The organism is Gordonia insulae (genome assembly GCF_003855095.1).
Lineage (GTDB): Bacteria > Actinomycetota > Actinomycetes > Mycobacteriales > Mycobacteriaceae > Gordonia > Gordonia insulae.
Map to the genome: position 1 here is coordinate 4,591,608 of NZ_CP033972.1, position 461,373 is coordinate 5,052,980.

Annotated in this window: 429 protein-coding genes, 5 pseudogenes and 3 riboswitches (1 of these 437 cut by a window edge); of the genes and pseudogenes, 274 read left to right on the top strand and 160 right to left on the bottom strand. The window is 67.3% G+C overall.

The features are described 5' to 3' along the window. The 3 genes in view from D7316_RS20955 to D7316_RS20965 are tightly spaced (at most 10 nt apart) and all read left to right on the top strand, a layout consistent with a single transcriptional unit that may run on beyond the window. On the top strand, positions 1–258 hold the final stretch of the coding sequence (locus D7316_RS20955; RefSeq protein ID WP_124709970.1) for a hypothetical protein. It extends 858 nt beyond the left edge of the window; 258 of the gene's 1,116 nt are visible here — the last part of the coding sequence; its start codon lies beyond the left edge, outside the window; its stop codon occupies positions 256–258. 10 nt (positions 259–268) lie between these two features. Further along, positions 269–1,258: a TIGR03617 family F420-dependent LLM class oxidoreductase gene (locus D7316_RS20960; RefSeq protein ID WP_124709971.1), complete on the top strand. Its 990-nt coding sequence runs from the start codon at positions 269–271 to the stop codon at positions 1,256–1,258. Positions 1,259–1,263: 5 nt separating this feature from the next. Continuing rightward, a complete protein-coding gene (locus tag D7316_RS20965; RefSeq protein ID WP_124709972.1) occupies positions 1,264–3,648 on the top strand; it encodes a PEP/pyruvate-binding domain-containing protein in 2,385 nt (794 codons plus the stop codon). Between the two features lie 11 nt (positions 3,649–3,659). On the opposite strand, the gene D7316_RS20970 is transcribed toward D7316_RS20965, so the two are convergent. From D7316_RS20970 to D7316_RS20985, 4 genes are read right to left on the bottom strand one after another with little or no spacing between them, the layout of a single operon-like run. Further along, positions 3,660–4,019, bottom strand: coding sequence for a nuclear transport factor 2 family protein (locus D7316_RS20970; RefSeq protein ID WP_124709973.1), 360 nt, complete (start codon positions 4,017–4,019; stop codon positions 3,660–3,662). Between the two features lie 31 nt (positions 4,020–4,050). Then, positions 4,051–4,329: a hypothetical protein gene (locus tag D7316_RS20975; protein ID WP_232017003.1), complete on the bottom strand. Its 279-nt coding sequence runs from the start codon at positions 4,327–4,329 to the stop codon at positions 4,051–4,053. Positions 4,330–4,378: 49 nt separating this feature from the next. After that, positions 4,379–6,223 carry an AMP-dependent synthetase/ligase gene (locus tag D7316_RS20980; protein ID WP_124709975.1) on the bottom strand — a complete coding sequence of 615 codons (1,845 nt, stop codon included), beginning with the start codon at positions 6,221–6,223 and terminating at the stop codon, positions 4,379–4,381. Positions 6,224–6,267: 44 nt separating this feature from the next. Then, positions 6,268–8,289 (bottom strand): flavin-containing monooxygenase, encoded by a 2,022-nt coding sequence (locus D7316_RS20985; RefSeq protein ID WP_232017004.1) that lies wholly within the window; start codon positions 8,287–8,289, stop codon positions 6,268–6,270. A gap of 254 nt (positions 8,290–8,543) precedes the next feature. On the opposite strand from D7316_RS20985, the gene D7316_RS20990 reads away from it, so the two are divergent. Together D7316_RS20990 and D7316_RS20995 are read left to right on the top strand one after the other, a co-directional pair. Continuing rightward, positions 8,544–9,746, top strand: coding sequence for an acyl-CoA dehydrogenase family protein (locus tag D7316_RS20990; RefSeq protein WP_124709977.1), 1,203 nt, complete (start codon positions 8,544–8,546; stop codon positions 9,744–9,746). Further along, positions 9,743–10,882: an acyl-CoA dehydrogenase family protein gene (locus D7316_RS20995; RefSeq protein WP_124709978.1), complete on the top strand. Its 1,140-nt coding sequence runs from the start codon at positions 9,743–9,745 to the stop codon at positions 10,880–10,882. The genes D7316_RS20990 and D7316_RS20995 overlap by 4 nt, the downstream gene beginning before the upstream one ends. A gap of 54 nt (positions 10,883–10,936) precedes the next feature. Here D7316_RS20995 and D7316_RS21000 read toward each other — a convergent pair whose 3' ends face one another. Further along, positions 10,937–12,091: a CaiB/BaiF CoA transferase family protein gene (locus D7316_RS21000; RefSeq protein ID WP_124709979.1), complete on the bottom strand. Its 1,155-nt coding sequence runs from the start codon at positions 12,089–12,091 to the stop codon at positions 10,937–10,939. Next, positions 12,088–13,404 carry an oxygenase MpaB family protein gene (locus D7316_RS21005; RefSeq protein WP_124709980.1) on the bottom strand — a complete coding sequence of 439 codons (1,317 nt, stop codon included), beginning with the start codon at positions 13,402–13,404 and terminating at the stop codon, positions 12,088–12,090. The genes D7316_RS21000 and D7316_RS21005 overlap by 4 nt, the downstream gene beginning before the upstream one ends. Before the next feature lie 162 nt (positions 13,405–13,566). On the opposite strand from D7316_RS21005, the pseudogene D7316_RS27740 reads away from it, so the two are divergent. From D7316_RS27740 to D7316_RS21020, 3 genes and pseudogenes are all read left to right on the top strand, one after another. Continuing rightward, positions 13,567–13,752: pseudogene (locus D7316_RS27740) on the top strand (nitroreductase family protein); the annotation flags it as partial. Positions 13,753–14,038: 286 nt separating this feature from the next. After that, positions 14,039–14,899: an alpha/beta fold hydrolase gene (locus tag D7316_RS21015; protein ID WP_124709981.1), complete on the top strand. Its 861-nt coding sequence runs from the start codon at positions 14,039–14,041 to the stop codon at positions 14,897–14,899. Positions 14,900–14,906: 7 nt separating this feature from the next. After that, positions 14,907–16,202, top strand: a complete 1,296-nt coding sequence (locus tag D7316_RS21020) for a TetR/AcrR family transcriptional regulator (RefSeq protein ID WP_124709982.1) — start codon at positions 14,907–14,909, stop codon at positions 16,200–16,202. Between the two features lie 31 nt (positions 16,203–16,233). Here D7316_RS21020 and D7316_RS21025 read toward each other — a convergent pair whose 3' ends face one another. Then, positions 16,234–17,046 (bottom strand): enoyl-CoA hydratase/isomerase family protein, encoded by an 813-nt coding sequence (locus tag D7316_RS21025; protein WP_124709983.1) that lies wholly within the window; start codon positions 17,044–17,046, stop codon positions 16,234–16,236. A gap of 169 nt (positions 17,047–17,215) precedes the next feature. Here D7316_RS21025 and D7316_RS21030 point away from each other — a divergent pair, with 169 nt between their 5' ends. Then, entirely contained in the window at positions 17,216–18,607 is a 1,392-nt protein-coding gene (locus D7316_RS21030; protein WP_124709984.1) for an aldehyde dehydrogenase family protein, read from the top strand. A gap of 154 nt (positions 18,608–18,761) precedes the next feature. Beyond that, positions 18,762–20,258: an aldehyde dehydrogenase gene (locus D7316_RS21035; protein WP_124709985.1), complete on the top strand. Its 1,497-nt coding sequence runs from the start codon at positions 18,762–18,764 to the stop codon at positions 20,256–20,258. A 25-nt stretch (positions 20,259–20,283) separates the two neighbouring features. Here the strand turns inward: D7316_RS21035 and D7316_RS21040 are convergent, their stop codons facing one another. Next, positions 20,284–20,931, bottom strand: a complete 648-nt coding sequence (locus D7316_RS21040) for a TetR family transcriptional regulator (protein WP_124709986.1) — start codon at positions 20,929–20,931, stop codon at positions 20,284–20,286. Positions 20,932–21,308: 377 nt separating this feature from the next. On the opposite strand from D7316_RS21040, the gene D7316_RS21045 reads away from it, so the two are divergent. The 6 genes from D7316_RS21045 to D7316_RS21070 all read left to right on the top strand — a co-directional run bounded on the left by D7316_RS21045 (position 21,309) and on the right by D7316_RS21070 (position 27,419). Further along, the gene (locus tag D7316_RS21045) at positions 21,309–22,178 is read left to right on the top strand and encodes an SDR family NAD(P)-dependent oxidoreductase (RefSeq protein ID WP_124709987.1); all 870 of its coding nucleotides are present in this window, start codon (positions 21,309–21,311) and stop codon (positions 22,176–22,178) included. A gap of 5 nt (positions 22,179–22,183) precedes the next feature. Next, positions 22,184–22,420 carry a ferredoxin gene (locus D7316_RS21050; RefSeq protein ID WP_124709988.1) on the top strand — a complete coding sequence of 79 codons (237 nt, stop codon included), beginning with the start codon at positions 22,184–22,186 and terminating at the stop codon, positions 22,418–22,420. After that, entirely contained in the window at positions 22,417–23,646 is a 1,230-nt protein-coding gene (locus D7316_RS21055; protein WP_124709989.1) for a cytochrome P450, read from the top strand. Before D7316_RS21050 ends, D7316_RS21055 begins: the two co-directional genes overlap by 4 nt. Before the next feature lie 154 nt (positions 23,647–23,800). Next, positions 23,801–24,982 carry an aromatic ring-hydroxylating oxygenase subunit alpha gene (locus D7316_RS21060; protein ID WP_124709990.1) on the top strand — a complete coding sequence of 394 codons (1,182 nt, stop codon included), beginning with the start codon at positions 23,801–23,803 and terminating at the stop codon, positions 24,980–24,982. A 137-nt stretch (positions 24,983–25,119) separates the two neighbouring features. Continuing rightward, on the top strand, positions 25,120–26,640 hold the full coding sequence (locus D7316_RS21065; protein ID WP_124709991.1) for a class I adenylate-forming enzyme family protein: 1,521 nt from the start codon (positions 25,120–25,122) through the stop codon (positions 26,638–26,640). A gap of 143 nt (positions 26,641–26,783) precedes the next feature. After that, entirely contained in the window at positions 26,784–27,419 is a 636-nt protein-coding gene (locus tag D7316_RS21070) for a TetR/AcrR family transcriptional regulator (RefSeq protein WP_124709992.1), read from the top strand. Between the two features lie 73 nt (positions 27,420–27,492). Here the strand turns inward: D7316_RS21070 and D7316_RS21075 are convergent, their stop codons facing one another. Further along, positions 27,493–28,317: a mycofactocin-coupled SDR family oxidoreductase gene (locus D7316_RS21075; RefSeq protein WP_124709993.1), complete on the bottom strand. Its 825-nt coding sequence runs from the start codon at positions 28,315–28,317 to the stop codon at positions 27,493–27,495. A gap of 477 nt (positions 28,318–28,794) precedes the next feature. On the opposite strand from D7316_RS21075, the gene D7316_RS21080 reads away from it, so the two are divergent. The 10 genes from D7316_RS21080 (at position 28,795) to D7316_RS21125 (ending at position 38,586) form a co-directional block, all read left to right on the top strand. Then, positions 28,795–29,655 carry an ABC transporter permease gene (locus D7316_RS21080; RefSeq protein WP_124709994.1) on the top strand — a complete coding sequence of 287 codons (861 nt, stop codon included), beginning with the start codon at positions 28,795–28,797 and terminating at the stop codon, positions 29,653–29,655. Between the two features lie 88 nt (positions 29,656–29,743). Beyond that, on the top strand, positions 29,744–30,526 hold the full coding sequence (locus tag D7316_RS21085; protein ID WP_124711485.1) for an MlaE family ABC transporter permease: 783 nt from the start codon (positions 29,744–29,746) through the stop codon (positions 30,524–30,526). Between the two features lie 70 nt (positions 30,527–30,596). Beyond that, positions 30,597–31,613, top strand: a complete 1,017-nt coding sequence (locus tag D7316_RS21090; protein WP_232017006.1) for an MlaD family protein — start codon at positions 30,597–30,599, stop codon at positions 31,611–31,613. A 2-nt stretch (positions 31,614–31,615) separates the two neighbouring features. Then, complete coding sequence (locus D7316_RS21095; RefSeq protein WP_124709996.1) at positions 31,616–32,623, top strand: MlaD family protein; 1,008 nt, start codon at positions 31,616–31,618, stop codon at positions 32,621–32,623. Beyond that, the gene (locus D7316_RS21100) at positions 32,611–33,615 is read left to right on the top strand and encodes an MlaD family protein (RefSeq protein ID WP_124709997.1); all 1,005 of its coding nucleotides are present in this window, start codon (positions 32,611–32,613) and stop codon (positions 33,613–33,615) included. Before D7316_RS21095 ends, D7316_RS21100 begins: the two co-directional genes overlap by 13 nt. Before the next feature lies 1 nt (position 33,616). Beyond that, positions 33,617–34,705 (top strand): MlaD family protein, encoded by a 1,089-nt coding sequence (locus D7316_RS21105; protein ID WP_232017007.1) that lies wholly within the window; start codon positions 33,617–33,619, stop codon positions 34,703–34,705. A 20-nt stretch (positions 34,706–34,725) separates the two neighbouring features. After that, a complete protein-coding gene (locus D7316_RS21110; RefSeq protein WP_124709998.1) occupies positions 34,726–35,727 on the top strand; it encodes an MlaD family protein in 1,002 nt (333 codons plus the stop codon). Next, positions 35,724–36,680: an MlaD family protein gene (locus D7316_RS21115; RefSeq protein WP_124709999.1), complete on the top strand. Its 957-nt coding sequence runs from the start codon at positions 35,724–35,726 to the stop codon at positions 36,678–36,680. The genes D7316_RS21110 and D7316_RS21115 overlap by 4 nt, the downstream gene beginning before the upstream one ends. Before the next feature lie 89 nt (positions 36,681–36,769). After that, positions 36,770–37,447 carry a hypothetical protein gene (locus D7316_RS21120; RefSeq protein ID WP_197718281.1) on the top strand — a complete coding sequence of 226 codons (678 nt, stop codon included), beginning with the start codon at positions 36,770–36,772 and terminating at the stop codon, positions 37,445–37,447. 50 nt (positions 37,448–37,497) lie between these two features. Next, positions 37,498–38,586 (top strand): ABC transporter ATP-binding protein, encoded by a 1,089-nt coding sequence (locus D7316_RS21125; RefSeq protein ID WP_124710000.1) that lies wholly within the window; start codon positions 37,498–37,500, stop codon positions 38,584–38,586. On the opposite strand, the gene D7316_RS21130 is transcribed toward D7316_RS21125, so the two are convergent. Next, positions 38,583–39,524, bottom strand: a complete 942-nt coding sequence (locus tag D7316_RS21130; RefSeq protein ID WP_232017008.1) for an esterase/lipase family protein — start codon at positions 39,522–39,524, stop codon at positions 38,583–38,585. The genes D7316_RS21125 and D7316_RS21130 overlap by 4 nt on opposite strands. A 99-nt stretch (positions 39,525–39,623) precedes the next feature. Continuing rightward, on the bottom strand, positions 39,624–40,214 hold the full coding sequence (locus tag D7316_RS21135) for a TetR/AcrR family transcriptional regulator (protein ID WP_124710001.1): 591 nt from the start codon (positions 40,212–40,214) through the stop codon (positions 39,624–39,626). An 84-nt stretch (positions 40,215–40,298) separates the two neighbouring features. On the opposite strand from D7316_RS21135, the gene D7316_RS21140 reads away from it, so the two are divergent. The 18 genes from D7316_RS21140 (at position 40,299) to D7316_RS21225 (ending at position 65,096) form a co-directional block, all read left to right on the top strand. Further along, the gene (locus D7316_RS21140; RefSeq protein ID WP_124710002.1) at positions 40,299–41,498 is read left to right on the top strand and encodes an aromatic ring-hydroxylating oxygenase subunit alpha; all 1,200 of its coding nucleotides are present in this window, start codon (positions 40,299–40,301) and stop codon (positions 41,496–41,498) included. Between the two features lie 4 nt (positions 41,499–41,502). Further along, positions 41,503–42,282, top strand: coding sequence for an enoyl-CoA hydratase/isomerase family protein (locus D7316_RS21145; RefSeq protein ID WP_124710003.1), 780 nt, complete (start codon positions 41,503–41,505; stop codon positions 42,280–42,282). Beyond that, positions 42,279–42,923 carry a PaaI family thioesterase gene (locus D7316_RS21150; RefSeq protein WP_124710004.1) on the top strand — a complete coding sequence of 215 codons (645 nt, stop codon included), beginning with the start codon at positions 42,279–42,281 and terminating at the stop codon, positions 42,921–42,923. The genes D7316_RS21145 and D7316_RS21150 overlap by 4 nt, the downstream gene beginning before the upstream one ends. A 13-nt stretch (positions 42,924–42,936) precedes the next feature. Further along, the gene (locus tag D7316_RS21155; RefSeq protein ID WP_124710005.1) at positions 42,937–44,187 is read left to right on the top strand and encodes a CaiB/BaiF CoA transferase family protein; all 1,251 of its coding nucleotides are present in this window, start codon (positions 42,937–42,939) and stop codon (positions 44,185–44,187) included. A 208-nt stretch (positions 44,188–44,395) separates the two neighbouring features. Next, positions 44,396–45,937, top strand: a complete 1,542-nt coding sequence (locus D7316_RS21160; protein ID WP_124710006.1) for a class I adenylate-forming enzyme family protein — start codon at positions 44,396–44,398, stop codon at positions 45,935–45,937. Positions 45,938–45,952: 15 nt separating this feature from the next. Next, a complete protein-coding gene (locus D7316_RS21165; protein ID WP_124710007.1) occupies positions 45,953–48,082 on the top strand; it encodes a molybdopterin-containing oxidoreductase family protein in 2,130 nt (709 codons plus the stop codon). After that, complete coding sequence (locus D7316_RS21170) at positions 48,064–50,319, top strand: molybdopterin-dependent oxidoreductase (RefSeq protein ID WP_124710008.1); 2,256 nt, start codon at positions 48,064–48,066, stop codon at positions 50,317–50,319. Before D7316_RS21165 ends, D7316_RS21170 begins: the two co-directional genes overlap by 19 nt. Further along, positions 50,319–51,953: an FAD-dependent oxidoreductase gene (locus D7316_RS21175; RefSeq protein WP_124710009.1), complete on the top strand. Its 1,635-nt coding sequence runs from the start codon at positions 50,319–50,321 to the stop codon at positions 51,951–51,953. Before D7316_RS21170 ends, D7316_RS21175 begins: the two co-directional genes overlap by 1 nt. Then, on the top strand, positions 51,950–54,085 hold the full coding sequence (locus tag D7316_RS21180; RefSeq protein ID WP_124710010.1) for a molybdopterin-containing oxidoreductase family protein: 2,136 nt from the start codon (positions 51,950–51,952) through the stop codon (positions 54,083–54,085). The genes D7316_RS21175 and D7316_RS21180 overlap by 4 nt, the downstream gene beginning before the upstream one ends. A 139-nt stretch (positions 54,086–54,224) precedes the next feature. Then, the gene (locus D7316_RS21185; protein ID WP_124710011.1) at positions 54,225–55,748 is read left to right on the top strand and encodes a class I adenylate-forming enzyme family protein; all 1,524 of its coding nucleotides are present in this window, start codon (positions 54,225–54,227) and stop codon (positions 55,746–55,748) included. A 2-nt stretch (positions 55,749–55,750) separates the two neighbouring features. Next, positions 55,751–56,494 (top strand): SDR family oxidoreductase, encoded by a 744-nt coding sequence (locus D7316_RS21190; RefSeq protein ID WP_124710012.1) that lies wholly within the window; start codon positions 55,751–55,753, stop codon positions 56,492–56,494. A 52-nt stretch (positions 56,495–56,546) separates the two neighbouring features. Beyond that, positions 56,547–57,356 (top strand): enoyl-CoA hydratase/isomerase family protein, encoded by an 810-nt coding sequence (locus D7316_RS21195; protein ID WP_124710013.1) that lies wholly within the window; start codon positions 56,547–56,549, stop codon positions 57,354–57,356. A 269-nt stretch (positions 57,357–57,625) separates the two neighbouring features. Continuing rightward, positions 57,626–59,107 (top strand): acetyl-CoA acetyltransferase, encoded by a 1,482-nt coding sequence (locus tag D7316_RS21200; protein ID WP_124711488.1) that lies wholly within the window; start codon positions 57,626–57,628, stop codon positions 59,105–59,107. Between the two features lie 138 nt (positions 59,108–59,245). After that, entirely contained in the window at positions 59,246–59,560 is a 315-nt protein-coding gene (locus D7316_RS21205) for a hypothetical protein (RefSeq protein ID WP_124710014.1), read from the top strand. Further along, positions 59,557–60,000, top strand: coding sequence for a Zn-ribbon domain-containing OB-fold protein (locus D7316_RS21210; protein ID WP_124710015.1), 444 nt, complete (start codon positions 59,557–59,559; stop codon positions 59,998–60,000). The genes D7316_RS21205 and D7316_RS21210 overlap by 4 nt, the downstream gene beginning before the upstream one ends. Then, a complete protein-coding gene (locus D7316_RS21215; RefSeq protein WP_124710016.1) occupies positions 59,997–61,181 on the top strand; it encodes a thiolase C-terminal domain-containing protein in 1,185 nt (394 codons plus the stop codon). The genes D7316_RS21210 and D7316_RS21215 overlap by 4 nt, the downstream gene beginning before the upstream one ends. 34 nt (positions 61,182–61,215) lie before the next feature. Continuing rightward, a complete protein-coding gene (locus tag D7316_RS21220) occupies positions 61,216–62,655 on the top strand; it encodes an aldehyde dehydrogenase (protein ID WP_124710017.1) in 1,440 nt (479 codons plus the stop codon). A 29-nt stretch (positions 62,656–62,684) separates the two neighbouring features. Continuing rightward, a complete protein-coding gene (locus tag D7316_RS21225; RefSeq protein WP_124710018.1) occupies positions 62,685–65,096 on the top strand; it encodes a CaiB/BaiF CoA transferase family protein in 2,412 nt (803 codons plus the stop codon). Positions 65,097–65,106: 10 nt separating this feature from the next. Here D7316_RS21225 and D7316_RS21230 read toward each other — a convergent pair whose 3' ends face one another. Further along, entirely contained in the window at positions 65,107–65,961 is an 855-nt protein-coding gene (locus D7316_RS21230) for an alpha/beta fold hydrolase (RefSeq protein ID WP_124710019.1), read from the bottom strand. 87 nt (positions 65,962–66,048) lie between these two features. Here D7316_RS21230 and D7316_RS21235 point away from each other — a divergent pair, with 87 nt between their 5' ends. Further along, positions 66,049–67,497 (top strand): MFS transporter, encoded by a 1,449-nt coding sequence (locus D7316_RS21235; RefSeq protein WP_124710020.1) that lies wholly within the window; start codon positions 66,049–66,051, stop codon positions 67,495–67,497. Here D7316_RS21235 and D7316_RS21240 read toward each other — a convergent pair. Then, positions 67,487–68,638, bottom strand: coding sequence for an acyl-CoA dehydrogenase family protein (locus tag D7316_RS21240; RefSeq protein ID WP_124710021.1), 1,152 nt, complete (start codon positions 68,636–68,638; stop codon positions 67,487–67,489). The two genes, D7316_RS21235 and D7316_RS21240, sit on opposite strands and share 11 nt — an antisense overlap. Before the next feature lie 115 nt (positions 68,639–68,753). Between D7316_RS21240 and D7316_RS21245 the strand changes: the two genes are divergently transcribed. Continuing rightward, positions 68,754–69,740 carry a GNAT family N-acetyltransferase gene (locus D7316_RS21245; RefSeq protein ID WP_124710022.1) on the top strand — a complete coding sequence of 329 codons (987 nt, stop codon included), beginning with the start codon at positions 68,754–68,756 and terminating at the stop codon, positions 69,738–69,740. Between the two features lie 16 nt (positions 69,741–69,756). On the opposite strand, the gene D7316_RS21250 is transcribed toward D7316_RS21245, so the two are convergent. Next, positions 69,757–70,545, bottom strand: coding sequence for an SDR family NAD(P)-dependent oxidoreductase (locus D7316_RS21250; RefSeq protein ID WP_124710023.1), 789 nt, complete (start codon positions 70,543–70,545; stop codon positions 69,757–69,759). Positions 70,546–70,669: 124 nt separating this feature from the next. Here D7316_RS21250 and D7316_RS21255 point away from each other — a divergent pair, with 124 nt between their 5' ends. The 3 genes from D7316_RS21255 to D7316_RS21265 are packed head-to-tail and all read left to right on the top strand — an operon-like array spanning position 70,670 to position 73,590. Beyond that, a complete protein-coding gene (locus tag D7316_RS21255) occupies positions 70,670–71,635 on the top strand; it encodes a PDR/VanB family oxidoreductase (RefSeq protein ID WP_124710024.1) in 966 nt (321 codons plus the stop codon). A 26-nt stretch (positions 71,636–71,661) separates the two neighbouring features. Next, the gene (locus D7316_RS21260) at positions 71,662–72,462 is read left to right on the top strand and encodes a crotonase/enoyl-CoA hydratase family protein (protein ID WP_197718282.1); all 801 of its coding nucleotides are present in this window, start codon (positions 71,662–71,664) and stop codon (positions 72,460–72,462) included. A gap of 60 nt (positions 72,463–72,522) precedes the next feature. After that, a complete protein-coding gene (locus D7316_RS21265) occupies positions 72,523–73,590 on the top strand; it encodes an ecdysteroid 22-kinase family protein (protein ID WP_232017010.1) in 1,068 nt (355 codons plus the stop codon). Between the two features lie 123 nt (positions 73,591–73,713). Here D7316_RS21265 and D7316_RS21270 read toward each other — a convergent pair whose 3' ends face one another. Continuing rightward, a complete protein-coding gene (locus D7316_RS21270; RefSeq protein WP_124710026.1) occupies positions 73,714–74,211 on the bottom strand; it encodes a VOC family protein in 498 nt (165 codons plus the stop codon). Between the two features lie 42 nt (positions 74,212–74,253). Here D7316_RS21270 and D7316_RS21275 point away from each other — a divergent pair, with 42 nt between their 5' ends. After that, the gene (locus D7316_RS21275) at positions 74,254–75,216 is read left to right on the top strand and encodes a Gfo/Idh/MocA family protein (protein WP_232017011.1); all 963 of its coding nucleotides are present in this window, start codon (positions 74,254–74,256) and stop codon (positions 75,214–75,216) included. Here D7316_RS21275 and D7316_RS21280 read toward each other — a convergent pair. From D7316_RS21280 to D7316_RS21305, 6 genes are all read right to left on the bottom strand, one after another. After that, positions 75,201–75,860, bottom strand: coding sequence for a DUF3159 domain-containing protein (locus D7316_RS21280; protein WP_124710027.1), 660 nt, complete (start codon positions 75,858–75,860; stop codon positions 75,201–75,203). The genes D7316_RS21275 and D7316_RS21280 overlap by 16 nt on opposite strands. Next, positions 75,857–77,773, bottom strand: coding sequence for a S9 family peptidase (locus D7316_RS21285; RefSeq protein ID WP_124710028.1), 1,917 nt, complete (start codon positions 77,771–77,773; stop codon positions 75,857–75,859). The genes D7316_RS21280 and D7316_RS21285 overlap by 4 nt, the downstream gene beginning before the upstream one ends. 123 nt (positions 77,774–77,896) lie before the next feature. After that, complete coding sequence (locus tag D7316_RS21290) at positions 77,897–78,517, bottom strand: response regulator transcription factor (RefSeq protein ID WP_124711491.1); 621 nt, start codon at positions 78,515–78,517, stop codon at positions 77,897–77,899. Continuing rightward, the gene (locus D7316_RS21295; protein ID WP_232017012.1) at positions 78,514–79,689 is read right to left on the bottom strand and encodes a sensor histidine kinase; all 1,176 of its coding nucleotides are present in this window, start codon (positions 79,687–79,689) and stop codon (positions 78,514–78,516) included. Before D7316_RS21295 ends, D7316_RS21290 begins: the two co-directional genes overlap by 4 nt. After that, complete coding sequence (locus D7316_RS21300; RefSeq protein WP_124710030.1) at positions 79,686–80,516, bottom strand: ABC transporter permease; 831 nt, start codon at positions 80,514–80,516, stop codon at positions 79,686–79,688. The genes D7316_RS21295 and D7316_RS21300 overlap by 4 nt, the downstream gene beginning before the upstream one ends. Further along, positions 80,513–81,538 carry an ABC transporter ATP-binding protein gene (locus D7316_RS21305; protein WP_124710031.1) on the bottom strand — a complete coding sequence of 342 codons (1,026 nt, stop codon included), beginning with the start codon at positions 81,536–81,538 and terminating at the stop codon, positions 80,513–80,515. Before D7316_RS21305 ends, D7316_RS21300 begins: the two co-directional genes overlap by 4 nt. Positions 81,539–81,694: 156 nt before the next feature. On the opposite strand from D7316_RS21305, the gene msrB reads away from it, so the two are divergent. The 3 genes from msrB to hpnE all read left to right on the top strand — a co-directional run bounded on the left by msrB (position 81,695) and on the right by hpnE (position 84,360). Further along, positions 81,695–82,183: a peptide-methionine (R)-S-oxide reductase MsrB gene (msrB, locus tag D7316_RS21310; protein WP_124710032.1), complete on the top strand. Its 489-nt coding sequence runs from the start codon at positions 81,695–81,697 to the stop codon at positions 82,181–82,183. Next, entirely contained in the window at positions 82,180–82,728 is a 549-nt protein-coding gene (gene msrA, locus D7316_RS21315; protein WP_124710033.1) for a peptide-methionine (S)-S-oxide reductase MsrA, read from the top strand. The genes msrB and msrA overlap by 4 nt, the downstream gene beginning before the upstream one ends. Positions 82,729–83,016: 288 nt before the next feature. Continuing rightward, entirely contained in the window at positions 83,017–84,360 is a 1,344-nt protein-coding gene (hpnE, locus tag D7316_RS21320; protein ID WP_124710034.1) for a hydroxysqualene dehydroxylase HpnE, read from the top strand. Positions 84,361–84,382: 22 nt separating this feature from the next. Here the strand turns inward: hpnE and D7316_RS27650 are convergent, their stop codons facing one another. Next, complete coding sequence (locus tag D7316_RS27650) at positions 84,383–84,517, bottom strand: hypothetical protein (protein ID WP_269462508.1); 135 nt, start codon at positions 84,515–84,517, stop codon at positions 84,383–84,385. Between the two features lie 375 nt (positions 84,518–84,892). Between D7316_RS27650 and D7316_RS21325 the strand changes: the two genes are divergently transcribed. Next, on the top strand, positions 84,893–86,125 hold the full coding sequence (locus tag D7316_RS21325; RefSeq protein ID WP_124710035.1) for a glycosyltransferase: 1,233 nt from the start codon (positions 84,893–84,895) through the stop codon (positions 86,123–86,125). Here D7316_RS21325 and D7316_RS21330 read toward each other — a convergent pair whose 3' ends face one another. Beyond that, a complete protein-coding gene (locus D7316_RS21330) occupies positions 86,126–86,719 on the bottom strand; it encodes a dihydrofolate reductase family protein (protein ID WP_124710036.1) in 594 nt (197 codons plus the stop codon). A gap of 82 nt (positions 86,720–86,801) precedes the next feature. Between D7316_RS21330 and D7316_RS21335 the strand changes: the two genes are divergently transcribed. From D7316_RS21335 to thpD, 3 genes are all read left to right on the top strand, one after another. Further along, positions 86,802–87,377: a TetR/AcrR family transcriptional regulator gene (locus D7316_RS21335; protein WP_124710037.1), complete on the top strand. Its 576-nt coding sequence runs from the start codon at positions 86,802–86,804 to the stop codon at positions 87,375–87,377. 107 nt (positions 87,378–87,484) lie between these two features. After that, entirely contained in the window at positions 87,485–90,907 is a 3,423-nt protein-coding gene (locus D7316_RS21340; RefSeq protein ID WP_124710038.1) for a serine/threonine-protein kinase, read from the top strand. 185 nt (positions 90,908–91,092) lie between these two features. Then, positions 91,093–91,980: an ectoine hydroxylase gene (gene thpD, locus D7316_RS21345; protein WP_124710039.1), complete on the top strand. Its 888-nt coding sequence runs from the start codon at positions 91,093–91,095 to the stop codon at positions 91,978–91,980. 67 nt (positions 91,981–92,047) lie between these two features. On the opposite strand, the gene D7316_RS21350 is transcribed toward thpD, so the two are convergent. Continuing rightward, positions 92,048–93,547 (bottom strand): MFS transporter, encoded by a 1,500-nt coding sequence (locus tag D7316_RS21350; RefSeq protein WP_124710040.1) that lies wholly within the window; start codon positions 93,545–93,547, stop codon positions 92,048–92,050. Between the two features lie 93 nt (positions 93,548–93,640). On the opposite strand from D7316_RS21350, the gene D7316_RS21355 reads away from it, so the two are divergent. After that, on the top strand, positions 93,641–94,114 hold the full coding sequence (locus D7316_RS21355) for a MarR family winged helix-turn-helix transcriptional regulator (RefSeq protein ID WP_124710041.1): 474 nt from the start codon (positions 93,641–93,643) through the stop codon (positions 94,112–94,114). A gap of 43 nt (positions 94,115–94,157) precedes the next feature. Continuing rightward, positions 94,158–95,018 carry an SDR family oxidoreductase gene (locus D7316_RS21360; RefSeq protein ID WP_124710042.1) on the top strand — a complete coding sequence of 287 codons (861 nt, stop codon included), beginning with the start codon at positions 94,158–94,160 and terminating at the stop codon, positions 95,016–95,018. On the opposite strand, the pseudogene D7316_RS27530 reads toward D7316_RS21360, so the two are convergent. Together D7316_RS27530 and D7316_RS21370 are read right to left on the bottom strand one after the other, a co-directional pair. Next, positions 95,018–95,164, bottom strand: a pseudogene (locus D7316_RS27530) (methyltransferase); the annotation flags it as partial. The gene D7316_RS21360 and the pseudogene D7316_RS27530 sit on opposite strands and share 1 nt — an antisense overlap. Before the next feature lie 25 nt (positions 95,165–95,189). Further along, complete coding sequence (locus D7316_RS21370) at positions 95,190–97,199, bottom strand: phage holin family protein (RefSeq protein ID WP_124710043.1); 2,010 nt, start codon at positions 97,197–97,199, stop codon at positions 95,190–95,192. 34 nt (positions 97,200–97,233) lie between these two features. Between D7316_RS21370 and D7316_RS21375 the strand changes: the two genes are divergently transcribed. After that, on the top strand, positions 97,234–98,025 hold the full coding sequence (locus tag D7316_RS21375; protein WP_197718284.1) for an MBL fold metallo-hydrolase: 792 nt from the start codon (positions 97,234–97,236) through the stop codon (positions 98,023–98,025). 28 nt (positions 98,026–98,053) lie between these two features. Here D7316_RS21375 and D7316_RS21380 read toward each other — a convergent pair whose 3' ends face one another. The 4 genes from D7316_RS21380 to D7316_RS21395 form a co-directional block, all read right to left on the bottom strand. Next, on the bottom strand, positions 98,054–99,454 hold the full coding sequence (locus D7316_RS21380; protein WP_124710044.1) for an amidohydrolase family protein: 1,401 nt from the start codon (positions 99,452–99,454) through the stop codon (positions 98,054–98,056). After that, positions 99,448–100,737: a CoA transferase gene (locus D7316_RS21385; RefSeq protein WP_124710045.1), complete on the bottom strand. Its 1,290-nt coding sequence runs from the start codon at positions 100,735–100,737 to the stop codon at positions 99,448–99,450. Before D7316_RS21385 ends, D7316_RS21380 begins: the two co-directional genes overlap by 7 nt. A gap of 90 nt (positions 100,738–100,827) precedes the next feature. Beyond that, positions 100,828–101,532 carry a CPBP family intramembrane glutamic endopeptidase gene (locus tag D7316_RS21390; protein WP_124710046.1) on the bottom strand — a complete coding sequence of 235 codons (705 nt, stop codon included), beginning with the start codon at positions 101,530–101,532 and terminating at the stop codon, positions 100,828–100,830. Further along, a complete protein-coding gene (locus tag D7316_RS21395; protein WP_124710047.1) occupies positions 101,529–102,605 on the bottom strand; it encodes an NAD(P)H-binding protein in 1,077 nt (358 codons plus the stop codon). Before D7316_RS21395 ends, D7316_RS21390 begins: the two co-directional genes overlap by 4 nt. A gap of 191 nt (positions 102,606–102,796) precedes the next feature. Between D7316_RS21395 and D7316_RS21400 the strand changes: the two genes are divergently transcribed. The 3 genes from D7316_RS21400 to D7316_RS21410 all read left to right on the top strand — a co-directional run bounded on the left by D7316_RS21400 (position 102,797) and on the right by D7316_RS21410 (position 104,871). After that, positions 102,797–103,630 (top strand): sulfurtransferase, encoded by an 834-nt coding sequence (locus D7316_RS21400; protein WP_124710048.1) that lies wholly within the window; start codon positions 102,797–102,799, stop codon positions 103,628–103,630. A gap of 108 nt (positions 103,631–103,738) precedes the next feature. Beyond that, the gene (locus D7316_RS21405) at positions 103,739–104,443 is read left to right on the top strand and encodes a type 1 glutamine amidotransferase domain-containing protein (RefSeq protein WP_124710049.1); all 705 of its coding nucleotides are present in this window, start codon (positions 103,739–103,741) and stop codon (positions 104,441–104,443) included. Continuing rightward, entirely contained in the window at positions 104,443–104,871 is a 429-nt protein-coding gene (locus D7316_RS21410; RefSeq protein ID WP_124710050.1) for a TIGR03618 family F420-dependent PPOX class oxidoreductase, read from the top strand. Before D7316_RS21405 ends, D7316_RS21410 begins: the two co-directional genes overlap by 1 nt. Positions 104,872–104,903: 32 nt before the next feature. Here the strand turns inward: D7316_RS21410 and D7316_RS21415 are convergent, their stop codons facing one another. From D7316_RS21415 to D7316_RS21425, 3 genes are read right to left on the bottom strand one after another with little or no spacing between them, the layout of a single operon-like run. Continuing rightward, on the bottom strand, positions 104,904–105,839 hold the full coding sequence (locus D7316_RS21415) for an SDR family oxidoreductase (RefSeq protein WP_124710051.1): 936 nt from the start codon (positions 105,837–105,839) through the stop codon (positions 104,904–104,906). 32 nt (positions 105,840–105,871) lie between these two features. Further along, the gene (locus D7316_RS21420) at positions 105,872–106,759 is read right to left on the bottom strand and encodes a siderophore-interacting protein (RefSeq protein ID WP_124710052.1); all 888 of its coding nucleotides are present in this window, start codon (positions 106,757–106,759) and stop codon (positions 105,872–105,874) included. A gap of 24 nt (positions 106,760–106,783) precedes the next feature. Next, positions 106,784–107,659, bottom strand: a complete 876-nt coding sequence (locus tag D7316_RS21425) for a formate/nitrite transporter family protein (RefSeq protein ID WP_124710053.1) — start codon at positions 107,657–107,659, stop codon at positions 106,784–106,786. A 122-nt stretch (positions 107,660–107,781) separates the two neighbouring features. On the opposite strand from D7316_RS21425, the gene D7316_RS27220 reads away from it, so the two are divergent. The 6 genes from D7316_RS27220 to D7316_RS21450 all read left to right on the top strand — a co-directional run bounded on the left by D7316_RS27220 (position 107,782) and on the right by D7316_RS21450 (position 111,875). Then, entirely contained in the window at positions 107,782–108,036 is a 255-nt protein-coding gene (locus D7316_RS27220; protein WP_164473833.1) for a hypothetical protein, read from the top strand. Positions 108,037–108,038: 2 nt separating this feature from the next. Beyond that, positions 108,039–108,314 carry a WhiB family transcriptional regulator gene (locus tag D7316_RS27225; protein WP_164473834.1) on the top strand — a complete coding sequence of 92 codons (276 nt, stop codon included), beginning with the start codon at positions 108,039–108,041 and terminating at the stop codon, positions 108,312–108,314. Between the two features lie 192 nt (positions 108,315–108,506). Then, a complete protein-coding gene (locus tag D7316_RS21435; protein ID WP_124710055.1) occupies positions 108,507–109,691 on the top strand; it encodes an SfnB family sulfur acquisition oxidoreductase in 1,185 nt (394 codons plus the stop codon). Between the two features lie 29 nt (positions 109,692–109,720). Further along, positions 109,721–110,887, top strand: coding sequence for an LLM class flavin-dependent oxidoreductase (locus tag D7316_RS21440; protein ID WP_124710056.1), 1,167 nt, complete (start codon positions 109,721–109,723; stop codon positions 110,885–110,887). Continuing rightward, positions 110,884–111,381, top strand: coding sequence for an NAD(P)H-dependent oxidoreductase (locus D7316_RS21445; RefSeq protein WP_124710057.1), 498 nt, complete (start codon positions 110,884–110,886; stop codon positions 111,379–111,381). Before D7316_RS21440 ends, D7316_RS21445 begins: the two co-directional genes overlap by 4 nt. Further along, complete coding sequence (locus tag D7316_RS21450; protein ID WP_124710058.1) at positions 111,378–111,875, top strand: flavin reductase family protein; 498 nt, start codon at positions 111,378–111,380, stop codon at positions 111,873–111,875. Before D7316_RS21445 ends, D7316_RS21450 begins: the two co-directional genes overlap by 4 nt. Positions 111,876–111,888: 13 nt before the next feature. Here the strand turns inward: D7316_RS21450 and D7316_RS21455 are convergent, their stop codons facing one another. Further along, the gene (locus D7316_RS21455; RefSeq protein ID WP_124710059.1) at positions 111,889–112,734 is read right to left on the bottom strand and encodes an alpha/beta fold hydrolase; all 846 of its coding nucleotides are present in this window, start codon (positions 112,732–112,734) and stop codon (positions 111,889–111,891) included. Between the two features lie 70 nt (positions 112,735–112,804). Between D7316_RS21455 and D7316_RS21460 the strand changes: the two genes are divergently transcribed. Beyond that, a complete protein-coding gene (locus D7316_RS21460) occupies positions 112,805–113,428 on the top strand; it encodes a TetR/AcrR family transcriptional regulator (RefSeq protein ID WP_124710060.1) in 624 nt (207 codons plus the stop codon). 50 nt (positions 113,429–113,478) lie between these two features. Here D7316_RS21460 and D7316_RS21465 read toward each other — a convergent pair whose 3' ends face one another. Genes D7316_RS21465 through D7316_RS21480 form a run of 4 tightly spaced genes read right to left on the bottom strand, consistent with a single transcriptional unit; the run spans position 113,479 to position 118,176 of the window. Further along, positions 113,479–114,630 (bottom strand): metallophosphoesterase, encoded by a 1,152-nt coding sequence (locus D7316_RS21465; protein WP_124711493.1) that lies wholly within the window; start codon positions 114,628–114,630, stop codon positions 113,479–113,481. A gap of 42 nt (positions 114,631–114,672) precedes the next feature. Further along, positions 114,673–115,929: an MFS transporter gene (locus D7316_RS21470; protein WP_124710061.1), complete on the bottom strand. Its 1,257-nt coding sequence runs from the start codon at positions 115,927–115,929 to the stop codon at positions 114,673–114,675. Further along, entirely contained in the window at positions 115,926–117,014 is a 1,089-nt protein-coding gene (locus D7316_RS21475; RefSeq protein ID WP_124710062.1) for an LLM class flavin-dependent oxidoreductase, read from the bottom strand. Before D7316_RS21475 ends, D7316_RS21470 begins: the two co-directional genes overlap by 4 nt. A 55-nt stretch (positions 117,015–117,069) precedes the next feature. Next, a complete protein-coding gene (locus D7316_RS21480) occupies positions 117,070–118,176 on the bottom strand; it encodes an acyl-CoA dehydrogenase family protein (protein ID WP_124710063.1) in 1,107 nt (368 codons plus the stop codon). Between the two features lie 299 nt (positions 118,177–118,475). Here D7316_RS21480 and D7316_RS21485 point away from each other — a divergent pair, with 299 nt between their 5' ends. The 12 genes from D7316_RS21485 to D7316_RS21540 are packed head-to-tail and all read left to right on the top strand — an operon-like array spanning position 118,476 to position 132,986. Further along, the gene (locus D7316_RS21485) at positions 118,476–120,134 is read left to right on the top strand and encodes an ABC transporter substrate-binding protein (RefSeq protein ID WP_197718285.1); all 1,659 of its coding nucleotides are present in this window, start codon (positions 118,476–118,478) and stop codon (positions 120,132–120,134) included. A 13-nt stretch (positions 120,135–120,147) separates the two neighbouring features. After that, on the top strand, positions 120,148–121,206 hold the full coding sequence (locus D7316_RS21490) for an ABC transporter permease (RefSeq protein WP_124710064.1): 1,059 nt from the start codon (positions 120,148–120,150) through the stop codon (positions 121,204–121,206). Continuing rightward, positions 121,203–122,114 (top strand): ABC transporter permease, encoded by a 912-nt coding sequence (locus tag D7316_RS21495; protein ID WP_124710065.1) that lies wholly within the window; start codon positions 121,203–121,205, stop codon positions 122,112–122,114. The genes D7316_RS21490 and D7316_RS21495 overlap by 4 nt, the downstream gene beginning before the upstream one ends. Then, a complete protein-coding gene (locus D7316_RS21500) occupies positions 122,111–123,751 on the top strand; it encodes a dipeptide ABC transporter ATP-binding protein (protein WP_124710066.1) in 1,641 nt (546 codons plus the stop codon). Before D7316_RS21495 ends, D7316_RS21500 begins: the two co-directional genes overlap by 4 nt. Continuing rightward, complete coding sequence (locus tag D7316_RS21505; protein ID WP_124710067.1) at positions 123,748–125,022, top strand: acyl-CoA dehydrogenase family protein; 1,275 nt, start codon at positions 123,748–123,750, stop codon at positions 125,020–125,022. The genes D7316_RS21500 and D7316_RS21505 overlap by 4 nt, the downstream gene beginning before the upstream one ends. After that, positions 125,019–126,257 (top strand): LLM class flavin-dependent oxidoreductase, encoded by a 1,239-nt coding sequence (locus D7316_RS21510; protein WP_124710068.1) that lies wholly within the window; start codon positions 125,019–125,021, stop codon positions 126,255–126,257. The genes D7316_RS21505 and D7316_RS21510 overlap by 4 nt, the downstream gene beginning before the upstream one ends. Before the next feature lie 12 nt (positions 126,258–126,269). Beyond that, positions 126,270–127,187, top strand: coding sequence for an LLM class flavin-dependent oxidoreductase (locus D7316_RS21515; RefSeq protein WP_124710069.1), 918 nt, complete (start codon positions 126,270–126,272; stop codon positions 127,185–127,187). Then, the gene (locus D7316_RS21520; protein ID WP_124710070.1) at positions 127,184–128,425 is read left to right on the top strand and encodes an acyl-CoA dehydrogenase family protein; all 1,242 of its coding nucleotides are present in this window, start codon (positions 127,184–127,186) and stop codon (positions 128,423–128,425) included. Before D7316_RS21515 ends, D7316_RS21520 begins: the two co-directional genes overlap by 4 nt. A 36-nt stretch (positions 128,426–128,461) precedes the next feature. Further along, positions 128,462–129,490 (top strand): aldo/keto reductase, encoded by a 1,029-nt coding sequence (locus D7316_RS21525; protein WP_124710071.1) that lies wholly within the window; start codon positions 128,462–128,464, stop codon positions 129,488–129,490. Positions 129,491–129,521: 31 nt separating this feature from the next. After that, positions 129,522–130,553, top strand: coding sequence for an aldo/keto reductase (locus D7316_RS21530; protein ID WP_124710072.1), 1,032 nt, complete (start codon positions 129,522–129,524; stop codon positions 130,551–130,553). A 1-nt stretch (position 130,554) separates the two neighbouring features. Then, positions 130,555–131,631 carry an LLM class flavin-dependent oxidoreductase gene (locus tag D7316_RS21535; RefSeq protein ID WP_124710073.1) on the top strand — a complete coding sequence of 359 codons (1,077 nt, stop codon included), beginning with the start codon at positions 130,555–130,557 and terminating at the stop codon, positions 131,629–131,631. A gap of 20 nt (positions 131,632–131,651) precedes the next feature. Further along, positions 131,652–132,986, top strand: coding sequence for an NtaA/DmoA family FMN-dependent monooxygenase (locus D7316_RS21540; protein ID WP_124710074.1), 1,335 nt, complete (start codon positions 131,652–131,654; stop codon positions 132,984–132,986). A 52-nt stretch (positions 132,987–133,038) separates the two neighbouring features. Here the strand turns inward: D7316_RS21540 and D7316_RS21545 are convergent, their stop codons facing one another. Continuing rightward, positions 133,039–133,392, bottom strand: a complete 354-nt coding sequence (locus tag D7316_RS21545; protein ID WP_124710075.1) for a UBP-type zinc finger domain-containing protein — start codon at positions 133,390–133,392, stop codon at positions 133,039–133,041. A gap of 119 nt (positions 133,393–133,511) precedes the next feature. Between D7316_RS21545 and D7316_RS21550 the strand changes: the two genes are divergently transcribed. From D7316_RS21550 to clpB, 6 genes are all read left to right on the top strand, one after another. Next, a complete protein-coding gene (locus tag D7316_RS21550; protein ID WP_124710076.1) occupies positions 133,512–133,970 on the top strand; it encodes a cupin domain-containing protein in 459 nt (152 codons plus the stop codon). Between the two features lie 4 nt (positions 133,971–133,974). Next, the gene (locus D7316_RS21555; RefSeq protein ID WP_124710077.1) at positions 133,975–134,664 is read left to right on the top strand and encodes a DUF1345 domain-containing protein; all 690 of its coding nucleotides are present in this window, start codon (positions 133,975–133,977) and stop codon (positions 134,662–134,664) included. Between the two features lie 240 nt (positions 134,665–134,904). Further along, positions 134,905–136,602 (top strand): Tox-REase-5 domain-containing protein, encoded by a 1,698-nt coding sequence (locus tag D7316_RS21560; protein ID WP_124710078.1) that lies wholly within the window; start codon positions 134,905–134,907, stop codon positions 136,600–136,602. Positions 136,603–136,613: 11 nt separating this feature from the next. After that, on the top strand, positions 136,614–137,282 hold the full coding sequence (locus D7316_RS21565) for an Imm52 family immunity protein (protein WP_124710079.1): 669 nt from the start codon (positions 136,614–136,616) through the stop codon (positions 137,280–137,282). 93 nt (positions 137,283–137,375) lie between these two features. Beyond that, the gene (locus D7316_RS21570; RefSeq protein WP_124710080.1) at positions 137,376–137,798 is read left to right on the top strand and encodes a nitroreductase/quinone reductase family protein; all 423 of its coding nucleotides are present in this window, start codon (positions 137,376–137,378) and stop codon (positions 137,796–137,798) included. 398 nt (positions 137,799–138,196) lie between these two features. Continuing rightward, the gene (gene clpB, locus D7316_RS21575; protein WP_124710081.1) at positions 138,197–140,749 is read left to right on the top strand and encodes an ATP-dependent chaperone ClpB; all 2,553 of its coding nucleotides are present in this window, start codon (positions 138,197–138,199) and stop codon (positions 140,747–140,749) included. A gap of 81 nt (positions 140,750–140,830) precedes the next feature. Here clpB and D7316_RS21580 read toward each other — a convergent pair whose 3' ends face one another. After that, entirely contained in the window at positions 140,831–141,343 is a 513-nt protein-coding gene (locus D7316_RS21580) for a DinB family protein (RefSeq protein WP_124710082.1), read from the bottom strand. 74 nt (positions 141,344–141,417) lie between these two features. On the opposite strand from D7316_RS21580, the gene D7316_RS21585 reads away from it, so the two are divergent. Then, a complete protein-coding gene (locus D7316_RS21585; protein WP_124710083.1) occupies positions 141,418–141,633 on the top strand; it encodes a hypothetical protein in 216 nt (71 codons plus the stop codon). A gap of 108 nt (positions 141,634–141,741) precedes the next feature. On the opposite strand, the gene D7316_RS21590 is transcribed toward D7316_RS21585, so the two are convergent. The 3 genes from D7316_RS21590 to D7316_RS21600 form a co-directional block, all read right to left on the bottom strand. Further along, on the bottom strand, positions 141,742–143,385 hold the full coding sequence (locus D7316_RS21590; protein WP_124710084.1) for a dihydroxyacetone kinase family protein: 1,644 nt from the start codon (positions 143,383–143,385) through the stop codon (positions 141,742–141,744). A 156-nt stretch (positions 143,386–143,541) separates the two neighbouring features. Beyond that, entirely contained in the window at positions 143,542–144,138 is a 597-nt protein-coding gene (gene sigK / locus D7316_RS21595; RefSeq protein WP_124710085.1) for an ECF RNA polymerase sigma factor SigK, read from the bottom strand. Between the two features lie 176 nt (positions 144,139–144,314). Then, positions 144,315–146,162: a glycoside hydrolase family 15 protein gene (locus D7316_RS21600; protein WP_124710086.1), complete on the bottom strand. Its 1,848-nt coding sequence runs from the start codon at positions 146,160–146,162 to the stop codon at positions 144,315–144,317. A 187-nt stretch (positions 146,163–146,349) separates the two neighbouring features. Between D7316_RS21600 and D7316_RS21605 the strand changes: the two genes are divergently transcribed. From D7316_RS21605 to D7316_RS21625, 5 genes are all read left to right on the top strand, one after another. Continuing rightward, positions 146,350–147,351: a zinc-binding alcohol dehydrogenase family protein gene (locus tag D7316_RS21605; RefSeq protein WP_124710087.1), complete on the top strand. Its 1,002-nt coding sequence runs from the start codon at positions 146,350–146,352 to the stop codon at positions 147,349–147,351. Positions 147,352–147,439: 88 nt separating this feature from the next. Next, a complete protein-coding gene (locus D7316_RS21610; RefSeq protein WP_124710088.1) occupies positions 147,440–148,045 on the top strand; it encodes a DNA-3-methyladenine glycosylase I in 606 nt (201 codons plus the stop codon). A gap of 51 nt (positions 148,046–148,096) precedes the next feature. Further along, on the top strand, positions 148,097–148,477 hold the full coding sequence (locus tag D7316_RS21615) for a PPOX class F420-dependent oxidoreductase (protein ID WP_124710089.1): 381 nt from the start codon (positions 148,097–148,099) through the stop codon (positions 148,475–148,477). A 76-nt stretch (positions 148,478–148,553) separates the two neighbouring features. Beyond that, on the top strand, positions 148,554–149,306 hold the full coding sequence (locus D7316_RS21620) for a maleate cis-trans isomerase family protein (protein WP_124710090.1): 753 nt from the start codon (positions 148,554–148,556) through the stop codon (positions 149,304–149,306). A gap of 21 nt (positions 149,307–149,327) precedes the next feature. Further along, entirely contained in the window at positions 149,328–149,732 is a 405-nt protein-coding gene (locus tag D7316_RS21625) for a PPOX class F420-dependent oxidoreductase (protein ID WP_124710091.1), read from the top strand. A gap of 6 nt (positions 149,733–149,738) precedes the next feature. On the opposite strand, the gene D7316_RS21630 is transcribed toward D7316_RS21625, so the two are convergent. Further along, the gene (locus D7316_RS21630) at positions 149,739–150,284 is read right to left on the bottom strand and encodes a DUF6611 family protein (protein ID WP_124710092.1); all 546 of its coding nucleotides are present in this window, start codon (positions 150,282–150,284) and stop codon (positions 149,739–149,741) included. Positions 150,285–150,628: 344 nt separating this feature from the next. On the opposite strand from D7316_RS21630, the gene D7316_RS21635 reads away from it, so the two are divergent. The 6 genes from D7316_RS21635 to D7316_RS21660 all read left to right on the top strand — a co-directional run bounded on the left by D7316_RS21635 (position 150,629) and on the right by D7316_RS21660 (position 158,666). Further along, complete coding sequence (locus tag D7316_RS21635; RefSeq protein ID WP_124710093.1) at positions 150,629–150,727, top strand: potassium-transporting ATPase subunit F; 99 nt, start codon at positions 150,629–150,631, stop codon at positions 150,725–150,727. 1 nt (position 150,728) lies between these two features. After that, on the top strand, positions 150,729–152,534 hold the full coding sequence (gene kdpA / locus D7316_RS21640; protein WP_124710094.1) for a potassium-transporting ATPase subunit KdpA: 1,806 nt from the start codon (positions 150,729–150,731) through the stop codon (positions 152,532–152,534). 104 nt (positions 152,535–152,638) lie between these two features. After that, positions 152,639–154,732 carry a potassium-transporting ATPase subunit KdpB gene (gene kdpB / locus D7316_RS21645; protein ID WP_197718286.1) on the top strand — a complete coding sequence of 698 codons (2,094 nt, stop codon included), beginning with the start codon at positions 152,639–152,641 and terminating at the stop codon, positions 154,730–154,732. Between the two features lie 5 nt (positions 154,733–154,737). Then, a complete protein-coding gene (locus D7316_RS21650) occupies positions 154,738–155,367 on the top strand; it encodes a potassium-transporting ATPase subunit C (protein WP_124710096.1) in 630 nt (209 codons plus the stop codon). A 39-nt stretch (positions 155,368–155,406) separates the two neighbouring features. Further along, positions 155,407–157,980, top strand: coding sequence for a sensor histidine kinase (locus D7316_RS21655; protein WP_124710097.1), 2,574 nt, complete (start codon positions 155,407–155,409; stop codon positions 157,978–157,980). After that, on the top strand, positions 157,977–158,666 hold the full coding sequence (locus tag D7316_RS21660) for a response regulator (protein WP_124710098.1): 690 nt from the start codon (positions 157,977–157,979) through the stop codon (positions 158,664–158,666). The genes D7316_RS21655 and D7316_RS21660 overlap by 4 nt, the downstream gene beginning before the upstream one ends. Here the strand turns inward: D7316_RS21660 and D7316_RS21665 are convergent. Beyond that, on the bottom strand, positions 158,629–159,402 hold the full coding sequence (locus tag D7316_RS21665; RefSeq protein WP_232017013.1) for a maleate cis-trans isomerase family protein: 774 nt from the start codon (positions 159,400–159,402) through the stop codon (positions 158,629–158,631). The two genes, D7316_RS21660 and D7316_RS21665, sit on opposite strands and share 38 nt — an antisense overlap. 59 nt (positions 159,403–159,461) lie before the next feature. Between D7316_RS21665 and D7316_RS21670 the strand changes: the two genes are divergently transcribed. The 4 genes from D7316_RS21670 (at position 159,462) to D7316_RS21685 (ending at position 163,598) form a co-directional block, all read left to right on the top strand. Further along, positions 159,462–160,898, top strand: coding sequence for an amidase (locus tag D7316_RS21670; RefSeq protein WP_124710099.1), 1,437 nt, complete (start codon positions 159,462–159,464; stop codon positions 160,896–160,898). Then, positions 160,895–161,392: a DUF3830 family protein gene (locus tag D7316_RS21675; protein ID WP_124710100.1), complete on the top strand. Its 498-nt coding sequence runs from the start codon at positions 160,895–160,897 to the stop codon at positions 161,390–161,392. Before D7316_RS21670 ends, D7316_RS21675 begins: the two co-directional genes overlap by 4 nt. Before the next feature lie 18 nt (positions 161,393–161,410). Next, the gene (locus D7316_RS21680; RefSeq protein ID WP_124710101.1) at positions 161,411–162,127 is read left to right on the top strand and encodes a GntR family transcriptional regulator; all 717 of its coding nucleotides are present in this window, start codon (positions 161,411–161,413) and stop codon (positions 162,125–162,127) included. An 88-nt stretch (positions 162,128–162,215) separates the two neighbouring features. Next, positions 162,216–163,598: an MFS transporter gene (locus tag D7316_RS21685; RefSeq protein ID WP_124710102.1), complete on the top strand. Its 1,383-nt coding sequence runs from the start codon at positions 162,216–162,218 to the stop codon at positions 163,596–163,598. 152 nt (positions 163,599–163,750) lie between these two features. Here D7316_RS21685 and D7316_RS21690 read toward each other — a convergent pair whose 3' ends face one another. The 12 genes from D7316_RS21690 to D7316_RS21740 all read right to left on the bottom strand — a co-directional run bounded on the left by D7316_RS21690 (position 163,751) and on the right by D7316_RS21740 (position 178,527). Further along, complete coding sequence (locus D7316_RS21690) at positions 163,751–164,959, bottom strand: M20 family metallopeptidase (RefSeq protein ID WP_124710103.1); 1,209 nt, start codon at positions 164,957–164,959, stop codon at positions 163,751–163,753. A gap of 40 nt (positions 164,960–164,999) precedes the next feature. Next, positions 165,000–166,247 carry an aminotransferase-like domain-containing protein gene (locus D7316_RS21695; protein ID WP_124710104.1) on the bottom strand — a complete coding sequence of 416 codons (1,248 nt, stop codon included), beginning with the start codon at positions 166,245–166,247 and terminating at the stop codon, positions 165,000–165,002. A 91-nt stretch (positions 166,248–166,338) separates the two neighbouring features. Continuing rightward, a complete protein-coding gene (locus tag D7316_RS21700; protein WP_124710105.1) occupies positions 166,339–167,526 on the bottom strand; it encodes a M24 family metallopeptidase in 1,188 nt (395 codons plus the stop codon). 92 nt (positions 167,527–167,618) lie between these two features. Then, a complete protein-coding gene (locus D7316_RS21705) occupies positions 167,619–169,121 on the bottom strand; it encodes an NAD-dependent succinate-semialdehyde dehydrogenase (protein WP_124710106.1) in 1,503 nt (500 codons plus the stop codon). A 2-nt stretch (positions 169,122–169,123) separates the two neighbouring features. Beyond that, positions 169,124–170,869 (bottom strand): (Fe-S)-binding protein, encoded by a 1,746-nt coding sequence (locus tag D7316_RS27535; RefSeq protein ID WP_232017213.1) that lies wholly within the window; start codon positions 170,867–170,869, stop codon positions 169,124–169,126. Continuing rightward, positions 170,869–172,329: an FAD-binding oxidoreductase gene (locus D7316_RS27540; RefSeq protein ID WP_232017015.1), complete on the bottom strand. Its 1,461-nt coding sequence runs from the start codon at positions 172,327–172,329 to the stop codon at positions 170,869–170,871. Before D7316_RS27540 ends, D7316_RS27535 begins: the two co-directional genes overlap by 1 nt. 21 nt (positions 172,330–172,350) lie before the next feature. Further along, positions 172,351–173,652, bottom strand: a complete 1,302-nt coding sequence (locus D7316_RS21715) for an aspartate aminotransferase family protein (RefSeq protein WP_124710107.1) — start codon at positions 173,650–173,652, stop codon at positions 172,351–172,353. 96 nt (positions 173,653–173,748) lie between these two features. After that, entirely contained in the window at positions 173,749–174,189 is a 441-nt protein-coding gene (locus D7316_RS21720; RefSeq protein WP_124710108.1) for a MarR family winged helix-turn-helix transcriptional regulator, read from the bottom strand. Next, positions 174,186–174,791 carry a DJ-1/PfpI family protein gene (locus D7316_RS21725; protein ID WP_124710109.1) on the bottom strand — a complete coding sequence of 202 codons (606 nt, stop codon included), beginning with the start codon at positions 174,789–174,791 and terminating at the stop codon, positions 174,186–174,188. The genes D7316_RS21720 and D7316_RS21725 overlap by 4 nt, the downstream gene beginning before the upstream one ends. Positions 174,792–174,868: 77 nt before the next feature. Beyond that, the gene (locus D7316_RS21730; protein WP_124710110.1) at positions 174,869–176,209 is read right to left on the bottom strand and encodes an MFS transporter; all 1,341 of its coding nucleotides are present in this window, start codon (positions 176,207–176,209) and stop codon (positions 174,869–174,871) included. Between the two features lie 228 nt (positions 176,210–176,437). Beyond that, positions 176,438–177,427: a 3-hydroxybutyryl-CoA dehydrogenase gene (locus D7316_RS21735; protein ID WP_124710111.1), complete on the bottom strand. Its 990-nt coding sequence runs from the start codon at positions 177,425–177,427 to the stop codon at positions 176,438–176,440. Then, positions 177,424–178,527 carry an NAD/NADP-dependent octopine/nopaline dehydrogenase family protein gene (locus D7316_RS21740; protein WP_124710112.1) on the bottom strand — a complete coding sequence of 368 codons (1,104 nt, stop codon included), beginning with the start codon at positions 178,525–178,527 and terminating at the stop codon, positions 177,424–177,426. Before D7316_RS21740 ends, D7316_RS21735 begins: the two co-directional genes overlap by 4 nt. A gap of 119 nt (positions 178,528–178,646) precedes the next feature. Between D7316_RS21740 and D7316_RS21745 the strand changes: the two genes are divergently transcribed. The 5 genes from D7316_RS21745 to D7316_RS21765 are packed head-to-tail and all read left to right on the top strand — an operon-like array spanning position 178,647 to position 183,025. Further along, on the top strand, positions 178,647–179,648 hold the full coding sequence (locus D7316_RS21745; protein WP_269462509.1) for an Lrp/AsnC family transcriptional regulator: 1,002 nt from the start codon (positions 178,647–178,649) through the stop codon (positions 179,646–179,648). A 45-nt stretch (positions 179,649–179,693) separates the two neighbouring features. After that, entirely contained in the window at positions 179,694–180,716 is a 1,023-nt protein-coding gene (locus D7316_RS21750; protein WP_124710114.1) for a D-2-hydroxyacid dehydrogenase, read from the top strand. A 4-nt stretch (positions 180,717–180,720) separates the two neighbouring features. Next, on the top strand, positions 180,721–181,746 hold the full coding sequence (locus D7316_RS21755) for a type III secretion system chaperone family protein (RefSeq protein ID WP_124710115.1): 1,026 nt from the start codon (positions 180,721–180,723) through the stop codon (positions 181,744–181,746). Positions 181,747–181,798: 52 nt separating this feature from the next. Continuing rightward, entirely contained in the window at positions 181,799–182,362 is a 564-nt protein-coding gene (locus tag D7316_RS21760; RefSeq protein WP_124710116.1) for an orotate phosphoribosyltransferase, read from the top strand. A gap of 3 nt (positions 182,363–182,365) precedes the next feature. Further along, positions 182,366–183,025, top strand: coding sequence for an RNA methyltransferase (locus D7316_RS21765; protein ID WP_124710117.1), 660 nt, complete (start codon positions 182,366–182,368; stop codon positions 183,023–183,025). On the opposite strand, the gene D7316_RS21770 is transcribed toward D7316_RS21765, so the two are convergent. Beyond that, entirely contained in the window at positions 183,026–184,015 is a 990-nt protein-coding gene (locus tag D7316_RS21770; RefSeq protein WP_124710118.1) for an MOSC domain-containing protein, read from the bottom strand. A 161-nt stretch (positions 184,016–184,176) separates the two neighbouring features. Here D7316_RS21770 and D7316_RS21775 point away from each other — a divergent pair, with 161 nt between their 5' ends. Then, positions 184,177–185,262 (top strand): acid phosphatase, encoded by a 1,086-nt coding sequence (locus D7316_RS21775; protein WP_232017017.1) that lies wholly within the window; start codon positions 184,177–184,179, stop codon positions 185,260–185,262. A 16-nt stretch (positions 185,263–185,278) separates the two neighbouring features. On the opposite strand, the gene D7316_RS21780 is transcribed toward D7316_RS21775, so the two are convergent. Next, a complete protein-coding gene (locus D7316_RS21780; RefSeq protein WP_164473835.1) occupies positions 185,279–186,337 on the bottom strand; it encodes an ABC transporter permease in 1,059 nt (352 codons plus the stop codon). 73 nt (positions 186,338–186,410) lie between these two features. Between D7316_RS21780 and D7316_RS21785 the strand changes: the two genes are divergently transcribed. After that, positions 186,411–186,998: a TetR/AcrR family transcriptional regulator gene (locus tag D7316_RS21785; protein ID WP_164473836.1), complete on the top strand. Its 588-nt coding sequence runs from the start codon at positions 186,411–186,413 to the stop codon at positions 186,996–186,998. A gap of 22 nt (positions 186,999–187,020) precedes the next feature. Here D7316_RS21785 and D7316_RS21790 read toward each other — a convergent pair whose 3' ends face one another. Together D7316_RS21790 and D7316_RS21795 are read right to left on the bottom strand one after the other, a co-directional pair. Then, positions 187,021–187,740, bottom strand: a complete 720-nt coding sequence (locus tag D7316_RS21790) for a DedA family protein (RefSeq protein ID WP_124710122.1) — start codon at positions 187,738–187,740, stop codon at positions 187,021–187,023. Next, on the bottom strand, positions 187,737–188,756 hold the full coding sequence (locus tag D7316_RS21795; protein WP_124710123.1) for a DUF368 domain-containing protein: 1,020 nt from the start codon (positions 188,754–188,756) through the stop codon (positions 187,737–187,739). The genes D7316_RS21790 and D7316_RS21795 overlap by 4 nt, the downstream gene beginning before the upstream one ends. A gap of 156 nt (positions 188,757–188,912) precedes the next feature. Between D7316_RS21795 and fbaA the strand changes: the two genes are divergently transcribed. Continuing rightward, positions 188,913–189,950 carry a class II fructose-bisphosphate aldolase gene (gene fbaA, locus D7316_RS21800; RefSeq protein ID WP_124710124.1) on the top strand — a complete coding sequence of 346 codons (1,038 nt, stop codon included), beginning with the start codon at positions 188,913–188,915 and terminating at the stop codon, positions 189,948–189,950. Positions 189,951–190,083: 133 nt separating this feature from the next. Here fbaA and D7316_RS21805 read toward each other — a convergent pair whose 3' ends face one another. The 3 genes from D7316_RS21805 to D7316_RS21815 all read right to left on the bottom strand — a co-directional run bounded on the left by D7316_RS21805 (position 190,084) and on the right by D7316_RS21815 (position 193,341). After that, on the bottom strand, positions 190,084–190,740 hold the full coding sequence (locus D7316_RS21805) for an endonuclease domain-containing protein (protein ID WP_331852580.1): 657 nt from the start codon (positions 190,738–190,740) through the stop codon (positions 190,084–190,086). 301 nt (positions 190,741–191,041) lie between these two features. Next, complete coding sequence (locus tag D7316_RS21810) at positions 191,042–191,239, bottom strand: hypothetical protein (RefSeq protein WP_124710126.1); 198 nt, start codon at positions 191,237–191,239, stop codon at positions 191,042–191,044. 62 nt (positions 191,240–191,301) lie between these two features. Further along, entirely contained in the window at positions 191,302–193,341 is a 2,040-nt protein-coding gene (locus D7316_RS21815; RefSeq protein ID WP_124710127.1) for an Rv0361 family membrane protein, read from the bottom strand. Between the two features lie 175 nt (positions 193,342–193,516). Between D7316_RS21815 and D7316_RS21820 the strand changes: the two genes are divergently transcribed. From D7316_RS21820 to D7316_RS21835, 4 genes are all read left to right on the top strand, one after another. Then, positions 193,517–193,954: a DUF3151 domain-containing protein gene (locus D7316_RS21820; protein ID WP_124710128.1), complete on the top strand. Its 438-nt coding sequence runs from the start codon at positions 193,517–193,519 to the stop codon at positions 193,952–193,954. Further along, positions 193,951–195,054 (top strand): FUSC family protein, encoded by a 1,104-nt coding sequence (locus D7316_RS21825; RefSeq protein ID WP_124710129.1) that lies wholly within the window; start codon positions 193,951–193,953, stop codon positions 195,052–195,054. The genes D7316_RS21820 and D7316_RS21825 overlap by 4 nt, the downstream gene beginning before the upstream one ends. A gap of 72 nt (positions 195,055–195,126) precedes the next feature. After that, complete coding sequence (locus D7316_RS21830; protein ID WP_124710130.1) at positions 195,127–196,041, top strand: cation diffusion facilitator family transporter; 915 nt, start codon at positions 195,127–195,129, stop codon at positions 196,039–196,041. A 55-nt stretch (positions 196,042–196,096) separates the two neighbouring features. Continuing rightward, complete coding sequence (locus D7316_RS21835) at positions 196,097–196,756, top strand: pyridoxamine 5'-phosphate oxidase family protein (RefSeq protein WP_124710131.1); 660 nt, start codon at positions 196,097–196,099, stop codon at positions 196,754–196,756. Here D7316_RS21835 and D7316_RS21840 read toward each other — a convergent pair. Further along, positions 196,740–197,594, bottom strand: a complete 855-nt coding sequence (locus D7316_RS21840; RefSeq protein ID WP_124710132.1) for a site-2 protease family protein — start codon at positions 197,592–197,594, stop codon at positions 196,740–196,742. The genes D7316_RS21835 and D7316_RS21840 overlap by 17 nt on opposite strands. Then, a complete protein-coding gene (locus tag D7316_RS21845) occupies positions 197,591–198,223 on the bottom strand; it encodes a hypothetical protein (RefSeq protein WP_124710133.1) in 633 nt (210 codons plus the stop codon). The genes D7316_RS21840 and D7316_RS21845 overlap by 4 nt, the downstream gene beginning before the upstream one ends. 78 nt (positions 198,224–198,301) lie before the next feature. Between D7316_RS21845 and D7316_RS21850 the strand changes: the two genes are divergently transcribed. Both D7316_RS21850 and D7316_RS21855 read left to right on the top strand, forming a co-directional pair. Beyond that, positions 198,302–199,588, top strand: a complete 1,287-nt coding sequence (locus D7316_RS21850; protein WP_124710134.1) for an adenylosuccinate synthase — start codon at positions 198,302–198,304, stop codon at positions 199,586–199,588. 23 nt (positions 199,589–199,611) lie between these two features. Next, the gene (locus D7316_RS21855; RefSeq protein ID WP_124710135.1) at positions 199,612–201,165 is read left to right on the top strand and encodes an adenylate/guanylate cyclase domain-containing protein; all 1,554 of its coding nucleotides are present in this window, start codon (positions 199,612–199,614) and stop codon (positions 201,163–201,165) included. Positions 201,166–201,201: 36 nt separating this feature from the next. On the opposite strand, the gene D7316_RS21860 is transcribed toward D7316_RS21855, so the two are convergent. After that, a complete protein-coding gene (locus tag D7316_RS21860; protein WP_124710136.1) occupies positions 201,202–202,797 on the bottom strand; it encodes a Na+/H+ antiporter in 1,596 nt (531 codons plus the stop codon). Between D7316_RS21860 and D7316_RS21865 the strand changes: the two genes are divergently transcribed. The 4 genes from D7316_RS21865 (at position 202,757) to D7316_RS21880 (ending at position 206,889) form a co-directional block, all read left to right on the top strand. After that, a complete protein-coding gene (locus D7316_RS21865; protein WP_408610034.1) occupies positions 202,757–203,233 on the top strand; it encodes a UBP-type zinc finger domain-containing protein in 477 nt (158 codons plus the stop codon). The genes D7316_RS21860 and D7316_RS21865 overlap by 41 nt on opposite strands. A gap of 89 nt (positions 203,234–203,322) precedes the next feature. Beyond that, positions 203,323–204,954: a formate-dependent phosphoribosylglycinamide formyltransferase gene (gene purT / locus D7316_RS21870; RefSeq protein ID WP_124710137.1), complete on the top strand. Its 1,632-nt coding sequence runs from the start codon at positions 203,323–203,325 to the stop codon at positions 204,952–204,954. Positions 204,955–204,957: 3 nt separating this feature from the next. Next, positions 204,958–205,437 (top strand): DUF456 domain-containing protein, encoded by a 480-nt coding sequence (locus tag D7316_RS21875; RefSeq protein WP_124710138.1) that lies wholly within the window; start codon positions 204,958–204,960, stop codon positions 205,435–205,437. A 150-nt stretch (positions 205,438–205,587) separates the two neighbouring features. Further along, on the top strand, positions 205,588–206,889 hold the full coding sequence (locus tag D7316_RS21880; protein WP_164473888.1) for a ClC family H(+)/Cl(-) exchange transporter: 1,302 nt from the start codon (positions 205,588–205,590) through the stop codon (positions 206,887–206,889). 92 nt (positions 206,890–206,981) lie between these two features. On the opposite strand, the gene D7316_RS21885 is transcribed toward D7316_RS21880, so the two are convergent. From D7316_RS21885 to D7316_RS21900, 4 genes are all read right to left on the bottom strand, one after another. After that, positions 206,982–209,303 (bottom strand): FdhF/YdeP family oxidoreductase, encoded by a 2,322-nt coding sequence (locus D7316_RS21885; RefSeq protein WP_124710139.1) that lies wholly within the window; start codon positions 209,301–209,303, stop codon positions 206,982–206,984. Positions 209,304–209,522: 219 nt separating this feature from the next. Then, positions 209,523–210,404, bottom strand: a complete 882-nt coding sequence (locus D7316_RS21890) for an ABC transporter ATP-binding protein (RefSeq protein WP_124710140.1) — start codon at positions 210,402–210,404, stop codon at positions 209,523–209,525. Next, entirely contained in the window at positions 210,401–211,525 is a 1,125-nt protein-coding gene (locus D7316_RS21895; RefSeq protein ID WP_124710141.1) for a FecCD family ABC transporter permease, read from the bottom strand. Before D7316_RS21895 ends, D7316_RS21890 begins: the two co-directional genes overlap by 4 nt. Further along, the gene (locus tag D7316_RS21900) at positions 211,522–212,571 is read right to left on the bottom strand and encodes a FecCD family ABC transporter permease (RefSeq protein WP_124710142.1); all 1,050 of its coding nucleotides are present in this window, start codon (positions 212,569–212,571) and stop codon (positions 211,522–211,524) included. The genes D7316_RS21895 and D7316_RS21900 overlap by 4 nt, the downstream gene beginning before the upstream one ends. Positions 212,572–212,759: 188 nt before the next feature. Here D7316_RS21900 and D7316_RS21905 point away from each other — a divergent pair, with 188 nt between their 5' ends. Continuing rightward, positions 212,760–213,245, top strand: a complete 486-nt coding sequence (locus D7316_RS21905) for a hypothetical protein (protein WP_124710143.1) — start codon at positions 212,760–212,762, stop codon at positions 213,243–213,245. A gap of 122 nt (positions 213,246–213,367) precedes the next feature. On the opposite strand, the gene D7316_RS21910 is transcribed toward D7316_RS21905, so the two are convergent. After that, positions 213,368–214,765 carry an FAD-dependent oxidoreductase gene (locus D7316_RS21910; RefSeq protein ID WP_124710144.1) on the bottom strand — a complete coding sequence of 466 codons (1,398 nt, stop codon included), beginning with the start codon at positions 214,763–214,765 and terminating at the stop codon, positions 213,368–213,370. Between the two features lie 149 nt (positions 214,766–214,914). Beyond that, a complete protein-coding gene (locus D7316_RS21915) occupies positions 214,915–215,952 on the bottom strand; it encodes an ABC transporter substrate-binding protein (protein WP_124710145.1) in 1,038 nt (345 codons plus the stop codon). A gap of 107 nt (positions 215,953–216,059) precedes the next feature. On the opposite strand from D7316_RS21915, the gene D7316_RS21920 reads away from it, so the two are divergent. From D7316_RS21920 to D7316_RS21930, 3 genes are read left to right on the top strand one after another with little or no spacing between them, the layout of a single operon-like run. Then, positions 216,060–216,578 carry an Rv0361 family membrane protein gene (locus tag D7316_RS21920; protein WP_124710146.1) on the top strand — a complete coding sequence of 173 codons (519 nt, stop codon included), beginning with the start codon at positions 216,060–216,062 and terminating at the stop codon, positions 216,576–216,578. Further along, positions 216,575–216,988 (top strand): rhodanese-like domain-containing protein, encoded by a 414-nt coding sequence (locus tag D7316_RS21925; protein ID WP_124710147.1) that lies wholly within the window; start codon positions 216,575–216,577, stop codon positions 216,986–216,988. Before D7316_RS21920 ends, D7316_RS21925 begins: the two co-directional genes overlap by 4 nt. After that, positions 216,985–218,184 (top strand): O-succinylhomoserine sulfhydrylase, encoded by a 1,200-nt coding sequence (locus D7316_RS21930; protein ID WP_124710148.1) that lies wholly within the window; start codon positions 216,985–216,987, stop codon positions 218,182–218,184. The genes D7316_RS21925 and D7316_RS21930 overlap by 4 nt, the downstream gene beginning before the upstream one ends. Before the next feature lie 3 nt (positions 218,185–218,187). On the opposite strand, the gene D7316_RS21935 is transcribed toward D7316_RS21930, so the two are convergent. Further along, a complete protein-coding gene (locus D7316_RS21935) occupies positions 218,188–219,294 on the bottom strand; it encodes an isochorismate synthase (protein ID WP_164473837.1) in 1,107 nt (368 codons plus the stop codon). A gap of 91 nt (positions 219,295–219,385) precedes the next feature. Beyond that, a riboswitch (SAM riboswitch) is annotated at positions 219,386–219,499 on the top strand. Positions 219,500–219,515: 16 nt separating this feature from the next. Here D7316_RS21935 and D7316_RS21940 point away from each other — a divergent pair. From D7316_RS21940 to D7316_RS21950, 3 genes are all read left to right on the top strand, one after another. Continuing rightward, positions 219,516–220,820 carry an aminotransferase class V-fold PLP-dependent enzyme gene (locus D7316_RS21940; RefSeq protein WP_124710149.1) on the top strand — a complete coding sequence of 435 codons (1,305 nt, stop codon included), beginning with the start codon at positions 219,516–219,518 and terminating at the stop codon, positions 220,818–220,820. Beyond that, positions 220,817–221,272: a hypothetical protein gene (locus D7316_RS21945; protein WP_232017018.1), complete on the top strand. Its 456-nt coding sequence runs from the start codon at positions 220,817–220,819 to the stop codon at positions 221,270–221,272. Before D7316_RS21940 ends, D7316_RS21945 begins: the two co-directional genes overlap by 4 nt. A 112-nt stretch (positions 221,273–221,384) precedes the next feature. Continuing rightward, on the top strand, positions 221,385–222,635 hold the full coding sequence (locus D7316_RS21950) for a hypothetical protein (RefSeq protein WP_232017019.1): 1,251 nt from the start codon (positions 221,385–221,387) through the stop codon (positions 222,633–222,635). Between the two features lie 144 nt (positions 222,636–222,779). Here the strand turns inward: D7316_RS21950 and alc are convergent, their stop codons facing one another. After that, the gene (gene alc / locus D7316_RS21955; protein ID WP_232017214.1) at positions 222,780–223,763 is read right to left on the bottom strand and encodes an allantoicase; all 984 of its coding nucleotides are present in this window, start codon (positions 223,761–223,763) and stop codon (positions 222,780–222,782) included. 182 nt (positions 223,764–223,945) lie between these two features. Here alc and D7316_RS21960 point away from each other — a divergent pair, with 182 nt between their 5' ends. Beyond that, a complete protein-coding gene (locus tag D7316_RS21960; RefSeq protein WP_124710152.1) occupies positions 223,946–224,458 on the top strand; it encodes a MarR family winged helix-turn-helix transcriptional regulator in 513 nt (170 codons plus the stop codon). Further along, positions 224,455–226,158: an MDR family MFS transporter gene (locus D7316_RS21965; protein ID WP_124710153.1), complete on the top strand. Its 1,704-nt coding sequence runs from the start codon at positions 224,455–224,457 to the stop codon at positions 226,156–226,158. Before D7316_RS21960 ends, D7316_RS21965 begins: the two co-directional genes overlap by 4 nt. A gap of 97 nt (positions 226,159–226,255) precedes the next feature. Here D7316_RS21965 and D7316_RS21970 read toward each other — a convergent pair whose 3' ends face one another. Further along, complete coding sequence (locus D7316_RS21970; protein ID WP_124710154.1) at positions 226,256–226,768, bottom strand: inorganic diphosphatase; 513 nt, start codon at positions 226,766–226,768, stop codon at positions 226,256–226,258. A gap of 162 nt (positions 226,769–226,930) precedes the next feature. Between D7316_RS21970 and dacB the strand changes: the two genes are divergently transcribed. Genes dacB through tilS form a run of 3 tightly spaced genes read left to right on the top strand, consistent with a single transcriptional unit; the run spans position 226,931 to position 230,405 of the window. Further along, complete coding sequence (dacB, locus tag D7316_RS21975; protein ID WP_124710155.1) at positions 226,931–228,274, top strand: D-alanyl-D-alanine carboxypeptidase/D-alanyl-D-alanine endopeptidase; 1,344 nt, start codon at positions 226,931–226,933, stop codon at positions 228,272–228,274. Continuing rightward, on the top strand, positions 228,271–229,476 hold the full coding sequence (locus D7316_RS21980; RefSeq protein WP_232017020.1) for a zinc-dependent metalloprotease: 1,206 nt from the start codon (positions 228,271–228,273) through the stop codon (positions 229,474–229,476). The genes dacB and D7316_RS21980 overlap by 4 nt, the downstream gene beginning before the upstream one ends. Beyond that, positions 229,455–230,405, top strand: coding sequence for a tRNA lysidine(34) synthetase TilS (tilS, locus tag D7316_RS21985; RefSeq protein WP_124710157.1), 951 nt, complete (start codon positions 229,455–229,457; stop codon positions 230,403–230,405). Before D7316_RS21980 ends, tilS begins: the two co-directional genes overlap by 22 nt. A gap of 51 nt (positions 230,406–230,456) precedes the next feature. Here tilS and D7316_RS21990 read toward each other — a convergent pair whose 3' ends face one another. Then, entirely contained in the window at positions 230,457–231,218 is a 762-nt protein-coding gene (locus D7316_RS21990) for a glycine zipper family protein (protein WP_331852581.1), read from the bottom strand. A 245-nt stretch (positions 231,219–231,463) separates the two neighbouring features. After that, the gene (locus D7316_RS21995; protein WP_124710158.1) at positions 231,464–232,204 is read right to left on the bottom strand and encodes a glycine zipper family protein; all 741 of its coding nucleotides are present in this window, start codon (positions 232,202–232,204) and stop codon (positions 231,464–231,466) included. 244 nt (positions 232,205–232,448) lie between these two features. Between D7316_RS21995 and hpt the strand changes: the two genes are divergently transcribed. From hpt to D7316_RS22080, 17 genes are all read left to right on the top strand, one after another. Then, a complete protein-coding gene (gene hpt, locus D7316_RS22000) occupies positions 232,449–233,027 on the top strand; it encodes a hypoxanthine phosphoribosyltransferase (RefSeq protein ID WP_124710159.1) in 579 nt (192 codons plus the stop codon). 194 nt (positions 233,028–233,221) lie between these two features. After that, the gene (gene ftsH, locus D7316_RS22005; protein WP_124710160.1) at positions 233,222–235,522 is read left to right on the top strand and encodes an ATP-dependent zinc metalloprotease FtsH; all 2,301 of its coding nucleotides are present in this window, start codon (positions 233,222–233,224) and stop codon (positions 235,520–235,522) included. Between the two features lie 64 nt (positions 235,523–235,586). Next, the gene (folE, locus tag D7316_RS22010; protein ID WP_408610035.1) at positions 235,587–236,261 is read left to right on the top strand and encodes a GTP cyclohydrolase I FolE; all 675 of its coding nucleotides are present in this window, start codon (positions 235,587–235,589) and stop codon (positions 236,259–236,261) included. Between the two features lie 104 nt (positions 236,262–236,365). Further along, positions 236,366–237,265, top strand: a complete 900-nt coding sequence (folP, locus tag D7316_RS22015) for a dihydropteroate synthase (protein WP_124711501.1) — start codon at positions 236,366–236,368, stop codon at positions 237,263–237,265. Further along, complete coding sequence (gene folB / locus D7316_RS22020; RefSeq protein ID WP_124710161.1) at positions 237,265–237,639, top strand: dihydroneopterin aldolase; 375 nt, start codon at positions 237,265–237,267, stop codon at positions 237,637–237,639. The genes folP and folB overlap by 1 nt, the downstream gene beginning before the upstream one ends. Next, complete coding sequence (folK, locus tag D7316_RS22025) at positions 237,636–238,157, top strand: 2-amino-4-hydroxy-6-hydroxymethyldihydropteridine diphosphokinase (RefSeq protein WP_124710162.1); 522 nt, start codon at positions 237,636–237,638, stop codon at positions 238,155–238,157. The genes folB and folK overlap by 4 nt, the downstream gene beginning before the upstream one ends. Beyond that, positions 238,154–238,687 (top strand): DUF3180 domain-containing protein, encoded by a 534-nt coding sequence (locus D7316_RS22030; protein WP_124710163.1) that lies wholly within the window; start codon positions 238,154–238,156, stop codon positions 238,685–238,687. The genes folK and D7316_RS22030 overlap by 4 nt, the downstream gene beginning before the upstream one ends. Positions 238,688–238,778: 91 nt before the next feature. Next, on the top strand, positions 238,779–240,020 hold the full coding sequence (locus D7316_RS22035; RefSeq protein ID WP_124710164.1) for a DUF6779 domain-containing protein: 1,242 nt from the start codon (positions 238,779–238,781) through the stop codon (positions 240,018–240,020). Between the two features lie 205 nt (positions 240,021–240,225). Beyond that, a complete protein-coding gene (locus D7316_RS22040; RefSeq protein ID WP_124711502.1) occupies positions 240,226–241,191 on the top strand; it encodes a Rossmann-like and DUF2520 domain-containing protein in 966 nt (321 codons plus the stop codon). After that, positions 241,188–242,105, top strand: coding sequence for a pantoate--beta-alanine ligase (gene panC, locus D7316_RS22045; protein ID WP_124710165.1), 918 nt, complete (start codon positions 241,188–241,190; stop codon positions 242,103–242,105). Before D7316_RS22040 ends, panC begins: the two co-directional genes overlap by 4 nt. Before the next feature lie 31 nt (positions 242,106–242,136). Beyond that, positions 242,137–242,556: an aspartate 1-decarboxylase gene (panD, locus tag D7316_RS22050; protein WP_124710166.1), complete on the top strand. Its 420-nt coding sequence runs from the start codon at positions 242,137–242,139 to the stop codon at positions 242,554–242,556. A gap of 1 nt (position 242,557) precedes the next feature. Next, complete coding sequence (locus D7316_RS22055; RefSeq protein ID WP_124710167.1) at positions 242,558–243,364, top strand: type III pantothenate kinase; 807 nt, start codon at positions 242,558–242,560, stop codon at positions 243,362–243,364. 187 nt (positions 243,365–243,551) lie between these two features. Continuing rightward, positions 243,552–243,992, top strand: a complete 441-nt coding sequence (locus tag D7316_RS22060; RefSeq protein WP_124710168.1) for a rhodanese-like domain-containing protein — start codon at positions 243,552–243,554, stop codon at positions 243,990–243,992. A gap of 62 nt (positions 243,993–244,054) precedes the next feature. After that, on the top strand, positions 244,055–245,512 hold the full coding sequence (locus D7316_RS22065) for an aldehyde dehydrogenase family protein (protein ID WP_124710169.1): 1,458 nt from the start codon (positions 244,055–244,057) through the stop codon (positions 245,510–245,512). Between the two features lie 44 nt (positions 245,513–245,556). After that, positions 245,557–248,310 carry a helix-turn-helix transcriptional regulator gene (locus D7316_RS22070; RefSeq protein ID WP_124710170.1) on the top strand — a complete coding sequence of 918 codons (2,754 nt, stop codon included), beginning with the start codon at positions 245,557–245,559 and terminating at the stop codon, positions 248,308–248,310. A gap of 10 nt (positions 248,311–248,320) precedes the next feature. Next, on the top strand, positions 248,321–249,886 hold the full coding sequence (gene lysS / locus D7316_RS22075) for a lysine--tRNA ligase (RefSeq protein ID WP_197718287.1): 1,566 nt from the start codon (positions 248,321–248,323) through the stop codon (positions 249,884–249,886). A gap of 93 nt (positions 249,887–249,979) precedes the next feature. Further along, positions 249,980–250,861: a DUF559 domain-containing protein gene (locus tag D7316_RS22080; protein WP_232017021.1), complete on the top strand. Its 882-nt coding sequence runs from the start codon at positions 249,980–249,982 to the stop codon at positions 250,859–250,861. A 72-nt stretch (positions 250,862–250,933) separates the two neighbouring features. Here the strand turns inward: D7316_RS22080 and D7316_RS22085 are convergent, their stop codons facing one another. Further along, positions 250,934–252,490 carry a FadD3 family acyl-CoA ligase gene (locus tag D7316_RS22085; RefSeq protein ID WP_124710171.1) on the bottom strand — a complete coding sequence of 519 codons (1,557 nt, stop codon included), beginning with the start codon at positions 252,488–252,490 and terminating at the stop codon, positions 250,934–250,936. 42 nt (positions 252,491–252,532) lie between these two features. Here D7316_RS22085 and D7316_RS22090 point away from each other — a divergent pair, with 42 nt between their 5' ends. The 7 genes from D7316_RS22090 to D7316_RS22120 all read left to right on the top strand — a co-directional run bounded on the left by D7316_RS22090 (position 252,533) and on the right by D7316_RS22120 (position 260,408). Beyond that, the gene (locus D7316_RS22090) at positions 252,533–253,801 is read left to right on the top strand and encodes an acyl-CoA dehydrogenase family protein (RefSeq protein ID WP_124710172.1); all 1,269 of its coding nucleotides are present in this window, start codon (positions 252,533–252,535) and stop codon (positions 253,799–253,801) included. Beyond that, a complete protein-coding gene (locus D7316_RS22095) occupies positions 253,798–254,619 on the top strand; it encodes an SDR family oxidoreductase (protein ID WP_124710173.1) in 822 nt (273 codons plus the stop codon). Before D7316_RS22090 ends, D7316_RS22095 begins: the two co-directional genes overlap by 4 nt. 71 nt (positions 254,620–254,690) lie before the next feature. Further along, entirely contained in the window at positions 254,691–255,848 is a 1,158-nt protein-coding gene (locus D7316_RS22100) for an acetyl-CoA C-acetyltransferase (protein ID WP_124710174.1), read from the top strand. A 149-nt stretch (positions 255,849–255,997) separates the two neighbouring features. Continuing rightward, on the top strand, positions 255,998–257,506 hold the full coding sequence (locus tag D7316_RS22105) for an aldehyde dehydrogenase family protein (protein ID WP_124710175.1): 1,509 nt from the start codon (positions 255,998–256,000) through the stop codon (positions 257,504–257,506). 84 nt (positions 257,507–257,590) lie between these two features. Then, on the top strand, positions 257,591–258,190 hold the full coding sequence (locus D7316_RS22110) for a TetR/AcrR family transcriptional regulator (RefSeq protein ID WP_124710176.1): 600 nt from the start codon (positions 257,591–257,593) through the stop codon (positions 258,188–258,190). Positions 258,191–258,263: 73 nt separating this feature from the next. Further along, the gene (locus D7316_RS22115; protein WP_124710177.1) at positions 258,264–259,865 is read left to right on the top strand and encodes an acyl-CoA synthetase; all 1,602 of its coding nucleotides are present in this window, start codon (positions 258,264–258,266) and stop codon (positions 259,863–259,865) included. 120 nt (positions 259,866–259,985) lie between these two features. After that, the gene (locus D7316_RS22120) at positions 259,986–260,408 is read left to right on the top strand and encodes a DUF7832 domain-containing protein (RefSeq protein WP_124710178.1); all 423 of its coding nucleotides are present in this window, start codon (positions 259,986–259,988) and stop codon (positions 260,406–260,408) included. 42 nt (positions 260,409–260,450) lie between these two features. On the opposite strand, the gene D7316_RS22125 is transcribed toward D7316_RS22120, so the two are convergent. Beyond that, positions 260,451–260,909, bottom strand: a complete 459-nt coding sequence (locus D7316_RS22125; RefSeq protein WP_124710179.1) for a MarR family winged helix-turn-helix transcriptional regulator — start codon at positions 260,907–260,909, stop codon at positions 260,451–260,453. Positions 260,910–260,981: 72 nt separating this feature from the next. On the opposite strand from D7316_RS22125, the gene D7316_RS22130 reads away from it, so the two are divergent. Next, entirely contained in the window at positions 260,982–261,956 is a 975-nt protein-coding gene (locus D7316_RS22130; protein ID WP_232017022.1) for a quinone oxidoreductase family protein, read from the top strand. On the opposite strand, the gene D7316_RS22135 is transcribed toward D7316_RS22130, so the two are convergent. The 7 genes from D7316_RS22135 to echA20 all read right to left on the bottom strand — a co-directional run bounded on the left by D7316_RS22135 (position 261,924) and on the right by echA20 (position 269,211). Further along, positions 261,924–263,474, bottom strand: a complete 1,551-nt coding sequence (locus D7316_RS22135; protein WP_124710180.1) for a PucR family transcriptional regulator — start codon at positions 263,472–263,474, stop codon at positions 261,924–261,926. The two genes, D7316_RS22130 and D7316_RS22135, sit on opposite strands and share 33 nt — an antisense overlap. A 42-nt stretch (positions 263,475–263,516) precedes the next feature. Next, entirely contained in the window at positions 263,517–264,089 is a 573-nt protein-coding gene (locus D7316_RS22140; RefSeq protein WP_232017023.1) for a nucleoside deaminase, read from the bottom strand. After that, entirely contained in the window at positions 264,086–265,489 is a 1,404-nt protein-coding gene (locus tag D7316_RS22145) for a nucleobase:cation symporter-2 family protein (protein ID WP_124710181.1), read from the bottom strand. The genes D7316_RS22140 and D7316_RS22145 overlap by 4 nt, the downstream gene beginning before the upstream one ends. A gap of 152 nt (positions 265,490–265,641) precedes the next feature. Further along, positions 265,642–266,727: an NAD(P)H-dependent flavin oxidoreductase gene (locus D7316_RS22150; RefSeq protein ID WP_124710182.1), complete on the bottom strand. Its 1,086-nt coding sequence runs from the start codon at positions 266,725–266,727 to the stop codon at positions 265,642–265,644. Next, a complete protein-coding gene (locus tag D7316_RS22155; protein ID WP_124710183.1) occupies positions 266,724–267,533 on the bottom strand; it encodes a CoA-transferase subunit beta in 810 nt (269 codons plus the stop codon). Before D7316_RS22155 ends, D7316_RS22150 begins: the two co-directional genes overlap by 4 nt. Further along, entirely contained in the window at positions 267,503–268,438 is a 936-nt protein-coding gene (locus D7316_RS22160; protein ID WP_124710184.1) for a CoA transferase subunit A, read from the bottom strand. Before D7316_RS22160 ends, D7316_RS22155 begins: the two co-directional genes overlap by 31 nt. Further along, positions 268,435–269,211 (bottom strand): (7aS)-7a-methyl-1,5-dioxo-2,3,5,6,7,7a-hexahydro-1H-indene-carboxyl-CoA hydrolase, encoded by a 777-nt coding sequence (gene echA20, locus D7316_RS22165; protein WP_124710185.1) that lies wholly within the window; start codon positions 269,209–269,211, stop codon positions 268,435–268,437. Before echA20 ends, D7316_RS22160 begins: the two co-directional genes overlap by 4 nt. 67 nt (positions 269,212–269,278) lie before the next feature. On the opposite strand from echA20, the gene D7316_RS22170 reads away from it, so the two are divergent. The 3 genes from D7316_RS22170 to D7316_RS22180 all read left to right on the top strand — a co-directional run bounded on the left by D7316_RS22170 (position 269,279) and on the right by D7316_RS22180 (position 271,437). Further along, a complete protein-coding gene (locus D7316_RS22170) occupies positions 269,279–270,088 on the top strand; it encodes an SDR family oxidoreductase (RefSeq protein WP_124710186.1) in 810 nt (269 codons plus the stop codon). A 66-nt stretch (positions 270,089–270,154) separates the two neighbouring features. Next, a complete protein-coding gene (locus D7316_RS22175; protein ID WP_124710187.1) occupies positions 270,155–271,051 on the top strand; it encodes an SDR family oxidoreductase in 897 nt (298 codons plus the stop codon). A 2-nt stretch (positions 271,052–271,053) separates the two neighbouring features. Next, the gene (locus tag D7316_RS22180) at positions 271,054–271,437 is read left to right on the top strand and encodes a hypothetical protein (RefSeq protein ID WP_124710188.1); all 384 of its coding nucleotides are present in this window, start codon (positions 271,054–271,056) and stop codon (positions 271,435–271,437) included. 27 nt (positions 271,438–271,464) lie between these two features. Here the strand turns inward: D7316_RS22180 and D7316_RS22185 are convergent, their stop codons facing one another. After that, positions 271,465–272,121: a GNAT family N-acetyltransferase gene (locus D7316_RS22185; RefSeq protein WP_124710189.1), complete on the bottom strand. Its 657-nt coding sequence runs from the start codon at positions 272,119–272,121 to the stop codon at positions 271,465–271,467. 183 nt (positions 272,122–272,304) lie between these two features. On the opposite strand from D7316_RS22185, the gene fadD8 reads away from it, so the two are divergent. Then, positions 272,305–273,945, top strand: coding sequence for a fatty-acid--CoA ligase FadD8 (gene fadD8, locus D7316_RS22190; protein WP_124710190.1), 1,641 nt, complete (start codon positions 272,305–272,307; stop codon positions 273,943–273,945). Positions 273,946–274,094: 149 nt separating this feature from the next. Here the strand turns inward: fadD8 and D7316_RS22195 are convergent, their stop codons facing one another. Together D7316_RS22195 and D7316_RS22200 are read right to left on the bottom strand one after the other, a co-directional pair. Next, positions 274,095–275,333 (bottom strand): cytochrome P450, encoded by a 1,239-nt coding sequence (locus D7316_RS22195; protein WP_124710191.1) that lies wholly within the window; start codon positions 275,331–275,333, stop codon positions 274,095–274,097. Positions 275,334–275,393: 60 nt separating this feature from the next. Then, positions 275,394–276,647, bottom strand: coding sequence for a cytochrome P450 (locus D7316_RS22200; RefSeq protein WP_124710192.1), 1,254 nt, complete (start codon positions 276,645–276,647; stop codon positions 275,394–275,396). 171 nt (positions 276,648–276,818) lie between these two features. On the opposite strand from D7316_RS22200, the gene D7316_RS22205 reads away from it, so the two are divergent. Further along, on the top strand, positions 276,819–277,445 hold the full coding sequence (locus tag D7316_RS22205; protein WP_124711507.1) for a TetR/AcrR family transcriptional regulator: 627 nt from the start codon (positions 276,819–276,821) through the stop codon (positions 277,443–277,445). Here the strand turns inward: D7316_RS22205 and D7316_RS22210 are convergent. Further along, complete coding sequence (locus D7316_RS22210) at positions 277,426–277,914, bottom strand: nitroreductase family deazaflavin-dependent oxidoreductase (RefSeq protein ID WP_124710193.1); 489 nt, start codon at positions 277,912–277,914, stop codon at positions 277,426–277,428. The two genes, D7316_RS22205 and D7316_RS22210, sit on opposite strands and share 20 nt — an antisense overlap. Beyond that, positions 277,914–279,077 (bottom strand): steroid 3-ketoacyl-CoA thiolase, encoded by a 1,164-nt coding sequence (locus D7316_RS22215; RefSeq protein ID WP_124710194.1) that lies wholly within the window; start codon positions 279,075–279,077, stop codon positions 277,914–277,916. The genes D7316_RS22210 and D7316_RS22215 overlap by 1 nt, the downstream gene beginning before the upstream one ends. 339 nt (positions 279,078–279,416) lie before the next feature. Between D7316_RS22215 and D7316_RS22220 the strand changes: the two genes are divergently transcribed. The 3 genes from D7316_RS22220 (at position 279,417) to D7316_RS22230 (ending at position 281,843) form a co-directional block, all read left to right on the top strand. After that, positions 279,417–280,706: a cytochrome P450 gene (locus D7316_RS22220; protein ID WP_408610037.1), complete on the top strand. Its 1,290-nt coding sequence runs from the start codon at positions 279,417–279,419 to the stop codon at positions 280,704–280,706. Further along, positions 280,703–281,167: a nuclear transport factor 2 family protein gene (locus D7316_RS22225; RefSeq protein ID WP_124710196.1), complete on the top strand. Its 465-nt coding sequence runs from the start codon at positions 280,703–280,705 to the stop codon at positions 281,165–281,167. The genes D7316_RS22220 and D7316_RS22225 overlap by 4 nt, the downstream gene beginning before the upstream one ends. 118 nt (positions 281,168–281,285) lie before the next feature. Then, entirely contained in the window at positions 281,286–281,843 is a 558-nt protein-coding gene (locus tag D7316_RS22230; protein WP_124710197.1) for a carboxymuconolactone decarboxylase family protein, read from the top strand. 35 nt (positions 281,844–281,878) lie between these two features. Here D7316_RS22230 and D7316_RS22235 read toward each other — a convergent pair whose 3' ends face one another. The 3 genes from D7316_RS22235 to D7316_RS22245 are packed head-to-tail and all read right to left on the bottom strand — an operon-like array spanning position 281,879 to position 285,154. After that, positions 281,879–283,057, bottom strand: a complete 1,179-nt coding sequence (locus D7316_RS22235; protein WP_124710198.1) for a thiolase domain-containing protein — start codon at positions 283,055–283,057, stop codon at positions 281,879–281,881. Continuing rightward, a complete protein-coding gene (locus tag D7316_RS22240) occupies positions 283,057–284,091 on the bottom strand; it encodes a thiolase domain-containing protein (protein ID WP_124710199.1) in 1,035 nt (344 codons plus the stop codon). Before D7316_RS22240 ends, D7316_RS22235 begins: the two co-directional genes overlap by 1 nt. A gap of 34 nt (positions 284,092–284,125) precedes the next feature. Then, positions 284,126–285,154, bottom strand: coding sequence for a Zn-ribbon domain-containing OB-fold protein (locus D7316_RS22245; protein WP_124711508.1), 1,029 nt, complete (start codon positions 285,152–285,154; stop codon positions 284,126–284,128). 77 nt (positions 285,155–285,231) lie between these two features. On the opposite strand from D7316_RS22245, the gene D7316_RS22250 reads away from it, so the two are divergent. Next, positions 285,232–286,269, top strand: a complete 1,038-nt coding sequence (locus D7316_RS22250) for an LLM class F420-dependent oxidoreductase (protein WP_124710200.1) — start codon at positions 285,232–285,234, stop codon at positions 286,267–286,269. On the opposite strand, the gene D7316_RS22255 is transcribed toward D7316_RS22250, so the two are convergent. Next, the gene (locus tag D7316_RS22255) at positions 286,220–286,879 is read right to left on the bottom strand and encodes a TetR/AcrR family transcriptional regulator (protein WP_124710201.1); all 660 of its coding nucleotides are present in this window, start codon (positions 286,877–286,879) and stop codon (positions 286,220–286,222) included. The genes D7316_RS22250 and D7316_RS22255 overlap by 50 nt on opposite strands. After that, a complete protein-coding gene (locus D7316_RS22260; protein ID WP_124710202.1) occupies positions 286,851–287,288 on the bottom strand; it encodes a PaaI family thioesterase in 438 nt (145 codons plus the stop codon). Before D7316_RS22260 ends, D7316_RS22255 begins: the two co-directional genes overlap by 29 nt. A gap of 104 nt (positions 287,289–287,392) precedes the next feature. Here D7316_RS22260 and D7316_RS22265 point away from each other — a divergent pair, with 104 nt between their 5' ends. Then, a complete protein-coding gene (locus D7316_RS22265; protein WP_124710203.1) occupies positions 287,393–288,817 on the top strand; it encodes a cytochrome P450 in 1,425 nt (474 codons plus the stop codon). Positions 288,818–288,859: 42 nt separating this feature from the next. Here the strand turns inward: D7316_RS22265 and D7316_RS22270 are convergent, their stop codons facing one another. Further along, a complete protein-coding gene (locus D7316_RS22270) occupies positions 288,860–289,681 on the bottom strand; it encodes a crotonase/enoyl-CoA hydratase family protein (RefSeq protein ID WP_124710204.1) in 822 nt (273 codons plus the stop codon). Positions 289,682–289,751: 70 nt separating this feature from the next. On the opposite strand from D7316_RS22270, the gene D7316_RS22275 reads away from it, so the two are divergent. Together D7316_RS22275 and D7316_RS22280 are read left to right on the top strand one after the other, a co-directional pair. Beyond that, positions 289,752–291,395: an acyl-CoA synthetase gene (locus D7316_RS22275; RefSeq protein ID WP_124710205.1), complete on the top strand. Its 1,644-nt coding sequence runs from the start codon at positions 289,752–289,754 to the stop codon at positions 291,393–291,395. Position 291,396: 1 nt separating this feature from the next. Further along, the gene (locus tag D7316_RS22280; RefSeq protein WP_124710206.1) at positions 291,397–292,545 is read left to right on the top strand and encodes an NAD(P)H-dependent flavin oxidoreductase; all 1,149 of its coding nucleotides are present in this window, start codon (positions 291,397–291,399) and stop codon (positions 292,543–292,545) included. 91 nt (positions 292,546–292,636) lie between these two features. On the opposite strand, the gene D7316_RS22285 is transcribed toward D7316_RS22280, so the two are convergent. The 3 genes from D7316_RS22285 to D7316_RS22295 all read right to left on the bottom strand — a co-directional run bounded on the left by D7316_RS22285 (position 292,637) and on the right by D7316_RS22295 (position 296,701). Continuing rightward, entirely contained in the window at positions 292,637–294,169 is a 1,533-nt protein-coding gene (locus tag D7316_RS22285; RefSeq protein ID WP_124710207.1) for a long-chain-fatty-acid--CoA ligase, read from the bottom strand. Further along, on the bottom strand, positions 294,166–295,314 hold the full coding sequence (locus D7316_RS22290; protein WP_124710208.1) for an acyl-CoA dehydrogenase family protein: 1,149 nt from the start codon (positions 295,312–295,314) through the stop codon (positions 294,166–294,168). The genes D7316_RS22285 and D7316_RS22290 overlap by 4 nt, the downstream gene beginning before the upstream one ends. Positions 295,315–295,498: 184 nt before the next feature. After that, positions 295,499–296,701, bottom strand: coding sequence for an acyl-CoA dehydrogenase family protein (locus D7316_RS22295; RefSeq protein ID WP_124710209.1), 1,203 nt, complete (start codon positions 296,699–296,701; stop codon positions 295,499–295,501). Positions 296,702–296,839: 138 nt separating this feature from the next. On the opposite strand from D7316_RS22295, the gene D7316_RS22300 reads away from it, so the two are divergent. The 12 genes from D7316_RS22300 to D7316_RS22355 all read left to right on the top strand — a co-directional run bounded on the left by D7316_RS22300 (position 296,840) and on the right by D7316_RS22355 (position 308,716). Further along, entirely contained in the window at positions 296,840–297,028 is a 189-nt protein-coding gene (locus tag D7316_RS22300; protein WP_124710210.1) for a ferredoxin, read from the top strand. Positions 297,029–297,123: 95 nt separating this feature from the next. Then, positions 297,124–298,014 (top strand): 3-oxoacyl-ACP reductase, encoded by an 891-nt coding sequence (locus D7316_RS22305; RefSeq protein WP_124710211.1) that lies wholly within the window; start codon positions 297,124–297,126, stop codon positions 298,012–298,014. 84 nt (positions 298,015–298,098) lie between these two features. Continuing rightward, a complete protein-coding gene (locus D7316_RS22310; RefSeq protein WP_203588569.1) occupies positions 298,099–298,839 on the top strand; it encodes an MlaE family ABC transporter permease in 741 nt (246 codons plus the stop codon). Positions 298,840–298,842: 3 nt separating this feature from the next. Beyond that, positions 298,843–299,694 (top strand): MlaE family ABC transporter permease, encoded by an 852-nt coding sequence (locus D7316_RS22315; protein WP_124710213.1) that lies wholly within the window; start codon positions 298,843–298,845, stop codon positions 299,692–299,694. A gap of 7 nt (positions 299,695–299,701) precedes the next feature. Then, on the top strand, positions 299,702–300,883 hold the full coding sequence (locus tag D7316_RS22320; protein ID WP_232017025.1) for an MCE family protein: 1,182 nt from the start codon (positions 299,702–299,704) through the stop codon (positions 300,881–300,883). Beyond that, positions 300,876–301,934, top strand: a complete 1,059-nt coding sequence (locus D7316_RS22325; protein WP_124710214.1) for an MCE family protein — start codon at positions 300,876–300,878, stop codon at positions 301,932–301,934. Before D7316_RS22320 ends, D7316_RS22325 begins: the two co-directional genes overlap by 8 nt. Then, entirely contained in the window at positions 301,931–303,154 is a 1,224-nt protein-coding gene (locus tag D7316_RS22330) for an MCE family protein (RefSeq protein ID WP_124710215.1), read from the top strand. The genes D7316_RS22325 and D7316_RS22330 overlap by 4 nt, the downstream gene beginning before the upstream one ends. Positions 303,155–303,157: 3 nt before the next feature. Next, positions 303,158–304,417 carry an MCE family protein gene (locus D7316_RS22335; protein ID WP_124710216.1) on the top strand — a complete coding sequence of 420 codons (1,260 nt, stop codon included), beginning with the start codon at positions 303,158–303,160 and terminating at the stop codon, positions 304,415–304,417. Next, complete coding sequence (locus tag D7316_RS22340; protein ID WP_124711510.1) at positions 304,417–305,679, top strand: MlaD family protein; 1,263 nt, start codon at positions 304,417–304,419, stop codon at positions 305,677–305,679. Before D7316_RS22335 ends, D7316_RS22340 begins: the two co-directional genes overlap by 1 nt. Beyond that, positions 305,679–307,106 (top strand): MCE family protein, encoded by a 1,428-nt coding sequence (locus D7316_RS22345; RefSeq protein WP_124710217.1) that lies wholly within the window; start codon positions 305,679–305,681, stop codon positions 307,104–307,106. Before D7316_RS22340 ends, D7316_RS22345 begins: the two co-directional genes overlap by 1 nt. Further along, positions 307,103–308,107 carry a hypothetical protein gene (locus D7316_RS22350; protein WP_232017026.1) on the top strand — a complete coding sequence of 335 codons (1,005 nt, stop codon included), beginning with the start codon at positions 307,103–307,105 and terminating at the stop codon, positions 308,105–308,107. Before D7316_RS22345 ends, D7316_RS22350 begins: the two co-directional genes overlap by 4 nt. Further along, entirely contained in the window at positions 308,108–308,716 is a 609-nt protein-coding gene (locus tag D7316_RS22355) for a hypothetical protein (RefSeq protein WP_124710218.1), read from the top strand. 105 nt (positions 308,717–308,821) lie between these two features. Here the strand turns inward: D7316_RS22355 and D7316_RS22360 are convergent, their stop codons facing one another. The 3 genes from D7316_RS22360 to D7316_RS22370 all read right to left on the bottom strand — a co-directional run bounded on the left by D7316_RS22360 (position 308,822) and on the right by D7316_RS22370 (position 311,374). Further along, positions 308,822–310,324, bottom strand: a complete 1,503-nt coding sequence (locus D7316_RS22360; RefSeq protein ID WP_124710219.1) for an aldehyde dehydrogenase — start codon at positions 310,322–310,324, stop codon at positions 308,822–308,824. Positions 310,325–310,424: 100 nt separating this feature from the next. Continuing rightward, positions 310,425–311,033, bottom strand: a complete 609-nt coding sequence (locus D7316_RS22365) for an LON peptidase substrate-binding domain-containing protein (protein WP_124711512.1) — start codon at positions 311,031–311,033, stop codon at positions 310,425–310,427. Between the two features lie 32 nt (positions 311,034–311,065). Then, positions 311,066–311,374 (bottom strand): antibiotic biosynthesis monooxygenase family protein, encoded by a 309-nt coding sequence (locus tag D7316_RS22370; protein WP_124710220.1) that lies wholly within the window; start codon positions 311,372–311,374, stop codon positions 311,066–311,068. Positions 311,375–311,450: 76 nt separating this feature from the next. Here D7316_RS22370 and D7316_RS22375 point away from each other — a divergent pair, with 76 nt between their 5' ends. Both D7316_RS22375 and D7316_RS22380 read left to right on the top strand, forming a co-directional pair. After that, the gene (locus D7316_RS22375) at positions 311,451–311,825 is read left to right on the top strand and encodes a DUF427 domain-containing protein (protein WP_124710221.1); all 375 of its coding nucleotides are present in this window, start codon (positions 311,451–311,453) and stop codon (positions 311,823–311,825) included. A 39-nt stretch (positions 311,826–311,864) separates the two neighbouring features. Then, on the top strand, positions 311,865–312,710 hold the full coding sequence (locus D7316_RS22380) for an alpha/beta fold hydrolase (protein ID WP_124711513.1): 846 nt from the start codon (positions 311,865–311,867) through the stop codon (positions 312,708–312,710). A gap of 4 nt (positions 312,711–312,714) precedes the next feature. Here D7316_RS22380 and D7316_RS22385 read toward each other — a convergent pair whose 3' ends face one another. After that, on the bottom strand, positions 312,715–313,611 hold the full coding sequence (locus tag D7316_RS22385; RefSeq protein ID WP_124710222.1) for an HhH-GPD family protein: 897 nt from the start codon (positions 313,609–313,611) through the stop codon (positions 312,715–312,717). Here D7316_RS22385 and D7316_RS22390 point away from each other — a divergent pair. After that, on the top strand, positions 313,610–314,245 hold the full coding sequence (locus D7316_RS22390; RefSeq protein WP_124710223.1) for a carbonic anhydrase: 636 nt from the start codon (positions 313,610–313,612) through the stop codon (positions 314,243–314,245). The two genes, D7316_RS22385 and D7316_RS22390, sit on opposite strands and share 2 nt — an antisense overlap. Before the next feature lie 120 nt (positions 314,246–314,365). Continuing rightward, entirely contained in the window at positions 314,366–315,121 is a 756-nt protein-coding gene (locus D7316_RS22395; protein WP_124710224.1) for a hypothetical protein, read from the top strand. 58 nt (positions 315,122–315,179) lie between these two features. On the opposite strand, the gene D7316_RS22400 is transcribed toward D7316_RS22395, so the two are convergent. Further along, entirely contained in the window at positions 315,180–316,187 is a 1,008-nt protein-coding gene (locus D7316_RS22400) for a LacI family DNA-binding transcriptional regulator (RefSeq protein WP_124710225.1), read from the bottom strand. 113 nt (positions 316,188–316,300) lie between these two features. Between D7316_RS22400 and D7316_RS22405 the strand changes: the two genes are divergently transcribed. Both D7316_RS22405 and D7316_RS22410 read left to right on the top strand, forming a co-directional pair. Then, entirely contained in the window at positions 316,301–317,488 is a 1,188-nt protein-coding gene (locus D7316_RS22405; protein WP_124710226.1) for an acyl-CoA dehydrogenase family protein, read from the top strand. Beyond that, positions 317,485–318,639 carry a CaiB/BaiF CoA transferase family protein gene (locus D7316_RS22410; RefSeq protein ID WP_124710227.1) on the top strand — a complete coding sequence of 385 codons (1,155 nt, stop codon included), beginning with the start codon at positions 317,485–317,487 and terminating at the stop codon, positions 318,637–318,639. Before D7316_RS22405 ends, D7316_RS22410 begins: the two co-directional genes overlap by 4 nt. Positions 318,640–318,685: 46 nt before the next feature. Here D7316_RS22410 and disA read toward each other — a convergent pair whose 3' ends face one another. Continuing rightward, on the bottom strand, positions 318,686–319,768 hold the full coding sequence (gene disA, locus D7316_RS22415) for a DNA integrity scanning diadenylate cyclase DisA (RefSeq protein ID WP_124710228.1): 1,083 nt from the start codon (positions 319,766–319,768) through the stop codon (positions 318,686–318,688). A 69-nt stretch (positions 319,769–319,837) separates the two neighbouring features. Between disA and D7316_RS22420 the strand changes: the two genes are divergently transcribed. Continuing rightward, a complete protein-coding gene (locus D7316_RS22420) occupies positions 319,838–320,386 on the top strand; it encodes a PaaI family thioesterase (RefSeq protein WP_124710229.1) in 549 nt (182 codons plus the stop codon). A 43-nt stretch (positions 320,387–320,429) separates the two neighbouring features. Here D7316_RS22420 and radA read toward each other — a convergent pair whose 3' ends face one another. Beyond that, on the bottom strand, positions 320,430–321,806 hold the full coding sequence (radA, locus tag D7316_RS22425) for a DNA repair protein RadA (RefSeq protein WP_124710230.1): 1,377 nt from the start codon (positions 321,804–321,806) through the stop codon (positions 320,430–320,432). 152 nt (positions 321,807–321,958) lie between these two features. Next, positions 321,959–322,546 carry a copper chaperone PCu(A)C gene (locus D7316_RS22430; protein ID WP_232017027.1) on the bottom strand — a complete coding sequence of 196 codons (588 nt, stop codon included), beginning with the start codon at positions 322,544–322,546 and terminating at the stop codon, positions 321,959–321,961. Between the two features lie 381 nt (positions 322,547–322,927). On the opposite strand from D7316_RS22430, the gene D7316_RS22435 reads away from it, so the two are divergent. From D7316_RS22435 to D7316_RS22465, 7 genes and pseudogenes are all read left to right on the top strand, one after another. After that, positions 322,928–323,416: a CarD family transcriptional regulator gene (locus D7316_RS22435; protein WP_124710232.1), complete on the top strand. Its 489-nt coding sequence runs from the start codon at positions 322,928–322,930 to the stop codon at positions 323,414–323,416. A gap of 43 nt (positions 323,417–323,459) precedes the next feature. Then, positions 323,460–324,125 (top strand): annotated as a pseudogene (gene ispD / locus D7316_RS22440) (2-C-methyl-D-erythritol 4-phosphate cytidylyltransferase); the annotation flags it as partial. A gap of 164 nt (positions 324,126–324,289) precedes the next feature. Continuing rightward, positions 324,290–324,748 carry a 2-C-methyl-D-erythritol 2,4-cyclodiphosphate synthase gene (gene ispF / locus D7316_RS22445; RefSeq protein ID WP_124710234.1) on the top strand — a complete coding sequence of 153 codons (459 nt, stop codon included), beginning with the start codon at positions 324,290–324,292 and terminating at the stop codon, positions 324,746–324,748. 74 nt (positions 324,749–324,822) lie between these two features. Continuing rightward, a complete protein-coding gene (cysS, locus tag D7316_RS22450; RefSeq protein WP_124710235.1) occupies positions 324,823–326,217 on the top strand; it encodes a cysteine--tRNA ligase in 1,395 nt (464 codons plus the stop codon). Between the two features lies 1 nt (position 326,218). Next, entirely contained in the window at positions 326,219–327,169 is a 951-nt protein-coding gene (gene rlmB, locus D7316_RS22455; RefSeq protein ID WP_124710236.1) for a 23S rRNA (guanosine(2251)-2'-O)-methyltransferase RlmB, read from the top strand. Positions 327,170–327,197: 28 nt separating this feature from the next. Then, positions 327,198–327,965, top strand: a complete 768-nt coding sequence (locus tag D7316_RS22460; RefSeq protein WP_124710237.1) for a LamB/YcsF family protein — start codon at positions 327,198–327,200, stop codon at positions 327,963–327,965. Positions 327,966–328,052: 87 nt separating this feature from the next. Next, a complete protein-coding gene (locus D7316_RS22465) occupies positions 328,053–329,603 on the top strand; it encodes a carboxylesterase/lipase family protein (protein ID WP_124710238.1) in 1,551 nt (516 codons plus the stop codon). Between the two features lie 24 nt (positions 329,604–329,627). Here the strand turns inward: D7316_RS22465 and D7316_RS22470 are convergent, their stop codons facing one another. Beyond that, the gene (locus D7316_RS22470; RefSeq protein ID WP_124710239.1) at positions 329,628–330,434 is read right to left on the bottom strand and encodes an alpha/beta fold hydrolase; all 807 of its coding nucleotides are present in this window, start codon (positions 330,432–330,434) and stop codon (positions 329,628–329,630) included. A 258-nt stretch (positions 330,435–330,692) separates the two neighbouring features. Between D7316_RS22470 and D7316_RS22475 the strand changes: the two genes are divergently transcribed. Genes D7316_RS22475 through D7316_RS22490 form a run of 4 tightly spaced genes read left to right on the top strand, consistent with a single transcriptional unit; the run spans position 330,693 to position 337,400 of the window. Continuing rightward, the gene (locus tag D7316_RS22475) at positions 330,693–332,621 is read left to right on the top strand and encodes a hypothetical protein (protein ID WP_124710240.1); all 1,929 of its coding nucleotides are present in this window, start codon (positions 330,693–330,695) and stop codon (positions 332,619–332,621) included. Then, on the top strand, positions 332,618–334,135 hold the full coding sequence (locus D7316_RS22480) for a hypothetical protein (protein WP_124710241.1): 1,518 nt from the start codon (positions 332,618–332,620) through the stop codon (positions 334,133–334,135). The genes D7316_RS22475 and D7316_RS22480 overlap by 4 nt, the downstream gene beginning before the upstream one ends. Next, positions 334,132–335,745, top strand: coding sequence for a glycosyltransferase (locus tag D7316_RS22485; RefSeq protein ID WP_124710242.1), 1,614 nt, complete (start codon positions 334,132–334,134; stop codon positions 335,743–335,745). Before D7316_RS22480 ends, D7316_RS22485 begins: the two co-directional genes overlap by 4 nt. Beyond that, the gene (locus tag D7316_RS22490) at positions 335,742–337,400 is read left to right on the top strand and encodes an ArnT family glycosyltransferase (protein ID WP_124710243.1); all 1,659 of its coding nucleotides are present in this window, start codon (positions 335,742–335,744) and stop codon (positions 337,398–337,400) included. Before D7316_RS22485 ends, D7316_RS22490 begins: the two co-directional genes overlap by 4 nt. 19 nt (positions 337,401–337,419) lie before the next feature. Here D7316_RS22490 and D7316_RS22495 read toward each other — a convergent pair whose 3' ends face one another. After that, positions 337,420–338,550, bottom strand: coding sequence for a beta-mannosidase (locus tag D7316_RS22495; protein ID WP_124710244.1), 1,131 nt, complete (start codon positions 338,548–338,550; stop codon positions 337,420–337,422). 83 nt (positions 338,551–338,633) lie between these two features. Here D7316_RS22495 and D7316_RS22500 point away from each other — a divergent pair, with 83 nt between their 5' ends. Continuing rightward, positions 338,634–339,113 carry a DUF2599 domain-containing protein gene (locus D7316_RS22500; RefSeq protein WP_232017028.1) on the top strand — a complete coding sequence of 160 codons (480 nt, stop codon included), beginning with the start codon at positions 338,634–338,636 and terminating at the stop codon, positions 339,111–339,113. Positions 339,114–339,149: 36 nt separating this feature from the next. Here D7316_RS22500 and D7316_RS22505 read toward each other — a convergent pair whose 3' ends face one another. The 5 genes from D7316_RS22505 to D7316_RS22525 form a co-directional block, all read right to left on the bottom strand. Then, positions 339,150–340,025: a metal ABC transporter permease gene (locus tag D7316_RS22505; protein WP_124710246.1), complete on the bottom strand. Its 876-nt coding sequence runs from the start codon at positions 340,023–340,025 to the stop codon at positions 339,150–339,152. Then, on the bottom strand, positions 340,022–340,885 hold the full coding sequence (locus D7316_RS22510) for a metal ABC transporter ATP-binding protein (RefSeq protein WP_124710247.1): 864 nt from the start codon (positions 340,883–340,885) through the stop codon (positions 340,022–340,024). The genes D7316_RS22505 and D7316_RS22510 overlap by 4 nt, the downstream gene beginning before the upstream one ends. Positions 340,886–340,889: 4 nt before the next feature. Continuing rightward, the gene (locus D7316_RS22515; RefSeq protein WP_124710248.1) at positions 340,890–341,831 is read right to left on the bottom strand and encodes a metal ABC transporter solute-binding protein, Zn/Mn family; all 942 of its coding nucleotides are present in this window, start codon (positions 341,829–341,831) and stop codon (positions 340,890–340,892) included. Between the two features lie 111 nt (positions 341,832–341,942). Further along, a complete protein-coding gene (locus D7316_RS22520; protein WP_124710249.1) occupies positions 341,943–342,563 on the bottom strand; it encodes a TetR/AcrR family transcriptional regulator in 621 nt (206 codons plus the stop codon). Next, positions 342,556–343,803, bottom strand: a complete 1,248-nt coding sequence (locus D7316_RS22525; protein WP_124710250.1) for a cytochrome P450 — start codon at positions 343,801–343,803, stop codon at positions 342,556–342,558. Before D7316_RS22525 ends, D7316_RS22520 begins: the two co-directional genes overlap by 8 nt. 101 nt (positions 343,804–343,904) lie before the next feature. Here D7316_RS22525 and mshA point away from each other — a divergent pair, with 101 nt between their 5' ends. From mshA to D7316_RS22540, 3 genes and pseudogenes are all read left to right on the top strand, one after another. Beyond that, entirely contained in the window at positions 343,905–345,254 is a 1,350-nt protein-coding gene (mshA, locus tag D7316_RS22530) for a D-inositol-3-phosphate glycosyltransferase (RefSeq protein WP_124710251.1), read from the top strand. 49 nt (positions 345,255–345,303) lie between these two features. After that, the gene (locus tag D7316_RS22535) at positions 345,304–345,912 is read left to right on the top strand and encodes a type III secretion system chaperone family protein (protein WP_124711514.1); all 609 of its coding nucleotides are present in this window, start codon (positions 345,304–345,306) and stop codon (positions 345,910–345,912) included. A 188-nt stretch (positions 345,913–346,100) separates the two neighbouring features. Next, positions 346,101–347,704: pseudogene (locus D7316_RS22540) on the top strand (AMP-binding protein). 174 nt (positions 347,705–347,878) lie between these two features. On the opposite strand, the gene D7316_RS22545 reads toward D7316_RS22540, so the two are convergent. Next, entirely contained in the window at positions 347,879–349,312 is a 1,434-nt protein-coding gene (locus D7316_RS22545) for an APC family permease (protein WP_124710252.1), read from the bottom strand. A gap of 119 nt (positions 349,313–349,431) precedes the next feature. Between D7316_RS22545 and D7316_RS22550 the strand changes: the two genes are divergently transcribed. From D7316_RS22550 to D7316_RS22565, 4 genes are all read left to right on the top strand, one after another. Then, complete coding sequence (locus D7316_RS22550) at positions 349,432–350,178, top strand: phosphoglyceromutase (protein ID WP_124710253.1); 747 nt, start codon at positions 349,432–349,434, stop codon at positions 350,176–350,178. 70 nt (positions 350,179–350,248) lie between these two features. Then, positions 350,249–350,557, top strand: coding sequence for a GNAT family N-acetyltransferase (locus tag D7316_RS22555; protein WP_124710254.1), 309 nt, complete (start codon positions 350,249–350,251; stop codon positions 350,555–350,557). 145 nt (positions 350,558–350,702) lie between these two features. Continuing rightward, on the top strand, positions 350,703–352,085 hold the full coding sequence (locus D7316_RS22560) for a sensor histidine kinase (protein ID WP_232017029.1): 1,383 nt from the start codon (positions 350,703–350,705) through the stop codon (positions 352,083–352,085). After that, the gene (locus tag D7316_RS22565; RefSeq protein ID WP_124710255.1) at positions 352,082–352,768 is read left to right on the top strand and encodes a response regulator transcription factor; all 687 of its coding nucleotides are present in this window, start codon (positions 352,082–352,084) and stop codon (positions 352,766–352,768) included. Before D7316_RS22560 ends, D7316_RS22565 begins: the two co-directional genes overlap by 4 nt. Positions 352,769–352,771: 3 nt before the next feature. On the opposite strand, the gene D7316_RS22570 is transcribed toward D7316_RS22565, so the two are convergent. Continuing rightward, a complete protein-coding gene (locus tag D7316_RS22570) occupies positions 352,772–353,599 on the bottom strand; it encodes a hypothetical protein (protein WP_124710256.1) in 828 nt (275 codons plus the stop codon). A gap of 168 nt (positions 353,600–353,767) precedes the next feature. Between D7316_RS22570 and D7316_RS22575 the strand changes: the two genes are divergently transcribed. The 10 genes from D7316_RS22575 to D7316_RS22620 all read left to right on the top strand — a co-directional run bounded on the left by D7316_RS22575 (position 353,768) and on the right by D7316_RS22620 (position 363,970). Further along, the gene (locus D7316_RS22575; RefSeq protein ID WP_124710257.1) at positions 353,768–354,805 is read left to right on the top strand and encodes a Ppx/GppA phosphatase family protein; all 1,038 of its coding nucleotides are present in this window, start codon (positions 353,768–353,770) and stop codon (positions 354,803–354,805) included. Between the two features lie 97 nt (positions 354,806–354,902). Continuing rightward, positions 354,903–356,657, top strand: coding sequence for a hypothetical protein (locus D7316_RS22580; protein ID WP_124710258.1), 1,755 nt, complete (start codon positions 354,903–354,905; stop codon positions 356,655–356,657). Between the two features lie 8 nt (positions 356,658–356,665). After that, the gene (locus D7316_RS22585) at positions 356,666–357,592 is read left to right on the top strand and encodes a sugar phosphate isomerase/epimerase family protein (protein ID WP_124710259.1); all 927 of its coding nucleotides are present in this window, start codon (positions 356,666–356,668) and stop codon (positions 357,590–357,592) included. Positions 357,593–357,635: 43 nt separating this feature from the next. Further along, on the top strand, positions 357,636–358,499 hold the full coding sequence (locus D7316_RS22590) for a thioesterase family protein (RefSeq protein ID WP_124710260.1): 864 nt from the start codon (positions 357,636–357,638) through the stop codon (positions 358,497–358,499). Between the two features lie 61 nt (positions 358,500–358,560). Beyond that, positions 358,561–359,430: a pyrroline-5-carboxylate reductase gene (proC, locus tag D7316_RS22595; RefSeq protein ID WP_124710261.1), complete on the top strand. Its 870-nt coding sequence runs from the start codon at positions 358,561–358,563 to the stop codon at positions 359,428–359,430. A gap of 188 nt (positions 359,431–359,618) precedes the next feature. Beyond that, entirely contained in the window at positions 359,619–359,852 is a 234-nt protein-coding gene (locus tag D7316_RS22600) for a helix-turn-helix domain-containing protein (RefSeq protein WP_124710262.1), read from the top strand. A gap of 237 nt (positions 359,853–360,089) precedes the next feature. Next, positions 360,090–360,191 carry a 30S ribosomal protein bS22 gene (locus tag D7316_RS22605; RefSeq protein ID WP_003402602.1) on the top strand — a complete coding sequence of 34 codons (102 nt, stop codon included), beginning with the start codon at positions 360,090–360,092 and terminating at the stop codon, positions 360,189–360,191. A 119-nt stretch (positions 360,192–360,310) separates the two neighbouring features. Then, positions 360,311–361,366 carry an NAD-dependent epimerase/dehydratase family protein gene (locus D7316_RS22610; protein WP_124710263.1) on the top strand — a complete coding sequence of 352 codons (1,056 nt, stop codon included), beginning with the start codon at positions 360,311–360,313 and terminating at the stop codon, positions 361,364–361,366. A gap of 173 nt (positions 361,367–361,539) precedes the next feature. Further along, complete coding sequence (locus D7316_RS22615; RefSeq protein ID WP_197718290.1) at positions 361,540–362,736, top strand: lysophospholipid acyltransferase family protein; 1,197 nt, start codon at positions 361,540–361,542, stop codon at positions 362,734–362,736. A 70-nt stretch (positions 362,737–362,806) separates the two neighbouring features. Next, positions 362,807–363,970 (top strand): zinc-binding dehydrogenase, encoded by a 1,164-nt coding sequence (locus D7316_RS22620; protein WP_124710264.1) that lies wholly within the window; start codon positions 362,807–362,809, stop codon positions 363,968–363,970. Between the two features lie 48 nt (positions 363,971–364,018). Here the strand turns inward: D7316_RS22620 and D7316_RS22625 are convergent, their stop codons facing one another. Then, positions 364,019–365,191, bottom strand: coding sequence for an HAD family hydrolase (locus D7316_RS22625; protein WP_408610041.1), 1,173 nt, complete (start codon positions 365,189–365,191; stop codon positions 364,019–364,021). A gap of 152 nt (positions 365,192–365,343) precedes the next feature. Between D7316_RS22625 and D7316_RS22630 the strand changes: the two genes are divergently transcribed. The 9 genes from D7316_RS22630 to D7316_RS22675 all read left to right on the top strand — a co-directional run bounded on the left by D7316_RS22630 (position 365,344) and on the right by D7316_RS22675 (position 373,648). Further along, on the top strand, positions 365,344–365,628 hold the full coding sequence (locus tag D7316_RS22630; protein ID WP_124710265.1) for a glutaredoxin family protein: 285 nt from the start codon (positions 365,344–365,346) through the stop codon (positions 365,626–365,628). Between the two features lie 98 nt (positions 365,629–365,726). Next, on the top strand, positions 365,727–366,560 hold the full coding sequence (locus D7316_RS22635) for a redox-sensing transcriptional repressor Rex (RefSeq protein WP_232017030.1): 834 nt from the start codon (positions 365,727–365,729) through the stop codon (positions 366,558–366,560). Beyond that, positions 366,557–367,963, top strand: coding sequence for a glutamyl-tRNA reductase (locus D7316_RS22640; RefSeq protein WP_232017031.1), 1,407 nt, complete (start codon positions 366,557–366,559; stop codon positions 367,961–367,963). Before D7316_RS22635 ends, D7316_RS22640 begins: the two co-directional genes overlap by 4 nt. After that, entirely contained in the window at positions 367,960–368,916 is a 957-nt protein-coding gene (gene hemC, locus D7316_RS22645) for a hydroxymethylbilane synthase (RefSeq protein ID WP_124710267.1), read from the top strand. Before D7316_RS22640 ends, hemC begins: the two co-directional genes overlap by 4 nt. Before the next feature lie 111 nt (positions 368,917–369,027). Then, positions 369,028–370,728, top strand: a complete 1,701-nt coding sequence (locus D7316_RS22650) for a bifunctional uroporphyrinogen-III C-methyltransferase/uroporphyrinogen-III synthase (protein WP_124710268.1) — start codon at positions 369,028–369,030, stop codon at positions 370,726–370,728. A 61-nt stretch (positions 370,729–370,789) separates the two neighbouring features. Further along, complete coding sequence (gene hemB / locus D7316_RS22655; protein WP_124710269.1) at positions 370,790–371,767, top strand: porphobilinogen synthase; 978 nt, start codon at positions 370,790–370,792, stop codon at positions 371,765–371,767. Positions 371,768–371,833: 66 nt separating this feature from the next. Beyond that, positions 371,834–372,559: a hypothetical protein gene (locus D7316_RS22660; RefSeq protein WP_124710270.1), complete on the top strand. Its 726-nt coding sequence runs from the start codon at positions 371,834–371,836 to the stop codon at positions 372,557–372,559. After that, on the top strand, positions 372,546–372,974 hold the full coding sequence (locus tag D7316_RS22665) for a hypothetical protein (RefSeq protein WP_124710271.1): 429 nt from the start codon (positions 372,546–372,548) through the stop codon (positions 372,972–372,974). The genes D7316_RS22660 and D7316_RS22665 overlap by 14 nt, the downstream gene beginning before the upstream one ends. An 11-nt stretch (positions 372,975–372,985) precedes the next feature. Further along, positions 372,986–373,648: a DUF3093 domain-containing protein gene (locus tag D7316_RS22675; RefSeq protein WP_232017032.1), complete on the top strand. Its 663-nt coding sequence runs from the start codon at positions 372,986–372,988 to the stop codon at positions 373,646–373,648. Positions 373,649–373,681: 33 nt separating this feature from the next. Here D7316_RS22675 and D7316_RS22680 read toward each other — a convergent pair whose 3' ends face one another. The 7 genes from D7316_RS22680 to D7316_RS22710 form a co-directional block, all read right to left on the bottom strand. Then, positions 373,682–375,718 (bottom strand): acyl-CoA dehydrogenase family protein, encoded by a 2,037-nt coding sequence (locus D7316_RS22680; RefSeq protein ID WP_124710272.1) that lies wholly within the window; start codon positions 375,716–375,718, stop codon positions 373,682–373,684. 108 nt (positions 375,719–375,826) lie between these two features. Further along, on the bottom strand, positions 375,827–376,429 hold the full coding sequence (locus tag D7316_RS22685; protein ID WP_164473838.1) for a helix-turn-helix domain-containing protein: 603 nt from the start codon (positions 376,427–376,429) through the stop codon (positions 375,827–375,829). Between the two features lie 24 nt (positions 376,430–376,453). After that, a complete protein-coding gene (locus D7316_RS22690) occupies positions 376,454–377,434 on the bottom strand; it encodes an isopenicillin N synthase family dioxygenase (protein WP_124710274.1) in 981 nt (326 codons plus the stop codon). Between the two features lie 6 nt (positions 377,435–377,440). Continuing rightward, positions 377,441–377,995, bottom strand: a complete 555-nt coding sequence (locus tag D7316_RS22695) for a nuclear transport factor 2 family protein (RefSeq protein WP_124710275.1) — start codon at positions 377,993–377,995, stop codon at positions 377,441–377,443. Further along, entirely contained in the window at positions 377,992–378,663 is a 672-nt protein-coding gene (locus tag D7316_RS22700; RefSeq protein WP_124710276.1) for an aspartate/glutamate racemase family protein, read from the bottom strand. Before D7316_RS22700 ends, D7316_RS22695 begins: the two co-directional genes overlap by 4 nt. Then, positions 378,660–380,147, bottom strand: a complete 1,488-nt coding sequence (locus D7316_RS22705) for an NCS1 family nucleobase:cation symporter-1 (protein WP_124710277.1) — start codon at positions 380,145–380,147, stop codon at positions 378,660–378,662. The genes D7316_RS22700 and D7316_RS22705 overlap by 4 nt, the downstream gene beginning before the upstream one ends. Positions 380,148–380,351: 204 nt before the next feature. Then, on the bottom strand, positions 380,352–381,155 hold the full coding sequence (locus tag D7316_RS22710; RefSeq protein WP_124710278.1) for a hypothetical protein: 804 nt from the start codon (positions 381,153–381,155) through the stop codon (positions 380,352–380,354). A gap of 192 nt (positions 381,156–381,347) precedes the next feature. On the opposite strand from D7316_RS22710, the gene D7316_RS22715 reads away from it, so the two are divergent. The 6 genes from D7316_RS22715 (at position 381,348) to D7316_RS22740 (ending at position 388,949) form a co-directional block, all read left to right on the top strand. Then, entirely contained in the window at positions 381,348–382,070 is a 723-nt protein-coding gene (locus D7316_RS22715; RefSeq protein WP_124710279.1) for a TetR family transcriptional regulator, read from the top strand. A 118-nt stretch (positions 382,071–382,188) separates the two neighbouring features. Continuing rightward, entirely contained in the window at positions 382,189–383,352 is a 1,164-nt protein-coding gene (locus D7316_RS22720) for an acyl-CoA dehydrogenase (RefSeq protein WP_124710280.1), read from the top strand. A gap of 263 nt (positions 383,353–383,615) precedes the next feature. After that, positions 383,616–385,355, top strand: a complete 1,740-nt coding sequence (locus D7316_RS22725; protein WP_124710281.1) for an ABC transporter substrate-binding protein — start codon at positions 383,616–383,618, stop codon at positions 385,353–385,355. A 3-nt stretch (positions 385,356–385,358) separates the two neighbouring features. Further along, positions 385,359–386,315, top strand: coding sequence for an ABC transporter permease (locus D7316_RS22730; protein WP_124710282.1), 957 nt, complete (start codon positions 385,359–385,361; stop codon positions 386,313–386,315). A 4-nt stretch (positions 386,316–386,319) separates the two neighbouring features. After that, positions 386,320–387,201, top strand: coding sequence for an ABC transporter permease (locus D7316_RS22735; protein WP_124710283.1), 882 nt, complete (start codon positions 386,320–386,322; stop codon positions 387,199–387,201). Continuing rightward, positions 387,198–388,949 (top strand): dipeptide ABC transporter ATP-binding protein, encoded by a 1,752-nt coding sequence (locus tag D7316_RS22740; RefSeq protein ID WP_124710284.1) that lies wholly within the window; start codon positions 387,198–387,200, stop codon positions 388,947–388,949. The genes D7316_RS22735 and D7316_RS22740 overlap by 4 nt, the downstream gene beginning before the upstream one ends. Here the strand turns inward: D7316_RS22740 and D7316_RS22745 are convergent. From D7316_RS22745 to D7316_RS22775, 7 genes are read right to left on the bottom strand one after another with little or no spacing between them, the layout of a single operon-like run. Next, positions 388,940–389,497, bottom strand: a complete 558-nt coding sequence (locus D7316_RS22745; protein ID WP_124710285.1) for a YdcF family protein — start codon at positions 389,495–389,497, stop codon at positions 388,940–388,942. The genes D7316_RS22740 and D7316_RS22745 overlap by 10 nt on opposite strands. A gap of 31 nt (positions 389,498–389,528) precedes the next feature. Beyond that, positions 389,529–390,566: an agmatine deiminase family protein gene (locus D7316_RS22750; RefSeq protein ID WP_124710286.1), complete on the bottom strand. Its 1,038-nt coding sequence runs from the start codon at positions 390,564–390,566 to the stop codon at positions 389,529–389,531. Next, positions 390,563–391,537, bottom strand: a complete 975-nt coding sequence (locus tag D7316_RS22755; protein WP_124710287.1) for a nitrilase-related carbon-nitrogen hydrolase — start codon at positions 391,535–391,537, stop codon at positions 390,563–390,565. Before D7316_RS22755 ends, D7316_RS22750 begins: the two co-directional genes overlap by 4 nt. Before the next feature lie 25 nt (positions 391,538–391,562). Then, the gene (locus D7316_RS22760) at positions 391,563–393,035 is read right to left on the bottom strand and encodes an NAD-dependent succinate-semialdehyde dehydrogenase (RefSeq protein ID WP_124710288.1); all 1,473 of its coding nucleotides are present in this window, start codon (positions 393,033–393,035) and stop codon (positions 391,563–391,565) included. A gap of 45 nt (positions 393,036–393,080) precedes the next feature. Then, positions 393,081–395,060 carry a primary-amine oxidase gene (locus D7316_RS22765; protein ID WP_124710289.1) on the bottom strand — a complete coding sequence of 660 codons (1,980 nt, stop codon included), beginning with the start codon at positions 395,058–395,060 and terminating at the stop codon, positions 393,081–393,083. Positions 395,061–395,111: 51 nt separating this feature from the next. Beyond that, positions 395,112–396,464 (bottom strand): 4-aminobutyrate--2-oxoglutarate transaminase, encoded by a 1,353-nt coding sequence (gabT, locus tag D7316_RS22770; RefSeq protein WP_124710290.1) that lies wholly within the window; start codon positions 396,462–396,464, stop codon positions 395,112–395,114. Positions 396,465–396,471: 7 nt separating this feature from the next. Beyond that, positions 396,472–397,866: an aminobutyraldehyde dehydrogenase gene (locus D7316_RS22775; RefSeq protein WP_408610042.1), complete on the bottom strand. Its 1,395-nt coding sequence runs from the start codon at positions 397,864–397,866 to the stop codon at positions 396,472–396,474. Between the two features lie 152 nt (positions 397,867–398,018). Here D7316_RS22775 and D7316_RS22780 point away from each other — a divergent pair, with 152 nt between their 5' ends. The 8 genes and pseudogenes from D7316_RS22780 (at position 398,019) to ccsB (ending at position 406,717) form a co-directional block, all read left to right on the top strand. Beyond that, positions 398,019–399,536: a PucR family transcriptional regulator gene (locus D7316_RS22780; RefSeq protein WP_124710292.1), complete on the top strand. Its 1,518-nt coding sequence runs from the start codon at positions 398,019–398,021 to the stop codon at positions 399,534–399,536. Next, positions 399,533–400,417: an SGNH/GDSL hydrolase family protein gene (locus tag D7316_RS22785; protein WP_124710293.1), complete on the top strand. Its 885-nt coding sequence runs from the start codon at positions 399,533–399,535 to the stop codon at positions 400,415–400,417. The genes D7316_RS22780 and D7316_RS22785 overlap by 4 nt, the downstream gene beginning before the upstream one ends. Positions 400,418–400,507: 90 nt before the next feature. Continuing rightward, the gene (hemL, locus tag D7316_RS22790) at positions 400,508–401,869 is read left to right on the top strand and encodes a glutamate-1-semialdehyde 2,1-aminomutase (RefSeq protein WP_124710294.1); all 1,362 of its coding nucleotides are present in this window, start codon (positions 400,508–400,510) and stop codon (positions 401,867–401,869) included. 17 nt (positions 401,870–401,886) lie between these two features. After that, positions 401,887–402,495: a histidine phosphatase family protein gene (locus D7316_RS22795; RefSeq protein WP_124711519.1), complete on the top strand. Its 609-nt coding sequence runs from the start codon at positions 401,887–401,889 to the stop codon at positions 402,493–402,495. Positions 402,496–402,503: 8 nt separating this feature from the next. Next, positions 402,504–403,127 carry a TlpA family protein disulfide reductase gene (locus D7316_RS22800; protein ID WP_124710295.1) on the top strand — a complete coding sequence of 208 codons (624 nt, stop codon included), beginning with the start codon at positions 402,504–402,506 and terminating at the stop codon, positions 403,125–403,127. Further along, a complete protein-coding gene (locus tag D7316_RS22805) occupies positions 403,124–403,942 on the top strand; it encodes a cytochrome c biogenesis CcdA family protein (protein ID WP_232017033.1) in 819 nt (272 codons plus the stop codon). Before D7316_RS22800 ends, D7316_RS22805 begins: the two co-directional genes overlap by 4 nt. Then, a pseudogene (gene resB / locus D7316_RS22810) lies at positions 403,939–405,668 on the top strand (cytochrome c biogenesis protein ResB). The gene D7316_RS22805 and the pseudogene resB overlap by 4 nt, the downstream one beginning before the upstream one ends. Positions 405,669–405,700: 32 nt before the next feature. After that, positions 405,701–406,717, top strand: a complete 1,017-nt coding sequence (ccsB, locus tag D7316_RS22815) for a c-type cytochrome biogenesis protein CcsB (RefSeq protein WP_124710296.1) — start codon at positions 405,701–405,703, stop codon at positions 406,715–406,717. 24 nt (positions 406,718–406,741) lie between these two features. Here the strand turns inward: ccsB and D7316_RS22820 are convergent, their stop codons facing one another. The 3 genes from D7316_RS22820 to D7316_RS22830 form a co-directional block, all read right to left on the bottom strand. Next, entirely contained in the window at positions 406,742–407,218 is a 477-nt protein-coding gene (locus D7316_RS22820) for a helix-turn-helix domain-containing protein (protein WP_124710297.1), read from the bottom strand. Between the two features lie 168 nt (positions 407,219–407,386). Then, positions 407,387–407,602 carry a hypothetical protein gene (locus D7316_RS22825; RefSeq protein ID WP_124710298.1) on the bottom strand — a complete coding sequence of 72 codons (216 nt, stop codon included), beginning with the start codon at positions 407,600–407,602 and terminating at the stop codon, positions 407,387–407,389. Between the two features lie 57 nt (positions 407,603–407,659). Then, complete coding sequence (locus D7316_RS22830; RefSeq protein ID WP_124710299.1) at positions 407,660–407,881, bottom strand: BldC family transcriptional regulator; 222 nt, start codon at positions 407,879–407,881, stop codon at positions 407,660–407,662. Between the two features lie 174 nt (positions 407,882–408,055). On the opposite strand from D7316_RS22830, the gene D7316_RS22835 reads away from it, so the two are divergent. The 4 genes from D7316_RS22835 to D7316_RS22850 all read left to right on the top strand — a co-directional run bounded on the left by D7316_RS22835 (position 408,056) and on the right by D7316_RS22850 (position 412,833). Beyond that, entirely contained in the window at positions 408,056–408,370 is a 315-nt protein-coding gene (locus D7316_RS22835; RefSeq protein WP_331852582.1) for a DUF4229 domain-containing protein, read from the top strand. A gap of 9 nt (positions 408,371–408,379) precedes the next feature. Beyond that, the gene (gene cds1 / locus D7316_RS22840; RefSeq protein ID WP_124710300.1) at positions 408,380–409,513 is read left to right on the top strand and encodes an L-cysteine desulfhydrase Cds1; all 1,134 of its coding nucleotides are present in this window, start codon (positions 408,380–408,382) and stop codon (positions 409,511–409,513) included. Positions 409,514–409,621: 108 nt separating this feature from the next. Beyond that, on the top strand, positions 409,622–410,251 hold the full coding sequence (locus tag D7316_RS22845) for an ABC transporter ATP-binding protein (RefSeq protein WP_124711522.1): 630 nt from the start codon (positions 409,622–409,624) through the stop codon (positions 410,249–410,251). Positions 410,252–410,271: 20 nt separating this feature from the next. After that, positions 410,272–412,833, top strand: coding sequence for an FtsX-like permease family protein (locus tag D7316_RS22850; RefSeq protein WP_408610078.1), 2,562 nt, complete (start codon positions 410,272–410,274; stop codon positions 412,831–412,833). 81 nt (positions 412,834–412,914) lie between these two features. Here D7316_RS22850 and D7316_RS22855 read toward each other — a convergent pair whose 3' ends face one another. Next, on the bottom strand, positions 412,915–413,772 hold the full coding sequence (locus D7316_RS22855; RefSeq protein WP_164473839.1) for an endonuclease domain-containing protein: 858 nt from the start codon (positions 413,770–413,772) through the stop codon (positions 412,915–412,917). A gap of 132 nt (positions 413,773–413,904) precedes the next feature. Between D7316_RS22855 and D7316_RS22860 the strand changes: the two genes are divergently transcribed. The 5 genes from D7316_RS22860 (at position 413,905) to D7316_RS22880 (ending at position 417,798) form a co-directional block, all read left to right on the top strand. Beyond that, complete coding sequence (locus tag D7316_RS22860) at positions 413,905–414,195, top strand: helix-turn-helix domain-containing protein (protein WP_124710302.1); 291 nt, start codon at positions 413,905–413,907, stop codon at positions 414,193–414,195. Next, entirely contained in the window at positions 414,188–415,078 is an 891-nt protein-coding gene (locus tag D7316_RS22865) for a Clp protease N-terminal domain-containing protein (protein ID WP_124710303.1), read from the top strand. Before D7316_RS22860 ends, D7316_RS22865 begins: the two co-directional genes overlap by 8 nt. Before the next feature lie 127 nt (positions 415,079–415,205). After that, on the top strand, positions 415,206–415,538 hold the full coding sequence (locus D7316_RS22870) for a hypothetical protein (RefSeq protein ID WP_124711524.1): 333 nt from the start codon (positions 415,206–415,208) through the stop codon (positions 415,536–415,538). Between the two features lie 119 nt (positions 415,539–415,657). After that, positions 415,658–415,972: a hypothetical protein gene (locus tag D7316_RS22875; protein WP_124710304.1), complete on the top strand. Its 315-nt coding sequence runs from the start codon at positions 415,658–415,660 to the stop codon at positions 415,970–415,972. Beyond that, positions 415,972–417,798: an alpha/beta hydrolase gene (locus D7316_RS22880; RefSeq protein ID WP_124710305.1), complete on the top strand. Its 1,827-nt coding sequence runs from the start codon at positions 415,972–415,974 to the stop codon at positions 417,796–417,798. Before D7316_RS22875 ends, D7316_RS22880 begins: the two co-directional genes overlap by 1 nt. A 53-nt stretch (positions 417,799–417,851) precedes the next feature. On the opposite strand, the gene D7316_RS22885 is transcribed toward D7316_RS22880, so the two are convergent. The 3 genes from D7316_RS22885 to D7316_RS27545 form a co-directional block, all read right to left on the bottom strand. After that, positions 417,852–418,580: a hypothetical protein gene (locus tag D7316_RS22885; RefSeq protein ID WP_124710306.1), complete on the bottom strand. Its 729-nt coding sequence runs from the start codon at positions 418,578–418,580 to the stop codon at positions 417,852–417,854. Positions 418,581–418,742: 162 nt separating this feature from the next. Further along, the gene (locus D7316_RS22890; protein ID WP_124710307.1) at positions 418,743–420,368 is read right to left on the bottom strand and encodes a DUF6777 domain-containing protein; all 1,626 of its coding nucleotides are present in this window, start codon (positions 420,366–420,368) and stop codon (positions 418,743–418,745) included. An 81-nt stretch (positions 420,369–420,449) separates the two neighbouring features. Beyond that, positions 420,450–420,758, bottom strand: coding sequence for a LuxR C-terminal-related transcriptional regulator (locus D7316_RS27545; RefSeq protein ID WP_408610043.1), 309 nt, complete (start codon positions 420,756–420,758; stop codon positions 420,450–420,452). Positions 420,759–421,075: 317 nt separating this feature from the next. Between D7316_RS27545 and D7316_RS22900 the strand changes: the two genes are divergently transcribed. From D7316_RS22900 to D7316_RS22910, 3 genes are read left to right on the top strand one after another with little or no spacing between them, the layout of a single operon-like run. Beyond that, a complete protein-coding gene (locus D7316_RS22900; protein ID WP_124710309.1) occupies positions 421,076–421,735 on the top strand; it encodes a response regulator in 660 nt (219 codons plus the stop codon). After that, positions 421,702–422,907: an ATP-binding protein gene (locus tag D7316_RS22905; protein WP_232017035.1), complete on the top strand. Its 1,206-nt coding sequence runs from the start codon at positions 421,702–421,704 to the stop codon at positions 422,905–422,907. The genes D7316_RS22900 and D7316_RS22905 overlap by 34 nt, the downstream gene beginning before the upstream one ends. Continuing rightward, on the top strand, positions 422,904–423,977 hold the full coding sequence (locus tag D7316_RS22910; RefSeq protein WP_124710310.1) for a hypothetical protein: 1,074 nt from the start codon (positions 422,904–422,906) through the stop codon (positions 423,975–423,977). Before D7316_RS22905 ends, D7316_RS22910 begins: the two co-directional genes overlap by 4 nt. On the opposite strand, the gene D7316_RS22915 is transcribed toward D7316_RS22910, so the two are convergent. The 3 genes from D7316_RS22915 to D7316_RS22925 are packed head-to-tail and all read right to left on the bottom strand — an operon-like array spanning position 423,970 to position 426,869. Continuing rightward, complete coding sequence (locus D7316_RS22915) at positions 423,970–424,623, bottom strand: TetR/AcrR family transcriptional regulator (RefSeq protein WP_124710311.1); 654 nt, start codon at positions 424,621–424,623, stop codon at positions 423,970–423,972. The two genes, D7316_RS22910 and D7316_RS22915, sit on opposite strands and share 8 nt — an antisense overlap. A 6-nt stretch (positions 424,624–424,629) precedes the next feature. Further along, positions 424,630–426,234, bottom strand: a complete 1,605-nt coding sequence (locus D7316_RS22920) for a class I adenylate-forming enzyme family protein (protein ID WP_124710312.1) — start codon at positions 426,232–426,234, stop codon at positions 424,630–424,632. Further along, the gene (locus D7316_RS22925) at positions 426,231–426,869 is read right to left on the bottom strand and encodes a nitroreductase family protein (protein ID WP_124710313.1); all 639 of its coding nucleotides are present in this window, start codon (positions 426,867–426,869) and stop codon (positions 426,231–426,233) included. The genes D7316_RS22920 and D7316_RS22925 overlap by 4 nt, the downstream gene beginning before the upstream one ends. A 154-nt stretch (positions 426,870–427,023) precedes the next feature. On the opposite strand from D7316_RS22925, the gene D7316_RS22930 reads away from it, so the two are divergent. Continuing rightward, entirely contained in the window at positions 427,024–429,027 is a 2,004-nt protein-coding gene (locus D7316_RS22930) for a flavin-containing monooxygenase (protein WP_124710314.1), read from the top strand. Here the strand turns inward: D7316_RS22930 and D7316_RS22935 are convergent. Further along, on the bottom strand, positions 428,939–429,994 hold the full coding sequence (locus tag D7316_RS22935; RefSeq protein WP_124710315.1) for a DUF2332 domain-containing protein: 1,056 nt from the start codon (positions 429,992–429,994) through the stop codon (positions 428,939–428,941). The two genes, D7316_RS22930 and D7316_RS22935, sit on opposite strands and share 89 nt — an antisense overlap. Further along, positions 429,994–430,338, bottom strand: a complete 345-nt coding sequence (locus D7316_RS22940; protein ID WP_124710316.1) for a histone-like nucleoid-structuring protein Lsr2 — start codon at positions 430,336–430,338, stop codon at positions 429,994–429,996. The genes D7316_RS22935 and D7316_RS22940 overlap by 1 nt, the downstream gene beginning before the upstream one ends. Positions 430,339–430,632: 294 nt before the next feature. Between D7316_RS22940 and D7316_RS22945 the strand changes: the two genes are divergently transcribed. Beyond that, positions 430,633–431,529: an SGNH/GDSL hydrolase family protein gene (locus D7316_RS22945; protein WP_124710317.1), complete on the top strand. Its 897-nt coding sequence runs from the start codon at positions 430,633–430,635 to the stop codon at positions 431,527–431,529. Positions 431,530–431,557: 28 nt separating this feature from the next. On the opposite strand, the gene D7316_RS22950 is transcribed toward D7316_RS22945, so the two are convergent. The 3 genes from D7316_RS22950 to D7316_RS22960 form a co-directional block, all read right to left on the bottom strand. Next, positions 431,558–432,163 (bottom strand): YdcF family protein, encoded by a 606-nt coding sequence (locus D7316_RS22950; protein WP_232017036.1) that lies wholly within the window; start codon positions 432,161–432,163, stop codon positions 431,558–431,560. Positions 432,164–432,262: 99 nt separating this feature from the next. Beyond that, positions 432,263–433,129 (bottom strand): 1,4-dihydroxy-2-naphthoate polyprenyltransferase, encoded by an 867-nt coding sequence (locus tag D7316_RS22955; protein ID WP_124710318.1) that lies wholly within the window; start codon positions 433,127–433,129, stop codon positions 432,263–432,265. A 54-nt stretch (positions 433,130–433,183) separates the two neighbouring features. Beyond that, positions 433,184–433,492, bottom strand: coding sequence for a hypothetical protein (locus D7316_RS22960; protein WP_124710319.1), 309 nt, complete (start codon positions 433,490–433,492; stop codon positions 433,184–433,186). A gap of 185 nt (positions 433,493–433,677) precedes the next feature. On the opposite strand from D7316_RS22960, the gene D7316_RS22965 reads away from it, so the two are divergent. Then, a complete protein-coding gene (locus D7316_RS22965; protein WP_124710320.1) occupies positions 433,678–434,241 on the top strand; it encodes a hypothetical protein in 564 nt (187 codons plus the stop codon). Between the two features lie 19 nt (positions 434,242–434,260). Here the strand turns inward: D7316_RS22965 and D7316_RS22970 are convergent, their stop codons facing one another. Further along, positions 434,261–434,623, bottom strand: a complete 363-nt coding sequence (locus tag D7316_RS22970) for an Rv2640c family ArsR-like transcriptional regulator (RefSeq protein WP_124710321.1) — start codon at positions 434,621–434,623, stop codon at positions 434,261–434,263. 99 nt (positions 434,624–434,722) lie between these two features. Here D7316_RS22970 and D7316_RS22975 point away from each other — a divergent pair, with 99 nt between their 5' ends. After that, complete coding sequence (locus tag D7316_RS22975) at positions 434,723–435,199, top strand: ArsI/CadI family heavy metal resistance metalloenzyme (RefSeq protein ID WP_124710322.1); 477 nt, start codon at positions 434,723–434,725, stop codon at positions 435,197–435,199. On the opposite strand, the gene D7316_RS22980 is transcribed toward D7316_RS22975, so the two are convergent. From D7316_RS22980 to D7316_RS22995, 4 genes are all read right to left on the bottom strand, one after another. Beyond that, on the bottom strand, positions 435,165–435,617 hold the full coding sequence (locus D7316_RS22980) for an arsenate-mycothiol transferase ArsC (RefSeq protein WP_124710323.1): 453 nt from the start codon (positions 435,615–435,617) through the stop codon (positions 435,165–435,167). The two genes, D7316_RS22975 and D7316_RS22980, sit on opposite strands and share 35 nt — an antisense overlap. 1 nt (position 435,618) lies before the next feature. Continuing rightward, the gene (arsB, locus tag D7316_RS22985; RefSeq protein ID WP_124710324.1) at positions 435,619–436,707 is read right to left on the bottom strand and encodes an ACR3 family arsenite efflux transporter; all 1,089 of its coding nucleotides are present in this window, start codon (positions 436,705–436,707) and stop codon (positions 435,619–435,621) included. Then, the gene (locus tag D7316_RS22990) at positions 436,704–437,069 is read right to left on the bottom strand and encodes an ArsR/SmtB family transcription factor (RefSeq protein WP_124710325.1); all 366 of its coding nucleotides are present in this window, start codon (positions 437,067–437,069) and stop codon (positions 436,704–436,706) included. Before D7316_RS22990 ends, arsB begins: the two co-directional genes overlap by 4 nt. 63 nt (positions 437,070–437,132) lie before the next feature. Further along, positions 437,133–437,846 (bottom strand): GntR family transcriptional regulator, encoded by a 714-nt coding sequence (locus tag D7316_RS22995; protein WP_124710326.1) that lies wholly within the window; start codon positions 437,844–437,846, stop codon positions 437,133–437,135. 108 nt (positions 437,847–437,954) lie between these two features. Between D7316_RS22995 and D7316_RS23000 the strand changes: the two genes are divergently transcribed. From D7316_RS23000 to D7316_RS23025, 6 genes are all read left to right on the top strand, one after another. Then, positions 437,955–438,692, top strand: a complete 738-nt coding sequence (locus D7316_RS23000; RefSeq protein WP_124710327.1) for a phosphonatase-like hydrolase — start codon at positions 437,955–437,957, stop codon at positions 438,690–438,692. A 39-nt stretch (positions 438,693–438,731) separates the two neighbouring features. Then, entirely contained in the window at positions 438,732–439,697 is a 966-nt protein-coding gene (locus D7316_RS23005; RefSeq protein ID WP_124710328.1) for a phosphate/phosphite/phosphonate ABC transporter substrate-binding protein, read from the top strand. 3 nt (positions 439,698–439,700) lie between these two features. Then, positions 439,701–440,525: a phosphonate ABC transporter ATP-binding protein gene (gene phnC, locus D7316_RS23010; protein ID WP_124710329.1), complete on the top strand. Its 825-nt coding sequence runs from the start codon at positions 439,701–439,703 to the stop codon at positions 440,523–440,525. Positions 440,526–440,605: 80 nt separating this feature from the next. Beyond that, positions 440,606–442,126, top strand: coding sequence for a phosphonate ABC transporter, permease protein PhnE (gene phnE, locus D7316_RS23015; protein WP_124711527.1), 1,521 nt, complete (start codon positions 440,606–440,608; stop codon positions 442,124–442,126). Further along, entirely contained in the window at positions 442,102–443,139 is a 1,038-nt protein-coding gene (locus D7316_RS23020) for a zinc-binding dehydrogenase (RefSeq protein ID WP_124710330.1), read from the top strand. The genes phnE and D7316_RS23020 overlap by 25 nt, the downstream gene beginning before the upstream one ends. A gap of 251 nt (positions 443,140–443,390) precedes the next feature. Next, a complete protein-coding gene (locus D7316_RS23025; RefSeq protein ID WP_164473840.1) occupies positions 443,391–444,482 on the top strand; it encodes a GmrSD restriction endonuclease domain-containing protein in 1,092 nt (363 codons plus the stop codon). 33 nt (positions 444,483–444,515) lie between these two features. Here D7316_RS23025 and D7316_RS23030 read toward each other — a convergent pair whose 3' ends face one another. The 4 genes from D7316_RS23030 to D7316_RS23045 form a co-directional block, all read right to left on the bottom strand. Next, complete coding sequence (locus D7316_RS23030; RefSeq protein ID WP_124710331.1) at positions 444,516–444,968, bottom strand: hypothetical protein; 453 nt, start codon at positions 444,966–444,968, stop codon at positions 444,516–444,518. Positions 444,969–445,032: 64 nt separating this feature from the next. Beyond that, a complete protein-coding gene (locus D7316_RS23035; protein WP_408610044.1) occupies positions 445,033–446,247 on the bottom strand; it encodes a DUF6745 domain-containing protein in 1,215 nt (404 codons plus the stop codon). Positions 446,248–446,376: 129 nt separating this feature from the next. Then, positions 446,377–446,637 carry a hypothetical protein gene (locus D7316_RS23040; protein ID WP_124710333.1) on the bottom strand — a complete coding sequence of 87 codons (261 nt, stop codon included), beginning with the start codon at positions 446,635–446,637 and terminating at the stop codon, positions 446,377–446,379. 276 nt (positions 446,638–446,913) lie between these two features. After that, positions 446,914–447,966, bottom strand: coding sequence for an FUSC family protein (locus D7316_RS23045; protein WP_124710334.1), 1,053 nt, complete (start codon positions 447,964–447,966; stop codon positions 446,914–446,916). Positions 447,967–448,113: 147 nt separating this feature from the next. Between D7316_RS23045 and D7316_RS23050 the strand changes: the two genes are divergently transcribed. The 3 genes from D7316_RS23050 (at position 448,114) to D7316_RS23060 (ending at position 451,515) form a co-directional block, all read left to right on the top strand. Continuing rightward, positions 448,114–449,043: a LysR family transcriptional regulator gene (locus D7316_RS23050; RefSeq protein WP_124710335.1), complete on the top strand. Its 930-nt coding sequence runs from the start codon at positions 448,114–448,116 to the stop codon at positions 449,041–449,043. Between the two features lie 213 nt (positions 449,044–449,256). Beyond that, on the top strand, positions 449,257–450,861 hold the full coding sequence (locus D7316_RS23055) for an acyl-CoA carboxylase subunit beta (RefSeq protein ID WP_124710336.1): 1,605 nt from the start codon (positions 449,257–449,259) through the stop codon (positions 450,859–450,861). A gap of 150 nt (positions 450,862–451,011) precedes the next feature. After that, entirely contained in the window at positions 451,012–451,515 is a 504-nt protein-coding gene (locus D7316_RS23060; RefSeq protein ID WP_124710337.1) for a nitroreductase family deazaflavin-dependent oxidoreductase, read from the top strand. 35 nt (positions 451,516–451,550) lie between these two features. On the opposite strand, the gene D7316_RS23065 is transcribed toward D7316_RS23060, so the two are convergent. After that, on the bottom strand, positions 451,551–451,733 hold the full coding sequence (locus tag D7316_RS23065; protein ID WP_331852583.1) for a hypothetical protein: 183 nt from the start codon (positions 451,731–451,733) through the stop codon (positions 451,551–451,553). A 74-nt stretch (positions 451,734–451,807) separates the two neighbouring features. Here D7316_RS23065 and D7316_RS23070 point away from each other — a divergent pair, with 74 nt between their 5' ends. Together D7316_RS23070 and D7316_RS23075 are read left to right on the top strand one after the other, a co-directional pair. Further along, positions 451,808–452,218 carry a hypothetical protein gene (locus D7316_RS23070; protein WP_124710338.1) on the top strand — a complete coding sequence of 137 codons (411 nt, stop codon included), beginning with the start codon at positions 451,808–451,810 and terminating at the stop codon, positions 452,216–452,218. A 65-nt stretch (positions 452,219–452,283) separates the two neighbouring features. Further along, positions 452,284–452,380, top strand: a riboswitch (TPP riboswitch). Continuing rightward, positions 452,380–453,141, top strand: coding sequence for a 3-oxoacyl-ACP reductase (locus D7316_RS23075; RefSeq protein WP_456298024.1), 762 nt, complete (start codon positions 452,380–452,382; stop codon positions 453,139–453,141). (Overlaps the previous riboswitch by 1 nt.) Before the next feature lies 1 nt (position 453,142). Here D7316_RS23075 and D7316_RS23080 read toward each other — a convergent pair whose 3' ends face one another. Next, positions 453,143–454,660, bottom strand: coding sequence for a phospholipase D-like domain-containing protein (locus tag D7316_RS23080; protein ID WP_232017037.1), 1,518 nt, complete (start codon positions 454,658–454,660; stop codon positions 453,143–453,145). A gap of 173 nt (positions 454,661–454,833) precedes the next feature. Further along, a riboswitch (cobalamin riboswitch) is annotated at positions 454,834–454,962 on the top strand. 99 nt (positions 454,963–455,061) lie between these two features. Here D7316_RS23080 and D7316_RS23085 point away from each other — a divergent pair. From D7316_RS23085 to D7316_RS23105, 5 genes are all read left to right on the top strand, one after another. After that, on the top strand, positions 455,062–456,597 hold the full coding sequence (locus D7316_RS23085; protein WP_124710340.1) for an ABC transporter substrate-binding protein: 1,536 nt from the start codon (positions 455,062–455,064) through the stop codon (positions 456,595–456,597). Continuing rightward, on the top strand, positions 456,594–457,361 hold the full coding sequence (locus tag D7316_RS23090; RefSeq protein WP_124710341.1) for a class I SAM-dependent methyltransferase: 768 nt from the start codon (positions 456,594–456,596) through the stop codon (positions 457,359–457,361). Before D7316_RS23085 ends, D7316_RS23090 begins: the two co-directional genes overlap by 4 nt. A 12-nt stretch (positions 457,362–457,373) precedes the next feature. Then, on the top strand, positions 457,374–458,324 hold the full coding sequence (locus tag D7316_RS23095) for an ABC transporter permease (RefSeq protein ID WP_124710342.1): 951 nt from the start codon (positions 457,374–457,376) through the stop codon (positions 458,322–458,324). Between the two features lie 80 nt (positions 458,325–458,404). Further along, on the top strand, positions 458,405–459,223 hold the full coding sequence (locus tag D7316_RS23100) for an ABC transporter permease subunit (RefSeq protein ID WP_232017038.1): 819 nt from the start codon (positions 458,405–458,407) through the stop codon (positions 459,221–459,223). Positions 459,224–459,281: 58 nt separating this feature from the next. After that, positions 459,282–460,763 carry an ABC transporter ATP-binding protein gene (locus D7316_RS23105; protein WP_164473842.1) on the top strand — a complete coding sequence of 494 codons (1,482 nt, stop codon included), beginning with the start codon at positions 459,282–459,284 and terminating at the stop codon, positions 460,761–460,763. A 54-nt stretch (positions 460,764–460,817) separates the two neighbouring features. On the opposite strand, the gene D7316_RS23110 is transcribed toward D7316_RS23105, so the two are convergent. Continuing rightward, positions 460,818–461,294 (bottom strand): hypothetical protein, encoded by a 477-nt coding sequence (locus D7316_RS23110; protein WP_232017039.1) that lies wholly within the window; start codon positions 461,292–461,294, stop codon positions 460,818–460,820. Positions 461,295–461,373: the final 79 nt, after the last annotated feature.

Consider the following 461,373-nt stretch of genomic DNA (forward strand, 5'->3'; position numbering starts at 1 on the left):
GGTTCGGGCTACGGAGGTGACTCCTCCTGGGCGCACGGCACCTGGAAGGACGGGGCGTTCACCGAACGCGTCACATTCGATCTCACCGACCCCGAGGTCATGGCCCGAGCGCCGTTCAGCCTCATCGACCATGTAGGCACAGCGGTGTGTACCGAACCCGACGGACAGACCCGCGAGGGTGCGGGCCTGTTCGAGCACGGTGTCATCGGCCCGCACCATCCGTCGGGATTCGCCGACTGGACCGATGTGGCGGGCTAGGGGCGACGACATGAAGATCATGACAGCGCTGTTCAGTCCCACCGGCGCGGTCGAACGCGCCGCAGCACTCCAGGAAGCCGGCGCCTCCGGGGTGTTCACGTTCGAGGGTCCGCACGATGTGTTCACCCCGCTGGTGTCGGCGTCGGCGGTCAACGGTCTCGACGTGATGTCCAACGTCGCGATCGCGTTTCCACGCAACCCGATCCAGCTCGCCCATCAGGCCAACGATCTCCAACTCCTGTCCGAGGGTCGGTTCATCCTCGGGCTGGGCACGCAGGTGCGCGCGCAGATCGAGAAGCGCTACGGCGCCGAGTTCGACCACCCCGTCGCGCGGATGACGGAAATGGTGGGGGCGCTCCGTGCGATCTTCGCTACCTGGAATGACGGTGAACGGCTGGACTTCCGCGGCGAGTACTACCGCCACACCTTGATGACGCCGACGTTTGTCCCGGGGCCGAATCCGTACGGGCCGCCGCCGATCTATCTCGGGGCCTTGGGGCCGAGGATGACCCGGGCGACCGCTGAGGTGGCCGACGGACTGCTGGTGATGCCGTTCGGTTCGAAGCGGTTTCTACACGAGACGACGCTGCCGTGCGTGCGAGAGGGACTGGCCGCCGCCGGACGGAGTGCCGACGACTTCGAGGTGGTGCCCGAGATCATCGTGTCGGTCGACCCCGGCGCCGACACAGACCATACCTCGACCCGAATGCTGTTGGCGTTCTACGGTTCCACGCCGGCGTATCGACCGGTGCTCGACGCCCACGGTTGGGGTGATCTGCAGCCCGAACTCAACACCATGTCCAAACAGGGACGCTGGCAGGAGATGGCCACCCTCATCGACGACGAGATCCTGCACACCATCGCCGCCTGCGGTACCCCGAAGGAGGTGGCCGCACACATCCGTGACCGGGTCGACGGCGTCTCGGACCGGATCTGCCTGTATCAGCCGGGACCGATCGGTGTCGACGCACTCGCCGAGATCGTCGACGAACTGCGGTGATTCCCATGACGCCCAGCACCATCGAACTCGACGACGTCACCGACGACCGGTACGGCGGCAAGGCGGCCGGACTCGCCCGACTGCGCCGTCTCGGCCTGCCGGTGCCCGGGGGATTCGTGATCGCCGACGTATCAGCACCCGGTGCGATCGACGACGCCGCCACCCGGTTCGCCGAGATGATTGCTGCCGGTGCCACTCCGGTGGCGGTGCGGTCCTCGGCAGTCGGGGAAGACGGCGGCGACCAGTCCTTTGCCGGGCAATACGACACGGTCCTCGACGTGGGCTCCGCCGACGACTTTGCCGCCGCCGTGCGCACATGCGCTGCCTCGGTGCACTCCCGACGGGCCGCGTCCTACCGCGACGAACCCGCAGCCGTCATGCATGTGGTGGTTCAGCAGATGGTCGATGCTCGGGCCGCCGGAGTGGTGTTCACCGCCGATCCCACCACCGGCCGGCGCGACCTCATGGTGATCGACGCCGTCGCCGGACTCGGTGAGGCCCTGGTGGACGGGACCGCCTCACCCGATCACCTCATCCTGGATGCGAGCGGCGCCCTGGTGGTGAACGAGGTCACCTCGCCACCGGTTCTGTCGCCAGAGGACCTCGCGGACATCCGATCCGGCGCCCAGCGGGCTGCCCGCCATTGGGGCAGGCCCATGGATCTCGAATGGGCGATCGACCGAGCCGGCAAGCTGTGGTGGCTGCAGGCCCGCCCGATCACGACGCTGCCCGGCGATCTCAACGAGATGGATTCGCCGGTCGCCGGCGCCGACCATGTGTATACGCGTTGCAACATCGGCGAGATGATGCCGGGGGCATTCTGTCCACTGACCGCGTCGGTGTCCGGCTACGCCATCGACTACGCGATGCAGATGACACAGGTGGTGGCCCGCGCCCAGACCGGCTACGAGACACCGTGGTTGCAGGTCGGCTACTTCTACGGCCACATGTTCCTGAACCTCACCGAGGGCACCGGACTGAGCTCAGGGATCCTGGGCAACTCCCTGGAGCAGTTCTCCATGTCTATCTGCGGGCGGGTGATCGACGAGCTGACACCCAAACCGCCGCAACCATTCCACCGGAAACTGGTCAACACGGTAAGGCTCACCACGCACGCGCTGTCGGTGGGTCCGAAGGTCCGGCGTCTGGACGAACAGATCGCCGGGTTCCGGATACCGACCGGTGACGATCCGCGAGTAGTGCTGCAGCAGTTGGAATCCGGCGTCGAGCTTTACTGCGACGTGACGTTGACTCACGTGCGGTCGTCGTCCCGCGCCGCGGTGGCGGCCAACGTTCTCGAGAGCGTGCTGACCCGTCAGGCGATCAAGGACGGGCGCGGTGAAGACGACGGTCGTGCCGAGGCGACTCGGCTCATGGCCGGCGCCAGCGACGTCGAGAGCGCGCTCATGCTCGAAGAACTCGACGCAGTGGTGCGCTCCATCTCAGCCGACTCCGCGGCCACCGAGGCGTTTCTCTCGGCGACTGCGGAGGACGCGGTCGCCGAGTTACGGGTGACCGACAGCGTGAGCGGTATCGCGTTGCAGCGGTTCTTGTCTCGTCATGGTCATCGCGGCTACCGCGAGCTGTGCATGCGGGATCCATCGTGGGCCGAGGACCCCGCAGGTCTGGGTGCCATGATGCAGGTCATGGTGCGCTCCGCGCTCGATCGGCCCGGCCGCGCACCGGTGCAGACCGAGGTCACACTGCCCGGGTCCGCGACCATCCGCCGGCTGGCCGGATTGGCACAGCGTGGCGCGCGTGGACGCGAAGAGACGAAATCGAAGATGGCGCTGATGGCGCACCGGCTCAAGCGGGGCTACCGCCACCTCGGCCAGATTCTCGCCGACGAAGGTCGTCTGCCCGATGCCGATCTGGTGTTCTTCTTCGACCGTGCGGAACTGGGTCGAGTCGTCGGTGCCGAGGATGTTGCCGATCTCGTGCACCATGCGCTGGCGCGGCGAGAAGGGTTGGCATTCCAGGCGGCCCTCGAGTTCGACGACGTTTCGGTGGGGCGGCCGACGCCCCGCGTGACGCTGCCGCAGCTCGGGGCCACCGGCGATCAGATCGTCGGACGCCCGGCCAGTAGGGGCGTGGTGGAAGGCGTGGTACGAGTGGCGAAATCGATTGTCGATGCGCGTGATGTGCGGCGTGGGGAGATCCTGGTCGCGCCGGTCACAGACGTCGGCTGGACGCCGTACTTCACGGTCATCGCGGCACTCGTCACCGACATCGGCAGCTCGGTGTCCCACGGGGCTGTCGTGGCGCGCGAGTACGGCTTGCCCTGCGTGGTCAACACCCTGGTGGCGACCCGGGTCCTCCAGACCGGCGACCGCGTACGGGTGGACGGGGATCGAGGTCTGGTCACGCGGTTGGATCCGGTCGTGGGTTAGCTCGCCCGCGTTCAGGTGAGCACTGTGAAGAGTCTCGCGATCTTCCCGTCTTCGATCAGCGCCACGTCGAAGCCCGACGCGATCACGGTGTCGGAGCCGGGCGCGACGACGCTCCACGCCAGGTGGCCCATCCCCGGAACCTGATGTATCGGACCGGCTTTGACAAAGTCGAGGCCGTTGAGTGGCCCATCGAGGAGCGCGTCGACCTTGGCGGAGATCTGCTCGTGTCCGGTCACCGTGCCCTCGGCGTCGGTGAAGACGACATCGGGGGTGTAGGTGCGGGCAATCGCGTCCCGTCGACGATCGTGGTCACGTTCTCCGAACACCTCGAGGAGGTTGGCCTCCATCAGGCGGGTGATGTCGTCACTCATGTGTCCTCCGGTCGGCCGTCTGGAACGCAGGCTATCGCAGGTGTTGGGCCTGCGCACTCGCTCCCGCGGATAATCGGCTCTTCAGATATAGACAGTCGAACCGCCCGTGGCACTCGGCGAACGACAGCACCTCGTCGAGCTCGGTATTCCAGTGCGGGTCGGAACCCAGCGCGCGCAACCAGAGGGTGTCGAGATAGACCGCATCTCCGTCGACGAAGCCGATGCTGCGCGCCCGCAGGCGTGCCCCGGTGTCGTCCGGGGAGAGCGAGGTGACGACATCGATCCGCCGAAGATCTCTTCTCTCAGTCACTGTGACGGTGCGCGCACTGATGCGGATGACCATGTCCCCACCACCCGGTTCACTGCGCCGGCCGCGCATAGATGTCGTCGATGATCGTCGCGTACTTTGCCGCCACGCCTCGGCGTTTCAACTTCATCGTCGGCGTCAACTCGTCGGAGTCGGGCAGCCACTCGGCCGACAGGAGACGATACCGCTTGATCTGCTCGACCCGCGACAACTGGGCATTCGCCTTCTCGACAGCGTCTTCGATCTCCGCGACGAGGGCTGGATCGGCGACCAGATCCGACGGTGCGGCACCCTCTAGCCCATGCGAGGCGGCGAAGGTTCGGAGGGCATCCGGGTCGAGCACCACCAGGGCCACGTTGTAGGGCCGCTGGTCACCGATCACGCATGCTTGACCGATCAGCGGTGATGCACTCTTCAGCTTGCTCTCGATGTTGACCGGCGACATGTTCTTGCCGGCCGCGTTGATGATGAGTTCCTTCTTCCGATCGACGATCGTGACCCAGCCGTCGTCGTCGATCGTCGCGATGTCTCCGGTATGGAGCCAGCCGTGGTCGTCGATCGCCTCGGCGGTCTTCGCCGGGTCGCGTCGATAGCCGCGCATGACATGGGGCCCGCGCAAGAGGAGTTCGCCGTCGGCGGCCAGCTTGGCCTCGGTGCCCGGCTGTGCCAGTCCGACTTTGCCCACCCTGATATCGGTGGGGATGTTGGTGAAACCGAGGGCTCCGGTCTCGGACATGCCGAAGCCTTCTTGCAACGGCAGGCCGATTGCCAGGAAGAACTCGTGCACGGCCGGCGCGATCGGCGCCGCTCCTGTCATCAGGAGTTCGACGCGGTCGAATCCGAGTTGCGTTCGGAGTGCGGCGAAGATTTGTTCGTCGGCCAGTGATGCTCCGGTGGCGAGATCGGGCGGTACGCTCTCACCTCGCTGTTCGAGACGGACCATGGTCTCTGCGGCATCAATCGCTGCGAGGGTGGGAGTCCGCTGTTCTTCGGGCAGTGCGGAGAACCGAGCCAGCAAGGCGGAGCGCAGCTTCTCCCATATCCGTGGGACACCCAGGAACCACGTCGGATGAGCGTCTGCGACCGCAGCGAAGACGGTGCTCGCATCCTTGACGGTGGTGATCGGCCAACCGGTCACCGTGGCAAGGTAATGCGAGAACACCCGATCCGCCGCGTGGGCGGTCGGCAGATACGAGATCGCGGCCCCGTCGGCCACGAACGGAAACCGGATGTTGCACGTGTGCATCACGAACATCAGGTTCGCGTGGGTGAGTTCGACGCCCTTGGGGGCGCCTGTGGTGCCGGAGGTGTAGATCAAGGTTGCGAGAGCGGTGGGTTCGACGGCACGCCAGGTGGCCTCGAAGTCGAACTCCGCGGGACGACGTCGGCGCAACTCGACCAATGACAAGGACTGCGCGGCACCGATACTGCGGCTCTCGGCGTCATCGTCGACTACGACCACATGCTTCAGTTGCGGTGCCGCCGTGCGTCCGAGGACATCGAGAAATGCGTCTGCAGTCACGACCACCGCATTCCCGGCGTTGCCGAACAGGTAGCTGATCTGAGCGGGCGCGGAAGTCAGGTAGATGGAGAACGGCGTGGCACCCAGGTGTAATACTGCCATGTCGACGATGTGGAACTCCGGGCTGTTCGGCAGCATGATCGCGACGGTGTCACCCCTCGTGACACCGAGGTCGGCCAGTCCGGCTGCGACTTCTTCGACCGCACAGGCATAGTCACGCCAGGTGAGCGTTCGGTTCTCCCCGAACGCGAGCAGTGCGGGGCTCGCGCCGCGGGCCGCTGCGGTCGCCTGAAATGCTCCGACAAGCGTGGTCTCGGCGATCCCGGGCGCGGTGGTCGTGATGGCGGATTCCGCGGTATCTGCTGTCTGGGTCATGCTGGCCTCGTGTCGTTGATTGTGAACCGATCGAAATCAGTGTTCTATTGCGCGGGTATGGATTCGGCGTCAGCGTCGACGACCCCGAGGGACGGCGAGCCGTCGAGTAGGAAGTCGTCGAGGTGCGGTCGGTGAACGCGTCGCCAGTAATCGACGTATCGCCACGGGCTGTTGGTGACGATTCTTCCACCGGCGTTCCGGTAGTAGGTCGTCGTTCCGCCGAAGTCCCAGACGGTATGGGCCAGCGCCTCGTCGAGTTCGGCGTTGTAGTCGTCATGAACATCTTGACGGACTTCCACCGTGGACAGCTCGTCGTCGACCATCGCACTGATGAGGGCGGTGACGTGCTGTATCTGCATCTCGGTACCGGCGATGACCGTTCCGCCGTGTCCGGTATTCGTGTTGGGGCCATACAGACAGAAGAAGTTCGGGAAGCCGGGGATCGAGATTCCCAGATGTGCCCGCCCGTCTCCCTCTCCCCAGACGTCCCGGAGCGCCTTTCCGTCGCGACCGCGAACAGACAACGACGCCAGGACGTCGACAGCCTTGAACCCGGTGGCCAGAACGAGGACATCGGCGTCGAACTCGGATCCATCGGCCGTACGGATGCCGGTCGCGGTGATCGATTCGATGCCTTCGGTCACCAGTTCCACATTGTCACGTGTGAGGGCCCGGAACCAGCCGGCATCGATCAGCAGGCGCTTTCCATACGGTGGGTAGTCCGGCAGGCTCTTGGCGAGAAGATCGGGGTATCCAGCCAATTCGTGTTCGATATACGTGGTGAGAAGTGCTCGGAGCCGATCGTTGGCCTTGTTGACCGCTCTACCGAGATGCGGATAGTCGGGGTCGACCTGGAGCAACTTCCACACCTTGTCGCCCATGCGCCAGAACAGACGGACTCGGTACCACGCGAGGTAATAGGGAACGTGTCGATTGAGAAAGTGGAGAGATTCAGGGACGTCGGCGCCCTTCAATGGATGCGGCATCGCCCATTGCGGTGTCCTCTGAAAGACGGTGACCTTGTCGGCGATCTCTGCGCTTGCAGGCACGAACTGCATTGCACTGGCGCCTGTTCCGATCACCGCGACGCGTTTGCCGGCGAGTTGGATGGTCGGATCCCATGTGGCGGTGTGCAGAGCAGGTCCGGTGAAGTCTTCGAGTCCGGGCAGACTGGGGACACTCGGTTGATTGAGGAGTCCGACCGCGCTGATGACGACGTTGGCGTCGAGAACCTCGGGTTCGCCGTCCCCGGCGGCCGGACCGATCGTCACCGACCATCGTTCTGACTCCTCGTCGAACTCTGCCGTGTGTACCAGCGTGCCGAAACGACTGTGATCGAGGACCCCGTGACGCTCAGCGAGTGCACGCCAGTAGTCCGCCAGCTCCTGCTGCGGCGCAAAGTAACTGGACCAGTCCGGCTTCGGGTCGAAGGAGAGTGCGTAGAGATAGCTCGGGGTGTCGACTCCACATCCCGGATAGACGTTCTCGTGCCAGGTGCCGCCGACCGTATCGTTCTTGTCGATGAGTAGGTAGTCGATGCCGGCCTGACCGAGTCGGACGGCCATCGCGAGGCCAGAGATGCCCGCACCGACGATGATGACCCGGAAGCCCTCCCGGGGTGTTCGTATGGGCTCCGAGTGGCGTGGGTAGACACCCATCTCCTCGCCGAGCAACTGACCGTAGCCGTCGGGGATGGGCTCAGCCAGCATCACCGACAGAACGCGCGCAAGACGTTCTGGATTCGTCGAGGATTCGCGCGTCGACAGTTTGCCGTCGCGCCATGCGAGCAGCGCATCGGCGGCTTCGACGCGGATCTGCTGTGCCGTTTCCTCGTCGAACCCGCCCATGTCGTGATCGCCGAGATCTTTCGGAGCTGTTGGCAGGTAGGGCTGTTCGATCCATCGATCGTCGCCGGTCAACAGGGCCAGCGAACCGAGGAGGGTCGGCAGATTCGCGTTCGCGAGGGCCGCGTGGAGCTCGTCGTCGCCGAAGTCGGCGCTCGGTTCAAAAGCGCCCGCCGGTCGACCGCCGGACAGGGATTCGCTGTGAGGTCTGGACTCCGCCATACATCTGACCATACAATCTGTTCAGACGTGGTGTCAATCACATCGCGTTGCTGCAGAGTCGAGCGGCGGAAGCCGCGGAGAGTGGAGACCCCATGACATTGGTTCGCCGCGCGACCCGGTCGTCGCCGCGATCGAACCGACGTCGTCATCGTCGACGAAATTCCGCTCACCCGTTGGTATCGGCCCGACCATGCCGCGCTCAAGCGGAAGCTGAAGGCCTTGCGGCACTGACTGATACATAGTGTATGGATAGGATGTATGTTACTGGCATGAATGATTCTCCGAGTTCTCGGCGCACCGTCTTCGATGACGAGCACGAGGCGTTCCGCGACAGCTTCCGCACCCTTCTTCACCGTCGGGTGATTCCCGAATACGACAAATGGGAAGCCGACGGCCTGGTGCCTCGCGAGGTATTCGTCGACGCCGGTGCCCACGGCTTCCTCGGTATGGCGGTCGATGACGAGTTCGGCGGGGGAGGTGTCGATGACTTCCGTTTCAACGCCGTCATGGCTGAAGAGGTCGCCCGTGCGGGGGTGATGTCATTCGGGATCAACCTGCACAACGACATCTGCGTTCCGTACTTCATCCGCTACGCAGAGGACGAGCAGCGACGACGCTGGCTTCCCGGACTCTGCAGCGGCGAGCTCGTCGCCGCGATCGCGATGACGGAACCGGGTACCGGCTCCGATCTGGCGGGCATCACCAGTACGGCCGTCCGCAGGGGTGATCACTTCGTGCTCAACGGTGCGAAGACCTTCATCTCCAACGGGATGAACGCCGATGTGGTGATCGTCGCCGCCCGAACCGACAACGGCGCGAATCGACATGGCGGGCTGACTCTGTTCGTCGTCGAGCGCGACATGGCCGGCTTCTCTCGGGGACGCAATCTGGAGAAGATCGGAATGCACGCACAGGACACAGCCGAGTTGTTCTTCGACGACGTCGAGGTTCCGGTGTCCAACGTTCTCGGTGAGGTGAACGAGGGCTTCCGCTATCTGGTGTCCAATCTGCCGCAGGAACGGATGACGATCGCCGTGGCGAGCGCTGCTGCCGCGGCCACAGCTGTTGATCTGGCCGTCGACTACGTCTCGTCGCGAAAAGCATTCGGACGACAGCTCTCCGCGAACCAGAACACCCGATTCACGCTTGCCGACGCTCACGTCCAGACCGAGGTGGTCAGAAGCTTTGTCGACGACTGCTTACGTGCCCACGTGGCCGGGGAACTCGGTGCCGACCGTGCCGCCATGGCGAAGCTCGCGGCGACCGAGGTACAGGGCCGAGTGGTGGACAAATGTCTCCAGATGTTCGGCGGATACGGATACATGGCGGAGTATCCGATCGCACGTGCGTATGTCGATGCCCGTGTGCAGCGGATCTATGGGGGGACCAGCGAGATCATGAAGGAGATCATCGGCAAGTCCCTGTTCGACGGTGTCGGTCGGGGGGCAGCCTCGTGAAGCGGACGATATTCGAACCAGAGCACGAGCAATTTCGCGAGTCGGTGCATGCGTTCCTGCTGAAAGAGGCCGTCCCCCAAACGAAGCGATGGGAAGAGCGCGGAGAGGTCGATCGCGACTTCTGGACGGCGGCTGCAGAGCAGGGCATGGTCGGCTTCGCCGCGCCGGAAGAGTACGGCGGGGCCGGACTCCGGGACTTCCGCTTCAACGCGGTGCTGAACGAGGAAGTGGTACGAACCGGAACGGTCGGAGACGGATTCTCACTGACCAATGACATCGTGCTCCCGTACTTCCTCGACATCGCCACCGAGGAGCAGCAGGGGAGATGGCTGCCCGGCATTGTGTCCGGTGACATCGCAATCGCGATTGCCATGTCCGAACCGGGAGCGGGTTCAGATCTCCGTGCAATCAAGACTGCGGCGGTTAAGGTCGCAGACGGCTGGAAGCTCAACGGGTCGAAGACCTTCATCACCCGCGGCATTCAGGCAGATCTGGTCATCGTTGCCGCGCGGGTACCCGAAGATTTCGGCGGCGGGCTGGGTCTGTTCGTCGTCACAGCCGGTCACGATGGCTTCGTCAAGGGACGCAAACTGGAGAAGATCGGCCGAAAAGCTCAAGACACGGCCGAGCTCTTTTTCGAAGATGTCATCGTGCCCGACTCCGATGTGCTCGGTGAGCCGGAAAAAGGGCTGTCCCTGATGATGGGCAACCTTGCCCAGGAACGACTGTCCATGGCGGTTGTGGCCGTGGCCAACGCCGAGTTCGCGCTCGAGACGTCGGTGTCGTATGGGTTGGAGCGCAAAGCGTTCGGGCAGCCTGTCGGAAGCTTCCAGGCGAACCGCTTCACCCTCGCGGAGCTGGCGACGCAGGTGTCGATCGCGCGTGTGTACGTGGACCGGTGCATCGAGGCGCAGAATGCCGGCGAGCTGACGGCCGCAGAGGCCGCAGGAGCGAAGTTCTGGACGACCGAGTTGGAGTTCTCGGCACTCGACACCTGCCTCCAGCTGCACGGCGGCTACGGCTACATGGAGGAGTACGACATCGCGCGACGCTGGCGAGACGCTCGGGTCCAGCGAATCTACGGCGGTACCAACGAGATCATGCGCGAGATCGTCGGTCGGTCTCTGGGTCTGTGATGACCTGAACGGTGGTTGCCCGGGAGGGGAGGTCGACCGGGCAACCACCAGGTCTCATTCGCTCACAACGCATCCGGATGCGCAGAGATCGTCGATCTCGTCCGTCGAGAATCCGGCTGATCGCAAGATCTCGATGGTGTCCGCACCCGGGGCACGGCGTGGCCGCGGCATGGTCGGCGGCCGGCCGTCGAAACGTGGCGCGGGCGCCGGCTGTACGACTCCGCTCACGGACGTGAATGTCCCGCGCGACACGTGGTGTGGGTGCGACACGGCTTCGGACATCGTCAGGACGGGTGCATAACAGGTGTTTCGTCCTTCGAATGCGCGATCCAGTTCCGCGCGATCGAACGAGGCGACGCGGTCTGCGAGGACCGTCCGGTACTCATCCCACCGGTCCGGGTCCAGGTGATCGTGACGCATGTCCGCGGGCAGTCCGAGCACATCGCACATCTCCGTCCAGAACTGATTCTCGATGGCTCCGATGCTGACCCAGTGACCATCCCTCGTCTGGTAGACGTCGTAGAAGAATGCGCCGGTGTCGAGGAGATTGGATCCCCGCTCCTCGACGAGTCCGCCCTCGGCGCGGTAGGAGTGAAACATCGCCATCAGCGCGGAAGCTCCGTCGATCATCGCGGCGTCGACGACGCGACCGCCACCACCCGCTCGGGCTCTGAGTATCCCGGCCACCATGCCGAATGCGAGAAACGTTCCACCACCGCCGAAGTCGCCCACAAGATTCAATGGTGGCACCGGTGGTTCGTCCTTGCGACCGATGGCGTGGAGTGCGCCGGTGAGGGCGATATAGTTGATGTCGTGCCCCGGCATCGAGGCCAGGGGGCCGGTCTGTCCCCACCCGGTCATGCGTCCGTACACGAGGTTCGGGTTGACGGTCACGCACTCATCCGGACCGATGCCGAGCCGTTCGGCGACACCGGGCCGAAACGTCTCGATGAGACCGTCGGCCCCGGCGCACAGTCGACGAACGATGCCGACTCCCGCGTCCGTCTTGAGGTCGACGGCGATGTGTTTGCGGCTGCGGAACAGGATGCCGTGACCGCCGACCGCCCAGGGGTTTCCACCCGGGCGGTCGACTGTGATCACTTCAGCGCCCATGTCGGCCAACATCATCGCGGCGAACGGGCCGGGCCCGATCCCTGCCAGCTCGATCACCCGAACGCCCTCGAGGGGCGGCCGCTCGGCGTCCGTCATGAATGCGACACCACGGGCATCGCCCCCTTGTTGGCGGCGATGTCGGCATGAACCTCATCAGGATTCGCGACCGCGGTGGCCTTGTCGGCGTGGTCGGGAAGCTTGATGGCGTCATTGAATTGACGCAACATCCCGAATGCTGTCTTCTCGTCGTCGTGCGGGAGCAGTCGACCGAGCCGGTCGGCCGCGGTGACCAGAGGTCGCACTGTCGGCAAGATGTGTCTCCAGCCGGTGCGTTCGGCGCCCAGAGCCTTCATCACGTCGTCGTCGATCCAGGTGTCGAGCAGCCCGTAGACGAGCTTCAGGCGCCGTTCGGTGGTCATGAACTTCGCCACCGGGCCGGGGAGGACCTCGACGTCGCCCGGCGGGTGTTCGACGCTGAACTTGATCACCGAGTGGACCACGTCGCGACAGAAGTCGTCCGGCGGCTGCTCGATCATGGTGTGGAAGTCCGACTTCAGCCGTGCATCCTCGTAGCCGGTGTGCAGGATCTCCTCCGGGACACCGATCACATATCCGACGTACCGGCTGAGAGCGAAGATGTCCTCGAGTTCCCGGTCACTGTAACGGATTCCCGAACTCTGCACCGCGTCGACGAACTTCACGCCGAACTGACCCGCCTGTGTCTCCATGCTGTCGAGATTGTTGATCGGGATGCCCCAGTCGGCCCAATCCCACGAATCCGAGCGACTCAGACTGTGCCGCACCGCGGCATGGATCATGCGGACCTTGGCAGTGAGCCGGAACCCTTCCTCGAATCGATCCATCCCGCCCGGGGTGTAGGCCGCAACGACGTAGCGGAAGCTCTCGACGAGTCGGGTACCGACGTGGTCGGCACTCTTGAGCCGGCCGCTGAACAACACGGGTCGGGTCGCGCTGTACATCGAGAAGCCGCCGGCGATCGTCGCCCATGCCAAGACCGGGGGCACGATGGGGCCGGCACGCCAGAAGGCCACCGCGCCACGGTAGAGCTGATCGAAATCGACCCAGTCGGGCACGTGGTCGAGTTGCTCGAAGAGCGAGACCATACCCGGTGTCGGATCGTCGATCGAGTCGATCCCGCTCTCCAGGGCACGGTCGAATGTTCGCCAGCTCGTCCTGTTGCTCTTGTCCTTGAAATCGAGCATCGCCTGGTACGCGTAGTCGTCCGCGAGCATCGCGTGGTCTGTCATCTTCTCGACGAAACCACGACCGTACATCGCGATCGCCTTGTCCTTGTTGACGATTCGACCCAGATCGATTCCCCGGGGTAGACCTTCCGGGATGTCGAGGTCGCCGCGAAAAGTTCGCCCGCCCGTCTGTGCTGCTGTCATCGCTCTCTCCCTCGCCGATTGCGGTGGGCACGGCCGGTTGTGATTGCCGTTACAGCGAGGGTAGACCGAACTGAACACTGTGTCTACACTTAATGTCTGGCTACGCGTCCAGGTCCGCCCTCACGTCGGGCGCGGACATTCCGCTGATCACGAGGGAGATCCATGCAATCAGTGCGCGGTCGAATCGACGATCAGTCCACCGATGTCCCGCGCGACCTGCTCGCCACGCGATGGAGTTGCCGGGCATTCCTGCCCTCGCCGGTGCCGCGTTCCGAGATCGAGGTGATCCTCGATCTGGCTCGCCGAACGCCGTCGTGGTGCAACACGCAGCCGTGCGGCGTCAGCGCGTCAGGCACTGCGGAACTTCGGACCGTACGGGGCGGTGGACTGCGGTCTGTTCGTCGAGAGCCTTCTCCTGGCTGCGCGCAGCCGTGGCGTCGCCACCATTCCCCTGGAGGCGCTGGCGACACAGGCCCGACCATCCGGGAGCACCTGAGAATCCCAGCAGAACGTCATGTGCTGCTCGGTATCTCGTTCGGCTATGCCGATCTCGATCAGCCGGTCAACGGATATCGCACGAACCGGCAGGAGCTGTCAGACATGACCACGTTCGTCCAGAGTTGAGGAGAAATCGATGAGCGCACGCGATGTCGTGACCGCCGACGGCGTCCGAATCCACATCCGCGAGGTCGGTGACGGCCCGGGCGTGCTGCTGATCCACGGCTGGAGTCTCAGTGGGGAGGTGTGGGACCGGCAGATACGGGTACTGGCCGAAGGAGGTCACCGCGTTGTCGCGATGGACATGCGGGGGCACGGACTCTCCGACGCCCCACTCGATGGATACGACATCGGCACGCTCACCGCCGATGCGGAAACCGTCATCGAACAGCGCGGCCTCGGGCCGGCTGCGATCGTCGGCTGGTCGCTCGGTGGGATGGTCGGCTTACGGTTGGCCCGTCGACGTCCTGACCTGGTGCGTGCTCTGGTCCTGGTCGCGTCGAACGGTGTCGCCGCGTCCCGCTTCGACTCTTTCCCGTTCGGGGTACCGGCCGAGGCGCCCCTGTCGTCGATCCTTGCGGGTGAGCACGCCCATCGGGTGTCGTTGCGCCGAAGCGCTGTCGGTGACCCGTTCAAGGACACACCTGATCCGCACGTTCTGGACTGGCTGCATCGGGTGTCGCTGCAGACGCCGAGCTGGGCCGGCGGTGCCGCGATGCGAACGCTGATGTGCACGGAACAAACCGATCTCCTGGATGGGCTCGAGGTGCCCGTGACGCAGATCGTCGGGACTGCCGACCCGGCGTTGTCGCTGCGAGGTGCGCGATGGCTTCAGGCCCGGCTCGGGAGCGTGCTCATCGAACTCGATTGCGGTCACTACCCGATGCTCGAGCGAGCAGACGAGTTCGATGATGCGCTGACCGGAGCGCTTACCGGACTTCCGACGGCGAATCCCGAGGTGAATGGCGCAGACGCCATGTCCGGACATCAAGTATGATCGTCGCATGACCCAGGGCTCTTTCGTTCGCCGACGACCCCGTGACCACGACGGGAGTTCGACCGCGGAGCTGGCGGTGTTCGACGCGACCGAGAGGCTCCTCGCCGACACGTCCCTCCAGGACCTCACTGTCGCACAGATCCTCGAGACGGCGGGGCTCTCCCGCGCGAACTTCTACCACTATTTCGCCAACAAGTACGACGTGCTCGTGGCACTGCTCGGTCGGGTGTTCGACGAGTCCTACGGGACCGATGCGCCGTGGTACACCGATCCGGGTCGAGACCGCGCCCGGCGGATGGGATCGAGTCTGGAGCAGACGCTCGAGATGTGGTCCGAACACGGCGCGGTCATCTGCGCGGTGATCGAACACATGCACAGCCAACCGTCCGTGGCCGCGGCGTGGCAGCGCATGTTCGAACGATTCGTGTCGGCAGTCGCCGAGCAGGTCACGTTCGAACGAGCCGAAGGCCGGGCACCCGACGGGCCGCCGGCCGAGATGCTCGGCGCGATGTTGGTCGGCGGAGCCGAGCGCGCGTTCTACGTCAGTTCACGCGGACTCGATGATCGGCTCCCCGCGATCGCGAGTGTCACGTCCTCGTTGAGTGCGATCAACGAGGCGGCCATCTATGGGGGGCGGACGGTACGCCGCACGGCGAAGAAGCGGGTCCCCGTCACGGCTGAACGACGCAGCGGCCGAGTGATTCCGGTCCCGGATCCGGCGGCGGACACGGAGACCGCGCAGGGCATCCTGCAGGCCATGCGCGAACTGCTCTTGTCGAGCACCCTGGCGGAACTGTCCGTGGCCTCGATCCTGAAGAAGGCGGGGATATCTCGTGCGTCGTTCTACTTCTACTTCCGGAGCAAGGAAGACGCCTTCATCGTCCTGTTCCGAGAAGCGGCAGCGGACATCGTCGCGGGACTGTCGGGGGTGGCCGACGTCGACCGCAAGGACCCGTCCGCTCTCCTCGCACAGGTCGGCAATTGGTTGAACCTCGACGGCCACGCCGGCGCGATCATCAAGAACGCCGTGCACGAATGGCCCCGACTGCCCGAATTGCGGGTCGAGTATCTGGCGGCGATGACGGCGATGGAGAGCACGCTGGAATCCATCATCGCGGCAGACCGCGAGCGGGGTATCGCCCCGCCCGGCCCGCCGGCCGGTGAGTTCACGGCCACCGTGCTGTGGACGGTCGAGCGCACAATCGCCGGATCTCTTGCGGGCGAAGCGCATCTCGACGATCTCGACGCAGTGACGGCCATGGTCGGTCAGTTCCTGTACGCCTCGATCTACGGAACCCGCTGATCGCACCCGGCTGATCGCACGTGGCTGGTCGTCACACGGACGACGACTTCGAGCCCGGCTGCTGAAACCGCTTGACGGCGCGCCGGAAGTCCGGACCGTCGACAAGCGCTGTCTGCCCGACGATCTCGGCCTCGAATGCTGCATCCAGGTGGGGCAGGAGAGCCGCGTTGAGACTGGCCTTCGTCGCCGCGTAGGCCGCCGTCGGGCCATTCGACAATTGCGTCGCGATGCGCTCGACCTGATCGGTGAACAGATCGTCGTCGACGACGGCGTCGACCATGCCCCAGGACAGAGCCGTCTCGGCATCCACCGTCTCCGCAAGCAATGCCATCCGTGTGGCACGAGTGAGACCGATGCGGGCACCCACCAGCAACGACGCGCCGGCGTCGAGTGTCAGTCCCACCCGGGAGAACGCGAGCGAGAACGAGGCCGCCCGTGCGGCGATCACGTGATCGCAGGCCAGCACAACCGAACAGCCGACGCCGACGGCGGGTCCGTTCACCGCTGCGACAACGGGTTTCGGCATCTCCCGCAGGGCGCGAATGATCGGGTTGTAGAACTGTCGGAGTTCGCTCTCGGTTCGCGGGGCGAGTCGCGTCGCGTCGGTGATCCCCTCCATGGCGATGTCCGCACCGGAGGAGAATGCTCGACCGCGTCCGGTCATGATGACGCTTCGGACGTCGGGATCCGACCCTGCCCGACGGATCGCAACGAGCAGATCCGACTGGAGCCGATCATCAAAAGCGTTGAGCGACTGGGGCCGTGACAGGGTGAGGCGCAGGACCCCCTCGTGTCCTGCGCTCTCGAGAACGTCCGTCTGATCCTTCACCGTCCAGTCCACCATCCCGTCGACCATAGATCAGACGGCATATCCATACAAGCTGTCTGACGCACACGACAACAGCGCAAGAGTGATTGACATCACGTCTGAACACTATGTATGCTCGCGCCATCCCGTCAACGGTCGTGCCGCCTCGGTGTGGTTGCGGCACAGAAGGTCACGGAGTTCACACATGAGCGTCATCGACATCTCACCCGCTGCACGATCCCTCGACTCGACGGATGATCTCGCCGTCGCGCGTTCGGCCTTCAAGAGCGGACGTACCAGGGCGCTGTCCTGGCGCGTCGCGCAACTCGAGGGGCTCCTGCGCTTCATCGACGAATGCGAGAAGGAGATCGTGGCCGCGATCGACGCCGATCTCGGGCGCGGTGCGATGGCCACGTTCATGGCCGATCTGGCGCCTGTGCGGCACGAGATCAAGCACACGCTGGCGAAGCTGGGCAGATGGATGAAGCCGGAGAGGGTCCGCATGAGTGCAGCGACATTACCGGGCAAGGCGTGGGTGGTGGCCGAGCCGAAGGGCGTCGCGCTGATTCTCGGCGCCTGGAACTTTCCGATCCTGCTCACCCTCCATCCGTTGGTGAGTTGCCTCGCAGCAGGGAACGCGGCGGTGCTGAAGCCGTCGGAGTTCGCGGAGAACACTGCGCAGCTGTTGGCCGAGCAGCTCCCACGGTTCGTCGACGCCGAAGCGGTGCGCGTCGTGATCGGCGATGCGACGGTCAGCGCATCGCTCGCCGGCCAACCCTTCGATCACACGTTCTTCACCGGGTCGACGAACGTCGGTCGCGCGGTGATGGAGGCCTGTGCGCGCAATCTGACGCCGGTGACACTGGAACTGGGCGGCAAGAGTCCGGTGATCGTGGCCGCGGATGCCGACCTCGACGTCGCGGCGCGGCGGATCGCCTGGGCCAAGTCGGTCAACGCGGGCCAGACCTGCACCGCGCCCGACTACGTCGTGGTGGAGGAATCGGTGCGACCGGCACTGGTCGAACGACTCCTTGCGGAACTGCCGCATCACGGCTCCCATGACACGACCAGGATCGTGAACGATCGGCACGTTGAGCGTCTTCAACGGGTGCTCGCCGGTCACGGTGGTGAGCAGGTCGGCGGCGTGGTCGACACGGGCAAGCGGACGGTCACGCCGGCGCTGATCACTGACCCGCGCCTCGACTCGGAGCTGATGTGCGAGGAGATCTTCGGTCCGGTTCTCCCGCTCGTCTCCGTCCGAGACCTCGACGACGCGATCGACTTCGTGAACGCACGTCCCAAGCCGTTGGCGTTGTATCTGTTCACCGAGTCGCGTGACGTGGAGCAGGCGGTGGTGGCGCGGACCTCCTCCGGATCGGTCACCGTGAACCACCTTCTCTATCACCTGCTGGTACCCGAACTCCCGTTCGGCGGTGTCGGCGGCTCGGGGATGGGCAACTATCACGGCAAGAACGGCTTCGACACCTTCAGCCATCGGAAGGCGGTCCTGCGTAAGGGGTCGCGGCCCGATCTGGCCGCGATGTATCCGCCCTACGGCCGGCCGATGCAGGCGATGATGCGTCGCCTCATGGGTTGACGCACCCTCGCCGGATCGCGAGCGACCGTGAAACAAAGGACAGATTCTGTCATCTGTTGACCTAAAGCCTTTCGGTTACTACTCTACGGTTTGTGACCCCGTTCACAGGGCCGTGTACGGCCCTCTCACCACGAGCTCGAGGAGTGCGACTGCAATGACGACGACGGAACAGGCCGCGGACCCGATCGCCGCGATCGGCGACAGGGATCAGGTCTTCATCGGGGGGCGGTGGGTCGACTCCACCGGCTCGGACTGGATCGAGGTCGTGGATTCCTGGTCAGAGAAGACTGCCGCACGTGTCCGGGCCGCCACCGCCGATGACATGACGCGTGCGGTGGACGCGGCCCGCGCGTCGTTCGACGCCGGTGTGTGGGCGAACAAGCCGATCGCCGAGCGCGCCGACATCATCGACACCATCGCCGACCGCCTCGATGCCCGCGTGGAGGAACTGACCACGCTCGGTGTCGTCGAGGTCGGTGTCCCGCTTCCGGTCAGTGCGATGACACAGCAGATGACGACCGGCCTCTTCCGTGCGGTGGCCCAGGAGGCGCGAACCGCGACGATAAGTGAGGAGCGGACCCGCGCCGACGGTGGAGTATCCCGAATCCTCAAGGAGCCCAGCGGTGTCGTGGGTGTCATCATCCCGTGGAACGGCCCGATCGGAACGATCGCGTTCAAGGTGATCCCGGCGCTCGCGGCGGGATGCTCGGTCGTGTTGAAGACGTCGCCGGAAGCTCCGCTGTCCCCGTCGATCTTCGCCGACGTCGTCGGTGAACTCGTCACCGAAGGGGCCATCCCGGAAGGTGTTCTGAGCGTTCTGGTCGCCGACCGCGAGGTCTCCGAGTCGCTCGTCACCAACCCGAAGGTCGATCACATCACCTTCACCGGGAGCACCTCCACCGGACGCCGGATCATGAACCTGGCCAGCGAGCGTGTCGCGAAGGTCTCGCTCGAACTCGGCGGCAAGTCCGCGGCGATCATCCTCGACGATGCCGACCTGAACGCCGTGATGCAGGCCCTCCCGATGGGCGGTTGCATGCAGTCGGGGCAGGCGTGCATCGCGCTCACGCGAGTCCTGGTGTCGCGCAACCGCCACGACGAGGTGGTGGCCGCCTACAAGGCGGCGCTGGGCATGATTCCCATGGGCAACCCATGGGAGCAGACGAACTTCCTCGGCCCGCTGACCTCGGCACGCCAGCGGGATCGCGTCGAGAGCTACATCGAGACCGCCCGAGCCGAGGGCGCGGAGATCGTGCACGGTGGTGGGCGTGGCGTCGATCAGGGCTTCTTCGTCGAGCCGACCATCGTCGACAACGTGCGCAATGACATGACGATCGCGCAGGAAGAGGTGTTCGGTCCGGTCATCTCGATCATCACCTACGAGGACGAGGACGAAGCGGTGGCGATCGCCAACGACTCGATCTACGGACTCTCGGGCGCGGTGTTCACTGCCGATCCCGAGCGTGGTTTCGCACTCGCGCAACGTATTCGGACCGGAACGGTCAACGTGAACACGTCCACGATCGACTTCACGCTGCCGTTCGGCGGGTACAAGCAATCCGGCGTCGGACGTGAAGGTGGGCCGGAAGGACTCGAGGAGTTCTTCGAGACCAAGACGGTCCACTTCCCGGCACCGCAGCCGGCCCAGTGACCCGGCGAGGCCGTGGCCGAGGCGCTCAGCCGGCCACGGCCTCGCTGTCCAATTCGTGATCCCGGATGATCCCGTGCAGGAAGCTGCGCACCATCTCCTCGAACAGTTGCTTCTGCGTCAGCGGGTTGGTGGCGAGGGCCTCGGTGAGTAGGGGTTGCGAGGTCTTGTCGACGTTCGGGAAGATCGTCGACTTCGTGCTCGGCGGACGCATCGCCTCCATGAGCACGGTCCCGATCGACAGTGTTTCCATGCCGTCGAGGATGCGCACGTGCAGGTGTGCGGGGACCCCGGAGTCGAGGAGGAACTGAGCGGTGTCCTCGTAGGTGCCGACGAAGAGCTCGCGCGGAAGGTGTTGCAGCAGGATCGGAGCGGCATTGCGGTGGCGCAGGATCGACTGGCGGAAGTTGAGTGCCAACGCGACGAAATACTCGGGCCAGTCGGGACCTGGCCGCCGACGGGGGCGGGCCACGGACGTCCCGGCGATGAAGCGGGCCACCTCGGTGAGGATCTCGTTCTTGTCCGAGAAGTGGTGATACAGCGAGGGCGCTCGTACTCCCATGTGCTTGGCCAGCCTCGGCAGACTGAAAGCCTCGAGGCCTTCGGAGTCGATGATCTCGATCGATGCCTCGACCGCCGCATCGCGACTGATCAGCGGCTTGGATGGTCGCGCCATCGGTCCACCTTCCCGTGCCCTCGTGTTGCCGTACCTAGCAAGAGTAGTTTTTCGCGCCGCGGCGGTCCATGTCCGCGTCCCGGTGGTCGTCTGTGGACGCGTCATCGACTCCGCCTGCACGTGGTCTGTGTCCACGAGGTCGGGTTCCCGGGCTCGAGATCTGTTGCGTGCCAGCCGGTTGCTGGGTGGACAAGGTGCTGACAAATATCGCTTGACGTCTCATGTAAAAAGTCTTACGGTGGCTGCAAGGTGGTCGACATCACATTTCTCGTCAGGTGTGGCGGTCGAGCATCTCAGTGGAGCCCACTCAAGGTGCAGTCGTCGGCGGCCCAGATCGGCGGATGCCCGGGCAATTCGAGAGCAAGGAATCCGATCACATGAAGCTTGAAGGCAAGGTAGCCCTGATCACCGGTGCCGGTTCGGGCCTGGGACGTCAATCGTCCCAACTCTTCTCGTCCGAGGGCGCGCGGATCGCCGTCGTGGACATCGACGGTGACCGGGCAGAGCAGACCGCGAAGCTCGTCGAGCAGCAGGGTGGCGAGGCCATCGCCATCACGGCCGACGTGGCGCAGAAGTCGCAGATCGTCTCCGCTGTGGACGAGACGGTCAAGCACTTCGGCAAGCTCGACATCGCTTGGGCCAACGCGGGAATCGTCTCTCGCGGAGGTGTTCCCACCGTTGCGGGTGGAGAGTCGGTCCTCTTCGAGGACCTGACCGAGGACGACTGGCAGCACGTGTTGGGGATCAATCTCAGCGGCGTGATCTACACCGCGCAGGCCGCTGTGCCGGCACTGAAGGCCAATGGTGGCGGCACGATCCTCGCGACGTCATCGGCGGCGTCGCTCGTCGCGTACCACGACATCGCGCTCTACAGCGCGACCAAGGCGGGCGTCAACGGTTTCGTTCGCGGCCTGAGCCTGGACCTCGGCCCATACGGTATCCGCGTCAACGCGCTGGCGCCGACTCACGGTATGTCGCCGAACTTCCTGATGCCCGCCGGTTCGCCCGTCGTCGGCCAGTCCTACGAAGAGGTCTCCGGCCCGTGGGATCCGTTCGTCTCGCCGATCCCGCTCAAGCTCAACCGTCCGCCGTCACTGGTCGACAATGCCAAGGTCGCGCTCTTCCTGGCCTCGGACGACTCCGCATACATCACCGGCGCCACCATCGGCTCGACGGATGGCGGAACCCTCTCGCGCGTCGGTATGTGGTTCGCGGAGGATCTCGACCAGAAGAATCCCAACGCCTGAACGCCATGTCATCCACGCAGGAGAGCATTCTGACCGTGGATCGGGTCGCGTGCGCCGGGCACGGATTGTGTTACGGCGCCGCACCGGACCTGATCGACTGCGACGACCAGGGCGACCCGATAGTGCCCGATCATGCGCTCGGATCAGACGAGGTCGGACCGGCCAATGAGGCCGTGTCCCTCTGCCCCGAGCGTGCCCTGGCGCTCCAGCCCATCACCACAGCCCCGGAGGATCAGTCATGACAACAGCCGAACGTTCCCGTGAGGACGTCACCGTCGACTTCGACGTCTACGACCAGAACATCGCCGCACCGGTGGACCGCTTCCAGGAGATGGCCGCCGAACTCGCGTCCAAAGGGCCGGTGGTCTACTCGACCGCGTACGGCGGTCACTGGATCGTCACCCGCTACCAGGAGATCCATGAGGTGCTCCGGGATGCCGAGACCTTCTCCAGTTACCCCAACAACCTGGTGACGAACGAGGCGTTCGGGAAGTTCATCCCGATCGAACTCGATCCCCCGGAGCACACCGGGTACCGCAAGGCGCTGCAACCGCTGTTCGGGCCCGCGCGCATGAAGAAGCTGTCCGAGAGCATCCGCACGGTGGTCAACGACCTGCTCGACGAGTTCGCGAGCAAGGGTGAGGCCGAGTACATCTCGGCGTTCGCGCACGAGCTGCCCGCCCGGATCTTCCTCGCCCTCATGGATTGGCCCATCGAGGACGCGCCGCTGTTCACCGACGCCACCGATGTGGTGCTGTTCGGCAAGCCCGGTGGTACCGAGGAAGAGTCGCTGGAGGCCCGTGCCATCGCCGGTATGCAGATGCTCGGCTACTTCCAGAAGATGGTCGACGAACGGCGGGCCAACCCCGGCGACGACGTGACATCGCAACTGATCCACACCGAGGTCGAGCTCGCCGACGGGCTGCGTCTGCTGACCGACGAAGAGCTGAACCGCATGTTCTTCCTGCTCCTCATCGCCGGCCTGCACACCGTGCAGGGTTCGTTGGCGTGGGCGATCGTGCACCTGGTCAACAACCCCGAACAGCGGCAGCAGATCATCGACGACCCGGCGATGATCCCGAGCGCGGTCGAGGAGATCCTCCGGATCGAGGCCGCGGTGGTCCCGGGTCGTCGCGCCACGCGTGACGTCGAGTTGGGCGGCATGTCAGTCAAGGAAGGCGAACAGCTGATCCTGCTGCTGTGTTCGGCCAATCGTGACGACGGCGAGTTCGACGAGCCGGACGAGCTCGACGTCACCCGCCGCCCGAATCGCCACCTCGCCTTCGGCGGCGGCGCGCACCGATGCCTGGGCTCGCACCTCGCGCGGATCGAGCTGACCATCGCCCTGGAGGAGATCCACCGGCGGATTCCCGACTACGACCTCGTCGAATCCGACCCGCCCGTCTTCCATGCGAGTCAGGTCCGGGGCTGCGTGAAGATGCCCATCCGGTTCACTCCGGAGTCCTGACCAGGGGGAAGTGACGACGGCCGGCCTTCCCTCTCATCGTCATCGGCGGCCGTCGTTGCCTCTTAAACCTTATAGCTGTAGATTAATGGCAGTGCTGGACCTGATCGGGTCCGGTACTCACAGACCCGGCCAACGACAGCCTTTCGGAGGACCCATGACCACCTCGCTCCCGCGTCAGGATCGGATCCGTCGAGCGCTCGAACTCCTGCGACACGAGACGACGGACAAGTTCGACGAGATCATTCCCTTCGAGCCGGGCGAGTTCACCGACCCGATACTGGCCAAGGACGAACGCGATCACGTCTTCGGTCGGGTCCCGTCGATCGTCGCCCACTCGTCGGAGCTGGCGAAAGCCAACGACTTCATCACCGTGACGATGCCGCGCAACAACATCATCGTGGTCCGTCAGAAGGACGGCGGGGTCAAGTCGTTCGTGAACCTGTGCCGCCACCGGGGTGCCCTGCTGGAGGAGAGCGAGAAGGGCCGTTGCCGCATCTTCTCGTGCGGCTACCACCGCTGGTCCTACGACCCGGACGGGTCGCTGCGAACCATCACCCGCGACTCCACATTCGGTGACGTCGACCGCGGCGACCACGGGCTGATCGAGATCCCGACCGAGGAGCGACACGGCTTCATCTGGGTCGTCGACAACGCCAAGGAGGACATCGATGTCGCCGCGTGGCTCGGACCGGAGATCGACGGAATCCTCGCCGAGTACGAACTCGACAAGTCGGTGTGTTTCCGGGCCGGCGGCTTCGACGAGCCCACCAACTGGAAGATCATGCAGGACGCCTTCCTGGACGGTTATCACATCCAGTACGCGCATCCCAACACCGCCGGCAAGATCATCCACACGAACGTGATGGCGTTCGAGGACTTCGGTCGGCACTGCCGGTTCATCGCACCGCGCAAGTCGATCGATCGGTTCCTCGAGGAGGACCCCGGTGACGAGAACCTCGACAAGTACGTCACCGAAACGCACTTCCTACTGCCCAACAGCACTCTCCTCCGGCAGCCGGATCACTTCCAGCTGTTGACCTTCCGGCCACATCCCACCGACCCGACGAAGTCCCGGATGGAGCAACGGCTGATCGTTCCGACGGTCGAGGACAGCGGGATGGCACAGGAGCGGTGGGAGCGGCTCTGGAACAAGAACTGGGAGATCCTCCTCGCGGTGCTGCACAACGAGGACTTCCCCCTCCTGCGGGACTCCCAGCGCGGCATGGGCAGTGCGGACGCCGGCGACATGTTGCTCGGCCGCAACGAGATCGCCAACCAGGTGTTCCGCAGGGAGATCAAGAAACTCGTCGCCACCGGGCGGTCGAACATCGGCTGACCCATGGTGACCCGACGTGTTGGGCCGAATCGCCCACCCGTCGGCGCTGTCCGAATTATCCTAATTGCGTTAGATGACGGCCACGGCCGCACCCGATGACACCAACCGTCGCACAGACACCGGATGAAGGAAGAACGATGACCGCAACGATCGGAGCCGCCCTGGACTGGTGGGCCCGCACCAAGGGAGACACCGACGCGGTGGTGTTCTCCGAATCCTCGCTCACCTACCGGGATCTGAGGGACTGGAGCAGCCGGGTGGCTCGACTCCTCGTCGAGGAACGCGGTGTCGCCGAGGGGGATCGGGTCGGTGTGCTGGGTCCCAACTCGCTCGAGTGGCCGGTCGCGTCGCTCGGTGTGCTCAAGTCCGGGGCTGTACTCGTCCCGTTGAACAGCCGGTACAAGCCGGCCGAGCTGCGGAAGATCGCCGACGACGCGGGGATCTCGGTGGTGATCGCGGCTCCGGGATTCGAACAGCTCGCCGAGGACACCGCTGCCATCGGGGAGGAGTTCACGGTCATCTCCTACGCGGAGCTCGACGGACTCCGATCGGGTGGGGCAGACGACTTCCGCGTCGATCGCGAGCCCGATGAACCGACCACGGTTCTGTTCACGAGTGGATCGACGGGGCTGTCGAAGGGGGTGATCCTGACCAACCGCACGCTGCTGTCGATCGTGCTGGAGAACACCCTCACCGAGGAGGGTTTCCGGCCGGGCACGACGACGCTGCTCGTACTCCCGCTGGCGTTCACCCCGGGCCTCGTCTACGGACTTCTGATCACCACCGTTCTCGGGGGAACGCTGATCGTCGAACCCGAATTGAATCCGTCCAACGCCGTGACGTTGCTCGAGAAGCATGCGGTCAAGGCGATCTTCGGGGTGCCGCTCATCTTCGAGGCGATCTCGCGCGCACCGGAATTCGTCGACGCGGACCTCAGCTCGCTCAAGACGGCGATCGTCGGCGGCGCCGCCGTGCCCGGCCAGCTTCTCAAGCGATGGGCCGACAAAGGCGTACTGCTGCGCCAGATCTACGGCATGACCGAAGCGGGTGGCGTGGCCACCGCGACGATCCGTGACGAGGCGCTGGAGTTCCCGGATCGTTGCGGCACGGGCTCGATCTTCACCGAGGTGAAGGTGTTCACCCCGGAGGGAGAGCCGGCCGCGCCGGGCGAGCAGGGGGAGCTGGTCGTCCGCGGACCGGGTGTGACACCCGGTTACTGGAACGACCCGGAATCGACGTCACAGGCGATACGCGACGGGTGGTTGCACAGTGGTGACCTCGGGGTCAGCGACCCCGAGGGCCGGGTGCAATTCGTCGATCGACTGAAGGATCTGATCATCTCGGGCGGGATCAACATCTCCCCGGTCGAACTGGAGATCGCCATCGGCGCGATCGACGGCGTCGCCGAAGTGTCGGTGATCGCTGCGCACGACGACCGATTCGGCGAGACCCCCGCCGCCATCGTCACCGTCTCGAAGGATCTCGACGCCGACACGATCGTCGCCCACTGCGAGAAGGTCCTCGCCGACTTCAAGGTCCCGCGATATGTGGTGATCCGCCAGGATCCGCTCCCGCGTCTGCCCTCCGGCAAGATCGCCAAGACGATGATCCGCGACGAATACAAGGACGTCGACACCCGATTCAGCAAGGTGCGCTGACCGTCTGCTGACCACAGCTCGGCCACGAGGCATCACCGACCCCGGTGATGCCTCGTACCATCTGTTACGCCGAACCTGCTGGTCGCTACAACGGACGGAATGCGTTTCTTGTATCGTGACCGATGAAACGCAGGAGGTGAACGGTGGCGCGGCGTAAAACAGGCAATGTCCTCAGCGAGGACGTCGACGAGGCCCGTAAACAGATCATGGTCGCGGCCGAGCGCGTGTTCCAGCGTTACGGGGTCGCCAAGACCACGATGGACGACATCGGTCGGGAGGCGGGAGTCTCGCGTCCCACGGTGTACCGGTACTTCGGTGATCGGGACACGCTGATCTCCGCACTCATCGAACGTCGCGCCCGCATGCTCTTCGTCAAGGCGCGAAAGTTCCTGCTGGATCAGGAGACGTTCGCGGATCAACTCGTCGAGGGGTTGATCTTCCTCGTCGACCGCGGTCGCAAAGATCCGCTCGTCCGCATCCTGGTCAGTCCCGAGCACATGCAGATGGCCGAACCGCTCGTCGGCAGTTCGGGTCTCGCGGCGCGGCTCACCGCAGAGATGTGGGAGCCGGTCATCGACCGGGCCGTCGAGCGTGGTGAGGTCCGCCCGGATCTGGACAAACAGAAGATGGCGGAGTGGATCGCACTGGTGCAGTTCATCCTGGTCGGTCGGCTCGACTTCGATCGCCCGGACGATCCGGTCCATCGTGAGATGCTGCGGGACTTCGTCCTACCGGCCTTTCTCCCGTCGGCCGTGCCGGCCGCGGAGCGCCTGACCTGATATCCGGGAGTCCGATCAGACAGACAGACGACGTCGCCCCTCGCGGAGGAGAGGCGACGTCGTCTGTCATCCGTCAGCGGTTGTTGTAGCCCGCGTCGACCGGCAAGGTGACGCCGGTGATGTAGCGGGCCTCGTCCGAGGCCAGGAAAACCATCGCGTTGCTCACGTCGACGGCCTCGATCAGTTCGACCGGCATCGGGTTCTTGTACGCCTCGTCGTTCGCGACCTCCGGATGGGAGTTCACGAACTCGCCGTACTCGGCATTGGCCACCATGGGGGTGTTGACCCCGGTCGGGTGGATGGTGTTGACGCGGATCGATTCTTTCGCCAACTGCTTGGAGAACAGTCGCATCAGGCCGACGACACCGTGTTTGGATGCCGAGTACCCCGCCTGTCCCGCAAAGGTGTTGAGCCCCATGCTCGTCAGGCCGGCAGCGGAACTGGTGATGATGATCGAGCCACCCTCGCCCTGCGCGACGAGCCGCGGTGTGGCGATGTCGAGGACGTTCCAGACCCCGGTGAGCATCACGTCGATGGCATCGTGCCACGCCTGGGACTGCTCGCCCGGGCCGATCACCGGCATGATCCCGGCGTTGGCGATGACGATGTCGAGGCGACCGAACTGTTCGGTGCCCAGATCGAGGATGCGTCCGATGTCCTCGCGATTCCGTACATCGCCGACCGACGTGACGATCTGGCCGCCAACGGCCTTCACGAGTCGTTCGGTCTCGGCGAGATCTTCGCGGGTGGCCATCGGGTAGAACACGGACGGGATCTGATCGCAGATGTCGAGCCCGATGATCGACGCACCCTCCTCGGCCATCCGGATGGCGTGCGACCGTCCCTGTCCGCGGGCCACGCCCGTGATGAAGACGACCTTGCCGTCGAGTCTCTGCATGTCGGTTCCTTTCTCGCCGGGCCTCTTCTGGGCACGGGGGCATCCGAGTGTGACACCACTCACAAGCAGTAAAACTAACACCAGTAGATTGATGTTGGCAACACCCGCGCCGAGGCACAGGTCTGAGCCGGCCAAGGGGACGCCGCAGGCCGCTGAACTGGGTCAACTGTTCAGAAGTGATTGACATCACGTCTGAACACTATGTATGCTCGGCGTGTTCAAACGCCCAGGATCGCCGCCCGTTACGCGAACGATGACGTTTGGACAGCGGCGGAGCTGATGACAAATAACGATTGACGTATCGCGTCTCATGTAGGTATACACATAGACGTTGTGATGCAGCACACGTGATCAGCCCGGTGTGGTCGCCGCATCAACGAACGGCCCACGCCTGCAGTACCCGACTCGACAGTCCGAGACGACGAATACCGACCGCTTCCGCGGATCGGCAGCCGACAGAGGTAGGAGGAAGGTGTGATGGGCGCAGTTGCGCTTCGCGCAGGTCGCGCATCGCCACGGGGGGCGATCAAGGTACAGAGGATTGCGGCAGGTGTCCTGGACCGTCTGATCCGGAGCATCAACACTCTGGGCCGCTCTGCCCGGCTCGCCGCGGATGTCTTCCGGTTCTCCGTCACCGACTCGCTGGCGCTTCGACTTCCGGTCGGCGAGGTCATCGAGCAGATGTGGAAGCTCTTCAAGGTCACCGCGCTGCCGGCGCTGTTGATGGCCGTGCCGATCGGCGCGGAGGTCTCGGTTCAGGTCGGCGGCGTGATGGACCAGGTCGGTGCCAACTCGCTGGCCGGAGCCGCCAGCGGTCTCGGTGTCGTCGGCCAGGGGGCTCCCATGGCCGCGGGCCTGCTGATGAGTGGTGCCGCGGCGTCCGCCATCGCATCCGACCTCGGAGCCAGGTCGATTCGCGAAGAGATCGAGGCGATGCGGGTCATGGGCGTCAACCCGATCCAGCGGCTCATCGTCCCGCGATTTCTCGCGATGTTGATGATCGCGCCCGCCCTGTGCATCATCATCATCGCGTCGGGCGTGGCCGCCGGCCTGGCGATCTCGGCAAACGTGAACGACGTGGTCCCGGCAAGCTTCTGGCAGTCGTTCGGTGCCTTCGCGACACCGACCGATCTGGCGTTCTCGATGCTCAAGGCAGTGCTGTTCGCGATCCTCGTCGTCATCATCGCCAGCCTGCGAGGGCTCGAGGCGAAAGGCGGCCCGAAGGGTGTCGCGAACGCGGTGAACGCCTCCGTGGTGCTGTCCGTGTTCTGCATCTTCATGACCAATTTGATGGTCAGCCAGTTGCAGACGATGTTCTTCCCGCCGAGGCTGGCCTGAGATGGCGTCGTTGACCGGTGAACCGGCAGGCGCCAACCTCCTCACCAGAGGGGTGCAGGGGATCGGCCGAGGACTCCTCGGCATCGCGATGGAGATCGGGCAGATTGTCGTCTTCGTCTGGAAGACCATCGTTCTGTTGCCCACCACGATCCGTCACTACCGCAAGCAGACGGCCAAGACGATGAACGACATGGCCTGGGGGAGCGGATCTCTCATCGTCGACGGCGGCGTGGTGAGTCTGATGTTCTTCCTGGGGGTCGCCGTCGGGGCGGTCGTGGCCATCCAGGCGTTCATGGCGTTCGACCTCCTCGGTTTCGGTGCGCTCACCGGCATCATCGGCTCGTTCGGCAACATCCGCGTCATCGCGCCCATCATCACCGGTATCGGATTCGCGGCGCAGGCGGGGTGTCGGATGACCGCGGAGATCGGGGCCATGCGGATCTCGGAGGAGATCGACGCCACCGAGTCGATGGGCCTTCGCGCCATCCCGTTCGTCGTCGGGACCCGCCTCGTCGGCGGAATGCTGGTGGTACTGCCCAGCTATCTGATGGCGCTGGTGGTCAGCTTCATCACCGGCGGTTTGATCATCAAACTGTTCCACGAGCAACCGAGTGGGACCTACGACCACTACTTCGCTCAGTTCGTCACGCTGCCCGACCTCATCGCCTCGGTGATCAAGGCGCTGGTGTTCTGTGCCGTGGTGACGATGATCCATTGCTACTACGGCTATTTCGCCAACGGCGGGCCGGCGGGGGTCGGTTCGGCGTCGGGCCGTGCGATCCGCGCGAGCCTGGTGGCGATCGTCGTACTGAACTTCTTGATGACCGTCGCGATTTGGGGCCTGAACCCCGAGTTGCCCTTCAGAGGATGACATGGCCAGGCACACGAGCCAGGATTTCATCCGCGGGGATCTCCGCGGACAGTTACGCACACTTGGAGTGGTGGGCACAGCCAGTATCGCGGTGATTGTGCTCGTCGTCGCGGTCGCGTGGATCGTCTACCCCAAGGCGACAGAGCCCGAGGGCACCCGGGTCCAGTTGGTGATCCCGGCGCTCGGTCCGGGGGTCAAGGTGGGCTCCAAGGTCCTCCTCCGCGGAGCCGAGGTCGGCGAGGTGACCAGCGTATCCTCCCCTCGCGCAGGCGATGTCCAGGTGGACGTCGTTCTCCGGCCATCGGCGACCTCGGTGCTGAGCGACAGTCTCGATGTCGACTTCCGGCCCGAGAACTATTTCGGCATCACCGCGGTCAACCTCATCGAGAAGTCCGGCGGAGCGCCCCTGCGCGACGGTCAGGTGCTGGCACGGGACTCGTCCCCCGACTACACGATGTCGACGATGCTCGAGCGAGGGTCGCTCGTCGTCGACGGCACCCTGACGAAGGACATGATCGCGAGTCTGGACAAGGCGATCCGGTACGCCAACGGACTCGCTCCCTTGATCCGGTCGGGCATCATCGTCGCGGACACCGTCGCCAAGACCCAGCGGCAGATGCCCATCACGCTGATCCGCCGTATGAATGCGGTACTCGACGAGTTCCCGGCGTTCAACCGACAGGTCACCAGTGCGCTCTATGCGATCACGGAGAGTCCCTACAACAAGTTGCCGGACGGTAGCCGGGGGGTCGACGACGCGTTCCACAAGGAGACCGACGCAGCGCTCGAGATCGCGTCGAGCGACCTGTTCGGCAAGGCGGGTGCGCTGCTGGCGTCCCATGACAGCGAATTGACCCCTTTGACAACACTTCTGGAGAAGATGGCCGATCCACTGCCCGGCGTGATCGGCGGCGGGGTGACGATGGACAAGACGGTTGCGCTCATCGACGGTCTGGAGAGCGCGTTCGTCGGGACCAAGGATCAGCAGACCCTCCAGTTGCGTATCGTCCTCGACTCCATGCCCGCCGTCGCAGGTCCGTTGGCACAGATGGGCGTCACGCAACGCCTGCCGAGAAAGGGGAGGTGACCATGTCGCACAGGACGCAGACGATCGTCTCCGCTGTGAAGGTGCTGGCGGTGGCAACCATCACCGTGCTGTTGTTCGTCCTCGTGATCAATGCCATGCGCAATCCCGTACAGGTCGAGACCAGCTCGTACTCAGCCGATTTCACCGACGCCTCCGGTCTGAACGTGAACGGGGACGTGCGGATGAAGGGCATGCGGATCGGAAAGGTGACTTCCGTCGAGCTGCGAGAGGTGGACGGCCGGCCGGTGGCCCATGTCGCCTTCACGATGGGTAGCGAGCACCAGCTGACCGATACGACAGCGCTCGCCATCAAGTATCAGAACCTGACCGGTGTGCGCTACGTCGACGTGTCCGAGGGTGAGAATCCCGGGCGACCCGTGTCGTCGATCCCGGCGAGCAAGACGACGCCGTCGTTCGACATCACCGAACTGTTCAACGGTCTGCAGCCGGTCCTGTCCACGATGAACACGCAACAGGTGAACGAGTTCAGCGAGAATGCCATCGCTCTGCTGCAAGGGGATGGATCAGGCCTCGGGCCGATGCTGGACAACGCGCAGAAACTCGCATCCTTCGCGGACGATCGCCAACGGGTCATCGAGACGCTCGCCCGCAACATGGGACGGATCTCGGACTCGATGGGCGGTCGGTCGAAGTACGTGCTGCAGTTCCTCCATGCGGTGAATCTGCCGATCAGCAACGCGATGACGGTCCTCGACGAGTTCCCGAAGACCGCGACCTACGGACCGGCGTTGCTCGAGCCGATCGAGCGCATCCTGAAGTCCCTGGGAGTGAGTCCTGAGCTGGACGTCGACGTCTTGCTGACGTCGGTGTTCCACTCCATGACGGATGCACTGAACTCGTTCAAGCTCATGCCGAGCGCGCTGGCCGGGTTGCAGATCTCGAACTCGGGGCGGTCGACGTCGACCGGATGCAGCAAGGGTCGCGCACAACTGCCGACTGACGTCCAGGTCCTACTGAACGGGAGCGGGGTCGTGCTGTGCGCGAAGTGAGACAACGCAGATTCGGCGACCGGGTCAAGAACGCATGGTCCAGCGACGCCCTGTTGGGTGTCGGGGTCATCGTCGTCGTGGTCGCCATCCTGGCCACGTTGGGAATCTTCTACCTGCGGCCGGCGAACCAGAAGACCATCGCGTTCGAGACGACCGATGCCTCCGCCATCACCACCGGCCAAGACGTCCGAGTGGCAGGCATCAGCGTCGGCAAGGTGTCCGACGTGACCCTCGAACCGAACCGGGTCAAGGTGTCCATGCGGGTCGACGAGTCGACCGCAGTCGGCGATCAGTCACGCGTCGAGGTGCGGATGCTGACCCCTGTCGGCGGATACGCGATCACCCTGATCCCCATGGGGACACAGGCATCCGCAGGAGTGATCCCCGCCGACCGTGTCGCCGTGCCGTACTCGATCGGTGACGTCCTGCAGAGTGCGCCGACGGTCACCGATCAAGTCGACGCCACCGACGTCAACGCGAATCTCGAACAGGTGGCGAGCGCACTGCAATCAAACTCCACATCACTGCGGTCGATCGTCGAGGGGATGAACGCCGTCACGGGAGTCTTCGACCGACAACGAGCCCAGATGCACCGGGTTGCCGCGCTTGCGAGCGAATACCTGCAGAACTTCAATGCCAACCGGGAGTTCGTGTTCGACCTCATCCGGAAGATCGACATCGTGGTGACGACGTACAACAACAACGCGGCGGGCTTCAATTACACCTATTACCTGCTGGGCATGATCCTCAGTCGGGTGATGCCGTTCGAGAAGTTCTACCTCAAGCACAGCGATCTCGTGCGCACGAACATCTATGCGATCCGTGATGCGATCACCGAGATGCAGAAGCACATGGGACCTGCGTTGGACAATCTCCTGGCGATGCGTGATCAGCTCGCGAAGTGGTTGACGCCGAACGGTATCCGTGAGATCGGTGGCGGCACGATCCTCGCCTCGGACGTCTGCGTGCCGATTCCCGGACGGAGGTGCTGAGATGGGAACACACAAAATGAGCAGGCGGTCGCTTGCCGCGATCGGTGCAGTCGTGGTCGTCGCGATCGGTGCGACCCTGGGCCTCGGGATCAGCAGGGCCGCCGACCGCACCGGTGGAGCGGGTACCGGAGGAGACGGTTTCTGTGCCGAGATGACCGATGCCATCGGGCTCTACGTGGGCAACCCGGTCACCCAGATGGGCATGCCGGTCGGTGAGGTCACCGGCATACGATCCGCCGGGGACCACGTCCAGGTCACCTTCGATCTGCGGTCGGGCCGGGACTACCCGGCCGACGTGCAGGCGGTGACCCGATCCAAATCGCTCCTCGCGGACCGAACCCTGGAACTCGTCGGAAACTATTCCGGCGGAACGACTCTGAGATCCGGAGAGTGTATCGCGGGGTCGCGAACACACACTCCGAAGAGCATTTCCGAGATCACCGGCTCCGCATCCGATTTCATCAAGAACCTGACCAAATCGGGTACCGATGACGTCGGAGGCACGATCAACGGACTCGACAAGGCTCTCGCGGGTACCGCACCGGACGCGGAGAACGTGTTCCGCCACGCGGCGGCCGCATCGAAGAACCCGGATCAGTTCATCGCCGACATCGGCGCCTCGATCGCGAACATGGCTCCGCTCACCGACAACGCATTACGTCAGTGGCCGCAGATCATGTCGATCCTGAACCAGATGCCGGACGTGGCGAGCCTGGGAACAGAGTTGTTCGCGTCCGTCTCCAAGTTCGACCGCGGGGTCGGCTGGACGGTGGCGACCATCTATGACATCCAGCGCAACTACGGCTCGATCCTGTGGCCATTGATGCACGGGCCGGTGACCGACCTGATCACCTTGGCGGCCGCACGCGCACCGGATCTTCAGAAGTTGTACGGAATGGTGCCGTCCATCGCCACTGCCCTGCGGCAGCAGGAGAATGCTGCTGGCGGACTCTCCTTGCCCTACAAGGCACCTGGGGTCTCGGTCTCGGCAGCTCAATGCCGCGCGCTCGGTGCGGCGTGCTCGGCCGAGGGCCGTACAGGCTCGGTGAACCTCCTGAACCTCATCCTGCAGAAGGCGGCGACACGGTGACGATCCTGGGAGCGACCTCCATGCGAACGACTTTGCGTACGTGGCTCTGTCTGTTGGCACTTCTACCCGTTCTGCTGGTCAGCGGATGTGCCTTCGGCCCCAACGACCTTCCCTCGGTGCGGGCGGGCGTCAGCCAGGATTTCGACGTCACACTGCAGTTCGACAGCGTCCTGAATCTCCCGGCGGGCGCGGACGCGATGATGAATGGACTTCGGGTGGGGCAGGTCCGGTCGACCGCGGTCACCGATGACGGTGTCGATGTGAAAGTGGGACTTACGCAGGATGCCCGCGTGCCCGCCGATACGACGGCGATCATCCGGCAGAACACGCTACTCGGTGACACCTATCTCGCCCTGACGCCGGAGGCGCGTGACACCGGTCAATCCGGGTACCTGGCCGAAGGAAGTGTGGTACCGAAGTCGCGCACGACGTCACCGCCGCAATTGGAGGACACGATCGCCGTACTCGCATACTTCGTCAACGGCGGCAGCATCCAGAAGGTCCAGGACACGATGGCGACCCTGAACAAGACGTTGCCCCAGTTGAAGGACGTCCGGAAGATGGCGTCGACTGTGTCCGCCGACCTCGACGACCTGGCGGACAGTACCTCCGAGATCGACCGCCTGCTCGTCGGCTTGGATCGAACGTCCACCTCGTTCACCGATCGGAAGGATCAGATCGCTGCGGTGTTCGGTGAACAGGGCGCGGATTTCTGGACTCGTGTCTCCAAGTCGGTTGTCGGACACATCAGTACGTTGCTCCCGTCGGTGGGTTCGATCTTCGTCGGCGGACTGTGGCTGATCCCGATGCTCACCTCGGTCGCCGAGACCACCGAGGCGGGCCGCGGGATGTGGGACAAGGGCCCGGCGACGGCAGCCCGGCTGTCCGACTTCCTACGAACAACGATCCTGCCGTTCGCGGAGAAGCCGTCGGTCAATGTCACGTCGGTCCAGAATCGGGACGGCGATCAACTCGTCGGCGACGCCACCACGGTCCTGCGGATGCTTGGGGCGGTTCGATGATCACCAAGACCAGAGTCTCCGTGCTCGCCATGCTCGTCCTCGCCGCAGTGTCGGTCGCCTACATCATGAATGTCGGTCTGCACGTGCGTACCCCGAGTGAGCGGTCCGCGTCGTTGGTGGTCCCCGACACGAACGGGATCATGACCGGGTCCCGGGTGTTGTTGCGCGGCATCGAGATAGGTCACGTCGTCGGTATCGACCAGACCGCGACAGGCGTGAAGTTGACCCTGAATTACGACCAGGCTCAGCAGATCCCGGTCGACAGCAGGTTCCGCGTGGACAACCTCTCCGCCCTCGGCGAGGCCTACGTGGCGGTTCTGCCCGAGACGGCTGCGGGTCCCTACCTGGCGGAGAATGCCACGATCGATACGGATCGTGTCTCCGTCCCGACCACGTTCAAGGAACTGTCCGAGCAGCTCACAGTCCTCCTGCAGCAGACCGATTCGGACGCGGTCCGGCGGATCTTCGGCACGGTGGACGAGGGTCTCCCCGACGGGGTCGATGTGCTCGGTACCCTGAACCGGGCCGGCGGACTGCTGTCCGGTGAGCTGACGCAGCAGTCGGACTCGTTCATCACGTTGCTCAGCACGATGCAGCCACTGCTGATGAGATCGGCCCCCATCCCTGCCCTGATGCGGGAGACCTCGCCGAGAATGCTGGGCTTCGGTACGGGTTTCGAGGAGCTGCTGGCCTCCGTCCGGGACGCCACGGTGACCGGACCGCTGCTTGCCGGTATCCGCGACGGCGGTAGTCCGCTGTTCACCGAGCTGCAGAAGTTCCTCGACGAGAACTCGGCACACCTCAACGTGATCGGGGTCAATCTTCTGCCTGCCGCCCAGGCGGGGGCTGCATCGCTCCGCACCGTCGACGTGGGCGCCGTCCTCGATCGCGCACTCGCCGCGACCACACCGAGAGGTGCCCTCACCGTGCGGGTCCCGGCGGGAGGTCGTTGATGGTCGACCGCACCGACGAGAGCGACTCAGGAACCGAGAACGACCCAGACACCGGACAAGGTGAACAACACCGGAAGGAGGCCGACGCCATGTCGACCACGACCACCGAGACCACGACCGAGAAGACAGCCGCAACAACCGAAGACGTCAACCCGGAATCCGACAAGGCCCCGGAATCGACCGACTCCGGAGCCGCGGCGAGCGAGCCGTCCACTGGCGGATCGAGCCGTTGGACCAACAGATCGTTCTCGACTCGGTCGATTCTCGTCACACTGGCCGTCGTCGCGGCCATCGCCGTCATCGCAGTACTGAGCTGGCAGCTCGTCGCGGCACGCTCCGAGGTGGATGATCTGAACGCGGCGAGTGCCGATCGGACGAAAGCCGAGCAGGTGGCGCTGGACTACGCCACCGGCGCAGCACAGATGAGCTTCGAGAACCCGGACGACTGGCGATCGCGGCTGACCAAGGGGACCACGCCGGAACTCGGCGATCGGCTCGACAAGGCGTCGACGTCGATGGAACAACTCATCAAGCCGCTCCAGTGGAGTTCGACCGCGCAGCCCATCTCGGCGAAGGTCGAGTCGGAGTCCGGTGGTGTCTACCAGGTTCAGGCGTTCGTCAACGTGTTCACCAAGAACGCGCAGGCGCCGGACGGCATCGAGTCCACTGCGACCTACAAGATGACCATCGACAAGAACAACGACTGGGTCATCACCGACATCAGCGGGATCGGGTCGAACCTCGGGGGCCAGGCGGCACCGAAGTGATGCGCCGTCGGATGCAGGTGACGCCGTCCGGATCGACCAGGGAGTGAGTGATGGGTGTTGAGGTCAGTGTTTCGGGTCTGACGAAATCGTTTGGTTCGCAGAATATTTGGCGAGATGTCTCGCTGACGTTGCCGACGGGTGAGGTGTCGGCGTTGTTGGGGCCGTCGGGTACGGGTAAGTCGGTGTTCTTGAAGACGCTGATCGGGTTGCTGCATCCCGAGCAGGGGTCGGTGATCGTCGACGGTACCGACATCACGCAGTGTTCGGCCAAGGAGCTCTACGAGATCCGCAAGTTGTTCGGGGTGTTGTTCCAGGACGGTGCGTTGTTCGGGTCGATGAGCCTGTTCGACAACATCGCGTTCCCGCTTCGTGAGCACACGAAGAAGAAGGAAGACGAAGTCCGCGACATCGTGATGGAGAAGATCGACCTCGTCGGTCTGACCGGTGCCGAGGACAAACTCCCGGGTGAGATCTCCGGTGGTATGCGCAAGCGTGCCGGGCTGGCGCGTGCGCTGGTGCTGGATCCGCAGATCATCCTGTGCGACGAGCCGGACTCGGGTCTCGATCCCGTCCGTACCGCCTACATCTCGCAGTTGCTGATCGACATCAACGCGCAGATCGATGCGACGGTGTTGGTGGTGACGCACAACATCAACATCGCCCGCACCATCCCGGACAACATCGGCATGCTCTTCCGCAAGGAACTCGTCATGTTCGGTCCGCGGGAGGTGCTGTTGACCTCGGAGCAGCCGGTGGTCAAGCAGTTCCTCTCCGGTGACCGGTTCGGTCCCATCGGTATGTCGGAGGAGAAAGACTCTGCGGTGGCCGCGCAGGAGGAGGCGATGGCGGCAGCGGGTATCTCCGGTGGTGGTACCAAGGATGATTTCACCGAGATCATCCCGCAGGTGCAGCCGAACCCGGGCATGCCCGAACGCAAGGCCATTGCCAGGCATCGGCAGCGAGTGCTCGAGTTGCTCCCGACGCTACCGCCCGACGCCCAGGAAGCGGTCCGCCGAGGCATGGCCGAAGAGGACGAGATCCGTGCCGAGAACCGGGCACGAGATCATTCGGGTCTCGTGCCGGACGACGCACCTACCGCGCCGCTGCGTGTGGTGGGCGGACGGACCCAGTCGGTCTAGCCCGGCGCGACGGGGTGGCAATGTGGCGCCTGCGCCGAGGACGGGTGGAGTGCGTTCTGTACGAGTCGGAGAGTGATGTCGTCGTAGATGACGGAGCCGTGAAAGACATGATCTTCGGGGCAAGAGTCCTGGATCACGGTGTTGGTCACGTTAGGGGCGGGAGTGAGCGTCGCCTCCGCGGGATCGACGACGAGGTCGTGTCTGGAACTGACGGTCACGTATCGGACGTCGGGGCGCGTCAGGCCGTCGCGCCGGATTGCCCGCATGTACTCGGAGTTCTTGGTGCCGTCCACGGCTGCCGGGAGGCTTGCCTTTAAACCTCCAGTGCCGCCCGGGATCTGGGCGATCCACTCGAGAAATCCGTAACCACTCATGCCCTGGACGGGTGAGGCGAGAGCAATGAAGGTGTTCACCCTGCGGGTGCCGCCGAGCTCGTTGAGGTAGTGGAAGGGCACCAGGCCGCCCTCGGAGTATCCGACGACGTCGACCTGGTCGGAACCGGTGCGGGCGGCCACGCGCTCGATGAACGCACCGATCTCGCGGGCCGAAGTGCGGAGGTCGCCGACCTGATGGAAGGGACCCGAGGTGGGGCCGCCGTAGTCCAGGCCGAACACGCAATAGCCCGCTGCCGCCAGCTGTGGGGCGTACATGGACCACGTCGCATACTTGTTCAGGAATGCGCCGTTCAACAGCACCACGGGACGCGGGTGATCGGTTGTCGGCCGACATCCCGGAACGTTCATCCCGATCGGTAAGGCCTCCGGGTGCTGGATCGAGTAGGCGACAGCTGATTTCCAGTCTGATTGCGTCGGCCCATAGAGGTCGTCCGCGCGAGCGCTCGGCGCCACAGCGAGAACGGCGACCGCAACCATCCAGGCAGTCGTCAGGATGGCGCGATGAAGGCGCTGTGGACGGTCGGTGATCCGGACTCTGCCCATGTGGTCCTCGGTTCCGAGCGGGCTTCATGTTGCTGTCAGAACGATCACACTACCTACTGCACGTAGATTTGTGGCCGAAACGCGGCAGGCCGCCGAGCGTCAGCGACCGACGATCGCCGGCGCGACGAAAGTCCGGAGTTTGGTACGGATGCGCTCCAGTGCGTCACCGTCGTCGTCGTACTGACTGATGTACATGATCTCCATCTCGGAGATCCATTCCGAGATCATGCGCAGATCCAGATCTGCCCGAATGGTGCCGGCGGCCTGTTCATCGGCCAGGATCGGTCCCCACAGCTCGTGGGTCAGTTCGACGGCGCGACCCGACACATTCAGGAGTTGGACCGACAGCGCCATCGACTCCGGTGACACCAGCCGATTGACCATCGGGTCGGAATGGCCCTTCCGAATATCGCGGCAGATGCCCTCGACGATCCGCTCCTCTACGGTCGGCCATCGCTTGATGTACTCACGCGCCTTGTCCATGTTCGCGCGGGCGCGTCGTACGACGAGCTCGGTGATCAGGGCCTCACGGTCCGCGAAGTATCGGTAGACGGTCGCGCGTGACAGCGACGCGGCGCGGGCGATGTCCTCCATCGTCGTCTTCGCGATGCCGAACTGAGCGAAGCATTCCTCGGCAGCCGTGAGGAGCGCCTCGCGGGCGTCGGCGGGGAGTTCGGTGCGTGTGACCACACGAGAACGGTATCAAGCGGTTGATATCGAAAGGCAATAGATAAGACACTAGACATTGAATGTCTCGTGTGTCAGTCTCGACACATGGACCGTGACGAAAAGATCAGGCTCACGCAGCGGCTCATCGCCCACGTGGACAACGACAGCACCGACTATGCGGATGACCTGCTGCGGGTGCCGTTCGCGGTGTTCAACGATCCCGATCTGGCGGCGAAGGAGCGTGACGTGGTGCGGCGATTCCCGCACATCGTCGCCCACATGGACGAACTGGAGAAGACGGGTTCCTACATCACCACCGAGCTCATCGGAACGCCGCTGCTCGTGGTGAAGCAGAACGACGGAACGGTCAAAGCGTTCTCCAATGTCTGTCGGCATCGGGGTTCCAAGGTCGAGTTCGGTGAGTCGGGCTGCAAACGAGTGTTCGCCTGCCCGTATCACAACTGGTCGTACGGCAAGGACGGTGCGCTGCGGGGTATGCCGCACGCCGAGGGCTTCGACGGTATGGACCGTGCAGAGTACGGACTGGTGGAGTTCCCGTGCGAGGTCCGTCACGGACTCGTGTGGGTGGTGCCGACCGTCGGGGCGGATCTCGACATCAAGGCGGTCCTCGGTGACAAGCACGATGCCGAGGTGGCCGACACCGGTATGGCCGGGTCATTCCAGGTCCGCAAAGAGACCTGGAAGCTCGACATGAACTGGAAGATCGCCGTCGACGGGGTCCAGGACTCCTATCACCTGTGCCAGTTGCACACGAAGACGGTGTGCAACTATCTCGAGGGCAACATCACCGCGCTGGACGTCGTTGACCGATCCTGGCGACTTGTGGTGGCGCGCAAGGCGATCACCGAGGTTCGGGATGCCGATCCGGACAGTTTCGATGTTCGCGACTACTCTCTCGCGAACTACACCGTCTATCCGGGCACCATGCTCGTCACCGAACCCAACCACTTCGAGATCTGGACGATCGTGCCGGACAAGGACGATCCGAACGTCAGCCACTGCACCATCCGCCTCCTGTCCCCGAGGAAGCCGGAGACCCCGCGCGAGGAGCGCATCCTGGACAAGAACTGGGAACTGCTGATGGAGACCCTCCACGCGGAGGATTGGTTCGTCACGAAGACGATCACCGACAACGCAGCTTTCGGGCAGGTCGACGAGCTGATCTACGGACGTAATGAACTGCCCGGGCAGCTTTTTCACAAGATGGTGGCCGGAGACGTCGAAGCCCTGGAACGCGAGGGCGCAACGGCGACCGCGGCCGCCGACTACACGCCCGCGGGCTGATCCGATGGGAGAGTTACGTGTCGATCAACCGGCGCCGGGTGTACGCCGACTGACCATCGACCGGCCGGAGGTCCGCAACGCGATCTCGCTGCCTCTGCAACGCGAGCTCGACAGGGTTCTCGCATCAGTGGCCGGCGACGACACGGTCCGGTCTGTGATCGTCGCCGGCGCGGGCCCGGTTGCCTTCTCCGCAGGCTATGACCTCGCAGAACTCGCCGAGTGGACAACCGACGAGGTGGCGGACGCTGCGGCCGAGCGGGATGAGCTGATCTGGCGCTTCGTGACGTTCCCCAAGCCGGTGGTCGCCGCCGTGCACGGGGCGGCGCATGGCGCGGGCACGATCCTGGCCGCGTGTGCCGACATCCGGGTCGGGGGACCACACACGCGATTCACGGTGACCGCCGCACGATACGGTGGCGCCAACCTCACCTGGCTGCTCGACGAACTCATCGGTGCCGGTCTCACCCGGGACCTGTTGATGACCTCTCGGACCATCGATGGGGACGAGGCCCACCGCATCGGCCTCCTGAGCCGGCTGGCCGACGACGGGGATGTGGAAGCCGCGGCCCTGCGCGCGGCCATCGAGCTCGCCGGTCAGCCGCCCGAGGCGCTACGGGAGATCAAGGCGCTCCTGCTCGCCGGTCCCGGTCGGTCTCTGCGATCGCGGTATGACCGTGAGAACGAGATCGCCCGAACGTTGCTGCGCCCTCGCCCGATCTCGGATGTGTTCGCCGACTTCTTCGATCGCGACCGCGCCCGGGCCGAGACGACGAGCACGCCATGACCGACTCCTCGACGATGATCGATCCGTGGCGGCCGCACTGGCCGGATCCGTTCCGCCCGACCATTGAGTGCGACGACGACTACGAGGCGCTGGTGGGAGCCTTGCGCGACGTGCAGGAAGCGGTGACGCGGAGTCGTCCGACGCCGGAGGTCGCAGCGTTCGCGTGCGACACCCTGCGACGGGTGCGAGATCTGCTGTCTCCCTTCGAGGTGGACGAGGACGATCAGATCGCGGGGAAGCGTTGGGAGACAGCCGGTAAGGGCCACGCCCTCGCCCCTGTACTGCATATCGACGAGGTCACCGACACCCGGGCGGTCGCGCATGTGACGGTCGGCCGGTTCCATTCGGGCCGCTACGCCATGAACGGTGGCGTCACGCCCTTGATCTTCGACGAGCTTCTCGCCCGGCTGGCGAACAGTGCGGGTCGGCCGTGGGGCCGGACGGCGTATCTCAACGTCGATTACCGTGCGCCCGCACCGCTCCACGAAGAACTGATCGTGACCGCCGAGCTGGTGGGGCAGCAGGGAAGAAAGCGATTCCTCCGAGGCGCGATGCGCCACGGCGATCGGCTGGTCGCGGAAGCCGAAGGTCTTTGGGTGGAGCTCAAACCTGATCAGACGCAGAATATTTCGCAGACATGAGAAAGTGTGCACGATGAGTGGGTACTCCCTGTTGACCGGCATGAGGATTCTCGAGGTCGCCCAGTTGGCGCCGGCTTCGCTGGGTGGTCATCTCGCCGACCTTGGTGCGGAGGTGATCAAGATCGAATCCGGCCCTCTCGGTGATCCGGTGCGTGTCGGTGGCAGCCGAGCGGTCGGTTCACCTGACGGTCCGGCCTTCATGCATCTGCGCTGGAACCGTGGCAAGAAGTCGGTGGCCCTCGACCTGCGCAGTCGCGAGGGCAAGCAGGCGTTTCTCGATCTCGCACGAACCTGTGACGCGGTGATCGAGGGTATGCGAGGTGGCTACCTCGATTGGCTCGAGGTCGGCTATGAGCAACTGCGCGAGGTGAATCCGGCAATCGTGCTGTGTACCGTCTCGGGAATGGGCGGCGACGGGCCGTATCGCACGCTCGGCACCGGCGGACCCGTGTTCGACGCCTACGCCGGTCTGCGTGACGTGGACACCCCCGACGAGCCACCGTCGACGGGGATGGCCGGGTCGACGACGCCCCCGATCGCGATGTACGCACTCGGCGCCTACGGGGCGATGGGACTGCTTGCAGCAGTGCACCGTGCCGGTGTCACGGGCGTGGGGTGCCACGTCGAGGTGGCCGGTATCGACGTGGCCGCCGCGTGGATGCCGGACATGGTCGATGCCGAACTGAACAAAGACCGGTCGGTTGCCCGTCCCACCTGGCTCGCCGACGGCCGGCTTCCTGATTGGCCACGACTCGAGGCCTACCGTACGAGCGACGGTGAGGCGGTTCTGTTCGGTTCGCACGTCGAGAAGTTCTGGCACAACTTCCTGCGCGCCGTCGACCGCGAAGATCTGATCGACGTCGACCTGGTCACGGTCGACGAGGGCGCTCCTGCGCGCGCGGACATGGTGTGGCGCGCGCTGACGGAGATCTTCGCGCAACGGACGAGGGCGGAGTGGCTCGAGTTGTTCGTCGAACACGGGATCGCGGGCGGCCCCGTCAACAGTGTGGATGACATGCTCGCCGATCCCCATTTCCGATCGCGCGCGAACACCTATCGCGTCGACTACGACGGCGTGGGTGAAATGGAGTTCGTCGTCAGTCCCGTTCGCGTCGCGGGACAGCAGTTCGCTCCCGACCTCCCACCCGGCGTCGGAGACGACAGCGAGGATGTGCTGCGCGACGTGGCCGGATACAGCGCGGAACAAGCCGCTGCGGCGGTCGATCCCAGGTCGCGAGCGCGGGCGGGGAGCTCTACCGGCTGAATCGATCGATGCGGTCGCACTCATGCGAAATATGTTGCGTGAGTGTACTTGTCGTTGCGCTCGGTCAGCCAACGGGTGTGCGATATGTCCGGAATGGGTCATTGCCACCGGAGCCTAAAGCTGTTAGATTTATGTCACACTTCGTGAGGGGGATCACACCCCTTGCAGCAGCCCTGTCGGCGACGCCGCCGGCGATGAAGGAGTACCTATGAATCTCTCGGACCTGACCCGATTCTGGGGTAAGACGCGTCCGCAGCAGGACGCCATCGTGTTCGGAGGTGCAACGCAGACGTGGGCGGAGGTCGACGCGATCACCGACGCCGTGGCGCGCGGTCTGGCCGCCAGGGGTGTGCGCAAAGGTGACCGGGTCTCGGTGATGATGCTCAATCGTCCGGAGCTCGCGCACATCATCCTTGCAACCCTCAAGCTGGGTGCGATCAGCGTGCCCCTGAACTTCCGGTTGACGGCCACCGAACTGGCTCCGATGGTCGTCGACGCCGCTCCGCGGGTCGTGATCGTCGAGGACGCGTTCGCTCCGCTGCTCGACGTCGCCGCCGAGCAGATCGAGTTCCAGACGTTCTCCATCGAAGGCGGGTCGCATCCCGCATACTCTGCGCTGGTCGACGCCGGGCCCGCACCGATCGTGGCCATCGACGCCGATGACCCCGCTTTCATCTGTTACACGTCGGGGACCACGGGGGTGCAGAAGGGTGCGCTCATCACGCATCGCAATGCGATCACTCCCGGGATCTCGCAGACGATCACGTTCGGCTTCTCTGCCCGCGATCGCGTGCTGTGCTCCGCGCCGCTCGTCTACACCGGATCGGTTCTCTCGATCTTCATGCAGTTGGTGGTCGTCCCCGGGGCGACCATGGTCTTGCTTCGTGAGTACGACCCCGAGATCGCGCTCGACACCTTCGAGCGGGAGCAGATCACTGCGACCACGACCGTTCCGGTGATCTGGGAACGTATGACGACGCTGCCGGACTTCGGTTCCCGTAAGCTGGCGGCCTTCACCTTCGCGGGAACCGGCGGTGCACCCGTCAGTCTCGATCTGCTCGACTTCTATCGCGAGCACGGCATCCCGTTGACCCAGTGTTACGGGCTGACCGAGGCGTCGGGGATGGTGTCGACCCTCGAATACAAGGACGCGATGTCGCGGCCGGGTTTTGCCGGGCTGCCCCTCGTCGGCACCCACATCCGGATCGGTGAGCCCGAGGCCGATACGACCGTGGGCGAGGTCGGCGAGATCCTGGTCCGAGGTGGACATGTGTTGCGCGAGTACTGGAACAAGCCGGAGGCCACCGCCGCGACATTGGCCGACGGTTGGCTACGGACCGGAGACCTCGGGCTGCTGGACGACGGTGGATTCCTGAAGATCGTCGACCGCAGCAAGGACATGCTGATCTCGGGTGGACTCAATGTCTACCCCGCAGAGATCGAGAACGCCCTGCACGGTATCGAGGGCCTGGTCGACCTCGCGGTGATCGGGGTGAAGGACGACCGATGGGGTGAGGTTCCGATGGTGGTGTTCCACAGCGAGCGCCCCGCCACCGACATCGTTCATGACATCGCCGCGATCGCCGGTGAGAATCTTGCCAAGTTCAAGCGTCCGAAACATGCTGTTGCCCTTGATGAACCGCTTCCCCGTACGTTCTCGGGCAAGCTCGCAAAGCCCTCTCTGCGCGCGCGCTTCCCGGAGCCGCCGGCCGATGCCATCGTCGTCGACGGCACCGTGGCACCCGCCTGACCGGTGCCGACGACCGTGCCGCCCGCCACGACCCGCCATACGTCGTACTGCAGGTTGTGTGCTTCCTCATGCGGCGTTCTGCTCGACGTCGTGGACGGCCGGATCACGCGTGTCCTCGGCGACACCCAGCACGCGATCTCGGGCGGCTACACCTGTCCGAAAGGGCGACGGGGCGGTGACCTCGTCCACGGCGCCGATCGACTCACCAGCTCGATGCGACGATCGACGAAGGGCGTGCACGAGCCCATCCCTGTGGCGCAGGCGACCACGGAGATAGCCGATCGGCTGCGGAGGATCGTCGACCGGCACGGGCCGGACTCGGTCGCACTCTTCATGGGGACGCAACAGAACTTCGCCGCACTCACCCCGCCGATGGCACGAGCCTGGTTCCGCGGTACCGGATCGCACAAGCTGTTCTCCACGATGACGATCGACCAGTCTGCCAAATGGGTTGTCGCGGAGAGGATGGGAACGTACCTGGGCGGCAGACAACGGTTCGGGGATGCGGACGTGTGGCTGCTGGCGGGGACCAATCCGGTCGTCTCCGCGAACGGCGGCGACGGCGATGGGGCCGTCGTGCACAATCCGTCCGCCACGCTGCGCGCGGCACGCGAGCGGGGACTGCGCCTCATCGTGATCGATCCGCGGCGCACCGAGACCGCCGCCCTGGCCGATATCCACCTGGCCCCGCGGCCCGGCACCGATGCGGTGCTCCTGGCGGGAATGCTGCGTGTCATCCTCGCGGACGGTCTCGAGGACACCGAGTTCTGCCGCCGATTCACCGCAGATCTCTCCGCGCTCCGGGACGCGGTGAGCGCTGTGACTCCCGGTGTCGTCCAGCGTATCTGCGGCGTACCCGCCGATCAGGTGACGGCGGCCGCCCGTGTCTTCGCGAACGGTCGACGCGGGATGGCGACCTCGGGGACCGGACTGTGCATGGGGCCGCATTCGAATCTCGGCGAGCACCTCGTCGCCGCCCTGAACGTGGTGTGCGGCCGGTACCTCCGTGAGGGTGAACCGGCGGACGATCGCGCAGTCCTCATCCGGCAGGTGACGGCTCGCGCCGAGGTGGCCCCGCCGGCCCGGTCCTACGAGAGCGGATTCCGCAGTCGCATCAACGGTGTGCGGGCGATGCGTGGAGAGTTGCCCTCCGGGATCCTTGCCGACGAGATACTCGAGCCCGGCCCGGATCGGGTACGGGCGCTGATCGTGTCGGGCGGCAATCCGGCTGCGGCGCTGCCTGATCGGTTGAAGGCGCTGCGTGCACTGCGGTCACTGGACCTGCTGGTGTGCGTCGATCCGCGCATGTCGGACACCGCTCGACTGGCCGACTATGTGATCGCTCCGACGACGATGTACGAACGTGCGGACCACACCGCGATCATGGAGGCGTTCTTCCCGCGTCCGTTCGCGCAGTTCACGCCTGCCGTCGTGACACCTCCACCCGGTGTCGTCGATGACTGGCGGTTCTTCCTCGATCTCGCGGCGGCATCGGGCCAGGCGGTCAAGTTCGCAGGCCGCATCCTCGATCCCGCATCGCCGCCGAGCGCCGAGGAGATGCTGGCGATGATGACCGAACGGGGGCGCGTCCCGTTCGACGACCTCGTCGGTGCTCCGCACGGGATTCTCGCCGGTACCGGTGGGGCGGTCGTGGGGCGACCGAGCGCCGACGGCGCGGTCCACCGTCTCCTGCTGATGCCCGACGACGTCCTCGGTGAACTCCGTGCCGCGCTGACGGAGACCGCTGCCGTGAAGCACCTTCCGATGTTGTTGACGGTCCGTCGAATCCGCGAGGCCGTCAACTCCACGGGAACCCGCGTGCCGGGTCTCGTCCCGGGCGGGGACAACCCGCTGAGCATGCATCCCGACGACCTCGACGACCTCGGGATCGCCGACGGGGAGTCGGTGACCGTGCGTTCAGCCTCCGGGCACCTGTGCGCGACGGTTCGGGCGGACGCGACGCTGGCCCGCGGCACGGTGTCGATGACCCATTGTTTCGGCAGTGTCGACCCGACCGCTGACGCCGGGGTGAACGTGAACGAGCTGACCGGTTCCCGTGACGGTGTGCAGGCCATCAACGCGATGCCCACCATGACCGCCGTCCGGGTCGCGGTGGAGCCGGCCGGATGCGGAGAAGCATCGTGACACGGTCCACCGATACCGCTGTCGGGCAGAGGATCTGTCCCCTCTGTGAGTCGTGCTGCGGCCTGATGGTCGAGCTGTCCGGCCGTGCCATCGTGGGTGTCGCGCCGAACCCCGCGGACTTGATGAGTGCGGGGCACAGCTGCGCCAAGGGTCTGGGGCTCGGGCGGATCGAAGGCGACCCGGAACGGATCCGGACACCGCTGCTCCGCACCGCCGATGGCGGTTTCCGTGAGGCCACCTGGGACGAGGCGTTCGCGGAGATCGAACGCCGGCTGCCGGCTTTCACCGTGGACGATCCAGGTAGTTGCGCCATCTACCACGGTAATCCGGCCGCCCACCACCTGGATGCGACGTTCTACCTGGGTGAGCTGATCGCAGCACTGCGCACCCGCAACATCTACTCGCCGGCCAGCGTGGACACCTGGCCGAAGAACCTCGCCCACATGCTGCTGTACGGAACCGGCCTGGGGATGACCCTGCCCGACCTTGACCGCACCGACTACCTGCTGATCCTCGGCTCGAATCCGTTGGTGTCGAACGGCAGCACCGTGACCGCGCCCGGCATGCATCGCCGACTGGCGGAATTGCGAGAACGGGGCGGCACGCTCGTCGTCGTCGATCCGGTGCGCACGCGCACGGCCGAGGTGGCGGACGTGCACGTTCCGATCCGGCCCGGAACCGACGCACAGTTCCTGCTCGGGGTGTTGTCGGTGATCGCCACCGAGGGCCTCGCCCGGGCCGACCGTATCCCGGACGTGGTCGACGGCGTGGAGACCGTACTGGAGCTGGCCGCCCAATTCGACCCCGAACAGATGGCGGCCTCCTGCGGAATCGACCTCGATCTGATCCGGAACGTGGCCCGCGGATTCGCGGGAGCGCCTGCCGCGGTGGCCCATTCGCGGATCGGAACCTGCATGCAGGAGTTCGGGACACTCGCGAACTGGCTCGTCGAGGTGCTCACCATAGTCACCGGGAACCTGGATCGCCCTGGTGGAGCGATGTTCTCGCTCCCTGCCGCCGGCGGCCAGAACACCTGGCCCGTCACGAGGCCGCCGAGGCTCATGTTCGACCGGTGGCGGTCCCGGGTACGGGGATTGCCCGAGGCGATGGGAGAACTGCCGGCGGTCTGCTTCGCAGAGGAGATCCTCACTCCCGGCGCGGGCCGAACGCGTGCACTGATCACACTCGCGGGCAACCCGGCCCGTTCCCTTCCCAACAGCGGCGCGATCGAAGAGGCGCTCGAGGCGCTGGACTTCATGGTCTCCGTGGACTGCTACCTGAACGAGACCACTCGGTACGCGGACGTCATCCTGCCGCCGCCGCCGGTGATCACGCGAGGCCATCACGATGTGACCCTCTCCCACTTCCAGATCCGTAACGTCGCCCGGTACACACCGCCGCTGATCCCCCTCGGCGTCGGAGAGATGTCGGAGTGGCACATCCTGCTCCGGCTGGCCGCGATCGCCAAGGGCACACCGGACCGGCCCGTGGCCGAGATCGACGACGAGGTTGCTGCCGTCGCGACGCGACGTGCCGCGAGACTTGCGGGATGCGAGACCGACCGCGCCGCGGATGCCACGGCTGAACGCAGCGGACCTCAACGACTCCTCGACCTGAGGCTACGGAGCGGGCCCTACGGTGACCGGTTCGGCCTCGAGCCAGGCGGACTGACCCTGGCAGCATTGGAGGATCGTCCCGACGGCATCGACTTCGGCCCACTGTCGCCACGATTACCGGAGGTGCTGCGCACGCCGAACGGCCGCATCGACCTGATGCCGGAGATGATCACCCGCGACCTGCCGCGACTGCGGACGAGCCTGTCCCGGCCGGCTGACGGGTTGTTGTTGATCAACCGGCGGCAGCGACGCGGTATGAACTCGTGGCTGCACAATGCGCTACCGCAGCCGGATGACAGCCAGTGCGCCTTGCTGATGAGTCCGGCGGACGCGGCCGAACATGGCCTGATGACGGGTGATCGGGTAGCGGTGTCGTCGCACGTCGCCACTGTCACCGCCGAACTGCGCGTCGACCAGGCGCTACGCGCCGGCGTCGTGAGCATGCCACACGGATGGGGTCACGACGGGCCGGGACTGCGGACGTCGCGATCCGCGGCGGCTCCGGGCAGCAACTACAACGCGTTGGTTGACGACACCACCGACCTCGAGACACCTACGGCCTCACCGATCTTCAACGGCGTCCCCGTGACGGTGACCCGCACGACCCAGGAGGAGCCCTGATGGCCTACGTGGTCACGCAGAACTGTTGCAACGATGCGACGTGCGTCGCCGTGTGCCCGGTCGACTGCATCCACCCGACGCCCGCCGAGCGCGAGTACAAGCGCACCGAGATGCTGTACATCGATCCGGACACCTGTATCGATTGCGGAGCATGCTCTGACGTGTGCCCGGTGGACGCCATCGTCCCCGGCGACGAGATCGCACCCGACATCGATTTCTACCGAGAGCTGAACGCCGAGTATTTTCGGCATCACCCGCGCGAGACACCTCTGGGTGCGCATGTCCAGCCACTTCCGCTGACGGTCGCGACCTCCGGCGTCGCCGACCCGCCTCCGCTGCGCGTCGCGATCGTGGGGTCCGGACCATCGGCGTTCTACGCGGCCGAGGAGTTGCTGGCCCGGCGTGACATCGCCGCCGAGATCACGATGTTCGAGAAGCTCCCCGTCGCAGGCGGTCTCGTGCGCTTCGGCGTGGCACCGGATCATTGGCACACCAAGACCGTCGACCGGGTGTTCGACCGCACCGCGCGGCGAGAAGGTTTCACCTTCCACCTCGGCGTCGAGGTGGGACGCGACGTCACCGTCGACGAACTGATGACCCACCACCATGCGGTGATACACGCATCGGGAGCGGCGGGCGACCGGCGTCTCGGCGTCCCCGGCGAGAATCTCTCCGGCAGTCACGCCGCGCGGGAGATGGTGGCGTGGTACAACGGTCACCCCGACCACGCCGACCACACCTTCGACCTGACAGGGCATCGCGCCGTCGTCGTCGGCAACGGTAACGTGGCATTGGACGTCGCCCGGATTCTCGTCTCGGACCCCGAATCCCTGCGCAGCACCGACATCGCCGATCACGCACTCTCCGCACTCGTCGACAACCGGATCGAGGAAGTGGTGGTGCTCGGGCGACGCGGACCCGAGCACGCCGCCTGCACCACTCCGGAACTCCTCGCTCTCGGGTCTCTGCCGGGGATCGACGTGCTCGTCGACGGTCCCCTGCACGTGGGCATGGACGCGCCGATGAAGATGAGGATCCTCGCCGACTACGCCGGACGGACGCCCACCCCGGGCAATCGGCGTATCGTTCTCCGATTCGGTTGCAAGCCTGAGGAAGTCGTCGGCGTGGAGCATGTCGAGTCGCTGATCGTCGCGGACACCGACACCGGCGTGACCGAGAAGATCGTGTGCGGGCTGGTGCTCCGAGCGATCGGTTACCGGGGCACGCCCATCGCAGGGCTCCCGTTCGACGACGAAGCGTTCACGGTGGGCAATGTCGCGGGTCGCGTCGTCGTGCCGGAGACGAGCGAGCCGGTCGTGGGGCAGTACGTCGCGGGCTGGATCAAACGAGGAGCGACCGGAGTGATCGGCACCAACCGCTACTGTGCCGCCGAGACTGTCGAGTCCCTTCTCGACGATCACCGTGCGGGCCGGCTCGCTGCACCGACCGCGTCGTCGGCAGATCTGACGGCGCTCGTGCACGCGCGACGACCCGATGCGCTCGGTGGTGGCGATTGGCGCGCGATCGACCGCCACGAGCGCGAGCAGGGCCGGGCCGCCGGGCGCCCGCGGGTGAAGATCGTCGACGCCACCGCGGCAGTCGATGTCGCGATCGCATCCAGAGCATCGCGATGACGCGCCACGTCCACACCTTCTGCCGCATCTGTGAGCCGGGATGCGGTTTGCTCGCGGAGGTCGACGACGGCGACGACGGCGACGAGCAGATCGTCCGGCTGCAACCCGACCGGGAACACCCGGTGCATCGGGGCTTCTCCTGCCACAAAGGTGTGCACTACCTGCAGGTCCATCGCGACCCGGACCGGCTGGACCGGCCGCTGAAGCGGACCAACCCGCGCAGCGAGGAACGCGGAGTGTTCGAACCGGTCGAGTGGGACGACGCAGCCCGGGACATCGCAACACGACTCGGGGAACTCCGTAGCCGCCACGGCCGCAATGCCCTCGCCGTCTATCAGGGAAACCCGTCGGCGTTCAACGGCGCGTACTACGCCAACGCCGGGCGGATCGCCCGGGGATTCGACACCCGGATGCGCTTCAGCGCCGGTACCCAGGACACGTCCGCCAAATACGCGGCGAGCGAGGCGATCTACGGGGCGTCCATGGCGCACCCGATCCCGGATCTGCTGCACACCGACTACTTCCTGTGTCTCGGCAGCAATCCGCAGGTCTCGCACATGACGCTGATCCACATCTCGGATCCGATGGCGAAGATCCGTGAGATCACCCGGCGCGGCGGGACGGTGTTGTTCGTCAATCCGCGACGAATCGAGTCGTCGTCACCAGAGACCGGCGACGTCCTGCTGGTCCGGCCGGACACCGACTTCTACTTTCTCGCAGCGGTCCTGCACGAGATCGTCTTCCGCATCGGATACGACCGGGACGCGGTGGAATCGCACGCCAGACATGTCGACGACGTGCTCGACTTCGTCCGTCGCTATCCCGTCGAGAGGGTGGCCGAGGTGGTGGGCGTGCCGGCTGAGGAGATCCGACGGGTCGCGGATGACTTCTGCTCGGCCCCGAGTGCGAGCATCTACATGGCGACCGGTGTGAACCAGGGTCGGCAGGGCGCTCTGGCCTACTGGATGCTCACCATGGTGAGTCTGTTCTCGGGCAATCTCGGCCGGCGGGGCGGCAACATCTACTCACGGGGTGTCGCGGACACCGTGCAGCACTCCACGCGTAAGCGGGAGGACCCGTTCTTCGACGGCCCCCTCGGCGAGATGCGCACCGTGAGCGGCGATCTGCCTGCAGCCCGGCTGGCGGAGTTCATCGAGGACCCGGCCGACCCGATCCGCGCGCTGATCGTGGTCTCGGGAAACCCGCTGCTGTCGGTCGGTGGAGACGGACGACTGCTTCGAGCACTGCGGTCACTGGAGCTGATCGTGACGATCGATCTGTACCGGACGGTCACCGGGGAACTCGCGGACTATGTTCTGCCGGCTACGGATTGGCTCGAACGGGAGGATGTCAACGTCCTCAACACCATGGGTGTCGCGATGGAACCGTACGTCCAGTACACGCCCGCGGTCGTACCCTCGAAAGGGGAGCGACGCGACGACTGGTGGATCCTGTCCCGCATCCAGCAGGAGATGGGTGTCGCAACGCTGCTCGACGATCCAGACCCTAATCCGTTCGCTGCGATCGACGCGATGATGGCGGGCTCCGGCCTGACGATCGAGGCGCTGTCGACCATGCCGTGCCAGACCGCGGTGTTGCCCCCGGCGGTACCGACGGATGTCTTCGACATCGCGGTTCAGCACGAGGACGGACTGATCGACTGCTGCCCGAACATTTTTCGTCGCTTCTTCCCGGTCGCCGAGCGCATCCTCGACGAGCTGTCGGCAGAACCGCCGGACCAGCTGAAGCTGATCACTCGTCGTACCAACTACATGGTCAACAGCTGGATGCACAACCTGCCCATCCTCAAGCACGGGGTACACCAGGACAATCCGCTGTGGATGAATCCGTGCGACGCGCACCGGCGTGGACTGGTCGAGGGCGATGACGTCGAGGTTCGGAACTCTCACGGACACGTCACCGCTGTTCTGGCGTACGACGACGGACTGCGTGACGGCGTGGTGGCGATGACGCACGGGTGGGGTCAGCGAACGGCTCACGGTCTCGACGTGGCCCGTCGACACCCCGGCGTGAACGTCAACCGCCTGGCGCCGACGGGAGCGGACGGCTACGACCCTCTCAGCAACCAGTCCCAGCTCACCGGGATCAACGTCGACGTCGTGAGGTGTTGATCCTGAGCCGGATCTTGTCATCACAATCGAATGGCTTTAGATTTACTGATGTGGCGCAGCACACGTTCCGAGCCGACGTGCGAACCGCCGGATCGGCGGTGGGACAACCCGCCGCGCCGACACCCCTGGGAGGCAACCGATGAGCGGTACCGTGATCGACGCACTCACCTACTGGGCGAAGATCGTTCCCGACCAGGCGGCCATCGACTTCGCCGGTGACGTCGTCACCTATCGTGAGCTCAACACCTGGGCCGACGGCGTTGCGCACGACCTCGATGATCGCGGCGTCACCGCCGGAGACCGGGTCAGCTATCTCGGTGTCAACACGCTCGAGTGGTGCGTCGCCGCCATCGGAGCGATGAAGGTCGGGGCGATCTCGGCGCCGTTCAACCAGCGCATGCTGGCCGGCGAGCTGACCGTGCTCGTCGACGATTGCGAGCCCGCAGTGGTCTACTGCGACGCCGACCTCCGCGACCGCCTCGAGGAGGTTCACGCGGCGCGGGAGACCTTCGCGATCGCCGAGTTCGAGGCGAACGTCCGATCGTTGCGAGGTGTTGCACATGCGCCGTTCCGCGCCCCCGTCACGGAACAGTCCGACCCCACCGCGATCGTGTTCACCAGTGGCACCACCGGCAAACCGAAGGGAGTGGTGTTCACCCATGCCACCATCGCCGGTGAGATGCACGAATGGTCGTTGATGGAACCGATCGAGCAGAACGGCCTGCGGCCGCTGCTGGTGCTGCCGCTCTTCACCGCGGCCGGCATCATCTGGGGCATCTCCCGGACCGTGCTCCACGGCGGCACCCTCCTGCTGCAACCAGGGTTCGACCCTGCGTCCGCGTTGCGGGTGATGACCGACAGCAAGGCCACCACGTTGACCGGGCCGCCCATCCTCTTCGAGCAGATCTCCCGTGTCCCGGGCTTCGATGACACGGACCTGAGTCACCTGACCACCGCACACGTCGGTGGCGCGCGCGTACCGTCGGCTCTGGTCGGAACCTGGCTCGCCCGCGGTGTGCAATTGCGACAGATATACGGCCAGACCGAGATCGGCGGATCGGCCACCGCGATGCCCCGCCACGAGGCGGCCCAGCATCCGGACAAATGCGGATTCGGTGGCATCTTCACGAAGATCCGTGTGGTCGATGCGGACGGGAAGGAGTGCCGACCCGACGAAGTGGGACAGATCCTCCTGCGTGGCCCCGGCATGATGCCGGGGTACTGGCGCAACGATGACGCCACCCGGGCCGCCCTCATCGACGGATGGCTACACACCGGCGATCTCGGGAAGCTCGACGAGAACGGCTATCTGACGTTCGTCGATCGGCTCAAGGACATGATCATCTCCGGCGGCCTCAACATCTCACCGGCAGAGATCGAGCAGGTCATCAATCGGATGCCGGGCGTCGAGGAGGTCGCCGTCATCAGCGTTCCCGACGACAAGTTCGGCGAGACGCCCGCTGCGATCGTCAAGAAGGTCACCGGCCTCACCGAGATCGACGTCGTCGAGTTCTGCAATCGGAATCTCGCCGACTACAAGGTGCCGCGCTATGTCGTCTTCGTCGACTCCGGTCTGCCTCGGATGGCCAGCGGCAAGATCTCGAAGCGAGAACTCCGCGACACCTATTCGGATGTGCCCCAGACCTACCCGAAGGTCCGCTGATCGTGACCGCGCCCCACCGGGTGGCGGTCGTGACCGGCGGCGGTCGCGGCATCGGCGCCGCGATCTCGAGGCGGTTGGCATCCGACGGATTCGCCGTCGCGGTCAACTACTCGTCGAGTCCATCGGACGCACAGCAGGTGGTCGACGGGATCACCGCCGACGGCGGGAGCGCGGTCGCGATCCGCGCGGACGTCTCCGATCCCGGGCAGGCCGCGAACCTGATCGACACGACCACGGCCGAACTCGGAGCACCGACCGTCCTGGTGAACAACGCCGGGATGAACATCGCGGGTGCGGCCCGTAAGCAGTCACCCGGCGACTGGGACCGGGTGATCGGTGTCAATCTCAGTGGCGCCTTCTACTGTGCACATGCGGCCTTGTCGTACATGTACGAGAATGGCTGGGGGCGCGTGATTTTCGTCAGCAGTCCCTCCGGTGGGCGTCGACCCTCACCGGGGATGAGCGCGTACTCCGCGGCCAAGGCCGGCCTGGTCGGGATGACCCGGTCGATGGCGCTCGAGGTAGCGCGCCGAGGCATCACGGTCAACACCGTCATGCCCGGATTCGTGGAGACCGACATCATCTCCTCCGGCGGTGCGAACGCTGCGGAAAGCCTTGCGGCGCACTGGCCCCGCATTCCCGCCGAGTCCATCGCCTCGACCATCTCGTTCCTCGTCAGCGAGGAGGGCGGGCATGTCTCGGGGGAAGAGGTAGGGGTGTGGCTCGGCGGGCCCGTCGGCGTGTGACGGGCCACGTCGGCGACGCCGATGCTGTGAGATCACGAGGAGAGGGCAGACGATGGCAGAGATGATCGTGACCGAACGGCCACGACCCGGGGTCCTGGTGATCCGACTGAATCGCGCTGACGCGCTGAACGCGATGAACGTGGAGTTGGTCGACGCTCTACACGCCGTGTTGGCCGAGGTCAGGCACGACTCCGAGACGCGGGCGATCGTGTTGACCGGCAACGGCAGGGCCTTCTGCGCGGGCATCGACCTGCGTGGCTACGGCACCCCACCCGGGGCCGCCGAGGGTGAGGGGCGGGCACAGGCGGGTATGCGCGTCCAGCAGCACATCGCCTCGCTTGTCGAGGCGTTCCGGGGTGCCCGGCCGCCGGTCGTCGCGGCGATCAACGGGGCTGCCGCGGGCGGGGGCATGGCCCTCGCGCTGATGGCCGATGTGCGGATCATGGCCGACACGGCCGCGCTGCACGCGTCGTTCATCAACCGTGGGCAGTCGAGTTGCGACATCGGCGTCAGTTGGCTGCTTCCGAGGATGATCGGATTCTCCAGGGCCGCAGAGATTCTGCTCACCGGACGTCCCGTCGATGCCGCCGAGTGCGAGCGTGTCGGGATCGTGTCGTCAGTTGAGTCCGCGGAGTCGCTGCTCGACAAGGCCCTCGACACCGCCGAGAACATCGCCCGCAACAGCCCGTTCGGGGTGTGGATGACCAAGGAGGTGATGTGGTCCAACCTCGAGGTACCGAGCCTGCGTGCCGCGATCGACCTGGAGAACCGGACACAGATCCTCGCGGCGATGACCAAGGATCATCGCGAGGCCGTCCACTCGTTCTTGGAGAAGCGGCCTCCCGTTTATCGCAACCACTGACCGGAACCCCTGCCCGCTCTTCCCCCGGGTATGCGTTCCTCCTCCGCCTGCACGTGGGGGACGAAGCGATACCCGGGGGAAGAACTACCTGCTGATCTTCGACGTCGCCATGACAACGTCATGCCCCCCGCCCGCTCCTGACAGCCCGGCGCGTGCGCGATAATCTAAAGCCATTAGCCTAGGTTTGTGAGGATGATCGTGAAACGCTGTACACCCGCGCACCCGGCCGCTGCGAACCTGGAGGCGGCGCGACCATGAGTGGACCCAGCGTGCCCCTCGACCCACGCACGCCGGTCCTCGTCGGCGGAGGTCAGATCAACGACCGGGACGGCGGCCGTGAGCCCGTGGATCTGATCGCCGACGCGGCGCGCAGTGCTGCCGGGCAGGCGGGCAGCGAGCGGCTGCTCGAACTCGTCGACTCCGTCCGGATCGTCGGCCTGCTGTCGTGGCGGTACCGCGATCCCGGCGCCCTGGTGGGTGAGCGCATCGGGGCATCACCTCGGCACACCGCATACACCGGCAGTGGCGGCAGCACTCCACAGGTCCTCGTCAACATGGCTGCCGAGGACATCATCGCGGGTCGTTCCGACGTGGTGTTGATCGGCGGAGCCGAGTCGTGGCGTACGCGAATGAAACTGCGGGCGCAGGGTGCTCGCCCGGACTGGACGACGCAGGACGAGTCGGTGGCCGCGGCGCCGATCGTCGTCGACGAGGTGCCGATGCGATCGGACACCGAGATGCGTGCGGGTCTGGACCGACCCGCCTACGTCTATCCGTTGTTCGAGCAGGCGCTGCGTCTGCGCGCGGGCAGGACCGTCGCCGAGCACCGAGGCGCGATCGGAGCCCTGTGGTCGGGTTTCAGCAAGGTTGCCGCGACGAACCCGCACGCCTGGACGCAACGCGAGTACACCGCCGACGAGATCGCCACGCCGTCGGCGGACAACCGGTGGATCGTCTCGCCGTACACCAAGTTGCTGAACTCGAACAACATGGTCGAGCAGGGTGCCGCGGTGCTCCTGTGCTCGGTCGAGACCGCCACGGCACTCGGCATCCCACGCGACAACTGGGTGTTCCCGCAGTCCGGAACCGAGTCACACGACACCTATGACATCGCCGAGCGCGGCGCGCTGGATCGCTCGCCGGCCATCCGCATCGCCGGCGCCAGGGCCCTCGAACTGGCCGGCATCGGCATCGACGACGTGGCCCATGTCGACGTGTATTCCTGCTTCCCGTCGGCGGTTCAGGTCGCCGCGCGGGAACTAGGACTGCCGCTCGACGATCCGGGCCGTCCGCTGACTCTCACCGGAGGGCTCACGTTCGCCGGCGGGCCGTGGAACAACTACAGCACCCATGCGATCGCGACGATGGCCGGCCGGTTGCGGGAATCGCCGGGCTCCTACGGACTCGTGACCGCGAACAGCGGCTACCTGACCAAACATGCCTTCGGGGTGTATCGGACCGAGCCGCCCGCCGGTGGATTCCGGCGCGAGGACGTGCAGGCTGCGGTCGACCGGGAACCGACCGTACGGGCCGACCCGACCTACGCGGGGCCGGCGACAACCGAGTCGTGGGCCGTGCTGTACGACCGGTCGGGTGTGCCCGAGCGCGGCTTCGTGGCTGCTCGCGTCGTCGACGGGGCGCGGACACTGGCTTCCACCGCAGACCCCGAGGCGCTGCAGCGGCTGCTGGTCGCGGAGGAGGCCGGAGCGTCCCTCGTCGTGACGGCGGACGGCGGATTCGACTTCGCCTGAGCCGGTGCTCAACGGCCGCCGCGTCGACGGCGCGTGGGCGCCCGTTGACTCACCAATATCTAAAGGCTTAAGGTTAATGGCGAGTCGGCGCACTGCGTCGCAGTGCGCCGACGGCGCCGGTGGATCAAGGAGAATCGAATGGCTGCAGAAGACTTCCGCACGCTGTATGAGCGTCACGTGGGGCATGTCGTGTCGGGGGACATGAAGGCGGCGATCGCCGACATGGTGCAGGAGAACATCCCCGCCGTGTTCGAAGGGGTCGCCGTGCCGCGCGGTGCGGTGAACGGGTTCGAGATCAAGGACGTACGGCTCGACGGGGAGCGACAGATCGGCGAGACGATCTATGACACCGGAGACGGCGTGATCGGGTTGCGATCGATCTGGGAACTCCGCGACGGAGAGTGGAAGGCCGCGGCGCTGGAGAACTTCCCCGTGCCCGGAGCGACGGCATGACCGCCGACACCGTCGTGCGCGACCTCCCGTGGGGGCCGGCCGCGGACGGGCTCGACCGAGAGTACTGGGACGGTCTCCTCGCTGGTGAGCTTCGCCTGCAGCGGTGCGGGAACTGCGCTCGATGGATCTGGGGTCCACAGTGGATCTGCGCCACCTGCCACACGTTCGATCCCGGATGGGAGGCGGTGGAAGCAGTGGGCACGGTCTACAGCTGGGCTCGCAGCCACACCCCGTTCATCGCCGAACTCGCCGATCGGCTGCCGTACGTGACCGTTCTCGTCGAACTGCCCGGAGCGGACAACCGGCGCGTGCTCGGCATTCTGACCGGCGACGACACCGATGTGCAGATCGGGGAGCAGGTCGTCGGACACATCGAACTCGACGAGGGCGCGACGTGGCCGCTGCTGCGGTGGCGTCGACGCGAAGGGACGCAGTCATGAGCGGAATCGCGTTGCGGGGGACCACCGCGGTCGTCGGTGTCTCCGAGCTGCACTACAAACGTGGCGAGGCGCCGCACGGCGAGCTGCGGATGACGCTGGAGGCAGTTGTCTCGGCCTGCACAGATGCCGGGATCTCGCCTCGCGAGCTCGACGGTTTCGTCTCCTATGCCGGCGGCGGTCACGACGGTGCCACCATCGGGGGCGCGCTCGGCGTCCACGACGTGCGGTGGTCGAACATGATGTGGGGCGGCGGCGGTGGCACCGTCGCGGCGGCGATCAACAACGCCGCGGTCGCGATCGCGGCCGGGCAAGCAGAGTGCGTCGTCGTGTACCGCTCGATGTCGCAGGACGACACCGGACGTCTCGGCTACGCCAAGTACTTCTACGGATCCCACTATCTCGCGCACGGCATCGGGTCACCCGCGCAGGTGTGTGCGCTGCGCACGCAGCGGCTGCTCGAGCACGACGGCGTGCCCCGAGAAGCCATGCGGGCGTTGGTGCTCGCCGCATACCGGCACGCACAGAACAATCCGACCGCCGCCGGGTACGGCAAGCCGCTCGACGAGGAGACCTACGATGCGTCGCGGATGATCGCGGAGCCGTTTCACCTGTTCGACTGCTCCAGGGAGAATGACGGCGCGGTGGCGCTGGTGCTGGTCTCTGCTGAGCGGGCCAAAACCCTGCGGTCCGACGCCGCGTATGTGCTTGCCGGCGCGCAAGGGGCGCCCGGTGGCTATTCGTCGATCATCGACAATGACGATCTCTACACCAGTGCGGGTTTCGCGGGTCGACCGGAACGGCCCGGGGTCGCCGATCGTCTCTGGGCCGCAGCCGGTCTCGGCCCCGACGACGTCGACGTCGTGCAGGTCTATGAGAACTTCAGCGGTCCGGCGGTCGCCGCCCTCATCGATCACGGGCTGGCGCCGACCGGCCCCGCAGCGGGCAGCGTACTCACCGTGGACAACTTGAGCGCGGGACTCGGCAAACTGCCCGTCAACACCAGCGGTGGCAACATCGCCGACTCGTTCGTCAACGGTGCGGGTCTGGCCGTCGAGGCCGTGCGGCAGATCCGTGGAACGTCCACGAATCCCGTTGAGGGAGCCAGGACATCGCTGTTCATCGGAGGACCGATGGCGCCACTGGTCAGCTCGACGCTCTTCGGACACCACGACACTCTCTGACCGCCACTCGCCCGACACGACGCGAAGGATCGACATGGACACAACCCTGGATCGGCGCAGCCTGTTCACCGACGGCCAGTGGGTCGACCCGACCGGCGCCGCCACCTACGACGTGATCGAGGCCGCGACCGAAAAGGTCCTCGGCACCGCCGCACTCGCGCAGCAGGCCGATGTCGACGCCGCCGTCTCGGCCGCACGCCGAGCGCTGCCGTCCTGGCGCGCGCTGTCCGTCGGCGAACGCGCCGATCATCTCGAGCGTTTCGCCGCGGCGTTGAAGGGTCGCGCCAAGGAGACCGCGGCTCTCACGAGTCGGGAGAACGGCATGCCGATCGCGTTGTCGGTCGGGGTGAACGGCTATGCGCCGGGGCTCATGCTGCGGTACTACGCCGATCTGATCCGCAAGCAGGAGGCGGACGACGTTCGTCCCAGCGCGCTCGGCGGCCGCACAGTGGTTCGACGTGAGGCGGTCGGTGTCGTCGCGGCCATCACCCCGTGGAACTATCCGCAGTCCCTCGCGGCGATGAAGATCGCGCCCGCTCTCGCCGCGGGCTGTACGGTCGTCCTCAAACCCGCCCCGGAAACCGCGCTCGACGCTTACGTCTTCGCCGACGCAGCCGTCGAGGCGGGCCTGCCGCCAGGCGTTCTGAACATCGTGCCCGCCGGTCGTGAGGTCAGCGCATACCTCGTCGAACATCCCGGGATCGACAAGGTCGCCTTCACCGGGTCGACGCCGGCGGGCCGGGCGATCGGGGAGGTCTGCGGGCGACTGCTACGTCCGGTCACCCTCGAACTCGGAGGCAAATCGGCCGCGATCGTCGCAGAGGACGCCGATCTGGATGTGTTCGCCGCCAATCTGCTCGGGGTGTCCCTGGTGAACAACGGCCAGACCTGCCATGCCAGCACGCGAATCCTGGCTCCCCGCAGTCGATACGGCGAGGTCGTCGACGTGGTCACCGACACCGTGCGCGCTCTGCGGATCGGTGATCCGCTGGACACGGCCACCCAGGTGGGTCCGCTCGTCAGCGGGGCCCAGCGGGATCGAGTGCTCGGCTACATCGAATCCGGTCGCGCCGAAGGTCATCGGATCACCACCGGTGGCGGCACTCCCGAGGACCAGGCCACCGGATGGTATGTGGCTCCGACCGTCTTCGAGGGTGTCGACAACGGAGCCCGGATCGCGCAGGAGGAGATCTTCGGTCCGGTGCTGACGATCACCCCGTACGCCGACGACGACGAGGCCGTCGCCATCGCCAATGACTCGGATTACGGGCTCGGCGGGACGGTGTGGACCACCGATGAGGTGCGCGGCCTGTCGATCGCTGATCGCATCCAGAGCGGAACCGTCGGCGTGAATCACTACGCACTCGATCTGGCCGCCCCGTTCGGTGGTGTCAAGGCATCCGGCCTCGGCCGCGAACTCGGCCCCGAGGGCCTGGCGCCCTACCAGGCCACCAAGTCCGTCTACTTCCGCTGAGACAGAACACGTTCGATCGGAGATCAGCGATGACCCTTCCACTTCGCGGTGTGCGCGTTCTCGACCTCACCGAGGGACTCGGTGAGTCCGCGGGCCGCTACCTGGCCGATCTCGGCGCCGAGGTGATCCGTATCGAGCCGTCGGTGGGCTCGCGCTCACGCGCGGCCGAGCCGGTGATCGACGGTGTGAGTGTTCCGTTCGCCCTGCGCAATGCCAACAAACTCAGCATCACGCTGGACCTCGACAACGAGGCCGGCCCGAGTCGGTTGCGCGAACTGGCGCAACGATCGGACATCCTGATCGAGTCGCAACGACCGGGTCTGCTCGCCGATCACGGTCTCGGGGCCGAGGACCTCCGGTCCCTGGTTCCCGGACTGGTGTGGGTATCGGTCAGCGGTTTCGGGCAGACCGGTCCCTACCGCGACTGGGTGGCGACCGAACCGGTGCTCTACGCGATGTCCGGGGTGCTGTCGCGGTCCGGTGCCCCCGGAGTCGAGCCCCTCCTCCCGCCGGCGGGTCTGGTGGAGGAATCCGTCGGCGCCCACATCGCATGGGCGGCACTCCTCGCCTATCACCGAAAAGTCGTGAGCGGGTACGGCGATACGGTGGATCTGTCGGCGTTCGAGGCGATCGTCCACGGCTTCGACCCGGGATTCGGGACGCAGGGTTCCGCGGCCGCAGGACGGTCGGAGGACTATCCGCGGGGTCGGCCGGATGCAGCGAACTTCTACCCCGTGTTCGCCTGCAAGGACGGTCACGTGCGGATCTGTCTGCTCGCCAAGCGGCAGTGGCGTGCGATGTTCGAGTGGCTCGGCTCGCCGGAGGCGTTCGCCGATCCGAGGTTCGACACCATCCCGGCCCGCTTCGCGGCCGCCGACACACTGCATCCCCTGATCGCCGAACTGTTCGCCACGCACACACAGGACGAGTTGGTCGCCGAAGGCGCACGCCGCGGGGTACCCGTCGGTGGTGTGCACACATTGACGGAGGTTCTCGCCACCGAGCACTTCGATGCCTCAGGATCGTTGATCGACACCGAGATCGCCCCGGGCATGCATGCCCGGGTTCCCTCCGGCTACATCAGCATCGGAGGCGAGCGTGCCGGCATACGAACGCGCGCACCGCAGCTCGGCGAGCAGGACGACATCGACATCGCGCCACGCGAACGCCCGGTCGTCGGTTCAGGCGACAGATCCGCGGCCCCGCTCGCCGGACTGCGGGTCCTCGATCTCGGCGTGATCGTGTTCGGCGCAGAACTGAGTCGACAGTTCGCGGATTACGGCGCCGACGTGATCAAGATCGAGAACGCTGATTTTCCGGACGGCCTCCGGCAGTCCAAGCGGGGGTCCGCACTGGCCGCCTCGGTCGCGTGGGGGCATCGCAACAAGCGCAGTCTCGGCGTCGACCTGCGTAGCCCCGAGGGTGCAGACCTGTTCCGTCGGCTGGTCGCCGGCGCAGACGTCGTCCTCGCCAACTTCAAGCCTGGAACACTTGCGTCGATGGGCTTCTCGTACGAGAGTCTTGCGAAGATCAATCCCCGCATCGTGGTGTCGGAGTCGAGCTCCTTTGGCAGCACGGGGCCGTGGCGCACCCGTCTCGGCTACGGTCCGCTGGTACGTGCGTCGTGCGGTGTGTCGGCGCTGTGGCGCTACCCCGACGACGCCGAGTTGCTCTGCGACGGGCAGACGGTCTATCCCGATCACATCGCCGCCCACGTCGCGGCGATCGCTGTGCTCGCCGCGCTGATCGACCGCCGGAACACCGGCCGTGGTACGAACCTCGAAGTCGCCCAAGCGGACACGGCACTGGTTCAACTCGGAGTCCAACTGGTCACCGAGGGACTGCGGCCGGGTACGGTCACCGCGCCGGGCAACAGCGACCCGTACGCTGCCCCGAGCGGAGTGTTCCCGTGCGCCGGCGACGACGAGTGGTGTGCCGTCACGGTCCGCGACGACGATGAGTGGAAAGCGTTGTGCGGCATCATCGACAGACCAGATCTTGCCGATGACGGCCGCCTCGCGACCAGGGAGCAGCGCCTCGAACACCGCGCCGAGGTGGACGCCGCGGTCGCGGCGTGGCTGAGCGCTCGTGATCCGCAGGATGCCGCCGCGACACTTCAGTCCGTGGGCGTGCCGGCCGGCGCGATGCTGCGGCTTCCGCAGTTGCTGACCGATCCGCAGCTCACCCATCGTGGTTCCTTCACGACGATCGGTCACGACCTGCTCTTCGCCGATCTGCCCGCATCCGCTCGCGTGGCCGTCTTCGACGACATCGCCGACCCGCCTGCCCGACAGGCGCCGCTCGCCGGGCAACACACACGGGAGATCGTTGCGGACCTACTCGGTCTGGGCGACAACGAGATCGATGATCTGGTGCGCTCGGGGGTACTGCAACCCGGTGCGGAAGATACGTCGTCGACCGAGGTCGCTGCGACCCGCTAGCTATCGGGAATCACACGTCGTCGAGGAACTCGATGAGTCCCTCGCTGAGGACATCGTTGTCGTCTCCGCTGACCATGTGCCCGGCACCGCTGACGTCGATCTGCCGCGCAGCGGGGATCAGCTCCAGCAGATCGCGTGCTCCCTCAGCGCTGACGACGTCGGACTGGGCACCGCGGATCAGGAGGGTCGGTACCGTGATCGACCGGGCGGCGTCGCGCGCCTGTTCCTCGCGGACGCCGGCGTTCTCCGGTCCGTTGGCGCGATCGGTGAGCACTCTCGGGTCCCAGTGCCAGTACCACCGGCCGTCGCGCAGTCGCAGGTTCTTCCGGAGGCCGTCCGGCCGTGGCGGGCGCCGGCGATGGGGGTTGTAGGCGGAGACCGCGGCTGCGGCGTCCTCCAGCGAATCGAAGCCGGCCAGTCCGTCGTGCATGAACGAGCTGATCTTCTCCAGCCCTTCGGGTTCCGCACGGGGGGTGATGTCGACGAGGACGAGCGCGCGGGCGAGTGTCGGGTCGGTGCCCTGCGCGATCAGCGAGGTCATCCCTCCGAGTGACGCGCCGACGAGTACCGGGCGGGAATCAAGTCCTGCCACAACGGCGGCCAGGTCGCGGGCGTGAGCCGAGATCGAGTAGTCGCCGTCGTCGGCCCAGTCGCTCTCGCCGTGGCCGCGGGCATCGATCGTGATCGCGGTCCAGCCATGATCGGCGAGTCGTCGGCCGGTGTGCTGCCAGGAGTGTCGCGTCTGACCGCCGCCGTGGAGAAGGAGCGCGATCCCCTTGCGCGGCGGGTCCACGGGATCCCACCGGTCAGCAGCCAAGGTGACCCCGTCACCGCGGAGCCGGACGGCTGTTGTGGTGTCTGGCATCTGCCTCTCCTGTCCTCGGCGACGGTCGTCGCCGGATTAAACTAATGATATAAGGTTTAAGGTGTGCGGCACGAGTGGGGTGGCGAAATGACGGGTGAGGGCAGCGCACGGTCGTCGCGCCGTGTGGTCGTGGCGCTGTGCTGCGCCGTCATGACCCTGTCGGTTCTGCAGGCCGCAGTCGTTCCGGTGATCCCGACGATGACCGATCAACTGTCGGTCGGGCCGACGGCGATCGGCTGGGTCCTCACCGCAAATCTCTTGTCGGCGGCGGTGTGTACGCCCGTGCTCGGCCGGATCGCCGACCGTCGCGGTGGGCGGCCGGTGTTGATCGGCACCCTGGTGGTGGTCGTCGTCGGTTCGGTGTTGTGCGTGGTGGCGCCGAGCCTGCCCGTCCTGATCGTCGGCCGGGTGCTGCAGGGTTCGGCGTTCGCCATCTTCCCGATCGGTGTGGCGGTCCTGCGGATGATCATGGACGAGCGTCGCCTCACCCACGCGATCGGGCTGATGTCGGGGATCATGGCCGGTGGTGCCGGGCTGGGCATGGTGGCGGCAGGCGTCCTGGTCGCCGGTGACGGGTCCTACCGCCGGGTCTTCTGGATGCTGCTGGCGCTCGCGATCACCTCTCTGGTCCTGGTCGGCGCAGCGGTTCCCCGGACCCCGACACCCGAGTCGACCGGTCGCGGGTTCGACGTCGTGGGAGCGGTTCTCCTGGCGATCGGATTGTGCGCGTTGCTGATCGCCCTGGCGGAAGGGCCCCGACGCGGTCCGATCCTGATGGTCCCGCTCGCTCTCGGAGGACTGGGCTGCCTCGTCCTCTGGTACGTCCACGAGCGGCGCACTCCGGATCCACTGGTGCCGCCCGGATCTCTTTCGGGCCGAGGCGTCACCCCTGCCCACATCGCCGCGGTGCTGGTCGGTGCGGCGATGTACGTCCAGTTCCTCGGGATCGCACAGTTCGTCCAAGCGGATCCCGAGGTGACCGGATACGGGTTCGGGGTCAGCGTCTTCGGGGCGAGTGTGGCGTTTCTGCTGCCCGGGTCCATCGCGGGGGTGATCGCGGCCGCACTGAGTGGGCGTCTGATCCATCGATTCCGTGCTTCCCGTGTTCTCGCCGCTGTGTGCGCCTGCGGCGTCGTCGCATTCGCGATGCTCGCCGTGGGGCGCGATCAGCCGTGGCAACTCATCGTCGCGGCAGTGGTGGTCAACATCTTCGTGAGCGGCGCGTACGCGACCCTGCCGTCGCTGCTCACCGATGCGGTCCCCGCATCCGAGACGGCAACCGTCAACGGTGTCAACGCGATTGCGCGGATCATCGGTAGCTCTATCGCGAGCGCTACGGTTGCGTCATTGTTCGCCACGATGACGGGAGTCGGCCACGAGCTCGCGTCTGCGGCGGCGTACACGGTGGTCTTCGTGATCGGCGGGCTGGCGGCCGGTGCGGCGGGCGTGATCGGGTTGTCGTCTCGACCACGCCCGCGCGGATCGGACACCCGCGACGCGCCGGTGGCCGCCGTTGTGGCGAGGCCTACTTCTTGATCAGATCCCGGTGGATGATCTCTTTCATGATCTCGTTGGTGCCACCGTAGATTCGTTGGATCCGAGAGTCGATGTAGGCCTTGGCCACCGGGTACTCCATCATGTAGCCGTATCCGCCGTGCAACTGCACACCGGCATCGACGACACGGCCCTGCAGCTCGGTCGCCCACAACTTGGCCTTGGCCGCATCGACTGCGGTGAGAGTTCCCTTGTTGTGTTCGCGGACGCAGCGGTCGAGGTATGCGCGGGAGACCTCGACGGAGGTCTGCAGGTCGGCGAGGGTGAAGCCGAGGCCCTGGAACTCGCCGATCCGCTTCCCGAACGCAGTGCGCTCCTTGACGTAGTCGAGCGTCCAGCCGAGCACTGCCTCCGCCGACATCTGCGCAGCGATCCCGATGCCGAGGCGTTCCAGCGGGAGGCTCTGCATGAGGTACGCGAAGCCCGCACCTTCCTCGCCGAGCAGATTCTCCATCGGGACACGGACGTCGTCGAACGAGAGTTCCGCGGTGTCCTGCGCATGCAGGCCGACCTTGTCGAGCTTGCGGCCCCGGGTGAAGCCGGGCATCCCGTCCTCGACGACGAACAAGCTGAAACCCCGGGAGCCGGCCTCGGTATCGGTCTTCGCGAAGACGATCACCAGATCGGCGAGGATGCCGCTGGTGATGAACGTCTTCGACCCGTTGATGACCCAATCGTCACCGGAACGTCGAGCCGTTGTGGTGACGGCGCGCAGGTCACTGCCCGCGCCCGGTTCCGACATCGCGATGGCGCCGATCGTCTCGCCGGTGACGAAACCGGGCACCCACCGTCGTTTCTGCTCGTCGTCGGCGTGCCGGAGAAGGTAGTTTAAGACGATGTCGTCGTTGGTGGAGAACCCGGACTGAAGTGCGGAGGCGCCGACTCTCGCGATCTCCGACTGGATGACGACCCGGAATCGGTAGTCGGTCTCGCCGGGGCCCCCGTACTCTGCGGGCGCCGCGAGCCCGAGAATTCCCTGGGCGCCGGCAGCGCGCCACGTCTCCCGGTCGATCAGGCGGTCGGCATCCCATTTCTCGAGGTTGGGTACGACGTTCTTGGTCACGAAACCGCGGACCGATTCTCCGAAGAGTTCGTGGTCGGCGTCGAAGAGATCACTCTGCATGTGGAGATCCTATACCTAACTGCTGTAGGTTTAAACCGTTCCGGTCCGTAGCCCCGCGCGGGGGTGTATACCGAAAAGCGATAGGTGTGTTCGCTGTGACAGGAGTGTTCGACCGATGATCTCGTACGAGTGGCGTCCGAAGCTGTCCGACGACGACCTCGATGCAGTCCTCGAACTCGTCGCCGCCGCGACCGACTACGACGAGGAAGCCGGCTTCGCCCATATCGACCCTGAGATCGTCCGGGCCGCCGACGACGGCAGCGGGACCGTCCGCCACCTGGCGATCAAGGCCCGCCGTGATCTGGGTCCGCAGGAGGACGGTCCGATGGTCGTCGTCGCCTACCTCCACCTGTTCGTCGACGACGAAGGACTCGGCACGGTGTCCTACGTGGTTCATCCCGACTACCGTTCCCGCGGCATCACCACGTTGCTCGTCGAAGAGATCGGACTGGACGTCGGCGGTGTGCGTGGCTGGGACGGCTCGGGTGCAACGGCGTTGCGGTGCTGGGCATACTCGACCCACCCGGCGTCGGAGCGCCTCACGAAACGCTTCGATGTCCCCGCGGTCAGTCGCCAGTGGACGGTGGTCCGGCATCTGACCGGACCGTTTGCCCTGCCGATCGACCGACCCGAGATCCCCGACGGCCTCGTCGTCGGAGAGCCCCGAGAGCTTGCCGGCGGGGACGCCGCGGTCGTCGACATCCTCGGTCGTGCGGCACTTCCCGACGCACAACGCGAACGGCTCGAGTCCGATGTCGGTCGGGGCGGGGGGCAGGTGATCGAGGCGCGTGACGACGCCGGTCGGATCGTCGGGTTCGTCTGGTATTCGACTGATCAGCGAATCCACCTGGAACTCCGTGCTGCGCCCGTCCATGCCGTCGTCCTCGACCCGGGCGCGCGTGGCCGCGGCCTCGGCGGCGTGTTGCTGGTGGCGGCCATGGAGCGGCAGAAAGATGCCGGTGTCCAGGTCTCGATGTTGCGGATCGATCCCGACGATGCCTCGGCCGTGCGGATGTGCCGGTTGCTGGGGTTCGAGCAGGAGGACGCGCACTCCTGCTATCAGGTCGGTGAGACCAGCAATCCGCCACCGGCTTTCTCGTGACCGTACGCGCGCCCGCTCAGTGACCCGACGTGCCGCCGTCCACGGCGAGGGTCGATCCGGTGATGTACGAGGCGCCCGGCCCCGCGAGAAAGACCACGGCGGCGTCGATCTCGCGCTGGGTGCCCATCCGGCCCATGGGGCAGCCGCGGAGGAACTCGCTGCGAGTCTGATCGGTCATCTGCGCGATCATGTCGGTCTCGACGAATCCGGGTGCGATCGAGTTGACCCGAATCCCTTTACGCCCCGACCATTGTTGTGACAGGTCCCGCGTCAGACCAATGACACCGGCCTTGCTCGAGGTGTATGCAGCCTGGGGCAGTGACGACGCGATCAGGCCGAGCATGCTGGCCACGTTCACGATGCTGGAGCCGGGCTCCATCACCCGCGCGCATGCCTGCGCCATCCAATAGCTCCCGAGCAGATTCACGTCGAGTACCGAGCGGAAGTCGTCGGGGCGTTCCCGTGTCGCGGGCGACGTATGCGTGACGCCGGCATTGTTGACCAGGATGTCGACCCGGCCGAACTCCTCCAACGTTCCGCGCACGCTTGCGTCGCACTGCTCGGGGTCGGTCACGTCTGTCGGCACGGGCAGGGCGCGACGGCCGAGTCGGCGGATGTCCTCCGCGACGGACGTCAGCGGATCGGGTCGTCGTCCGGTGATGACGACGTCGGCACCCGACTCGGCCAGCGCGACGGCGATCCCGGCGCCGAGTCCCGAGCCGGCACCTGTCACGATCGCGACCCGACCGTCGAGCCGGAAGAAATCCTGGATCGACGCGGACTGTGTCTGTGGGTGCGCGGTCATGATGATTCCTCCGTGTGCAGGCCATCCGGTGGATCGGGGTGGGGGTCGGATGGCGCGGTTGATCCAATTAATCTAATACCTTAAGATTAACGCGACCGTCCAGCACCACCGACAGAGAGCTGCCATGGCCCAGAACCCGGAGCATGTCCACCACAAGATGCAGGTGGTCACCAAGGAGTCGGTGGCCGACGGTGTGGTCTCTCTGAGCTTGGCCGACCCCGACGGCGGCACGGTGCCCGACTGGCAACCCGGATCGCACATCGACCTGGTCCTCGACGATGACACGATCCGCCAGTACTCCCTGTGCGGAGAGGTCTCCGACCGCTCCCGACTCCGGATCGCCATCCTGCGCGAGTCCGGCGGTCGAGGTGGATCCCGACGCGTACACGACGAGGTCGAGGTCGGCGACATCATCGACGTCAAGGGTCCGCGCAATCACTTTCCCCTCGTTGACAATTCCGCATATCTTTTCGTCGCCGGGGGTATCGGTATCACCCCTCTGATCCCGATGATCGCGCAGGCGGAGTCGTCGGGCGCCGAGTGGACTCTTCTGTTCGGCGGGCGAACCCGATCGGGGATGGCCTTCGCGCACGACCTGGCAGAGCGCCATCCGGACCAGGTTCTGGTGCGGCCGCAAGACGAGTTCGGACTGCTCGACCTCGCGGCCGCTCTGCAGACGGTGCAGCCAGGGACCGCGGTGTACTGCTGTGGTCCCGAGCCGTTGCTCGATGCCACGGAGTCCCTGTGTGCTACACGCGACGACATCGAATTGCATGTCGAACGATTCGCGCCGAAGGCGCGAGTCGACACCGACACGGCCGGAACGACATTCGAGGTGGTACTCGGCGAAGGTGGACGCGAGATCACCGTCGGGGAGGACGAATCCGTGCTGGACGCACTGCTGCGTGAGGGCGTCGACGCCGACTTCTCCTGCCGGGAGGGCACCTGCGGTACGTGCGAGACCGGGGTGTTGGAAGGCGTTCCGGATCACCGTGATTCGGTGTTGACCGACGAGGAACAGGCCGAGAACGACTGCATGATGGTCTGTGTCTCACGGAGTTGTTCCAAGCGACTGGTTCTCGACCTATGACAGAGCCGACGGCGATGAGGAGTCCGATGAACACCACCGATGCACACGAATCCGTTGTCCGATACGACGTGCGTGATCACGTCGCCATCGTCACGCTGAACCGGCCGGATGCTCTGAACGCCGTCAACTCGGCACTGTCGATCGCGGCGGGTGCTGCTCTGGAGCGTGCCGCCGACGACAAGGACGTCCGGGTGGTCGTCCTGACCGGTGCCGGCCGGGCATTCTGTGCGGGAGCGGATCTCAAGGAGATCGCGTCGGGTCGCCGGATCGACGACCCGGATCATCGCGAGTGGGATTTCGCAGGCATTGTGCGCCACTGGATCCCCAAGCCGATCATCGCCGCCGTCAACGGATTCGCCCTGGGAGGCGGCACCGAGATCGTCCTGGCTGCCGACCTCGCCGTCATTGACGAGGAGGCCTCGGTGGGTTTGCCCGAGGTTCGGCGAGGACTCATCGCCGCGGCCGGTGGACTTCTCAGGATCCACCGTCAGGTTCCACAGAAGATAGCCGCGGAGATCGCGCTCACCGGCCGACCGGTCTCTGCGCCGCGGGCTTACGAACTGGGCCTGGTCAATGCGGTCGCTCCCGCGGGGACCGCCCTCGATGTCGCGCTCGTACTCGCCGCTGTGATCGCCGCCAACGCACCGGTCGCCGTGGAGGAGAGCAAGCGCGTCATGCACGAGACGTCGAAGTCGCAGCGCGGCTGGGACGACGATTCGTGGGCGGTCAACCGAGCCGCGATTCGTAAGGTGTTCGCAAGTGAGGATGCCAAGGAAGGTCCGCGGGCGTTTGCCGAGAAGCGTGCTCCGAAGTGGTCGGGGACGTGAGTGAACGGCACTCAGAAGAGTGATTGACACCACATCTAGACACTATGTATGGTCGCGAGTATGACGAATGTTGAACCCGCCACGCTTGCCCTTCCATATACGATCGAGGAGCTCACGCCGGCCTGGGTGAGTGCCGCACTGAGCGGCAGCGGAGGTCGGGTTGTGGTTACCGACGTCGCGATATCACGAGTGATCTGGGGTTCGGCCACCAAGGCGTTCGCGACTCTGACCTTCGAAACCAATGAGCGGGGAATCCCATCTCAGGTTTGTATAAAGGGGGGCTTCGACGAACGCAGCCGGGCATTCGGACTGGGGCCTGCGTACGAACTCGAGGGCCACTTCTACCGCGATCTGGCTCCGGGCTTCGTCGCAGAGGTCCCGGCGAGTTTCTATTCTGAGACCGAGGACGACCAGGGCGTGATCATCATGGAGGATCTCACGACGCGCGGCGCGCAGTTCGGTCAGGCGACGGATCTGTGGTCGGTCGACGAGGTCGCGGCAACTCTCGAAGTTCAGGCCAAGTGGCATGCCGCACTCTGGGGTAGCACTCAAGGCGATCACTCGTGGCTGCCGATCGGTGCCAAAGCGGCCCGCGAGGCGTTCAAAGTCATGCTGAGCCCGGATCAGTTCTATCCATTGATCGGGCGTTCGGAGATTCCCGACCTCTCTGATGGCCTTCGCGACGACGCGCGTGTGCGAGCGGGATTCGCAAAGTTGTGGGAGCACGATGACGCCGCGACTCACACGATCAACCATGGGGATGCCCATTTTGCCCAGTTGTATCGCATTCCGGGAAGCGCGCCGGCATTCCTCGATTGGCAGACGGCGTGTCTGGCGCCGTGGGCGCATGATGTCTCGTATTTCCTCGGCTCCGCTCTGTCGATCGAGGATCGACGTGATCGCGAGCGAGAATTGTTGCGCCACTACGTATCTTCGCTGGCCGGTAATGGTGGTCCGCAGCTTGGTGACGACGATGCCTGGTACGAGTACCGCTTGCACACTTTGCACGGGTTCGCCTGGATGTGCGTACCGACGGTGATGCAGCCGTCGGACGTTGTCCAGGCGATGGCGCACAGGTACGGCGCGGCGTTGGAAGACCATGATCCGATCGGCATGCTGCTGGGCTGATGTGCGGTTTCGCGCCGGTGGCCCACGGACAGAGTGGTCGAGGAAGGGGAACGCACCGGCATCGGCGAGCCGACCGATCAATTGCTCGAACGACTTTCGAATCACCAGACACGTGCGCTCGGATTAGCTTTGGGACGATCGCGATTTGATCTGCTCGTACAACGCGCGCATGTCCGGCCCGATCTCGGCGAGTTCGATGCAGGGCACCCCTGCGTGCCGCGCGTCGAGGTAGGCGAATCGCATCGCGCCTCCCATGTCTCCTGATTGGACAACCGCGACACCGGTGCCTGCGGCGTCGGACACCGCGTCATCGAAGTCCTCGGGCTCGAAACAGATGTGGTGGAGGCCCGGACCGGAGGTACGAAGGAACTCGGTGTAGATACTCTCGCCGCGCGTCGGCTGGATCAACTCGAGCTGCATGTCGCCGATGTAGGACAGCGAGATGTGGGCTGCGAAGTCTGCAGGCTCGCCCCGATAGGTACAACCCGTACCGAACTCGATGTCGGCCATCCGGGTCCATGCACCCGCGCCGCACAACTGTGACAGAAAGTCCTCTGTTGCTTCGATGTCCTCGACGACCCACGCTGTCTGAGTGATCGGGCCCCATGTCGATGCGGTCATAGCTCACCGTACCGCCCACGTATGACCGATCGGGCGGGCAGAATGGCCACCATGATCCGGATCGCCACCATCGGTACCAGCACGATCACCCGCTCGTTCATCGATGCGGCCGCGTCCGTGCCGGAGGTGGCGGTGACCACCGTCTTCTCCCGCGATGCGCAACGCTCGGCGGAGTTCGCGAGCGAGACCGGGGTCGCCGGATCGAGTTCCGATCTGGATCAACTTCTTGCCTCATCGGACATCGATGCCGTCTATATCGCTTCCCCCAACGGGATTCACGGTGCACAGACGCTCGAGGTCATCGAGGCCGGGAAACATGTGCTGGTCGAGAAGCCGGCGGTGCCGACCGCCGCCGAGTTCGGTCGGCTCGTCGATGCGGCGTCCGGCGCCGGGGTGATCCTGCTCGAGGCCATGCGCAATTGCTATGACCCGGCCCTGTTCGAACTCGCCGAGCTGATCCCGGATCTCGGCGTCCTTCGCCGGGCGTCGCTGGCCTATTGTCAGCGGTCGGCCCGTTACGACAAGGTCCTCGCCGGCGAGCGTGTCAACATCTTCGACCCGGCGATGGCCGGCGGAGCGTTGCTGGATCTCGGTGTGTACCCTATCGCAGCGATGGTGAGACTGTTCGGTGATCCGTCGCGCGTGTTTGCCGCGTCGGTGTCGATCCCGGGTGGTGCGGACGGGGCCGGCGTGGCGCTGGCCGTCTACGACGGTTTCGTGGTGGATCTCTCGTACTCGAAGATCACCGCATCCGATCGGGTCAACGAGATCCAGGGGGAACTCGGCACCCTCACGTTCGACCACGTCGCCGAGCCGAGATCTGCGCGATTGTCGTTGCTGGACGGCACGGTCACCGACCACGTCTTCGACGGGCCACGGAACAACATGGTCCACGAGATCCGCCGGTTCGCGGATCTCGTGGACTCCTTGGGTGACGCCTCACCCGACCATGCGCGCACCCTTGCCACGATGCGGGTTGTCGAGTTGATTCAAGCGGTGGGCTGAGCCGTGTTCTCGCCGTCATCGGCCAGTCGGCGTGTGGAGCGGCGGAACGCCCAGACGACGACCACGAGAGCCAGTGCCAGCAACGGGAATCCCATGCCGATCCGCGACACCCCGAGCCAGCCGGTCGCGTCGGCGTCGTAGAGCTGGTCCTGCACGATGAACCGGGCGGTGAACAGCACGGTCAGTGTCAGCGTCGCGATGTCGTGGGCACGGAGCACCGGACGGTCCTGCCGCCACCGATACCTGTTGCCGTGCAGAGCGTTCCACAGCAGTCCGGTCAGGGGTCGTCGGGCGACTAGCGAGGCCCCGGTGATGACTGCTCCGGCGAGGCTCGCCCAGATGCCGATGAGGAAGTAGCCGTCGGCCGATCCGGTCGCGCCGGCCACGGCGCCCGCGGCGATCACTCCGAACACGCCACCGAGGGCGGTCATCACCGGCTCGCCACGGACGACCCGCAACACTGCGATCGCGATGGCGACGGCGATGGCCACGCCGATCGTGATCGGCAGCGGCGCAACACTGTTGGCGATGACGAAAACAACGACGGGGATTGCCGTGTAGATCATCCCGGAGGTTCCGCCGAGTTGGTCGAGGATCAGTTGGCCGGTGTCCGGCTCGTCGTCGCGTCGTCTCTGATCGATCATGCTGTCCGTCCTCCCAGATGGCGAGCGAGGAAGCGCTCGACGGTGCGGTAGAGGGTGATCTGGTTCTCGGGGTTGACGAATCCATGTCCCTCATCGTCGAAGACGAGGTAGTCGACGTCGATCCCGCGCTCCCGCAGGGCGGCGACGATGGTGTCGGATTCGGCCTGGACCACGCGGGCGTCGTTGGCGCCCTGGGCGATCATCAGGGGCCGGGTGATGTCGCCGACACGGCTGATCGGGGAGCGGGCACGCATATCCGCCGCCTGCTCCGCGACGTTCGGATCACCGACATAGCGGTACCAGTTGTTGATGATGCTCGGCCCGATGAACGCCGGTTGGGTCCGCATGAAGTTCTCGAGGTCGGAGATGCCGACGTAGTCGACGGCCGCAGCGAAGACGTCGGGGGTGAAGGCAGCCCCGACCAGTGTGGCGTAGCCGCCGTAGCTGCCGCCCATGATCGCGACCCGGTCGCGGTCGGCGTACCCCTGCCCGACCGCCCAGTCGACCGCGTCGAGCAGGTCGTCGTGCATCGCGGCGGCGAACTCGCCGACGGCCGCGTCGGTGTGCGCCTTGCCGTATCCGGTCGAGCCACGAAAATTGACCTGCAGTACCGCATATCCGCGGTTGGCGAGCATCTGGACCAGGGGCTGGTAACCCCACGAGTCGCGGTACCACGGGCCGCCGTGGACCAGCAGCACCATCGGGAGATCTCGTGGCTCCTCCCCGACGGGCAGTGTCAGATAGGAGGGCAGGGTGAGTCCGTCACGGGCGGTGACGGTCACCGCTGTCATCGGCGCCAGCTCCTCCGGGGCCAGATGCCCGAACGGCCGGAACAGTTCGCGACTCTCTCCGGTCGCATGGTCGTACAGCCACGTCACCCCGGGCTCACGATCGTGGGCGAAGCTGACGACCCAACGTGTTCCGCTCTCGTCGGAGGAGATCTCGCCGATGTCGCCGTCCGACAACGACTCCAACTGCTTCAGGACCGCGGCGAAGTGATCGTCGAGGGCGTGGATGACCTGCCGCTCACCGAGATAGCGTGCGCCGATCAGGCCGCCGGTGGCGCGGTCGTGGATCAGCGGTGACGACATCTGCGCCACCGCACGACGGTCGGCATCCAGCTCGAGGGTGGGATGGTGGTCGACCTCGGTCTCGGCGCCCGTCGTCAGGTCGGCGTGGACCACGCTGGTCAGGTCGCGGTCGCGCTTGGAGCCGATCCACACGCCGGTGCCGTCGGGGGTGATGGTCGCCAGGGAGACCCCCAGCGGATGATCGTCGCCGTCGAGCGTGATGACCGTGCGCAGGTCGCCCGTCGCCGGATCACGCCGCGAGAACTCATAGTCGCCGTCGGCGGTGATCGAGGAGCAGAACAATTCGCCGTCGCGGCCGGGAATCCAGGCCGACCCCACCCCGGGGCTTTCCGCGACCATCGTCAGTTCTCCTGAGGCGACGTCGATCTCGTACAGGTCGAACTGCGCACGGTCGCGGGCGTTCAACAGAATCGTCATGATGCCGGCCCGGCCCCTGGCCCGCTCGAGTCCGATGGCACGGGCACCCGGGTACGGGGTGAGGTCGACGGCGGCGGCGTCCGGATCGTCGAGATCGACACGGAAGACGTGCCAGTTCTCGTCGCCGCCGGAGTCCTGCAGGTAGAGCAACCAGCGCGGGTCGTCGGTCCACTGGTAGCTGAGCACGCTGCGCGTGTCGTCGGCGGTGACGCACCGGGCGTCGGCGATGACTCCGTTCTCGTCGGGGTCGAGGTCCTCGATCCACACATTGAGCCGATTACGCCACGGGGCGAGGAAGGCGATCCGCGTGCCGTCCGGGGAGATGGTCGCGCCGGTGCGGCGCGGCGGTGCGAAGAAGTCGTCGATGGTGATCAGCCGGGGCAAGGTGTTCGTGTGCTGTTCCATGCATTCGACACTGCCCGGACCGCGCCGCGGCCAGTAGTACGCGCAGTCATCGATCGTCGGTGACTTTCCGGGCCGGCCCGCGATGACAAATGTCAGAAGCCGAGCTCAGCGGCTCGGAACCGTTCAGATCCAGCCCAACTCGCGCGCCTTGCGTGCCGCCTCATAACGGTTGGACGCGTTCAGCTTCGCCATCGCCGACGACAGGTAATTGCGGGTCGTGCCCGGCGACAGGTGTGCGCGGGTCGCGATCTCGTCGACGGCGGCGCCGTCGAGGGCGTACTCCAGGACATCGGCCTCGCGCGCGGTCAGCACCGTCTCGCCCGCACTGATGGCCTCCGCCGCGAGTTCGGGGTCGACGTACCGGCTTCCACCGTGCACCGTCGAGATGACCTCGGCGAGAGTGGCTGCCGAGGCGGTCTTGGGCAGGAAGCCGCGAACGCCGGCGGCCAGGGCCCGTTTGAGGTACCCGGGGCGGCCGTGACTCGTCACGATCACGATCCCGGCGTCGGGGGTGATCTCGAGTAGCCTTGTGGCCGTGTCGATTCCGTCGATTCCGGGCATCTGCAAGTCGATCAGGGCGACTGCGGGCCCTTCGCCTGCATCGGCGCGGACACGCCACAGGTCGACGAGTTCTTCCCCCGAACCGACGTGGGCGACGACCTCGATTGATTCCTCGAGGTCCAGCATCGTCGCCATCGCCGCCCGGATGAGGGTTTCGTCGTCGGCGAGCAGCACCGGGATCATGCGTTCTCCCACTTCACCTCGAGCACGAATTCGTCGGCGGTGCAGGAGCGCTCGAGGCGTGCACCCACTTCGGCGAGCCGCTCGGCCAGACCCCGGAGGCCGGATCGTTCGTCAGCCACCGTATCCCGACTGTCAGCCGTCATCGACGATACCCCGTTGTTCCTCAACGTCATTCCGGACGAGCCCATGGTGAAGGTGGCCGACGTCGCCGACGAGTGTTTCACGATGTTCGTCGTCGCCTCACGCACCACCCAGGCGGCGACCTCGTGGAACTCGGCCGGCACCGCCGACGGATCGCCCTCGATACGGAGCTCGCATCCGGCGGCCGACAGCAGGGAGCGTGCACCGGCGACCTCGCCGTCGAGATTGATGTCGCGGTAGCCGTGGACCAGGGCACGCATCTGCTCCATCGATTCGACGGCCAGTGTCTTGATCTCCTCGACCTCGGTGCCCGCGCGGTCGGCGGCGCCGGCCCGCAGGAGTGTCGACGCCAGTTCGCTTTTCACCGCGATCGCGGAGAACCCCCGACCGACGACGTCGTGCAGGTCACGGGAGAACCGCAGACGTTCCTCGGCCACCTGCAGTTTCGCCTCGACGACCCGTGCGCGCTCGAGGTCGTCGACGACGATGAGTGCCCAGCGGGTCAAGAGGGTGGTGCCGACGAGGAAGACGGCCACGGCGAAGGTGATCCCGGCGACCTGCAACATTCCACGAGGACCCGCGGCGAAGGCCGCCCCGGTCGCCACGCTGATGGCGAGAGCGATCCACCAGCGGTGGCGGACGAACGGGACGATCGACAGGGCGGCGAGCATCGCGACGTAGATTCCCGCACTGCGGGCGGCGTCGACGTCGGCGGCCGCCGACATCACCCGGGCAGCGATCGCGTACGCCACCCAGACCGCCACCAGCACCGCAGCGGCTGTGGGCAGCATCCATCGTCGCGGTCGGCCGCGGCCGAGGGTGGTGAACTCCGGCTGGGCCTCGACGGCGAGCAGGGCGGCGGCCCCGGCGATCAGCACGCCGGGCGCCGCCCACGGCCGGGCGGTGGTGACGGCCAGGATGACGGCGACGCCGAGGATGGCGGACTGCAGTGTGAGACGGGTGTAGAGGCGGAACCGTTCGGGTCCGGACAGCCCATGCCACCAGCCCGTCACCGCCGTCACCGCCGTCACCCGCGATCGTCCCACCGGAAGCTCGTCGAGGTGAGGGCGAAAGCCAGAACCGACCATAGGACCAGTGTGGCAACCGGCTGCGCGATCTCGCCGAAGGTGCCCGCGAAGTCGAGGGCCGCGTCGGTCGACGACGCCATCACCGCCTTGCCGGTGGTCCCCAACGAGATGAGGTCGGACACGGCGGCGAACGGTGTCCACCCGGCGACGGTGGCGAGGCCGTCGGGGAGGATCGAGCGGATCGATCCGAGCCCGATGGTGGCGAGCACCATCACCGGCAGCGACGTGATCTGGGCCGCCTCGGCGTTCTTCGTGACGGCGCTGGTCGCCAGGGCGAGCACCGAGAACAGGATGACTCCGGCGATCAGGCCGATGGCGATCAGGATCGGGTTGACCGGTGCCGGCGCGCCGAATCCGTAGACGACTCCGGCGACGATCGTCGCACCGGCCGCGGTCAACAGGACGCCCGGCGCGGCCGGCGCCGTGAGGATCTGCCAATCGGCCGCCTCACCGGTACGCAGGCGTTTGAGCACACCTTCGCCGCGGCGCGTCGTGACCATCGACAGCACGGAGTAGTACTGCACGAACAACAAGGCGGCGTAGGCGAACAACTCGAGCGTGGTGGCCGCGAGAGCGGTGGTGACGTCCGCGTCGCGGCGCGCGATGAAGAACGTCGCCAGGGGAATCCCGATGGGGAACACGGTGCCCATCGTCACGAGTGTCTTGTTGCGGCAGAACTGGCGGAACTCCGCGGTCGCGAGTGCGGTGAGCGGCCGACGGCGAGGGGTGTCGACGGTGGTGGGGAGGGTGCCGGGGCTGGTGGTGGTCATCGATGTGCTCCGATCGGGGTCGCATGTGTGGTCGGCGTCGTGGCCGGGCTGTCGGTGTGACCGGCGGAGTTCGCGTCCCCGGCGATGTCGAGGAACACAGATTCGAGTGATGCCGCCCGCGCTTCGAGGCCCTGCAGGGCGACACGGTGCTCGCGGGCCCACGTGAGGAGCGTGTCGAGGTGGGCCTGCAGGTGCTGGGTGGCGATTGTGACCCGCGCACCGGAGTCGACGACCGCGTCGGGGAACTCGGGCAACACCAGGCCGGGATGATCGAACGCGATCCTGGCCGGGTGGCCGTCGACGATCTCGCGGAGCGTCCCACGGCGGGAGATGGCGCCACGATGCATGATCGCGATGCGGTCGGCGAGCGCCTCGGCCTCGTCGAGATAGTGGGTCGTCAACACCATCGTGACGCCGTCGGCCTTGAGGTCGGACAACAGCTTCCACGTCTGGCGCCTGCTCTCCGGGTCGAGGCCGGTGGTCGGTTCGTCGAGGAAGAGCAGTCGGGGCTGCCCGAGCAGTGCGCAGGCGAGGTCGACGCGACGCTTCTCGCCACCGGACAGTGAACCCACCCGCACATCCGCGCGATCGGACAGATCCACTTTGGCCAGCACGTCGGCGACCGTCGTCGGGCGTGAGCACGTACCGCGCCACATCTGCAGGGTCTCGGCGACGGTCAGCTCGGCCGGCAGGCCACCGGACTGCAGCATGATGCCGACCTGCGGTCGCACGAGGGCACGGTCGCGGAGGGGATCGAGGCCGAACACCTCGACGTCGCCCGCGGTCGGTGCGGTCAGGCCCTCGAGCAGGTCGAAGGTCGACGTCTTGCCGGCGCCGTTGGTGCCGAGGAGCGCGAACACCTCTCCCTCGCGGACGTCGACGTCGATGCCGCGCACCGCCTCGAACGCCGAGGCGCCCCTGCCGTAGGTGCGCCGGAGTCCTCTCGCGGAGATCACCGTCGACCGCTGTGTCGTGTGGGTTCCGAGGTCGACCTCGAACCTGGTGGCATGTCTGTTTCGCATGCACCGAGCATCGTCGGGCGGCATCGTAGGAGGGAGTGGGCGCAATCATCGATTCGTGCTGACAAATGTCATCGCAGAGACGGGGCGGGACCAAATCGGGCGACCCCGTTGTTGGAAGGGGTGTCGCCGCAGCCAGCGGCGCCGACAGGAGGAAATGTGAGCAACGAGTACCGCAAGACCGACGAGGCCGTCCGAGGCCTCACCGACGCGCAGTACCGCGTCACCCAGAAGGACGGCACCGAGCCGGCCTTCCGCAACGAATACTGGGACAATCACGAGCCGGGCATCTATGTCGATGTCGTCTCGGGTCAGCCGCTGTTCTCCTCGACCGACAAGTACGACAGCGGGACGGGATGGCCGAGCTTCACCCGACCGATCGACGCCGAGGCCGTGACCACCAAGTCCGACCGGACGCTGTGGATGCGCCGCACCGAGGTCCGTTCGGCCGGCGCCGACAGCCACCTCGGCCACGTGTTCGACGACGGTCCGCGCGACGCGGGTGGGCAACGCTTCTGCATGAATTCCGCAGCGCTGCGGTTCATCCCGGCCTCGGAGCTCGAGGCGGAGGGCTACGGCGCCTACCGTGAGTTGTTCGACGCCACCGACGACCCCACCGACACCACGACCGAGAAGGATGCCTCATGACGACCGACACCGGACAGATCACCCGCCGCCCCGGCACCGAGACCGCCGTCCTCGCCGGCGGATGCTTCTGGGGGATGGAAGACCTCATCCGCCGACAGCCCGGTGTGCTCGACACCCGGGTCGGTTACACGGGCGGGTCGAACGATCACGCCACGTACCGCAACCACCCTGGTCATGCCGAGGCGGTCGAGATCGTGTTCGATCCGACCGAGACGTCGTTCCGCGACATCCTGGCGTTCTTCTTCCAGATCCACGACCCGAGCACCAAGGATCGTCAGGGCAATGACGTCGGCACCAGCTATCGGTCGGCGATCTTCCCGCTGACCCCTGAGCAGGAGCAGGTCGCCCGCGACACCATCGCCGATGTCGATGCGTCGGGACTGTGGCCGGGGAAGGCGGTCACGACCATCGAGGCAGAGGCGCCTTTCTGGGAGGCCGAGCCCGAGCATCAGGATTACCTGCTCAACTTCCCGAACGGGTACACCTGTCACTTCCCGCGGGCCGGGTGGGTCCTGCCGAAGAGGCAGGACGCGGGATCTCGATGACCCGTCAGCGGGGCCGAAAGGTTCAGTAGGACCGAAGAATCCGTAACAAGTAGGACCCGCAGCAAGACAGGAGAAGCCGCCACCCGGATCACGGGTGGCGGCTTCTCGCAGTTGGACGACGGTCCCGGACAATGCGCCTCTCGGCAAGCGGCCGCTCGAAGCGGCGAAAAGGGGTGGGGCCCGGGGCAGAGATCCCGAGACCGTCAGGCCTTACAACAGGGCACCGCGGGCATCTATTCCTGGATCGTGATCCGCACACCGGTCAGCGCTGACCGCTACGCTCACCGCATGCATTGCGTCGTGGTGGGTGGGGGACTGGCCGGACTGGCGTCGGCGGTATGGCTCGCGGAGTCGGGACAGCGCGTGACGTTGCTGGAACGGCGCGGTTCGCTTGGCGGCCGCACCATCGCCATGCCCGTGGCCGCCGTCGACGATGTGCCCGACAACGGGCAACACGTCTTCGCGAGCGGCTACGAGCACCTGATGCGCTATCTCGACAGCGTCGGCACCCGCGAACACGTCGCCTTTCCCGGGCACATGACCGTTCGCATGGCCGGGGGCGCCACCCGTCGCTCCGCGTTTGGGGGTGTGGCGGGTTTGCGGACGGCGGTCGGGGATCTGCCGGGGGTCACCGGACTCGATCGGCTTCGCACCGCCCGCGCGCAGGCCACCTTGATCCGTCAGGCACTTCGACAGCCCCCGTGGCTCGACGACATCACCGCCGACGACTGGTTCCGACGCATCGGCATGCCGCAGTCGGCGCGCGACGCCCTCTGGGACGGGATCGTGATCGGGCTGACCGGCGACAAGCCGGACATCTCCTCGGCCAAGGTGCCGGCCGACCTGCTGGTCACCGGCATCCGACGGGCACGCGAGACCCGGACGCCGATCTCGATCGGCTACCCGACCGTCGACCTCGACACACTGTTCGTCGACGGTGCGGAGAAGGTCTTCGCCGATTCGGGCGTCGAGGTCCGCCACCGGGCCGTCGTGTCATCGATCGACGTCGTCGACGATGCGGTCACCGGCGTCACTCTCAGCGACGGCGAGCGGATCACCGCCGACGCGGTCATCTGCGCGGTTCCGGTGTGGAACGTGCGAGGTCTGCTCGACCAGGTGCCCGGCCACGAGCGCATCTACGAGGCGATCGACCGCCTCACCCCGGTGCCGATCGTGAGCGTGAACCTGTACCTCGACCGCTCCATCGGGATGGCCGACTGGGGCGAGATCCTGCACGGCGGTGAAGGCGTCCTCGAACAGGTGTGGGACCGCCAGCGTATGCACGGACGTGATCCGGGCCGGCATCACCTGTATTCGACCACGGTCTCGGCGGCATACGAGCTGACGCAGAAGTCGAACGCCGAGATCACCGACCTCCAGATGGAGATGCTGCGGCGGTACTTTCCCGATGCCGCGGAGGCCGAGGTGATCCACAGTCACGTCGTCCGGATGCCGAAATCGACCTTTGCGCAACGACCGGGCACCGCCGGTATCCGCCCGGACCAGCGGACTTCGGTGCGCGGTCTCGCGCTGGCCGGGGACTGGACCCGTACGGACTGGACCACCACGATGGAGGGCGCCTGCCAGAGCGCGGCACGCGCCGTCGAGGTGATCCTGGAACGCGCTGACTGACGCGCATCGGTACTGACGCGCATCAGTACGGAAAGACCAGGAATGCGAGCACCATTACCTGGGGGATCAGTGCTCCCACGATGTCGATGATCATCGGCCATCGACGGTGGCCGGTGGGAGGGTCGATCCGGGCGGCGGGTGAGGTCGCGGTGGTCACGGGTACTCCTGGGTAGGTCGATCGGGGTCATCCAGAGAGTGGTCGCACCGACTTGGAACCGACTTGGTGTCGGGCTGAATGCCTGGTCAGCGCGTCGCGCAGCGACGTTCCCGAACCCACCACGACCGTCGGCAATTGGTCCCGATCACCACACCCGTTGTGAATCGTCTCGCGAAAACGTCACTGCCACAGTCATACTCCGAACCACGCCGGGATGTGGCAGCTTCACGGAACTCGAATTGCCAAGCGCCGCACAACGATCGTTGTACCGAACAGCTGATTGCCGCCGTTGGCGTGAGATGCGAGACTGCGTGACAGTAGTGTGGCCGACAGACGCACAGTGGTTGACCAAGGACGATCAGGGTTCGGGGATTCATGAGATTCGGTTTTGCCATGCACGGCAGTCGGGGCGACGTCCAGCCGGGAGTCGCGGTGGCGCGGGCGCTCGCCGATCGTGGACATGAGGTGACGGTCGCGGCGCCCGAGGACATCGTCCCCGCGGTGAGTCGTACCGGATTGCCGACGCGGGTCCTGTGTCCGGACAACTCCGAGTTGCTGAAGAGTCCGCTGGTCAAGGAGCGACTCAAGAGCAAGAATCCCTCCACACGTCTCAAAGCGCTCGCCGAGATCTCGGCCTTCGGCGCGGAGACGTCCGAACAGGTGATGGGAGAACTCGCCCAAGGCGCCGACGTGCTGGTCACCGGGCTGCTCGCGCAGGAACGCGCGGCCACCGTCGCGGAGAGCACGGGCACGGCCTTCGTGCCGCTGCACTACTGCCCGATCCGGTCGAACGAGTCGGTCGAGATCTTCCGACCCATGCCGACGTGGACTCGCCGCGCCATGTGGGCACTCGGTGATCAGGTGAACTGGTTGACCGTGCGGGGCCGCGATCGCGATCTCCGACGTCGCCTCGGCATCGCCCCCGCCACCGGCCCCCTGCCGCGCCGGCTGCGCGCGGCGGGCACCCCCGAGGTGCAGGCGTACGACCCGCTGATGTTCCCGGGGCTACGGGAGGAATGGGGTCCGAGCCGGCCGTTCACGGGTGCTCTGCTGCCGGACGAGGCCACCCGCAGGCAGTACAACGACGATGACGGCCAGGCGACGGCGGGCGTCGTGACCTGGGCCGACTCCGACCGTCCGCCGGTGTACGTGGGATTCGGCAGCATGCCCGTCGAGCCCGAGCGCATCGAAGGGATCGTCGGATCCCTGACCGGTCTGGGCTTGCGGGTGATCGCGCACACCGAGCACGAACTACCCCCCGCCGACGCTGTTCTCCGGGTCTCTGCGCCCATCGACCACGAGACGCTGTTGCCGCACTGTCGCGGCGCGGTGCATCACGGCGGTGCGGGCACCACGGCCGCGGTCGCGCGTGCCGGTGTCCCGGCTGTCATCGGGTGGCTCAGCGCCGATCAGCCGATGTGGGCCGCCGCGCTGCGGCGCCTCGGCGTCGGAGGTGGACGTCGACTGCGGAAACTCGACGAGGACGACCTCACCCTGCTGCTCGACGACGAGGTCGCCGATTCGGCGGCACGGCTGGCAGAACGGCTGACGCCGCCCGCGTCGGCGGTGGCCGGCGCGTGCGACGTCCTGCTCGCCGCCGCGAGCTGATCAAGCGGTGGCCGTACCCTCGACCCGGCGCGCGTACTCGTTGACGACGACTCCGGAGTGGTACGGCGTCGATGCCGTCAGTTCGAATGTGCGGGGATCGTACGTACCCGCCTCGAAGAGTGGCTTGCCGGCTCCCAGTATCACCGGGTTGACCTTGAGGACCAGTCGATCGATCTCGTTGACCAGCGATGATGCGAGAATACCGCCACCGCAGAGCCAGATGTCGCCGCCACCGGCGGCTTTCAGGTCGCGCACCACGTCCTCAGGGTTCCGGTCGGTGATTGTGATCCCGCCCGGCACATCGTTGTTCGTCCGACACCGAGAGAACACGTACTGGTCGAGATGTGGATACGGGTTGTCGGTCGCCGACAGTCCTGCGGCGTAGGTGTTCCATCCCATCAACACCGTGTCGAAGCGACTGTTGTCAGCAGTGATTCCGAGGGCGTCGAGTCCGACCTTCGGAATTGTGTCGGACCACTCATTCACGATCATGTCGATGTGATCTCCGTGCACTGAGAACGCCTCGAAATCACCAGTCGGAGAGGCGATCCGACCATCGAGGGATACGGCAACGTAGTAGACCAGCTGGCGCATGGATCTCCTGTTGATTCGACGAGCACTACATCTGTCGTGGTTCACAGTACTACAGGTGTAGTGAATGGGCTAGGGTGCGACCATGGCCCGCAACGACGATCGCCGCATTTTGCTTGCCGACGCAGGGGTCGCTGTCCTGGCCAGGGACGGCGCACGCGGACTCACTCATCGAGCTGTCGACCGGGAAGCGAAGGTTCCTCTGGGGACGGCGTCGAACTATTTCACGACGCGGGACCTGTTGATTCGGGCGCTCGTATCCCGGATCGAGCAGCGACTGACCCCCGCGCCTGAAACGCTGGCGCGGCTCGGTGTGCGCGAGCCGAGCCGAGAGCTGTTCGCCGAGTATCTCCGCGACATCGTGCGCCGGCTGAGCGCGGAGCCCGAGGTGACCCTGGCGCTCTTCGAACTCAGGCTGGAGGCCGGACGTCGTCCCGAGGTCGGCAAGGTGATGGGGGAATGGTTGCGGGCGGGATTCGACGGCGACGTGGCGTTCAACAGCGCCGCCGGGCTGCCGGGCGGCCGAGGTGCGATCGCGCTGTTCCACTATGCCATCGACGGATTGATGCTGGACCGGCTCACGCTGTCGATCGACCCGGAGACGTCAACCGACGATGTCATCGAGGCCCTCGTGGCGGGCCTGCTCCCGTCGAACGCGTAGAAGTTCCCGGCTGGTCGCGTCGTCCGATTCGCCCGATGTGCTCGACAACAGCGATACGCTGGACATTGCTCTGACAAACGCGCTCAAGGGCGATCGAGGGCAGCTATATGGCCGACAACGATCCGCAGACGACACAACGTGATGTCGCACCCGACATCGCCGGAGACCTCGTGGCCGCCGGATTCTCCGAACCGGCGTTGATCGGGCATGGCGGATTCGGTGCGGTCTATCGATGTGTGCAGGCGACCCTCGACCGCACCGTCGCGGTCAAGGTGCTCACTGATCACCTCGACGACGAGAATCTCGAGCGATTCGTACGCGAGCAGCGAGCAATGGGCCGGCTGTCCGGCCACCCGAACATCGTCAACATCCTCGAGGTCGGCAGCACACCGGGCGGACACCCGTTCATCGTCATGCAGTACCACCCCCATGACTCGCTCGACGCCCGCATCCGCAAACAGGGCCCCCTGGAATGGGCCGATGTGCTGCGGCTGGGTATCAAGGTCTCCGGCGCGCTCGAGACCGCGCACCGTTGTGGCACGCTGCACCGCGACGTCAAGCCGGGAAACATACTGCTGACCGAGTACGGCGAGCCACAACTCACCGACTTCGGCATCGCGCGCATCGCGGGCGGGTTCGAGACGGGTGCCGATCTGGTCACCGGCTCGCCGGCGTTCACCGCCCCCGAACTGCTGACCGGAGCCATGCCGAGCGTGGCGTCGGACATCTACGGGCTGGGCGCGACATTGTTCTGCGCGCTGACCGGACATGCCGCCTTCGAGCGCCGCAGCGGCGAGCAGGTCGTCGCGCACTTCCTGCGCGTCGCCAGCGAGCCGGTCCCGGATCTGAGCGACGCCGGCATCCCGGACGTGTTGTCGCGGGCCATCGAACACGCGATGGCGCGCGAACCGGAGGACCGCCCGCGGACGGCCGCCGAGTACGGCGAGGAACTCCGGGACATCGAGCGCTCGCTCGGCATCGCCGTGAACGAGATGGCGCTGCCGATCGAGGCCACCGGCGACCCGTTGACGCCGACGACGCGCCGACCGCACGGCACGATCACCGCGCCCCCGACACCATCGACGAAGTTCCGGCCGCCGATCCGGCCCCGGACGCAGGTTCCCCGGGAACGGCTGCTGGAGATCCTGCGTGCCGGTGAGCGTCGACGTCTGATCCTCATCCATGCACCCGCCGGGTACGGCAAGACGACGGTGGCCGCGCAGTGGGCTGAGGAACTCTGGCGCGACGGCGTGCTCGTCGCCTGGCTGACCGTGGACGACGACGACAACAACGCCACCTGGTTCCTCACCCACCTGGTGGAGTCGATCCGGCGCACAGATCCCGATGTCGTCGCCGATCTCGGCGACGTTCTCGAAGAGCATCGCGACAACGCCGAGCAATACGTGTTGGCGGCCCTGGTCAACGAGATCCACGAGCGTGCGAAACGCCTCGTGGTCGTCGTCGACGACTGGCACCGCGTCACCGATCCCGGTGCCATCTCTGCCATGGACTTCCTCCTCGAACACGGTTGTCACCACCTGCAGATGGTCGTCACGAGCCGCAACCGCGCCGGACTGCCGATCAGTCGCATGCGCGTCCGGGACGAATTGGTCGAGATCGACATCGCCCGCCTGTGTTTCGATGCGGCCGAGGCGCGTTCGTTCCTGCTCGACGTCGCCGGACTGGACCTCGACAACAGCGAGGTGACCGACCTCTGGACGTCGACGGACGGCTGGGTCGCCGCGCTGCAGTTGGCGTGCCTCTCGTTGCGCGGATCCGACACACCCGCAGACCTGATCAGTCACATCTCCGGGCGTCACCACGCGATCGGTGACTTCCTCGCCGAAAACGTCCTGGGCGCATTGGAACCGGAGATGTTGAACTTCCTGCTGACCATCTCGGTGCCCGAACGCATCTGCGCGGGGTTGGCGACCGCACTCAGCGGCGAATCGCGCGGGCAGGCGCTGCTGGAGGATGCGGAGGCACGGGATCTGTTCCTCAGTCGTGTCGACCAGGACGGTGACTGGTTCCGCCTCCATCCGCTCTTCGCCGAGTTCCTCCGCCAGCGTCTCGACCGGGACCGTCCTGACTCGAGCCCGGAGCTGAACCGGATTGCATCGGAGTGGTTCTCGCGCCACGACATGCTCCCCGAAGCGGTGGCGCACGCGTTGTCGGCCGACGATCCCGGGCGTGCTGCCGAGCTCGTCGAAGCCGGTGGTGGGCAACTGATCGAACACTCCCAGATGACGGTTCTGCTCGGGCTGGTCGACCGGCTCCCGACGGCGGCCGTGATCTCCAGCCCGCGACTGCAACTGCTCGTCGCGTGGGCGGACATCCTCCTGCACAGGACCGACCTGGCGCATGCGGCGTTGGAACGGGTGGACACTGCATTGTCGGTGGGATCTCTGCCGGCCGAAGAGATATCGGACATCCGCGCGGAAGCCGACGTCGCCGAGGCGTGCACCAGGGCGACCGCCGACCGTCTGACCCGACTCGACGAGCTCGTCGACGAGTGTCTCTCGCGGCCGGACACGATGCCGCCGTTCGTGGTGTCGGCCGCGGCGAACGTGGCCACCATCAGCGCGACCTTCCGGTTCGATTTCGACAACGCACATCGCTGGCAGGAATGGGCGATTCCGTACCACCAGTTGAACACCGGGCCGTATGCCGTCATGTACGGCCATGCCCTCGGTGGCCTCGCCGCGGTGGAGGAACTCGATCTCGATCGGGCCGAGGAGGAGTACCGGGCCGCGCTCCGGGTCTCCAGTCCGTCGGGAGCCGTGCGCTCGCAGTCCGCCAGGTTGGCGTGCGGGCTGCTCGCCGAATTACGGTATGCGCGTGGCGACATCGCGGAATCCACGCGGCTGCATGCCGAGAGCTTCGAACTCGGAGCCGAAGAGGGCCTCATCGACATGATCAAGGCGCGATACGTCACGGCCGCACGTCTCGCGGTCATCCGCGACGACCGGGTGGCCGCGGCCAGATATCTCGACGAGGCCGCCGACATCGCCGACCGGCTCGCCGCGCCGCGGCTCCGGTCGCTCATCGAGTACGAGCAGGTCGTCCTCGGCCTGCCGACCCGGTGGGTCCTCGGTCCGCGCGCCGAGTTCGCGCAACGCAGCCGGCCGACGGTGGGGATCGCCGAGATCGTCGCCCAGCTCGACGAGGAAGTCGCGATCCGCCTGCTGCTCGACGACGGTGACGCCGCCGATCTGGACATCGCGTGCCGGTGGGCGGCCGAGTGGGTCACACGCCTGGGGCACGGCCGTCGGCGGTTGGCGTCCGACCGCGCCGAACGGTTGCTCGCCCTCGCGCTGACCGTCGCCGGACGTCACTCCGAGGCCGAACAGCACATGAGCGTTCTGCTCGAACACTGCGCAAGTGTCGGCATGGTGCGGTTCCCGATGGACGGCGGACAGCAGCTCGTCCCGTTGATCGGCGAGATCCGTGCCGACCTGGCGGCAGGCGGCGGGACGTCGGCGTACGGGTTGTCGGTGGAGTTCCTGGACCGGGTGCTCGAGGGTCACTGACCACGGTTCGCGCCCGGGTACCGGCGGGGCGTCGACCCGGCCCACGGATACGCTGCGGGTTTGCGAGACACCGCGATAAATGTCAGCCTCGGGTGGACGCCCCACGGGTGTAGCACAATTCAACATCCGGCACGACTCGAGCATTGGGTACAGGTGCCGATTGAGGGAAAGGATCACTCCCGATCGTGGTAACTCAAACAGCAACCCGCTCCGTCGACGTCTATCGGACACGTCTGGCGGAGCACAGTCAGGTCGAGCCGCGACCACATCCGGTGGTGTGGGGCAGCATGAAGAACCCGGGTCCGTTGTCGCCGCCCGAGCTGCGCCGCTATGACGAGCGCGGATATCACACTGCGACAGCGATACTCGACGATGCGGACATCCGTCGCTGCCTCGAGGACGTCCACCGGATCACCGACCGTCTCGGGGAGGACGATCGAATCATCCGGGAGCCGACGAGCGGGGACGTGCGGTCGATGTTCGCGGTGGCGCAGCTGAGCGATGTGGTTGCCGAGATCTGCTCTCGCGATGAGATCGTCGGCGTGGCGCGGCAGATCCTCGACGATGACGTCTACATCCACCAGAGCCGGGTGAACCTGAAGCCGGGTTTCGCCGGCGGTCCGTTCTACTGGCACTCGGATTTCGAGACCTGGCACGCCGAGGACGGCATGCCCGCGCCGCGCGCACTCAGTGTGTCGATCGCGTTGACGCCCAACCATTCCTACAACGGCGCGTTGATGATCATCCCGGGTTCGCACAAGAAGTTCGTGAGTTGTGTCGGCGCCACTCCCGATGGCTACCACCGGGAATCGTTGGTGTCCTACCGTCCGCCGTTCGGCACGCCGGAGGAGTCCGACGTCACCGACCTCGCCGATCAATCCGGCATCGACACGGTGACCGGTGCGGCAGGGTCGGCGCTCTACTTCGACTCCAACTGCATGCATGCGTCGTCGGGCAACATCACGCCCTACCCGCGCAGCAATCTGTTCGTGGTCTTCAACGCGAAGTCGAATTCCGTGCAGGAGCCGTTCGGAGCGGCTCGGCCGAGGCCGGATCATCTGGCGCATCGCTGATCTCGCGCCCAGACGACTGTGGCCGTTGTTCCCGAGTGACGGGAACAACGGCCACGAACCGTGTCGGCTATGAGGGCTGTGCTGCGGGCACCGGTTGCGCTTCGGCGTCGACCGGGTCGGCCGTGGCCCTGCGGCGCGCGACCGGGATCAGCAAGGTGATCGCGACACCGACGAATGCGGCGATCGCACCGATCAGGAAGCACCACCGGAAGGCCGAGGAATCCGGCACCTCGGCTGTGCCGTAGCTGACCGTCGAACTGGTCAGGACCAGGGCCATCACTGCCGACGCCGTGGTGGTGCCGACCGACCGCATCAAGCCGTTGAGCCCCACCGCGGCACCCGCCTCGTTGATCGGCACCGAGCCCATGATCAGTGTGGGCATGGCGGCGTAGCCGATGCCGACACCCGCCGAGCAGATGATCGAGGCGACGGAGAGCTGCCAGGGTGCGTTCATCAGCAGGAACGCACCGAGGTAGCCCAGTCCAAGGACGGTGGCGCCGATCGCCATCGTCAGCTTTGCCCCGATCTTGTTGATCAAGGTCCCGGACACGGGCGCGAAGACCAGCATCATCAGACCACCCGGCGCCATCCACAGACCTGCCGCGAGCAGTGTCTGTCCGAGGCCCCCGACCGCCTCCGGCATCTCCAGCAGCTGCGGCATGACGATCGCCTGGGCCATCATGCCGAAGCCGATCGCGATGGCGGCGATATTGGTCAGCAGCACCGCGGGCCGTGCCGTGGTCCGGAGATCCACCAGCGGATCCTTGTGACGGAGTTCGAAGGCACCCCACAGCAACAGCAGCGCAACTCCGCCGAACAGGAGTCCCAGGGTGGTGCCGGAACCCCACCCCCAGTCGTTGCCCTTCGAGACCGCGATCAGCACGCCGGACAGACCCAGGGCGAGCCCGATCGCGCCGATGACGTCGAAGTGGCCTCCATTGCTGTCGTCGACGTGCGGCACCGCGACGGCGACGAGGATGGTGACGATCACCGCGAGCGCGGCCGAACCCCAGAAGAGCGCGCGCCAGTCCCACTGCTGCGCGACCCAGGCCGACAGCGGGAGGCCGATCGCGCCGCCGACGCCCATGGTGGCGCTCATCGCAGCCACGGCCATCGAGGTCAGCCGCGGTGGGGTCACCTCGCGCATCAGGCTGATGCCCAGTGGGATGAAGCCCATGGCGAGTCCCTGGATCGCGCGGCCGACGATCATCGGGATCAACGACGAACTCAGCGCGCACACCAGTGAGCCGACGACCAGCAGGGCGGCGCTGGCGAGCATGATGCGCTGCTTGCCGAGCATGTCACCGAGGCGCCCGGCGATGGGCATGGCGACCGCGGCACCGAGCAAGGTGGCGGTGATGACCCAGGAGGCGTTCGAGATGGAGGTGTCGAGCAGTTTGGGGAGTTCCGGCTGGATCGGGATGATCAGCGTCTGCATGAGCGACGCGACGAGACCGCCGAAACAGAGAATCGCGACCACCGCGATGGCTGCGCTGCTGTGATCGTTCTCGGTGAGTTCGCTGTCCACAGTGGTGGCAGGCGATTCGCCGGTGGGCGAGTTGGTCATGTGGCAACCTCCTATAGAATGTGTAGCGTACATATGTACGATGCATATGCCAACTCGTGGGTAAATTGTCCGATATCGGGTGAAGGGGTAGAGATGACAGGTGCCGGTGATGCGTCCTTCTGGCCGGCGCCCGTGTACGGCGAGCTGGCCGAGGAACTGCTGCGGATGGGGCGGCGAAAGACCAACGTCGTTCCCGGCACGAAATTGGAGGCGTCGGCCTTCGCGATCCTCTGGATTCTCGCCGACGGCAGGCCGCGCACATTGCGTGAACTCAGTGAGGAACTCGACCTCGAACAGTCGACGGTCAACCGTCAGGTGAACGCCGCGATCAAACACGAGTACCTCGAGCGGTTCGAGGTGCCGGGGCAGGTGAGTCGGCAGATCCGACCGACGGCCGCCGGTATCGAGGCATTCGAGCACGACGGCATGCGCCGGGCCGATCGGCTCAAGCGCGTCTTCTCCGACCTCGCGCCCGGGACTCCGGAGGCGCTACTGCACGAGCTGCGGGCGTTCAACGACGCCTACGAGCGGACGATCGCACGCCAGCACCAGCCGGCCGGCCATTGACGAACTACAGCTGAGATTCGTACAGCGACGACAGGGGGCTGTGGTGGGGACCTATGTGGTGACGGGTGCGGCGTCGGGCATCGGCCGGGCGAGCGCCGACCGTCTGCGGGCGGACGGACACCGGGTCATCGGAGTCGATCTGCGCGACACCGACGTGACGGCGGATCTCTCGACGGACGATGGTCGGCGGGCCGCGATCGATGCGGTGATCGCCGAGGCCGGAGTGCGACTCGACGGGGCGGTCATGGCCGCCGGGCTCGGTCCCGCCAAGGGCCGCGAGCGCTTGATCGTCGACGTCAACGTGCTCGGGGTGACCGAGCTGCTCGATGGTCTGCGTCCTGCGCTGGCCGCCTCCGGCAATGCGAAGGTTGTCGTCCTCGGATCGAATTCGACCACCACGACGCCGATGGTGCCGCGTCGTGCCGTGCGGCGCCTCGTCGACGGTGACCTCGACGGCGCCGTCCGGCAGATCCGTCGGCGGGCGGGGATCTCGGGACCGGTGGCCTACGCCGCCTCGAAGATCGCGGTCACGCGCTGGTGTCGCATCCGGGCCGTCACCGACGATTGGGCCGGCGCCGGGATCCGACTGAACGTCCTCGCACCCGGGCCGGTGCTGACACCGCTGCTACAGGCGCAACTCGAGAGCAGCACCGGATCCCAGGTGCGATCGTTCCCGATGCCGATCCGCGAGTTCGGCACGCCAGGGCAACTGGCCGAATGGATCACGATGTTGCTCTCTCCGGCCGCGAATTCCACGGTGGGCAGCGTCATCGTCGTGGACGGCGGCACCGATGCGCTGATCCGGCCACGGGATTGGCCGCGGTCGTTGCCGATCCGGGCTGTACCGCGACTCCTGTGGGCGATGTATCGGGCGCCCCGTGAGGGGCGGGTCGCGCAGTACTGATCTGTGTCGCGCACACGGTCGAGATAGGGTGCCACGTCGTCCATCTCGGTGTTGTCGGCCATCACGAGCGCGCCGACGGGTAGGCGTGGTTCCAGCAACTGCAGCACAGGTAGGTACATCTCCTTCCATCCGTCGAGGAGTACGAATAGCACGCTGTGGATTGGCTGTGACCTAGTTCGTGGGTGCCTCGGCGACCGGTGAGACGTCGGTGCGGTGCAGGTCCCGCCATCCCGCGAGGACGCGGTGGACGGCTTCGGCCCCGTCGAGCGGGTCCGGCGGCGCCGGTAGATCGACAGGATGGAGCAGGAACGGGGTGCTCTGCGGTCCACCCATCCCACCGTGTGAGCCGACCTGTTCCTCGAACGCCGCGACCTCGTCGGTCTCGGCCCAGTACGCACCGCCGACCATGATGTCGGCGACGTTGTCGAAGGTGTCGGTGCGGCGGATCTTGTCGAGGGCGTCGTCGCCGAACCCGCCCAGAGGGTTGATGCCGCTCACCTCTCCGGTGGCGACGTCGACGCTGCCGCCGTCGCCGAGGATCACCGAGCCGCCGGAAGGACGGGCGACGAGCAGGAAGCCGATGCCGGGGTGCGTCCGCAACGCATCGACGAGGCCCGGATAGGCGCGGTCGATCGAGGCGGTGTCGGCCCGGCCCGGAATCGTCGGAAAGCTGATGAGGCCGAGATTGCCGGAGCCCAGCACCACGGGCCGGTCGGTGGGTGGCGTCGGATCGGGTGCATCGATCGATGCGCCGATACTCGCGGAGGCATAGAGCCGGCCCTCCCCGGCGGCACGGCCCGAGGCATCGTCGGTCGCCGGGCGATCGGGTTCGCCGCACAAGCGGTGCACCAGCTGCGGCAGCGTCTCTCCATAGCGGCGGCTGAACGTCGCACCCTGACTCTGACCGTGGTCGGAGAGCAGTGCCACGTGGTAGTCGCGGTCCGCTTGCTCGACGACCGCCAGCAGGAGACGAATCGTCTCGTCGATCTTCGTCAGGACCGCAAGGGTCTCCGGACGCGAGATCCCCGAGTGATGCGATACCTCGTCGTAGCCGATCAGGTCGGCATAGATGATGCCGCGTCCCTCGATCAGGTCCCGAACCACCGCCGCCACCGTCACGTCGGTGGCCACGACCGTGGTGAATGCGCGGACCAACGGATAGACGCCGCCGCGCCCGACACGCGGTCGTACGTCACGGCGGCGCTGCGTCAACGACTGCCGGAGCTCACGCTGGATCTCCGCGATCATCCGGACGACGGTGCGCAGGGCGCTGGACGGATCGATGAAGTACGACCCGTAGCCTGCGCCGCCACCGAGCCGCGCGCCACGCATGCGGCTGACCACCAGAACGTTGTCGGCGGCCCCGCCGGTGAAGAGGTTGCCCCGGCTCGCGCCATCCACCGCGAGCAACCCGGGCAGCCCGGCCCGCTCCATCTCACGTTGCTCGTTGTCGCGCGGGTTGCTGAACACCGAGATCGTCCCGGTCGACTTGTCGTACCAGCGGAACGCCGGGACGTTGTGGTTGGAGCCGTGCAGAATCCCGAGTTGGGAGGCGCCAGTCTGGCTGCTCCAATCGGTGTGCCACGGAATGAGTCGATGGGTCTCCCGGACCAGTTTCGCGAGGGTCGGGGTCACCCCGTCCGCGATGGCGCGACGCAGGACCTCATGTCCCAGACCGTCGATCTGCACACACAGCAGACCCGGTGATGCCGGCGATGCCGGTGCGCGGCGCCGCCGGAAGCGTTGTCGGCGCACCTGCATCAACCGGTAGGACGTGTCCGATCTGGACGCGATGACACCGCCGACGACGGAACTGAACAGGGAGAGCAACGCTGCCATCACGAACAGGTCGAAGGTCCGGTCGACCGTGGCCACCGGCACGATCGCGAGCGACAGCATCAGCAGCAGTCCGCCCGCGACGAAGACGAGCAGGAACAGCACCACGGGACCGATCCATGACATCGCCCGCACCACGAGCGGCCACAGGATCGCGTTCAGCAGGCCGAACACCAGCGCCAGGGCCAGCGCGGCGGGAAGTGTGGTGGCGTGTCCGGCGATGGTGACCGAGTCGAGTGTCACGCCTCCGAAGACGACGTCGAGGAGCAGCAGCGCCACGGCTGAGGTCAGCCACAGGACCAGGAACTCGACGATGATGCCGAGGACTCGTGCGGTACTGCGCATGGCGTCCTTTCGCTTGACTTGGGATCGTAGTGGCATGACCGGCACAGCGGGGGACCGTGACCATCCGCGACCGCAGTTGCGCTGGCTCGGTCACGCCAGCGCGATCATCACTGATCGGGGGACGACGGTGCTGACCGACCCTGTCCTGACCGCACGTGTCGCCCACCTGCGGCGGCGCCGCGGCCCGGTGCCGGCCGACCTCGGGCCTCTGCCGACGGACGTCGTCGTACTCTCCCATCTGCACGCCGATCACACACACCTGCCGTCGCTGCGGACGATCGGAGACGATGTCCCGATCGTGGTGCCGCGGCATGCGCCCGACGTGCTGCCGTCGCTGCGGACCGTCGGCGCCCGGTTGATCGAGGTCACCGCCGGCGACGAGGTGAGCATCGGTGGGGTCATGATCCGCGCGGTCCCCGCCGAGCACGACGGCAGGCGTTGGCGTCGCGGCCCGCACACGACCGCCGCGCTCGGGTACGTGATCGTCGGCGACGCGACGACGTACTTCGCCGGGGACACCGACCTCTACCCGGATCTGGCCGACTGGGTGCCCGAGAGCGACCTGGCGCTGCTTCCGGTCGGTGGTTGGGGACCGACTCTCGGTGCCGGACACATGGACCCGGCACGAGCGGCGGCGGCCGCAGAGTCGATCGGTGCCCGCCTGACCGTGCCGATTCATTTCGGCACACTGTGGCCGATCGGTCTGGACCGGGTGCGCCCCGACCGGTTTTACGGTCCGGGAGCCGACTTCGCGCGACGCGCACGCGAACGGGGCTTCGCCGCAACAGAACTCGTACCGGGTGATCGGCTGGAGACCGGATCATGAGCGAACGCCGACCTCGACGTCATGGTCGTCAGGCCAGGTGAACCGGCACACCGCCGATGATGGTGGCGGCGACCTCGATCGCCGTCGGGTGGTCCCGGATGTCGTCGGGCGTTGCCCGGACCACCACGAGATCGGCGGGCGCACCCGGCGTGATCGTGCGCGACACCGTCGGATCATCGGCGAAACCGTGGAAGAGTTCCAGCGCCACCGCGGGGGAGACAGTCTCGTTGCGCGCCCGCCCCGAGTGGCAGGTGGCCGCCGCGTGGATCGCGAGCCACGGGTCAGGATCGCCGAACGGTGCGTCGGTGCCGGCGGCCACCGGCACACCGGCACTGCGCAAGGTGCCCAGACGCCACAGGTCGGGTCGTTCCTCGTCGGGCACCTCGGTGCGATACTGCTCGGCGCGCTCGAGCGGGAAGTTCGGCTGCGTGATGATCGGCACCGCGTGGTCGCGGAACCATGCGAAACACTCCTCCGGAACCATCGCGCCGTGCTCGATGCGATCGCCGGGCAGGATGCCTGCCTCCTCGAGGGCGGTCATGGTGATGATGAGCTGAATCCGGGTGACACAGTGCACGGCAACGGGTTTTCCTGCGCGGTGCGCTGTCGCGATGGTCGCGGTGAGTTCGGGCAGGGTGGGCAGGCGGTCGTCGTCGAGGAGGATCTTGGTGGGGCCCAGCGTGAAGCGGTCGGCCGTGTCGGCGCGAGGCGCATCCGGCGTCCGGATATCGGGAGTGGACATGCAGTGCACGCGCTGCATGATCACGCCGGCGCGCACGGCCTCGGCTAGATCGTCGACCGACGACTGGGCCATGCCCGGGGTGGCATCGGTGAAGCCGGTGACCCCGCGTGCGGCCGCGAGGCGGCTGACGCGCCCCAGGTCGGGAGGCGTCGTCGGGACGAGATCGCGCAGCCACGAATCCATCCGCCACAGCCGTCCGGTGGCGAGTCCGGCCGAGTCGCGCTCCACGCCGGGGAGGTCGCGGTCATCGAGTCCGATCGCCCGGCAGGCGGCGCCGTTGAGCATCCACAGCGCACCCGAGCGGTGCTGAATGCGGAGCGGGCGGTCGGCGACAAAGGTGTCGAGGTCGTCGCGGCTCAGTGGGCCGGCCACGGATTCGTGGTATCCGAAGCCCCGCAACCACGTGCCGGGTGGCATGGCGGCGGCCGCGTCGCGCAATAGCCCGCGGAGTTCGTCGATTCCCTGTGCCGCAGGTGGTCCCGCCCGCACGGAGTCCGCGGTCGCGGCCAGCGATCGCAGGTGGATGTGATGGTCGTGCAGGCCGGGCATCACCCGCGCGCCGGACACATCGAGGTCCTCTTCCCCCACCAGCGGCGGTACGTCGGCGCCGACTGCGGTGATCAGCCCGGCATCACAGCGGATGTCGACGGTTCCACGCCCCGCGACGTCGGCGTTGCGGATCAGCATGGCGGGGCTGCGGGCGGTAGCACCGGTTGGCTGCGCTTCTCGTGGGTGCAGTCGACGATCGCGCCGCCGTCGGCCTGGCGAACGAGATGTACTCCTGGGCAACGGAGTTCGGAAGCTGCGAATGCTGCTGCGGTGTTGGTCATGGACAGGTCGACGAGCACGCCACCTCCGGCGTGGGCCGCAGCGGTCACCGCGAGCGCCGCGGTGATCCCCGACAGCGGGTCCGCGACGGCGTCGGCACAGAACACCGGCCCGTCGTCCCGCCACCCGACCAGCCCGCCACCGACGGCGGCGTCATCGCCGAAGTCGACCTGCATCGGTCGCGACCGACCCCCACCGGTGATGCTGACCCAGATCCGCCCGGGGCGGTGGACGAGCTGGTCCGGGGACAGACCGAGGCTTTCCAGCGCACGGGGGCGCGAGGCCTCGATCACGACGTCCGCGTCGGTGATCAACTCCGCCAGCGCATCTCGTCCGGCCGAAGAGGTGAAGTCGATATCCCGGAACTCCTGCCCCCGATGGAGCCAGTCGAAGAGCGCCGGGTCGCCGATCCGCGCACCGTCGGGACGCCCGGTGCTCTCGACCTTGATGACCCGGGCGCCGGCCTGACGCAGGACATGGCCGCAGAGCGGCCCGGCCCAGAGCGACGAGAGGTCGACGACCGTCATGTCCGCGATGCTGAGACTGCTTGTGGATGAGGCGATCTCGGTGACCTCGAACGGGGCTGCCGGGGCGGCGCCGCCGATCGGGTCGCCAAGTGTCGCTGCGGCGATTCCCAGTAGCTGCGCTTGCTCGACGACGGCGGCGGCGGTGGTCGAGCGGGCGAACTCGGTGACGTCGAACCATGGGTCGTCGGTGCCGCGGTCACCGATCAGGGCCGGTACCGACGCCACATCATCCGGGCGGCACAGCGAGATCGCGAACCACTCGTCGGCGGCCCGGAGGAGCCGGGTCATACCCCCGGCGGACACGCGGCCCGCACTGCGCAGACCGCGCGTCGCTGCCCGGCCCCCGATCACGACGCCGGCGTCGAGGTCCACTGCCGAACCGGTGAGTCCGGTCAGCCACGACAGCGCCCGCAAGGAGTCCTCGAGCGCGCCGAATGCCGCCGCCGGCACGATATCGGGACATCCTGGGACGCAGCCGGTCACGGCCATGCCACCGCCTGCGGCCCAGCCCAGTACCGCGCATGCGGGGTCGGAGACCAGCGCTGACGGCAGGTCCGGCCACCAGGGGTGCAGCCATCGCGAGACCGATGGCGATGTCGCACCCCACTCGGTCACGCGAACCTCCTACCGTCGCCGACCGATGAGGGCGGTCAGCATCTCGACGACAGTCTAAGACTGCCCCGAGTCATCCCTCGCGAGTCGGCGTCAGGCGAAGATCGGCGGCAGACCGAACAGCACGATCGCGCCCCACACCACATGGGTACAGATGGGCGCGACGACGCCGTCGGTGCATCGTCGGAGCACCGCGCAGGCCGCGCCGAGGATGATCGCGGCGAACCCCAGCATCACATTGCCGCTGGCCAGGGTGGCCAGTACGTAGAGCGCCGTCGACACCACCATCGGATGGAACGACTGCGCGGCGGAGTAGACACCGCCGCGGAAGAACACCTCCTCGGCCAGCCCGTTGCCGAGGGTGATCAGCGTGATCACCACCAGGCTGCCCTCGTCGCGAAAGGCGAGGACCTGGGAGACGAGGTCGGCGAGCGGCGGGATCTCCCGGGTGACCAGGGCGCCGATGACGAACACCAGGCCGACGAGCAACCCGACCACGATGCCCAGCACGGCAGCACGACCGGTCGAGGCGCTGTCGTCGAGCCCGAACCGGCCCGGGCGGATGGGCCCCGAAGCGAAACCGCCGATCAACCAGGTGGCCGCGAGCGCGATCGTCAACGGGTAGAAGGTGCTGTCGCCGGGTTCCGCGGTCAGGGAGAAGCCGAGAACGACCGCGCCGACCACCAGGAACACCGCCACCACGATGCGGCGGCGGAGCAATGTCGCCGGGTCGTCGAGGCGGGTTACGGGAGCGGCTGCGGTGAGGCGGCGCGTGAGATCGTCGAGTGTCCTGGTCATCCTGTCAGAAGGGATACCACGCCACGGACCCCTCCCGCAGTGGCGCCGACCACCGACCCGACCCGACGCCACGCCCGCATCATGTCTCCGCCGGCCCATTGCGGGTCGGTGTCGGCGAGATGATGGGGGTCGGCGAGTTCGCACACCGGCCTCGGCGCGTTGGTGTGCACCGACGACATCACGGCCACCCGCATCGGTGTCAGACCACCCTCGGGATCGGGCACGAGCTCGCGGATCTTGTGTTCGGACGCACTCATCGGGTGGCTCAACGACGACACGAGGTCGACGGTCAGGGACGTCGGGACCGGTACGAGCCGTCCCGTCACCCGAGCGGCCAGACGGGAATTGACGAAGGGCAGCGGCACGCGGACCCGCGGTTGCTTGATGGCACGCAGGTATTCGCCGAGCACCGACCCGTAGCGCGCCCCGACGTCGGGGCCCGCGATGTCGTACGCACCGGCGGGTATCTGCCTGTCGGACACCGCGGCCAGATAGTGGATGACATCGCGTACCGCGATGGGATCCATCGGGTTGTCGATCCAACTCGGCTCGGGGATCACCGCGAGGCGATCGGCCACATAACGGATGATCTCGAACGACGTGGAGCCGGCCCCCAGGATGACCGCGGCCCGTAGCCACACCAGATCCGGTCCGTCCGCCAGACGCAGGGCATCGCCGACCTCGGCCCGACTCCGTAGATGATCGGACAGATCCTCGCGATCGCCCTCCGGGACGAACCCGCCGAGGTAGACGATCCGACCGACGCCGGCGTCGCGCGCGGCACGGGCGACGTGGCGGGCCGCCTTGATGTCGGTGTTGTGGAAGTCGGACTGGCCGATGCCGTGGACCAGGTAGTAGAGCGCGTCGATGGTGCCCGCGCCGGCCAGCGCCTCACCTGGCGAATAGGGGTCATCGGCATCCATCTGGATCGGGGTGACCTGCTCGTACCAGCTGAAACGCCGCAGCGACTCCGGTCGTCGACTGGTCACGACCACGTCGTGGCCGCGTGCGAGTAGGTCGCAGACCAGTCGAGAACCGACGTATCCGCTGGCCCCGGTGACGAGGAGCCTCATCGGGTCGTCTCGGACGGTTCGGAACACGAAGTGGTCATGACTCGACGCTACGGAGTCGGGCACGCCGGACACGGGCGTGGAGGCGGCGTGCAACGCAATCGGGATGGAGATCACATCTCGGTAACGGCGCCCGATCGACGCGCGGATCGGCCGATCACGCCGACCCGCGACCGGATGCCAGAATCGAGACCATGCCGCTGATCACCGTCGACGACCTCACCGAAGCCATGCTGTCCGACCGACCGCCGGTGATCCTCGATGTCCGCTGGCAGCTCGGTGACAGCCGCGGCCACGAGCACTACCGTGCCGGACACGTCCCGGGGGCGGTCTTTGTGGACCTCGACACGGAATTGGCGGCCCCGCCGTCACCGTCGCGGGGACGACATCCCCTACCCGAGATCGCCGATCTGCAGGCCGCCGCCCGGCGGTGGGGAATCGACGAGGGGTCCCCGGTGGTGGTCTACGACGACATCGGCAACCTCGCGTCGGCGCGGGCATGGTGGTTGCTGCGCTGGGCCGGCGTGACCGATGTCCGGTTGCTCGACGGCGGGCTCGGCGCGTGGCGGGCGGCCGGTCTCCGGCTGTCGTCCGGTGACACGACGCCGCGTGCGGGTGCGGTCACGTTGTCGGCGGGTCACATGCCCGTCGCGGAGATCGACGACGTCGCGGGATCGGATTCGGTCGTGTTGGATGCCCGTGCGGCAGAACGCTATCGGGGCGAGGTGGAGCCGATGGACCCGCGAGCCGGGCACATCCCCGGCGCGGTCAGTGCCCCGACCGCCGACAACGTCGACCCCGACGGCCGGTTCCGTGCCGCCGACGAACTGCGGGAGCGGTTCTCCGCGTTGGGTGTTCGTGACGGAAGTCAGGTGATCACGTACTGCGGTTCGGGTATCAACGCCGCACACGAGATCGCGGCGCTCGAACTCGCCGGGGTCACCGGGACGCTCTATCCCGGCTCCTGGTCGCAGTGGTCCTCGGATTCTGGTCGGCCCGTCGAGACAGGTGCGCCCGGCAGTCGGTAGCGCGTCTCCACGCAGGTCATCGCCGGCGCGGTTCGGACGGTGGGGAAAGTGGGTACGTTGGCGTGCGGGGATCGACACGATCGAACCGATGACGACGAGGAGGTCGACATGGCACGCACAGTGTTGTTCGTGATGACCGGATCAGATCACTGGACCTTGAAAGACGGAACCAGGCATCCGACCGGTTTCTGGGCCGAGGAGGCCGTTGCGCCGCTCGAGATCCTGAAGGACGCGGGATACGAGGTGACGGTGGCGACCCCGGGCGGGGTGCGCCCTCCGGTGGACGAGGGCAGCCTCTCCACCGAGAGCGCGGGTTCCGCCGAGACCGCCGCGCACCTGCGGGACGTGGTGGAGTCCGCACCAGAGTTCCGGAATCCGATCGCACTGAGCGACGTCGACGTCGCGGATTACGATGCCGTCTTCGTGCCCGGCGGTCATGGTCCGATGGAGGACCTCGCCGTCGACGCCGATGCCGGCCGGATCCTCGTCGCGGCGACGTCCGACCGTCCGGTCGGCGTCGTCTGTCATGGGCCGGCGATCCTGCTGTCCGCGGTCGACGCCGACGGGAAGAACGCCTTCGCCGGCTACACGGTCACGGGCTTCACCAACACCGAGGAGGAGCAGGCCGGGCTCGCCGCCAAAGCCCCATGGCTCCTGCAGGATCGGCTCACCGACGCCGGGCTCAAGGTGCTGACCGGCGATCCGTGGGTCTCGCACATCGAGACGGATCGCAATCTGCTGACCGGGCAGAACCCGGCCTCCTCGTCGACGTTGGCGCATGCGTTGCTCGAACGCCTCGGAAAGGACTCCTGATGTCACGGCCCCCGCTTCCCGACGCCGCGAAAGAAGTTCTCGCCAAGCCCAATCCATGTGTGATGGCGACCTTGCGTTCGGACGGGGCGCCGGTGTCCGCGGCGACCTGGTATCTGCTCGAGGGTGATCGGGTACTGCTCAGCATGGACAACGACCGTGCTCGGCTCGGCCACCTCCGGCGCGATCCGCGGGTCACCCTCACCATCCTCGACGAGGCGACCTGGTACACCCACGTCACCCTCATCGGGCGGGTCGTCGAGCTCCGCGACGACGACGACCTGGCCGACATCGACCGACTCTCCCGCCACTACGGCGGCAGCCCGTATCCCGAGCGCGAACGCGCCCGCACCACGGCGATCGTCGAGATCGAGCGCTGGCACGGGTGGGGCTCACTGAAGGACAACGACCGGGCGGCGCCCGGCCAGTAGCTCCCGGGCGGAGGTAGGCGATACGGGACGCGCTATCCGTCGACGGCGCCCCAGCTGTCGGGCTGCCTGCCGTCGATGTCGGTGACGCCGTAGGCGTGGGCGAGGTCGGCAGAGGTGACCGATCGCTGGTTCCAGCGTGCCCGGTCGCGGTCGGCCGCGAGCGCGGCGATCGCCCGCCCCACGTACCGTGGTGACTCGGAGTCGGCGAATCCTGCTGGTGCGGTGGGGAACCCGTCGACAGTACCGTCCAGCGCCGCGCGCCAGTTCTGTTCGGACACACCGAAGTTGTCGAGCATCATCTCCGACCGCAGCCACCCGGGCGTGACGGCCACCGCGGTCGCGCCATAGGGCTCGAGTTCGTGTCCCTGGGAGAACGCCAAGCGGTTCACCGCGACCTTTGCGAGGTCGTAGTACACCGAGATCCGGTAGTTTCCGGCGTTGAACTCCGACGTCCCGTCGGTCATCTCGACGACCACACCGCCGGGACGGTCGACCAACAGCGGCAACAGATGATGTGACGTGATCAGATGGGTGTCGATCGCCAGCCGTAATATCCGAAGACCGTCGGCGAGATCGTGCTGCCAGATCGGTGTGTTCCACGTCGGGGGAGGGCCTTTCAACAGTTCGGCACCCCAGATGTCGTTGACCAGGATGTCGATGTGGCCGTAGTCGGCGTCGAGACGCCGGGCAAGCTCGTGCACCTGTTCCGTCTCGAGGTGATCCACCTGTATCGCCTCGCCGTGCCCGCCGAGCTGTGTCACCAGGTCGGCGGTCTCCTCGATGCATTCGGCACGCTGATAGTCCGAGCGGATCGACGAGTCCCCGGAACGGCTGGTGCGCCCCGTGCAGACGACGGTCGCGCCGGCTTCGCCGAGCCCCGCCGCGATGCCGCGACCGGCACCCCGGGTCGCGCCGGCCACCACTGCCACGCGACCCCGGAGTCGGTCATGACCCGGCGCACCGCCCATCCGCCGAGTCTCGCAGATTTCGGTCCGGATCGTCAGAGCCCGGCGCGTTCGAGTGCCTCGTCGAACTCCTCGGCAGCCGCCTTCTCACTCTTGCCGGCCGAGATCGCCCGCTGGTACACCGCGAACAACTCGTCGCCGTGTTCGGCATACCGGCGTGCCCAGTTCTCGCCTTCGGCACGCCAGTAGCCGATGATGTCGTACCGGTCGCGCTGCCATCCGCGGTCGTTGCGCAGGTACTTCCGCACGTCCCGGGACTGCGCGGCCTCGCCGGCGAACCAGCAGTAACCCTGACCTTCGGGCAGGGTGAGGCGACGGACCGCGGTACCGAGAACGCTCGGAGCGAGGCCGTTGCCGGTGCCGACGTGCGGGATGATCCGCGTCCCGGTGGACCCGACGCGGTTGCTGAGGTAGGCGACGTCGTCGTCGGCGGCGACCTCGACGACGGCGATCACCGACGCGGGAGAGTTGTGTTCGTCGAGGATCCGGGCGAGCGCGGGCAAGCCCGCGAGGTCGGCGACGAGCAGGTGCCAGTCGGCGGTCGGCGGGGGCCCGTACCACCCGCGGGCGTGCGACATCCCCACCTCGTCACCCGGTCGGGCACCCTGCGCCCACATCGTCGCGGGACCGCGGCTGTGAACGACGAAGTCGACTGTCATCGAACGGCTCTCGTGGTCGACGGCGCGCACCGAGTAACTGCGCCCCGGTGGGACCGGATCGACGTCGTGGTACGCCCAGACGCCATCGCGCAGCGTCATCGGCGGCGGTGACGTCTCGCCGTCGCGCGGGAAGTAGATGCCGACCGCTTCGTCGGCGCCATCCGGCAGCCGGAGTTGCTCCAGTCCGGGTACATCGAAGCGGATCCGACGGAGACGGGGATTGAGATCGGCGGCATCCGAGACGCGCGCTGTCGAGTAGCCCATACGTGCGCCAGGGTACGCGGCCGATCAGCGACGGTGGTGGCGGCGCAGTCTGGGCAGGTGGGTGTCACGCTCGTCGTTGACCCAGGCGTAATAGAAGCCGATGAGGACTCCGCCGCCGACGAGGTTGCCCAGCAGGACGATGCCGAGATTGCCGAGGGCCGGTCCCACCGGGATGCCATCCTGCAGGCCGACGATCATGAAGAGCACGGTGTTGGCCACCGAATGCTCGAAGTCGAGCAGCGCGAACACGAAGACCGAGGTGATCATCGCCAGACACTTCGCGATGTCGTCGTGCAGATAGCCGTTGTAGACCAACAGCATCGCGATGTTGATCATGAAGTTGCACAGGATGGCGCGGATGAAGAGGTCGAGCCAACCGGTGAACCCCTCCGCCAGATAGCCGGTCTTGACGTCGACCGCGTGGTTCATCGCCTCGAGCACCGGGCCGGTGATGAGTGTCGTGCCCCGCAGCAGGACCGCGATGAACAGTCCGCCGATGATGTTGCCGAGGTAGCAGAATCCCAGGACCCGCAGAGTGAGCAGGGGCGTGATCCGACGGTAGTAGGCCCCGATCGAGACGATCATCATCGTCGAGGTGAGGAGCTCGGACTTCGAGTAGTAGATGAACACGAGTGCCCAGCCGAAGGCGATCGCCCCGATGAGTTTGCCGATCACGTGCAGTTGCGCGGGTGTGTCACCCATCGAGTCGAAGGCCCCGACGATCGTGTAGTTGACGAGGTAGAAGACGCCGATGACGATCCCGGCCATCGCGGCACGCTGGATGTAGCGTCGTCGCAGATGCCCGGTCATCTTCTTCTTCGACTCGAGGACGTCGAGTGCGGTGCTGATGAAGAACTTCCCCGGGAACAGCTTGTTCACGTCGAAGTCGGGGGCCGCCATGGGTCAACGGTGACATAGGCGGGGCGCTCACGCTGGTCAAATCGGCCACGGCGTCGCACGATTTGAAACCGTCCCGACCACAACCATGTCGTCGCCGGACAGGGCGCCGGACACTGTCTGCCATGACTGCGATACGTGCACGGAGGGGCTCCCCGGTCAGGTCCGCCGAACCGGATGCCCTCGTGGAATACGAGGCTGCCTGGTACCGGCACGGCGGCGGGGCCGACCTCGACATCTGGGACCGGTTCGGACTGTCGCCGCGCGAGTACTTCGCGCACGTCCTCGGCGCCCTGGACACCCATGGCGGCCACCTGCAGCCCGCGACGGTGGCCGGGATTCGGTCGGTGGCACGCCGGCGGCTGTGGCTCGCGTCGTGAGCGTGTCCGCGACCGACCTCGGATGGCGGCAGCTGGCCCGTTGTGGCGAGGAATCAGCGCACCTCTTCATCGTGGACCGGCGTGAGACCAAGGGGCAGCGGACGAGCCGGGAAGCGCTGGCGAAGGTCCTGTGCAGCGCTTGCCCGGTCGCGGAGCGTTGCTTGGAGTATGCGCTGGAACTCGCCGAGGACCAGGGGATCTGGGGTGGCCGGAATGCCGCCGAACGCGACGCCCTGCGGCGGGCGCGCACGGCAGGACAGGACCGGCGGTCGGCCTGAGGCAGGCGCTACCACATCCTGATCCGGGACACCGCCCCTTCTGCTCAGCGGGCGAGAAAGTGTGGCCAGGACGCCACGATCGGCGTTTGATATGAGGGTTGCCGAAAACCTCGGCCGCTCAGCCGTGGCCGTGGTCGACGGTGTTCGGCGCCGAGCCGAGGCGAACGAGCCGCGACGAACGAGGAGTCCCAGATGTCCGATGTGCCCGTGCTCACCGGTCCGGACGCGGTGGCGCTCGCAGCGGAACTCGGGGCGGAGTTCGCGAAAGGTGCCGCCGACCGGGATCGGGACAAGATCCTGCCGCGCGAGCAGGTTGGCAAGCTCGCGGCCAGTGGTCTGCTCGCCATCACCGTGCCGACCGGGTTCGGTGGCGCCGGCCTGCCCGCGAGCATCGTCGCGGAGGTCTTCCGGTTGATCTCCAAGGGAGATCCCAATATCGGGCAGATCCCGCACAGTCATGTCGTCTTCATCAACCAGCTGTTGCTGCAGGGCACGCGTGACCAGCAGGCCAGAATCCTCCCCGAGATCCTGGCGGGCAAGACCCTCGGCAACGCCCAGTCCGAACGCGGCACGAAGCACATTCGCGAGTACACCACCACCCTGCGGCGCGACGGCGACGCCTGGCGCCTCACCGGGACCAAGTTCTACTGCACCGGCGCGCTGTTCGCCGACTGGATTCCGACGCTGGCCCATCTCGGCGAGGACGGCCCGCTGCACGTGGCGTGGGTGCGTCACGACGACGACGGCGTCGAGGTGGTGGACGACTGGGACGCGCTCGGGCAACGGACGACCGCAAGCGGCACCGTGCGTCTCACCGACGTCCTGGTCACCGACGACCTGATCACCGATTTCTCCGCCACCTTCGACGGGCCGACCACCTACGGCGCCTTCGCCCAGTTGCTGCACGCCGCGATCGATGCCGGCATCGCGCGCGCCGCGTTGGAGGACGCAGCCGAGTTCGTCACCACCAAGAGCCGGCCGCACCCGGATGCCGGAGTCGAGCGGGCCGCCGACGATCCGCTCGTGGTGCACGCATTCGGGGAGATGGAGCTCGCCGTGCGCGGCGCCGAGGCGCTGCTGGCCGAGGCCGGTCGGGCCGTCGACCGCGCCGATGCGGACCTCGACGACACGTCCGCGGCCGCGGCGACGCTGGCCGTCGCAGCAGCCCGGGCCGCCACCACGAAGACATCGGTCGACGTCGCGAGCCGGCTGTTCGAGGTCGCCGGGACACGGTCGGTGGTCGCCAAGGAGTCGCTCGATCGGCATTGGCGCAACGCGCGTACCCACACATTGCACGACCCCGCCTCCTGGAAGGTCCAGCACCTCGGCCGCTGGGCGGTGGAGGGCACCTTGCCCCCACGTACCGGACAGCTCTGACACCGACGAAGGATGTGAACGAGAAGCTCATGAGCGACTTGAAGTTCCACTGGTTCCTGCCCACCAACGGCGGCGACGGACGCAACGTCGTCGGGGGCGGACACGGCGTCTCGGCCGGCGCCGCGGGCAGACCGGCGTCGGTACCCTACCTGGGACAGATCGCGCGAAGCGCCGAGCAACTGGGCTTCGATGCGGCCCTGACCCCGACCGGGGCGTGGTGTGAGGACGCGTGGGTCACGACGGCGATGATCAGCAGCCTGTCCGAGCGGCTGAAGTTCCTGGTCGCCTTCCGCCCCGGGGTGATCGCTCCGTATCTGGCCGCACAGATGTCCGGCTCGTTCCAGAACCTCTCGGGCGGAAGGCTTCTGCTCAACGTGGTCACCGGCGGCGAGGATCACGAGCAGCAGATGTTCGGTGACTTCCTCGGCAAGGAGGAGCGTTACGCCCGGGCCGACGAGTTCCTGGATATCGTCCGGCAGTTGTGGACCGGCGAGACCGTCAACTTCGAGGGCGAGTATCTCTCCGTCGCCGACGCGACGCTCCAGCACATCCCGGACCCGTTGCCGGAGATCTATTTCGGCGGATCGTCCCCGGCCGGCATCGCGGTGGCGGCCAAGCATGCCGATGTCTACCTCACCTGGGGTGAACCGCCGGAAGCCGTGGGGGAGAAGCTCGATCGGGTGCGCAAGGCCGCCGCCGAGGTCGGCCGCGAGCTCAAGTTCGGCATCCGTCTGCACACGATCGCCCGGGAGACGTCCGAAGAGGCCTGGGCAGAGGCCGACCGATTGCTGGCGCACATCTCCGAGGAGGAGATCGCCCGCATCCAGTCCGGTCTGAAGCGATCGGCCTCCGAGGGGCAGCAGCGGATGCTCGAGCTCAACAAGGGCTCGAAGGACGGTCTCGAGATCTACCCGAACCTGTGGGCCGGAATCGGTCTGGTGCGCGGAGGCGCCGGCACCGCGATGGTGGGTTCCTACACCGAGATCGCCGATCTGATCGAGGCCTACCAGGCCGTCGGGATCGAGGAGTTCGTGCTGTCGGGCTACCCGCACCTCGAGGAGTCGTACTGGTTCGGCGAGGGGGTGCTGCCCGAACTCACCCGCCGCGGGCTCTGGCATCACCCGGCACCGGTGGTCGGCCGAGCCGCGGTACCGTTCGGTGCGGCCGCGCCGACCACCCGGGTGGCCGCATCGTGACCACCGCCGTCGTCGTCGGCAACCCGAAGCCCGCGAGTCGGACACTCAGTGCCGCAACGTATGTCGCGACACAGTTGACCGGATCGGAGCCGGACCTGGTGGTCGACCTGGCAACACTGGGCACTGCGATCCTCGACTGGTCCGACGATACCGTCGCCGGGTTGGTCGAGCAGGTGGGCAAGGCCGATCTCGTCGTGTTCGCCAGTCCCACCTACAAGGCGGCCTACACGGGTCTGCTCAAGCTGTTCCTCGATCGTTTCGCCGGCGGCACGGGGCTTTCGGGGATCGCGATCCCGTTGATGCTCGGCGGCAGTCCGGCGCATGCGCTCGCACCGGAGCTGACACTGCGACCGGTGCTCACCGAGATCGGCGGCACGGTCCCCGGGCGTGGCCTCTATGTGGTCGACTCCGCCCACGACGACCCGGCGGCCTACGCCGACTGGCTGACGGCGACCACTCCGACCGTCAGCGCACTCCTGGGAGATCGCCGATGAGCAACCTCTGGACCAACCAAGATCTCGATCCGGCCATGTTGCGCAAGGCCTTCGGCGTCTTCCCGACCGGCGTGGTCGCCGTCGCCGCGGAGGTCGACGGTGCGCTCACCGGGCTGGCCGCGAGCTCGTTCACCAGTGTCAGCCTCGACCCGCCGCTGGTCTCGTTCTCCGTGGCGAACACGTCGAAGACCTGGCCCGACCTGCGCCGGGCGGCGCACCTCGGGGTCACCATCCTCGCGGACCACCACAGCGATGTCTGCCGGCAACTCGCCGGACCCGTCGACCACCGTTTCGACGGGATCGCGCTCAAGGCCTCCGAGGAGGGGGCGGTGACCCTGAACGAGGGCCTGGCCCGGTTCGACACCACCATCTACCGTGAGGTCGAGGCCGGCGACCACATCATCGTGCTGCTCGAACTGCATGCCGTGGAACATCCGGAGTCGGGCAGCCCGTTGATCTTCCACAAGAGCGGATTCGGCCGACTCGCGGTATAGCGTCCCGCGCGGATCAGGCCCCTCCGGGTGACGTCGGAGCCCGGTGGTCGGAGCGGCTCCAGAAGTCGACGATGGCGGTCGCCGTCGCGTCGGGCTGCTCCAGAGCCGGGATGACGCGAGCGTCGTGGACGGTGACCTCTCGGGCATCGGGCATCCGTGCCGCGACGGCCTGCGCCTCCGCCGGGGTCCATTCCCCTCGATCGTCGGTGCTGACGAACAGTGTGGGACAGGTGATCCGCATGGCCGCCCAGTCCAGGTCGGTCCGATTGAGAATCGCGGTCCGGATCGCCGGGATCATCGACCGTCCGGACAATGACAGTGAATCCCGAAGCAGGGCTACAGCTTCCGGATCGTCGGTGCGGGTGGAGTCGCGGAGGATCGCGGACGCGATGGCGTCCCACACCGGACCTCGTGCACCGATCATGCGGTACAGCGGGATCAGCAGTCGGATCTGGCGTCGCAACGCGGCGTCGATCGGAAACGTCGGTGCACTGATCGCCACCAGGCTGCGGATCAGGTCGGGCCGCGTCGCGGCGAGGTGGAGTCCGACGTGGCCGCCCCAGGCATTGCCCACCCAGTCGACACGATCGGTGCCGGCATCGGCGCACACCCGGCCGGCGACGGTCTCGGCCGCCGTGGCGCAGGCGGCGATGTCGACGGCCCGGTCGAGTGGATCGCTGCGGCCCGAGGACGGGGCGTCCACGAGGACGAGGGTGCGTTTCTCGGCGAGTCTCGGCACCACGCGCTGCCACGATCGCGCATCGACGAACATGCTGTGCCACAGGATCGTCGGCGGTCCGGAGCCGGTCACGGTGGCGCGTAGTACGCCGAGATCGGTGGGGACGCTGAGGTCGGTCATGGGGTCTCCTGGATCTGGATGGGTAATTCACATTACACAACGTAAATCCAAATATGTCTAGACTGAGTTCGTGGTGCGTGCCTATAACTCCGAGCTCCGTGCGCAGCGCGCACGGGAGTCGCGCGCTGTGGTGTTGGCTGCCGCCATCGAGATGTTCTGTGGCCGTGGATGGGTGGCGACGACGATGGCCGATGTCGCGTCGGCGGCCGGTGTGAGTCGCCAGACCGTGTATCAGCAGTTCCCGAACAAGTTGGCGTTGCTGGATGCGTGCATCGACCATGCGCTCACCGGCGGCGAGGGCGGACCGGTGCGCGAACTGCCGGACTATCGGCGGATGGGCCTCGGGGACGTCGATGAGCGACTGGCCGCCGGCGCCAGATGGCTGTGCGCCGCACACGAGCGATCCGCGGCGATCCAGCACGTGCTGGACGAGGCCGCTGTCACCGATACCACTGCAGCCCAACGTCTTCGGGTGCGGGAGCAGAACCGGTGGGATGAGGTGTGCTGGGCCGTCGGGTTGATCCTCGGTACCCGACCCGATGATGATCTGGTGACCGCGATCTGGGTACTGGCAGCGCGGCGCAACTGGCTCACCCTGGTCGGCGACCGCGGGTGGTCGCCTGCGCAGTGGACCGACTGGTTCGTCGCGCACGCACGCGCGGACCTCGCGTCGGCGTCACCGGCGCAGTCCTGAGCGTGCGGGGTACGGGTGGGCTCGAAGGGTCTCTGCGATGGCCGGGGCGATCAGCGGCCGGAGGGCTTGTGGAGTTCGAGGATCGTGATCTCGGGCGGTGCGCCGACGCGGACCGGCGGTCCCCACGCTCCCGCACCGCGCGTCGTGTACAGCACGGTGCTGCCGACCCGGTCGAGCCCCTGCAGTGAGGGTTGTTGAAGGGTGACGAGGTAGCGGATCGGCCACATCTGGCCGCCGTGGGTGTGCCCGGAGAGCTGCAGGTCGACACCGAGGTCGGAGGCCTCGAGCGCCTGTCGTGGCTCGTGCGCGAGGAGGAGCACGAATCGCGACGGATCCCGGTCGGCCAGAGCGGCCGGTAGATCCGGCTCGTACGGCGTCGGTGCGGTGGCGTCCTGGATGCCGGCGAGGTCGATGGCCGACCCGTTGTGTTCGACCGTCACCCGCTGATTGCGCAGGGTGTGGACGCCGAGCTCCTCCCACGCATCGAGCCACCGGCCGCCGTCGTCGGCGTAGAACTCATGGTTGCCGCTCACCCCGAACACTCCCAGCGGAGCGGACAGGTCGGCGAGGGGCGCGAGGTCGGGGCCGACCTGCGCCACCGTACCGTCGGTGAGGTCACCGGCGATGACGATCAGGTCGGGCCGCTGCTCGTTGACCAGGTCGACCACCCGGCGTGTGAAGCGCTCATCGCGGGCCGGTCCGACATGGAGATCGGAGATCAGCGCGACGCGGATCCCGTCGAATCCCGCGGGCAGATCCGGCAGGTCGACCTCGGCCTGCACGACCTGCGGGCGGGCCGCCTCGACGAGTCCGTACGCGGTGGTCGCGAGGGCGATGACGACGACCGCCGCGGTCGCCACCCGCACACTCCGGCGACGTGTGGACATCGCCACGTCGCTCGGTGTATGACGGGCTCGCGCGACCGCACGGGCGATCAGCGAGCCGATCGCGACGATCACCAAGCCGAGCACCAGGTACAGCACCGCTGCCATCCAGGTCAGGCCGACGAACGCGGGGATACGGAACCAGGCCGGATCGAGCAACCGGCCGGTCGCGATGCCCACCAGCGCGAGCACCCACAGCACCACGAGCACGACGTCGACGATCACCGACCACGGTCGTGGCAGATCGGTGGCATGCACGAGGCGACGGTGGAGCCAGAAGGTGATGAGCGCGAAGAACAGCGCGGCGAACAGGATCATCGACACCCTGACGACGGTAGCCGCATCTGCGGGGCAGGTCCCTCAGCGAGCGTCGGACCGGCTGCGGACCAGGTCGGTGGAGGTATCGACGGCACAGCCCTCCTCCATCGGGCGCACCCCGATGAGGGGTAGGAGCGCGATGGCCGCGACGAGCGCCACCACACCGCAGCCCACGAGGAATCGCCAGTCGCCGAGCCATGCGCCGAGCAGGGGTGAGCCGGCGCGGGCGAACGCCATCGGCACGGTGATGGCGGCCAATACGGTCGCGAAATGTGCCACCCCGAAGTTGTCGGCGAGGATCGACGGCCGCGCGATGACCCCGATACCCTGACCGACCCCGACCGCAGCGACACACAGAACGGTGAGCGGGATCGACAGGCCGACAACGGGGAGCAGCAGCAGACCGCCGGCCTGGACCGCGAAGGCCAGTGACGTGGCAGGTGCGAGAGGGATGCGTCGGCCGAGGGTGGTCAGCACCAGCCGCGACAGGATCTGCATCACGCCGATCACTATGGGGATCGATGTCGCGACGACGGGCGGATGCCCGACGTCGAGCAGGTAGGCGACGATCAGGAACAGGAACGCCGACACCGAGCCCGCCTGACCGACGAACGCGATCAACAACAGCCAGAACCGGCGCTGCCGGAGCGCCGTGGCGAGCGGCACACCGACGCGGTTCTGGATCTGCGTCCGATGCGTGGCGCGGGACGGGATCACCCACACGCACCCGGGCACGGCCGTCACCGCGAAGACGACAGCGAGGATGACGAGACTCAGGCGCCAACCGAGTTCGCCTGTCATCCAGCCGAGGATCGGATACACGAGATAGGTGGCGAGACCGGCGATCATCGCGACGGCGAGGATGGACCGATCCCGGTGTCGTGGGTCGGTGGCGAACACCAGCACCGCGAACGCCGCCTCATAGGTGCACATCGCCAGCGAGAGGCCGACGAGGACGAAGGCGGCGTAGAGCATGAGCACCGACGTCACCTGCGACCACAGCACGACGGCGATCGCTCCGATCACCGCACCCGCCGTCATCAGCGCCCGCCCGCCGAACCGGTCCAGGACGCGGCCGATCGGAAAGGCCGCCAAGGCGCCGATCAGTGTCGAGACCGTCGAGGCTCCGGCGATCGCGGTGCGCGACGTGCCGAGATCGCCGGCCATGGGAATGAGGATCACCGGGATGATCTGGATCATCGCGACATAGGCCATCGTGCTGGTCAGTGCGAAGACGGCGATCAGTCGCCGCCGCTGTCTGGTGGGCAGTCCAGCGGAGGTGGGGGACTCGTCGGTCATCCGCGCAGCAACGGCAACAGCTGATCGCCCTGCCGCTCGATCTCCCTGAGGTACGGGGTGTCGGACAACACGAAGTGGGTGATGCCCAGATCTTGATACTTGCGAAGCGATTTCGCCACGTCCTGGGGTGAACCGACCAGCCAGGTGGTCGCTGCACCGCCTGCGCCGAACCGGCCGGGCGTGGTGTACAGGTTGTCGTCGAGGACCTCCCCCCGGGACGCGAGATCGAACAGGCGCTGCTGACCGACCGCGGTTCTCCGGTGCGGGTTCTGTGGTACCGACCCATGTTCACCGAAACGCCGATCCGATTGCGCCGCAGCCATCTCCGCCACCTTCGTCTCTGCCTCCGCCCAGGCCTGATCGGTGGTGTCACGGACGAATGTGGTGATACGGAGGCCGAACTCGAGTGGGGCATGCTGCCGCCCGACCGTCTCGCTCAATGTTCGCAGTCTTTCGATGCGTTCACCGACGCCGTCGAGCGTTTCACCCCAGAACAACTGGACATCGGCCTCCGCTGCCGCGACCCGCTCGGCCGCCGCCGACGCACCCCCGAAGTAGAGCTTCGGATGACGTCGGTCACCGCGGGTCTCGATGCGCGGCAGCACCGTCGAGTTCTCCACCTGGAAGTGGTCGCCGCGGTACGTCACGTTCTCGTCGGTCCACAGTCTGCGCACGAGTTGAAGGAACTCACGTGTGCGCGCGTAACGGTCCGACTGGTCGGCGTCGGAGTCGCCATACGCGGCGAGATCGTCCTTGCCGGAGACGATGTTCACCCGTACTCGTCCGCCGGACAGATGATCGAGAGTGGCCGCGGCGGCCGCGAAGTTGGCCGGCTTCCAATAACCGGGCCGCACGGCGATGAGGGGCTCGAAAGTCGAGGTGCGGGCGGCGAGAGCAGTGGCGACGGTGAAGGTGTCCGGGCGTCCCCATCCGGTGCCGATCAGGGCACCCGACCAGCCGTTCGCCTCCAGCGCCGCAGCATGTTCCACCAGGGTCTCGAGGCTGTTGTGGTCGACGACGGTGTCGTCGCCGCGGTGGCCCGGCTGGACCTGATTCGGGATGTACCAGAGAAATTCGGTGCTCATCGGTCTTCCTGTTCCGGGACTGGTGGTCCGTCGATCGGGGTGTCGCCGTCGGTGCTCAACGGGCGAGGTTGGTGAGCTGGGCGTCGCGGACATCCGAGCTCTGTCCCTGGACGAGGAGGAAGAGCGCGGAGCGTGCGTGCAACTGTGCGGTGTCGGTGAGAGTGATGCCGCGCCCGGAGCGGGCCACGACGAGGGCCCGGGTGATGGTGGCCAAAGCCTCGCCGACCGCCACCTTGGTGGCCACCCGTTCGGTGATGCGATGCCGTTCGTCGCCGGCGGCCTTGGCCTCGTCGGCCAGTTCGTAGGCGTCGGCGCGAAGTTGGGCGACCCGCGGTCGCCAGGTCGCCGCGACCTGACGCGCGACGGGGTGACGTTCTTGTCCGAGCTCGGTGATCACCGTGTCGGCGAGGCCGAAGTACTGCGGTCGGGTATCCCCGGCAGTGGCGAGATCCTCTGTCCGCCAGTCGGTCAGGCTCTGCTGCGCGATCACATCGGCGTCCGGTACGAACACGTCGTCGAGGGTGACGCGCTCTGTGCGACTCCCGCTGACCGCGGCGAGCCCGAGATGGGTCGCGTGCGTCCGATCGCTCACGGGGAGCAGCGCGGTCACCACGGTCTGCGTGGAGCCGTCGACCGCCGCGACTGCGAGTGCGGAGTTGAGACCCCACCCACTGACCCACGAGATGGTGCCGGTGAATGTCCAGCCGCCCCGGCGGCGTGTCGCCGTGATGAACTGATCCGGGAAACGACGGACGTCGCTGATCGCAGCCCCGAGGACGACTCGGCCGTGCAGGACGTCTCGACCGAGGTCGGAGAGCGGGGTGCCACCCTTGTGCGCGAGGGCCAGCCGACCGACCATCGGCGCGTGCTGGGCCCACACGAGCCAGGTGTTGAAGCAACCACCGGCGATCAGTTCGTGCAGCCGCCGGTCACCGTCGCGTCCGATTGCGGCACCGCCGAACTCGGGCGGCGCGGCGTGATTCAACAGGTGCAACGAGGCGAATTCCGTGATGCGTTCCGGTGGGACGCCGTGCCGATCGGTGTGCAACGCGGCAGGCCGAAGGATGTGCTCTGCGAACTCCTTCACCCGGGCCACGTACGGGTCCTCGTCGGCGGCGGTCACCCGATCCGCTGCTGCCGTTGTGGTGACGCTGACAGTCAACTCCCTCGATGTCCTCTCGTGGCCCCCGGTTGTGAGACCCCGGTACGCGATCCCCGTGCGGCGCGATTCCCGTGTGCAATTCCCCTGCGAAAGCCTCTTGGCGAGAAACCTACTGGGGCGGAACGTGGTTGCTCTGCTTGTGCTCACCGTGAATCGAAAAGGTGACGTCGCGCGGCCGGCCTGATTGACTTCGACCAGTGTTTGCGAGACCGGTCGCTCGTCACCGACCCCGGTCCTGCGGGCTGCCCCGGCGGCCGGCGCAGTCTCCCGCAACTCCTCGACGCTTCGCAAGAATTTCGATGCCCAATGAGAAAGGACGAACCCTGGTGTTCGCCACGAGATTCCGACGTACCATGCTGTCTTCCGCCACGGTGGCCGTGATCGCCACCGCGTTGACGGCGTGCGGGGGTGGCGCCTCCGACCAGCCTGTCGGTGACCCGGTCTCCGGGGGCACGCTCACCTTCTACGATCCGGTCGAGTACAACGCCTGGAAACCGACCAACTCGATCTGGTCCAACAGTCAGGTCTCCAACAACCTGGCCGAACGGCTCATCTGGCAGGACCCGAAGACCGGCGAATATCGCCCGTGGCTGGCGGAGTCGTACCAGGTCAGCGACGACCACCTGGCGTACACCTTTAAGCTCAAACCGGGCGTCACCTTCAGTGACGGCACGCTACTGAATGCCGAGGTCGTCAAACTCAACTTCGACCAGCACGGTTTCGGGAACGAGAAGTTGGGCATCACGCAGGATCCGTTCTGGACAGACTACGCGGGAACCGATGTCGTCGACGACCAGACCGTGGTGGTCCGGCTGGCGAAGCCGAATGCAGGCTTCATCCAGATCCTGTCCAACTATCGCGCCAGCTCGATCCTCGGCAAGTCGCTGCTGGAAAAGGATCTCAACGGACAGAGCGACCTTCGGAACTGGGTGGGTACCGGCCCGTTCGTGGTCGAATCCGTCAACGGAACCACCGGAGTGACACTCAAGCGCCGGGACGACTACAACTGGGCACCCGACGGTTCCGCCCACACCGGGAAGGCCTACCTGGATCGCATCGTCTTCAAGACGGTGCCGGAGGCGGGCACCCGGGTGGGCGCGCTGCAGTCGGGGGAGGCGCAGATCGCCCGGAACATCGCGCCTTACGACGAGGAGACGGTGACCGCCGGCGGCGGCAAACTCCTGCCGATCTCGGTACAGGGCGAGACCAACGACCTGACCGTTCGGCTCGACAACCCGGCTTCACCGCTGCAGGACAAGCAGGTCCGGCTCGCGCTGCAGGCGGCGACCGATCGGGCGGCGATCAACGAGGCGGTCCTGTCGCCGAACTATCCGATCCCGACCAGTGCTCTCGTGAAGGGGACACCGCTGCGCGGCGACTCGAGCAAGTACCTGAATCATGATCTGGCGAAGGCGACGTCGCTTCTCGATGCGGCGGGATGGCGGCCCGGCGCCGACGGCATTCGGGTCGAAGACGGCAAGCGGCTGAGTATCCACCTCCGCGTCGCGCCCTATTATCAGGTCTCGCAATCCGTCCTGGAAGTGCTGCGATCCCAGTGGCGCGAAGCCGGGGTGGAGATCAAGATCACCAGTCCATCGCTGACCGAGTACGAGGCGCAAGAGCAGACAGCTGACGACTGGTTCCTCACCCAGGGCCAGACCTCCACCGCCGAACCGAGCGTGCTGCGCACCTCGTACGGCAGTGATCGTCAAGACGTGCTGGAGAAGTCGCCGGCCGACGCCCAACTCGACGCACTGCTCGCAGCCCAGTCCTACGAGTTCGACACGGCCAAGCGCAAGGCCGCGATCCAGGCAGTCGAGGACCGGATCTTCGGTGAGGCCTACTCGATCCCGCTCTACGACGAGACACAGGTGTTCGGCCTCGCGTCGAACGTCCAGGGGTTCACCACAGAATCCACCGGGCGGTCGTGGTTCTACGACACCTGGATCTCCGGATAGAGCGTTGGGAAAGATGCGCACCTACATCCTGAAGCGTTTCGGACAAGCGGCACTGGTCCTGTGGGCGGCCTACACCCTCTCGTTCCTCCTGCTGAGCGCCTTGCCCGGCGATGCGGTGACCAACCGGATCCAGAACCCGGAGGCGCAGATCTCGCCCGAGCAGGCCGAGGTGCTGTTGCAGTACTACGGTTTGGACCGACCGCTGTGGGAGCAGTATCTGACCGCCTTGGCCGGGCTCTTGCACGGTGATCTGGGGTACTCCCTCACCGACGGACGCGCGGTCACCGAGTTGATCGGTACTGCGCTGCCCAGCACCCTCGCGCTCACAGGTCTCGCCCTGGCATTCGGCGTGGTCTTCGCCCTGGTGATCGGGATCCTGGCGAACTATGCGCCGTGGAAAGGGTTGCGCGACTTCGTCGCATCGTGGCCCGCGCTTTTCGGATCGATTCCGACGTTTGTCGTCGGCATCCTCTTCCTGCAGTTCTTCTCGTTCGGACTGCACCTCATCCCAGCTTCTGACGACGGCTCGTTCGTCGCGTTGCTGGCACCCGCGATCACCCTCGGCCTCCTGATCGCCGCGCCGCTCGCCCAGGTGTTCCTCACCTCGATCCGCGACACCAGGGGGCAGCCGTTCATCCATGTTCTGCACGCCCGGGGCGCTGATGAGCGGTATGCGTTCCGGCGCGGAGTGCTGCGCAATTCGTCGATGCCGGTACTCACGCTGCTCGGGCTCTCGTGCGGAGAGCTGATCGCCGGTGCGGTGGTGACCGAAGCGGTGTTCGCCCGCCCGGGCATCGGGCAGCTCACCGTCGGGGCGGTCAGCACGCAGGACCTGCCGGTGCTGCAGGGCGTGGTGCTGGTCGCGACCGTCGCCTATGTCACGGTGAATCTCCTTGTCGATCTGGCCTATCCGGTGATCGACCCGCGGATTCTCCTCGACGGCTCGGTGCGCCGGATCGGTCGGCGGGTGCGTCGCCCGGCGGCGACCGGGACGGTCCGCGACCGTGAGCACGCAGCGATGCCCGACCTGCGTGTGGCACGTCGGATACCGGTCGAGGTGTCGATGCCATGACCATCGCCCTCGACAACGATGCCGTCCAGTCCTCGACTCCACCTGTTCAGACCGGCTCTGCCGGAACGACGACGGCCCGGAAGGCGGTGCGCTGGGCTGCGGGTCACTGGGTTCTCGCACTCTCGGTCGCGGTGTTCGGCCTCGCACTGCTCTGGGCGCTGGTGCCCGGACTGTTCACCGGGTACGACCCGATCGCCATCGACAACAGCCGCAAGCTCCTTCCGCCGTCGGCCGACCACTGGTTCGGTACCGATCTGCTGGGCCGAGACCTATACGCCCGCATCGTGTACGGTGCCCGGGCGTCGTTGCTCGGCGCGAGTCTCGCGGTCGCCGTGGCGGTTGTCGTCGGTTCGGCTCTGGGCGCCATCGCGGGCTGGTTCGGTGGGTTCGGCGACACGGTCGTGATGCGGCTGATCGATGTGCTCCTCTCCATTCCGGGTTTCCTGCTGGCGATCACCATCGTGGTGCTGTACACCGCGCGGACCGGGAACGCCGGCCTCGTCCCGGCCGCGATCGCCGTCGGGCTGACGTCGGCGGCCACCTTCGCGCGTCTGATCCGCGCCGAAGTCCTGCGCGTGCGGGCGAGCAACTACGTGGAAGCAGCGGTCACCAGCGGGGCGACGACCTGGAGCATCCTGCGTCGTCACGTGATCCCGAACTCGTTGGCACCGACGGTATCGCTGATAGCGGTGCAACTCGGAATCGCCATCATCTGGATCGCATCGTTGAGTTTCCTCGGACTGGGTGCCCAGCCGCCCGACCCGGAGTGGGGCCTGCTGGTCTCCGATGGCCGCAAATACATCGCGACCCGTGGATGGCTCACCCTGTTCCCGGCACTGACGATCGTCGCGGTGGTGCTCGCGACCAACAACATCTCCCGCCACCTCTCACGACGGAGCGCACGATGACCGTGACACCCGTTCTGTCCGTTCGGGACCTGAGCGTCGGCTACCGTGGTCGCGACGGAATCCGGCCGGTACTGCACGACGTCACCTTCGATGTCGCGCCGGGCCAGGTGCTCGCACTCGTCGGTGAATCCGGTTCCGGCAAGACCACGACCGGCCATGCCATCCTCGGACTGCTGCCCGCGAACGGCGAAGTGCTCGGCGGTGGGATCACCTTCCGCGGAGAAGAACTGACAGCACTCCCGGCCGAGCACTGGCACGATCTCCGCGGCCGATCGTTGAGCCTGATCCCGCAGGACCCCACCGTCTCGCTCGATCCGGTCCGGCGCGTCGGACACCAGGTCGAGGACGTACTGCGGTTGCACACCGACCTCGACGACGATGCCCGGCGTGAACGCGTGCTCGACCTGTTCGAACTCGTCGGCTTCACCGATGTGGAGCGACGCTATCGTCAGTATCCGCACGAACTCTCGGGCGGCATGCGTCAGCGCGTACTGATCGCCGCCGCAGTGGCCGGTGATCCGGACCTGATCATCGCCGACGAACCGACGTCCGGACTCGACGCCACTGTCCAGAAGCAGGTCCTCGACCTCATCGACGATCTCCGGGTTCGATCGTCGACGAGCATCGTGCTGGTCACCCACGACCTCGGGGTGGCTGCCGACCGATCCGACCTGATCGGAGTGATGCAGGACGGAAGGCTCGTCGAACTGGGGCCGACGGCGGAGGTCATCGCCACGCCGCGGCACGCCTACACACGGCGCCTACTCGAGAGTGTGCCGTCGGGGGTGCGGGTGCGTGAACGCCGGGAACCGGTGGAGTCCGGCGTAAGTCGCGATCCGGCCATCGAGGTCGCCGACCTGCGCAAGGTCTACCACGACGTGCCGGCGGTGGATGGCGTCTCGTTCCGCGTGGCGCGTGGCGAGACATTCTCGATCGTCGGCGAGTCGGGAAGCGGTAAGTCGACCACGGCGCGGGTGCTGACCGGCCTCACCACCGCCACATCGGGGCGGGTCTCGGTGCTGGGCACCGACGTCACCGACCTCGGGCGCCGAGCGTTCCGCCCCCTCCGTCGCGACGTGCAGATCGTCTATCAGAATCCGTACTCGTCGTTCGATCCTCGGTTCGATGTGTTCGACGTGGTGGAGGAACCGTTGCGGGCATTCGGCCCGAAGACGGTCCTGCCCGCCACCGGTCGCCGTCGACGACGTCAGAATCTCGACCGTGTGGTCGCCGCGCTGGAGGCAGCCGCCCTCCCCGCCGACTTCGCCGCGCGCCATCCCCGGGAGCTGTCCGGCGGTCAGCGTCAGCGGGTCGCCATCGCCCGGGCATTGATCCTCGAGCCGGAGGTGGTGGTCCTCGACGAGCCGATCTCGGCGCTCGACGTATCGGTGGCCGCGCAGATTCTCGAACTCCTGCAACGGCTTCAGGACGACCGTGGCCTCACCTACGTGTTCATCTCGCACGACCTCGCGGTGGTGTCGGCCATCTCCGATCGTGTCGCGGTCATGAGGCAGGGCCGGATCGTCGAACAGGGGCCGGTCGACCAGGTCTTCGCCGCGCCCACGGAGCAGTACACCGTCCAGTTGCTCGACGCCATCGCCGGACGTCGACTCACCACCCCTCGAGGAGCATCATGACGTCACCCCAACCCGCCACGCTGGACGAGGCGCTGGTGCGTATCCGAGCGGTGTTCGACGAACTCGCCAAGGGCGCCGCCGAACGCGATCTCGCGCACGAACACCCCTATGCCCTCGTCCGGGAACTCGCTGACGCAGGTTTCGGGCGGCTCCGGCTTCCGCGGGAGTACGGCGGATTCGACGTCGACCTCCCGACGCTGTTCGCACTGCTCGCCGAGGCGGGACAGGCCGATTCGAACATCCCGCAGATCTGGCGCGGACACTTCACCACCACCGAGATCCTGCGCCGGGAGCAGGACCCGGATGTGCGGCATCACTGGGCTACGGCCGTGGGCGAGGGTGCGGTGTTCGGGAACGCCCAGTCGGAGCCGTCGGCATTGGTCGCCGGAGTGGAGTCCGATACCGGCTGGGGCGTGATCACCACGCGTATCCGACGGGATGGTTCCGGCGCGCGGATGGTGTCCGGGACCAAGTTCTACTCCACCGGAGCACGATTCGCTGATCACATCCGCACCGCGGTGCTCGACGACGAGGCGCGCCGCGCGTTCGTTGTCGTCCCCGCACGGCATCCCGGAGTCGATCACGTCGACGACTGGGACGGCATAGGGCAGCGTCAGACCGGAAGTGGGACAACTATCCTCACCGACGTGCCGGTCGAGCCGCTCGGTGACATCGGCCGAGCGACCGAATCCCTGCGCGGTCTCGACTCGTTCGTGCAGATCGTGCATCTGGCGAATCTGGTCGGCATCGCCCGCAGCATCGTCGCCGAGACCGTCGACATCGTCCGCGGCCGGACCCGGACCAGTCGGCACGCCTTGACCCAGGACGCCACAGCGGACCCGGACGTGCTGGCCGTCGTCGGGAAGCTGTACAGCCGCAAAGTGACTGCCGAGACACTGCTGCAGCACGCCGCACAACGACTGGAGGCCGCGCATGAGGAAGACCGGGAGGAGGCGTTCTCGGACACCTACATCGAGACCTCGGCCGCGCAGGTGGCCGTGATCGAGGCGGTACTCGACGCCGCCACGATCGCCTTCGATGCCGGTGGTTCATCGACTGCTCGCAACAGGGTGCACCTCGACCGGCACTGGCGCAATGCCCGCACCCTCGCCTCGCACAATCCGGTGATCTACAAACCGCGGGTCGTCGGCGACTTCATCGTCAACGGGACCCGGCCCGTGTCCGGGTACTACGTCGGTAGGACGTCGGTCGACGTGGCCGCGACCGACCGTCCCGCTGCGAACGACGATCTCGAGAAAGTGACAGCATGACAGCCCGATTGCACCTGAATGTCAACATCCTCAACGCCGGGGTCTTCGGTGGGTCATGGCGCTTTCCCGGTACCGACCCGCTCGCGAGCTACGGGATCGAGCACTACACCTCGATCGCGAAGAAGGCGGAGCAGGCCAAACTCGACGCGGTGTTCCTCGCCGACGGACCGGTGCTCGATCCCAGTATCAGGCATCGGACCGGCAACAACCTCGAACCGACAACGGTGTTGGCGCGGGTGGCAGCACAGACGGAGCAGGTCGGACTGATCGCGACATTGTCGTCGTCCTACAACGATCCCGTTGAGATCGCCCGCCGTCTGGGGGATCTCGATCACATCAGCGGCGGCAGGTTCGGCTGGAATGTCGTGACCACCGCCGGCCCGATCGCCGCGCGCAACTTCGGGCGCGACGGCGAGCCCGATCACGGACTGCGTTACCGGCGGGCCGCGGGACTGGTCGAGAAAGTCGTCGCGGACTGGGCTGCACGCACCGAACTGGTCTCGCCGCAGGGCCGTCCGGTCGTCGTGCAGGCCGGTGGGTCGTCGGACGGCAAACGACTTGCCTCGCGTGTCGGTGAGGTGATCTTCTCCGCCGAGCAGGACATCGACAAGGCCCGTGACTTTCGCGACGAACTCCGCAGGGGTGCCGCGCAGTTCGGGCGTGACCCGGACGAGATCGTGGTGCTCCCGGGACTGTCGACCGTGCTGGGGAGCACGGAGGCCGAGGCCAGGGCCCGGCGAGAACTGCTCGACGACATCCTTCCGGACGCCTATGCGCGGCAGCGACTCGCCGGGCAACTGGGCTTCTCGCTGGACGGGCTCGACGACGATGAGCCGATTCCCGCACGGCTGCTCCGTGATCCGGACCTTGCCGGTGGGTCTCAGACGTTCTATCGCGTCGTGCGCGACATCATCAACCGTGAGCAGCCGACGCTTCGTCAGTTGCTGACGAAGCTCTCCGGCGGCGGCGGGCACCGCATCGTCGTGGGGACGCCCGAGCAGATCGCGAACGACATCGAGCGTTGGCACCGTCACGGAGCCGCCGACGGATTCAACGTCATGCCCGATGTGCTGCCGTCGGGATTCGACGACTTCGCCGATCATCTGGTCCCGGAACTGCAGCGACGCGGCCTGTTCCGCACAGAGTACGAGAGCGCGACGCTGCGCGGGCACCTCGGGCTCGGCCTACCGAGCACGCCAATCGTGGACGATCGTCCACTCGTCAGCGCAGGGTGAGGAGTCGAACGGATGAGCATTCTTGTGGAACTGGCGGTGGGCGAGTCGCCGGGTCAGATCTCGGTGGCGGATGCCGATGCCATCGCCGCGTTCGGTGGAGACGTCGGGGTCACGGGGTTGAGGTTGGTCGATCGGAACGCCGAGCGTCCCACCATCGATCCGTCGGTGGTCGGCTCGTTTCTGGCCGGCCGTCACGGCGACCTCGGCTATGTGATCGACGCCCCGACAACACACAACGCGCCGTACAACCTGGCCCGGCGGGTGCTGTCCTTCGACCGCGCCACCGCCGGCCGGGTCGGCGTGGTCCTGGTCCCCGGAAACGGCGACGAGGTCAGTGACGCGGCGATACCCGACGTCGAGGCGACCGACCCGGCAGAGCGATGGGCAGAGTACGCGGAGATCCTGACGCGCCTGTGGGAGTCCTTCCCGGCGGATGCGTTGGTGGGGGATCAGGTATCCGCGGTCGTCGCCGAAGCGGATCTGATCCGTCCCATCGACTTCGACGGCCGGTTCTATCGGGTGGCGGGCCCATTGGATGGACCATCGTCGGCCCAGGGACGTCCGGTGCTGATCGCCGCCGATCCCGCGACTGTGGGCTGGTCGCGGGTAGTGGCGAGCGCGGACGCGGTCATCGTCGACAGGGAGCTGATCGCCACCGCGGACGCGGAGCTGTCGGGCGCTCTCGACGCCGTCGGGAGGAGTCGGGGTGCGGTCGCACTGCTGGCCCGGATCGACGGTCGCGAGAACGCATCCGTGGTGCGTCGCTGGGCATCCGACCTTGGCGTGGACGGCTTTGTTCTCGCAGTGGACGGAGGAGCCGAGGAGATTCTGGACGTCGTCCGAGATCTCGCCCCGCAGCTCGCCGGGGTAGCCGGCGGCACGCTGCGGGCCGGCCTTGGTGTGCCGGTTCCCTCGGTGGTGCCCGCATGACCGCCATCGATACCGCCGCACCCACCTCGGCGACGGAGCCGGCGGGCACGACCGATGGCCCACAGCTGACCGTCGACGGTATCCGGACCGCCATCGCACCGGCCCTGTCGCGGATCGGGGCAACGGCCCGAACTCGCGAGGACACGCGCGACTATGCGCACGACGAGGTCCGCGAACTGGCCGACCACGGCATCGGGCTGACCGGCATAGCACGTGACGAAGGTGGTGCCGGGGGTACGGTCCGGGATGTCGTCGAACTGGTCATCGAGATCGCCCGCGCGGATTCCAATGTGGCGCAGGCACTCCGACCGACGTTCCTGGTTGCGAACCAGATCGCGGCCCGCGACGACGTTCCCCTGCGCGCCGTCAACCTCCGTCGCTTGCGTGACCGGGCACTGTTCGCCGGGACGGGCAACGAACGCAACGGCGGCGCCAGCGGCAGTGTCTCCACCTCGGCACGGCGAGACGGTGCGGGCTATATCATCAACGGGCGCAAATATTATTCGACCGGCGGCCTATACGCGTCGTACTTCTCCGCGCAGGCCGTCACCGATGACGGCACACTCGTCCGTTTCACGATCCCGGCCGACCGGGACGGCGTCCGCAGACTCGACGACTTCGACGCGGTCGGCCAGCGTCTCACCCAGAGCGGTTCCACCGAGTTGGTCGACGTGCGGGTGGCCGATCACGAGACCGTGATCGCCGACGAGGTCCGGCCGGACAATCCGTGGCTCGGGTCGTTCGCCCAGCTCTATCTCGCCGCCGTGCAGGCGGGCATCGCCGCGCGTGCCCTCGACGATGCCGTCTGGTTCGCCCGGGAGAAGGGCCGCCCCATCAAGCACAGCTCGGCATCGACCAGTGTCGGCGACCCGTATGTGCGTGAGACGGTCGGCGAGATCGCTGCCCGCGCTCAGACGGCGGCAGCCGTGGTGCGTTACGCGGCCGAGGAGTTGCACGATCAACGGGGACTGCGGGGCGACGACGCGCGGCGGGCGGGTGCGGCGGCCGCGGTGACGGTTGCGCAAGCCGGTGTCGTCGCGATCGAATCCGCGCTGACCTCCGCCGAACTGCTCTTCGACGTGGGGGGCGGCTCCATCACCAATCGCGATCTCGGATTCGACCGGCACTGGCGCAACGCCCGCACCGCGGCGAATCACAATCCCCGCCAATGGAAGGCGGCGGTGGCCGGGGCCTATCACCTCTCCGGCGAGGAACCGCCCACCACGGGCCTGTTCTGAGAAACGTCGCCGCATGAACTTCGACGAAAGGACACCATGACCATCGAGGTCGAACGAGTACTCGGTCGTACGGGTGTGCCGGTCACACCTTTGACCCTGGGCACCATGAACTTCGGACGCTGGCAGGAGGAACCTGAGAGCCTCCGGATCATCGGGGCGGCCCTCGACGCCGGCGTGAACACCATCGACACCGCGGACGTCTACGCGCAAGGGGTGTCCGAGGAGATCGTCGGGAAGGCGATCCGGGATCGCCGCGACGACGTGTTCCTGGCCACCAAGTTCCATGGTCAGATCGGCACCGATCCGCGCCACGCCGGCAACTCGCGCCGCTGGATCACACAGGCGATCGAGGACAGTCTGCGCCGACTCGGCACCGACCACCTCGACCTGTATCAGGCGCATCGTCCGGACCCGCGGACCAGTCTGCTGGAGACCCTGCAGACCCTCAACGATCTGATCCGAGAGGGCAAGATCCGTTACTACGGGACGTCGGCGTTCCCGGCGCACCTCCAGGTGGAAGCTCATTGGCTCGCCGAGAAGTACGGACTGATCGCACCCCACACCGAACAGCTGCCGTACTCCTTGCTGGTGCGTGGCGCCGAGCGCGAGGTGTTCCCGGTGGTGCAGAAGTACGGAGTCGGCGTCCTCTCCTACGGTCCCTTGGCCGCGGGATGGTTGTCCGGCAAGTACCGTGTCGGGGAGCATCAGCCGGAATCGGCACGGGCCGAACTGATCCCGGGACGATTCGACATCACCGCGGAACGCAACCAGCGCAAACTCGCCGCGGCGGACGCGCTCGGTCGCCTCGCGGAGGACAACGGACTGACTCTGGTCGAACTGTCGATCGGGTTCGCGCTCAATCACCCGGCGATCAGCAGTGTGATCATCGGTCCGCGCACGCAGGCTCACCTCGAGGCCTATCTGAAAGCCGCGACGATCCAGCTCTCCGACGACATCCTGGACCGGATCGACGACATCGTCGACCCCGGCACCCAGTTCCACGACCGCGACACCGGACGCGACACCCCGTCACTGCAGCCGTCTGCGTTGCGTCGTGCACGCTGATCACCCGAAACGACGAAAGGCACTCCAGCACATGTCCTACGGCACCTTCGAGACCACCTACGCCGCCGACGACGAACGCTACGACCGGATCCCGTACCGGCGCACCGGGAGATCCGGGCTCGACCTCCCCGCGTTCTCGTTCGGTCTGTGGCAGAAGTTCGGCACAGACTATGCGTTCGAGACGCAGCGCGAGATCATCCTGCATGCCTTCGACCTCGGGATCACCCACTTCGACAACGCCGATCGCTACGGCCCGCCACATCGCGCGGCTCAGCAGAACTTCGGCAAGGTGCTCGCCAAGGACCTGGCGTCCTACCGTGACGAGATCATCCTGTCGACCAAGGCGGGCAACGCGATCGGACCCAGCCCATACCTCAAGGGTGGCTCCCGTAAGTCGTTGCTGACCTCACTCGATCACAGTCTGCGCGACTTCGGAACCGATCACGTCGACATCTTCTACAGCCACAGCCCCGACCTGTCGACTCCTCTCGAGGAGACCGTCGGTGCGCTGGTGTCCGCTGTCGAGCAGGGCAAGGCCCTCTACGTCGGCGTCTCCAACTATCTGCCGGACCGCGCGCACGAGGCGGCCGTGCTGCTCGCCGACGCCGGGGTCCCGTTGCTCATCCATCAGCCGCGGTACTCGATCTTCGATCGACGCATCGAGCAGAACGGTCTGCTCGAGCTCGCGGACCGGGACGGGTTCGGACTGATCGTGTATTCGCCGCTTGCGCAAGGGCTTCTGACGGACAAGTATCTGGAGACGATCCCGGACGGTGCCCGCGCGGTCAACAGCACGTTCCTCAAGCCGGACGCCATCACCGACACCTACCGCCAGCGTGCCGCCGAGCTGAACAAGCTGGCCGAGGCCCGCGGTCAGTCGCTGGCCCAGTTGGCTCTGCAATGGGTGCTGCGGAATCCGACAGTGACGTCGGCGCTCGTCGGCGCGAGCTCGACCTGGCAGCTCGATCACAACGTGAAAGCACTCGACTTCCCGCCGTTCACCGACGAGGAACTCGCCCTCATCGACGAACACGGAGTACACGGGACAGGGCTGAACCTCTGACATGACCAGCGTCGCAACATCGCCGATCGGAGCGGGCGTCGAGGACGGGCGCCCGTTCCGACTCAACTTCCTGCTCCACCTCGATCGGGATCTGCCACCGGCGGATGCCTACCGGGAGGCGGTCGAACTGTTCGGGGCCGCCGAAGCGCTCGGCTACGATTCCGGCTGGGTGATCCACCGTCACTTCCGGCAGGGGAACGAGCATGTGGCGGCGCCGTTGGTGTTGCTGGCCGCGATCGCCCAGCACACCAGGCGCATTCGACTGGGGACGGGTGTTTTCGTCCTGCCACTGGAGGATCCCGTGGCGGTGGCGGAGGATGCTGCGACGCTGGACGTGATCAGCGGTGGCCGACTGGAACTGGGCGTCGGGTCCGGTCCCTTTCCGAGTGCGTGGGCCGCGTTCGGAAAGGATCTCGCCGACCGCCATCGGCTCTTCGACGCTTCCGTCGACCGGCTGCACGCGGTGCTCGAGGGCACGCCGCTGAACAGAGTGGGCGAGGTGCTGCATCCGCCCGGCGACGAACTGCGGGGCCGACTGTGGCAGGCGATCACCAGCGATCCCGCCCACAGCCGGGCTGCGGCCGAACGGGCGGCTGGGGCGGGTGACGGACTGCAGCTGTCGCGCGCCACCGCGTGGCAGGGCGGTACCGTCGGCGATTCGCAGGCGCGGCAGGCATCATCGATCGCCGCCTATCGGGCGGCCTGGAATCACTCGGAGCAAGCACCGCGAGTACAGGTGTCGCGCGCGGTGTATCCACATGCCGACCGCGCCGAGGCGATCCGCCTGGTGACTCCCGGTGTCCGGCGCTGGCAGAGCTGGAGCACACATGGCGACCCGAGGCAGACCGATACGGTCGAGGACTACTTGGCCGCCGACCGGGCACTGATCGGGCCGAGCGCCGACCTCGCCGACCAGCTCTCGGACGATCCGGCGTTGCGCGACGTCACCGATCTGCTGATCAGCTTCGTGCCAGGCGTACCCGATCATGACGAGCACCTCCGCCTGCTCGAGGCCGGCGCCCGCGAGTTGGCACCGCTGCTGGGCTGGCGGCCCGCGAACACACCCCTTGGTTCCTGATCAGATTGTGAGTTGACGCGATGACCGGATTCCACCTCAACCTGTCGCTGATGACGCCCGGGCATTTCCGCCACGCCTGGCGGCTGCCGCACGCGGACCCGTTGGCGTACCTGGACATCGACTATTTCACCCGGTTGGCGCGGATCGCCGAGGACGCCAAGATCGATGCGGTGTTCCTCGGTGACGGTCCCGCGCTGCGCGGCGAGATCGGTGAGGCGCCTGGTACCGGGATCGACCCACTGATCCTGCTCGGACACGTCGCCGCGACGACGAGCGATCTGGGAGTGGTGATCACCAGTTCGACGACGTACAACTCGCCGTACAACCTCGCCCGGCGGTTTCAGGCGCTCGACCACGTGACGAAAGGTCGCGCGGCCGTGAACATCGTGACCACGGGCACGCCGGCCGCGGCCGCCAACTTCGGCTTGCCAGAACATCCCGACAAGGAGACGCGGTACCGGCGGGCATGGGAATTCCTCGACGTGGTCACCCGGCTGTGGGACAGCTGGGACCCGGGATGGCTGATCGCCGACAAGGCGTCCGGCCGGTATGCCGACGTGACGAAGATCCGCTCGATCGATCACGACGGCGAGTTCTTCTCGGTCGCCGGTCCGCTACCCGTGGCGCCGGGACCCCAGGGGCGTCCCGTCCTGGTCCAGGCAGGCGGATCGGAGGGTGGTCTCACACTCGCCGGGGACTTCGCCGATGTCGTGTTCACCGTCGCGCAGACCAAGGCGAAAGCGGTTGCCTTCCGCACCGACATCCGGCAGCGGGCCGCGGCCGCCGGACGTCATCCCGATGACGTGAAGGTCTCGCTCGGCGTTGTGGTGGTGGTCGCGGCGACCGAGGCGGAGGCCCTCAGCCGTGCGGAAGCACTGTATGCGACCTTGCCGATCGAGCGACTGACGGCACAACTGCTGGCCAATCTGGGACTGGCCGAGGACTCGTTCGGTCCCGACGATCCGATCTCGGTCGCCGACCTGCCGGAGACGATCCCGGCCGGCGCGTTCTCTACCGGGTTCAGCGTCTCCACCCGGGCACTGATCGCCGAAGCGCCGCGTACGCCAAGGGAACTCGTGATCCGCGGGGCAGGCGGATCCGGTCATCGGCTGCTCGTCGGGTCCGCCGAACAGGTTGCCGACGACCTCGAATCCTGGTTTGCGGCAGGCACGTCCGATGGATTCACCATCATGCCGGCCGAGACCGCCGTCGACCTGGAGAACTTCGCAACACTGGTGGTACCGATCCTGCAGGAACGTGGGTTGTTCCAGCGTGAGTACGCGGCGCGGACACTGCGTGCGCGCTTCGGCTTGCGGTCGGTGGGGGATGTGGCAGCTGACGAGGAGCCCGCCTGACCGGTCGGTCGTCGATCACGCGGCAGGATCACCCCACGCGGCCAGACCTTCCCTACAAACCGAGACGGCTGCGCCAGTCCTCCGGCAGCCGCTCGGCCGGCCCCGGAACGCTTTGTGTGTCCGGATGTTCGGTGGGAGCCGCCAATGTCGGTCCGAGGAAACCCTTGTCGGTGGTGAAATCCCAGAACCAGTCCTCGCCGGGCTCGTAGCTCTGGATCACGGTGTGTCCGGACTCGGTGACGTGGCGTCGTGCGTGCTTGTTCAACGAGTCGTCGCAGCAACCGATGTGGCCGCACTCGGCGCAGCGGCGGAGATGAACCCACCAGGAACCGGTATCGGTGCACTCGACGCACCCCGGTCCGCTCGGCGGGACGTCGGGGTTGATGTGCTCGTTCTCGGTGGTCATCGTGTGCCCCTTGCTGTCGACCTCATGCGGCGGCGGTGACAGTCAGAGTATCCGTACGCGCGGGTCACCATGTGATGAATCCACCTCCCGTCGGGCGTGGTCGGCGCTACTGTCCAGAGATGAAGAAGCTCATCGGCACGATCGTCGGAATCGTCGCGCTCACCGTCGGCGCCGGCCTCGTCCCCGCCACCGCGGCAGCGACGCCGCCGTCGGGGATCTCGGCCACCACCCTCGCCGAGGGTGACATCCCGGCTGGACTGCTGCCGTTTGTGCCAAAGGGGCTTCACGTCGCCGTCCGGCAGATCACGATCGCACCCGGCGGCACCACCGGGTGGCACTACCACGATGGCGACCTCGTGGGGCTCGTCGGAGCCGGCACCTTGACCCATCCCGGATCCGATTGCAAGCCGGTGATCTACCGCACCGGCGACATCATCCGCGAACCGCACGGCCAGGCCAACACCCATGTCGGCCGGAACCTCGGCACAGAGCCGGTGGTCCTGTATGTGCTGTATCTGATCCCGCTGGGGGACCCGCTGTTCGAGGACGCACCGGCGCCGGGGTGCGACACACCGTAATTCCGTGTCGGAGAAGGCAACGTCTGCTGGTTGGCTCTCGGAACCCCGGCGTGCCGGGGTGAGTCTGATTCTCGCGTGCGTCGGGGTCGGCGGTCTGTTCCTGCTCGGTGCGACGCCGACGGAGATGTCGCCGGTCGACGGAGCCGTCTTCGTCCTGCTCGTCTACCTGATCGCCTACCTGGCGATCACGATCGCCGCGTTCTCTCGGGCCGATCCTTCGGTGATTCACGACTGGGCGTGGCGGGAGAACCGGGGGACGGTGCTGCAGCGCTACATCCTCGGCACCGCGCCGGGACCGGGCGTGTCGATATTCATCGCAGTGGCCGCGCTCGCGGTCGCCATGATCTGGCTGCCCGGCCGCGGGGGTGCCACGCTCGCGGAGACGCCGCGAGTCACGGTGGCCGTCGCGTTGATCGTGGTGGCCTGGCTGTGTGTGGTCGTGTCCTATGCGGTGACCTTCCACGCGGACGATCTGATCGACGAGGGTTCGAAGGGGCTCGACTTCCCGGGCGCCGACGATCCTGAGTGGGCCGACTATGTGTACTTCTCGGTCGCGGTGATGACCACCTTCGGCACCACCGACGTCACGGTGACGTCGCGCGAGATGCGTCGGACCGTGACCGCCAACGCGGTGATCGCATTCGTCTTCAACACCGTGATCATCGCGGCCGTGGTGTCGGCGCTGACCAACTGACGGTCGTCGTGGAAGGTATGCGACGCCGAGGTGAAGTCCTGCTTACAGCGCGGCGATCCGAGCCATGATCCACCCGTACCTGTTGGATGGCGCCCAAGCGCGGGAATGTTCCCGCCTGGCATACCTTTCTTTGTCGGTGTCGTTCGCGTAGAGCACTTTTCACCTCCGGACTCGCCAGGTGACTGCTCCACGGGCCTACGGTCGCAGCGAACCTGATCCACACACGAAGGTGAGTTGACGATGCGGGATTCGAGATCGATGGCGGTGGTGATTCGCTCGTTGGTCCTTGCCATGGCGGTGATGCTGATCGGGCTGCTGCCGGCGGGCCAGGCGATCGCCGCGTCTCCGAGCGGGCCGGGTGCGGGGCACTCGTCGAACTCGGGAGATGCCAAGAGCGGCAAGAACAAACCGTCGACGTCGGCACCCGATCGGGGTGGCGATGCGCGGAAGATCCAGCCGCGGGCCCCGCAGCCGGCACCGCGTCACAGCGCGCCGAGTTCACCGGGATCGCCGAGTGCACCGGGCGCCGGATCTCCGGGCGGCTCGCAGTCGAGCCCGGCCAAGCCGACGAGGCCGAGGTCCTCGATCCCGAAACCCGACCGCGGGCCCCACAAGTACTCGCCGAACACCAAGGCGCCGCAGACCACGCACAAGGACCCGTCGGACCGAGACAGCAAGCGCAGCCGCGACAAGTCCGACCGGCCGACCGGACCGCAGCAGAATCGCGCTCCGAACAAGGTGGCTCCCAAGACCCACGACCCCAAGGGCAGCGACCAGCGGGAACGGGGCCGCAGTCGAGACAGCCGCGAACCCGGGGACAACAAGAAGGACAAGCGCGACGATCGTCGTTCCGACCGGGCGGGTACGGATCGGAAGAAGGGCGGCGAGCCGACACGGCCCGAGCGGCCGCCGCTTCCGACCCGTGAGTCGACGCCGCGCGCCACCACCCCCGGCACGCCGGCACCCCCGTCTGCGACTCCGCAGGCACCCCAGGCACCCCAGGCGCCGGAGGCACCTCAGACCCAGACACCTCGGGCGCCGGAGCGGCGCGACCAGAATCCGCCCGCCGCGATCCTGTCGCCGCCGATGAAGCAGGCGGACCCGAACGAGCCGTCGCCCAAGACACCGAACATCACCGGCAGGCCCGACCCCAAGGAAGGGCAACCGGAGGCCCACGCTCCACCGAATCCTCCTGCGCAGCCGCAAGGATGGCGTGAGTGGTACGGGATCCTCCACGGCATCGGCGACCTCATCGAGGGCGGCGCGTGGGTGCTCGAGCAGTTCTTCGGCGATGATGACGAGTCCCCGTCGGCCCCCGAGAACCCCCCGGCCGAGGAGTCTCCGGCGCCGGAAACGCCGGCCCCCGGCACTGCGCCGGCCGAGCCCGCACCGCCGAGCACCGAGCAGACCCCGCCGCCGGCCACCACCCCCGCGCCACCGGCGCCGCAGCCTTCTGCACCGGCCCCCTCGGCCACGACTCCGCCTGCGCCGCAGGATGACACCGATGGCGGTAGCGGCCGCTGGGTGCCCGAGTCGACAAACGGGTGGTCACAGGAGACCAAGGACTACCAGGAGCAGGTGACCGGTCGCCCACCGGGAACGACGTATGAAATCCCCTCCAAGGACGCCCCATCCGGAAAGGTGAGTGTCGACGACGTCACGCCTCCGACCGACACCGAGAAGGAGAAGTGGACCGAGGTCAAGTATCACCGCCCCGACGTCGTGTACGACAAGGACGGAAACCTGCAGCCCTGGTCGAAGGAGGCGCGGCAGATGCCTGATCAGCTCAAACGGCAGTATCAGGCAGCCGAAGAGCATGACGCCGAGGTGGAATGGGTTGTCGCCGATGAGCGCCAGTTGAGGGATGTCCAGGCCGAGATCGACCGGAGCGACTACGGCGACCGCATCACGGTTCGGATAGAACCGCCGAAGAAGTAGGGTGGATGATCGTGGCAAAGATCGATGTCATCGGCGGCTGGGGTCCGCGGGCACAGTCGGAAGCCGAGATCGTCGCCGCGAGCCGGCGAATGCTCACGGAAATGCCGAACCAGCCCGCGGGTGGGTGGGTGCGCTTCGTCGAGCGAAAAGGCAGCCACTTCATGGATGCGGTCCCTGTCGACATCACCGACGTGGCTTCGCTGGCGAGCGCGATCGAATCGACCAGCCGCCGTGGCGACGAGCGCGAGCTCCGGATCAACCGCCAAGCCGGACCGGAAGAGTTTCCGGTGCAGGTACGTGTGCGTGCCGGCAGTGAGCATTCCGCCAACCGACTCCTCGTCGACATCGACATGCCGGGAGCGGATTCGGAGCAGGCACGGGAGTGGATCACCGATCACATGGACGCGATGGTGTCCGCGTGGGACCCCGACTGGCTCAAGGCCGGGACGTACCAATTCCATCTGGCGCAGAAGGACATCGGACTCGCACCCAAGCAGATCATCCTGGGCTGGAAGACATACCTTTCCCGCCGGGTTCCGGTGGATGACGCCGCGCTCGCCGACTCGGTGGCGGTGACGGCCCGGCCCGAGGGCGGCCGGTACGTGACCTTGGCCGGCACCGTCACCGAGCCCGGGCTCGATCAGGCCGCGAAAGTACGCATGGCGCTCGGGTACGGGTAGTCAGGTCTTGCCCGACCGGGCTCCCCTTCGCCGGCAGTTCAGGAACAATGGCGGTGCACGTGCACTGGGGTCGGGCAAACAGGAGGATCGAGCATGGCTGATTCGGACGACTGGAACACGCAGATCATCAACGAGTTCCGCCAGAACAACGGCAAAGTCGGCGGGCCGTTCGAGGGCGCGCCCATGGTGTTGCTGCATCACACGGGGCGCAAGTCCGGCAAGCAGAACGTCACACCACTGATGTACCTGCCCGCCAACGGCGACTCGATGTACATCTTCGCGTCGAAGGCCGGGGCGCCCACTCACCCGGCCTGGTACTACAACCTGACCGACGCGGGCAGCGCTCGGGTGGAACTCGGCGACGACGAGTACGACGTCACGGTCACCGAGGTGACGGGTGAGGATCGCGACCGCATCTACGGTGAGCAGGCCAGTCGCTACCCGGGATTCGCCGAGTACGAGACGAAGACGGCCGGAATCCGCACCATTCCGGTGCTCGCTCTGCAGCGGGCGTGAGACTCTCGTAGGTCCTGCTCGGCGCCCGGGAACATTCTCGCGGAGTCGTCGCGTCCAATCGGTGTTCGGCCACGAGGCCGGCGGACCTGAATCCGATCGAAGGGACCGACGATGATCATCGCAATCTACAACCTGGGTGTCGCCATCTGGAATCTCGTCGTCAGCATCATCTGACGCATCGCAAACACTTCTGTGTTTTGTGCCCGCCGACCGTCAGACGGTCGGCGGGCACGGTTGTCGTCGGAGGAGTGTCCAGGCCTGGCGCTATTGTGATGTACATCACTCCCTATCTCAGACTTGAGTGGAATACGCTCAACCCTGGATGCGCTGAACTCACCGTGGGCTCATACTTGAGCCTTATGGACTAAAGAGCGTTACAGAGAGAAAGGTACACGCGAGTGGACAGCTTCAATCCGACCACCAAGACACAGGCAGCGTTGAGTGCTGCCGTGCAGGCGGCGGCCGCTGCCGGCAACTCCGACGTGCGCCCGGCTCACATCCTGGTGGCCCTGCTCGATCAGTCCGACGGCATCGCCGCACCGCTGCTCAAGGCGGTCGGGGTGGACCCGTCGACTGTTCGCGCCCAGGCCCAGGGATTGGTGGACCGTGCGCCGACGGTGGCCAGCGCGAGCGCGCAGCCACAACTCTCCCGCGAGTCGATCGCGGCGATCACCGCAGCTCAGCAGCTGGCCGGTGAACTCGACGACGAGTACGTGTCGACCGAGCACATCCTCGTCGGCCTGGCGACGGGCGACTCCGACACGGCCAAGCTCCTCGCCAATGTGGGTGCGACCCCGCAGGCGCTGCGCGAGGCCTTCGTCTCCGTGCGCGGCAACGCGCGCGTGACGACGCCCGATCCCGAGCAGACCTACCAGGCGCTCGAGAAGTACTCGACCGATCTGACCGCGGCCGCCCGCGAGGGCAAGCTCGACCCGGTCATCGGCCGCGACACCGAGATCCGTCGCGTGGTGCAGGTGCTGAGCCGCCGCACCAAGAACAATCCGGTGCTCATCGGCGAGCCCGGCGTCGGCAAGACGGCGATCGTCGAAGGTCTGGCCCAGCGCATCATCGCCGGCGACGTGCCGGAATCGTTGCGCGGCAAGACCGTCATCTCCCTGGATCTGGGGTCGATGGTGGCCGGTGCCAAGTACCGCGGCGAGTTCGAGGAGCGGCTCAAGGCCGTCCTCGACGAGATCAAGGGATCGGCCGGGCAGGTCATCACCTTCATCGACGAGCTGCACACCATCGTCGGCGCAGGCGCGACGGGCGACTCCGCGATGGACGCGGGCAACATGATCAAGCCGATGCTCGCCCGTGGCGAACTGCGGCTGGTCGGTGCGACGACGCTCGAGGAGTATCGCCAGTACATCGAGAAGGATGCTGCCCTCGAGCGGCGCTTCCAACAGGTCTACGTCGGTGAGCCGTCGGTGGAGGACACCATCGGCATCCTGCGTGGACTCAAGGACCGCTACGAGGTGCACCACGGCGTGCGCATCACCGACTCTGCGCTGGTGTTGGCGGCCACGCTGTCGGATCGCTACATCACCTCGCGCTTCCTGCCGGACAAGGCCATCGACCTGGTCGACGAGGCCGCGTCGCGGCTGCGCATGGAGATCGACTCGCGCCCCGTCGAGATCGACGAGGTCGAGCGCATCGTGCGTCGACTCGAGGTCGAGGAGGTCGCCTTGGAGAAGGAGACCGACGCGGCGTCGAAGGAGCGGCTGGAGAAGCTGCGTGGCGAACTGGCCGACCAGAAGGAGAAGCTCAACGAGCTCTCGGCCCGCTGGCAGTCGGAGAAGACGGCCATCGACGCAGTCCGCGACGTCAAGGAAGAGCTGGAAAGGCTTCGTGGAGAGGCGGATCGGGCCGAGCGCGAGAGTGATCTCGGACGCGCCGCCGAGCTGCGGTACGGGAAGATCCCCGCGCTGGAGAAGGAGTTGGCCGCGGCACTGGAGAAGACCGGCGCCGATCCCGATCAGGACGTGATGCTCCAAGAGGAGGTCGGACCGGACGACGTCGCGCAGGTCGTGTCGGCGTGGACCGGCATCCCCGCGGGCCGCATGCTGGAAGGTGAGACCGCCAAGCTGCTGCGCATGGAAGATGAACTCGGACAACGGGTCATCGGCCAGAAGGATGCGGTGCAGGCGGTCTCCGACGCGGTCCGTCGTGCCCGTGCTGGTGTCGCCGACCCGAATCGGCCGCTGGGTTCGTTCCTGTTCCTCGGACCGACCGGTGTCGGTAAGACCGAGCTCGCGAAGGCGTTGGCGGAGTTCCTGTTCGACGACGAGCGCGCGATGGTCCGCATCGACATGAGCGAGTACGGCGAGAAGCACAGCGTCGCACGACTGGTCGGTGCCCCTCCGGGCTACGTCGGCTATGAGTCCGGCGGACAGCTGACCGAGGCGGTACGTCGACGTCCCTACACGGTGGTCCTGTTCGACGAGGTCGAGAAGGCGCACCCGGATGTGTTCGACGTGTTGCTGCAGGTGCTCGACGAAGGGCGTTTGACCGACGGTCAGGGACGCACGGTCGACTTCCGCAACACCATCCTCATCCTCACGTCGAACCTCGGTTCGGGTGGCGACAAGGACCAGGTGATGGCGGCGGTCCGCGCAGCGTTCAAGCCCGAGTTCATCAACCGACTCGACGACGTGGTGATCTTCGACGCGCTGAGCCCCGAGGAGCTCGTGTCCATCGTGGACATCCAGCTCGCGCAGCTGGGCAAGCGCCTGGCGCAGCGTCGACTGGAACTGCAGGTGACGCCGAAGGCCAAGGAGTGGCTGGCCGAGCGTGGGTTCGACGCGCTCTACGGTGCCCGCCCGCTGCGCCGGTTGGTGCAGCAGGCCATCGGCGACCAGCTGGCAAGGGCGTTGCTGTCCGGCGACATCCACGACGGCGACGTCGTGCCGGTGAACGTCGGGGCCGACGGAGAGTCGTTGGTACTCGGCTGATCCAGTGACCATAATCGTCCCCGAGAGGGCGGTCCGAGGGGTGTTCCCCTTGGCGCCACCCCTCGGGGACGATTGTTGTCGTCACACGCCGGTCACGCCGTCGATGCGTTCGCGGATCAGATCCGCGTGGCCACAGTGCCGGGCGTATTCGGCGATCATGTGCAGGTAGATCCATCGTAGGGACACCTCGCCGCCACGAAACTTGCTTATGTCGTGCAGTTCTCGGGATGCGCAGTTCTCGCGCGCCCGCGCGACCTCCGCCTCCCAGGCGTCGACGGCGGCGCGGTACGACGAGTCGTCGGTGAGGGTGAAGCCGCCGTCATGTCCCTCGGAGGCGTTCTCGTCGACTCGGATCGGTCCGATGTCCTCGCCGATCAGGACGCGGCGAAACCAATTGCGCTCGACCTCGGCCATGTGCTGGATCAGCCCGAGCAGCGTGAGTTCCGACGGTGCCACGGCGGCTGCGCGCAACGCGGTGTCGTCGAGGCCGTCGCATTTCTGTGCGAGTGTGGCGCGGTAGAAGTCCAGCCAGCCCGCCATCGTGGCTCGTTCGTCGTCGTTCATCGGCGGTACGGGTCGGGAGGTGGTCGTCATGGGGACGATGGTGGCATCCGGCGCCGACAACGCGAAGTCGACCCGAACCGCGCGTGGACCGGCATAGTGGAGGCATGGCCGACAAACCAGATGCCGAGACCGATCCCGACCTGCCGAGCGATCGCGAGGAGAATCGCTCGGTGTGGGAGCGTCAGCCGCAGGACCAGATCGGCGAGACCGACCGGATCGCAGAGCAGAAGAACGTCTACGAGGCCGCAGCGGACGCCAACGACCCGAACGAGGGGGACCACGCCGTCGGCGGGAGCGAGGGGACCGCGGACGGGCAGTGAGGGGTGGTCTCGATACGCCGCCTCGCTGCGCTCGGTGGCTACTCGACCATCGGTAAGTGGGCCGCCTCGCTGCGCTCGGTGGCTACTCGACCATCGGTGAGTGGGCCGCTACTCGACTGGCGACTGCTCCGCCGCTGCCCGATACAGCCATCCGGTGACGAGGGCGCCTGGGTCGACGACGCCGCGCGCATTCTCGCCGACATAGCTCGCGCGACCCTTGGATGCCGTTGTGTGGCAGGTGGATTCGGCTCCCGCTTCCGCATCGTCGGCGACCTCCGGCAGTGACTTGCCCTCGGTGAGGGCGTCGGACGCGGGCGCCAACGCGTCCACCATCGTGTTGTCGCCGACCTCGGCGCCGCCGAGATCCTGGATCTCGGCCAACGCCGCGGCCGTTCCGTCGCGGAGCGCGCCGGCGACGTCGTCGAAGGTGGAGAACGCCGTCGCGAGCTGACGGAACAGGACCCCGAACACCGCGCCCGACGTGCCGCCTGCCCGCACCAGGAACGAGGTGCTGATGGCGCGGAGGACGTCGGCGTCGGAGCCACGGACCGGGAGGTCGAAGTGACCGAGGGCGGCCTTCATGTTGGCACCGAAGTCGCCGTCGCCGGCCTGCTGATCGAGTGCGGTCAGATCGTCGATCGCGTCGCGTACGCGCCGGATGAACGCCGACAGCCACGGTGATTCCGGTCCGTCGTCGGCGGCGTCGTCGGGTTCGGCGAAGGTGACGTCGGCGACCTGCGCCGGACCTTGCCCGATGTGGGCGGGCCACGCCGGTGCGGTGGTCTCGGCGTCGAACAGTTCGAGTGTCTCGTCGTCGAGTCGGACGAGGGTGATCGAGAAGCCGGCCATGTCCAGGGCGGTGACAAAGGTGCCGACCATCGAACGGTCGACGACGATTCCGCGCGCGTCCAGGTGAGACACGACCTCGCCGAACACGAGTGACAGTTCCAGCGGATGCGCGGCGCCCAGCCCGTTGACCAGGCACAGCACCCGCTCACCCGCGGTCACGGAGAGGGAGTCCACGATGCGGTCGAGCATCCGTTCCACCAGCTCCGAAGCACCCACGCGGGCGGTGCGGTCCTGCCCGGCCTCACCGTGGATGCCCACGCCGAACTCCATCTCGTCGGCCTCGAGATCGAAGGTGGGTTCGGTTGCGCCGGGTACCGTGCACGCGCGGTAGGCGACGGCGAAGCTGCGTGAGTTCTGCGCCGTCCGGCGCCCGATCTCCGCGATGCGTGCCAGGTCGTCTCCGCGCGCGGCCGCTGCGCCACAGACCTTTTCGACGATGATGGTGGCGCCGGTGCCGCGACGGCCCGGTCCCGACTCCGATTCGGTGGCGACGTCGTCGTCGACCAGCACATGATCGGTGGCGACCTCGTCGCGCAGCAGGTGGCGGGCGATCCGGAAGTTCATCACGTCGCCGGTGTAGTTCTTGACGATGTGCAGAACGCCGTTGCCGCGGTCGGCCCATCGGGTCGCACCGACGATCTGCAGGGCATTGGGCGAGGTGAACACCAGACCGGGGCAGGCGGCATCGATCATGCCGTCGCCGATGAGGCCCGCATGCATCGGCTCGTGACCCGACCCGCCGCCGGAGATCACCCCTACCCGTGGTGACGCCGGGACGTCACGTCGATGCAGGAATCCGGGATCGGGCTCCCAGGAGATCGACGGATTGGCGGCGAGGAATCCGCGCAGCGCGTCGGTGATGAAGGCGTCCGGTGAGTTGAGGACGTACTCGTGCGGGGTCACGATTCCAGGGTAGGGGTCTCGATACGCCGGGCTCGCTGCGCTCGCTCGGCTACTCGACCGGCGGGGAGCACGCCGGGCTCGCTGCGCTCGCTCGGCTACTCGACCGGCGGGGATTACGCCGGGTGCTGCGCTCGCTCGGCTACTCGACCGGCCGGGCTATGCCGCGTCGACGTGCGCACGCAGCCGGATGAGGCCGGTGCGGATCCGCGATTTCACGGTCGGCAGCCCGACGTCGAGCCGGTCGGCGACCTCGCGGTAGGACAGACCGTGGAAGTAGGCCAGGTCCACGGATTCGCGTTGCAGGGCGGTCAGGTGGACGAGCCCGCGGCGGACCGCGCGACTGCGCTCGCGTGACTCGACGACCTCGCTGATGTCGTCCACCGGGCAGTGCGCCGACGCCACGCCGTACTCGACGGTCCTTCGAGAAGAGGCCGTCTCGGCTCGGACGCGATCGACGGCGCGACGGTGCGTCAGCGTGATCAGCCACGAGATCGCCGATCCGGCAGTGGGATCGAACGATCCCGCCGAACGCCACACCTGTAGGTAGACCTCCTGGGTGGTCTCCTCGCTGTAGCCGGCATCACGCAGGACGCGCAGGGCCATGCCGTAGACGCGGGCGCAGGTCTGGTCGTACAGCTCGGCGAACGCCGCATGGTCGCCACCGGCGACGCGGCTCAGCAGCGCCGCGAGGTCGGGCTCGGGGTCCGCGTCGCACGTGGGGACCGGGAGGCGCCGGTCCTCGAGAATCGTCATGGGTCGACCTGCTGAGTCATTCGTGCTCCTACCGATGCGCGGGTCAGCGGCCTGGTCCCGACCACCGCGCCGTCGCCATCGACGCTATCCGCGTGGTGGGCGAAGAGCCGGACCTCGGGCAGCAGCTGCGACCGGATCGCAACGTGCATAACGAGAAGGTAACGACGTCGGCGTCGTCAGTGGTCGAGGCTGCGATCCAGATTGATGGCGGCGCTGATCAGCGATAGATGTGTGAACGCCTGCGGGAGGTTGCCCAGCTGTTCGCCGGTCAGTCCGATCTGTTCGGTGTAGAGGCCGAGGTGGTTGGCGTGGGTGAACATCTTCTCCAGCGCCAGCCTGGCGTCGGCGAGCCGGCCCGACCGCGTCAGGGCCTCGACATACCAGAACGTACACAGCGAGAATGTGCCCTCGGAACCGTCCAGACCGTCGTGTCCGTCCGCCGTGTCGTAGCGGAACACCAAAGTGTCACTGACCAATTGGGCTTCGAAGGCGCGCAGCGTGCTCTGGAATCGGTCGTCGGTCGGTGCCAGGAGCTTGACGGCCGGGATCAGCAGCAGTGATGCGTCGAGGCGATCGGAGTCGAGGGTCTGCACGAATGCGCCCAGGCCGTCGTTCCATCCGCGATCCATGATCTGCGCGAAGATCTTGTCGCGCGCGGTCATCCATCCGGCTATGTCGCCGGGCAGGCCCCGTTGCCTGCTCATCCGGATCATGCGCTCCAGCGCAACCCAGGACATCAGGCGGGAGAAGACGTAATCCTGCGGCTCCGAGCGGACCTCCCAGATGCTGCGGTCGGGCCTGTCCCAATTGTCGACGAGCCAGCCGGCGACATCGCACAGCTGCGACCATGACCGGTACGAGATGCCGGGTCCGTGCTTGTTGAACAGATACACCGAATCGATCAGCTCGCCGTAGATGTCGAGTTGCAGCTGTTCGGCGGCGGCGTTGCCGATCACCACCGGTGACGACCCCCGGTAGCCCTCCCAGTGATCGAGGACCGTCTCGGGTGGTGGTGGATCGCCGTCGAGCGTGTACATGAGGCGGAGTGGGCCGATGTCGTCGTCGGCATCGTTGTCGAAGCGGCACGTGAGCCACTCCATGAAGGAGGCGGCCTCGTCGAGGAAGCCGAGACGCAGCAACGCGTACAGGGTGAATGCGGTATCGCGTATCCACACGTAGCGGTAGTCCCAATTGCGCTCGCCGCCAATGTTCTCCGGTAGTCCGGTGGTCACCGCGGACACAACGGCTCCGGTCGGCTCGTGGGTCAGGAGTTTGAGGGTGAGTGCCGACCGGTTCACCATCTCGCGCCACCGCCCGGTGTAGGTCGACTGAGAGATCCATTCCTGCCAGAAGGCGACGGTCGCGGCGATGACCTGGGGGTCGCTGTCGGCGGCGAAACACTCCGCGCCGATCGGATCCGGGGCTGCCACCAGCGTCGTGCACTCGCCGGTCCGCAAGGTGAACTCGGCCTCCAGATCACTGTCGTCCCTCACCTGCCACGCGATCTCCGACGCGATGTGCAGTTCACGATCCTCGGTGCGAAACGCCGCGCTCCCGTCATCGGCGATCGACAGGGTGTGCTCGGCGCGTCCGTAGTCGAAGCGCGGAGCGATTCGGATGCGGAATCTGACCCGCCCGCGGATACAGACGATGCGGCGGACGATGCGCGTTCGATGGTCGGGGTCGTGTGGCCGCGCGATCGGCATCAGGTCCTCGACCTCGGCGACACCGTCGTCGCTCATGAACCGGGTGACCAGGACGTTGGACTCCGGGAGATAGAACTGCCGAGTGGTGACGTCGCCGTCGAGCTGCTCGATCGTCCACGAGCCGCCGCGTTCGGCGTCGAGCAGGGCGCCGAAGACGCTGGGGGAATCGAACCGCGGACAGCAGAACCAGTCGATCCGACCGTCGACGCCGACCACTGCAGCGGTGCGGAGATCGCCGATGACACCGTGATCGGCGATGGGGAGATAGGTCGATCCGGCCGACGAACTGGTGGTGCTTCCATCGCAACGGGCGCTCATGGTCGCACGCTACGTGCGCACCGAGGGGTGGGTGGGCTGCCGGTGTCGACTCGGAGACCGATTCGTGACCGGCGGCGACGATTCGGTTGCGATGTCAGTGCGGGAATCGAGTGAGGTTGTGCTCTGCCGTCGAGGCGTGTTCGGAGTTCATCGAAGCGCATGGACCCGGTTTGGATACCGTCGGGTCATGCCATCGACCACCGACGCCATCGTCGCCACAGCTCCCGCCCCCGTCGACGACGAGACATCATTCGTGCCTCTCGACATCACGATCGACGACCCCGGACCGCACGACCTACTCGTCGAGGTGCGTGCAGTCGCGGTGAATCCCGTCGACGTGAAGGTTCGTGCATCGTTCGATCCGGCGGACGGACTCAAGGTCCTCGGATACGACGCGGCGGGAGTGGTCGTCGGCGTGGGCGCCGAAGTCACCAGGTTCGGCATCGGCGACGAGGTCTACTACGCCGGCGTGATCAATCGTCCCGGCAGCAACGCGGGTCTCCAGCTCGTCGATGAACGCATCGTCGGGCACAAACCCTCGTCACTGTCCTTCGGTGATGCGGCGGCATTGCCGCTGACGACCATCACCGCGTGGGAGGTGTTGTTCGACCAGCTCCACCTGCACAAGGCCTCGGCGGGAACGCTTCTCGTCGTCGCCGGCGCCGGCGGTGTGGGATCGATGACCATCCAACTGGCCCGTGCTCTCACGGACATGACGGTCATCGCGACCGCATCACGCGAGGACTCTGTGGCATGGGTGCGCGATCTCGGCGCGCACCACGTGGTCGATCCGCGATCGCTGAGGCAGGAGATACCGGCTCTGGCTCCGCATGGTGTCGATGCCATCTTCTCGCCGCATTCGGACGGCAACGTCGAGACCTATGCCGAGATCATGGGGGTGCACGGTGAGGTCGTCGCGATCGATGAACCCGAGGGACTCGACACACTGCCGTTGAAGTCCAAGAGCCAGACATGGCACTGGGAACTGATGTTCAGCAAACCCCTCTACCGACCCGAAGACGACAGCCAGCATCGGCTGCTCGACGATGTGGCCGCCCTGGTCGACAGTGGACGCATCCGCAGCACCGCCAATCGCCGGCTCGACGGCTTCACCGTGGAGAATCTGCGGGAGGCCCATCGGATCTCCGAGAGTGGTGGCGCCATCGGCAAGGTCGTCATAGTGCGCTGACGTCCACCGTATCGCTTGCTTCGCAGGCGTCCGAGGTTGTCGTGAGCCGGCGGTAGGGTGCGCTTGTCGATCGAGCGAGGAGTGGGCAATGGCGTTTGTGATCACCGGGGACGACGGGGTGACGCGTTGCGGATGGGCGGCGGTGGAGCCGGAGACCACCTATCACGACGAGGAGTGGGGATTTCCGCTCGACGGCGACGACGCGTTCTTCGAGCGGGTCGCGCTCGAGGGCTTCCAGTCCGGGTTGAGCTGGCGCACCATTTTGAACAAGCGCGAGAACTTCCGCACGGCATTCGCCGGCTTCGACATCGAGAAGGTCGCCCGCTTCACCGATGCGGACGTCGCGCGTCTCCTCGGAGATGCGGGCATCATCCGGCATCGCGGCAAGATCGAGGCGGTCATCAACAACGCCCGCCGCGCCGCGGAACTCATCGAGCAGGACGGCTCGCTGCCACAGTTCTTCTGGCGGTACGAACCGGACACGGAACCGGAACCGCACTCGCAGACCACCTCGGCGGAGTCCCTCGCACTGTCGAAGGACCTCAAGAAGCGCGGCTGGAAGTTCGTCGGCCCTACCACGATGTACGCGCTGATGCAGGCGAGTGGCATCGTCAACGACCATGCGCACGAGTGCGTCACGCGGCCACGCGTCGCGCGGGCGCGGTCGAAGGTGCGGCGCGCAACCGGTGGCTGACGTCGACTCTGAGCTTGACTTGAAGCCGAGTTGAAGTCCTAGCGTCGCCTCATGGACGACACCCGACTGATGGATCCTGCTGTCCTCGCGTATCTGGAATCCCAACGCCTGGGGCGGCTGGCCACCGTCGACAGAGACGGTGCGCCGCAGAACAGTCCGGTCGGCTTCTGGATCAACCACGACCTGGGCACCATCGAGATCGGCGGGTGGAACCTGACGAAGAGTCGGAAGTTCCGCAACCTCGCACACAACGACCGAGTGGCTTTCGTCGTCGATGACATCGCGTCGGTCACGCCGTGGCGGGTACGCATGGTGGAGATCCGTGGCCGAGGTGAGCAGGTCATCGACGTCCCGGTGCCGCGGAGCGGCATGGATGCCGCGTTGATCCGGGTTCACCCGGCCCGCGTCATCGCCTACGGAATCGGCGACTGACCTGCACCGACGGCGGTAACACAAACGTCACCTCCCATGGATTGTTGACAATCCGACAATGTGTCATCATTCGTGCATGAAACCGGTGGACATCGCTGGCGTGCCGCAGCAGCAGGTGGGGATCGGGATGGTGTGCCCGTTCGACATGGCGCTTGACCGCGAGCTCTGGCGGTGGATGCCGAACTCGGCGTCGATCTACTTCACCCGCACCGGTTTCATCGACGCCCCGGTCGACGTCGACCTCTGCCGCGACCTCAACAACCACGCCGAGATCGCGGCGGCGGTCCGCAGCGTCACCTCTGTCGGGCCGCGCGTGGTCGGCTATGCCTGCGCATCGGGCAGCTTCGTCTACGGGATGACCGGTGCGAGGGAACTGTCGAACTGCATGCTCGCCGCCGGGGCATCGGCTTCGGTCACCACGTCGGAGGCGTTGGTGCGGGCTCTCGACGTGATGGGTGTCGAGCGGATCGCCGTTGCGACGCCCTACACGTCTGCGCTGACCGGGTTGCTGTGCGACTTCCTCGGCGAGGCGGGCCGGACCGTGGTGTCGAACGCCGGTCTGGGCCGCGATCACGAGATCTGGACGATTCCGTACGCGGTGACCTGCGATCTGATCCGGTCGGCCGACCATCCTGATGCCGAGGCGATCTTCGTCTCCTGTACCAACCTGTGGACGTACGAGATCCTCGGGATGATGGAGGCCGAGCTGGGCAAACCCGTGCTGTCGGCGAATCAGGTCACCGCGTGGGCGACGTTGTCAGAGGCGGGGCTGGTCGCCGAATCACTACCGCACACCGGCGGGCAGTCGCTGTTCTCTCGCGTGGCCTGACTCTCGCGTAGCCTGACGGACATGTCCGCCACGAGTGCACCCTTCGGGGAAGCCACCGACGCCAAGTACATCGAGCTGACGACCTTCCGCAAGGACGGGACGCCCAAGCCGACACCGATCTGGGCCGCCCTCGACGACGACGGCCGACTCGTGGTGTGGACCGAGGCGGAATCGTGGAAGGTCAAGCGGCTGCGCAACAATCCGCGTGTCACCGTGCAGGCCTGCGATGCGCGTGGCAAGAAGACCCACGGCGCCGTCGTCGAGGGAACCGCCGAGATCCTGGATGCCGCGGGAACCGAGCACGCGCGGCGACTCATCGGGCGCAAATACGGACTACTCGGCAAGCTGCTGGTGAAGGCGTCGGTGATACGGCGCGGCAAGAGCGGCACGGTCGGAATCGCCATCACGGCCGTCGACCCCGCCTGACCTGTCTCACCCGGCCAACTCGGCGTAACAGCCTGCCCACACCGTCTCGTGCTCGACCGGACTGATCCGGCCCGCGCGGAGGTCGGCATCGGTGCGCCGGAGCAGATCGACCATGCGTAGCAGACGATCGCGTTCGATCGACGACGTCGGCTCCTCGCCCTCACCGGTCCACACCGTCATCTGACGGACGAACCGCCGGGTCGTCGAGGCGGCAGCCGCCGATCGCGCGATGACCAGTGCGGTGATCACGATGCTTGCCGGGATCGACACCGCGTAGCCGACGCCGATGGCGGCGAATGCCGTCCAGACGGCAAGCCACAGCAGGAATCCCCAGACCGGGGCGGCCCTCCAGGCGCGGAGGCGAACGCGCTGGCCGTCATCGATGCCCGGCGGATAGACGGCCACGCGGTACTGCGCCCAGTGGCGGGCATATCCCACCCGCAGCGTCCCCCACGTATCCGGTCCGGTCAGCACACGGCTCCAGAGGCCCGAGGCGTGGGTGAGGGTGGTCGGCGTCATCCGTCGTGAATGGCCCATGATTGCGTCGCTCATGGTTCAGGCCTACGCCGGTCGAACCGGCCCGCCTCGCTTCTCGACGCGATCTACACACCCGCACAAGAGATTTTGACGCGCCCTTGACGGTGTTCGCGTCCGGCGCAAAGGGCGCGACAAGACCGTCGCGGACCGCGTATGGATCGCGTTAAGAACCCTGGCGATCCCGATTTTCCGAGTGATCCTGTGTCGGGGCAGTGCGGCGGATGCTGCACGGCACCCGGTGATCATCAATCGGAGAGATCGGGAGTGGAAGTGGCAGACCTGCTGTATCTGGTCACGGCGGCCGCGGGTTTCATCGCCTGTGTCATGGCCGTACGCGCAGTCGATTCGAGGGCCGATCGATGACCGCCGACGGCGTGGAGAACATCGTCCTCATCGCGCTCGCTGCCACCGTCGTCGTCTATCTGCTGACGGCGCTCGTCTTCCCGGAAAGGTTCTGAGGTGTCTGTGACCGTTGCCGGCCTACTTCAGCTGGCATTCGTCATCGTCGTTCTGGCCGTGTGCTACGTGCCCCTCGGTGACCACATGGCCCGTGTCTACGGCTCGGGTCGGGATCTCGTAATCGAGCGATGGTTCTACCGGGTGGGCCGCATCGATTCCCGTCGGCAGCAGACCTGGGTCGGCTATGCCCTTGCAGTACTGGGTTTCTCGACGGTGTCCTTCGTGTTCCTGTACCTGTTGCAACGGCTGCAGGGTGTGCTGCCGTGGTCGGACGGCAAACCTGGTGTCGCACCGGGAATGGCGTTCAACACGGCGATCTCGTTCGTCACCAACACCAACTGGCAGTCGTATTCGCCCGAGGTGGTGATGAGCAACCTGACACAGATGCTCGGCCTCGCCGTGCAGAACTTCGTGTCAGCCGCGGTCGGTCTCGCGGTGGCGATCGCGTTGATCCGTGGCATCGTCAACCGGCGAGGTAGCGGTGAGATCGGCAACTTCTGGGTGGACCTGGTGCGCGGTGTCGTCCGAATCCTTTTGCCGCTCAGCTTTATCGTCGCCCTGATCCTGCTCACACAGGGGGTGGTGCAATCGTTTCGCTCAGGGTTCGATTTCACCACCCTGACCGGACAGGGCGCACACAGTGTGGTCGGTCCGTTCGCTTCGCAGGAGGCGATCAAGGAGATCGGCACCAACGGTGGTGGCGTCCTGTCGGCGAACTCCGCGCACCCGTTCTCCAATCCGACGCCCTTGTCGAATGTCGTCGAGATCATCGCGCTCCTGCTGATTCCGGTCTGCTTGACGCGGACCTACGGCACGCTGGTCGGTGACCGTCGCCAGGGGTTCACATTGCTCGGGGCGATGGCCGCCATCTGGGCCACAATGCTCACGATCGTGTGGGTGTTCGAGTCGCGCTCCGACGGGATCGCTTCTCGCGCAGCCGGTGCGATGATGGAGGGCAAGGAGCAGCGCTTCGGCATCCCGGCTTCGGCGCTGTTCGCGGTGTCGACCACCGGAACATCCACCGGCGCGGTCAATTCCGCGCATGACAGCTACTCGGCCGCCGGTGGCGGCGCCCTGATCTGGAACATGCTGCTCGGTGAGGTCGCGCCCGGAGGGGTGGGCGCGGGGCTCTACAGCATCCTCGTCATGGCGGTGATCACGGTGTTCGTGGGCGGGCTCCTGGTCGGGCGCTCGCCGGAGTTCCTCGGCAAGAAGGTCGGGCAGAGCGAGATCACCATGGCGGCGCTGTACGTATTGGTGATGCCGGCACTGGTTCTCGCCGGGACGTCGATCTCGGTGATCCTGTTCTCCACCAGAGGCTTTCAGGGCAACAGCGGTGATCCCGGAACGCCGGGCTCGATCCACGGCTTCGGTGAGGTCCTGTACGCCTACGCGTCGGCGGCCAACAACAACGGCAGTGCATTCGGCGGGCTCACGGTGACCAGTGACTGGTTCCAGACGTCGTTGGGCATCGCGATGCTGCTCGGCCGGTTCCTGCCGATCGTGTTCGTCCTGGCGCTCGCCGGCCTGCTGGCGAGACAGCGGCCCAGGGTTCGCGAGGCCGGGGTGGGATCCACGGCCGTCGTCGGCGGATCACGATCCGTCGGAGGTGGCGGCGGTTCGGGCTCGGTGGCTCTCGACGCGCGGGTCGAGGCCACGACCGGGCCCGCGGCCGACGATCCATCCACACTCCCGACCCACGGAATGATGTTCGGCGCGTTGCTCGTCGGCACCATCCTGCTGGTCGCCGGACTCACCTTCTTCCCGGCCATGGCGCTGGGTCCGATTGCAGAGGCAGTGCTGTGACAGTTGACACCGATCGATCCCCGACGAGTGGAGCGCCGGCGGAGGGGCGCCAAGGGGCGGACGATCCCGACCGCGTAGCGCAGACGGAGCGTCGCGACGGTCTCGTGACCACGGGCGCGTTCGACGTGCGAGCGCTGATCACGTCTCTCCCGCAGGCGATCCGGAAGCTGACCCCGCGGGCACAGGCCCGCAATCCGGTCATGTTCGTCGTGTATCTGGGCGCTGTGGTGACCACGGTGCTCGCGACCTGGCAGCCCTCCTGGTTCGCCTGGGCGGTCGCGGCATGGCTGTGGTTCACCGTCGTGTTCGCCAATCTGGCCGAGGCAGTGGCCGAGGGCCGCGGCCGAGCGCAGGCGGACAGCCTTCGGAAGGTCAAGCGTGACAGCGTGGCCCGTCGCATCGACGACGGGACGATCACCGAGATCGCGGGCAGCGATCTGCGGATCGGCGACCTCATCGCGGTCGAGGCGGGCGAGGTGATCGCGGGTGACGGAGACGTCGTCGAGGGTATCGCCACGGTCGACGAATCGGCGATCACCGGCGAATCCGCGCCTGTGGTAAGGGAATCCGGAGGAGACCGATCGGCGGTGACGGGCGGCACAGTGGTGCTGTCGGATCGGATCATCGTCAAGATCACCACGGCGCCCGGAGAGACGTTCGTCGACCGGATGATCGCGCTCGTCGAGGGCGCGTCACGCAAGAAGACTCCGAACGAGATCGCTCTCGACATCCTGCTCACGACCCTGACGATCATCTTTCTGCTGGCCGTCGTCGCGGTCGGACCGATGCAGCAGTACGCGGGGCAGTCGCCCGATCCGATCAAGCTGATCGCGCTGCTCGTCTGCCTCATCCCGACGACCATCGGCGCGCTGCTGTCGTCGATCGGCATCGCCGGGATGGATCGCCTCGTCCAGCGCAACGTGCTCGCCATGTCGGGCCGCGCGGTCGAGGCGGCCGGCGACATCGACACGCTGCTGATGGACAAGACGGGCACCATCACATTCGGCAACCGCAGGGCCACGGACCTCCTCGGTGCGCCCGGCGTGACCACCGACGAACTCGCCGGCGTCGCCTATCGATGCAGTCTCGCCGACGACACCCCCGAAGGCCGGAGCATCGTCGACCTGTGCCTGGACTCCTATGGCGTCGAACCGCTCGACGCGACGCTGCGGGATGCCACACGGTCGAATGTCCATCCCGAGTTCACGACGGTCCCGTTCACCGCGGAGACACGGATGAGTGGCGTCGACCGCACGGGTAGTGACGGACGCGTCGTCGAATACCGCAAGGGTGCCGCCGATGCGGTCGCGCGGTGGGTGACCGCCCATGGGGGAACAGTGCCCGAATCGGTCCTCGACGAGGTCGAACGGGTGTCGTCGGGCGGGGCGACGCCACTGGTGGTCGCGGTCCGCGGTGCCGTCGTCGGGGACGAGGCCGCCGTCGGCGACGACGGGGTGCGGGTGCTCGGGGTCATCCAGCTGTCCGACGTCGTGAAACCCGGTATGGCCGAACGTTTCGCGCAGATGCGGGCGATGGGTATCCGGACCGTGATGGTGACCGGCGACAACCCGCTCACCGCACAGGCGATCGCCGCCGAGGCGGGCGTCGACGATTTCGTCGCCGAGGCGACCCCCGAGGACAAGCTGGCGCTGATCCGTAAGGAGCAGTCCGGTGGTCGGCTGGTCGCGATGACCGGCGACGGGACCAACGATGCGCCGGCGCTGGCGCAGGCCGACGTCGGACTCGCGATGAACACCGGCACCTCGGCGGCCAAGGAAGCCGGCAACATGGTCGACCTCGACTCGGATCCGACCAAACTCATCGACGTGGTGGCCATCGGCAAGCAGCTGCTGATCACCCGAGGCGCGCTGACGACATTCTCACTGGCGAACGACCTGGCGAAGTACTTCGCCATCCTGCCGGCCCTGTTCAGCGTGATCTATCCGCAGCTCGACGCCCTGAACATCATGCGGCTGCACTCGGCGCAGTCGGCCATCGTGTCGGCGGTCGTCTTCAATGCGCTGATCATCGTCGCGCTGATCCCGTTGTCGCTGCGGGGCGTCCGTTACCGGCCGTCGTCCGCGTCGCGGCTGTTGGGTCGCAATCTGCTCATCTACGGCATCGGAGGGGTGATCACACCGTTCCTCGGGATCTGGGTGATCGACCTCATCGTTCGTCTTCTCCCGGGAATGGGGTGATCACGGTGACGACCGTGATGTCAGGTTTCGTGCGGCAGTGCGTCGCGGCACTCGGGGTGCTGGTGGCACTGACCGTGGTGTTGGGCGTCGCCTATCCGGCTGCGGTATGGGCGGTTTCGCGGGTGGGCAGCAACTCGGCGGAGGGGTCGCAGATCGTCGACGCCTCCGGTTGCACTGTGGGGTCGTCGCTGATCGGCGTCGATCCGCAGGTGCCCTCGGGCCGACCGGACCCCTACCTGCACGGCCGGGTGCTCGGTTCCGGTGACGACGCGATGGCCACCGGCGATCCGGCGGCATCGGCGGCGAGCAACAAGGGGCCCAACAACGCGGATCTGCTCGTGTGGATCGAACAACGTCGCACGGAGATCGCCGCCCGGGAAGCCGTCGTACCGGCGGAGGTGCCCGCCGATGCGGTCACGGGTTCTGGCTCGGGTCTCGATCCCGACATCAGCCCGGAGTATGCGCAGCTGCAGGTTCCACGGCTGGCACGTGAGAACCAGAGGTCGCCTGCAGAGATCGAGAAGGTCATCGACGACCACACCCACGGCCGCCAACTGGGATTCCTCGGGCAGCCGCGCGTGAACGTTCTCGGAGTGAACCTCGCCCTCGGCCACACTGTGGCCTCGTGTCCGTGATGACTCTCGGTCGCCGAACCGGCGGATACACTGGTCGGCATGGCCACGGCAGGTGATGCCCGGGGGCGACTGGAGGTCTTCCTGGGATGTGCGCCGGGCGTGGGCAAGACGTACGAGATGCTTGCCACCGCTCGGGGTCTCGTCGACGAAGGTGTCGATGTCGTTGTCGCCGTGGTCGAGTCGCACGGCCGGGTCGCCACGGCCGCACTGGTCGAAGGATTCGAGATCATCGATCGCCGGCGGGTCGAGTATCGGGGCACCGTCCTCGAGGAGATGGACCTCGATGCCGTCCTCGCCCGGAAGCCCCAGGTGGCGCTCGTCGACGAACTCGCCCACACCAACGCTCCCGGGATGCCGAACGCCAAGCGATGGCAGGACATCGAGGTCCTGCGGGACGCCGGCATCGATGTCCTCTCGACGATCAACATCCAGCACCTCGAGAGCCTCAACGACGTCGTCGCCCAGATCACCGGTGTCACACAACGCGAAACCGTTCCCGACGACGTCGTCCGGGCCGCCGACCAGATCGAGCTGGTCGACATCGCGCCTCAGGCGCTCCGGCAACGGCTCGCGGTGGGGAAGGTGTATCCGGGGGGTCGGATCGAGGGTGCGCTGGCGAACTACTTCCGACAGGGCAACCTCACCGCTCTCCGGGAACTCGCGCTGCTGTGGCTTGCCGATCAGGTCGACGACAATCTCGCCGATTACCGCGCGGCGCATGCGATCACCGACACCTGGGAGGCCAGAGAGCGGGTGGTCGTCGCCATCACCGGTGGACCGGAGTCGGCGACTCTCTTGCGCCGTGCGAGTCGCATCGCATCGCGATCCAGTGCGGAACTCGTCGTCGTGCACGTCGTTCGCGGCGACGGACTCGCGGACAACGTACCGATGGACATGGCCGCTCTGCGGGAGTTGGCGGGAGGTTTCAGCGCCAGGATCCACACCGTCGTCGGTGACGACATCCCGGCCACACTCCTCGAGTTCGCGCGTGGAGTCAACGCCACCCAGCTGGTCCTCGGTACCTCCCGACGGCCGCGATGGCAGCGACTCCTGGACGAGGGCGTGGGTACGAGCGTGGTCCGGGACAGCGGCCGGATCGACGTGCACATGGTCACGCACGACGAGACGCGTCGACGCAATCGGCTCGACATCCGCGACACCCGATTCCAACGGCCGCTGAGCTGGGTGGCCGCTGTCGTCGTCCCGGTGGTGGTCACCGGCATCCTCGCCCTGCTGGATCGGTGGCTCGGATTCGCCAGCGAATCAGCACTGTTCTTCGTGGCAGTGCTGATGGTGTCGATGCTCGGTGGCATCGGACCGGCCGCATTGTCGGCGGTGGTGTCCGGACTGCTTCTGAACTACTTCTTCACCGATCCACGTTTCACGTTCACCATCGACGAGCCGGACAACCTGATCACCATCCTGGTGATGCTCGTGATCGCGATCGCCGTTGCCGCACTCGTCGATTCCGCGACCACCCGTCGGATGCAGGCGCAGCGCGCCGGCCGTGATGCGGAGTTGCTGTCGCTGTTCTCCAGCGCGGTGCTCGGTGGCGCGGACGTTCCCGGACTGCTCGAACGTGTACGCGAGACTTACGACCAGGCCGGGGTCTCGCTGATCCGTCGACATCAGCGGGGCGCGGTGACCGTGGAGTCGTCGGTCGGCGCCGCCCCGCCGGTGACCGAGGATGACGCCGTGACGGTGTGCCAGGTGCCCGGCGGAACGTTCGAGATGTGGCTCGCCGGACCGGAGTTGGATGGTCGGGACCGTCGTGTCCTCGCGTCGGTCGCCACCCAGGCGGCCGGTGCGGTGCAGCGCCACCAACTCGAGGCCGACGCGGCCGAGGCGGCCGCGATCGCGCAGGCCGACGAGTTGCGGAGAGCGTTGCTGTCGGCGGTGAGCCATGATCTCCGCACGCCGCTCGCCGCGGCGAAGGCGGCGGTGTCGAGTCTGCGCAGCACCGACGTCACCTTCAGCGTCGAGGACACCGCCGAACTGTTGGCCACCGTCGAGGAATCCGTCGATCAGCTCGCCGCACTCGTCGGCAATCTGCTGGACTCGTCCCGACTCGCCGCCGGCGCGGTCCGGCCGAGTCTGCAGCGGACCTATCTCGCCGAGGTCGTGCATCGCGCGATGGCGGCCGTCTACCGACGGGACCCGAAGGTCCCGCGCGTTGCCGTGGAACTCGAACAGGCGTGGGCCTACACCGACGCGGGGCTCCTCGAACGTGCACTGGCCAATCTGATCGACAACGCCGTCCGGCACGGCGGCGGTGAGGTCACGGTGCAGGCGCAGGTCGGGCTGATCGAGGCTGTGGGTGCACCCGAGGTGGAAGTCGACGACGAGCCACGGTGCATCCTGCGAGTCATCGATCACGGACCGGGGATCCCGCTCGCCGAGCGCGCTCGGGTCTTCACCGCGTTCCATCAGTACGGCGACCAGAACGGTGCGAGTTCAGGTGTCGGACTGGGATTGTCGGTGGCCCGAGGATTCGTCGGCGCCATCGGCGGGACCCTCGATGCGACCGAGACGCCCGGCGGGGGTACCACCATGGTGGTCACCCTGCCGATGCGTGCGGACCGGGCCGCCCCCGACGCCGGTGCGCTCCGATGACCGGCGTGCGGGTGCTCGTCGTCGACGATGAACCGCAACTTCTGCGGGCACTGCGAATCAACCTCAAGGCGAGGGGATTCGAGGTGACGACGGCGTCCACCGGAGCCGAGGCGCTGACCGCGGCCGCCCGAACCAACCCGCAGGTGGTGGTCCTCGACCTCGGGTTGCCGGACTTCGACGGGTTGACCGTCCTCGAGGGACTGCGCGGCTGGACCAACGTCCCGGTCATCGTGCTGTCGGCCCGGACCGACGCCGCCGACAAGGTGGCTGCCCTCGACGCCGGCGCCGACGACTACGTGACGAAACCGTTCGGCATGGAGGAGTTCCTCGCACGTTTGCGGGCCGCCGTCCGGCGCGGTTCGACGTCCTCGGTCGGACCGGAGGCACCCGTGGTCGAGGCCGGCAGCTTCACCGTCGATCTGTCCGCCAAGACCGTCATCCGTGCGGATCAGCCCGTGCACCTCACGCCGACCGAGTGGGGCATCCTCGAGCAGCTGGTGCGCAACGAGGGAAAGCTGGTCGGACAGAGGGACATCCTGCGCAACGTGTGGGGGCCGACCTACGACAACCAGACGAACTACCTCCGGGTGTATCTCGCCAGTCTCCGACGAAAACTCGAGAACGACCCGGCCCGCCCCCGACACCTGCTCACCGAGGCGGGTATGGGCTACCGGTTCGTGCGGTGATCCGGTTGTCGCCGAACAGCTTCCCGAATCCGTCGACGACGAGGGGCCGATCGACGAGTCTCAGGGCCTCCCAGACGGTGACCTGATTGGCGGTGAGGACCGGTTTCGCGATGTCGCGTTCCAGGTCGTCGAGCCAGCCGATGGTGTGCAGCGCGGTGTCGGGGACCAGGACCGCCTCGGCGTTCGGCGTGTCGACGGAGCGGACCATCTCGAACAGGTTGTCGCCGTCGACCGAACCCGCCTCCGTCGCCGTCTCGATGTCGTGCGCAGCCGCGGAGACGACGGTGATCCCGGCGTCGGCGAGGAAGGTGGCGAAACCGTCGGCGACCGCTGCGGGATAGGTGGCAGCGATGGCGACGGAGGTGATCTGGAGTTCCCGGCACGCGGCCGCGAAGGCCAGCGACGTCGACGACACCGGCAGCCCCACCGCCTCGGAGATGCGTGCCACCTGTGCGTGTGCGCCGGCCCAGCCGTACAGGAAGCTCCCTGACGTACATGCCCACATCAGGGCATCCGGATCGTGTCGAGACGCCGCGCGGGCGCCGTCGTGGAGCCGTGGTCCGGTACCCACCGCACGCATCGCGTCGACCGTGTGATCGTCCGATTCGATGTCAGTGATGACCACCGGCAACCGGACGGCGCCGCCGAGTGCGCTCTCGGCCAACGGGTAGTCGTCCTCCGCGGCGTGTCCTGGATAGAGCATTGCGACTGTGGGCGTTCTGGTTGTCACCCGCATACCTCCCGAGTAGATTGTCAACAATCTACCAACAGCCTACCGATGTGATGAAGGAAGCGATGGAAACGAGCGCACGCTGGCGCAGTGCCACAGATCTGGTGGCCGGATTCGGCTCGGGTGAGTCGTCGCCGGTCGAGGTGGCCACGGAGATCCTCGACGCGATCAGCACCGAGAACGCCGCGATCAATGCGTATTGTCTGGTCGACGCCGATTCGGCATTGCGTGATGCGCGGGCGTCGGCCGAGCGCTACGCCGCCGGCACCCCGCTCGGGCCGCTCGACGGAGTGCCGGTCAGCATCAAGGACCTGCTCTTGACGTCGGGGTGGCCGACCTTGCGCGGCAGTGAACTCCTCGGGTCCGAGGACATGGTGTGGGATGTCGATGCACCCGCCGTCGCACGACTACGGGAGGCCGGCGCGGTACTGCTCGGCAAGGTCACCACGCCCGAGTTCGGCTGGAAGGGCGTCACCGACAGCCTGCGCTGCGGGATCACCCGAAATCCGTGGAACACCGATCGCACGTCCGGCGGCTCGAGTGGCGGGAGCGCTGCCGCGGTCGCGGCCGGACTGGGTGCCATGTCCGTCGGCACCGATGGGGGCGGATCGATCCGCATCCCTGCATCTTTCTGCGGCATAGTCGGTTTGAAGCCGACCTACGGACGCATTCCGTTGTTTCCGGCCAGTCCGTTCGGCACCCTCGCGCATGCCGGACCGATGACCAGGACGGTGGCCGACTGCGCGGCCATGCTCGATGTCCTCAGCGGATTCGACTCGCGGGACTGGTCGGCCATGCCGACCCCGACCTCCCGCACGGCCGATCTGCTCGCGCAGGCGCCCGCCGATCTCGCCGGCATCCGGATCGCGTACAGCCCGACCCTCGGCTTCGGTTCCAATGATCCTGTCGTGCAGCAGAACACCGACGCGGCGGTGGACGTTCTGCGTGGTCTGGGCGCCGAGGTGGCCACGGTCGATCTCGCGTGGGAGGACCCCGCGTGGGCGTACCACATCCTCTGGTTCAGCGGCGCGGAGGTGGTGGTGCGGGCGTTCGGGCCGGGTGCCCTCGAGAAGATCGACCCGGGGCTGGCGCAGGCACTCGACCGCCATCGCGATTTCACTGCAGCCGACTACCTCGACGCGACCGCGCTGCGCATGGCCATGGGTGTCGAGATGGGCAGGCTGCACGAGACCTTCGACGTCTTGCTCACCCCGACGATGCCGACCGTGGCATTCGAAGCGGGAGTGGATGTTCCGCCGCACTCGGAGAGTCCGGACTGGACATCGTGGACGCCGTACTCGTACCCGTTCAATCTCACCGGACAACCGGCGATCACCGTGCCGAGCGGCATCGACGCCGGGGACGCCGCGGATGGACGCGGCCCCGGGTTGCCGACCGGCGTGCAATTCGTCGGCGCCCGGCATCACGACGACATGGTGCTGCGGGTTGCCGCGGCCTACGAAGCGGCTGCGCCGTTCGCGACACTGGAGGCACGTCGATGACCGATCGCTACATCTCCGTCAGCCTCGCCCAACGCGGGGTCAAGGCGGTGGCACGTCTGCTCGACGACGAGGCGCCACGGACTGCCGCCGCGGTGTGGGATGCGCTCCCGTTGGGTGGCCAGGTTTACCACGGTAAATTCGCACGTAACGAGATCTACACGCTCCTCCCGGCGTTCGCGCCGACGGAACCGGGGGCGGAGAACACCACCATCACCCCCATACCGGGGGACTTGTGCTACTTCACTTTCGACGGAGTGCTGACCAATCCGGCCTACGGCTACGAGGCCGGGTCGGCACCGGGTGAGCACCAGCTCCTGATCGACCTCGCCGTTTTCTACGGGCGCAACAATCTGCTGGTCAACGGGGATGTCGGCTGGGTGCCCGGCAACGTCTTCGGGACCATCGTCGACGGTCTCAGCGAGTTCGCCGAGGCGTGTAATGACGTCTGGATGGGTGGGGCCCGAGGCGAAGTACTGTCCTATGCGCGTGAATGAGGGTAAGAAAAAGGGGTAATGTCGATGAGTGTTTCGCAGGACAACAGCCAAGGGCGGAAGAGAATTCTGACCCCATTGGTGCAGGAGTCCACACCCGCGATCATCGCCCGCAAGTTGCACGACGCGATCGCGAGCGGTAACTTTCCGCCCGGTTCGCAGCTGACCGAGTCCGGTCTGGCCGCCGACCTGGGGGTGAGTCGAGGGCCGTTGCGTGAGGCCATGCAACGACTCACGGCCGAGGGGTTGCTGGTCAGCCATCGCAACCGCGGACTGTTCGTGGTGTCGATGGACGACGATGACATCCGGGACATGTACGTGGCCCGGACGGCGGTGGAACGTGCCGCCGTGGCGGAGCTGATCGTGCGTCGAGACAGCGGCGCCGTCGACGACCTCAACGATGCGGTCGCCCGGATGCGAGCGTTCATCGACCATCCGAACAGTGCCGAGATGGCCGAGGCAGACATGGAGTTTCACCAGATCCTGGTGGAACATGCGCACAGCCAGCGACTTTCACGACTACACGAGACCATACTGGTGGAGACGCGAATGTGCCTGCGCGCAATGCGGGGAACGTATTCCTCGGGGAAGGAGCGGATCGACGAGCACCAGGCATTGGTGGACGCCATAGCGGCAGGAGACGCGCCGGCGGCTGACAGACTGATGATCGAGCACATGAAAGACGGCCTGCATCGACTTGTGGGCGTGGGCGAGCCGTCGGAAGCCTCGTCGGCGTGACAACCGGCTTCCACAACGATCACCTTCCACCGATGTGAGATGAGCACCAGAACACAACTGGCCGAACTACTTTCTTGGGAAGGCACAGATGACTGAATCATCCTCACCGGCGACTTTCGAAGAGCTCGCCCCCGATCCGGAATCACCGGAGGGAAAATCTCTGCTCCGCAAGGCGATCGGCGCATCCGCCATCGGCAATGCGACTGAGTGGTACGACTACGGCGTCTACGCCGCGACCGCGACATATCTGACACAAGCATTCTTTCCCGGCGACCTGGGCTCCATCGGCACCATGCTGGGCTTCGCGATCTCCTTCGTGCTGCGCCCGCTCGGCGGGATGGTGTGGGGGCCGATCGGCGACCGGATCGGTCGCAAATCGGTTCTCGCGACAACGATCCTGTTGATCTCCGGTGCCACCGCGCTGATCGGCCTGCTTCCCACGCACGCGGTCGCGGGCGTGTGGGCACCCATCCTGCTGATTCTGCTGCGGGTGATCCAGGGATTCTCGACCGGCGGTGAGTACGGCGGCGCTGCCACTTTCATGGCGGAGTACGCACCCGACAAGAAGCGCGGCAAGTACGGATCGTTCCTGGAGTTCGGTACGCTCGCCGGCTTCAGCGCAGGTACCGCGATCGTCCTGCTGTTCGAGCTGCTGCTGTCCGACGATCAGATGCAGACCTGGGGCTGGCGCATCCCGTTCATGATCGCATTGCCGCTGGGCCTCATCGGCCTGTACCTCCGGTCGCAGATGGAGGACACACCGGTCTTCAAGGAACTCGAGCAGGAAAACGAGATCGAGGGCACGGCGTTCACGCGGTTCAAGGATCTGCTGAGCAACTACTGGCGGCCGATCCTGATCATGTTCGGCATGGTCATCGCGCTCAACGTCGTCAACTACACGCTGCTGGCCTACCAGCCGACGTATCTGAAGAGCACCATCGGCCTGTCGGATTCATCGGGGTCGACCGTGGTCCTCATCGGTCAGTTGGTGATGATGGTGATGATCCCGTTCTTCGGGCGGTGGTCGGACAGTACAGGCCGCAAACCCATGTGGTGGGGTTCGCTGATCGGGCTGTTCGTGTTGTCGCTGCCGCTGTACTGGCTGATGGGTCAAGGGTTCACGTGGGCCATCGTCGGATTCGTGATCCTCGGCCTGCTGTACATCCCGCAGCTGGCCACCATCTCGGCGACCTTCCCGGCCATGTTCCCGACACAGGTCCGGTACGCGGGATTCGCCATCTCCTACAACGTGGCGACCGCGGCATTCGGTGGTACGGCCCCGTTGGTCAACGACGCCGTCGTGGAGTCCACCGGATGGAATCTGTTCCCGGCGGTCTACATGATGGGCGCCTGTGCGATCGGCATGGTGGCGATGGTGTTCCTCAAGGAAACCGCGGGCTGCTCGATCCGCGGCACCGAGATCCCCAGCAAGGAGAACGACTTCCGGATGTTGGAGGGCGCCAAGCCTTAGTGCTGGTGTGATCTCGATACGACTCCTCGCTACGCTCGTCGTCTACTCGATCAGCGGGAATGATCCTCACGCTCGTCGCCTACTCGATCAGCGGGAACATACTCTCCCGCTGGTCGAGTAGGTCCGAGGTACGAGGGCCGTATCGAGGCCACTCAGCCCAGGAGACGGAGCGCGGCGAGGGCGTACGCGCGGGCGGCGGCCTCGAGGTCGGCGATCGCGACGGACTCATCGGGCTGATGTGCCTCAGCGTTGATGTTGCCGGGGCCCAACACGATCGCGGGGATACCGAGATCGCGGTTGACGAATCCGCCGTCGCACGCCGCGCTCCAACCGCCCACCGATGTGGTGCGCCCCGCATCGGTGACGGCGCCGACCGCAGTGGTGACCAGGGCGTGGTCGGCGGGGGTGGCGAACCCCGGCATCTCCATCGTGACCGCGACGTCGACGGTGACGCCGTCGGTGTCGATCGCCGAATCCTTGATCGCGGAACGCAACTGCGCGGCGATCTCCTCGGCCTTCTCCTCGGGCAGCAGGCGGCGGTCGATGCCGAGGTTGCACATCGGTGCGACCACCGAGATCCCTTGCCCACCTTGGATGGTGCCCACGTTCCAGGTCCCGGAACCCAGCAGGTCGTCGGCGGTCATCGCGAGTTGCTGATGGTCGAACCGGATGAGATCGATGATGGATGCGGCGGCGTCGATGGCGCTCCGTCCGTCCGCCGGACGGCCGGAATGCGCTGCGCGGCCGGTGATGTCGATCTCCAGGTAGGAGGCGCCGCGGCAACCGCGGACGATCTGCAGGTCGGTGGGCTCGGCGACGATGCAGCCGGCAAAGGCGTGTTCCTGTTTCCGGGTGACGAAATCGCGGACCCCGAGTCCGTGTTCCTCCTCGTCGACGGTGCACACCAGCTGGACGGGACCGCCCAGATCGACGCCGTACGCCGACGCGTGCGAGAGCGCCTGCATCGCGATCACCGCGGCCGCCAGCCCGCCCTTCATGTCGGTGGTGCCGCGACCGTAGATGCGGCCGTCGGCGAACCGGGGACGGAAGGGCTCGGCGGTCCACCCGGGTCCGGCGGGCACCACGTCGGAGTGGCCCAGCAGCATGAGGCCCGGACCGTCGCCTGCGGCCAGTGTGGCCGTGAGGTTGGGCCGCCCGGGTGACACCTCGTGGGTGCTCACCGTGAAGCCCGCGGATCGACACGCCTTCTGCAGGACCTCCACGGTGGCGGCCTCGGTGCCGCCGGGATTCTCGCTCGGCACCTCGACGAGCGACGCGGTGAGCATCGCCACGGTGTCGGCGTTGATGTGGGACAGCACGCCGGCCTCCGCCTCGGTCAGCGACACCGCATCACCTTTCATCCGACGATCCTCCTCGTAAGGTCCTCGCCAGGAGTGACCCTCATGCAGTATGGATCATCTTCTCAAGACTTGTCGTCAGCCGCCGGATGCCCTCGTCGATGCGTTCGGGAGTGCTGGACGCGAAGCACAGTCGCAGCGCGTTGCGGAACCGTCCGCCCGGGGAGAGCGCCGGCCCGGGGATGAACGCGACCCCGTCGGCCAGGGCGACCTCGAACAACTCACGCGTGTCGATCTCGGCGAACTCCTCGCGCAGCGTCACCCACAGGAAGAACCCGCCCTCGGGATCGGTGGTCTCCACCCGATCGCCGAGGTGTCGCTGGATCGACTCGACCATCGCCTCTTTACGCTCGCGATAGAGGGTGCGGATCCCGGCCAGATGGTCCTCGAGACCACCGCGCGCGATGTACTCGGCGACGATGTGCTGGTTCGGGACGTTGGTGCATGTATCCATGGCCTGCTTGCCGTTGATGAGCAGCTGGCGCAGCGACGGATCCGCGTCGACCCACCCGACCCGCCACCCGGGCGCGAGGATCTTGGAGAAGGTGCGCACCGAGAACACCAGCGGGTCCTGCGGGCTCAACGTCTGGAAGGTGGGGATGTCGGTGCCGGCGAAGCGCAGGAGACCGTAGGGGTCGTCGTCGATGATGACCGCACCCCACTGATGCGCCAGCCGCAGCAGCTCGCGTCGCCGCTCCTCGGAAAGGGTGACACCGGACGGGTTCTGGAACGTCGGGATCGTGTAGATCGCCTTCGGTGTCTGATGGGTGCGGGCGACCAGGTCCTCGAGCGTGTCGACCTGCATCCCGTCCTCGTCGACCGGAACCTCGAGCAGCCGCGCCCCGTACGAGAGCGCGGTCGCGCTGCCGTTGGTGTACGTCGGGGACTCGACGATCACCAGGTCGCCGGGATCGACGAAGAGTTTGTTCGCCAGGTCGAGGCCCTGCATGCCACCGGTGGTGATGACCAGACGCTCATGGCTGGAGGGGTCCGGGGTGGTCGCCAGGTAGTCGACGAGCAGCTGCAACAGGCGCGGCTCGCCCTCGGTGGCCCCGTAAGTGAACGACGTGTTGTCGAGGATCTCACCGGCGATCTGCCGGAACTCGTCCGCCGGCACCGCCTCGTCGGCGGGCGAGCCCATCGCGAAACGCACGATGTCGTGGGTCTGGGACGCCAGCAGCGACGTCGACGAGTCGATCATCGACCCGACCAGATCCTTGGCGCGGCCGGCCAGGGGCAGGGTGGGTGCGGATCGTCGGAGGTCGTGGGTGGGTTCGGTGGTGGCGGTCATGTCGTTCACCTCTCTCGTCTTGGGTGTTGCCCGTCGTGACGCTTCGCTCCTCAGGGATGGGAGTGGAGCCGGTCCCTCGGTGGTCAGGGTGTCATTTCCGGATCAGTTCACGGGGGAAGCTGGTGAACGTCTCCACGCCGGTGGGGCTCACCCGGACGGACTCGGAGAGTTCGAAACCGTAGTCGTCCATCCACATCCCGCAGACGATGTGGAAGGTCATGTTGGTCTCCAGGACCGATTCGTCCTCGGTGCGGATGCTGATGGTGCGCTCGCCCCAGTCGGGTGGATAGCCGATCCCGATCGAGTAGCCCAGGCGAGAGGGCTTCTCCAGCCCGTACTTCGCCAGCGTCCAGTTCCAGGTGGAGGCGAGTTCGCGAGTGGCGACGCCGGGCCGGATGACGTCGAGGACGTTGTTGAGGCCTTCCGCGGTGGCGTTCGCTACGTAGTCGAGGTCCTTGGACGGCTTACCCAGCGACACGGTGCGGGCGAGCGGGCAGTGATAGCGCTTGTGGGCGCCGGTCAGCTCGATGACGACCGCCTCCTCGGCGAAGGTGCCCTGATGCCAGGTGAGATGCGGGGTGTCGGCGGCTGCTCCCGTCGGCATCATCGGCACGATCGCCGGATAGTCTCCGCCGAACTCGTCGGTTCCGGTGATCTGGGCCTGGGAGATCGCGGCTGCGGCATCACATTGCCGCACACCGACATCGATCGTGTCGATGGCGGCGCGCATCGCCTCCGAGCAGACCATCCCGGCCTGGCGCATGAGCTGGATCTCGGCGTCGGACTTCACCGACCGCACCCAGTTGACGAGTTCGAAGTTGTCGACCAGCTTCCACTCCGGGATGGCGTTGTAGAGCGCGCGATACGCCTTGGGAGAGAAGAAGTGCGAGTCCATCTCCAGGCCGACCGAGCCCTTCGATGCCGGCGCGATGAGGAAGCGTTGCCGCAGCGCCCAGGCGACCCAGTCGAAGGGATGCAGGTGCGGTCGGTGCACGTAGCTCTCCGGGTAGCCGACGATCTGTTCGTCGGGCAGCCACGTTGTGCGGTGGGCGCCATGGGCATCCATCTCACGCGCGAAGAAGACCATGTCGCCATCGATCGGGACGAACAGCATCTGCGGCGTGTAAAAGGACCAGGCGTTGTAACCGATCAGATAGAAGATGTTCGCCGGGTCGGTCACGATGATCGCCGAAAGACCCTGGCGGTCCATCAATTCGCGCACACGGACCAGCCGCTGCTCGTACTCGCTGTCGGTGAACAGCTGAGAGCCGAGGTACATCCGAGGGCTCCTGTCTGTCGGTGGGAGGTGTCGGCGAGGGGGTTGCCGACACGTGAGTTGCTGTCGCGGGAAAGCCTATGCGGCAGCGCGGCTCACCGCTTGGCGATCGGCCGGGCGACATACTTGATGTCGAGGAACTCCTCGATGCCCAGACGGCCGCCCTCGCGGCCCAGGCCCGACTCCTTGATGCCGCCGAACGGGGCCGCCGGATTCGACACCAGACCGGTGTTCACGCCGACCATACCCACTTCCAGCGCCGCGGACAGTCGGTCGGCGCGGTCGATGTCCTGGGTGAAGAGGTAACCGACCAGGCCCCACGGGGTGTCGTTGGCGAGCCGCAGGACCTCCTCGTCATCCGCCGCGTCGTCGGCGCGGTCGGTTCCGAACGGAATGATCGCGGCGACCGGTCCGAAGATCTCCGTGTGCATGAGGTCGGCGGCCGGATCGACGTCGGTGAGCACGGTCGGCGGGTAGAAGTGACCTGCGCCGTCGGGTCGCTCGCCGCCGCAGACGACGCGCGCGCCGCGCTGGACCGCGTCGGCGACGAGCGTCGTGACCTTGTCCACGGCCTTGCCCTCGACGAGAGCGCCGACCTGGATCCCGTCGTGGCTGCCGTCGCCGACGACGAGTGAACCCATACGGGCACTGAGCTTATCGGTGAACTCATCGAGCACCGAGCGGTGCACGAAGATCCGGTTGGCGGCCGTGCACGCCTGACCCATGTTGCGCATCTTTGCGACCATCACACCGTCGATGGCACGGTCGACGGTGGCGTCGGCGCAGACGATGAAGGGCGCATTGCCGCCGAGTTCCATGGACGTGCGCATCACGGTGCCGGCGGCCTGCCCGAGCAGGATCTTGCCGACCTCGGTGGAGCCGGTGAAGCTGATCTTGCGGGCCTGTCCGGAACCCATCCACTCGCCGACGACGGCTCCGGGATCGGTGGTGGTGACGACGTTGAGGACGCCGTCGGGAAGTCCTGCCTCGGTGAGGATCTCGGTGAGCAGCAGGGCAGTCAGGGGTGTGAGTTCGGCAGGCTTGAACACCATGGTGCAGCCGGCCGCGACTGCCGGACCGATCTTGCGGGTGCCCATTGCGAGCGGGAAGTTCCACGGCGTGACCAGCACGCACGGGCCGACCGGCTGCTTGGAGACGACGATCCGGTTGGCGCCGTCGCCGGTGACGGTGTGGTCGCCCCCGATGCGGACGGCCTCCTCGGCGAACCAGCGGAAGAACTCGGCGCCGTAGGCGACCTCGCCGCGGGCCTCGGCGAGCGGTTTACCCATCTCCGCGGTCATCACCGACGCGATCTCGTCGGCGCGGTCCATGATGATCTGGTAAGCGCGATAGAGGATCTCGCTGCGCGACCGAGGTGACGTCGCGGCCCAGGCGGCCTGGTGATCGGCGGCTGACTGCAGGGCGCGACGGGCGTCGGCGGCATCGCCGTCGGCCACCTGGGCGAGCGTTTCACCCGTCGCCGGGTTCTCGACGTCGAATCTCGCACCGGCGCCGGCCGGCTCCCACCGACCGCCGATGAAGTGGTCGGTGTGGATGCGTGAGATCGTCTGCGCGGCGGGGGAGATGGTGGCGGTCATGGTCACGCTCCTTCTGAGGTGGTGGATTCGGTCGGCGGAGGTTGGGTGAGGAGTTCGGCGAGGTGTAGGCCCGTCGAGGTGACGGCGGCGTCGGTGGTCCGGAGGTGGTCGACGGACATGGCGCAGCTGAACCCGTCGGTGATGACCGGGCGGTCCGGAGCGGAACGCAACGCGGGGGCGAGCGCGTTCTCCGATACCGCGACGCTCACCTCGTAGTGTCCGCGCTCGAAGCCGAAGTTGCCTGCCACGCCGCAACATCCATCGGCGGTGTGCACCTCGACGCCGAGTGCGGACAGGGCTGCGGCGCCCGTGCGCGCGCCGAAGACGGCGTACTCGTGGCAGTGCGTCTGCAGGGTGACCGCCTCGGGGAGGTTCTCGGGTCGCCATCCCTGCTCGAGTAGGCGGGGGAGGTAGTCGGCGAAGCTCTGGACCCGTGCGGCGACCCGACGGGCGGCCGGGGTGTGCACGAGTTCGGGCAGGTCCTTCCGGAGAGCGGCGGCGCAACTGGGTTCGGGCACGACGATCGGTCGTCCGGTGCCGTCGTCGAGGTTGTCTGCCGTCCGCGACAACACCTTTCGAGCATGGGTGAGCTGACCAGTGGAGATCCAGGTGAGGCCGCAGCAGTTGGTCGCACTGCAGCCGACCTGATCGCCCGTCGCCCCGAGGACCTCGGCCGCGGCCGTCGCGACCTGCGGCCGGAATGCCTGGGTGAACGAGTCGACGAACAGCACCGTGTCGGTGGTGGCCGTGACCGGCGGGAGGGTGCGCAGATGACGTCGTCGATCACGGCGGGTGGCGAAGCGCGGCATGCTGCGTCGCGGGTCGAGCCCGCCGGCACGTGCGGCGAGTCGTCGGAGTGGACTCTCCAACGCCGCGTTGATCGCCGGGGCCAGGACACCTGCGGCCCCGAGCCAGGCCGGCATCCAGCCGAGTGAGTAGTGCGACAGGGGACGCCGTCGTCCACGGTAATGGTGATGGAGGAACTCGGACTTGTAGGTGGCCATGTCGACGCCGGTGGGGCAGTCGGTGGAGCAGGCCTTGCAGGACAGGCAGAGATCGAGGGCATCGGCGACGTCGGTCGACTGCCAGCCGGTTTCGACGTCGGGGGCGGTACGGACCATGTCCTGCAGGACGCGGGCGCGCCCGCGGGTGGAGTCCTTCTCGTCGCGGGTGGCCCGGTAGCTCGGGCACATGACGCCGCCGGAGGTCGACCGGCAGCGTCCGACGCCGATGCAGCCCTGGACGGCGTGGACGAACGGGTCGAGTGAGGTCTGGTCGGTGTGGGCGCCATCGGTGACCTGGGCGATCTCCAGAAAACCGCCCCGGAAATCCGCCCGCTGAGAGGCGGCCGTCGACATATCGGCATCCGCGGCCGTACCGGGGGCGCTTTTCCGGGGCGTTTTTCCGGTCGGGGCCCCGGGTGGCGTGACGGAGGACTGCGTGCCGGGGGCGGCGGAGACAGCATCGTGGGCCGGCCCACCGAGGTGGAACATGGTCGGCCAGTGCCGGTCCGGGACACCGGCGAGGGCGAGGTCGTCGGTGATCGGTGACGGGTCGACGATGGAGCCGGGGTTGAGGGTGCCCTGCGGATCCCAGATCTGCTTGAACTCGGCGAATGCGCCCATCATGGCGGGCGAGTACATCACCGGGAGCAACGCGGACCGCGCGCGGCCGTCACCGTGTTCACCGGACAGCGACCCACCGTGTGCGACGACGAGTCGGGCGGCGTCGGAGCAGAACCGGTCCATCACCGCCCGTCCTTCGGGGTACGCAGGTCGAAGGTGATGCGGACGTGCATGCAGCCGGCGCCGAAGTGGCCGTACATCACACCGGTCAGCCCATGCTGATCGAGAAGCCGGGTGAAATCGTCGAGATAGTCGGCCAGACGCTCGGGTGCGACGGCGGCATCCTCCCAGCCGGGCCAGGACTCGTAGTCGTTGCCGATGCTGTCGTCGTCGGGGTCGGCGAGCCGGGATGACAGTCCGGCGCCGTCCTCGCGGACCCGCCAGAGCGCCTTGCGCGCCACCGGGTCGGGGACCGTGGTGGCCGCGACCATCCGGCCACGTGCACGCAGGTCGTCGAGCAGCCGTTTCGCGGTCGCCTTGACATCGGTCTCGGATCGTGTTGCGGCACTGTGCTCGTCGACGTCGATGAACAGCCATCCGGTGCAGTCGGCGTCGTCGACGCCGGGGAGTGCCGAGATGGCGTCGCGGCCGCGACGGGCGGCCATCGTGGCGACGATCTTACGGTCGATGCCCTCGACTGCCGACGGCGCGTAGGGGAGAATCGCGGTGACGTCGCGGGCGGCGTCGATGACCGTCGGGTACCCCACGCAGATGAGCAGCGGTGAGGTGGCCACGGGCACGAGCCGTACGCGTGCGGCGACGACGATCGCGCAGGTGCCCTCGCTGCCGACGAGTGCACGTGCCACGTCGAAGCCGTTCTCCGGCAACATCTTCGCGAGGTGATAACCGGAGACCTGACGGGGGATGGTCTCCAGGTCGGTGCGCAGGATCGCCATGTGCCGCGAGGTCAGGTCGTGCAGGCGCTCGGTGAGGTCGGCGGCCCGGGAGACGGCGTCGCGGTCGGCTGGATCGGTGGCCATGATGCCGTGTCGGGTGGCGGTCAGCCGCAGCCCGTCGGCGGTGACCAGGAACAGTTCCTCGACGTGGTCTGTCGTACGGCCATGCCGGACAGAGTGATTCCCGCATGCATCGTTGCCGATCGCACCGCCCAGCGAGGCGCGTGACGCCGACGACGGGTCGGGTGCGAAGGTGAGTCGCCCGTCGGTGGCCGCGCGGGCGTGCGTGGCGAGGGTCGTGAGCACGATGCCGCTCTCGGCGACCGCCGTCGAGGAGTCCGCGTCGATCGATCGGACGCGATTCATGTACCGCGACAGGTCGATCACGACTCCGGGGCCGATCGCGTTGCCGCCCATCGACGTTCCGCCACCCCGCGCGATCAGCGGGATCCCATGGGCGTGGCAATACGCCGCGGTACGGCAGACCTGGTCGTCGTCGCGCGGGAAGGCGACGGCGACCGGTCGGATCCGGTAGTTGGAGGCGTCGTAGGAGTACTCGGCCAGTCGTCGTGACGAGCTGTCGACCTCGACGCCGAGGGCGCCGAGGTCTCCGGCGACGTCGAGGTCGCCGGCAGCGGGCCGATCATCGCCGGTCAGCGACGCACGGGAGGGGCTGACATGTGTCATCTCTGTTCGAGGGTAACGACTTCAGAGCACATCGGTCAGTGCTGCCGCGAATCGCTCGAGACCCGTGGCGATCTCACTCTCGGTCACCACCAGTGCCGGGATGAGACGCACGACGTTGCCGGCGGGACCGCAGGTGAGGGTCAACAGGCCGTGCCGGGTGGTCGCCTGCTGGACGGCCGCGGCTGCGGCGGCGTCGGGCACAGGTGTGCTGCCGTCGCTGCTGGTCACGAACTCGATGCCGGCCATCAGGCCCAACCCGCGGACGTCGCCGATCGCATCGAATCGGGCGGCGATGTCCTGCAGGCCGGAGAGCATCTGCTCGCCGCGGATGCGGGCGTTGTCCACCAGGTTCTCGTCGTGGATGACGTCGATGGTGGCCACCGCGGCGGCCGCGGCGACGGCGTTGCCGCCGTAGGTTCCACCCTGCGAGCCGGGCCAGGCCTTGCTCATCAGCTCGGTGGAAGCGGCGATCGCCGAGATCGGGAAGCCGGAGGCGAGGCCTTTGGCGGTGATCAGGATGTCGGGCGTGAGGTCCGAGGCGTGCTGATGCCCCCAGAACTTGCCGGTGCGGCCGAATCCGGCCTGCACCTCGTCGAGGATGAAGATGATGCCGTGGCGGTCCGCGCGCTCGCGCAGGCCCTGCAGGAAGCGGGGCGGGGTGGGCAGGTAGCCGCCGTCGCCCAGCACCGGTTCGATCAGGAACGCGGCGGTGTCGTTCGGCGCGACCCGCGACTGCAGGAGATAGTCGAGCTCACGCAGCGCGAAGTCGACGGCAGCGTCGGTGGTCCAGCCGTAGCGGTAGGCGTACGGGAACGGAGACATGTGGACGCCCGACATGAGTGGGGAGAAGCCGGCGGAGAAACGGGTTCCCGCAGTGGTGAGGCTGGCCGCGGCGACCGTGCGGCCGTGGAATCCGCCCTGGAACACGATGATGTTCGGGCGGGCGGTCGCCATGCGGGCGAGGCGGATCGCGGCCTCGACGGCCTCGGAGCCCGAGTTGGCGTAGAACACCGAGTCGAGACCGAGTGGCAGGACATGGCCGAGTTTCTCGGTCAGCTCGAGCAGCGGCTGATGCATCACCGTCGTGTACTGCGCGTGGATGATCTTGGTGCACTGTTCCTGCGCGGCCGCGACGACGCGCGGGTGGCAGTGGCCGGTGCTCGTGACGCCGATGCCGGTGGTGAAGTCGAGGTAATCGTTGCCGTCGGTGCCATGGATCCACGAGCCGGACGCATGGTCGACGACGACAGGTGTGGCCTGTTTGAGCGCGGGGCTCAGGGTCGCGGTCTGGGCGGTGCGAATGGAGTCGGTGGTGACGGTCATGGGTACACCGTGACGGTCGATCGTCGGATTGTCAACAATTGGACATCGGCGCTGTCAGTCGGCTGCGCAGAACGCCGAGGACGGGGTCGCGGCCGGCTACGCCGAGCGATCAAGTGCCCTGCTCAGCGCGTGGAGCGCGTCCACTGCGCGCTGCCACTCCGCCGGCGCGATGCGCTCGGCGATTCGTTCCGCCGCGGCCCGGTGGTCGGGGTTGATGCGGTGATTGGCCTCGACGCCGGCAGGCGTGACGTACACGAGTTTGGCGCGGCGATGGCCCGGGTTGTCGCGGTACTCGACGAGTCCGTCGTCGGCGAGCAGGTCCGCGGTCCGTTGGACGCTCTGCCGGGTGATGCCCATGGCGCGGGCGATGTCGGAGACGGTGAACGGATGGTCGATGACCGCGCCGAGGACCTGCCAGCGTGTCGCGGTGAGGCCTGCCGGGCGGGCGAGTTCCTCGGCCAGCGCGAGGAACTGTCCGTTGAGCCGGAACGTGGTCAGCGCGCTGTCGGAGAGCAGGTGCTGGAGGTTGTCGCTCATTCCTGCCCGGCCAGCGCATAGAAGCCACTGGGGTCCCGATGTCCGTAGAGCTGGTACCAGGCGTCGAGGACGGCCGGCGTGTACACGCCGAGGAGGCCGAAGACCTCGCGGGCGAACTCGACCGGTGCGACGGCGGCCGCGGTGATCACGCCGCGATCGGTGACGGCGGGGGCATCGACGTAATGCGCGGCACCCGCGTACCCGGTGGGCTCGAGTTGCTCGCGCGCATTGCTGGTGTGCCGGCGGTCGTCGAGGAGTCCGCTGCGCGCGAGACCCACTGTGGCGCCGCATATCCCGGCCACGGGAACGTCGGCGCCGACCCAGCGCAGAGCGGCATCGACGAACTCGTCGTTGGCGTCCCAGATCTGCGCCCCCGGCAGGACGAGCATGGCGCTGTCGTCGGGCGTGACGTCGTCGAGGGTGACATCGGGCACCATCGTCACGCCCCCGATGGTGCGGATCGGCTCTCGCGACGCTCCGACGGTGACGATGCGGAACGAGCCCGGATCGCTCTGGTACTCGGGATTGTTGACGCCGGCGGCGACGTAGCCGAACTCCCAGTCGGCGAGGGTGGGGTAAAGGCCCAGGTGGATGGTTTTCATGGCTGCTCCTCCGAATCGACTATGACAGCATTCTGTCAAAGATGACAGAATGCTGTCAATAGCCCGATCTGCGAGAATCAGGGCAGTAGTCGCTGTCGGAGGGTGCGCTCCGCCGCCGCAGGCGCGGTCTCCCGGATGACCAACAGGCAGCAGAGGGAGATCGCCATCAGCGTGGCCGCGTAGATGCCGACGGGAACGACGCTCCCGGTCGCGCTGACGATCCGGTTCGCGATCATCGGGGCGAGCCCGCCGCCGAGTACTGCGCCGACCTGGAAGCCGATGCCGATCCCGCTGTATCGCTGGGTGATCGGGAAGAGCTCGGCGAAGGTGGTGAGCATCGGGCCGTACACGAAGCCGGTGAGTGCGAAGCCGATCGAGATGACCGTGACACACGCGATGAGTGACCCGGTCGCGGTGACCCAGAACAGGATCGGGGCGAACACCAGCGACGTGACCATGCCGAATCCGATCACCGGTTTGCGGCCGAACCGATCGGACAGATGAGCGCCCAGGACGACGGTGGCGGCGTGACAGGCCAGCGCGAACGTACTGCCGAAGACGACCGGGGACCGGTCGAATCCGCGTCCGGGGTCGGTCTCCGTCAGGAACGAGAGCATGAAGGTGAACAACAGGAAGGCATAGCAGTTCTGGCCCACATTGATGCCGGCGGCCAGGGCGACGCGACGCCAGTTCTCGCGGAGGACGGTGAACGTCCGGGGACGTTTCTGTTCGGCCTGCTGGGACTGCACGAATTCCGGTGTCTCACTGATCTTCGTACGGGTCCACACGCCGATCGCGAGAACGATCCCGCCGATGAGGAAGGGTATGCGCCATCCCCACGCCAGCACCTGCTCCATCGGCATCAGGAGGACGAGGGCGAACGACAGGTTGGCGAGGATGCCGCCGACCGGTGAGCCGAGTGTCACGAACGAGCCGTAGAGGCCACGTCGGTGCACTGGCGCGTGCTCGGCGGCAAGCAGTGCGGCCCCGCCGATCTCGCCGCCACGGGAGATCCCGTGGACCATCCGCAGGAAGATCAGGATGACCGGCGCCACGATCCCGATGGCCTGGTAGTCGGGGAGGACGCCCATCGCGAGCGTCGAACCACCCATCAGCAGGAAGGCGCTCGTCAGGGCCTTGCGTCGTCCGAACTTGTCCCCGAAGTGACCGAAGATGACGGCGCCGATCGGGGCCATCACGAATCCCACTGCGAACGTGGCGAATCCGAGGAAGGTCCCGAACCACGGGTCGTCTACGTTGAAGTAGACCTTGTTGAAGACAAGGGCGGTCGCCGTGCCGTAGATCGCGAAGTCGTAGAACTCCATGATCGTTCCGGCGCCGGAGGCGACGGCGACCCGTCCGGGTCGCTCGCGGGTGGGCTGGTGAGCGTGTGGGATCGAATGGTCTACTGCTACCACGGATCACTCCTCATCGATGGGTGAACGCGTTCGGCTGGTCCCGAGGCGTTCATGGGCTGTGGTCATGGGCGGTACTCGTGGATGAGTCGATGGTGTCGGACTCGTCGCTGTCGGTAAATAGGGAAAAACCTTAGGGCGCTGAAAAGATCTGGCGCGCTGCACTATCGGCAGGCTGAACCCGGCGAGCGGCGGGGATCGCCATATGCGTTGTCGTCCGGGGTGACTCGGTCAGTCGGCGGCGGCGAACTCCTCGTGTCTGCTGAGACGCCCCAGTGCATCGAGGACGCGGGCGAAGTCGGCGATCCGCTGTGCGCGGTAGTCGTCGACGGTGTCGTCGTCGAACGTGTAAAAGCCTGCGCCGTCGGTCATCCCGCGCCGGCCCGTGGTCATGTGGGTCTCGACGAGGGGGGCGGGGGCGAACCGTTCGCCGAGTTCCCGACGCAGGTAGTGCGACGCGTGATACAGGGTGTCGCAGCCTCCCCAGTCGATGAACTCGAGCAGACCGAGGACCGCGAACCGGGAGCCGAAGCCGATCCGGACGGCCGTGTCGATGTCCTCGGCACTCGCGACCCCCTCCTCGACCATCCTCGCCGCCTCGTTCATCACCAGGGCCTGCAACCGGGGCACGATGTATCCCGGCGACGCCGCACAGACGACCGGCGTCTTGCCGACGGCGAGCAGGAGATCACGGGTCGCGTCGACGGTGTCCTGCGTGGTCGAGGTCCCGGGGCTCACCTCCACCAGCGGCATCAGATCGGCGGGGTTGAGCCAGTGGGCGTTGAGGAACCGCTCCGGGAACGCCAGGTGGGTGGCGAGGTCGTCGACGAGGAAACTCGATGTCGTGGACGCGATCGGGACGGTCGGGTCGACCGCCGACTCGATCCACGCGAACGCCTCCCGTTTCACCTCGGACACCTCGGGGACCGCCTCGAAGACGAGATCCACCGATGCCATCGCGTGTGTCGCAGTGGTCCGGTCCACCACGTCGACGTGCGCGGCGACATCGTCGATGCGGTCGGCGGACAACAGGTCCAAGGTCACCTTGTGGTCGAGGGCGTGGCGGATCGCGGTCCGCACGCCGTGCCGGTAGGTGATGGCGGACTCGCCGCGGTCGCGGAGGTCCACGACCGTCACCGTCACATTGCCGAAGGCGAGTGCTGCGGCGATGCCCTGCCCCATCCGTCCGGCGCCGACGACGGCGACGTGCAACCGGCTCACTGGTGGAATCCCTCGTGGAGGAACCGCTGGAGTGATGGGCGGTCGAGGTGCGCCATCCCGAGGCTCTCGAAGGTGCGGCTCCCCGCAGAGGCGGCGCGTCCCGTGACGGCCCCTGCGAGGGCGAGCAGTCCGTCGGCGACAGGAGTCGGCACCGACGCCCAACGCCCCACCGAACTCAACAGCGCCAGTCCGATCTCCACGTCCTCGGTCATGTACCGATGGGTCGTGAGGTCGATGTCCTCCCGCCAGTCGCCGCTGTCGGTCAACTTCTCGTGGGCGGCGTTGCCGTACATCCATTCATCGCCGTCGGCGGTGTAGTGATCGGCCAGCGGAAAATGCGGCGCCGAGTAGCCCAGGGCCTCGCGGACGGCGATCCGCTCGGCGTCGAGCGCGGAGGTGACCCGGCGGATCGATTCCTGGGTGCCCTCGTTGTGGATGTCCCACGACGGGAAGTGTTCGAGCGGACCGGCATTCATCAGGATCAGCGGTGGGTGGATGATCGGGCCGGCGTTCATCAGTGCGCCGCTGAGTGCATCCTCGCTGCGCTCGACGGCGGGGTACACCTCCGCCAGCAGGCCGAGTGCGCGGTCGGTGTGCCGTGCGGGGAAGACACCGGTGGGCAGCCTGGTTGCGTAGCCGCTCACCACGACTCGCGTGTCCCCGTGCTTGCGCGCGAGATACGGAAGCGTGCCGGTCTCGGCGAACGCGACGTCGGCGTGATTCCCGGCATCGCGCACCGCGCGAGCGAACACGACCGACCCGAAGCTACCCGGCGGCAGATAGACGACCTGACCGTCGCGCAGATGCGGCGCCAGTTCGCGTGCGAGCGACTCGTGGGCGAAGGCAGGAACGGGCGCGACGATGACCTCCGCGTTGGACACGGCGTCGCCGAGAGCGGTGAACACCTGAATACCGTCGCCGCCGTCGACACGGACCTGGCGGTGACCGCGATGGTCGTCGACGTCGAGAAGTCCCCGCTCGACCAGCGGTGAGAACGCGGCACCGTCTCGGCGCCACCACGACACGTGGTGATTGTTCTCGCTCAACTCCGCGGCCGCGGCATACGAACCGTGGCCTCCACCGATCACACAGACCTTCACTGACATCCTCCTCGATCTCGGCCGCCGACTGCGGCCGTTTGCGGGCTGGAAGGAAACGTAGGAGTGGCCGCCGTCGAATGTCTCGACATCGCCCGATAGCGAAAAAAGTCGGCGCCCTGATGCAGGATTGTCACGTGCCGGACGACCTCGATTATCAGATCGTTCACGCTCTGCAGGTGGCCCCTCGCGCCCCGTGGGGTGTGGTCGGCGACGTCGTGGGCGTCAGCGCGGCGACGGCCGCGCGACGATGGGAGCGTCTCGTCGACCAGGGGCTGGCCTGGATCGTGTCCTATCCGGGCGCGGCGTATCTCAACACGCGATGCAGCGCCTTCGTCGAGGTGCAGACGTCGGCGGCGCGGGATTCCGTCGTCGAACGGCTGTGTCGTGACCGGCACGTGGCGACCATCCAGCGCACCGCCGGTGACGGCGACCTGCTGCTCACCGTCATGGTGCCGGATCTCGAGTTCCTCGGGGACTGGGTGCAGCTCCTCGCCGAATCCGACGGGGTGGCGCGCACGCGGACCAGGGTGGTCACCAAGGTCATCGGTGAGAGCGAGCGATGGCGGATGCGGACCCTCGGTCAGGACGAGGAGTCCGTACTCGCCGAGCACCGGCCCGTGCACCGGCCACTGGCCCACGATCCCGACGAGCCGGACCTGCGCCTGATCGCCGCGCTCGCCGAGGACGGGCGGAGGTCGGCGGTGGACCTCGCCAGTGCGAGCGGGTTGAGTGCGCCGACGGTGCGGCGGCGCCTGACGGCACTCGTCGCCGAGCGGGTCCTGTCGATCCGATGCGAGGTGGCGCACGTGATCAGCGGATGGCCGATCACCGCGAACGTATGGGCGCGCGCGTCGTCGAGGTCCATCGTGGCGCTGGTGGACGCGCTGGACGGGTTGCCGCAGGTGCGGGTGTGCTGCGAGGTGACCGGGACCGCGAACATCATCATGGGCGTCTGGCTGCACACCGTCGGCGAACTGGCCGAGTTCGAACAGGAACTCGAGAGCCTGGTTCCGGGCCTCGTGGTGGTCGATCGCTCCGTCACCCTCGAGACGCCCAAACGGTTGGGCTCGTTGCTCGACCGGTCGGGATGTCGGACGGGTTCGGTACCCGTCGTCCTGTGACCCCGGCGGCCGGTGCGACATCACCCCGTCACCTACGGTGGATTCATGTCTCCGGATTCGCCCGTGGTCGCACTGTTGGGTTCACCCGCTGTCGCCCCGCCCCCGAACCTCGCCGAGATCGAAGCGCTCGCCACCGTGCGGTCGTGCACAGCCGACGACCTCGGCTCCGCGCTTCCCGGGGCCGACGTCCTCCTCGTCTGGGACTTCTTCTCCCGTGCGCTGCGGGACAACTGGGGGCCGGCCACCGCGGATCTGCGGTGGGTGCACGTGTGCGCGGCCGGGGTGGACTCGCTCCTGTTCGACGACCTCCGGGAATCGGACATCGTGGTGACCAACGCCGCCGGGGTCTTCGACCAGCCCATCGCGGAATTCGTCCTGGCGTCAGTCCTGGCCCGGGACAAGCAATTACACCTCACCAAGCGTCTGCAGCGGGAGCGCGCGTGGCAGCACCGGGAGACGACGCGGACGGCGGGGACGTCGGCGTTGGTGATCGGCACGGGCGGAATCGGCCGCGCCACCGCGCGGTTGCTGCGCGCCGCCGGAGTGCGGGTCACCGGGGCGGGGCGCACGGCGCGTGAGAACGATCCCGACCTCGGCACCGTCCTCGCCACCGACGATCTGGCCGCCTACGTCGGGGAGTTCGACAACGTCGTCGCGATCGCGCCGCTCACGCCGCAGACCGAACGGATGATCGACGCCGACGTGTTGTCGGCGATGCGGTCGGATGCGCACCTGATCAACGTCGGGCGCGGACAGCTCGTCGACGAGCCCGCGTTGATCGAGGCCCTGGCGGCCGGGCGGATCGGCGCGGCATCGCTCGATGTGTTCACCGACGAGCCGTTGGCGTCGTCCAGCCCGCTGTGGGCGATGGAGAACGTCGCGATCTCGCCGCACATGAGCGGCGACGTCGTGGGGTGGCGCGATGTGCTCGCCGACCAGTTCCTCGCCAACCTGCGGCGATACGTCGGTGCGGGCGCACCCCTGGACGAAGTACTCGAAAACGTCGTCGACAAGCAGCGAGGTTATGTCGTGGCCGCCAGTCGGGCGGCCGGCGATAGTAGGCTGTAGCGCGATGACCATCGTGTATTTCGTGATCGCCGTGTTGGCGCTGGCCGGTGCCGGCGCCCTGTTGTGGCTGGATCGCCAGCGTTCCAGTGTTGCGCGGCATCAACGCGCGATCTGGGGTGATCAGCACGAGTTCAAGTTCCGCGAGTCGGATACCAAGCTGCGCAAGGTATTTCACCGCGCGACGATGAACGTCCCGGAACGCGTCGCGGTTCAGGACGTCGCATTCGGGCATTACTCTGGCGCAGAAGCGGTGGTCTTCGACCTGGCCGAGACCGCCACCGTTGTCGCGGTTCGGCGTTCGACCCCGTCGTCGGTGGTGGTCGATCTGCGCCACGAGGATGTACTCGCACCCGCCGAGGAGGACGTCGAGCTGCTCGGCGCGATGGGTCCGCGCGTCATGTTCTCCAACAATCTCGACGTCGCCCGCCGCGTCTGCGACCGCCGCATGGTGGCCTTGGCCAACACCGCACCGTCCTACATCGAGGTGCTGTGGAACGAGGGCAACTGGGTCCTCGGTTCGATGCCGCTGACCACCGACACCGACCGCCTGGACGCCGGGCTCGAGGTGGTCCGGCGGTTCGCCGATCTCCTGCGGGTGTTGCCGCCGATCGTCGATCCCCAAGACGCGCCCGACCCACGCGACCCGCACGGTCCCACCCGGGCCGAGCTGGCCGACGAGAAGACCGAGTCGATGCGCGACAAGCAGCGCCGGGCCCGGATCGCCGCCGCCGCGAATGATGTCGACGACCAGGGTTCCGCAGACGCCGACCCGGTCGCGCCGGAGCCCACCCGTGCCTGGAGCGCGGTGCCGGAGGCCACGCCGCCCGCACCACCGTCGACGGCCGGTCGCCGGATGCAGCCGATGCCGGTCCGACGGCCGTCGCAGGCGCCGGGCGGCGGCCGGCCGCCGAGCGACCGCGACGAAGGTTCGCCGACCCCGCCGCCGGGTGCGGCACGTCCGGCCCGGCCGTACGATCTGCCCCCGAGCACGCCGTCGACGGACCGCCCGAATCGCCACCGCAAGAACTGACCGGCGGGCGGTCCGGTCGCGTCCGAACCATCAGTGAGAAATGAGCCGTGACATGTCCTCGTCCGTACCCCCCACCGTCAACGACGACGGCCGCGCACGCCTGGCGGAGCTCGTCACCGAACTCGCGGTGGTGCATGGCCGGGTGACACTCTCGTCGGGCAAAGAGGCCGACTACTACGTCGACCTGCGGCGCGCCACGCTGCACCACGAGGCATCCCGCCTGATCGGCAGCCTGATGCGGGAACTGACCGCGGACTGGGACTACCAGTCCGTCGGTGGGTTGACGCTCGGTGCCGACCCCGTCGCGACGTCGATCATGCACGCGGCGGGGCGGGAGATCGACTCGTTCGTGGTCCGCAAGGCCGCCAAGACCCACGGTATGCAGCGCCGCATCGAAGGCCCCGACATCGCAGGCCGCAACGTGCTCATCGTCGAGGACACATCCACGACCGGTGCCTCACCGTCGGCCGCGGTGGAGGCTGCGCGCGAGGTGGGCGCGACGGTGATCGGGGTGGCCACCGTCGTCGATCGGGCCACCGGCGCCGACGAGGTGATCGGCGCCCTCGGCGTGCCGTACCGGTCGCTGCTCGGGCTGAGCGACCTCGGACTGGTCTGAGGGGTGGATCAGCCGGGACCCACCGAGTGGCAGGCGGGACCTGCCGTCGGTGTGGGGCCGTGGCAGACCGACCGTGACGGCCCGCTGCCGACGGATCCGCGATACGACGCCGACCTCCTCGCCGAGGGCGACACCCGTAACGTCGTCGATGCCTACCGCTACTGGACCCGCGAGGCGATCGTCGCCGACATCGACACGCGGCGCCATCCGTTCCACGTCGCGATCGAGAATTTCGCCCATGACGCCAACATCGGGACGGTGGTGCGCACCGCCAATGCGTTCGCCGCGGCCGCGGTGCACATCGTCGGCCGGCGACGATGGAATCGTCGCGGGGCGATGGTGACCGATCGCTATCAGCATCTGCTGCACCATGATTCGATCGCCGAGCTGTTCGACTGGGCGCACCGCGAGGGTCTCGCGGTGGTCGCGGTGGACAACACGCCCGGCGCCCAGCGCCTCGAGGCCGCCGAACTGCCCCGGCGGTGTGTGCTGCTCTTCGGTCAGGAGGGACCCGGGGTCAGCGACGATGCACAGCGGCACGCGGACCTGACCGTCTCCATCGCGCAGTTCGGGTCGACGCGCAGTGTCAATGCCGGTGTGGCGGCGGGTATCACGATGCATGCGTGGATACAGCAGCACGCCGATCTCGATCGGGCCTGGTAGTCAGGAGGGCGATCGGCGCAGCAGTTCGGCGACGCGGTTGGCGGTGTCGAATGCCAGGATTCGGCCGGAGTCCGCCATCCGGCGAACGCGGGTCGGTGGCTGCGGCGGTGTGACGGTGAGGATGTCGCCGACGTGGACGTCGCCGGTCCGGACGACGTCGGCGTAGACACCGAGATAGCGGTCCGACGTCGCCGCGACCGCGCGGGTGAGGCGCTTGTCGAGGGGTAGGCCGACGTGGGCGCGACTCGGCACGACGCAGCGCACCGTCTTCATCACCACATGCAGTTGGGCGCCGCCCAGATCCACTGTCGCGCCGGTCCACTCGGACTCCGGGAGGCCGCGCCCGGTGCCGTCGATCACCACGTTCGGCCGGAAACGTCGGGTGGCGACGCTGTCGTCGCCGATCGCCTCGGCGATGGTGGCAGCGCTCGCCTCCGACAGCAGGTGAATCGGGCAGAGGTCGACGAAAGTACCAGGGGGAGTGGCATTTCGGGTGATCGTGGCAAGTGCTCGGGCATTCATGTCGGAGATCTTCGGGAGCCGCTCGTCGGGAGCGATACCCAGGTCCTGGGCCAGCGCCCGAGGGGCGAGGGTGCCGAGACGTTCCCGCCACGGCAGACGATGGGCGCGGGGGTCCGCGGGCAGCGGCACCAGGCGCACATCGCGGTCCAGTCGCGACGACAGTGCGGCGTGGATCGCGGGGTCGTCGCTGCGGTGTTCGGTGCCGTCGGGAGCCGTCACGATGACCGCCGGTGCATGTCCCGGCCCGGCGTCGGGGCCCGGGGGAGTCACGTAGCGCGCGGAGAACACGAGCACGGCCGGCAGCCTGCGTGCCGAGATCGTGGTGTCGCGCTCGACGTCGTGCAGTGCCCAGAGCCGGTCGCCGTGGACGCCGCGTCGGCGCAAGGTGGCGGTCTCGAGTTGTTCGCCGGCCATGGACTTGACCGGGTGGCGCCACAGCTGCGTGACGTGTGCTGACGGGCTGCTCATCGGTCACCTCGGGGGTCGGCTACGCGGCGTGTGGGTGTGCCGCACAGGGTAACCGATCGTTCACTTGCGCAATCATCGCGTCCGAGGAAGAGTTACGAGCCGTGTCGACTCTGCGGTTGCGCTCTGCGATCTTGTCTGTCCTGACCCCGATGCTTCTCGTGATGGGAGTCGTCGCGAGCGGCACCGCCACCGCGGCACCGACCGCGACCGCCCCGGCCGCGTTCACCCCGGCGCAGCTGGTCGGGCCGTACGCCTCCGACGTCCCGCCGACCGGCACGTACATCCCGGTCCTCGACGGCTTCGCGGAACTCCGCCGGGCCCACCCGTCGATCATCGCGTCGAACCTGCAGAAGGTGAAGGCGATCAACAACTCCGCGACACGCGCGCAACAGGCGGACGCGATCGCGGTCAACTACGACGATCGGCTGGTCTCGCTCTCCGACGCGCTCGGTGACCGGCTGGGCACGGTGTTCCGTCAACTCCTGGCCGCGGGCAAACTGCCCAAGGTCGACGCGCTGGCCGGCGGCGACACCGCGCGGGCCGGTCTGCCCCTCGGCACGACGTTGCTGGAGAAGGAGTACTACGACAACCCGCGGCCGTTCGTGGTGGCGCCCACGTCGATCAAGCGGTACGACAAGCCGGGTGGTCACCTGTATGCGGAACTCGTGAACAACGGGTCGTACCCGTCGGGGCACACCAACATGGCCTACTGGAAGGGCGCGCTGCTCGCCTACTGGCTCCCGGAGCTCGGTCCGCAGATCATCGCGCGCGCCGGCGAGATCGGCCGCAGCCGAATCGTGCTCGGCGTGCACTATCCGCTGGACGTGATGGGTGGCCGGATCATGGGCACCGACATCGCCGCCGCCCGGCTGGCCGATCCGCGATTCGCGCAGCTGATCGATCAGGCGGGGGCGCAACTGCGCGACCAACTGCGTCGCTCCGTCGGAATGTCGTTGACGGACTTCATCGCCCGTGACACGCCGTACCTGACGACACAACAGGCCGTCAGCGAGCACCGGAACCTGATGACGTACGGGTTCCCCGTCGTGTCGCCGGGGCAGGTCAACGGGATCCCGGCGTCGGCGGCGGCGCTGCTGCGCAGCCGATTCCCCGGCCTGACCGACGGCCAGCGACTGGACATCCTGCGGCGCACCGCGATTCGCACGGGCTATCCGCTGGACCGATCCGGTGCCAACGGTGGCTGGCTGCGCATCGACCTCGCTGCGGCATACGCGGTCACACCCTGATCGGGTACCACCACGGTCACGCGGTGACCGGCTCCTCGAGTGACGGCACGTGCAGCACCTCGCGGTTGCGGTAGTGGCCGAGTGCGCTCAAGGCGATACCCAGGACCGCCCACGCGGTCAGTACGAGCCAGGGCTGTGTGGCGTCCGCATCGGGGAAGTAGCTCAGGTCGCGCACCAGGGTGGCGCCCGCGCCGGGCACCAGGAACTGCCCGATCGCACCCCAGGGTGTGGCGAGGAACTGCACGGGCATCGTGGCCGCCGACAAGGGGTTGCCGACGAACATGGTGATCACCGCGCCGACGGCGATTCCCGGCGGCCCGATCAGGGAGTTCATCCCCACCACGAATGACGCGGTGCCCAGGACCGCGAGCGAGATCCCGGCGCAGAGCAGGAAGAAGTTGCCGGGCAGTATGCCGAACCAGGTGTGCGTCACCAGCGTCACGCTGACCCCACCGAGGATGGCGAACACGACCAGTGCGACGAGCCGTCGGGTGACGCCGGCGACGAGTAGTGAGATCAGGATGCCGCCGAGCAGGCCGGCCAGTACGAGAGGGAACCCGAGGGCGCTCAGGCCCGAACCGTTGGGATCGTCCCCGGCGAGGGGCACGACGTCGGTGGTCGTGACGGTGGTCGTCACCGGGTTGACGCCGGGCCGGGCGGACTGGGCCGACATCTGCTGCTGCATCGAGCCGGCCACGCCTTTGAGAATCGAGACGACTGCGGGACCCGCGGCGGACGCGATCAGCACTTCGGGAGCGCGTCCGGCGACGATCGCACCGTCGATGTCGCGGGTCCTGATCGCGGTGATCGCCTCGTCGCGGGTGGCGTAGGTCGAGGTGTCGAAGACCCCCGGTGCGTTGGTGTCGAGATTCTGCTCGACCTGTGCGACCGCGATCTGGGGGCCCACGATCCCGACGGGGAGATCCTTGGCGGACGAGGTCGCGACTGGCCACAGGAAGGCCAGCACGACGACGCCGATGGCTACCGCCGCCAGCAGCGACATGATGAGGGTCTTCGACCAGGTGGTCACCGGGCCGGTCGGGGGTGATGCGGCGTTGGTGGATGTCTCGGTCATGGCGAGCCCGCCCTCTCAAGGAGATTGTTCGTTCTCTTTGAAGGTGACTATACAGAACATGTATTCTTTTTGTATGCCCCGCCTGACTCGAGAGACCGCGCAGTCCCGACGGGACGCGATCGTCGCCGCGGCGCTGCGGATGATGGCGACCCAGGGGGTCGCGCACACATCGATCGCCGACATCTCCGCGGAATCGGGATTGTCGACGGGCTCGATCTACTCGCACTTCTCGGGCAAGGCAGAGATCTTCGCCGAAGGTGCGGCAGCGGTGATCGGCCGGCGGGCTCAGGCGCTGCTGGAGGAAGGATTCGACGCACGGGAACCGCGATCACCGCGCGAGATCGTCGGCCGCCTACTGGGTGCCCTCGACGAGGACGAGGTGCCACATCGCCTCGTCCTGCAGATGTGGGCGGAGGCGACCGTCGACGAGGAGATCAGCGAAGTCGTCGATCGTGCGGTGGGCCGGATTCGAACCGCCTACCGGGCGGCGATCGGGCCGTGGGTGGCTGCGCAGAAGGGTTCGATCGACATCGACGCCGTCGTCCGCGGGATGGTGGCACTCTCGCAGGGCTACATCGTCCACCGGGCGCTGTTCGGGCCATTGGCGCTCGGGGAGTACCTCGGCGGAGTCGGCGTGGCGCTCGACGATCGGGAGGAGTGAGGGACCGGCAGGCTGGTCCGGATCAGGACTCGCTCTGCAGGTCGGATTCGGTGGACACCACGTCGGCGGCCGACTTCTTGGCCACCCGGCGACGCCGGTACCACTCGACGAACATCGGCAACACCGACAAGACCACGATCAAGATGAAGATCGGCTCGATCAGCTTCTGCACGATCTCGAATCGACCCAGCCAATAGCCCAGCAGGACGATTCCCGCACCCCAGACGATGGCGCCGACGACGTTGTAGACGAAGAAGACCGAGTATTTCATCCGCGCGGCGCCGGCGACGATCGGCGCGAGCGTACGGACGATGGGCACGAAGCGGGCGAGGAAGATCGTGATCGGGCCGCGCTTCTCGAAGAACTCGTGTGCCTCGATGAGATAGCGCTCCTTGAGGAAGCGGGCGTCCGGCTTGAACATGCTGGTGCCGACATACCGGCCGATCCAGTAACCGATCTGTCCGCCGATGATGGCCGCGATCGGGATGAAGATCAGCAACTGCCAGAGCGATGCGAACTTGTCGATCCCGTCCTTGCCGCCGGCCGCGACCACCATTCCGGCCACGAACAGCAGCGAGTCGCCCGGCAGGACCGGGAAGAGCACCCCGGACTCGATCAGGATCACCAGGAGCAGGCCCCAGAAGGCCCAGGCGCCGAAGTACCCCAGGAGGGTCACCGGGTCGAGGAATCCCGGCATGAGGGCGACGTTTGTCGTGGTCTGGGCGAGAGCGGAGTCGATCACGACGGATCAGCGTACCTGTCGAAGCTGAATGATCGCTGGGAGCCGGGAGCCGGGTCTGCCCTCCCGGCGCGTCGCTGGACCAGCGCGACGACGCCGACGACCGCTGCGCCGAGCACGAACAGTGCCAGCGCCGCCGGCCAGTCGGAGCCGACAGCCATGACCTGCCCCTCGTCGGTCTGCCACGGCCACAGCGCCCGCAGTGAACCCAACAGCAACCCGGCCGCGCTGACCATAGCCACGGTGTGATGGTTCCTCAGCAGTTTCTCCAGGATGCGGACGAACGACGCCAGGCCCACCAGCGCGCCGAGTCCGAAAACGGCCAGGTAGGTGAGGTCGCCATTGTCGACGGCCGCCATCGTCGGTGCGTACAGGCCGACGACGAGGAGGAAGAACGAACCGCTCACCCCGGGTAGCACCAGCGCGCAGATCGCGATCGCGGCCGCTCCGAACACCATGGTCAGCGGGGGATCGGAGATCTCGCCACGGGGTAGGGAGGTCAGCGCGAACGTCGCTGCCGCCATGACGATGAACAGGGCGGCGGCGCGCAGTCGCGAACTCGGGGCGTGCAGCGCGCCCGGTCGGATCTCCAGGAGCGGGATGACCACCGACATCGCGATCATGCCCATGAACAGCGCTTTGGAGTTCACCGGCTGATCCGTGACGAAACTCTCCATCACGCCCGCGATCGAGATCACTGCGAGCGCCATGCCGATGGCGACCGGGATCAATAGCCACCACTCGACGTCGCGTGCCGCCGAACGCCAGTCGCCGCGGGTGAGCATCATGCGGGGGACGTCGAGGACGTGCTTCGCGGAGGCGATCAGGCGGGTGTAGATCCCGGTCACCAATGCGACCGTTCCGCCCGAGACGCCGGGCACTGTCTCGGCGACACCGATCAGGGCGCCGCGGGCCAGGTCTCCGGCGACCGTGCGGGGCCGAGGCCGGAGAGGCGGCGCGAGGGGTTCGGCGGTGTCGGACGTGTCGGCGGACGCTGTGGCCGGAGGGTTCGTGGACATCACGAGACATGGTACGGATTTCTCGGCATACCGGTCATAACCGACGTCGAGGTCACAGAAGACCCGGTGCTGCACATGCGGGAACCGGGCTTGACATACTGAACGGGAGTGACCGACTCGCAAGCGCGCAAACCTTACCCGGTTGGAGGACGTGAGATGCCCATAGCAACCCCCGAGCAGTACGCGGAAATGTTCGACAAGGCAAAAGCAGGGGGCTATGCGTTCCCGGCGATCAACTGTACGTCGTCGTCGACGATCAACGCGGCCATCAAGGGCTTCGCGGACGCCGGTAGCGACGGCATCATCCAATTCTCCACCGGCGGTGCCGAATTCGGTTCCGGCCTGGGAATCAAGGAGATGGTGACCGGCGCTGTCGCGCTCGCTGAGTTCGCCCACGTGATCGCGGCGAAGTACGACGTCACGATCGCACTACACACCGACCACTGCCCGAAGGACAAGCTCGACACCTACGTGCGCCCGCTGCTGGCGGTCTCGCAGGAGCGCGTCGACGCCGGCAAGAACCCGCTGTTCCAGTCGCACATGTGGGACGGCAGCGCCGTTCCGCTGGACGAGAACCTCGAGATCGCCAAGGACCTGCTGGCCAAGGCCGGAGCGGCGAACATCATCCTGGAGATCGAGATCGGTGTGGTCGGCGGTGAAGAGGACGGCGTCGAGGCAGAGATCAACGACAAGCTGTTCACCACGCCGGAGGACTTCGAGAAGACCCTCGACGCGCTGGGCGCGAGCGACTCCGGTAACCGTTACCTGCTCGCCGCGACGTTCGGCAACGTCCACGGCGTCTACAAGCCGGGCAACGTCAAGCTGCGTCCCGATGTCCTGAACACCGGGCAGGAGGTCGCGACCAAGAAGCTCGGCCTCGCCGACGGCAGCAAGCCGTTCGACTTCGTCTTCCACGGTGGTTCCGGCTCGCTGAAGAGCGAGATCGACGAGGCGCTCAGCTACGGCGTCGTGAAGATGAACGTCGACACCGACACCCAGTACGCCTACACCCGTCCGATCGCCGGGCACATGTTCTCCAACTACGACGGGGTGCTCAAGGTTGACGGCGAGGTCGGTAACAAGAAGACCTACGATCCGCGGGTCTGGTCGAAGCTGGCCGAGGCGTCGATGTCCGAGCGCGTCATCGAGGCATGCACCGACCTCAAGTCGGTCGGCAAGTCCATCAGCGCCTGATCAGACACGGTCTCGAAGCGACAGCGCCCGGGTGATCCCGGGCGCTGTCTGCGTTGTCAGGTGGCGCAGCAGATCGCGCTGCTGAGATCAGCCCCGTGAGCCGCCGCCGAGGGGATATCCCCTCGGCGAGGGCTCAGGGGGCCGAAGTTTGCCGCCGCGTCCGTCGCGGGCGGTGGCGATCCGCGTCTGTGACGGCGGTGATGTCGGCGATCGTCTCTGCCCAGCCGTAGATGACGTCGTCGTACGTCAAGCGCATGGTGATCAACCCTGAAGCGAGTGTCTTCCGGTCGCGGCGTCGGTCATTCGCGTAGTTCTCCGGGCTGGTGTGGTGGAGTTTGCTGTCGCACTCGAGCAGTAGACGGCCCACCTGCAGATCGACATAGCCGACGCCTGGGATCTTCGGCTGGACGACGACGTGAAAGCCCCGTGCGCGCAGCCGGAGTCGGACCGCGCTCTCGGTGCCCGATTGCGCGCGGGCATCGCATCTGAGCATCCGGTCCTCGATCTCCCGACTGGACTGTGGCATTTCCGATCGCAACGACCGGATACTCGTCCCCGACGAGTTGAGCAGTGAGTCGCACACGACGATCCAGTCCTCGCGACTCATGCAGCGAGCTGCGACCATCAGCGCGACCGGCGCCGGATCGATCGGGGTCAGTACCGGCAGCGGGCGGCCCGGCGTTCGGCAGAAGTCTCGCCGCGCGTGGTGTCGGGAGCCCCGTACGTGCAGGTCGTCGTACCCCGGCGGGATCCAGAGGCCGTGGTGTCGCAGCGCGGAAACGCAGCTCATCGCGCCTCCTCGACGTACCGCCTCGACCACGTTCTCGTCCGCAGTCGGTGTCGCGTACCAGCCGGGCCGCGGGCGAATGAGTGCGCTCTCGCGAACTGCTCGGCGCAACTCGGCGTCGGTGGTTCCGTTTCTGAGCAGCTGACTTCTGCTGTAGACGTTGGGTTCGAGTTCTTCCACGTCATGTCAGACGCAGCAGAGTCCGGTTCGGCTCCCGTCGACTGAGATGAGCACCCTCAGCTGCCGCCGAGGGGATATCCCCTCGGACCGGCCCCAGGGGGCCGATCTCAGCCGGCGGAGCGCCTCAGAGTGCGGCGAGGCCGACGATCACACCGACGGCCAGCGCGATCATCACGATCGCGGCGATGACGACGGGCGGGTCGATGCGCCGGCGGGTCGGCCGGGGTGACGGCATCGGGCGCGCGGCCGACCGCCGGATGTGCAGCGGGTGGGTCGGTGGTTCGTAGTACGCGCGTGGCGGGGTCTCGGGCGAGCGGGTCACCGGCGTCTGGTGATGGACCCAGGTTTCGTGTCGAGGCAGTCGGGTGGTTGGTCCGTTGCCGGTCACTGGGGCGTGCACACCTTCCAATCATCGCCGGACTTCTGCAGGTTGATCGTCACCGTCTGCGGGGTGTCGGGGCGGCTGCTGTGCACCGCATTGACCTCGACAACAGCCTGGTTGCCGCCGTCGCCGGTGACCTTGACCGCCTTGACCTCGCTGACCTGGATGAGCTCGTTGCGGGCCCGCTGGCCGTCGTAGATCTTCTGGAAATCGCTATCGCTGATCGACGTGTAGAACTGGTTGCGCTCGCCGCAGGTGACCGACCGCAGGGTGTCCAGATCACCCTCGTAGAGCGCGGTGGAGAACTTCTTGGCGGCGTCCGCGGCCTCGTCGGCAGGAGCCGGGGGTCGCAGGTTCATGTAGGCGAACACCGCGCCGACAGCCGCGATCACGACGATCACGGCGGCGCCCACCAGCCACGGCCAGCGACGTCGCCCGCCGGACTCGGTCGACTTCGCCTTCGACGCCGGCCCGTCACCCTTGCCCGGAATGACCTCGGGCGGCTTGTGGGCCGTCGTCGACCAACCCTGTGTCGACGATCCTTGCGACGACGTTCCTTGCGCTGACGATCCCGGTGATGACGCCGCGGCAGTGCCCGCAGCCGCGGCCGCCCCGGCCGCGGCAGCTGCCGCGACCGGCTTGGTGACCGGTCGGGTCTCGGTGTCCGATTCGTCGGTCGAGTCGTCGGCGGCGAAGGCCTTCGTCGGGGCCACATCATCGCCGTCGGTGGTCCCCGAGTCGGCAGCTGCGGAGTCAGCGGTCGCCTCGTCGGCGGTTTCGGCCGGGGAGTTGTCGTCACCGCCGAGGGCGTCGATCTCCTCGAGGTCGTCGAGCTCCTCGGCGTCGGGCAGGTCGTCACGACGGATCACGGTCGTCGCGGAGTCGGTCGGGCCGATGCCGCCGCCAACCTTCTTGGGCTTGTCGTCGGCGGGCGCGTCCTCGGTGTCCTCGCCCGCATCGGCAGCGGCGGCGCCGGCAGCCGATGCGCCGAGTGCGTCGATGTTCTCGAGATCGTCGAGTTCGCTGATGTCGGGCATCTCGTCGCGCCGGATCACCTTGGTGGCCGAGTCGATGCCGCGTCCGCCCTTCGGCTTCGGCTTCGGGCGGGCGGCCTCGGGGGAGCTCTCCGCGGGAGCCTGCACGTCCTCGGTCGCGGCGTCCGCAGAGGGGTCGTCCGCGGTGGGTGCGTCCGCGGTGGGGTCGTCCGCTGTCACGTCGACGTCGGACGCGGCCTCATCACGAGCGGCGTCGTCGACCGGTTCGTCGGATTCGATTGCATCGGTGTCTGATTCGCCGGTTTCGGTGTCGTCCTCGCCGTCGACGACCGTGTCGTCGGCGTCCTCGGCCACTGCTGCGTCGGCCACTGCTGCGTCGTCCACTGCTGCGTCGGCCACTGCCGTGTCATCCACCGCCGCGTCGTCCACGGCCGATTCGCTCTCGGCGTCATCGACGTCATCGACGATCGCGGAGTCATCAGAGACATTCGACACACTCTCGGCGTCGTCGGGATCCTCGCGGCCCGATTCGTCCCCGGCGTCGCCGTCGGCCGGCGCGTCGGCACCGTCGGCGTCGTCTCCGGCTGCGTCTTCTGCGGTGGCGGCAGCGATATCGGAAGCCTCGCCTTCATCGCCCTCGGCGCCCTCGACGTCGGCGGTCCCGGCAGCGGTGCCCTCGTCGGCGGCGGTGGCGTCCTCGGCACCCTCGACGGGGTCCGGGTCGCCGGCCGTGTCCGCGTCGGTCCCGTCCGCCTCGGTCGCATCGGCGTCGGGTGCGACATCGTCCGCAGCGCGCTCGGTGCCGTCGGTCGTCGGGCCCTGCGTCGACGTCTCGTCGTCGCCGACCGCGTCTTCCGAGGTAGAGCTGGTTCCACCGTCTGTGTTCGTCGCGTCGGTCACCGCTGCGTCGTCGCCCTTCGTGCTGTCGACCCAGGAATCATCCGGGCCCCGGCGGCCGCTCCCGGCCGTGTGGTTCCTACCGCGATCACGCCACGCGGAGAGGGCGCGACCGAACAACGATCCCTTGTCGTCCTGCGATGAAGGCATCGTCGTCTACACCCCGCTCTCTCCGAATCAGATGTGGTCGGCGTCCCCGTGCCGTGGTGATCCCCGCCGAGTCGGTCGCGTCGTGGCCGATCGCGCCATTCACCCTAGCGAATACCTCCGGCAATCAGCACTCGGTGGGCGTCGAAGTACTCCGTATGGGTGCTTGAATGGAGGCGTGACTTCCTTCGGAGATCTGCTCGGACCACAACCGGTGCTGTTGACCGGCGACGATGAAGCCGAATCGGAACTGCTCAACGGCGCAGATCCGGCCCGGACCGCGGCTGCGCACCCCACTGCGTCGATCGCATGGGCGTACCTGGCCGACGCGGCGCTCGACGCATCCGACGACGGTGCCGACGTGTCGAAGGTGATCGCCGCCTACGCGTATGCGCGAACCGGCTATCACCGCGGCCTGGACCAGCTGCGCCGGCACGGGTGGAAGGGGTTCGGCCCGGTGCCCTGGAGCCATGAACCCAACCAGGGCTTCCTGCGGTGCGTCGGTGCGCTCGCCCGTGCGGCCAAGGCCGTCGGCGAGGAGGACGAGTACCTCCGTTGCCTCGATCTCCTCAACGACAGCGACCCGGCTGCAGCGCAGCATCTCGGACTCGCTTGACCGACTGGCTGCGCCGACGGCTGAACGGACTACCGCCGCCGGTGCGGCAGCGGGTTCGGCGACTGTGGTTGTCGCTGGTCCCCATCGGACAGTGCGCGATCGCGGCGGGCGCAGCATGGTGGATCGCGGTGAACATCTTCGGTCACCCGCAGCCGTTCTTCGCGCCGATCGCCGCGGTGGTGTCGCTCGGTCTGTCGCTCGGCAAGCGCTGGCGACGCTCGGTGGAGTTGGTCGCCGGGGTCACCATCGGCATCCTGATCGGCGACCTTCTCGTCTCGCAGATCGGATCGGGGACGTGGCAGATCATGCTCGTCGTCGCGCTGGCGATGGCGGTGGCGGTCTTCCTCGACAACGGTCCGCTGATCCCGATGCAGGCCGCATCGTCGGGCGTCCTGGTCGCGACCCTGCTGCCGCCCGGGGGCGTCGGTGGCTTCCACCGCGCGATCGATGCGTTGATCGGCGGCGTGGTCGGGATGATCATCGTGGCGTTGTTCCCGGTGAACCCGGCCCACCGGGCCCGTCGCGACGCGGCGGGACTCCTGGCGACGATGCGGGACTCGGCCCGCACCCTCGTCTCCGGCCTCCGGGAGGGTGACGCCGACGTCGTCGCGTCCGCACTGGAATCGGCGCGCGGGACGCAGGAGGCGATCAACGAGATGCGCGCCGACATGCGGGGTGGCCGAGAGGTGAGCACGATCTCGCCGCTCTACTGGAACGCGCGCGAACGCCTGGCCCGCATCTCCGCGACCGCCGATCCGATCGACAACGCGGTCCGCAACTTCCGGATCATCGCGCGGCGCGCGCTCGGCATGACGCAACGCGGTGAACCCCTGCGACCCGAGATCGTCGACATCCTCGCCGACGTCGGGGAGGCCTTCGAGGTGCTGCGGGAGATGATGATCGCCAAACCGGGCGAGGAGCCCGACCAGGCCGACGCGGCGCGGGTGCTCCGCACCGTCGCGCGCAAGGCCAAGGCCGAGCTCGTCTCCGACAGCACACTGTCGGAGACGGCGGTGATGGCAGAGCTGCGATCCATGCTCATCGACATGTTGATGATCGCCGGGCTGCGTCGCTCGTCGGCGATGGCCACACTGCGCTGACCTGGTCGTACGGGGACCGAGTTAGGGTCGCCTCTTGTCATATATGCGAGAACGTGCATATATTGACGACAAATGGGCCACTCACACACGCACACGCATGGGGACTCGACCGGATCCGTCGCGAATCGCCGGATCTGGCCGATGGCGGTTGCCGTCGCGATCATCTGCGGGTACTTCGTCGTCGAGCTGGTCACCGGCCTCCTCGTCAACTCGCTGGCGCTGATCGCCGACGCCGGGCACATGCTGACCGACGTCGTCGCGCTGGTGATGGGGCTGGTGGCGCTCCTGCTGGCCAAACACGGCTCGACGACCGATGATCGCAGCTTCGGCTGGCACCGCGCCGAGGTCTTCACCGCCGTCGCGAACGCCGTCTTGCTGATCGGTGTCGCGGTCTTCGTGCTCTACGAGGCGGTGAAGCGAATCGGCACCGACCCGGAGGTGCCCGGGCTGACCCTCATCGTCGTCGCCATGATCGGGTTGCTCGTCAACCTGGCGGTGATGCTGCTGCTGCGCGCGGACGCGCAGGAATCGATCGCGGTGCGCGGCGCGTACCTCGAGGTCCTCGCCGATGCCGTGGGCAGTGTCGGCGTGCTCATCGCCGGTGTCGTCGCACTGACCACCGGGTGGGGGTACGCCGACGTCGTGGTGGCCGTGCTCATCGCACTCTGGGTGGTCCCGCGCGCCGTGCGGCTGGCCCTCGAGGCGCTGAGGATTCTCAATCAGCAGGCGCCCGCGCACATCGACGTCGATTCGCTGCGCCGGGATCTCGCGGCAATTCCCTCCGTCGACGACGTGCACGACCTGCATGTGTGGACGCTGACCACCGGAATGGACGTCGCCACGGTGCATCTGGGCAGCAACGGATCCAACCGCGAGGTGTTGACCGCCGCGCAGGCCGTCCTCACCCGGCACGGTCTGGAACACGCGACCGTGCAGATCGATCCGCACGACGTCCGCGAACGCTGCCACGACGAACTGAAGTGGTGACCCCGGCCGCTCGGCCGGCGCGAAAATCCGCCTGACAGAACGCGGATCGACGGTCATGCTGGCAACCATGCCCGACGACCAGCTCTTGTCCCTGACCCGTAAACCCGACCGCGGCGGTGACCGCGCGCTCCTCGACGAGATCCTCGACGAGGCGCACGTCGGAGTACTGTCCACGGTCACCGACGACGGGCTGCCGTGGTCGGTGCCGATGCTGGCTGCCCGTGACGGTGACCGTCTGCTGATCCACGGGTCGTCGGGAGCGGGTGCCCTGCGCCGGGTGGCAGCGGGTGCGCCGGTGACGTTCACGGCCTTCGTCGTCGACGGTCTCGTGGTCGCCGGGACGCTCTTCGACCACTCGGTGAACTATCGGTCGGCGGTGGTCCGGGGAACCCTGGTGCACGTCGACGACGTCACCGACGCGGCGCGAGCACTCGACGTGTTCTCCGATGCGGTGCTACCCGGCCGGAGCGCCGAGGTACGCGATCACACCCGAAAGGAGTTGTCCGCGACGCGGATTCTCGCGCTGCCCATCGTCGAGGGGCAATGGCTGTGCAAGGCTCGGTCGGGTGGGCCGGGAACCACCGACGATTCCACCGGCTGGACCGGACACATCCCGATGCACATCGCCTACGAGGAGCCGGTCACCGAAACGCCCGGCGAACTGCCGGACTCGGTGGCCCGGCTGTATCGAGCACGCCCTACCGCCAGAAGATGAACAGATTCCAGCCGTAGGTCGCGAGCGCGCTCGGCACGCCGGAGAGCCCGAACAGCCAGTAGATGACGTCGAAGAAGGCCCGGTTGAGGAACGGGATGAACAAGAGGGCGAAGACGATCAGGAAACCGTACGGCGCGATCTTCTGCATCGAGAATCGGGTCTTGTCGGACAGATACGGCTCGACGGCACCGTAGCCGTCGAATCCCGGCACCGGCAGGATGTTCAGCACCGCCGCGGTGATCTGCAGAAACGCCAACATCGACAGTGCCGCCCACAGATTGAGATGGTCGGGCGACAGGTAGATCGTGCCATCGGTCGACTGGACGCCCGGCGTGGACGACAAGCCGGACTGCACGGCGATCAGCAGCACGACGCCCAGCACGGCGTTGGTCGCGGGCCCCGCCAACGACACGATCGTGCGCTGCGAACGCGTGAAGCCCCGCTGGTCCACGTAGACGGCGCCGCCCGGAAAACCGATGCCGCCCAACAGGATGATCAGCAGCGGCAGCCCGATCGAGAGTCCGGGATGCGTGTAGCGCAACGGATTGAGGGTCAGATAACCGCGCAATTCGGCGTTACGGTCGCCGAACCGGAATGCGGTCACCGCGTGTGCGAACTCGTGGAGACACAGCGAGATGACCCAGCCGGCGAGGACGAACAGCAGCGTGCCGCCGATCGACTGGGCGTTGCGCCCCGGCTCCGACGTCGCGACCAGCCAGCCGCCGACAGCGGCGGCGACGACCAGTCCCAGGAACACCGGGCCCGGTCGGATCGCGCGCAGGATCTCCCGGGTCGTCGGCCGCGCGCCGCGTCCGGCAGCGGCAGGGAAAGCGCTCATGGGCACACCAGCTTCATGTCCACATGATGCCGGTAGAAGGTGGACCGTTTCAGCACGCGTGGGGTGAGTGTGCCCTCCCGCTCGACGACGATGTTCGTCCCGCCGGTCTGCGCGGCCCGCCCGAGGTGCCACCGACCGGGCCAGATCGGACGGATGACCCGTGCCCGCAGCCCCGGGGCGTGCGGGAGCGGCTCGATCTGTACCCCGCGGACCTCACCGGTGAACAGGTGCTCGCTGTCAACGTAGGTCTCGCCGTGCAGCTTCTCGTCGTCGGCGCCGAGATGGCGGGCCACACCGACCAGCACGCTGGCCGCGTCGTCGCGGATCAGCGGAACGTCGCGGGCGCTGCCGTGCTCGGCGAGGGTCTGCGCCGCGGAGCCGTGCGGCAGGCGGTAGATGCGGGTCGCCCGGGTGGCGGCCGGTGGCGTGTAGGCGACCTCGACGTCGAGCCGTTCGGCGAGCATGAGCGTGGCGATGACCAGCGACAGGAACGCGTCGGCGCCGTCGGCCCCGGTCGGGGCCACGACGACCCGGGACACCTCCGGATCGGTGAGATGGTCGGTGACCGCGGCGCGCACGGCCTGTTTGCCGCTGCCCACCCGGGACTCGCTGATCGGCACAAATGACACGCGAATAGCGTATCGGGGGGTCAGAACCAGTAGGGTTGGCCTGTTGTTCAGCGCGCCAACTCAAAGGAGTAACCGACCATGGCCGCGATCGTGCTTATCGGCGCCCAGTGGGGTGACGAAGGCAAGGGCAAGGCGACCGACCTGCTCGGCGGAAAGCTGCAGTGGGTTGTCCGCTACCAGGGCGGCAACAACGCCGGTCACACCGTCGTCCTGCCGAACGGGGAGACCTTCGCCCTGCATCTGATCCCGTCCGGCATCCTGACGCCGGGCGTGCGCAACGTCATCGGCAACGGTGTCGTGGTGGATCCGGGGGTCCTGCTCACCGAACTCGGCGGTCTCGAGGACCGCGACGTCGACACGTCGGGTCTGATGATCTCGGCGGACGCTCATCTGTTGATGCCGTATCACGTGGCCATCGACAAGGTCACCGAACGTTTTCTGGGCAACAAGAAGATCGGCACCACCGGCCGCGGCATCGGTCCCTGCTATCAGGACAAGATCGCCCGGGTGGGTGTGCGTGCGGCCGACGTGCTCGACGAGAAGATCCTCGCGCAGAAGGTCGAGGCCGCACTGGAACTCAAGAACCAGATCCTGGTGAAGATCTACAACCGACGCGCGCTCGACCCGGCGCAGGTCGTCGACGAGGTCCTCGAGCAGGCCGAGGGCTTCAAGCACCGCATCGCCGACACCCGGCTGCTGCTGAACCAGGCGCTCGAACGGGGGGAGACCGTCCTGCTCGAGGGGTCGCAGGGCACTCTGCTCGACGTCGACCACGGCACGTATCCGTATGTGACGTCGTCGAATCCGACCTCCGGCGGCGCCGCGGTCGGTTCGGGGATCGGGCCCAACAAGATCACCACGGTGCTGGGCATCCTGAAGGCCTACACCACCCGCGTCGGGTCCGGCCCGTTCCCGACCGAGCTGTTCGACGAGTGGGGCGCCTACCTGGCCAAGACCGGCGGCGAGGTCGGTGTCACCACCGGGCGTGCCCGGCGCTGCGGCTGGTTCGACGCCGTCATCGCGCGCTACGCGACCCGCGTCAACGGCATCACCGACTACTTCCTCACCAAACTCGACGTGCTGTCGAGTCTGGACACGGTGCCGATCTGCGTCGCGTACGAGGTCGACGGCGAACGCGTCGACGACATGCCCATGACGCAGACCGGATTCCACCACGCGAAGCCGATCTACGAGGAGATGCCCGGCTGGTGGGAGGACATCTCGCAGGCCAGGCGCTTCGAGGATCTGCCCAAGAACGCCCAGAACTACATCCTGCGGTTGGAAGACCTTGCCGGGGCTCATATCTCGTGTGTCGGCGTGGGGCCCGGCCGCGAGCAGACCATCGTTCGTCGCGAAATCGTGTAGCAGTAGCAGCTTCGAGGGGCACGATGGCGCGGGGCAGCCGGGACTACGGATCGATCCTGCTCGGCTCGGCGTCGGAGCGTGGGTCCAGACAGCGGATCCGCATCCAGACGCTGCTGACCGTGTTCATCGTCGTCGCCAACCTGATCGGTGCGATCCTGGCGATCGCCTTGTCCGCGGTGGGTATCCCGCAGCCGTCGGTGTTCCAGGCGGATCTGTGGTGGGTCAACTTCATCGCGGTGCCGGTGTATGTGGTCGTCGCGTTCGTGGTGGGCACGGCACTCGGCACCGTCGTGGTGGTCCGCGATCTGCGCTGGGCGATCCGCGATCAGAAGCCGACCGCCAAGGACGCGCGCCGCGCGCAGCGCGCGCCCTGGCGGCTGGTGCTGATCCAGGGGGTGCTCTGGGGAGTGGCCACCGTCATGTTCACGATCATGTACGGGGTCCTGGACCCGGACCTGATCCCCAAGACGTTCTTCGTCGTCGGGTTGAGCGGTTTCGTCGTGGTGGCGGTGTCGTATCTGCTCATCGAGTTCGCGTTGCGTCCGGTCGCCGCGGAGGTCATCACCGCCGGTTACGGGCGCCGCAAACGCAGCGGGGTCCGATCGCGATCGATCGTCTCGTGGATCGTCGGGTCCGCCATCCCCATCGTCGGCATCCTGTTGGTCGTGTTCTTCGGCGCCTTCCGCGAGGACACCTCGAAGCTCGACCTGTTCGTCGGGGTCACCGTCCTGGCGGTGATCGCGCTGTCGACCGGGCTGCTGTTGACCGTGCTGATCAGCGTGAGCGTCACCGCGCCGATCCGAAGTGTGCGCAACGGTATGAAACGGGTACAGCGGGGTGAGATCTCCGACGACGACCTCGTGGTCTACGACGGCACCGAACTCGGTGATCTCCAGGTGGGGTTCAACGGCATGGTGACCGGACTGCGGGAACGGGAACGGGTCCGGGACCTGTTCGGTCGGCACGTCGGGCGCGACGTTGCCGCGGCTGCGCTGCAACGAGATCCGGAGCTCGGCGGCTCCGAGCGGATCGTCGCGGTGGTGTTCGTCGACGTGATCGGCTCGACCACGCTGGCCGCCGGCCGTACCCCGACCGAGGTGGTCGAGATACTCAACCGGTTCTTCGCGGTGATCGTCGGCGCCGTCGAGCGGCGGCAGGGCCTGGTCAACAAATTCGAGGGCGATGCGGTGCTGGCGATCTTCGGCGCGCCGATCGATCTCGACGACCCGGCCGGTGCGGCGCTGGCCGCGGCACGCGAGATCGCGGCCGGGCTCGCCGAGCGGGTGCCCGATCTGTCCGCGGGCATCGGCGTGAGCTACGGACGGGTCGTGGCCGGAAACGTCGGCGCCATCGAACGATTCGAGTACACGGTGATCGGCGACGCGGTCAACGAGAGCGCCCGGTTGTCGGAGCTGGCCAAGCGGGACCCGACGCGGCCGCTCGCCTCCGAGCGGGCCGTCGAGGCAGCGGGTTCGGAAGCGCGACGGTGGGAACGGCAGGAGGCCACCACCTTACGCGGGCGCACCGAGGAGACGGTCGTGTTCGCGGCGCTCGTCAGTGAACTCTCCGATCGCTGAGTCCGGGCGCTCCGTTTCCCGGTCGGCGCACCGGGATCAGAGGTCCTCGCGATCCATCTGTCCCTCCGCGAAGTCGAGGCGCCGCAGGGCGGTGCGCAGCACCTCGTCGTCGATGTGGCCCTCGTCGCGCTCGTTGATGAACACCGACCGCTGAATCCGCAACAGCTCGAGGCGCATTCGGTTGCCGGCGGCGGTGGGGCTCTCGCCGATGTCCTCCGGTCCGCGCCCGAGTTCCTCCCACGCGACGTTGCGCTGGGTGGTCACCCACTTGCGCAGCATCATGACCTGGTGCCGGTTCGGGTCGTCGTCGGCGAGTTCGGCCGCCATCTCGTCGAGCCGTCGCTCTGATTCCCGGGAGGCGCGGTCCTGGGCCCCGGCGAACGCGAGTCGGTCCTGTTCGGCGTCGTCGGCGGCCACCCCGAGCCGTCGGATCACCCAGCCGAGCGAGGTTCCCTGGATGAGTAGGGTGCCGACCACCACCACGAAGGTGAGGAACAGGATCTCTGCGCGCGCCGGAAACGTGCCGCCGGAATCGGTGGTCATCGGTATCGCGAAGGCGGCCGCCAGCGACACCACCCCGCGCATGCCCGCCCACCCCACGACGAACACCGCGCGCGGCGGTGGTTGCGGTTCGCGTTCACGGATCTTCGACGAGAACACGCGTGGCAGGTACGTCGCCGGGTAGACCCAGATGAACCGGACGACGATGGTGGCCAACAGAACCACCGTGGCATCGATGGCCACCTGTATCCAGGATTCGCCGGCGAGGCCGCGGATCAGGAACGGCAACTGCAGGCCGATGAGCAGGAACACGAACGATTCCAGGATCGCGTCGATCGACTTGCGGACCGCGTCGTCCTGCAATCGGGTGGCATAGCCCAGGCGTACGGACCGCTGACCCAGGAACAGCCCGGCGACGACCACCGCGATGACGCCGGACGTGTGGGCCTCCTCGGCGACGAAGTACGTCCCGAACGGCACGATGATGCCGATCGCGGTCTCCATCGGCGGGTCGGTGAGCCACAACCGGAGCCACGAGACGGCGTAGCCCACGGCCAAGCCGATGACGAGGCCGCCGACGGCGGCGATGAAGAAGGTCGACACGCCCTCCCACAGCGACGCGGTCGCGCCGACCGCCGCCGCCAACGCCACGCGGAACGCGGTCAGGGCGGTTGCGTCGTTGAGGAGGCTCTCGCCGCCGAGCAACGTCATCAGCCGTCGCGGCAACCCCACGCGCCGCCCGATCGCCTGAGCCGAGACCGCGTCCGGCGGGGCGACCACCGCGCCGAGCACGAGTGCGGCCGCCAGCGGCAGATTCGGCACGGTCCAGTAGGCGACCAGACCGACGACGATCGTGGAGAACAGCGGCAACCCGATGGCCAGCAGCCCGATCGCCCGGCGGTTGGCGCGGATGGCCTGGTACGAGCTGTCCTGGGCCGCCGAGTACAGCAGCGGCGGCAGGATCAGGAACAGTACGATCTCCGGGTCGAGCTCCACCTCCGGGGTGCCCGGAATCCAGCCGATACCCAGACCGACCAGGACGAGGATCAGCGGTGCCGACAACCCGTATCGGCGGCACAGGGCGGCGACGATGACGGCGACCACCGCCACCAGCAACAGCGATGCGCTCACCGGAGAAACCTATCCCGTCGAGGACGTCGGCGCGGTCCGTGTTGTGCGCGGAACCGGGATAATGGTCGGCATGCGCATCTTCCGACGGGGTTCCGACGACCGATCCGACAGCGCGGGGGGTGGTTCGTCGAGCAGCGGGACGTCCACCGGGACGTCGGCGCGATGCCCGGAACTCGGCACCTACGGCATCGACATCAACGCCGATCCCGGCCCGCGCATGGGCGACATCGGCGCCTGCGAGGAGTGCACGCAGCTCGGCGAACATCATTGGGCTCACCTGCGCATCTGCCTGGACTGCGGTCACGTCGGTTGTTGTGATTCCAGTCCGCGGCGGCATGCCACCGCCCATTTCGAGGAGAGCGGCCACCCGGTGATGCGGTCGGCCGAACCCGGTGAGGTGTGGCGTTGGTGCTTTCTGCACGAGGCGATGGGCTGAGCGCGGTATCGCCCGCGGCCCCGGGTGATCCTCGTCGAGGAACGCGATCTGCACGCTGTCGTGCGCTGAACTGCACGTAGGATTTGGGCATGACGTCAGACAGTCACAGCGCTCCCGAGGCGTCGGTGCCGGCCGGCGGGGAGGCCGCACCGGTGCGGGACGAACCCGACACCCCGGTGGCCGCACCCGCCGTGGGGCCACCCGCGGCGATCGGCACGCCGTTGAGTCCGTCCGCGACCCGGGTGATGATGCTCGGTGCCGGCGAACTGGGCAAAGAGGTGATCATCGCCTTCCAGCGTCTCGGTGTCGAGGTGATCGCGGTGGACCGTTACGCCGACGCGCCCGGTCACCAGGTCGCCCACCACGCCGAGGTCGTCGACATGACCGACGGCGACGCGCTGCTCGCCCTGATCGACCGGTATCGGCCGCATTACGTGGTGCCGGAGATCGAGGCGATCGCCACCGACGCTCTCGTCGAGGTGGAGCGACGTGGGCTGGCCGAGGTCGTCCCCACCGCACGCGCGGTCGTCGCGACGATGAATCGTGAGGGCATCCGCCGTCTCGCCGACGAGGAACTCGGCCTCCCGACGTCCCCTTATCTCTTCGCCTCGTCGTTGGAGGAACTCGAGGTCTCCGTCCAGGAGATCGGCTTCCCGTGTGTGGTCAAGCCGGTCATGTCCTCGTCGGGCAAGGGCCAGACCGTGGTCCGCGCACCCGCCGACATCGGCATCGCCTGGGACACCGCGACGACGGGCGCGCGGGTCGCGGGCGAGCGCGTGATCGTCGAGGGATTCATCGAGTTCGACTACGAGATCACGTTGCTGACGGTCCGCGCGATCGACCCGGCGACGGGCCGGTTGGCGTCGCATTTCTGTGCGCCGATCGGTCACCAGCAGGTCGCCGGTGACTACGTGGAGAGCTGGCAGCCCCACGAGATGAGCACTGATGCGCTGGGTGCGGCGACCTCGATCGCCGCACGTGTCGCCACCGCCATGGGTGACGGAAAACTGGGTGGCCGAGGCATTTTCGGTGTCGAGCTGTTCGTCAAGGGTGACGACGTCTACTTCTCCGAGGTCAGTCCGCGACCGCATGACACCGGGCTGGTCACCCTGGCCACCCAACGGCTCTCCGAGTTCGAGATGCATGCGCGCGCGATTCTCGGTCTGCCCGTCGACGTCACGCTGGCATCGCCGGGAGCGTCCGCGGTGATCTACGGCCAGCTTGACGAGCCGGCGATCGCCTTCGAGAACGTTGCCCGCGCGCTCGCCGTCCCGGAGACCGACATCCGGCTGTTCGGCAAGCCGGTCAGTCACCATCGTCGCCGGATGGGTGTGATCACGGCGACCGCCGACGACATCGCCACCGCCCGTCAACGCGCGGTGCAGGCGGCGTCCCTCGTGACGCCGGTGGCGGGACGCCCGTTCGAGCGGGCCGCACCGCCGCCGGCCGCCGCACCGGCCGTCCCCCCGACCGCGACCCGGCCGGCGCAGCCGCCACCTCCGCGTCCGGCAGCAGCACCGCGGGGTGCACCGGCCGGACCACCGCCGGGTGCACGGCCGGGGCCGATGCCGCCGCGTGGGCCGATGCCGCCTCGCGGTGTCCCGCAGCGCCCGGGTGGGCCACCGCCGCCTCGGCCGGTACCGCCTGCGGCCGGCCGGCCTGCAGGTCCGCCACCGCCGCCGCGTCCGTCCGGCAACCCGTCGCGCGCCTCGGTCGACTAGCCCGTGTCCCTGGGAGGGGAACTGCTCGTCGGAGCGGTCATCCTCGTCGGATTGCTGGGCATCGTCTTCCCGATCCTGCCCGGTGGATTGCTGGTCATGGCCGCGATCGGCGTGTGGGCGGCCATCGTCGGCGGGTGGGCGTGGGGGATCTTCGCGGCCGCCGCGCTGGTCATCGTGCTCGGCGAGGTCATCAAATATCTCGTCGCGGGCAGGTCACTGAAGTCCGACGGCATCCCGAACATCACCATCGCGGTCGGTGGCGTGCTCGGCATCTTCGGGTTCTTCGTGATCCCGGTGATCGGTCTGTTCATCGGCTTCGTCCTCGGGGCGCTGCTCGCCGAACTCGTCCGCACCCGCAACCTGCGCGCGGCCTGGCGGGGAGCGGTGTCCGCGTCGAAGGCGGCGGTGATCACCATGGGGATCGAGTTGTTCGCCGCGTTGCTGGGGACGGCGATCTGGCTTGTGGGAGCAGGGATCTGGTGACCCCGCCTGGAACGCCATCGCCGGCAGCACTTTCTCACCGCAGGCGTCGTCGGTCGCCGGCTCACTGGCGAACCCGCATCGGCAGAGGAGGGACGCGTGGTCGAACGGTCGGCGGAGGATGCCACATCTCCGGCATCTCCATCCCGTGGCATGGTGCTGCTGTGCGTACTCGCCGTCGCGGCCGGGATCGCCATCGGATTCGTCGGTGGGGTGTTCCGTTGGTGTCTACGGCATCTCGATCAATGGCGGGTCGACGTGCTGCAGTGGTCAGCAGATCTCCCGGGGCCGGGGTGGCTCATACCGATTGCCGTCACCGCCGTGGGCGCGACGATCGGCGCGATCGTCGTCCGGGTCGTCCCGCTGGCGGCGGGGAGCGGGATTCAGCATGTCGAGGCCGTTGACCGCGGCGAAGCCGATCCTCCTCCGCTGCGGGTGGTGCTGGCAAAGTTCATCGGCGGGTTGATCGCGATCGGCTCCGGGCTGATCCTCGGTCGTGAGGGTCCGACCGTACACATGGGTGCGGCCATCGGTGCCGAGGCAGGCAGACGAGCACGCCTGGGCGTCAACGACATCCGGCTCATGCAGACATCGCTCAGCGGCGCCGGCCTCGGGGTGGCCTTCAACGCACCGATCGGTGGCGCGCTGTTTGCCTTCGAAGAGGTGGCCAAGAGCTTTCGACTCCGCCTGGTCATCCCGACGCTGCTCGCGGTGTCTGTGGCCGTGGCCTGCTCGCGCCTCGTGCTCGGAGACCGGTCCGATTTCATGGTGGCCGAGGTCGAGACGCCGTCGATCGTCGTCTTGCCGGTGTTCGTGGTGTTCGGTCTCGTGACCGGCGTCCTCGGTGTCGCCTACAACCGGGTGATCCTTGGCGCGATCGCCCTCGTGCGCCACTTCGGGCACGTCCCGCCCATTGCCAAGGCAACCGTGATCGGCGGCATCATCGGTGCACTCCTCGCGATCGACCCGTTGACCGCTGGGGGCGGGGACACGTTGTCCCAGCAGATCTTCGACGGCGGCAGCATGGTCCTCCCCGTTGTCGCAGGTCTGCTCGTGGTCCGTTTTCTCGCCGGACCGTTGTCGTATGCTGCCGGAACTCCTGGCGGACTCTTCGCGCCGATGCTGGCCGTCGGCGCACTCTGGGGCGTCTTGTTTGCCGCGCTCGCGGATCTGCTTCTCCCGGACGATCAGCCTTCACTGCGGATCGCCATGGTGATCGTGGGTATGTCCGCACTGTTCGGCGCGAGCGTGCGCGCACCCATCACCGGAGTGGTGCTCGTCGTGGAGATGGTCGCGACCACGAGTGTGACCATCCCGATGGCCGTCGCCACCGCATGCGCGGTACTCGTTGCGCACCTGGCGGGTTCGCCACCCATCTACGACTCGTTGCGCGAGCAGATGTTGGTGGACATGCCACCCGGGCCCGGCAATCCGGAAGGCACCGCCAGAGCGTGACCGTGCCGTACGGACGCCGGGATGGGATGTGACAGCATGATTCCCGCTGTTCGACTCTTCACTGGTGCCGGCTCACGTCCGGCATGCAGACGTCAGCGAGTGACCGGACGCCCGGTGGCGACCGGCTGCTCGCCGGGCTCGATCCGCACGATGACCTGCTTGGACGTCGGGGTGTTGCAGCCGTCGGCCACCGACGCGCGGGGTATGAGCGCATTGCCTTCGGGAAAATACAGTGCTGCGCAACCCTTCTTGGTCGGATACGAGACGACCCGGTAGCCGCGCAGAGCACGGTCGGGTTCGCCGGGCCACTCACTGAAGATGTCGACGGTGGCCCCGTCCTCGAGACCGAGCTCGGCGATGTCCTCGGGATGGAGGAACACGACGAACCGTCCGTTCGAGATCCCTCGATAGCGGTCGTCCAGCCCGTACATGGTGGTGTTGTGCTGGTCGTGTGCCCGGAGTGTCTGCAGCATCAGGCGGCCGGGTGGGCATGTCACGTGTTCCGGGTGATGGATGGTGAACTGCGCCTTGCCGCTCGGTGTGGGAAAGGTGCGCGAGTCGCGGGGCGGGTGCGGCAGCATGAAGCCGTGGTCGCGGTGGATGCGCTCGTTGAAGTCGTCGAAGCCGGGGATGACATGCTCGATGGCGTCGCGGATGGTGTCGTAATCCGCCTCGAACCGGCGCCACGGAATCTGCATGTCCCCCAACACTCGTTCCCCGAGTCGGCAGAGGATCGAGACGTCGGACAGCAGCCCCGGCGCGACCGGTGGCAATTCGCCACCGCTCTGGTTCACGAAGCACACCGTGTCCTCGACGGTGGTGATCTGTCGCCCGGTGGCCTGCTCGTCGTACTCCGTCCGGCCGATGACCGGCAGGAGTAGCGATTCCTTTCCGGTGACCGCATGGGATCGGTTGAGTTTCGTGGTCACCGACACCGTCAGGTCGACCGAACCGATGCCCGAGTCGGCACGGTTGGAATCGGAGATGGCCGCGATCAGGTTGCCCGCCATCGAGAACAGGACCCGGATCTCGCCACGATCGATGGCATTCATCGCGTTGACGGTGTCCAGTCCGTGCGCCCGGGGCGGCTCGAACCCGAACTCGGCTCCCAATGCGTCGAGGAACGGGTCGGGCATCTGCTCCCAGATGCCCATCGTCCGATCGCCCTGCACGTTGGAGTGTCCGCGAATCGGTGACGCGCCGGCCCCGGGTTTGCCGATGTTGCCCTTGAGCATCAGGAGATTCATGATCTCGGCGATCGTGCCGACCGCCTTGCGGTGCTGGGTGATACCGAGCGCCCACGTGATGATGGTCGCGTCGGAGTTCAGGTAGCGCTCGGCGAGTTCCTCGATCTCGGCGGCATCGAGCCCTGTGGCGGCGAGTACCTCGTCGTCGTCGAGGGCCAGGATGTGCTCGCGATAAGCCTCGAAGTTCTCGCAGTGCGCGTTGATGAAATCCCAGTCGAGGACGTTCGTCGGGTCGACCTCCTCGGCGAGCAGCACCCGCTTGGCGATGGCCTGGATGAGGTGCATGTCCCCACCGATCTTGATGTGGACGAACTGATCCGACAGCTTCAGGCCGTCGCCGATGATCCCGATCGGCTTCTGCGGATTCTTGTACCGCATCAGCGAAGCCTCCGGGAGGACGTTCACACCGACCATCTGTCCACCGTTGACCTTGGTGTCCTGCAGTGCATTCAGCATGCGTGGGTGATTGGTGCCGGGATTCTGGCCCATCACCATCACGAGGTCGGCATGGGCGAAGTCGTCGTAGTGGACCGTCGACTTGCCGAGGCCGATGGCCGGGGTCATTCCCGCGCCGGTGGCCTCGTGACACATGTTCGAGCAGTCCGGCAGGTTGTTCGTCCCGAATGCGCGGGCGAACAGTTGGAACAGGAACGCGGGCTCGTTGGTGATCCGGCCACTGGTGTAGAACACGGCCTCGTCGGGTGTGGCGAGACCACGGAGCTTGTCGGCGACGAGGTCGAGCGCCTCGTCCCAGCCGATCGGCCGGTAGTGGTCGGAATCGGCACTCTTGTACATCGGTTCGACGATGCGACCTTGCAGCCCGAGCCAGTACTCGGACTTGGTCGCGAGCTCGGACAGCGAGTGCTGTGACCAGAATTCGGTCGGGATGGTGACCGGCGTCGACTCCCAGACCACCGACTTCATGCCGTTCTCACAGAACTCGAGCGGTTTGCTCTTGTCGGGGTTCGCCCAGGCACAGCTGGGGCAGTCGAAGCCCTTCTTGTGATTGATGGAGAACGACACCTTGGCGGTCCGTTCGGCATCGAGCTCACCCATCGCCGGCACCATAGCGTGCTCGATGGCCTGCAAACCCACCGCCCAGGTGTGCGGCGGCCCGACTTTCAGGTGAGCATCGGTGAAATCGTCTGTGGGGGGTCGACGGGTCACGGGGATCCTCTCAGGCCGAAGATGAGGAAACGTCGGCCGAGGGCGCGGCACGACGACTTCACTGTGCCAAAGAATATCCGGAATCGGCTGTCGGCGCGGTCGGTGTGCGGAAGACTCGCTGGGACGGGTCGGCCCGTGGCGTCAGGATGGGGACACGGAACATTCCGGTGTACCGCGGTAGACGTCGTGGGCCGACCGACGCCGAACTGAACGACCGGGTCAGGCGCGTGCTTCCGGCCGGACCGGGTGCCGTGACCCGAGCGGCACGATCATCGGTGCGCCGAAGATCGGGTCGGCCATCACGTGTGACTGCAGACCGAACGCATCGAGCAGGAGCTCGGATGTGATCACCTCGGCCGGCGTGCCGTGTGCGACCACCTGCCCGGACCGCATCACGAAGAGCGAATCACTGTAGCGCGCAGCAAGGTTGAGGTCGTGCAGGACCATCACCACCGTCTTGCCGTGCTCGGTGCGCAGCGCATGCACGAGGTCGAGGATCTCGACCGAATGCGCGAGGTCGAGGTAGGTGGTCGGCTCGTCGAGCAACAACAGGTCGGTCTGCTGGGCCAGGGTCAGCGCGATCCACACCCGCTGTCGCTGACCACCGGACAGGGCGTCGATCGAGCGGTCGGCGAAGTCGGCGGTGGCCGTCTGTTCGAGGGCCCACTCCACCGCGGCCTCGTCCTCGGGGGTCGCCTGCTGGTACCACCGCTGGTGCGGGTGGCGGCCCCGGGCGACCAGCTCGCCGACGGTGAGTCCTTCGGGCGCAACAGGATTCTGCGGCAGCAGGCCCAGCGTGCGGGCCACGGTCTTCGGCCGCATGCCGTTGATGTCCTCGTCGTCGAGGTACACGGTGCCCGCACGCGGCGGCAACAGCCGGGAGAGTGCGCGCAGTAGGGTCGACTTTCCGCAGCCGTTGGGGCCGATGATGGTGGTGATCGCGGCGTCGGGGATGGTGATGTCGAGGTCGTCGATGACCACCCGGTCGTCATAGCCGACCCGGAGGCCTTCGGCTCGCAGCCGCGAGGGCGGTGCCGGGGCGCCGGCAACCTCCACGGCGGTGACGCCCGCGCCGTCGAGCCTCGCGTCGGAGTTGTTCATACCGTGGCCTTTCGGGACATCGCGATCATGAGGTAGATGAGGAATGGCCCACCGATCGCTGCGGTGACGATGCCCACCGGCAGGCCGCCGGGCAGGACCGTCCGGCAGAGCAGATCGCCGCCGAGCACCAGGAGCGATCCGAGAAGGCCGGAGGCGAGCGGGGTGGGCAGCGGGGAACCGGTGAGCCGCAGGGCGATCTGTGGGGCGAGCAGCGCCACGAACGAGATCGGGCCGGCCGCCGCCACACAGAGGGCGGTCACCACGACCGCGCCGATCAGCACCACCGTGGTGACCCGGCCGGCGTTGATACCGAGGCCGCGCGCGACGTCGGGACCGAGGCCGAGCACACCGATCGGCCGGGACAGTCCGACGACCATCACCACTCCGACGGCGAACGCGATGAGCGACGGCCAGACGTCGGACCACGTCGACTGGGACACCGAGCCGACCAGCCAGGTCTGGGCGCGCGCCGCGTCGCTGATCTGCGCGCGGGTGAGCATGTAGGCGGTGACGGCCTGCAGCATCCAGGTGACGCCCACGCCGATGATGACCAGCCGGAAGGGGTCGATGCCGATGTTCGAGGAGCGGCCCGGCCACGCGAGCAGATACATCACGATGGCGGTGACGAAGCCACCGATCAGGGCTGCGAACGGGATACCCGCACCGGCCAGCCACGCTCCCCATGACGTCGAGAAGGCGATCGCGGCGACCGCGGCGGCGCTCGCGCCCGCGGTGATGCCGAGGATGTCCGGGGTGGCCAGTGGATTGCGCGCGAGCATCTGGGTCAGCGCGCCGGCCATGCCGAATCCGAAACCGACCAGCAGTGACACCAGGGCGCGGGGCAACGAGACGTCGAAGACCACCACGTTCTCGATGCGGGTGCCGCCTCCGAGCAGCACACGGGCGACATCGACCGGACTCATCGGGTAGTCGCTGATACCGACACTGAGCAGGAAGAACAGCAGCGTGACGCCGACGCCGACCGCGACCACCGCGAGCATTCTCGGCCGGACGACCCACGACGACGGACCGACACGGATCACCCGCCGGTGACGACCTCGTCGCGGTGCGGGTTCCCCGGGGTCGGGGATCATCGGTTCGGGACGGATGTCGACGGTCATACGCTGGCCAGCTTACGTTTGCGGACAAGGGCGATCAGGAACGGTGCTCCGACCAGTGCCAGGACCACACCGACCTGGACCTCGCCGGGACGGGCGATCACGCGGCCGAGCACGTCGCAGACGAGGACGAGAACCGCCCCGAGGAGCGCGGAGTAGGGGACTATCCACCGATAGTCGGGGCCGGTGAACGCGCGTGCGATGTGCGGGACCACGAGGCCTAGGAACACGATCGGCCCGCAGGCCGCCGTGGCGGCGCCGACGAGCAGGGTGATGGTGAGGATGCCGACACAGCGGATCAGGACGACCCGCGAGCCGAGCGCCTTCGACATGTCGTCGCCGAGGCTGAGCACGTTGAGGAAGTAGCCGCTGCCCAGCGCGAGGACGAGTCCGAGGACGATGAACGGCAGGCTCGCCGAGAAGACGTCGAGGCCACGGCCCGTGGTGGCGCCGACGTTCCAGAAGCGCCATGCGTCGAGGGTGACGCTGTCGGACAACACGATCCCGGACGTGATGGCGAGCAGCAGCGCGGACAGTCCGGTGCCGGCGAGGATCAGCGTCAACGGGCTGGCCCCCGACAGGGCGGACAGGCCGAACACGGCGCTGGCCGCGATCAACGCGCCGATGAGACCGAAGGCCATGTAGGCGATCGGGCTCTGGATGCCGAGGACGTAGACGCCCAACACCACCGCACACGCGGCTCCGGCGTTCACACCGAGCATGCCGGGGTCGGCAAGTGGGTTGCGCGTGTGACCCTGGGCCAGCGCCCCGGCCGCCCCGATCGCCAGGCCCACCGCCAGGCCGAGCACCGTACGCGGGAACCGCAGATCCCAGACGATGCCGTACGTGTCACCGGCGCCCGGGGGTGCCGCGGGCGATTCGAGTACGACCCACGGGACCCCGTGGAAGTCGGTGAACCGCAGATGCGGCCATCCGCCGGCCTGCAGGGCATCGAGAACCTCCCCGACGCCCAGGGCGCGGGTTCCGATCGCGATCGAGGCGAACAAGGCGACCACGAGTACCGCGACGAGCAGCACTATTCCGGTCATACGACGCACAAAGGGTTACCTTACCAACGGTCGATGGGAGGCCTGCGGCCGCCGACCGCGCGCATGTCGTTTGCATAACGAAAGAGATACGAGCCTGTGAGGGAGCTGAGTGGTGCGTAACGATGCGCTTGGTGCGAGCCGATAGTCCCACCAGTCACACAGTCACGCCGACAACGGAGGAGAGGTTGATGAAGACATCACTCAAGCGTGCGGGGGCCGCAGTCCTGGCGACCGTCGGAATTGCTGCCGGCACACTCGCCGGGACCGCGCCCGCGCAGGCCGCGACGCCGGGCGACCTGCAGATCACCGGTGGCATCGAATGCCACTTCGGCCAGTGGGGTCAGCCCTGGAACAAGGCCTGGTACATGTACCGCTGGATGACCGTGAAGAACATCGGCGGTTCGACGATGCACAACGTGATCCTCAACGAGATCAACGGCGCATCGGTCCGGGTCAAGGAACTCAAGCCGGGTGCCACGATGTCCAAGTGGGACAACAAGGCCAATCGGTGGGTGCGCCCCATCGAGACCCGCTGGTTCGGTTGCTTCCCGGCGACCATCTCGGGCTGGACCTTCGGTGACGAGGCCGAGAACCTGACGAACAACTTCGGGTATTGGCAGAACTGGCGCAACCAGGAGAATCCTCCCGCCGCGAACAACACCGCGGGGAACTGACCCAGAGAGGACTGCGCGACGCGAGACGACGTCTCGCCTCGCGCGCCCTCTACCGACAAAACGGCGACCGGATCACCGGTCGCCGTTTTGCTGTCTGTCTGTCTGTCGGTCGGGCTCGGGCCTCAGGCCGTGGGGCGCGAGACCTTGTCGGGCTCCGACGCCGCGATCATGTCCTCACGCTCGACGACCTTCACGCGCTCGCGACCCTCGGCGGCGCCCAGGGCGCGCTCGTGCTCGTCGAGGCGGTACCAGCCGTCCCAGGTGGTGAAGGGAATGCCCTTGCTCTCGAGCAGCTCGATGACGGCGTCCTCGGAGGGCCGGCCCGGCGAGAGCAGCGCCTCGTTGGTCATGTCCTCGAGGATGCAGTCGACGGTCTCGTTCGCGTCACCCTTGGTGTGGCCGATGAGCCCGACCGGGCCGCGCTTGACCCAACCGGTGGTGTAGATGCCGGTGAGGTGCTTGCCCTCGTCGAAGACTCGGCCGGCCTCGTTCGGGATCACGCCGGCCTGCTGGTCGAACGGGATCTTCGGCAGGTTGTCGGACAGGTAGCCGACGGCGCGGTAGACGGCGCCCAGGTCCCAGTCGGTGTACTTGCCGGTCGGCTTGACGTTGCCGGTGCCGTCGAGCTGGGTGCGCTCGGTGCGCAGTCCGACGACCGTGCCGTCCTCGCCGAGGATCTCCACCGGGCTCTCGAAGAAGTGCAGGAACAGCTTGTGGATCGCGCCCTGCTTGGGGTCGCGGATCGCGTAGTTCTCGATGATCGTCGCGACCTGGTCGGTGATCTTGCTGCCGCGACGCGCGACGGCCGAACCCTCGTCGTACTCGATGTCCTCGGGCGCGACCACGACCTCGATGTTCGGCGAGTGGTCGAGTTCCTTGAGCTCGAGCGGGGTGAACTTGGCCTGTGCCGGCCCACGACGCCCGAAGACGTGCACCTCGACGGCCTTGTTGCTCTTCAGACCCTCGTAGACGTTGGCCGGGATCTCGGTCGGCAGCAGCTCGTCGCCGGTCTTGGCGAGCACACGCGCGACGTCGAGGGCGACGTTGCCGACACCGATGACGGCGACCTTCTCTGCCTCGAGCGGCCAGGTGCGCGGGAAGTCGGGATGGCCGTCGTACCAGGCGACGAACTGCGCGGCACCGTAGCTGCCCTCGAGGTCGACGCCGGGGATGTCGAGGACCCGATCATCGGTGGCGCCGGTGGAGAACACCACCGCGTCGTAGAGGTCCTGGAGTTCCTCGAGCGTGATGTCGGTGCCGTAGTCGACGTTGCCGAGCAGGCGGATCTGCGGCTTGTCGAGCACCTTGTGCAGCGCGGTGATGATGCCCTTGATCCGCGGGTGGTCGGGGGCGACGCCGTAGCGGATCAGACCGAACGGTGCCGGCATGCGCTCGTAGAGGTCGATGCTGACACCACGGTCCTTCGCGGTGTCGGACTTCATCAACGCGTCTGCGGCGTAGATCCCTGCGGGACCCGCTCCGACGATGGCAACCCGCAACGGGCGACTGTTGTCACTCATGGAATAGGTGCTTTCCGTGGCTCTGTAGGACTCCGCGAAGAGTCGGTCATGGTGGCCGCTGTTGCGGCGCCTATCCCTTCTACGGTAGGCGCTGATCGCCCACGACCAAAATCTCTTGTGAGGTTTACCTCACTCACACCGGCGGGTGGTCAGGATTTGCTCGCGGCCTGCGCGATCGGCCCGACCGCCTGATCGGCGACCCACGGAATCGTCAGCACAGTGGGCACCGACATCGCACTGCCGACCTGCTGGTCGAGGTAGACGGTCCGGCCCTCGGTCACGACGGGCAGCTTGGTCCAGGTCGGATCCTTCTTGAGTCGCTCGTTGGCGCCCTCCCAATCGACCGCGACGACGACGTCGACGTCGTTGAGCATGTTCAGGTTCTCCGCGGAGATCTCGCCGTAGAAACCGTTGGTGATGGCCGGCTTCAACGACTCCGGGAACGTCAGGCCGTAGTCGGCGAGCGCCTGACCGCGACCGTCCTGTGCGCTGAACACCGAGACCGCGCCGGTGGGCAGCGCGGAGATCACCACACCGGTCTTCCCGGCGAACTCGGGGTGCTTCGCGCGGACGCCGGCGAGGAAGTCGTTGGTCTCGCCGATCTTGGCCTCGGCCGCTCGGGGGAGACCCACGGACCGGCCGATCTCGGTGGTCTGCACGTCCCACGGGATCTGCCAGTTCGGGTACTCCTTGGGGCCGACGATGGTCGGCGCAGCCTTGCTGAGCACGTCGTACTGCTGCTGCGTGGCGGCCGCGCCGACCGCGGTCACCAGGTCGGGGTCGGTGGCGAGGGCCTTGGCGATCTGGTCACCGAACTGGGCGGCGGTCTGCGGCAGGATGACCGGCTCGGCGTCGCCCAGTAGGTCGGCGTTCCACGGTGCCGACCGCTGGGTGGGATCGGCGAACGGGGCGATGGTCGTCGGGGTGATGCCGAGCGCCAACAGGGTGTCGGCGTCTCCGACACCCATCGCGGCAACGCGTTTCGGGGCCGATTCGACGGTGGTCGTCCCGTATCGGTGGTCGATGGTGACCGGCAGCGCGCCCGCTTCCGGCGCCGGCGCCGATGCCGAGGTCGCCGAGTTCTCGTCGGGCGGGGTGCAGCCTCCGACGGCCAGGGCGGCGGCCGCGGTCACGGCCACGGCACCCAGACGGATCGGACGGGGGAGTCGTACTGGAGATGTGTGCATCGATGCCTCACGTCGACGTTGACCGGATGACCCCACCGTAACCACGCCGCCCGCCCCCGATGACGCCCGGAATCACCCCCTCGTCGGTGGTCGATAGACTTCGCGGCATGGCACAGGGCGCATCTGACCGCGATCAACCGGACCCCGGGGATCGCGGCGACGGCACGCCCGTGGACGAGCCGCCCGCCGCCCCGTCGTGGCGGAACGCCCTGCCGTTTCTGGTGGCGCTGGGCGTGGTGGTCGTCGCGGCTGTCGGTATCGGCATCTCGTATCTGGTGCGGCCGGCCGACGATCGGATGAGCACCGAGGCGCATGTTCAACATGCGATCAACAACGCCTACACCGCGCGCAACGACCTCGACTACGCCAAGTTCCGGGACGCGACGTGTGCCGCCGATCTGTCGTCGACGACGTTCCCGAGTGAATCGACGTTCCTCGGGGACAACCGGCGCTCGTTCGACGAGAACGGCCACATCGTGATCCCGGAGATCTCCGGCGTGACCGTGGACGGAGACCGGGCGACCGCGCAGGTACATTGGCATTTCGATGAGAAGTCCGACCAGAACCAGGTGACCGAGATGGTCGTGGTGCGAGAAGACGGGGACTGGAAGGTGTGCACGTCGTGAGCTATTCGGGAGACATCACGCCGCAGGAGGCGTGGGAGAAGCTGGAGAACGATCCGAAGGCCGTGCTGGTCGACTGTCGCACCCGGGCCGAGTGGGCCTTCGTCGGCGTGCCGGATCTCGAGGTGATCGGCAAGCAGACCGTCTTCATCGAGTGGACCACTTTCCCCGACGGGGTGCCGAACAGTTCGTTCGTGGACCAGTTGCGGGCGGCCGGCGTGTCCGACGACAACGAGGTCATCTTCATCTGCCGCTCGGGACATCGATCCATCGGCGCGGCCCAGGCGGCCACCGCTGACGGCGTGTCGGCGGCCTACAACGTGCTCGACGGTTTCGAGGGCGGGCTCGACGAGAACGACCACCGTGGCGCCACCGGGTGGCGTGCCCTGAACCTCCCGTGGCGGCAGTCGTGAGCAGGCAACTGCCCGAAGGGGTTTCGCCGGACACGTTGGCGGTGCGCGCCGGGCTGGACCGGTCCGGGTTCTTCGAGACCTCCGAGGCGCTGTATCTGACCAGCGGCTACGTGTACGACTCGGCCGAGGCAGCCGAGCGGGCCTTCACCGGTGAGGACGAGCGATTCGTCTACTCCCGTTACGGCAACCCCACCGTGGCGATGTTCCAGGAGCGGCTCCGGCAACTCGAGGGTGCCGAGGCGTGCTTCGCCACCGCCAGCGGCATGGCCGCGGTGTTCGTCGCCCTGGGTGCGCTGCTGAAGACCGGCGACCGGTTGGTGGCCGCACGCAGCCTGTTCGGCTCCTGCTTCGTGGTCTGCAACGAGATCCTGCCCCGGTGGGGCATCGAGACGGTGTTCGTCGACGGTGAGGACCTCGACCAGTGGGAATCGGCACTGTCGACGCCGACGACAGCGGTGTTCTTCGAGACACCGTCGAATCCGATGCAGACCCTGGTGGATGTCGCCAAGGTCACCGAGATGGCACACGCCGCGGGTGCAAAGGTGGTGCTGGACAACGTCTTCGCCACTCCGCTGCTGCAGAGCGGCCTCGACATGGGTGCCGACGTCATCGTCTACTCCGGGACCAAACACATCGACGGCCAGGGTCGGGTGATGGGCGGTGCGGTGCTGGGCGCCAAGGACTACATCGACGGTCCGGTGCAGACCCTCATGCGGCACACCGGTCCGGCGCTGAGTCCGTTCAACGCCTGGACGATGCTCAAGGGCCTCGAGACGATGCGCCTGCGACTCGACGCCTCGGTGTCGTCGGCGCTGCGCATCGCGCAGTTCCTGGAGGACGATTCGCGGGTCCGCTGGGTGAAGTACCCGTTCCTGAAGTCGCATCCGCAGTACGACCTCGCGACGGCGCAGATGTCCGGTGGCGGCACCGTCGTCACCTTCGAGATCGGTGACCTCGACGGCGTCGACGGGAAGAAGCGTGCCTTCGAGGTGCTCAATGCGCTTCGCGTGGTGGACATCTCGAACAACCTCGGTGACTCGAAGTCGTTGATCACCCATCCGGCCACGACCACCCACCGCGCGATGGGTCCGGAGGGTCGGGCCGCGATCGGTGTCACCGACTCGGTGGTGCGCCTGTCGGTGGGCCTCGAGGGTGTCGACGACCTGCTCGCGGACCTGGATCAGGCGCTCGGCTGACGATCAGCTGTCGGCGATCCCCAGCGCCGTGAGCACGGTGCGTAATTTGGCCGTCGTCTCGTCCAGTTCTGCCTGCGGGTCGGACTGCGCGACGATCCCGCCACCGGCCCACGTGCGCAGGTGATGTCGATCCTCGGCGAGTTGTAGGCACCGGATGGTCACCATCCACTCGCCGTCGCCCGCGGCATCACACCAGCCGACCGCGCCTCCGTACAGCCCCCGCGGCTCCTCGACTTCCCGGATGAATTGCGCGGCAACATCACTCGGCGTGCCACAGACGGCGGGCGTAGGACTGAGCAGCAGTGCGAGGTCCAGCGCGGTGACCGAGTCGTCGCGCAGGGTCGCCCGGATCGGTGTCGCGAGATGCCAGATCTCGCCGGTGGCACGGACCTCGGGCGTCGACGGTGCTTGCAGATCCGCGCAGATCGGACCGAGGCGGTCGCGCAGGTAGTCGACGACGAACGCGTGCTCGGCGAGGTCCTTGCCCGACGCCGCGAGCGCGGCTGCCGCGGCACGATCGGTCTCCGGATCCGACGACCGGGGCGCGGAACCGGCGTACGGTTGCGCGGTCACCACGCGACCGTCCTTGCGTAACAACACCTCCGGGCTGGCGCCGAGCAACCACGAGCCGTCGCCGGTCGCCGCGCCGACGTTCACGCCGAAGGCGTTGTGCTCGGTGTTGCCGTGCGCGAGTGCGCCGAGCAGATCCTCGACGTCGGCGGCCGGTGCGATCGCGAGGTCCACCGCGCGCGCCAGCACCACCTTGTCGACGGCGCCGTCGGCGATCGCCTTGATGGCGCGGGTCACGCGGTCGCGGTGGACCGGGCGGTCGGGGTGGTAGGTCCTCGACGTCACGTCGTGGCGTCGGGGCCGCGCGCCCGCGAGCGGCGCGGAGTCGTGCGTCAGTGCGACGGGTGCGACCAGCGCCGCGCGATCGTCCGGGTCGAAGGGGATCGCGCCGGTGATCGCGTCGACCGCTCCGGTCCGGACGGCGTGGGCGGCGTCCGCTGTCTCGGTGAAGCGGCGCCGGTGGCCGTGACCGCGCACTGTGCCGTGGGGACGGGACAGCACGAACACCACGGGGGAGACGCCGTCGTCGGGAAACGCCATGCCCTCACGCTACCGGCGTCGTCGATCGGGAGTTTTGCGCAGGCTGAATCAAAATTGACACCCCGGTGCGCGATGGGCGAACCTTGGTGCAGGTCATGAGTGCCAGTGACAAGCCCCGGCTCGCTGGTCGGCAACCCTCCTCCGCGGTGGGGTGCTCCGGGTGACGACCTGGCCGTGGTCGAGGTGATCACGGCAAGCGCGGATTCCAAGGAGCATTTGTCATGACCGCTGTTCTCTCAGCACCCTTCCTCACACCCATCGCCGAGCTCGGTCCGGCGCACCCGTCCATCGCGCCGCTCGCGCAGGTCGTCGGTGCCGACGAGTGCGTGCCGCTGCGTGCAGGCGATTCGGCGCGCTACGCCAACCTCGACTACGCGGCCAGCGCGCCGGCCCTGACGGCGGTGGCGCAGACCGTGCAGGCGTCCCTCGCGCAGTACGCCAGCGTGCATCGTGGTGCCGGCCACCTGTCGCAGGTCACCACCCGACGCTATGAGGAAGCCCGCGAAACGGTCCGGGCGTTTGTCCGCGGCCGTGTGGACGACGCGGTGGTGTTCACCCGCGGCACCACCGACGCGATCAATCTCGCGGCGCATGTGACCTGCGGTGACGTCGTGGTGCTCGACATCGAGCACCATGCGAACCTGCTCCCGTGGTGCGCACCGGACCGCACCGGATCATCGCGGGTGCGGGTCGTGCCGGCATGCGCCACGATCGAGGACACCCTTGCGGCGCTCGACGCCGAACTCGCCTCCGCGCCGGCCGCGCTCCTCGCGGTGACCGCGGCGTCCAACGTCACCGGTGAGGTCCTGCCGATCGGCCGTCTCGCGTCGATCGCCCATCGGCACGGCGCGCGCATCCTCGTCGATGCCGCCCAACTGGTGGCTCATCGTCGGGTGTCGATGGTCAGCCACGGCATCGATTACCTGGTGTTCTCCGGTCACAAGCTCTACGCACCGTTCGGTGCGGGCGTCCTGATCGGCCGCGCCGACTGGCTCGACGCCGCCCCGCCGTATCTCGCCGGTGGCGGCGCGTCCGCGAGCGTGGACTTCGGAATCACCGGTGCCGACGCCGCGGTCGAGTGGCATCGCGGACCGGCGCGGCATGAGGCGGGGTCGCCGAATGTACTCGGCGCCATCTCGATCGCGGCGGCGTGCACGGCGCTGGCCGACATCGGGTTCGATTCCATCGGTCTGCACGAGGAGGCGCTGCGTGCCCGTCTCGACGACGGGCTCGCCGCGATCGACGGCGTGACCGCATTGCGGATCTTCGACGACTCGACGGATCGGGTGGGGATCGCAGGCTTCGACGTCGCCGGCCACGCACCTCGGGCGGTCGCCGAGTACCTCAGCTCTGATGCGGGCGTCGGAGTGCGGGACGGGAAGTTCTGCGCGCACCCGTTGTTGAAGCGGTTGGGTCACCCCGACGGCGCTGTCCGGGCGAGTTTCGGGCTCGGGACCGGCTCCGACGACATCGACCGACTGACCGATGCCCTGACGCGGCTGACCACGAGAGCGAGGACATCGTGACCATCGAGTTCGTTCACCAGACACCGGCGACCATCAGCATCGGCCGACCCGGCCTGCAGGTCGCCGTGGCGGGAGATCCGCTGGCGCAATCTTTTCCGATCGTGGTGCGGCGCTCGACGCTGCGCGATGCCCAACGCGCCAGGTCACTGCTGAGGGCAGGCACGCACGATCCGGCGAACTTCGTCGTGGCGCTCGAGGTCGAGGCCGCGATCGCGCCACACCCGGCATCGGCCCGCGCGTCTGCCGCGGATGAACCCGTACGCGCCGACGACACCGAGACGATCCGCTACGTCGGGACGCCCCGCGGTCTGGTCTCCCTCATCCGCGACATCTACGTCGCCGAGATCGCCGATGCGGTGATCATTGTGCCGCTCGACGGGTCGGCGACCGCCGCTCGGGTGCGCGAGCAGGTGCTGCCGGTGCTCGATCCCGCGCGGGGCCGCGTCGCCTGACCGAATCCCGGATGTCCCTCCCGGTCCCTGAATTGACACCTGTTCTTACCGCTCAGTAGGGTTCTGCCATCTTTGCGAGGGGGAGAACATGGTTCGGGGTAGTGGTGTGTCGATGCTCGGTCGCCTGGCAGTGGCGTCGATCGTGGTGGTCTGTGCGGTGATCGGGGTGGCCTCGACGGCCGGGCCGGCGCAGGCGGGCACCTACCAGCGGTACCTGGACCTGCCCCTGACCAACCGATTCGCCGATCAGCATGGCGGCGGGGTCAATCGCGGTCTGCCGACGGACCTCGACAGGCTTCGCGGCCTGCTCCAGGAGGCCCGCTCCGACGGTGTGGCGCCGAAACACTATGCCGCCCTGCTCTTCCAGTACCGACTCGTCCAGGCGACGACCGAGGCCGGCATCGAACTGGCCACCTGGGATCCCGCGAAGGGATTCCACGCGACCCGAGCGACGATGATCAAGAGCTACCGCTACTACGAGAACTTCCAGATCGCTCACCGCGGGCTGCAGTGGGCGGGCATGGCCGGCATGGTCGGCGCCGATTTCGGCGGCGGCACAGCCGATGTGGTTCTCGCCGGCGACATCTACCGCATCCAGGGGCTGCAGCCACTCGCGGCCGCGATCATCGACAAGGCCGTGTCGGTCGCCGGTCCGGGTGTTGTCGGTGTGTTCCCGGCGGGACTGCGCAATCTCGCGTACCACGCGGACAAGATCACCCCGGCCGATCTGGACTGGTTCTCGCGGCAGATCCTGGTGATGCAGAAGGCGATCTTCACCGATCTGATGCCGCTACACGTCGCCTACGTCAAGGACGGGCTGCGCGGCATCGACGAGTTCCGCGCCGCCGGCCTCATCGACGACGGGATCGCCGGGGCGTGGCGCGACATCGCGTCCAACGACGATGCACGGGTGGCCCGGGGCAACGAGACCCTGCTGCGGCGTGAGCAATACGACGTGGTGGGTTGGCAATTCGACAACGTGCGCAACTATCGCAAAGCCGACGGCGTCGGGGCCGCGCTCACCTACGCGATGACCCTGGCCGGCTCGCCCTCCATCGCCGGGGTTCCCGCACTGCGCAACTTCATCTCGTTCACCTACCGGGACCGGATGGCTGACGGCCGTACACTCCGAATCGCCACCCCGATCCCCGATTGGGACTGGTCGGTCTTCGACCTGCGGTGGAAGTACGTCACCACCGAGTTGCTGCCGCGATATCAGGACATGCTGAACCACAACCACTCTGCGTTGATGGCTCAGATGAAGGTGCCGTACGAGACTCAATTCGAGTCGCATCGCCCGATCGTCAACCTACACAAGATTCTCGGGGATGCGCTGGCGCACACCAGCGTCACGGTGTCTTGACACGTTCGTTCGCTCGTAGATCCTATCGGTGGGTACCGACAACGTCGCACACCTGACCGCGCATACGTGAGAACACTTGAGCGAGAACGACAGTGATGAGCTCACCCCGACGGTGACCCGGGCTCGCAGCGCTCGAATGCCGACTCAGGCTTCGCCGCGCTCCCACTGCTCGATCAGTGCCGACTCGGCGTCGCCGGTCAGCGTGCCGTAGAGCTTGAAGCGCGCCATGCCGCCGTCGGGGAAGATGTCCATGCGGGCCTCGGTCATCGGACGATCGAGATCGAGCACGAACCGGTGCCGCGTGTCCGGCTGTAAGTCCGTGCGCGGCAACACCTCGAACCATTCGCCGTCCTCGCCGTCACGCCCGCGGACAGATGCGGCGCCGGGGGCGTTGCCGAGAAAGTAGCTGGTGTCGAGCTCCACGAGGTTGATCTGGCCACGTCCGGCGAGGCGGACCTGCACCCAGTCGTTGCCCGAGTCGCGGCGCCGCGACGTCTCCCAGCCCTCGCCCATGTGGCGGGCGCGGCCGGGCATCAGCAGATTGTTGGGCGAGCTGTAGAACATGTTGGAGCAGGCCGTGATCAGGCCGCCGTTCTCCAGCGCCGCGAGGTCGAAATGTCCGTAGCGGAAGTAGTGCGGATTCGGCACGCCGCGCCCGTGCACGCGAAAGCGCGCGATGCCGCCGTCGGGGTACATGGACAGGCGTACATGGGTGAAACGGTTCTTGGCGTCGACCTTGAACGGATTGCGGGTGTCACCCTCGGCCGGGCTCTTCTCGACGATGGTGACCCATTCGGTGTCGTCCAGCAGTTGGTCGACCGAGGCCACGCCCTCGACCGCGGCCGCCTCGACGGAGATGAACGGCGGATAGTTGCCCTTGAACCAGGACGTGTCGACCACGACGCCGTAGACGACGCCCGGCGCACCGAGTCGCACGATCGCCTGGTCGACGCCGTCGGATCGCCGCCGACGCGTCTCCCAGCCGTCATAGATCTGACCCTTGTGGCCGAACGTGGCCGGCTGGTACTGCGCGGGCGGTGACTTGATGAGGTTCTGCGCCTCGGCGAACAGGTCGTCGTTGGTCCACAGCACCGCACCGCCCAGGTCGCGAAGCGCGAGGTCGGGCATGGAGGTGAAGTGCGGGCGACTGCCCGTGGAGGTCGGAGGCTGCGGAGTCACGATTTCTGATCGTAGGGGGGCGTTTGCCTTTGTTCGAATCCGAGCGCATACTTGCGCACGGCAACTAATTGCACTCTACAACTAATTGCAAAGAGAAAGTAAAAACCGGCGCTCGGGGAAGGCGGTCGAACATGCTCGATCAGGAAGCTGTGGACGATCTGTTCGATGTGCTCGCCCGGTACATCCGCATCCGCGATCGGGCTGTGCACACCACGTTCAAGACCGCCGACGGCGAGTTCGAGACGGCTGCCTTCAAGGGCCTGTTCCACCTGGCCCGACAGTCCATGCGGTCGCGGGAACTCGCCGAGAGTCTCAACGCCGATCCGTCGACGGTGAGCCGTCACGTCGCCCAGCTCGTGGAACTCGGACTGGTCCGCCGGGAGGCGGACCCCGTCGACGGGCGCGCGATCCTGCTGGTCATCACGGATGCCGGCCGGGAACGCGTCGAGGCGATGAGGATGGTGCGACGTACCGCGATGGACCACGCGATGTCGGACTGGACCGACGACGAACTCTGGACGCTCGTGCGTCTGCTCGGGAGATTCGTCGACGCGGCCGAGTCGATCATCGCACCGCCATGTGCGAAGGCGCCCACGTCACCGATGACGGGCGCGCCGGTAGATTTTGTGAAAGGACAGAAATGACTGAATCATCGGCCGCCACGGGGACCGCGGCCCACGATGACGTGGCGGGTGCGGGCCTGACCCACCGGCAGATCCTGACGATCCTCGCCGGCCTCATGATGGGCATGTTCCTCGCCGCCCTGGACCAGACGATCGTGTCGACCGCGATCCGCACGATCGCCGACGATCTGCAGGGCTACGACATGCAGGCGTGGGTGACCACCGCATACCTCGTCACGGCCACCATCGTGACCCCGCTCTACGGCAAGCTCTCCGACCTCTACGGGCGCAAGCCGTTCTTCCTGCTGGCCATCTCGATCTTCATCGTCGGTTCGCTGCTGTGCAGCATCGCGACGTCGATGTACGAGCTCGCCGCTTTCCGCGCGTTCCAGGGACTCGGTGCGGGCGGTCTGTTCACCCTCGCGCTGACCACCATCGGTGACATCGTGCCGCCGCGGGAGCGCGCGAAGTACCAGGGCTACTTCCTGGCCGTGTTCGGCACGTCGAGTGTTCTCGGTCCCGTGCTCGGTGGCCTCTTCGCGGGCCAGGCGACGATCCTGTGGATCTCCGGCTGGCGCTGGGTGTTCCTGGTGAACGTGCCGATCGGACTCGTCGCGTTGTTCGTGGTCTACCGCGTTCTCAACTACGACCAGCAGAAGGGCGTCGGCGGACGTACCGACTATTGGGGCGCGAGCGCGCTCGCCGTGGCCGTCGCGCCACTGCTCATCGTTGCCGAGCAGGGACGTGAATGGGGCTGGACCTCCGGACTGTCGATGCTCTGTTACGCGGTCGGCGTGGTCGGTATCGCCGCGTTCATCTGGATCGAACACAAGATGGGCGACGACGCCCTGATCCCACTCCGGGTGTTCAAGAGCCGGGTGTTCAGCCAGGGCATCGGAGTCTCGGTCATCGTCGGTGCGGTGATGTTCGGCGGCATCTCGATGCTGCCGCAGTACTTCCAGGTGCTCCGCGGATCGAGTCCCATGGTGGCCGGTCTGCAGATGCTGCCGATGGTGCTCGGTCTGATGACCGGCTCCATCATCTCGGGCCAGCTGATCTCCCGAACCGGGCGCTACAAGATCTTCACGATCATCGGATCCGTGCTGATCACTGTCGCCACCTTCCTGCTGCACACTGTTGGCACCGACACCCCGGTCTACCTGGTGATGCTGATGGCGGCGCTGCTCGGCTTCGGCCTCGGCAACCTGATGCAGCCGATCATGCTGGCGATGCAGAACATCTTGCCGCCGAAGGACATGGGGCTCTCGACCGGCACCGCGACCTTCTTCCGGCAGATCGGTGGCACGCTCGGTGTCGCGGTGTTCTTCTCGCTGCTGTTCTCCCTGATGGGGCCGAACATCAAGGACGAGATGACCACGGCGGCAACTCAACCCGAGTATCGAACGGCGGTCGTGCAGGCGTCGCAGAGCACCGATCCGCAGGTCAGCGGATTCGCCAAGTCATTGATGGCGGCAGCACAGAATCCGGGCGCATCCACCTCGTCGTCGGACAGCGTGATGAGTGACACGTCGGTCATCGAGAAGCTGCCGACCGAATTGTCGCAGCCGATCAAGGAGGGCTTCGCGAACTCGATGGATCGCGTCTTCCTCGCCGTGTCGATCATGTCGCTGCTCGCGATCATCGGCACCCTCACCTGGCGCGAACTACCTCTCCGCCAGGGGAAGCCGATCGGTGACCCGGAGTCGACGCTGACGACCTGACCGACCGCCGACAGCAACACGAAACCGCCGACGGCGACCTCCACATCGAAGTGGACGTCGCCGCCGGCGGTTTCCGTGTTCTGTCGGCCCGTAGAGATCAGCCGCGCGACGGCTCGTTGGTCTCCTCGGGGTGCTTCTCGAGACGTTCCACGGCTTCCTGCGCGATCTTCTCGGCCTGGTCCTTGCCGACCCAGCCGCCGGGCTGGACCTCTTTGCCCGGCTCGAGGTCCTTGTAGTGCTCGAAGAAGTGCGCAATCGGGCCGAGCTCGTACTCGCTCACGTCGGTGATGTCCTGGATGTGATCCCAGCGGACATCGCCGGCCGGGACGCACAGGAGCTTGTCGTCGCCGCCGGCCTCGTCGGACATCGTGAACATGCCGACGATGCGGGCGCGGACGATGATGCCGGGGAACACCGATTCGGGCAGCAGCACCATCGCGTCGAGCGGGTCGCCGTCCTCGCCGAGCGTGTTGTCGATGTATCCGTAGTCGGCGGGGTAACCCATCGACGTGTACAGGTACCGGTCCAGATAGACCTTCCCCGTCTCGTGATCGACCTCGTATTTGTTGCGGCCGCCCTTGGGGATCTCGATGGTCACATCGAATTCCACGATTCCTCCTGGCAAGTCATTTCGCTGGTGGTGATGGCAGCCGACGAGCAGTCGCCTGCGCAGATCGCCTCAACGATACTGTGAGGGCCAAGAGATCGGGGGTCGGACCCCACGGCGATATCCGGAGGTTTTGTGGGCGCACGGCGCAGATCCACCAGGCGCATGCTGCTGTGGACGATCATCTCGGTGGTCATCCTCGCGCTGATCGCGGCCGGTTCGGTCGCTGTCGCACTGCACCTCGACAAGTCCGACGAACTGCCTCCGGGGATACCGCCACAACCGGCCGCGATCACGGTGAACCCGCAGATCAAGGCGGTGTCCGACGCCGCGCCCGAGCCGACGGCGGCGGGCGTCCAGCAGGCCATCGCAGCTGCCGTTCGCGATCCCGCGCTGGGCCAGTTCACCGGGCAGATCAGCGACGCGCTGACCGGCGCGACCCTGTGGTCGGATGCGCCGACCCAACCTCGCGTCCCGGCGTCGAACGCGAAGATCCTCACCGCGAGCGCGGCGCTCCTCGGCTTGCCGCACGACAAACGACTGACCACGACCGTCATCGCCGGTCCCAACGGCCGCCTGATCCTGAAGGGGGCCGGCGACCCGACGCTCTCGGCGCAGCCCACCGGCGCGGACACGTTCTACACGGATGCACCGCGGATCGCCGACCTCGCGGCGCAGATCCGCAAGGCGGGCATCCCGGTGACGTCGGTCGCCGTGGACACCGGCGCCTACAGCGGGCCGACGATGGAACGTACCTGGGATCGTCAGGACATCGCGGGCGGCGACATCGCGCCGATCGAGTCGCTGATGGCCGACGGCGGGCGGATCGAGCCTCTCGACGAATACTCGCCGCGGGTGGAGAACCCGGCGGCGACCGCGGGGGAGGCGCTCGCGACGGCGCTCGGCGTCGACACTCGGGTCACCGAGGACACCGCACCCGCGGGTGGACAGGTCGTCGCGTCGGTGACGTCGGCGCCGCTGGTGACCAGGGTGAACGACATGATGCGATTCAGTGACAACGTGCTCGCGGAGACGCTGTCGCTCGAACTGTCGGTGGCGCAGGGCGGTCCCGCCACCATCGCGGGTGGGGTGACCGCGGTGGAGAAGGTGCTGACCGAGCACGGCTTCGACATGTCCGGCGTGACGCTGCGTGATGCGTCCGGACTGTCCTACGCCAACCGGGTCCCCGCCGCCGTGCTCGACAAACTCATGGCCGCGGCGAGTGGCCCGTCGCAGCCGTTGATGCGGTCGATGCTCGACGGTCTGCCCGTCGCCGGCGGCACGGGAACGCTCGCCGACAGGTTCAACCCGCAGACCAACCCGGGCGCCGGATGGGTGCGTGCGAAGACGGGAACCCTCACCGGGGTGAGTTCGTTGACCGGGATAGTCCAGACCATCGACGGCCGGGTGCTCTCCTTCGCGCTGATGTCGGGGGGCACGTCACCGGCCGACGCCCGGCCCGCGCTCGACGCCGTGGCCGGCGAGCTGAGGGAATGTGGGTGTCGATGACGAGCAGTGATGTGACCAGCGAGCTCGGGCACGGTGACGTCGAGTCGATCGGTGCCCGTATCGACTGGGGACTGGCCGCGGCGACCGGCAAGCGGTTGTCCCGACCGGGGCCCAAGACCACCGCCTACACCCTGGACGCGGCTCACGCCGAGTTGGCCGACGCCGCGACGCGGGCGGAGGGTCCGGTCCGGGACGTCACCGGACTCGCCGACGGGTTGCGCGTGCCGACCACCCGCATCCTCGACCGCAAGGAGTGGGTCGATGCGGCGGCGCAGTCGATGCAGTCGATGCTCGGCGCCGGGAGCGGAGCGAGCGGGCCGGGTGGGAACGGCGCCGGGAGCGGAGCGAGCGGGCCGGGTGGGAACGGCGCCGGGAGCGGAGCGAGCGGGCCGGGTGATGCCGATACCTCGGATTCCGGTGGTCTGCTGGCGTCCATCGAAGGCGGCATCGAGAACCTGTCGGCCAAGGCCGGCGGCTTGCAGGCGGGTGGGCTCCTCGCCTTCCTCTCCGGGGCGATCCTGGGACAGTACGATCCGTTCACACCCGATCCGGAGACCGGTGAGCCCGGTGTGCTGATGGTCGTCGCGCCCAACATCATCTCGGTGGAACGTTCACTTCGCGTGGTGCCCAGCGACTTCCGGCTCTGGGTTTGTCTGCACGAAGTCACCCATCGGGTGCAGTTCTCGGCGAATCCGTGGCTGCGTCAGTACATGGTCGACAACATCGCGCTGATCACGTCGGACGCGGGGGAGTCGACCGGGGAGATCGTGTCCCGGCTGACCGAGACGTTGCGCAGCAACAAGCCGCGCGAGAAGGGCGTGCTCGGCGCCGTGCAGCTGCTGCAGACGCCGGAACAGTACGACGCGTTCAGCCGGATGATGATGCTCGGCACCCTGCTCGAAGGTCACGCCGATCACGTGATGGATGCCGTCGGGCCGGTTCACGTGCCGACGGTGGCCGAGATCCGGCAGTCCTTCGACAAGCGTCGCGCCGCGCCGCGCAATCCGGTTCAGCGCATCATCCGAGCGTTGATCGGGATGGATGCCAAACTCGCCCAGTACATCCGGGGCAAGGCCTTCGTCGACGAGGTCGTCGGCGCGGTCGGTATGACGGCGTTCAACACCATCTGGACGTCGCCGGAGACGATGCCGCGCCCCAATGAGATCGACGAGCCGCGGGCATGGATGCAGCGGGTCTTGTAACCCGCACGGTCGCCGATTTCGTCGACGCCCATCTGCCCCCCGGTGCGCCGGTGTGTGTCGCCCTGTCCGGCGGGGCCGATTCGTCGGCATTGGTCGCGGGCGCGCTTCGGGCCGGATTGCCGGTGTGCGCGCTGGTGGTCGATCACGGACTGCAGGACGGATCCGCCGGGGTGGCCGCTGCGGCCGCCGACACCGCACGGCGACTCGGGGCGAGCGCGCAGGTTCTCACCGTCGAGGTGGGTACGGCAGGAGGTCTCGAGGCGGCCGCCCGCGACGCCCGTTACGTCGCACTGGACGACGCTCGCGACGGTCGGCCGGTGCTGCTCGGCCACACCGCCGACGACCAGGCCGAAACAGTGCTACTCGGGCTGGCGCGCGGCTCCGGTGCCCGATCGATCGCGGGTATGCGGCCGTGGCGTGAGCCGTGGGGTCGACCACTGCTGGGCATTCGTCGCACCGACACGGTGACGGCGTGTGCGGAGCTCGGGCTGCAACCGCATCACGATCCGCACAACGACGATCGACGATTCACCCGGGTGCGGTTGCGCTCCGAGGTGCTCCCGCTGCTCGACGACGTCCTCCACGGTGGCGTCGTCGACGCGCTGGGCCGGACCGCGAACGCTCTGCAGGCGGACCTCGACGCGCTCGATGCGCTCGCCGACACGCAGTGGCCGGCCGCGTCGGTCGACGGTGAACTCGACGTCGAGACGATCCGCGGCGTTCCGACCGCCATCCGGACCCGAGTCGTGCGTCGCTGGCTGCTCGCCGTCGGCGCGACGGAACCGACGCACCGCGTGATCTCCGCAGTCGACGCCCTGGTCACCGACGAACGGTCACGCGGCCACGTCGCGATCGGCGGCGATCCGACGGCTCGGCGGGTCGTCATCCGGTCCGGACAGAGATTGACGGTCCGCCTCGTCGAACGCTGAGGCGGACCGTCGGGGTGGTTGGTTCAGTAGGCGCTGCCGGTCAGCGCGTGCTCACCTCCGAGGAGGTACGAACGGTGAGTTGATGGTGTTGAAGTAGTTGATCGCGCTGTAGATCAATGATCCACCGCCGCCGAGTGCGATGCCGGCGAGGCCGCCGAGCGAGGCGCCGAGTGGGATACCGGGCAGGCAGCCGAGTCCAGCGAGTGGGAGGCCGAGCAGGCATCCGGCGACCGCGCCGACGAGCGCGCCGAGGAGGGTGCCGACGATCGACGAGATCGACATGCCGGCGCTCAACTCCTGGTTGAACCTGGCCAATGCCTGGTCATCCCGCTCACGTTTGGTGCGCGGCGCGTCCGACTGCTTTGCCGCTGCGGCCGCACGGACAGGCTCGACCTGCGCGGGATCCAGCACGGTCGACCGGGAGACGTCCCGAGAGGGCACCAGGGTTGCGGTCTTTCCCGCGGTGCGGGCATCGATCGGGAATTGCCGATATTCCATTCGATAATTCAGCGGCATCCGGAACTTCTCCGCGCCGGCATTGTTTCGAATCACCAACATCCCGTTACCGGTGCTGATAGTGCCGTTGTGCACGGTCAGACTCATGGAGTCGGCCGTCTTGGACACGTCGTAGGTAACCGGCCCGGCTTGTGCCGGCGCGGCCTGGACGGATCCGGCGAACGCCGTAATCGCCGCTATGGCAAGAGAAATGATTGCGAGGACACGGAGTTGCAGGGCGGAGCTCCGTCGGGTCGATCCGGTGCGCCGGAATGTGAACATAGGCCAATCTTTCGGGTCGGTCGGCTCGGTCGGCATGAGCCACGGTTTGCGGGTGCAGATCGGTGAGTTTCGTTCGCAGAACAAATGATTCGGTCCCCGGGAATCGATTTGTCTACGGACAATTCACCTTCACAAATGCGTGTTCTGTTGTGGGTAAAAGTGTGTCGCGTGTGAAGAGATGTTGTCATTCGTGACGCGAGTGTGATGCCCGACACACCGTTCCCGGGTTGGATGTCGTACGAATGACCTACTTCGTTACGCCTATCCGCCGTCCGGCGTCCTCAGCCTTGCGGGGCCGCCACTTCCTTGGGCGGCACGAACGGCTTGTTGATGGTCTGGAAGTACTGGACCGCCGCGTAGATGAGCGTGCCGCCGCCACCCAGGACGAGTCCGACGATGCCACCGAGCGTCGCCCCCGCGACCACTCCGGTGCACGCGGCGAAGATCGTCACCAGGCACCCGACGAACCCGCCGCCGACCGCTCCCACGATGAGTCCGACGAGCTGCGACACCGTCATGCCGATGCTGAGCGTCTGGGTGAACTGGTTCAGCGCGCGGTCGTCACGCTGCTTCTTGGTCTTCGGGGCGTCCGGGTCGACCTGCTTGGCGGCCTGCGCGCGCAGGCCGTCGACCTGGGACTTGCTCACCGGGGTCGCCCGTGCGGGATTCTTCGACGGTGTCAGCGTGGTCGTGTTGCCGACCGTCTTCGCGTCGATGGGGAACTGTTTGTACTCCATGCGGTAGGCCAGTGGCATCCGGTAGACCTCTGCGCCGGCGGTGTTGCGGATCGAGAGCTGTCCGTTCTCGGTCGAGATCGAGCCGTTCTCGATGGCGATCTTGATCGATGAAGCCGTCGACGACGCCGTGTACTTCACGGGCGGCGGCGCGGCGGTGGCGGGTGCTGCCTGCGCGGTGCCGGCCACGGCGGTGGCGGTGGCCACGGCCAGTGCGGTGATCGAGAGGGTGTGAACGGCTGTGCGGGAGAATCGGGACGGACGGCTGGAACGCGGCGTGGAGGACATTCGATCAGGTCTCTCGGATCGGTGAGGGCGGCTGGGGAGAGAGCGGGCTCACGACGAGTCCGCAACATCGAAAAGATCACATTTGCGATCCCATTGTTGACCACTGTCGGTCGATCGTACAAGTCGGCCGAACGTCTTAACCTACGTTTGCTGCACGACCCGCCGAAATCCGCTGATCACCGTCGCCGGTCGGTGGAGTGGTGCTCGCTCACCGGTTTCGCGAGCGGCATGACAAGCTAGACACGTGCAGTCCCCCAGTCCGAGTGGCACAGGCCCGTACGGCGACGACATAGAGGCGATCCTCATCACCGAGGATCAGATCCGCGAACGCACCCAGGAGTTGGCCGAGTCCGTGGCCGCGAGGTACGCCGCCATCGACGAGGATCTCGTCCTGATCGGTGTTCTCAAGGGCGCGATCATGTTCATGACCGATTTCGCGCGGGCCCTGCCCATCCCGTCGCAGATGGAATTCATGGCGGTCTCCAGCTACGGCTCGTCGACGTCGTCGTCGGGTGTGGTGCGGATTCTCAAAGACCTCGACCGTGACATCGCCGGCCGCGACGTCCTCATCGTCGAGGACATCATCGACTCCGGTCTCACCCTGTCGTGGTTGATGAAGAACCTGGCGACCCGGTCCCCGCGGTCGCTGGAGGTGTGCACCCTGCTGCGCAAACCCGAGGCGGTGCGCTCGCCGGTGGACGTCGCCGACGTCGGGTTCGACATCGCCAACGAGTTCGTCGTCGGATACGGGCTCGACTATGCCGAGCGGTACCGCGATCTGCCGTTCATCGGGCGGCTGCGGCCCTCGGTCTACCAGAACTGACGCTCTACCAGCGTCGAGTGGTGTCCGTAACGCCTCGGAACGGTTTTCCGTGGATGTTCGTTGACCGGTAGCCTCTACAAATACGGACAGCCGCGCGTCGTGATGCGCGGCCGGCCAAAGACGTCGACCGGGAAGGACAGTGGAACGGCACGGGCAGAGCCGCGCGGGCGCTCCCGGACCACCACCCAACAGGCATGAACCGAAAGTCAGTCTTCCGCAACCTCGCCATCGTGGCGCTGATCGTGCTCGCCCTCTGGGGCTGGAGCGTGATGCGCGACTCCGGTCGCGAATACCGGTCTGTGGACACCTCGGTCGCGTTGACACAGCTCAATGTCAAGAACACCGACCGCATCGACATCGACGACCGCGAGCAGACGCTGCGGATCGAGCTCAAGGAGCCGATCAAGGTCGACGGCAAGGACGTCACCAAGATCAGCGCCAAGTACCCGGCGTCGGCCGGCGAACAGGTCTTCGACTCGGTCACGACGACCGGCGCCGCTTATCAGACCAACGTCAGCCAGCAGTCGGCGCTCTGGCAGATCCTCATCTTCATCCTCCCGATGCTCCTGCTGTTCGGCCTGTTCTTCTTCGTGATGAACCGGATGCAGGGCGGCGGCAAGGGCGGGGTCATGGGCTTCGGCAAGTCGAAGGCCAAGCAGCTCACCAAGGACATGCCGAAGACCACGTTCGCCGATGTCGCAGGCGCCGACGAGGCGGTCGAGGAACTCTACGAGATCAAGGACTTCCTGCAGAATCCGGCGCGCTACCAGGCGCTCGGCGCGAAGATCCCCAAGGGCGTGCTGCTCTACGGTCCGCCCGGCACCGGTAAGACGTTGCTCGCGCGTGCCGTCGCCGGCGAGGCCGGCGTGCCGTTCTTCACCATCTCCGGCTCGGATTTCGTGGAGATGTTCGTCGGTGTGGGCGCCTCCCGCGTCCGCGACCTGTTCGAGCAGGCGAAGAACAACAGCCCGTGCATCATCTTCGTCGACGAGATCGACGCGGTCGGACGCCAGCGCGGTGCCGGCCTCGGCGGTGGCCACGACGAGCGTGAGCAGACCCTGAACCAGTTGCTCGTCGAGATGGACGGCTTCGGTGAGCGTTCGGGCGTCATCCTGATCGCCGCGACCAACCGGCCCGACATCCTCGACCCCGCGCTGCTGCGGCCAGGACGCTTCGACCGACAGATCCCGGTCGGCAACCCCGACATCGCTGGACGTCGCGCGATCCTCAAGGTGCACGCCCAGGGCAAGCCGATCGATTCGGATGCCGATCTCGACGGTCTGGCCAAGCGGACACCGGGCATGTCCGGTGCCGATCTGGCCAACGTCGTCAACGAGGCGGCCCTGCTCGCCGCCCGCGAGAACAAGAACACCATCACGGCCGAGATGCTCGAGGAGGCGGTCGATCGTGTGATCGGCGGCCCCCGTCGCAAGAGCCGGATCATCAGCGAGCACGAGAAGAAGGTCGTGGCCTATCACGAGGGTGGTCACACCCTCGCCGCCTGGGCGATGCCCGACCTGGACCCGATCTACAAGGTCACCATCCTCGCGCGCGGCCGCACCGGCGGTCATGCTCTCGCGGTGCCGGAGCAGGACAAGGACCTCATGACGCGGTCGGAGATGATCGCCCGCCTGGTCATGGCGATGGGCGGCCGCGCCGCCGAGGAGTTGGTGTTCCACGAGCCCACGACGGGTGCCTCGTCGGACATCGACCAGGCCACCAAGATCGCGCGCGCGATGGTCACCGAGTACGGCATGAGCGCCAAGCTGGGCGCGGTGCATTACGGCCAGGAGCAGGGCGACCCGTTCCTGGGCCGGTCGATGGGCAACCAGGCCTCCTACTCCGCAGAGATCGCCAGCGAGATCGACGACGAGGTGCGCAGGCTGATCGAGGCCGCGCACACCGAGGCCTGGGCGATCCTGGCGGAGTATCGAGACACCCTCGATGTGCTGGCGACCGAACTCCTGGAGAAGGAGACACTCACCCGCAAGGATCTCGAGAAGATCTTCTCCAGCGTCGAGAAGCGCCCCCGGATCACCACTTTCAACGAGTTCGGTGATCGCACGCCCAGTGACAAGCCGCCGGTGAAGACGCCGGGCGAGCTGGCCATCGAGCGCGGCGAGCCGTGGCCGCCGGAGCCGGTGATGCCGGAACCGACACCGGAACCCGTGGGTGCCGGCGCAGGTCAACCGGGCGGATACCCGAATCCTGCTCCGGGACAGGCATACCCGCCTGCATATCCGCCGCAGTCGGCGCCCGGCTACCCGCCCTACGGCGGACACCCCGGTCAGCAGGGCGGCTATCCGGGTCAGCCGACGCACGGCACCCGGCCGGACTACGGCGCTCCCCGCGACTGGTCGGCTCCGGGCTGGCCTCCGCAGGACTCGACTCCGGGCCCGCAGAACGGATCGGGTACGAATGGCAACGGCAGTAACGGCACCAACGGTGCCGGACGGCCTGACCAGTACGGTCAGCCGGGCAATCCTGACAGGTGACGAGCGACGGCCGGTCGCCCAACGGCCGGTCGGATCACGTTTCGCAGAACGGATCAATTGAGCGATGACGATCAGTGAGCACGAGGACACCCACGTCGAGCTGGGAGCCAGGGGAGAGATGAGCGGGTCCGACGGGCACATCGACGCCGACGACGTGACGTCGGCCGGCCATCACTTCGACCAGGCCCGCGCCGAGGCGGCCATCCGTGAACTGCTGATCGCCGTCGGGGAGGATCCCGATCGGGAAGGGCTGCAGCGCACACCGACCCGCGTCGCCAACGCCTACCGTGAGGTGTTCGCCGGGCTCTACACGGACCCCAGTGAGGTGCTCGCCACCACCTTCGACGAGAACCACGACGAATTGGTGCTGGTCAAGGACATCCCGATGTACTCGACATGCGAGCACCACCTGGTGTCGTTCCACGGTGTCGCGCACGTCGGATACATCCCGGGTGTCTCCGGACAGGTGACCGGACTGTCGAAGCTCGCCCGCCTCGTCGACCTCTACGCCAAACGGCCGCAGGTACAGGAGCGACTGACGAGCCAGATCGCTGATGCGATCGTCAAGCGGCTCGATCCGCGCGGCGTCATCGTCGTGATCGAGGCCGAGCACCTCTGCATGGCCATGCGCGGTATCCGCAAACCCGGTGCCAAGACCACGACATCGGCCGTGCGCGGAATGTTCAAGACGAGCGCGGTCTCCCGCGGCGAGGCCCTCGACCTGATCTCCCGCCCCTGAGCCGGCACCCGGCCCCGATGCTCCCGACCAATCGCAACGGCCCAATCCCGGTGCCGGGCCGCAGCGGCCCGCACGCCCCGGTGCCGGCCGACCGCACCCTGGTCATGGGGGTCATCAACGTCACCGCGGATTCCTTCTCCGACGGCGGCCGCTACCTCGATCACCACGCGGCGATCGCCCACGGGCACGACCTGATCGCGCAGGGCGCCGACCTCATCGACATCGGCGGCGAGTCGACCCGACCCGGATCGTCACGTGTCGACCCGCGTGACGAGGCCGAGCGAGTGGCGCCGGTGATCAAGGGACTGGCCGGAACGGGCATCCCGATCTCCGTGGACACCATGCGGGCAGCGGTCGCGGAGGTCGCGATCGAGGCGGGTGCCAGCGTGATCAACGACGTCTCCGGCGGGCGCGCCGACGCCGACATGGCCCGCGTCGTCGCCGACTCCGGGCTGCCGTGGATTCTCATGCATTGGCGACCGATCGACCCGGCGAACCCCGACGTCCCGTTCGATGGCGGGAGCAGCCGATTCAGCCACGGCATCGGTGATGCCGGCGGCTACCGCGACGTGGTGGCCGAGGTGAGCGGCGAACTGCTGCAACAGGTCGACGCCGCAGTGGCCGCGGGCGTCGACCCGGATCGGATCATCCTCGATCCCGGCCTCGGTTTCGCCAAGACCGGCGAACACAACTGGGCGTTGCTGCATGCGCTGCCGACCTTTGTCGGCCTCGGTTTCCCGGTGCTCGTGGGCGCATCGCGCAAGCGCTTCCTGGGCACCCTGCTGGGTCGCGACGGCGAGCCGCGCCCACCGGCCGGCCGGGAGATCGCGACGGCGGCGGTGTCCACACTGTCGGCGATGGAAGGTGCATGGGCGGTGCGTGTGCACGACGTCGAGAAGAGTCGCGACGCGATCGCGGTGGCGACCGCGTGGCGGCGGGGCGGCCGACGGGGCACGATCGATCCGCCGTCGCCGGCCGCGGGAACAGGAATGGTGAGCGGCTGATGGCCGATCGGATCGAGCTGCGCGGCCTCGTCGTGCGCGGCAACCACGGCGTCTTCGAGCATGAACGACGCGACGGACAGGACTTCATCCTCGACATTGTGCTGTGGCTCGACCTCGCGGTCGCCGCCGCCTCCGACGAACTCGCCGACACCGTCGACTACGGCGCTCTCGCCCAGAAAGCCCACGACATCGTCGCCGGTGAACCGCGCAATCTCATCGAGGCGGTCGGCGGCGAGGTCGCCGAGTCGATCATGGATGACGAACGGATCGTCGCCTGCGAGGTGACGGTGCACAAGCCATCCGCCCCGATCCCGCTGCAGTTCGCCGACGTCGCGGTGGTGACCCGACGGTCCCGCAAAGGGATGAGCAGGTGACCCGGGCGGTGCTCTCGGCCGGTTCCAACGTCGGCGACCGCCTCGCCCACCTGACGTCGGTCGTCGACCGTGTCGCCGACGACCTCGTCGCGGTCAGCCCGGTCTACTCCACGCCCCCGTGGGGCGGTGTCGAGCAGGACGACTTCTACAACATCACCCTGATCGTCGACGGCGACCGCGGGCCATACGACTGGCTGGCGCTGGGCGCGGAACTCGAGCAGGACGCCGACCGGACGCGCGAGGTCCGCTGGGGGCCGCGGACACTCGACGTCGACGTGATCACCGTCAGCGACGGCGACGACGTCGTCCGCAGCGACGATCCGCAGTTGCTGCTGCCACATCCGCGCGCCGCCGAGCGTGCCTTCGTCCTCGTGCCGTGGCTGGCGATCGACCCGGCGGCCACTTTGTGGACGCCGGCCGGCTTCGAGGCGGTCGCCGATCTCATCGAGCGGATCGACCCCGCCGACATTGCCGGCGTCGTGCCGGTGACGGATCCGCCGCCGGTGAGGTCGCGATGACGTCGCCGCGACCCCGCTCCGGCCGTGACCAGGACGAGGAACCGGGCCTCGGGCCGACACGCCTGCGCGACCTCACCATCATCGGTCTCATCACGGCCGTCACGGTCTTCATCCTGGTCCGCTACAACTACGGCAGTCTGCCGCCGATGCCCCTGCTCGCCGGGCTGGTGCTCTACATCCTGGCGGCACTCGAGGTCGTCATCGCCTTCATCGTCCGGACCCGGGTGGCGTCTCGCGACGTCGGACGCGCCCGCGGGCAGCTGCATCCGCTGACCGCTGCCCGCGTCCTCGCGCTGGCCAAGGCGTCGGCGATCCTGGGTGCGCTCGCGGTCGGGGTCTGGGCCGGGCTGCTGGCGTTCCTGTGGACGCAGCACGACCTGTCGGCGGCCGACCACGATCGTCCGGGCGCGATCATCGGCGTCGTCGGCGGGATCGTCCTCGTCGCCGCGGCGCTGTGGCTCGAGTACTGCTGCCGGGCTCCCGACGACCCCACCGACGATGCCGTCGGCGGCCATCCGGGACCTGCCTGACCCGGGCGAACCGGGCCTGACGTGCGGTGAATCGTGACTCTCCGCCCCCGGTTGGCCGATAACCCGGGCCTCAGGCGGTATGTTCACGGACATGACGACCTCGAACGGCCGTTCCACCGAGTCGCGGCGATCCGGTAGATCGGTGGGACAGTGGCTGCTCGGTCTGCTCATCGTGCTGGCCATCGTTGCCAGCGTGCTCATGGTGTTCACCGACCAGTTGTCGGTGAGTGGCTCACTCGCCGTCATCGCGGCGCTCTGGGCCGCCGTGATCGGTGCGATCCTCGTCACCAAGTTCCGTCGCCAGGCCGAGAGTGCCGAGGCGAAGAGTCGGGATCTGCGGCTCGTGTACGAACTGCAGTTGGAGCGGGAGATCGCGGCCCGGCGCCAGTACGAACTCGACGTCGAGACCACCATCCGCAAGGAGGTCAGCGCGGAGTCCAACGCGGAACTCGCCGACCTCAAGACGCAGGTGCTGGCACTGCGATCCAGTCTGGAGATGCTGCTCGGGGAGTCTCTGCCCGACACCCGCACGGCACTGCCGAGCGAGAAGTTGCGTGAGCTGGCATCCGGCATCGGGGACGACCGCCGCGTCCATCAGGGTTATGGCCAACCCTTCCGCACCGACGACAGCGTGTTGGCCGCCCAGGATTTCGCGGCGACTGCGCCCGCCGCCGATCTCGGTCGGCACATCCCCACCGACGTCGATCCCAACGAGATGACCGAGGTCATCCCCATCATCACCGACGACGCCCCGATGTCGGGTCGCATCGCGACCGAGGTACCCGAGGAGCCCGTCGATCAGGTCGAAGACGCGGTGATCGCGGAGACCGATGAGACGACCTATGCGACTGCGGCATCCGGCGTCGCACCGACCGACGTGGTGACCGGCGGTCCCACGACGTACGTCGACGAGACCCCCACCGACGAGTGGGCGACGTCGGCGCAGGCGGCGCAGACGCAACCGACGGCCGACGGCCTGCCGGAGATCGACCCCGAGCCCGCCGCGCCCGAGCCCGCCGCGCCCGAGCCCGCCGCGCCCGAGCCCGCCGCACCCGAGCCTGAGGTCGAGGTCGAGCCGGAGGCGGCGGCCGTCCCGGAAACCATTCCTGACGACGAGCCGGTGGAAGCGACGCCCGGCCCGACGTTCGGCGCCCCCGGCCGCCACGAGACGACCGGTGACAGCGTGAGCCCGTCCCTGCAGGGACGTCGTCGTCGGCGTGATGACGACGACGGTGAGAGCGCGCATTCGGCCGGTCTGCCGGTGTCCGAACTGCTCAGCCAGCTCCGGCAGTCCAACGCGACCGGTGGCGGTCGCCGCCGTCGCGAGGACTGATCGACCCACCCCCTGAACAGCCGGTTTGCGCGTCATGACGGGCCGCCGACGATCCGACCGGCGTGAGGCCTGTCACAGGCGTTGGCCCCGAGGTGGGCGCAGGGCCTAACCTTGCTGCGTAACGTCTGGTACCCGCGCCGAAGCCGGGACTGGAACGAATCGGAGGACAGCGGTGACCTCACCGAACGATGGTCTCGGCCCACGCATGGGCGCATCGGGTGACCCCATGTCCGGCCTCTCCAACCTCCCCACCCCGGCACGCCTCACCGTCGGCGTGATCTCTGCCGGCCGGGTGGGCACCGCCCTCGGTGCCGCCCTCGAACAGGCCGGACATGTGGTCGGCGCCGTGGTCGCGCGATCCGAGTCCTCCCGACGCCGCGCCTCCGAGCGCCTGCCCGAATCGGAGATCCTCGACCTCGATGCGGTCGTCGCACGCTCCGAACTGCTGATCCTCGCGGTTCCCGACGCCGTACTGGCTGCGGTGGTCGACGACGTCGCGCGGTCGGGGTCGCTGCGCCCCAACACCCTTGTCGCCCACACCGCCGGCGCCAAGGGCGTCGCGGTTCTCGCGCCCCTCAGTGCACTCGGCGCGCTGCCCCTCGCCATCCATCCGGCGATGACCTTCGTCGGCACCGACGACGACACCGCGCGGCTGCGACAGTCGTGTTTCGGCGTGACCGCTGCCGACGAGGTCGGTTTCGCGATCGCGCAGTCGCTGGTTCTCGAGATGGGCGGCGAACCCGTCCGCATCGCGGAGACCGACCGCGTGCTCTATCACGCGGCGCTGGCGCATGGCGCCAACCACCTGGTCACGCTGATCTCTGACGCGGTCGCTGCGCTCAACGCGGCCATCGACGGTCTCGACGGCGGCGCGGCGCGTGAAACCGCGACCGTCGACGGCAGCGGCACGCTCCTCGCCGAACGGATTCTGGGCCCGCTGGTGACCGCGTCGCTGCAGAACGTCCTCGAGCTCGGCCCGCGTGCGCTGACGGGCCCGGTCGCCCGGGGCGACGCGGCCGCCGTCGCCGACCACCTGGCTGCGCTCCGCAAGCTACCGTCCGGGCGGCCCGGCACGGTCGGGATCGCCGAGTCCTACCGCGTGCTGGCCCGTCGCACCGCCGATTACACCGATGCACCGGCTGCGCTGCTCGATGTGCTGGAGGTGTCATGACCACGCCATTGTCCGAAAAGGCCTACACGCCAGGCGAACTCACCATCCACCGCGATCCGGCGACGCTGCATCGGGTCAGCCGGACATTGCGCCGGGCGGGTAAGCGGGTGGTGCTGGTGCCGACGATGGGCGCATTGCACGCAGGTCACCTCGAACTCGTCCGTGCAGCGAAGGGCAAGGGTGACGCGGTCGTCATCGTGTCGATCTTCGTGAACCCGCTGCAGTTCGGCGCGGGGGAGGACCTCGACGCCTACCCGCGCACCTTCTCCGACGACTGCGCACTGTTGCGGCCTCTCGGCGTGGAACTGGTGTTCGCACCGACCGTGGCCGGCATGTATCCGGACGGTCGTCGTACGATGGTGCATCCCGGTCCGGCCGGCGCCGTCCTCGACGGGATCGCACGGCCGACCCATTTCGCCGGCATGCTGACCGTTGTCCTCAAACTGCTGAACATCGCTGCGCCGCATGCGGCGTACTTCGGCGAGAAGGACTATCAGCAGCTGGTGCTGATCAAGCAGATGGTCGACGACCTCGACGTGGACGTGGAGATCGTCGGAGTGCCGACGGTACGTGAACCCGATGGCCTGGCGATGTCGTCGCGCAACCGATACCTCGACGACGCCCAACGCGATCTCGCCACCACGCTGTCAGCGGCCCTGGTTGCCGGCACCCACGCGGCCGCGGGTGGCCGCGAGGCAATACTCGCTGCGGCACAAGCAGTCCTGGACAGCCGCCCCGAGATCGAGGTGGACTATCTCGCGCTCACCGACCGCCAACTCGGCGAGCCTCCCGAGCGCGGCGACGGGCGCCTGCTGGTGGCGGCCCGGGTCGGCGCCGCGCGCCTGATCGACAACGTCGGTGTCGCGATCGGCACGGGCTTCGCCGATCGCGATCCCCAACAGACCACCCAGTGACCCAATCCCACCTGACGAGAGGGGAACCCACATGTTCCGCACCATGATGAAGTCGAAGATCCACCGCGCCAAGGTCACCCAGGCCGATCTGCACTACGTCGGTTCGGTGACCATCGACCAGGATCTGCTCGACGCCGCCGACCTGCTGGAGGGTGAACAGGTCACCATCGTCGACATCGACAACGGGGCACGTCTGGAGACCTACGTCATCGCCGGCGAGCGGGGGTCGGGGGTCATCGGTATCAACGGCGCCGCAGCGCATCTCGTTCACCCCGGCGATCTCGTGATCATCATCGCCTACGGCATCCTCAGCGAGGCCGAGTTGACGGAGTACGCACCGTCGGTGGTCTTCGTGGACGACGCCAACCGCGTGCTCGAGGCCGGAATCGACCCGGCGCATGCTCCGGAGGGTTCCGGGCTGCGGGATCCGCGGGAACTCGTCCAGGCCTGACATGCTCCTGACCGTCGATGTCGGTAACACCAACATCCATCTCGGCGTCTTCGCGGGGTCGGGTGACCACGCGACGATGGTGCAGGACTGGCGGATCCACACCGATCCCAACCTGACGTCGGACGAGTTGGCGCTGCTGATCCGCGGGCTCCTCGGCTCCGACGTCGAGCAGGTGACCGGCGTGGCCGCGTTGTCGACCGTGCCGTCGCTGCTCCGTGAACTCCGGGTGATGGTGCCCCGCTATTACGGCAGCGGACACCACCTGCTGTTGGAACCCGGTGTGCGGACCGGCGTTCCGCTGCTCGTCGACAACCCGAAGGAGGTCGGCACCGACCGGGTCGCGAACTGCGTTGCGGCACATCACAACTATCCCAAAGGGCCGGTCGTGGTGGTCGCCTTCGGCACGGCGACGGTGGTGGATGCGGTGTCCGCGAAAGGTGAGTTCCTCGGCGGGGCGATCGCTCCCGGGGTCAACCTGGCCGTGGAGGCGCTGTCCGAACACACGGTGACGGTCCGGAAGGTCGAGCTCATGCCACCGCGCAGCGTGCTCGGCAAGAACACCGTCGAGGCGCTGCAGTCGGGCATCCTGTACGGCTTCGCCGGGCAGGTCGACGGACTCGTGGACCGGGTCCGCGACACCGTCGAGGGCTTCGACTCCGACGATGTGACGGTGGTCGCCACCGGCTACCTGGCGCCGCTGATGTTCGACGAGTGCGAGACGCTGACCGTCCATCACCCGTACCTCACGCTCGACGGTCTGCGGCTCGTCCACGAGCGGTCCAAACAGCAGCGCGGCCGCAACCGCTGACCGCCGGCGGCCGGGGGCGCGGGCTCGGTGAGCGGAATCGTCGCAGGTCTGGCGCCCCGCCGCGATGTGTGGCACACTATGCGCCGTGATCAAGAGCTGTCTGGAGTGTTGTCAGGGCTGAGTTCCGCATCTGCGGCCGCCCTTCTTCGACGCCCCCCGCTCATCTCGATCACCTCCAGGACCTCTCATGACTGCCGTCCTCGCATCCCATGATGCTGTCGCACTTTCCGCCGATCCGATCGTCGCGCCGTCCCCCGACGTCCCGCTCTCGGTTCAGGCCACCGACTATGCCGCGCTCGTCGCCGGCGGCGTGACCCCCGTCGACGTCCGCAGCCAGCGCAAACGTCAGCTCGACGGAGTGCTGTCCGGCGCCCTCGCGATCGACCCGACCGACATCCTGCCCCGGCTGACCCCGGGCACCACCGACTCGCTGCGGTCCGCCTCCGTGGATTCGCGCTGGCTGCTGGTCAGCGACGACGGGCATGAGGCCGAATGGCTGGCCTGGCACCTGCAGGCGCGCGGTGTCACCGGCGCGGTGTTCGTGGTCGGCGGCCACCGTGCGCTGCGGCGATCGGGTGTCACCGGTCGGATCAGCGACCAGGAGCTAGCGGCCATCTCGGCGCACTGACCGCACCGGCGACCGGCGTTCCCGGAACCGCGGGCAACGGTCGCGTCTCTATTGTCGAAGACATGACCACGTCACCTGCAGCACCCTGGACCAGCAAGATCTTCGACGGCGGTTGGATCGCCGGCGGCGCCGGGACCCTCGACGTCACCGCACCTGCCACAGGCGAGGTCATCGATACCGTCGGCGAGGCGAACACCGACGACCTGAACGCGGCGGTGTCCGCCGCGACGTCGGCGCAGACGGCCTGGGCGGCGCGGCCCTACACCGACCGTGCGGCGGTGATGCGAACCGCCGCAGCGCTGCTCGCCGATGACCCGGGACGACTGACCCGCTGGTTGGTGCCGGAATCCGGCTCCGGGCAGGGCAAGGCCGCATTCGAGACCGGGCTGGTCATCTCCGAGCTCGACGAGGCCGCGGGCCTGGCGTCGCAGCCGTACGGCCAGGTGTTGCGAAGTCAGAAGCCGCGCATGTCGATCGGGCGTCACGTCCCGGTCGGCGTCGTCGGGGTGATCAGCCCGTTCAACTTCCCCGCCATCCTGTCGATGCGGTCGGTCGCACCCGCCCTCGCGCTCGGCAACGCGGTCATCCTGAAACCCGATCCGCGCACCCCGATCGCCGGCGGACTCGCCCTGGCCGACCTGCTGGCCGAAGCCGGCCTCCCGGAAGGTCTGCTGCACGTGTTGCCGTCGGGGGCGGAGGTGGGCGCCGCGCTCGTCGCGCATCCCGGTGTCCCGTGTATCTCGTTCACCGGCTCGACGGCGGCGGGCCGCAGGATCGGCGAGGCGGCGGCGCCTCTGCTCAAGAAGGTCCATCTCGAGCTGGGTGGCAACAACGCCCTGCTGATCCTGCCGGACGCGGACATCGACGCCGCGGCGTCGGCGGGCGCGTGGGGCTCGTTCCTGCACCAGGGGCAGATCTGCATGACCGCGGGCCGGCACCTGGTGCCTGCGCACCTGGCCGAGGAGTACACCGCGAAACTGGCCGAGAAGGCGCGTCACCTCCCGGTCGGTGACCCGACCGATCCCGACGTCGCGCTCGGGCCGATCATCGACAGCCGGCAACTCGAGAAGATCGATGAGATCGTGCAGTCGTCGGTGCGGGCCGGCGCCACGCTGGCCGCGGGCGGCACCCACGAAGATCTCTTCTACCGCCCGACGGTGCTCGGCGACGTGCCCACGGATTCACCGGCCTTCACCCAGGAGATCTTCGGGCCGGTCGCCCCCGTCACCGCCTACGAGACCGTCGACGAGGCCATCGACATCATCAACTCGTCGGAATACGGACTGTCGGTCGGCATCCTGACCGGCAACGCGTTCAAGGCTTTCGCACTCGCCGATCGCATCCGATCGGGTGCCGTCCACATCAACGACCAGACGGTCGACGACGAGGCGGTGGCACCGTTCGGCGGTACCAAGGCGTCGGGCACCGGCGGGCATTTCGGGTCGTCGGTCAATCTGGACACCTTCTGTGACCTGCAATGGGTCACGATGCAGGCCGACATCGAGCGGTACCCGTTCTGAGTCACCGACGGTCACGATCGGGCTGCGCACACTAGGATCGAGCCATGACCCGGCCGGCGCGCGCAGCCCAGCGTCGGGACGTCGTCGCCGAGTTCCGTTCCCGCCTCGACGAGCTGCTCGCCGGAGTCGACGATCCGTCGGGGGTGCGCTGCCTCATGCTGGTCGCGGACACCGGCGCCGGCAAGTCCCGTCTCCTGCATGAGGTGACGTCCGGGTCGTCGGTCCCGATCGGATGGGCGACGGCATCCGAGTTGTCTTGGCGGCAGCCCTATTCGGTCATCGCCGACGCGCTCGGGTGTGCCGTGCCGGAGCCCCTCGACGAGGATGCGGACCAGTTCTTCCTGAACCGCCTCGATGACCTCGCCGCATCGGGCCGATACCTGATCGTCGTCGACGATGCGCACAACGCCGACGCCGCCAGCCTGAACCTTCTGCAGGCGATCACCGACGCCGCGCGCGATCTGCCCCTGACCCTGCTCGTGGCCGCCAGGCCACTCCCGCAACGCGAGTACCTGACGCGGCTGACACGTCGACCCGACGTCGACGTCGTTGCGGTGCCGCCGATGGATGCCATGGACCTCGACGTCCTGGTGCGGGAACGACACGACGCCTGGCCGACCACGCGGTTGCGCGACGCGCTGGTTGTGGCACACGGGAATCCGCTGCACGCCGGCGCGATCCTCGACGAACTCGACCGCACCGGACAGTTGATCCGCGACGGCGACCGCGTCGATCTCGCCGCCGAGGCGCAGTCGCCGCCGGCGGCCGGCCTCGCCGATTCCATCGCGGCGCGCCTCGACGCGCTCGACCCGTCGTCGCACGACGTCCTGGTCACACTCGGGATCTGGGGCGGTCCCGTCGATCTCGGCCACATCGCCGCGCTGTCCGCGGTTCCGGCCACCGCGCTGCTCGGTCCCGCGCAACGTCTCCTCGATGCGGGTGTCGCGGAGTTCGACGCCGAGGGCCGGTTGCGGGTGGTGCACGACTCGATCGCGGACGTCGTCGTCGAGCGGACACCACAACCGTTGCGCGCCATCGTCCATCGGGCCATCGCCGAGCAACCCGACACCGACCCGGTGTCCCGCGCCTTCCATCTCCGCGCCGCCGGTGCGGCGCCGAGCGAGACGGTTGCGGCCGATCACGCTGCCGCGCAGGCGCTGACGAACGCTCCCGCGGTGCACGCGGATCTGTTGTCCGAGACGGGTGTGGGCGCCGGTGCGCCCGGACTCGAGACGCAGGTACTCGCGCTCGAGCGGGTGCTGGCTCTCGCGCGGTCCGGGCAACTCGAGCGGGCCGACGAGTCGGCGCGTGCCACCCTTGCCGTCGCCGACGACCTCGACGTCATCGCGCGGCTCTACCGCACGCGACTGTTCGTGCTCACCGCGCGCGGCGAGAACGCCGAGGCGATCGCGACCATCGAGTCACTGACGGGTGTGGACCTGCCCGAGCGCAGCCGGCGGGTGCTCACCGATCTGCACGCCTATCTGACCCTGCTCAGTGGGGCGGCCCCCATTCCGGTGGAACCGTTCGCGCACGCCAGCACCGACCTGACCCTCACCGGTCTCGTCGCGGAGGCCCTGCGGAGTTGCCTGGTGGGGTCGTCGTTCACCGCGGTCGAGTTCGCCGCCGAGGCGTCGCGCCGGTTCATGTCCGACGATTCGGCGGGCGCCGACTCCAGTGAGGGTGCGTCCGCCGACCTGTGGCCGCCGTTCATCGAGATGTTCCACGGCGGACCGCGCGCGGCCGCCGACGTCATGGCCGACACGTCGGCCAGGCAGGCCGAGCGTGGCACCACCTGGCAGTCGACGTATCGGCAGTTGATCCATGCGTCGATCCTGACGATGCGGGGGCAGCTCTCCGACGCCGCGGTGACCTTCGACACCGCCATGGAGAAGGTATCCGTCGGCGACGAGGCGGTGCCGTCGCTCGCCTACGGGGCGCGGGTGTTCGTCGATCTGGTGCGCGGCGATCTCGCGGCCGCCGAGCGGCGCGTGCAGGACTGGTATGACGGCCGCGTCGGGCACGGAGTCCTGGTCGAGCAGTTCGGTCTCCCGCAGATCCAGCGGATGCAGATGCTGGTACTCGAGGCGCGCCGGCGCCACCGGGCGGCCGCGGAGATGGCCGCCGAGGTCTGGGATCGGACCATCGCACAGCAGGCCTACGGGTGGGCGGCGACCATCGCGCCCGCCTGCGCGCGGGTCGCCATCCGCGCCGTCGAACCGGCACTGGTCGCCCGGATCGGCGACGATCTCGCCGCGCTGACCCAACCGTTGAGCCCCGCGCTGGCGCCGACCATTCGACTCGCACGCGGCATGGTCACCGCCGAACCCGCCGAGATGGTGCGGATCGGGGTCGAGGTGGCCGAGGCGGCCCGCGACCTCGACGACGTTTTCCTCGAGATCGCCGGCTGGGAGGAGTCCGCGGTGTCCGCGGCCATCGCGGGTGATCGCACGGGTGCCATCGACCATGCGCGTCGCGCGCTGCAACGGGCCGAGGATGTCGGTGCCGACGGCGTCACGACCCGGATCCTGTCCCGCATGCGGTCGGCGGGCGTGCGCGTCACCACCGCGGGCAAGCGTCGCCCGACGAGTGGCTGGGACAGTCTGACGCCCACCGAGGCGCAGGTCACCGAACTGATCGCGATGGGGTTCAGCGGCCCGGACATCGCCGCCCGGCTGTTCATGTCGCCGCGGACCGTGCAGACCCACGTCTCGCACGTGCTCGGCAAGCTCGGCCTGCGTACACGTGTCGAATTGGCGGCCGCGGCCTCGAGTCGGCAGGCCGCCCCGATCCGATAGGGTCTCGGGGGTGAGCAACACCCCGACCACCCCCGATACCGGCGCAGCGAGCGGGCCGACCACGTCCACGCCCGACGACGACAACGCTCCGGAGCAGCTCCGGATTCGTCGGGAGAAGCGTGATCGCATCCTCGGCGAGGGCCGCGAGGCATACCCGGTCTCCATCCCGCGGACGCACGCGCTGTCGGAGATCCGCGCCACGTTCGGTGACCTCGAGGCGGGCACCGAGACCGGCGAGATCGTCGGGGTCGCCGGCCGGATCATCTTCCTCCGCAACAAGGGCAAGCTGTGCTTCGCCACGCTGCAAGAGGGGGACGGCACCCAGCTGCAGGCCATGGTGAGCTTCAACGGCGTCGGCGAGAACGCGTTGGCGCGGTGGAAGGCCGAGGTGGATCTGGGCGACATCGTGTTCGTGCACGGCCAGGTCATCAGCTCCCGCACGGGCGAACTGTCCGTGATGGCCGACGACTGGGCGATGGCGTCGAAGGCGTTGCGTCCGTTGCCCGTGGCGCACAAGGAGATGAACGAGGAGACGCGGGTGCGGCAGCGCTACGTCGACCTCATCATGCGCCCCGAGGCCCGCGACATCGCGCGCACCCGCATCGCGGTGATGGCGGAACTCCGTGCAGCGCTGGGTAAGCGGTCCTTCCTCGAGGTCGAGACGCCGATGCTGCAGACGCTGCACGGCGGTGCGGCGGCACGCCCGTTCGTCACCCACTCCAACGCCTTCGACATCGACCTGTACCTGCGGATCGCCCCCGAGTTGTTCCTGAAGCGCTGCATCGTCGGTGGTATCGAGCGGGTCTACGAGATCAACCGCAACTTCCGCAACGAGGGCGCCGACTCGACGCACTCACCCGAATTCGCGATGCTCGAGACCTATCAGGCCTACGGCACCTACGACGATGCCGCGGTGATGACCCGTGAACTGGTGCAAGAGGTTTCGCAAGGGGCGCTGGGCACCCTGACCCCGACGATGCCGGACGGTTCGGTCTACGACCTGTCCGGCGAGTGGACCTCCCTGGAGATGTATCCGTCGCTGTCGGAGGCATTGGGCGAGGAGATCGTGCCCGCCGCCGGGGATTCCGGGACAACGGTGGACGAGCTGCTCGCCATCGCGGACCGGGTCGGTCTGGAGATCCCGAAGGACAAGGGGTACGGGCACGGCAAGCTGGTCGAGGAGTTGTGGGAGCACATGGTCGGGCGGCATCTGGCGCAGCCGGTGTTCGTGCGCGACTTCCCGGTCGAGACCTCACCGTTGGTGCGCGCGCACCGCTCGGTGCCCGGGGTCGTCGAGAAGTGGGACCTCTACCTTCGTGGATTCGAGTTGGCCACCGGCTATTCCGAGCTGGTCGATCCGGTGATCCAGCGCGAGCGCTTCGTCGACCAGGCCCGGCTGGCCGCCGCCGGCGACGACGAGGCCATGGTCCTCGACGAGGAGTTCCTCGCCGCGATCGAATACGGCATGCCCCCGACGGCGGGCACCGGGATGGGCATCGACCGACTCCTGATGGCACTCACCGGTCTCGGCATCCGCGAGACCATCCTCTTCCCGCTGGTCAAGCCGCGCGCCTGATCTGCGATTCAGGGCAATAGTCCGCGCTCACCGCGAACTATTGCAGGCGATTGTCGATGGAACCGATGTGTGGCCTCGTGCGTCAGATTCTGCATGAGAGACGAAACCGCCTTGAGGCGGATGATCGCCGACCACGACGGCGTATTCACCTCGGCTCAGGCACGCGGTAGTGGGGTCAGCGACGACCAGATCCAGCGCCGGGTCACCTCGGGCGAGTGGGTCCGTGTGGCCCGCGGCGTCTTCCGCGTGGCGAACCGAAAAGTCGACCTCCGGATGCGGATGCGTATAGCCGTATTGCGCGTCGGGCCCGGAGCGGTGCTTGCCGGAATGGCGGCCGCGTGGTGGCACGGCTTGACCACCACCGCTCCGTCGGTGATCGTGGTCATCGCTCCGCCGACCCGGCACGGCAGCCGAATCCCGGGTTGCAGGGTATGGCACCGAAAGGTGGACCCGGCGGACGTGACGTCGAAGGACGGTCTGGCGGTGACGACGATAGCGCTGACCGTTCTCGATGGTGCGGTCGACGTTGGTGTGCGGGTGATGGATTCCGCGCTGCTCCGTAAGCAGGTGACGCTGGCTGAACTGATCGCTGCGCAGCGGAGGAACGCGGGACGTCGTGGTTCGAAGCGTGCCCGAGCCATGCTCGCCGCGATGGAACACGGAGCGCGCTCCGAGGCGGAACGAAAAGCTGTCGCGCTGCTGCAGACGTCCGAGATCGGCGGATGGATCGCGAATCATCCTGTCGGTAAGTACGTGCTCGACCTGGCGCTCCCCGAGCACATGATCGACATCGAGATCGACGGCTTCGCTCACCACAGCGATGCGGACGCGTTTCAGCATGATCGCGAGCGTCAGAATGACCTCATCGCACTCGGATGGACCGTCCTGCGCTTCACGTGGCACGACCTGACCGACCGGCCGGACTGGGTGCTTGGGCAGATTCGGGCGGCCATCCGTCAAGCAACAGCGGCGTGAATCACGCTTCAGGGCGATAGTCCGCGGTCAGCGCGGACTATTGCCCTGGATTGCGAAAATCGACGAATCGCGTCAGGCGAGTTCGCGCTTGAGGATCTTCCCGGCGGCGTTGCGGGGGAAGGCGTCGACGAACACGACCGATCGCGGGACCTTGAAGTTCGCGAGATGTTCCCTGGCGTAGGCGATCACCGACGCCTCGTCGAGCGCGGCGTCGGCGCGGACGGTGAGATAGGCGCGGCCGACCTCACCGAGGCGCTCGTCGGCCACCCCGACGACGGCGGACTCGGTGACGCCGTCCAGGCGCGCGAGGGTCTGCTCGATCTCTGCGGGATAGACGTTGAAGCCGCCGCAGATGTACATGTCCTTGAGGCGGTCGGTGATCTTCAGGTTGCCGCGCTCGTCGATGGTGCCGATGTCGCCGGTGTGCAGCCAGCCGTCGGGGTCGATGGTCTCCTTGGTCGCCGCGTCGTCGTCGAGGTAGCCACGCATCACCATCGCGCCGCGCGCGAGGACCTCGCCCTCGTCGGAGAGCTTGATCTCCATTCCGGCGAAGGCCCGACCACAGGTGTTCGCGACGGTCTCGTCATCGTCGTCGGGGGTGCAGGTCGAGACGAAACCGCTGGCCTCGGTCAATCCGTAGGCCGTGACGACGGTGTCGACGCCAAGATCGCTCTGCAGTCGTTCGATCAGGACCACCGGGACGATCGCGGCGCCGGTGACCACCAACCGCAACGACGACAGGTCGCGCTCCGCGCGGTCCGGATCGTCGAGGATGGTCTGGAAGATGGTCGGTGCCCCCGGGAACACGGTGACCCGTTGTGCTTCGGCCAATGTCATCGCCTCGGTCGGTGAGTACACCGCCAACGGCAGCATCGTGGCGCCGAACAGGGTGCAGGGCAGGATGCCCGCCTTGTACCCGAAGGTGTGGAAATACGGATTGACCATGAGATAGCGGTCGTCTGAGGACAACCGGCCGTTGGCACCCCACGCATGCGACCCGGCCATCGTCTGCTGATGCTCGGCGAGAACGCCTTTCGACTTCCCGGTGGTGCCCGACGTGAACAGGATGTCGGAGATGTCGTCGGGGGCGACCGCATCCGCGCGCCGCTCGGCCTCGGCCCGGGTGTCGTCCGTGGCCCGGGCGACGAACTCGGACCATTCGACCGCGCCGTCGGGTACGGCCGTCGACCCGTCCAGCGTCACGCCGACCACCACGGCGGGCATCGCGTCGGCGTGCTCGGTCATCAGTTCGGCCAGATGGTCGGCACCGAGGAACGCGCCGGACACGACGACGGCGCGGGCGTCCGAGCGCTCGATGATCTCGACGGCCTCACCGCCGGTGTAGCGGGTGTTCAGCGGTACGAGCGTGGCACCCGCATAGTGGACGCCCAGCGCTGCGATCGGCCAGTGGTGGCTGTTCGGTGACCAGATGGCGACCCGATCGCCGGCCGCGATACCCGACGCGACCAGTGCGGCGGCAAAGGTACGGACGCGGTCGGCGAAGTCCGACCAGCTCAGTTCGACGGCGGGTCCGGCGGCCGACCACTGTGCGTCGACGATGGCGGTGTTGTCGGGCCAGGTCTGCGCTGCCCGGCGCAGGGCAGCAGGGGACGTCAGGATCGGCTCCATGCGGCCAACCTAGCACTTGCTTGGTACGTTATGCTAGCGACCATGACCTCGATCAACCTTGCCGATCGGGCGGTCGACCTCGGTGAATGGGCGCGGACGACGCCGAACGCCGCAGATGTCTTCGCGACCGCGGTGCGTGCCTGGCTCGACGAGCACCTCGCCGGCGAATTCGCCCACCTGAAAGGGCGCGGCGGCCCCGGTAGCGAGCACGAGTTCTTCGAGGGGCGGCTGGCGTGGGATCGTCATCTCGCCCGCGCGGGCTGGACCTGCCTCGGGTGGCCGACCCGCTACGGCGGCCGGGGCGCGACGCTCGAGCAGCGCATCATCTTCCACCAGGAGTACGCGCGGGCAAATGCGCCCGCGCGGGTCAATCATCTCGGCGAGGAACTCCTCGGGCCGACGCTCATCGAGTACGGCACCGAGGAGCAGAAGGCGCGGTTCCTGCCCGGCATCGTCGACGTCACCGAGCTGTGGGCGCAGGGCTACTCCGAGCCGGGTGCAGGCTCGGACCTCGCCGGGGTGTCGACCACCGCGCGCCTCGACGACGAGTCCGGCACCTGGGTCGTCAACGGACAGAAGGTCTGGACGTCGCTGGCCCACGTCGCCCAATGGTGTTTCGTGATCTGCCGCACCGAGAAGGGGTCGAGCCGGCACAAGGGACTCAGCTTCCTGCTGGTCCCGATCGAGCAGCCGGGCGTCACCGTTCGGCCCATCCAACAACTCACCGGCACATCCGAATTCAATGAGGTCTTCTTCGACGACGCGGTCACCGACGCCGACCTCATCGTCGGGGAGCCCGGTGACGGCTGGAAGGTCGCCATGGGGCTGCTGCAGTTCGAGCGTGGCGTCTCCACGCTCGGTCAGCAGGTGGGCTTCGACCGTGAGCTACGCGATCTCACCCGGATCGCGGAATCCACCGGCGCCGCGGCGAACCCGGAGATCGGTTCGCGATTGACCCGCGCGTGGATCGGACTGAAGGTGATGCGGGCGCATGCCGAGCGCACCCTCGACGGCGACGTCGTGTCGCAGGAGGGTGCGGCATCGGTCGCAAAGCTCTTGTGGGCCAACTGGCATCGTGACCTGGGGGAGCTGGCGATGGCCGTCATCGGTGCTCCGTCGCTGATCGGACCCACCCACACCGTCGAGGGCGATGCCAACGACATCACCGATCCCGACCACGTCGAGCTCGACGAATGGCAACGACTCTTCCTTTTCACCCGCGCCGACACCATCTACGGCGGGTCGAACGAGGTGCAACGCAACATCATCGCCGAGCGCGTGCTCGGCCTACCGCGAGAGGCCCGCCAGTGACCGAGACAACCGTCGAACACGTTCGTTCACCGCTCGCGACGCCTCCGGAGGAGACGCCCGGCCACGGGCTGCTGCTCGGTCGCAAGGTCGTGGTGACCGCCGCCGCGGGCACCGGGATCGGTTTCGCCACCGCGCGCCGCGCGCTGCTCGAGGGCGCGGACGTGGTGATCAGCGACTGGCACGAACGACGTCTGGGCGAGGCGCAGGAGAAACTGGCCGCGGAGTTCGCCGATCAGACCGTCGGGCAGGTGGTCTGCAACGTTCAGGAGTCCGCCGAGGTGGACGCCCTGATCACCGCTGCCGCAGGCGAACTCGGGCGTATCGACGTCCTGGTCAACAATGCCGGCCTGGGCGGGGAGACCCCGGTCGCGGACATGACCGACGAGGAGTGGGACCGGGTCCTCGACATCACCCTCAACGGCACCTTCCGCGCCACCCGCGCGGCACTGCGGTACTTCCGCGCGGTCGAGCACGGGGGTGTGATCGTGAACAACGCCTCGGTGCTGGGCTGGCGCGCACAGCGCGGGCAGGCGCATTACGCCGCGGCCAAGGCGGGTGTGATGGCGTTGACCCGCTGTTCGGCCGTCGAGGCCGCGGACTTCGGGGTGCGCATCAACGCGATCGCACCGTCGATCGCCAAGCACCCGTTCCTCGCGAAGGTGACCAGCGACGAACTCCTCGACGAGCTGGCGTCCCGCGAAGCCTATGGCCGGGCCGCCGAGGTCTGGGAGGTCGCCGCGACCATCGCGATGCTGGCCAGCGACTACACCACCTACCTCACCGGCGAGGTCGTCTCGATCTCCAGCCAGCGCGCGTAGCCGACCACCACCACGGCCGCCCAATAACGACTCCGGCACCACAACCTCCGAAACCGTCACCAGGAGAAGCAATGTCCACACCACAGGCCTACATCGTCGACGCGGTCCGCACACCGGTCGGCAAGCGCAACGGATCGCTCGCCAAGACCCACCCCGCCGACATGGGTGCCCACGTGATCTCGTCCGTGCTCGACCGCACCGGACTCGACCCGAATGTCGTCGACGATGTGGTGTTCGGCTGCGTCGACGCCATCGGCCCGCAGGCGGGCAACATCGCGCGGACCGCGTGGCTCACCGCGGGTCTGCCGCTCGACATCCCCGGCACCACCGTCGACCGGCAGTGCGGATCGTCGCAACAGGCCATCCATTTCGCCGCCCAGGGCGTGATGAGCGGTACCCAGGACGTCGTCGTCGCCGGCGGCGTCCAGAACATGAGCGCGATTCCGATCTCGCAGGCCATGATCGCCGGCCAGGAGTTCGGGTTCACCACGCCGACAGCCGAATCCGTGGGCTGGCGAGAGCGATTCGGCGGACAGGCGATCTCCCAGTTCAACGGCGCCGACATGATGGCGAACAAGTGGGACATCAGCCGCGAGGACATGGAGCGGTGGTCGCTGCAGTCCCATGAGCGTGCCCGTGCGGCCATCGCGGGCGGCCGCTTCGACAACGAGATCGTCGCACTCGGCGACTGTGTCGTCGACGAATGCCCGCGGGAGACCTCGCTGGAGAAGATGGCCGGATTGCAGCCGCTCGCCGAGGGCTCCCGCCTGACCGCGGCGGTCGCCTCGCAGATCTGTGACGGGGCGTCGGCCACCCTGGTGGTCTCCGAGAAGGCGCTGAAGGAGTACGGGCTCACCCCGCGGGCGCGCATCCATCACCTGTCGGTGCGCGGCGACGATCCGGTGATGATGCTGTCGGCGCCGATCCCGGCGACCGCGTACGCGTTGCAGAAGACCGGACTGACCATCGACGACATCGACGTCATCGAGATCAACGAGGCGTTCGCGTCGGTGGTGCTGGCATGGCTGAAGGAGACCGGGGCCGACCCGGCCAAGGTCAACCCCAACGGTGGCGGCATCGCACTGGGTCACCCGCTGGGCGCGACCGGGGCGAAGCTGTTCGCGACCCTGCTCAACGAACTCGAGCGCACCGGCGGCCGGTACGGGCTGCAGACGATGTGTGAGGGCGGCGGCACCGCAAACGTCACGATCATCGAACGGCTCTCCTGACCCCGCCGAACACCGACCGCCGGCCACACGCCACCCGATCTGAAAACGGGTGTGGCCAGAACGCTGTGATCTGCCGCATACTATGCTGGAACAAACACGCGAGTTCGTTTCTTGACGTAGCCCGCGACCAGCACTATTCGGAGGATCAGATGACCAAACCAGCAGAGGTGACCAGCGCGGTGTCGGGCCGCGTGTCGTCGGAGGCCCACACGATGACCGAGCTGCTGGAGATCCAGCGCGCGGCGTTCCTGCGCGACGGCATCCCGGACGCGAAGACCCGGATCGATCGCATCACCCGGCTGTCGTCGCTGCTCCTCGACAACGCCGACGAGATCGCAGAGGCGCTGACCGAGGACTTCGGCACCCGCCCGCGTGAGCTGTCCCTGGCGGCCGACGTGGCCGGCTGCATGGTGGACCTCACTCATCAGCGCCGCGGGGTCGAGAAGTGGATGAAGGAGAGCAACACCGCAAAGGTGCAGGGAGCGTTGGGGTTCAAACAGCGAGTCCGCCACGACCCGCTGGGTGTCGTCGGCATCATGGGGCCCTGGAATTTCCCGCTGCAGCTGACCTTCGTGCCCGCGGGTGCGGCCTTCGCAGCCGGCAACCGTGTCCTGATGCGGCCGTCGTCGATCACCTCGCGGACCACCGACGTGATCGCCAAGCACGCCCCCGACTACTTCTCCATCGAAGAGCTCGCGGTGATCACCAGCAAGCACGGTGGCGGCGCCGATTTCGCCAAGCTCAAGGTCGACCACATGTTCTTCACCGGATCGCCCGATGTCGGTGCGTCCGTCGCACAGGAGGCCGCGAAGAACCTGGTGCCGGTCACCCTCGAGCTGGGTGGCAAGAATCCGGCCGTCCTCGACCCGGATGCCGACATCGACAAGGCGGCGACGATGCTCGCCGACGCGCGGATGGTCAACGGCGGCCAGGTCTGCCTATGCCCCGACTACGTGTTTGTGCCGGAGGCCAAGGTCGGTGAGTTCACCGACAAGGTCATCGCCCGGTGGACGACCAACTTCGCGACGATCCGCAACAACCCCGAGTACACCGCGACCATCAACCAGAAGAACTACGACCGGATCCTCGGTCTGATCGCCGATGCGCAGGAACTCGGCGCCGACGTCCGGCAGGTGGTCCCCGCAGGAGAGCCGCTTCCGGATGCCGAGAAGCGCAAGATCGCGCCGACCCTGCTGACCGGCGTCAAGGCAGGCATGAAGATCGAGGAGGACGAGGTGTTCGGGCCGGTACTCACGGTCTATCCGTACCGGGATCTGTCCGAGGCCATCCGCTACATCGCCGCACATCCGCATCCGCTGACCATGTACTGGTGCGGCGACGACAACGAGAACCTGGCTCGTCTCGCCGACGGCACGCGGAGCGGGTCGATCAATGCCAACGACTTCGCCCTGCACATGTTCGGTGCCGAGCTCCCGTTCGGCGGCATCGGCCGCAGCGGCATGGGCGGCTACCACGGCAAGACCGGCTTCGACACCTTCAGCCACGCGCGTGCGATCGCGATATCGACGATGCCGTTCAAGGTCTCCGAGATGATGTCGCCGCCGTTCACCGCGCGCGACGCGAAGATGACCAACGGCCAGATGAAACTCTGGACCCGGTTGAACAAGCGCGCGATCAAGAAGCTCAAGCGCCGCTGACGCGACGTCACGATCGCTCTGACTCTCCCGCTTGGCCGGGTTCGCACACCGCGGACCCGGCCAAGCGCTTGCTAGGGTGGCAGGATGGCTCCCCGCGGCACCGTCTCCGGCTCGACCCGACGCGACGAACTCCTGACCACCGCGGGCAGGATGTTCGCCGAACAGGGCCTGCGGTCGACCACCGTGCGGGACATCGCCGACGCCGCCGGCATCCTGTCGGGCAGTCTCTATCACCATTTCGATTCCAAGGAGTCGATGGTCGACGAGATCCTACGTGGCTTCCTCGACGATCTGTTCGCGAGATACCGCGAGATCGCCGACTCCAGCCTGACCGCGGCGGACACCCTGCGCCGGTTGGTGGTCGCCTCCTTCGAGGCGATCGATGCGCAGCGCAACGCCGTCGCGATCTATCAGGACGAGGCCAAACGTCTTGCGGGACAAGACAGATTCGGCTACATCGGGGAGCGCAACACCGAGTTCCGTGAGCTCTGGCATGCGGTGTTGCGGCGTGGCGTCGACGACGGCGAGTTCCGTGCCGACCTCGACGTCGAGCTGGCATACCGGTTTCTGCGGGACACGGTCTGGGTGGCCGTCCGCTGGTATCGACCCGGTGGGGAACTCTCCGCCGACGACATCGCCGGTCAGTACCTGGCCATCGTGCTCGACGGCATCCTGCCGCGCTGACGGGGGCGGAGCCACAGGTCGGTGTGACCCGGATAACATCGCCCGGAGAGGTCGGCACTCCGAAGGGCAGGTCATGACACAACGCTTCACCCCCGCAACGACCGCGGCGATCGACACGGCGCGCCAGCACACCCTCGCTGACCTCCTCCGACGTACCGCGCTGCGGGTCCCCGGCAAGGTCGCCATCATCAACGGATCCACCACCCTGACCTTCGGTGAGTTCGATGCGGCCGTGAACCGCTGCGCCAGCACGTTGACGGCACGCGGCCTGCGCAAGGGTGACCGGCTCGCACTGGTGAGCCACAACAGCTGGCAGTTCGCGGTGTTGCATTATGCGACGGCACGCCTGGGCGCGATCCTGGTGCCGGTGAACTTCGGCCTCGGGTCGGAGGAGATCGCGTTCATCCTCGATCACTCCGGAGCCGGGGTGGTGGTGGCCGAGGATGCCCTGGTGCCGACGGTGGCCAAGGCGATCGAACTGTCGGGCCTCACCGATGTTCCCCGCGGGTTCATCGGGATGGGCGGGCAGGTGGTGCCCGACGCCGGCTGGGACGACGTGGACGAGTGGATCCGTACCGGTGACGAGGTCGTCCCGCAGGTGCCGGTCGACGACGACGATCCGCTGCGTCTCATGTACACCAGCGGCACGGAGTCGCGCCCCAAGGGCGTTCTCCTCTCGTCGAAATCCCTTGTCAATCAATATGTTTCGTGCATCATCGACGGTGGCATGACCGGCGACGACGTCGAGGTCCACGCGCTGCCGCTGTTCCACTGCGCCCAGCTCGACTGCTTCCTGTCGGTGGATGTGTACCTGGGTGCGACGAGCATCATCCTGCCCGGCCCCGATCCGGCAGCGATCCTGGAGACGATCGAGTCGCACCGGGTGACCAAGTTGTTCTGCCCGCCGACCGTGTGGATCTCGCTGCTCCGGCATCCCGACTTCGACCGCCGGGACCTATCGTCGCTCCGCAAGGGCTACTACGGTGCGTCCGCCATGCCGGTGGAGGTGTTGCGTGAGATGTCGGAGCGGCTACCGGCCGTGTCGCTGTGGAACTTCTACGGCCAGACCGAGATGTCGCCCCTCGCGACCATCCTGCGGCCGCACGAGCAGCTCGAGCGCGCCGGGTCGGCGGGACGAGCCGCGCTCAACGTCGAGACGCGTGTCGTCGACGACGAGGACGATCCGGTGCCGACCGGCACGGTCGGCGAGATCGTGCACCGTAGTCCGCACGCCTGCCTCGGCTACTACAACGACGAGGAGAATACGGCAGCGGCGTTCCGCAACGGGTGGTTCCACTCCGGCGACCTCGGCATCATCGACGCCGATGGCTACTTGTCCGTGGTCGACCGCAAGAAGGACATGATCAAGACCGGCGGCGAGAACGTGGCCTCCCGTGAGGTCGAGGAGGCGATCTACCTCCTCGACGGCGTGGCCGAGGTCGCGGTCTTCGGTGTGCCACATCCGAAATGGATCGAGGCGGTGACCGCCGTGGTCATCCCCAAGGACGGCGTGACGATCACCGCGGCCCAGGTCGACGAACATCTCGCCGGAGTTCTCGCGGCCTACAAGCGACCCAAGTACGTCGTGTTCGCCGAGGCCCTGCCGAAGAATCCCAGCGGCAAGATCCTGAAGAAGGACCTGCGCGTCCGGCACGCGGATATCGCCACGGAGTGATGGTGGGCGTGGCCTCGACAGGGCGCGCCTTCGGGCCTGCGGTGCGCTGAGGTTCCCCCTGTCGTCCACGTGAACGAAGGCTGTGGTCCGCCGTCGTCGCCGCCGAATACCCTCGGCTGCATGACCTATGACGATGCCGAGTGGCACTGCGACACCGTGCTCGACCTCGATCTCGACGAGTCCGCCGCGGTGATCCACATCGGGGTCTTCTTGGCGTGGGCGACGGCGCGCGGGCTCCTGTCGGAGACGCTCGACAATCGTGCGGCGGCGATTCATGCCCTGGAGCACCGCACCACCACACCGTCCGGGTTCGCGGAGCAGTACTTCGTCGCGCAGATCGATCCGCTCATGCTCAGTGATTCGGGGAACCGATTCACCGACGACGCGTACGCACGCTATCTCGAAGTGCTGCAGGAGGTTCCGCTGGTGGCGCAGCACGCGACGACCTATGAGGTGCCCGACGATTGGGGCACCTTCGACGCCATCGTCCCCTACCTCGATCGGCTCTACGACGAGTGGCGGGCGGACGGGTCCCGGTTGTGATGTCATCCATTGGCCGTCGTCGGTCGGGTTCGCCGGAGCCGGTCAGGGGTTCGGCAGCACTCGGCCGATCAGTGAGGTGAGAGTCGTGCGGTCGCGCGACGACAGCGGCCCCAACATCGTCGACATGTCCTCGGTGAATCCGGCGGTGACATCAACGGTAATCTCCCGTCCGTGATCCGATAGCGTCACGCGGGTCGCCCGGCGGTCCATCTCGTCGGGCGCTCTGATGACCAGCCCGCGCGCCTCTGCGCGGTCCACCAACCCACTGACGCTGGACTTGTCGAGATCGAGCAGTACGCCGAGCTCTGACATGGTCGGTCTGCGGTCGCGCAACACACCCAGCAGGCGCGTCTGGATGAGGGACAGCTCATGCGACGCGGCGCGGCGCTGGAGGTGCTGTTGCACGACGAATGACAGCTGTGCCAGGGCGTCGACGTCGGTCAGCCGCGCCGGGGGCGGTGGCCCGTCGTCCGCCGATGGGGGAGCGTGTCGTCGCGTCATGGCGGAAGTCTAACTGGACTTAGTACGTGCCACAAACTATATTGGTTGGTATCACGTACTAAAGGAGGCCTGATGACGATAATCAACGCCGCGGTGGTGACCTCGTTCGACCAACCGCCGCACTACCGGGACTTCGAACTGCCGGCAGCAGAAGATGATCAGGAAGAGGTCGAGGTTCTCGCGGTGGGGCTGCATCCCCGGGCCCGGTCCGGGGCGTCGGGTGCGCACTACACGAGTACCGGCCGACTGCCGATGATTCCCGGGATCGACGGCGTCGCCCGTCGCGACGACGGCTCGCTTGTCTACTTCGCCGTCGATGACGACACCATCGGCAGCCTTGCCGAGCGCACCGTCATCGACGCGCATCGCAGTGTGACGCTGCCCTCGGATGCCGACGTGGTCAAGGTCGCCGCGGCCATGAACCCGGCGATGTCCTCGTGGGTGGCCCTGCGCAGACGCATCGAGATCAGGCCGGGCCAGAGCGTTCTGGTGCTGGGCGCCACCGGCAACGCCGGTTCGATGGCGGTCCGGATCGCGAAGCTCCTCGGGGCCGGAACGGTCATCGGCGCGGGCCGTGATCGAGAACGACTCGACGCATTGGTCGACCTCGGAGCGGACGATCTCGTGCAGCTCACCGACGACCCGGTCGACTCTGCGCGGGCGTTGGCGGGCCGGGCTGCCGACGTCGACATCGTCATCGACTACCTCTGGGGTGCATCGACGCAGGAGGCCCTGGTGCCCATGCTCACCGCCCGGTCCGACCGGAGTCGCGGGCTCGACTGGGTGCAGGTCGGGTCGATGGCTGGCCCGACAATCGAATTGCCCTCCGCGGCATTGCGTTCGGCCAACCTGCGCCTGCTGGGCAGCGGTCAGGGTTCCGTCGCGGGCCGCGACTACCTGGCCGAGCTCCCGGCGCTGGTCGATGTGATCGACCGCGGGCAGATCGAGGTCGGCACCCGCACGGTGGCGCTCGCGGACGTAGAGCGGGCCTGGGGCGAGCCGGACGTGCCGGGGCTACGCACCGTTTTCCTGCCTCAGCAGGTGTAGGGCCAGGAGGCAGTCGACTCGGTCGGGCAACGTCGCGAGGTCGCGGCCGAGAAGCGATTCGATGCGTTCGATCCGATAGTGCAGCGTGCTGACGTGAACATGCAGCTCCTCGGCCGCGCGCTGCCACGAACCATTGTGCCGGAGAAAGACTTCCAGGGTTCGCAGTTGTTCGTCACCGGTTGGATGGGCGAGGATGTCACCGAGAACTCGACGGTGGAAGGCGGTTCTGCGTCGCGGCGGAACCTGCGCGAGCAGTCCCACGTAGGTGTCGATGTCGCGTGCCGTGGCCACCGCGAACTGTGTGGCCTGCGCTCCGGCGAGGTGACGTGCCTCCTGGGCTGCGCGCACGGCCCCGCGGATCGAGTCCTCGACTGCGCCGACACCGACGCGGATGGTGGCGCCGTGCAAGGCCGGCGCCACCAGCTGTGCCTTGCCGGCGAGGGCCTCGGCGAACGCATCGGCGCCGAGATCCCAGGGCACGAACACCAGCATCGACTGATCGGGTTCCTGAGTCGTCAGGACGACGCACTCCTGCGGATCGTCGGGCACGGTGAGAACGAGGTCGATCGCGCCGGAACCGCTCCTCGGCGGGTCTGTGGTGGTGAGCGACACGACCACCGTCGGCCTGCGTGCATCACATCCGAATTGCCGAAATTGTTCTCGCAGAGCTGGTTCCGTGATATCTGTGTCAGCAAGTATCTGGGTCAGCTCGCGCGCGCTCGCGTGGCGTTGCCAGAACCGCTCGGTGTCGGCGAGCAGCGACAGCGTCAGGAGGTCCGTGGTCTCGTCGATGACGCGACGCTGCCGCGCCTTGAAGCCGGCGATGTCGCCGTCGACCACGAGGTGACCGGCATACGAGGTCCGGCGACCGATCGGGTAGACGGTGACCGTGCGCCGATCGAGGTGAATCACGACCGGCAGCCGGACAGCCGTGAGGGTGCCGCGCATGACGGCGGCCAGTTCCGCGGACGAGAGCTGGTACTCATCGGACGAGCGCGCGACCACCCGGCCGACGCCGCTCAGAACGATTGCCTCGCGCCCGCATTGGCGGGTCATCGCGGTCAGCAGCTCAGCCGATCCCTCTCCGGTCACCAACGCGGTGATCAGCTGGCGGTACTCGCCCGCGGTTGCGGTCGCCTCGGCCTGCCGGTCCGCCGAGATCCTCTCGGTGACCTCCTGCGAGAGTGCGTTGTACGAGATCTCGGCGGGTGCGAACAACAGGGGCAGGCCGCCCGCCTCGGCGAGTTCGCGGATCGGTTCGGGCACCGAACCGTGCAGGATGTCCCCGACCACCAGCGCCGCGGCCGCACGGTCGATCAGCGCGCCGACGAAGCGTCGGCAGCTCTCGACCGATCCGTCGTACCACCCCTCGGAGGTCAGGACCAGCTCGCCGCCATAGATGAAGGCACGTGGATCGGGCAGGTCGGTCGTGTACACCCACCGCAGCACACGATCAGACCCCGGGCCGTCCACGCTGAGTGGACGGAGCCCGAGGTCGGTCAGGTCGGCTACCCGCATGCGGCGCCGGTGGTGGTCATGTGGTGATCGGTCCTCCCCAGGTCACTTCCAGAACCCGATGTGTGTGCTCGCCGCCTCGTCTTCGAGATGGGGTCCGTGGACCTCGATCGCGCGCTGCCCGCGGGCGAACACCTCCCGGCACGGTAGCGCGAATGTGGGATTCTCCGGGTTGTCACCCGTGAGGTCGAGGAGTCGGGCCTCGCTGAGCGCGTAGACGACTCGGCCGATCCCGGTCCAGTAGATCGCACCTGCGCACATCGCACACGGCTCGGCGCTGGTGTACAACGTCGCCCCGGCGAGGACCTCCGGCGCGACGAGTCGCGCGGCGTGGGCTGCGGCCGACAGCTCCGCGTGCTGCGTGGGATCGCCTTCCGGCGGCCGTGAGTTGTTCATCGCGGTGCTGATCACGGTGCCGTCGGCCAGCACGACGATCGCGGCGAACGGATGGCGGCCGTCGTTCCTGGCCTCGGCGGCGAGATCGATCGCGACACGGAGATGTGCGACGTCGGCCGGCGCGAGGGCGTCCGACGATTCGATGGCCATGGTCATGGATTCTCCTGGAGTCGGGGAGCGGTGCAGGGCGAAATCGGCGTGGGCGGTGGGCAGAACCGTCATCGGACGACCTCGAGATCCTCGGTCGCCGAGTGTGACGTCGACGCCGCGTCTCGCCCGGCGGGGGTGCGGCGCAGGTTGCACACCAGGTTCAAGACCACCGCGGCCACCGTGCCGAGCAGGATTCCGCTGGACAGCACCATGCCGAGCGTGCCGTCGAACTTCTCGAAGAGCGTCGGCGCGGCCATCGGGAGGACTCCGACGCTCACCGCGACGGCGACGACCAGGCTGTTGTTGGTGCCCTCATAGCGGACTCGGGCCAGTTCCTGGATGCCCGCAGCGGTGGTCATGCCGAACATCACGATGGCCGCGCCGCCCAGCACCGACGGCGGAATCGCCGCGACGACAGCGCCCAGCTTGGGCACCAGGCCCATGAGGATCATCAGGACGCCGCCGGTGGCCACCACGAACCGGCTCCGTACCCCGGTCATGGCGATCAGTCCGGAATTCTGACTGAAGGCATTCAGGGGGAAACCGTGAAACAGTCCACCGATCGCCGTCGACAGTCCGTCGCCACGGAATGCCGACGCAAGGCGCTGCGGTGTCACCTCGGTGGAGGCCATGCGCCCGATCGCCAGCATGTTGCCGGTCGTCTCGGCCACGATGACGAACATCGCCAGGGTCATGACCAGGATCGGGATGGGCGAGAAGGCGGGCGCACCCAACTCGAACGGATTCGAGATGCCGGCCCAGGACGCGGACCCGACGTCGCCGAAGTCGGTCATCCCCGCCGACAGCGCGATCACGGTACCGACGACGAGGGCGACCAGGATCGACAGGTTCCGCCACGCGCCCCTGGTGAACGCGTACAGCGCGACGATCAGGACCACGGTCCCGGCTCCGAGCGCGAGATTCTCGGCGGACCCGAAGTCGGGGCTGTCCGCACCTCCGCCGAACCACCCGGCGGCGGCCGGCATCAGGGAGAGACCGACGATGGTGATCACACTGCCGATCACGACCGGCGGGAAGAGTCGGAGAACCTGGCCGAGCAGGGGCGCGGCGACCAGCACTATCAGGCCGGCCGCGATCACCGACCCGAAGACGTACCGGAGTCCGTAGTCCTGGCCGATCAACAGCGACGGCGCCAGCCCGATGAACGACGCCCCCTGTACCAGCGGGAACCGTGCACCGAACTTCCACAACCCGAGCGTCTGGATCAGGGTGCCGATACCCCCGACGATCAGGTTGATGTTCAGCAGGGTGATCGTCTGCGACGCCGTGAGACCCATGGTCTGCGCGAAGATCAGCGGTACGGCGATCACGCCGGCATACATCACGAGCACGTGCTGGAACCCCAGCGAGACGGACCGGGCGACCCCGACTCTCTCATCGACCGGATCGTGGGTGTCGTCAGTGGCATCGACGTCCCGGGTGCGTCGTGTGTGGGGTGGGCTCAGGGCCATGGCGGAACCTTTCAATACGGCGAATGGCGGCACGCTGTCGTGCATCGTCTTTCACGGTATTGCTATGAACAGATGGAGTTCCTCGGATGAATCCGGGAACTTCACCAGTCCGGTTCCTATGATCGTATGACTGCGGGTGCCTGACCGCGCAGTCAGCTCAACGACCCCAGCGCCTTCAACCGGCCATGCGCCTGGCTCATGATCGACTGGATCAGTTCGTCGCAGCTCGGCAGGTCGTCGATCATCCCGACCACCTGACCCGAGGCGAGGACACCGGCGTGGGTGTCGCCCTCGACGAGACCGGCGCGCAGCAGCATGGGTGTGTTGCCGGCCATGATGATCTGCTGCCAGGTGCGCTCGCCGGATTTACGCATCGAGCGGCCATCGCGCAGCATCGTGGTCCATCGCATGCCGGTCATCTGCTTGAACTCGTTGGCATTTCGGGCCGCCGCGTACAGTGCTTTGGCCCGGCTGCCGCTTTCCAGTGCTTCGACGAGCGGTGTCCGGAGAACGCGGTGGGGCATGCCGTCGACCTTCACCGAGACCACCGTGTCGCCGAGTCCACGCTGCAGGTACTCCTGCTTGACCGCGTCGGGCACCGCACTGTCGGAGGTCAGCAGGAACCGGGTGCCCATCGCGACCCCCTCTGCGCCGTACGCCAGCGCCGCGGTCAGCCCGCGGCCGTCGAAGAACCCACCCGCGGCGACCACGGGGATCCCGTTGTCGCCCAGCGCGTCCAGCACCGACGGGAGCAGCAGGGTCGTCGCGACCGGTCCGGTGTGTCCGCCGCCCTCACCGCCCTGGACGATCACCGCGTCGGCGCCCCACGAGGCCACCTTGACGGCATGTTTGGCCGCGCCGATCGACGGGATCACCACCACGCCGTGATCTTTCAGCTTGGCGATGAGGTCCTGCTTCGGGGCGAGCGCGAACGACGCGACCTTCACACCTTCGCGGATCAGCAGGTCGATCCGTTCGGGCGCGTCGGTGGCGTCGGCACGGATGTTGACGCCGAACGGCTTGTCGGTCAACGACTTCGTCTTCGCGACGGCCGCCTCGAGCTCGCCGAATGTCATCGTCGCCGACGCCAGGATGCCCAGGCCGCCCGCATTCGACGTGGCCGAGGTCAACGACGGCCCGGACACCCAGCCCATCCCGGTCTGTACGATCGGGTACTCGACGCCGACGAGTTCGGTGAACCGGGTCGAGAGCCCCGCCGCCCGTGCCGGTGCACTCATCGGACTTCCCGATTCCGGACACCCTTGGGGTCGAGCACATCTCGGATGAGTGTGAGTTCCTCGTCCGAGGGCGTGCGTGTCGCCGGAGCGGACTCGAGGTCCGCGATCTCGAAGCCGGTGTTCTCGGCGACCTCCTCGGCCGTGACCCCCGGATGCAGCGACAGCGCGCGCATCGTGTGGCCGGGTCCCTCGAAATCGAAGACGCCGAGATTGGTGACCACGCGCGGGATGTTCAGGAACCGGAACGCCGGATTCTCCGGATCGACCTTGTCGTAGCCGACGCCGGAGACGATGTCGACGTTGTCGGTGAAGACCCGCGCCGAATGCCGCGCCACCCAGTAGCTGGTCGGATGATTGATCGTGTTGCCCGGCGCGCCGCGCACGCCGAACATCTGCCGTGTCGGATGCTGCAACGGCCCGAACGCCGAGAGGTTCTGGTTTCCGTGCCGGTCGATCTGGTTGGCGCCCATGACCACATGGCGGCGACCGGAAGCGACGACGTCGAACACCTTACGGAACGGCATCCACCCCTCGATGGCACCGGATTTCCCGATCGCTGGGGTGTCCGCGAAGATCAGCGCCTCACCATCGGTGATCAGCAGATCGGGCTCGGTGGTGAGGCGGGCCAGGCGGGCACCGAGCAGCGGTGTCGGGGCCATCGGCGATGCCATGATCTCACCTGCGCCGGAGAAGATCTCGGCACAGGCGATGACGCAGTACTCGGCGCGCGTGGTGTCTGCGGAATCAACCGTGGTGGGGTCGGTCGTGCTGGTGCTCACTTCTGATCCTCCTGCTCGCCCTGCCATTCGGTGACCGCACGTTGATACGCGGCCTCGTCGACCTCGAGGAATCGTCGTGAGAACGCTGCCCACTTCTCCGGGTCCTTGGCGGATTCGACATAGAACTGCTGGAACTTCTCGTCGCGGGCGTAGTCGCCGTGGACGTTGGGGCCGCTCGCTTCGCTTGCCGTGCCGGCGAATGTGAAGTGCGCGCCGTTCGGCGTGTGCACCACCCGGTCGACGTTCATGCGGTTGAGCAACATCCGCTGGGTGGGAACGCTTTTCACCAACACCTCGGTGGACACCAACTGGTCGGTCTCCAGGTAGCGGCGTTCGGCGGCCGCGCAGTAGAGATCGTCGAAGTAGGGGTCGACACCGGTGTAGGCCGCGTTGCCGCGACTGTCGGCGAGGTCGAGGTGAACGAAGGCCGCATCGAGTTTCAGTGCGGGCATGGCGATCAGCGTCTCGGTGCGACCGTCCGCGTCGGGGTAAGGCGAGGTGACGGTCTCGAGTTCACCGTCCCAGAACGTCGGGACATCCGAACCGAGACCGGCGCGGATCGGCAGGAACGGCAACCGGGCGGCCGCCGCCTCGAGCCCGCACTTGACCATGCCCTCGTCCATCTCGCGGGCCTCGATGGCGCCGGAGGTGCGTGCGTGGGCGAACCACGGATCGTAGAACGGCGCCGAGTCCAGCGACACGAAGCCGTAGTACGCGCGACGCACCTTGCCTGCGGCACAGAGCAATCCGAGGTCGGGGCCACCGTAGGTGACCACCGTCAGATCTTTGACGTCGGAGCGGGCCAGGGCTCGCACGAGGGCCATCGGCTTGCGGCGCGACCCCCAGCCGCCGATGCCGATCGTCATGCCGTCGCGCAACTCGCCGATGACGTCGTCGAGTGAGCTGGTCTTGTCGGTCGGGGTGGGCGTCATCGGGCGCGGCCTCCGTTGGTGTCGAGTGCTTTTCCGGTCGAGACGAAGGCGTCCCGGTGTTCGTCGGCCACCCCGGCGAGGTTGAGCTCGAAGGTGAAGCCCTGCTCGAGGCGGTAGCTGCCCTTGACGTCGACCGGGTCGATCAGATTGATGGCCTCTTTGGCGGCCCGGATGACCCGCGTGTCCTTGGCCGCGATCTTCTCCGCGACCTCCAGTGCCGTATCGAGGAGTTGCTCGCGCGGCACCACTCGGTACACCGAGCCGAAATGTTCGAGTTGTTGGGCGGTGACGTTCTGCGCGGTGTAGTACAGGGTCCGCATCATGTGCTGCGGGACCAGCCGCGCCAGATGCGTGGCCGCGCCCAGCGCGCCACGATCGACCTCGGGCAGCCCGAACACCGCGTCGTCGGAGGCGACGATGACATCGGCGTTGCCGACCAGGCCGATGCCTCCGCCGACGCAGAAGCCGTTGACCGCGACGATCACCGGGACCGCACAGTCGTAGACCGCGGAGAACGCCGCAGCACACCCCCGGTTGGCGCCGATCAGGGCGTCGAATCCGTCGGTCGCCTGCATCTCCTTGATGTCGACGCCGGCGTTGAACCCGCGCCCCTCGGCTCGCAGGATCACGACGTGGGTGGCCAGATCCGCGCCTGCCGTGGTGATCGCGTCGGCCAACTCGAACCAGGCTGCCGACGGCAGGGCGTTGACCGGGGGATAGTCGACGGTCACCGTCGCTATTCCGCTCTCGGTGCGTGTCGTGGTGATCGGCACACCGGCTCCTCTCAAAGGACTGGAATCCAACCAAGCAAGTGCTTGGTTGTTTGGTAGGGTAGCACCCATGAACGCGCAGTCACAGGCCGTGGGCCGGGCCGGGGATGCAGGTCATGGCCTCGACCTGGGCCTGGACAAGAAGGTGGTGCTGGTGACCGGCGGGACGCGTGGTGTCGGTGCCGGCATCACGCGGGTGCTCGCCGGTCTCGGCGCTGTCCCGGTGGTGTGTGGACGTCATCCGGGCGAGGATGCCGACGTCGAGTTCGTCGCCTGTGATGTGCGGGATGCGGACGCGGTGGAGGAGATGGTGCAAGGCATCGCCGAGTCACACGGCCGTCTCGACGGCGTCGTCAACAATGCGGGCGGTTCTCCGTTCGCGTTGGCGGCCGATGCGTCACCGCGGTTCACCGGCAAGATCGTCGAACTCAATCTGTTGGCGCCGATGACCGTGGCGCGCGCGGCCAATGCGGTGATGCAGCAGCAGGATTCCGGTGGTGCGATCGTCAACGTGTCCAGCGTGAGTGGGCACCGGCCATCACCGGGAACATCGGCGTACGGGGCGGCCAAGGCCGGTCTGGACAATGCGATGACCTCGCTCGCGATCGAGTGGGCGCCACGGGTCCGGGTCAACTCGGTGGTGTGCGGGGCGGTGCTGACCGAACAGGCCCATCTGCACCTCGGCGACGACGACGGTGTGGCGGCCGTCGGCGCGACCATCCCGATGGGTCGGCTGGCGATGCCGGAGGACGTCGGCAACGCGGTGGCCTTCCTGATGAGTCCGCTGGCGGGCTACATCACCGGTTCCACGCTCACCGTGCACGGAGGCGGGGAGAAGCCGGCATTCCTGGCCGTCGCCACGGCCGACAACAAGATGTGACCAGCCGCCGGTCGCCGGGCGGTGACCGATCGACCAGAAGTGACCGATCGACCAGAGGGGAAAGTGTTGTCTGACAAGCTGAATGAGGATCGTGTCGCCATCGTGACCGGGGCCGGTCAAGGGATCGGGCGCGCACACGCGCTCGCGTTCGCTGCCGACGGGGCGAAGGTCGCGGTCAACGATTTCGATGCGAACGCCGCGCACGCCGTGGCCGACGAGATCACCGCGGCCGGCGGGCAGGCCATCGCGGTCGTCTCCGACGTCGCCGACTGGGCCGCCGGGGCGGCGATGATCGACACCGTGGTCAGCGAACTCGGTGGCCTCGACATCGTGGTGAACAACGCCGGTTTCGTACGTGACCGGATGCTCGTCGCGATGTCCGAGGACGAGTGGGATGCGGTGGTACGAGTGCACCTCAAGGGGCACTTCGTGACGTTGCACCACGCCGCCGCCTACTGGCGCGCGCAGTCCAAGGCGGGGAACCAGCCGGTGGCCCGGATCATCAACACGTCGTCGGGAGCGGGTCTCTTCGGATCGGTCGGACAGGGCAATTACGTTGCCGCCAAAGCCGGTATCACCGCCTTGACCATCCAGGCCGCCGCGGAACTCGGTGGTTACGGCGTCACCGCGAACGCGATCGCACCGTCGGCGCGTACCCAGATGACGATGGGTGCAGGCGACGCCATGGCGGCACAGATGGCGGCCCCGGCGGACGGCTCCTTCGATGCGATGGACCCGGCGAACATCTCGCCGCTGGTGGTCTGGCTCGGCTCGCCGGAGTCGTCGGGGGTCACCGGGCGGGTCTTCGAGGTCGAGGGCGGCAAGGTGACGGTGATCGACGGCAGCCAGCGCAGCGCCGAGCAGGACAAGGGATCACGCTGGGCGCCGGGCGAATTGGGGCCGGTCGTCGAGGAGATCCTGGCCAAGTCGCCGGTGCCGGTGCCGGTCTACGGCGCGCGGTAGACGTGACACCGACCGTCGATCCCGAACGGGCCGCGCGCCGCATCGCGGCCGCACGAGCTTACGTGGACGCACTGGTCAGTCACGATCCGTCGCGGGTGTCCCTGCATCCGGAGTGCACACGCACCGAACTGGGCCTGCGAACCGGCCGCAGCGGGGCGCACATCTCCCGCGGTCTGCTGCGCGCGCCGCAGTTCCGGTTGATCCATCGGATCAGCGATTTCACCGCCGAGGTGGACGGACACACTGTCTCGACGCGCTTCTGGGTGCACGTCCGGCCGAAGGCCTTGGGCCTGGCCGCGCAGGTCACCGAGACGTTCGTGGTCGACGAGGACTACCGGATCCGCAAGATCGTGGCCCGGTTCGGGGTGCCCCGGCGGAAAGGCTGACGGTCCGACTGGATCTCGATCGCCGCGCTACGAACTCGGCGCGCGGACCACCATCGGCACACCCGGGAAGTCGGCGGCCATCTCGGACCGTGATTTCCGCAGTGCGGCGGTCCCGTAACCCTTCTTGCGATGATCCGGGTGGATCCAGATGCGCACGTCCACCTCGCCGTTCACGAGTTCGCCGAACACGATGCCGACCTTGGTGGTGCCCTCGAGGGCCACGAGCCACACAGCGTCTTCGTTGTGGACCCGCTCGGTGGCCTTGGCGATCTCGTCGGACAGTTCGCCCGCCGGGCTGCCCGATCCGTCGCCGGCGACCTTCAGCTCCTCGGTCCGGGCCGCGAAGAGGTCCGCGTCCTCGCCGGCGGCGAACGGACGCAGATCCAGGCTGTCCCCACTGCTGGCCGGACGCTCCGCCAGGGTGAAGGTCAGCGCACTGTTGAGATCGTCGAGCTCGGCCTGATTCTTGCGGCGCTCGTCCTTGGTGAGTTGGTCCAGGGACATGCCCAGGACGGCCTCGGCGCCGAGCGTTGACTTGCCGAGCAGGGTCGCGATCGCCTCGACCGCCTCGGCACGGTTCTCGGCGTCGACGATGGCGTCGAGGACTTCGTGGCGCCGCTCGAGAGCGGTGAGCAGGGCGTCGGTGATGTCGCGGCGGGTGGTCGCCAGATCCAGATCGGTCATGGTTCCGGATTCTAGTTCAGCCGTCGGGGTCATGTGGTGGTGACGGCCGGGCGTCGTCCAAAGAACTGAAACGTGTTCTACAGATGATCTGATGCGTCGAAATCGGTCGAATCGGCATGTCATGGCGGAATCAACCACCCCGGTTCTTCCCTAAGTCTGTAACACGTCCTAGTCTTGGTGACCATGACTGATGTTCAGGACGCGACGACCGATTTCGACCACCTGCGGGGTGGCACCCACCTCGGCGACCTCCTGGTCGCCGCGCTGCGCCGTCATGCCGACCGCAAGGTGCTCTTCCTCGGTGACACCGAACTCACCGGGCGCGAGATGGCCGACGCGGTCAGCCGGTATCAGCAGGCGTTCGAATCGCTCGGCGCGGGGACCGGGGCCACCGTCGGATTGCTGGCGCTCAACCGTCCCGAGGTCTTGCTGGTGATCGGCGCCGGGCAGACGCAGGGTTGGCGCCGGACCGCGCTGCATCCGCTCGGCTCGCTCGACGATCACGCCTACGTTCTCTCCGACGCCGGGGTGACCACCCTCGTCATCGACCCCGTCCCGATGTTCGTGGAACGAGCTGTCGCACTGGTCGAGCGCGTCGAGAGCCTCAAACAGGTGCTGACGCTCGGGCCGGTGCCCGAGGAACTCGCCGCCTACGGGCGCGATGTCATCGCGGAGGCGGAGAACTATCAGCCCAAGCCGTTGGCCGCGGCCGACCTGCCACCCGAGCACGTGGTGTCGATCACCTACACCGGCGGCACCACCGGTAAACCCAAGGGTGTCATCGGGACCGCGCGCGCGATGTCGACGATGACGCAGATCCAGCTCTCCGAATGGGAGTGGCCGGAGAATCCGCGCTTCCTGATGTGCACGCCCCTCTCACATGCAGGCGCAGCGTTCTTCGTGCCGACGCTCATCAAGGGCGGTTCGATGGTCGTCATGGCCAAGTTCGATCCCGCCGAGGTGCTGCGTGTCATCGAGGAGGAGCGCATCACCGCGACGATGCTTGTGCCGTCGATGCTCTATGCGCTGATGGATCATCCGGACTCCCGCACCCGGGACCTGTCGTCCCTGGAGACCGTGTATTACGGTGCGTCACCGATCAATCCGGTCCGTCTCGCCGAGGCGATCGAGCGTTTCGGCCCGATCTTCGCGCAGTACTACGGGCAGTCCGAGGCGCCGATGGTGATCAGCTACCTCGCCAAGAACGACCATCCGAAGCCCGGCGAGGATCCGCGCCGGCTGAGTAGTTGTGGTCGGCCGTCGGCATTCCTGCGGACCGCATTGCTCGGACCCGACGACAAGCCCGTCGCGCAGGGCGAGCCCGGCGAGATCTGCGTGGCCGGTCCGCTGCTCGCCGGCGGATACTGGGGCCTGCCGGAGCAGACCGCCGACACGTTCCGCGACGGCTGGCTACGCACCGGTGACGTCGCCCGCGAGGACTCCGACGGCTTCTGGTACATCGTTGATCGCACCAAGGACATGATCGTCACCGGTGGGTTCAACGTCTTCCCGCGCGAGGTGGAAGACGTTGTCGCCGAACATCCCTCGGTCGGTCAGGTCGGGGTCATCGGCGTCCCCGACGACAAGTGGGGAGAGGCGGTGACCGCGGTCGTCGTGCTCCGCGGGGACGCCGACCAGAGCGACGAGGCCAAGGCGCGGATCACCGCCGACATCCAGGAGGCGGTCAAGGATCGCAAGGGTGCCGTGCAGTCGCCGAAGCAGGTCATCTTTGCCGAGTCGCTCCCGCTGACCGGGTTGGGCAAGCCGGACAAGAAGGCGCTGCGGGCGCAGTTCTGGGAGAGCGCCGGTCGCGGGGTGGGCTGAGCCGGGCGCGGAGCGGTCTCGATACGCCGGCTCGTTCCTCGCCGGCTACTCGACCAGCGGGTCACCACCGCAGGTCGAGTATCCGCCGAGGCGCCAGCCGAGGTGGTGTATCGAGACCACCGAACGCGGTAACACCACTCGACCAACGGTCAGGTGGTGCCGTACGCCACCCGCAGCTCCTTCACGCCGTGCAGCCAGCCCGAGCGGATGCGTTGCGGTTCGGCGATCTTCGTCATGTCCGGCACGATGTCCGCGAGCGTGTTGAACATCAGGTTCACCTCGAGTCGCGCGAGATTGGCCCCGATGCAGAAGTGGGCACCGTTCCCGCCGAAGCTCAGATGAGGGTTCGGATCGCGCATGATGTCGAAGGAGAACGGGTCGTCGAACACCGTCTCGTCGAAATTGGCCGAGCTGTAGAACAGTCCGACCCGCTGCCCGGCGGTCACGGGGACTCCCGCCACCTCCGTGTCCCGGGTGGCCGTGCGTTGGAAGCAGTGCACGGGCGTTGCCCAGCGGATGATCTCGTCCACCGCGGTCAGCGGCCGCTCCCGCCGGTAGCGCGCCCACTGGTCGGGATGATCGAGGAACGCGTTGACGCCGTGCGTGATCGCGTTACGCGTCGTCTCGTTGCCCGCGATGACGAGCAGGATGACGAAGAACCCGAACTCGATCTCGCTCAGCGCATGCCCGTCGATGTCGGCCTGGACCAAGGTCGTGACGATGTCGTCGCGGGGATTCGCGCGCCGATCCTCGGCCATCGCGTAGGCATAGGCGAGTAATTCGGCGTGCGCGGTGAACGGGTCGTATTTGCTGTCGGGGTCGGCGTCGTTGACCATCGAGTCCGCGAGATCGCATACGTACCCGCGATCTTTCGGCGGGACGCCGAGCAGGTCGAGGATCGCCTGTAGCGGAAGGTGGATGGCGATGTCGTCGACGAAATTGCCGCGGCCCTTCTCGGCCGCCGACGCGACGATCTCCCGGGCTCCGATCGCCAGCTTCTCCTCGAGGGATGACACGGCGCGTGGCGTGAACATGCGGGACACGATCTTGCGCATCCGGGTGTGCTCGGGCGGATCCATGTTGAGCAGGAATGCTCTCGACGCCTCCATCTCTTCCCGGGTGGCGGTGTCGGGGGCCCGCATGACTGCACCCTTGGCCCAGTTCGACCATGTCGCCGTGTCCTTCGAGATGGCCCGGATGTCGGCGTGCCGGCTGATCACCCAGAATCCTTCGTCGTCGAACAGGGCGGGCCCGATGGCCTGCCTGTTCCACCAGACCGGCGCGGTGGCCCGACGTTCGGCGAATTCCGCCAGCGGCAGCCCCCGCTCCAGCAGATCAGGATCGGTGAAGTCGATGTCCTCGAACTTGCGGGTGGCAGATGCGCTCATGGCGTCCTCGCGGTTCCAACGTCGATGTGTCTTACGTCACACGACGGTACACCGCATGCGTCAGGTGACCGGGCAACCCGAATAGCGGACGGGGAGGTCCTTGACCCCGTTGAGCCACCCCGAGCGCACCCGGCGGATCTCGCCGACCCGACCGATGTCGGGGAGTTCGTCGGCGATGGCGTTGAAGATCAGGTTCAGCTCCAGCCGGGCGAGATTGGCGCCGATGCAGAAGTGGGCACCGTTGCCGCCGAACGCGAGGTGCGGATTCGGGTCGCGGAGGATGTCGAACGAGAACGGATCGGCGAACACCTCCTCGTCGTAATTGGCCGAGCTGTAGAACAGGCCGACCCGTTCGCCCGCCGCGATGTCCACGTCGCCGACCCGCGTGTCCGACAGCGCGGTGCGTTGGAAGGCGTGGACCGGCGACGACCAGCGGAGGATCTCGTCGACGGCCGTGGCCGGCCGATCGCGCTTGTAGAGCTCCCACTGGTCGGGATTGTCGAGGAACGCATTCATGCCGTGGGTGGTGGCGTTGCGCGTGGTCTCGTTGCCCGCCGTGATCAACAGGACGACGAAGAACCCGAACTCGAGTTCGTCGAGCGCTTCACCGTCGATGTCGGCCTGCACGAGGGTGGTGACGATGTCGTCGGTCGGGTTCTTCCGGCGGTCCTCGGCCATCGCGTACGCATAGCCGAGGAGTTCGGCGTTGGCGGTCGTCGGGTCGATGGACTGATCGGGATCGTCGCTGTTGATGATCGCGTCGACCAACTCGTGGATCCGCGCCCGGTCCGGCTCCGGTACCCCGATGAGGTCCAGGATCGCTTGCAACGGAAGGTGGATGGCGACGTCGTCGACGAAGTTGCCGTCGCCCTTCTCGGCGGCGGCACGGACGATTCGGCGCGCCGACGTCGACAGGTTCTCCTCGAGGGACGCGACCGCCCGCGGGGTGAAGATGCGCGACACGATCTTGCGCAGGCGGGTGTGCTCCGGCGGATCATGATTGACCAGCAGTGCCTTGGTGAACTCGATCTGATCCGGTGTGACGTAGTCGGGCAGCCGGATGATCGCACCATTCGCGTTCGTCGACCACAGTTGGCTGTTCTTGGAGATCTCCCGTACGTGCGCGTGCTTGGAGATCACCCAGAAGCCGCCGTCGGTGAAACCGGAGGTGCCCACGGGCTGTGCGTTCCACCAGACCGGCGCGGTCCTGCGCAACTCCGCGAACTCCCGGATCGGGATCCCCTGCTCGAGGACGTCGGGGTCGGTGAAGTCGAATCCCGGACTGAACGGACAGACGCCGGTTGCTGCGGTCATGGGGCTCCTCGGATCGACGATCGGCTGGTCCGTCACATCGTGACGGTTGTCACTACACCATACAACAATGACCGAGGCGTATGGTCAGGCGATCGGCGCCGTGCGCGAGTGCTCGCCGGTAGGCTGATGAGCCATGAGATCGGCCTGCCGGGGTGGGAGAGGTATCCGCTGATGCGCACGCACGGATGGGGCGGCCGGGTCCCCGTCAACGACGAGGAGGCCGTCGCGCGGATTCTCGCCGCGGCACGCGAGACCATCGACCGGGAGGGAGCTGGCACGGGTCTCGCCGACGTCGCGCGCACGCTGGGTGTCACTCGTCAGACCGTCTACCGGTACTTCGGGAGCACCGAGGAACTGCTCGCGGCGACCGCGTTCGACGCCGTCGGCGCCCTGCTGGATCGGATCGAGACGCGACTTCGTGGCATCACCGAGCCGGATACGGCCGTGGTCGAAGGGCTCGTCGTCTGTCTGGCGGAACTGGCCGAGGACGAATACGTCGGCCTGCTCCTGCGAGCCGATCGGCTCAGTGTCCCCGTGGTCGGGGAGATCACCTCGGAGGCGGGTCGTCAGTTCGCGCGTTCGATGGTGGACCGGATGGACGTCGACTGGGTGGGCGCCGGGTACCGGTTCGCCGAGATCGAGGACATCGTCGAAATCGTGCTCCGCACATTGCAATCGATGATCCTCGACCCCGGCGAGCCGCTGCGTTCGGCTGACGAACTGCGGGTCTTCCTGGACCGTTGGGTCGGCGCCGCGATCCGGGCGCTCCCCAGCCGGGTCAGCGCGGCTCGCAGATGACCACCGGGATCGTCCGGTCGGTCCACGCGGCGTAGGTGTCGAAGTCGGCGTACAGGTCGACGAGTTGCGGCCAGAGCTCGGCACGTTCGGCGTCCGAGGCCGTGCGGGCGACCAGGTCGTGGGTCTCGCGGCCGACCTGGATGGTGACCTCGGGTTCGGCCACGAGGTTCAGATACCACGCCGGGTTCTTCGGCAACCCGCCCTGCGAGGCCACGATGACGAACTCGTCGCCCCGACGGAGATAGATCAACGGCGCCGTGCGCGGCTCACCGGACTTGCGGCCGATGGTGGTGAGCAGCAATACCGGTACCGGCTTGCGGAAGCCGGCGCCCACGCGCCAGGTGTTGCCCAGTCGACCGCCGGAGATCCGGTAGAGCTTCGCGTTGAGGCGTGAACCCAGTTTGATCAACGACGCGACGAAGGGTGATCCCAGCTGATCCGGCCGGGCCTCCGGGTCCATGATCGGCATCAGATGCGTTCGATGATCGTGCCGGTCGCCAACGCGCCGCCGGCGCACATGGTGATCAGCGCGGTCTGTCGGTCACTGCGCTCGAGTTCGTGCAGCGCGGTGGTGATGAGCCTGGATCCGGTGCTGCCCACGGGGTGTCCCAGTGCGATCGCGCCGCCGTTGACATTGACCTTGTCGAGGTCCGCGCCGTGCACCTTCGCCCAGCTCAGCACGACGGACGCGAACGCCTCGTTGATCTCGACGAGATCGATGTCGGACAACGCCATGCCCGACCTCGCCAGCACCCGTTCGGTGGCCTGTACCGGACCGTCGAGGTGGTAGTGGGGTTCGGCGCCGACGAGTGCCTGCGCCCGGATGCGGGCCCGCGGGGTCAGCCCCAGCGCTCGCGCCTTGGCCTCGTCCATGATGAGGACGGCCGCCGCGCCATCGGAGATCTGCGATGAGGTTCCCGCGGTGTGGATGCCGCCCTCGATGACCGGCTTGAGTCGTGCGAGCGACTCGCGACTGGTGTCGCGCAGTCCCTGATCGCGGTCGACGTCGAGGATGTTGCCGGTCAGCTCGCCTTCCTTGGTTCGCTCGGGTGCCTTGAGTGCCAACACCTCCCGATCGAACCGGCCTTCGGTCCAGGCCTGCTTGGCCAGGCGCTGGCTGCGTTCGCCGAGCCACTCCACATCGTCACGGGTGATTCCGCGCCGGCGCGCGATCCGTTCGGCCGCCTCGAACTGATTCGGCATGTCGACGTCCCACGAGTCCGCGTGGTAGGGACCGGCCTCGGTGCCGACGTTCGCCCCGAGGGCGACCTGGGACATCAACTCGATGCCGCAGGCGATGCCGGTGTCGATGGTGTCCGTCGCGATGAGCCCGGCGATGAGGTGGTTGGCCTGCTGCGCCGAGCCGCATTGGCAGTCGATCGTCGTCGCCCCCGCCTGTTCGGGGAGTCCGGCCGACAACCATGCCTTGCGGGTGATGTTGCCGGCCTGGGCGCCGGCCTGGGTGACGCATCCGCCGATCACCTGCTCGACGATGCCGGGGTCGATGCCCGCCTTCTCGATGAGGCCGCGCTGGGCCAGACCCAGGAGTTCTTCTGCGTGCAGTCCCGACAACCACCCGGCCCGCTTGCCGATCGGCGTCCGCGCCGCCTCCACGATCACCGGCACACCCATGCCCAACTCCTCTACGTTCTGGTCATCTCGTCCCCTTCAAACTAGAACAAGTTCTCATTCGCGTCCATGCCGTGTCGGGGCGTCGCGCGTCGCGCTGGGCAGAACTCGTTCCGGCGACAGGGCGACACACCGCGAGTGTGGCCCGCGGCGGACGGTTGGTATCGTCGACCGGCCACTCCGGGGTGGATGTCGCAACGAACATTGACAGCGTTTGCCCACTTCGACGGCGTGCCGAGCGAGCAAAACTAGAACAAGTTCTCGTCTGGGACTGTCATTCGGATCACAATGTGCTCTAATGAGATTGAAACAGGTTCTAATCTCACAGCGAGGTGGTGTGACGTGACCCAGGCTCAGGGTGCGCCAGCCGGCGCCGATATCGGGGGCGCTGCGGCGAATTGTTCGTTCATGGAGCAGGAGGGCTGGGATTTCACCAGTCCGGACCTGCTCGAGAAAGGGATTCCGGTAGAGGAGTTCGCGCAACTCCGCAAAACGGCACCGGTCTGGTGGAATGCCCAGCTGCCCGGCAAGGGGGGTGGGTTCCATGACGGCGGTTACTGGGTCGTCTCCAAGCACGCCCACATCCGGGAGATCTCGAAGAACAACGACGACTGGGCGACGGCGACCCACGGCGTCATCATGCGGTTCGAGGACGACATGTCCCAGGACCAGCTGGATGTCACCAAGGCTCTGCTGATCAACCACGATCCGCCGGACCACACCCGTCTGCGCAAGCTCGTCTCCAAGGCGTTCACCCCGCGCGCGGTGCATTCGCTGGAGGAGAAGCTCGACAACGCGGCCCGCACGATCGTGAGCAAGGCCGCGGAGAAGGGCACGGGCGACTTCGTCCACGACGTCGCCGTGGATCTACCGCTCCTGGCGATCGCGGATCTCCTCGGCGTGCCGGAGGAGGACCGGGGCAAGTTGTTCGACTGGTCGAACAACATGATGAACTACGACGACCCGGAGTTCGGCGAGGATCCCGCGATGGCATCCGCCGAGATCCTGGGTTACGGGTACACGATGGCCGAGGCGCGACGCACCAACCCGGTGGAGGACATCGTCTCGACCCTGGTCAACGCCGACATCGACGGGCAGTCGCTCGACGAGACCGAGTTCGGCTTCTTCTTCATCCTGCTGACCGTCGCGGGTAACGAGACCACCCGCAACGCGATCAGCCACGGCATGAACGCCTTCCTCGAGCACCCCGATCAGTGGGAGCTGTTCAAGAAGGAACGTCCCGCGACGGCCGTCGACGAGATCGTCCGATGGGCGACTCCCGTCAACGCGTTCCAGCGCACCGCGAAGCGCGACACCCAGATCGGTGGGATCGACATCAAGGAGGGCGAGCGCGTCGGCATGTTCTACGGCTCGGCCAACTACGACGAGGACGTGTTCGACGATCCGTTCTCGTTCAACATCCTGCGTGATCCGAACCCCCACGTGGGATTCGGCGGCAACGGTGCGCACTTCTGCATCGGTGCGAATCTCGCACGCATGGAGATCAACCTGATGTTCAACGCGCTGGCCGACCTCGTTCCGGACATCAGCCGACTGCAAGCCCCGCGCCGCCTCCGCCACGGATGGATCAACGGCGTCAAGGAGCTCCAGGTCGACTACGGCACCAAATGACCGCGCAGGACACGGGTCTCGGCAGTGATTCGCCCGCGTACCTGAACATCGACCGGGAGAACCATCCCGCGGTGGTCGCGGGTCGTCTCTCCCGGGAGTTCGTCGCCGCGCGGGACAAGCAGGCGTGGGTGGAGAATTTTGCCGTCGAGGGGTCGGTGGAGGATCCGGTCGGGCCGTCGATGTTCGACCCCGAGGGCAAGGGATTCCACGGTCACCAGGAGATCGCGGAGTTCTGGGACAAGTCGATCGGCACCACGGAGAGCATCGAGTTCGTCTTCGGCGACGAGATCATCTGCGGCAACGAGGTCGCCTACGTCGGCAAGATCGTCACACACATCGCGGGTCACATCTCCGAGGCGCACGGGGTGTTCACCTACCGTGCGGATGCCGACGGGAAGCTGAGTGCGTTGCGCGCGTTCTGGGAGGTCGAGAAGACCATCAGGACCGTCCGGCCGGCCTGAGAAGTCCATCACGAATCCACCCCATCTCTTGTCAAGCACCTCGTTTCGGACGAAGGTGAGTGGCGAGAGGTGGGGTGGACGCATTTCTCCCCACGCCGCAGCTGCAAAGGTGGAGCATATGCGTGCGATAGAGCGAATTCGCAACTACAGCAAGGCTTTCGGCGCGTCCAAGCGGAACCGTAACGACCTGACGGCGTGGATGGTGCGGCGGCCGCAGTTGCTCGCGGCGACCGGGGCGTACGAGTCCGCGTTGCTGTTCAGCAACGCGCTCGACCCCAAGCTCAAAGAGCTGGCGGAATTGAAGGCCGCCGGCCTGGTGAGTTGCGAGTTCTGCCTCGACATCGGATCGGCCCTGGCGCGCGGGGCGGGGATCACCGAGCAGCAGATCCGCGACCTCCCGCGATACCGGGACAGTGACGCGTACACGGACCTGGAGAAACTCGTCATCGGCTACGCCGAGGCGATGACCAGCACGCCGGCGGTCGGAGATGATCTGGGCGAGCTGCGTGCCCGACTGTCGGAGCAGTTGTCCAGGAGTCAGATCGCCGAACTGGCGGCGACCATCGCGTGGGAGAACCAGCGCGCCCGGCTCAACCAGTCGCTCGGTGTCCGTCCCACCGGCATGTCCGATGGTGAGGCGTGCGCGTTGCCGGAACCGAAACCGCCGACCGGGTAGTTACCCGGTCGGCGGTCGCGGAGAAGCATGTCAGGCTAGTGGAGCGGTTTGTCGGCGCCCACCAGCCACATCGAGAAGTACTGTGAGCCACCGCCATACGCGTGGCCCAAGGCCTTTCGGGCGTCCGGGACCTGATGTTCGCCCGCCTTGTTCATCACCTGGATCGCCGCCTCGGCGAAACGGATCATGCCCGACGCGCCGATGGGGTTCGACGACAGCACGCCACCGGATGCGTTGACGGGCAGCTTTCCACCGATCTCGGTCTCACCCGCCTCGGTGAGCTTCCAGCCCTGACCCTCGGGAACGAAGCCGAGGTTCTCCAGCCACATCGGTTCGAACCAGGAGAACGGCACGTAGATCTCGGCAGCGTCGATCTCCTCGAGTGGGTTGCTGATGCCCCCGGCCTTCCACAGCGCGGCCGCGGCATCGCGACCGGCCTGCGGACTCACCACATTGCGGTGGGCGTACGACAGCGGTTCGGTGCGCATCGCCGTCGCGTGAATCCAGGCGACCGGATCACCGGCGGTGACCGCAGCGTCGGCGGCCTGCTCGTCGCCGATCACCACGGCACACGCACCGTCCGAGGAAGGGCAGGTCTCGTCGTAACGGATGGGGTCCCACAGCATCTGGGACTCCATCACCTTCTCCTTGGTGATGTCCGGTTGATGCAGGTGGGCCAGGGGATTCTTGGCGCCGTTGCGCCGATCCTTGGCGGCGACGATCGCACCGATGTGCGAGGGCGCGCCGGACTGACGGATGTAGGAGCGCACGTGCGGCGCGAAGAACCCACCCGCACCCGCGCCCACCGGCTTCGTGAACGGAACCGGAATCGACAATGCCCACATGGCATTCGATTCGGACTGCTTCTCCCACGCGACCGCGAGCACCCTTCGATGGACGCCGGCGAACACCAGTGACGCGGCGACATTCGCGGTGGAGCCACCCACCGACCCGGCGGTGTGTACGCGGATCATCCGCTTGCCGACCGCCCCGAGTGCCTCGGCCATCGCCAGCTCGGGCATCATCGAGCCCTCGAACAGGTCTGGTGCCTTGCCGACGACGATCGCGTCGATGTCGTCGATGGAGACCTTCGCATCGGCCAACGCGGCATCGATGGCCTCGCGGCACATCCCGGCCATCGTTACGTCGTGGCGCTTGGCGACGTACTTCGTCTGGCCGGTGCCGAGGACCGCCGCGCGATTGTTGTGTGCCATCAGTTCTCGTCTCCTGCCAAGGTGACCACCATGTTCTGTTGCAGCAGTGGGCCGCTCGTCGCGTGCGCCAGTGCCGTGCCGGCGTTGCCGGTGAGGATCTCGTGGGCCGCATAGCCGACCCGCTGCAGACCTGCGGAGAACAGCGAGTTGCCGGCCAGTGACCCGCCGGACGGGTTGATCCGCACGGAATCCGGGAGCTCGAGCGCGTTCCGGATGATCAGCTCCTGATGGGTGAACGCCGCGTTGATCTCCGCGACGTCGACGGCACGGCTGCGATCACCGAACGCCGTGCGGCCGGCGAGCGCGGTCGACGGCGACACCGTCAGATCGCGGGCCCCGAAGTTCGGTGTGTCGATCCGATGATCCCAACCGGTCACGAACGCCGGATTCGCGACGAGTTCGCGGGCGCGTCGTTCACTCGCGATGATGACCGCTGCGGCGGCGTCGGTGTACGGCGCGATGTCATGGGCGCGCAGCGGATTCGCGACATAATCGGCGGCGAGCAGATCGTCGGGCGAGGCGCCGGTGGTGCGGGCCGCGACCGCGGCCATGTCGGCCTCGGTCCAGGTACCCGCGTCGAGACCGGCTCGCGCCTGCAGGGCGCCGAGTGACCGCGCGTCGGGCCACAGCGGTCCGACGGTGTACGGGTCGGTCTGCAGTGCGAGGGTCTGGTCCATGTTGCCGGCGGTCGACTTGCCGAAGCCGTACGCGAGTGCGAGATCGACCTCGCCCGTGGCGATCTTCACCCACGCCTCGTACAGCGCCCACGCGCCGTCCATCTCGACATGCGATTCGTTGATCGGCGGCATGGCGCCGATGGAGTCGATCGCCGAGATGAACGAGAATGCTCGTCCCGCAAGGTAATCGGACGATCCGCTACACCAGAAGTCGATGTCGGTGCGCGAGATGCCCAGATCTGCGTAGAGCTTCTGGAAGCAGGGAATCAACATCTCGACACCGTTGGTGGTGCCGTGGGTCCCGACGACATTCGGGCTGTGTGCGAACCCGATGATCGCAATCCGGGGGAGTGTCACAAGTGCTCCTAGTTCTCCAGGTGGTCAGGATCGATCAGAGCTGATCGCGGTAGGTCTCGTAGTCGGCGTCGGGTTCACCCGTCGGCGCGAAGTGGCTGATGTTGCCGATCGAGTACTCCCACTCGGCCTCGGGGAGCCAGACGGCCTTGACGCGCATGCCCATTCGGACATCCTCGGCCTCGCAGTCCAGGATGAGATGCAGGAACGGGATGTCGGTGCCGTCGAGGAGGACGTAGGCCGCGACGTACGGCGGCTTGATGCGCTGGCCCTGGAACGGCACGTTGACGATGCAGAACGTGGTCACGATCCCGGTGTTGCCCAGTTCGACGCGTTCGATCGACTCGGCGCCGTCGGCCGGGCTGACCTTGCGCGGCGGGAAGTACACGCGGCCCGCGTCGACGCCGGTCCCGACTCGTGACCCGTAGAGCTTGCCGTTCTTGAGGCCCTCGAGATACCAGGACTCTTCTTCGGTCGCCGAGTGCGAGATCTCGGTGGTGATCGGCGTCGGGATGACGACGAGATCGCCGTCGGGATTCTCGGCCTCGTTGGGAGGAGCGGCCTCCGCGGTCTCGCCGGGGGCGAAGTAGGCGATGTCATCGATGCGGCCGATCCGTGCCGGCCGCCAGACGGCATGTACGCGCAGGCCGGTGGCGATGTCGGCGGGTGACTCCACGGCCACCGCATGCAGGGTCGCCGTATCGGCGCCGTCGAGCTTGATCAGTGCCCAGGCGAACGGCTTGTCGAGCGGTTGGGCCTCGAGTGGTTCGGGCTGCCACGACCAGGTGACGACGGTGCCGGTCGCGGCGACCTCGACCAACTCGGTCGTGGGTGCGCCGCCCCGGGGATCGAACTCGACGGGCGGCACGGAGACCGTCCCGTCGCTGTTCTTGGACCCCACGATGCGGCCGTCTCGGAGGGCGAGGGCGAACTGACTCAGCACCGGACCCAACGAACGCGTGTAGTCGAACGAGTTCTTGAGGGGCGCGGTCAGGATCGGAGACTGCGGTGCGGGTACCTCCGCGACGGGACTCGCCGGTGCCGGGCGGGGTGCTGTTGTGCTGATGCTCACGCATCGAGTAGAACACGTTCTAGTATTGCGAGACAAGGTGCACGTCATCGACCCGTCGGAGGGACGCACAGGTGAAGCTCGGACTACAGCTCGGCTATTGGGGTCAGGGCCCGATCGACAACGCCCCCGCGCTGGTCGCCGCTGCCGAGGAGGCAGGTTTCGACGCGGTGTTCACCGCGGAGTCGTGGGGTTCGGACGCCTACACCCCGCTCGCGTGGTGGGGGGCGGCGACGTCGCGGGTGAAGCTGGGCACCTCCGTCGCGCAGTTGTCGGCGCGACCGCCGACGTCGTTGGCCATGGCGGCCCTGACCCTGGACCATCTGTCCGGCGGCCGGCACATCATCGGGCTCGGTGTATCGGGACCGCAGGTCGTGGAGGGCTGGTACGGCCAGCCGTTCGCCAAGCCGCTGGCCCGCACGCGTGAGTACGTCTCGGTGGTTCGTGACGTACTGGCCCGCGAGAGGCCGGTGACCAACGCGGGACCGCACCATCCCCTTCCGTACCCGGCGGACCGCCCGGGTGCGACCGGACTGGGCAAGCCGCTCAAGCCGATCACTCATCCGTTGCGGTCCGACATCCCCATCTGGCTGGGCGCCGAGGGGCCGAAGAATGTCGCGCAGACGGCGGAGATCGCCGACGGGTGGCTGGCGATCTTCTACAGTCTGCGGCTCGCCGATCAGTACGAGGAGTGGCTGGCCGAGGGATTCGCTCGTCCCGGTGCGCGCCGCACCCGTGATGAGTTCGAGGTGGCCGCAACAGTGCAGGTGGTGATCACCGACGACGTCGCGGAGGCGGTGGAGCGATACCGGCCGTCGACCGCGCTGTACGTCGGTGGAATGGGAGCCAAGGAGAAGAACTTTCACGCCGAGCTCTATCGGCGGATGGGGTACGGCGACGCCGTCGACGAGATCGGTGCGCTGTTCCGCGAGGGCCGCAAGGCCGAGGCGATGGCGGCGGTACCCGACGAGATGGTGCGCGAGACGATGATCGCGGGAACCGCCGACGAGGTGCGCGCGCAGATCAAACAGTGGGAGGCGGCCGGGGTGAGCATGCTGATGGTCACCGCGCGTGACGTGGAGACGATTCGCCGCCTCGCTGCGTTGGTCTGAGCGCGACCGCCGCATGCTCATCGTCCAGTTCGGTGAGGATCGCGTCCGCGGATCGGATGATGTGATCGCGCAGCCATTCCGACGGTCGGCCGCGGTCGGGTAGGTGCCGTCGCACGGCGGCGTACGGCAGGTCCACCACGGCGAAGGTGAGGCGGTCCATGACCTCCCCGTCGTCGGCGCCGAAACGTCGGCGCGCATAGGCGCGCAACGCTTCGCGCGCAGCTCGATTGTGTTGCCGTAGTTCCCGGGCGAGGGTGTCGGGCCAGGTTCGGCTCAGGTCGCGGTCGTCGTACTGCAGAAGGAGCGCGGACTCGCCGGGATGCGCGGCGGTCCAGTCGAAGCAGTAGCGCACGGCCGAGCGGCCGGCGACCACGACGTCGTCGATCTGGAGGGCCGCGACCGCGCCTGCCTGGTAGCGGACGATGGTGCGCAACCACAGCTTCGCCATCAACTCGTCGCGACTGGCGAAGCGGTGATAGACCGAGCCCGACGGCGCTCCGATCGCCTGTCCGATGGCGGTCGCGGTCGCGGCGGCGGGCCCGTCCTCGATCACCAGTGTCAGTGCCGCATCGAGGATCTCGTCAGCGCTGAAACGAGGTTTTCGGCCCACGGTTCCGAACCATGCTCGTGCCCTGCGCCGCCGCGACCACGCGGCGGGTCCCGTCGTCGGCGACGATGCTGATATCGCAGCGCGCAACGGCTTTCGTACGTCCCGCGTGCACCAGTACGGCCTCGGCGACGAGTTCCCGTCCGTCATCGGCGGGCGAGAGGTATTCGATGCTGAAGCCGCTGGTGATGATGTCGGTCCCGAGACCCAGTGCGGCTGCGTAGGTGAGCGCGTTGTCGGCGAGATAGCTCAGGACTCCGCCGTGGATGTAGCCGTATTGCTGGCGAAGGTCGTCGCGGATGTCGAGGGCGAGGGTGACGCCCTCACCGCTGACCCGGGTCAGGCGTGCGCCGATCATCCGGCTGAAGGGCTGGGCATCCAGCACCGAGCGGGCGAGATCGAGGTCAATCATTTAATAGAGAGTGCTCTCTGATATAGGAGGTGTCAAGGTCTGGTCCGGGCTTGTCGCCCGGGCAGCCGATTGACATCGCGCCGCGCCTCGCGCATCGTCGAAACGTGGGTCGGAAACCGAAGAACGATTGGTCGGGGCAGTCATTTCCGCACGCCGGCCGGCGCAAACCTTTCATCGGCGATCTCGGCGTGTCCGACCCCCGGCATCCGTTGTTGAGTCTTCTCGAGTGGGGAGCCGACCTCGGACCCATCTACGAGATGCGGATCTTCCGGCAGAACTTCGTGTTCGTCTCCGGCGCCGAGCTCGCCGCCGAACTCTGTGACGAGTCCCGCTTCTGCAAGGCGCTCCCGCCGGCCATCACCGCACTGCGGCACTACGCCGGGGACGGACTGTTCACCGCATACAACGACGAACCGAATTGGCAACTCGCACACGAGCTCCTGATGCCCGCTTTCACCAAGTCGGCCATGCAGTCGTATCACCCGATCATGCTGGAGACGGCAGCCGAACTGTTCGACTACTGGGACCGGCAGTCGGGGCCGGTGGACGTGACCCGATCGATGACGAAGCTGACGATGGAGACGCTGAGCCGAGCGGCCTTCAGCCACGACTTCGGATCGTTCACGACATCGCAGCCGCATCCGTTCGTCGGCGCGATGGTCCGCGCGCTGGAGACCGGTCGACGTAAGGGTGGATTGCTGACGGCGCCGGGCGGTCGCCTGATCGGTCGGTATCTCGATCGCCGGAATGCCGAGCAGCAGGCCTATGTCGACAAGCTTCTCGACGATCTGATCGCCGAGCGATCCGGGAGCGACGACCAACACGACCTGCTCGGCATCATGCTCAACACCGAGCACGCGGAGACGGGGGAGAAGCTGTCGGCGCTCAACATTCGCTATCAGATCCTCACCTTCCTGGTCGCGGGTCACGAAACCACCTCGGGCGCACTGTCTTTTGCTCTTTACTATCTGTCCCGCAATCCGGACTGCCTCGCGGCGGCGCAACGTGAGGCCGACGAGATCCTGGGCGACGACCCGGCGGGGGTTCCGACTTTCGAGCAGGTGCCGAAGTTCCGATATATCCGACGGTGCCTCGACGAGGCCCTGCGGATCTGGCCCACCGTTCCCGCGTTTGCGCGCAGCCCGCGGGAGGACACGACCCTCGGCGATCGATACCTGATGCGGCCCGAGGACTGGGCGGTCATCGTGCTCGGCCAGGTACATCGGGACCCCGCGGTCTGGGAGGACCCGGACGTCTACGATCCGGACCGCTTTCTGCCGGCCAACGTCAAGCAGCGACCCGCGCACAGCTACAAGCCCTTCGGCGCCGGACTGCGCGCATGCATCGGACGTCAGTTCGCGCTGCACGAGGCGGTGCTGGTGCTGGCATGCCTGCTACACCGGTACGACCTTGCGGGCGATCCGGGCTACGAACTCACCGTCGACGAGCGGCTGACCATGGTGCCGCAAGACTTCGAGGTGACCCTGGAGCCGCGACGGGCGCCGGTGACGGCGTCACCGGTTTCGTAGTACGAACACGCGTCATGGGCGAGTTCGTACTACGAATCGCACTCACTCGCCGGTGAAGAGCGGCTTCTCCTTGTTGGCGAAGGCTTTCGGCCCCACTTTCGCGTCCTTGCTCTTGAACACGGCGATGCCCAGCTTCGATTCGATCTCGAAGGCCTCGAGTTCGTGCATACCCTCTGTATCGCGCATGGTCTTCAGGATCGCCTGTACGGCCAGCGGACCGTTGGCGGCGATGGTGTCGGCGATCTCGAGCGCCTTGTCCAACGCGGAACCGTCGGGCACGACGTAACCGATCAGGCCGTACTCCTTGGCCTCGGGCGCGGTGATGTGGCGACCGGTCAGCAGGAGGTCGGCGGCGATCGTGTACGGGATCTGGCGGGGCAGGCGAACTGCGCTGCCGCCCAACGGGAACAGGCCCCAACGAGCCTCGGCGACACCGAATTTCGCGCTCTCGCCGGCGACCCGGATGTCGGTGCCCTGCAGGATCTCGGTGCCGCCGGCGATCGCGGCGCCCTCGACCGCGGCGATCAACGGCTTGGTCAGGCGTCGTCCCTTGAGCAAGGCCGGCAGGCTCGCCGGATTCCAGCTGCCCTGGTCGACGGTGTCGCCGGGAGAGTTCTTGTTCATCGCCTTGAGGTCCATGCCCGCGCAGAAGGCGCCACCGGCGCCGGTCAGCACGGCCACCCGGATCTCCGGATCGGAGTCGACCCGATCCCAGGCCTCGACCATGATCTGCATCATCTCGGCGGAGAGGGCGTTGCGGGCCTGCGGACGGTTCAGCGTCACGATCAGAACGTGTCCGCGCTTCTCCACCAGGCAGTCCGGTGCCTGATCGGTGGCAGTTCCGGAACCGGCAATTGTGGTCATCGTCGTCCCTCGTGCATCGGTATGTGATCGGTACTTGCCCGAAACGATAACACGTTCTAATTTTGTTGCCATGGCCTATACGATTGCCGACCTCATCGAGCATGCCGTCGACCTGGTGCCCGACCGCATCGCGCTGGAATCCGGGGACGAGACGCGAACCTATGCCCAACTCGAGGCGAGATCCAACGCCCTCGCCCACACTCTCCGCGAACTCGGCGTGCAGCCGGGTGACAGAGTGGGCCTCTACAGCCGCAACACCATCGAGGCGGTCGAGTCGATGGTCGCCATCTTCAAGGCCCGCGCGGTGATGGTGAACGTCAACTACCGCTACGTCGAATCCGAACTCGAGCACATCTTCACCGACTCCGGGATGAAGGTGCTGATCCATGAGCGGCAGTTCTGTGAACGCGTGTGCAACACGTTGCCGAAGGCGCCGACGATCGAGCATCGGATCGCCATCGACGACGGATCGGACGCGACTCTCGAGTGCGCCGGACGCGAGGACACGATCGGGTACGAGGACGCGATCGAGCGGTCCTCGACCGAGCGGGATTTCGAGGAGCGCTCCGACGACGACCTGTACATGCTCTACACCGGCGGCACGACCGGAAAACCGAAGGGTGTCGTCTGGCGACAGGTCGACGTCTGGCGTGTCCTCGGTGGTGGGATCGACTGGTACACCAGCACTCCCGTCGCCGACGAGTGGCAACTCGCGCGTGAGGGCGCCGACGGTGGTCAGCTCGTCCGGTTCCCGATCCCGCCGTTCATCCACGGTGGTTCCCAGTGGGCGATCTTCCAGGCGCTGTTCGGTGGCGGTAAAGCGGTGGTGTACCCCGAGTTCAGCGGTGGTCATGTCTGGGACGTCATCGAGCGGCATCGCGTCAACGTCGTGTTCATCACCGGAGATGCCATGGGACGTCCCATGATCGAGGCGCTGTCGGAGAAGGACGAGCACGATCTGAGCAGCGTCGTGTCCATCGCGTCGTCGGCGTGTCTGTTCTCGCCGAGCATCAAGGAACAGTTCATCGACCGCTTCCCGAATGCCATCATCATCGACGCGATCGGGTCGTCGGAGACGGGCTTCGGCGGTCTCGGAGTCGCGTCGAAGGACTCCCCGCACACGGGTGGGCCCCGGGTGAAGGCGGACAGCGAGACCCACGTACTCCGGGAAGACGGCACCCGCGTGGCCCCCGGCAGCGGTGAGATCGGCGTACTGGCGCGCACCGGCCACATCCCGCTGCGCTATCACAACGACCCGGAGAAGTCGGCGAAGACATTCAAGGAGTTCAACGGAGTTCGCTACTCACTCCCGGGAGATTTCGCCCAGGTCGAGGAGGACGGCACCATCACGATGCTCGGTCGGGGATCGGTCTCGATCAACACCGGTGGCGAGAAGGTGTTCCCCGAAGAGGTGGAGGGTGCGCTGAAGGCGCATCCGGACGTGTTCGACACCGTCGTGGTCGGCGTCGCCGACGCGCGGTTCGGTCAGCGGGTCGCAGCGGTCATCGCGACCCGGGACGGCGCGCGCCCGAAGCTCGCCGAGTTGAACGACGTCGTCCGCAAGGAACTCGCCGGCTACAAGTGTCCGCGCAGCGTGTGGTTCGTCGACGAGATCAAGCGATCCCCGGCGGGCAAGCCCGACTACCGGTGGGGTGCCGGGATCACCCAGGAACGACCCGCAGATGAGGCGCTCGGCGCCCCGGAGAAGAGCTGACATGCGTACCGCACTCGCCGAACGTTTCGGCATCGACTACCCGATCTTCGGGTTCACCCCGAGCCAGGACGTCGCCGCGGCGATCAGCCGCGCGGGCGGGTTGGGGGTGCTCGGCTGCGTCCGCTTCAACGAGGCCGACGAACTCGACGAGGTGCTCGAATGGATGCACGAGAACACCGACGGCAAGCCGTTCGGCGTCGACATCGTGATGCCCGCGAAGATCCCCACCGAGGGAAGCAAGCTGGATCTGGATTCGATGATCTCGCCGGAACATCGGGCATTCGTGGAACGTACGCTCGACGACCTCGGTGTGCCCCCGCTGCCGAACGGTGAGCGAGTGGACGCCGGTGTGCTGGGCTGGTTGCATTCGGTGGCACGTTCGCATGTGGACGTCTCGATGGAGCACGCGCGCAAGTACGGGCAGATCAAGTTGATCGCCAACGCGCTCGGCTCGCCGCCCTCCGACGTGATCCAGACGTCGCACGACAACGGCGTGCTGGTTGCGGCCTTGGCCGGCGCGAAAGAGCATGCGCTGCATCATGTCGAGGCCGGCGTCGACATCGTCATCGCGCAGGGTTACGAGGGTGGCGGCCACACCGGCGAGGTCACCTCGATGATCCTGTGGCCCGAACTCGTCGATGCGGTCGGTGACACCGCGCCGGTGCTCGCCGCCGGCGGGGTGGGCAGCGGTCGACAGATCGCCGCGGCGATCGCCCTCGGCGCGCAGGGCGTGTGGATGGGCACCTACTGGCTGACCGCGGCCGAGTACAAGCTCGGCATGGAGCCGGATGCGCAGGGGCCGTCGACGGTGCAGAAAGCACTGCTGAAGGCGACGTCGCGGGACACCGTGCGTCGTCGCATCTACTCGGGAAAGCCTGCACGGCTGTTGAAGACGAAGTGGACCGACGCCTGGGATGCGCCGGGTGCCCCGGACCCGCTGCCGATGCCGCTGCAGAATCTGCTCGTCGCGGAGGCACACGCGAGGATCTCGGCGGCCGACGACCCCGACGTCGTCGCGATGCCGGCCGGCCAGATCGTGGGGCGGTGCAACGAGATCGTCCCCGTCGCCGACATGATCGCGGGTCTGGTGGGCGAGTACGACCAGGCCGTCGCGCGGATGAACGCGACGGTCACCGCCCCGGTGAGCTGACCGCCGGTCCGAGCCGGTTCACGACTGCGGCAGAGAGCGAGGCACCGACGATCGTCGTCGGGGCCTCGCTCTCATCGTGCTGTAGCAGCCGTCACCGGGACGGCGTGTGCTCGGCCTCCACGTACCGGCCGTCGCACCGGGTCCAGCTGTGCGGCACGGCGATGTCGCGGAGTTCACGCTTGACCGTCTTGAACGTGGCGGTGTCGGGCAACTCGTGGGTGAGGCGAACCCGATGTGGCCACTGCTTCGGGCCGAGATCGGATTGCGCCTCGAGGAACCGGGTGAGATCGTCGGCGGACAGATCGCCGTCGGTGACCAGCACGGCCTCGATCTCGTCCCCGATCTCCACCGGCACACCATAGACCGCGACCTGCCGGATGAGTGGGTGCCGTAACAGGATTCGCTCGATCGGCCCGGTCCCGAGATTCTCCCCGTCGACACGGAGCCAGTCACCGAGGCGGCCGGCGAAGTGCAGGTAGCCGTCGTCGTCGACCCACGCGAGATCGCCGGTGTGATAGACGCCGTCGCGCATCCGGTCGGCGGAGGCCCCGGGATCGTTGTAGTAGCCGCTGAACAGCCCGGGGCCGGACGCGTTGACGATCTCGCCGACCTCGCCCGCAGCCACCGGGACACCGGTCTCCGGGTCGATCACAGAGGTCGGCGGACGTAACGGGCCAAGGGCTTCCGGGGGCGTGTCCGGGGTGCGCGTGATGGCGACCCCACCCTCGGTGGAGCCGAATCCGTCGACCACCCGGCACCCGAACCGCTCGGCGAATCGGATGCGATCGCGCGCCGAGGCCTCGTTGCCGTACATGATGCGCAGCGTGTTCTCGGCGTCGTCGGAACCCTCGGGCGTGGCCAGGATGTAGTTGAGTGGCTTGCCGACGTAGTTGGCGAAGGTGATGCCGTAGCGCCGGATGTCGGGGAGGAATCCGCTCGCCGAGAACCGGCGGCGCAGGGCCACAGATGCGCCACCGGCGAGCGCAACAGACCACCCGGCGATGACGGCATTGGAGTGGAACATGGGCATCGACAGGTAGACGACGTCGTCGGCGCCGATCTCGAATCGGTCCGCCAGCATCGCGCCACTCTCGGCGAGCTTGCGCTGAGTGCAGCGCACCGCCTTCGGATCACCGGTGGTGCCCGAGGTGAAGATGAGCATCATCAGATCGTCGGGACGCGGGCCCTCCCACTGATTGGGTGGCGGTGAACGGAGTGGGTCGCGGATCGAGGTCACCCAGGAGTCGTCGTCGACGTCGATCACCCGGATGTCACCGATGTCGGTGCCGTCGATCAGACCCCGGGTTCGGTTGTCCGTCAATACGATCTGGCAATCCGATCGGCGGATGTCGGCGGCAAGCGCCGTTCCGCGACGGGTGGTGTTGAGGCCGACCAGGACGAAGGAACCCAGCGCGGCGGACCCGAGCAGGTAGCTGAACTCCGGTGAGTTCTCCATCAGCACACCGACATGGGCGGGCCGATCGTGTGCCAGCAGCCCACGGATGACCGCGCCGCGACGTCGCGAGGCGTCGACATGATCACGCCACGAGACGAACTCGTCGTCGTGGTAGAGCCCGCGGTCGTCCACCTCGGCGACCGCGGTCAGCAGGGCTGCGAGAGTCACACCGGGGTGTCGGCGAGATGTGCGCCGATCGAGGCGAGCACCACCGGCGACGACCCGAGCGTGAACTCGTTCTGCTTGGCGCGCAGGAAGTACCGGTGGACAGGGTGGCTGGTGTCCAGTCCGACCCCGCCGTGGACATGCACGGTGGTGTGCGCGATCCGGTGACCGGCCTCGGTGGCCCAGAACTTGGCGGTGTTGATCGCCGTGCGCAGATCGGCCTCGTCACCGGTGGGCGCATCGCTGTGCAGGTTCGCGAGCATCCACGCCGCCTGGGTGGTGGTCAACGACAGACCCTGGGAATCGATGTAGCCGTCGGCGAGCCGCTGGGCGACCGCCTGGAACGAACCGATCGCCCGACCGAACTGCTCGCGTTCGCGGGCGTACTCCGCCGTGAGTTCGAGTGCACGCGAGAGGATTCCGGATTGCTCCGCGCAGATCGCCAGCGTGAGGCGATCGGCGATGTCGTCCACGGCGGCCACGCCGCCCTCGAGCACGCGATCGGCCTCGACGGTCACGTCGGTGAAGTCGACCTGCCCGGTGGGGATCCGGCCCGTCGATGCGGTGCCGGTGATCTGTACCCCGGGCGCATCGGCCGCGACGACGACGGCAACCGGACCGTCCGGGCCGGATGCGTTGACCACGAACGCATTGGCGGCCTGCGGGTAGGCGACATTGACCTTGGTCCCGTTGAGGGTCAGTCGGTCCCCCGCACGCGTCGCGGTGGTGGTCGGTGACGTGACGTCGGAGCCCAGGTCCTCCTCGAACGCGACGGTGAGGACGATCTCGCCGCCGGCGGCCGGTACGACGGTGGACTCCCGCAACGTCGCACCACCGCGGGCGGCGATGACCGGCAGCGCCGCGCACGCGTGTGCGGCGAACGGGACGCGGGCGAGTGCTCGGCCCAATTCCTCGGCGACGACCGAGTTCTCGATCGCCGAGAGGTCACCGCCGCGATCCCCCGCGGCGGAACTCGACAGCTCCAGGCCGAGCAGCCCGGCCGCGCCGAGCTCGCGCCAGAGCTCGGCGTCGACCGGGGCGTCCGCGGACTCGAGCTCCGCGACCCGCTCGGGGGTGCTGACCTTGGTGGCGATGTCGCGCGCCAGTCCGCGGACATCCTCGCCGGATTCGGGAAGTGTGAAATCCATTGTCTGTACTGACTTTCGGTTGGTGGTGGTGGTCTCGATACGCCGCTCCTTCGTCGCGGCTACTCGACCAGCGGTCTGGTGGGCGTCTCGTCGCGGGCTACTCGAGCCGGGACCCAATCCGCTGATCGAGTAGCGGCGAACGGAGTGAGTCGCGTATCGAGATCGGACCAGCGGGACGTGGCGGCTACCGGCGCTGGTGCGGCAGTCCGAGGGCGAGCATGCCGATGATGTCGCGCTGGACCTCGTTCGTCCCGCCGCCGAAGGTGAGGATCAGCGACGACCGTTGGAACCGCTCCAGGCGGCCCTGCAGATGCGCGCCGGTGCTACCGCGGCGCAAGGTGGCCGCCGGTCCGACCACCTCCATCAGCAGACGGTATGCCTCGGTGGCGAACTCGGTGCCGAACACCTTGGTGGCCGACGCGTCGGCGGGGCTCGGGGAGGCGCCGGAGGCGGCGATCGACGCGATCTTCCAGTTGATCAGCTTCAGGAACTCCACCTTGGCGTGCACGCGTGCGAGGTTCGCCTGGACCCATGGGGTGTCGATGACGCGCTGGCCGTCGCCGGTCTTGGTGTGCTGCGCCCATTCGATGGTCTCCTTGAGAGCGGTCTGGATCGGTGCGGCGCTGCACAATGCGACGCGCTCGTGGTTGAGCTGGTTGGTCACCAGCGGCCAGCCGCCGCCCTCCTCGCCGACCAGGGCCGATGTGGGGACGCGGACGTCCTGGTAGTACGTCGCGCTGGTGTCGACGCCGGCCATGGTGTGCACGGGCGTGTAGCTGAATCCCTCGGCGTCGGCGGGGACGATGATCATCGAGATGCCGTGATGCTTCTTGCCGCCGGGCTCCAGGGTGCTGGGGTCGGTGCGACATGCGAGCCAGATGTAGTCGGCGTAGGGGACCAGGCTGGTCCACATCTTCTGCCCGTTGATCACGTAGTCGTCACCGTCGCGGATCGCCGTGGTGCGCAGCGCGGCGAGATCGGTGCCCGCACCGGGCTCGGAGTACCCGATGGAGAAGTGCAGCTGTCCGGCCGCGATCTTCGGCAGGAAGAACGCCTTCTGCTCGTCCGTGCCGTAGTGCATGATCGTCGGTGCCACCGAGTTGATGGTCAGGAACGGCACCGGCGCGCCGGCGATCGCCGCCTCGTCGGTGAAGATCAGCTGATCCATCATGGAACGGTTCTGGCCGCCGTACTCGGTCGGCCAGCCGAGCGCCAGCCAGCCGTCGGCGCCCATCTGCGCGACCACGTCGCGGTAGGCATCACCTTCGCCGAGTTCGCCCTCGCCGCCGGTGAGTGCTGCGCGGCGTTCGTCGGTCATCAGGGCCGCGAAGTAGGCCCGCAACTCCCGGCGGAGGTCGGTCTGCTGGTCGGTGTAGGCAATGCGCATCGGGGCTCCGAGTTCTTGGTGTGTCACAGTGGTCAGCCGGGGGAGGCGAACATCTGTGCTCGCCAACTTCTGAAACACGTTCTAACCTGAATGACACAGCCCGTCAACCAGACGAACCGTTTGAATGGAGTGGCCAGGATGCGAATCAAGGCAGATTTCGACCTCTGCGAGTCCAATGGGGTCTGTGTGGGCATGGCCCCAGATGTTTTCGACCTCGACGACGACGATTACCTGGTGATTCTCGCAGAAGACGTACCCGCGGAGCGGGAAGAGGAAATGCGTCAGGTGGTCGCCAGCTGCCCCAAGTCGGCGCTCTCGCTGGAGTGAGTTCGTCGGGTCCGATCTGACCAACCGGTTCCGGTCTGGGCGCGTTCGTGCTAGAACAGGTTCTAGTTTATTGCAGCCTCGTGAAGGGAACTGGCGTGAGTCGGTCATTGGACGGACGGGTGGCGGTCGTGACCGGCGCCGGTGGGGGACTCGGTCGTGCGGAGGCGATCGGGCTGGCCGCGCAGGGTGCCACGGTGATCGTGAACGACCTTGCGGGGTCGCTGGATTCGAGTGATGTCATCGATGTGATCGGTGCGGCCGGGGGTCGTGCCGTGCCGGTTGCGGGGGACATCGCGGAGTCGGCGACGGCCACCGAGATCATGCGCACCGCCACCGAGGATCTCGGTGGTCTCGACATCGTCATGAGCAACGCGGGGATCACCCGCGACAAGATGCTGTTCAACATGACCGATGACGAATGGGACCTGGTCATCCGCGTGCACCTGCGTGGGCACTTCCTGCTCAACCGCAATGCGGCGAGCCATTGGCGCTCGGCCTCGAAGGCCGCCGGTGGACCCGTGCACGGCCGGCTGATCAACACCGCGTCCGAGGCGGGCCTGCTCGGGCCCGGCGGTCAGGCCAACTATGCGGCGGCGAAGTCGGGGATCATCGCGCTGACCGTCTCCGCGGCACGCGCACTGGGACGCTACGGCGTCACGGCGAACGCTATCTGTCCGCGGGCGCGGACGCCGATGACGTCGGAGGTGTTCGGGGACGCCCCGGACGCCGGAGTGGACCCGCTGGCGCCCGAACACGTCGTCAGCCTGGTGAAGTACCTTTCGGGAAGCGATGCCGAAAGGATTACCGGACAGGTGTTCGTCGTCTATGGCGCCAAGGTCATGCTGATGGCCGCGCCGACGATCGAGGAGACCTTCGCGGCCGTGGGGGACGCGTGGGAGGACGGGGACCTCGCCAAGACTCTGACCAGCTACTTTGCGGGGCGGGACGAGAACCGGACGTTCTCGGCGGGGCAATTGGTCAACTGACCAGAGGGTCCGTGACGTGCGTGATAGGTTCTCGATGTTCGGTGGGGGTAAGGAGTGTTGGTGTTTGAGAAGCTCGCAACGCCCATGTCCGGTGTTGGGGACTTCGTCGCCCTGGGGGTCGAATCGGCGCGGGAACTGTTCCGGCGGCCGTTTCAATGGCGGGAGACGGTAGAGCAGTCCTGGGCGATCGCCCGGGTCTCGATGGTCCCCACCCTGCTGGTCGCGATCCCGTTCACCGTGCTCGTCAGCTTCACCCTGAACATCCTGCTGCGTGAGATCGGCGCGCAGGACCTCTCCGGCGCGGGCGCCGCGCTGGGCACGATCACCCAGATCGGTCCGATCGTGACCGTGTTGATCGTGGCGGGCGCCGGTGCCACCGCGATCTGCGCCGACCTCGGGGCCCGCACCATCCGCGAAGAGATCGACGCGATGAAGGTGCTCGGCATCAACCCGATCCACCGTCTGGTCGTGCCGCGCATCATCGCGTCGACCGGGGTGGCGATCCTGCTGAACAGCCTCGTGTGCACCATCGGCATCGGTGGCGGCTTCATGTTCTCGGTCTTCCTGCAGGATGTGAACCCGGGTGCGTTCATCGCCAACCTCACCCTGTTGACCGGCTTCGGGGAACTGATGATCTCGATGGTGAAGGCGGCGCTTTTCGGCCTGTTCGCCGGCATGGTGGGCTGTTACCAGGGGCTGAACGTCAAGGGCGGCGCGAAGGGTGTCGGGGACGCCGTCAACGAGACCGTCGTCTACTCCTTCATGGCGCTGTTCGTGGTGAACGTCGTGGTCACCGCCGTCGGACTCAAAGCCACGGCGGGCTGAGACATGGTCCTTCCGTTCACCACCCGATTCCGGACCGCTCGTGTCGCCGCGAAACGCGCAGGCGAGGACTGGGACCAGATCGGCGATCAGGCGCTGTTCTATTGGGACAGCCTCGTCGCCATCCCGCGTGCGCTGAAGCACTACAAGAAGGAGACCCTGCGGCTCATCGCGGAGATCTCCATGGGCACCGGCGCGCTCGCGATGATCGGCGGCACCGTGGTAGTCGTCGGCTTCCTCACCCTCTTCACCGGCGGCACGATCGCCGTCCAGGGGTACAGCTCGCTGGCCAACATCGGAGTCGAGGCCCTGACCGGCTTCTTCTCCGCCTTCATCAACGTCCGCATCGCGGTGCCGGTGATCGCCGGTATCGCGCTGGCCGCGACGATCGGTGCCGGCGCGACCGCGCAACTCGGCGCCATGCGGGTCAGCGAGGAGATCGACGCGCTGGAGACCATGGCCATCTCGTCGATCCCGTATCTGGTGAGCACCCGGATCGTCGCGGGATTGATCGCGATCATCCCGCTCTACGCGCTGGCGTCGCTGGCATCGTTCCTGGCCAGCCGGTTCGCGACGGTCTTCATCTACGGCCAGTCGCCCGGCGTCTACGACCACTACTTCAACACGTTCCTGATCCCGTCGGACATCCTCTGGTCGTTCGTGCAGGCCATCTGTATGGCCGTCGCGGTCATGCTCATCCACACCTACTACGGCTACAACGCCTCGGGCGGACCCGTCGGCGTGGGCGTGGCGGTCGGGAACGCAGTTCGCGCATCGCTCGTTGTTGTGGTCGTGATCACACTCCTGACCTCGCTCGCCATCTACGGCGCCGACGGCAAATTCAATCTGGCGGGGTAGGCAGACGATGGCGAGACGACAGGAGCGCAGCAGAGCGGTCCGGCGAACGGCGGCGACGGTGATGATCGTGTCGCTGGTCGTGATCATCGCGGCGGCGGCCGGCCAATTCCTCGGCTGGTTCGCCTCCACCCAGACGGTGACACTGCAGGCGCCGCGGGCCGGTCTGGTGATGAACCCGGACGCGAAGGTGAAGCTCCGGGGCGTCGAGGTCGGTCGCGTCGGGTCGATCTCCGAGGACGGCGGCAACGCCGTCCTGAAGCTGGACATCGCGTCGGACCAGATGTCGCAGATCCCCGGCAACGTGTCCGCCGACATCAAGTCGAACACCATCTTCGGCGCGAAGGCCGTGAACCTGGTGGTACCGACCGACGGGCCGTCGGGGACGTTGCAGCCCGGACAGACCATCGACGCCGACCACGTCGTCGTCGAGCTCAACACCGTGTACCAGCAACTGGTGAGCGTGCTCGCCGAGATCCAGCCGGAGAAGCTGAACGCCACCCTGGGCGCGATCAACACCGCGTTGTCCGGTCGCGGCGACGATGTCGGGGTGGCGCTCGACCAGCTGTCCACGCTGGTCGGCAAGACGAACAGAGACCACCTGCCCGAGCTGAACGCGCTGTTCCGGCAGACCGCGTCGGTGACCAACGTCTACGCCGACACGATGCCGGACCTGATGCGGACGGTGGACAACTTCACCTACACCGGCAACACCCTGGTCGACAACACCGCCAACCTCGACGCGTTGCTGATCAACGCGACCGGGATGGCGAACACCATCGACGGAGTCATCGCCCCGTCGAAGGCGACGTTGATCTCCACCCTGTCGAACCTCAACCCGACGGCGCAGTTGCTGGGCTATCAGGCCCCCGGCCTGAAATGCTTCATCACCGCGACCGCGGTCGCCGGACAGAAGGCCGCGCCGGTCTTCGGTATCGACACCGGCATGATCAAGCTCAACGCCGGCCTGCTGCCGGGCAAGGACCCGTACCGCTATCCGGAGGACCTACCCCTGGTCCGCGCCGACGGTCCGCCGACCTGTGAGAACGGGCTCAGCAACCAGGACTCCGAGGTGCACACCCCGTTCTACGTGAGCGACAACGCGCCTCTGCCGTACCAGCCCCGTACGACCCCGAAAGCCAACAAGCAGAAGATCTTCCAATTGCTGTTCGGAGCCCCGCCCCGTGGATAACCGCGCTCGCGCGTTTCGCGCGACCCTGATCAAGTTGGGGGCCTTCACCATCGTGATGGTCCTGGTGTTCGTGGCGCTCGTCGTCGTGTTCAGCCGCTACCGCTCGGGTAAGACCGAGGAGTATTCGGCGCTGTTCACCAGTGCGTCGGCCATCAAGTCCGGCAGCAAGGTGAAGATCGCCGGCGTCGAGGTGGGCTCGGTGACGGGTGTGTCACTGACCCGCGACAACGAGGCGAAGATCGGCTTCGACGTCGACGAGAAGTTCCCGCTGCCGGGGTCCGTCCGGGCGTTGGTGCGCTACGAGAACCTGACCGGCGACCGCTACCTCGAGCTGCAGCGGGGCACCGGCGATCCGTCGGAGACACTCGCGCCCGGTGGCCAGATCCCGATCACCCAGACCGAGCCCGCCCTGGACCTCGACAAACTACTCGGTGGGTTCAAACCACTCTTCCGGACGTTGAACCCCGCCGAGGTGAACGAGCTGTCGTCCTCGCTTATCGCGGTGTTCCAGGGCCAGGGCGGCGAACTGAACAACCTGTTGTCGAACACGTCGCAGTTCACCAACGCGCTCGCCGACCGTGACCAGCTGATCGACGACGTCATCAACAATCTGAACCAGACGCTGACCACACTCGACGGCGACCGGGCCGGCTTCGACCAGAGCGTCGACCTGCTCCAGCAGCTCGTGAGCGGGCTCGCCGCACAGCGCGGCACCATCGGCAACGCCCTGACACAGACATCGAAGCTGACGAACGGACTGTCGGATCTGTTGGTGTCCACGCGGCCCGACATCGAGGCCACCACGGCCAACCTCGGGCAGACCTCCGAGGAGTTCCTGAAGGGCGGCGACTACGTCAGTGCCCTGATCAAACGGCTACCCGGCGACTTCAAGGCGCTGTCGAACTTGGGTAGCTACGGGGCGTGGCTGCAGCTGTGGCTGTGCAAGGTGCGGATCGTCTTCACCGGTCCGGGGGACAAACAGATCATGTGGTCGAACATCAACGCGGCAGGCGACACGACCGGACCCGGCGGGAGGTGCACGTTCAGGTGAATCTCCCATTCGGCGGCATGTTCCGCAACGACCGCACCGCGTCCGGCGACGCCGACGTGGCCCGAGAGGACAAGCGCGGCGGTCGAAGTCGTGCACAGATCGGCATCATCGGCGTCGTCATCACGGCGCTCGTGGTGGTCGTCGCGCTGCAGATGGACAAACTTCCCTACCTGTCCCCGATCAGTACCTACACCGCGTACTTCGACGACGCGGGCGGTCTGGTCTCCGGTGACATCGTCACCGTCTCGGGTGTGAATGTCGGTACCGTGCAAGCCGTCTCGCTCGCCAACACCGACCGGGGCACCAAGGCTGCGGTCACCTTCAGGATGAACGACACCGTGTTGATCGGCATCGACTCGCAGGCGGCCATCAAGACCGAGACCGTGCTCGGTCGCCGGAATCTGACGATCGTGCCGCACGGTCCGAGCCGGATCAAACCCGGTGGTGAGATCCCCAACGAGAACACCATCGCGCCGTACTCGCTGACCGATGCCCTCGAGGGCGCCACCGACACCCTGGCCGACACGAACACCGAGCAGCTCAACGATGCGCTCAACGTCTTGTCGGACACGTTCTCGGAGACTCCGTCCCAGGTGCGCGGTGCCGTCGACGGTGTGGCCCGCCTGTCCAAGGCGGTTGCCGACCGCGACGAGACCCTGCGCGCACTGCTCGGCAAGGCCAACCAGGTGACCAAGATCGTCGGCGACCGCAGCCAGCAGATCAACCGGCTTCTGCTGGATGCCAATTCGCTCGTCGGTGAACTGCAGTTGAGGCAACAGGCACTCGGACAGCTGATCTCGGGCACCCGCGACGTGAGCGCGCAGATCAGTGGCTTCATCGCGGACAACAACGCCCAGCTGACGCCGGTGCTCAACAAGCTCGACGGGGTGCTGAAGATCCTCACCGACAACGAGGCCAGCCTGAAGGGGGCGATCGACCAGCTCGGACCGTACGCGAACGTGCTGGGTGAGGCCGTCGCGTCGGGCCCGTACTTCTCGTCGCTGGTCGGCATCCCGACCTTCGGTGATTACACGGCAGTGTTCATGAAGGTGTTGCAGCGCAAGTACCCGGAGGTCTGGCGCGCGTTCAGTTACACCAACCCGGTGGACCCGAAGGGCTTCACCCTTCAGCCCGGCTACGACCCGAACGCGCCACGGCCGAAGGCCCCGAAGCCGAGTTATCCGAAGGCACCGGCATCGACACCACGGCAGGGGGGCTGACACATGGGCGTCGGAAAACGCGTCTGGCAGATCATCGCCGCCGTGGTGCTGGTGATCCTGGTGGTCGTCGCCGGCTATCTGGGCGTCACGCGGGCCACCACCAACACCGTCACGGCCTTCTTCCCGTCGGTCAGCGGCCTGTACAACGGCGACCCGGTGCGGGTGCTCGGTGTCAATGTCGGCAAGGTGACGTCGATCTCGCCGCGCGACGGCGACGTCAAGGTCACCATGCGGATCGACAAGGACACCTCGATCCCGGCGGACGCCAAGGCCGTGGTGATCGCCCAGAGTCTCGTGTCCGGACGGTTCATCCAACTGACGCCCGTCTACTCGGGCGGCCCGCAGATGGCCGACGGCGCCGACATCCCGATGGAGCGCACCGCGGTGCCGGTCGAGTGGGACGACATCAAGAAGCAGCTGTCCCAGCTGACCGAGGCGGTCGGACCCAAGGGCGCCGAACCCGGTTCGGCGGCACGGCTCATCGACGTTGCCGACCAGAATCTGGACGGCAACGGTGCCGCGATCAACGCGTCGATCAAGGAACTCTCCGACGTCATGGGCACCCTGTCGGCCGGGCGCGGCGACCTGTTCGCCACCGTGCGCAGCCTGCAGAAGCTCACCGACGCACTGTCCACCAGCCATGAGCAGCTGGTCCAGTTCAACGGCCGAATCGCGTCGGTGAGCAATGTGCTGGCCGGCAACACCGATGCGCTCAACGGTGCCCTGCACAACCTCGACAGCGCGATGTCGGACGTGCAGAACTTCATCGACACGAACGGGCAGGCGCTGTCCGGCTCGGTCAAGAACCTCGCCGACGCCACGAAGATCGTCGCCGACAAGGACGAGCAGGTTCGCGGACTGCTGCACTCCGGACCCAACCAGCTCGCCAACTTCTACAACATCTACAACCCGCTCACCGGATCGCTGTCGGGCATCTTCGGGCTGGGTATGGCGGGCAACCTGATCACGATGCTGTGCGGGACGATGGAGGCCAACGACCGTCCCGGACAGAGTCAGGCCGAGGTGGAGAAGTGCGTGGACGTGCTCGCGCCCGTGCTGTCGTCCATCTCGGTGAACTACCCGCCGTTCCTCACCAACCCGGTCAGCGGGATCAACGCGCGGCCCAACCAGATCCAGTACCAGAACGCCGACGTCAAGGCTCGGGCCCAGCAGGGGATCCGCGAGAACGACGCGTTGACCCGCAAGGACAACGGCGGCGGCGCATTGGGCAACCTGCTCGTCCCGTTCGGGGGTGAGGGATGATGCGCCGCGCAGGACTGGCCGGTGTCATTCTCGCCTCGGTGATGGTCGCGGTGTCGGCGTGCGGATTCCAGGGCCTCAACAGCATGGCGATCCCCGGGGCGCAGGGCACCAGCGATGGGTCGTACGAGATCGCCGCGATGATCCCGACGGCCGCGGGGCTGGTCACCAACGCTCCGGTGATGATCAACGACGCCACCGTCGGCAGCGTCGGCAAGATCGAGGTGCAGGATTGGAACGCGCACGTCGGCATCCGGCTGGACAAGGGCGTGACGGTCCCGCGCGGCTCGCACGTCATGGTCGGTATGACCAGTGTGCTCGGTTCGTCGCATCTGCAGATCATCCAGCCGGAGAAGCCGACCGGCGGGGTGATGGCGCCCGGCGACGAGATCCCGCTGACCAAGTGTCCGGAGCAGAGCAACATCACCACCGACCCGTCGGTGCCTGCGGTCCCGGACATCAATTCGGCGCAACAGGTCGCGGCGTGTACCTACCCGACCACCGAACAGGTGCTGAGTTCGCTCTCGGTGGTGCTCAACGGCGGCGGCCTCGCGCAGTTCGGTGACATCGTGCACGAGATGAACTCGGTGTTCACCGGTCGCCAGGACGTGATCAGCCGGCTGATCCCACGGCTGAACACGTTGATCGGTGACCTGAATCGGCAGAAGGCCAACATCATCCGCGCGATGGATGGGCTCGACCGCCTCAGTGCCTCGATCAACGCGCAGACCCCGACGGTGGAGAAGGCTCTCGCCGACGGGCCCGCGATCCTCGGACTTCTCGTCGAACAACGACAGCAGTTCACCGACACCCTTGCGGCGCTTGGCAAGTTGTCGAAGACGAGCAACGACATCCTCGACGCCAACGACCAGGACATCAAGACCATCGTGTCGAACCTGTCGCCGGTGCTGGACCAGCTGGCGGCCACGGGTCCGGCACTGACGCAGTCGCTCGGCATCTTCCTCACGTTCCCGTTCTACGAGGAGGCGATCCCGCACATCGTCAAGGGCGACTACGTGAACGCCGACCTCGTGCTCGATCTCAGCTTCGAACGGCTGTCGCGCGGACTGGCATCATCGGTCGGACTCGTCGGGCCGGAAGGTGTCCTGGGGCAGCCGGCCGGGGCGGCCAAGCGCGGGCTGAATCCGTTCACCTCGCCGCTGAGCCCCGACGGTATGCAGCCGCGTACCTCGAAGAAACAACCGAAGACACGTGCGCCCGCATCGACGACCGCACCGGCACCGGCCCAGGGAGGGGGTAACTGATGAAGATCACGCGTTTCGTCCGCATCCAGTTGCTCATCTTCTCGATCGTCACCATCATCTCGCTCATCGTGATGGCCGTCTTCTACATCCGCATCCCGTCGATGTTCGGGGTGGGCGAGTACCGGGTGGAGTTGAAGCTGCCGAGCACCGGCGGGCTCTACCAGAACGCGAACGTCAGTTTCCGGGGCGTCAACGTCGGCAAGGTCACCGCCGTGCGGCTGACCGAGAACGGTGTCGTCGCCGACCTCTCGATCGGCAACGGCACCGAGATCCCGGTGTCGTCGCAGGCGGCGGTGCGCAGCGTGTCCGCGATCGGCGAGCAGTACGTCGAGTTCACCCCGGTGCCGAACGGGCCGACCGGTCACCTGACGAACGGCTCGGTGATCACCAGTGGCGATGTCCCGGTGGAGATCTCGACGATGCTCGACCAGGCCAACGCGCTGCTCGACAAGGTCGGCGACACCAAGCTGCGCGCGGTGATGGATGAGGCGTTCGTGGCGTTCAACGGCACTGGTGAGCAACTCCAGCGGCTCCTGGACTCGATGACCCTGCTCGTCGACGACGCCACCAAGAACACCGACCAGCTGCTCGCTTTGGTGGACCAGGCGGGCCCGTTGCTCGCGACGCAGTCGTCCACCTCGGACGCGATCCGCTCGTGGACTGCAGACGTCACCAAGTTCACCGATCAGCTGCGAGCCAACAACCCTGAGGTCACCGACATCCTGGCGAAGGGTCCGTCGACGGCTGCGCAGACACAAGAGCTGTTCTCGTCGATGGACCAGACACTGCCGATGTTGATCGCGAATCTCGGTGTGGCGTCGAAGACATTGGCGGTCTACCACCCGAATCTGCAGCAGATCGTGGTGATCTACCCGCGCCTCATCGCGGCGCTGATCACCGCACTGAACACCGAGAACGGGAACTACGGCGCCAACGTCGATTTCGCGCTGGGTTTCCAGGATCCCGGCACGTGCACGATGGGGTTCCTGCCGTCCAGCCAGTGGCGGTCGCCGGCCATCCAGACGCCGCGCGATCTCCCGCCGGGCATGCTGTGTCGCGTACCGCAGGATTCGAATCTGGCGGTGCGCGGTGCCCGCAACTTCCCGTGCGCCGAGTTCCCGGGGCGTCGTGCACCCACGCCGGAGGAATGCCGGACGGGCTACACGCCCAAGGGGGAGAACGTCCCGTTCCCCAACGGTGTCCCGTTCGGCCTGAAGTTGCCGGGGCAGCCGGCAAGGGGTGAGACCACGCAGGCGACGCCGTCGAGCTACCGGCCCGGGGCCGCCGTCTACGCCACCCCGTACGATCCGAAAACGGGTGACTACATCGGTCCGGACGGCAAGACCTACAACGCCGGTCTCGGGCAGGATTCACGAGGACAAGGCAGTACATGGCAGAGCTTGATAACCCAGACGGTGCAGAAGTGACCCCGGGGGAACCCGAGGACACCGCACCAGATACCGGCGCAGACAAGACCAGCGCAGACAAGACCGGCGCAGACAAGACAGGCGCAGACAAGACCGGCGCAGAGGAACTCGACGCATCCGATCCCGGCTCGGCATCGCAGACCCCGGTTCGTCGCGCCCCGGTGCGCAAGGCGCCCCTCGCACGCGGACGCAAGCGGTCGACGACGTCGGGCGCGGGCGAGACCGCGGCCCCGGCGCCTGCGGGCGACGCATCGGCCCCGGATGCCTCGACACCCGACAGTTCGACACCCGACAGTTCGACACCCGACAGTTCGACACCCGACAGTTCGACACCCGACAGTTCGACACCGCAGACCACCGACGACGACACGTCCGGCGCCACGGTGGTCGCGGGCGAAGGCCTCAGCTACCGGGAACGCCGCAAGGCGCGGGCCGACTCGGGCCGACCAGACGGTGGCGACCATGTCCCCGGGGCCGACGACTCGAAGGTCCGTTATCGCGGCAAGAGTTCGGCGGGTGCGAAACGCGTTGCGCTGGCATCGGTCTGCGTCGTCGCGATCATCGCCTGCGTTGCGGTGTCGGTGGTGTTCGGCCTCGGTATCCATCGCTACGGGGAGAAGAACGACCTGCGCACCGAGTACTCCGACTTCGCGCAGCAGATGATCGTCAACCTCACCACGCTGAATCCGAAGAACGTCGACGGTGCGCTGAAGACGTTGGAGGACAAGACGAGCGGTCGTGCCCAGCAGCAGATGCAGGACTCGATGAAACAGGCGGTCGGTCTGGTCAAGGACCAGAACCTGACCACCGAGACCACCATCCTGTCCGACGCGGTCACCAAGGCGGAACCGGACGAGGGCACCGTCATCGTGGTCTACGGGTGGCAGATGAAGAGCCCGGATCCCAAGGAGGAGACGATCGTTCAGACGTTCCGGTGGCGGGTGCAGATGACCCGCATCAACGGCGACCTGAAGATGACCAACTTCGAGTGGGTGACGTAGATGAAGATCACCACCGGTCGCGTCGTCGCCGCCTCGCTGGCCGTCCTGCTGGTCGCATCCGCAGCCGTCGCGGTGTTCCTCGGTATCCGGTTCTTCGACGACCGGGCCACCGAGGAGGCGCGGAACTCGTCGCTCGAGGCGGCGAGGGGCTACGCCACCACGATGTTCGGCTACAACCCGGACAACGTCGTCGAGCACATCGCCGAATCGAGGGCGGTCCTGACCGGCCCCGCGGAGTCGACGTACAACGACCTGGTCACCAAGAGCAACCTCGCCACCGAGGTCCGCAAGCAGGGTGTGGTGTCCGCGGTGACCATCCAGGACGCCGGCGTCGTGGAGAACACCGCGGACACGTCGAAAGTCCTGATCTTCATGAACCAGTCGGTGACGCGCGGTGACAAGGAACTCGTGCGTGTCGATCCCAGTCGCCTCACCTTCACGATGGTGAAACAGGGTGACACGTGGATGATCAACGGCATCGACGTCATCACCGACGACTCGTTCCGCAGTCGCGTCGAACACTCCGACACGCCGCCGCCCGGGGCCGTGCCGCTACCGACGGCGCCGTCGGCGTCCTCCGCCGCGCCGTCCGCGCCGCCCACTCCCTGACCCGGCGGCATCCGCCCGCACTCAACCCGGCTGTCAACGGGATCGGGGCCGGTCACCATCTGGTGACCGGCCCCTGCCCTGTGAGAGGTCAGGCCCTGTGCGAGATCAGGATTCGGAGGTGTACCCCATCGGCATGAGGATCGACTTGTGCTCGAGGTACGACTCGAGGCCCTCGCGGCCGTTCTCGCGACCGATGCCGGAGTTCTTGTAGCCGCCGAACGGTGACGCGGGATCGATGGCGTACCAGTTGATCCCGAGGGTGCCGGTGCGGATCTGCTTCGCGACCTCGACGCCACGTTCGACGTCGGCGGTCCAGATGGACCCGGCCAGACCGTAATCGGAGTCGTTGGCGATGGCGATGGCGTCGTCGACGGTGTCATAGGCGATGACGCTGATGACCGGACCGAAGATCTCCTCGCGGGCGATGGTCATGTCGTTGGTGACCCCGGTGAAGATGGTCGGGGTGACGTAGAAGCCGTCGTCGAGGCCCTCGGGGCGGGTGCCGTCGAGCACCGCGGTGGCGCCCTCCTCCTTGCCCTTCGCGACGTAGCCCTCGACCTTCTGGCGCTGCTTGTCGGTGATCAGGGGGCCCAGCGTGGTGCCGGGTGCCGTGGGCAGCCCGGGGACGAAGGACTTCGCCGTCTCGACCATGGCGGCGACGATCTCGTCGTGCCGCGACTGCGGGACCAACACGCGCGTCTGCGCGACACACGCCTGACCGGCGTTGATGAGCCCGGCCGAGAAGACCAGCATGTGGATGTTCGCCTCGAGATCGACGTCGTCGAGGACGATCGCCGCGGACTTGCCACCGAGTTCGAGGGAGCAACGCTTGAGGGTTTCGCCGCAGCGCGCGGCGATCGCGCGACCGGCGGCGGTCGAACCGGTGAAGGTGATCTTGTCGACGTCGGGATGGTCGACGAGCGCCTGCCCGGCGGCGACCCCACCCGGCACGATCGAGATGACGCCTTCCGGCACGCCGGCGTCGACGAAGGTCTGCGCGAGCAGGTTCGCGTTGAGCGGTGTCTCGGGAGCCGGCTTGAGCACGATCGAGCAACCGGCGGCCAGTGCGGGCCCGAACTTGTTGCACAGCAAGAACAACGGGACGTTCCAGGCGATGATCGCGCCGACGACACCCACCGCCTCGCGGGTCACCAACGTCTCGCCGAACAGCCCCGCGCGACGCTCCTCCCAGGGGAAGTCGGTGGCCGCGGCGGCGTAGCCCTGGAGGACGCCGGTGCCGGCGAGTTGCTGCAGGGTGGCGACGTCGGTCGGGGTGGCGCCCATCTCGGCGGACACCAGATTGGTGATGTCGGCGGATCGCTCGTTGATCAGGTCGGCGGCGCGGTTGAGGACCGCGGCACGCTCGGCAGGCGGGGTGTTGCGCCAGACGCCCGATTCGAACGCGGCGCGGGCGGTCTTCACCGCGGTGTCGACATCCACCTCGTCGGCGAGGGGGACCGAACCCACCCGTTCGCCGGTTGCCGGTGAGAACACCTCGAGTTTCTCGGTCGAATGCGGGTCGACCCACCGCCCGCCGATGAACAGCTGCGGTTGGTCACCGGCGCCGACGAGGTCGGCTGCCGGACGGGACTCGACGGTCTCGGTCATGAATTGTGCTCCTGAGTGGTGGTGTGAACTACTCCACACCCGATACTAGAACACGTTCTAACTTTTCTGCCAGGGGTGGTCTCCGAGTGGTCGGGTGGGGTCACCGACCGAAGCGGATCATCGCGGTCAGGCCCTCGACGACGTCGTCGAGCACGGCGATCTGATCGGCCACCGTGTCGCATTCGAGCAGTCGCTGGCGATCTGCCGGGCCGACAGGCAACCGGGTGGCCCACTCGAAGACGCCGTGTACGACGAGATCGGCGACGTCGAAATCCGGGAGATCGACCGGCACCGCCTCCGGACGGGTGAGCGCGACCTCGTCGACGAACGCCCGCAACGCCGACCCCAACTCGACGAGCCGAGGGGAGTCCTCGGCGCGCATCGCCGGTTCGGGCAGCACCTCGACGACGGCCTGTGGGTACGGGTCATCGGGCAGCCACTCGGTGACCCGGAACCGATCGGTGCCGGTACAGGTCAGCGTCGCGCGCCCGTCCGGCTGTTGGAGCAGGTTCTCGATGCGCGCGAACGTGCCGACGTCGTGCCGGACCTCCCCGCCCCCGACCTCACTCCCACGCGCGATCAAGACGACGCCAAATCGGCCCGCTCGCGACGTCCCGAGGCAGTCGGTGAGCATCTGCCGGTAGCGCGGCTCGAAGATGCGCAACGGCAGCGGCTCACCCGGCAACAGGGCGGTGCCCAGCGGGAACATCGGTGTCACCGCCGGGTCGGACGGTGTTGCGGTCAGGTGCTGGGCCTGGCGTCGAGCACGACCTCGAACTCGAGCAGGTCGGCACCGCTGGCCACCGGCTTGGCGCGCTCACCCGAATGGGCTTCCCGCGCCGGGCCGGACACCCACGCCTGGAAGTCCTCTTCGGTCTCCCACTGCGTCACCACGAAGTACCGGTCGTCGCCCTTGACGGGACGGAGCAACTGGAATCCGAGGAACCCCTTGGAGCCGTCCACCGAGTGGGCGCGATTCGCGAAGCGCTTCTCGAGTTCTGGTCCGGCACCCTCGGGTACCGAGATCGCATTGATCTTCACAACTGCCATGAAGCCACCCTACTGGGCGGGCAGGTGGTGGCATGGTGGAGTCACAGAAGCAGGTACGCACAGTGGAGGTGGCGACATGTCCCGCGAGAGACTGGAACCCGGGCCGGATCATCCGATCACCGTGACACCGACCCAAGGGCGAGTCGTCGTCCGGGTCGGGGACCTCGTCGTCGCCGACACCGACGGCGCGCTCACCCTGCGTGAGGCGAGTTATCCGCCGGTCCAGTACGTTCCCCTCGACGCCGTGGACCGGTCGCTGTTGCGGGACAGTTCGACCACCACCTACTGCCCGTACAAGGGCGACTGCAATTACTACGACCTGGTCGTCGGTGACGACGTACTCACCGACGCCGTGTGGACGTATCGCACCGCGTACGACGCCGTCGCCGACATCTCCGATCACGTCGCGTTCTATCCCGGCCGCGTGGCGGTCGACGTGGCACCGGCCTGAACCGGGAATCGTTGCCATACCCTGTAGTCCGTGACCGCCATGCCCGCCGTATCGAGCGATGAGCCCGGCGCCGGCGGGTACGGCGATTCCGTGCCGGAGATCGGGCTGCGCGACCACGGCGGACCGACCGACGCCGACGGTCAGCCGATCCGCGGGGTCGGCCCGATCGTGCTGCTGCACGGCCTGATGGGTCGCGGGCGCACGTGGCGTCGGCAGATCCCGTGGCTGCGACGACATGGTCGCGTGTTCACCCTCGACGCGGCCTTCCACACCGGTGCCGACGTCTCCGCACCCGAGGACCCGTCGGAGCTCGGCACCGAGCGATTCGTCACCGACCTCGCCGAGGTCCTCACCTGGATCGACCAGGGACCCGCCGTCCTGATCGGCCATTCGATGGGTGGCCTGCACGCCTGGTGCGCCGCGTCGGCCTACCCGGAGATGGTCTCGGCGTTGGTGATCGAGGACATGGCGCCCGACTTCCGCGGGCAGACCACACGCACCTGGACGCCCTGGTTCGAGAGCTGGCCGGAGCGGTTCGACTCGATGACCCACGCCCAGGAGATGTTCGGCGAGGTGGCGGGCCGCTACTTCTACGAGGCATTCGACGACGGCCGTCTCCACGGCAGGCTGCCGATCTGGGCCGAGATCGCCGAGGAATGGGGCGCGCGGGACTTCTGGTCGGAATGGAAAGCCGTGCGGGTGCCGTCGTTGGTCGTCGAAGCCGAGTACTCGGTGACCCCGCCCGGCCAGATGCGCACCATGTGCTCGGTCAACGGCCGTGCGCAGTACCTGCGGGTCCCGGCCGCCGGACACCTCGTACATGACGACGCCCCCGACGTCTTCCGGGGTGCCGTAGAGGCGTTCCTGTCGAGCCTGTCCGTCTGAACCGTCAGTTCGCCTCGCCCGCAAGACAATACCGACCGTCGAGGGTGAGTTCGACGAGACCGTCGACGAGAAGGGAGTCCAGTGCACGGTCGCGCTGGGCCGGATCGGTGGTCCACACCGTGTCCAGTCGTCTGCGTGCGACGGGATGATCGGTGCCCCGCAGGACGTCGAGCAACAGTCCGCGCACCTGCCGGTCGGTGCCGGCGAACTTCTGCACCTTGCGTTTCGGGCCGGTGTGGGCGGGTCGTCCGAGCCCAACCCATCGGCAGTCGGTGAGTGGGCAGTCATCGCACCGGGGGTTGCGTGCCGTGCACACCAGGGCGCCGAGTTCCATCAGGGCGGCGGAGAACCGCGGCGCACGGTCGGCGAGGGTGCCGTCGGCGGCGCGGGGGAGGAGCGCGGAGGCGTCATCGAGGTCGGTGCGCGACGGATTGCCCGGCTGTTCGCGACCGTGCACGGCCCGGGCGATCACCCGCCGGACGTTGGTGTCCACCACCGGAACCGATTGGCCGTAGGCGAAACAGGCGACCGCGCGAGCGGTGTAGTCACCGATGCCGGGCAGGGTGAGCATCACCGCCACGTCCTCGGGGACGCGGTCGTCGTGGTGTTCGGCGAGTACGGTCGCGCATTCGTGCAGTCGCAGTGCGCGCCGCGGATACCCCAGCTTCCCCCATGCGCGCAGGACCTCACCGGGGGAGGCGGCGGCCATCGCCGACGGCACCGGCCACCGGTGCACCCAGTCCGACCACGGTGCGACGACCCGGGACACCGGGGTCTGCTGCAGCATGATCTCGCTGATCAGGATCTGCCAGCCGGACAGGCCGGGGGCACGCCAGGGGAGGTCGCGCTCGTGGAGGTCGAACCAGCCGAGCAGAACGCCCGGTGGCACACTAGTCGGCATGAGCCAAGTGACGCCGACTGAGGCCTGGAAGATCCTGCAGGAAGGTAACGATCGGTTCGTTGCCGGTGAGTCTCAACATCCCAAACAGGGTAGCGAGGATCGGGAACGACTGGCATCGGGACAGCATCCGCACGTGGTGCTGTTCGGCTGCTCCGATTCACGTCTCGCGGCGGAGATCATCTTCGATCAGGGACTCGGCGACATGTTCGTGGTCCGCACGGCCGGCCAGGTCATCGACTCGGCCGTCCTCGGCTCCCTGGAGTTTGCCGCCGAGGTGCTCGAGGTGCCGTTGATCGCGGTTCTCGGCCACGACAGCTGCGGGGCGGTCAAGGCCACCCTCAACGCCCTGGACAACCTGCAGATCCCCGGCGGCTACATCCGTGACGTCGTGGAGAAGGTGAGCCCGAGCATCCTGGCCGGCCGAAGCGAGGGCCTCACCCGGGTCGACGAGTTCGAGGCGCGGCACGTCCTCGAGACCGGCAAGCAATTGATGGAACGCAGCCGGATCATCGCCGACCGGGTCGCCGATGGCCGTCTCGCGATCGTCGGACTGACGTATCAGCTCGGCGAGGGCCGGGCACAGGTTCGCGGCGTGATCGGTCAGCTCGACGGTATCGAGACCGTCGGCGCGTGACGCGTCCCGGCCCCCGAGGCTGAACCCCGACTTTAGACTTTTCGCCGGTCAGGGCCTGTTTGTGCGACACGCCGAGCAGGGTCGGACGGCGCTTTGTACTCGGCCGTTAGCGTTGGTCCCGTGATCGAACCGCAGGGCCCGCTACCACCAGAGATCTATTGGCGACGTCGGATCGTCGCGATCGGTGGTGCGGTCGTGGCGGTCGCATTGGTCATCGGCCTCATCGTCTGGGCCACCGGCGGCAGCAATGATCAGCCCTCGACGGCGGCCGCGTCGTCATCGGTGGCCTCGTCGACCGCCTATTCGACCGAACCCTCGGATCCCTCCGCGAGCGGAGAGGTCAGCGGCGGCGGAACCGGCGGCGGCAACGGCAATGTCGCGGCCGGTGCGCCTGGCTCGGCAGCCGCATCGTCCTCGGTGCCCGTGCCGAGCGCATCGTCGGCAGCCCCCGGACCCGTTCCCGCATCCGGACTCTGCCCCGACGCCAACATCTCGGTCGTGCTGTACACCGACAAGCCGACCTACACCACCGGCGATCAGCCGGTGTTCACCATCGTCACCACCAACGCAGGCCTCACCGAGTGCACCCGCGACGTCGGAAAAGCCGCGCAGAACGTGATCGTGCGCAACCTCGACGGCACGCGCACGCTGTGGTCGGCGCGCGATTGCTCGCCGCTGCAGACCGTGAACAACGTGGTACTCAAGCCCTCCCAGCAAGTGCGCGACACCATCACCTGGTCGGGCACCACCAGCAACCCCGGCTGCGACAGGCCGCGTGTGCCCATCGCGGTCGGGGCCTACCAGGCCATCGGAAAGATCGGCGAGAAGGAATCCGCTCCGATCACCTTCAACGTGGTTGCGCCGGCCCAACCCTGAGTTCGCGGTTCGTCGGAGAAGCGCCGGGGCGCGGACGTCCGCTACCCGGTCGGGGCGATCAGGTCGTCGCGCGCGCGATCAGCTCGACCGGCAGGCGGATGGTCTCGGGTTCACGGCCGTCGACCAGGTCGAGGAGTCGCCGGGCGGCCGTCGCCCCGATCTCGTGTGCGGGTGAACGGATCGTCGTCAGCGGGACCGGCAGCTGCGCGACCACGGGGATGTCGTTGTAGCCGACGAGTGCCACGTCGTCGGGGATGCGGAGCCCGAGGTCGCGGGCCACGCCCATCACGCCGATGGCGATGCTGTCGGAGACCGTGAAGATCGCCCGCGGACGCTCGGCCGATGCGAGCAACGCGCGGCCGGCCTCGATGCCGCCCTCCACCTCGAATGACGAGTGCACGATCCGGCGGGCGGGAATGGTCACGGCTGCGGCGGCGAGAGCGGCCCGGAAACCGGCCACCCGATCGCTCGCGGTGGTGGCGTGCGCCGGCCCGGCGATCACGGCGAGGTCGGTGTACCCGCGATCGAGCAGATGCCGCGCCGCCAGCCGGCCGCCGTTGCGGTCGTCACCGCCGACGAACGGGAGCCCGGCCTCGGCGTGGCGCGTCACCGTCAGGAGCGGCACGTGTCCGACCGAGAGGGAGTCGATGAACGGGCGGCCCGGGTTGTGCAGGCCGCTGAGCAGCAGTCCGTCCACCTGCCGGCCGATCAGCAGTTCGATGGCGCCGCGTTGGGCGTCGAGGTCGTCGGGTGGGCTCGACAAGAGGACCGAGTATCCGGCGCGGGTGGCCGCCTTCTCGATGCCCTGGTAGGTGGTCGCGACCACGCCGTCGGTGAGGCGGGTCATCACGACCCCGAGGGTGGTGGTCTTGCGTGTGCGCAGGCTGGCCGCCCACAGATTGGGCTGGTAGCCGAGCTCCGCGGCCACCCGGCGCACCCGCGACGCCGACGCCGACCACCCGTCGGCGGGCTCGGGCTGGCGCAGCACGCGGGAGGCGGTGGAGACGTGCACGCCGGCACGTTCGGCGATCTCCTTGAGCGTGGGTGCGCGGTTGCCGTCACGCATGGGTTCGGTCCACCCCCTTCCGGTCGGCCGCCGGTTGACGCGGCTGCGGATCCCGACCTACGTTAGTCGATGCAATCGTTCTTGCAATCGTTCTCGCACAGCCGGAGGAACAGATGTCCCGACCGCAGACCCTGAGTCAACTCTTCGCTCTCGATTCGCTTCTCGAGCCCGAGGAGATCGCGATCCGCGACACCGTCCGGAAATTCGCCGACGAGCGCCTGCGTCCGCATGTCGCGGACTGGTTCGAGGACGCGAAGCTGCCCGCCCGGGACATCGCGAAGGAACTCGGGTCGCTCGGTGCGCTCGGCATGCATCTGGAGGGGTACGGCTGCCCGGGCCTCAGCGCGACGACCTACGGTCTGGCGTGCCTCGAACTCGAGGCGGTGGACTCGGGTATCCGCAGTCTCGTCTCGGTGCAGGGCTCGCTGGCGATGTTCTCCATCCATCATTGGGGCAGCGAGGAGCAGAAGCAGGAGTGGTTGCCGCGCATGGCCGCCGGTGACGCGATCGGATGTTTCGGACTGACCGAGCCCGATTTCGGGTCCAATCCGGCCGGGATGCGCACCCACGCCAAGCGCGACGGCGACGACTGGGTGCTCAACGGCACCAAGATGTGGATCACCAACGGCTCGATCGCCGACGTCGCCGTCGTCTGGGCGCAGACCGACCTCGCCGACAGCCCGGGCGGCATCCGCGGATTCGTCGTCCCCACCGACACCCCCGGCTTCTCCGCCCCGGAGATCCACAAGAAGGTCTCGCTGCGCGCGTCGGTCACCTCCGAACTCGTGCTCGACGACGTCCGCCTCCCGCAGTCGGCGATGCTGCCCGAGGCGCAGGGACTCCGCGGACCCCTCACGAGTCTCGGTGAGGCCCGCTTCGGCATCATCTTCGGCGCCATGGGCGCCGCGCGGGACTGTCTCGAGGTCGCCATCGACTACTCGCAGACGCGGGAGGTGTTCGACAAGCCGCTCGCCGGTTACCAGCTGACCCAGGCCAAGATCGCCGACATGGCACTCGAGGTGGGCAAGGGGCACCTGCTGGCCTACCACCTCGGCCGCCTCAAAGACCGCGGCGAGATCACCCCCGAGCAGGTCAGCACCGGCAAGCTCAACAGCGTGCGCGAGGCCATCGCCATCGCCCGCGAGTGCCGAACCATCTTGGGCGCCAACGGGATCACCCTCGAGTATCCGGTCATCCGGCACGCCAACAACCTCGAGTCGGTGCTCACCTACGAGGGCACCTCGGAGGTCCACCAGCTGACCATCGGCAAGGCGCTCACGGGCGAGGGCGCATTCCGGTGAGCGACCCGCTCGGCGACGACCCGGGCGGAGCGCTCGGCGGGCTGGTGATCGCCGATTTCGGCCGGGTGCTCGCCGGGCCGTACGCGACGATGCTGCTCGCCGATCTGGGCGCCGAGGTGGTCAAGATCGAACGCCCCGGTTCGGGTGACGACACCCGCAGCTGGGGTCCGCCGTGGGTCGGGGAGGAGTCGTCGTACTTCTTGTCGGTCAACCGCAACAAGCGGTCACTGGCCCTCGATCTCGCCGACCCCGACGGGCTGGCCGCGGCCCGACGTCTCGTCGAGCGTGCGGATGTGGTCGTCGAGAATTTCCTGCCGGGCACGATGGACCGACTCGGTCTCGGCCACGACGCGGTGCGGGAGATCAACCCGGACATCGTCTACTGCTCGGTGACGGGTTTCGGCGGTGACCATCAGCTCCCCGGCTACGACCTCCTCATCCAGGCCGTCGGCGGACTGATGAGCGTCACCGGGCCGGACCCGGCCACGCCGACCAAGGTCGGTGTCGCGATGGTCGACGTGATCACCGGTCTGCATGCCGCCGTCGGCATCCTCGCGGCGCTGCGACATCGTGACCGTACGGGCGAGGGTCAGCGGGTCGAGGTGAACCTGCTGTCGTCGTTGTTGTCCGCGTTGGTGAATCAGGCGTCGGGATACGTCAGCGCCGGCGTCGTGCCGCAGGCGATGGGCAATCGCCATCCGAGCGTCGCGCCCTACGAGGTGTTCGAGACCGCGGACCGACCGCTGGTGCTCGCGGTCGGCAACGACCGACAGTTCGCGGCACTCGTCGATGTGCTCGGGCTGCCGGATATGGCGTCGGACAACCGCTTTGCCACGAATGCGGCCCGCGTCGCCCATCGCGACGAACTCGTCGAGCTGCTGACCGCCGTGCTCCGCCGGGACACCGCCGACGCATGGTTCGCCGTGCTGACGGATCGTCGGGTGCCGTGCGGTCCGCTCAACGACATCGCCGATGCCGTCGCGCTCGCCGAACGGCTCGGGCTGCAGCCGGTCGTCACCGTCGACGACCCACGCCGGGATGTCCCGATCCGGCAGGTGGCCAACCCGATCCGGATGAGCGCCACGCCGGCCACCTATCGGTCGGCGCCGCCACGACTCGACGAGGACGGACGGATCGGCCAGGAGGCGTGATCGGCGGCTCGACGGCGCGCCCACCGCGATCGCCTGCGCGGACCGACTACTCGTAGCGTTCGATGCTGCTCTCGGCCAGCCGCGAGAGTCCCTCACGGATGTGGCGGGCCCAGATGCTGCCGATGCCCTCGACCGCCTGCAGATCGGCGGCACTCGTCGCGAGCAGCGACTGCAGGGTGCCGAAACTGCGGACCAGGCGATCGACGTGGGCGAACTGCAGTCGGGAGATCCGTGCGAGCAGTCGGTAACCGCGTGGACTCATCGCGGTGTCCTGCGCCTCGATCGTCGTCGGATAGCCGAAGGCCCCGGCGAGCAGGGTCAGATCCAGCAGATCGGCGTCGGAGAGCGCCTCGACGGTCTCGAGCGCCTGGCGTACCTCCTCGGTGCTCGCCGGTTCGGGACTCGCGTAGTAGTCGCGCACCAGCAGTTCGCGCATCGTGTCGTTCTCGCTGATCAGTTCCTCGAGTTGCAGGCTGACCTGTCGGCCGTTCACCCCGAGTTCGAGCACGTACTCCTCGATCTCCACCGAGACGCGGCGCACCATCTCCATCCGCTGCGCGGTCGACATGGCATCACGCAACAACACGTAATCCTCGATCTCGGCCCGCGACAGGCCGGCGATGACCTCGTCGAGTCGCATCTTGTAGCGCTCGAGGGTGGCCAGCGCGACGTTCGCGCGGGACAGGATCGGATCGGGACTCTCGACGACACGTCGTACGCCGTCGACGTAGACGCTCACGATCGACATCGAGGCGCTCACCGAGATCACCGGGTGGCGGGTTTGGATGGCGGTACGTTCGGCCGCGCGATGTCGGGTACCGGACTCCTCGGTCGGGATCGTGGGGTCCGGCACCAACTGCACGTTGGCGCGTACGATCCGTTTGCCGTCGGTCGAGAGAACCACGGCCCCATCCATTTTCGCCAACTCACGCAGACGGGTGGGGGCGAACTCGACGTCGAGGTGGAAGCCGCCGTCGCAGATCTTCTCCACGTCGGAGTCGTGGCCGAGCACGATCAGGGCACCGGTTCCGCCGCGCAGGATGCGTTCGAGTCCGTCCCGCAACCCGGTTCCCGGCGCGACCCGCGCCAGCGTCTCCCGGGTCAGCTCGGACTTCGCGATCTCGACCATCGTGTCCCTTCCAATGGTGCTGCAGGCGGTTGCCCGCGTACAGCTGTACACCGACTAGGGTATCGGGACGTGAAGAGCGGTTTTGTGGTGCCCACCGACCTGGACCCGATCGAACGTCATCCGAAGGCGGTCGGGCCGGGCGAGCGGATGCGCATGCACAATCACATGTGTTACGGCTGCGGCGAGGACTCGCCGAACGGGCTGCATCTGGAGATATACGCCGGGGAGGGCTTCACGATCCGGGCGTCGATGGAGGTCGAGCCGCATTTCGAGGGTGGACCGGGCGTACTCCACGGGGGCATCCTGACCACCGCGTTCGACGACGTGATGGGGATGGCGCCGCTGCTGGTGGGGCCGTCGGCGGTCACCGTCCATCTGGAGGTCGACTTCCTGCGGCCGATCCCCGTCGGCTCCACGCTGGAGTTGTCCGCCACCCTGCTCGGCCGGCAGCGCCGCAAGCTGTACACCGAGGGCGTCGCGCACATCGGCGACCCCGATCAGCCGGTGGCGGTGGCGCACGCGATCTTCGTGTCCATCAACGCGCGCGAGCATTTCGCCGAGCACCTGGACAAGAGCCAGATCTCCGACGAGTACAAGCAGCGGCTGTCGCGGCCGTGAGATCCCGTCGACCCGGTCGGACACGGGTCAGGGTCGACACGGGTCAGAACGGTGCGTTCACCGGGCTGGCCGTGCAGGCATTCACCGCCTGACCCAGATCCGACACCCGGGTGATGCGGATGCCTGCGGGCAGGTTCTCGTCGCCGCCGGCGGGCACGATCGCGTGTCGGAAGCCGAGCCGCTTCGCCTCCGCCACTCGGCGGGCCACCGCGGTCACCCGCCGCACCTCGCCGGCCAGACCGACCTCGCCGATCGCGACCGTGGAATGCGGAATGGTCCGGCCTTCGATCGCCGAGTGGACCGAGAGGGCGATGGCCAGGTCGGCGGCCGGCTCGGTCACCCGCATCCCGCCGACAGTGGCCACGTAGATCTCGTTCTTGGCGATCTGGATGATTCCCATGCGGCTCTGCAGCACTGCCAGCACCATCGCGACACGCGCGGAGTCGAGACCGGAAACGGCCCGCCGCGGCGTCGCCATCGTCGATTCGTTGCCCAACGCCTGGATCTCGCCGACGAGTGCCCGTTTGCCGTCCATGGTCACCAGGTTCGCGGTTCCGCTCACATCGGTGTCGCGCTGATGCAGAAAGATCCCGGACGGGTCGGGCACCTCGTGGATGCCGTCGTCGCGTTGCTCGAAGCAGCCGACCTCGTCGGCCGCACCGAACCGGTTCTTGATGCCTCGCACCATGCGGAGACTCGAGTGCCGGTCGCCCTCGAACGACAGCACGACGTCGACGAGATGCTCCAGTGACCGCGGGCCGGCGACCGCACCGTCCTTGGTGACATGCCCGACGAGGACCACCGCGATGCCGCGGTTCTTCGCCATCGAGACCAGCGCGGTGGTCACCGCCCGGATCTGTGTGACACCGCCGGTCACCCCGTCGGTCCCGGTGGCCACGACGGTCTGCACCGAATCCACCACCACCAGTGACGGATTCACCTCGTCGACGTGCCCGAGGATGGTGGCGAGGTCGGTTTCGGCTGCGAGATAGACGTTCTGGTGGACGGCGCCGGTACGTTCGGCCCGCATCCGGACCTGCCCGGCGGACTCCTCGCCGGTGAGATACAGCGCCGTCTGACCGCGCTGCGCCCAGTGTTTGACCGTCTCGAGCAGGAGTGTGGACTTGCCGACGCCCGGCTCGCCGGCGAGCAGGATCACCGATCCGGGGACGACGCCGCGGCCGAGGACACGGTCGAGTTCCTCGATGCCGGTGGCCACCGCGACGGATGCATTGGCGTCGATCTCGGTGATGGGTCGGGCCGGGCTGGTCGGTGCGACGCCGCCGACCCCGTTCGGACGCACGGCGGCGGCGGTCTCGTCGACGGTGCCCCATTCGCCGCACTCCGGGCAGCGGCCCACCCATTTGCCGACGGAGTGTCCGCAGGCGCTGCACCGGAACGATGATCTGGGTTTGGCCACCCGATCACCCTACTGATGGTTGCCGACAGCGACGGTGCGCGACGCAGAGACGACTCCACCCCACCTCCCGCGCATCACCTTCGTCGTGCGAAAGGTGTTGTGCGAGAGATGGGGTGGGCGGAAATCCGGGTCGAGCGAGCGGCGCCGGTCGGTCAGTGGCCGCCGGAGTGCTCGTCGGCGGGCGCCTCGGCCTGCCGGATCTTGTCCTCGCGGACCTGATAGGTGCCGACGTCCACCGGGGTGTTGACGGTGATCTCGCCCGACTTCTCGAAGCGGAAGGTCAGCGGTGTGGTGAGACCCGGCGCGACCGTCTTGCCCGCGCCGGTCAGCACCACGGTCGCACGCTTCTCCGCGTCGGTGGTCTTGACGTCCTGGGGCTCGAGCAGGCCGATCGGCTTGCCGGCCCGCAGCGCCTGGCCCGCGGGGATCTGGGTGTTGCCGACGATGCTGACGGTGCCGCCGTCGGGGGCGACGATCCCGGTCAGGCGGTCGTTCTCGACCGGGTCGATGTTGGTGATCACGAAGGAGACCTGGAACGGGCCGCCGTTGCCGAACACCTCGTCGGCCTTGTCCTGGGGGTACACGATCTGCACGTTGCGCAACTGCATGCTGCCGACGTTCGCCAGGTTGCCGTTGACGGCAGGCTCCTGGTTCGCGGTCTGCGAGATCTGACCGGCACCGCACGCGGTGGTGCCGAGTGCGAGCGCGATCCCGAACGCGGCGATCGCGGTGGCCTTCATCGTCCGGTTACCGAACGCACGACCCTTTTCCGTGCGCACAACCGAACGCCCAGCGGTTTTCCGAAGCACTGACACCCGTTCCTCCCAGGTAATCGAAGGCCGATGCGCACATGGCGCGAACCCTGCACTACGCAGCGTAGTGGGCGGCGGCGGCAAAAGCCCGATCGGGTGCCGGATTGGTGTCGCAATGTCGGTGTGCCGGTGGGCGTACGGGCCACTCGACGACGTCGGTGTGGGGCCGATCACGGCCCGTCCGGCGCGCGACCATTACTGCTGGCGGGAGGGTCGCGGAGGTCGATTCAGTGCGTTGACCTGCACCGTTGTGTGGGCCCTCTCGGACGCCCGTGCTAGACTGGCTCTACTCGAAAGGGGCACGGAACATTGAATTTCAAAGTTGGCGACACCGTTGTCTACCCACATCACGGTGCTGCTCGGGTCGAGGACATCGTGACTCGGACCATCAAGGGTGAACAGATCGAATACCTGGTTCTCAAAGTCGCCGATGGTGACATGACCGTCCAGATCCCGTCGACCAAGCTCGAGTACGTCGGAGTTCGCGACGTGGTCGGCGAAGAAGGGCTGGGAGAGGTTTTCGAGGTGCTTCGCGCCCCGCATACCGAAGAACCCACCAACTGGGCCCGCCGCTTCAAGGCAAACCAGGAGAAGCTCATCTCCGGTGACATCATCAAGGTCGCCGAGATCGTTCGCGACCTCTGGCGTCGTGAGCAGGACCGTGGTCTGTCCGCAGGGGAGAAGCGCATGCTGACCCGTGCTCGCCGCGTCCTCGTCGACGAACTGTCGCTGGCACAGAACACCGACGACGAGAAGGCGACCAGCATTCTCGACGAGGTGCTGGCCGCAGCGTCCTGATCTCGCGTCTCCCGCACATGACTGTCCTCCCGGCGGTACCGGGATGACGGTGAGTGTGATCGTGCCGGCCGCCGGGTCGGGTACCCGTCTCGGCGAGTCGGTGCCGAAGGCATTCGTCGATCTCGGTGGCCGCACGATCCTGGAGATCTGCGTCGCCGGGATCGTCGAGGCCGCCGTTGCGGACACCGTCATCGTGGTGGTCCCCGCAGATCTCATCGACGACGCACGCCGGCTCGTGCCGGATGCGGTCGTCGTGGCCGGTGGCGCACACAGATCCGAATCCGTCCGCGCCGGGATCGAGGCCTCCGGCCGCAACTCCGACATCGTGCTCGTGCACGACGCGGCCCGTCCGCTGACCCCACCGGCGATGTTCGCCCGGGTCGTCGACGCGGTGCAGGCCGGTCATCCCGCCGTCGTGCCGGGACTCCCGGTCGCCGACACCCTCAAACAGATCGACCCGGACATCTCGGGGCCGGCACCCGAACGTGTGGTGCGCACCGTCGACCGAGAACTCCTCCGCGCGATCCAGACCCCGCAGGGCTTCACCCGCGCGGCGCTCGCGCAGGCCCACGCCGACGACTCCGGCCTGGCCACCGACGACGCCGGGCTGGCCGAGCGATGCGGTATCCCCGTTCACGTGGTGCCGGGTGACCCACTCGCCTTCAAGATCACCACTCCCTGGGACCTGCGCATCGCCCGCGACATCGTCGCCGCCGAGTCCACTCCCGCCGGCCGAGTGGTCGACGAGCGCAGCGAGGAGACGTCCGCTGGTCGAGTGGTCGACGAGCGCAGCGAGGATTTGTTTGCTGGTCGAGTAGTCGACGAGCGCAGCGAGGAGACGTATCGAGACCACGCCCCCGAACGGGGACGCCGATGAGGGTGGGTATCGGTACCGACGCGCACCGCGTCGACGCGAACTCGCCGTGCTGGATGGTCGGTCTGCACTTCCCCGACACACCCGGCTGCGAAGGCCATTCCGACGGCGATGTGGGCGCACATGCGCTCTGCGACGCCGTGCTGTCGGCGGCCGGGCTCGGCGACGTCGGATCGGTGTTCGGCACCGGACGCCCGGAATGGGCGGGTGTGTCGGGTGTCGCGATGCTCGAGCACGTCCGCACGCTCGTCGGTGGTGCCGGCTTCCGGGTGGTCAACGCCGCGGTCCAGGTGATCGGTAACCGGCCGAAGATCGGTCCGCGCCGGGAGGAGGCGCAGCGCGTGCTCAGCCTTGCCCTCGACGCCCCGGTGTCGGTCTCGGCGACCACGACCGACGGACTGGGCATGACCGGTCGCGGCGAGGGTGTCGCGGCGGTGGCCACCGCGTTGCTCGAGTGATCACCGGTGGACCGGCGACGGTTGCGGGCCGCGACGACGGGTCGGGCACACCGGACCGGGTAAGATCGCACGTCGTGACCTTGCGCCTGTTTGACACCGCTACCCGAGAGGTGCGCGACTTCGTGCCGCTGCACCCCGGCAGGGCATCGGTGTACCTGTGTGGCGCCACCGTGCAGGGCGTGCCACACATCGGTCATGTCCGCAGCGGAATCGCCTTCGATGTGCTGCGCCGCTGGCTCGAGCACAAGAGTCTCGACGTCCTCTTCGTCCGCAACGTGACCGACATCGAGGACAAGATCCTGCGGAAGGCGGCCGACGCCGGCCGTCCGTGGTGGGAGTGGGCGGCGACCCACGAGCGCGAGTTCAGCACCGCCTACGACGCGCTCGGCGTGCTGCCGCCGTCGGGCGAACCGCGGGCCACCGGATTCGTCACGCAGATGGTCGAGTACATGGAACGGCTCATCGAGCGCGGCCATGCCTATGCCTCCGACGGCAACGTCTACTTCGACGTGACGAGCCTGCCCGACTACGGTGCGCTCTCGGGGCACCGCCTCGACGACGTGCACCAGGGCGAGAGTGCGGGCAGCGGCAAACGCGATCCGCGCGACTTCACGCTATGGAAGGCGGCCAAGCCCCACGAACCCTCCTGGCCGACGCCGTGGGGTCGCGGACGTCCCGGCTGGCATCTGGAGTGCTCGGCGATGGCCACTTCGCTCCTCGGCCCGGAGTTCGACATCCATTGCGGTGGCATGGATCTCATCTTCCCGCACCATGAGAACGAGATCGCGCAGGCGCACGGCGCCGGCGATCCGTTCGCGCGCTATTGGCTGCACAACGGCTGGGTGACCATGGGCGGCGAGAAGATGAGCAAGTCGTTGGGCAACGTCGTGTCCATCCCGGCGATGCTGTCGCGCGTGCGCGCGGTCGAGTTGCGCTACTACCTCGGCAGTGCGCATTACCGCTCGATGCTCGAGTACTCCGATGGTGCGCTGACCGAGGCCGCGGCCGGGTATCGCCGGGTGGAGTCGTTCGTGTCACGGGTGTCCACCCGCGTCGGTGACGTGACGGTCGGCGACGTCCCGGTTGAGTTCGCCGATGCGCTCGACGACGATCTGGGTGTGCCGGCCGGTCTCGCGGTGATCCACAACGTGGTCCGGCAGGGTAACACCGCACTCGAATCCGGCGACGGCGCAGGCGCATTGGCCGCGGCGTCGTCGGTGCGCGCGATGATGGGCATCCTCGGTGTCGATCCGCTCGACCCCCACTGGCTCGACGAGAGCACCGACGAGTCGGCGGCGACCACGGCCCTCGATGTCCTTGTCCGGGCGGAGCTGCAGCGGCGCTCCCGCGCACGAACCGAGAAAGACTGGGCCACCGCAGATTCTGTGCGCGATCGACTCGCCGAGGCGGGCATCGAGGTCACCGACACGCCGGATGGCGCGCAATGGTCGCTGAAGGGATCTTCCTGACATGGCAGGCAACTCCAAACGCAAAGGCGCCGTGCGCAAGACGGGCACCAAGAAGGGCCAGACCGTGGGGTCCGGCGGTCAGCGACGACGGGGACTCGAGGCCCGCGGCGCGACGCCCAAGGCCGTCGACCGTCCGTACCACCCCGCACACAAGAAGGCCAAGGCGGCGGTGAAGACGACCGCCGGGCGGGGTGCCCGCACCCGCAAGGACGATGGTCCCGAATACGTGTTGGGCCGGAATCCGGTGCTGGAGTGCCTTCGTGCCGGTGTCCCGGCGACCGCGCTCTACCTGGCCACCAACTCCGAGCCGGACGACCGCGTCGCCGAGTCGGTGAAGATGGCGGGCGACTCGGGTATCGCGATCCTCGAGATCGGCAAGGGCGAGCTCGACCGGATGTCGTCGAACGGTCTGCACCAGGGCATCGCCCTGCAGGTGCCGGAGTACCGGTACGCCCATCCCGATGACCTGATGCGCGACGCGCTCGACAGCGGCACCGCGCCGCTGCTGGTGGCGCTGGACAACATCACCGATCCGCGCAACCTGGGTGCGGTGATCCGTTCGGTCGCGGCCTTCGGTGGCCACGGCGTCGTCATACCGCAGCGCCGCAGCGCCAGCGTGACGGCCGTCGCCTGGCGGACGAGTGCCGGTGCGGCCGCACGGCTACCGGTGGCGCAGGCGCCCAACCTGACCCGGACGCTGAAGGACTGGGCGGCATCGGGGGCGCAACTGGTCGGCCTCGACACCGAGGGCGATGTGACGCTCGACGACTACGACGGCACCGGCCCGACCGTGATCGTCGTCGGCTCCGAGGGCAAGGGGCTGTCGCGGCTGGTCCGCGAGACCTGCGATTCGATCCTGTCGATCCCGATGGCAGGCGACGTCGAGAGTCTGAACGCCTCGGTCGCCGCGGGCGTGGTGCTGGCCGAGTTCGCACGTCAGCGACGTCACTAGCGCCGCCTCGACCGTTAGGCTTCCCGACATGGGTGGACGCGGGCGATCGGCGGATCTCATCATCGACCTGAACGCCGACCTCGGCGAGGGCGTCGGCGACGACGAGGCCATGCTCGACGTCGTCAGCAGCGCCAATGTCGCCTGCGGCTTCCACGCGGGTACACCCGCCGAACTCGTGGCGACCTGCCGGGCGGCCGCGGCGGCCGGGGTGCGGATCGGTGCCCAGGTCTCCTACCCGGACCGGTCGGGCTTCGGCCGCCGCTTCATGGACATCGCACCGGATGATCTGACCGCCGACGTCCTGTATCAGATCGGTGCGCTCGAGGGCATCGCCCGTGCCGTCGGTGCCGAGGTCGCCTACGTGAAACCCCATGGTGCGCTGTACAACTCCATCGTCGAGCACGAGCGACAGGCGGATGCGGTGGTCGCCGCGATCGTCGAACTCGGCGGGTCGTTGCCGTTGATGGGCCTGCCCGGCTCGGTGTCGCTGCGACGTGCCGAACGGGCCGGGCTCGCGGTCATCACCGAGGCATTCGCCGACCGCGGCTACCGCCCGGACGGGACGTTGGTGCCGCGGACCGAGCCGGGTGCCGTGCTGACCGACAGTGCCGCGATCGCCCGGCGGGTCGTCGGATTGGTCATCGACGGCACGGTCGCTGCCGTGGACGGCTCGGATATTGCCGTCGACGCCGAGTCGATCTGCCTGCACGGAGACACGCCGGGGGCCGTCGAGCATGCTCGTGCGGTACGGGAAGCGCTCGGCGAGAGCGGTGTCGTCGTGGCCGCACGCCGCTGAGGAGCGGTTCTCGGTGCGGGAGCGCAGATGTGACGCCCGTCACGGCCCATCGGCGATGACTCGTACCCGTCGACTATGTTGGGTGACATGACATCGTTCGATAGCAGGGTTACCACCGCCGATGGCATCGTCGAGGGGGCTCGGGGCAAGCGCAGTCGGCGCGGCACCATCAGCTGGAAGGGCATCCCGTTCGCCGCGCCGCCGGTGGCCGGGCTCCGCTTCCGTGATCCGCAGCCGGTACACCCGTGGCCCGGGGTGCGCGACTGCACGCGATTCGGCAAGGCCGCGATCCAGGAGAAGCGCTTCACCGCCGTCGCGCCGGGCAGGTATCAACCGATGGGCGAGGACTGCCTGACGCTGAACGTCTTCGCTCCGGACCGCGTCGCGACCGCGCCACGTCCGGTGATGGTCTTCATCCACGGCGGCGCCTACATCCTCGGCACAGCCGCGACACCGCTCTACGAGGGTTCGCTGCTGGCCCGTTCGCAGGACGTGATCGTGGTGACGGTGCAGTACCGATTCGGGCCGTTCGGCTACCTCGACTTCGGCGCGTACTCCGACGACGACCGTCCGTTCGACAGCAATCTGGGGCTCAAGGACCAGGTCGCGGCCCTGCAGTGGGTCCAGCGCAACATCGCCGCCTTCGGCGGCGACCCCGACAACGTGACCGTGTTCGGCGAGAGCGCCGGCGGGTCGGCCGTGATGTCGCTGCTCAGCGCGCCGGCGGCCAAGGGTCTGTTCGCCCGCGCGATCGCCGAGAGTCCGGCACCGGAACTGGTCATCTCGCGTGACGCGGCCCGGATCTACGCCGACGAGTTCCTGCGTCTGCTGCGCGATCCCCAGCGTCGCTCGACGGCCGTCGACCCCGCCGCCGAGCCCATCGCGCCGGACGAGGCCCGGGCCCTGCTGGCGCGGGCGTCGGCTCAGGACATCCTGCGGACCGGCAACAAGCTGATGAAGTTCGCGCAGCACGCCGAGGTCGGCGACCCGATCCCGTTCGGCCCGGTCATCGACGGCGACTACCTGCCGGGCTCCCCACTGGAGATGGCCGCGTCGGGCACGACGCTGCCGGTGCCACTGATCATCGGGAGCAACCACGACGAGGGACAACTGTTCTCCCGACTGTGGAATGTGCTGCCCGACGCGGAGAAGGCGCTGGTGCGGGTCAACGACGAACAGGATCGCAAGGAGATCGCGGCACTGTACGACGGCGGTGACAGCGATCTGGTGCAACTCTCCGCCGACGCCGTGTTCTGGGCTCCGATGGTGGCGTTCGCCGAGGCGCACGGCGCCGTCGCGCCCACCTACGTCTACCGGTATGACTTCCGGACGCGACTGCTCGCCGCAACCGGCCTCGGGGCCACCCACGCCACCGAGATGTTCGCCGTCTTCGGGGCCTATCGGACGGCGATCGGCGCCGGCCTGGCGGTGGGTGATTGGCGCTCGACCGGACGGGTCATCGCCGACGTGCAGGACCGCTGGGGGGCATTCGCCACAGCGGGCGCCCCCGGGGCCGGATGGCCGACCTACGACGCGGAGTCCCGGCGGGTGCTGATCATCGACGACCCGGACCGGGTGCAGACCGATCCCGACGGCGCACGACGTGTGGCGTGGGGCAAGGTGCACGCCTCGGCCTGAGCGTCGGTGCGCTCAGACAGGCGCTCAGACGGTGGGCGTCCAGTGACTGGGCGGGTCGGCGGCGAGGAACGAGATCACCAGCGGGTTGAACAGCTCGGGCGACTCCACCGGCAGGATGTGAGTGCCCGGCAGCACGGCCAGCCTGCCCCGCGGCAGGATCCGCGACAGCGCGAGGACGTGTTCGAGGCGGATCACGCCACGGTCCGCCGCGACCACCAGAGTGGGCGCGGCGACGCCGGCGAACCGGTCGAGGTCGTAGTCCGGTTCGCGCTCGAGCATGGCCAGCGTCTTGTCGTAGACGACGTCGAAGTGCTCCGGGCCGTCCGGTGACACCGCGACGTAGCCGCTGCGCAGGAACTCCACGGTCCCCGGATCCCGGGTGCCGATGAGGTGGAAGAACTCGTCGGCGTCCTGCCCGGACGGGTTGAGGTAGTTGGTGACCAGGACCGTGCGGTTGACCAGGTCGGGTCGCTGCAGCGCGACGAGCAGGGCGATCACCGCGCCGTCGCTCCAGCCCACCAGGTGCGCTGGTGCCCGCACCGCCGTCTCGAGGTAGGCGATCGTCTCGTCGACCATGTCGGCGTAGCTGAACGGGCCGTCGTGATCGGGACTGTGCCCGTGGCCACTGCGTTCGGGGAGGAAGACCGACAACCCGGCTCCGGTGAAGTCGGCGATCTGCGTGCCCCACGACGACGCCGATCCGAACGCGCCGTGCAACAACACAGTTGGCGCCCCGGACGGGTCCCCGCCCTGGAAATGCCAGACACGTCGACCGCCGACCTCGACGTAGACGCCGCCATCGACTCGTTCACCTGTGGTCACACCGGACACCCCGCCATCGTCGCAGACGCGGTCCGGTCATCGGGAAACGGTTGTGACTCGATCCCACAACGAGCCCACGTCGCACGCGCACAACATTTGTTGATGTCGAGACGGTCACGACCGGCACTCGCGAAGCGGTGTGATCGTCTACCGTCACCTGCAAGGGTTTTCATGAGGGGCCCGGTGGTCGGTCACGCCGGGAGTTCGACGGTCCGGGGAGGGACCGCCGTCGCGGGGGCAGGGTTCGACGCGGTGGAAGGGTGAGGGATGCGGGTGCGCCGATGGGTACACCGATTCGCGGCGTTGTCGGCGACGTCGATGCTCGTACTGGCGGGGTCGGCGATGTTGCCGGTGGCGGCGGGTGCCGCGCCAGGTGACACGGCTCCGCCGCTGAGCCTCAAGGACGTCGGGTCGTCGTCGACGATCACCATCCCCGGTCAGCAGGGCGAATTCAGTCTGACGCTTCCCGTCCCCGCCGGGCTGACACCGCAGAGCATCACGGGCACCACCGCGATGCCGGCCTTCGTGACCGGGGGATTCATCGACGTCGTGCAGGACGATCGCACGCTGTCACGGACGCCGGTCAGCGCAACGCCGAATGCGCGGATCGAACTCCCGCTGCGTGGCGTGCGGGTTGCCCGCAACGCGGCCGATCTCACGCTCCGGACCTACCTCCGCGCCGACGGATTCTGCAAGTTCGATCCCGAGGACGCATTGCGGATCACCAACGCCACCATCACCTATGGCGGACGGGAGAGCGCGCCGACGGCGGTGGCCGATTTCCTCCAGCCGGTCCTGCGCAAACTGACCATCTACGTCCCCGACGACGTTCAGCAGGCCGAAGGCGCCGCCGCGGTCGACCTGGCGACCGCGGTGATCGCGAACTACGGCACGGCACCGGTCGAGATCGAGACCCGATCCCTGCCCCGCGACGCCCTGACCCCGACGACCCGACCCGGCGCCCTCGAACGCCAGATCGTGGTCGCGACCGGTGATCCGGCCGGACTGTCGTTGCAGAACGGACCCGGCGGTCCGTTCCTGCGCATCGGCGGGGACGCGAGCAACCTCGAGGCGCAGGCGCAGTTCCTCACCTCGGATCTGTCCCCGATCGCACTCAGCTCCGCAGCCGTCGCCGGGACGCTGCACGACGCACCCCAGTTGCCCCCGGACGTGGTCACCCTCGCCGATCTCGGCGTCAGCGATCAGACCGTCACCTCGGCGTCCTGGCCGAGCCTGACGATCGGGATCGACCAGACCCGACTGGGCCGGCCGTCGAAAGATGTTCGGGTACAACTCCATGGCTCGTACACCCCGGCCCCGCAGGGCTCGGGCGGCCGGGTCGCGGTACGGGTCGGCGACCGCGTGATCGACTCCTGGGAGACCGACTCGTCCGGGGTCATCGATCAGTGGGTGCAGATACCGGACGATCTGCTCAGCCGGTACACCGAGCTGCGCGTCACCCTGGAACGCGGGGACACCCGCGCACAGTGTGGCGACGGCTATCAGACCGACCTGTCGTTGGATTCGACGGGCGAGGTCACCTCGTCGGCGGCCGATCCGCCGCAGCCGTCCGGTTTCCAGTCCCTACCGCAGGCGCTGATGCCCCGCACGCAGGTCGCGTGGACCACCGGTGACGTCGCCGACGTGCGCCGCGCCGTGACGATCATGAGCGGGATGCAGCGGTTGTCGGCCATCCCACTGGGCATCGACGTCGTCGACATGTCCGCGGTGACCGATGACCAACCGGCGGTGCTCATCTCCGGCGACGGCACCGGGCTCCCGCAGATGTCGCTGCCGGTGACCTCCGACGGCAGCACCGTTCGCGTCCTCGACCTCGCCGGCAACGCGTCCACCGTGACGCTGACGCCCACACTGGATTATGCGTCGCTGCAGGTCGCGCGGTCCGACGGCCAGACGCGGCTCGTGGCGACGTCCACCGACGATCCCGCCGAACTGGACCAGACCCTGGCCTGGCTCGACGCCGACACCGATCGGTGGTCGCAACTGAGCGGTGACGCGATGCTCCAGGTCGGCGATCGGGATCCGGTGTTCGTGACCGAAGCGGCGGCGCCGGAAGCGGAGTCGTCGTCGACCGGCGCTATCGTCGGCGGCGTGATCGCGGCGGTGGCCGTCGTCGCGGCGGCGGCGGTCGTGGCCTGGACCCTGCTACGTCGGCGGCGCGCCCGGTCGTCATGACCATCCTGGATGCCGAACGGCCCGGCGACACCCGCGGATTCGGTGACCGACTGCGGGACAACATTCTACTGCGCCTGGTACTGCGGTGGGTGGTGCTCGTCGGCATGGCCGTCTTCGCCTACTGGTCGACCCTCGATGCGATCCTGGTGGAGGCGAAGTCGGGCACCCTGATCACCTACCTGCCGGCCGCCGTCGTGTTGACGCTGATGGCCTGCATCGGGATCGGCCTCCGGCAGGGGGACGAGTTCCCGATCTATGACCGGCAGACCGACATCATCGTCGGGACCGTCACCCTGGTCCTGTCCCTCTGCATCGAGGCGATGCTCACCCCGCGCTACGCGAGCACCTATCTGTCGTTGCACATCGATCTGCTGTCGATGTGGCTGTTCCTGCTGGGCGGGGCGGTCATGTTGTTCGGTCTGCGGCCGGTCGCACGCTATCGGTGGGCGTGGTTCCTGTTGTTGTCGATCTTCCCGTTGCCGTACCGGATCCTGGTGATCACCTTCGGCGCGACGCGCGTCGCGGCAAGCATCGTGATGCTGATTCTCGCGGTCGGGGCCGCCGCCGTCGCGGTGGGTCGCACTCGCCGCCGCGGGCTCGCCGGCGCAGCGCTGGCGGCGGTCGCCGGGATCATGGTGCTCGTCGCCCTGAAGGTCTACGCGCCCGATGCGCCGATCTACGTCTACCAGTGGGTCCCGCCGGTCGCTTGCGTGTTCGTGACGGGCGTGGTGATGTACATCGACCAACGACGCGACTGGGGTCACCTCAAGCCCCTGGAGCGGCCGCTCAATCCGATCACCGCACCGGATGTCCTCCGCGGCACGATCTTCACCGCGCTGGTGGCGGTGCTGATCACGCTGATCCCGGTACCCGACATCCGGCCGAGCGCGGGCGTGACCGTCCCCGGTCTGAACATGACCCCGCCACTGTCGGTGCCCTCGAATTGGCGTCAGGTCAGCGTGAAGCCCTACGACGTGTCCAGCCTGTACGGGCCCGGCGCCGCCGCCACCCGCCAAGACCTCCGCCAGGCCGAGGGAGACGTGAAGTACGACAAGTTCTCCCGGCCGCGCAAGGTGGTCGTCGATGCGATCACGACGTCGCGCCCACTGACCCTCGACGTCTATTCCACCATCGTCGACTACAACCTCGTCGGGGACCGCTTCAGTCGTCGGGTCCCGGTGCCGCTGCCACATGGGATGAACGGCGTCCTGCAGACCATCGTCGACGACACGAACTTCCTCACCTACAACCGCCTCGTCTGGCGCTGGAACGACGGCGGGGTGGCCCAACAGGTGTCGCTGATCTCGGTCGACGACCACGAGCCCGACGCCATCTTCCCGCAACCGCAACTCACCCTCTGGCGAAACGTCAACTCGCTCATCACCGTGCTGTTCCGCGGAAACTCGGTCACCGAGGACAAGACGCCGGTGTTCAAGGACCGGGACCTGCTCGTGATGTGCGCGTCGGATCTCATCGAGACCCAGATCGACAAGATCGGTCAGGTGTCGTCATGACCCATCGCGCCGGCGGTGACGACAGGATCGGGGACAACACGAACGGGGACAACCTGCCCGGCTACACGTGGAGCGACGTCGCCGGGCACGCCGACCGCGACGTCCCGGCCCTGCTCGCCGACGAGGACTACCGGCAACGGTCGCTGCACGACGCTGTCGAGGGCCTGCGGGAACAGCAGCCGCTGATGTCGGCGTCGGTGGCCTTCACCCGCGGTCAGAAACTCATCGGGTTCGGTCTGATCGCGGTCATCGCGGTCGCCTTCGTCCTCGCCCCGGTCGGCACCGCCGCCACCCTGATCTCGACGATGACCGTCGTCTACATCATGTCGCTGGTGGATCGCGTCCTGATCTTCCGGCGTGGACTCGTCAACGGCGCCATCGTCGTCGGCGACGACGAGGCCAGGTCGATCCCCGACGTCGACCTGCCGACCTACACGGTGCTGGTTCCCGCGTACAACGAACCCGAGGTGGTCGGGGACCTGGTCGCCAATCTCGAGGCCCTCGAGTACCCGGTCGAGAAGATCCAGGTGCTCCTGCTGCTCGAGGCCGACGATGACGTGACGATCGCCGCGGCACAGACGGTGTCGCACCACGCGTGGGTGACCGTGGTGCTGGTCCCGCCGGCCCAGCCGCGGACGAAACCCAAGGCGTGCAACTACGGTCTGCACTTCGCGACCGGTGACATCGTCACCATCTACGACGCCGAGGACAAACCGGACCCGCTTCAGTTGCGGCGCGTGGCAAAGGCATTCGCCGATCTCGACGACGACGTCGTATGCGTCCAGGGCAAGCTCAGCTTTCACAACGCCACCGACAACATGTTGACCGCGTGGTTCACCGCCGACTACGGGATCTGGTTCGGCTACCTGCTGCCCGGCATCATGGCCAGCCGGTCTCCCATCCCGCTCGGCGGCACCTCCAATCACTTCCGCCGGACTGTCCTCGACGAGATCGGCGCGTGGGATCCGTTCAACGTCACCGAGGATGCGGACCTCGGTGTGCGCATCGCGGCCAACGGATTCCGGACCGCGGTGATCGACTCGGTGACACTGGAGGAGGCCAACGTCGACGGGATCAACTGGGTCCGGCAGCGATCGCGTTGGTACAAGGGCTACATGCAGACGTGGCTCGTCCACATGCGCCAGTTCCGCAGGCTCTGGCGGATTCTGGGCCCGGTGCAGATCTACCGATTCACGCTGCTGTTGGCGGGCACCCCGTTCATCGCCTGTGTGAACATGATCTTCTGGCTCATCCTGGTCGTCTGGATCACCGGGCAGCCGGCGGTGATCGCCGACCTCTTCCCCGGACCCATCTACTACCTCGCGCTCATCTCGTTGATCTTCGGCAACGGTGCGGCCATCTACATGAACCTGATCGCGATCCGCGAAGACGATCGCAGCGAACTCTTCTGGCCGGCCCTGGCGGTGCCCCTGTACTGGGTGATGATGAGTGTCGCCGCCATCAAGGGCATGTGGCAGCTGATCCTCAATCCGTCCTATTGGGAGAAGACCTTTCACGGTCTCGCGTCGACCCCATCGAAGGAATCCGGGACCGCTGCGGACGCCGAGCGGGATGCCGACGACACCGCCGACAGTGAGGGCGCCACATGAGGGGACGGTCGGTCGTCGGCGTGTTCTTCCTGGTGTGGCTCGTCTACGCAGCCATCGGCATCTGGCTCTGCATGGGTCAGCAGTTCTTCATGGGCGATTCGCTGTCCAGGGTGCAGGCCGCGCAGAGCGTGCTGTTCAGCCGGGACCCGCACCTGTCGGCGATCGGCTTCATCTTCACGCCGCTCACCGCGATGGCGCAGCTGCCGCTCACCGCACTCACGCCGATCTGGCCGCCGATGACCACCGAGGCCGTGTCGGCGGCGATCATGTCCGCGGGCTTCGGTGCCGGCGCGGTGATCCAGGTGTGGGGGATCGCCCGCGACCGCGGCGTCACGCCCTGGATGGGCAACGCCGTCAGCATCTGCTTCGCGATCAACCCGATGATCGTGTTCTATTCGGCGAACGGGATGAGCGAGGCGCCGTTCATCTTCTTCCTCACCTGGACGGTCCGTCGCCTGTTGCGCTGGGCCGACACCGACGACGTGCACGAACTCATCGTCGCGGCGGTGGCATTGGCGCTCGGCTATCTGACGCGTTACGACGGTGGCGCGGCGGCGGTGGCGGCCGCGGGATTCGTCGCCGTCGTCACCTTCCGCCGCGCGGACCGCACGAAACGCTACCGACGCGTGGTGATGGACGTCGCGCTCGTCGAACTGCCCAGCGCGGTGGCCTTTTTCGTCTGGGCCTTCACCAGCTGGCTGATCACCGGGAATCTGTTCGCCCAGTTCTCCTCGCAATACGGCAACACCGCGATCCTCGAACAGACCGTGGGCAGTGAGGGATCGGCCACGACGTCGGCGATTCGGTTCGCGCTGTCCGAACTGGTGATCCTCGCACCGCTGTTCGCGATCGTTCTGCCGATGGTGGCCGTGATCCGCTTCCGCAGGCGACGCCTCTACCCGTTGATGGTCGGCCTCGCGGTGATCGGCGCCGTCCTCGCCTTCCAGATCCTGAGCTACGTACGCGGCACCACGTTCGGTTTCATGCGCTTCTACATCACGGTCATCCCACTCTCCGCGATCGTGGCGCTGCTGGCCCTGCCCGCCACCCGGCCCAGTCCGTTCCGGCGCCTCGGCCGGCATGCTGAACCGCCGCCGGTCGGGACCGTCGGGCGCCACCCGATCGGCTATCGCGTCGCGGCGGTGGTCGCCGCGCTGTCGATGGTCGTGGCGATCCCGACCACCGCGGCCGGGATGAACACCAGCACCTACGGAAATCAGGAGTTCGCACTCGGTGCCCTCCTGGTGCCACGTCCGGACTCGACGGATCCCCACCTCCTCGATGCGCAGAAGGTCGCCCGGGCGTTCTCGACGGAGCGGGAGATCGCACAGTACCTCGACTCGCTGCATCTGCCGGACGGCAGCGTCATCTGCGACACCGTCTTCGGATTCGCGGTGGTCGTGCGCTCGACGCGACCGAAGCAGTTCGTGATCCCGTCGGATCAGGACTTCACCAACATCCTCAACGATCCCGCCCTGAACGGTGTGCAGTACATCCTCACGGTCCCCAAAGAGGGTCGCGGCGAGTCCGATGCCATCAACACGCGGTATCCCACCATCTACGAGAACGGGGCACAGATCGGGGTGCTGACGCTGGAGGCCCGCAACCAGGGGGCCTATCTGCCGACCTGGCGGATCTACCGCGTGCTCGACTGACGGCACTCTGCGGTACGTGTCACCGGCTGTTCTGGCGGATCACCGACCACGCGGGGTCGTCGGGTCCGATGTCGAAGCTGCAGCTCGACTTTCGCGGATCCGGGACAAAGGCCCAGAGCAGGGCGCCGGCGGTGCCGGCATCGCGCTGGGCCTCGATCTTCGCGCGGAATCGGGAGGCCCGTTCGGTGAGGTCCAGGCACGAGCCGGCGTGGATGCCGATCTCGTTGACCATCAGCGGCTTTCCGAGTCGCCGGGCGGTCTCGAGGCGCGCTTCGAGACTCTGATCGCCCTGGCCGGGCATGGTCGATCGTTCGTCGTAGTCATGGAAGTCGAGCACGTCGACGCCGGCCGACGCGGCGACTGTCGCGTAGTCGGCGCCCTCGGTGCCACATTGATCGCCGCCGACGAGACCGGAGAAGATGGGATGGCGGTCGTCGAGGGATCGGATCTTCGCGCCGACGTCGTCGAAGAATCGACGCAGGACCTGGCCCGCGCCGCTGTGGCAGGTACGTTGCTGCCACTCGCACCCGCCGGCTCCGGTCCCGGCAGGACAATCGCTGGTCTCCGGTTCTCCGATCGGCTCCCAGCCCGCCAGCGCGTGTTCGTCGTGCCACCGTTCGATCGCCATCCCGACCCATTGCTGGTAGGTCAGTTTTCCGCTCGACGTCGTTGTGCGCCAACCATCCTGATACCAGGATCGGGGCTTGAAGACATCGTCCTCGCAGGCGCCCTCGTTCGATGTCAAGACCGGGAGGACCATCTGATCGTGCCGCTCGGCGGCGGCGAAGACCGCGTCCAGCGGGGCGAAATTGATCATGGCGGTGTTCTTGTCGACGGCGAACGCCGCGAACAAGTTGAAACGGGTGAGCGAGCGTTCGGGGAGCCGGGCGAAGTAGTCGTCGAGATCCACCTCGGCGCCGCAGCCCTTGTTCACCGACCAGTCGGTTCCGAGCTGGTAGGCGTCGAGGCCTGCGGGCCACCAGGGCGCCCCGTCGAGGCGGAGACCGCCGGGCGTGGTCGAGACGCGACCGCCGAAATCATCTGCGGTGGAGGTCCGGACGGGATCCCCGACGCCTGGTTGGGCGCAGGCCGCCAGGACCAGTCCACAGAGGACCAGAACGAGCAGCCTGGAGGGGTTCCGCGGGCGCATGGGCCACATTCACGAAGCCTACTCGCCGGCCGACCGTCTAGGGTGCGGTCATGGGCGGATCATTCGGACGGTGGAGGCGGGGCGTGGGGACGCTCGGAGTCCTGGGATGCGCGTTGGTGTCCGTCGCCGGTTGCGGTCCGGGCGACGATGCCGGCGAGGCGTCGGCGGTGCGGCCGACGAGCACGACACCGACGGTGAGCAGCACGATCGCCGGACCGGTGGGCCAGGGGACACCCTCGACGACACCCGTTCTGCCGCCGCCCTACGTGGACTTCGTCGAGTGGGTGACGACCGCGGTCGGGCCGAGCCTGCAGGTCCATCCGACCGCGGCGGGTCGGCGCACGGACAACCCGCGCGGTGCCGACATCGCATGGGCGGAGGTGCTCCGACTCGAGCCCGACGCCGACACCCCCGGCATGCGAGCGCAGTTCGACTGTCACTGGGACTTCGCACGCGCCGTCGAGCCGGACAAGCCGAGTTGGAACCTCGAGCCGTCGCGGCCGGTCGTCACCGACCAGGTGATGATCGAGACCCGCTGCAACCCGGGCGCTCCCGAGGAGTGACCCCGGAGATGTCGGGGAGCGTGGCGTCGGGGTACGTCAGCGCGTCACGAACTGCCGCCGATGCCCGATCCAGCGGCAGATCACGTAGATCACGAACGAGATCGTCGTGACGAACACCGACACCGGCAGGCCCGGAGCCAGTGACACGATGAGACCGCCCACCGAGGCGACCTCGGCGAACACGACCGACAGCACGAGGACCCTCGTCGGGTTCGCGGTCAGCCGGGCCGCGGCCGCCGCCGGTGTGATCATCAGCGACATCACCAACAGTGCGCCGATGATCTGCACGCCCTGCGCACAGGCGAGTCCCATCAGGACGGCGAACACCACCGAGAGCGTCCGGATCGGGACACCGTGGGCCAGCGCCACCCGCGGATCCAGGGAGGCGAACAGCAGCGGCCGGTAGATGACCGCCATCCCCGCGACGACCACGACGGTGGTGATCGCGATGGCCGTCAGCCCGCCGGTGCCGACGCTGACGACCTGTCCGGTGAGCATCGCGAAACCCGTTCGCGCGCTTCCGTACAGGGAGAGGAACAGCACACCGAGGCCCAGGCCGAAGGCCATCACCACGCCGATCACCGAGTCCCGTTCGCGGGCACGGTTTCCCATGAATCCGAATACGGCGGCGACGATGACCGCACCGATCACCCCGCCGACGTTGATGCTGACGCCGAGCAACAACGCCGCGGCCGCGCCGGTCACCGACAACTCGCTCACGCCGTGCACGGCGAACGACATCTGCCGCGCGATGATCAGTGGTCCGAGGATGCCGCCGAGCAGGCCGAGTAGTGCGATGGCGATGAGCGACTGCTGCACGAAGCCACGCCCGAGCAGTTCGGCGGTCGAGTCGAGGTCCCAGAGTCTGCTGATCTCGATCTGCGTCGCCGCCAGAGGGGATCCGACGGTCATTGCTGAGCTGCTCGCTCTCCGTCGTGGCCGGGGACCGTCGGCGGCTCGGGCCGATGGTCGCAATGGTGGGCGTCCTCGCCGCCGATCACGAGCAGCCGTCCGTGCACCCGCAGGACCTCGACGTCGCTGCCGTAGAGGTTCGACAGCGTTTCGGTGGTCATCACCTCGTCGGGCGTACCGATCCGGAACCGGCCGCCCACCAGGTACAACACCCGGTCGACGTACGGCAGGATCGGATTGATCTCGTGGGTCACGAACACGACGGCCGTCTCGGCGTTGCGCCGGCGTTCGTCGATCAGCTCCACCACGAGCTGCTGATTGCTGGGGTCGAGGCTCGACAGGGGCTCGTCGCACAACAGCAGCGTCGGGTCGCCGGTCAGCGCCTGCGCCACCCGGAGTCGTTGCTGCTCGCCACCGGACAGCAGGCCCATCGGCGCCTCGGCGTAGGCGGTGGCACCGACTTCGGCCAGCGCGGCGTCGACGAGTCGCCTGCGGCGGGCCCGGCCGCGGAGTCCGACGCCCCACCGGCCGCCGTCCACACCGAATCCGACGAGATCGCGGCCGCGCATCGCCATCGGATCGGAGTCGTCGGCGTGCTGCTGCGGGATGTAACCGATCGCGTCGGTCACCGACAGCGCTCCGGCATCCAGCGCGTACTGACCGAGCAGACAGCGCAGGAACGACGTCTTGCCGGAACCGTTGGGGCCCAGGACCGCGATGAACTCGCCCCGGGAGATGCGCAGCGTCAGGTCGTCCCACAGCACGCGGGATCCGAATCCGAGTCGGGCGTGGTCGAACCTCGCGACGGTGTCGGACGCCGGTTCGCGCCGGGGCTCGGTCACGGGATCGGGGTGCGCCATGAGGTCAGTTTGCGGCATGCGCATCCAACGCGGAACTCAACGCGTCGATCTGGCCGGTCTGCCACGCGATGTAGTCGGTGGTGCCGTCGGGCAGGGTCTCGGTGAACTCCACCACCGGCACCTTCGCCGAATCGGCCGTCGCGCGCAGCGCCTCGGTCACCGAGTCCGACGCCTGCGTGTTGTAGATGAAGGCGTGCACGGTGCGTGAGGTGAGCAGATCCTCCATCGCGGCGCGATCGGCGGCCGACGGTGACTGACCCTCCTCGACCGACTGGGTGAATCCGGCAGGCGCGACATCGACCAGTCCGGCCTCGTCCAGCAGGTAGCCGGCGAGGGGCTCGGTCTGGGCGACCTTGGTGCCGTCGTGCGCGGTCTTGATGGCGGCGAGCTTCTCGCGCAGGCCGTCGATCTTGGTGGTGAACGCCTGTGCGTTGGCCCGGAAGGTGTCGGCGTTCGCCGGATCCTTCTCGGCGAGTGCATCGCCCACCTTGGTGGCGACCTGGCCGACGACCTCGAGGTCGTAGAAGACGTGCTCGTTCATCGAGCTGTGGTCGTGGTCGTCACCGGCGGCATGGTCGTGGGAGTCGCCCTCGAGGATCTCGAATGCGTTGACCGAGGTGACGTCGGTGCCCTCGATGGCGCTCTCCATGTAGGCGTCGTAATGGCCGCCGTTGAGCACCACGACGTCGGCGTCGGCGACCGATGCGGTGTCCGACGCGGACGGTTCGAACTCGTGCGGATCGCCCTCGGCGTTGGTGTAGAGCGAGGTCACCGTGGCCTTGTCGCCCGCGACCGCCGACGCCACCGAACCCCAGACGTTGGTCGACGTGACCACGGTCGGGGTTCCCGAGGCGGACCCGCCGCCGCTGTCGTCGCCCGAACAGCCGGCCAGGGCCAGGGCGCTCGCGCCGATCAATGCCACGGCCGCCGCCAGTGTTCGCCTCATCGTGTTCTCCGCCTCACGCAAATGACAATCGTTACCGAAAGGAGTGTAGGGGATGGTGGGCGAGGTGCCGAATCGGGTGGTGGTCGTCATGCCGGCAGGTCGGCGCGGCGACTACGCCAACACCACCGGCACGACGAACCGCGCCACCATGTCCCGCTCGTCGTCGGCCGACGCACCGGGCGTGGTCAGCAACGACACGATCACCCGGACCAGCCACCGGGCCCGATCGCGACGCTCGGCACCGTCGGTGTCGGGGGTGATCCGCGCCAGGAAGCCGGCGGCCATCTCCTCGATCGCCGGGGACAGCAGGGCGAGATCGGCCGAGGAGCCCGCGGCGTCGGCGGTGAACCAGGTGCGCAACGCGGGATTCGATCGCACGCCGGTGATCGCGGTGGTGACCGCGGCGATCAGCTGTGCGGCCGGATCCGCCTCGTCGTCCGCGACGGACCCGATGGCCGCACCGAGCTCGCCCGCGGCCCGATCGACATAGGCGGCAAGCACTTCCGACTTCCCCGGGTAGTACCGATAGAGCGTCGCGCGGGAGCAGCCGGCCGCGGCGGCCAGCCCGCGCATGGTCACCGCGGGCACGCCGTGCTCGATGAAGAGTTCCTCGGCGACGTCGAGGATGCGCTGGGCGGCGAGGTCCGCACGTTCGGGCGCGAGCCACGGCTCGGTCCCGCGGTGATCCCCGCGCGATGTGCCGCCGTGTTCTTCGGCGGGGGACTCAGGCATGGAAGGGGACATAGGTCGGCCGCCGGACGTAATTGCCGTCGGCCCACTCGATGCCCTCGACGTCGACGGCGAAATCGGGGTGAAACGCGAGGAGTTCGGTCAGCGCGACCCTGGCTTGCATCCGCGCCGCGGCCGCGCCGAGGCAGTGATGATTCCCGTGGCTGAACGTCAGGATGCTGCGCGGTCGCCGGGTGACGTCGAGGTCGTCGGCGTCGGGCCCGTACGCGTCGGGATCGTGGTTGGCCGACCCATAGCAGAGAAGGACCTTGCGGCCGGCCGGGATGGTCACCGCCCCGTCGGGGGTGTCCGGGTAGGTCACGTCGCGAGTGGTGGTGCGGGCGAGGCCCTGAACGGGCGACGTGAGGCGCAGCAGTTCGTCGACGGCGCCCGCGACGAGGTCGGGCTCGTCGACCAGGCGCCGACGCTGATCGGGGAATCGGTGCAGGTAGGCGACACTGCCGCCGAGCATCCCGGTTGTCGTGTCGTTGCCCCCGGCGACCATGGTGAACGTGAACGCGAGGATCGACAGCAGCCCGGCCGGGTCGTCGGGATCGTCGGCGAGACCCGCGGACACCAGCTGGGACACGGTGTCCTCGCCGGGGTGTCGTTTGCGGAACTCCACCAGTTCGGTGAAGTAGGCGAGCATCTCCAGCGTCGCGGCACCGGCCGACTCGGCGGCCGCCGCCATGCCACCCACACCGGACGCCGCCCCGACGACTGCCTCGGTCCAGCCGTCGAAGCGGCCCCAATCCTCTTCGGGGACACCGAGATAATGCGCGACGACCATACTCGGCAGCGGTTTGAAAAGCTCGCCGACGATGTCGGCCGGACCGTCGGTCGGTAGCCGCTCGAGGCGATCGCGGACGAATGCGCGGACCGTCGGCTCGACCGCGATGACCTGTCGTGGGGTGAAGCCCCGGGCGACCAGCTTGCGGAAACGCGTGTGTGTCGGCGGGTCCTGCATGACCATCGGCGGATTGTCGGCCATGCCGATCGCCTCGAGTTCGCCGTAGGTCACCGTGAGGCCCTGCGCGGACGAGAAGGTCGCGGCATCGTCGGCGGCGGCGAGCACGTCGGCGTGACGGGTGAGGACCCAGAAGTCGGCGTCGATGTCGCCGGTGGGGATCACGCGGTGGACCGGCGAGTGCGTGCGGAGCGCGGCGTACATCGGGTACGGGTCCGCCCAGGTGGACCCGGACCTCAACTCGAACATGGCGAGCCTGGACACTTCTGTTGTCATGTTTCGATAGTGAGACAGTATCAACAAAGTGTCAAGGGCGGCGGTCTCGGCGCGGTGCGGTCGCGCAGAGCATCCCGTGCGGATTTCTCTAAGGTGGAGGGATGACCAGCCCACCGTTGCCGCGGCGCGTCGCACTCATCTCCGTGCATACGTCGCCGTTGGCGCAGCCGGGCACCGGTGATGCCGGGGGAATGAACGTCTACGTCTGGCAGACCGCGACGCGGCTCGCGCGGCGTGGGGTGGAGGTGGAGATCTTCACCAGGGCGACGTCGTCGGCGGATGCCCCGATCGTCGCCGCGGCCCCGGGTGTCACCGTCCGCAATGTGGTCGCGGGCCCGTTCGAAGGTCTCGACAAGCGGGATCTGCCCGCTCAGCTGTGTGCGTTCACGGCGGGCGTGCTGCGCGCCGAGGCCATGCACAAGCCCGGCTACTACGACCTGATCCACTCGCACTACTGGCTGTCCGGCCAAGTCGGCTGGCTCGCCCGCGACCGGTGGGGTGTGCCGCTGGTGCACACCGCGCACACCCTGGCCGCGGTGAAGAACGCGTCGCTGGCCAAGGGCGACACCGCCGAGCCGATGCTGCGGGTGATCGGCGAACAGCAGGTCGTCGACGAGGCCGACCGCATGGTCGTGAACACCGACACTGAGGCCACCGAACTGGTGTCGATGTACAACGCGGATCGCGGTCGGATCGACGTCGTCACCCCGGGTGCGGACCTCGATGTGTACTCGCCCGGTTCGCGGGACCTCGCACGGGCCGAACTCGGTCTCCGTGGCGACGAGACCGTGCTGACCTTCGTCGGACGGATTCAGCCACTCAAGGCACCGGACGTCCTGCTCGCCGCGGCCGCGCCGATCATCGAGCGATACCGTGCCGAGGGCCGTGCGATCCGTGTGCTGATCGTCGGTGGGCCGTCGGGCACCGGACTGGCGCAGCCGACCGCGCTGATCGATCTCGCGGCCGATCTCGGCATCTCGGACTCGGTCACCTTTCTGCCGCCACAGCCGTCGGATCGGCTCGCCCAGGTCTACCGGGCCTCGGATCTGGTTGCCGTACCGAGCTATTCGGAGAGTTTCGGGTTGGTCGCGATCGAGGCGCAGGCCTGCGGTACGCCGGTGGTGGCCGCGGACGTGGGCGGACTGAGTGTCGCGGTGGCGGACGGCGGAACCGGTCTGCTCGTCGACGGTCACGACGTCGAGGACTGGACGTCGGCGATCGCGGGACTCCTCGACGACCCGGACCGGCTCGCGACGATGCGGCGCAACGCACGCACGCACGCCGAGCAGTTCTCCTGGGAGCACACTGCGAGCCAGTTGTTGACCAGCTATTCGGCGGCGATGCAGTCGTTCGCCGCCCGCAACCCCGCCGCGATCGGTGCGGCGGCGGCGCGGCACGGGTCCCGCCGCTGGCGTCGCCGGCGTGCGCGGATGGTCGTCGGACAGGGATGACCCGACGACCAGCGGCCGCAGCAGCCATGTTCGGACAGGAGAGGTGACCGTGAACCAGGCCGAGATCGTCGAGCTTCTCGAGACTGCACTCACCGAACGGGAGATCTCGTTCAGCCGCAAGGATTCCGGTGGTGCCCAGGCCGATCACCTGCTGCTCGAACTGCCGGGCGAACGCAAGCTCACCACCACGGTGCTGTTGACCGCGGGGCCCCACGGGGTGCGCGTCGAGGCGTTCGTCTGCCGTCGCCCCGACGAGGATCACGAGGGCGTCTACCGCTACCTGCTGCGGCGCAATCGCCGTCTCTACGGGGTCGCCTACACCATCGACAACACCGGCGACATCTACCTCGTGGGACGGATCTCCGGCGACGCCCTCAGCGCCGACGAGATCGACCGGGTACTCGGCCAGGTGCTCGAGGCCGCCGACGGCGATTTCAACACGCTGCTCGAAATCGGCTTCGTCACCTCCATCCGCCGGGAGTGGGCGTGGCGGGTGTCGCGCGGCGAGTCGCTGCGCAATCTGCTGGCCTTCGAGCACCTCATCGACAAGGAGTCGTTGCCGGAGCCGGGCGAACCCCTGCCGGACCGCTACGTGCCGGGTGTGACCTCGGTGATCGATGCCGGTGAGCGGCCCGACGGCCCGCCCGCCGAGGACTGACCCGCGCCGAGTGGCCCCGTCACACGGGTATCGGCCATCTCGTAGAGTTGCCTTGCTGAACGCGGTATCGCGCGCGGTGAAATTCCGACGATGCGGACATCACGCCTCGATCAGAGAACCCGCCTTCCGGCCGGAATGTAACAACGAGTGTTGCTACGATTGCGCCGGAATTTACCAACGGAGGTGTCATGAGCTTCACGAGTCCCTTTCCCGACGTCGAGATCCCGAATCTCAGCGTCTATGACTTCCTGTTCGGATCGATCTCGGACGCGGACCTCGACCGTGTTGCGCTCGTCGACCCGAAGACGGGCGATGAGACGACCTACCGTCGGCTGATCGGTCAGATCGACGCCGCCGCCGGCGCACTGGCCGCGCGGGGATAGCGGTCGGCGATGTGGTGGGCGTGTTGTCGCCGAACATCCCGGCATTCGCGACCGTCTTCCACGGCATCCTGCGTGCGGGTGGCACGGCCACCACGATCAATGCGTTGTTCACCGCGCCGGAGATCGCGAAGCAGTTGACCGACGCCAAGGCGAAGATGCTGATCACCATCTCGCCGATGTTCGATCAGGCCGCGGCCGCGGCCAAGGAGGTCGGGATCTCCGACGAGAACCTCATCGTGCTCGACGGTGAGGGGCAGGAGAAGTCGGGTCATCCGAACGCGGTCGACCTGCTCGGCGCCGGTCTGCCGGCCCCCGACGTCACCATCGACCCGGCCACCCACGTCGCGGCGCTGCCGTACAGCTCCGGCACCACGGGCAACCCGAAGGGCGTCGCGCTCAGCCACCGCAACCTGGTCGCCAACGTCGCCCAGATCAAGCCGCTGCAGGGGATGACCCCCGATGACGTGGTGATCGCGGTGCTCCCGTTCTTCCACATCTACGGGATGACGGTGCTGCTCAACGCCGCGCTGTACAACCGCGGCCGCCTGGTCATCATGCCGCGCTTCGACCTCGTCGAGTTCCTGGAGAACATCCAGAAGTACAAGGTCACCAGCGCCTACATCGCACCGCCGGTCGCCGTCGCGCTGGCCAAGCACCCCATCGTCGACAACTACGACCTGTCATCGCTGCACACGATGATGTCGGGGGCCGCGCCGCTCGACGACGAGCTGGGCAAGGCGGTCGCCAAGCGGCTGAACCTGCACATGCTGCAGGGCTACGGCATGAGCGAGCTGTCCCCGGTCAGCCACCTCATCCCGTTCGACACGCAGGCCGCGCTCGGCCGCGAGGATCCGCCGCTGTCGTCCACCGGCTGGGCCATCCCGAACTCGGAGAACAAGCTCGTGGATCCCGCGACGGGCGACGAGATCGAGCTGCCGGGCGAAGGCCTGTCCGAGCCCGGCGAGCTGTGGGTCAAGGGCCCCAACGTGATGCTCGGATACCTGAACAACGAGCAGGCCACCGCCGACACCATCGACGCCGACGGCTATCTGCACACCGGTGACATGGCGCAGGTCGACCCGACCGGCTGCGTCTACATCGTCGACCGGCTCAAGGAGCTCATCAAGTACAAGGGCTACCAGGTGCCCCCGGCCGAGCTCGAGGCGCTGCTGCTCACCCACCCGAAGATCGCCGACACCGCGGTCATCGGTGTCAACGACGACGAGGGCGAGGAGATCCCGAAGGCGTTCGTCGTCACGCAGGCCGGCGCGGAGCTGACCGCGGACGAGGTCATCGAGTTCGTCGCGGCCAAGGTCGCCCCGCACAAGAAGGTCCGTGCCGTCGAGTTCATCGACGCCATCCCGAAGTCGGCGTCGGGCAAGATCCTGCGCAAGGATCTGCGCAAGTAGCTTCTGCCGCAGGTGGTCTCGATACGCCGGCTCGCCTGGCGGCTCGCGGGCTACTCGACCAGCGAAGGGTGCACCTGGCCGGTCGGGCGGCTCGCAGGCTACTCGACCAGCGAAGTACGGATATCTCGCTGGTCGAGTAGCCCGAGGCGCCAGCCGAGGGCGTATCGAGACCTGTCAGTTCACCTCTTCGAGATGACCTTCCGGAATCTGGCGCCGCTTGTGGTGCCAGTAGGTGAGTGCCCACAGGATCACGCCCAGCAGCAGTAGCCAGCCGGCGATGACGTACTGCTCCGGGTCGCGGCCGGTGAAGGGCAGTGTCAGGTACCCACAGGTGACGGCGCCCAGCACCGCGACGGGCACGCGCGTACGGAAATGCTCGTGCTGCACCGGCTTACGGCGCAGCACCAGAACCGAGATGTTCACGACGGTGAACACGGCGAGCAGCAGGAGTGCGGTGGTGCCGCCGAGTAGGCCGACGACCGAACTGTCCGGGTCGGCGCTGACGTAGACGAGCAGGCACAGGGCGATGACCGTGGTGAAGATGATGCCTGCCACCGGGGTCCGGCGCCCGGGATGCACATAGGCCAGGAATGACGGCAGCACACCCTGTTTGGCCATTCCGTAGAGCAGTCGGCTGGCCATCATCATGTTGATCAGCGCGGTGTTGGCCACCGCGAACATCGAGATCCACGGGAGCAGGTCGCCGATGGGGAAGTCCGGTGCCGCCGCCTGGACCACGTCCACGAGTGGCGTCTCGCTCTCGGCGAGGACACCGACCGGCACGATGGCCACCGCGCAGATCGAGATCAGGACGTAGACCACGGCGGTGATGGCCAGGCCGCTGAGCATCACCTTCGGGAAGATCCGGATGGGTTCCTTGCATTCCTCGGCCATGTTCACCGAGTCCTCGAACCCGACGAGGGCGAAGAACGCCAGAGATGTCGCCGCGGTGATCGCGATGAAGACGTTCTTGTCGTCGGGGGTCTCGAAGGCCACCACCGCGTCCCAGTGCTCGGCGTTGCCGCCGACGATGAACCAGTAGCCGATGAAGATCACCATCAGCAGGCCGGAGAGTTCGACGAGGGTCAGGACGACGTTGGTGCCGACGCCCTCGGCGACCCCGCGGAAGTTGATGAACATGACGACGAGCAGGAACGCGATCGCGAAGAACAGCAGGGCGGGGCTGGACGTGTCCGGCTTGTCGCCACCGCTGAACGCGGTCAGCATGTTCACCGCGAAAGCCCGGGATGCCGTGGTGGCCGACGTGATTCCCGAGCACATCACCGTGAACAACACGATGAACGTGATGAAGTGGATGCCGAACGCCTTGTGCACGTAGAGTGCCGCACCCGCGGCCTGCGGGTACTTGGTCACGAGCTCGAGGTACGAGAACGCGGTCAGGGTGGCGACTGCGAAGGCGATCAGGAACGGCAGCCAGGCCGCGCCACCGACCTCACCGGCCACCTGGCCGGTGAGGGCGTAGACGCCGGTCCCCAGGATGTCGCCGATGATGAAGAGCAGCAGCAGCTTCCAGCCGAGGACGCGCTTGAGTTCAGGTTGTTGGGGTGTTCCGGCGCCGCTCGCGCCGGGTTCCGCGCTGACAGTCATGTGCTGACGCTAATGCCGTTTTGCCTGATTCGCGCGTCTTCCGGCACACCTGTGACCCGATTGATTCGGGAACACCTCGTCGCCGTCGCACTCGCACCGTCTGTGAGAAACTGGCACGCATGAGCAACGGCACCTTGATTCTGATGCGGCACGGCGAGAGCGAGTGGAACGCGTCGAACCAGTTCACCGGCTGGGTCGACGTGGCGCTCACGGAGAAGGGCGAGGCCGAGGCGGTCCGCGCCGGTGAGTTGCTCGTCGAACACGATGTCCTGCCCGACATCCTCTACACATCGCTGCTGCGTCGCGCCATCCAGACCGCGCAGATCGCCCTCGACAAGTCGGACCGTCACTGGATCCCGGTCAAGCGTGACTGGCGCCTGAACGAACGTCACTACGGCGCACTGCAGGGCCTGAACAAGGCGGACACCCTGGAGAAGTACGGCCAGGAGCAGTTCATGTTGTGGCGCCGCAGCTACGACACCCCGCCGCCGCCCATCGAGCGCGACGCCCCGTACAGCCAGTCCGACGATCCGCGGTATGCCGATCTCGCGGAGGTGCCGCTGACGGAATGCCTCAAGGACGTCGTCGCACGCATGATCCCGTACTTCACCGAGACCATCGCGACCGATATCAAGGCGGGCAAGACCGTCCTCGTCGCCGCCCACGGGAACTCGCTGCGGGCGCTGGTGAAGTACCTCGACGACATCTCCGACGCCGACATCGCGGGGCTCAACATCCCCACCGGCAACCCGTTGCGCTACGACCTCGACGACGATCTCAAGCCGTTGAACCCCGGTGGGACCTACCTCGATCCGGAGGCTGCGGCGGCCGGCGCGGCGGCGGTTGCGGCACAGGGACAGAAGTAACCCGGGGTCCGGGGACCTGTAACACAAACGTCATGGTGCCGATGGTGTGACGCGCGCTACATTGGATGCCATGGCGGATGTCGGGACTCTACGGATCAATCATTCCCCTGCTCAGGAGCGTTACGAGGCGATCTTGAGCGATGACGACGAGGTGGTCGGGTATCTCGACTATGTCTCGGAGCCCTATCAGGTGGTGCTGACCCACACTGTCGTCCGGGAGCAGTTCAGCGGCCACGGTTACGCCGGTCAGCTGGTGCGCGTGGTACTCGACGACATCCGGGCGAGCGGCAAGCAGGTGGTGCCGGTGTGTTCGTATGTGCAGCGGTTCATCGCCCAGCACCCGGAGTACGCCGACATGGCGGTGCCGGTTCCGCAGTGAGCCCGCGGCCCGGTACGGGTCGGTGGCCGCGGCGTAGCACCGCACCCATGGCGGTCGTGTCCGCTTGGTCGAACAACGTGTGAACAGGCGCCGAACAATTCTCACGGATGTGCAGCGGGCGTTCGTCGCGCCGTAAGCTGCAGTTGTGAGCGTTGCCCTGGTTCTCGCGGCGATCGCGATCGCATTGTTCTGCGGAGTCTTTCTGGGACTCGGCTGGCACGGCCGCGGCTGGAGTTCACTCCGTCTGCGGCGAGTCGCCCCCGCATCCCGCGCCGCGCAGACGCCGATCGGGCCCGCGGATGTGACCACCGAGGTGGTCGAGGCGCGCTCGATCGTCGCCAACGCCCCGCGCGAGGTCGCCGCGGCCGCCGAATTGCGCGACTCCGACGTCGCACTGACCACCGATGACGGCCGGATGACCAAGGCCGGTCTGCTCAGCCTGATCGTGCGACACAGCGAGAACGCCGTCGCGGTCGTCGACCAGTTCCGCGACGTCGTGCTCTACAACCACCAGGCCGTCGAACTCGGCGTGGTCCGCGACCGGCTCCTCGCCGACGCGGTGTGGGACGCGGCCAAGGAAGTCCTCGACACCGAGGAACAGGCGCGCTTCGAGTTCAGTCCGCCGCAATCCTCGCTCGGTTTCGTCTCCACCGGACGCGCGACCGCCCCACATGTGGAGTCGGTGCGCTGTCTGGTCCGCCTCGTCGCCCACGGTTCCGAGCGATACGCCGTGGTGTACGGGATGGACGACACCGAGCACAGCCGTGTGGAGGCCACCCGGCGCGATTTCGTCGCGAACGTCTCGCACGAGTTGAAGACCCCGGTCGGCGCGATCGGCCTGCTCACCGAGGCCCTGCTCGAATCGGCCGACGACGAGCAGTCCGTCGAACACTTCGGTCGCCGGGTCCTGACCGAGGCCGACCGGATGGGCAACATGGTCAGTGAACTCATCGCACTCTCGCGCCTGCAGGGCGGCGAGACGTCGGAGTTCGCGACCGTCGACGTCGACGAACTGGTGTCCGAGGCCATCGCCACGGCCACCACCTCCGCCGAGGCGGTCGGGATTACGCTGCAGGCCGACGCGCCGTCCGGACTGACCGTGCGTGGCGATCGCCGGCTGCTGCTGACCGCGTTGAGCAATCTGGTGGTCAACGCGATCGCGTATTCGCCGCCCAACACGACCGTCTCGGTCAGTCGCCGGATCACGGCCTTCGACGGTCGCCCGATGGTGACGATCGCGGTGACCGATCGTGGTATCGGCATCGCCGCCGACGATCAGGAGCGCGTCTTCGAGCGCTTCTTCCGCGTCGACAAGGCGCGGTCGCGGCTGACCGGCGGCACCGGGCTCGGTCTGGCGATCGTCAAGCACGTCGCGGCCAACCACGGCGGCTCGATCGGCCTCTGGAGCAAACCCGGTACCGGCTCGACCTTCACCCTCCGCATCCCACAGGACCTGACCGCCGAGATCGTCGGTCCGGTGGAAGATCTCCCGGAACGTCCACCCCAACCAAAGGAATTGCATCGGTGACGCACGTACTGATCGTCGAGGACGAGGAATCCCTGGCCGACCCGTTGGCCTTCCTCCTCCGCAAAGAAGGCTTTGAGGCCAGTGTCATCAACGATGGGGCACAGGCACTCTCGGCCTTCGATCGGGTCAGTCCCGACATCGTCCTGCTCGACCTCATGCTGCCGGGCATGTCCGGCACCGAGATCTGCAAGTCGCTACGGGCACGCTCGACCGTGCCGGTGATCATGGTGACCGCCCGGGACAGTGAGATCGACAAGGTCGTCGGACTCGAACTCGGCGCCGACGACTACGTCACCAAGCCCTACTCGGCGCGGGAACTGATCGCGCGCATCCGCGCGGTGCTGCGGCGCGGCGGAGACGCGGGCGAGGAGGACCTGTCCATCGGCGTACTCGAGGAGGGGCCGGTCCGGATGGATGTCGAGCGACACACCGTCGCCGTGAACGGCGAGCCGATCACGTTGCCGCTCAAGGAGTTCGATCTGCTCGAGTATCTGCTCCGCAACGCCGGCCGGGTCCTCACCCGTGGCCAGCTGATCGACCGGGTGTGGGGCGCCGACTATGTCGGGGACACCAAGACGCTCGACGTCCACGTTAAGCGTCTGCGGTCCAAGATCGAACCGGACCCGGGTAATCCCAAGCACCTCGTGACGGTGCGCGGCCTCGGCTACAAGTACGAGCCGTGAGCCTCACTCATCGAGCAACTCGTACTTGATGTCGGTCTCGCGACGCGTCGTCGCGGCGGCGGTTGCCGGGTGGACGGCGATGAGTCCCAATCCGTTTCGGCGACGGCACGCCGCCGCCAGCACGTCATAGGCGGCCTCGCCGATCAGCTCGATCAGCTCGGGTCGATAGGACTCCCACACCTGGGTGGCGCCGACGTGCGCGTCGGGTGACCCCGAGCAGTACCACTTGAGGTCATGTCCGCCCTCGCCCCAGCCGCGACGATCGAACTCGGTGAGCGTGGTCCGCAGCACCTCGGTGCCGTCGGGGCGTTCCACCCAGTCCTCCTCCCGTCGCATCGGGAGCTGCCAGCAGACCTCGGGCTTGACCGTCAACGGCTCGATCCCACGACGCAGGGCCATCGAGTGCAGTGCGCAACCGGCGCCACCGTGGAAGCCCGGCCGATTCAAGAAGATGCAGGCGCCCTTGTACTTTCGGGTCTTGAGGGCAGGCTCGTCGTCGAGGTCGCCCTCCTCCAGGTAGCCGCGCGGGCCGAGTGGGTCCTTGCCGGAACCCTTCTTGTGGAATTGCCAGTCGTCCTCGGTCAGCATCGACATCGCCTTGGCGAGTTTCTTGCGGTCGTCCTTGTCGGACAGGTAGGCGCCATGGCTGCAGCAGCCGTCGTCCTCGCGACCCTCGATGATCCCCTGGCATGCCGGGGTGCCGAAGACACACGTCCAATGCGAGAGCAGCCATGTCATGTCCGCGTTGATGACGTGTTCAGGGTTCTCGGGGTCGGCGAATTCGTACCATTCGCGAGGGAAGTCGAGATCTACCTCGGGCGCTGGTCTCATGCGCGTCGGAGCGTCGGTGCGGGCCACGATGTCCACGGTAACCGTCGGCGACGCGCGACGCCGGATCGCACGCCGTGCCCCCGGTGCCCCTGCGCGGCAGCGTGACGATCCGGGTTGGATCCGGGTCTGTGGTGTGGCGTCGGCGACGACACACTAGGGTTGGCGGACGTGCGTCTAGGAGTGCTCGACGTGGGCAGCAACACCGTCCACCTACTGGTGGTCGATGCCCATCGCGGTGGCCACCCGACCCCGATGAGTTCCACCAAATCCGTCCTACGTCTCGCCGAGCAGATCGACGAGCGTGGGCGACTCACCGACCGCGCGGCCGGCAAGCTGATCGAGTCCGTGGACGAGTTCACCCACATCGCGTCGACGTCGGGTTGCGAACAGATCATGGCGTTCGCGACGTCGGCGGTGCGCGACGCCCGCAACAGCGACGAGGTGCTCGCCGAGGTCGCCCGCAAGACCGGCGTGCAGGTGCAGGTGCTGTCGGGCCGCGACGAGGCGCGACTGACCTCGCTGGCGGTGCGCCGGTGGTACGGGTGGAGCGCCGGACGGATCCTGGCTCTCGACATCGGTGGCGGCTCGCTGGAGATGTCGAACGGCGTGGACGAGGAACCGGACTGCGCGCTGTCGCTGCCGCTCGGCGCCGGACGACTCACCCGCGAGTGGCTGCCCGGCGACCCCCCGGACCGTCGACGGGTCGCGGTACTGCGTGACTGGCTCGACGCCGAGCTGCGCCCGGCGGCCAAGGACCTGCTCGGGCCGGGCACACCCGACCTCGCGGTCGGGACGTCGAAGACCTTCCGGAGTCTGGCCCGGCTGACCGGTGCCGCGCCGTCGAGTGCCGGCCCTCGGGTGAAGCGCGAGCTCACCTCGAGCGGATTGCGGCAGCTCATCTCCTTCATCTCGCGGATGACGCGCGACGACCGTGCCGAGCTCGAGGGCGTGAGCGCCGACCGGGCAGGTCAACTGGTCGCCGGAGCCCTCGTCGCGGAGGCGGCCATGCGGGCGCTGTCAGTCGATACACTTGAGATCTGTCCGTGGGCGCTGCGCGAGGGGGTCATCCTGCAACGGCTCGATGCCGAACCGGCGCGGACTGCGGAGGGAATCGGAACCGAGGCGATCGGAACCGAGGAGCTCGGGACCGGCGCCATCGGGAACCGGGCCGCGGGAACCGGGGGAGCGGGCCGCGGCGTTGGATGACCGGTGCACGCGATCGGGGATCGCCGGCGCCACCGGACACACGCATACACATGTCCCGCGCGGGGCGGGTTGAACTCGAGGACGGAGAGCGCACTTCATGGCTGAGGAACCGGATTCGGGATCCAGCGGCGCCGGTAGCGGGCCGGATGCCGCCGACTCGCGACCGATCTCTGTGTCGGAGTTGTTGGCACGTAGCCGCGAAGCGGGTGGCTCGACCGGCGGTACGCGAGAAGGGCGCGGACGGCGACGTGTCGGTCGTGAGGGATCGGTGTCGGTCTCCGAACTGACCGGCGAGATCCCGCGCGTCCGCTCGATCCCCGCCGAGGAGGCCCCGAACCCGACAGAGGTCCCGAACCGGACAGAGGCACCGAGTCGGACGCCGGCGGCCAAGCAGGCGCCCGCGCCGCAACCGACGACCGCGCCGCAACCGACCACCGCCTCGCAACCGACCCCGCCCCGGCGCCCGACTCCTGCGCCGGAACCGACTGCGACCTCGGCCCCTGCACCGACACCGACTCCGGCAGCGGGACCGACTCCGACAGCGGCCCAGGCCCCGGCCGAGAACGCGCCGGCCGCCGGCGGTCCGATTGCCGGCCGACGTCCTGAGACCCCGTCGTTCCCGCGATCGGCGAATCCCGTCGCCCGACGTTATGCGGAGGACCGGCCCATCGCGGACCGCTCCACGGCGCCCGGCCGAGGCCAGGACGGACCGTCATGGCCCGCAGGTGCCACTGCCAGCGGCATGCCGGGGTACGCCCAGCCCTCCACCCGGGACTTCAGTTCGGATGCGGTGGCGAGGCGCCTGGCGCCTGATCGGACCGACGTGGGCGGGGTGGCATCGAAGCGCGGGTCGGGCGCCGACGAGGACAACGCCAACGCCGTCACCGGCATCATCCCGATCGTCGACGATCAGGCCGAGGGTCTCGTCGTCGTCGATGCGGACGACGTCGACGTGGTGGATCTGGCATCGCCCGCCGGCGGCTCGGACGATCCCGCCGGCTTCGCCGAGGTGATGGACGACTTCGAGGCCTACCGCGCTTTCGCCGACGTCGAAGAAGAGGAGCCGGCACCCAAGAAGAGTCGCTTCGGGTGGCGGAAGAAGAAGGCGGACCGCTCGGCCCGGCCCGCGGCCGCCCGAGCCCGCGAACACGGCGCGAACCCGGCCGCGTTCACCGCCGCGCCGGTGCCGGAACCCGCCCCGACCGCCCGGCCGACACCGACCGCCGACGACGAGATCGTCGAGATCGACGAGAACCCCACCGATACGGTCGACCCGGTCACCGACGTACCGGACTCCATTCCCGCGGAGCGTCCCGCCGAGATCGTCGACCACACGAATGACGTGGACGACCGGATCGACATCGACGATGAACCGGTCGAGCACGAACCGATCGACGACGCGGTCGACGCCTCGACCGAGCCGGTCGAGTCACCCGTCGGTGTCTTCACGGCGCCGGTGGCCGCCGCGGCCGTCCCGGCCGCCGATCACGCCGACGACGAGCCGATCGAGACCACCACCGATCCGGCGACCGTACGGGCCGAACTCACCGGCGGTGAACGCGAACCCGCCGAGGCCCATGCGGGCCGCGAGTTCTCACCGGCGGTCGCGTGGCTGTTGATCATCGGGCAGTCCCTGGCCGGCCTCGCCGTCGGCGTCGGACTGTTCTGGGGATTCACCGAGCTGTGGAAGTGGAACGTCTACTTCGCGCTGGTTCTCGCCGTGCTGGTCATCTTCGGCATCGTGACGTTTGCGCACGTGGTCCGCCGGACCAAGGACCTCACCACCACCCTGCTCGCGCTCGGCGTCGGACTGATCGTCACGATCGGCCCGCTGGTGCTGCTGGCAACCTGAGCGAGACCGTGACACAGCCCCCACCTCCGCCGCCTGCGGTCCCCGAGGTCCGCGACATCCCGATCGGGCTGTCCACGGCGTCGGTCTATCCGCAGAACACCGAGGCGGCGTTCGCGTATGCGGCCGAACTCGGTTTCGACGGCGTCGAGCTGATGGTGTGGGGTGAGGCGGTCAGCCAGGACATCCGCCACGTCGAGTACCTCTCCGAGCGATATCAGGTGCCGGTGCTGTCGATCCACGCCCCGTGCCTGCTGATCTCACAGCGGGTGTGGGGTCGGGACCCGCTGGTGAAGCTGGCGCGGTCGGTGCAGGCGGCCGAGGACCTCGGCGCGGAGACGGTCGTCGTACATCCGCCGTTCCGGTGGCAGCGTGCCTACGTCGAGGGCTTCGACGACATGGTCGCCGAACTCGAGGACGACAGCGGGATCGCGATCGCAGTGGAGAACATGTTCCCGATGCGCGCCGATCGCCTCTTCGGTGCGGGTGAACGTTCCGCGCGGCGGCTCCTCGATCGGGGTGGGCGCCCGGGCCTGGCGGCGTCGGCGTTCGGGAAGTCGATCGACCCGACCGACGACGGCTACGCGCACTACACCCTCGATCTGTCGCACACCGCGACCGCGGGTGCCGATGCGCTGGCCATGTTCGACCGCATGGGTTCGGCGCTCACCCATCTCCACCTGGCCGACGGCGACGGCGCCGCGACCGACGAACATCTCATGCCCGGCGACGGCAACCAGCCCTGCGCCGAGGTGTGCCGCCGACTCGCCGACAGCGACTTCGACGGCGCGGTTGTGCTCGAGGTCACCACCAGCTCGGCGCGCACCAAACCCGAACGCAGTGCGCTGTTGGCACGTTCGCTAGATTTTGCCCGGCGGCACCTCGATCGGGGGCTGCCTTCAGACGAGTCCGGGCGGGTCCGATCAGAACGTGGCTGATCGCGGTGCTGCAACCAGGTCCGGCGCGACGAAAAGCGGAACGATGACCGAGAAGTTGACCGAGATCCTGGTTCTCACCGAGGTGTCCCGACCGGGGGCCGATCGCATCACCTATCGAGCCGTGATCGATCCGGTGTTCACCATCGGACCCAAGGTGCACGGCGGCAGCCTGCAGATGGTCGTCGCACACGCCGCCCGACGCGCGCTCGTCGAGCTGGCGTCGCCGGTCGCGCCGGACGCCGACGATCACGAGGCCGCCAAGATCCCCGTCGCCATCTCCAGTGACTACCTGGCCGCGCCCGACGCCGCCGAGATCGATCTCGAGGTGACAGTGCGCAAACGCGGTCGCACGGTCACCGTGATGACCGTGGACGCCGTGCAGAACGGTCGCACGATGGTGGCCTCGTCGGTCACCTGCGCCCGCCCGGACACCGGCGCCCCGCACCACACGTCGCCGACGGTCCTCGACGGCACGCCGGCCGACCCACCCGCCGACGGCATCGGCCTCGACAACTCGCCGATCTCCGAGGTCAACCACCTCGGTCCGGCCCTGGACCTGGTGCTCGACGCGGAGACCTTCCCCATCGCGCGCGGGGAGAAGGGCGACCCGGTGGTCCGGGGCTGGGCCCGGCCGAAGGGCGGTGCCCACCCCGACACCGGCTTCGCGGTCCTCGTCTGCGACATCTCGCCGCCGGTCGTGATGAACCTCGCCCTGTTCGGCTGGGCCCCGACCGTGCAGCTGACCACCTACGTTCGCCGCCATCCCGCTCCCGGCTGGTTGCGGTTCGCGGCGACGAGTACCGAAGTGGGGCCCGGGATGTTCGAGGAGGATCATCTCGTGGTGGACTCGACCGGGACCGTCGTCGCGCAGTCGAGGCAGCTGGCGCTCATCCCGCAACGTTCGTGACGACGACTGTCGTGACCAGAGCGTGCATGACCCACACAGGCACATCAGGAAGGCATCACCCGTGACCGAACGCATCGCCATCGTTGGTGGCGGAAAGATCGGCGAGGCCCTGCTGGCCGGTCTGATCCAGTCCGGTAAGCAGACCAAGAATCTCGTCGTCGCCGAGAAGGTACCGAGCCGCGCCAAGGAGATCGCCGACGAGTACGGCGTACTGGTGACGGACCTGACGTCGGCGGCCGAGGGCGCCCAGTACGTGTTCCTGGCGATCAAGCCGGACGACGTCGACTCGGTGTTGCGGCAGCTGGCGGGTGCCGAGGACAACGCGGAATCCGAGCGGGTGACGGTCACGCTGGTCGCCGGTCTGCCGATCTCGCGCTACGAGAACGCGCTGCAGGCGGGCTCCCCGGTCGTGCGGGTCATGGCGAACACCCCGATGCTGGTCAACGAGGCGATGTCGGCGGTGTCGGCGGGCCGCTATGTCAGCGACGAGCAACTCGCCGCGGTGACGGCACTTCTCGAGACGGTCGGCCGGGTCGCTGTGGTCCCGGAGAAACAGATGGACGCGGTCACCGCGGTCTCTGGCTCGGGGCCGGCCTACATCTTCCTGATGGCCGAGGCGATGATCGATGCCGGCGTTGCCCTCGGTCTCACGCGCATGCAGGCCACCGAGCTGACCGTGCAGACCGTGAAGGGCGCCGGGCTGCTGATGAGTGAATCGGGACTGTCGCCGGTGGATCTGCGGGCTGCGGTGACGTCGCCCGGCGGGACGACGGCGGCGGCGATCCGGGAGTTCGAGGCCAACGGCCTCCGACACGGCGTCTACCAGGCCACCCGGGCATGCGCGATGGTCAGCGCCAAGGGTCGGCTTCGACCCGACGTTGAGGGTTTGACGGGCTCCGGCGGGACACGAGGCGACTCCGACACCCCATGATTTAGGGCCAAATCCAGAGAAAACCCCAGGATGTAGGGGTCGATGTCACTTTCGGCGCAATTTTCACACAACTCACGTCGCTTTTTTAACATCAGCCACGCTAAGCTCCTTTAAGCACGTGCGTGTCTGATGTCCGCCGGAGGGGAAGCCGGCGGCCGCGACGCGTGCTCCGGAGGTATGAGTAATTCATGGCATCTGCAGATAAGCCTGGTGACAGGACCGGCGCGGTGAGCAATGCGAACTCTGGCTCGCAGTTCCTCACGGTCGCCGAAGTCGCAGCGCTGATGCGCGTCTCGAAGATGACGGTCTACCGACTCGTGCACAGCGGCGAACTGCCTGCTGTCCGCGTCGGCCGTTCTTTCCGGGTGCACGCGAAAGCCGTGCACGATTACCTGGAGACCTCGTACTTCGACGTCGGCTGACGCCACCGCGTTCGATACTCGCTCCCTCGGTCGTCGCCCTCCACGGGTGTCTCGGCCGGGGGAGTTGTGGGTTCTGCGGCTCTTCCTGGGCGGTCTCGACCGACCGGATTTTCGTCTGACCATCACCGACCGGTAATGTGGGACTTCGCGTGCTGATGCCCACGCGTTGCGTCATGCATCGGCGGGGCACGCCAGAGAATTTCAGAGTAACCGCGTCAACTGTGAGGAAGCACCCCGATGGGTTCAGTTATCAAGAAGCGCCGCAAGCGCATGTCGAAGAAGAAGCACCGCAAGTTGCTGCGGCGGACCCGGGTGCAGCGTCGCAAGCTCGGCAAGTAGTCCGAGCTCTCGGCCGGTTGCCGGGGCGCAGTGAAGAACCCGCCTGTGTGCGGGTTCTTCGTGTATCCGGCGCAGGCAGGGGGCGAGCGGCGTCCCGCGAACCCCGCTAGCCTGGCACCATGCCGGACGAAGCCACCCCCACGACGCCCCGGACCGTTCTGGTCACGGGGGCGTCGACCTTTCTCGGCGGCTATCTCGTCGCCCGCCTGGCCGCCAACCCGGCGATCGAACGCGTCCTCGCGGTCGATTCGCGGGTACCTCGCAAGGATCTGATGCGCCGGATGGGGCGTGCGGAGTTCCTGCGCCTGGACATCCGACGACCGGCGATCGCCAAGGCCATCGCCGGCTACGAGGTCGACACGGTGGTCCATGCGGCGACCTCGATCATGGAGACCGCGCCGCACTCGTCGGCGATCAAGGAGTTCAACGTGGTCGGCGCGATGCAGGTGTGTGCGGCCTGCCAGCGCAGTCCCTCGGTGAAGCGACTGATCCTACGGTCGACGGCCATGGTCTACGGCGCGAGCGCGCACGATCCGTCGCATTTCTCCGAGGGGACGCCGGCGCGGCGCGAACCGAAACGCGGGTACGGGCGCGACCTCCTCGACATCGAGGGCTACGTCCGTGGGCTCGGCCGGCGACGGCAGGACATCGAGGTGACCATCGTGCGGCCACAGGCGATCCTGGGGCCGCGGATCAACACCCGGATGGGGTCGTATCTCGCGCTGCCGGTCGTGCCGACGGTGATCGGCTATCAGCCGCGACTGCAGTTCCTCCACGAGGAGGACGCGCTCGCGGCGATGGAGCACGTGACACTGGGCAGCAAGGTCGGCACCTTCAATGTGTCCGGCGAGGGTGTGGTGACGCTGACGCAGGCCATCCGTCGGATCGGGCACATCGAGTTGCCGGTGCCGAGCAGTCTGCTCGCGCCGATCACCGGCGTCTTCCAGGATCTGCGGTCGGCGAAGCTGCGCTCGAGTCAGACCGAGTACCTCACCTACGGCCGAGTGCTCGACACGACGCGCATGCGGTCGGAACTCGGCTTCGCGCCACGGTTTTCGACGCTCGAGACACTCGACGACTTCATCGAACGTGGTGGCTCGACCGCGGTTGTCGAGCCGGATTCGTGGCGGTCGTTGGAACGTCGGGTGGTCGCCGCGGCGCATCAATTGCAATGAAATCCGTTGCAGTGAATGTGCTGCGCACGGCGGTACGTGAGATCGCACACAACTGAGCGCAACGCGGATCCAACGTTTAGACTTGGACGTCAGACCCACTCCGAATCACGCGTAGCATGGTGGCTGATCGCCAGCGCGAATGTCGGAGTCGATCGCAATCAACAGACGCAGGGGTGAGCAGCTTGGCAGGTGGCGGCGCGACCGACGCACGTACCGCGAAGGTCATCCAGCTCTACGCGACGCCCGGTGGTGCTGAGGCCTCCGGTGGTCGACGCTCCTCACGTGAGCAGGGTCGCCGACGTCACCCCAGTCAGCAGACCGGCGTTGCACCGTCGAAATCCGCAGCTGCACAAAGAAATTCGGTATCAAAAGCGCAGTCTGGACATCCCAACACCGACGGTTTCGGCCGTCCGCCCGCAGCCGTCACGCCGATCTCCGACGACGTCCGGTTGCCGGCGGAGACGCTCGGCGTCGAGCACCTGGGACCCAATCGCTCGAGTCCGCTGTTCTCCCTGTCGGGTATCCGGGGCGCGGTCGCCGACTCGCTGACCGCGACCGCCGGCTTCATCCGGGAGCGCATGACCGGCGAGTACGAGGTCGACGAGTTCGGCTTCGACCCGCACTTCACCGAATCGGTCTGGTTGCCCGCCGTTCGCCAGGTCTACGAGAAGTGGTTCCGGGTTGAGGTCACCGGAATCGAAAACCTTCCCCTCGAGGGCGGGGCGCTGCTCGTCGCCAACCACGCCGGCACCATCCCGGTCGACGCGATCATGACCTCGGTCGCTGTGCGGGACAACCACCCGACCAATCGGTATCTCCGAGTTCTGGCCGCCGACATGGTGTTTGACACGCCGGGCGTCAGCGAGGTCGCGCGCCGCTTCGGCGCAACGCTCGCGTGCACCAACGACGCAGATCGACTGCTGCGGGCGGGTGAGCTGACCGCGGTGTGGCCCGAGGGCTACAAGGGCATCGGCAAGCTGTACAAGGACCGCTACAAACTGCAGCGCTTCGGGCGTGGCGGGTTCGTCACCACGGCGCTGCGCAACGCCGCCCCGATCATCCCGGTCTCCATTGTCGGATCCGAGGAGATCTACCCGATGCTGGCCGACCTCAAGCCGCTGGCGAAGATCCTCGGGTTGCCGTACTTCCCGGTCACCCCGCTGTTTCCCTGGCTGGGGCCGCTGGGCGTGGTGCCGCTACCGTCCAAGTGGCACATCCATTTCGGGCGTCCGATCGAGACGGGGTCCTACGACGAGGCATCCGCCGACGACCCGATGGTGGTCTTCGACCTCACCGATCATGTCCGCGAGGAAATCCAGCAGACCTTGTTCCGGATGCTCAGCCGTCGCGGTAGCGTCTACTTCGGCTGATCGGCCGGCAGCTGCGCGACGACCGGCCGACGGCGTTCTCTCTCGGGGTGGACGAAGGGCGGGGTCGTAGATGAAGGCTGTGGCATGTCACAACGGTGAGCTCTCGCTCGTCGACCTCCCGACGCCCACGCCCGGGCACGGACAGGTACTGATCCGTGTCATCCGCGCCGGGATCTGTGGCTCCGACCTCCATGCACGCACCCACGGCGATGCGAGCGCCGACGTCGCCGACGAGGTCGGTTACGACGCGTTCATGCGGTCCTCGCAGTCGGTGGTGATGGGCCACGAGTTCACCGGCGACGTCGTCTCCTACGGCCCGGGTTGCCGCAGGCGCTGGACACCGGGCACCTCGGTGGTCGCGGTGCCGATGATCAAACACGGCGACGACGCCCACCTGACCGGACTGTCGGCACATGCCCCGGGCGCGTATGCCGATCTCATGCTCGTCGCCGAGGATCTGACGATGCCGGTGCCCGATGGCGTGTCCGCGGATCTCGCGGCACTGACCGAGCCCATGGCGGTGGCCCATCATGCGGTCCGACGCGGTGAGGTCGGACGACGCGACGTCGCGGTGGTGATCGGATGCGGTCCCATCGGCCTCGCAGTGATCCTGATGTTGAAGGCCGCCGGGGTGCGGTCCGTGGTGGCCAGTGACCTGTCGGCGGGCCGTCGCGATCTGGCGCGGCGATGCGGCGCGGACATCGTCGTCGACCCGACCACCGACTCGCCGTGGGAGGCCTGCACCCAGCGTCGTGGCTACCTGACCGACGCGTCCGACCTCTTCGACACCGCGTTCTCCGCGATGCACGACCTGCAGCGGATCCCGGGCCTGCCCTGGGCGCGGGTGATGCGGGCGGCCGAGCGTGTCGGCGCGACACCCCAGGGCCCGGTGGTGTTCGAATGCGTCGGCGTGCCCGGCATCATCGAGGACATCGTGTCGCACGCGCCGTTCCGCTCACGGGTCGTGGTGGTCGGGGTGTGCATGCAACCGGACAGTTTCCGCCCCGCCATGGCGATCAACAAGGAGATCGATCTGCGGTTCGTGTTCGCTTACGACCCAGGCGAATTCCGCGACACGCTGCACATGATCGCCGACGGGAAGGTGGACCCGGGTCCGCTGATCACCGCGACGATCGGGCTCGGCGGTGTGTCCGCCGCGTTCGACGCGCTCGGCACCGCCGAACACCACGCGAAGGTGCTGATCGACCCGACGTCGGACGTCGTGGATCTCTGACCCGTCCGGCGACGGCGACCGATCCGACCGGCACCACCCCGACGACCTTCAGCCCCGGCGATGCCGGAACGCGCGGGTCGCTCCCGCTGCGCCCGCGCCCGCAGCACCCAGCACGAGCGCGGTCGTGGCGCCGTACTTGGCGGCCTTGCGGGCGGTGCGGAAGTCGTACATCTCCCAGCCGCGGACCTTCGCGACATCGCGCAGGTCGGCGTCCGGGTTGATCGCGACGGCGGTACCGACCAGCGACAGCATCGGCACGTCGTTGTGCGAATCCGAATATGCGGTGCAGCGCTTGAGGTTGAGGCCCTCGCGGATCGCCAGCGCGCGGACCGCGTGGGCCTTGCCGGGCCCGTGCAGGATGTCGCCGACGAGCCGACCGGTGAAGACCCCGTCCACACTCTCCGCGACGGTGCCCAGGGCCCCGGTGAGTCCCAGGCGTTCTGCGATGGTCTGCGCGAGTTCCACCGGCGTGGCGGTGACCAGCCATACCTGCTGCCCGGCGTCGAGGTGGCGCTGCGCCAAAGCCCTTGTGCCGGGCCAGATCTTGTCGGCGATGTACTCGTCGTAGATCTCTTCGCCGAGCTGGATCAGTTCCGAGGTCTGCCGTCCGGCGATGAAGGAGAGCGCCTTCTCCCGGCCCTCGGCGACGTCGTCGGGGTTCTCCTTGCCGGTGATCTGGAACTTCGCCTGCGTCCACGCGAAGTCCAGGATGTCGCCGTAGGTGAAGTACTTGTGGGCGGCCAGACCGCGCGCGAAATGGATGATCGACGCACCCTGGACCAGCGTGTTGTCGACGTCGAAGAACGCCGCGGCGGTCAGGTCGCGGGGCGCCTGGCTGGGCTCCTCGTCCGCCGGCGGGCGGGCGCGCAGGGTGTCGACCGCGACGCGTGCGCTCGCCTCGCCCGCGAGCGCCTGACGCAACTCGTGGGCCGTCTGGCGGAATCGGCCACTGGTCGCGCGGGCGCGCTCGGTGATCCAGGTGGCGACCCGTGAGGCGTCGTCGTCCTGGTCCTCGGAGTCGCTGTCGAGGGCGTCCTCGACGTCGTCGTCGTCACCGCTCGCACCGGCCGGATCGATGGTGTCGGCCTGGTGCTCCCAGTTCTCCCAGTCGACCGGGGCGTCCTCCGGGGTGTCCGCGGAGGAATCGATGGTGTCGTCGTCGACGATGCCATCGACAGGCTCGGTCCGGTCCTCGTCGTCGGGACCCGGGGCCTCGCCCACCGCCCACCTCCATGCTGTCGCCGTATCCGCCCACGTCGTAACGGAACTCCACAGTAGCCACGGTCCAGCGTAGTCGGGGTGGATTGCGAGGGGTGACACACTGATCGGTGACCGACTCGTCGCCACACGCCGAGAGACCGACGGAGGCCACCGTGACGTTGACCCTGCTGACCCGCACCGGGTGCTCCGCGTGCGCCACCGCACGAGCCGAGTTGGACCGCATCGGTGCCGATCTGGGCGTCGGGTTCGACGAGGTCGACGTGGACCGTGCGGCCGCCGACGGCGACCCGATGTTGCGTGCCGAGTTCGGTGACCGGCTGCCGGTGGTGCTGCTCGACGGCGAGGAACACAGCTACTGGGAGGTCGACGAGCCGCGCCTGCGGGCGGACCTGGCGGCGCGACGAGGCTCGACCGAGGATGCGGCGGGCCGAGGGTGAACACGTTATCGGGCCGTATACGCTGAGGTCTGGTATGGGGGATGTCCATCGGGGCGGCGGATGGCGCCCGCAGGCGGCCGGGAGAAGGTGACCAGAGCGTGAGCGGCAGTGCGTCAGCGTCCGACAGCAACCCGTCGCAGCCGGCCGACGACGACACCGCGCAGCCACCCCCGGCCGAGCACGACATCCCCGAGCCCGCGGTCACCCGCCTGGCCACCTATCTGCACGTTTTGCGCTCCTTCAGCGAGCGCGGTGTGCTGATCGCCTCGAGCGTCCAGCTGGCCACCGCCGCCGGGGTCAATTCGGCCATCCTGCGCAAGGATCTGTCCCACGTCGGCGCCAACGGGGTCCGTGGCGTCGGCTACGACGTCGGGCGCCTCACCGCACGCATCTCACTGGCCCTGCACACCGACAGCGTGCACACCGTCGCCCTCGCGGGCGCAGGACGGCTCGGGCAGGCGCTGCTCGCCCACGCGGGCCACGGCCGCGGCTTCCGCGTCGCGGCGATGTTCGACGCCGACCCCGCGGTGGTCGGCACGATCCTCGAACCGGGCGGTCCCACGGTGGCGCCGCTGACCGCGATCGCCGACGTCTGCGCTGGTCGAGACGTCGAGCCGATCGAGATCGGGGTGGTCGCGACCGCCGACGCCGACGCGCAGGCCGCGTGCGACGCATTCGTCGGGGTGGGCGTTCGGCAGTTGCTGAACGTCACTCAGATGACATTGCGGACGGACTCCGATGTCGCCGTGCGGCAGGTTGATCTAGCCTTGGAGCTACAGGTGTTGGCGTTCAACGCCTCGCGTTCGCGTGCCGGATCGGCTTCTGCCGGTCGGGCGACGGGCACACGGGGGCTGAACAGTAAATCCGCGATGGGCGCGACCGGGCTGGATCGGATGGGGTCCGCCACGGGTGAGGAAACGGTGACGGCGTGAGTGTTTTGTTGTTCGGGGTCTCGCACCGCAGCGCGCCCGTCGAGGTGCTCGAGCGGTTGGCGGTCTCCGACCACGATCGGCCCAAGCTCGTCGACGAGCTGCTGTCGTCGCGGGCCATCTCCGAGGCGATGCTGGTGTCCACGTGCAACCGCGTGGAGATCTACGCCGTCGTCGACGCATTCCACCCCGCCCTCGAGGCCGTCGGTGCCGTACTCGGCGACCACTCCGGGATGACCGTCAACGAGATGACGCGTCACGCGTACGTCCGCTACTCCGAGGCCGCAGTCGAGCATCTGTTCACCGTTGCCGCGGGCCTCGATTCGCTGGTCGTCGGTGAGCAGCAGATCCTCGGGCAGATCCGCAACGCCTACTTGAACGCCGACGCCAACCAGTCGACCGGGCGGGTGTTGCACGAGCTGGCACAGCAGGCGCTGCGCGTCGGCAAGCGCGTCCACACGGAGACCGGGATCGACCGTGCGGGTGCGTCGGTGGTCTCGGTCGCCCTGCACCGTGCGCAGGCCGTGCTGCGGGGCTCGACGCCCGCAGGCGAGTCCGCCGGACTCCGGTCGGCAGTGGTGGTCGGTGCCGGCGCGATGGGCGGCCTCGCGACCGCTCAGCTCGCGCGGGAGGGCGTGCGTGACCTCGTCGTCGTCAACCGCACCGTGGCCAACGCCGAACACCTCGCAGGCAACGTCGCCGCCAATCACGGGATCGCCGTCCGGGGTGTCGGTCTCGACGAGCTGCCCGCGGTGATGGCCGCCGCCGACGTCGTCGTCACCTGCACCGGGTCGGTAGGCTCGGTGGTCAGCGTCGGGGAGGTCCACTCCGCGCTCGCCGCCCGCGCCAGTGGCCGTCCGCTCGTCATCTGCGATCTCGGCCTGCCCCGCAACGTCGATCCCGCCGCGGCCCGCTTGCCCGGCGTGCACGTAGTCGACATCGAGGGCCTGCGTGGGGACTCCGAGACCCAGGCGGCGGAGAACGACACCAGTGCCGCGCGGTCCATCGTCGCCGCGGAACTCGCCGACTACCTGACCCATCAGCGTCAGGCCGAGGTCACCCCGACCGTCGCCGCGCTGCGTCAGCGCGCCGCCGACGTCGTCGAGGCGGAGATCCTGCGACTCGAGACCCGGCTCCCTGGACTCGACGACCCGCAGCGCGACGAGGTCGCCAAGACGGTGCGCCGCGTCGTCGACAAGCTCCTGCACGCTCCGACGGTTCGGGTCAAGCAGCTCGCCTCCACGCCGAACGGCGACCACTACGCCGAGGCGCTGCGCGAACTGTTCGAGCTCAAGCCGGGCGCCGCGGAATCGGTGTCCGCGCCCGAAGCCCCCGGTTTCGGCGGTGAAGATCGGCCCGCTCGCTTCGCTCCCGGCGCCGCCGACCCCAGCCGGCCCGAGCAGTGAGCGCGGGCAGCGACAGCAGCGTCATCCGGATCGGTACCCGGGGTTCGTTGCTGGCCACCACCCAGGCGCAGACCGTCGCCGACGCTTTGATCGCCACCGGGCATCCGGCCGAGCTGGTCATCATCAAGACCGCGGGCGACGCATCGCAGGCCCCGGTCGCCGAGATCGGCGTCGGGGTGTTCACCACCGCCATCCGCGTCGCGTTGCACAACGACGAGATCGACGTCGCGATCCACTCGTACAAGGACCTGCCGACCGCACCCGATCCGGGACTCATCATCGCCGCCGTCCCGCCCCGCGAGGATCCCCGAGATGCCCTGGTCAGCCGGGATGGGATGGTCCTCGGAGAGCTGCCCCCGGGGTCGACGGTCGGCACCTCCGCACCCCGACGGGCGGCACAGCTTAGAGCATTGGGTCTCGGTTTGGAAATCCGCCCCCTACGAGGCAACCTTGATTCTCGGTTGGGCAAAGTCGCCAGCGGTGAACTCGACGCAGTCGTGGTCGCCAGGGCCGGTCTGGTACGTATCGGCAGAGCCGATGCGGTCACCGAGGCATTCGACCCGGTGGTGTTACTACCGGCACCGGCACAGGGCGCCTTGGCCGTGGAGTGCCGCTCCGACGATGCCGAACTGGTGAGAATACTCGCCGAGTTGGACGACGCGTCCACACGTGTGGCGATCGACGCCGAGCGATCGGTGCTCGCGGCTCTCGAAGCCGGGTGCACCGCCCCGGTCGGAGCGATCGCCGAGGTGGTCGAGTCGATCGACGACGACGGGCGGATCTTCGCCGAGCTGTCGCTGCGTGCAGCGGTGGCAGCCGAGGACGGATCGGATGTGATCCGGGCTTCGGTGGTGGGACCGGTCGATCGTGCGGAACAGCTCGGTAAGAATCTCGCCGCCGAACTGCTGGAGTTGGGAGCGGGCGAGCTCGTCGACCGCGGTTCGCAAGCCTAGCGGCGCCTCAGGCGTCCACGGTGAGCGGGTCGTCGACAACGGGCCCACTCACCCGCAACTCCGGCAGCAGAAGGAACTGCAGCTCCGACAGGGGCAGGAGAGTGCGAACTCATGAGCCGTACGAAGAAGGTCAATCCGGGGCGGATCCTGTTCGTCGGGTCGGGGCCAGGCGACCCCGACTTGCTGACCGTGCGAGCCCGCAATGTCATCGAGAAGGCCACCACCGCCTACATCGATCCCGATGTGCCGGCGACCGTGGTGTCCATGATCGGCGCCGCGATGCGTGTCGAGGTGGAGAAGTCGTCGCGGTCGACCACACCCGCCAAACCGGCCGCCAAGGCTGTTGCGAGCGCCGATCCCACCTCAGGTGATCCGAGCGCCGACGCGACGACGGCCGCCGATCAGCCCGCCGACGTCGAGGGCGAACAGTCCGACGAGACCTCGGTGGTCCATCCGGCGCTCGGTGATCCCGCCGAGGTCGCCAAGACCCTCGTCGCCGCCGCGAAGGCGGGCGACGACGTGGTTCGCGTGGTCTCCGGAGATCCGCTGACCACCGACTCCGTTCTCGCCGAGGTCAACGCGGTCGCGCGCTCGTCGGTCCAGTTCGAGGTCCTGCCGGGTCTGCCCGCCGCATCGGTGGTGCCCAGCTACGCCGGCATGCCGCTCGGCTCCACCCACACCGAGGCCGACGTCCGCGCCGAGGGCGTGGACTGGGCAGCACTGGCGGCCGCACCGGGACCGCTCGTGCTGCACGCCACCGCCGGTCATCTGGCCGAGACGGCCAGTGCGCTGACCGAGCACGGCATGGCCCCGCAGACGCCGGTCGCCATCACCGTCAACGGCACCACCTGCGCGCAGCGCACCATCGAGGCGACGCTGGCGTCGCTCAACGAGCAGGGCAATGCGCTCGTCGGTCCGCTGATCCTGACCATCGGCAAGGTCGTCGGCCATCGCGGCAAGCTCTCCTGGTGGGAGTCGCGCGCCCTCTACGGCTGGACCGTGCTGGTGCCGCGTACCAAGGACCAGGCCGGCGACATGAGCGAGCGACTGCAGTCGCACGGCGCCATCCCCAAGGAGGTGCCGACGATCGCCGTCGAGCCGCCGCGGAGCCCGGCCCAGATGGAAAGGGCCGTCAAGGGTTTGGTGGACGGCCGGTACCAGTGGGTGGTCTTCACCTCCACCAACGCGGTGCGTGCCGTGTGGGAGAAGTTCGCCGAGTTCGGTCTCGACGCGCGCGCCTTCTCGGGCGTCAAGATCGCCTGTGTCGGCGAGGCCACCGCGGAGAAGGTCCGGACCTTCGGCATCCAGCCGGAACTGATCCCGTCGGGGGAGCAGAGCTCGCTGGGCCTGCTCGACGACTTCCCGCCGTACGACGACGTGTTCGACCCGGTCAATCGAATCCTGTTGCCGCGGGCCGACATCGCCACGGAGACGCTGTCCGAGGGACTGCGTGAGCGCGGGTGGGAGATCGACGACGTCACCGCCTACCGCACCGTCCGGGCCGCGCCGCCGCCGGCCGAGACGCGCGAGATGATCAAGACCGGTGGCTTCGACGCCGTCTGCTTCACCTCGAGCTCCACCGTGCGCAACCTGGTCGGCATCGCCGGAAAGCCGCACGCGCGCACCATCGTTGCGTGCATCGGTCCCAAGACTGCCGAGACCGCAACGGAATTCGGGCTGCGCGTGGACGTGCAGCCGGAGAGCGCATCGGTGTCCGACCTGGTGGATGCGCTGGCCGAGCACGCCGCCCGGCTGCGTGCCGAGGGTGCGTTGCCGCCGCCGCGCAAGAAGTCGCGTCGCTCGCGGTCGTAGGCGTCCGTTCCCTGAGGAGCGAAGCGTCTCGTAGGGCTCGCAAGCAAAGGAGAATGCGTCCATGGCACCGGTGATCCGTCCCCGTCGACTGCGGTCCACTCCGGCGTTGCGGCGCCTGGTGGCCGAGACCGTCGTCACGCCACCGGACCTGGTGTTGCCGATGTTCGTCGCCGACGGGATCGACGCACCGCGCGACATCTCGTCGATGCCCGGCGTCGTCCAGCACACCCTCGACTCCCTGCGGAAGGCCGCCGACGAGGCGGTGCGCGCGGGGGTCGGCGGCCTGATGCTGTTCGGCGTCCCGGCCCCGGCCGACAAGGACGCGGTCGGCTCGGGCGCCGACGCCGATGACGGCATCCTCAACCGCGCGTTGCGTGCGCTCGCCGACGATCTCGGCGACTCGACGGTCCTGATGGCCGACACCTGCCTCGACGAGTTCACCGACCACGGCCACTGCGGCGTCATCGACAGCCGCGGCCGGGTCGACAACGACGAGACCCTCGAGCGATATGTGTCGATGTCGCTGGCGCAGGCACGCGCGGGCGCGCACCTCTTGGGACCGAGCGGAATGATGGACGGCCAGGTGGCTGCGATCCGCGCAGGGCTCGACGCGGAGGGCTTCACCGACACCGGCATCCTGGCCTACGCCGCCAAGTACGCGTCGGCGTTCTACGGGCCGTTCCGTGAGGCCGTCGGGTCGTCGCTACAGGGGGACCGGCGCACGTACCAGCAGGATGCGTCGAATCGGATCGAGGCGCTGCGCGAGATCCGTCTCGACATCGAGGAGGGCGCCGACCTCGTCATGGTCAAGCCGGCGATGAGCTACCTCGACATCGTCCGCGACGCCGCCGAGATCGCCGACGTCCCGGTGGCCGCGTACCAGATCAGCGGCGAGTACTCGATGATCACGGCGGCCGCCGAACGAGGCTGGATCGACCGCGACGCGGCCATCCTCGAGTCGCTCACCTCGATCAAACGTGCGGGCGCGTCCATCATCCTCACGTACTGGGCAGCCGAGGTCGCCGGCCGGTTGGCCTAGACCACTGTCGTTCCCTGTCCCTCGGCGGGGGACCGGACCCGCTCGGCGATTCACTAGGCTGGACCCATGACCGCACCGATCCATCCGGCGCCGGCCGAACCGGGCACCCGACCTGCGCGACCCGACGCCGTCACCATCGCAACCGAACTCTGGGTGGTGGTGATCCTCGGTCAGATCGTCGCCTTCATCGGCCAGTACCCGTCGCTGCGCGACGCATGGGAACGCCAGGTCCGCACACTGCCGGCCGACACCCCGCAACAGCAGGTCGACATGCTGAACTCCGGCGGCACGCTCATCGTGGTGCTCTCGATCTTCGCGGTCGCGCTGACCGCGATCTCCGCCGGCTTGGTGCTGCTCACCCGCAACGGCTACAACTGGGCGCGCATCGTCGTCGCCGCGATGGGTGTCTTCATCGCGGTCAACCTGGTGTTCACCTTGTTCGGTGACGTCGAGCCGCGCTGGGCGATGATCCCGATGGTGATCAGCGGGGTGGCCGCCATCGGCGCATCCGTGCTGCTGCTCCGACGGGAGAGCGAGAAGTACTGTCGCGAGATGGCCGAGCACCGACGACGTCCTCCGCAGTACCCGACCGGTCCGCCACCCGGATCCCCGCCGTGGCACAACGGTCAGGGGCACAACGGTCAGGGACAACCCGGTCCTGGATATCACCAGAGTGCGGGGCAGCCGTGGACGTATGGTGACGGACAGAATCAACATCCCGGATACCCGCCCCACGGCCCGGCGTCGCCCAACCGTCCGAACGAAGGAAACGAATCACGTGGTGAGTCCTGATCCCGCTCAGCGGCCGAAGCAGGTCGTGTGGGCCTACCGGTGCTGGACAGTGTCCGGCGGCCTCCTCGCAGCCCTGGGTGTGCTCTTCATCGTGCTCGGGTTCACCACATCCGGCCCGACGCTGCTCCCGGTCGGGGTCGGATTCATCATCGCCGTCATCGGGGTCGGCTACATCATCCTCGGCAGCAAGGCCTTTGTCGGCGACGTCCGCTGGCGTTCCTCGCTCGCGGCCCTCACGCTCGTCGTGGTGATCATGTTGCTGGTGGTCAGCTTCGGGATCCCGATCCTGGCGCTCGCGCTCCTGGCGGCGATCGTCGGGCTGTTCGGATCGCTGCTGGCGTACCGACCCGATGCGGACGCGTGGTACTCGCCGGGTCAACCGGACAAGTCGAAGAAGTCGACGAAGAAGAAGTGAGGTCGCGCGACGTGACCGAACCGGACGACTCCCGGCCCGTCGACCCCTCGGCAGACCCCGACGACGAGATCCTGGCCGAAGAGCCAGAGCCAGAGCCAGAGCCAGAGACAGAGCCAGAGCCAGAGCCGGAGCCAGAACCGGAAGCCGGCGACGATCCGGAGCCCGTACCGCCTGTCGACGAGGGGGAGGTGCTCTTCTACGAGCCCGGCGGCAGTTGGTGGGTGGTCGCGATCGGACCCGTGCTGATCGGCGCGGTCCTCGCCCTGGAGATCGCGGGGCCGGGACAGGTGCACTGGCCGGTCCTGAGCATCTTCGCGGTCATCCTGATCGGCTTCTCGTTGGTGCAGGTGTACGCCGCCCGCACCCACGTCAGTGTCCGGCTCACCGAGGCCACCCTGCGCGAGGGCACCAAGACCATCCCGCTGACGGACATCGCGAAGGTCCTGCCCGCCAACAACGGACCCGAGCACCAGACGTGGGAGAGCGCCCGGGCCATCGGTGAACTGCCCGCGGTGCCGCGCCGCCGCAAGGGGATCGGGGTGGAACTGGCCGACGGCACCGTCGTGCAGGCGTGGGCCCGCGACGTCGAGCGATTCCGCCGCGAGCTCACCGAAGCGCATCAGGCAGTGCAGATGGGTCTGCCGCCACGCGGACGGTCCGACGCCGACGGATAAGGGTCGACGGCCGGGTCGGTGTCCGTCCGGGCCTCAGGCGTGCTCGAGCATCGGCGCGGCGAGCAGTTTCTCCGGCACCCCGAATGCGTCGACCAGGCTGCGCGCGTGCGGTCGCAGCTCCTGGCACAGCTCGTTCACGCCGCGGCGGACGGCCTTGGCCCGCTCCACCGACACCTGCCGGTGCATCAGGAACCACGCCATGTCGTCCTCGAGCGCCGAGTAGACGAACAGGTCGCACACCTTGCCGAGAAGCTCGGCCGCCGAACGGGAATCGCAGTCGTTGATGGCCTGGATGAATGATTCGAGCACCACCCGCTCGGTGTGCGCCTGACCGGCCTTGAGCAGGTGGTCCTGGGCGTTGTTGAACACCTTGAACGCGTCGTTGCCATCGTCGAGCGCCACCCGCAGCCGTTGCGCGCACGTCCGGATGAGGTGATTCTCCCGATTGCGGAACAGCCGGATCTGGGTGCCGCGGTTGGTCAGGTTCGACTTCTCGGTGTCCTCGTCGGAGCCCTCGAGCAGTGTCTGGACCACCTGGCGCACCGCGGTCTTCTCCACGACGACGTCGCGCGCCATCCCGACGACGAATCGCACCCACCCGGCCGTCGTCAGTCCCTGCACGTCGTCGGAGTAGGCGGAGAGCAATTCCTTGCCGACCAACTGCGTCAACACCGTGTTGTCACCCTCGAAGGTGGTGAACACGTCGATGTCGCCACGCATGATCGAGAGCTGGTTCTCGTCCAGATAGCCTGCGCCACCACACGCTTCGCGGCACACGTTGATGGTGTTCGACGCATGCCAGGTGGCGTAGGCCTTGATGCCCGCGGCGTCGCTCTCGAGCTGCCGTTGGCGTCCGGCGTCGGAGTCGTCGGGGGCGGCGGACTGCACCTCGTGCAGCTCGCTGGTGAGTTCGTTCTGCGCGCACGCGATGGCGTACGACTTGGCGATGAGTGGCAACAGCTTTCGCTGGTGGGCAATGTAGTCCATGACGACGATCTCGTCGGTCGCGTCGGGGGCCTCGAACTGCTTGCGGATCAGCCCGTAACGAGTGGCCAAGGTCAGCGCCTTGCGTCCGGCCGCCCCGGCTGTCGCCGCGACGCTGATCCGTCCGCGGATCAGGGTGCCGAGCATCGTGAAGAACCGACGGTTCGGGTTCTCGATCGGGGAGGTGTAGGTGCCGTCGGCCTCGACGTCGGCGTAGCGGTTGAGGAGATTCTCGGCCGGTACACGGACCTGATCGAACATGATCCGGCCGTTGTCGACGCCGGCCAGTCCGCCTTTGTAACCGCAGTCGCTGGTGGTGACGCCGGGCAGGTCGTTGCCGTCGGCGTCGCGGATCGGCACCACAAAGCAGTGCACCCCGCGGCTCGACGGCTCCTCGCCGGGCCCGGCGGTGATCAGCTGTGCGAAGACGGCGGCCACCGTGGCATGCTGCCCGGCTCCGCCGATGTAGTCCTTGCGCGCCGACGGCGACGGCGAGTCGATCACGAACTCCTGGGTCGCGGGGTCGTAGGTGGCCGTGGTCTCCAGCGCCTGGACGTTCGATCCGTGGCCGGTCTCGGTCATCGCGAAACAGCCGAGCAGGTCGAGGTTGATGATGTCGGTGACGTAGCGGTCGTGGTGTCGCGCGGTGCCCAGGTTCTCCACCGCGCCACCGAACAGACCCCACTGCACGCCGGACTTCACCATCAACGACAGGTCGGCGTAGCCGAGCATCTCGATCGCGGTGATGGACGCGCCGATGTCGCCGGTGCCGCCGTGGTCGGTGGCGAATCCCGCTGCGGCGAAGCCGTTCTGGGCGAGTTCGCGCATCTCCTCGAGCATGCGTGCGCGCGCCTCGTCGAGTGTGCGCGACGGATCGGGCAGGAGATCCGCGCGGTCGGCGTTCTCGCGGACGGTGTCGCGAGTGGACCGCCACCGACCGTCGAGCACGAAGCGAAGGTTCTCGACGAGCAGGGCTCGCTCATCCGCGCTCAGATCGTCGGTCGGCGGGGTGACGGCCTCGGGATCGTCGGTGACCCCGGCCTCCGCGGCAGTGGGCGTTTCCGGACTCTCGATGGGAGTTGCCATGCCTCCACGTTACGTACTGGATCGTCGCGAGTTGAGCGGTTTGTGGCGGCTGCTACGGGTGGTCGGTGGTGTCGGATCGATCACCTTCGGCCCACCCTCCCGCCGTGGCTACCGGACCGGCGCGTTGTGCGCAAAGGTGACCCACACCGCCTGCGCTGCGACTTCATGCGGGTTGGACACACGATGCGGCACCGACGAGTCGAAGGTGATCGAGTCCCCTCGTGAGATGGTGTGGATCACCTCGCCGAGCTCGATCACCAGCGTCCCGCTCAGCACGTAACCGGTTTCGCGGCCGCGGTGGCGGATGAACTCGGTGGAGTCGGAGGTCCGGGCGCCAGGTGGATAGTCGACGACAAGTACTTCGGTGTGCGATTCGTCCGGGGGATTGATCTGCTTCCAGACGACACCGTCTTCGAGGGCGATCTCTGTGTGATCTCCGGTCCGGCTGACGAGAACCGAACCGACTTCCACGTCCACGCCCCCACCGAACACCTCGTCGAGCGGCACATCGAGGAACTCGACGAGATCGTAGAGCCTCTTCATCGTCGGCTGGGTCTTGCCGTTCTCGATCTGGCTGAGCGCGCTCGCCGAGATCCCGACTGCCGACGCCACCTGCTGCAGGGTGAGTGCACGGGCGCGTCGGGCCACGCGCAAGGCGGCGCCCAGCGGAGCGGGATTCTCTCGTCCACCATCGGTCGGTTGGTTTTCCACCCCCTCATTCAACCGCTCCACTGCTCACGACACGGCAGTCATCGATCGCCGTGTCTTCTCCAGGTAGTTCTGACCGGACGTGATCGGCGGATACTTGGGTGCTGCGCCGTCGGTCACGCACGTGGGGATGGCCGCGATCTCCGCGTCCGGGGCGGGCTGATGGAAGTACGGAATCGACAGGCGGCGTTCACCGAGTGAAGCGACCGGCGGGTGTGCCACCCGATGCAGAGTCGACACCCATCGGTCGTTTGTCCAACGCGCCATGAGGTCACCGATGTTGACCACGAACGACCCCGGAATGTCGGGCACCGGAAGCCACGCGCCATTCTGGCGCACCTGCAGACCGCTCGGTCGTTCGTCGCGATACAGGATTGTCAGGCTCCCGTAGTCGGTGTGCGCACCGAGACGCACGGAACCCGGTGCGGGCGGAGCGTCGGCCGGCGGATAGCCGTTCGCGAACAGGACCGAACAATGATCGGCGCAGGTGGAGTGGAAGTACTCCTCATCGAGGTCGAGACCCAGCGCAAAGCCGCGTAGCAGGACGTTGCCCACGGCTTCCAGAGCCGTGTAGTAGTTCTGCCAGGTGCTCCGGAAATCGTTCGGCGCGTGCGGCCAGATGTTGCGATGATCGAACACGCCGGTGCCGGACAGCTCCGACCGCCCGGCGGCGAAGTATTCGACGTAGTCGCGTTCGCCCGACCCGCCGTCCGATGCGGCCAGGGAGCGTGCTCGGGCCGGTATGAAACCTCGGCTGATCTCGGGGGCCGGCTGTCGACTCCGGTCCTTGACCGAGTCGGGAAGTCCGAAGAACTCCTCGGTGACGTCGTGCATGGCAGCGATGAGGTCGTCATCGACCCCGTGGCCGACGATGACCAGAAAGCCGACTCGACGGTTGGCCTCATCGATGCGCTGCCCGATCTCGAGCCGTCGACGTGCCGAACCCTCACGGAGGGAGCTGATGTCGATGACGGGAATATCTGCGGTCTGGGTGACTGTGCTCTGCACGGTATCTCAATCCTCTGACGGGGTGAACGGTGACTGGTGACCGACGGGATCCGGGGTGGATGTCCGCGGCTCGGTGGCGGTGACCGCGGTGAACATTTCCTTGCCCCAGCCGATGTCGTAGGGGGTCGCGAACAGCGTGTCGCAGCGCAGATGCGCGATCAGCCACGAGTTCTGCACCTCTCGGAAATCGACCTCGTAACGCAGGCCGATCCACACCGGCATCGTGCCCTGTCGGATGGTGGACGGTTCGAAGCACAGCCACCGACCCACGGCGACGTTGCCGTCGATCTCGATGCGGGGATTGGTCAGGTAGTGAACCGTGAACGGTTGACGTTGCGGGACATCGGCGAACAGCGCGGCGATCGCCGCAGTGCCTTGCGCACGACCGAATTCGACGTTCCTGCCGACACCTTCCCAGATCCCGTCGAAGGTGAAATGCCCGGCGATCTCATCGGCGTCCTTGGACACGTCGCAACTGTCGAGATAGGCCGACATGCGATCGGAGATCGCAGATCGGGCAACGAGTTCGGTGAGGGCTGCGTGATGATCGGTGATGGTCATATGAGGCTCTCGGTTCGATTGGATTGTTCGGCAACGATCGCGGCTGCCGTGGCGACGGCAGCGCGCACCGGGTCGACGACGGTGATCCCGTCGGGGATGGCGACCCTCTCGGCGACGCCGGTCATCCCGCCGCAGCCCAGTACCACTGCGCCGGTGTGTCCCGCACGTGCCAGCCGGTGCAATTCACGCTCGACCGCGCCCGCGAGATCATCTGGCTTGTCCAACATCTCGGCCACGCCCATGTCGACCGCGCTGATCGGCAGGGCACGTTGGTCGAGACCCAGGCAGCGAATCCGGTCCTCGACCGCAGGGATCACCGCTCGGGTGCTGGTGATGATCGCGTACCTCCGGCCGAACAGCAGCGCCCGCATGGGCCCCGCCTCGGTGATGTCCACCACGGGGCATGCGGCTACTTCGCGTGCCGCTTCGGTACCGGGCTCGGCGAAGCCGGCCAGCACGAAGGCATCGGTTGTGGGGTCGGCGCCGGTGATCTGATCGAGCACACCTGTCGCGCAGAGTTGGGTCTCGTACTCCCCGGCGAGTTCGCGTGGGCCGAAAGTCGGTGCCACAACGCTGATGTCGATGTCGGGAAACCACCGTCGGGCGTACTCGTCGATCCGACGGGTGCACTGGTCGAGCCGGTTGGGATTGATGATCGTCAGGTTCATCGCGCGGTCACCGACTCGGTGAGGTCGACGCTCGGGTCGCTCGACGGACGAGAGCGGTTGAGGGTCAGATAGATCGCGCCTGCGACGACCATCCCCAGAATCCATGCGAACGGCGCGACCGTGGCGAATGCCGGTACCAGCGCAAGGACGGCACACGCCGCGGCGGAGGGGACGAACGCGATGAGGGCGCGAGGATTCCAGCCCCGGCGGTAGACATATGGCGCTCCCTCACGCGCGTCGAACAGTGCATCGACGTCGATCGAGCGACGCCGGATGAGGTAGAAGTCGACCAGCAGGATCGCCACAAGCGGTCCGAGGAATGCGGCCAGTGCGCCGAGGAAATAGTTGACGACCACCGGGTTGGAGTACAGGTTCCACGGCGTGACGAGAACGGCCAGCACCGCGGCGATCAGACCGCCACGGGTGAAATTGATCCGCGAAGGCCACAGGTTTGCGAGATCGTATGCGGGAGAGACGAAGTTGGCGACCACATTGATCCCGATGGTGGCGATGACAAACGTGGCTGCGCCGATGATCGTCACCGCGGGATTGTCGATCGCCGCGACGATCTCCACGGGCTCGGTCAGCAGTTCCCCGAACACCACTACACTCCCGGCGGTGGTCAGGACCGAGGCGACGGCAAACAGCGTGAAGTTGATGGGCAGGCCCAGGATGTTGCCGAGCAGGTAGGAGCGCTTGGTCTTGGTGAATCGGGAGAAGTCCGCGTAGTTCAGTACCAGCGTCAGGAACGTCGCGACAGTGAGGCTGATTGCGACAAGCATCTGATGGGCCTGGTCGGGGCCGCTCATCGGCTTCAACGAATCGGTCAGGCTGATGGACCAGTCGGATTTCACGAGAAGGTATCCCGCCAGGCAGATCATCACGATCCAGACCAGCGGGCCGGTCAGCCAGTCCTGCGTTCGGCGGATGAACTCCATCCCCCGCGTGAGCAGGAGCAGCTGCAGCAACCACATGAACATGAATGCCGCCCAGCCGAGCGTCGACAACCCGAGAAACGAGTTCTGCGTATAGGTGTCCAGCGATGGAGCGAGTTGCACGGTCAGCACCACCAGCGCGACCGAGGCCAGCCAGGTCTGGATTCCGTACCAGAAGATGGCCATGACGGCGCGGACGAGCGCGGGGAGATTGGCGCCGAAGACGCCGAAACTGGCGCGGGCGAGCACGGGGAAGGGGACCCCGGTGGTGTGGCCCGCCAGTCCCATGCGATTCATGAACCAGCAGACCACGCTGATGCCGATGAGTAGTGACGCAAACACCTGCCACGGGGTCAGCCCAAGGACGAACAATCCCGCGGCAAAGGTGTAGTTGCTGATGGCGTGGGTATCGGCCATCCACAGCGCGAAGATGCTGTAGACGCCCCAGCGACGCTCTTTGGTGGGCAGGAGGTCCGCGTTCGTGAGTCGCGGGTCTGGCGGAACGGGTAGGTCCGCCGTGGCCAGTTCTGGCCGAAGAGATGTAGACATGGTTCTCACCTTGGAGTTTAAGAAACACTTAATTGAAGTGATACTTAAACTGCCTGGTGAATGTTGCGTGCGGGTTACCGGCGGTTACGGGCGGGAGAACTCTCCAGGGCCTCCGCACCAGCGACGGCGAGCGGTCCGGCGCGTGTCATGGGCGAACCCTTGCCGGCAGAGTTCGTTCGCCGGCCCGACGGCAACTCCGGAAGCTCAGCGCTCCGGCCCGAATCGCCGTAGCAGGCCTCGGCCGATTCGGGTCGGCACCAACTCATCGGGTATCACGACTCCGGCCGACGGACTGTGCAGACGAAACACCAATGCCGAATCGACGTGCCGCACATCGGAGATCCGATCGACACCGAATGACTCCAGCAGTGGACCGAGGCGAACACTGATTCGCTGCGGACCGAAATCGGCGGGGCTGCGGCGCACCGACGACGAGAGCCGCTCGGTCAGAACATCGTCGGCGATGGCGCTGGTGTAGGTGATGCCGCCCCATTCGCGCTCCGACCGGACCGCACATGGTTCGGGGGCGCGTCGGGCTTCCGTCGGTCGGCGCGGTGACGGCGGCCGGGTGTGCCTCGTGACCGAGAGCAACTCCGCCGCAACCGATGCCGGCACCAGGTCGAGTGGCAACAGCAGCGTCGCCTCCGCGCCGCGCACGTGCAGGACGGACCCGATCCGGCGGACCCGGGTCACGTGCGTGCGTGCCACGGTGCGGTGGTGGCCGGCCCAACCGATTCCGATGACCTCCGGACCGAAATCGGCGAAGACCGGACTTCCCGACGGCAACTTCAGTCGCCACGCGCGGGGCGCGGTCACGAACAGCAGCGCGAGGGCGAAACCTGCCATCGTGGCCACACCGATGACCATGGACGTGCCCGCGAACACCAGTGGAGACCGGGAATCCATCAGGTGACCGTCGACTGCCGAGATCGCCACGGGCCCGAGTACGAGTGCCGGGATCAGGACCGCCCAGATCACACGATTACCGAGGTACTCGGCTCTGGCCATTGCTCCGATCATCGCCGGCGTCGCGATCGAGTGGACGCGGATGCCACCACCCGGAAGGGGCGTGGACCGAGGAACGGTCGAGCAGTAGGGGTCGGGAATCGCCATATCTCTTGGATGCCCGTCGACAGCGAGATGTTCCCGCAGACGGCGCCCGAACCGTTGCCGGCTCGATCGTCGGCGATACTGACAATCATGTCGAGCACCATCGAGACGGCCCCCGACGACCCCGCCGACTTCCGGGTCCACGTGGTCGCCGAGTCGATCAGGCTGTTCTCCGAGCAGGGGTACGAGTCGACCACCGTCGAACAGATCGCCGCGGCGGCGGGGATATCCCGACGGACGTTCTTCCGCCAGTTCGGTGCCAAGGAAGACGTCATCTTCGCCGACCACGAGGCGCTGCTGGCACAGGTGGCCGCGCACCTCGACACGGCCGACGACGATCCGTGGGTGGCCGTGTGCACCGCCGCCGAGCGGGTCTTCCTGCACTTTCGTGACACCCGTGAGCTGGCGGTACGCCGCTTCCAGGTGGTCCAGGAGTCACCGGCGCTCCGCGATCGCGAGCTCGTCACCACCTACCGCTATCAACGGCTGTTCGAGGACTTCCTGCGCCCGCGACTGCCTGCGGAATCGCCCGCACGCGTCGTCGCCTACGCGGCTGCGGTCACCGGCGCGCACAACTATCTGCTCCGGTCGATGATCCGCGGCGACGTCGACGCGACCATTGATCGGCTGCGTGCCGAGCTCGATCGGGTGCGGGCCGGTTTCATGGCGTCACCCGGAGTTCCGCAGTCGGCGTCGGCCGAGGTGGGAGGGGTGGTCACCGTGGTCACCTATCCGGCGGGTACCGCACCGGACGAGATCGCCCGCCGGGTCCGGGAACAACTGCGTGCAGATCGTCGGGATGGCAGACAATGAGAGAAACCACAGGACGCAAGATGGCACTGAGTGCCGGACTGCGGTAATATGAAACGAAACATTGGCACGCAGTGTCGCGCTTTCGGAGAGTGTGGACGCTGTGTCGTAAGGAGTGATCATGGGATTCGGTAACCCCGGCTTCAACGTCTTCGAACTGCCCGAGGAGCACGTCGCGCTGCGCGAGGCCATCCGCGCGCTCTCGGAGAAGGAGATCGAGCCGCACGCCGCGGACGTCGACGAGAACTCCCGGTTCCCGCAGGAGGCACTCGATGCCCTCGTGGCGTCCGGCTTCAACGCCATCCACGTGCCCGACGAGTACGACGGTCAGGGTGCCGATTCGGTCGCCGCCTGCATCGTGATCGAGGAGGTCGCGCGGGTCTGTGCATCGTCGTCGCTCATCCCAGCAGTCAACAAGCTCGGCACGATGGGTCTGATCCTCAATGGCTCCGACGAGCTCAAGAAGCAGGTACTGCCCTCGATCGCGTCCGGCGAGGCGATGGCGTCGTATGCGCTCTCCGAGCGTGAGGCCGGTTCCGATGCCGGGTCGATGAAGACCCGTGCACGCAAGGATGGCAGCAACTGGGTGATCAACGGCTCCAAGTGCTGGATCACCAACGGCGGCAAGTCGTCCTGGTACACCGTCATGGCGGTCACCGACCCGGAGAAGGGTGCCAACGGCATCTCCTCGTTCATGGTCCACAAAGATGATCCGGGCTTCACCGTCGGCCCGCTGGAGAAGAAGCTCGGCATCAAGGGATCGCCCACCGCGGAGCTCTACTTCGAGGACTGCACCATCCCGGAGGATCGCATCGTCGGCGACGAGGGCACCGGCTTCAAGACCGCGCTGCAGACCCTCGACCACACCCGCCCGACGATCGGCGCGCAGGCCGTCGGTATCGCGCAGGGTGCGCTCGACAAGGCCATCGAATACGTCAAGGACCGTAAGCAGTTCGGTCAGACGATCAGCAAGTTCCAGGGCGTCGAGTTCATGATCGCCGACATGGCGATGAAGGTCGAGGCCGCTCGTCTGATGGTCTACACCTCGGCGGCCCGTGCCGAGCGTGGCGAGAAGAACCTCGGGTTCATCTCTGCGGCATCCAAGTGCTTCGCATCCGATGTCGCGATGGAGGTCACCACCGACGCCGTCCAGCTGTTCGGTGGTGCCGGCTACACCCGCGACTTCCCGGTCGAGCGCATGATGCGCGACGCCAAGATCACCCAGATCTACGAGGGCACCAACCAGATCCAGCGCGTGGTGATGAGCCGCGCACTGCTGCGCTGAGGTTCTCCTCAACCATCTCGGTCCCGCTCTCCCTGTCGGGGGAGCGGGACCGAAATGTATGCGCGACAGAATGTTTTGTGTGGTCGAGGCTGTCGAGCGCCTCGATCACGGCAGGGTGTCTTGCGATCAAGCTGAACGCAAAGGTGCCGTCCCGCGCCGGTCGAATGGATGATTTGCGCCGGAGCCAGGGGATTTCGACTCGACGGTCCACCGACCGCGAGACCCCGGCTCCGGCCGACCATCTCATCATCCGAAAGTGACCGATGTCTGACCTTCGCAGTTCGATCGAGCAATCTGATTCCGCACAGCGACGGCGCTGGCCGTGGATCGCCGGTGCGCTGGCACTGGTGGCGATCGTGGTCATCGGCGTCGTCGTGGCCCGCGGAGGTTCCGGCGACACGGCAGCCGGAGGCGATGGCACCCCGGTCCGGGGCGGCACCCTGAACTTCTCCCTGATCGACTATCAGCGCAGTCCGGACCCCCAGTGGGGCACCAACTACGCGGAGTCCCTCATCGCCGGCAACGTCACCGACAAACTGCTCTGGCAGGACCCGAAGACCGGCGACGTCACCCCGTGGCTGGCGGAGTCGTGGACATACAACCCGGCGCTGACCGAGTTCACGTTCAAGCTCCACAAGGGGGTCACCTTCAGCGACGGTCTGCCGTTCGACGCGCAGGCGGTCAAGCTCAACTTCGACCAGTACATCAAGGGTGATCCAGCGCTCGGCATCACCCCGAACGGTGCCCCACTGTTCCCCGGCTACGTCGGCACCGACGTCATCGACGACCACACCGTGCGCCTGCGCTTCGAGCGCCCTCTCGCCAGTGCGCTGCAGGCGGTCTCGTTCACCGCCAACGCCGGGCCGGGCTTCCTGTCGCCGAATACGCTGCGGCTGTCCGCCGAACAGCGCTCGGCCGATGCCACCAAGGTGGTCGGCACCGGCCCGTTCGTCTACGAGAGCTGGAAGCCGCAGGTGGAGACCGTCCTGGCGCGGCGCAAGGGTTACGACTGGGCCCCGCCGGCGCTCAAGCACAAAGGCGAGGCCTACCTCGACCGCATCGTGTTCCGGTCGATCCCCGAGGCAAGCGTACGCACCGGGTCGCTGACCTCCGGCGCCATCGACGCCACGCTTGACGTCGGTACCACCGACGAGAAGGCCCTGATCGCACAGGGATACAAGATCATCTATCGCCCGGTGTCCGGCACCGCGATCTACTTCAACTTCAACTCCCAGCTGTTCCCGACCAACGACATAGCGGTCCGCAAGGCGATCCAACTCGGCTGGAACCGTGACTCCCTGACGAAGACCGTGCTCACGCCGTCGTATTCGGTTGCGTCATCGGTCCTGCAGCCGTCCGTGCCGGGCTATGCCGACTATCGCGGCTCGGTCGTCCGATTCGACCGGGACAAGGCCGCGCAGATCCTCGACGCCGCCGGCTGGAAGCCCGGCCCGGACGGTATCCGGGTCAAGGGCGGCAAACGGCTCGAGGTGAAGCTGCTCGGCATCAACAACCTGGTCGTCAACACGCCCGCCTATGAGTCGATCCAGCAGGACCTGAAGAAGATCGGGGTGGATCTGAAGCTGACCGTGGTGCCGATCCCGGATTACACCGCGCAGCAGGCGAAGGCCAAGACGGACTGGAACGTGGTGGCCGCCAACCGCTCCCGCAACGATCCGGCGGTGCTGAATCTGCAGTACAGCCCCGAACTCGGCAACGGCGCCTACATCGGTCCGGAGTCGCCGGGCATCGATCAGGCCGAGGTCACCAAGGTGCTCGGACAGATCGAGACCACGTTGGACCCCGCGCAGCGCGCGCAGTACACCAAGGCTGCGCAGGACCTCCTGCTGGAGAAGTACGCGCTGGTCAATCCGGTGTACAACCCGTCGCAGGTCATCGCCCACGCCGGCTACATCCACGGCATCGTCTTCGACGCGCAGTCCCGCAACTCGTTCGTCGCCGCCTGGAAGGGCGCAGCCGACGACAACCGCGCGGACGGCTGAGGCGTGGTCGGTTACGTCGCGGGGAAGGTGGGCCGGGCGGTGTTCGTCGCCTGGGCCGCCTTCACCGTCACCTTCGTCCTGCTGTTCGTGCTGCCCGCCGACCCGGTGGACCTGCTCTTCGACCCGGCCACCATCAACACGATCCCACCGGAGGTCAAGGAACAGGTCAGCGACAACTACGGATTCAATCAACCGGTTGTCCTGCAGTACTTCTCACGACTGTGGCAGGCCCTTCAGGGTGATTTCGGCAATTCGGTGCAATCCGGGAAGTCGGTGACCACCTCGATCGGCGAGGTGGTGCCGCACACCCTGGTCCTCGCATTCGGTGCACTGTTCCTCGCCATCATCATCGCCTTCGTGATCGCGGTCGTGGCCACGTCGACCCGGAACCAGTGGTTGCGCGGATTCGTCGAGGCCCTGCCCACCGCGGCGGTGTCGGTACCGGTGTTCCTGTCGGGCATTCTGCTGTTGCAGCTCTTCGCCTTCCGGCTCGGCTGGTTCCCCGCGTTCGGCGACGACGGATGGCGCAGCCTGGTGCTCCCGCTCGTGGCCCTGGCGATCCCGGTTGCCGGGCCGATCGCGCAATTGCTGGTGCGCAGCTTCGGCACCGAGCTGCAGTCCGGTTATGTCACGACCAGCAGGGCCAAGGGCGCCGACCGCACCCAGATCTTCACCCGTGACGTCTTCCGCAACGCCAGTCTGCCCGCGCTCACCATCGCCGGCGTCACGTTCGGCAATCTGATCGCCGGTTCCGTGATCACCGAGACGGTGTTCGCGCGGACCGGCGTCGGACGGCTCACGCAATCGGCGATCAGCACGCTCGACGTGCCGCTGGTCCAAGGTCTGGTGGTCTTCGTCGCGGTGACCTTCGCGGTCATCAATCTGGCTGTGGACCTGGTGTATCCGCTGCTCGACCCGCGACTGCGGGCCGTGGCCGCATCGACCGGCGGAAGGGCGTGACGCCATGACGTCGATCGATGTCGGTGCTGTCCGGGGCCTGCGCAGCGGTGACCGCACCGCAGCGGCGGCTCGTCAGCGGGTGGTGGCGTTCGTCCGCAAGCCGGTCCTCGTGGCGGCCTGGGTGATCGTGCTGATCGCCGTCGGCTGGGCACTCGTGCCCGGACTCTTCACCCAGTTCAGTCCGTACGACGGCAACCCGGACGCGAGCTTCCTGGGTCCGAGCGCCGAACACTGGTTCGGCACCGACCGGCTGGGCCGGGACCTGTACGCGCGCAGCGTCTATGGCGCGCGAACCACCATCGCCGCGACCCTGCTCGCGGTGCTGATCGCCTTCGGGGCCGGTACCGTTCTCGGTCTCATCGCCGGTTTCCGCGGTGGGTTCGTCGACACCGCGGTGATGCGTCTGTCCGACGTCTCACTCGCGATCCCCAGTCTGCTGCTGGCCATGGTCATGGTCTCGGTGCTGGGCTATTCGACCTACAACATCGCGCTGGCCGTCGGTATCTCGTCGATCGCGGCGTTCGCGCGGGTCATGCGTGCCGAGGTGATGACCGTCTCCTCGCGGGACTACGTGCGGGCTGCCGAAGGCCTGGGCGTGGGGCGGATCGCCATCGTCGTCACACATGTCGTCCCCAACGCGGTGAGCTCCGTGCTGGCGCTGGCGGCGCTCGAGATCGGTACCGCGATCCTGGCCGTCGCCGGCCTCGGCTTCCTCGGGTACGGCGCGCCGCCACCGGAACCCGAATGGGGAGTGCTCGTCGCGGAGGGACGCGACTACATCTCGCAGTATCCGTGGGTGTCGGTCATGCCCGGCATCGCACTCGCGGTCGTGGTGATCGCCACCCACCGGATCAGTGTCTCCTTCAGAAAGGGCCATGGCTCATGACGCAGACGGTACCGACCCTCGATGTTCGGGTCGACGGTGCAGAAGCCGACGCAATCGCGGACCCGTTGCTCGACATCGGCGACCTGGTGATCGAGTACCGCACCGATCGACGGTGGAACCCGGCCGTGCGCGGTGTGAGCCTGCGCGTCGAGCCCGGCGAATTCGTCTCGCTCGTCGGGGAATCGGGCTCCGGCAAGAGCACCGTGGTGTTCGGCGCACTCGGACAGTTGCCCGCCAACGCGCGCGTCACCGGCGGCCGTATCCGCTACTCGGACGTCGACGTCACCGGCTGGAACGACCGTCGGATGACCCGCGTGCGCGGCAACTACATCGGGTACATCCCGCAGGACCCGAACACCTCGCTGAACCCCGTCAAGAAGATCGGTCATCAGGTCGCCGAGGCCGTGCGGTTCAACGAGCCGGCCGGGCGGTTCGGCGGGACCGCCCGGCTGAACCAGGCGCGCTGGCGGGAAGCGGCGCTGGCGACGCTGCGCACCGCGGGCCTCACCGATGCCGAGCGGGTCTTCGACCAGTACCCGCATGAGCTCAGCGGTGGTATGAAACAGCGTGCGCTGATCGCGATAGCGCTCGCCGGTGACCCGAAGATCATCGTCGCCGACGAGCCGACCAGCGCGCTGGACGTGACCGTGCAGAAGGTGATTCTCGATCACCTGGTCATCCTGGGCGCCGAACTGGGCATCGGGGTCCTGCTGGTCACCCACGATCTCGGGGTCGCGATCGAGCGGTCGGACCGAATCCTGGTGATGCGCAACGGTGAGATCGTCGAGAGCGGCACGCCCGATGGCATCACGGAGCACGCGGTCGACGAGTACACACGTCGCCTGCTGGCCGCGGCGCCGGGCCGGCATGCCGGTCGGCTCACGCCGTCGCGTGCGACGGACGTCGCGGCCGACCCCGCCGGCGCGACGTCCACACCCGAGCCGGTGCTGGTCGCCGAGAACCTCAGCAAGACCTACCGTGTCCCCGGAGCGGGAAAGCGCGCCGAGTTCCACGCGCTCGACGGTGTCGACCTGACGGTGCTGCGCGGGACCACCCACGCGATCGTCGGCGAATCCGGCGCCGGCAAGTCGACGCTCGCGGGCATCCTGGCCGGGTTCACCAGACCGGACGGCGGCAGCGTGCGGGTCGGCGACGCCGACGTCACATCCGCCGGGCGCAAGCAGCTCCGGGAACTGCGCCGGGATCTGCAGTTCGTGTTCCAGAACCCTTACACGTCACTGGATCCGCGGTTCACCGTCGAGCGGTTGATCGCCGAGCCGCTGGTGGCCTTCGGCGTCGGCTCTTCGAGGCGCGCCCGCGCGGAACGCGTTGGTGAGTTGCTCGACGCCGTCGCGCTGGATCGCGATCATGCTCGCCGGCTCCCCCGGGAGCTGTCGGGAGGGCAGCGGCAACGTGTGGCGATCGCCCGTGCCCTGGCCCTCAACCCGGAGATCGTGATCCTCGACGAGGCGGTCAGCGCACTCGACGTCTCGGTGCAGGCGCAGATCCTGCAGCTGCTGGTCGACCTCCAGGCCGAGCTCGGTCTGAGCTATGTCTTCGTGACGCACGACCTGGGAGTGGTGCGACTCATCGGCGACCAGGTGACGGTGATGCGCAGCGGATCGGTGGTCGAGACCGGTGCGGTGGAGGAGGTGTTCACGACACCGGCGCACCCGTACACGCGGGAGCTGATCGCCGCGATCCCCGGTGTCGCCGGCACCGGCACACAGCTGTCGGCTCAGGCGTAGGCGGCCTGGAAGGTCAACCGGGCGTGCTGCTTTCCGGCCGCCGCGCGGAAGTCCTGCATCGCCCGGGGCATGTGGAAACCGTTGGTGACGATCAGCGCGCCGGTGGCGCCCATGTGCTTGAGCATCGCGACCGTGTTGGTGGCGTTGGCGACGGTGCTGGTCGACGCGCCCTCGTTGACCATCTGCCACATCGGGACGCCGCGTCGGATCAGGCCGACGTTCATGAACTGGGCCTCCGACACCGGCAGCCACCAGGTGTTGCCGCCGGACACGATCATCCGGTTGAACGGGTGGCTCAGCGCGAGGTTGGCGGCGACGTTCATCCGACGCTCCAGGATGGCCGGTGTCTGCCCGAAGGTGCCCATCTTGGCGCCGAGCACCACGATGTATCGCGTGGGCGGGCTCTGCCACAGGAAGACGCTGTTGGGCGACAACAGGTCGGAACTCCCGGCGCCGAGGCTGCCGGTGTCGGCCCGTGCCGGCGCGGCGACGGCGACACTCAGCACGGTGACGAGTGCGATCATCAGGGCGGCGATCCGTACACGCATGGCACGAGTGTACTAAAAGTTCTTTGGCGCGCTAAAGAACTGGCTGAACTGCGGCGACGGGCTGCTGGCAGGTGATGCAGTGGATGCCGCCGCCCCGCGCGAACAACGGTCGCGCATCGACGCTCACCACCCGGCGACCCGGGTAGGCGTCGCCGAGGATGCCGAGCGCCGTGTCGTCGCCGGGATCGTCGAAACTGCAGGCGATCACGGCGTCGTTGACAACCAGGTGGTTGATGTAGCTGTAGTCGACGAATCCCTCGTCGTCGCGCAGCACCGCCGGTGCGGGCACGTCGATGATCTGCCAGGCCCGGCCGGCCGCGTCGGTCGACGACGCGAACACCTCGCGCACCGTCGCCGACACCGCATGGTCGGGATGCCCGGGATCGCCCTGCGCGTGGACCAGCACCACGCCCGGGCTCGGGATGGCCGCGACGATGTCCACATGCCCACGGGTGCCGAACATCTCGTTGTCGCGGGTCAGTCCGTACGGCAACCACACCGCATGCGTGCTGCCGATGGTGCGGGCCAGTTCGGCCTCCACCTGTGCACGCGTCCACGCACTGTTGCGTCCCTCGCCGAGCTGCACCGATTCGGTCAGCAGGACGGTGCCCTCCCCGTCGACCTGGATGCCGCCGCCCTCGTTGATCATCGGTGAGTCGATGAGTTCGGCGCCGCAGAGCCCGGCGATGAGAGACGCGATCCTCTCGTCGCGGTCCCACCGCGCCCACTCGGCCGCACCCCAACCGTTGAACACCCAGTCGACCGCACCGAGCCGTCCGCCCTCGTCGACCACGAACGTCGGGCCGATGTCGCGGGCCCACGCATCGTTCAGCGGTGCCTCGACGATCTCGATCTCCGACGACAGGTGTCGCCGTGCCGCGGCGATCTCGCCGGGATCGACGATCACGGTGACCGGCTCGAACCCGACGATCGCATGCGCCACGGCCGCCCAGGTGCGCCGTGCCTCGTCCTGCTCGGCCTCGGTGTCGCCGAGGCTGTATCCGGGTGCCGGATAGGCCATCCAGACCCGTTCCTGGGCAACCCTTTCCGCGGGCATCCGCCAGGTCATGACCGACGTTCGCCCAGCGTGGTGTCGGCGACCGGGGCGACGAGCGGACCGTAGGTGTCCGGTCGTCGGGTGCGCAGGAACGGGAACAAGGTCAGCCAGTCGTGGCGCAGGTTCAGATCGAGGTCGGCCACCAACACGGCGGATTCGTCGCGCGGCGCCCGCACCAGCACCCGGCCGTAGGGGTCGCAGATGAACGACGACCCGTAGAAGGTGATCTGCCCCTCGTCGCCGTGTCGATTCGGCACGATCATGAAAGTGCCTGCGGTGATCGCATTCCCGGTGATCACGTGATGCCACAGCGGCTCGGTGTCGAAGTCCGGGAAGTCGGGTTCGCTGCCGATGGCGGTCGGATAGACGATCATGTCCGCGCCGGCCAGCGAGTAGGCGCGCGCCAACTCGGGGAACCACTCGTCCCAGCAGGTCGGCAGGCCGAGCGCGGCGCCGCCGAGGCCGTCCGGCCGGTAGACCGGGTACGGATCGTCGTCCGCGGGTCCGGGCCGGAAATACGTGTCCTCGTAATACCCACTGGTGACGGGGATGTGGAGTTTGCGGGTGCGCCCCACCAACTCGCCGGACGGGGACACCAGGATCGCGGTGTTGAATCCCAGGCCGTCGCCGACGCCATCGGTCCGCTCGTACACGGACGCGTGCACGTGGATCCCGTGGGTCGTGGCCATCTGCCGCGCGAAGGTGATCGTCGGCCCGTCGTCGAGGCTCTCCGCGTTCGCGGCGGCATCGTCACCGCCGCGCACGAACGCCGGATACCGCAGAAGGGTGATCTCCGGCAGGAAGACGACTCGCGCACCGAGGTCGGCGGCGGTCGCGATGCCGTCGGCGAGTTCCGCCGTGACCGCCTCGACATCGGGCTGCCAGCGGTGCTGGACGAGTCCGACACGCACCGGATCGCGGGTCGGCTCGTCGTAACGGCAGAGGGGAGGGGACGCCGAGAGGTCGGCGGTGGCGACGAACATGATGGTGGCCTTCGGGTTTCTGGCTTCAGGTGAGCGCGATGTACTTGACGGACAGGTACTCCTCGATGCCCTCGCTGCCACCCTCGCGGCCGATACCCGACTGCTTGACGCCACCGAAGGGGGCGGCCGGATCGGAGATGACCCCGCGGTTGACGCCGACCATCCCGGAATCCAGTGCCGCGGAGACCCGCATGCAGCGTTCGTGGTCGCGGCTGTAGAAGTACGATGCCAGGCCGTATTCGGTGGAGTTGGCCGCCTTGATGGCATCGGTCTCCGATTCGAAGGTGCTGATCACCGCGACCGGTCCGAAGATCTCACCGCGCGTGACCGTGGCGTAGGCATCCACCTGGTCGAGAACGGTCGCCGGGTAGAAAAAACCCTTGCCCTCGGGTACCTTGCCGCCCAACCGGACCCGCGCGCCGTCGGCGATCGCGTCGTCCACGGCCTCGGCGACCTTGTCGCGCTGCTTCGCGCTGACCAGCGGCCCGAGCGTGACGCCCGACTCGTACCCGGCGCCGAGCCGGACCGCGGCCATCTTCTCGGTGAGCTTGGCGGTGAACTCCTCTGCAACGCTCGACTGCACCAGGAATCGGTTGGCCGCCGTGCACGCCTCACCGCCGTTGCGCATCTTGGCCGCGAACGCGCCCTCGACGGCGGCGTCGATGTCGGCATCGTCGAACACCAGGAACGGCGCGTTGCCGCCGAGTTCCATGGATGTGCGCTGCACGCGTTCGGCCGCCTGCCCCAACAGGGTTCGACCCACCGGGGTGGACCCGGTGAAGCTGATCTTGCGGATGCGATCATCGGTGATGATCGCCGTCGACACGTCCCCGGAGAGCGTCGTCGGCAGGACCGACAACACGCCGGCGGGCAATCCGGCCTCGGCGAGGATCTGGGCCAGCAGCAGCATGGTCAGCGGTGTCTCATGAGCCGGCTTGACGAGCATGACGTTGCCGGCCGCCAGCGCGGGCGCGATCTTGCGCGTCCCCATCGCGAGCGGGAAGTTCCACGGCGTGATCGCCAGGCACGGACCCACCGGTGCGTGCGTGACGAGAATCCGTCCCGTGCCGGCGGGAGCGGTGGTGAACCGGCCACCGATCCGCACCGCCTCCTCGGCGAACCAGCGCAGGAACTCGGTGCCGTACTTGGTCTCACCCTGGCTGTCGGGCAGCGCCCGACCCAGTTCGAGGGTCATCAGCATGGCGAGGTCATCGGCTCGCTCGGTGAGCAGTTCGAAAGCGCGACGGAGGATCTCGCCCCGTTCTCGGGGAGCGGTGGCCGCCCAGTCGTCGGCGACCGCAGCGGCCTTGTCGAGTGCGAGCCGCGCGTCGTCGACGGTGGCGTCGGCGACCGAGATGAGTGGCTCCTCGGTGGCCGGGTCGTACACCGAGAACGTGGCGCCCGAACTCGACGGGACCGACTCCCCGTTGATCCACAGGCCGGTCGGCACACTCTTCAGGACGGCCTGCGGGTCCACAATGGTTTCGGTGTTGCTCATGTCAGATGCACATCCTTGCAAGAGTTGTCGGGAGGGCGGCGCGGGTCAGTCGTCGTGGTGGCAGCCGTGGGCGCCAGGTGACGGCTCGACGTCGAGCGCGGGATTGCGGTCGAAGAAGCCGAACGGCTTGAGCCAGAAGGAGACGGTGTCGGCCGGCATGACCGGCCAGTCCTCGGGACGGGTGATGTGGTGGATGCCGAACGTGTACCAGAGCACGACGTCGGTGTCGGCGATCGGCCGGTTGGCCTTGGTCCATTCGCCGAGCCCGGTGTCGTGATCGGACTGGTTGACGAATTCGCCTGCCGGCCAACGCTCGTCGGCCCGGTTCGGGGTGACCCACAGTGTGTGGCCGATCACGGTCGCGCGTTTGAAGATCGGCGATGCCGGGTCGAACATGGCCGGGAACGCGCCGGTCGGTACCAGCTTGTACGCGGGGTTGTGGCCGAGTGACGTGGTGACGTTGGTGTTGGCGACCTTCCACGCGCGTTGCGTCGCGAAGTTCATGTCCTGCTTGCCCTCGGCCTCGGTGCGCAGCGCGGTGGTCTGCTGTACCAGCGACAGGCCCAGCGGATTGCCGGGGCCCATCGGCTCGGCGACGGTCTCCGACGCGAACACCGTGTTGTCGGTGCCGTCGATGTCGAGGTCGAGACGGGCGACCAGGAAATGCTGGTGGAACGGCGCATACGTGCGGTTGTCGACGGTGGTGCCGTGCGGGTTCGACGTGACTCCCGGCGGCATCGGCGTGGTCACCATGATCCCCGTGGCACGCACCTCACATTCGATGTTGCCGTCCTGATAGAACCGCCAGTAGACGAGGTACTCGTAATTGGCAACGGTGACATGGAAACTCACGGTCAGGCGCCGCATCCGGCGCACCTCGGCGCCGGCGTCGTGATCGACGTGCTTCCACAGGACGGCGTTGTCCTCCTCGTGGATGCAGATGGCGTTGCTGATGGTGTACGGCTCCCCGGCGCTGTTGTGCATCACCGCGTCGAGATAGCGGATCTCGCCGAGGCAGTCGCAGCCCAGATCCAGCGACGTGGTCATGAACCCCAGGCCCCACTCGCCGATGTCGAATGCGGTGCGCCGGTAGTGGTCTTCGCAATGGTCCCGGTAGGGCACCACCATCTCCGCGAACGAGAGCCGGTGTGCGACCGATCGTTCCCGGCCGGCGTCGTTGTAGGTGATCGCGTGCAGGGTCATCCCCTCGCGATAGTTGAACCCGACGCGCAGCGACCAGTTCTGCCAGGTGAGCTTGTTGCCCTCGAGGGTGAACGACGGGCCGTCCGGCTGGGTGATCTCGAGCGGCTTGAGCGGCGGGCGGCGGGATTCATCTCGGATCCGCTGCGGGATGTGCCGCGGCACGTACTCGCCCATCACCTCGGGCTGGTCGTACCCACCCTCGGCGGCGGAATCCTCGATCCGCAACAACTCCATGGTGTTGACGTCGATCACGCAGTGCAGCCCGGCAATCGGATTGGCGTACGGATTCGATCCCTCGGCGTTGCGGACCCAGGTGTCCGACCAGCCCAGCCGGCGTCCCGCGAACTCCTCGGGGATCACCGCGCCACCGTAGGTCCACGTGTCCATGAACACCCGGTCCAGATCGGTGATACCCCGGTTGGCCAGGGCCGCCTGCACGTCCGGATGCGCCCTCAGCACGCGGTCGCACTCCTCGAACTCGTCGACGGTGAAGTTCGCCTGCACGCCGGGGATGTGCTCGAACGACTCGACCGTGCCGAGGCCGTCCGGGTCGCCGGTGAGGGTGATGAACGACTTGTAGGTCGCGTTCTCGCCGGAGTTCAGACAGATCACCACCGCCCGGCGTGGGGGAACGGTGCCGTCGGCGGTGTATGCCGTCAGCTCGGCCTTGCTCGGTTCGGCGAGTTCGATGGAGGCGATCCGCCAGCCGTCGCCGACGCCCTGCTCCCGGCCCAGCAGCGCGGCGACCGCGCGGAACTCGTCGGCGCCCAGCGGATCAAGCGGATGCGCGAAATCCGTGGCCGGGGTGGCGGTGTCGGTCATCGATGCGTTCTCCTTCTCAGGGGTCGAGCGGGTCTGTCGCGGATTCGCCGGTCAATCGACGGTGAGTGCGTCGCCGAGGATGTCGAGCGCCTCGCGCAGCAGATCGTCGCCGATCACCAGCGGCGGCAACAGTCGGAGGATGTTGCCGTGGGTGCCGCAGGTCAGCACCACCACACCGCGCGACAGCGCATGTGCGGCAGCGGCCTTGGCGAGCTCGGGATCGGGCTCGGTGGAGCCGGGCTTGACCAGCTCGACGGCGATCATCCCGCCACGGCCGCGGACCTCGCCGATCACGCCGCGTCCCTCGGCGGCGAGGGCCTGCGCCTTCGCCGACAGCGAGGACGTGACGATCTCGCCGATGTGTCGGGCGCGCGCGGGCAGGTCGAGTTCGCTCATCTGGTCGATCGCGGCCAGCGCGCCGGCGCAGGCCACGGGGTTGCCGCCGTAGGTGCCCCCGAGGCCGCCCGGGTGGACCGCATCCATCAGGTCGGCACGTCCGGTGACCGCCGCCAGCGGCATACCGCCGGCGATGCCCTTGGCCATGGTGATCAGGTCGGGCACCACACCCTCGTGATCGCAGGCGAACCAGTCACCGGTGCGACAGAACCCGCTCTGCACCTCGTCGGCGATGAAGACCACGCCGTTGGAGCGGCACCAGTCGGCCAGGGTGGGCAGGAAACCCGGTGCGGGGACGATGAATCCGCCCTCACCCTGTACGGGTTCGATGATCACCGCGGCCACGCTGTCGGCGGTGAGCTGCTTGTCGATCATGGTGATGGCCCGGTTCGCGGCGGCCACACCGTCGGTGCCGAGTTCGTCCCGGTAGGGGTAGCTCATCGGCATGCGGTAGATCTCCGGCGCGAACGGCCCGAAGTTGTGCTTGTAGGGAATGGATTTCGCGGTCAGCGCCATCGTGAGGTTGGTGCGGCCGTGATAGGCGTGGTCGAAGGCCACCACCGCATTGCGACCGGTGGCCAGGCGCGCGATCTTCACCGCGTTCTCCACCGCCTCGGCGCCGGAGTTGAACAGCACCGATCGCTTCTCGTGATCGCCCGGCGTCAGCTCGTTGAGCTTCTCGGCCACCGCGATGTACGCCTCGTACGGCGTCACCATGAAGCAGGTGTGGGTGAAATGGTGCGCCTGCGCGGCAACAGCATCGGCGACGGCCGGGTTGCTGGCTCCGACCGTGGTGACCGCGATGCCCGATCCCAGGTCGATCAGCGAGTTGCCGTCCACGTCGACGATGACGCCACCGTCGGCGTCGACGGCGTAGACGGGGACAGCCGAACCGAGCCCCGCGGCGACCGCGGATCGTCGGCGCGCGGTCAGCTCAGCGGAGCGTGGCCCGGGCAGGTCGGTGACCAGGTGCCGCTTCTGCGGCAGCCGGTGGGTGATGGTGGTCATCTGGTCCTCACTCGATGTTGCTCATGACGTGCTTGACGCGCGTGTAGTCCTCGATGCCGTAGAGGGACAGGTCTTTCCCGTGCCCGGAGTGCTTGAAACCGCCGTGTGGCATCTCGGCGACGAGCGGGATGTGGCAGTTGACCCACACGCAGCCGAAGTCCAGCGCGCCCGACATCCGCATCGCGGTGCCGTGATCGCTGGTCCACACGCTCGATGCCAGACCGAAGGCCACGTCGTTGGACATCTGCACGGCCTGGGCCTCGTCGGTGAACGGCTGGACCGTGATCACCGGTCCGAAGGTCTCCTCCTGCACCAGCTTGTCGTCCTGCCGGACGCCGGTGATGATCGTCGGCTCGATGAAGAAACCCTTGTCACCCTTACGCTTTCCGCCGGTCGCGACGGTCGCGTGTGGCGGGATGTTGTCCAGGATGGACGTCACCTTGTCGAAGTGGTTCACGTTGTTCAGCGGCGGCACCGTGGCCTTCTTCGCCTCTTCGACCAGTCCTTCGACGACCTTGTCGTGGATGGACTCGTGCACCAGCACGCGGGTGACCGCCGTGCAGTCCTGGCCGGCGTTGAAGAAAGCGGCCGCGGCGATCGGTTCGATCGTCTTCTCCAGATCCGCGTCGGCGAACACCACGGCCGGCGCCTTTCCGCCGAGTTCGAGATGAGCGGTCTTGAGCTGCTGGGCGGCGGCGACGGCGACCGCGATCCCGGCGCGCACCGAACCGGTGATCGAGACCATCCGCGGCGTGGGGTGACCCACCACCGCCGCGCCGGTCTCCCCGTTGCCCAGGACGACGTTCAGCACACCGGGCGGCAGGATGCCCTTGCTGAGTCCGGCGAGGACCAGCGTGGACTCGGGGGTGGTGTCCGACGGCTTGAGGACCACGGTGTTGCCTGCCGCGATGGCCGGGGCGATCTTCCAGATCGCCATCATCAGCGGGTAGTTCCACGGCGTCACCTGGCCGATGACCCCCACCGGCTCGCGCCGCACGAACGAGGTGTGCCCGGCCAGGTACTCGCCCGCGGACTTGCCCTCGAGCATGCGCGCGGCGCCGGCGAAGAAGCGGATCTGGTCGGCGCCGACGGTGACCTCCTCGTCGGCGATCTGATCGTCGGGCTGACCGGTGTTACGGGCCTGGGCGGCGACGAGGTCGTCGGAGCCGGCCTCGATGGCATCGGCCAGTTTGAGCAGCGCCTTCTGGCGTTCGGACGGGGTCGTGGTGCTCCACGACGGGAACGCTGCCGCGGCGGCGGCCATCGCGGTGTCGACGTCGGCGGCGGTGGAAACCGGTGACACGGCGACCACGGATTCATCGATCGGGTTGATGATGTCGATCGTCTCCGTGGAGGTCGATGCGACGAATTCGCCGTTGATGTAGTTCTGCAAGACGGACATGGTGATCGGCCCTCGCGGTGAAGTCGGTGATGGAACTGTCGTGCTCGGTAAGCCCCAGTCTTCGCCTCATCGCCACATCGGGTGGCCTGCCAATGTGTACAAGGACTTTCCGACTTCGCTCCACGATGTCCATAGGTCGGTAGGGTTTGCGTATGACGACGGTCCGGTGGCTGTTGGCTCAGCGTCGCTTGCAGCTCGCACTGCGTGGCGGGGCGACGGGCCTCGATCGCCGCATGGATTGCGCCGTCTCGTCCGAGTTGGTCAACGCGGGAGAATGGCTGTCGGGTGGTGAGGTCCTGCTGACCACCGGGCTGCGGCTCGATGCCCGGGCCGATGCCGACGCCGACGTGCGCATCGGCTTTCTCCGGCATCTCGACGAGGTCGGCGTCGCGGCGGTGGGGCTCGGCGTCGGATTCGGATTCGACGAGGTGCCGGCGGACATGGTGGCGGCGGCGGACGAACTCGGACTGCCGCTCTTCGAGGTGCCGCTGCCGATCCCGTTCTCGGCGATCACCCGTGCGGTGCTCGAACAGATCGCGGCGCAGCGGTCATCTCGTCTGGTGGCGGCGACCAAGGCGCAACCCCGGATGACCCGTGCGGCCGCATCGGGTGGCTCGGCCGCCCTGGTGCGCGAGCTCGCCGAGGCCGTCGACCAGAACGTCGTGCTGCTCGACACCGGGCTCGCGGTGGTGGCGACGGCACCGCGCACCATCCCGGCAGCCGACCTCAACCGGATCCGCGATCTCGTGGTGCGCGACCCGGCATCGGCGGGCGCGGTCTGGATGACCGGCGACGCGACGATGACCGTCGCCCGCGTCGGCTCCGGCGGTCGCACCTTCGGTCACCTCGGGGTGGTGGGGCCGACGGCGCTAGACGACGTAGCGCGGATGCTGGTCGGCCACGCGATCTCGTTGCTGGCCATCGAACATGCGAAGCCGCGCCAGGTGGCCCGCGACGTCGTCGACCTCCACGACGACGCGCTGGCACTCGTGATCGACGGTGCAGGCGCGGCGGGACCGGGGTTGCATCGCATTCTGGGTCGGGCCGGCGACCGGTCGGGGCGCGTCCGGGCCGTGGTCTTCAGCTTCGCCGACGCCGAGGCGGCCACCCAGGGGCGACGGCGTCTCGTGGACGAACTCGAGCATCGATGGCGTCCGGTGTTCGCCCACCGCGACGGCTCCGACCTCATCGCCCTGCTGCGCGGGGACGACCATGTCGACTTCGTCACCGGGCTGCTGACGATGCTGAACACCACCGGTCCCGTCTCGGGCGGGATCGGCCCGGCGATGCAGCTGCGCGAGGTCGGGGAGTCGGTGCGGCAGGCGCGGCTGGCGTGCCGCTCGTCGGCCATCGGGCAGATCGTCGACCTGCACGGCAGCCGGTCGCTGCTCGCGATGGACCCGGTGCGCCGCGCGTTGACCGACGCCTTCGGGCAGCGTCTGGCGCCCGTCCTCGACCACGACGAGGAACACGGCACCGACCTGCGTGCCAGCCTGCTCGCGTTCCTGGAGGCCAACGGCAACTGGGGAGTGGCGGCGTCGGCGCAGGGCATCCATCGGCACACGCTGCGCCACCGCATCGAACGGATCGAGGACATGCTGCAGGTGGATCTCTCCGATGCCCGGACCCGGGCCGAACTGTTGCTGATGTTGTTGGGGGCCAGTGCATGAGGCGGGTCGTGCTGATCGTCGTCGCCGTGGTCGCGTTCGTCGTCGCAGGCTGCGCGACCAGCACGTCCGAACCCGAAGGTCAGTCGTCGTCGAGCACCGCATCGAGTGCCGCACCCGGCGGGCCGTCGCTGGTCAACCTCGGCGACTCGTTCAGTGCCGCGGCGGGAGTGCAACCGCTGGAGGCGGATTCGCCGGTGATGTGCTTCCGCTCGTCGCGCAACTTCGCCCATGTGCTGGCGGCGGCGCAGAGGTACCGGCTCGATGACGTGAGTTGCAGTGGCGCCGACACGTCGGATTTCTTCACCCCTCAATATGAGGGTGTGGCACCGCAATTGGATGCGCTCGACGCCGATGCGGACGTCGTCACGCTGATGATCGGGGGCAACGACAGTTCCGTCTACACCACCGCGATCGGCGCGTGCTCGGATGTCGCCGCGTCGGACCCGGCCGGCTCACCGTGCCGCGACGCACACGGATCGCAGTATGTCGACATCGTCCGGGACAGCACATACCCGGCGCTGGTCCGCGCGTTCACCGCAGTGCGGGCGAAGTCACCGGATGCACGGGTGCTCGCCGTCGGTTACCCGTGGATCCTGCCCGCGGACACCGGGTGCTATCCGACGATGCGCGTCGCGTCCGGCGACGTCGGGTACCTGCGGCGGCTGCAGGCGGTCCTCAACGACGCGATCGCCCGCGCGGCCCGACGCACCGGGGTGGACTACGTGGACATGTCGCGGGTGTCCGAGGGCCACGACGCGTGTGCGCCGGTCGGACAACGGTGGATCGAACCCCAGCAGGGCAACTCCGGCGCCTCCCCGGTGCACCCGAACGCCGCCGGCCAGCAGGCGATCGCGGATCAGGTGGCGGCCGCGCTCCGATAGGTGGAAACGGTCGGCCGGTCGGCCCGCATCACCCTGAGAGCAGCCTGAACGATTTGGGTCGCATCGTCGCCGTTTGGAACACTGGAGGCCGTGACCCGATCCGCTGATGTCGCCGCGCAGTCCGCCGCGTTGTTTCGACGCGCCACGCAGGCCATTCCGGGTGGCGTCAATTCCCCGGTCCGCGCGTTCTCCGCGGTCGGCGGCGACCCCAGGTTCATCGCCTCGGCGAAGGGCTGCCACCTCACCGACGTCGACGGCAACGACTACGTCGACCTGGTCTCCTCGTGGGGTCCGATGATCCTCGGACACGCCCATCCGGCCGTTGTCGAGGCCGTGCAGAAGGCCGCGGTGGGCGGCCTGTCCTTCGGCGCGCCGACCGAGGCCGAGATCGAGCTCGCCGAGGAGATCATCGATCGCGTCGATCCCGTGGAGCGCGTGCGCCTGGTCAACTCCGGCACCGAGGCCACCATGTCCGCGATCCGGCTGGCCCGCGGGTTCACCGGCCGGACCAAGATCATCAAGTTCGCCGGCTGCTACCACGGCCATGTCGACGCCCTGCTCGCCGACGCCGGATCGGGTGTCGCGACGCTCGGGCTGCCCACCTCGCCGGGCGTGACCGGCGCGTCCGCCCACGACACGCTGGTGTTGCCCTACAACGACCTCAAGGCCGTCGCGAAGGCGTTCGAGGAGTTCGGGCACGAGATCGCCGCGGTCATCACCGAGGCCGCCGCCGGCAACATGGGCGCGATCGCCCCCCACGACGGATTCAACGCCGGCCTGCGGGAAGTGACCCGCCGCCACGGCGCGCTGCTGATCATGGACGAGGTGATGACCGGCTTCCGGGTCAGCCCGTCCGGCTGGTACGGCATCGAGGGCGTGGCCGGCGACCTCTACACCTTCGGCAAGGTGATGAGCGGCGGCCTGCCCGCCGCGGCCTTCGGTGGCCGCGCCGACATCATGGAGTACCTCGCACCGACGGGGCCCGTGTACCAGGCGGGCACGCTGTCCGGGAACCCGGTCGCGGTGGCCGCCGGGCTCGCGACGCTGCGCCACGCCGACGCACAGACCTACACGGCGCTCGACGCCAACGCCGATCGTCTGGCCACACTGCTCACCGAGGCGCTGACCACCGAAGGTGTCGCGCACCGGGTCCAGAAGGCGGGTAACCTGCTCAGCGTCTTCTTCACCGAGCAGACCGAACCGCTCACCGACTACGCGGGCGTCAAGGCCACCGAGACCTGGCGATTCGCCCCGTTCTTCCACGCGCTGCTCGAGCGCGGGGTCTATCCGCCGCCGAGTGCGTTCGAGGCCTGGTTTGTCTCGGCGGCGCTGGACGAGGATGCTTTCTCACGAATCGCCGATGCATTGCCCGCCGCGGCGGCCGCGGCCGCCGCCGCCGGGAGCGGGGCCGATACGGATGCGCACGCCACGTCACCGGGGGAGAGCAAGTGACCAACACGATCGTCCACATGATGCGGCATGGCGAGGTGCACAACCCCGACGGCATCCTCTACGGCCGGCTACCCGGGTTCCGGCTGTCCGACAGCGGCCGCGCCCAGGCCACCAAGGTCGCCGACGCCCTCGCCGACCACGACATCACCGCGGTGTTCGCGTCGCCGCTGCAGCGCGCCCAGGAGACCGCGACGCCGATCGCCGGTGCGCACGGCCTGTCGATCATCACCAACGACGAACTCATCGAGGCCGACAACGTCTTCGAGGGCCTCAAGGTGTCGGTCGGCGACGGCGCGTTGAGCAAGCCACGGCACTGGCCCAAGATGCGTGATCCGTTCACCCCGTCCTGGGGCGAGCCGTACATCCAGCTCGCGCACCGCATGCTGGCGGCGGCCAACAAGGCCCGCGACGCCGCCCGCGGCCACGAGGCCGTCTGCGTCAGCCACCAGCTGCCCGTCTACACGCTGCGACGGTTCCTCGAAGGTCAGCGCCTCTGGCACGACCCGCGTCGTCGGCAGTGCTCGCTCGCATCGTTGACCAGCCTCATCTACGAGGGCGACGCCCTCGTCGACATCATCTACTCCGAGCCCGCCGGTTCGTCCGACCCGCTGGCCACGGGAGCGTAAGGACGAGCGTGCGACGGTTTCCCCTGCTGGTTGCGGTACTCGCAGCCCTGATCGCGGTGATCAGCGGCTGCGGCACCGGCGACGACGCGGTAGCGCAGGGCGACACCTTCCAGTTCGTCTCCCCGGGCGGCCAGACGGTGATCACCTACCCGCCGGCCGACCGCAAGCAGATCAGCAACCTGTCCGGGCCCGACCTCGCCACCGACCAACCGCTCTCGCTGAGTGACGAGGCGTTCCGCGACAAGGTCGTCGTCATCAACGTGTGGGGTTCGTGGTGCGGGCCGTGCCGTGGCGAGGCCGACGACCTCGAACGCGTCTACGAGCAGACCAAGGATCTCGGCGTCGCGTTCCTCGGCATCAATCTGCGTGACAACCGCGACTCGGCCAAGGACTTCGTCGCCGACCGCAACGTCGGGTTCGGCTCGATCTACGACTTCGACGGCATCACGCTGGCCGCGCTGACCACCCCGACCTCGGTGGTCCCGACCACCGTGGTGCTCGATCGACAGCACCGGCCGGCCGCGGTGTTCCTCAAGGCCGTGACCGCCGACGAACTCGACGCGACGGTCCGCAGGGTGGCCGCCGAGGAGCCGGCCGCATCACCGGAATCGACACCACCGGGTCAGCCATGACGACGACGATGATCCACCTCGCACCGCAGGCCGCCATCGGTGAGACCTTCGCCACCACGGTGTCGAGCGGGCCCCTACTCCTCGCGCTCGCCGCCTGTGTGATCGCCGGGCTCGTGTCGTTCGCCTCGCCCTGTGTCGTCCCGTTGGTGCCCGGCTATCTGTCCTACCTCGCGGGCCTCGTCGGCGCGGAGGCCCCGGCGGTCAACGTCGGCGAACCGGCCAAGAACGGCCGGTCCAGGGTCGCGATCGCCGCCGGCCTGTTCGTCCTCGGCTTCACCGTGATCTTCGTCGCGGCCACCGCGACCGTGCTCGGCATCACCAGCACCTTCGTGGTGAATCGTGAAGTGCTGCAACGTATCGGCGGGGTCGTCACGATCGTGATGGGGTTGGTGTTCATCGGACTCGTGCCGATGGCGCAGCGCGAGTTCCGGTTCGCGCCGCGCCAGATGTCCAACATCGTCGGCGCCCCGCTGCTCGGCGCGGTCTTCGCGCTCGGCTGGACCCCGTGCCTCGGGCCGACGCTGGCCGCGGTCATCGCCACCGCCAGCGGCACCGAGGGTGCCACCGCCGCCAAGGGCGTCGCGCTGATCGTCGCGTACTGCCTCGGCCTCGGCATCCCGTTCGTGATCCTCGCCTTCTCCTCGGCGTGGGCGCTGCGCAGTCTCGGCTGGCTGCGCAACCATGCCCGCGCGATCCAGGTGTTCGGCGGGGTCATGCTGATCGCCGTCGGCATCGCACTGGTCACGGGTCTCTGGGATCAGTTCATCGTCTGGGTCCGCGACGCCTTCATCACCGACACGGAGCTGCCGGTATGACCGACACCGACGTCACCAACGAGCCAGAGGTGACCGCACCCAAACCGGGTGCGGCACGACCGCATTGGTTCCTCCGCCGAGTGCTCTGGCCGGCCCGCAACCTGTGGCGATCCCTGACCTCGATGCGGACCGCGCTGATCCTGCTGTTCCTGCTGGCGCTCGCCGCCATCCCCGGGGCGCTGCTGCCGCAACGGTCGCTCAACGAGCAGAAGACGCTGGCCTACATCGACGACCACGGCTGGGTCGGGCAGTGGATGGACAAGCTGCAGCTGTTCGACGTCTTCTCCAGTACCTGGTTCACCGCCATCTACGTGCTGCTGTTCATCTCGCTCGTCGGCTGCCTGACGCCGCGGATGATCGAGCACTTCCACAGTCTGCGCGCCAAACCCGTTGCGGCCCCCGTAACCTGGCCCGCCTGCCCCGACACGTCGAGTACTCCGTCGACGGCAGCCCCGACGAGGTCGCCGAGCGAGTCTCGTCGAATCTGCGTGGCTGGCGACGCATCACCACGGTGCGCCCGTCGTCGAAGGCGTATCCGGACGGTGTCGTCGAGGTCTCCGCCGAGAAGGGGTACCTGCGCGAGTTCGGCAACCTGGTCTTCCACTTCGCCCTGCTGGCGCTGCTCGTCTCGATCGCCCTCGGCAAGCTCTACGGGTACGAGGGCACCCGCAGCCTGGTCGCCGACGGCGAGCAGGGGCTGTGCAACACCTCGACCGCGGTCTACGACTCGTTCCGCGCCGGCAATCTCGTCGACGGCACCGACCTCGCGCCCTTCTGTTTCCGGGTCGACCAGTTCGATGCGACGTTCCTGCCGAACGGCCAGCCGGACATGTACACCGCCAAGGCGCGCTATGCCGAGGGCACCACGGCGTCGGATCCGGCGACCTGGAAGCAGGCGACCATCCGGGTGAACGAACCCCTGCGGGTGGCGGGCGATCGCGTCTACGTGCTCGGCAACGGGTTCGCGCCGAAGTTCACCGTGACCTTCCCGAACGGGCAGCAGCGCTCCCAGACGGTGCTGTTCGTCCCGGACGAGATGCAGACGATGCTGTCGTCGGGGGCCGCACGCTTCGACACGCCGGCCGGCATGTACCCGAACGAGGACGAACGCCGCGCCCACCAGGTCGCCCTCGAGGGTCTGTTCGCGCCGACGGCCGGCTTCCACGGCACCCTGCTGATGTCGTCGTCGCCCGAGCCGAACGATCCGTACGTCGCCATCCGCATCTACGAGGGCGACACCGGACTGGACACGGGCAAGCCGCAGAACGCCTACCAACTCGACCAGTCGCTGATCGAGCAGGGACGCCTGCAACAGCGTGCCCAGGTGAACCTCGCGCAGGGCCAGGCACACGCGCTGCCCGACGGGACGTCGGTGCGCTTCGACGGCTACGAGCGGTGGGTGTCGGTGCAGGTGTCGCACGACCCCGCACAGATCTGGGTGCTGGTCTCGGCGATCGTCATGCTCGGCGGCCTGCTGGTGTCGTTGCTCATCCGGCGCCGACGGATCTGGGTGCGCCTGGTGCCTGCGCCTCGCGACTCGGATTCCGCGGACTCCGGCGAACGACGTACTGTAGTAGAAATTGGCGGCCTGGCACGCACCGATCAGGCGGGCTGGGGCGAGGGCTTCGACGAGCAGGCGCGGGCTCTCGCGCTGGACCCGACGGACCCCGCGGGCGGTCGCTCATCGTCGGCGGGCCGGTTCCGCGGACGTATGCGACGGCTGTAGCGGGATCGACGAGGAACTGGAGGACGAACGCGATGAACACGGGTTCGATACACGTCGACGAGACGCTGGCGCGCTACTCCGATCTGTTGTTCGGCACGGCGATCACCGTTTATGTACTCGCGATGATCCTGTTCCTCGCCGCGCTGGCCGGAGCGCGCAGCCGGAAGCTGGCGGCGGCGGAACTCGTCACCGCGGGTGGTTCGACGGTCGCCGTCGACGACCGCTCGCCGGGCCGGATCAGTGAGTCCCGGCCGCGCCGCAGTCTGGGGGAGCGGCTCGGCAACATGGCCTACCCGGTCGTCATCGTCGGTCTCATCGCACATGTCGCCTCGATCGTGTTGCGCGGCATGGCCACCGGCCGTGCGCCGTGGGGCAACATGTACGAGTTCATCTCGCTGACCTGCGCCGCATGCGTCATCGCCGGACTCGTCGTCCTGCGCAAGCCCGAACACCGCCCGTTGCTGTCGTTCGTCCTGCTGCCCGTCGCGTTGTTGATGTTCATCGGCGGCCGCTGGCTGTACACGCAGGCCGCGCCGGTGGTGCCCGCGCTCAAGTCGTACTGGCTGGCCATCCACGTCTCGATCATCTCGGTGTCGTCGGGCGTGCTGCTGGTGTCCGGTGTCGCAAGCCTGCTGTACCTGGTCAAGATGCGCTGGGGACGCCCGGAGTCCGACGATGCGGCTGCCGCCGGCAAGGGTTTCGTCGCGGGTGTCCGTCGCGTCGTCGACCGGATTCCGCACGCCGAGACGCTCGACCGCCTCGCCTACAAGTGCGTCGTGTTCGGTTTCCCGCTGTTCGGGCTGGGCGTCATCTGCGGTGCCATCTGGGCCGAGTCCGCGTGGGGCCGATTCTGGGGCTGGGACCCCAAGGAGACGGTGTCGTTCATCGCCTGGGTCATCTACGCCGCGTACCTGCACGCCCGCGCGACCGCGGGGTGGCGCAACAACGCCGCCGCGTGGATCAACGTCGCCGGATTCGTGGCGCTGCTCTTCAACCTGTTCATCATCAACCTGGTGGTGTCCGGGCTGCACTCGTACGCCGGACTCTGAGCCGGTCCCTGCGGAGCCGAGCGGTCAGGTTTCGCTCGTGCCCTGGTCAGGCGGTGCATTCTTGTTCTCCAACGCCTGCGCCTTGACCACCTTCAGCAGGTCGATCAGGACGTCGATGGTGTCCGGGCAGATGGCGCGCACGTCGATGCCGGAGAGATGAGTACCCGTGGTGGCCAGCATCTGCACGTAGTCGCGCTGCTGTCGTACGCGGTCGAGATCCTCGTCGGGGTTGGCGAGGAAGTAGGTGACGCTGACCTCGAACGCGCGCGCGATGGCCTCGACCGTCCGGAACGACGGCGTCCGGGCCTTACCGGTACGCAACTGTGAGATGTAGGCATCCGAGAGCGAGTACCCGAGCTCGTTCGCTCGTTCGGCGATCTTCTTGCCGGTGTAGGGCAGGCCGTTCTCGTCTCGGGAATGCTCGAAGAGATAGCCCAGCTTCTCCGCGAAACCGGGCTCGTCTGCCGGCGCCGGGCCGACGCGTCTGTCCCCGGGTGTCAACGTCGATCATCCCCGCGTGATTCGTTGATCTCGTGCACCTTTCGCCGACCACCCAAGGGGTGGGCGCACCGCATGATGGGACGAGATTACCCTACTTGCAGGTAGGGTACGCAGGCGTAGGTCCGCGACCGGATCAGAAGCGGTCGCGGCAGAGGCGGTCGGGGCAGATCAGGCGTCGTCGCCGTCGGAACCGTTGCTGTCACGGCTGCGGCGGTCGAGATCGAGCAGGAAGTCGGGATCGTCGTCGGGTCCGACCGGACCGGACGGCTTACGCGGCGACGGTCGTTCGTCGCGCTCATCCGAGTCCGTGAGTTGGGGACCGAAGGCGCGCCACAACAGGAAACCGATCGCGGCAATGCCGATCAAGGCAAACAGAAACGTCATGGCAACCTCCCGTAAACCAGGCTACGCGAGGTTGCGGCGCTGCGGGGGCGCGCAGGGTCAGTGAGTACGACGATTCAGCAGTTCGACGACATCGGCCTCGCGGAAACGACGATGTCCGCCCGGTGTGCGGATGGAACCGAGCAGGCCGGAGCTGGCCCAGCGGGCGACAGTCTTGGGGTTCACGTTGAACATGGACGCGACCTGACCCGGGGTCAGCGTGTGCTGGCTCGCGAGGCCGGGGGTGATGAGTCCTGGGGTGGCTGTGTCGATGATGGTCACGATGTCCTCTTATCTCCGCCTGCAACGATGGAATATCGGGGGTGACTCCATGGATACACTCCGGATGCCCGGGTACTCGAACGGTCAGCAATTGGTAAAGAGAGTGCAAAGCCGTCAAATCGGGCGTCCCGATCGCGTCGATTGCGCGACTTCGCGCGCAGTACGCTGTTGGTCGTGAGTGAAGACGCCGTGACCGACCACAAACAGCCCACCGTAGGCAGCGTCGCGCTGTCGGTGGCCCTCTACACCCTCGCGCGACTGGCCCTCGTCGTCGTGGTCGCCGCGATCATCATGGGCGTCGGAGCGCTCGTCGGGGTGGAGGTGCCGCTGCTCGTGGCGGCCGTGTTCGGTGTGCTGATCGCGCTGCCGCTGGGCATGGTCATGTTCAAGTCGCTGCGCCTGCGCGTGAACGGTCAGATCGCCGCCGTCGACGCGGCCCGCAAACAGCGGCACGACGACCTGCAGTCGCGACTGCGCGGTTCGGACTGAGCGGCCGAGATGAAGCCGACCAGGATCGTCGATCACCGCGGTGACCGCACGTGGTCGGAGAACGCCGTCCGGCAGATCGACGCCGACGGACGTCGTAGCGCCGACACCCACCTGCACAAGGTGGCGTTGCCGGCGTGGTCGCGATGGACCGACGACGCGGGGCGTGACGTCGGGGTCGATCTGTACCTCAAGGACGAGAGCACCCACCCCACCGGATCACTGAAGCACCGCCTCGCGCGGTCCCTGTTCCTGTACGCCCTCTGCAACGGCTGGGTTCGCGAGGGCACCACGGTCATCGAGGCGTCGTCGGGTTCGACCGCGGTCTCGGAGGCCTACTTCGCGAAGCTGATCGGTGTCCCGTTCATCGCGGTCATGGCGTCGAGTACTTCGCCGGCCAAGACCGCGCTCATCGAACGTGAGGGTGGCCGCTGCCACTTCGTCGAGCGGGCCGGCGACGTCTACGCCGAGGCCCTGCGCCTCGAAGCCGAGCTGGGTGGCCACTTCATCGACCAGTTCACCATGGCCGAACGCGCCACCGACTGGCGTGGGAACAACAACATCGCCGAATCGATCTTCGCCCAGCTTGCCGACGAGGACAACCCGATCCCCACCTGGATCGTGGTGGGTGCCGGCACCGGCGGCACGTCCGCGACGCTCGGGCGGTACCTGCGATACCGTCGTCATCCCACCTGGCTGGCGGTGGTGGACCCGGAGAACTCGGTCTTCCTGCCCGCCTACGACACCGCCGACGGCACCCTGCGCTCCGACGTCGGTTCGCGCATCGAGGGCATCGGTCGGCCACGCGTGGAACCGTCCTTCGTCTCGCAGGTCATCGACCGCATGATCGGCGTGCCCGACGAGGCGTCGATCGCCACGGCGCGACGCTTCAGCGACCGGCTCGGTCGTCGGGTCGGCGGCTCGACCGGGACCAACCTGTGGGGTGCGCTGCAACTCGTCGGCGAGATGGTCGCCGCACGACAAGCCGGCAGTGTGGTGAGCCTGCTGTGCGACTCCGGGGATCGTTACGAGACAACCTATTTCGACGACGGCTGGATCGACGCCCAGGGGTTCGACCTGACCGAGGCCGCCGCCGTGCTCGACGAGTTCTTCGAATCGGGTCGCTGGACCGCCGCAATCTCCTGACCCGGCGCACTAAGGGTTGCCTCAGTAAGTGTGCGATACCATTCGCGTGTGCGTGATGTCGCGGGTGAACCGCTGGTCAAAGCCGTTGATCTGGTGCGCGAGTACCAGATGGGCGATCAACTCGTCCGGGCGCTCGACGGCCTGAACCTCACCCTCGACGGTGGACAGTTCGCGTCGGTTGTCGGGCCGTCCGGGGCCGGCAAGAGCACGCTGCTGCACGTGTTGGGCGCGCTCGACACCCCGACCGCGGGCACCATCAGCGTCGACGGTGTCGACCTCGGCTCCCTCGACGACGAGCAGGCGTCGGCCTTCCGGCGCCACCGTGTCGGATTCGTCTTCCAGTTCTTCAACCTGGTGCCGACGATGTCGGCGTGGGAGAACGTGGCCCTGCCCCGACTGCTCGACAGTCAGTCGTTGCGCAAGGCCAAGCCGCGGGCGATCGAGCTGCTCGAACGCGTCGGACTGGGCGCGCGGGTGGACCACCGGCCCTCCGAACTGTCGGGCGGGCAGATGCAGCGGGTGGCGATCGCGCGGTCGCTGATCATGGACCCGACCATCCTGCTGGCCGACGAGCCGACCGGGAACCTGGATTCCAAGACCGGCGACTCGGTCCTCGAACTGCTGTCGGAGGTCGCCCACGACACCCCGAACCGTCTCGTGGTGATGGTGACGCACGACCCGAACGCCGCGTCGGTCGCCGACACCACCATCACCGTGCGCGACGGGAAGATCGCGTGAGTGAATCCTCGGTGAGGACTGTGTCCGGACGACGGGCCAATCCGATCCGGTCGGTCGCGTCCGGGCTCTCCCGCATCCGGGTGCTCAATCTGCGAGAGATCCGCACCCACCGGCTGCGCGTGGCCACCTCACTGCTCGTCGTGGTGGTCGCGTCGGCACTGCTGATCTCGGTCTTGGGTCTGTACGGATCGCTGACCGAGTCGGTGCGTCAGGTCAACGCCGCGATCACCGGCACCGCGCAGGTGGAGGTCGCGGCGATCGCCGACTCCGGCATCGACGCGGGGCTGGCCGGCGAGATCCGCGGCGACGTCCCGGACGCCAAGGCCGTGGTGCCGCTGATCCGCGACTCCGTGGTCGTCGACGACCGCAACGTCGCGTTGCTGGGTTCCGACTTCCGCGTCACCGCGCTGTCCGGTGAACTGCAGCAAGCGGTGTCGCAGGAGCAGCAGGGGTCGCAGGGGATCGATCAGCGCGATCTCGAGGACGGCATCATCGTCGGCGCCGGGACCGGTCTGCGCAAGGATCAGCGGCTGACGATCAACGGCGTCCCGGTGCGCGTGATCTCGGTGATCGACGGCGACCAGGGGGCGGTCCTCAACAAGGGCAACTTCGTCTTCGCCTATCTCGGACTCGCGCAACGCCTCACGTCGCGGGAGGACAAGGTCGACTCGATCCTCATCGTCGCGAAACCGGGTGTCGACATCCCGGCGCTGAAGTCCGACGTCTCGCGCGTCGTCGACGGTCGTGCCACGGTGGTGGATCCGGATTTCCGCGCCAAACAGGCTGAGGTGGCCAGTTCGGTGACCCGGGACGCCACCCTGCTCGTGTCGCTCATCTCGCTGGTGATCGCCGGCTTCCTGGTGTTCAACACGATGAACATGGCGGTCGCCTCACGTCGACAGTCCCTGGCGATGATGCGTGCACTCGGTGCCCGACGCGGTCACCTCGTCGGCGATCTGCTGGGCGAGTCGGCATTGTTCGGTCTCGTCGGCGGGTTGATCGGTGTACCGATCGGCATCCTGGCGGGGCGGTGGGCGATCAGCCGGATTCCCGAGGCCAACACGGGTTCGCTGGCCACCGCGGTCAGCTATCACCTGCCGATCTACGCACCGGTGATCGCGATCGCCGCCTGCGTCGTCGCGTGTGTGGCGGCGACGTCACTGGCCGCGAGGTCGGTGTTCGCGGTGTCGCCGGTGGAGGCGATGATCGCCGGTGAGGTCGACGACAGTTCGACGAAACCCGGACGTGCCGTGTGGATCTCCGGGATCGTCGGTGTCGGGCTGCTGATCGCGTCGTGGTTCGTGGCGACCACCGTGCCCGGCCGTCCCGCCATTCTCGCGGGCGCCGTCTACGCTGTCGGCGCTCTGCTGCTCTGTTACGCGTTGACGAGACAACTCGTGGCGCTGGTCGTGCGCCTGACGCGCCGATTCCGCGGGCCCGGGCAGCTCGCGGCCGTGAACACCGAACGCGCGCCCCGCCGCGCCTGGGCAACGCTGATGACCGTGGCGGTCGCGGTGGCGGTCGGCATGGGTACCTCCGGTGCCCTCGACAACCTGGTCGGATCGATCTCCAATTCCCTTGACGGCCTGGCAGACCCGGACTTCTACATGTCGTCCGACCCCGGGGGCGGTCTACCTACCGGACCGCCGATGTCCGCCGAGATCACGTCCGAGGTGGAGAAGGTACCCGGGGTGACGCAGGTCGTCGGCGCCCAGTGGGCGAGCCTGAACGTCGGCGAGGCCGCGGTCTATGTGCAGGGTCTCGAGCCCGGCTCACTGGCTCCGTTCGTGAAGAAGGCGAGTCCGGAAGGGCTGCAGCGGGTGCTGGCCGGCGACGGCATCCTGCTGTCGAACGTGCTGGCCCGGACCCTCGACGTGCAGACCGGTGACACGCTGCGGTTGGCGACGCCCAGCGGCTATCGCGAGGTGCCTGTCGTCGAGATCGTCAACTACATCTCGATGGGCTCGGGTACGGCCGCGATGTCGAACTCCGTGCTCTCTGACTGGTTCGATCGTCCCTACGACACCTACCTCCAGATCTCCACCGATCCGAACGCCGACCAGAACCGGATCCGGGAACGACTCGAGGCGGTCGCCGCGGCCAACCCGTCGACCGACGGCAAGGCGGTCTCCGTGGAGACCGGCGCAGAGGCGCTCGCGGCTGCGCAGGCGCAGGCGCAGCAGGCCGGCGCGTTCACCATCGCCATCCAGTGGATCGTGGCGCTCGCGGCCGCGGTTGCGCTGCTGAACACCCTGTTGCTGTCGGTGATCGAGCGTCGGCGCGAGATCGGCGTGCTCCGCGCGATGGGGGCATCACGCCGGTTCGTGTCCCGGATGGTCGTCGCCGAGGCCGCCGGCGTCGCGCTCATCGGATCGGCGATCGGGCTGGTCTTGGGCGGCGCCCTGCACTTCCTCTCCGACAAGATCCTGTCCGCGACGACGTCGATCGAGATCGCGTACTCGCCCCGCCCGACGACCTTGCTGTTCGTCGGCGTGGCGTGTGCCCTGTGTGTCGTCGGCGCGCTGGTCCCGGCCCTGCGCGCGTCCCGGATGAACATCAGTGAGTCGATCCTGAACGAGTAGCTCGGCGGGACCTGCCGTGAGCGTCACCGCTGGTGTGTGGTTGTCTGGATTATCCAGTTGTGCACCCACCAGCGGTGATCCTTAGGTCGGGCCGACAGGCGCCGCGGCCTTCCGCTTCCGCTGACGGGGCCAGAGGTGACGGCCTTCTCGGACGATCGTGAGCACCTGTTTCTCGGCGGCCTCCCAATCCGTGGTCACCGTGGCGTAGGTGAATCGCAGTGTGATGTAGCCCAATTCGGCCGCCTTGCGATCGCGGCGCCGATCCTCTTCATACTGCTCCTTGGTCCGGTGGTACTCCTCGCTGTCGACCTCGATGATGAGCCGGTCGCCGACGACGAGGTCTACGCGACCCAGCCCGGAGATCGTGACCTGAACCCGCACCTTGAGCCTCCGCGCTCGCAATCGCAGGCGGGTCATCGTCTCCGTTCCCGACTGGGCGCGCGCATCGCATTTGTCCAGCAGACGCTGCTTGGACTTCGGCGCGGACCTCATCTCGGACCGCATCTCGTCGATGGCCATCAGCCTCTGATTGGCGATCGAATCACACACGGCGACGAGTTCTTCGCCGTCGAGACATCGGACGGCATGGCGAAACGCGATGGGGACTTCGTCGATGGCTCCGTACTCGGGTTCCGGCCGGCCGTATTGTCGGCAGTAGGTGATCTTGGTCTGGGCGCGATGGGCTCGGGAATTCCCGCGCCGGTGGACCGTCGTCGACGACCCGGGCACCCACACCCGGTGGTACCGCAGCGCGGTCAGGCAGCCGACAACGCCTCCCGCGCGGACGACCTGGCAGGTGGTCGCGTCGGCGCGCTTGTCCGCGTACCAGTCGCGGCGCAGCAGTACGAGATCGCCGTCCGCGACCTGTCGGCGGATCTCTTTGCGGGTCAGCCCGCCGTCGATCAGTTCGGCGAACCTGTGCACCCCGATGTACTTCATCGGCACAGTGTCGCGACGCCGACCTCGGACAGATGGGATTCGACGACCATCTGTGGACAAGTTCACGAGCATCCCCAGAACCTTCCGTCAATAATTCTTGACAACCGCGCGATGTCAACATAACCTGACACCATGCACGACGAACAGAATCCGACCGATACGGCACAGGACGACGCCGCAGGCGCCGACCTCGCGGGTGACGCCGCGAGCAGCGACCCCGCCCGGGGGCTGGCCGCGGTTCGGGCGCTGCGCACCCTGGCCGACCGTCTCGAGGACGTCCAGGTGGCCAACGCCCGTGCGAACGGTTGGAGCTGGCAGTCGATCGCGGAGATTCTGCAGATCAGCCGCCAGGCCGTGCACCAGAAACATGCACATCGTGAGGCCCGCGAGAGTGGGTCAGAAGGAGACAAGAACAATGTTTGAACGATTCAACCGTGATGACAGAATGCTGCTGGCTTTTGCCATGCAGGAGGCCGGCGACCTGGGTCACCGGCAGCTCGGCAACGACCACCTCATCCTGGGCATGCTGTGCAACGCCCGGAGTCCGCTGTTCACACTGCTCGGCGAGCAGGGTCTGACCCTGCCGACGGCGCGTGAGGCGGCGCAGAAGTATCACGCCGAGCACGAAGACGAGGCCGAGACGAGCGCCGCAACCGTCGAGGAATCGGCGAAGCAGCGCTACGAAGAGGACCGAGATGCCCTGCGCAGCATCGGTATCGACCTCGACAAGGTGCGCGAGGCCGTTCGAGGCCGCTTCGGCGAGGACGTGTCCGAGGGCTGGGCCGAGCGCCCCGACCGCGGGCACGGACGGCGCGGGCGCGGCGGACCGGAGGGTCGCGGTCGGGGCCGCGGGCATCGGCACGGGCACGGCCCGCACCGGGGGCGCGGACCGCGCGGCGAGGGCTTCGCCCCCGGCGGCTTCGGGCCTGAGGGTTTCGGCCCCGGCGGCTTCGGCCCCGGTTTCGGTCCGGACGGATTCGGCCCGGGACCTTTCGGTCCGGGTGGTCCCCGCGGACCGTGGTCCGACGACGAGGGCGGCCCCTGGGAGCCCGGACGTGGACGCCGCGGCCCGCGCGGTCGCGGGTCACGTCCCCGCTTCGCGGCCGAGTCCCGTGAGGTCTTCGGCAAGGCTGTGGAGCTCGCGCGCGAGCGCGGCGACCGCACGCTGCGTCCCGAATACCTGCTGATCGGCATCATCGACATCGCCGACGACGCGTCGCGCGCGGTGATCGAGTCCGCGACCAGCGCCGACGACCTCCGGGCCGCCGTGCTGGCGAGCCTGCCGGACGTCGAGGCCGAGGTGTAGATCTCGTCGACAATCTGACACGGCCGGTCGGTTTTCCCAGGTGGGAAGGCCGACCGGCCGCTTCTCGTGCGCGTGACCGGACGGCTTGAGTGCCGCCGGGAATCGAACTAGTGTTCGAACAGTGGGCATGAAGTGGATCGGCGGCGACAGCGGCCAACCACGACGACCGGCGTTCTTTCCGGTCGGCCACAAAGCGGTGCTCATCGACCTCAACGCCCTCTATCCGCAGACGCCGCACCACAGCGGCGAATACTTCCCGGACGGACTGCAGATCCGGTCGGTCCATCTCGGCGTGCTCACCGCCTGGGCGCGTTCGGAGTGGGGCGAGTGGTACGGAAAAGTCACCTACACGATCGTCGCGAAGGATCGGCAGGAGAAGGTGACGCACTGGGTCCCGGGTTGGGCGTTGCGGCCCGCCGAGACACCGCCACGGCCGGTGAAGCCGCCGAGAGCTCCCTGACGGCGAAAACCGTTCGGGGTGTGCGAGATCCGGCATCGATGGAACCGCAGGGCGTGATCGCTGCGTCTAAGTTCCAATGGCTTCGAGCCGCCACATCCAGCACACCCTCGGGGGGTCACATGCCACCGGATCCGCGACTGCCCGCCTCCGGGATCTTCAGCATCAGCCCGAGCGAGATCACCTCGACGGCGCGGATCTGGCGATACCGGGCACGCCTGATCGCCGAGATCGACTTCGGCCGTCTCGGACGGGTCACCGGCCCGTCGAGTCGGGTGGTGGCCGCCCTGCGTGCCGCCGCCGCACCGGTGAGAACCGCGACGACGGCGATCGGCTCGCGGCTGTCCACGATGAGCGTCGACCTGGAGCTGTTCCGCGGGGTCGTCGAGGACGAGGACACGTCGTCGGCCCGCACGCTGAGCCGTCCGAAGCCGTGATGCGCCCGACGATCTCCGAGTTGCGTGCTTGGCGCCCACTGTCGATCGACGCCGCCGGTGTCGCCGCGCAGGAGGGCGCGACCGCGCTGGACGACGCGATGGATGCCGCGGCACGTGCGATGGAGGATGCCGTGCACTGGCTCGGCGCGGCCCGGAACACGTTGGCCGCAAGCATCTCCCAGGAACGAGACCACGCGAGCCGGGTACGCAACGTCCTCCTGCAGATCGCGGACGAGGCGGACGACGCCGGAGCCGACCTCGCCCACGCGCGCGACGTCGTGCTCCGGGACGTCGATGCCGCCGTGGCCGCCGGGTTCGTGGTCTCGGACACCGGTGAGGTCACTCCCGGCAACGGTCCCGGCGACGGGCGTGCGTTCGAGGCCCGAATCGGCGTCGGGCTCACCACGCTCGACGAACTCGACGAGACCTACGGCTCCCGGCTGGACGCGCTGGGCGCGGATCTCGCCGCGATGGTCGACCGTCAACCCGACGTCGCGCTACCCGGCGGTCAGCGACGCAACCCCGACGACGTGGTCACGGCGCTGCGGGACCTCTCACCATCGCAACGACGAAACCTGTTGTCGAACATGACCTCAACCGACCGGCGACGCGTGATGCAGGCTGCGCCGCAGATCATCGGCAACCTCGACGGCGTCGACTTCGACACCCGCGCCGAGGCGAACGAGATCACCATCCGCACCGCGCTCGCCGACGAACGTCGCGCCGGTCGCGGCGCCGGGCCACGCGCACGTGCGCTCGAGGGGTTCCTGGAGCGACGTCGCGATCCGCACGGTGCCGACGGAACCGAGATCGAACGTCGTTTCATCGCGTTCCAGAACACGCCGAACGGACGTTTCATCGAGATGATCGGGGGCCTCCGGCCGGGTACCCGAAACGCGACGGTCCACGTACCCGGCACGAGATCGAATCTGAATGGGAGCCAGGATGAGTCGGACTCCGCCTGGGAGCTCGCACACCGTACCGGCGGCCCGGTCTTCCTCTACGTCGACGGCGATCTGCCGCAGCGGCTCGGACACGAGGGGCTTCGGGGTGCGCTGGGGGCGGGTGCCGCCGGGGGGCCGTTGGCCCAGATCCTCGGGCTCGGCGCCGTGATCGCCGGGTCCGTCGACGACTCGGCGGTCGACACCGAATACGCGCGGGAGATGGCGCCTCGACTCGTCGCCTTCGGCGGCGAACTCGACACCGAGATCGCGCTGCACGCCCCCTGCGCCCGGACGACCTTTGTCGGCCACTCGTACGGCGGCTCGGTGGTCGGGTCGGCCGAGCAACTCGGCCTGCGGGCCGACCGGGTGATCTATGCATCCTCGGCTGGCACCGGGGTGTTCGACGGCCCGTGGCGCAACGCGAATCCCGACGTCGAACGCTACTCGTTGACCGCGCCCGGAGATCCGATCCAGTACGTCCAGTCGTTGCCGGGCAACCCGCATGGCCACGACCCCGACGTCGCGCCCGGGGTGATCCGGATGGATACCGGCCGCTACGGGCCGCACAATCCCGACCACCCGGGTGGGCTCGTCGCCGGGGTCGATGCGCATGGCGACTACTGGTCCGATCCCGAGTCGACCGCGTTCCGCAACATGGTCGCCGTGATCACCGGTGCGGAACCGACCACCTACGTCGATCGCGGGCCGGACCGCCCCGCGACCGTCGAGGTCGAGCACGCCGTCGACGATGTGAAAGACGTTGCGCTGGAGGTGGGTCAGGAGCTGCTGAAGCGCACCGTCGGACCGCTCGCCGACCTCCTCGACGGCGACATCGACCTTCCCGGACCCATCCCCGACATCCCGCTGAGGATTCCCTGGTGACGGCCCGGACCCTGAGGGCAGAGCTCGCGTTCGTCCCGAACGGCCGAACACCCTCAGCCGAACGGGATCTCCACGATCTGCTTCGGCAGGTCACCGTTCAACGTGTCCTCGACGACCCCCTTGGCGGCCGCGGTGAGGCAGGCCGCGCCGAAACCGGAGAAGCCGGTCAGCACCGCACCGCCGACCGCCGCCGGAATGGCGCCGAAGCCACCGGCGAAGAACCCGCCGACACCCGCGGTGATCGCACCGATGAGCGTCGCGGTGAGTGCCGGCATGAGCCCGGCGGCGACGCAACGCTGCGCGGCATTGCCGGCCTGGGTGGCGGTGAAGGCGGCGATGTTCGCACCGACGCGGATCGCGCTGGTCGACACCAGCGACAGCGTCTTCCCACCGTTGGTGATGACCGCCTGCAAGGGTTCGACGACACCGTCGACCACGACCTTCGGCACGAACTGCGCGGCGACGTCACCGGCCTCGTCGACCAGTTCGACTGCCCCGGTTGCCTGGTCGAGGACGAACTTCCCGACCTTCACCGACGCGACCGCGCCGGTGTTCTTGGTGTACGTGGCGGTCACCTTGCCGACCTCGGCGAGCTGCCCGGTCGGTGCGGCGTGCGCGGACGCCGGTTGCGTCGCCTGCGTCGCGCCGACGATCACCGTCAGCGCGAGCAGTATCGCGGCGATCTGTGCGGTGAATCGTCGGGATGCCCGATCACCCGATATTCCGCGCGCGACAACTGTCGGGCTCCACCCTGGTGCGCCCGAACCCCCTGCGATGGTCAACGTCGATGTCCTCTCGTCGCGGCCACCCCGAATGGGATGCGGCCGAGGGCATCGTAGGCACGCCCCGTCGGCTGTCCCTATGACCTGTGGGTGAACTCTCGTCATCGACGCACGTCAGCGGCGGGTTGGAGTTTCCGGACCGGACGCCGGACCCACGGAGAGCTAGCCGGCGGGCGCGACCTCCTCGGCGGCCGGGGTGGTCGTCGTGGTGGTGGGAACCTCTGTCGTCGTGGTGGTCTCGGTCGGCGGTGCTTCCGTGGTCGTCGTCGGGACCTCCTCGACCGTCGGTGCCTCGGTGGTGGTCTCCGTGGTCGTCGGGGTCTCGACGGTGCTGGTTGTGGTCGTCGTCGTGGTGGGTATCGCTCGCCACGATGCGTCGGTCACGGCCACCGTCAGCGGGCCGCCGGTCGCGGGGGTGACGCGGATCGTCCACACCCCGGTCGGGTCCGTCGCCGCGACGACCCGCGCTCGCAGCAGTGCCGAGGTGTCCACCTCGCGCACCACCGAGTCGCTGCACGTGAGCGCGACCGTGCCCGCATCGGTGTCGGCGGGTGTGGTGCAGGTGATCGACCTGCCACCGGCGTCGAACGTGAGACTGGCGATCTGCTCGCCCGACCCTGTGAAGGTGGTCGGGCTCGGCGCCGCGCTCGACGTGGACGACGTGGACGACGACGGCTCGGCCGCGCCCGCCGCGGCGCTGGTCGCGGTCGTACCGCCCGCGACAGCGGGAGCTCCCGCGCTCACCGACGTTCCCCCCACCTCGGGCGCATTCCCGTTCTCCGAGGCGCGGATCTCGACGTCTTCGGCGGCCTGCGTGCTGCCGGCACGGGCCAGGCCGTTGGCGGCGGCCTGTTCGTCGGTGGTCGCCGTGAACGGCGTGTTCAGCGCCGCCGGGGTCGGCAGCGGCTGGGAGAGCGGCGGCAGCCCCGTCAGGTTGAGCACGTTGCCGACGGTGCGCGAGAACAGTTGCCCGTTGTCCACGTTGATCAGCGACAGCACGGTCGAGACCACTCCGGGAGCGGGATTCGGGGTCGGCTGCATGACGGTGGTGTTGTTGACCACGGTCACGTTCTCCGTGTTGTAGGCCACGCGGACCACTTGCCGGGTCTGATACCCGCGCCACGTGGTGCCGGAGACGCGGTAGCCACCGATCGGCGTCGCGGCCGGCGGGGCGAGCGGATTGCCGCAGCTGCACACCGCGCGGGGGACACCTGCACTGTCGACGAGGACGGCGGTGCCGGCCTGCAGCACCGACTGGAACGCGGACGCGGTACCGCTGGTGTAGGTGTGGTTGGTGACCCAGGTGTCGGCGGTGAGCACGACCGGCGTGAGGGTGTTGAGGTAGTACGGGATGTCGGCGGTGCTGATGCCGAAGACCCCGGCCCAGGCACGGGCGGCAGAAGGATTGGCGGCCAGACGGTTACCCAGTGCGGCGACGTCACAGCCCGCCGATCCGGCGCCGTAGAGGCCGGCCTCGGTGCCGTTGACCGCTCGGACGCCGCGATCGGCCGCGCCACGATTGGTCGCGAACATGGCTCCCTCCGGCAACGGACGGTTGGTGAGGACGACGGGGCTGGTGAACGGATCCTCCGGTGGTTCGTTGGCGCCGAACAGTCGCAGGACCGGGTTGAGCGGTCCATCCCCGGAACCCACCGTGGTGACGACGATCAGGCCGGCCACCACCACCACGACACCGCCGAGGGCGCCGAGCAGCAGGGCGAGTCGCCGATTGCGACGTGTGTGCGTCGGCGACGCGAACGGCATCGTGGGGTCGTACGGATTCGTCATCTATCGGCTTTCTGCGGCAGGACACTCGCGGCGCGAGCCACGGTGATGGGGAAGTGCGATCGTGCGAGCGATGCGTGCAGGTCAGGCTGCAGACTGAGCGACGCGGCCGGTGACGGCGCGGGCGACCTGACCGAACGTGCAGTGCCCGTCCTCGACGGCCCGGATCAGCAGCGAGATCTTGGTGGGTGCCGGCCGTCCGACCGCCTCGTACTTCGAGCGGATCCGCGCCAGGTGCGCGTTGACGGTGTTCGAGGACACGAACAGTGCCTGTGCGACTTCCTGTTTGGAGTCGCAGATCAACCAGGTTCGCAGGACCTCCACCTCGCGCCGGCTCAGGGCCGGCGTCGTGGGCAGCGTCAGTGTCGGCTGGGGCGCGGTCGGTGCAGACATTCGGGGTGCTCCTCGGGGTGAAGGCCCGGCACGTGCGGAAGGTGCCGCGGACATCCAACTCGGAACGCTATGTGGCAAATGTCCGATCCAACAGCCGCAACTTCTGGGGGCCTCAGTTCTGGGGCCACCGTTAGCCATGCAAACGATGCCCCTGATTCGCACACTCGGGTGATGGCGGCGGACCGCAGGGGGCGGTGATACTGGGACGCGGCGACACGGAACCGGGACGATCGTCCGAGAAAAGCAGCAAAAGAGACGATCGCTCACCGCCTGGTTTCGTCCGTCATTTCGGCGTCCGATCAGCGATGATGGTCGCCATGACGGGATCGCCCCGGCGGGCGTGGCGTATCGGAGTGGTCGACGACCACGAACAGATCGTCCGTGGAATGCGCGCCACCCTCGACGAACAGACCGACATGGACCTCGTGGTGGGAGCGGGAACGGTGGCAGATCTGCTCGCGGTGACCGACGACCTCGATCTGGTGTTGCTGGATCTGCGGCTCGACGACGGTACCTCGCCGATCACCAACATCGAGACCCTGCAGCAGGCCGAGATCCCGACGCTCGTCTACACCTCGGGCGACGACGTCTACCTCGTGCGGCAGGCGGCCAGTGCCGGGGTCCTGGGTGTGGTCCGCAAGAATTCTCCGGTGAGCGAGTTGCTGGATGCGATGCGGCAGGCCCTGGCCGGTGACACCGTGCCGGGCATCGATTGGGCCGCGGCCATCGACTCCGACGCGGGTTTCGTCGAGCTGTCACCGCAGCTGCGCCGGGTTCTGGAGCTGTACGCCGCCGGCGAGCCGACGTCGCGCGTGGCCACCGAGCTCGACATCTCGGCGGAGACCGTCACCGATTACGTCAACCGCATCCGTCGCCGGTACAGCTCGGTCGGACGACCGGCGCCGACCAAGACCGACCTCTACAAGCGTGCGATCGAGGACGGATGGCTGCCGATACCCCGGCGCTTTCGCCGCTGATCGACGTTCACGACGAACGCGATGAGCAGGCCGGCCGCCAGATCCTGCGCCTGATGGCGGTGTTCGTCACGGTCGGCTACCTCGCGTACGGCGTGATGACGGCATCGGCGGTCGTCTCCTCGATGCACATCACCGACCTCTGGTGGACGGTGATCGCTGTTCCGCTGATCTTCGGGACCGGTATCGCGCTGGGGCCGCTTGCCTGGCGTGGCGGTGCCCGGCGTATCCGCATCGCGGCGGCGGTCGCCGCAGGCGGATACCTCGTCGCCGTCTGCCTGTGGTGGCCGGCGTGGAACGGACAGGTCCTCGACACTGTCAGCGGCATCTGGTTCTCCCTGTTCCCGGGGCTGGCGGCGATCGCGTCGGCGTTGGCGTTCCCCGCGGTCTACGCGTTCGGCTATCTCGCGGTGGTCAGCGCGATCAGCGTGACGATCAGCAAGACAGCACGGTTGCCCCACCTCAGCGGGCCGCTTCCGGTCGAGATCGCCTGGTCGATCTCGTTCTCGTTGATCTTCGTCGCTGCGGCGGTGATGGCCATCCGCACCGCGGGCATTCTCGACGCCACCCGGGCGCGTGCCTACGAGGCGACCGCCGATGCCGCTGCGGCGCATGCGCGTTCGGCTGAACGTAATCGGTTCGACGCCCTGACCCACGACAATGTGATGTCGACGTTGCTGTTGGCGTCGCGGCTGGGCGCGTCGCCGGAGCTGGCGCAGAATGCCCGGGCCGCGATCGCCGCGGTCGAGCATGCCTCCGAGGGTGAGGGGCGATCGTCGCTGACCGCGTACGAGGCCGCCAGTCAGGTGCGGGCCGCCGTCGCGATGGTGGACCCCGCGCAGCGGGTGACGGTCGCGAATGAGCCCGGTACACAGGCATATCCGGGGACCGCGGTGTCGGCGATCGCTGCCGCCACCGCCGAGGCGGTACGCAACAGCCGACGTCACGCCGGAGATGGTGCGACGACATCGGTGACCGTCGCCGCCGGTCTCGGCACGCTGCGTGCCGAGATCGCCGACGACGGGGTCGGTTTCGACCCGGCGCTGGTGTCCGCGTCGCGGCTGGGCATCGCGGTCAGCATCCGCGGTCGGATGAGCAAGGTCGATGGTGGTGTCGCCGTGATCGATTCGCATCCCGGCTGCGGTACCCGGGTGCGTGTGGAGTGGAGCCGATGACCGCGCCGGTGATCGACGAGGGACAGCGTGAAGACGTCCGCGACCTGCTCGGTATGGGACGCCCCGGCGCCTGGCTGGTGTTGGGCGCGTTCCTCACCGCGATCTGGATTCTGGTGTCGTTCGCGGCGCAGGAGGCGTCGGCGGCGTGGCCGCTGGTCATCGCGGGGCTGATCCTCAGCGCGGCCGCGGTCGCCATCGTGCAGGTGCCGGGTGATCCGTTACCGCTGCCCGCAACCGTGATACTCACTGCGGCGGGTCCGGCGGCGTGCGCGTTCGCCTTGTCGGTGACCCCGAGCTGGGCCGCGTCATCGGTGCTGGTGATGTGGACACACGGTTCCGCGGTCGCGGTCTTCGCCTTCATGTGTGTGCGCGGTCGGCGGCTCGCCCCGTGGGTGGGCCTCGCCGGTGAGGCTGTGGTGTTCGCCTACTGGGGACATGCCGTCGGGGTGTCCCCGTTGCGCAGCGCCGCGCTGATCGCCATCGACATGGCCCCGCTGGCGATGGCGACGTTGTTCTCGTTCACCCTGCGCCCCACCGCCAAGGCGGTGTTCGCGTTGCGGGCGCAGACCTTGAGTCAGGTGGCGCGTTTGTCGGCAGAGGCCGCGGCCACCGAGGAGCGCACCAACCAGGTCCGGTTCCTCGACCACCTCGCGCGGCCGATGCTCGAGCGGATCGCGTCCGGTGACGTGCTGACCGACGCCGAACGCACGGAATGTGCACTGCTGGAGGCACATCTGCGGGACCGGCTCCGTGCCCCGCTGATGTCGGCGCTCGAACTCGACGAACTGGCGTACCGTGCGCGCACGCTCGGGGTGGAGGTCGTGTTCATCGACGACTCGCGTTCTGACCTCACCGACACGACCGACGGGGTGGCGATCGATCCGCGGGTCGCGACGGTGGTGCGCGAGTTGGCGACCGACGTCCTCGGTGCGGCCGACGACGGCCGGGTCTTCGTGCGCGTCTCCGCACCCGACCGGCCGATCGCGGCATCCGTCCTGCACCGGCACGACGACGGCTCGACCGTGCGGACGGAGATCGACCCGACCGGCGAGGTTCGGTCGTTCAGCTGACCGTGTCGCGCCGCACCGCCGGCCCGGAGTCGTGATGAAGAATCCCGCGAATCGCGAAATCGACGTAGTCGGCCACCAGTTGATCGACGTCCTGGTCGTGGTGCAACCACCAACTGATGCCGTTCATCAGATCCAGGACGGCGATCGCCGACTGCATCGCATCTCGGACCTCGAACTGCCCGGATCGCGCGCCGGCAGCGATCACGTCGCGCACGCGTCGCTGGTAGTAGCGCCGATAGTCGGTCACCACGGCTCGGTGTTCGGGCAACAGCGCGTTCAGCTCCCGCAGGGAGACAAGGTGTTCCACAGGATGCTCGGCCAGATGGCGGACATGCACCACGATGAGATTCGTCAACCGCTCGACCGGTGATCCCTCGGCGTCGAGGACCTGCAGGTGCTCCTGCGGGTCCTTCGTCATCCGCAACGCGATCGCGTAGAGGATCTCCTCCTTGGAATGAAAGTGGTTGTAGAGACTCGCGCCTTTGATACCCACCGCCTGCGCGATGTCACGCATGCCGGCGTTGCTGTAACCGTGCTCGGCGAAGTAGGCCGCGGCCGCCTCGATGATGTCGTCACGACGCAGGCGCACCCGTGGCCGGGCGCCCGGGGAGACGTCGGCAGGGGCCGGCGACGACGCCTCATCCATCGGCGATCATCCCTTCCCGTAGACCCGACGCAACTCTCGTTTCAACAGTTTGCCCTGCGGGTCGGTGGGCAGCTCGGCCAGGAGGTGCACCGTCTTGGGAATCTTGTACGACGCCAGATCCGCACGGCAGAACTCCCGCAGCTCATCCGCTGTCGGCGTCGCTCCGTCCTGCAGCACCACGAACGCGGTGACCGCCTCGGACCAGTAGTCATCGGGCAACCCGACCACCGCGGCGCGCTGCACATCGGGGTGGCTCTGCAGGATGCGTTCGACCTCCTGGGACGACACGTTGAAGCCGCCGGTCTTGATCATGTCCTTGCGTCGGTCGCGGAAGAAGAGGTTGCCGTCGTCGTCGACGCGCACGATGTCACCGGTGTGCACCCAACCGTCGGTGAAGACCGCTGCCGTGCGCTCGGGATCCTTGTGGTAACCGAGCATCACCGACGGTGTGCGGCAGAGCAACTCGCCCTCGGTCGCGTCGGCACCGTCGGCGTCGACGACCCGGATCTCCAGATGTCCCACCGGCTTACCGATCCAGGTCGGATCGTGGTCGGGCACATCCTCGAGTCTCTTGAACCAGCCCACCGAACCGAGCTGGGTCAGTTCGGACTGCCCCCAGTAGGTGCCCCACACCGACTCGGGTGTCGCGTCGGCCCAGGCGTCGACGGCGAAGGGCGACACCTGCCCGCCGTAGGTGAGGCAGCGACGCACCGTGCCCACCGTGTCGGCGCCGAAGTCCGCATGATTGGCCAACGCGATGTAGAACGTCGGCGTCTGGGCCAGCACCGAGATCTTCTCGTCCCGAATGACTTTCAGCGACTCACCAGGATCGGCCGACGCCGGCAGCACCAGGGTGGCGCCGAGGAGGGTGAGCGAGGTCAGGGACCCGATGCCGGCGATGGTGTGGAACGGCATGACGTAGAGCCACACGTCGTCCGGCAGACACCGCAGGCCCCACGTGTAGGCGGGCGCGGTGGAGATCAGGTAGTTGCGATGCGCGATCGCCACGCCCTTCGGTGCCGACTCGGTGCCGCTGGTGTAGACGATCATCGCGAGATCGTGTTCATCGACGTCGGCGTGCGGCTCGTCGTCGGACGCGTCGTCGACGAGGGATGCGAGCGATGGCCATGCCGGATCGGGCGAGTCGCCGACGACGATCACCCGTGCGCCGTTGCGCGTGGCGACCGGGGCGGCCACCGCAGCGTTCTCGGCGGCCACCACCAGCACCGACGGTTCGAGATGCTCGATCTGCTGGGCGATCTCACGTTCACCGAACAGCGGGCTGATACCGGAGTAGAAGGCGCCGATCTTGAGCGCGCCGTAGTAGGCGATGACCGACTCGACACGGTTGCGGCCCATCACCGCGACACCGTCGCCGCGGCCGACGCCCATGCTCTGCAGGACGTGGGCGAACCGGTTGGCGCGACGATTCAGCTCGGCGTAGGTGGTGGCGTGCCGGGTGCCGTCGGCGGCGTAGGAGACGATGGCCGCCTTGTCGGCCTGCGACTGCGCGAGCCGCCGGAGCTGGTCGCCGATCGTCGCCCGCCCGAGCAGCGATGACTGCGTCGGGGTGAGACCACCCCGGACGGTTTCGGTGGCGGCTGCACTCATGCGAACATCGGCGCGTCGTAGCTGTTCAGAAATGCGATGTCCTCGACGGGACTGCGGGTGAGCTTGTGCGGGAAGCCATCACGCGGGTAGCCGACTGCGACGTGCGCGGCCGTGATGACGCCGTCAGGGATGTTCAGCAGTTCCTTCACGGCGGGCTCCTCGGCGCACAGCAGGGTGGTCAGCGCCGAGGCCACGCCCTGTTCGCGCAGCGCCAGGGTGAGGTTCTGGACCGTCGGATAGATGGATGCGCCGCCCACCACGCTGAGGCGGCCCAGTTCGTGGTCGGTGGGATGGATGCCGTCGGATTCGGCGCAGACCACGATCATCACCGGGACGTCGGCGAGATTGTGTGCGAACTCGTTGGCGCTCTGGATCGTCTTGGGCACCGCGCCGACGGCCTTGCTGCCCTCGATGATCGCCGCGTAGTAGGCCTCCCAGTAGGGGAGATACAGCTCGGCCAGACGCTTCTTCACGGCGTCGTCGCGCACGACGACCCACCGGACCGGCTGGCGATTGCCGCCCTGCGGCCCGAACCGTGCGTTGTCGAAGGCCTGGTGCAGGACCTCGTCGGGCACGAACTTGTCGCTGAAGTATCGGCACGTCCCGGTCGACCGCATTGCCTCACTGAGTTCCATCACCACTCCTCGATTCGAGTTCTTACTAACCACAGTTAGCATGATGTGCATCACACTCGCATGGGTATCTACTGGTGTCAAGGGTCGTCGCGATCTGCATTTCCGGAGGTTGACGTGCAGGAACTAACCGTGGTTAGTATCTAACATGCCGCATATGCCTACGACCGAGCGCAACTCGGCAGCCGCGGACATCGCCCGCCTCCGGCAGGCGGTGTCGGCCGGCAACATCCCGACGCTGATCGCTGTGTTGGTGGAGTTGACGGGTGACGAGCGCTGGTTGTCCGACAGGTATCGCCCCACGAGGTCGCGGGGGATGGACGACAACAGCAGCGGCGGCCTGCCGCCGGAGGTCCGGCAGGAGATCTGTGACGCCGTCGTCGACGCCGTGCTCGCATGGCGGGCCGCCGGGTGTCCGCCGCGCCGGTTGCCGACCGAGGCGATGGTGGCGACTCTGCTGGACTTCACGTCCGGCGAGGAGGTGCCGCACGAGTTCAGTCCGATGATGGCCGAGATCGTCTGGGGTGCCGATGCACTCGACGGTCTCGAGACCGAACGGGCAGGCGACCACCTCACCGCCGTCGTCATCGGCGCCGGCGTCGCGGGCATGCTGATGTCCGTCCGGCTGGCGGCGGCGGGCATCGAGCACGTCGTACTCGAGAAGAATGACGACGTCGGCGGATCCTGGTGGGAGAACCGTTATCCCGGGGCCGGCGTGGACACGCCGAGCTACCTGTACTCGATCTCGTCGTTCGGTCACCACTGGTCGACGCACTTCGGCAAACGCGATGAGGTGCAGGGCTATCTGTCCGACTACGCCGGTCGGCATCGGATCCGCGAGCGGGTCCGGTTCGGTGTCGAGGTCGAGTCCGCGACCTACGACGCCGACACGCAGCACTGGTCGGTGCAGGCGCGTGACCGGGACGGATCTCGGGAGATGTTCCGGGCGCGCCTGTTGATCAGCGCCGTCGGCCTGCTGAACCGGCCGAAGATCCCACCGCTGCCCGGACTCTCCTCCTTCCGCGGCGATCTGTTCCATTCCGCGCACTGGCCGGAATCGCTCGACGAGCCAGGGGCGTTGCGCGGCAAGCGGGTCGCGATCGTGGGCTCCGGCGCGAGCGCCATGCAGATCGGCCCGGCGATCGTCGACGACGTGGCGTCGGTGACCGTCTTCCAGCGGTCTCCGCAGTGGATCGCACCCAACGACGACTATTTCGCCCCGGTCGGCGACGACGTCCACTGGCTGATGGATCATGTTCCGGGATACCAGGAGTGGTATCGCGCGCGGCTGTCGTGGATCTTCAACGACAAGGTGCATCCGACGTTGCAGGTCGATCCGGAGTGGACCGAGGAGACTGCGTCGATCAACGCGACCAACCACGGTCATCGCCAGTTCTATCTGCGCTACCTGCGTGAGCAACTCGGCGACCGCGACGATCTGATCGAGCTCTCGACACCCGACTACCCCCCGTTCGGCAAGCGGATGCTGCTCGACAACGGGTGGTACTCGATGCTGCGCAGACCGAACGTCGAACTGGTGCCGCGGGCGGTCCGTGAGGTCACGCCGACCGGACTCGTCGACGACGACGGCGTCGAGCGGGACTTCGACATCGTCGTCCTCGCAACCGGTTTCCACAGCGACCGGTTTCTGTACCCGATGGACGTCCGAGGGCGCAGTGGGCGGTCGACGGTCGAGGCCTGGGGCGAGCACGACGCCTACGCGTACCTCGGCATCACGGCTCCCGACTTCCCCAACCTGTTCATTCTCACCGGTCCGAACACCGCACTCGGCCACGGCGGCAGCTTCATCACCATCCTCGAACGTCAGGTTCACTATGTCGCAGATGCGATCTCGCTGATGTCCAAGGAGAACCTCGGTGCCCTGGAGGTCCGGGCCGATGTCACCGCCGAGTACAACCGCGCCGTCGACGAGGCGCACGCCCGCATGGTGTGGACTCATCCCGCCATGACCAATTGGTACCGCAACGACGACGGCCGGGTCGTCGCGGTGCTGCCGTGGCGGATCATCGACTACTGGACGATGACCCGTTCGGTCGATGCGGCGGACTTCGTCAGTGAGCCAACCAGGCGAGCATCGCACCCCGCGACCAGCAGCGGCCGACCGCCTCGGCCCGCATCATCGAGTGGTCGAACACCGTGACACCGATGATGCTGTGGCCGGAGGCGTGTCGGTCACCCATCGTCGGGACGGATGGCGCGACGCCGACCCCCTCCACCGACACCCACGCCACCGGCCGATCGGTGGCCGCCTCGTCGAGGCGCTGCAGGAATCGCAGACGACGCTCGAGCGGTAACCGGGACAGCGACCACGTGGTGGTGACGACGGGGAGTGCGTCCGAGGGCACCCGTGCGACAGCGTCGGGCAGCACGTCGACGACGTCGCCGGGGACCAGCACCGGTGGGGCGGCCGCGGCCAGCGTCAGCTCCGCCCGGAGCGCCGCGGCCCGTTCCGGTTGATCGGGTGGCACGCAGGCGCGTAGCCAGCGGGTGTCGTCGTCATCGGTCGAATCCAGCGGATCGACGTCCACGAGGACTCGGGCGACCACCTCCGGGACAGCCGTCGTCGGGACGACGCGATCGCCCACGATCGATGCCGACTGCTGCACCGGGGATGACATGTCGCCCAACGATTGTCCGTTGCTGTAGGTGATCCCGACGCGGTCGACGGCGAGGTTCAGTCCGACCGGATTGCCCACGTCGATCAGTCCGATCACAGATGCGCCGACACGGTGCGCCGTCGCGGCGATCGACGGATACAGCACCGGGTGGCGCCCGGTCTCGTCGAGCCGCACCTTGCGGCTCTCCGCCAGGGCCACAACGGTATCCGTCATGCGGCGCAAGGTGTCCATCGCGGCGTCTGCGGCCGCACCGCGATCCCCGTCGGCATAGGCGGCGGCGAGTTCCGGAGCGCGACCGGCCAGCGCGAGATCGTGCAGCGCGGCGAGGATCAGTGCGGGAGAGCGTTTGCGGGCGGGAGCGGTCCCGATGGCACGCAGCGCATCGTCGGACTCGCTGATCGCGACGGCAACCCGCGTATACAGCGCCGACGTCCCGGGGGCGTCGACCTCACCGAAGCGTCGGTAGACCTGTGCGAGGTCGTGGGCCACTAACGAGCGAGGTAGGCATCGACGACGTGGTCGGGGAGGCGGCCGCGATCGGAGACGTCATGTCCGTTCTCGCGTGCCCACTCGCGGACCTGCTTGGTGTCGACGCCGGCGGTCGATCGCGCACGGCGCGTCGTCGCCTGCCTGCGTCCGCCCTTGCGGCGGGAACGGGTCAACAGTGTCGACACCGGAACGCGCCCGCTCTCGATGCGTTGGAGATTGGCTGTGCTGGTGTCGAACTGGTAGTCGACGCCGCGCCACGACCAGTCGACGACATTGAGGTCATCGACGTCGAGGGGTTTGCCGTCGATGTCATCGGTGATTTCGTATCGTGTAACGGTAGCCATGTGCGTGAGTGTTCTCCGAGGTCGGGGTCCAGGTCTTCCGGCCACGCGGCTCCAGCGGAAGTGATCGATTCCCCTCGAGCCGCGCGTACCGAGCTCGATTCCCCACAGTCGACTCGTGGCGCCTGAGCAGTATCGCACAGCGATCACGCCGCTGTCGTTCATTCGCACGGCTAACCGCCCACGATGTGATACTTGTGGCGCGACCACCCGGGTAACGCCCGCCGACCACACACCGATCCACATCTCGACTCAACGAAACACATGCCGGGCAGGCGTGTCAGGAAGGACCTCGAGATGGCACGGACCCGCGTCGCAACCATGATCGCCATCCTCAGCGTCGTGGCCATGGTCGGTGCAGGAATTGCGATCGCCGAGATGAGAAGTCCGACAGTGAACGCGGCCGCGCAGGCCGAGCATCCGTCGCTGAAGTATGTGGCACTGGGCAGTTCCTACGCGGCCGGCCCCGGCGTGCAGCGGCTGACCGACAAGGGCTGCCTGCGGACCGCCGACAACTATCCCCATCAGATCGCGGCCGCGCGCGGCATGGCGCTGACCGACGTCAGCTGCTCGGGCGCGACCACCGCCAACATCCTGCACACGCCGCAGGCGCCGCACGCGAAGCGTCCGCAGATCACCGCGGTCACCGCCGACACCGATCTGGTGACCATCACGATCGGCGGTAACGACCTCGCCTACATCGGGCGCGTCGCCGCCCAGGGCTGTGCCAACATGGCGTCGACCGCAACGGCGGGCACCGTGATCAGCGGTTGCCGCCCGGGTCAGCGCATCCGCACCGAGCCGACGGCCGCCGACTATGCCGCAGTGGAGCAGGCGATCATCACGATCGTCTCCGAAGTCCGTTCCCGCGCACCGCATGCCGACGTCGTCCTGGTCGACTATCCGCCGTTGCTCGATCAGCACGCGCGGACCTGCGCACAGATCCCGCTGACCGCCGCCGAAGCCGCCGAGACCGTCCGCGTCTACAACGGGCTGGTCGCCGCCACCGCACGTGCAGCCGGGGCCACCGGCGTCACCCTGGTCAAGGCGTCGAAGGCCGGCGCGGCGCACACGGCGTGCTCGTCGCAGCCGTGGCTGCTCGGATTCGAGCCGCCGTCGCCATATCACCCCACCGAACTCGGAAAGACCGGCGTGGCGCGGCTGGTGCTGCGGGCATTGCGTGGGGACGTCTGACCGATCGCCGGGACCGTGTCGGCGGCCCCTACGTGTCGCACCCGATCACGACCGCCTTCGCGAGCCCACCGAACTGATACGCATACTGGTACGCCCACTGCGAGATCGGTCGCGAATAGTCGCGCGGGACGCTGCGCATGATGACCTGTCCGTCGAAACACTGTCCGAAGATGTAGCGGGCGCGGACCAGGTGATAGCGCCAGCTGATCACGATCACCGACTTCCAGCCGCGTTCCTCGGCCATCCGTTGGGTGAACATGGCCTCGCCCTGGGTGGTCGAGGGGTTCGGGGCGAAGCAGATGACCTCGACGGCCGGTGTGCCGGCGTTGCAGACGCGATCCATGATCCGTTTGTCCGAACTCGTGTACGGCGGAGCGTAGGGCCGGTAGGGATCGGAGATCAGTACGGTGTCGGCGTAGCCCTCCCGGGCGAGGCGTAACCCGTAGTCCTCGCGGCCGTCGTGTTCGCCGCCGAGCACGACGATGGCGTCGGCCTTGCGCAGGTCGTCCTGGTGCTCCCGCTGGAACAGCTGATAGCCGAGTCCTGCCGCGACCACCACCATGACGAGTACGCAGACCATCACCCCGAGCACGGTCGACCACAGCCGACGACGTCGCATCGCCTTCTTGGGCATCAGCGAGCAGGCGGTGTGGCGGCGGGCATGTGGCGAATTCTGCCCCGCGCGGGCATGCCGGGCAGCCCGGAGTAGGTCACATCACATCCGGCCGGTCGGTCAGACGACCAAACCCACCGTGGTCAGGACCGCCCAGAGCAGCATCGCCTGGCCGGTCGCACCGAGCGAGGGGATGAGGCCGGGGCCGACGGCGCCGGTCCGCACCGGCCGATAGGCGATCCAGATCAGGGGTGCCGCGAGGAGGCCGATCAACGCCCACGGCGTCGCCGCGATCAGCGCGATGCTCACCACCAGCGGCACCGCGAGGAGCGCGCCGAACATCAGTCGGGTCCGCTTGTCGCCCAGCCGGACCGCGAGGGTGATCTTGCCGGACTCGGTGTCGCTCGGGATGTCGCGCAGATTGTTGACCACCAGGACGGCCGACGAGATGGAGCCGATGGCGATCGCGCACAGCAGGCCGATCCAGTCGACGGCGCCGCTGACCACGTACTGGGTGCCGAGCACGGCGACGAGCCCGAAGAACGTGAACACGGCGATCTCCCCGAGGCCGATGTACCCGTAGGGCTTCTTGCCGCCGGTGTAGAACCAGGCGCCCGCGATGCAGATCGCACCCACGAGTACCAGCCACCAGGCGGTGGTGATCGCGAGGATCAGGCCGCACACCGCGCCGATGCCGAAGCAGAGGAATGCCGCGTTCTTCACGGCGGCGGGGGAGGCCGCTCGCGAGCCGACCAGTCGCATCGGGCCGACGCGGTCGTCGTCGGTGCCGCGCACGCCGTCGGAGTAGTCGTTGGCGAAGTTGACGCCGATGATCAGCGCGACCGCGACGATCAGCGCGAGGGCTGCCTTCCACCAGACGACGTCGCCGAGGTCACGCACTGCGCCGACGCCGACGATCACCGGCGCGATCGCGTTGGGCAGCGTGCGCGGGCGTGCGCCCTGTAACCACTGCTTCGGGGTTGCCATCCTGCCGATCTTTCCACGCCACCGAAGTGCTGGTGCGGATGGTGTGCCCGGTGGTCAGGATCTGCGGCGACCTCGACGACGCTGCGCCCAGCGCCGGCCCGCCGACGTCTCGGTCCGCCACAGCGCCCACCCGGCGATCGCGAATCCGGCCACCGACAGCAGGTCCGATTCGGTAACCCCGTGCCGGTCGCTGATGACGACCAACGTCGCACCTTCGAGCGGTCCGTTGAAGACGATCCAGGCGCCCGCCACCACGATGAGCACCGCCGCCGACAGCCGTCCCGGGCGCGCCAGGCACCAGGCGCCGCACGTGAAGAGCAGCGCCATGAGCACCAGCGCATGGAACGGGTCGATCGATCGCATTCGTCCAGTATCCAGTGGTCACCTGAGTGGGTTCACAGGAAATGCGGCGTCAACGTGGGATTGCCCACAGCGCAACGTGAATTCGTCCTCTGCACGACCCATCCGCAACTGGTAGCTTCCGAACCGCAGGATGAAGACCATTCACGATCAGCATTCACATTCACACGATCTTCGGGGAGATTGAGATGAAGAATTCACTGACCACACGTATGGCCGGGATCGCGCTCGCAGGAGCGATCGGTATCGCCGGTTTCGCCACCGCTCCGGCCTTTGCGGAGCCGTCTGCGGCCGGCCCGGCGGCGACGTCGCCCGCCGAGGTGACACCCGGCGCCGGGGTCGACTGGCGTCTGGTCCAGCAGAATGCCGCGGCCGCCGGCGATGCACAGGGTGCCGCCGCCGCGGCGTGGATTCTGGGCGAGCACACCTCCACGACGCCGACCGCGCTGGACAAGAGCAATCTCTCGTCTGCTGTGCTTGCGGCAACCCGTTATTCGCCGGTCGCCGATGAGTCCTCGAGCGGCTCGTCGTCGGGGTCCGCCGGGTCGTCGAGCGGCTCGGCAAGCGGATCGTCCGATCTGATCGAGCAGGCCGTCGATGACTTCTTCGACAATTTCGACTGGGAGACGGTCACCGTCCCACTGTTGTCGATCTTCCTTCAATCGCAGGGTATCCCCGCGATCATCGCAACCCCGCTGGCGCAGATCATCTGGGGTGCGATCGAGGCCACCTTCCCGCAGCGCGCCGTGTGACGAGTCTCGTTTCAATGCTTCATCGACACGTCGAGCCGGCACCGAGGACCGCGCACAATGCCTGTAGCGCTTCGGGTTGCGCGCGGTAGTAGACGTTCATGCCGCGACGCTCCGGTGTGACCATGCCCGCCTTCTTCAGTTGGGACAGGTGATGGCTGGTGGTGGCCTCGGTCAGCCCCACGGCGGTGGCGAGGTCGCATGTGCACACCTCGCCCTGCTCGTCGGTGAGCAGCAGTGACATCAGCGTGATCCGCGCCGGGTCGGCAAGTGCCTTGAGCCGCAGTGCGATTTCGAGTGCCGCGTCGCCGTCGAGCGGCGCCGCCGAGACCGGCGTGCAACAGATCGGTGCGCTGATGTCGATCACGGGCAATGTCTTCGGCATGCATCCAACGTACCCAAGGCGTTGACATATGTCGAAAAGGTCGGCATCCTGGGCTCGTCGGAAGTAATTCGATATATGTCTCACACGTGGAGGTTTGTGATGTCCCGGATGCAACTCGCGCTCAACGTCGGCGACCTGGATCAGGCGGTCGAATTCTATTCGAAGCTGTTCGCCGTTCGGCCGGCCAAGCTCAAGGAGGGGTACGCCAACTTCGCCATCGCGGAGCCGCCGCTGAAGCTGGTCCTGCTCGAGAACCCGGGAAAGGGCGGCACGATCAATCATCTCGGCGTCGAGGTGGAGTCCAGCGAGAAGGTCCACGCCGAGATCGCACGTTTACGTGGCGAGGGACTCTTCACCCAGGAGGAGATCAACTCCACGTGTTGTTTCGCGACCCAGGACAAGGTCTGGGTGACCGGACCGGCGGACGAGAAGTGGGAGGTCTACACGGTGCTCGCGGACTCGGATACATTCGGGACGAGTCCGAACCTGTTGGCGGACAATGATGATCCGAAACGCGGCGCGGTGTGCTGTGGGGGCTCCGTCACGGACGCTGCACAGGACGCGGCCTGCTGCTGACGGACCCGAGTCGGCGGGCGAGGTCGGCGATGCGACCGGCGATCTCGTCGCGGACCAGGCGCATCCGGTCCATGCCCTCGATCCCGCGCAGCGACGGTTCGTCTGTCTCCCATACCTCGACGGTCGCGCCCTCGGGTGCGGTCACCCGTGCTGCGGTACCGATGACAACGGTCAGATCGGCTGCGCGCATCAGTGCGTCGGTGAGCTGACGCGGCTCGTGTGTTGAGATGTCGACGCCCACCTCGGCCAGCACGGCGGTCGACAGATCATTCGGTGCGGCACCGATCTTCGCCGCGGTTCCCGCCGACGACGCGGTGAAGGCGCCAGGTGCCATCTGCTGCGCGAGTCCCTCCGCCATGACCGACTTGCCGCGGTTGCTCACGCAGACGAAGAGTACCGAGGGTCGCGGTGACGGCATGTCAGACCTGCCCCGTCACGCTCTCGGACCGCACCGGTCGCGCGAACCTCTTGCGCAAGGCCAGTGAGACATACACCAGTCCGACGAGCACGGGTACCTCGATGAGCGGTCCGATGACCCCGGCAAGCGCTTGACCTGACGTTGCGCCATAGGTGGCGATGGCGACCGCGATCGCGAGCTCGAAGTTGTTGCCGGCCGCGGTGAATGCGAGGGTGGTGGTGCGTGCGTAGCCCAACCCGAGCGCCGCGCCCGATGCGAACCCGCCGCCCCACATCACCGCGAAGTAGATGAGGAGGGGGATCGCGATGCGCACGACATCCCATGGCTGCGAGGTGATCTGATCTCCTTGCAGAGCGAACAGGATGACGATGGTGAATAGCAGCCCGTAAAGCGCCCACGGGCCGAGTCGGGGCAGGAACGTCGCCTCATACCACTCGCGCCCCTTCGCGCGTTCACCGAGACGTCGGGTCAGGTAGCCCGCGAGTAGCGGAATCCCGAGGAAGATCAGCACCGATTTGGCGATCTGCCACGGTGAGGCGTCGATCGTCGTCTGCTCGAGTCCGAGCCAACCGGGTAGCACGGAGAGGTAGAACCATCCGAGCACGGCGAACATGACGACCTGGAACACCGAGTTCAGGGCCACCAGTACCGCTGCGGCCTCGCGGTCGCCGCAGGCCAGGTCGTTCCAGATGATCACCATCGCGATACATCGGGCCAGGCCGACGATGATCAGGCCGGTACGGTACTCCGGCAGATCCGGGAGCAGCAGCCACGCCAGCGCGAACATCAATGCCGGTCCCACAACCCAATTCAGCACCAGCGACCCGATCAACAGGCGCCGATCACCGGTCACGGCATCGAGGCGGTCGTACCGTACCTTCGCCAGGACCGGGTACATCATGATCAACAACCCGATCGCGATGGGCAACGAGATGCCGTCGAGTTCGATCGAGGCGAGAGCGTCGCCGAGTCCCCGAACTCCGCGACCCAGCAACAGACCGGCGACCATCGCGGCACCTATCCAGACCGGCAGGAAGCGATCCAGCGTCGACAGGCGTGCGACGACAGCGGTGTCCGTCGAACTGCTCACCCCGGCACCTCGCACGACCGGGCCTCACCCGTGACGGTTGCCAGGTCACCGAGCACGGCGATGGCCGCGGTCAACGCCTCGGTGTCGACCCGGTAGTAGACCCACGTCGCCCGACGTTCGCTCGTCACCAGGCCCGCCTCGCGGAGCACCTTCAGGTGATGCGAGATGGTCGGCTGGGAGAGATCGAACGACCCCGAGATGTCGCAGACGCATGCCTCGCCGCCCGGATGTGCCGCCACCTCGCTCAACAGGCGCAGTCGGACGGGATCGCCCAGGGCCTTCAACACCGCCGACGTCGCCGACGCGTCGTCGGCGCTGAGTCCGCGGCCCACCCCGGAGACCAGGAGGTTCTGATTCGACATCTGTCTATATTGACAAGAATCGAATCAGAAGACAACCGCCCGGTCGGCCCCGCCGGTGATCGACTACGCGTGCATCGTGGTGGTGAAGGTCATCCGGTCTCCGCGGTACAGCGAACGCCGATGTTCGATGGGAATGTCGTTCTGGTCGTATGAGACCCGGTTGAGCAGAAACATCGAGGTTCGGGCGTCGACGTGCAGGAGCGAGGCCTCGCGTGCGTCGGGCAACGTCGTGTCGATGGTGTCGACGGTGCGGGCGAAGTCGATTCCGTAGTCGCGGATGGCCGCGTAGAGCGACGACGGGGTGTCGAAGTTCTCGACCAGCCCTGGGTAGCGCCGCTCGGGCAGGCGGGTGCGCTCGAGGCCCACTCGCACCCCGTCGACGGTGAGGACGCGCTCGAGTTGGATGATCGGATCCCCGGTCTCGATCTCGAGATGGTCGGCCAGCGTGTCATCGGCGTGGAAGTGGCTCCAGGCGATGAGGATTCGGCTGGCGTCCCGGCCGCTCTCCCGGGCGGCCTCGGTGTACGAGCCGATCGACAACTGGTGAACGATCTTCGGTCCGGCGACCACGGTGGCCCGGCCCCGTCTCTCGATGCGGCCCGCCAGCAACAATTCGCGCAGGGCTTGGCGCACTGTCTCGCGCGCGACCGCGAATGTGTCGGCGAGTTCGCGTTCGGCAGGGAACGGATCGCCTTCGCTCAGTTCGTCGAGCATCTTGTCCAACTGTGACCGCACGACTTGATGCTTGAGCATTCTCGGCTCGTCGGTGGTGGCCATGGCGAAATGATACCCGACCGTGGTCTAGACCAAATTGTCATCGCGCGTTCATGTGACGTTCGCGTAATCCGCACCGATTGGTCTATACCAAAGGACACTCTGTGGACCATGGAATCCACTACTGCGACCGAGGCGGACGTGCGGCGCCTCGGATCATTCAATGTTTCTGCCGTCGAACAGATCTCGCTGGCGGTGTTCGACATGGCCGGTACCACGGTGACCGACGACGGTCTGGTCGTGCATGCCTTCGAGGCGGCTGCCACCGCTGCGGGAATGCCGGTGGACGGGCCGGAACGCCTACACGGCCGCCAGTTCGTTCTCGACACGATGGGGCAATCGAAGATCGAGGTCTTCCGCGCGCTCCTCGGCTCGGAAGACCGTGCGCAGACGGCCAACGCGGCCTTCGAGGACACCTACAACAAGGCCATCGACGGCGGCGTGACGGCGGTGCCGGGCGCTGCGGAAGCGATCGGTCGGTTGCGCGCGGCGGGGATCACCACCGCGTTCATCACCGGATTCAGCGCTCCGACCCAGGACCGGATCGTACGGGCCCTCGGGTGGCAGGACCTGGCCGATCACGTGCTGGCGCCCGGCGACGGGGTGCGGGGCCGCCCGTACCCGGATCTGGTGCTGGCCGCGGCGTTGCGCGCTCAGGTCGACGACGTCGCGCATGTCGCAGTCGTCGGCGACACCAGCAGTGACATCCTGACCGGCCGGCGTGCCGGCGCGGGTGTCGTCGCCGGAGTTCTCACCGGCGCCCACGACGTCGACGCTCTGCAGGCCGCAGGTGCGACGCATGTTCTCGACTCGGTGGCCGACGTCGCGGCCCTGCTCCTCCAGTTCTGATCTCCCATCATCGATCTCGCCCAGAAAGGCATCCCAGTCATGAAGGTTCGCGCTCGTCGCACTCTCGCCACCGTCGCTGCCGCGTCGTCCCTGGCTCTCGTCGCCGCCGGCTGCTCCGGGTCGGACTCCGGTTCGACCACCGCACAGGGGTTTCCGGAGACCATCACCTTGGCCGCCATCCCGGCCGAGAACTCCACGGATCTCAAGGCCAGCTACGACCCGGTGATCAAGGTGCTGGAGAAGGAGACCGGATCGAAGGTCGAGTTCGTCCAGGCCTCCGACTATGCCGGCGTGGTCGAGGGCATCATCGCCGACAACGTCGACCTGGCGTTCTTCGGTCCGTTCGCCTACGTCGTCGCCGGGCTCAACGGGGCGAAGATGACTCCGTTGGGCGCGGTCATCAAGGACAAGGGTGAGCAGCCCGGCTACAAGTCCTACGGGCTGACTCGTGCCGACAACGCGTCGGTCAACAACCTCGCCGACTTCGCAGGCAAGAAGGTGTGCTTCGTCGACCCGAGTTCCACGTCCGGATTCCTGTACCCCACTGCTGGTTTGATCGAGAGCGGTGTCATCGAGTCCGGCAGTGAGGCGGACGTGTCGGCCGGGGTCACCCCGATCTACGCCGGTGGACACGATGCCTCGGCGCTGGCGATCGCCTCCGGCGACTGCGACGCCGGCTTCGCGTTCGACACCATGGTCGACAAGACGATGATCGAGAAAGGTGAGCTGAAGCCGGGACAGCTGAAGACGGTGTGGAAGTCGGAGACCATCGCCGGTTCGGTGTTCGCCGCCAACGACTCACTCGGGCCCGACGCGATCGCCAAGCTCGAGAAGGTCTTCAGCGAGCAGGTCAATGCGGACTCGATGAAGGCCGCCGGCTACTGCGACGGCGACTGCCGCATCACCGACGAGCGTGCATGGGGTGTGGTAGCGGCCTCCGACAAGGACTACGACGGGGTGCGCCACGTGTGTGACGTGACCAAGTCCGAGAAGTGCCAGGGCTGAGGCATGTCATCGCCACTGCACGCTCCGACGGTCGCGGGTGACGACCGGGTCGTCCATGCCCGGGAGGTGACCAAGAAGTTCGGCGGTGTCACCGCGCTGGACTCCGTCTCCCTCGACGTCCACCGCAGCGAACTCCTCGTCCTGCTCGGCCTGTCCGGTTCCGGCAAATCGACGTTCCTTCGATGCCTCAACGGGCTGCATCCGCCGACCTCGGGCAGCATCGAAGTGCGCGGCACCCGAGTCGATCTCGCCGGCGGCCGCGATATCCGGGCGCTGCGGCGCGACGTCGGATTCATCTTCCAGCACTTCAATCTCGTGGGTCGGCTCAGTTGCCTCGAGAACGTCCTGATCGGCGGTCTCGGACGACTGAGCGTGCCCCGGTACGGCGCGCTGACGTATCCCCGGTCGATGCGGGCCGAAGCACTGGCCCATCTGGATCGCGTGGGGCTGGCGGACTTCGCGGCGCGGCGGGCAGACACCCTCTCCGGGGGTCAGCAGCAACGGGTGGGCATCGCCCGGACGCTGATGCAACGCCCGAAGCTGCTGCTGGCCGATGAACCGGTCGCCTCGCTCGATCCGGAGAACGCCGGCGTCGTCATGGATCTGCTGTTCCAGGTGTGCGTCGAAGAGAAGCTGACCGTGGTGTGCACACTGCACCAGATCGACCTGGCCATGGGGTGGGCGCACCGCATCGTGGGGCTGCGCGGGGGCCGGAAGGTGCTCGACCGGCCCGCCGTCGGCTTGTCTCGCGACGAGGTGATGGGCATCTACCAGCGCGTGGATCCACTCTCCCTGCCTGCATCCACACCGGCACGGGGACCATTGTGAACACCACGCTGACCACGCGGCCGACCGATCCCGGCCCGCCGACCACCACCCCGGCGGGAGGACGCTCGGCGCGGGTGTTGATGCCCGCGTTGGCGATCGGCGGACTTGTCGCGACCCTGGTCGCGGCCTGGTGGATCGATTTCGCCCCGGGAACGTTGATCAGCGGATTCGAGAACATCGTCGCTCTGGTCGAACGAATGTTGCCGCCACGCGTGGACGACCCCGGCCGTATCGGCGTGCTCGCCTGGGAGACGTTGCTGATGGCTGTCCTGGGGACGGTCCTCGCGGCGGTCGCGTCGGTTCCGCTGGCGTTCTTGGCTGCCCGCAACACGACTCCGCATCCCGTCGTCCACACCGTCGCCCGCGGCGTCATCACCTTCTGCCGGGCGATGCCGGACCTGCTGTTCGCGGTCTTGTTCGTCCGCGCGTTGGGTATCGGTGTCCTGCCCGGTGTGCTGGCCTTGGCGCTGCATTCCATCGGTATGCTCGGCAAGCTGTTCGCCGACGCCATCGAGCAGACCGACCCGGGTCCGCGGGAAGCGGTCCGCAGCACCGGCGCGGGATACCTCCGGGAGATGATCAATGCTGTCCTGCCGCAATGTGTCCCGGCATGGATCGCCGCGTTCATCTACCGGATCGACATCAACTTGCGGATGTCGGTGGTGCTCGGATTCGTCGGCGCCGGTGGCATCGGCTTCGCGCTGCAGGACGCGTTGCGCGGATTGATCTATCCGCGGGCGCTGGGCATCGTGCTGGTCATCCTGGTCATCATCGCGGCAATGGAGTTGGTGGCCATCGCGATCCGTCGCGTGCTGCTCGCACCGTCGACCGCCGACCCGCGTCGCGACCGGATCGCGCGCACGGTGTTCTCTACCGCGGTCGTCGTCACCACCATCCTCGCCCTGATGGTGCTCGGGATCACCCCGTGGTCGCTGGTCACGTGGATCGGACCGTCGATCGAGGTGTTCGGCCGGATGATCCCGCCCGACTTCGGTGCACTCGGCGACACGTTGGTCACCGCAGCGGCCCAGACCGTCGCGATCGGCATCGTGTCCACGGCGATAGGTGCGGTGCTGTCGATACCGGTCGGCATTCTCGCCGCACGCAACGTCACCCCACACCCGTCGGTCTACTGGCTCGCTCGCGCCTGGATTCTCCTGGTGCGGGCGGTTCCGGAACTGATTCTGGCGGTGGTCTTCGTCGCCGCACTCGGGCTGGGGCCGGTCGCCGGAACCTGTGCGCTGGCCATCGGATCGATCGGCTTCATGGCGAAACTGGTCGCCGACGGCGTCGAGGAGATCGACCCGGGACCGATGGAAGCCGCCCGCGCCGTCGGATGTGGTTGGTGGAAGACGCTGTTCGCCACCGTGATCCCGCAGGCGATGCCGTCACTCATCGGGTCCGGGCTCTATCTGTTGGACGTCAACATCCGTACCTCCACCGTGCTGGGCATCGTCGGGGCCGGGGGCGTCGGATTCCTGTTGTTCGAGTCGATCAGAACCCTGAACTTCGACGTTGCCGGCGCGATCGTCATCGTCATCTTCGTCATCGTCTACTCCATCGAAAGGTTGTCCGGGTGGATTCGTTCGCGCCTCGTCTGACCCGTGCCGCCGTCTGGCGCGGCGACCGTGTCGATCTTGTCGACATGGTGATGCCGCGACCGGTCAGAGATGAAGTGGTGGTGCGGATTCGCCTGGCCACCGTGTGCGGCAGCGACCTGCACACGGTGACGGGACGTCGGCAGTCGCCGTGTCCGTCGATCCTTGGTCACGAGTCGGTCGGCGATGTGGTCGCGACCGGCCCCGAGGCGTCGGTGGCCGTGGGGGAGAGGGTGATCTGGTCGGTCACCGTCGTCTGTGGGCAGTGTGCCCGCTGCCGACAAGGCTTTACGGCGAAATGTGAGCGGGTACGCAAGGTCGGGCACGAACCGTTCGACGGGGACTGGCCGCTGTCCGGCGGATATGCCGAGCACATCCTGCTGCCCAGCGGAACGACGATCGTGACGGTGCCCGATCGGATGCCGGACGCCGTCGCCGCGCCGGCAGCGTGCTCGACGGCCACCGTCATGGCCGCCCTCGAACAGGCCGGCGAGCTCCGTGACCGCCGGGTGCTGGTCGTTGGTGCCGGGATGCTGGGCGTGACCGCAGTCGCCGCCGCCACCGAGCGCGGCGCGCACGTCCTGATCGCCGAGCGAGACAGTGAAAGACGCTCATCAGCAGAGAGTTTCGGTGCTTCCGCGGATGACGGAGAGCCGGTGGACGCCGCGATCGACTTCACCGGGTCGGCCCAGGCCGTCCGCGCCGGGTATCACCGCCTCGACGTCGGCGGTGTCCTCGTCCTGGCGGGATCGGTGGCGCCCGGCCCGACCCTGGCCATCGATCCCGAGCAGGTCGTCCGCCGATGGTTGACGATCCGCGGCATCCACAACTACGAACCGCGACATCTGCAGCAGGCGGTCGACTTTCTCGACGCCACACGTCACCGGTACCCCTGGGCGGACCTGGTCACCGAACCGGTTGCGCTGGCCGACATCGCCACCGCGTTGCGACCACCGCCGGTGGGCAGGCTCCGCGTGGCGGTCGCCGGACAGACCGCCGATCAGCTCGGCGGGTGAGTCGAGACCGCTACTGCCCCGTCGGCAAACCGAACGCCGCGAGAACTGTCTTGCTCCACAACTGCTGTCCTTGCGGATTCGGCGCGCTGCCGGGGGCCACACCGTTCTGGCCGCAGCTGCAGCGTCTGGCCGCACTTCCACCCCCAAGCCGGAACACGAAGCTGCGGCCAGAATGGTGGTCCGCGGGTAACGAGCGGGTAGCGTCGACCGATGAGTAGGTGGGCAGTGTCGAGGTAGCAAAAGGTGACGATGTGAACGCGCAACCGAAGTCGGGGATCTCGCGCAGCAGTTGGACGGCTCTCGGAGCCGCAGTGGTCGTGGCGACCGGTCTCATCACGGTCGCCTCCTTCTCGGGCACCGGTGCGGCTGACTCCGACGTCACCCAGGCAGCCGCGACGTCGACGACGTCGGCGCCCACCACCGGCACGTCCACCTCGACGTCGGCACCCGGGCCGACGCTGAATCCCGTGGTCGTCGCAGGTCCCACGACGTTGTCCGCGCCGGCCGCCGACCGTTCGCTGGCGAAACTGGAGACCCTGGCCGTCAAGGGTCGCGCCCCGAAGACCGGATACTCACGCGACCAGTTCGGGCAGTCCTGGACCGACGACGTGACCGTCGCCGGCGGGCACAACGGCTGCGACACCCGCAACGACATCCTGCGCCGGGACCTCGCGCCGATCGTCCTGAAGCCCGGCTCCAACGGGTGCGCGGTGCTGAGCGGAACCCTCGACGATCCGTACACGGCCACCCGTATCCAGTTCATGCGCGGCAAGACGACGTCGTCGGCGGTGCAGATCGACCATGTCGTCGCACTCTCGGACGCGTGGCAGAAGGGCGCCCAGCAGCTGAGTCCGATGGAGCGTCGCAACTTCGCCAACGACCCGCGCAACCTGCAGGCCACCGACGGTGCCGCGAACCAGCAGAAGGGTGCCGGCGACGCCGCCACCTGGCTCCCGTCGAACAAGTCGTATCGCTGCGTCTACGTGACCCGTCAGATCGACGTGAAGTCGATCTATCGCCTCTGGGTGACGCAGGCGGAGAAGGACGCGATGGTGCGGATTCTCGCGGGCTGCGGCGGAACCCCGGTGGCGTCGACGCCCCCGACGTCCGACCTCTCGGAAACCGCGACGCGCACCGCCACACCGGCGCCCGCCTACACCCCGCCGCCGTCGACGCAGCGGCCGATGTATGTCGCGCCGCCGCCGGCGGGGGATGACGGCGGCAGCACCTACTACGCCAACTGCTCGGCGGTCCGCGCCGCCGGCGCCGACCCGATCCGTGTGGGTGAGCCCGGGTACCGACCGGGCCTGGATCGTGACGGTGACGGCGTCGGCTGCGAGTAGCGGCGAGACCGAAATGGTGCCGACAGATGACGGTCAGTCGGCGACCATCTGCACGGCATACAACCCGGCGGTGCTGCGCTCACGTTGCCTGCGGATCACGTACCGACCCGGCGCGATGCCGGTTGCGCCGTGCTCGGGATGGATGAGGTAGGCGGTCACCTTGGTGTCGAGAATGCCTAGGGCCAAGCCGCTTTCGTCGGCGACCGGGGACGTCCAGGTGCATCGCCCATCCTCGGCGACCAAGCTGTGCGGATTGCCACCGGCGGCACTGCGGAGGAGTTCCACCCCGGACAGCGGAACCCCGACTGCGCGGCTCCACGGCACCGTGTTGACGGTCTCGGCGAGCACCGCGTGCGGCACCACGATGAGGTCACCCTGGGCCTGCATGCCGTCGATCACCGGGATGGCGAGGGACCGGTCGAGATAGTCGAAGACATCGAGTCCGGAGAGCTCGGTGAGGTCGGAGAGGGTCATGGTCGAGTTCATGTGATCACCTTGGTTGTTGTTGTTGTTGTTGCAGAACAGAATCGGACAGTCGGGAGGAACGCGGTCAGGTGCGTCGGGCCAGTCGGGCATAGTCGGCGCCACGGATGCCGTAGGTCCAGCCCGCGGCATCGAGAGCGGTCGGGACAAAACCGGGCACCTGCAACCCGTAGCGACGACGATGGCCGTCGCGTTCCCGAGATCCGTTGACCGCGAGCAGGATCTTCCCGTTGGTCCGCCACGCTGCGGGTGTGGTGTAAAGCTGCAGGGTGCAGCCGTCGTTGCCGGGATCGGCCGACTGGTCGATCAGGGTCAGGCCGGCCATGTCGACGTAGGTGTCCCAGCCGATCCGCTCGATCGCGGATCGTCGGATCTCGATGTTTCGTTCCCGCGCAATGCGTTCGGGTGTCGGGTCGTGCACCACCCAATCGGGGACGATGGTGCCGTGCAGAACATGAACCGCGGCGCCGTCGATGAACTCGACAGCGGACCGATCCGCATGGTGCAGCCAGCGTTCGTTGTGCACACCGCCCGGCGTCGGTTCGGTGTGCAGCGCGGACGGCCGTTCCGACATCACGCACACATCGTCGAACGCCCACCACCAGCCCGTGGAGGTCACCAGCGTGGACTGGATCTCGTGCAACTCGAGGTCGTCGGGCGACGATCGGATCCGGCTGTGCCGCAGCAGCACATCGCAGACCGCGACACGGTGCGCTTCCTGCTGGCCGTACCAGGTGACGAGTCCGCTGAACGACGTCGTCAGTGTCCTGATCGCCGGCCCCACGCCGTCGAACAGGCTGGTACGCAACGGATCTTGCACGGTGGAGCGGAGAATGACGCCGAGGTCGACGCCGGCGTCGAGCGCATCTTCCGGCGACATGAGGCGAGCTGCCTCGATCGCGAGGCGGATTCTTGGTCTGTGCCACCTGTCGTTGGGGACGCGGGTGGTCAGTCGCGTGCGCGACGAGGAGATCATCCCGGCGATGTGATGACCCACACCGTCGTCGGTCAGGGAGGTGTTCGACGCGAGGTTCTCGGCCGCGATCAGTGTCGATGCCGCCCGCGGGGACGGCACCCAGACGAACTCGGGTTCGGCGCGACCCGAACGTCGATACAGTTGTGTGACAGCCGATTCCGCTGCGGATCTATCGCTGCGACGAGTGGAGAAACCGTGCTCGAGCCAGGCGTCGCGGATCGCCGAGATACCGACGGGAGCTTGCTGAGATGGATTGCTGGGAGTGACTCGATCGTGAGTCCATGAATGGAACGGCACGGCGCTCACGCGATGGTGGCGGTGTCCGCCTTTCCGGTAGTCATAGCACTCAAGAGTGGCACTGAAATCGGACCGGCGCAAGTGTGCATGCGAAAAATACTGTCATGCAGCTGCTTTCGTATGCGGACAGTAGCGCGATCAGTCGACGGGAACGCACACGAACGTGATGCACACTGCCTTCGGGACGTCAGGCAGCGGGAAGATCGGTACCAGGGGAACCGGGAGCAGCGGAACCGGGAGGAGGGGTACCGGCAGATCGGGAACCACGATGGTGGCCGCATCGTGCGACGCGGTCAGCGGCACTTCTGAGGGTGCTGCCGATGCGATCGGCGCCAGGGACATCGTTGCCGCTGCGCCGAGAGCGACGCCGACGGCGACCTTACGGATGCTGATGGTCATGGCTGCTCTCCTCTGGAGATGTCCGATCTGAGATCAGACCACTTGTTGTGGTGCATCGAAAGATTCGTTGCCGACGCTAACTAGTTCGGGTCGTCGGGCCCGCGTCAACAACCTGCCTTCCGAGTGCTGGGGCTCTCGAGGTCAAGTTTCTCACATGCGGGCTTTGATATCGATAAAAATCTGTGGAGATCGCGATGGACACTGTCCGTCAAGCGAAGGACGGGCGGGCCGGGTCCACTCGTCACGGGCTGGTTGACGTCGACTCTGGCCGCACCTTCAGATTCTGGCGGCAGTTCCGGCTCCAAGCCGGAATGTGGAGGTGCGGCCAGAACGTCGCCCCGGCACCACAACCACCACAACGACCCCCATCACCACACCGATCAGACTGTCGACCCCTCGCGCGGAGAGCAGAGCGACCGGATCGGACGGCCCGGCGAGCTCGGTCATCAGCATCACCAGCGGGGTGAAGAATCCGATCGCGATCGCGTAGTGGCGGGTCATGAAGAGTTCGGTCGGGAACAGCAGCACCATCATCAGCGAGGCGAGAGCGGCGGGGCCGAGGCCCACCGCGAGAACAGCTGCGGTGACGCCCAATCCGACAATCGTGCCGACGATCCGGTGCAGTGCGCGGAGCGCCACCAGCCGCATCTCGCCGTCGCGCCGACCGAGATCCACCGCACCGAGCGGCACTGCTGCGGCGGCCATCGCCCAGTTCGCGTGATCGAAGCCCAACGACATGCCCAAGGTGCCGGCGCTCCCGACCGCGATCGCGTAGCGAACGGCATGCACGGTCGCCCCGCGCGGAAGGCGACGGATGGGCGACGAGCATCGGCCGCCCAGTGGGACCCCGATATGCCCGACGACGACAGCCAGGGCTGCGGACCCGGCGCAGATCCCGATTGCCACCAGCGGCGGCACGGGGTTCGGCGAGACTGTGGCGGTGGCTCCCATCGCGAACAGGAAGTAGAACGGTCCGACCGGCCGTAGTCGGAGCAGATCGGCCAGCATCGAGCCTGCAGCCGCGAAGGTGGCGCCGACGACGATGAGCACCCAGCCGGGAACCATCGCAGCCGCGAGCGTCACCCCGATCGTGACGCCGACGGTGAGCAGGCACCCGGCTTCCAGCTGATGGCGCAGGCGGGCGGCACCGCTGTCGGTGCGGCCGTACATGCCGGCGAACGAGCCGAACGCCGCGTACACCATGAGCTCGGGTCGTCCGGCGATGAGCAGCGCGATGCCGGGGATCGCGAGCCCGACCGCGACGCGGAGCGCGTGCCGGTGATCATTTGCGTCGGGTCGCAGACCCGACCGTCCCCCTCGTGTCTCCACGGTCGATCTCCGTTCGTCGTGTGCGTCGCGCAGTCCGCGGCGTACCGACGCTGCCCTGCCATGATCCGTGGATGGTGGGTGAAGCGTCCAAGACCGAGTACCAGTCGGTCGATAGGACTCACCTATCGCCCGTGCTAGAACGGGTGGGTGCAGTTCCGTCAGCTCGAATACTTCGTTGCCCTCGCACGCGAGCAGCACTTCGCGCGGGCCGCGGCCGCGTGCTACGTGTCCCAGCCGGCGTTGTCCGAGGCGATCCGCAAACTCGAGCGAGAACTCGGCGTGCCGTTGGTGCGGCGCGGATCGAGCTTCGAGGGACTGACACCGGAAGGGGAGCGTCTGGTGTTGGGGGCGCGCCGGATTCTGGCCGAACGCGAATCTCTCGAACACGAGGTCGCGGCGCTGCACACCGGCTTGACCGGTGAGCTCCGCATCGGCGTGATCCCCGCGGCGACCACCGCGATCGCCGACCGGGTCGACCCCTTCTGCGCAGCGCATCCGCTGGTGCGGCTCCGGATCGAGTCGGCCTTGCGATCGGCCGACATCGTGGAACGCCTACGCAGGTTCGAACTCGACATCGGCATCCTCTACACCCAGGGTGTCGACACCACCGGCCTGGTGAAGCGACCGCTCTACGACGAGCAGCATGTGCTCGTCGTCGGCAACGACCTGCTCCCGGGCCGGACCGGCGCGGCCACGTGGGCTGACATCGCCGAACTCCCGATGTGTTTGCTACACAAGGGTATGCGCGGTCGTGACCGGATCGATGAGGCGGCGACGGCGCACGGCGTGACGATCACCCCGCGCCTGGAGGCCGACTCGATCTCCACGTTGCTGGCCTTCGTCTCGCGGGGTGGCTGGGCCAGCATCGTTCCCCGCGTATGGGTGCAGCGCCGCGGAGCTCCGACCGATTTCCGGGTCGTCGAACTCGAGGATGAAGCCCTCAGTGGACACGTTGCGCTCGTCCGCGTCGACGTCGAGCCGGCTTCGGTGCTGGTGAAGGCCTTCGAGGACATGGCCATGGTTCTGGCCGCACCTCCAGCATCCGGCCGCATCACCAGTTCGAAGCCGGAAGCCTGAGCTGCGGCCGGAACCGCGCCCGGTGGCCCGATTATTCGCCCGAATTGCCTCTGGACAGACAGTGAGCCATCCCATAGGTTTGCCTTACGCCTCCGAAGGTTACTGATCGGTAGGGCGTGGGGGTAGTGCCGCGGCGTCACATTTGCGACGCGGAAGTTCTTACGTGGGGCGGCGTTTCGGCATTCCTGCGGATCTCATTCCGGAAGTGACGACATGACCGCAAGCGCACACGATGACCGCCGGCCGCATGCGCAGTGGCAGGTGACCGCAGACCAGGCGACCACGGCCGGCAAGCTGGCCGAACTGCGCCGACGACTGGACCAGGCGCGGGAACCCGCGGGCGACATCGGCGCGGCGAAACGAGCGGCCAAGGGCATACCGAGTCCGCGAGAGCGGATCGCGATGCTGGTCGACGCCGGGAGCTTCGTGGAGATCGGTGCGCTGGTCAAGCAACCCGGAACTCCCGACGCCTTGTACGGCGATGGCGTGGTGACCGGTCACGGCACCGTCGACGGCCGACCGGTGGTGGTGATCGCCCATGACCAGACGGTCTTCGGCGGATCGGTGGGCGAGATGTTCGGCCGCAAGGTGGCCACCGCGATGGAGAAGGCGGCGGCAATCGGTTGCCCCTTCATCGCCATCAACGACTCGGGCGGTGCGCGCATCCAGGACGCGGTGACATCCTTGGCGTGGTACGCCTGGGTGAGTCGTCGGCAGCACATGCTGTCGGGACTGGTGCCGCAGGTGTCGGTGATGCTCGGCAAATGCGCTGCAGGAGCGGTGTATTCGCCCATCAACACCGACGTCTTGATCGCCACGAAGTCGTCGCACATGTTCGTCACGGGTCCCGAGGTGATCCGGGAGACGACCGGCGAGGAAGTGACCCTCGACGAACTGGGGAGCGCCGCCACCCAGGCCCAGAACGGCAACATCCATCACGTCGCCGAGGACGAGCGGGCGGCATTCGATTGGGCGCGTGCGTACTTGAGCTTCATGCCGTCGAGCTGTTTCGAATCCGCGCCACTGGTCAATCCCGGGCTGGAGCCGGGGATCACCGCTGCGGATCGTGAACTCGACAGCATCGTGCCCGACGAACACAACGTCGGATACGACATGTACGACGTCCTGCTGCGGTTGTTCGACGACGGTGATCTGCACGAGATCGGCGATGGTGTGGCCGCCAACATGATCACGGCGTTCGCCCGCGTCGATGGGCGCAGCGTGGGAGTCGTCACGAATCAGCCCATCGTCGCCGCCGGTGCGATCGACGCTCGTGCGTCCGACAAAGCCGCGCACTTCATCCGACTGTGCAATGCGTTCGGTCTGCCGTTGATCTTCGTCGTCGATACGCCCGGCGTGCTGCCGGGTGTGGAGGAGGAGCGCATCGGCGTCATCAAACGCGGCGGCCGCTTCTTCTACGCCGTGGTGGAGGCCACGGTGCCGATCGTCACGGTGATCGTGCGCAAGGCTTTTGGTGGTGGCTACGCCGTCATGGGATCCAAGCAACTCGGCGCCGACATCAACCTCGCATGGCCGACCGCCCGGATCGCCGTGATGGGTGGTGAGGCCGCCGTCGGTCTGACACAACGTCGCCAACTGGAGTCGGTGCCCGAGGAGGATCGCGCGGCCGTGCGCGCGCAGATGGTCGACTTCTACAACACCACCGTCGCGACACCGTGGGTGGCCGCCGAACGCGGTTACATCGACGCCGTGATCGAGCCGTCGCAGACCCGACTGGAGATCCGCAGGGCGCTGGCGATGCTCGCCGACAAGGACGGTCCGCGGACGGAACGCAAGCACCTGCTGATGCCGCTCTGAACCGGATCCCATCACCGGCCGGCTGATTCGAGGACCCGTCGGACCGTGAGCCGTTTGATTGACGCGTAACACCCTGTGTCCGCACTGCTGGGCCCGTCCAGACCTCGCTGATCAGCAGTTTTGGGCGCCATGAGTTGCTAGAGTCGCGGGATGCCGATCCCGCCGCAGAGTCTCGTCGCCGACAATGTCGCCAAACGCGGTATCGGGAAGTTCGCGTTCACGCCGGTCGGCCAATGGTTGCTGCGCAACCTGTCGCCGCGGGTCGATCCGCCGCTGATCCGGCTCACGCATGGCCGGGTGAGTTCGATCGGTCCGTGGCCGCGATTCCTTCTGCTGACGCACACCGGCGCCAAGTCGGGGATCGAGCGGGTCACGCCGCTGCTCTATTTCACCGACGGGGATCGGGTCATCCTGGTCGCCTCCAATTACGGCGGCAGCCGCCACCCTTCGTGGTACCACAACGTCAAGGCCAACCCCACGGTCCGGCTGTATGGCAAAGGCATCGACGGCGAGTTCCGCGGTGAAGAACTGACCGGCGCCGACCGTGACCGCCTGTGGACCACCGCCAAGGAATGGCTGCCCGGCTATGAGACGTACGACGCGTGGTCGGGCGATCGCCGGATTCCGCTGCTCGGGTTCACGGCGGTTGACTAGGTGACTCGGCTGCTCGCGCTGCGACACATGTTGATTCATGACTTCGACAGCATCGCGGCCACCGACGCGCGGAATGCCTGCAGGCTTTGCGCGGTCGAGTTGAACCGCCAGTCCCGTTCCTTGTCCATCTGGAACCAGAGGAACGCCTGAATCCGCGGCTCGGATTCGACGACGGACGACGATGCCCGCCGGGTGGGGCCGGCCCGTCGACCTCTCACGTGGCAGGTAACGACAGACCAGTGCGCGCCGATGAGTGAGGGGACATGGAGACAGGGCACGAGGGTGGAGAGAAATGACGCGTCGCGGTCGTAATGTGTTGGCGGCGCTGGCCGTCGTGGCGTCGGCAATGGTGTGGACCGCGCCGACCGCGTCCGCTGCCCCGAAAACGGCGCCGACCATGAAGGCATCGTTCTTGCTGCAGGTTCCCGGAGGAGTTCTGGGCAAAGGCGGGGCGGCCGCCTACCAGCCGAGAGTCTTCTACGGTCACGGACACATCAATCCGACGCCGGTCGGCTACGGATACATCTACCGGTGGTTCAACGCGTCGACCGGGGCCTCCGGCCTCATCACCGATCGGACACCGCATCGGCAGGCCGTGAGGACCGGCCCCGGCCAGCTCGTGGTGTCGGGGTTGTGGGGCGACCGCAGGCCGGGATACATTGCCGCGGCACCGAGCGTCGGAACCTTCTACGTCGGTCCCTGAACCAGGACGTGTCCTCCCGGGACGGATGGTTTGCTTGCGTTCACCCCGTGATGTGCGATCAGATGGGCACCGACACGGGGTGCCGGCACCGGCCGGCTGAGATCAGACCCGTCGAACCTGCTCCGGTTAGTACCGGCGAAGGGATGGTCCGAATGTCTGCTGTGCCCATATCCGAGCACGTTGCCCTGGTCACCGGAGGAGCTCGTGGTCTCGGTGCCCACATCGTCCGCGCGATCGCCGCGCACGGCGGCCGCGTCGTCATCAACTACCGCCGCAGCGCCGACGCCGCGCACGCATTGGCCGATGAGATCGGCGACAGCGCACTGGTATTCGGTGCCGACGTCACCGACAAGGATGCGGTCGGCGTCATGATCGACGCTGCCGCAGAGCATTTCGGTGCTCCGGTGACGACGGTAGTGAACAACGCGCTGCCCGACTACTCGTTCAACGGCGACGGTCGCTCCCACGCCGACAACCTCACGTGGACCGAGCTCGACGCGCAGTTGCGTGGCATCGTGGGTGGCGCGCTCAACACGATTCAGGCCGCGTTACCCGGCATGCGGGCGGCGGGAGGCGGCCGCATGATCAACATCGGCACCAATCTGGTGCAGAATCCCGTTGTCCCATATCACGATTACACCGCGGCGAAGGCGGCGTTGCTCGCGTTGACCCGCACCCTGTCGCACGACCTCGGGCCCGACGGCATCACCGTGAACATGGTCTCGGGCGGACTGCTGCGGACCACCGACGCCAGCGCGGCCACCCCTGACGCGGTGTTCGACGCGATCGCAGCCGCCACGCCCCTGCGGTCGGTGACCACGCCCGCCGAGTTCGCCGACGCCGTCCTGTTCTTCCTCTCCCCGTGGTCGCGGGCCGTTACCGGGCAGAACCTCGTCGTCGACGGTGGACTCGTCAAGAACTAGATCAGGGACGCTCGGTGCCGGTGGAGGACAGGCGTCGCAGTGGCCGGCCCGCGACGAACCGGATGACCCGGGTGAGAACGGGATTGCCTTTCGCGCTTTCCGGGTCCATCAGGTCGTTCTCCGCCAGCGGGCTCTCCTCGTCGGCGATCGTCCCGGCGTCGAACCGCTCGAGTGTCTTGCCTTCTCCCCGAAGATGATCGATCGCCCCGATCAGGGATTGTCGGCGCTCGAGTTCGTCGCGGAACTCGGCCACGGGCACGGCGAGGTGCTCGGCGATAAGCCGGTCGCGAACGCCCACGATGCTCCGTCGGTGCTCAGCCGCCGACGGATCGTCCGCGCTGACCTCGACGGCGAGATCGCATTCGCTGTCGAGACCCAGGGAGCGGTTGTTGAGATTCGACGACCCCACTCGCAACAGTCTGTCGTCCATCACGAGGACCTTGGCGTGGACATAGATCGGGCCTCCCGTGGCGGTCACCGGATGGTAGGCGCGGAAGTGCTGGTGCTCGTCGGCATCCCACAGTTGATGGAGTAGCCGCCTGCGGGCTCCATCCATGGCCTTCTGTTCCAGCCAGCCGTCCGCGTGTCGGGGGAGGACGACCACGATCTCCGGCCCGTCGGATTCGCGCAGTCGCTGGGCGATCGCATCGGCGATCACCCGTGCGGCGAGATACTGACTCTCGATGTACAGGAAGCGCTTTGCGGAGCGGATCGCATCGAGATAGAGCTGTTCGATCTCGCGGACCTCGTCCTGCTGATCGAGTTCGGGCAGTGTTCGGGCCACCGCGACGTCGACGGACCGCATCGTCGGCGCGAGCTGATCCGGCCACGGGTCGGTGTCGACGTCGTCCACCGGGGCGAGGTCTTCTCCGGTGGCGACCAGCCATCGCTGACGCGCGATGTCGCCGACGAGACGGGCCGCGTCGCCGTCGACCGCGGCAGTCGCGTCGTGCCACGGCCCGTAGGAGTTGCCATTGGGTTCGACGCGTCGGGGATGGTCGTCGCGATGATCCGATCGGTCCCAGCGATCGACGGTCATGTCGATGCCGCCGCAGAACGCGATCCGATCGTCGATCACGACGATCTTCTGATGATGCGCGCCCCGGAGCGGATGGCGCGTGTCGATCTCGAGGTGGACGTTGCGGTTGGTGGCGAGGTTGGCGAGGAAGACCGGGGTCATCCCGCGGGTGATCGCGGTGAACGCGCCGACACTCCACTTGAGCAGATGGATCTCCAGGCCCGGCTGGTGGTCCGGCAGCCAGTTGAGGAAGTCGCCGAGGTCGTTGGGGCCGTCGAGCGTCTGCTCTTCCGGCTCGAACTCGATCCGGGTGTCGAAGTCCCACCCGATGAGCATGATCCGCTTCCGGGCCCCGAGCATTGCCTGCTTCGCGAACCGGAAGTAGTCGGCGGCGTCGATGATGCAGGCGAACCGGTCGGCCCGGCCGATCCCGTAGCAGTTCTGGCCGGGTACGAGAAGTGCACCGCTTGCCCCACCCCGAGCGTCGTCAATGCTGGTCACTATGTCCTCTGTCCCCGGCCCTCCACCGGCTGATGACGGTATCCGTCCGTGGAGTCGGTCGCGATGCCGGGGGTGAGTTCTGGTGCCGGTCGTGCCCGTCCCGACGAGCTGCGCCGGGCGACGGTCCGGTGCGGGTGACCGACAGCTGACTGCCCGTATCAGAAAGCCCCTGGCGGGAGCGTTCCCCGCACTGCCCGTTAGAGTGACCGTGCGCGAACGGGAAACCGGTGCAAATCCGGCGCTGCCCCGCAACTGTGAGGTCGTCACGACCGTAGCCAGATACCGCCGCGTGAAACATTCTCGGCACGGTCACGCGGGATGACCACCCGAGCACAGGCGTCGATCGCGCCTGTCCTCGTCGTTCCCGCTGGTCGTGCCATGTCGCGACGGGAGACGACCAGATGACCCCCACCACACCGACGGTCAGTCGGCGAGCATTCCTCGGAGGTGCACTCGGGATCGCCGGGGCCTTCGCGGTCGGAGCATGCGGATCGAGTGGATCCTCGGCACCGACGGGACGGCTCACCACCATGTACGAGGGTGCCGGCGCCAGCGAGACCATCGACCCCGGCATCGGGACGATGTTCATCGACGAGGCCCGGGTCAAGCACCTCTACGACGGCCTCTTCGAGGTCGACTCACAGATGCGGGCAGTGCCCCGCCTGGTGACCGACGCGGCCCCCGACGGCGCCGGCCTCGTCTGGCGGATGACGCTGCGTGAGGCCACCTGGCACGACGGCGCTCCGCTGACCGCCGACGACGTGCTGTTCACGCTGTCGCGAATCCTCGGCAAGCAGACCGAGGCGCAGCCATTCGTCGCCGCGACGACGCTGTCGGCCATCGATCTGCCGAACTCGCGGGCGGTCGATGCCCGGACGGTCGAGCTCCGACTCACGCAGCCCTCCTTCGACCTGCCCAGCCAGCTCACCTCGTACGGCACCCGCATCGTCAAGAACGGGACGCGGGACTTCACCCGCCCCAATGGAACCGGACCGTTCCGCTTCCAGTCGTTCACTCCCGGTCGCGAGTTCGTCGCCACACGCAACGACCAGTACTGGGACGGGGCGCCGTCGGTCGACACCTTGCGCATCCTCAGCGCCGGACCCGAAGCCCGCCTCGCCGCAGTGCGTAGTCAACAGGCCGACTTCGTCGACAACCTGTCGCCTTCGGCCGGTCGCACACTCGAATCCGATGACGACGTGACGGTCCACTCGACGCCGAACAGCGGAATCCTCTACTTCGCCATGAAGACCGATCGGGCACCGTTCGCCGTCCCCGATGTCCGGCGGGCGATGATGCTGATGGTCGACCGCGAGGAACTCGTACGCGTCGCCTTGCAGGGTTCGGGCGAGGTGTCCGACGACATCTTCGGGCGCGGCTACCAGTACTACGCCGACGACCTGCCCGCCCATCAGCACGACCCCGACCGCGCGAAAGCTCTCCTCCGTGCCGCAGGCGCATCGGATCTCGCCTTCGAACTGTTCGTCGCGCCGGTCGCCAACGGCTTCATCGAAGCCGCTCACCTCGTGGCCCGTCAGGCGCGCGCGATCGGCGTCGACGTCAAGGTCACCATCGGGTCCAAGGACACGTACTACACAGAGGCATTGACCAAGGGGGACATGACGATCGGTCAGTCGGGGCCGCTCGCGATCCCGTATCACTTCGGTTCCCGCCTGGTCAGCGATGCCCCGAAGAACTTCACGCACTGGTCGGATCCGACGTTCGACCAACTGTTCGTCGCGGCGCAGCGCGAACGATCCACCGAGGCGCGAGCCCGGATCTACCACCAGATGCACGAGATCCTCCACGACCGTGGAGGGTTCATCTTCTGGGCCACCACCCCGTGGCGGACCGCTTACCGCAATGGCGTTCAGAACTCGCCGAGCGGTGTCCCGAACGCCCACGACTGGGCCCGATTCGACGAGGTGACCGCATGACGCAAGGCAGACCCACCCGGCAGCAGGCAGTGGAGTGGCTCGATCGGTGGGATCTCCAGCAGGGCCACTACATGCCCGATCGCGAAGAACGCTTCGACGTCGTGATCGATGTGCTCGAACTCGTGCTCCGACGTCCCGACCCGCTCGTCGTGGACCTCGGCATCGGACCGGGATCACTTGCCCACCGCATCCTCGACCGCGTCCCCGACGCCCGGGTGGTCGGTGTCGACGCGGATCCGCTGCTGCTCGAACTCGGCGCCATCGCGCGGCCCGACCACCGGATCCGTCCCGTGCTCGCCGACCTTCGCGAACCCGGGTGGTTCGAACGTCTCGAACTCGACCGCGCGCCCGACGCCTACGTCAGTTCGACGGCGCTGCACTGGATGGACGCGACACCATTGCGTGCTCTCTTCGCCGAATGCGGACGGACCATCGCACCTGGTGGGGTCCTCGTCGACGCCGACCACCTGTACGAGGGTGAGTCGGCGCCCGGCATCGACGATCTCCTGCGTGCACTGACCGACCGTCGCGCCGTACGACGTGGGACCCGACAGACGGAGGACTGGCAGGCATGGTGGGACGCAATCGATTCCGCACCGGAACTGGCCGATCTCGTCGCAGCACGGGCCGGTGGTTTCGAGCATGTCGTCACCGACCGGCCCACCGTGCATGACTACGTCGCGTTCCTGCGCGATGGTGGGTTCTCCGAGGCCGGCGTCGTCTGGCAGGTCGGCGACGATCGCGTCGTCGTCGCGACGTCCTGACCGAGACCGCCGATGACGATCGGTCGGTTCACGATGCGCCGCATCGGAGTCGGCACCCTGCAGATCGTGATGCTGCTGGCCTTGGTGTTCGCACTCTCACTATGGCTGCCGGGTGATGCGGCCGATGTTCAGTCCGGCGACTTCTCCAGCGCCGCGCAGCGCGAGGAGACGCGGCGTCTGCTGGGACTGGATGTGGCTCCGCTGCAACGGTTCCTCGAGTGGTGCGCGCACGCGGCGACAGGGGATTTCGGCACGTCGTTCACCCAGAGCAGACCCGTGACCGACGTGATCGCCGAACCGTTCGTCACCTCGGCGGTACTCGCGGTGCTCACCACTCTGTTCCTGATCCCGGTGGCCGGCGTCGCCGGATTCGTCGCGGGGCTGCACCCGGATACGTGGTGGGACCGGACGATCACGACGGTCAGTATCGTGGCCGATTCGGTGCCCGACTACGTCCTCGCCGTCGTCCTGGTGTCCTACCTGGCGGTCGAGGCCGGTTGGTTCCCGGCGACATTCGCGGGCATGGATTCCGCGGATGTGGCTGCGACTCCGAGCGTCCTGATCCTGCCGCTGTTCGTCATGATCTGCCGGGTGGCGGCTCCGCTGGTGCGGCTGGTGCGCGCGGGCGTCATCGACGAGATGTCGGCCCCGTACGTCGTGCAGGCGCGCAGGCTCGGTGTGTCCCGGTGGTCGCTCCTACTCCGGCATGTAGCGCCGAATGCGCTCGGCCCCGCGATGCAGGACCTGGGCCGCACCGGGGACAGCCTGTTGTCCGGCGTGCTGATCGTCGAGGCGGTGTTCGTCGTACCCGGTATCGCGACCACACTCATCGACGGGATCGGCAACCGCGATCAACCGGTCGTGCTCGCGATCGTCCTGATCACGGGACTGGTCGCGATCGTGGTCAACGCGGCGATCGACATCGCGGGTCAACGTATGGTGCCGGCGCGGGTGCGGACATGAATCTGATTCGGCGGCAAGCGACGCGGTCGCGGCACACGGAGTGGCACCGCACCATACGACGCTGTGTCGCATCCCTTCTCGTGGCCGTTCCGCTGTGCATCGCGGCGATCGGACCGTGGCTGGCTCGATCCGCGCCGACGGTGAGTCAGGCGCCGTTCGGTCCTTCGTCGTGGTCGCCGTTCGGGACCGACCGGCTCGGGCGCGATGTGCTCGCCGCTGCGCTGGAGGGCGGACGACCGCTGGTGGTGACCACCGTGCTGACCGTCGTCGTCGCCTACGCCATCGGTTCGACCATCGGACTCGTGGCGGCGACAACCACCCGTCCGGTGGTCGAGGACCTGATCATGAGACCCGTCGACGTCCTGCTCTGCATACCGTCGTTGCTCGTCGTCCTCGTCGTCGCGTTGCGGATGGACGGTTCACGAATCGGCATCGCCGCAGCGGTGGCCGCGGTGCTGGTGCCGCCCATCGCCCGCTTCATCCGGATGGCGTCTCGCAGCGTCGTGCAGAGTCCGGCGATGGAAACCCTACGGCTGCAAGGGGTCGGGCCCGTCGAACGCTACACCGGATATGCTCGACGCCGCCTGGCCCGACCGGTTGCCGCGGATGTTGGGGTCCGGCTCGTGGCGGCACTGTACATCCTGTCGTCGGCGAACTTTCTGGGTATCGGTTTCGACACCACCTCCACCGACTGGGCGGTCGCCGTCGCGGCCAACAAGGAGGGCCTCGACGTCGCCCCGTGGTCGGTGTTGCTGCCGGCGGGATTGATCGTGGCGCTCGCCCTCGGCACCAACCTGCTTCTGGACGAACGACTCTCGTACCGACGGCGATTGGTGCCGCCCGAGCAGTCGGTCTGCTCCGCATCACAGCGGGTGCACGCCCTGGACGATCATGAGTGAAGATGACGTGCCAGAGGTCGGGGGCCGATCTCCGAGGCTGCGAGTCCGGGGTCTGGGTGTGAGAACCCCCGACGGGATACCGCTCGTCACCGACATCGATCTCGATCTGTACGGCGGACGGATTGTGACGCTCGTCGGACCGTCGGGTGCCGGCAAGTCGACGATTGCGGCCGCCGTCGCGGATGTCCTGCCCGCGGATCTCGAGCGATCAGGAGTCGTTGTCGTCGACCCAGGCTCTCGGATGGCCCATCTCCCACAGGATGCCGCTCTCACCTTGAATCCTGCGCGAAGGATCGGAGCCGCTCTCGGCGAGCTGGTGACGCTTCATGGTGCTCCGCCGACGAGGCGTCGTGATCGTCGGCGATGGCGCACCGACAGGGTCGAGGAGGTGTTGTCGGAGGCGGCATTTCCGATCGACGAAAATCACCGGCACCTCTGGCCACGACGGTTTCCGTTCGAGTTCTCCGGCGGTCAACGGACCCGATTGGCCCTGGCGCAACTCCTCGCCACCAGACCTGACGTGTTGGTCCTCGACGAGCCGTCGACCGGCCTCGATACGGTGAGCAGGCACCTGCTGATCGAAGCGCTCGTCGCAGTCCGCGATCGCGGTGTCGCGGTCCTGCTCGTCACACACGATGAGCACATCGCAGGTGAACTCGGTGATGTGGTGCACCGTGTCGGTGACGGGCGGTTGCTGCGGGGAACATCGGGATCGATTACACGCCCGGTGACGGCGCCGCACGTCTCGTGCGGCGAGAAGCAAACCCACACTGCGCCTCCGGAAGTGGGCGTGTTGGTCGCCGACCGTCTGGAGCTCAGAATGTCCAGGACACAAGTGCTTTCGGATGCATCCTTCGCGGTGCGGCGCGGTGAGATGGTCGGCCTCGTCGGGGCTTCGGGCTCCGGGAAGACGAGCTTGCTGCGCGCGATCGCCGGGCTGACCCCGGTCGCCGGTGGCTCTGTCGCTCTGGACGGGGTCTCGCTACCTCGTCTGTCGCGCCGGAGTCGGGCGACGATGGCCGACGTCCAATACGTCTGTCAGGAGGTGCGCGCGTCTTTCGAGCCCGACCGTCCGGTTCTCGGGCAGGTCGCCCGCACGGCCGTGCGTTTGCGTGGCGTCGCACCCGAGGCAGCGAGAGCCGAGGCCGTGCAGATCCTCGAACGATTGGATCTGAGCATCGAGCAGGCCAGGCGCCACCCCGATGGCCTGTCGGGTGGTCAACTCCGGCGAATCGCCCTGGCCCGTGCCCTGATCGCCCACCCGCGAGTCCTCCTGTGCGACGAGGTCACAACGGGACTGGAGAAACCGTTGGCAGGGTTGATCATCGACACACTCGACGCTCGATGCCGTGACTTCGGGACGACCGTCATCCTGGCCGGCCACGACCTGCGGGCGATGGTCGATCGGGTGCATCGGCTCATCGTCCTCGACCGTGGCGAGATCACCGACGACCTGCCGGTCGGCGACTGGGCGAGGGCGTCGCCGGCTCTGCTCCGGTTGCTGGCTGCCGACGGGATCGTGGAGGGGGCCGGCGAGTGAGGCCGCTGACGCAGTCGCCGACGACGGCCCCACCTCGATGGTCCTATTGAGAGGTCACGTCTCCATCGCCCACACGGTGAGCAGCAGGCCCGCCTCTTTTCGCTCCTCATACGTGATGGTCAGGACGTCGCCGCCGCTTCTGTTCGCGACGTACACCTGTTCACTCCGTTCGAGATTCGGCCGGCGGACCTCTTCGCGAAACGGGCCGTCGTTGAGACTGACCAGGTTCCGCTCGAGGTCCTCGCTGACCTCGGAGCGTTCGAGCAGAGCAGCGCGTGTCGCCGGCGAGGCCGTGCGCACCACGACTTTTGCCGAGGAATCGGGAAAGCTCGGATAGCTCGTGCAGGAGACGACCGCTTCGTCGTCCGACAGGCGCAATCCCATCGCAGTCGCATAGGGAATCACGCGTTCGCACGGATCACGGTGAATCAGCTGCGGAATGACGAATCCGCTTGCGATGAGCAGAACAAGGACCACCCAGCCGAGAAACCACCATCTCAGCCGCACCGGCCGTGGCTTGTCGGGGGTCACCTGGTCGCTCACGAATCCCATGGTAAGGACGGCGTCTGCGTCCGGCGGGAAAAAACGTCGTTGCACGCCCTGACCGATC

Bases quoted from the DNA above. Each gene is read 5' to 3' on its own strand.
- D7316_RS20960 (WP_124709971.1), top strand. From the start codon at position 269: ATGAAGATCATGACAGCGCTGTTCAGTCCCACCGGCGCGGTCGAACGC.
- D7316_RS20965 (WP_124709972.1), top strand. From the start codon at position 1,264: ATGACGCCCAGCACCATCGAACTCGACGACGTCACCGACGACCGGTAC.
- D7316_RS20970 (WP_124709973.1), bottom strand. From the start codon at position 4,019: ATGAGTGACGACATCACCCGCCTGATGGAGGCCAACCTCCTCGAGGTG.
- D7316_RS20980 (WP_124709975.1), bottom strand. From the start codon at position 6,223: ATGACCCAGACAGCAGATACCGCGGAATCCGCCATCACGACCACCGCG.
- D7316_RS20985 (WP_232017004.1), bottom strand. From the start codon at position 8,289: ATGGCGGAGTCCAGACCTCACAGCGAATCCCTGTCCGGCGGTCGACCG.
- D7316_RS20990 (WP_124709977.1), top strand. From the start codon at position 8,544: ATGTATGTTACTGGCATGAATGATTCTCCGAGTTCTCGGCGCACCGTC.
- D7316_RS21000 (WP_124709979.1), bottom strand. From the start codon at position 12,091: ATGACGGACGCCGAGCGGCCGCCCCTCGAGGGCGTTCGGGTGATCGAG.
- D7316_RS21005 (WP_124709980.1), bottom strand. From the start codon at position 13,404: ATGACAGCAGCACAGACGGGCGGGCGAACTTTTCGCGGCGACCTCGAC.
- D7316_RS21015 (WP_124709981.1), top strand. From the start codon at position 14,039: ATGAGCGCACGCGATGTCGTGACCGCCGACGGCGTCCGAATCCACATC.
- D7316_RS21020 (WP_124709982.1), top strand. From the start codon at position 14,907: ATGACCCAGGGCTCTTTCGTTCGCCGACGACCCCGTGACCACGACGGG.
- D7316_RS21025 (WP_124709983.1), bottom strand. From the start codon at position 17,046: ATGGTGGACTGGACGGTGAAGGATCAGACGGACGTTCTCGAGAGCGCA.
- D7316_RS21030 (WP_124709984.1), top strand. From the start codon at position 17,216: ATGAGCGTCATCGACATCTCACCCGCTGCACGATCCCTCGACTCGACG.
- D7316_RS21035 (WP_124709985.1), top strand. From the start codon at position 18,762: ATGACGACGACGGAACAGGCCGCGGACCCGATCGCCGCGATCGGCGAC.
- D7316_RS21040 (WP_124709986.1), bottom strand. From the start codon at position 20,931: ATGGCGCGACCATCCAAGCCGCTGATCAGTCGCGATGCGGCGGTCGAG.
- D7316_RS21045 (WP_124709987.1), top strand. From the start codon at position 21,309: ATGAAGCTTGAAGGCAAGGTAGCCCTGATCACCGGTGCCGGTTCGGGC.
- D7316_RS21050 (WP_124709988.1), top strand. From the start codon at position 22,184: ATGTCATCCACGCAGGAGAGCATTCTGACCGTGGATCGGGTCGCGTGC.
- D7316_RS21055 (WP_124709989.1), top strand. From the start codon at position 22,417: ATGACAACAGCCGAACGTTCCCGTGAGGACGTCACCGTCGACTTCGAC.
- D7316_RS21060 (WP_124709990.1), top strand. From the start codon at position 23,801: ATGACCACCTCGCTCCCGCGTCAGGATCGGATCCGTCGAGCGCTCGAA.
- D7316_RS21065 (WP_124709991.1), top strand. From the start codon at position 25,120: ATGACCGCAACGATCGGAGCCGCCCTGGACTGGTGGGCCCGCACCAAG.
- D7316_RS21075 (WP_124709993.1), bottom strand. From the start codon at position 28,317: ATGCAGAGACTCGACGGCAAGGTCGTCTTCATCACGGGCGTGGCCCGC.
- D7316_RS21080 (WP_124709994.1), top strand. From the start codon at position 28,795: ATGGGCGCAGTTGCGCTTCGCGCAGGTCGCGCATCGCCACGGGGGGCG.
- D7316_RS21085 (WP_124711485.1), top strand. From the start codon at position 29,744: ATGGAGATCGGGCAGATTGTCGTCTTCGTCTGGAAGACCATCGTTCTG.
- D7316_RS21095 (WP_124709996.1), top strand. From the start codon at position 31,616: ATGTCGCACAGGACGCAGACGATCGTCTCCGCTGTGAAGGTGCTGGCG.
- D7316_RS21105 (WP_232017007.1), top strand. From the start codon at position 33,617: ATGGGAACACACAAAATGAGCAGGCGGTCGCTTGCCGCGATCGGTGCA.
- D7316_RS21110 (WP_124709998.1), top strand. From the start codon at position 34,726: ATGCGAACGACTTTGCGTACGTGGCTCTGTCTGTTGGCACTTCTACCC.
- D7316_RS21115 (WP_124709999.1), top strand. From the start codon at position 35,724: ATGATCACCAAGACCAGAGTCTCCGTGCTCGCCATGCTCGTCCTCGCC.
- D7316_RS21120 (WP_197718281.1), top strand. From the start codon at position 36,770: ATGTCGACCACGACCACCGAGACCACGACCGAGAAGACAGCCGCAACA.
- D7316_RS21125 (WP_124710000.1), top strand. From the start codon at position 37,498: ATGGGTGTTGAGGTCAGTGTTTCGGGTCTGACGAAATCGTTTGGTTCG.
- D7316_RS21130 (WP_232017008.1), bottom strand. From the start codon at position 39,524: ATGGGCAGAGTCCGGATCACCGACCGTCCACAGCGCCTTCATCGCGCC.
- D7316_RS21140 (WP_124710002.1), top strand. From the start codon at position 40,299: ATGGACCGTGACGAAAAGATCAGGCTCACGCAGCGGCTCATCGCCCAC.
- D7316_RS21145 (WP_124710003.1), top strand. From the start codon at position 41,503: ATGGGAGAGTTACGTGTCGATCAACCGGCGCCGGGTGTACGCCGACTG.
- D7316_RS21150 (WP_124710004.1), top strand. From the start codon at position 42,279: ATGACCGACTCCTCGACGATGATCGATCCGTGGCGGCCGCACTGGCCG.
- D7316_RS21155 (WP_124710005.1), top strand. From the start codon at position 42,937: ATGAGTGGGTACTCCCTGTTGACCGGCATGAGGATTCTCGAGGTCGCC.
- D7316_RS21160 (WP_124710006.1), top strand. From the start codon at position 44,396: ATGAATCTCTCGGACCTGACCCGATTCTGGGGTAAGACGCGTCCGCAG.
- D7316_RS21170 (WP_124710008.1), top strand. From the start codon at position 48,064: ATGCGGAGAAGCATCGTGACACGGTCCACCGATACCGCTGTCGGGCAG.
- D7316_RS21175 (WP_124710009.1), top strand. From the start codon at position 50,319: ATGGCCTACGTGGTCACGCAGAACTGTTGCAACGATGCGACGTGCGTC.
- D7316_RS21180 (WP_124710010.1), top strand. From the start codon at position 51,950: ATGACGCGCCACGTCCACACCTTCTGCCGCATCTGTGAGCCGGGATGC.
- D7316_RS21185 (WP_124710011.1), top strand. From the start codon at position 54,225: ATGAGCGGTACCGTGATCGACGCACTCACCTACTGGGCGAAGATCGTT.
- D7316_RS21195 (WP_124710013.1), top strand. From the start codon at position 56,547: ATGGCAGAGATGATCGTGACCGAACGGCCACGACCCGGGGTCCTGGTG.
- D7316_RS21205 (WP_124710014.1), top strand. From the start codon at position 59,246: ATGGCTGCAGAAGACTTCCGCACGCTGTATGAGCGTCACGTGGGGCAT.
- D7316_RS21210 (WP_124710015.1), top strand. From the start codon at position 59,557: ATGACCGCCGACACCGTCGTGCGCGACCTCCCGTGGGGGCCGGCCGCG.
- D7316_RS21215 (WP_124710016.1), top strand. From the start codon at position 59,997: ATGAGCGGAATCGCGTTGCGGGGGACCACCGCGGTCGTCGGTGTCTCC.
- D7316_RS21220 (WP_124710017.1), top strand. From the start codon at position 61,216: ATGGACACAACCCTGGATCGGCGCAGCCTGTTCACCGACGGCCAGTGG.
- D7316_RS21225 (WP_124710018.1), top strand. From the start codon at position 62,685: ATGACCCTTCCACTTCGCGGTGTGCGCGTTCTCGACCTCACCGAGGGA.
- D7316_RS21230 (WP_124710019.1), bottom strand. From the start codon at position 65,961: ATGCCAGACACCACAACAGCCGTCCGGCTCCGCGGTGACGGGGTCACC.
- D7316_RS21235 (WP_124710020.1), top strand. From the start codon at position 66,049: ATGACGGGTGAGGGCAGCGCACGGTCGTCGCGCCGTGTGGTCGTGGCG.
- D7316_RS21240 (WP_124710021.1), bottom strand. From the start codon at position 68,638: ATGCAGAGTGATCTCTTCGACGCCGACCACGAACTCTTCGGAGAATCG.
- D7316_RS21245 (WP_124710022.1), top strand. From the start codon at position 68,754: ATGATCTCGTACGAGTGGCGTCCGAAGCTGTCCGACGACGACCTCGAT.
- D7316_RS21250 (WP_124710023.1), bottom strand. From the start codon at position 70,545: ATGACCGCGCACCCACAGACACAGTCCGCGTCGATCCAGGATTTCTTC.
- D7316_RS21255 (WP_124710024.1), top strand. From the start codon at position 70,670: ATGGCCCAGAACCCGGAGCATGTCCACCACAAGATGCAGGTGGTCACC.
- D7316_RS21260 (WP_197718282.1), top strand. From the start codon at position 71,662: ATGAACACCACCGATGCACACGAATCCGTTGTCCGATACGACGTGCGT.
- D7316_RS21265 (WP_232017010.1), top strand. From the start codon at position 72,523: ATGACGAATGTTGAACCCGCCACGCTTGCCCTTCCATATACGATCGAG.
- D7316_RS21270 (WP_124710026.1), bottom strand. From the start codon at position 74,211: ATGACCGCATCGACATGGGGCCCGATCACTCAGACAGCGTGGGTCGTC.
- D7316_RS21275 (WP_232017011.1), top strand. From the start codon at position 74,254: ATGGCCACCATGATCCGGATCGCCACCATCGGTACCAGCACGATCACC.
- D7316_RS21280 (WP_124710027.1), bottom strand. From the start codon at position 75,860: ATGATCGATCAGAGACGACGCGACGACGAGCCGGACACCGGCCAACTG.
- D7316_RS21285 (WP_124710028.1), bottom strand. From the start codon at position 77,773: ATGGAACAGCACACGAACACCTTGCCCCGGCTGATCACCATCGACGAC.
- D7316_RS21290 (WP_124711491.1), bottom strand. From the start codon at position 78,517: ATGATCCCGGTGCTGCTCGCCGACGACGAAACCCTCATCCGGGCGGCG.
- D7316_RS21300 (WP_124710030.1), bottom strand. From the start codon at position 80,516: ATGACCACCACCAGCCCCGGCACCCTCCCCACCACCGTCGACACCCCT.
- D7316_RS21305 (WP_124710031.1), bottom strand. From the start codon at position 81,538: ATGCGAAACAGACATGCCACCAGGTTCGAGGTCGACCTCGGAACCCAC.
- msrA (WP_124710033.1), top strand. From the start codon at position 82,180: ATGACGACCGACACCGGACAGATCACCCGCCGCCCCGGCACCGAGACC.
- hpnE (WP_124710034.1), top strand. From the start codon at position 83,017: ATGCATTGCGTCGTGGTGGGTGGGGGACTGGCCGGACTGGCGTCGGCG.
- D7316_RS21325 (WP_124710035.1), top strand. From the start codon at position 84,893: ATGAGATTCGGTTTTGCCATGCACGGCAGTCGGGGCGACGTCCAGCCG.
- D7316_RS21330 (WP_124710036.1), bottom strand. From the start codon at position 86,719: ATGCGCCAGCTGGTCTACTACGTTGCCGTATCCCTCGATGGTCGGATC.
- D7316_RS21335 (WP_124710037.1), top strand. From the start codon at position 86,802: ATGGCCCGCAACGACGATCGCCGCATTTTGCTTGCCGACGCAGGGGTC.
- D7316_RS21340 (WP_124710038.1), top strand. From the start codon at position 87,485: ATGGCCGACAACGATCCGCAGACGACACAACGTGATGTCGCACCCGAC.
- D7316_RS21350 (WP_124710040.1), bottom strand. From the start codon at position 93,547: ATGACCAACTCGCCCACCGGCGAATCGCCTGCCACCACTGTGGACAGC.
- D7316_RS21355 (WP_124710041.1), top strand. From the start codon at position 93,641: ATGACAGGTGCCGGTGATGCGTCCTTCTGGCCGGCGCCCGTGTACGGC.
- D7316_RS21370 (WP_124710043.1), bottom strand. From the start codon at position 97,199: ATGCGCAGTACCGCACGAGTCCTCGGCATCATCGTCGAGTTCCTGGTC.
- D7316_RS21375 (WP_197718284.1), top strand. From the start codon at position 97,234: ATGACCGGCACAGCGGGGGACCGTGACCATCCGCGACCGCAGTTGCGC.
- D7316_RS21380 (WP_124710044.1), bottom strand. From the start codon at position 99,454: ATGCTGATCCGCAACGCCGACGTCGCGGGGCGTGGAACCGTCGACATC.
- D7316_RS21390 (WP_124710046.1), bottom strand. From the start codon at position 101,532: ATGACCAGGACACTCGACGATCTCACGCGCCGCCTCACCGCAGCCGCT.
- D7316_RS21395 (WP_124710047.1), bottom strand. From the start codon at position 102,605: ATGAGGCTCCTCGTCACCGGGGCCAGCGGATACGTCGGTTCTCGACTG.
- D7316_RS21400 (WP_124710048.1), top strand. From the start codon at position 102,797: ATGCCGCTGATCACCGTCGACGACCTCACCGAAGCCATGCTGTCCGAC.
- D7316_RS21405 (WP_124710049.1), top strand. From the start codon at position 103,739: ATGGCACGCACAGTGTTGTTCGTGATGACCGGATCAGATCACTGGACC.
- D7316_RS21410 (WP_124710050.1), top strand. From the start codon at position 104,443: ATGTCACGGCCCCCGCTTCCCGACGCCGCGAAAGAAGTTCTCGCCAAG.
- D7316_RS21415 (WP_124710051.1), bottom strand. From the start codon at position 105,839: ATGGGCGGTGCGCCGGGTCATGACCGACTCCGGGGTCGCGTGGCAGTG.
- D7316_RS21420 (WP_124710052.1), bottom strand. From the start codon at position 106,759: ATGGGCTACTCGACAGCGCGCGTCTCGGATGCCGCCGATCTCAATCCC.
- D7316_RS21425 (WP_124710053.1), bottom strand. From the start codon at position 107,659: ATGGCGGCCCCCGACTTCGACGTGAACAAGCTGTTCCCGGGGAAGTTC.
- D7316_RS27220 (WP_164473833.1), top strand. From the start codon at position 107,782: ATGACTGCGATACGTGCACGGAGGGGCTCCCCGGTCAGGTCCGCCGAA.
- D7316_RS21435 (WP_124710055.1), top strand. From the start codon at position 108,507: ATGTCCGATGTGCCCGTGCTCACCGGTCCGGACGCGGTGGCGCTCGCA.
- D7316_RS21440 (WP_124710056.1), top strand. From the start codon at position 109,721: ATGAGCGACTTGAAGTTCCACTGGTTCCTGCCCACCAACGGCGGCGAC.
- D7316_RS21450 (WP_124710058.1), top strand. From the start codon at position 111,378: ATGAGCAACCTCTGGACCAACCAAGATCTCGATCCGGCCATGTTGCGC.
- D7316_RS21455 (WP_124710059.1), bottom strand. From the start codon at position 112,734: ATGACCGACCTCAGCGTCCCCACCGATCTCGGCGTACTACGCGCCACC.
- D7316_RS21465 (WP_124711493.1), bottom strand. From the start codon at position 114,630: ATGATCCTGTTCGCCGCGCTGTTCTTCGCGCTCATCACCTTCTGGCTC.
- D7316_RS21470 (WP_124710061.1), bottom strand. From the start codon at position 115,929: ATGACCGACGAGTCCCCCACCTCCGCTGGACTGCCCACCAGACAGCGG.
- D7316_RS21475 (WP_124710062.1), bottom strand. From the start codon at position 117,014: ATGAGCACCGAATTTCTCTGGTACATCCCGAATCAGGTCCAGCCGGGC.
- D7316_RS21485 (WP_197718285.1), top strand. From the start codon at position 118,476: ATGCCCAATGAGAAAGGACGAACCCTGGTGTTCGCCACGAGATTCCGA.
- D7316_RS21490 (WP_124710064.1), top strand. From the start codon at position 120,148: ATGCGCACCTACATCCTGAAGCGTTTCGGACAAGCGGCACTGGTCCTG.
- D7316_RS21495 (WP_124710065.1), top strand. From the start codon at position 121,203: ATGACCATCGCCCTCGACAACGATGCCGTCCAGTCCTCGACTCCACCT.
- D7316_RS21500 (WP_124710066.1), top strand. From the start codon at position 122,111: ATGACCGTGACACCCGTTCTGTCCGTTCGGGACCTGAGCGTCGGCTAC.
- D7316_RS21505 (WP_124710067.1), top strand. From the start codon at position 123,748: ATGACGTCACCCCAACCCGCCACGCTGGACGAGGCGCTGGTGCGTATC.
- D7316_RS21510 (WP_124710068.1), top strand. From the start codon at position 125,019: ATGACAGCCCGATTGCACCTGAATGTCAACATCCTCAACGCCGGGGTC.
- D7316_RS21515 (WP_124710069.1), top strand. From the start codon at position 126,270: ATGAGCATTCTTGTGGAACTGGCGGTGGGCGAGTCGCCGGGTCAGATC.
- D7316_RS21520 (WP_124710070.1), top strand. From the start codon at position 127,184: ATGACCGCCATCGATACCGCCGCACCCACCTCGGCGACGGAGCCGGCG.
- D7316_RS21525 (WP_124710071.1), top strand. From the start codon at position 128,462: ATGACCATCGAGGTCGAACGAGTACTCGGTCGTACGGGTGTGCCGGTC.
- D7316_RS21530 (WP_124710072.1), top strand. From the start codon at position 129,522: ATGTCCTACGGCACCTTCGAGACCACCTACGCCGCCGACGACGAACGC.
- D7316_RS21535 (WP_124710073.1), top strand. From the start codon at position 130,555: ATGACCAGCGTCGCAACATCGCCGATCGGAGCGGGCGTCGAGGACGGG.
- D7316_RS21540 (WP_124710074.1), top strand. From the start codon at position 131,652: ATGACCGGATTCCACCTCAACCTGTCGCTGATGACGCCCGGGCATTTC.
- D7316_RS21545 (WP_124710075.1), bottom strand. From the start codon at position 133,392: ATGACCACCGAGAACGAGCACATCAACCCCGACGTCCCGCCGAGCGGA.
- D7316_RS21550 (WP_124710076.1), top strand. From the start codon at position 133,512: ATGAAGAAGCTCATCGGCACGATCGTCGGAATCGTCGCGCTCACCGTC.
- D7316_RS21560 (WP_124710078.1), top strand. From the start codon at position 134,905: ATGCGGGATTCGAGATCGATGGCGGTGGTGATTCGCTCGTTGGTCCTT.
- D7316_RS21570 (WP_124710080.1), top strand. From the start codon at position 137,376: ATGGCTGATTCGGACGACTGGAACACGCAGATCATCAACGAGTTCCGC.
- D7316_RS21580 (WP_124710082.1), bottom strand. From the start codon at position 141,343: ATGACGACCACCTCCCGACCCGTACCGCCGATGAACGACGACGAACGA.
- D7316_RS21585 (WP_124710083.1), top strand. From the start codon at position 141,418: ATGGCCGACAAACCAGATGCCGAGACCGATCCCGACCTGCCGAGCGAT.
- sigK (WP_124710085.1), bottom strand. From the start codon at position 144,138: ATGACGATTCTCGAGGACCGGCGCCTCCCGGTCCCCACGTGCGACGCG.
- D7316_RS21600 (WP_124710086.1), bottom strand. From the start codon at position 146,162: ATGAGCGCCCGTTGCGATGGAAGCACCACCAGTTCGTCGGCCGGATCG.
- D7316_RS21605 (WP_124710087.1), top strand. From the start codon at position 146,350: ATGCCATCGACCACCGACGCCATCGTCGCCACAGCTCCCGCCCCCGTC.
- D7316_RS21610 (WP_124710088.1), top strand. From the start codon at position 147,440: ATGGCGTTTGTGATCACCGGGGACGACGGGGTGACGCGTTGCGGATGG.
- D7316_RS21615 (WP_124710089.1), top strand. From the start codon at position 148,097: ATGGACGACACCCGACTGATGGATCCTGCTGTCCTCGCGTATCTGGAA.
- D7316_RS21620 (WP_124710090.1), top strand. From the start codon at position 148,554: ATGAAACCGGTGGACATCGCTGGCGTGCCGCAGCAGCAGGTGGGGATC.
- D7316_RS21625 (WP_124710091.1), top strand. From the start codon at position 149,328: ATGTCCGCCACGAGTGCACCCTTCGGGGAAGCCACCGACGCCAAGTAC.
- D7316_RS21630 (WP_124710092.1), bottom strand. From the start codon at position 150,284: ATGAGCGACGCAATCATGGGCCATTCACGACGGATGACGCCGACCACC.
- D7316_RS21635 (WP_124710093.1), top strand. From the start codon at position 150,629: ATGACCGCCGACGGCGTGGAGAACATCGTCCTCATCGCGCTCGCTGCC.
- D7316_RS21655 (WP_124710097.1), top strand. From the start codon at position 155,407: ATGGCCACGGCAGGTGATGCCCGGGGGCGACTGGAGGTCTTCCTGGGA.
- D7316_RS21660 (WP_124710098.1), top strand. From the start codon at position 157,977: ATGACCGGCGTGCGGGTGCTCGTCGTCGACGATGAACCGCAACTTCTG.
- D7316_RS21665 (WP_232017013.1), bottom strand. From the start codon at position 159,402: ATGCGGGTGACAACCAGAACGCCCACAGTCGCAATGCTCTATCCAGGA.
- D7316_RS21670 (WP_124710099.1), top strand. From the start codon at position 159,462: ATGGAAACGAGCGCACGCTGGCGCAGTGCCACAGATCTGGTGGCCGGA.
- D7316_RS21675 (WP_124710100.1), top strand. From the start codon at position 160,895: ATGACCGATCGCTACATCTCCGTCAGCCTCGCCCAACGCGGGGTCAAG.
- D7316_RS21680 (WP_124710101.1), top strand. From the start codon at position 161,411: ATGTCGATGAGTGTTTCGCAGGACAACAGCCAAGGGCGGAAGAGAATT.
- D7316_RS21685 (WP_124710102.1), top strand. From the start codon at position 162,216: ATGACTGAATCATCCTCACCGGCGACTTTCGAAGAGCTCGCCCCCGAT.
- D7316_RS21690 (WP_124710103.1), bottom strand. From the start codon at position 164,959: ATGAAAGGTGATGCGGTGTCGCTGACCGAGGCGGAGGCCGGCGTGCTG.
- D7316_RS21695 (WP_124710104.1), bottom strand. From the start codon at position 166,247: ATGACCGCCACCACCGAACCCACCCACGACCTCCGACGATCCGCACCC.
- D7316_RS21700 (WP_124710105.1), bottom strand. From the start codon at position 167,526: ATGTACCTCGGCTCTCAGCTGTTCACCGACAGCGAGTACGAGCAGCGG.
- D7316_RS21705 (WP_124710106.1), bottom strand. From the start codon at position 169,121: ATGACCGCCACCATCTCCCCCGCCGCGCAGACGATCTCACGCATCCAC.
- D7316_RS27535 (WP_232017213.1), bottom strand. From the start codon at position 170,869: ATGGACCGGTTCTGCTCCGACGCCGCCCGACTCGTCGTCGCACACGGT.
- D7316_RS27540 (WP_232017015.1), bottom strand. From the start codon at position 172,329: ATGACACATGTCAGCCCCTCCCGTGCGTCGCTGACCGGCGATGATCGG.
- D7316_RS21715 (WP_124710107.1), bottom strand. From the start codon at position 173,652: ATGACCGTCACCACCGACTCCATTCGCACCGCCCAGACCGCGACCCTG.
- D7316_RS21720 (WP_124710108.1), bottom strand. From the start codon at position 174,189: ATGAGCGACAACCTCCAGCACCTGCTCTCCGACAGCGCGCTGACCACG.
- D7316_RS21725 (WP_124710109.1), bottom strand. From the start codon at position 174,791: ATGAAAACCATCCACCTGGGCCTTTACCCCACCCTCGCCGACTGGGAG.
- D7316_RS21745 (WP_269462509.1), top strand. From the start codon at position 178,647: ATGCAGGATTGTCACGTGCCGGACGACCTCGATTATCAGATCGTTCAC.
- D7316_RS21750 (WP_124710114.1), top strand. From the start codon at position 179,694: ATGTCTCCGGATTCGCCCGTGGTCGCACTGTTGGGTTCACCCGCTGTC.
- D7316_RS21755 (WP_124710115.1), top strand. From the start codon at position 180,721: ATGACCATCGTGTATTTCGTGATCGCCGTGTTGGCGCTGGCCGGTGCC.
- D7316_RS21760 (WP_124710116.1), top strand. From the start codon at position 181,799: ATGTCCTCGTCCGTACCCCCCACCGTCAACGACGACGGCCGCGCACGC.
- D7316_RS21770 (WP_124710118.1), bottom strand. From the start codon at position 184,015: ATGAGCAGCCCGTCAGCACACGTCACGCAGCTGTGGCGCCACCCGGTC.
- D7316_RS21775 (WP_232017017.1), top strand. From the start codon at position 184,177: ATGGGAGTCGTCGCGAGCGGCACCGCCACCGCGGCACCGACCGCGACC.
- D7316_RS21780 (WP_164473835.1), bottom strand. From the start codon at position 186,337: ATGACCGAGACATCCACCAACGCCGCATCACCCCCGACCGGCCCGGTG.
- D7316_RS21785 (WP_164473836.1), top strand. From the start codon at position 186,411: ATGCCCCGCCTGACTCGAGAGACCGCGCAGTCCCGACGGGACGCGATC.
- D7316_RS21795 (WP_124710123.1), bottom strand. From the start codon at position 188,756: ATGTCCACGAACCCTCCGGCCACAGCGTCCGCCGACACGTCCGACACC.
- fbaA (WP_124710124.1), top strand. From the start codon at position 188,913: ATGCCCATAGCAACCCCCGAGCAGTACGCGGAAATGTTCGACAAGGCA.
- D7316_RS21805 (WP_331852580.1), bottom strand. From the start codon at position 190,740: ATGAGCTGCGTTTCCGCGCTGCGACACCACGGCCTCTGGATCCCGCCG.
- D7316_RS21815 (WP_124710127.1), bottom strand. From the start codon at position 193,341: ATGCCTTCATCGCAGGACGACAAGGGATCGTTGTTCGGTCGCGCCCTC.
- D7316_RS21830 (WP_124710130.1), top strand. From the start codon at position 195,127: ATGGGCCACTCACACACGCACACGCATGGGGACTCGACCGGATCCGTC.
- D7316_RS21835 (WP_124710131.1), top strand. From the start codon at position 196,097: ATGCTGGCAACCATGCCCGACGACCAGCTCTTGTCCCTGACCCGTAAA.
- D7316_RS21840 (WP_124710132.1), bottom strand. From the start codon at position 197,594: ATGAGCGCTTTCCCTGCCGCTGCCGGACGCGGCGCGCGGCCGACGACC.
- D7316_RS21850 (WP_124710134.1), top strand. From the start codon at position 198,302: ATGGCCGCGATCGTGCTTATCGGCGCCCAGTGGGGTGACGAAGGCAAG.
- D7316_RS21855 (WP_124710135.1), top strand. From the start codon at position 199,612: ATGGCGCGGGGCAGCCGGGACTACGGATCGATCCTGCTCGGCTCGGCG.
- D7316_RS21865 (WP_408610034.1), top strand. From the start codon at position 202,757: ATGACGGCGACCACCGCCACCAGCAACAGCGATGCGCTCACCGGAGAA.
- purT (WP_124710137.1), top strand. From the start codon at position 203,323: ATGACGTCAGACAGTCACAGCGCTCCCGAGGCGTCGGTGCCGGCCGGC.
- D7316_RS21880 (WP_164473888.1), top strand. From the start codon at position 205,588: ATGGTGCTGCTGTGCGTACTCGCCGTCGCGGCCGGGATCGCCATCGGA.
- D7316_RS21890 (WP_124710140.1), bottom strand. From the start codon at position 210,404: ATGAACAACTCCGACGCGAGGCTCGACGGCGCGGGCGTCACCGCCGTG.
- D7316_RS21895 (WP_124710141.1), bottom strand. From the start codon at position 211,525: ATGACCGTCGACATCCGTCCCGAACCGATGATCCCCGACCCCGGGGAA.
- D7316_RS21900 (WP_124710142.1), bottom strand. From the start codon at position 212,571: ATGACCGGAATAGTGCTGCTCGTCGCGGTACTCGTGGTCGCCTTGTTC.
- D7316_RS21905 (WP_124710143.1), top strand. From the start codon at position 212,760: ATGAAGACATCACTCAAGCGTGCGGGGGCCGCAGTCCTGGCGACCGTC.
- D7316_RS21910 (WP_124710144.1), bottom strand. From the start codon at position 214,765: ATGAGTGACAACAGTCGCCCGTTGCGGGTTGCCATCGTCGGAGCGGGT.
- D7316_RS21915 (WP_124710145.1), bottom strand. From the start codon at position 215,952: ATGCACACATCTCCAGTACGACTCCCCCGTCCGATCCGTCTGGGTGCC.
- D7316_RS21920 (WP_124710146.1), top strand. From the start codon at position 216,060: ATGGCACAGGGCGCATCTGACCGCGATCAACCGGACCCCGGGGATCGC.
- D7316_RS21935 (WP_164473837.1), bottom strand. From the start codon at position 219,294: ATGGCGTTTCCCGACGACGGCGTCTCCCCCGTGGTGTTCGTGCTGTCC.
- D7316_RS21940 (WP_124710149.1), top strand. From the start codon at position 219,516: ATGACCGCTGTTCTCTCAGCACCCTTCCTCACACCCATCGCCGAGCTC.
- D7316_RS21950 (WP_232017019.1), top strand. From the start codon at position 221,385: ATGCTCGGTCGCCTGGCAGTGGCGTCGATCGTGGTGGTCTGTGCGGTG.
- alc (WP_232017214.1), bottom strand. From the start codon at position 223,763: ATGCCCGACCTCGCGCTTCGCGACCTGGGCGGTGCGGTGCTGTGGACC.
- D7316_RS21960 (WP_124710152.1), top strand. From the start codon at position 223,946: ATGCTCGATCAGGAAGCTGTGGACGATCTGTTCGATGTGCTCGCCCGG.
- D7316_RS21965 (WP_124710153.1), top strand. From the start codon at position 224,455: ATGACTGAATCATCGGCCGCCACGGGGACCGCGGCCCACGATGACGTG.
- dacB (WP_124710155.1), top strand. From the start codon at position 226,931: ATGCTGCTGTGGACGATCATCTCGGTGGTCATCCTCGCGCTGATCGCG.
- D7316_RS21980 (WP_232017020.1), top strand. From the start codon at position 228,271: ATGACGAGCAGTGATGTGACCAGCGAGCTCGGGCACGGTGACGTCGAG.
- tilS (WP_124710157.1), top strand. From the start codon at position 229,455: ATGGATGCAGCGGGTCTTGTAACCCGCACGGTCGCCGATTTCGTCGAC.
- D7316_RS21990 (WP_331852581.1), bottom strand. From the start codon at position 231,218: ATGCCGACCGAGCCGACCGACCCGAAAGATTGGCCTATGTTCACATTC.
- D7316_RS21995 (WP_124710158.1), bottom strand. From the start codon at position 232,204: ATGTCCTCCACGCCGCGTTCCAGCCGTCCGTCCCGATTCTCCCGCACA.
- ftsH (WP_124710160.1), top strand. From the start codon at position 233,222: ATGAACCGAAAGTCAGTCTTCCGCAACCTCGCCATCGTGGCGCTGATC.
- folE (WP_408610035.1), top strand. From the start codon at position 235,587: ATGACGATCAGTGAGCACGAGGACACCCACGTCGAGCTGGGAGCCAGG.
- folP (WP_124711501.1), top strand. From the start codon at position 236,366: ATGGGGGTCATCAACGTCACCGCGGATTCCTTCTCCGACGGCGGCCGC.
- folB (WP_124710161.1), top strand. From the start codon at position 237,265: ATGGCCGATCGGATCGAGCTGCGCGGCCTCGTCGTGCGCGGCAACCAC.
- D7316_RS22030 (WP_124710163.1), top strand. From the start codon at position 238,154: ATGACGTCGCCGCGACCCCGCTCCGGCCGTGACCAGGACGAGGAACCG.
- D7316_RS22035 (WP_124710164.1), top strand. From the start codon at position 238,779: ATGACGACCTCGAACGGCCGTTCCACCGAGTCGCGGCGATCCGGTAGA.
- D7316_RS22040 (WP_124711502.1), top strand. From the start codon at position 240,226: ATGGGCGCATCGGGTGACCCCATGTCCGGCCTCTCCAACCTCCCCACC.
- panC (WP_124710165.1), top strand. From the start codon at position 241,188: ATGACCACGCCATTGTCCGAAAAGGCCTACACGCCAGGCGAACTCACC.
- panD (WP_124710166.1), top strand. From the start codon at position 242,137: ATGTTCCGCACCATGATGAAGTCGAAGATCCACCGCGCCAAGGTCACC.
- D7316_RS22055 (WP_124710167.1), top strand. From the start codon at position 242,558: ATGCTCCTGACCGTCGATGTCGGTAACACCAACATCCATCTCGGCGTC.
- D7316_RS22060 (WP_124710168.1), top strand. From the start codon at position 243,552: ATGACTGCCGTCCTCGCATCCCATGATGCTGTCGCACTTTCCGCCGAT.
- D7316_RS22065 (WP_124710169.1), top strand. From the start codon at position 244,055: ATGACCACGTCACCTGCAGCACCCTGGACCAGCAAGATCTTCGACGGC.
- D7316_RS22070 (WP_124710170.1), top strand. From the start codon at position 245,557: ATGACCCGGCCGGCGCGCGCAGCCCAGCGTCGGGACGTCGTCGCCGAG.
- D7316_RS22080 (WP_232017021.1), top strand. From the start codon at position 249,980: ATGAGAGACGAAACCGCCTTGAGGCGGATGATCGCCGACCACGACGGC.
- D7316_RS22085 (WP_124710171.1), bottom strand. From the start codon at position 252,490: ATGGAGCCGATCCTGACGTCCCCTGCTGCCCTGCGCCGGGCAGCGCAG.
- D7316_RS22090 (WP_124710172.1), top strand. From the start codon at position 252,533: ATGACCTCGATCAACCTTGCCGATCGGGCGGTCGACCTCGGTGAATGG.
- D7316_RS22100 (WP_124710174.1), top strand. From the start codon at position 254,691: ATGTCCACACCACAGGCCTACATCGTCGACGCGGTCCGCACACCGGTC.
- D7316_RS22105 (WP_124710175.1), top strand. From the start codon at position 255,998: ATGACCAAACCAGCAGAGGTGACCAGCGCGGTGTCGGGCCGCGTGTCG.
- D7316_RS22110 (WP_124710176.1), top strand. From the start codon at position 257,591: ATGGCTCCCCGCGGCACCGTCTCCGGCTCGACCCGACGCGACGAACTC.
- D7316_RS22115 (WP_124710177.1), top strand. From the start codon at position 258,264: ATGACACAACGCTTCACCCCCGCAACGACCGCGGCGATCGACACGGCG.
- D7316_RS22120 (WP_124710178.1), top strand. From the start codon at position 259,986: ATGACCTATGACGATGCCGAGTGGCACTGCGACACCGTGCTCGACCTC.
- D7316_RS22125 (WP_124710179.1), bottom strand. From the start codon at position 260,909: ATGACGCGACGACACGCTCCCCCATCGGCGGACGACGGGCCACCGCCC.
- D7316_RS22130 (WP_232017022.1), top strand. From the start codon at position 260,982: ATGACGATAATCAACGCCGCGGTGGTGACCTCGTTCGACCAACCGCCG.
- D7316_RS22135 (WP_124710180.1), bottom strand. From the start codon at position 263,474: ATGCGGGTAGCCGACCTGACCGACCTCGGGCTCCGTCCACTCAGCGTG.
- D7316_RS22140 (WP_232017023.1), bottom strand. From the start codon at position 264,089: ATGACGGTTCTGCCCACCGCCCACGCCGATTTCGCCCTGCACCGCTCC.
- D7316_RS22145 (WP_124710181.1), bottom strand. From the start codon at position 265,489: ATGGCCCTGAGCCCACCCCACACACGACGCACCCGGGACGTCGATGCC.
- D7316_RS22150 (WP_124710182.1), bottom strand. From the start codon at position 266,727: ATGAGTGCACCGGCACGGGCGGCGGGGCTCTCGACCCGGTTCACCGAA.
- D7316_RS22155 (WP_124710183.1), bottom strand. From the start codon at position 267,533: ATGGCAGGGCGAGCAGGAGGATCAGAAGTGAGCACCAGCACGACCGAC.
- D7316_RS22160 (WP_124710184.1), bottom strand. From the start codon at position 268,438: ATGACGCCCACCCCGACCGACAAGACCAGCTCACTCGACGACGTCATC.
- D7316_RS22170 (WP_124710186.1), top strand. From the start codon at position 269,279: ATGAACGCGCAGTCACAGGCCGTGGGCCGGGCCGGGGATGCAGGTCAT.
- D7316_RS22185 (WP_124710189.1), bottom strand. From the start codon at position 272,121: ATGACCGATCTGGATCTGGCGACCACCCGCCGCGACATCACCGACGCC.
- fadD8 (WP_124710190.1), top strand. From the start codon at position 272,305: ATGACTGATGTTCAGGACGCGACGACCGATTTCGACCACCTGCGGGGT.
- D7316_RS22195 (WP_124710191.1), bottom strand. From the start codon at position 275,333: ATGAGCGCATCTGCCACCCGCAAGTTCGAGGACATCGACTTCACCGAT.
- D7316_RS22200 (WP_124710192.1), bottom strand. From the start codon at position 276,647: ATGACCGCAGCAACCGGCGTCTGTCCGTTCAGTCCGGGATTCGACTTC.
- D7316_RS22205 (WP_124711507.1), top strand. From the start codon at position 276,819: ATGCGCACGCACGGATGGGGCGGCCGGGTCCCCGTCAACGACGAGGAG.
- D7316_RS22210 (WP_124710193.1), bottom strand. From the start codon at position 277,914: ATGCCGATCATGGACCCGGAGGCCCGGCCGGATCAGCTGGGATCACCC.
- D7316_RS22215 (WP_124710194.1), bottom strand. From the start codon at position 279,077: ATGGGTGTGCCGGTGATCGTGGAGGCGGCGCGGACGCCGATCGGCAAG.
- D7316_RS22225 (WP_124710196.1), top strand. From the start codon at position 280,703: ATGACCGCGCAGGACACGGGTCTCGGCAGTGATTCGCCCGCGTACCTG.
- D7316_RS22230 (WP_124710197.1), top strand. From the start codon at position 281,286: ATGCGTGCGATAGAGCGAATTCGCAACTACAGCAAGGCTTTCGGCGCG.
- D7316_RS22235 (WP_124710198.1), bottom strand. From the start codon at position 283,057: ATGGCACACAACAATCGCGCGGCGGTCCTCGGCACCGGCCAGACGAAG.
- D7316_RS22260 (WP_124710202.1), bottom strand. From the start codon at position 287,288: ATGATTGACCTCGATCTCGCCCGCTCGGTGCTGGATGCCCAGCCCTTC.
- D7316_RS22270 (WP_124710204.1), bottom strand. From the start codon at position 289,681: ATGACCACAATTGCCGGTTCCGGAACTGCCACCGATCAGGCACCGGAC.
- D7316_RS22275 (WP_124710205.1), top strand. From the start codon at position 289,752: ATGGCCTATACGATTGCCGACCTCATCGAGCATGCCGTCGACCTGGTG.
- D7316_RS22280 (WP_124710206.1), top strand. From the start codon at position 291,397: ATGCGTACCGCACTCGCCGAACGTTTCGGCATCGACTACCCGATCTTC.
- D7316_RS22290 (WP_124710208.1), bottom strand. From the start codon at position 295,314: ATGGATTTCACACTTCCCGAATCCGGCGAGGATGTCCGCGGACTGGCG.
- D7316_RS22295 (WP_124710209.1), bottom strand. From the start codon at position 296,701: ATGCGCATTGCCTACACCGACCAGCAGACCGACCTCCGCCGGGAGTTG.
- D7316_RS22300 (WP_124710210.1), top strand. From the start codon at position 296,840: ATGCGAATCAAGGCAGATTTCGACCTCTGCGAGTCCAATGGGGTCTGT.
- D7316_RS22310 (WP_203588569.1), top strand. From the start codon at position 298,099: ATGTCCGGTGTTGGGGACTTCGTCGCCCTGGGGGTCGAATCGGCGCGG.
- D7316_RS22315 (WP_124710213.1), top strand. From the start codon at position 298,843: ATGGTCCTTCCGTTCACCACCCGATTCCGGACCGCTCGTGTCGCCGCG.
- D7316_RS22320 (WP_232017025.1), top strand. From the start codon at position 299,702: ATGGCGAGACGACAGGAGCGCAGCAGAGCGGTCCGGCGAACGGCGGCG.
- D7316_RS22335 (WP_124710216.1), top strand. From the start codon at position 303,158: ATGGGCGTCGGAAAACGCGTCTGGCAGATCATCGCCGCCGTGGTGCTG.
- D7316_RS22340 (WP_124711510.1), top strand. From the start codon at position 304,417: ATGCGCCGCGCAGGACTGGCCGGTGTCATTCTCGCCTCGGTGATGGTC.
- D7316_RS22345 (WP_124710217.1), top strand. From the start codon at position 305,679: ATGAAGATCACGCGTTTCGTCCGCATCCAGTTGCTCATCTTCTCGATC.
- D7316_RS22355 (WP_124710218.1), top strand. From the start codon at position 308,108: ATGAAGATCACCACCGGTCGCGTCGTCGCCGCCTCGCTGGCCGTCCTG.
- D7316_RS22360 (WP_124710219.1), bottom strand. From the start codon at position 310,324: ATGACCGAGACCGTCGAGTCCCGTCCGGCAGCCGACCTCGTCGGCGCC.
- D7316_RS22365 (WP_124711512.1), bottom strand. From the start codon at position 311,033: ATGTTCCCGCTGGGCACCGCCCTGTTGCCGGGTGAGCCGCTGCCGTTG.
- D7316_RS22370 (WP_124710220.1), bottom strand. From the start codon at position 311,374: ATGGCAGTTGTGAAGATCAATGCGATCTCGGTACCCGAGGGTGCCGGA.
- D7316_RS22375 (WP_124710221.1), top strand. From the start codon at position 311,451: ATGTCCCGCGAGAGACTGGAACCCGGGCCGGATCATCCGATCACCGTG.
- D7316_RS22380 (WP_124711513.1), top strand. From the start codon at position 311,865: ATGCCCGCCGTATCGAGCGATGAGCCCGGCGCCGGCGGGTACGGCGAT.
- D7316_RS22390 (WP_124710223.1), top strand. From the start codon at position 313,610: ATGAGCCAAGTGACGCCGACTGAGGCCTGGAAGATCCTGCAGGAAGGT.
- D7316_RS22385 (WP_124710222.1), bottom strand. From the start codon at position 313,611: ATGCCGACTAGTGTGCCACCGGGCGTTCTGCTCGGCTGGTTCGACCTC.
- D7316_RS22400 (WP_124710225.1), bottom strand. From the start codon at position 316,187: ATGCGTGACGGCAACCGCGCACCCACGCTCAAGGAGATCGCCGAACGT.
- D7316_RS22405 (WP_124710226.1), top strand. From the start codon at position 316,301: ATGTCCCGACCGCAGACCCTGAGTCAACTCTTCGCTCTCGATTCGCTT.
- disA (WP_124710228.1), bottom strand. From the start codon at position 319,768: ATGGTCGAGATCGCGAAGTCCGAGCTGACCCGGGAGACGCTGGCGCGG.
- D7316_RS22430 (WP_232017027.1), bottom strand. From the start codon at position 322,546: ATGAAGGCCACCGCGATCGCCGCGTTCGGGATCGCGCTCGCACTCGGC.
- ispF (WP_124710234.1), top strand. From the start codon at position 324,290: ATGAGGGTGGGTATCGGTACCGACGCGCACCGCGTCGACGCGAACTCG.
- rlmB (WP_124710236.1), top strand. From the start codon at position 326,219: ATGGCAGGCAACTCCAAACGCAAAGGCGCCGTGCGCAAGACGGGCACC.
- D7316_RS22460 (WP_124710237.1), top strand. From the start codon at position 327,198: ATGGGTGGACGCGGGCGATCGGCGGATCTCATCATCGACCTGAACGCC.
- D7316_RS22465 (WP_124710238.1), top strand. From the start codon at position 328,053: ATGACATCGTTCGATAGCAGGGTTACCACCGCCGATGGCATCGTCGAG.
- D7316_RS22475 (WP_124710240.1), top strand. From the start codon at position 330,693: ATGCGGGTGCGCCGATGGGTACACCGATTCGCGGCGTTGTCGGCGACG.
- D7316_RS22480 (WP_124710241.1), top strand. From the start codon at position 332,618: ATGACCATCCTGGATGCCGAACGGCCCGGCGACACCCGCGGATTCGGT.
- D7316_RS22485 (WP_124710242.1), top strand. From the start codon at position 334,132: ATGACCCATCGCGCCGGCGGTGACGACAGGATCGGGGACAACACGAAC.
- D7316_RS22490 (WP_124710243.1), top strand. From the start codon at position 335,742: ATGAGGGGACGGTCGGTCGTCGGCGTGTTCTTCCTGGTGTGGCTCGTC.
- D7316_RS22495 (WP_124710244.1), bottom strand. From the start codon at position 338,550: ATGCGCCCGCGGAACCCCTCCAGGCTGCTCGTTCTGGTCCTCTGTGGA.
- D7316_RS22505 (WP_124710246.1), bottom strand. From the start codon at position 340,025: ATGACCGTCGGATCCCCTCTGGCGGCGACGCAGATCGAGATCAGCAGA.
- D7316_RS22510 (WP_124710247.1), bottom strand. From the start codon at position 340,885: ATGGCGCACCCCGATCCCGTGACCGAGCCCCGGCGCGAACCGGCGTCC.
- D7316_RS22515 (WP_124710248.1), bottom strand. From the start codon at position 341,831: ATGAGGCGAACACTGGCGGCGGCCGTGGCATTGATCGGCGCGAGCGCC.
- D7316_RS22520 (WP_124710249.1), bottom strand. From the start codon at position 342,563: ATGCCTGAGTCCCCCGCCGAAGAACACGGCGGCACATCGCGCGGGGAT.
- D7316_RS22525 (WP_124710250.1), bottom strand. From the start codon at position 343,803: ATGACAACAGAAGTGTCCAGGCTCGCCATGTTCGAGTTGAGGTCCGGG.
- mshA (WP_124710251.1), top strand. From the start codon at position 343,905: ATGACCAGCCCACCGTTGCCGCGGCGCGTCGCACTCATCTCCGTGCAT.
- D7316_RS22545 (WP_124710252.1), bottom strand. From the start codon at position 349,312: ATGACTGTCAGCGCGGAACCCGGCGCGAGCGGCGCCGGAACACCCCAA.
- D7316_RS22550 (WP_124710253.1), top strand. From the start codon at position 349,432: ATGAGCAACGGCACCTTGATTCTGATGCGGCACGGCGAGAGCGAGTGG.
- D7316_RS22555 (WP_124710254.1), top strand. From the start codon at position 350,249: ATGGCGGATGTCGGGACTCTACGGATCAATCATTCCCCTGCTCAGGAG.
- D7316_RS22570 (WP_124710256.1), bottom strand. From the start codon at position 353,599: ATGAGACCAGCGCCCGAGGTAGATCTCGACTTCCCTCGCGAATGGTAC.
- D7316_RS22580 (WP_124710258.1), top strand. From the start codon at position 354,903: ATGGCTGAGGAACCGGATTCGGGATCCAGCGGCGCCGGTAGCGGGCCG.
- D7316_RS22590 (WP_124710260.1), top strand. From the start codon at position 357,636: ATGACCGAGAAGTTGACCGAGATCCTGGTTCTCACCGAGGTGTCCCGA.
- D7316_RS22600 (WP_124710262.1), top strand. From the start codon at position 359,619: ATGGCATCTGCAGATAAGCCTGGTGACAGGACCGGCGCGGTGAGCAAT.
- D7316_RS22605 (WP_003402602.1), top strand. From the start codon at position 360,090: ATGGGTTCAGTTATCAAGAAGCGCCGCAAGCGCATGTCGAAGAAGAAG.
- D7316_RS22610 (WP_124710263.1), top strand. From the start codon at position 360,311: ATGCCGGACGAAGCCACCCCCACGACGCCCCGGACCGTTCTGGTCACG.
- D7316_RS22620 (WP_124710264.1), top strand. From the start codon at position 362,807: ATGAAGGCTGTGGCATGTCACAACGGTGAGCTCTCGCTCGTCGACCTC.
- D7316_RS22650 (WP_124710268.1), top strand. From the start codon at position 369,028: ATGAGCCGTACGAAGAAGGTCAATCCGGGGCGGATCCTGTTCGTCGGG.
- hemB (WP_124710269.1), top strand. From the start codon at position 370,790: ATGGCACCGGTGATCCGTCCCCGTCGACTGCGGTCCACTCCGGCGTTG.
- D7316_RS22660 (WP_124710270.1), top strand. From the start codon at position 371,834: ATGACCGCACCGATCCATCCGGCGCCGGCCGAACCGGGCACCCGACCT.
- D7316_RS22680 (WP_124710272.1), bottom strand. From the start codon at position 375,718: ATGGCAACTCCCATCGAGAGTCCGGAAACGCCCACTGCCGCGGAGGCC.
- D7316_RS22695 (WP_124710275.1), bottom strand. From the start codon at position 377,995: ATGACCATCACCGATCATCACGCAGCCCTCACCGAACTCGTTGCCCGA.
- D7316_RS22700 (WP_124710276.1), bottom strand. From the start codon at position 378,663: ATGAACCTGACGATCATCAATCCCAACCGGCTCGACCAGTGCACCCGT.
- D7316_RS22705 (WP_124710277.1), bottom strand. From the start codon at position 380,147: ATGTCTACATCTCTTCGGCCAGAACTGGCCACGGCGGACCTACCCGTT.
- D7316_RS22710 (WP_124710278.1), bottom strand. From the start codon at position 381,155: ATGGCCAGAGCCGAGTACCTCGGTAATCGTGTGATCTGGGCGGTCCTG.
- D7316_RS22715 (WP_124710279.1), top strand. From the start codon at position 381,348: ATGTCGAGCACCATCGAGACGGCCCCCGACGACCCCGCCGACTTCCGG.
- D7316_RS22720 (WP_124710280.1), top strand. From the start codon at position 382,189: ATGGGATTCGGTAACCCCGGCTTCAACGTCTTCGAACTGCCCGAGGAG.
- D7316_RS22725 (WP_124710281.1), top strand. From the start codon at position 383,616: ATGTCTGACCTTCGCAGTTCGATCGAGCAATCTGATTCCGCACAGCGA.
- D7316_RS22735 (WP_124710283.1), top strand. From the start codon at position 386,320: ATGACGTCGATCGATGTCGGTGCTGTCCGGGGCCTGCGCAGCGGTGAC.
- D7316_RS22740 (WP_124710284.1), top strand. From the start codon at position 387,198: ATGACGCAGACGGTACCGACCCTCGATGTTCGGGTCGACGGTGCAGAA.
- D7316_RS22745 (WP_124710285.1), bottom strand. From the start codon at position 389,497: ATGCGTGTACGGATCGCCGCCCTGATGATCGCACTCGTCACCGTGCTG.
- D7316_RS22750 (WP_124710286.1), bottom strand. From the start codon at position 390,566: ATGACCTGGCGGATGCCCGCGGAAAGGGTTGCCCAGGAACGGGTCTGG.
- D7316_RS22755 (WP_124710287.1), bottom strand. From the start codon at position 391,537: ATGTTCGTCGCCACCGCCGACCTCTCGGCGTCCCCTCCCCTCTGCCGT.
- D7316_RS22760 (WP_124710288.1), bottom strand. From the start codon at position 393,035: ATGAGCAACACCGAAACCATTGTGGACCCGCAGGCCGTCCTGAAGAGT.
- D7316_RS22765 (WP_124710289.1), bottom strand. From the start codon at position 395,060: ATGACCGACACCGCCACCCCGGCCACGGATTTCGCGCATCCGCTTGAT.
- gabT (WP_124710290.1), bottom strand. From the start codon at position 396,464: ATGACCACCATCACCCACCGGCTGCCGCAGAAGCGGCACCTGGTCACC.
- D7316_RS22775 (WP_408610042.1), bottom strand. From the start codon at position 397,866: ATGTCCGTCTTGCAGAACTACATCAACGGCGAATTCGTCGCATCGACC.
- D7316_RS22780 (WP_124710292.1), top strand. From the start codon at position 398,019: ATGACGACGGTCCGGTGGCTGTTGGCTCAGCGTCGCTTGCAGCTCGCA.
- D7316_RS22785 (WP_124710293.1), top strand. From the start codon at position 399,533: ATGAGGCGGGTCGTGCTGATCGTCGTCGCCGTGGTCGCGTTCGTCGTC.
- D7316_RS22795 (WP_124711519.1), top strand. From the start codon at position 401,887: ATGATGCGGCATGGCGAGGTGCACAACCCCGACGGCATCCTCTACGGC.
- D7316_RS22805 (WP_232017033.1), top strand. From the start codon at position 403,124: ATGACGACGACGATGATCCACCTCGCACCGCAGGCCGCCATCGGTGAG.
- ccsB (WP_124710296.1), top strand. From the start codon at position 405,701: ATGAACACGGGTTCGATACACGTCGACGAGACGCTGGCGCGCTACTCC.
- D7316_RS22825 (WP_124710298.1), bottom strand. From the start codon at position 407,602: ATGACGTTTCTGTTTGCCTTGATCGGCATTGCCGCGATCGGTTTCCTG.
- cds1 (WP_124710300.1), top strand. From the start codon at position 408,380: ATGAAGCCGACCAGGATCGTCGATCACCGCGGTGACCGCACGTGGTCG.
- D7316_RS22845 (WP_124711522.1), top strand. From the start codon at position 409,622: ATGGGCGATCAACTCGTCCGGGCGCTCGACGGCCTGAACCTCACCCTC.
- D7316_RS22855 (WP_164473839.1), bottom strand. From the start codon at position 413,772: ATGAAGTACATCGGGGTGCACAGGTTCGCCGAACTGATCGACGGCGGG.
- D7316_RS22860 (WP_124710302.1), top strand. From the start codon at position 413,905: ATGCACGACGAACAGAATCCGACCGATACGGCACAGGACGACGCCGCA.
- D7316_RS22865 (WP_124710303.1), top strand. From the start codon at position 414,188: ATGTTTGAACGATTCAACCGTGATGACAGAATGCTGCTGGCTTTTGCC.
- D7316_RS22870 (WP_124711524.1), top strand. From the start codon at position 415,206: ATGAAGTGGATCGGCGGCGACAGCGGCCAACCACGACGACCGGCGTTC.
- D7316_RS22875 (WP_124710304.1), top strand. From the start codon at position 415,658: ATGCCACCGGATCCGCGACTGCCCGCCTCCGGGATCTTCAGCATCAGC.
- D7316_RS22880 (WP_124710305.1), top strand. From the start codon at position 415,972: ATGCGCCCGACGATCTCCGAGTTGCGTGCTTGGCGCCCACTGTCGATC.
- D7316_RS22890 (WP_124710307.1), bottom strand. From the start codon at position 420,368: ATGACGAATCCGTACGACCCCACGATGCCGTTCGCGTCGCCGACGCAC.
- D7316_RS27545 (WP_408610043.1), bottom strand. From the start codon at position 420,758: ATGTCTGCACCGACCGCGCCCCAGCCGACACTGACGCTGCCCACGACG.
- D7316_RS22900 (WP_124710309.1), top strand. From the start codon at position 421,076: ATGACGGGATCGCCCCGGCGGGCGTGGCGTATCGGAGTGGTCGACGAC.
- D7316_RS22905 (WP_232017035.1), top strand. From the start codon at position 421,702: ATGGCTGCCGATACCCCGGCGCTTTCGCCGCTGATCGACGTTCACGAC.
- D7316_RS22910 (WP_124710310.1), top strand. From the start codon at position 422,904: ATGACCGCGCCGGTGATCGACGAGGGACAGCGTGAAGACGTCCGCGAC.
- D7316_RS22915 (WP_124710311.1), bottom strand. From the start codon at position 424,623: ATGGATGAGGCGTCGTCGCCGGCCCCTGCCGACGTCTCCCCGGGCGCC.
- D7316_RS22920 (WP_124710312.1), bottom strand. From the start codon at position 426,234: ATGAGTGCAGCCGCCACCGAAACCGTCCGGGGTGGTCTCACCCCGACG.
- D7316_RS22925 (WP_124710313.1), bottom strand. From the start codon at position 426,869: ATGGAACTCAGTGAGGCAATGCGGTCGACCGGGACGTGCCGATACTTC.
- D7316_RS22930 (WP_124710314.1), top strand. From the start codon at position 427,024: ATGCCTACGACCGAGCGCAACTCGGCAGCCGCGGACATCGCCCGCCTC.
- D7316_RS22940 (WP_124710316.1), bottom strand. From the start codon at position 430,338: ATGGCTACCGTTACACGATACGAAATCACCGATGACATCGACGGCAAA.
- D7316_RS22945 (WP_124710317.1), top strand. From the start codon at position 430,633: ATGGCACGGACCCGCGTCGCAACCATGATCGCCATCCTCAGCGTCGTG.
- D7316_RS22950 (WP_232017036.1), bottom strand. From the start codon at position 432,163: ATGCCCAAGAAGGCGATGCGACGTCGTCGGCTGTGGTCGACCGTGCTC.
- D7316_RS22955 (WP_124710318.1), bottom strand. From the start codon at position 433,129: ATGGCAACCCCGAAGCAGTGGTTACAGGGCGCACGCCCGCGCACGCTG.
- D7316_RS22960 (WP_124710319.1), bottom strand. From the start codon at position 433,492: ATGCGATCGATCGACCCGTTCCATGCGCTGGTGCTCATGGCGCTGCTC.
- D7316_RS22965 (WP_124710320.1), top strand. From the start codon at position 433,678: ATGAAGAATTCACTGACCACACGTATGGCCGGGATCGCGCTCGCAGGA.
- D7316_RS22970 (WP_124710321.1), bottom strand. From the start codon at position 434,623: ATGCCGAAGACATTGCCCGTGATCGACATCAGCGCACCGATCTGTTGC.
- D7316_RS22975 (WP_124710322.1), top strand. From the start codon at position 434,723: ATGTCCCGGATGCAACTCGCGCTCAACGTCGGCGACCTGGATCAGGCG.
- D7316_RS22980 (WP_124710323.1), bottom strand. From the start codon at position 435,617: ATGCCGTCACCGCGACCCTCGGTACTCTTCGTCTGCGTGAGCAACCGC.
- D7316_RS22990 (WP_124710325.1), bottom strand. From the start codon at position 437,069: ATGTCGAATCAGAACCTCCTGGTCTCCGGGGTGGGCCGCGGACTCAGC.
- D7316_RS22995 (WP_124710326.1), bottom strand. From the start codon at position 437,846: ATGGCCACCACCGACGAGCCGAGAATGCTCAAGCATCAAGTCGTGCGG.
- D7316_RS23000 (WP_124710327.1), top strand. From the start codon at position 437,955: ATGGAATCCACTACTGCGACCGAGGCGGACGTGCGGCGCCTCGGATCA.
- D7316_RS23005 (WP_124710328.1), top strand. From the start codon at position 438,732: ATGAAGGTTCGCGCTCGTCGCACTCTCGCCACCGTCGCTGCCGCGTCG.
- phnC (WP_124710329.1), top strand. From the start codon at position 439,701: ATGTCATCGCCACTGCACGCTCCGACGGTCGCGGGTGACGACCGGGTC.
- phnE (WP_124711527.1), top strand. From the start codon at position 440,606: ATGCCCGCGTTGGCGATCGGCGGACTTGTCGCGACCCTGGTCGCGGCC.
- D7316_RS23030 (WP_124710331.1), bottom strand. From the start codon at position 444,968: ATGAACTCGACCATGACCCTCTCCGACCTCACCGAGCTCTCCGGACTC.
- D7316_RS23040 (WP_124710333.1), bottom strand. From the start codon at position 446,637: ATGACCATCAGCATCCGTAAGGTCGCCGTCGGCGTCGCTCTCGGCGCA.
- D7316_RS23055 (WP_124710336.1), top strand. From the start codon at position 449,257: ATGACCGCAAGCGCACACGATGACCGCCGGCCGCATGCGCAGTGGCAG.
- D7316_RS23060 (WP_124710337.1), top strand. From the start codon at position 451,012: ATGCCGATCCCGCCGCAGAGTCTCGTCGCCGACAATGTCGCCAAACGC.
- D7316_RS23070 (WP_124710338.1), top strand. From the start codon at position 451,808: ATGACGCGTCGCGGTCGTAATGTGTTGGCGGCGCTGGCCGTCGTGGCG.
- D7316_RS23085 (WP_124710340.1), top strand. From the start codon at position 455,062: ATGACCCCCACCACACCGACGGTCAGTCGGCGAGCATTCCTCGGAGGT.
- D7316_RS23090 (WP_124710341.1), top strand. From the start codon at position 456,594: ATGACGCAAGGCAGACCCACCCGGCAGCAGGCAGTGGAGTGGCTCGAT.
- D7316_RS23095 (WP_124710342.1), top strand. From the start codon at position 457,374: ATGACGATCGGTCGGTTCACGATGCGCCGCATCGGAGTCGGCACCCTG.